Genomic DNA, 461,373 nt, shown 5'->3' on the forward strand with positions numbered 1-461,373 from the left:
TATTGTGAGTCACAGGGTCTCTTCTGCAAAGACTGCAGATCAGATCATTGTGTTAGAGGACGGGGAGATTCTACAGCAGGGAACACATCAAGAATTACTCGCTCAAGAAGGCTATTACAAGGAGCTTTATCAAAAGCAATTGGCCGAAAAAGAAATATAGTTGCCGCGTTTGTTTGCTACGATTTTTTTTTAGAGATTTGGCTAACGCAAAAACTAAACGAGACATGAGTGATCACATGCTGGAGAAAGAAGAAATCTACTCCAAGGTCTTAAGAGCTGGCCGCCGGACGTACTTCTTCGATGTTAGATCTACTAAAGCAGGAGACTATTACCTTACCATTACAGAGAGTAAAAAATTCACCAACGAAGACGGTTCTTTCCACTATAAAAAACACAAGATCTATCTCTATAAAGAAGATTTTGCCAGTTTTAGAGAGCACGTCAATGATATGATAGATTTTATCATCACAGAGAAGGGTGAGGAAGTGATAAGCGAGCGTCATCAGAAAGATTATAAAAAGGAATATCAGAACGGGCAACCAGAAACGGTAGCCGTAAGTTCTGAATCCGGCACGCAATCGTTCACAGACATCGATTTTGACGATATTTAAATCATAAAATTTCCCTAAATGAAAAACCGCTTGCACCCTTTGCCAGCGGTTTTTTTTATCTTTAAAGCTTAATGATTGACTTATAAGGATCAACCACAACACACCAACCAACCATGTTAAAATTCGCTTTAAGCCTTGCCGTATTTTTTTCAGTATCGGCCGGAATTGCACAAGATTACCACGTAGACCTGAATTACTATCTCCCTGGAAATGTTAGCTATAATCCAGATATACCAACCCCAGAAAGTGTTATAGGACACCAGATTGGCCATTGGCATATTACCCATGACAAGTTAGCCATGTATATGCAAGCATTGGCTGCAGCCAGTGACCGCATGACCATAGAGTCGCGCGGTACTACTTTTGAAGGTCGCCCGATCTTACTGCTCACCGTAACTGCTCCAGAGAATCACGGACGCATCGATCAGATACGCGCGGAGCATATGGCGCTAACCGACAACGGTAGCGGAGACACTTCGCAAATGCCGGTGATCTTGTATCAAGGATTCTCCATTCACGGGAACGAACCCAGCGGATCTAACGCATCTTTGCTCTACGCTTATTATTTGGCTGCGGCCCAAGGACCAGCCATAGAAGAAAAGCTCAAGAATACGTTGATCTTATTGGACCCTTCATTCAATCCAGACGGTTTGCAACGCTTTGCTTACTGGGCTAATGTGCACAAAAGCATAAACATCAATCCGGATCCGAATGATCGCGAATACAGCGAAGTTTGGCCTGGAGGACGTACCAATCACTACTGGTTTGACATGAATCGAGATTGGTTGCCGGTACAATTGCCGGAATCTAGAGCGCGCATTACCAGCTTTCACAAATGGTATCCGAATGTACTGACAGACCACCACGAGATGGGAACCAATGCTACTTTTTTCTTCCAACCAGGTATTCCGTCGCGTACGCACCCATTAACGCCACAGCGCAATCAAGACCTAACGGGAGAAATAGCGACTTATCACGTAAAAGCGCTAGATCAGATAGGAAGTTTGTATTATACCCAGGAGAGTTTTGATGATTTTTATTACGGTAAGGGATCGACCTTTCCAGATATTAATGGTGGAATTGGAATCTTGTTCGAACAGGCCTCTTCTCGCGGACATGCTCAAGAAAGTGTAAACGGTATTCTGACTTTTCCATTTACCATAAGAAACCAATTAACCGCTGCTTTGAGTACCCTAGAAGCCTCTGCTACCATGCGTACCAAACTCTTAGATTACCAAAAGCAGTTCTTTAGCGACGCCCGCTCTGAGGCTTCTAAAGGTGGAGCCTACATTGTAGGAGATGCCAAAGATGCCGCTCGTGTGTATCACTTTGCAGAGATCTTGGAGCGTCATAAGATCGATTTCCACGAACTCAAAAGCGATGTGAATGTGGCTGGAAAATCGTACAAGAAAGGATACAGTTATATTATTCCTAAGAATCAGAAGAACCACAGACTCCTAAAAGCGATGTTCGATGTACGAACCACTTTTAAAGACTCTTTGTTTTACGATATTTCTGCCTGGACCTTCCCTATGGCTTTCAACCTCAACTATAGCGACAAAGCCTCTTTAAGTGCTGCAGGGCCAAAAGTAGAAGACCTAAAACCCAAAGAGACCATTTTGACCAATACTGGGGGCTATGCCTATTTAATGGAATGGCATGAGTACTATGCTCCAAAGGCGCTGAATATGATCTTAGAAAAAGGCTTACGTGCCAAGGTAGGTATGAAGCCGTTTAGTCTAAACGGTAAGCAATACGACTACGGTACCATTATGATTCCAGCTCAGAATCAAAAATTAGACGCACGCGATCTGGCCAAGTTCCTCAACGATGTGGCCAGAGAGAGTCATATCGAGATCACTGGAGTTACCACAGGCTATACAGAAGGGATCGATTTGGGGAGCAATCAGTTTAGAGCGATAGAGAAACAAGAAGTAGCCATTATTATTGGCGATGGGATGAACCCTTACGACGCTGGAGAGATCTGGCATTTGTTTGACACGCGCTACGCCATGAAACTCACTAAAATAGATTCTAGAGATTTTGGCCGAGCCGATCTGAGCCGTTATACGGACATAATCGTTCCTAATTTTTGGGGATCTGCCTTAGACAAATCAGACGCAGAAAAACTAGACAGTTGGATCCGCAGTGGTGGGACCCTAATTGCCTATAAGAATATGGGGCGTTGGTTGGACAGAAATGAACTGATGAAGATAAAATTCAAATCGGCTCAAGACACCGCCACCAACATTAGCTTTGAACAACGCGGCGATTATTTTGGAGCTCAAGTTATAGGAGGAGCGATCTTTGAGACCAAATTGGACCTCACCCACCCTATTGCCTTTGGGTATACCAAGACTAGTATGCCTACCTTTAGAAACAGCACTTTGTTCATGGAGTCAGACCCGCAGAGCTACAACAACCCAGTGCAATACACGGACAACCCACTTTTGAGTGGATATATCTCCGAAGAGAATCTGGAGCAATTAGGCGGAACTTCTATGGTGAAGATACAGGGTAAGGGCCGCGGACAGATCATATATTTTACCGATAACACCAACTTTAGAGCCTTTTGGTATGGCACCAATAAGTTGCTTATGAACGCCGTATTCTTTGGAGATGAGATGTAAAAAGGCTTTAGAAAATCGCTTAAAAAGGGAAGTAGCAATACTTCCTTTTTTATTTAAGCTATTCGCAATCCGTTTGGAACGTCTTTGTTGGGAGACAGGAGCGTGACCGCCTTGCCCTCTACAGCTCCGAGAACCAAACATTGGCTCATGAATGGGCCAATTTGTTTTTCAGGGAAGTTCACCACAGCAACCACTTGAGCACCTAGTAGTTCCTCTTTATTGTACTTCACGGTGATCTGGGCAGAACTTTTAAAGGTTCCAAGAGCACCAAAATCTATCCAGAGTTTATAGGCTGGGTTTCTGGCTTCCGGAAAGTCTTCGACCTTTACAACGGTTCCTACACGCATGTCTACTTTGGTAAAATCGTTCCAACTGAGGTCCATATGCTGTTGTATTTAAAGCACTAAAAATAGGCAATCTTACCGTATCTTTGTTGTAACGATGACTGCGGAGTCGCGACAGATATCGTATACCAAAACTTTGAACTGCATGGCAAGAACTGAATCTAAAATGATCCCTTTGGGCACGGTAGCCCCTGACTTTTTTCTGGACGATGTTATGAGCACAGGCTTTAAAAGCTTGGACCAAGTAAAAGGCGATAAAGGAACGGTCATTATGTTCATTTGCAACCACTGCCCTTTTGTAAAACACGTCAACGAAGAGTTGGTGCGTATTGCTAACGATTATACCGTACCAGGTTTTGGCTTTGCGGCTATTAGCAGTAATGATGTAGAAACCTATCCGCAAGACGGACCAGAAGAAATGTACGATACCGGACGAAGGCACAAATACCCCTTCCCCTATCTATACGACAAGACTCAAGAAGTAGCTTTCGCCTACGGTGCAACCTGCACCCCAGATTTCTTTGTTTTCGATGCAGATCTAAAATTGGTGTACCGCGGACAGTTGGACGATTCTCGCCCATCTAACGGTATTCCTGTAAACGGCCGTGACCTGCGTGAAGCTCTGGATAACATTCTAAATAATCATCCGCAGCGCAAAGATCAAAAGCCGAGCATTGGCTGTAATATCAAATGGAAACCAGATTCCAAAGATCCCCTGGAGTTTTAGACGCATCCTTTCCGAGTTAACCTAATGATGTATATTTGCGGCTTCTTAGCAGAGAGCCCATGAAAACCTTATTACGCAACTTTACCCAAAACCCAAAGAACGACTTACTATCTGGTCTTACCGTGGCTTTAGCCTTGGTGCCAGAAGCGGTAGCTTTTGCTTTTGTAGCTGGTGTTGACCCATTAGTTGGTCTCTACGGAGCTTTTATGATGGGATTGATAACCGCAGTCTTTGGAGGGCGCCCGGGGATGATCTCTGGAGCAACTGGAGCCATGGCCGTGGTAATGGTACATTTGGTGAGCAAAGGGAATGAGGTAGGGCTCAGCTTAGACCAACCCGTAGAACAATTAGGCCTACAGTGGCTCTTTATCACCCTATTGCTCGTGGGGCTGATTCAAATGAGTGCAGGATTCTTTCGATTGGGGAAATTTGTACGCCTTATACCGCATCCGGTAATGTTAGGCTTTGTGAACGGCTTGGCCATTGTGATCTTCTTATCGCAATTAGGGCTTTTTAAAACCAAGGTAAACGGTGAATTCCAATGGCTCAGCGGAGGTCCATTATACCTTATGCTCGGCTTGGTGGCCCTAACCATGGGAATCATGTGGGGCTTGCCTAAACTCACTAAAAAAGTACCCGCTGCCCTATTGGCAATTATCGTGGTTGCTGCCATAGCGATCTTTGGAGGTCTAGAAGTGAGCACAGTAGGATCCTTTATTCGTGAAGGAGGCGGCTCCGGATTAAAAGGCGGACTACCTATGTTCCAGTGGCAGCTCTTTGATATGTTCGCCACTCTAGACGGACATTGGCTTAGCACCATTGTTCCCACAGCGTTTATATTGGCGGCTATTGGCCTTATTGAATCCTTAATGACCCTCAACCTCATCGACGAACTGACAGAGACCAGAGGAAGCGGGAACCGTGAATGTGTGGCCCAAGGTGGGGCGAACTTCATCAACGGCTTATTTGGTGGTATGGGCGGTTGTGCCATGATCGGGCAGTCTATCATCAATATCAACTCTGGCGGACGCGGGCGCCTTTCCGGTATCGTTGCGGCCGTAGCCCTGCTTTGCTTTATTCTCTTCGGATCTGGACTTATTGAACAGATTCCTATTGCAGCCTTGGTCGGTGTAATGTTTATGGTAGTTATAGGAACTTTTGCCTGGAGTAGCTTTAGAATATTACACAAGATACCGCTAGCAGATACTGTGGTCTTAATTGCTGTTTCTGCTATTACCGTTTGGCAAGATCTGGCCATCGCAGTGCTGTCTGGAGTTATCATCTCCGCGCTGGTATTTGCTTGGAAGAACGCTACCATGATCCGTGCGCGGAAACAGATCAAAGAAGACGGTACAAAGGTCTATGAGATCTGGGGCCCTTTGTTCTTCGGATCTGTTCAGAACTTTAACGGCAAGTTCGATGTAAAGAACGACCCTACTCAGGTAGAGATTGATTTTATGGAATCTAAAGTGAGTGATCATTCAGGCATTGAAGCCTTAAGAGGAATAGCAAATCGCTATATACAACAAGGCAAGCAGGTAAAGCTCACTCATTTGAGCCCGGATTGTATTGCTTTACTACTCAAAGCCAATCCGCGTTTTGAGACCATCATAGAACGTTCTATAGACGATCCGCGTTATTATGTAGTCACCGATACGGTTGACCAAGAGATATAAAAAAAGCGGCCTTTCGGGCCGCTTTTTCGTTTACTTTACTTCCATAAGTTCTACATCGAAGACCAGGGTAGCGTTTGGCGGGATAACGCCTCCTGCTCCACGGCTTCCATAACCCAGTTCCGATGGAATGACCAAACGGGCTTTGTCTCCTACTTTTAAAAGTTGAATACCTTCGTCCCAACCTGGAATGACCTGCCCCATGCCTAATGGGAATTCGATCGGTGTTCCGCGGTTGTAAGAAGAATCGAATACCATGCCGTCTGCCAACATACCTTTGTAATGTACAGCGACTGTCTTTCCAGCCTCAGCCTTGGCACCACTGCCCTCTTGAATAAGTTTGTAATACAACCCACTGTCTGTCTTATCAAAACCAGCCGTTAGATCTTTCATGGCTTGCTCTACAGCGGCTTTGGCCGCAGCTTCGCGCTCGGCTTTAGCACCGTTGAACATTCTAAAAGCTTCTACGGCATTCCAATTCTTAGCATCGTCACCAACACGAACAATCTCTACCTTTTCCATAACATCTCCTTGCGCAATGGTATCGACTACATCTTGTCCTTCAGCAACTTTTCCAAACACAGTGTGCTTATTATCTAACCAAGGAGTCTCCACATGGGTTATAAAGAATTGGCTCCCGTTAGTTCCTGGGCCAGCATTGGCCATAGAAAGAACTCCAGGACCATCATGCTTAAGCTCTGGGTGGAATTCATCGTCAAAGTTATATCCTGGCCCACCAGAACCAGTTCCGTTAGGGTCACCACCTTGGATCATAAAGTCATTGATCACGCGGTGGAACTTAAGCCCATCGTAATACGGCTGACCTTGTGGTTTGGCACCATTTTCTAGGTTTCCTTCTGCCAAGGCAACAAAGTTACCGACAGTACCCGGGGTTTTATCGTAAGTGAGTTGAACTAGGATTTCACCTTTAGTAGTGGTGAATTTAGCATAGATTCCGTCTTGCATATCTTAAAGTTTAAGGCTGCAAAGATAAGGCTTTAAATCTGCTTCTAAAGGGAGATCAGTGACAAACTAGTTGGCCACTTCGCTGATGAACTTAATGCGGTACAAACGCAGTTCCTCGTCGTCATAATCGCCGTCAAACTCTTGCATGGCTACGTCGATCTTATCTGTTTCGGCCTCTAAGAAATAGTCGTGGATCTCTTCTTGCTGATCCTCGTCTAAAATATCTTCCAGATAATAATCGATATTGAGTTTGGTACCACTAAAGACAATGGCTTCCATCTCTTTGATGAACTCTGGCATCTCCAAGCCTTTGGCCGAGGCAATATCGTCCAGAGGTAGTTTGCGATCTATACTTTGAATGATGTAGAGTTTTAAGGCGGAGTTGGTTCCGGTAGATTTCACTACAAAATCATCTGGACGTTCTATCTCGTTCTCTTCCACGTAGCGCGCAATAAGTTGCACAAATGGGTCTCCGTACTTTTTGGCCTTGCCTTCTCCTACACCATGCACATTAGAGAGTTCACTGATGGTTATAGGATACTTGAGGGCCATATCTTCCAAAGAAGGGTCTTGGAAGATCACAAAAGGTGGCAAGCCCAACTTAGACGCAACCTTTTTCCGTTCGTCTTTGAGTAATTTAAACAGATTCTTATCGCTGCCTTCCCCATTGGATTTCTTTGCAACGGTAATAGAGTTATCGTCTTCATGATCGAACTTGTGATCTTCTGTCATCATGAAAGATTCTGGCTGCGATATAAAAGCTGCTCCTTTTTCTGTAAGCTTAAGCACTCCGTAGGTCTCAATGTCCTTTCTGATATACCCAGCTACCAAAGATTGCCGTATAAGTGCCATCCAATACGACTTATCGTGCCCTTTACCTGAGCCGAAAAAGTCTTGCTGATCTGTTCTGTGTGACTTGATCAAGGCATTGACATCGCCTATCAGGACTTTGACCAGTTCTTTGGCCTTATACTGCTGATTGGTCTTACTCAGCACATCTAATAAACGGTGTAACTGCTCTTTAGCCTCGTGTTGCTTTTTAGGATTGCGCACATTGTCGTCCATGTCGCCTCCTTCTCCGGTAGCCACATCGAATTCTTCTCCAAAGTAATGCAACAAAAACTTGCGTCTGGACATACTGGTCTCTGCAAAGGCCACCATCTCTTGAAGCAAGGCATGGCCTATTTCCTGCTCGGCCACAGGTTTGCCACTCATGAATTTCTCGAGCTTCTCAATGTCTTTATACGAATAGAATGCCAGGCAATGGCCTTCTCCACCATCGCGACCAGCACGACCGGTCTCCTGATAATAGCTTTCTATACTTTTCGGAATGTCATTGTGAATCACAAAGCGCACATCGGGTTTGTCGATTCCCATTCCAAAGGCAATGGTAGCGACCACCACATCTGCATCTTCCATAAGGAACATATCCTGATGCTTTACACGGGTCTTAGGATCAAGACCAGCATGGTAAGGCACCGCAGATACACCGTTGACCTGTAAAGTTTGTGCCAATTCTTCTACCCGCTTTCTGCTTAAGCAGTAGATGATACCACTCTTGCCTTGGTTCTGTTTTACAAAACGCGTAATGTCCGCATCCACATTCTTGGTCTTAGGACGCACTTCATAGAACAGATTGGGTCTGTTGAAAGAGGCCTTAAAGGTATTGGCCTCTTGAATCCCGAGATTCTTTAAGATATCTTCTTGCACCTTAGGAGTCGCCGTAGCGGTTAAGCCAATGATTGGGATAGCGTCTCCCAAGCGGTTAATAATGTTGCGCAAATTGCGATATTCCGGTCTAAAGTCGTGTCCCCACTCACTGATACAATGCGCCTCGTCTATAGCAACAAAACTCACCGTTACCGAGCGGAGGAACTCAATATTGTCTTCTTTTGCAAGCGATTCTGGGGCGACGTACAAGAGTTTGGTCACGCCGTCGACTATGTCTTGCTTTACTTGTTTTACTTCGGATTTGTTAAGGGAGGAGTTCAGTACATGGGCAATGCCTTTGTTTTCAGAAATTGCCCTTAGCGCATCTACCTGATTTTTCATCAATGCTATTAGAGGCGAAACCACAATTGCGGTTCCGTCTTTCATCAATGCTGGGAGCTGATAGCAAAGGGATTTACCACCACCCGTGGGCATGATCACAAAAGTGTTGTGGTCTGTCACCACACTTTTGATCACCTTTTCTTGTAGCCCCTTAAATTGGTTAAAACCAAAATACTTTTTGAGTGCAGCGTATAACTCGGAATCGTTCACTCTTTTCGCGTTTAATAAAATCTGCTTGTCGTTCAATACCGTCAGTCTGTTAAAATGTCGGTATCAATCAGAAGAAAAATACATGAAACTCTCCTGCCGTTAACTCCCCAGAGGCATGAAAAATTATGTACTTTTGTATTTACAATATACTAATTTCTTTAGACCTCAGCAAGAGAATAATTCCCGAGTTTTAATGAATCGAGAGCAGATCATTGCCATTGCCAAACAAACTATAGATACAGAGAGTAAAGCCATAGCGCATCTTTCTAGTTTGGTAGACGATACCTTTGCCGCCGCCGTAGAATATATTTACAATTCCAACGGACGTGTGGTTGTTACGGGTATAGGAAAAAGCGCCAATATTGCCACAAAAATAGTAGCTACCCTAAATTCTACAGGGACTCCCGCTATTTTTATGCATGCCGCAGACGCCATTCACGGCGATCTGGGAACCATTCAGCAAGAGGACACTGTGATCTGTATCTCCAAAAGTGGAAACACACCCGAGATCAAAGTCTTGGTTCCACTTATCAAGGCTTTAGGCAATAAGCTTATGGCTATTACTTCTAACAAGGAATCTTTTTTAGGCCAACAGGCGGATTATGTGTTACACGCCTATGTGGAAAAAGAAGCTTGCCCAAACAATTTAGCACCGACAACCAGCACCACTGCCCAGTTGGTGATAGGCGATGCCTTGGCGGTTTGCTTGTTGGAAATGCGCGGTTTTAAGGCTTCAGATTTTGCCCGTTTCCATCCGGGAGGCTCTTTAGGGAAACAACTGTATTTACGCGTTCGCGACCTTACGGCTTTGAATACCAAGCCACAAGTATGCCCTCAGACGCCAGTAAAGGAAGTGATCATAGAAATCTCTAAGAACATGCTCGGCGCTACCGCCGTAGTAGAAGACAATAAGATTGTGGGTATTGTCACCGATGGCGATCTGCGTAGAATGCTTACCAAGGTAGACAACATTTCTGGGTTGGTTGCTTCGGATATTATGACTGCAGATCCTAAGACCATAGACCAGGACGATATGGCAGTGGCCGCCTATAGAAAATTAGACAAGTATGGAATCACACAATTACTGGTAGAAGATGCCGGGAAATACAGCGGCGTGGTTCATATTCACAATCTAACAAAAGAAGGAATCATTTAATGGCAGCAAGCGCAAACCCAGGCAAGGAAATGTCGTTTTTAGGCCATTTGGAAGAACTCCGTTGGCATTTAATCCGTTGTACTATCGCTATAGTAGCAATGGGGATGATAGCCTTTTTGGCCAAATCGTTTGTATTCGATACCCTTTTACTCGGCCCAAAAAGTGCCGACTTCCCTACCTACAGAATTCTTTGCCGTGTGGCAACATTTTTAGGCTTTGAAGACAGTTTTTGCTTTACCGAACTACCCTTTAGAATACAGAGTCGCAAGGTAGCTGGTCAATTCTCGGCCCACATCTGGACTTCTATCACGGCAGGTTTCATTGTAGCATTTCCGTATGTGATTTACGAATTCTGGCGCTTTATAAGCCCGGGACTCCGCCCTAACGAGCGCAGAACTTCCCGTGGTTTTATTGTGATAGCCTCGCTGTTGTTCTTTACAGGTGTATTGTTCGGATACTATGTAGTAACTCCGCTATCGATCAACTTTCTCGGGTCTTATCAGGTAAGTGAGCAGGTCTTTAACGATTTTGACTTAGACAGTTATATCGCCTTGGTCCGATCTGCCACAGTGGCCAGTGGACTTATCTTTGAGCTGCCTATTATCATTTACTTCTTAACTAAGATCGGCTTGGTAACGCCGCAGTTCTTAAGGAAGTACAGAAAGTATTCGCTGGTATTGGTACTTATCTTATCAGCAATAATTACTCCACCGGATATTGCCAGTCAGATCGTAGTGGCGGTGCCAATTTTGGTACTCTATGAAATCAGTATTTATATCTCTAAAGCCGTAGTGAAAAAACAGGCCAAAAAGGCCAAAGCTGCCCATGGATAATATTGTAGACTCTTTTAACGACTATCGCGCCAAAATGAACGAAAAGATCTTGGCCGACAACAACAAGATCGTAAAACGCATCTTTAATTTAGACACAAACACCTATCAAGAAGGCGCCTTGTCTAAAAAGACCAAAGAACTTTTAGGACTAGGAAACTCTTTAGTACTCCGTTGTGACGACTGTGTGCGCTACCATTTGGAGGCATGCTATAACCTAGGTCTCTCTAAAGAAGAGGTAGTGGAAGCCATGAGTGTTTCCCTGCTTATTGGTGGAACTATTGTGATCCCACACTTGCGTCGCGCCTATGAATATTGGGAGGCTCTTGAAGTTAAGAATAGTTGAACCCGAATTTGCAATGGCAAGTCTATTACGTCATGAAATTGCTTCAAAATATCATTAATACCTCTTTTCGATTTCATCATAGCGCTGCTATGATTACAATCTCCAAAGAGCCGTATTTTTTTGCACTTTCAAGCCTTATGACGACCTCCCGTCACAAAGTCGGGTTAAACCCTTTGCCTCTCCGCAGATAATTAGCATATTTGTCCTATGAAGCTTCGCGCAGAAAATCTGATGAAATCTTATAAAGGCCGCCAGGTCGTAAAAGGGATCACCGTAGAGGTGAACCAAGGAGAGATCGTTGGATTGTTGGGCCCTAACGGAGCGGGAAAGACCACTTCATTTTACATGATCGTTGGGCTTGTAAAACCCAATAGCGGCAATATCTATTTAGAAGGGACTGAGATCACCAAATTCCCAATGTACAAGCGTGCACAGAATGGAATAGGCTATTTGGCGCAAGAAGAATCTGTTTTTAGAAAGCTCAGCATAGAAGACAATATCTTGAGTGTGTTGCAGCTTACCAAGCTCTCGAAAAAGGAGCAACGCGCCAAAATGGAATCGCTAATCGAGGAATTTGGCTTAGGACACATTCGCAAGAACCGTGGCGACCTACTTTCTGGTGGTGAGCGCCGTAGAACAGAAATCGCCAGAGCCTTGGCTACGGATCCTCACTTCATTCTACTGGATGAGCCATTTGCAGGAGTTGATCCTGTGGCAGTAGAGGACATTCAGCGTATTGTGGCCCGATTAAAGGACAAGAATATTGGAATCCTCATTACAGATCACAACGTACAAGAGACCTTAGCTATTACGGACCGCACCTATTTGATGTTTGAAGGAAGTATCTTAAAACACGGTATTCCAGAGGAACTCGCCGCAGACGAAATGGTGCGTAAGGTGTACTTAGGTCAGAACTTTGAACTCCGTAAAAAGAAGCTGAACTTCTAAGCTTCTTCTTCTGATTTTTTTGCTTCGGATTCTTTAATGGCTATTAGTTTCTTCTGATAGCGACTCTGTACAATATCTACCACCACCAAAACCACAATTACAAAATAGAAGGTGGTCTTTGACATGGGCGTAATGGGGTTGTCAAACAAGGTGAGATGCGCAATATGCCCGCCTTCTGTGAGTAGCATGATCCCGACGATAAATAAGATAAAGAGACCGAGTACCTCATACATGCGGTTGCGTTCTAAGAATTGAGCCACCCTATCGGCCAACCAGATCATTAATAGTCCACCCATAACAATAGCAGTTGCCATTACCCAAAAGACATCGGTTAAGGCCATGGCACTCAAAATAGAATCGAAAGAGAATACCAAATTCATCACTATAATGGCGGCTATTACCTTGGCTACAGATTTCTTTTTAGCACCTTCTACTTGTTGCTCCACATGTGGCACTCCTACCATATGCCAGATCTCTTTCATGGCCGTGTAGATAATGAACACGCCTCCGGCAAGGACAATAAGACTGTGTAAATTAAAGCTCCCTGTTGCGACACCCTCGAACGGTAATTCAAACCAAGGCTTTTGGAAATAATCGATCACAGAGATCAAAAAGAACAAGAGTCCAATACGCAATACAATGGCCATTAGTATACCGACCTTGCGGACATAGGCTTGTTTCTCTTTGGGAGCATTCTTAGATTCTAAAGAGATGTACAGTAAGTTATCGAAACCGAGAACGATCTGCAGCATCAATAGCATAAAGAGCGCAATGATATTCTCTGCCATGATATTTAGTTAGTCGTTAGATTTTTAAGAATGGACACCAAGACGTATCCTATAATAATAAAGGGAATTGCAATAAGTTTAAATACCAGTAAGCCAACAAGACTCGCTAATAGAAAAGCATAGATATGCCCATTTTCTTTAATCCCAAAAGACTTGAACTTAAGTGCGAACAGCCGTATCTCTGCGTGCATAAGCAGGCTGAACACCACAGTGATTCCAATAAGAACCCAAGTATTGGTTAACAGTTCATAGGCCCAGGCCGGGCTAAAATCTTCGGTGATCAATAAAAGGCTTGCAATAAAAATGGCATTAGCAGGCGTTGGCAATCCAATAAAGCCGGAGGTTTGTCTGTCGTCTACGTTAAACTTAGCCAAGCGGTAGGCAGCAGAAATCACAATAAGTAATCCAATTATGGGTAACCAACTTGGAAATAAGGCCTCTGGTATCAAGGGGTTTTTCTCCACCATTAAGGCATCTAAATAAGTACTTATGGTTCCATCCCACTCCGCATTGATCAATAGGTGAACCATTATAAGGCTAGGAACCAACCCACTAGTAATGACATCTGCTAAAGAATCTAGCTGCACTCCCACCTCACTGGTGACCTTAAGTGCACGTGCTGCAAAGCCGTCGAAAAAGTCGAAAAAGATCCCCAGAAACATAAAGAAAACTGCTCCTAAAGGTTGTCCTATAATAATGAACACTGCTGCGATACATCCGCAACATAAATTCAAAGAAGTAAAAAGGTGTGGGATGTATTTCCGCATGAGTAATTGACAATTGATTGTAAAAATAATAAAGTATTTTTGTCTGCAGACGGACCCAAAACAATAACACGGGCATTTTGCAGTTTTAATAGGCAAAACGGCGCTGGATCCAGACCGAAAAAAATTACGCTTGAAAAAGAAGTTATTACTCCTACTGCTGGCAGTTAGCCTTGGGTTACAAGCCCAAACGACCAGAAAGTATTCCAATGAATTTATGAATATTGGCGTCGATGCCGCGGCATTTGGTATGGCCAATGCTGTGACTGCGTCCACCGCCAATGTAAATTCGGGCTACTGGAATCCGGCTGGCTTAGTGCAATTAGAGGACAATCAGCTCGCATTGATGCACGCCTCTTACTTTGCCAATATTGCCAATTACGACTACGCCGGTTTTGCCATGCCTTTGGACAAACAATCTGCCGTTGCACTTTCTGTTATTCGTTTTGGAGTGGATGATATTTTGAACACCACCCAACTTATAGACGAGCAAGGCAATATCGATTACAACAGGATATCGCTGTTTTCTACTGCGGATTATGGAATTACCTTCTCTTATGCCAGAGCCCTGCCTTTAGACGGTCTTAACATTGGTGTCAATGCTAAGGTGATCCGAAGGGTGATCGGAGATTTTGCCAATTCCTGGGGTTTTGGACTGGATGCAGGAATTCAATTTGAATCCAAATCCAACTGGAAGTTCGGAGTCATGGCTCGAGACATTACAACCACCTTTAACGCATGGACCATAGACGAAGATCAATTTGCCACCATTCGAGATGCGGTAGAAGGGCAAAATCAGGAATTGCCAGAAACCACAGAACTAACCTTGCCTAAGCTCAATATTGGTGTAGCAAAGAAGTTTATTTTCAATTATGATTATTCGCTTTTGGCAGCTGTAGATCTCAACATGCGTTTCGCTGAAACCAACGATATCATTTCTAGTTCCTTTGCGAGTATAACGCCCGCTGTAGGACTTGAATTTGGATATATAGATCTGATCTTTGTTAGAGCCGGGGCAGGTAATTTTCAGAACATTCAGCAGCTAGACGGAAGCGATAATGTAGGATTCCAACCAAATATTGGAGTGGGCTTTAAATACAAGGGCATTCAGCTGGATTACGCCCTAACCGATATTGGCGACCAAAGCGCGGCCCTTTACTCGAACGTATTTTCGTTAACCATAGATTGGAGTTTATTCAGATAGCCTATGCGGAAACTTCTACTTCTTTTTATTCTGATCTTTTGCAAACCTAGTTTCGCCCAGCAAATACCGCTTTCTGATGCTGCAGAGATCTCTATACTTACGATGGGGCCTGGCAAGGATCTTTACGATTCCTTTGGACATACGGCCATTCGATTAGAAGATAAGGTTCGTGGTATAGACGTAACCTACAACTACGGAGTTTACGATTTCAACGACCCTAATTTCTACGCCAAATTTGCTAAAGGACAGATGCGCTATGTGTTAGATCGGCGCAGAACAGAGGGATTCTTAAGAAATTATATCGAAGCCAACCGTTGGATCAAAGAGCAGGTCCTAGCCTTGACTCCGCAAGAAAAACAAGCGATATTCAACTTTTTGGAGAACAATCTCAAACCAGAGAATCGCGCTTATAATTACGATTTCTTTTACGACAACTGCGCTACCAAGATTCCACAGATACTGCAAGATATTGTGCCAGAAATGACCATAGATTCTAGTTTTGTAACCTCACCACAGACCTTTAGGACACTGATTCAGCAGAATGTGCATTGGAACACCTGGGGAAGCTTTGGTATGGATCTAGGCATAGGTTCTGTGGTAGATCGAGTAGCTCCCATTAAGGATCATATGTTCTTGCCGGAATACGTTTTTAAGGCCTTAGAAGTAAGCAACCGTGATGGAGCCCCTATGGTCGCAGAAACAAAGACCTTGTTCGAGAATGAGCCAGAGGAGTTAAAACGTAATTTCTTTAGCAGCCCGCTGTTCGCGTTTCTGATTCTAGGTATTCTTATTTTATGGATTACCTATCGCGATTACAAGAATAAAAGCCGCAGCCGCATCTTTGATGCAGTTCTGCAAATATTTCTCGGTTTGGTAGGAGTTATCTTTTTACTCTTGTGGTTTGCCACAGACCACTACACAACCGCTTACAATTACAACCTGCTTTGGGCATTTCCACTGAATATACTTTTGGCATTTCAGCTGGGCAAAAAGCATCCTAAGCGTTGGGTGAAAGGCTATTTGAAATTTTTACTGCTGATGTTGGTGTTGATGTGTATGCACTGGCTTATTGGGGTTCAGGTGTTCCCAAAGGCACTAATACCTTTCTTGATCGCCTTGGCCTTGCGATATTTGTATTTGACAAAAGCTGTAGAACGCGATCTATTGCCCGCGGTAGAAGATAATGGTGCTTAGCGTCTTGATTACAATACTGATATCTAAGAACAGACTTCTGCGCTTAATATAATACAGATCATATTGTAATTTCTCGAGCGCATCTGCATGTGATGCCCCGTATTTTGCATTAACCTGAGCCCAGCCGGTAACTCCAGGTTTCACGATATGGCGAATCTCATAAAACGGAATGATTTCTGAAAGCTCCTGCACAAATACAGGTCGCTCCGGCCTCGGACCTATTACACTCATATCTCCTTTGATCACGTTTAGAAACTGTGGGATCTCGTCAAAACGTGTCTTGCGCAAGAAATTACCAAAGCGTGTTATACGAGCATCTTTGGCCGTAGCGTATTGAGCCCCGTGTTTTTCCGCATCGACTACCATGGTGCGTAGTTTTATGATCTTAAAGGGTTTTCCGTTTCTTCCGACCCGTTCTTGAGAATAGAAGAATGGTCCACGATTCCCGATGAGATTTCCAATTATAACAACGGGAGAGATCAATGCTCCAAAAAGTACCCCTATAACAGAAAAAAGCAGATCCAATACTCGGTGAAAGAAAAGGTAAAGCTTATTCTGATTACTCCTGCTAAATGGAGTAGTTATAATCTCTCCAGTAATGTTTAATACCTTAATTGCAATTTGTATTGGCAAGGTACCATTGGCCATTGCAATCAGCCTCGGAGACTGTAGGTATGAACTTATTTCATTTTCTAACCGCTTCACTAGTCCGCCCCGATTGGTCAACCAATGTATGGACCAAGCACTATTGAGTAAACTGTCATACTCATCTTTTGGTGGAAGAAATGTTTTGGTTACATTAATCATCGGCCTTAACTCCTAAATATAAAACTGAGCTATTCTTAAGACCCAGTTTTCTAAATGTACTTTTCCCAAAGTCTTTAATATCATAAGTTTTCACATTAAAACCTGCTTTTTTAATCCTACCTACAAAATCTTGCCTTGCAAAAAGTCTTAAATGATCCTCTTGTCCATAATGCTTGAATCGTTCTTCTTCTGTTACATGGTTTGGGTCTTCTATAGTTTCCGTTATGGCCGGAATAATTGGAACCATTAGAATCGCCTTTCCACCCGGCTTTAAAACCCTGAATAACTCTTTTAAGGCTATATCAGGATTATTCACATGTTCTAGTACATGTGAGCAAATCAAGTAGCCAAAATAATCATTCTTGAAAGCTTTCATATCTTCAATATCTTGAACATAATCTACCCCAGGCATCATCAAATCTGCAGTAACCGCAACAAAGTGATGTTTAATATAATTCTTACACAAAGCCCAAGATGGAGCAATATCTAGTAATAGCAATTCTGAGTTTTTAGGTATCTTTTCAATCCGTTGAAAAAAAGCTGCATAAAACCTATCCCTATCAGATCCCTTACAAAATGGACAAGAATACTTTTCCTTATTTAAATGCTCATTCTGTCCAAAAAATTTATACCCGTATTTGAGACTTTTCTCTCTATAACTATCCGAAAGTGGAAGATATTTTTGTACTCTCTCTCCGCAAACAGAACACTGATACTTATATCTTTCAGTTTTTGTTATACGTAAACTTTTCTTTAGCTTGGTTTTTACTTTATTTATAAAACTTCTGTCCATTTATATAAATGGGTTTTCTATTTAACATTTACCAACTCCGCATCAATAAGAAAAGGGGTCCATATCTGATTCTTGTGATTTACTTTTAAGGTAATTGCATTGTGTATCTTATAAAAAACACCTTCATTCAAACTTCTAGACGCTGTAAATGTTATGTAATATAAACCTTTTGATAGATTAACATTATTTAAATTAAAAGTGAAAATAATCTTTTCCATTTCTGCTACATTTCTATCCAATACTTGACCTTCTGGAATAATTTCAGCAATACCACGCTGTTCTTTATCATAAACCGCCATAGTAATAAACGGAATCGTCTTAAGTCGATTATTCTTACATGTAAATTCTAAAGTAATAGAATCTCCCCACGATAATGAGTAAATATTATCTACAGATTCTATACCTACGAGGCGAGCATTAATTAAATCAATACTATTATTAGTAAATACAACACTACTTTCATTAGAAGCAAAGCGCTGATAATAAAAGTCTATACCTTTAGAAACGTTAGTACCCTGATAACTTACAAGGCCATTTTCCATTAGTATTATATCGCTGCATATCCTCGAGATCATCGGCATGGAGTGAGAAACAAAAATCATGGCTGTATTAGGTAAAATAGCATCTATGGTCTTAAAGCACTTCAGTACAAAACCCAAATCCCCCACAGCCAAAACCTCATCAATCAGCAAAACATCCGGCTCCATCTGTGCCGCCACGGCAAAACCCAGGCGTACCTTCATTCCAGAACTGTAATGCTGCACTGGCATGTCGATAAACTCCGCCAGCTCTGCAAATTCAATGATAGTATCGAGTTTTTTGTCTATCTCTTTCTTACTGAAACCCAATACTGCCCCATTGTTATATATATTCTCTCGTCCCGTTAAAATAGGATTGAATCCGGCACCCAATTCAATTAGGGCTCCAACCCTGCCTTTCATGGTAATACTCCCTGTATCGGGGCGAATTAAGCCGTTAAGCATTTTTAGTAAGGTGGATTTACCCGCACCATTATGTCCAATAAGACCAAGACATTCACCTCTGCGAAGTTCAAAACTTATGTCTTGTACAGCCCAGAACTCTTTGGGTCTTAGTTGGTCAGATCTACCGCCACCCAATACATTGGTAAACAAGTCTTGTAACCCGTATTTCAAGCCCGTCTTTAAGTCCTTGCTGAACTTCTTGCTAACCCCTTCTACTTTGACCAATACCTCTTTTTCTGCCATGACTATGAGCTGCTGCGTTCTACAATTATCGGAATAGAGATTCGGTAAAAGACCAAACCAATGAGTAAAATGGGGAAACAACAAAGCAATACCAAAAGATAATATCCCAAATGATCACTAGGTGTACCAACCAATACTGATCGGGCCAGAAGTATCATTGGACTAAAAGGATTCCATTCCATAATGGTTTTCATGATCCCATCAGCAGGAATCATATAAACTACCGGAGTGAGATACATCATAAATCTTAGACCGGTCATAATGAGTTTAGAAATATCGTTATACAAAAGCCCAATTGGGGTAAGGATCAATCCAAGGGTAAAGCCAAAGAACACCGCACCTAACATAACCAAGGGAAATAACCAGGCTGAGTGTTGATAATCCACACCAAAGATCAATAACAAAATGATCAATAATAAGATCTTAGGAATGGCTTTAAAAAGCAATTTATAGATTCCCGAAAGCAACAAGGCCTCCTTGGGGAAATTGATCTTAGAGATAATGCTCTTTGCGCTGCTGGTGCTCATTTGCGGTGCATTTATTGCTCCTGTGATTATGGACCAGATAAGGGTTCCACTAAAGGCATAAACCGGATATGGAATTCCGGTGTCGGTAAGTTGAACAGTGCCTGTAGATTGTAAGAACACCCATACCAAAGCGGTGGTCAGCGGCGTAATAAAGGCCCATAGTATTCCTAAGTAAGATTGTCTGTATTGCGCTTTAATATCGCGAATAGCAATTTGACGGGCCAAAAACCCACTACTAAAAAGGTCAGATAGACTGGCCCTAAGCACTTTAAAAAAGCTGGTATTGCCTTGGTTGGTATAGATGGTCACCCGCTGCTGACTCATGCTAGGTAGTTTTTTTGGGGGTTGATCTCATTAAAGGCTCAAAATAATTTTTTTTAACCGCAATCCCTAAATTAAGACTGCTTATCTGTTACTTTAAACTTACTCAGTAGTTCTTTTATTAATGCTGCCGACTTTTGTACATCCAGTTTACGGGCAAAAAATGCATCGCTATTTTGGAGTTCGGAGAGGTCATCCAGATCTAAAATTCCCGGTTTACTACCGTGTTTCTCCTCTCAGAGGATAAAGCGTTTATTGTCTGTATCAAAACTATCTTTCAAATCGGAATTCATCAAAATAGTCTGAAAATAGAACTCTTCACTGCAAAAACTGTGTTTCATCCGTTTGAGCAGGGCTGGACGTTGAAGCGTATAGTCAATTACTTCCTTTACCGCAGATCGGTGCAAACTCCAATAGGTAGAACCTCCGTAGAGTGGCGGTAAATCTTTGGAATAGTTCCGCTTAAAACCAATTCGCTTTTGAAAAGATAAGAGCTTTTGAATCCAATGCATATGTCTTTTGGCATCCAGCAAATCATAAAAATTATACAATAAGATCCGATCCCAGCCACCGTTGTTCCAGCAGGCCGCCGGCATGGTAAAATGCTCTAAATAACTGCGCTCGCCCAATTGCCTGAAATGCGCACTGAACTCATCCGCAGTTTTAATAGGCATATCTTGAGCCGTGATGAGGTGAAAATAATTAAGCGAATTGTCTTTTAAGGCCTCCTGACACAAATGCAGTATAGCCTTTAAATGATTGCGACCGCCCCAGTTCACCTTGTATTTTTGACAGATCAGCATCAAATTCTCCAAGCTCCTTAAACGCTCTAGCTGCTCAGCACTAACGGCAGTTTTTTGGTCTATGTGGATATAGATAGCAAAACGAGAATCAAAGCAATTGGCTATCATTTCCAGTTGCTGCAAGTCCTTAAATGCCGTTATGAGGATTGCCTGTCTCATTCCCCTAAAACACTTCTTTTAAAACTCCCCCAGCGATGGGCCAGAAAAGGATATTTCAATCTAAAGTTAAGTTTTCCACTGCACCCAAAGATCAGTATTAGATCATTGAGCCAATTGAGTTTTGTGGGTCTTTTATCGTCGAAAAAATAGTCTAAAGACTTCAGATCTTCTCTGTATTTATCTGCCACCAATCTTCTTCTCTTGTCATTGTAAAACCAGGAGTAATGTGGCAATTTCTTCTTATTCACATTAGAGGCCGTTGCAAAGAAATCATTGGGTAAACTCAAAGCGGCGCTCAGGGCTTAAAAACCATCTTTGGCTGCTTCCAAACGAATGACCAGATCGTAATTAACGGCTTTTCCTTCTAATTGAAAATAAGCTGTTTGCGGTCTTAAATGCTCTCCCATATAATCAATACTACGCTCGGTAAGTCTCTTTTTGAAAGTTCCATTAGCATTGATAAAATCCTTAAATGACCCCCAAATATCTCCGTTAAGCATCACCCAGGCGTAATCCGAATAAGCCCTCGCATAAGGATTGCGGACAATTATGAATTTATAGTAGGTCTCCCACTGGGCTTTGGTAACCAATCCAGAGGCCAAAAGTTCATCGGGAGTAGCATGTTGCATATGTATGCCTAGGTCAGGACTCCAACCATAGCCCATCTGGGCATCTCCGGTAGTATCCACACCAAAGGCTTCCTCTACAGTAGTACCAGCACATTTAGAGATATGAATAAAAATACAACGATGCTTATGAGATACCATCCTAATTCCTGCTATTTGGTTGGTCGCATATTAATTACAAACAAGCCTGCGACGGGCTTTTATATTGCGTTAAAATAGCTCCAGGTCTCTACCAATCCTTGTTTTACCGAGTACTGCGGATCATACCCTAAAAGTCTTTTCGCTTTGCTGATATCTGCCAGAGAGTCCTTTACATCGCCGCGACGGCTTTGACCAAATTCTGGTTTAACGGCGGTGCCTGAAAGTTCCGCTAGGTGATTCCAGAGCTCCAAGATGCTGATTCGTTGTCCGAAAGCAATATTGAACACTTCATTTACCGCAGTTTGTGGAGCGAAAAAACTACGAATATTTGCCTCTACCGCATTCTGCACAAAGGTAAAATCTCGTGTTTGGCTTCCATCTCCATGAATTGTAGGTGCGTCTCCTTGTTTAATAGCGTTCATAAACAAAGGGATCACCGCTGCATAAGCCCCATTCGGGCTTTGATTGGGTCCAAAAACGTTAAAGTAACGCAGACCAATGGTTGCCGTACCGTAGGTCTTATAAAATACATCAGCGTAGATCTCATTGACCAATTTGGTCACCGCATAAGGCGAAATAGGTTTCCCTATGCGATCTTCAACCTTGGGCAAAGCCTTACTATCTCCGTAAGTAGAACTGCTAGCAGCATATACCAAGCGCTTTACTGTTGGCGATTCATTCTGGGCCACCAAGATGTTCAAGAATCCGGACACATTTACAGAATTACTAGTAATAGGATCGTTTATGGAACGAGGTACAGATCCCAAGGCCGCTTGATGGGAGACATAATCGATACCTTCCATGGCGCGCTTACAAGTCTCCAGATCGCGAATGTCTCCTTCTATAAATTCGAAATTCGGTGCCTCTAAAAAAGGAGTAATATTTTCTTTATAGCCGTTTGATAAGTTATCTAATACCCTTACCAAACCTGCTCCATGATCCAATAGATATTTCACCAGATTACTACCTATAAAGCCGGCACCTCCTGTGATGAGAAATTTGTGATTTGCTAAGGATTCTTTATGGTAGGTCATATTTTATTATGGCTAGAGTCTTCCGTCAATAATAGCTTCTGGCAAGAAAGATTTTACATCGAAAACGACACTCTTTTCACCTTTGAGTTTACTTATGTCGATCTGCTTAAACGCATCATGAGCTACAGCTAATACTATACAATCGTACTGGCTTGCCAGTTCTGCCTCCTTGTTCTTTACAGTGAGGCCGTATTCTGCCGTCACCTGCTCCTGTTTGGCCCAAGGATCAAAGACATCGACCTCTAAATGATACTCCTTAAGCGCAGCAATGACATCAACTACACGTGTATTCCTGGTGTCTGGACAATTCTCCTTAAAAGTGATTCCCATTATCAGGGCCTTTCCCCCTTTTATGATGGCATCTTTGGCTAGCATGAGCTTGATCACCTCTTGAGCAACATAATTCCCCATGCTGTCGTTCATGCGTCTCCCTGCTAAGATGATCTCAGGATTGTAACCCGACTCCATGGCTTTTTGCGCCAGATAATACGGATCTACACCTATACAGTGCCCGCCGACCAGTCCTGGAGTAAACTTTAAAAAATTCCACTTGGTTCCGGCAGCTTCTAAGACCGCCTGGGTATCAATATCTAGCAGTCTAAATATCTTAGATAGCTCGTTTACAAAGGCGATGTTAATGTCACGCTGGGAATTCTCTATCACTTTTGCGGCTTCCGCCACCTTGATGCTTGGGGCTAAATGTGTCCCTGCGTCAATAACAGAGCCATAGACCTCATCGATGAGTTTGGCTACTTCTGGTGTGGAACCAGAGGTTACCTTTAATATTTTCGTTACCGTATGCTTTTTGTCTCCTGGATTGATACGCTCTGGCGAATAGCCGGCATAAAAGTCCTTGTTAAAGGTCAAGCCAGATTTTTGTTCCAAAATAGGAACGCAGACCTCTTCGGTAACTCCCGGATATACGGTGGATTCATAAACAACTATATCGCCAGACTTTAAGATAGCCCCTAAGGTCTCGCTGGCTTTTATCAAAGGAGTTAGGTCCGGTTGATTGTTGTCATCTATGGGCGTTGGCACTGTTACTATATAAAAACCAACGATTTCCAAATCATCGGCATTATCGGTAAGGATAAGGCCTCTAGAATCATTTGTCTTTAAAGCAGCTTGCAAGTCCTGGTCAGAAACTTCTAATGTGCTGTCATGACCTGCATTTAAACTTTCGATACGAGCTGTATTGATATCAAAACCAATCACCTTGTAATTCTTGGAAAAGGCAACCGCTAATGGCAAGCCCACATACCCTAATCCAATGATTCCTATTTTCTCGGGTTTCTGCATAAAGCGGTGGCGTCTCGCCCTTATTTTTTTCCTTTGAACAAACCGATTATTCGCTTTAGAAGCGATTTCCTCTCTGGTGCATCATGATAGCCATTTCCGTAAGCACCATAGCCATAACCATAGCCATAACCATAACCGTACCCTTGGCGTTGTTTGAAGTAGTTCAGAACAAAACTGATGTTCTTAACCTCTCCGTTCTTGTATTTCTCATTAATAAAGGAGAGCATGCCTTTCTGGGTATAATTCTGCCTAATTACATAGATATTAGCATCCGAATATTTCACCAATTGAATAGCGTCAGTGACCAAGCCCAATGGTGGCGAATCTAAGATGATATAGTCGTATTCTTGCTTTAAGCGCTCCATAAGCTCATCCATCTGCTCGTTCATGAGCAATTCAGAAGGGTTTGGCGGAACAGGCCCGGAAGTGATCACCTGCAGATTTGGAATAGAAGTATTTTGCACCACTTCTTCTAGCGTTGCGTCCTTGATCAAATAGTTTACTACGCCGATATCGTTCTTAATATCAAAGTCTCCAAAGATCTTGGGTTTGCGCAGGTCTAAGCCCAGCAGTATGGTCTTCTTATTACTCAAGGCAAAAACAGAGGCTATATTGATAGAACAAAACGTCTTTCCTTCCCCACTTATAGAACTGGTGATGAGCACCGTTTTTGCTCCGCTAACACCTTGCTTTTTATACATGAATTGTAAACTGGAGCGGACGGCTCTAAAACTCTCTGCAATTGCAGATTTTGGACGTTCCAATACGGCTAGATTTCCGCTAACAGAGCTTTTACCAATAACTCCCAAAACAGGTATGCTAGACAAACGTTTGATATCTTGTCCGTGTTGAATTTTATTATTGAGCAAAAAGCGCACAAATACCAACAGGAATGGAATGAAGAAACCTAGTATCCCAGCCAGAACATAATTCAAGCTGTTATTAGGACCGATTTGCCCACCTCCGGTATCTTTGGCAGGGTCAATCATTAAAACGTCGCTAATGTTGGCAGCCTTAACCAATTTGGCTTCACTGCGCTTTGCCAAGAACAAGTTGTAAGTTCCTAAAGTAATATTGTATTTACGTTCGATCTTAAGTAGATCTTGTTGTTCTTTGGGCAATTTGCGGATGGCAGCCTCGTTTAGGGCGATCTTAGATCGTATATCTGCAATATCTTCACTTACTCGATCTTTACTACTTTCTATATTTTCTAAAAGCACAGTTTTAACCGCATCTATATCGCGATCAAGTTCTTGAAAGGCCGGAGCTCCTTCTTGCATAGAGTATTGATATCGGCTTCTGCGCTCCGATAGGGAAACTATACGAGCCACCCCAGAACTTATGGCTCCCTCTTCTATTCCTGCCACTGAAGGGGCTGGAACATCGTTATAGTTGGTTCGCGTAAGCAAGTACTCCTCTAGCCTTTTGAAATACTTTAGTTGACGATCAAGCTGTTCAATCTCTAGGTCGTAAGTCCTCAATTTAGTAGAGATCTCTGCTCCTTCCTGACCCAAATTGTAAATACCGTTCTGATCTTTAAAGTCGTTGAGTTCATTCTCAACTGCACTGAGCTCTTGAGATTGATCTTCAAGACTCTCATTGATAAAATCAATGGTCTTAGTAGCAAAAAGGTTTTTTCTATCGAGTAGATTATCTTGAAGGATCTGAGCAGAACCGTTCAAATAGTCCACTAGGCGCGCTTTGTTGTTCCCGTTAAGGCGCATGACCAAAACAGAAGATCCATCTGATTCGTTGAAGACATTGATCCGCTTATAGCGATTGATCACCTGATAGTAACTCGAAAAACTAATGTAATAGGGCGTATTCAGACGACCGCGAAACTTTTTGTACTGGAATTCACCATTTAAGAAAGGCAAACGGATGGCATCGCCAAATTTATATTCTCCCTTATACGTTGATTTCTCGGGAGACCAGTTTCTGGCGGTCTTCTTGCCGTAATGAGAAATACGGTAATTGTCCTTATCAAAACTTGCCTCCAGAATAAAGGTGGAGGTATCCTTAACCGTTATGGTGATCGGGACATTGAGAACCTGATACTTGGAGGTGTCGGCTATAAACTCAAAGGGTACCAGTTTGTAGGCATCTGTGCGCTGGTACTTACCGTCTTGCAAGTAGTTGGTGTAAAATTGCAAACTGTCTACTACAGCTTCATTATGTGTTCTGCTGCGCAAGATGATTAAAGCGGTATTCACCTTGTCTGTGGTTCCACCCCAATTGAAAGTCAAACTGGTATTGGTGGTAAAAAAGGGGTTTTGATCATCCTTAATGGAGATCATATTACTCATGGTATAAACCGGGAGCTTTCTAATGTTCACATAGTAAGCAATGGCGAACCCTATACCCCAGGCAATAAGAAAAAAGGGCCAATGCTTCAAGACTGAGATCAGCAGGCCTTTAAAATCAAAATTATACTCTGCATCTTCTATTTCGAATTCCTTGCTCATATTACAGACGCGTTGCCAAAAGAATTATTGATGTAAGCCCTGTAATTACAGTAAGGATAGTAGTAAAAGAGGATAGTCCTGTAATACCTGTACCCAATGACTTTTGTGGTAATGGATTCACTAAGATCAAATCGTTAGGCTGAATATAATAATATGGAGAATTCACTGCGTCAATGGTAGTTAGATCTATGTGATGTACTTTTTGTCCCTGCGGATATTGCCTTACAATAACCACGTCTGTTCGATCTCCTGTAATTGCAATATTACCGTTATTGGCAATGGCTTCCATAATACTAACTTGATCTCGGTAGATAATACTAGATCCTGGACGACCAATTTCTCCATTGATCACGTAGCGGATACCGGCTAACTTCACTGTGACAAAAATGTTGGCATCTTCTTTAAAATAGTCCGACAACAAACGCTTTTCTATGGTCTCTCGAATTTCTTCTACGGTATATCCCAATACATTGACCTCGCCTAAGGTAGGTACTCTGATATTTCCATGCTGATCTACCGTAAAACCATCGTAATACAAACGCTGTTCTCCCGTTGCATTCAGGTTGCTCTCTCCCACCGGATTGAACATAGCAACGAGCTCCTGATCAAGTGCCTTGATGCGGATACTCAACATATCGTTGACTTGCACACGATAAGGAGGCATTACTTTTCTTAGAGCGACCAAAGAGTCGTTGGTTCCGAGATCCTCTTGCAAGTAGGCTATCCTTTTGGTAGGGATACAAGAAGAGAATGATAGAAGAACTGCCACTAGGGCGTATAAAACGGCGGACTTCATTAAGTGTTTAACTAGTTTCAAGCAAATATAACCTAACGCATCTAATAATAAAAAGAAATCCCGGGCATGCTATATTTTCTGATTATTTTTAGGCCAAAGTTTCTGCATTGAATTTTGTCTCGGTTGAACATATTGCTAAAGCCTACGGGGAGCGCGTGCTTTTCGAGGATATTTCCTTTGGGATCAATCAAGGGCAAAAAATTGGTTTTGTAGCCAAGAACGGAACAGGCAAGACAGCCATTTTGAATATCCTCGCTCAGGTGGAAGCTCCAGATAGCGGACAGGTTGTTTTTAGAAAGGATTTGAAAGTTTCTTACCTACCACAAGAACCACAACTGCAGGCCGATCTAACGGTCAAAGAGACGATCTACCACACGGACTCTCCTACCCTTAAGATCATAGACGAGTATCATTTGGCACTAAAAACTCCGGAAGATGCTGAAGCTATGCAAAAGGCCTTTGACGCTATGGAAGCCGCACAGGCTTGGGATTTTGAGAACCGCATAGAAACTGTGCTTTCTAAATTCCAGTTGCACGACTTGGATCAAAAGGTGAGTAATCTTTCCGGCGGACAGAAGAAGCGCTTGGCATTGGCACATGCGCTTATCAATATTCCTGACCTACTTATTTTAGACGAGCCCACCAACCATTTAGATCTGCAAATGATTGAATGGTTAGAAGCCTTTTTTACGCGCGAAAAGGTGAGCCTATTTATGGTAACTCACGACCGCTATTTCTTAGATAGGGTTTGCAACGAGATCGTAGAACTCGATAATGGACAGTGGTATTCTTACAAAGGCAATTACGCCTATTATCTAGACAAGCGCCAAATGCGATTGGAGCAGTTTGAAGTGGAGACAGACAAGGCTGTTCAGCTTTACAAAAAAGAGCTCGACTGGATGCGTAGACAGCCTAAGGCCCGCACGACCAAAAGTAAATCTCGTATAGACGACTTTCACGAGATAAAAGCACGAGCGCATCAAAGAAGAAAACAACACGAGCTGCAACTAGAGCTCAACATGGAGCGCTTAGGCACTAAAATTGCCGAGTTCCACAAAGTGAGTAAAGCCTTTGGCGATAAGCTTATCACCGATAATTTTGAATACAGATTTCAAAGAGGCGAACGCGTAGGGATCATAGGAAACAACGGTAGTGGCAAATCCAGTTTTTTAAATATGCTCACTGGAGTAAGCGACCCAGATGCGGGAAAGATCGTTATTGGAGAAACAGTCAAGTTCGGTTATTATTCTCAAGCTGGCATAGAAGTAAAGCCCGGACAAAAGGTCATTGATGTGATCCGCGAGTACGGCGATTATATTCCGCTTAAAAAAGGTCGACAACTTTCTGCCGGGCAGTTGCTAGAACGCTTTTTATTCGATCGAAAAAAGCAATACGACTATGTAGAAAAATTGAGCGGCGGCGAACGCAAGCGTCTCTATCTCTGTACTGTACTTATTGGGAATCCGAATTTCTTAATACTCGATGAGCCCACCAACGATCTGGACATTGTCACCTTAAATGTCTTGGAAAGTTTTCTTTTGGACTATCCCGGTTGCTTGATCGTGGTTTCGCACGACCGCTACTTTATGGACAAGGTGGTAGATCACCTTTTGGTTTTTAGAGGCGATGGAGTCATTGAGGACTTTCCAGGTAACTACAGCGACTTTAGGGCCTACGAAGACAGCAGCGATCCGACAGAAAAAACAATCAAAAAAGAAAAGACCGACTGGAAGGATCCTGGCGCTAAAGCCAAACTCAGCTACAACGAACAGAAAGAATATAAAGCCTTGGAGCGCGACATTGCCAAGTTTGAGCGCGAAAAAAAACAACTCGAAGCTGCTTTTGCCACTGCGGATTGGGACACAGACAAGATCAACGAAGAGTCTTTAAAATTACAGCAGATCGTTACCACTCTGGAAGAAAAGACCGAACGCTGGTTTGAGCTTTCCATGAAATTGGAGGATTAAAGATGTATGAGTTTCTCAAATATTTGAGTTTTCTGTGGCACTCCAAGAACGAGCATGCCGTGCACTCTCCTTTTGTGTTCGATCTGATAACCAAAGGAGTAAAAACTCGAATTCCACTTGAGTTAAAACAATTACTGCCAAAGCACTACAAATACTTAATTGGGCAACAGCTCAAAATAAAGGTGGAGGATTTTGGAGCAGGCTCACGTGTTTTTAAAAGTGAAGAGCGAGGGGTTGATCAAATTGCCAAAGTTGCTGGCATGTCCCAAAGGATACAAGAACTTATGGCTAGTGTAACGGCCTATTTCAAGCCGAAAAACATGTTAGAACTGGGAACGTCTTTAGGCAAAGGAACGGTAGCCATGCACATTGGGCATCCAGAAGGAAATATCACTACCGTTGAACGCTGCCCCAACACCCTTGCTGAAGCGGTAAAAGGATTTAAGCGGTTTAGTTTTAACAACATTACCCCTGTGAATGCCTTATTCACTGATTTTCTAAATGAAGACGACCAAACTTGGGATCTGGTCTATCTAGATGGTGGCCACACTAAGGACTTCACCCTTTTTACCTTTAAGCAGTTGTTGCCTAAGCTTCACAATGATAGCCTGCTTATTCTAGACGATATATATTGGTCTGCAGCAATGACCGAGGCCTGGCAGCAAATAAAAGCTCACCCAGAGGTGACGGTCACCATAGACTCCTTCCATTGGGGATGGGTGTTTTTTCGCAAAGAACAACCCAAACAACATTTTGTGTTAAGATTGTAACAATGCCAGCCTGTCTACGTCTTATGTGCGTAGAATGAAGTATCTTGCATACTATAAACCATCGGTGTTTTTATGAGTACAGTTATTAAGATCCGCGGTATCAAAAGGGATTTCCCGTTAGGACAAGAAATTGTAAAGGTTTTAAAAGGAATTGACCTCGATATTGAGCAAGGCGAATACGTAGCCTTGATGGGGCCTTCCGGTTCTGGGAAATCAACCTTAATGAATCTTTTGGGTTGTTTGGACACCCCTACCGACGGAACTTACATACTCAACGGACAAGACGTGAGTAACCTCACCGACGATGAATTGGCCGACATTCGCAACAAAGAGATCGGGTTTGTTTTTCAAACCTTTAACCTCTTACCAAGAACCACCGCATTAGAAAATGTGGCTTTGCCCATGATCTATGCAGGAGCTTCTAAAAGTGCTCGTTCAAAGCGTGCGGAAGAGGTTTTGACCGATGTTGGTCTGGCCGATCGTATGGACCACAAACCCAACCAACTCTCTGGAGGGCAACGCCAACGTGTTGCAGTAGGGCGGGCATTGGTCAACAAGCCTTCTATCATTCTGGCTGATGAGCCTACCGGAAACTTAGATTCTAAAACCTCTTTGGAGATCATGAATTTATTCGATGAGATCCACGCGAGCGGAAATACGGTGATTCTGGTAACACACGAAGAAGACATTGCTGCACATGCGCATCGGGTAATTCGTCTTAAAGATGGTATGATCGAATCAGACACCCGAACCAAGTAAGCTTGTGGACGCCTATCTTGAGAATCCTTATTTCGTAGTTGGCGGCTTATTGCTGCTCTTGGTCCTGATTCTTTTCTGGAACAAACGCAACGCGCAAGTATCGCGCAGTCGCAAGAACCGATCATTCCGCAAGCGATACTATGAAAAACGAAAGGATAATGAAGATTTACACCAAAACAGGCGATAAAGGAACCACAGCACTTTTTGGAGGGACGCGAGTCCCTAAACACCACATCCGCATAGAAAGTTACGGCACTGTAGACGAACTCAATTCGCATATTGGACTTGTTCGTGATCAAGAGATAAATGCCAATCACAAAAAGTTCTTAGAGCAGATTCAAAACAAGCTCTTTACCGTGGGTGCTATTTTGGCTACCGATCCGGAAAAGGCGATCTTGAAAAGTGGAAAAGAACGGCTGAATATACCCAAGATCAGCACGGCGGATATTGAAGCTTTAGAGCATGAAATGGATCGTATGAACGAACTGCTCCCACCTATGACGCATTTTGTTTTGCCAGGGGGTCATCAAACGGTGTCATTCTGTCACATTGCGCGCTGTGTATGCAGACGCAGCGAGCGTTTAGCAGCACAACTCAACGATTTTGAAGCTGTTGATCAGGCTGTATTGAAGTACCTGAACCGCCTTTCTGACTATCTTTTTGTGTTGGCACGGATGTTGACACAAGAACTGCAAGCCGAGGAAATCAAGTGGATTCCGGAGAAGTATTAAAACCGCTACTAATTCCATCGGCAGCAATGAAAAATATTAATTAATTTTAACTAACTGAATATCAGGTTTTTAAATTGATATTCTTACGTTCTTTTTATTCACGGACAAATAATTTAGATTTTACTTGACTTTTTGATCTAAAAAATTATTTTTGCAAAAATTAAATGCAACAAGTGCTATGTACTGGACTTTAGAGCTAGCGTCTTATTTGAGCGACGCACCTTGGCCTGCTACCAAAGACGAATTGATCGATTACGCTATTCGAACGGGAGCCCCTCTTGAAGTTGTTGAGAACCTTCAAGCCATTGAGGACGAAGGAGACTCTTACGATTCTATCGAAGAGATCTGGCCAGATTATCCCACTGACGAAGATTACCTTTGGAACGAGGATGAATATTAATCCACTATAAATAAAAAAGTCTCGCAGGAGGCTTTTTTTTTGCGTACTATTGAACTGTGGCTGAAGGAACTTTCTTCGGATTCAATTCCTTTGATTTACAGCTGTTTGCATTTTTGCAGTCTGAATAAAAAGAAGCCTGAGTTATACCGCTAAAAAAGAAACACACAAGACATGGGTCTTTTAGATAACGTATTAAAAGTATTTGTTGGCGATAAAGCCAAAAAAGATCTGGGCGAAATTCAACCCTTGGTTGACCAGATCAAAGCCAAAGAAGGCGAAATGGCACAGCTCACCCTGGACCAACTTCGCGCTAAATCCGACACCTTTAGAGCCCAATTACGGGAGGCTCAAGCGGAAACCAAAAAACAGATGGAATCCCTTTCTGAAGAGGCTGAGGCCGTGAGTGATATCCAACGTAAAGAAGATATCTATGCCGAGATCGATCAGTTAAAAGATGCACTGTACGAAATTGAAAAGCAGTTCTTGGACGAGATCTTGCCAGAAGCTTTTGCCGTTATTAAAGAAACTGCAAAGCGTTTTGCCGAAAACAACACTTTAGAAGTGACTGCTACTGCCTTTGATCGTGAACTTTCTGGAACTAAGGCTTATGTTACTTTAGACGGAGACAAAGCTGTTTGGTCCAATTCATGGGATGCTGCCGGTAAAGAAGTGACCTGGGATATGGTTCACTATGACGTACAGCTAGTCGGTGGTATTGCCCTTCACCAAGGAAAGGTAGCAGAAATGCAAACGGGTGAAGGTAAGACCCTTGTGGCTACCCTGCCTGTTTACTTGAATGCCCTTGCTGGTAACGGCGTGCACTTAGTAACTGTTAACGATTATCTGGCCAAACGTGATAGCGCTTGGATGGCTCCTATTTTCGAGTTCCACGGTATGAGTGTGGATTGTATTGATCATCACCGTCCGAACTCCGCAGAACGCAGAGCTGCCTACAATGCAGATATTACCTACGGTACCAACAACGAATTCGGTTTTGATTACCTGCGCGATAATATGTCTCACGCTCCTGGAGATCTCGTTCAGCGCCCGCATCACTACGCCATAGTCGATGAGGTGGATTCTGTTCTGATCGATGACGCGCGAACGCCGCTTATCATCTCTGGGCCGGTTCCACAAGGAGACCGTCACGAGTTCAATGAGCTCAAACCTAAGATCCAAGATATCGTTGATGTGCAGCGCAAATTACTTACGGGAGTTTTGGCAGAGGCCAAAAAATTGATCGCCGAAGGTGATACCAAAGAAGGAGGCCTACAATTGCTTCGCGTTTACCGCGGATTGCCAAAGAATAAGGCGCTTATCAAATACCTATCCGAAGAAGGGATAAAACAACTCTTGCAAAAGACAGAGAACTTCTACATGCAAGACAACAATCGCGAAATGCCTAAGGTAGATGCCGAGCTGTATTTTGTGATCGAAGAAAAGAACAACCAGATCGAGCTTACAGACAAAGGAGTTGAATTCCTTTCGGGTAAGGACGATCCGAACTTCTTTGTGATGCCAGAAATGGGAACCGAGATCGCCAAGATCGAAGCCCAAGAGCTTTCCAAAGAAGAAGAAGCTGAACTAAAGGAAGACCTATTCAGAGATTTCTCTGTGAAGAGTGAGCGCATTCACACCTTGAATCAGCTTTTAAAGGCTTACACCCTCTTTGAGAAAGACACGCAGTATGTCGTAATGGACAACAAAGTGATGATCGTAGATGAGCAAACGGGGCGTATCATGGACGGACGACGATACAGCGACGGACTCCACCAAGCGATAGAAGCTAAAGAGAATGTAAAGATCGAAGCGGCTACGCAGACCTTTGCCACAATTACTCTACAGAACTACTTTAGAATGTATCGCAAGCTATCTGGGATGACAGGTACTGCGATCACAGAAGCAGGAGAACTTTGGGAGATCTACGAATTGGATGTGATGGAGATCCCAACCAACCGCCCAATTGCCAGAGACGATAGAGAAGACAAGATCTATAAGACCAAGCGCGAGAAATACAACGCAGTGATCGACGAGGTTACAGAACTATCTGCAGCCGGAAGACCAGTACTTATCGGTACTACTTCTGTAGAGATCTCTGAGCTCTTGAGTCGTATGTTGAGTATTCGCAATGTACCGCACAACGTATTGAACGCGAAATTGCACAAAAAGGAAGCGGATATCGTTGCCGAAGCTGGAAAGCCTGGGCAGGTAACCATTGCTACCAATATGGCAGGTCGTGGTACGGATATTAAATTGACCGAAGAGATCAAAGCAGCCGGAGGTTTGGCCATTATTGGTACAGAGCGTCACGATTCCAGACGTGTAGACCGACAGTTACGCGGACGTGCCGGACGTCAGGGAGACCCGGGAAGCTCCCAGTTTTACGTTTCCTTAGAAGACAACCTGATGCGTTTGTTTGGTAGCGAGCGTATTGCCAAGATGATGGACCGTTTAGGACTGAAAGAAGGCGAAGTGATTCAGCATTCGATGATCTCTAAATCTATAGAGCGCGCGCAGAAGAAAGTAGAAGAGAACAACTTCGGTGTGCGTAAGCGTCTCTTGGAATACGATGATGTTATGAACGCCCAACGCGAGGTGGTCTATAAGCGTCGTTACCACGCTTTATTTGGCGAGCGTCTGCGTGTGGATATTGCCAATATGATCTACGACACTGTGGAGAATATCGTAGCGGCAAATAAACCCGTAAAAGATTTTAAGAATTTTGAATTCGACTTGATCCGTTATTTCTCAATGAGCTCTCCAGTAAGCGAAGAAGAATTCGACGCTAAAAATGAGAATGAGATCATTGGTACAGTCTACACTGCGGCTTATGCCCACTATCAGGACAAGATGGAAAAGGCGGCCTCTCAGGCGTTCCCGGTTATCAAAAATGTATACGAGAACCAAGGGGATAAGTACAAACGAATCCTTGTTCCATTTACAGACGGTGTTAAAACGCTGAATGTTGCAACCGATTTGCAACAAGCCTATGAGACGGAAGGAAAACAATTGGTTCAAGATTTTGAGAAAAACATTACGCTAGCTATCATTGATGATAGTTGGAAGACGCACTTGCGTAAAATGGACGAGCTAAAGCAATCGGTTCAGTTGGCAGTGCACGAGCAGAAAGATCCGCTTCTGATCTATAAATTCGAGGCTTTTGAACTCTTTAAAGAGATGATCGACAAAGTGAACAAAGAAGTATTGTCGTTCTTGTACAAAGGAGAATTACCTCAAGAGAATCAGAACATACAAGAGGCCCGTCAGGTGAAGTCTAATGATAAACTTACCACGCAAAAAGACGAGATCCCGAATATGGATGAGCGCGCTGCTCAAGCAAGAGCTGCCGGAAATACGCAGCCTCAGCAACAGCAAGTGACAGAAACGATCACCAGAGAGCGTCCTAAGATCGGGCGAAACGAAAAGGTGACCATAAAACACGTGATGAGCGGAGAATCTAAAACGGTAAAGTACAAACAGGCCATTCCCCTACTCGATAAAGGCGAATGGGTACTAACCGAGGATTAAGCCTTAAGCTGATAAAAATAAAAACCGCTGTGCAATGCATGAGCGGTTTTTTATGTCTTAATTATTTGATCTGCGCTAGGCTTTTTGAGTGTCTAAAAGGCGTTTTAAAAACGGTAGTTGCAATAAGAATAGCCCTAAAAAACCTATTGCATATAAGGTCGTATCAGAAACCTGAAGTTGCTTTAAAAATTCATCAAAGCTTCCTAATTGAGGAATATTGTTTAGATAGAACTTCTCGATCGGCACCCAAAATACACCCACTAAAAAGAGCGCTAAGGCTACAATTATCAGAAGCCAACCTTTTCGACTGATAAGCGGTTTATAGGTAATAGAATAAGCATTTAACGCTGTGATCTGATCCATGATGGCCGCATAGGTTCCTTCTGGAGCCTTGCCTATGCCAGCCTCATTCAAATATTTTCTGGTCTGCGCGTCTTTTGGGTCTTTAAAGGTTTCCATAACCGTGTTGTATTTCTGGGAACTGCGCGTGTTGTAATAATAGGAACAACTTTTTGCGTCCTCGGTACAATTTAACTTTTATATTCTCCGGAGTCAAGTCCGTGATCTTTTCTATCTCCTTTACAGAGAGCTCTTCGTAATAATAAAAACTGATCAAGGCCGCCGTTACCGGTTCTAACTGAGCAATAGCAGCCTTTATGGTGGCCGATCGTTCTTGAGCCACTAAGCGTTTAAACCCGTGTGTCTCTGTGTCCTCATCCGCAGATAGTACCTGCTCCAACGCATCGAATTCAGCATAACGCTTATTCTTCTTAATGCGATCTAAGGTCTTTCTGTAAGCAATGGTGTACAGCCAAGATGAAAATTTAGAGTCTCCTCTAAAACTCGACAAAGAACTGTAGGCCTTAACAAAAGTATCTTGCGTTATCTCTTGAGCCTCCTCCTTATGCTGCACCATTCTATTGACCACCGTGAACACATAATCTTGATAGCGCATGACCAACTGCCCAAAGGCCTGAGGATCACCTGCCAGGGTCTGTGTTATAAAATGGTGGTCAGTGGTTTGGTTCATTTAAAGGTAAGACGCCTTTTGTGTCAGCGTGGTTACACGGTGAGCTAGAAAAATATTTTGTCTTTTCTGTAACCGACTTAAAAATTGGAGCGTCTTAGAGACAAATGAGCAGATATCAGCATCATCAATTAAAAAATGAACTATAAACTTTAAAACTAAATACAATGGGATCAGAAGTAATTGTAATTCCTATCATTTTCGGTGTCGTTTTTGGCATCTACTATTTGTACATCAGTGCGCGTAACAAAGAGCGCCTTGCTTTGATTGAAAAAGGAGCCGACGCTTCTATCTTTTTTAGCAATAAAAGAGGAAGTCACGGAACTTCTAAAATTTTAATCTTGAATTTGGCCCTACTTTCTATGGGTATCGGTGCTGGGATCTTTTTCGGAGGGCTGTTCCACGAAGTAATGGGCATGAGCGAAGAGATTGCTTTTCCAGGTACTATATTCTTTATGGCGGGTGCCGGCTTACTTACCGGATTCTATATGACCAAAAACTTAATTACCAAGGACTAAACAACTCCTTGATTTTAGTTAGTTGACCGGCTGCAGTAATGTTGCCGGTTTTTTTTGTGGTCCTTTCTAAATGAGAAATGCCCTATACGGGCAACAAACTTAACGCTGCAAAAGGCGAAGTAAATAAAATGGAAAGCCTTAAGGCGGCGAGGCTCTAAGGCTTTTAATGTACTGTTATATTACTATAGGCGGCTGTAATGTTGATGAGTCTGTTAGAATTAGAATTCAGATGATAGCCTTTTAGCATAGAATTTCCGTTCATACTGTTAGAACTAGAAGTTACGTCCGAAGGCAATTTAATGCTGGATTTTTTACCGTTGAAGAAAATATCTAATGCTACTTCTGGCAAAAAGATATTGGCATCTGTATTGTCTAAATTCAACGCCACAGAAGAAAAATCGGCTCCGAAGTTGTTGATCACCAAAGCGCCATAAGACCCATTGAGCATGGCGTCTTTGCTCAAAACTCCAAAGGTCACGTTGCTAGAATTGGCCTCCATGGTAATATTATCTGCCTGATTGATCACGCAAGTGTCTACATAATTGGCTCCCAAGGCACCGTTTTTCCAATGCTTTACAAATACAGGCGCATAAGCAACGTTGATGGAGGTTTCCCCTCCATCAACTGTAGTTGCTATAAATGTACTGTAGTTCAGATCGGCCTTGATGTTGTTTACCGCTCCTAGTTTTACCTCTCCGTGACGCACGTTAAGATCCAACTCGGCATCTTTAGGCATTTTGATCTTGATTACGCGCTTAACGCCCTTTAGATCGTAATCTTTACCATTCATGATAAACACTTTGTCGCCGTTCTTCTTTTCTAGCTCTTCTATCTCGGCTTCGAATTCTTCGGCCCACTTTTCCATGTCCTTTCCGAATTTCTCGCCCCATTTCTCCATGTCTTCACCGAAGCCTTCGGCCCACTTTTCCATGTCTTTGGCAAATTTCTCACCGAACTCTTCGCCCCAGGCTTCGAATTCTTTGGCCCATTTCTCGCCAAACTCTTCTCCCCAGGCTTCCCACTTTTCGGCATATTCCTCACCCCAAGCTTCCATTTTCACTTCAAAGTCTTTTCCAAAGCGCTCCTCGAGTTGGGCTTCCCACTTTTTCATATAGCCTTCTTTGTCGGCTTCGTAAGCATCGTAATCGAATTCTAGTCCTTCTAGTCCTTCTAAGAAATCTGGAGGTAGTGGATTACTCGACATATTAGCCATCATTGGACCTAATACATCTTGCAGCATGGGGCCTAATTTTTCAAGACCCTCGCCCAAGCCTTGTAGGTTGATCTCTAGATTCTCTAGCTCTTTCAGAGCTTCTAATGATTCTAGGCTTTCTAGCGCCTCTAGCGAATCGCCATCCCAGTTCAGGTTAAAATTGGTTCCGCTGTTTATGGTAATACGGTTGCTGTCTCCGGACACAGTAAAATCCCAGGCATCTAAAAGCTCCTTGGCTTCCTCTCTGGTTAAGTCTTCACCTACCAACTCCGCAGTAACCTCCACTTTATCCCTGTTCCAGGTCTCAAAGACAAAGTCCACATAGGAACTGTTTACTTCGATGCGTACATCGTCATCGGTGTCAAAGGTTTTTTTCTCCTTTACTTGTCCGAAAAGAGTGGTTGCGCTTAAAAAGAGCAGCCCTGCTATCCAATTAGACTTGATTGTTGTTCTCATTGTTTGCTGATTTAAGTTCTCGTAATTTGTTTTTTAGTTTGAGTAGCAATTCCAAACGCAATTTCAAATTATCGATCAGAGCGTTCACGGTCAGGTCATTAGGACCTACATTGACCAATTCCGCATTCAGTTTTTTGTATTCTTTATCTAAGGTAGACAGGCGTTTCATATAGCCGTCTATCAATTCTTGGTTCTCTGGGTTGACCTCTAAGGAGGCTATCCCCATAGTGATACTTCTTGTGTAATAGTCCTCCAGTTTTTTAAACTCCGGAGAAAAATCACTCAAGCCTTTGCTCGCTTTTTGATTTTCTTGATTGTCTGCAGGCAGGGTCTCCTCTACCGCAATTTGCTCCTGCGGTTCACCGCTGGTGTTGGTCATTAGTATATAACCGATCCCTAAAAGCAATATTCCAATGGCCGCTACTTTGAGCCATAAAAACATAGGTTTCTTTTGCTGTGGCAGTCGCTCGTCTAATAAACGAGCAAACTTATCTTGGTGGTTGGCCGATAGATCCGCACGCTCCGTTTGGGCATCTCGCTGCAATAAATCTCTAATATCCTGTGCCATGGTCTAAGTGCTTTAGTTGTTTTTTGATCTGGCTTTTTCCGCGGAACAAACAAGTTCGCGAAGCAGCCTCGCTAATGTTCATGATAGAAGCGATCTCGCTATGGTCATACCCTTCAAGGTAGAACATTTGTGTTACCAGTCGGTACTTCTCAGGCAGGTTGGCTATAGCCGTCTTTACCTCGTTGACAGTTGTTCCGTCTGGGATAGTGTGGTCTTGGTCATCTACTACACTCATCACCTCTTCATTAATACCTGTCCATACGGCCTTTTGAGCTTTTATGGTGTCTAGACAAGTATTGATCACAATTCGCTTGAGCCAGGCTCCAAAGGTGACGTCCCCTTTGAACTGCGCCAATTTCTGAAAGGCCTTGATAAAACCTTCTTGCATGGCATCCTCGGCTAAAGCCGTGTCTTTCATATACCTTTTTGCGATGATCAGCATGCCCTCACAGTATTTATTATATACCGCCATTTGGGCTTTTCTGTCGTTTTGCTTGCATCGCTCTATAAGTAGCAGATCTGACACTTGATGGTTTTTTTGGATTGCTATTCGGTCTAAAGACGAGACAATTTTAATGGCGTTTCAAAAAATTTTAAAAAAGTTTCAAGCAGCCCTATAAAATTGCTTAGTGGTAAATTTACTACCTTTATTTCTTTAAGGCAGAAAGAGCTTATTTTATGAAGAATTCCAGCGGAATTTTAATGCGGATCTTAGGCGGCGCACTCTTACTTATCGCGCTGTTCTATTTTGTTATCGGCCCTATCATGCGGTCACAGACCAAGAAACACAGTCCGGAACAAACCATAACCTATACCCAGGGAAATTTACATGTAGATGTCTTTTATTGCAGTCCGGCCAAAAAAGGAAGAGAGATATTTGGCGGCTTGGTTCCTTATGGGGAGGTATGGCGTACCGGGGCCAACGAGGCAACAACCATTGAAACCGATGAAGACCTCAAAATCGGAGGACAGACCTTACCGGCAGGCAAATACAGTTTATGGACCATCCCTAACGAAGACAAATGGACGGTGATCTTTAATTCTAAGATGTACGGCTGGGGTGTGAAATTCTTAAATGCCAAAGCTTCGCGAGATCCGAATTACGATGTAGTGGTCACTGAGGTTCCAATTTCTAAAAGCCTCACCGCCATGGAACAGTTCACCATTAGTTTTGCAGAAGACGGCCCGAATACTTTGGTCATGATCTTAGCTTGGGACAATGTGGTGGTTCCTGTAAAAATGAATCACTGATCCAATGAGCGCCAAAAAGAAAACGGATTCGGCCTTGAGCGAGACCCCGGGCATAGAGCGGCCGGAGAGTTTGAGCCTAGCTGCGGCGCAAAGTATCAAGAAACACCGACTTAAAAAGCAATCCCGGCAAGCCTTGTTACAAGGTATTTTAGCTGGCCAGACCGCTGCTCTTTCTAAGGGCATTACCCTTATAGAATCCAAAGCAGAAAAGCACCAGCAGCAAGCCCAAGAACTCATTACAGCCTGTTTACCGCATACTGTTGATAGCATTCGGATTGGGATCACTGGGGTTCCTGGAGTGGGCAAAAGCACCTTTATAGAACAGTTTGGGCAGCTCTATTTGAGCAAGGGCCATAAAGTGGCGGTATTGGCAGTAGACCCGTCTAGCAGTATTAGTCACGGAAGTATTTTGGGCGATAAAACCCGTATGGAGTCTTTGGTCAAGGAAGAAAATGCTTTTATTAGACCATCGGCCTCTGGTGATTCCTTAGGCGGAGTTGCCCGTAAAACACGAGAAGCCATTGTGCTTTGCGAAGCTGCCGGTTATGATGTTATCTTGATCGAAACTGTGGGTGTAGGCCAAAGCGAGACCGCGGTGCACTCCATGACCGATTTCTTTTTACTGCTGAAGTTGGCTGGCGCCGGAGACGAACTGCAAGGTATTAAACGGGGGATCATAGAAATGGCCGATGCCATTGTGATCAACAAAGCGGATGGTGCCAATGAGAAAGCGGCCCGTTTGGCCAAGACGGAATTCAATAGAGCGCTTCACCTCTATCCGCAGAAAGCGAACGGCTGGAGCCCAAAAACCATGACTTGTAGCGCCTTAGAGAATAAAGGAATTGACCAGATCTACGAGCTAATAGCTGATTACAAAAAGCAAACAAAGGAAAGTGCTGCCTTTGGCGAGAAAAGAAATGAACAAGAGCACTATTGGTTCAAGGAGACCATAAGCAATACGGTCTTAGATAATTTCTACAACAAACCTGAAGTATTGCAAGCCATTGCTACTCAAGAAGCACTTTTAGAACAAAAAAAGACCACGCCTTTTGAGGCGGCCTTTGCGGTTTTGAAGGCTACTAACTAAACCAAATTCGATCGCACCCACTCCACCTGTTGCTGTAAGCCTTCTTTTAAAGTGGTCTGCGGATTATAACCCAGTAATTGTCTCGCTTTGTCAATATTTGCCTTGGTTCGCGACTGATCGCCAGGTCTTGGCGGAAAGATCTCCATTTCGATCTTCTTCCCTAAAATGGTTTCAACTGCAGCGATACCCGCTGCAGTGGTGCTTTCTGTTGCCGTACCCAAGTTGATCACCTCCCCACTACAAACAGATTCCCTGCCCATAACAGCCACTATACCGTCTACAATGTCTTGAACATAGGTAAAACTTCTGAGGTGTTTCTCACTGCCTTGGAACAGCGGAAAAGGCTCCCCATTAAGGCCACATAAAATAAGCTTGGTGTATAATTTATCTGGACGTTCTCTAGGACCATAGACCGAGTAGAGTCGCAGGGAGCAACCCGATAGTAGACCGTCGCGATCGTAGGCCAAAACCAACTGTTCTGCTGCCAATTTTGTCACTCCGTAATAAGAAGCTGGCTTAGGTGCAGCGTCTTCTGGATAGGTAGCCACAAGACCGTAAATAGACGAGGTCGCTATATTGACAAAGAATTTGAAATTCGGACACTGCTGCGCAAACTGCAAAACCCTTTGGGTAGCAATAATATTGTTGGTCAGATAATCGTCGAAAGTACTTTTTTGAGATATTCCCGGCTGAGCTGCAAAGTGGAAAATATATTCAATATCTGTAGGTAGAACCTTTTCCAATCCGCCTTCGCGAAGGTCAACAGCTTGCACCTTAATTCCTTGTTTAGCGAGCTCCGCAGCATTGCGCTCTTTTAGACTCACGTCGTAATAAGGCGAGAAATTATCTACGGCTACCACCTCGTGACCTAAGGCCTGAAGACGCTCCGCAGTATGGGATCCTATAAATCCGGCAGCACCGGTAACTAATACTTTCATTCGACCCAAAAATAACAAGAATAAACAGACCGCTCTCAAACCAATTTCAATTCTTTAAAAAAGAATACTTTTGTAGCAAACTAACAAAGATGTCTTACGCCCTTACTGTCGTAATCCCGGTATACAATGAAGAAGACAATTTGGCTCGTGTAGAGGCAGAAATGAGTGCTTTCTTTAAAGTGGCCAAAAGGCCTACTCGCGCACTCTTTGTCAACGATGGCTCCAAGGACAGTTCCCAACAAATGATAGAAGATATTTGCGCTAGAAACGAGGCGTTTAGTTTTATCAATTTTGCGGAGAACAGAGGGCTTAGTGCTGCTATTAAAGCTGGCTTTGATCATACCGAAACACCTTTAGTGGGTTATATCGACTCTGATCTGCAAACGGCTCCAGAAGATTTCAACTTACTGTTTGATCATATTGATGACCACGAACTGGTCACAGGGGTAAGAGCGAACCGCAAGGACAAGTTTGTAAAGCGTATGTCTTCTAAGATAGCCAACGGTATTCGTAGAGCGTTTACCAAAGACGGAATGGACGATACCGGTTGTCCCTTAAAAATCATCAAAACCGATTATGCCAAACGCATCCCGATGTTTAAAGGATTACATCGCTTTCTACCGGCTATGATCCTCTTACAAGAAGGTCGTATAAAACAAATTCCTGTGCAGCATTTTCCGAGAATCGCAGGGACAGCGAAGTTTGGGGTCTGGAATAGACTGATAGGCCCGCTGATGGATTGCTTCGCCTATTTGTGGATGAAGAAAAAGTACATCAATTACCGCATTGCTTCTAAGGGATGAGCACCTGGCTGATCTATACCATAGGCTTTGTAGCCCAAATATTATTTTCGGCCCGCCTCTTATTACAGTGGTTCCTGTCTGAAAAGAACAAAAAGGTCATGACTCCGGCGCTGTTCTGGAAGCTCAGTTTATTAGCGAGTTTTCTGCTTTTTGTGTACGGATATCTACGAGAGGACTTTGCCATTATGCTTGGGCAATCGTTGACCTACTTTATATACATTAGGAACTTGCACCTGCAAGGACATTGGCAAAAGGCTCATTGGGCCTTTAGAACCTTTCTAATAGCGTTTCCAATCGGAATTGTATTATACGCCTACAACAACGGCAAATACGATATAGACCTCTTGTTGAACAACGAGGCCATACCGCAATGGTTGCTGTGGCTGGGTATAGTCTCTCAAGTACTATTTACCTTGAGGTTTGTATATCAATGGTTGTATTCTGAAAAGAAAAGAGAATCACATTTGCCCATGGGCTTTTGGCTACTTAGCGTTATAGGTGCCTCGCTGATATTGCTGTACGCGGTATTTAGAAAAGACCCTGTTTTGTTATTTGGGCACGGTGCGGGCTTACTGGTCTATTTGCGAAATATCATCATTTTAAGAAAACAAGATGCAGTGGCTTAAAGACAGACCGTTAACAGTGCTTCTGCTAAGCTGTATCCCTTTATTTTTGGTACATCTCGGCGAACTCGCGGTAAATATCATGGAGGCGCGGAATTTTATTACCGCTCGAGAAATGCTGGTAGACGACAATTGGTTACTCACCACAATAAACGGAGAACCGCGCTATCAGAAACCACCTTTACCCACTTGGCTTACTGCTTTCTCAGGAGCGCTGTTTGGACTTAAAGTTTGGGCACTGCGTTTACCCGCGGCTATAAGTGCTATGCTGTTGCTGGTTTTTGGCTATAAGCTTCACGGAACACTTTTTAACAATCGGCGTCAGAATTTTTGGGGAGGCTTGATCTTGATAAGCTCCTTTTATATAATATTTGCCGGGCGCAACGGCCAGTGGGACATTTTTACCCACGCCTTTATGATGGTGGCAATTTATTACCTCCACAAATTGTATTCTGAATCTAAAAGGCTGATCCTTTACGGTTTTTTAGCGGGATTGTTCCTAGCGGCCTCTTGGATGAGTAAAGGTCCTGTTTCTCTTTATGCCCTACTACTTCCCTTTTTGATTGCCTATGGGATAGTTTATAAAATTCGCTGGCATAAAGGCCTTATACTTCCGATAGTCGTATTGCTCACCGTAGCGGTGGTTGGTTCTGGTTGGTGGTTTTGGTATACCTATACCTATGACGCAGACACTTTAAAGGCTATTACCGAACGCGAGGCCAACAACTGGACCAGCTACAACATAAGACCTTTTTACTATTACTGGAGTTTCTTTACGCAAAGTGGTTTATGGACCTTACCAGCTTTTGTCGCCCTTTTGTTTCCGTATTTACGCAAACGGGTTAAGGACCCTAAAGGCTATTTATTTAGTTTTCTTTGGACCATGCTCAGTGTGGTGCTGCTCTCCCTTATACCGGAAAAGAAATCGCGCTATTTACTCCCCGTATTAATTCCTATGGCTTGGAACACCTCGTTCTACCTGGAGTATCTTTTGGACCATTTCAAGACACTGACCGATTGGAAAGAAAAAGTTGCGCCTTATTTGCATTTTGGTCTCTTAGGAACGGTAGGACTTGCATTTCCTGTGGGTGGATACATTTTGCTTAAAGACCACCTAAGTGGACAGTGGTTCTGGTTTATTGGGCTAAGCCTAAGTTTACTGACAATTGGTTTCTTTATCTGGCGTGCGCTACTTAAAAAACGGCTGCAAGTGGCATTGATATGCAGTTTTGTATTGGTTATGAGTGTGATTTGCTTCGGATTGCCTATGGCCGATTCGCTCAGTTACAACCCTGAGTATAACGCCCTGAGTAAACTCCGCAGCTGGCAAAAAGAGCAGAACGATCTCCCGGTATATGAATACGATTATTTTACCCCGGAACTGATCTGGAGCTATCAGGGTATCTTACCCGTAATTAAAAATCAAGGCGAATTCTTTTGGCCAGAAGAAGATTCTTTTGGCGTGCTAGTAGCAGAAGATCATCTGGAAGATTTTCTGAAAGACTTTAAAGACTACAACTACGCGCCGGCTGGCTTTTACGATATGAATCCGCAGAAAAAAGGAGAAAGCGGATACAAAACGCGTTTGGCACGCATGCTTTTTAAAGTTTCTAAAAGGTATTAAAACGCTGCTGCAAGTACTTTTCTAGCTGATAGAACCCAAGCCCTGCCAAAGCTCCTACGATCATTCCCGTAAAGATATCGAGCGGATAGTGTACGCCAACATAAACGCGAGAATAACTCACTAAGAAGGCCCAAAAAAGCATCATAAACGGCAGATAGCGGTAACGACTGCGCAATATCAAACTAATAAAGACTGCCCCGGCCATAGTACTTGTTGCATGTCCGGAAAAGAAACTGAATTTTCCACAGCGCGGCGCCACATAGCGAATGCTAGCTTCTAGGCTGTCTTCTTGACAGGGACGCGGCCGCTCAAAGAAATCCTTGGCCAAATTGGTCAACTGATCGGTAAAGGTGATCATAAGTGCCGTAGTGACCACTACAACAGCTGTATAACGCCATCCGAAGTTCTTTTGCACCAAATACAACAAGACCAAATAAATTGGAATAGAGGCAAACTTATTGGTTATGACCAGCCAAAGGTTGTCCCAAGTTGTAGAACCTAAACTGTTCAGATAGGTAAACAGTTGGGTGTCGTATTGCAATAACTGATCAATCATTTTGCTCGTATCGGGCTACTTCGCGATCGTAAAAGGCAGTCGCCTCAGCGATCATGTTTTGGGTTTCGGTTTCAACTTCCTGTTGATCGTGTTGATCAAATTCCTCCATCCATTCTATCTCGTCCTTACTGAGGTCGATCACAAAACGAGGGAATTCTGTATGGATCACATAAATGTTGTCGGGATGATCGGTATTGTCACCCATTAAGAATTTTGGAAGTTCCATGGCTAAATGATTATGCGCAAAAATACTAATTATCTCTGGAGTCGCTTGTGGAATTTACCTGGAGCTGGTCATTTTGAGTTATAAGCTTGCGACTCAAATAATTGAATCGGAGGTAGAGTAAGATCCCACTAACCGTAAGCCCGGCCAAAAGACCGATCCAAATCCCCGAACTTTTGTAGGGGGTGTGTAAGCCCAGATAATACGAAATAGGAAAGCCCACAACCCAATAAGCAATAAAGGTGAACAAGGTAGGCAACTTCACATCTTGCATACCTCTTAAAGCGCCAAGAACCACAACTTGAACCCCATCTGAGATCTGAAACACAGCAGCCACTATGAGCAGGCGGGCTGCAATTTGAACTACTTCGAAATTATCGGCAAAGTTCTGAGCATCGTCAAAGTCCACATAGAGCTTTGGCAGTACTTGGTGAAATACAAAGAACAAGACCGCAAAGCAACAAGCTAGCAATATGGCCAATAAGAAAATAGAGTGCGCTATGCGTCTGAGCTCCCTATAGCGTTGTAAACCTTGTTGATTGCCAACACGGATCATAGCAGCGACGCTTAGCCCCATAGCCACCATAAAGGTCATGGAAGAGAGGTTCAATGCGATTTGATTAGCAGCCTGCGGATTCTTGCCCAACAAGCCAGACATCCAAATTGCTGCGGTGAATATGGCCACTTCAAAGAACATCTGTAAGGCAGACGGAAAGCCCAAACTCAATATGCGTTTGATCATACTGTTCTCTAGCGCAAAGAGTTTGATCTTTAAGACGTATTCTTTGGATTTGAGATTGCGTTTCATTAGGAGCCATAAATAGCCCACCATAATAACACGAGACACCAAAGTACCAATCGCTGCACCTACTATTCCCATTTGCGGGAATCCGAACTTTCCAAAGATGAGTAAGTAGTTCAACACTATATTTACAACATTGGCCAAGAGCGTAGCATACATAGGAGCTCGGGTCATGGAGAGCCCATCGCTGCACTGCTTAAACGCTTGAAAAATAATTAACGGAATGAGTGAAAACGCTACAAGATCCAGATAGGGTTCTGCCAATACAACTACCTCTTGAGGTTGATCCATAAAGTACAAGAGCGGTTTGGCAAAATACACCCCCAAGAATAGGGTGATACCCAAAACAGTGCAAAGAAAGAGACCGTGCTTAAAGGCAGCCTTCCCGGCTTGAAAATTTCCCTCCGCATCCGCAGCAGCTACCAAAGGTGTAATAGCGGTAGAAAAACCTATACCTAAAGACATTGCAATGAACATAAAACTATTCCCCAAGGAAACTGCAGCGAGTTCTGCAGTACCCAGCTGGCCTACCATGATATTGTCTACAAAACTCACAAAGGTATGCCCCAGCATGCCCAGAATAACGGGAGCCGCCAAGGACCAATTGTACTTGAATTCTTTGGTGTATTGGGTTAGTGTCATTGCGTTAGTACCGGATTCTGTGTGGTACGAATCAGATCTGTCTGCATCAAATTTAAAATTTAATATCTTTAAACAAAGCCTTAAGCGATGAAAGTACAAGCAAACAGTATAACAGAATATCTAGCCGCCATACCAGCAGAGCGCAAGCCTTATATGGAGCAACTACATCGAACCATTCTAGACAACCTGCCTGAGGGCTTTGAACCAGCTTTGAGTTATGGGATGATCGGATATGTGGTGCCTCATAGCATTTACCCTGATGGTTATCATTGCGACCCGAAGTTGCCGCTACCTTTTATGAGTATTGCCTCACAGAAGAATTTCATTGCGCTTTATCATATGGGAATCTACTCCGACCCCGAGCTATTGGAATGGTTTAAAGCCGAGTATCCAAAATATGTTAAGACCAAATTAGACATGGGTAAAAGCTGTATTCGATTTAAAAAACCAGAGACCATTCCATATGAGCTAATCGGCCAATTATCAAGTAAAATGACACCGCAGCATTGGATAGACCGCTATGAGTTAGTGGTTAAGTCGTAAAAATTCCTTATTTTCGTGTCGACATAATAGCAATCCAGATTTTTCAAAACTACCTATACCCCCCAGTATAAAAATGAAAAAACCGCAAATTCTGGCTTGCGCTGCGGTACTCCTATTTGGGGTACAAATAGCCAAAGCCCAGGTGGGTATTGGGACTATTAATCCCACTGCCCAATTAACCATTGATGCAGGGTCGAGCGGAATCGCTCCCCTAGAACTGACCAACACATCGACGGCACCTACTACCAATCTCAATGCCGGACAACTCGCTGTGATAAACAATGAACTCTACTATTATGAACCCAATAGAGGACATTGGTTAAGTGTGACCACCATTCCCATTAATTTTGTTCGAAACGGTAATGTGAGTAACCAGAATATGTATTTTGGTGGACGCATTACGAATCAGGACGCCGGGGCTGTGATGCCCAAGAATGGAACTATAGTTCACATTTCTGCAACCTCATCTGGAGGGAACGCAACCAAGCGATTTGAACTGCGGGTTCGAAACGGTGGTGCTAATGTGAGTGTTACAGATATTAACTTGGTAGATAATGGTCTAAATGACGACACTGTCGACATTGACTTTTCTGCCGGTGACAATATTGCACTGCGCGCTAGAGACGATGGCAATGGAGATATTGCTAATCCGTCTGCGATCTTATGGATCAAATGGCGTGAATAGCCTTATTTAATTCCGTATTTATCAAACAGGTAGACCAGAGAAGCCATAGCAGCTGCTCCGAGTTCTAATTCGCGTTTGTTAATGGCGTCAAAGGTGTCGTTAGGCGCGTGGTGGTAATCGAAATACCGCTGTGAATCTGGGCGCAGCCCAGCAAGCACAATTCCGTCTGTTTTTAAAGGGCCAATATCAGCTCCGCTGCCACCTTTGGTAAAAGCGTGGACCATATAAGGTTCAAAGAGGGTTTTCCAAGACATCACCTGCTGGTAGTTTGACGGGTCACTATCAAAGGAAAAACCTCTAGGAGAAAATCCACCAGCGTCACTCTCCAAAGCGAACACATGGGTTTCCTTATTCTTTTGAGCCATTTCTGCATAGGCTCTTCCGCCGCGCAGGCCATTTTCTTCGTTCATGAATAAAACTACACGTAGACTGTGTTTAGGCTTGTAATTGGCTTTCTGTAATAGCCGCAGTACCTCCATAGATTGCACACAACCGGCACCATCGTCGTGAGAACCGTCTCCGGTATCCCAAGAATCCAAGTGGCCTCCTACAACAAAGTACTTATCTGGGAATTCTGATCCGGTTAACTGACCTATCACATTATATGACTGCACATCTGGAAAGGTCTGGCAAGATTGGGTAAAGCTCAATTTTAAATTAGGGTCCTTTTGCAGTGCCTCACTCAGGGCTTCTGCTCCTAAGGTACTGACCGCAGCCGCAGGAATACGTTGATCGTCTTTAAGATCTCCATAAGACATAGACCCTGTGTGGGGATAATCATCTAAACGCAAATTCATGGAACGCACTATGACACCAACGGCTCCGTATTTTCCGGCTTCCATTGCTCCGGCATAACGCTGATCTACACAGCCTCCATAAGCGGCAAAGGTGTTGATCAGTTCCGCCTGCATCGGCCTGTTATAGAATACGATCTTCCCGGCAATAGCCTCTTTGCCTAAAGCGGCCAAGGCATCTAAAGATTGCACTTCGACAACCTGAGCAGAAGTACCAGATGCCGGTGTTGCTACGGAACCACCCAAAGCGCAGATCTGTAATTCAGTCTTGTTTCCGGCCGTCTCGAAATAAGCGGTTTCTTTCGCTCCACGAACCCACTTAGGAACCATAACGGGTTGTAGCCACACGGAATCCAAGCCCAAAGCCTTGAGTTCCATCTCGGTGTATTTAACTGCGGCTTCGGCCTCTGCAGATCCAGATAAGCGACCTCCTATTTGATTAGACAAGTGCTCTAACCACTGATAGCTTTGCCCGTTGAGCAAGGCCAGGTCGTAAATGTTTCTAAGCATTAGTGAATCCTGAGATTGGGTTTGCCCTGAAACTAGTGTACTGAGGAGCAAACAGACCGATACGAAGCGCAATTTTAAATTCATAATAGACTATTCGTTATTTAGTTCTTCTAGATATTGTTTCAGTTTAGCCTGAGTTTCGGTATCCAATTCCGGCTCTTTAATGTTGGTATATTGCTGCATGGATTCCAAAAGGATATTGGCTACAATCACACGAGCGGCGCGTTTGTTGTCTGCAGGGATCACAAACCAAGGTGCGTGTTCTTTAGACGTTCTGTTGATAGCATCCTGATAGCATTCCATATACTTATCCCAGAGTTTGCGTTCCTTGAGATCTCCGGAAGAGAATTTCCAGTTCTTCTCCTTTTTCTTAAGCCTGCGCAGCAAACGATTCTTTTGCTCGTCCTTAGAAAGATTCAAATAGAACTTAAAGATCAAAGTACCGTTCTCTGCCAAGTGTTTCTCGAAATTATTGATCTGCTCAAAACGAGCATCCCAAAAGGCATCATCTATCTGTTCCACACGCTTTAGCTTGGGCAGGCGCTCGTTCAATATATACTCCGGATGCACTCGGGTAACCAACACATTTTCGTAATGAGTTCTATTGTGTATCCCGAAGATCCCTCGGCGAGGCAAGGCAATGTAATGCCTCCATAGATAGTCGTGATCTAATTCGAGCTCTGTGGGTACTTTAAAGCTGTGTACTTCTACGCCACGGGAATTGAAATCTTTGAAAACCTCTCGGATCAAACTGTCCTTACCAGCAGTGTCCATGCCTTGCAAACAGATCAAAACGGCGTATTTGTCGTGAGCATACATAGTATCTTGTAGCTTCCCCAAACGCGAACGGGTTCGCTCCAAAATACCTTCGAGCGTTTCCCTATCAAGACTAAAGTCTTCGTAAGTTGGGTGACTGTTAAGATCCGTTTGACCGGCGACACGGTATTTATTGATGTCGATCTTCATATACTGATGCTTTATTTACTGGCAAAGAGACGCACGTCTTCTTCGCTGATGGTTTCTCCGCCTAAGATAATCAATCGTTCCACGACATTGCGCAATTCGCGAATGTTACCCGTCCAATCGTAGTCTTTAAGCAGCTTTACAGCCTTATCTTGGAACTTCTTCTGGGCCGTTCCTTGTTCTTCGGATATCTTTTTGGTAAAGTAATCCAAAAGCAATGGAATATCGTCTCGGCGATCGTTCAGGGCCGGTACCTTGATTAGAATCACCGCAAGTCTGTGGTATAAGTCTTCTCTAAAATTACCCTCTGCAATTTCGTGTTTTAGGTCTTTGTTGGTCGCCGCGATAACACGGACATCAACCTTAATGTCTTTATCGTTGCCCACGCGCTGGATCCTGTTCTCTTGCAAGGCGCGCAGCACCTTGGCTTGGGCAGAAAGACTCATGTCTCCTACCTCGTCCAAAAATATGGTTCCACCGTTAGCGGCTTCGAATTTTCCTGCACGGTCCTTGTTAGCAGAAGTAAATGCCCCTTTTACATGCCCGAACAACTCGCTTTCTATAAGTTCACTCGGGATAGCTGCGCAGTTAACCTCTATCATAGGACCTTTGGAGCGATCGCTCTTTTGATGCAGCCAATGCGCTACCAGTTCTTTTCCTGTTCCGTTGGGTCCTGTGATTAAAACACGAGCCTCCGTGGGAGCGACCTTTTCTATCATCTCTTTGATATGTGAAATAGGTTCCGATTCCCCGATCATCTCGTAGTTCTTACTCACCTTCTTTTTAAGTCGGGTGTTTTCTACCACGAGTTCCTTTCTGTCCAAGGCAATGTGAACTGTATTAAGTAGTCTATTCAGGTCTGGTGGTTTTGAGATATAATCGAATGCTCCTAAACGCATTGTATTTACAGCCGTATCCAGATCTCCGTGCCCGGAGATCATCACTATGGGAGTTTCTGGTTTGAGCTTTTTGGCAGCTTCCAAGACTTCTACTCCATCCATTTTAGGCATCTTAATGTCGCAAAGGACCAAGTCAAAGTCTTCTTTTTTAATCATCTCTATCCCGGACAAGCCATCTTCTGCCTCGCTAACGGTGTAATCCGCACTTTCTTCGGTAAGTATTTTGGTCAATACTCTACGGATAGCCGCCTCGTCTTCTATGATCAATATATTCGCCATATCAAATCTTGTATTTTACTCCGGTCCTGAAATAACCGGTATTATTTTCATTGAGATTGAAAACATTATCGCGGTTCTCATCTCTTAATCGTAGTTCGTTGTACAAAGTATATGCCGCATAGGCATAGAAGTAAAAATTCTTTGCAAAATTGAATTCATAACCCAGTCCAGAGATTATCTGGGTCATGGAAATATTATCGGCTACGGCCGTTGTTCCGTCTGGGTTGGCCACCACTCTGTTGTTTTGCAGATTAGAAAAGAATCCGTCTAAAGAAACGTATGCCTGCACACTGTGTTTTTCGTTAAAACTGTGTTTTAAGTTAGTTTTTGGTGTACCTATTGAATAGGACCACTGCGGATGGAACTGCCTGAAGTAATTGATAACCGGTAAGGGAAACGGTCGCCCTTGGTTGGTCGAATACTGCAAGCCGATAACCCAGCGATTGGGTTTTTCTACTTCTTCTGCGGAGCGGTCTCTGATCAGGTAAGCAGCGCCGCTAAAACGAACATCGCGGCCTAAAAAATCAGCTCGCTCAAAATTTGAGGCCAACTCTATTCCAGCTCTTGCACCAAAACGCCAATCGTTCTCGAACTTAAAGGTATAGGCCATAGTTGCTCTAAACACTTGAAAAGTTTTGGCATCGTTTGCGTCATAAGGCACCGGATCGTCTATGTCTAAGGTAATGTGGCGGTATTCAAATCCGGGGATCAAATAACTACCCTCCCAAGACAAAGGAATCGGAAAGTTTATAAAAGAGCGGAATCTCGAAATGGAATTGTCACTATCTACCTGTGGAATTCGTGTCCATTCCACACGCATGAGATCTGTGGTCTGTCCCAGACAACATCCGCAGAAAACAAGAGTAAAGAAGAGCAGAATACTACGCATCGGCCTTCCCTCGAGTTTCCGGTTGTATCATGGTTCTTATATGCAGATCGCGCTGTGGGAACGGAATACTTACGTTGTTATCTCTAAAGGCTTGATCGATCTTAAAACGCACATTACTCTTAGTGAGTGGATCTGTAAAACTGTCGGTCACATAAAAGTAAACGCTAAAAACCAAGGCGGAGTCGCCAAAATCCTCGAATAACACTCTAGGAATGGGTCGTTTCAAGATACCGGGCTCGCTCTTAACACATTCCAAAAGCAACTTCTCTACCAAGCGAGTATCACTACCATAAGCAACCCCAACGGTGACACTTTCTCGCGTCATTTTGTGGTTCTGCGTGTAGTTGTAGACCGTATCGCTAATAAATTTGTGGTTGGGAATTATGATCACCTTATCGTCTCTGGTAATACAGCGCGTGGTGCGCAAGCGTATCTCTATAACTTTGCCAACCTTGCCATTGATCTCAATGATATCACCCACCAATAAGGACTTGTCTACTATGATAAAGATCCCACCAATAATGTCTTGAAATAGTTCTTGCAAGGCCAAACCTAAACCAACGAATAGCGCTGCAGAGGCCGTTAGTAAGACCGTAACGTTGATTCCAGCCGCGTTCATGGTCAGCAAAATGACCAGCAGATAGATCAGATACTTGAGAAACTTGAAGATACTTACGAACTTCAACCTGTTCTCTTCTTCCATGCGACGGGTAAGCCACTTTCTTACCAAATTGAGCACAAAGCCAGAGATCATAATGGCAGCAATCAAGGTAAGCATCAGTCCAATAGTGAGGTGGATCTGTTTGTCTCCTTCGCCAAAATGAAAGCCTCTATTCAGAAAATCCTGAACAGAGGCCCATATACTTTTACCGATCTCTGAGGCCTCTTCGGCCAAAGTTTCGTCTTGTATTAGCGCTAGTATTTTAACCATTTGAACAATTCCTTATAACTGGCCTTTTTACCGTACATCAAGATACCGACACGGTATATTTTTGCGGCCACCCATACTGTGCCTATAAAAGTAGCAAATAAAATCACTACTGATATGATTTGTTGCCAGATTGGGACTCCAAATGGTATACGCATTAGCATAACCACTGGAGAGGTTAAAGGAATGAATGAAAACACTTGAGAAACTGTCCCGTGTGGATTTTCGATCACTGTGAAAACTCCAACATATACTGCCAAGATCAGTGGCATGAGAATAGGCAGCATGAATTGCTGGGTATCAGTTTCGTTGTCTACCGCAGCTCCAATGGCGGCATAGAGCGAGGCGTACATCAAATATCCACCTAAGAAGAACAAGATAAACATGATTACTAAGTTCAGCAAAGGCAAGGAGTTGATCTCGTTGACCAAGCCAACCATTTCGCTTTGCGCTTCTGGATTGTCTTGCATTTGTTGCACCATTTCTGTTTGGGCGGATTGCGCCTGAGCCGGGTCAATATCTAGCATCGCCGAACCTACCGAAAGAAATACCCCAAGCAAGATCACCCAAACGGCAAATTGCGTAATACCTGCCAAGGAAGTCCCAAAGATCTTTCCGAGTAATAGCTGGATCGGCTTTACCGAAGAGATGATCACTTCTATGATACGGCTGGTCTTTTCTTCTATTACGGATCGCATGATCATATTCCCATAAATGATAATGAACATGAACAGCAGGTATCCGGCTATCCCTCCAAAGGCCAATTTTACTACGGAGCCCATTTTAGAGGTCTCCTCGCCTTTAAAAGTTTCCAAATTGGTCCGTACGCGAACGCGGAGGTCTCTAATCTTAGCAGCGTCCATACCTGCTTCCGCCAAACGGGAGTCTGTAGCCAAACTACCAATACGGTCCTCGATCCTATCGATCAGTAAGAGCGATGGAGAATCCACAGAATAAAAGGTCACTTGATCGGCCATTTGCTCGTAAGAATCAACCTTGGGAATGTAGAGCAGTCCGTATTGCTCGGCGCGCTCTACCTTTACTTTAGCAGAGTCCAGACTTATCCCAGTGAGGATCTCATATTTCGTGTTCTCTGTGTTCTCGAATTTGTCAATGAACAAGCCCGTTTCGTCTAAAATGGCGATGGTTTTGCTGCTCTCGTTATTTAGCTGCGACAAATAGGCAACCACAAAGATCAGCGCCACCATGATCAGCGGGCTTAAAAAGGTCATGACAATAAAGCTCTTGTTCTTTACCTTATTGAGGTATTCGCGTTTTATAATGAGTGGAAGATGGTTCATCTTAGCTGTTTTTTATCGTTTGAATAAAAATGTCGTTGGCACTAGGAACTACCTCCACAAAATGAGTTAGTTGTCCTTTAGTGCTCAGGTACTGGATAAGATCGTTTGCAGATCCGTTGTCTCCCAGTTTGATGTTACACATCAGCTCGTCATTGATGCTCTTGAATTGCGCAGGAGAAACCGAAAATTTGCTCTCCAATTCCTGAAGTACTGCTTTGTCATTAGGCGTTATCAACCCTACCTCGAAGGTGTTGGTTTTGTTCGCTCTTTTAATGTCGATGAGTTTTCCGTCTAAGATTTTGTTGGACTGATGGATCAGCGCAATATGATCACACATTTCTTCTACGGATTCCATGCGGTGGGTAGAAAAGATAATGGTCGCACCATTGTCGCGAAGACGCAGGATCTCATCTTTAATAAGGGTCGCATTGATCGGGTCGAAACCGCTAAAGGGTTCGTCAAAGATCAAGAGCTTAGGTTCGTGTAGCACCGTAACCACAAATTGGATCTTTTGCGCCATTCCCTTAGAGAGTTCTTGGATCTTTTTGTTCCACCAATCGCCAATCTCCAAGCGCTCGAACCACATGCGAAGTCGTTTCTTAGCTTCGGTCTTGTCTAAGCCTTTCAATTGGGCCAAGTACAGTGCTTGCTCACCCACTTTCATGGATTTGTAAAGCCCGCGTTCTTCGGGTAAATATCCTATGTCTTTAATGTGATCCGGGCGCAGCGGTTCTCCATCTAACATGACGCTCCCGGTGTCGGGCATAGTGATCTGATTAATGATACGGATAAAGGTAGTTTTTCCGGCTCCGTTGGGTCCAAGTAGTCCAAAAACGCTGCCCTTGGGCACACTGATAGACACCTGGTTGAGGGCAGTATATTCACCAAATTTCTTGGTTACACTGTCTGCAACTAGCAAATCATTCATAAGGTACGTTGAAGTTTTTTTAGTTATGTCCAAGCAGGCGGTTAGCTCGCATAGACAACAAAGTTAGTACAAATCAACCTGGATTTGTTACAATTCAAAATGGCCTAAAAAATAAAACCCACCCTTGACTGTGATCAAGGATGGGAAAAAAATTGCTATGAAAAAGAAAAATTATCACTAGAAAGGAATCTAGTAATAGTCAAATATATAAAAATAATTTTAATAAGCTCGGTTCCCTTAAGAGAACATGTCTTTCACCTTCTCGAAAAAGGATTTGTCTTCCTTTTCGGGCTTTGGCTGGAAGTGCTCATCGGTACTCATACGCTCAAAGAAGTCCTTTTGCTCCTTAGAAAGCGTGCGCGGTGTCCATACATTGACGTGTACCAGAAGATCGCCTTTTCCGTAGCCGTTTAGGTTAGGAATTCCCTTGCCTCTCAAACGCAAAATCTTTCCACTTTGCACTCCGGATTCGATCTTGATACGCACCTTTCCACTCACGGTTTCTATCTCTTTAGAAGTACCTAAAGCAGCCTCAGAAAAACTGATATAGAGGTCGTAATGTAAATTATCTCCTTCGCGCTGCAAGAACTCATGTGGCTTCTCGGTAATGGCCACTAAAAGATCTCCCGGAATTCCATTACCAGGCGCATCATTTCCTTTACCACTCACTTTGAGTTGCATGCCGTCTTCTACCCCAGCTGGTATCTTGATAGATACTGTTTCTTCTGTAGCTATCATTCCTTGAGCGTCAGCGTTGGCAGGTTTTTTATCGATAACCTGACCGCTACCGCCACAAGTAGAACAGGTAGTAGCCGTTTGCATACGGCCCAAAATGGTATTTTGTATACGGGTTACCTGACCTTGACCATTACAGGTACTACAGGTAGAGAAAGTAGTTCCTTGAGCCATTTTTTTGCGCTTGACCTTGATCTTCTTCTCCACTCCTGAGGCGATCTCCTCTAGGGTCAGACTCACTCGAATGCGCAGGTCACTTCCTTTAAGTCGGCGACCGCCTCCGCCAAATCCGCCGAAACCACCGAATCCGCCGCCGCCAAAAGCACCGCCAAAAATGTCTCCAAACTGACTGAATATGTCATCCATATTCATCCCACCTCCGGCGCCTCCAAAACCTCCGCCTTGGAATGCTTGATGTCCGAACTGATCGTACTGCTGACGTTTTTGCGGATCGCTTAAGACCTCATAAGCCTCTGCAGCCTTTTTGAACATCTCCTCGGCTTTGGCATCGCCAGGATTCTTATCGGGGTGATATTCAATGGCTTTTTTGCGATAGGCCTTTTTGATCTCTGCTGCCGAAGCGCTTTTGTCTATGCCTAATATTTCGTAAAAATCTTCTTTCACTGTCTTAATTATTGCTGCCCAATGACCACTTTTGGATATCTGATGATCTTCTCACCCAAAGTATAGCCTTTTTCAATCACATCGATGATCTTGCCCTTCATGTCCTCTGTAGGTGCAGGGATCTGGGTAACAGCCTCGTGCAGATCTGCATCGAAAGTAGTTCCCGCTTCGATCTCAATGGTTTGTAGGCCTTTGTTCTTAAGGGTTTCTTTCAGCTTGTTGTGGATCAGGGTCACACCTTCATAGAGTCCGTCGTCCTCTGCACGCTGAATCTCCTTCAAGGCGCGGTCAAAATCGTCCAACACAGGCAATAAGGACTGCATTACCTCTTCGCCTGCTGTCTTAAAAAGCTCGATGCGCTCTCGGCTCGTGCGCTTCTTAAAGTTTTCGAACTCCGCAAAGAGTCTTAAGAACTTGTCTTTTTCTTCTTGCAGTTCGCGCTGGGCTTGCTCCAATGCTGATTCTTTAGAAGCTACTTGCTCCTCTTTCTGATCTACAGCGACCTCTTGATCTAGTAATTGATCTAGTTCGTCGCTGCTGTTGTTTTTATTCTTGTCTTTCTTGCTCATGGCAAAAACGCTTGTTTTTTAGGTAGACTTACAGCGTGCAAAAGTACTGCCATTGTTTTAAAAATGTCAAAATGTCACCAATAAATTGTCTGTCTACAGCAAATTTGACAAGGCCGTCGCAATATCTGAATATGCAAAAGTGTAGCCGGACTTCTCTATCTTTTCAGAACTGACCTGTTGTCCTTCTAAAACCAAGTTGGCGCGCTCGCCCATGGCAATCTTTAAAACAAAGCCAGGCACAGCTGGTAGAATAATCTTTTTACCCAAGGTTTGCGCTACTTTGTATGTGAGCTCTTTATTGCTAACAGGTGTAGGGGCAACGCCATTGTACACCCCAGTCAGTGCATTCTGTATCAAGTGCAGATAAATCCCGCTGATGTCTTGTAGATGAATCCATGAAAACCACTGATCTCCACTACCCAAAGCCGCTCCTACACCTAATTTTACTGGCTTAATAATTTGTGGTAATGCACCTTGATCAGAATCTAATACTACCCCGGTTCGCAGTTTAGCCACTTTTATTCCCAGAGCCTCGAACCTATCCGCGGCAGCTTCCCACTTGACGACAACCTCTCCCAAGAAATTATTGGCAACAGCAGTGTCAGACTCTTTATAATTGGCTGTTAAACTGTTTGGATAAATGCTAATACCAGAAGCGCTTATAAAATGCTGCACTTTGTGCGGATTATTCTTCAGAGTGTCCTCTAATAGCCGCATAGTCTGAATTCGAGAATCCAAGATCTCTTGACGGTAAGCTTTTGTCCAGGGCTCAGAGATCGGAGCTCCGACCAAATGAACAATGGCGTCAACTCCTTCGATACATTCAGGATCTATCTCTTTCTTATCTGGATTCCAAAGAAAACCCTTGTGATTATCTTCTTGTTTTAAGGCAGCTGATCGGGTGGTGAGAAAATGAACTATATAACCCGCTTGGTGCAGATCTGCAGTGAGTTGAGTTCCTATTAGGCCCGTTGCCCCAGTGATTAAAACCGTCATGCTTTTTATTTGCAAAAATACGCATAAGCAGACTTTCTATTTCTGAAACTTATCTTAAGGCTTTGTGGCTCTGAGCATATGCCTTTTACCGGGAGGGCCGTCGAGACGCTCTACGGTATAACCCAGAGCCTGCAGATCTCTCCGCACATCGCCTTTGGCGCAATAACTGACCCATACCCCACCTGGCTTAAGGGCCTCATAGGTCTTTGATAAGAGTTCCCGCTGCCAGAGTTCCGGTTGAACCCGCGGACCAAAGGCATCGAAGTAGATAAGGTCGTACTTTTGCACCGCAGTCAATTGTTCAAAGGTGATCTGTCTTTTGAGGAGTGTAAACTTCGGATCGATTGTAAAAGGTTCTTCCCAAGGGGCTTGGTGCATGGCCTCAAAATCGGACGGCGACATAGACAGCATCTCGGAATAATGCATGGCTTGCCATTCGGCTTGCTGCACTGGAAAAGCCTCCAGGCCGGTATAATCTATTTTGATCTGCTGCTGGCGGGCATAGCCCAAGCTTAAAAGTGCATTGAGGCCGGTTCCGAATCCAAACTCCAAAATGGATAAACTAGAAATGGACCCCGAAGCAAGCCTGTGCTGGAGTCCATTTTGTATAAATACGTGTTTTGCCTCTGCAATGGCCCCATGTTTGGAATGATATTGTTCATCCCAATCGGGCAATTGTATGGTCCAGGAACCGTCGCCAGTTTGGATCAGTTCCCTTTTCACGAATTATTCCTGAGGATTAGAATCTTTTGCTGTGGCCGCTTCTTGTTCTGGTAATAAAACTCCGCTAGAAACAATGGCCAAAGACTTTTTAGGTTCGGTGATGGCAGCAATCTCTTCTGGAGATTTACCGTCGTCTTCTGCGTAGTGTTTAAGATCTTCAACACTAACCTCTTCAATAAAAGCCACCCCTTCTATAATAGCTTCTTGGCCAGCTATATCTAAAGGCATAAAGAAACCGTAATCCTTAAAACGCACCATGGACTCTTCTCCAGCGATGTCAACCTTCATCCAACAACCTTTCTTTTGGCAAACGGCGTTTACCTTAGAAGAGAATTTAACAGGGACAGTATCTCCTACTTTAAGAGACTTGGTGTACTCCGCTAAGGCTTCTGGTGTCATTACTTCGGAAACTGCCACGGGAGCTCCATAAGTCTGAAAGCTTTGTTTGACCTCTTCTACGGCAATGGTAGCATCTTCTTTAGATACTTCTTGTTTACAACTAACTAGTGCAGTAGCTAGTGCGATTACAACAAACAGATTTCGCATTGTTTTTTGATTTAATGATAAGCAAATAATATACTGCAATTTTATGAATTATTTAGATTTTATGTGGTGGTTTTTTTGGCTAATTTTGCACTTTAAACGATCCTTACATGCAGCTTACACCTTCTAAATCGCTAGAAATTACCCAAGTTTCTGAGTCTAAAATCGATCAGGTTGATTTTCAAAACCTTGTCTTTGGACGCGCATTCACCGATCATATGTTCGAATGTGATTTTATAGATGGGAGTTGGCAAAATCCCAAGATCAGACCTTACGGACCATTGAGTATAGAGCCAGCAGCCAAAGTGTTTCACTACGGGCAAGCGGTTTTTGAAGGAATGAAAGCTTACAAGGACGAAGCGGGTAAGGTATTTCTCTTTAGACCAGAAGAGAACTTTAAGCGCATCAACAAATCGTCTAAGCGAATGGCGATCCCGGAATTTCCAAAGGAATTTTTCTTCGAAGGATTAGAGACCTTACTGCGTTTAGACAATGCATGGATCAAACCTGGATTGGGAAATTCTCTTTACATAAGACCTTTTGTGATCGCTACTCAGAACGGAGTGTCTGCCTCTCCTTCTGATCAGTATAAATTCATGATCATATTATCGCCTGCACAGGCTTATTATTCGGGTTCTGTAAAAGTGGTAATAGCCGAACACTACAGTCGTGCTGCAGATGGTGGTGTGGGTGCAGCCAAAGCAGCGGGAAATTATGGAGCTCAGTTCTACCCTACCAACCTGGCTAAGGACTTGGGTTACCAACAAGTGATCTGGACTGATTCTAAAGAGCACAAGTATTTGGAAGAAGCCGGAACCATGAACGTTTTCTTTCGAATCGGCGACAGCTTGCTAACTGCACCAACCAACGATCGTATCTTAGATGGAATTACTCGTAAAAGTGTGATCCAAATTGCAAAAGATGCTGGAGTTGACGTACAGATTCGCCGTGTTGAAGTGGACGAACTGGTGGCAGCCGCCAAAGACGGAACCTTGAAAGAGATCTTCGGAGCTGGAACTGCGGCTGTGATCAGTCCGGTGAGTGCCTTTAGCTATATGGGAGAAGAATACGCGATCCCATCCGCAGAAGACAGTTACGCCAAACGCTTTAAAACTGCCTTAATGCAGATTCAGCACAATTTGGCCGAAGACCCTTACGGTTGGCGCTATCCAGTTAACTAAGACTTGAGTATATCTTCTATACTGGGTTTAAAATAATTAGGCCCTTTAAGCACCTTTCCATCTTCGCGATAGATGGGTTTGCCGTCGGCACCCAGTTTGCTCATATTACTGCGTTGTATCTCTGCAAAGACCTCTTCTATTTTGTGTTGTAAACCGTGCTCTATGATGGTTCCGCAAAGTATATAAAGCATGTCACCCAAGGCATCGGCTACCTCAACGAGATCTCCGTTGTTTGCAGCTTCTAGATACTCTTCGTTCTCTTCGCGCATGAGTTTATAGCGCAGCAAGTGTTTGTCTTCGCCCAGGTGGGCCTTAGGAGATTTAAGACTGTCAAGGCCAAAAGCATCGTGAAAAGCCTGAACGGCAGCAATTTTATCTTGCATAATGTGGGTTCTAAGTTGTAATTTTGCAGATATAAATCTACAAAGATGTTCACGACCGGGCGTATCGTTTTTATAAGTTTTTTTGTGCTTGCTTTTATTACGGCCATGATATGGGCTTATCGTAAAGACAAAAACCTACACCTAAAACAGTACAAAGGTGCTAAGTGGATCTTGTTGGGATTCATCCTTTTCCTACTCGCACTACTAGGGCTTAAACAGGTACTAAACCTGTAATATTAAGCCACTCCTATAACAAATATATTGAGGATTGCAAATTGGAATTTTAACATTTGCAGCCTAACTTTTCGAATTATACCCGGTATTGGGTAGGTTTCATCACAGCCTTTTCCCTGACCTTTGAATTAATCTAAAACCGCAAACAATGAAAACCAGACTATTTATTTTAGCAAGCCTCGTGTTTTGTTTTGTCGCTTGCAAAAATCAAAATAACAAGGAGGAAAAAGTAGACACACCTAGTCTGGTCACTCGCGGAGATCCGCTTTAACTCGGTCTCTACCATAGAAAAGCACCGCAAGAATATGATACGTAAACTCGGGCTATCCGGCAAAGGAGAATTGCTGCGTTACGCCATTGAGACCAAATACAACTTCGATACCTAATTCATAGAATTTATACCCATCAAGGGGTATAAAACCACCTCATAGAATCTTTTAATATTGTATAAATCAAATTCAAACATCATGTACAAACTAACACTCCTCACCCTTTTAGGATTTTTCCTTTTCACTGCAAACACCAACGCCCAAAGCCGAGACTTTGACGGAATTTGGTCTGGAACCCTGACCACTTCAAATGGCGACGACAGCGAGCTAACGCTGTACATAGAAGACAACAATGTCTACTCGGTTTATCTCGACGAAGACGGAGACCGCGCCAAATACAAAATGAACGAGGTGATCTGGTCCAAAGGTTACGGCGAGCAGATCAGTTTTGTTTGGATGAACAAAGGCGGGGTTTGGACAGAAACCCAAATGTATTCTATTGCCTGGTTAGACAGCGATAGGATCTCTGTGCATCACCTGCGTCACGTAAGTAACGAAGACGAATACGACACCAATACCGATTGGGGTTATACCTCAGAAGGAATCCTCAGAAAAGAGTAACCACACTTTAAAACATAAAAAAACCTCCCAGCACCATAAAGTTCGGGAGGTTTTTTTATAGATTTCTCTTAGCCTACTTCAAGAAACTATAACGCTTTGCGTAGTCTAGCATTTGCGAAACGAAACTCTCTGACTGCACCACTTCAAAACCAGTGATCTCCCCATTATCGTCCATTACAGGAACGATCTCCGGATTCACAAAACCACCATAAGGTGCTGCACTAAACTTGCTGTTGCGGTCTAGAACCTCTTTATGAAGGTCTTGATCTACTTTAACGCCGTAGTCCTCTACCAAGGCCTTGGCAGCTTCGTAGTCTCCTTCTGAAGTAATTCGCTGCGTCTCACGAAGCAAACGCCCAAAGATCTCTCGTAGCTTTTGGTAATCGTTGATGTTGTAATAGGTTTTACCATCTTTTACAATCTTCTCGATCACATTGTCCGCTTGTCCTTGCTCATAAGCCCAAGCACTCACCCATTGGCGGTTACGCATATGCGCCTCTTCTACATCAGCTCCAAGTTCCAAGCGTACCAATTGGCTTACCAATCCGTTGCGGATATAGCCGTCATAAGCAGCCATTCCTGTTTTCTCCCAGTCTTCTACTAAGCCGAGTTCTTGTAGCTTTGGATCCATTAGATAGTACAGTCCAAAAAGATCCGCTCGACCTTCTTCTATGGTCGATTTGTAACTTTTTAAGGTTTCCTTCGGAGTTCCAACTCCTGGGTTAATCTGTCCAGAAGCATGCCCCACTACTTCGTGTAAAGCCGTGTGTAACTTATCTGCCAACTGCCCGTACTCGGTTTCCAATTCGATCTCCAATGAGTCGTAGGCGAATTCCTTTAAGCGGCCAGTGCTTCCAGCATTGGCATAAGAATTAATGATATTACCTAAAGACACCGACTTACTTCCGTGCTTCTGACGGATCCAGTTGTTGTTCGGAAGGTTAACTCCAATTGGCGTAGATGGGGAAGCATCTCCAGCCTCTCCTGCCACGTTCACCGTCTTATATGAAACTCCTGTAACGTTGTCCTTTTTGTGCTCGTCCATCAGTGGAGAATTGTCTTCGAACCACTGGGCTTCTTTAGAAAGCACAGCCATTTTCTTAGACATATCAAAGTCCTTGATCTCTACGATGGTCTCGTAAGATCCTTTATATCCCTTTGGATCGTTATACACCTCGATGAATCCGTTGATCCAATCGATATTACCTTCGGTAGAGTTTACCCAAGCAACTGCATAGTCATCCCAAGTGTCCAGACTACCCGTTTGGTAGTACTCGATCAATAGGCCAAGAGCTTTGGCCTGATTCTCATTCTCTGCAACTCCTTGAGCCAATTCCAACCACTTGATGATCTCGTCAATGGCTGCACCGTACATACCACCGCTTTTATAGACTTGTTCTACGAGTTGTCCGTTCTCTTTTACCAGACGCGTATTGAGCCCCACTTCGATAGGTTCGTCTGCATCTACCTCGATAGCGCTGTAAAATGCCTCTACTTCTGCCTCGGTCACATCAGGTCCGTAAAAGTTGATCGCACTTTCCAATACAATATCGGCATCCTTGCTCAGGTTAACCTTTTTAGCATCCGCAGCATTAAAGATCACTTCAAAAGCCTCCGATTCTAAAGAAGTATTGGTTGCAGCCATCAATTCTTCTAAATAAGCCGCATCAAAACCTGGCTGTAATTTATCGTTCGAATAATGGTGGTGGATCCCATTGGAGAACCACACTCGCTTTAAGTAAACTTCAAAAGCCTTCCAGTTGTCTGTGCTCTTATCTCCGGAATAGGTAGTATAAATGTTCTCAAGAGCAGCGCGAATGGCCAAGTTGTGACGGTAGTTCTGTGCCCACATGATATCACGTCCTGCCAGACCAGCTTGAGTTAGGTAATAAACCAGCTTTTGCTCTTTCAAGGTCAAATCGTCCCAGCCGTCAATTTTGTAGCGCAAGATCTTCAGATCTGCAAACTGATCTATCTGATATTGGAACTCCTGCTCTACCGCCTTTGCTGCTAGATCCTCGTTGGAATCATTGGCAGATTCCTGGCAAGACCAAAGAGTAAAACTCAAAAAGAATCCCGCCAAAAGGTATTTAATGTTCATAATTTAGTTTGTTTAGATATGCGCAAATGTAGCAAAATAATCCCTGTGAATTTGATATCTTAGGGGCTCATCAACAGCTATAAAGTATGAAGTTTTTAAAGTATTTGTTTTTGCTGATCTTGGTCGTTTTGGTAGCCGGAGCGGTTTACTTTGGTGCTCAAGATGGTAAATTCGACGTAGCTGCAACTAAAGATCTTCAGGTTCCGCAGGCCTTGGCTTTCCAAACTGCAGACAACTACCAGACCTGGGCACAGTGGGGTCCATGGATGGAAACCGACCCTGACATACAGCTAAGCTACAGTGACACCATACAAGGGATAGGTGCTGCCTATTCTTGGACAAGTGAACAGCCCGAAGTTGGCAATGGTAATATGCAAACTGTCGCTGTGGTGGAGCAGCAGTCTATAGATCAAAAGATCACCTTTAACTCTCCTTTGGGAGCAAGCACGTCTGATGTGTATTGGCGTTTTGAACCTGGAGACAACAATACCACCAAAGTAACTTGGGGCATGAAGGGAGAATTGAGTCTGCTCGAAAAGGTATTCATGGCTTTCCAACCCGGCTCTTTTGAAGACGCCACCAAGGCCATGTATGAAAAAGGTCTGGAAAACATGGAAAACTATATTCAAGCGCAGATGGCTAAATTCTCTGTCAATTTTGACGGTATTGTGGAATATGGTGGCGGTTATTATATGTATGTAACCGAATCGGCAACCACAGCCGGTCGCGCTCTTAAAATGGGCCCCATGCTCGGCGAAGTAATGGCTTATATGCAATCCAACAATATTCAACAAAGTGGTGCGCCATTTACCATTTTTCATCAGATGGATGCTGAGGCTGGTACGGTGATCTTCTCTGCCGCCATTCCAGTTAAAGAGCGGATCAATACCGCATTAGACAGTAAAGTGCTCTGCGGCTATATGGAGCCACTAACGGCTGTGAAAACCACCCTAAAAGGCAATTACGACCATCTCGATGCCGCATATAAGGCGGCCTACACCTATATCGAGGAAAAAGCGCTAGCCTTAGATCCGGAGCAACCTCAATTTGAGGTCTACGCCTCGGATCCTGGGCTAGAACCCAATCCGGCCAATTGGCTCACCGAGATCTATGTACCCATAGTTACGCCTACGCAAACTATCAATTAATGAAGGCAGTACTGTTGGTGTTTTTAGGCGGAGGATTAGGTAGTGCCTGCCGCTATTTAGTGGGTAAATTGGCAGCAGACCAGAACCTATCTAGCTTTTGGGGAACCTTTTCTGTAAATATGTTGGGATGTTTGCTGATCGGCTTGCTTTTAGGAGCCAGCAATCGTTATGGCTGGATGGATCAGAACCAACTTTGGCTTTGGACAGTAGGTTTTTGCGGCGGCTTCACCACTTTTTCCACCTACGCCTTAGAAGGGCAACAATTCTTAAAGAACGGGCAATTGGCGGCTTTTGTGGTCTATATGGCTGGAAGTTTGCTTGTTGGGGTCCTCGCCGTGGCTGTGGGAATCTGGCTGAGTCGCATCGGAATAAATTCTTAAGAGCCGTTTACCATTGAATTAAATATTGTAGCTTTACATCAAATTAGAATCGAAATGTTTTGTACCGCAGTCCAATATAAAAACGGGAACTGGTCTTATGACCAAACGGAGGCTGTGTATTAATGAGCGATATTTAAACCTACTATAACGAGCGTCCAGTTGAAAAACCTGGACGTTTTTTTTTGTCAAAAGTGAAAACACTCTATCAAAACTATCTCGAAAATTTCAGAGGACTCTCCAAAGAGATCTGGATGCTGTCTTTGGTGACCTTGATAAACAGAACGGGCGCCATGGTGATTCCCTTTTTGTCCTTATATCTGATGAAAGAACTGAATTTTAGCTTTGTACAAGTAGGTTGGATCATGACCTGCTACGGCTTAGGATCCGTCTTGGGCACTTATGTTGGCGGGAGAATCACAGATATTATTGGTTACTACAACGTGGTTGTTTTGAGTTTAGTTCTAGGTGGATTGGGCTTCATTAGCTTACAGTGGGCCTCTGGTTTCTACGGCGTTTGCTCGGCCATATTTGTTGTGATGTTTTTGGTAGATGGCTACCGACCTGCCGTGTTCGTTGCTGCGGAAGTCTACAGCACCCCGCAAACCGTTACACGCGCAATTGCCTTGATTCGACTAGCTATCAACCTAGGTTTTTCCATAGGGCCGCTCGTTGGTGGGATCATCATTGCAACGGCAGGTTACAACGCTATATTCTGGATAGATGGTGTAAGCTGTATGATAGCGGCAGGGGTAATGCTCCTGAGTTTAAAAGCGGTGAAAGCTCCCACTAAAGCAGAGCGCAAGGCCATTATAAAACACGGGGCTCCTCCCTTGAGAAACCGGCCGTTTTTGATCTATTTTTTACTAATGATGCTAATAGCCATAGTATTTGTACAGTACTTTTCTTTGGTGCCCATCTACTACGAAAAGATCTATAACCTCAGCGAAGATGTCATAGGGTGGATCTTGTTCTTAAACGGCGCCATGATTGTGCTTACCGAAATGCCCCTGGTTGGCTGGTTGGAGCGCAGTAAGATCTCGAAAGCGCGTTTAGTAGCGATTGGTACTTTATTCTTAGCAGCGAGTTTCTTGGTGCTCAACATTGGTCATCATTTTGGACTTCTCATTGTTGGGATGATACTCATGACCATAGGAGAAATGATAGAATCGCCTTTCTCCAATGCTTTAGCGCTAGAGCTGTCGCCCCAAGGCCGCAAGGGCAGCTATATGGGCATGTACAGCATGAGCTGGAGTTTTTCGCATGTTTTTGGACACAACACCGGCATGAACATGGCAGATAGACTAGGCTTTGGTATGACCTTTAACATCTTTGGAATTGGTTTGATAATCATTGCCCTGATCTGCGATCGGATGCATAAGGTTTGGAAGCAATCCGTTACCTTTATTCAATCGAACAAAGAGGCTTAATAAAATTCTTAATCAGATGAAATACTGGCTGATCTTTTTTGTCTTACTGCAGAGTTTAAACAGTTGTAAACAGCAGCAAACAGGTAGTTTAGGCACCGTAGAACTGGAAACAACCAAGACCTTTCCGCCTATAAATCCGCTGCGATACAATGTAGGGTTCTTGATCATGGACGGCACTTATAACACGGAGTTTACGGCGCCATTTGATATATTTCAACACACCATTTATCGCGACAGCATTAAGGCGATGAATGTGTTCACGGTGGCCAATACAGACGATCCTATTACCACTTTTGAAGGCGTTCGTATCATTCCAGATTACAACTATCTAAGCGATGAGATCCCAAAGATCGATATCTTGGTTATTCCGAGTGCGGAACATCACTTGGATAGCGACTTGGAAGATACAGCCATGCTCAATTGGGTCAAAGAAGTAGCAGACAAGGCCATGTTTGTCACTTCGCATTGTGACGGTGCTTTTGTACTGGCCAAAGCCGGGCTCTTAGATGGATTGGCTTCAACTACTTTTCCATCCGACATTCAGAAATACAAAGAAATGTTCCCGAACTTGGACGTGCGTGAAGATGTACTTTTTGTGCGCCACAACCGCTTTATCACTTCAGCAGGAGGTGCTAAGAGTTTTGAAGCTGCCTTGTTTACTGCGGAGTTGCTCTACGGCAAAGAGGTGGCCAGACGTTTGGCGCAAGGTTTGGTCATTGATTGGAACCTAGACGAGGTTCCTCATGTGAATATTGTCGATTAATTCAACTTTTGGATTGGCGCATTCTTGATCACATTTGACAAGACTATCTGTGTCTTGGTCTCACCGTAAATGATGAGTTGATCTATAAAGCTCTCTAAATGCAATTGGTTTTTTAAGACCACTTCCATCACGATGTTCTCATTTCCCGTGATGCGATAACAATTCACAACTTCATTAAAGGTCTTTACCTTTTCTAAAAAGGGTTTGAGTTTCCCCATAAAGGCTCTCAGCGTAATTATCGCTTTGAGTTGATACCCCATTTCTAAAGAAGAAAGATTCGCGTGATAACCATTAATAATGCCCGCATCTTCCATTTTTCTGATCCGCTCTGCAACGGCAGGAGAAGTGATCCCTACCTGCCTACCGATCTCGGCATTAGACTGTCTGGCGTTGTCTTGCAAACACTTGAGTATCTTCCAATTAAGGGTGTCCATCTTCATTTCAGTAGTTTTTTACACTATAAAATTAAAATTATTAAGCAAAATTACATTAAAACTTTAAATATTATAGAATACTCCCCTAATATCTAAGTAACTTTGAGTGTTTTGATGAACTATCATTACAATTGCTATGTATTCAACAGTTCCCTCATCGCCTATATATCAAAAGGCTTTGGAGATTTTCTCCTTATCCCGAAGAATTTCGGACTACTTGGTCGATGACCTTGCTGAACTCAGTCCGTCCGGAAATGAGAATCCGCATATCTACTTTACAGGCGACATTGTACAGCAGTCTGTTTGTTTGGCGCCAGAGATCCTAAAGGCCGAACAGCAACAGGAACGCGACAAAAAACACCAGCATGCCGATTCCTTGAATCGCTTGACAAACAAGCTATACACCAACTGTCAACGCTTAGAGCGAAGCAACAGCAATGGAGCCGAATTCGTCTCGATCTTAAGAAAGGAATTACGCAAGTTCAAGAAGTTGCAACGCAACTGGATGCTTACGCTGTAAGTCTCAATTACATATTTCTTCTGTACTGTCCGCCGACCTCAAAAAGGGCTTGAGTGATCTGTCCTAAGGAGCAACGTTTACAGACTTCCATCAATTGTTCAAAGATGTTGTGGTTTTGCACCGCAGCCTGTTGCAGCTCAGCGATCAATGTTTCGGAGATATCTTCGTGTCGGGCGTGTAGTGACTCCAGAGTATCGATCTGCTGCTGCTTCTCCTCTTCTGTGGCGCGAATCACCTCTGCAGGAAGCACCGTAGGAGATCCCTTCTTACTCAAAAAGGTATTCACCCCAATGATAGGGAACTCGCCATTGTGCTTTAAAGTCTCGTAATACAAACTTTCCTCTTGGATCTTAGAACGCTGATACATGGTTTCCATAGCACCCAAGACACCACCTCTTTCGGTAATGCGATCAAATTCTGCCAACACAGCCTCCTCAACCAAGCTGGTCAACTCTTGAATGATATAAGCCCCTTGTATCGGATTCTCATTCTTAGCTAGGCCCAATTCTTTATTGATGATAAGTTGGATAGCCATTGCACGACGCACACTTTCTTCTGTTGGTGTTGTAATGGCTTCATCGTAGGCGTTGGTGTGTAGCGAGTTACAGTTGTCGTAGATCGCATACAAGGCCTGTAGTGTCGTTCTAATATCGTTAAAATCGATCTCTTGGGCATGCAAGCTGCGTCCTGAGGTCTGAATGTGATATTTGAGCATCTGTGCTCTCGGGTTGGCACCGTATTTATGTTTCAACGCCTTAGCCCAAATTCTTCTTGCTACACGGCCTATCACTGCGTATTCAGGATCGATCCCATTGCTAAAGAAAAACGAAAGGTTGGGCCCGAACTTATTGATATCCATACCTCGGCTCAAATAATACTCCACATAGGTGAAGCCATTGGCCAAGGTCAAGGCCAATTGCGTGATAGGGTTGGCTCCAGCTTCTGCAATATGGTAACCCGAAATAGAGACAGAATAGAAGTTACGCACTTTATGATTTATAAAGTATTCTTGCACATCTCCCATAAGTCGCAGGGCAAACTCGGTAGAGAAAATACAGGTATTCTGAGCCTGATCTTCTTTTAGAATATCGGCCTGCACTGTACCGCGCACTTGCTGCAAGGTCTCTGCCTTAATGCGCTGGTAAACGTCTTTAGGTAAGACTTCGTCTCCGGTAACACCTAAAAGCATGAGTCCAAGTCCGTCATTGCCTTCTGGCAAATCACCGCGATATACCGGACGCTGCTGCCCTTTGGCATTGTAGATCGTATTGATCTTTTTATCAATTTCTGCTTCCAGACCTTCGGCCTTGATGTACTTCTCGCAGTTCTGATCTATAGCAGCGTTCATAAAGAAACCGAGCAACATAGGCGCTGGTCCGTTTATGGTCATACTAACGGAGGTCATCGGGTCGCTTAAGTCGAATCCGCTGTAAAGCTTTTTAGCATCGTCTAAACAACAAATAGAAACCCCGGAGTTTCCGATCTTTCCGTAAATGTCTGGACGGTGCCCTGGGTCATTTCCGTATAAGGTAACCGAATCAAAGGCTGTAGAAAGGCGCTTGGCAGGCATCCCCTGGGAAACATAGTGAAAACGTCTGTTGGTACGTTCTGGCCCTCCTTCTCCTGCAAACATACGCGTCGGATCCTCTCCCGTGCGCTTAAAGGGATACAATCCGGCAGTATAAGGGAACTCCCCTGGAACATTCTCTTGCAAGGCATATTCCAAGATCTCACCCCAGGCAGTGTACTTAGGCAAAGCCACTTTCGGGATATCTGAATGCGAAAGCGATTTGGTATGCGTCTCTATTTGAATTTCCTTGTCCCGAACCTTAAAGCGATAAATAGGATCTTTATAACGAGCTACCTTATCTGACCATTGCAACAGCAGTTCCCAGTTATAAGGGTCCAAATTCATCTTAACCCGATCGAACTCTTTGCGCAGTAGCGATAAGAAGGTCTCATTTTCTGCGGATACGGTTTCGGTAAGATAATCTTCATTCAGCCCACCTTTAGACAGTACGTCTTTGAAACGCGCTTCGGAGTCTATATTGAGCACCGAACATATGGTCTTGTAAATACCAAAGAGTTGTTGAGCTGTGCTTACTTGCTGGTCCGCACGTTCATCATAAGCTCTGTTGTTCTCTGCGATCTCAGATAAGTAACGTGTTCGCGCAGGCGGGATCACATAGATCTTCTCACTCATGGCGTCCGTAACTTCGTAAGAACTCTTAAGATCGGCCCCTGTTTTGGCAACCAAAGTATCCATTACTTTACGATACAAGGTGTTCATCCCTGGATCGTTGAACTGAGAGGCTATGGTACCGTAGACAGGCAATTGCTCTTGTGGCGTATCCCACAGATTGTGGTTACGCATATATTGTTTTTTCACATCGCGAAGCGCATCCAATGCACCGCGCTTGTCGAACTTATTAATTGCCACCAGATCGGCAAAGTCGAGCATGTCTATCTTTTCCAGCTGGGTTGCGGCTCCGAACTCTGGAGTCATCACATAGAGCGAAATGTCAGAGTGCTCAAGTATTTCTGTATCGCTTTGACCAATTCCAGAGGTCTCTAAAATGATCAAGTCAAACTCCGCAGCCTTTAAAACCTCCACCGCTTCGTTGACATATTTACTCAAAGCCAAGTTGCTCTGTCGAGTCGCCAAGGAACGCATATATACGCGTGGAGAATTAATGGCATTCATGCGGATTCGATCACCTAAAAGGGCTCCTCCTGTTTTACGCTTAGAAGGATCCACAGAAATAAGACCCACGGTCTTTTCCGGAAAATCGATCAAAAAGCGTCGTACTAGCTCATCGACCAAACTCGATTTACCAGCACCACCTGTACCCGTAATACCTAAAACAGGCGTTGTTGTCTTTGCGTTTTTCTGGTGGATGGTATCTAAGGTCTCTTTGGCAACCTCTGGGAAGTTCTCTGCTGCAGAGATAATGCGGGCAATAGCACCTGTTTCTCTGGATTCCAAACGGGTCACTTCGCCGTTTAGCGAATCCCCAATAGGGAAATCTGCTTGTTGCACCAGGTCGTTGATCATACCTTGCAAGCCCATTTCTCGACCATCGTCCGGAGAATAAATCCGCGTGATTCCGTAGTCCATAAGCTCCTTGATCTCTTCTGGCAAGATTACACCGCCTCCGCCTCCAAAGATCTTGATGTGCCCTGCTCCGCGCTCTTGTAAGAGATCGTACATATATTTAAAGTACTCGTTATGCCCACCTTGATACGAGGTCATGGCGATGGCATTGGCATCTTCTTGTATGGCCGTATTTACTACTTCTTCTACAGAGCGGTCGTGGCCTAAGTGGATCACTTCTACTCCTGTGGCTTGGATAATGCGTCGCATGATATTGATCGCTGCGTCGTGACCATCAAAGAGTGAGGCTGCAGTTACAATTCGTACTTTATTCTTGGGTTTATATGGAGCGGCTTGCTGCATGGTAATTGTCCTAATTTTGGCGCAAAGTTAATTATTTTGAGGGTGATTTTTGTACTTTCAACTCTAGAACGAAATCGTTTTAGGACAAGCTTAAGAAAATCGCCATTTAAATCCATCACAAATACTATGAAACGTCTACCCTTAATCCTTTTTGCCTTCATCACTTTTAGCTGCGGAGAACTGCAACAAGTTGTCAACAATTTGCCTGGTGGATTGCCTGCACTTAGCGAAGCTGAAATTGGAAATGGATTGAGACAGGCCTTAGAATTTGGGATCGAGAAACAAGTGAGTAAGCTCACCGCTACCGACGGATTCTATAAAAACGAATTGGTTAAGATACTGCTGCCCGAAGAGCTTAGAAAAGTAGATGCTACCTTAAGAGATATAGGGCTTTCCAGTTTAGCGGACGAAGGTCTAAAAGCGCTCAACAGAGCTGCAGAAGATGCCGTAAAAGAGGCGACTCCGATCTTTGTTGCAGCGGTTAAAGACATCACCTTTGCCGATGCTAAAAACATATTACTCGGCGCCGACAATGCAGCCACCACTTACCTTGAGAACAGAACTCGCTCTGCACTTTATGCCAAGTTCAATCCGGTGATCAATAATTCCTTTAGTCGGGTTGGTGCCGATGTGATCTGGACAGAGCTGATTAACAAATACAATGCAATTCCGTTGGTCAATGACGTCAATCCTGATCTGACCGATTATGTGACCACAGAAGCCCTAAAAGGTGTTTATACTATGATAGCCGTTGAGGAACAGGAAATTAGAAATAAAATTGGGGCTAGAACCACTGATCTTTTGCGTCGTGTTTTTGCGCTTCAGGACTAAAAGTACACTTTAGCCGATAAAACCATCATCGAGCGAGGGTTTTCTTACATTTTTATACCAGACCTTTAAGTTAATATTAGCCTTCCTTTAAGGAAATGTAATTAACTTTAAAAAAACTCACTCCCCCATGTTATTCATGCTTAAAAAAAGCAAGCTTAGACGCCTAGAGATTTCGTATCAAAGATGGATGCGATATGCTTACACGACAGCAGTTTTCGATAAAGAAGAGAGCAAACGCGCTCTTCAAATTGCAGAACGCAAAATGCGAGAGATCCAATTGCTTTTGGACTCTGAATACGTTAGTGCAAGCGCTTAAAATACGCGAAGGCCTGCCTAAGTCTGCTCCCGTACCAACTAAAATATTCGCCGTCGACTAATTTGACGGTCACTCCTAACTGCGCTTCCAGTTCGGCGCGATCTTTCTCTTTGAAAGGATAGGGTTCTGAACTCAACAAGATCTGATCGGCCTGTTGCAGTATTTTTAAATCGACCTCCGGATAACGCCCTTTAGGATCAGTAATAATATTCTCAAAAGCATTCTCTCGCAACAGATCTCCTATAAATGTATTGTGCCCTGCCGCCATATAGGGTGTCTTCCAAATCAAATAAGCCGTCTTTAATACAGGTTTTCCTTGGATGTGCTTATTAAAATCTGTCCGAGCCGTTCCAATAGCCTTTATTAGGTCCGCAGCTAACTCATCTCTCCCAAAAAGAACTCCCATGGCGCGAATAAAGTCTAAGCTATCGTCTACCGTATAGATATCACTTACCCAAACCGGAGCTATACGCTGCAGTTCTGTGACCATTTTCAGGGTGTTCTCCTCCTTATTGGCAATGATGATATCGGGTTGAACTGAAGCAATCTTCTCAAATTTCACTTGTTTGGTGCCCCCCACAACAACTTTCTGCTTTCTAAGCTCCTGCGGATGAACACAGAACTTAGTGATACCAACAAGTCGTTCTCGCAGTCCTAGGTCTACCAACAGTTCGGTTTGAGAAGGCACTAAGGAGACGATTCGACTGGGAACCTTTTCAAAATGATGTAAACGTCCTAGTTGATCTTTAGACTCCATGGAGTACAGTGGCCATTTGCTGCTGTAAATCTGCAGCTTTGGCTGCGGCAGCCGTTGCAAAGTCTTCACCAGAAGAGGCGTAGATAATTCCTCGAGAAGAATTTACCAAGAGCCCAACATTGTCTGTCATCCCGTATTTGCAAACCTCGGTCAAAGAGCCCCCCTGAGCTCCTACTCCTGGGATGAGTAAGAATTGGTTGGGCAATTTTTGGCGTATTACTGCCAAATGTTCCGCTTTGGTAGCGCCTACTACATACATAAGGCGGTCCGCGTTTTCCCAACCAGAAGCAGTCTCAATTACTTGTTCGTATAGAGTTTGATCACCTACTGAAAGCGTCTGAAATTCAAAGGCACCTGCATTTGAGGTCAAGGCCAACAGGATCACATATTTCCCTTCGAACTGTAAAAATGGTTCAACAGAATCTCTTCCCATATAAGGCGCCACCGTGACCGAATCAAAATTCATTGATTCAAAAAAGGCCTTGGCGTAACGCGTAGAGGTGTTTCCAATATCGCCTCTCTTGGCATCGGCTATGGTAAAGTGATCGGGATACTCCGCGTTCAAGTAATCGATGGTTTTTTGTAAGGCCTGCCACCCTTTAAGCCCATAGGCTTCGTAAAAGGCTGTATTGGGCTTGTAGGCTACGCAAAGCTGTGCAGTAGCATCTATGATCGCCTTATTAAATGAGAAGATCGGATCTTCTTCTTGGAGTAAATGCGGTGGTATTTTTTCTAAATCAACGTCTAGCCCAACGCATAAAAAGGAATGCTTGGCTAGAATCTGCTCGGTTAATTGCTGGCTTGTCATTTAGAAAAGTTCGCTATTCTCTTTAAGTTTCTCGGTATTCTCTGCGAGCATCAGCTCGTCGATAAGCTTTTGTATATCCCCATCGATTATATTACCCAAATCGTATAAGGTAAGACCAATGCGGTGATCGGTAACACGGCCCTGCGGATAGTTGTAAGTCCTGATCTTTGCAGAACGGTCTCCGGAAGAAACCATGCTTTTTCTTTTCTCGGAATCGGCAGCTTGCTTTTTAGCTAGCTCTGCCTCATAAAGACGCGAACGCAAAACCTTTAGGGCTTTTTCCAAGTTCTTGTGCTGGGACTTTTGGTCCTGACAACTCACGATAATGCCCGTAGGCTCGTGATGTAGTTTAATAGCAGAATAAGTGGTATTTACAGATTGCCCTCCAGGTCCTGTAGACGTGGTTCGTTCAATACGAACGTCTTGCATGTCCAGCTCTACATCGAACTCTTCTGCTTCTGGCAAGACCATTACAGTAGCTGCACTTGTATGTACACGGCCTTGTGTTTCTGTTTGTGGTACGCGTTGCACGCGATGCACTCCCGCTTCGAACTTGAGGGTTCCATACACATCCTCTCCTGCCACTTCAAAGATGATCTCTTTAAATCCACCAGAAGTTCCCTCGTTATAATCAACGGTAGAAACGCTCCAGCCACGACCTTCGCAATACTTGGTGTACATACGGTAGAGGTCTCCGGCAAAGATACTCGCCTCGTCACCACCAGTTCCTGCGCGGATCTCGACAACTACATTCTTGGCGTCTTCCGGATCTTTTGGGATCAACATATAGCGGATCTCCTCTTCTAGTTGCGGTAAGCGTTCTTTAGCACTTTCCAATTCCATTTTTGCCATCTCGAGCATTTCTTGGTCTGAACCATCTGCAATGATCTCTTCAGCCTCTGAGATGTTGTTGGTTAGGGCAATGTATTCTTTGCGTTTCTTCATGAGCTCGCTGAGTTCTTTGTACTCCTTATTGATCTGCACATATCGCTTCTGATCGGAAATGATATCTGGCTGAATAATAAGGTCACTGACCTCGTCAAAACGCTGTTTAACTATATTGAGTTTATCGAGCATAGTGGCAATAACTTGGGCGTAAATTTACGACAATTAATGATAGTGGAATTCTCCTTGTTGGCTGCGGATGGTCAATGACTTTTCTGCCGCATCTTCGACCCTACCTACTATTTGAGCAGCTACTCCGAAGGATTCAGAAATAGCGATTATCTGATCAGCAACAGCCTGAGGCACATAAAGTTCCATACGATGCCCCATATTAAAAACCTGATACATCTCTTTCCAGTCCGTACCGCTTTGCTCTTGAATGAGCTTAAATAGTGGTGGCACCTCGAACATATTGTCTTTAATAATGTGGAATTGATCTACAAAGTGCAAGATTTTGGTTTGTGCACCTCCACTGCAGTGAACCATTCCGTGTATCTGCTGTCTGTCTACAGTTTCTAAGATCTTCTTGATTATCGGGGCATAAGTACGCGTTGGAGAGAGCACAAGCCTACCAGCATCTAAAGGACTGTCGGTAACCTTATCCGTCAATTTTTTAGCCCCCGAATAAACTAGCTCTTCGGGCACAGCTGGGTCAAAACTCTCCGGGTATTTCCCTGCCAGTTCTTTCCCAAAAACATCGTGACGTGCAGAAGTTAAGCCATTGCTTCCCATACCGCCATTGTACTCGGTTTCGTAAGTAGCTTGACCGTAAGAAGCCAAACCTACGATCACATCGCCTGCTTGAATATTGCCGTTGTCTATCACCTCATCGCGTCGCATGCGTGCGGTAACGGTAGAGTCCACAATGATGGTTCTTACCAGGTCACCTACATCGGCTGTTTCACCTCCGGTTGGATGAATATCAACGCCAAAATCGGCCATCTCTTTAACCAATTCTTCAGTTCCATTGATTATAGCAGCGATAACCTCACCGGGAATTAAATTCTTATTTCTTCCGATGGTAGAACTCAAGGTAATTCCAGAAGTCGCTCCAACACAGAGTAGATCGTCGAGATTCATAACCAATGCATCTTGAGCAATGCCCTTCCAAACTGATAGGTCTCCGGTCTCTTTCCAATACATATAAGCAAGAGAAGATTTGGTACCTGCGCCATCGGCATGCATTACCAAACAATGATCTTGGCTTCCCGTTAGGTAATCAGGGACGATCTTACAGAATGCTTTAGGGAACAAGCCCTTGTAGATATTCTTGATAGCATTGTGAACGTCCTCTTTGGCCGCAGATACTCCACGCCCAGCATAACGTTTAGAAACCTCCTTACTCATATTGTGGTTGACTTAAAGCGCAAAAATACCACAATTGCTATAATTACTAAAGCAGTTGGGGTGCCTTATTCTTCGTAATCGATCATGTTCGCGTTACTTAGCAAGAGTTCGGCATTTTCAGCAGGCAGAGAAGTGTCATACACAAAAATGCTTGGTGTCGCTGTAGATACTCGCCCTTTCTGAGTAAAATAGACATCGTTCTCATTCGGCCCAAATCTTGGATCAATATTAATAAAGCCCTCCGTTACTCCGGTAACTAATTCGGCTGTGGTGTCGGTTGTACTATTATAAATAAAGAGTCTCGCATCCTGTGGCAAATAAGCCGGCAATTCTAATCCCGAGGTATCATACCAATACAATACTTTAGAGCCATCGATGTTCAAATCCAAACCTCCGGCAGCTCCAGGCTGCCCTTCAAAAATAGTTTCAATTAAGTTACCATCCAGATCTACAGTGATGATTGAGACATTATAACCCTCAATATCATTTAGTTTCAAGGCAATGACGTCGTTAAATTCGCTCCAAGCTATCTCCGTAACGACCAAGCCTGGCGCGGGTTCGTAGAAAGATGTTGTCACTCCGGTTCCTGCTGTGGACAACAATACCCGACGTGCTCCACTCAAAGTCGGAAACAATATACTAGCACCATTGGGCTCCCAGGCAATATCGACCTCATTGAGATCGAATCCACTAACAGGAATCCCAAAAGTGAGCTGTTGTTTATTACCACCATCTTCATCCATGACAAATAACTGTGTCTGTCCACCTACACTTTGTAAATAGGCGATCTTTCCAATAGCGCTGTTCTTTCGAGGCCTCCAGCTGTTAGTAGCTTCGGAGGTCAATTGAATGAAGTTTCCGTCAAGATCGGCTCCGTAGATCACATTGTTTGAGCCTACTTTTCTAACAAAGAGATATTCAGCATTTGGAATGGCTGTGGTTTCAAAACTGTTTATTGCACTCAAAACCGGAGGGTTTACGCCATCGTCTGCGCTGATCTGCCAGAAATATTGTGTGGAGAACATTAGGCCACTATTTACAGTGAGCGTAGTGTCTGAAACAGTCTGTAACTCTAAAATCTCGTCATTTTGATCATTTTGAAGACTGATGGTGTAGGTCACGGTATCATCTTCGTCCGGATCTCCACCCGACCAAACGAATTCCAGACTCAAAGGCAAGTCTGTAGTATTATTGGCTGGACTAATCGCTACTGGGGTATTGGGGGAGTTATTGTCCAGTACTTCTCTACTGAGTTCAAAGATCACGTTCGACTCTCTATCGGCAGCAATAACCGCAGCTTCGAACTCCACTACAAAACCGTCGAGTTCTGCCTGAACAGCGTAGTTGCCAACTGGCACATTGGCAATTTCAAAGAGTCCTGCATTATCGGTGAACACGGTACTGGTTATAGGCTGCGTAGAGATCTTTACATTAGCTAATGGAGCATTGTCACCACTTGATACTACCAAACCTGTGAGGGTTCCTGTAACACCATCTTCTATTTTGTCTTCACTGCATGCACTGAGAACAACAAAGACTGCAAAAACTAAGCATTTATATATTAGTTGGGATTTCATGGGTCGCGTTTAGTTTGTTGATTGTTTGGTTGTACCACCACCAAAGTGGTAATTCAGACCTATTCCAAAGGTCAAGTAGTGATCGTCTCTAGAGCCGAAGATCTCGTCATCTAATTTATCTGTAAAGCTCACGTGATAGCCGGCTCGGGCAAGGACAGAAAAGTTGGGGCTCACCATATATTCGAATCCGGCTCCGCCTTGAACTTTAAAGAAGCCTTCCCAATCTTGCAGAAACTTGGCCTCAGTATTGTCTACAAAGCTCATATAGCCTCCTCCTCCGTAAAAAATTGGTGAGAATTTATCATAAGGCAGTAGGCGATATTGCAGATTGGCATCGGCTGTTAGCCACCAATAACGTCTGGAAATGGCCTTGTTGGCATTCAATCGTAAAATACTCCCTTCTACCCCTACTCGGAAAGCGTCAGAAAGTTTGTATTGGTAGCCAAGACCTGCGTTAGCATCCACGTCGCTCGAAGAGAAATCTCCATTGATGTAGGTTCCCCCCAAGTTTAGACTCAGGACGTGTTTCTTCTCACTGCGCGCGGCCAATTCACGTTCGTAAAGTCCTGTGGAAGCTTCTAGTTCTTTTTCTCGCAAATAGTCGTCAATCAATTTTTGATCGATCTCCTCGCCCTCTTTAGACTGCCAAAGACCATCCATGATCCCTTCTATAATTAAGGCCTCCACGGCTTTTTCTATAGCTTCTGAAACGGCCAATTGAGTGGGTTCGTTCTTGGTAAAACCAGTCTCTACTTCCAAAAGACGTTGGAAGTTCACATAACGGAACAGGCTTACGTCTACGGCTTGGGACAAAATGGTTTTGGACACATATACAGTTTTTAAAATGGCTCCATTGCTCGTGGAGACTGCACGCAAATAAACCGTAATGCGGTCTTGTCTGTAGCGGGTAGATCCTCCGGCTCCGAAATATCGAGCCCCGGCTCCACCAGTAAGTATGTTAGTATCATAAGAGATCACACCTCCTTCTAAAAGTATACCCGCAAAGAGCAAGGGCTTGAGTCTGGGTATGTTTGCGTCGGGATTGGCCTTTCTAAAATCGTCTCTAGTAGATCTTATAATATTCCGCTCGTTGAGCAAATTGCTTAAATTCTCTCGCTCAATAGGATTGAACCATTGCGAATCTTCAAGCGCTTTTATTAGAATGGTTGTAGCGCCTTGGGTAACGGCGGTACTAAAGGTGCTTCCGTTTTCAACGGCTTTGTACTGACCTGTTTGATCTTTGAAGTTGTATACACCAACAACTATGGGTTCGTTAGGTAGTGGTAATTGTTTGAGCACCGTGGTCTGCGCTGACAACTCACCAAGACGCGCATTTTGCACATCAACCGGCTGATTGAACAGGGCGCCACAGCTGTTAAAAAGCACAAGCATAGAGAGGATAGATATCCTGTACATAAGCTTTCTCATTGTATTGTTTGCTAGTTGGGAATGATTATTTGGGTTTGTTCTCCTGTGGAGGTGTCGAGTATATTGACTACCAGACCTTCTGCAGAATCAAAGATCTCTAAAGCAAGGGTTCCAAAACTGTAAGTTCCAGCTTCAAGACCATCACCTAACTGGGCAGAAAAAAGACCGCGCGTGAGCTGTCCTAAAATCTGTCGGTTTAGACTCTCTGCAAAACTGTCAAGAGTAGAAAGATCTTCACGGCCAAAGCTTTCATTAAAACCGTTTTGCGCATTGGCAGAGTTCAACAGCCAGTTGTAATTGAACGTGTCTCCGCCAAATGCCGGATTGATAGGACGATAAACAAGCTCCTGACCAAAACTGATCTGAGCGAGTCCGAATAAAATAAAGGTTAGTAGTATTCTCATTGTGTTAGTTAGAATTTTCTAATAGTATTTTGATCGCGTTTTTGCTGCTGCAAATAGCGAATGGTGCGGTTCAAAGCAATATCTGCCATATCAGAAATATAGTCGCTTCGGGGGTTTACAAAGAATTGCCAAACTAAAGCATCACCGACCTTTACTTCTACCTTAGTGTTTGTGCCCAGCGCTAATAGTTCGTCTATGGTTATGATAAACTCAGAATTCACCTTCTTAGCCAAATAGTTCGCGTAGTATTCGCGATAGAAGTCGCGAGCAGGTTTGGTCTTGGTGTTCTCAATCACAAGGCCACGAAGCACTATTCCGTCGGGTTCGTCCATGGCTTCTTGCTGATTTTTATTTGGGTCCTGCTCAAAGGAGAAAAGATCAGGATCTTTCTTGTCATCTCCGTAGAACACTACTCTGTCTTTTCCGATTATCTTATCGTTTTTGTCGAAAATGAGCAGTAGAATGATTTTTCTGCGTAGGTCTCTTCTGTGAAAGGTGAGGCTATTCAATACTTTTTTCTCCGCTGCTGGCAAAACAAATCGTTCTTCCTTGTCTTCTTTTACGGTACTGCCATCCTCTAAAAGGACAAAGGCGGTAATTACATATCGCAGGGATTTGTCTATGGAAGTTTTATTTAGACCAGAGGCTATGATATTGATGAACTCATCGTTGAACTCGACATCCAACTTGGCCGCCACATCTTTATTGTAGATCTGACCAGAGGCCGTAAAGCCTAAAAGTAGTAAGATCAATAGCACGCTCCAGCGTATACTTCCTTGAGTTTGCATTGGTTAGTTGAAACTGCGCACAATTATAGATTGATTCTGTCCTTGCATGGTGATCTTCATATCCTCAGAAATGCTATTACCTCCGTGAAAAACAAAATTCTGATTTGCTCCGTCTTGTACAATGGTCAGATTGTGTAAGCGCGTATTGGTACTAAAATCACTGACTAAATGATTATTACCACGTTGTTGGATCTGTTGATTCACCAGGTCTACGCGCAGCTGTAGGTCGATAATGTTATTGTCTCCCACCTGAGCAATGACAAAGCTGCTGTTGTCTACCGTGGTATTGATCTGCAAACTGTTATTGGCTCCAAGCTGATCGATAAAAACATTGTTATCATTCGCGCTGGTCGCCCTTGCTTCGGGAGTGTTGCGTTGATTCTGTAAGAGTACTTGTTGCTGCTGATCACTGACCTCATCGTCCGTATAGGTCTGTGCTTGCATCCCTCCAAATACAGTCAGGATAAGTACAATTAATAAGTTGATTTTTCTTTTCATCTCTAACGTTAAATTAGGTCTTTAATTAACGATATATTGGGCGTGCCTCTTGATAGGCACGCCCAATATTATTAGGTCCTTATCCAACTAAGGACTCGGTCTTTTTGCTACAGATCGCTCTGAACAACAGTTGAACTGTTTCCGTTTCCAACTTGATTCACCACACTCATGTGGTTGAATCCAGTCTGAAGCACAGTACTTGAATTGCTGTTACCAATCTGGCTCACAACGCTCTCATTGAGGTCACCTGTTTGAATCACACCAGAAACATTGGTGTTACCTTCTTGGTAAACATTACTGAAATTATCGTCGCCAAATTGCTTGACATCACTAAAGTTGCCCATTCCAATTTGTTGAACGATACTTTCGTTTCGGTCTCCATCTTGAAATACACTACTGTTGTTAAGGAAACCGTTTTGAGCTACAGATGAGTAGTTCTCGTCACCAAGCTGAGCAACACCAGAAGTATTGTTGTTGCCTAACTGCTCAACATAAGATTCGTTGTCGTCACCGATTTGGTTAACGAGTGAACCGTTGGCAGTACCTATTTGGTAAACTATAGAAACGTTGTCATCTCCGGTCTGTGAAACAAGACTACCATTGGAATCACCGTCTTGGATGGTCAAGGCTCCATTATTATCACCGGTTTGGGTGATAACACTAATGTTTCCGTTACCATACTGACCAGCGCCAGCGTAATTCATGTTTCCAGTTTGGGTCATTTGATTTGTATTACTATCTCCAAACTGTTCGTTTTCTGCAGTATTGTCGTCACCAACTTGGGTCTGATCGTTGTCGTTGCCATTACCTTGCTGATCACTTCCGGCATAGTTGAAATCCCCTTGTTGAAGAATGTCGGAGTCGTTATTATCTCCAATTTGACGGTTTCTGCCGTCGTTAACATCTCCTTCTTGGGTAATGTCCGAACTATTGTCGTTGCCTTCTTGTCTGATCCAAGCAAAGTTTCCATCTGAACCGGCTCCGTCTGCATCGCCAAATTGATTGACGTTTGCAGTGTTCGAAGACCCTTCCTGATAGATGTTTGAATCGTTATCATCGTTGATAGAAGCACCGGCACCGAAACCTTGATAGGTATTGGCCTGGTTGGAATCACCGATCTGATCTACATCAGAATCGTTGTTATTTCCAAGCTGATCCGTATCGTTTTGGTTCATGCTACCGGTCTGATCAACCGCAGAGGTATTGTCATCTCCAACTTGATCTACAGTAGAGTTATTCATAAATCCGGTTTGGTTAACGGCAGAACCGTTTCCGCTACCGGTTTGGGTAACTACACTGCTATTGGATTGAGCAAAAGCCGCTACAGAGAACAATATTGCGAATGCACTTAATAAATTTTTCATAAAAATTGTAAGGTTGTGGGGAAAAGCAGTTGCCTGTTTATCGCTTTGATTTTTTATCTAGACCACCGCCCTGATAAACACAGGGCAGTGGAGCAGATCAATTAAATATCAATTGAGATTAGTCGTTCTGAGTAACTGTACTGCTGTTTCCGTTTCCAGTCTGAAGAACTACAGACATGTGCTGAGTTCCGTTCTGAGAAACGTTGCTTAGGTTAGAGTTACCAATCTGGTCAACATCTGACATGTTGTTGAAACCATCTTGTGCAACATAAGATTGGTTCAAGTCACCAGTTTGGTTAGCAGTAGAGATGTTCTCGTCTCCGTCTTGAGTCGCGTTAGCGATGTTCTCGTTACCGATAGAAGTGTTCTGAGCGTCGTTCAAGTCACCGAACTGTCCTATATAAGCACTGTTCATGTCACCTACTTGATAGTTTCCGAAGAATCCACCGTTAGCGTCGTTCATATCACCTACTTGCTCGATAGCAGAAACGTTCATGTCTCCGTACCGTCCAGTACCAGAGTTGTTGTCGTTTCCGATAGAAGAGTTGGTAGCTGTGTTGTTGTTACCTTCTTGGTTGATACCCCAAATAAGGCTTCCACCACCACCTAGGTTGCGCTCTCCTTGTTGGAAATAAGAAGCGGTGTTAGAGTCTCCAGTTTGTGTGATCTTGAACTGGTTCTGAAGACCGTCTTGTCTCAAGTTGTCCACAACGTTGTTGTTTCCAAGTTGATCAACATCGGCGTCGTTCTCGTTACCAGTTTGGTACACACCCCAAAGACCTCCATTAGCTACGTTACCTACACCAAATTGATAGATATCAGAAACGTTGTCAGCACCCGCTTGACGCGTACCGGCGTTGTTACCATCACCTAAAGATGTAGTGTAAGCAAGGTTGTCGCTACCTGATTGGTAGGTACCCCAGATAAGTCCGGTACCACCACCTTGGTTTCCGTTACCTTCTTGATAAGTAACAGAGGTGTTGCTCGTACCGTCTTGTGTAGTGTAGAATTAGTTGTTGTTACCAATTTGATCTACATCAGAGTCGTTGGTGGTTCCAAACTGCTCTACTTCAGAGTCGTTGTTGTCACCAATTTGGTCAACGTCAGAGACGTTCATCAATCCAGATTGTAATACGGATGAGGCGTTGCCATTACCGTCCTGGAATACATCACTATCATTCATTTGGGCAAAACCCACAGTTCCGAATAATAGAGCTGCTGCGCATAAAACTACTTTTTTCATAATTGTTTGATTTAAGTATAAGGATTAGGAATTAATTTAATCTTTCATGTTTTCACTCGCAGTAAAGCTCTCGCGTGGTTTGGTCAAGGCACACGAATCCATGCTTCACTTGATGTGAATTTTTAAATAACTGTTTTTTAATTACTTACACAGTAATACTACACAGTATTAAGGTGTAAATTGGGTTTGTTTTGAAAATTGCAGCAGATGACTTCGCGTCTTACTTTAGCTGCTTCTGAGGGGATATAGCAATCTCTTGCGGAATAAATATCGGAAAAAATCCACGGGCTAAAAAAGGGATATTTCCTGTTGATTTTTCCAAAAGTTTAAATTGTAGTACAAGTCTTACAAAGTAGGTAAAATATGCTGATATCATACCTGATTTCTTCGGCAAAGGACACAAATAAATCGAAGATACTATATGTTAATATTTTGTTAAATCAAAAAATGGAACGAAAACGATTTCGGAACACCCGTAGAACTACGTAGAAACACCTACTTAATTGGTAAATAAAAGCTCACGATACTTTGTAAGCGGCCACAACTGATCATCCACAAGAAGCTCTAACTTGTCACAACTGCGTCTAATATCCTGAATATGAGGCAGTACCTTTGAACAATACGCTTCTGCTCGCTCATTTGCCGGCAAAACATTCGCTTGTTTTCGCTCCAGAATCATCTGAGCCACTCCTTTATTGATATCGCGAATATATCCCGAGATCTGCTCCAGCAACTGCATTGGTTCTTCTGTAAAGTCTATTGTGGTTTTCCCGTATACTGCTTTAAGGCCGGCTATATTCTCTAACAGTATATTTTGATAACGTATAGCTGTAGGTACCACATGGTTTCTGGCAATATCGCCAAGCACTCGTGATTCGATCTGAATACGCAGTGCGTATTCTTCTACCTCGATCTCATAACGGGCTTCTACTTCGGTCTTACTCAAGATTCCCAAAGATTCGAATAAGGCTATGCTTTCTTTGCTGATCTTTGCCTTCAAGGCTTCTGGCGTATTCTTGGCATTGGACAGTTTTCGCTTGGCTGCCTCCTTTTCCCAGGCAGCTCCATAACCGTCTCCCTCGAAACGAATGCGCTTGGAGTCCTTAATATATTCTCTAAGCACATTAAATATGGCATCGTCCTTTTTCATGCCTTTTTTAACGATCAGGGCATCGACCTCTTCTTTGAATTCTTGCAGTTGCTTGGCGACAATAGCGTTAAGCACTGTCATGGAGTTGGCACAATTAGCGCTGCTTCCAACCGCGCGGAACTCGAATTTATTTCCGGTAAAGGCAAAAGGAGATGTTCTGTTTCTGTCTGTATTGTCTAGTAAGATCTCCGGGATCTTACCTACCACATTGAGTTTGAGCTCTGTTTTTTCCTGCGGAGATAGTTTCCCGCTGGTCACCTTTTCTAATTCATCTAAAACTGCTGTGAGTTGCGAACCGATAAATACAGAGATTATTGCAGGAGGGGCCTCATTGGCACCCAAACGATGATCGTTACCAGCACTTGCTATAGAAGCACGCAAAAGCGCTTCGTGAGTATTTACCGCCTTGATGGTATTGATAAAGAAGGTCAAAAACTGCAGATTCTTCATCGGCGTACTCCCCGGGCTCAGCAAATTGATCCCCGTATTGGTTTGCAAGGACCAGTTGTTGTGCTTGCCAGATCCGTTTATTCCAGCGAAGGGCTTCTCGTGAAATAGCACTTTGAAATGATGACGCTTAGCCACCTTGTCCATCACATCCATTAATAAGGAGTTGTGATCGACAGCTAAATTAGCTTCTTCAAAAATCGGAGCGAGCTCAAACTGGTTAGGAGCAACCTCATTGTGTCTTGTTTTCACCGGAACACCAAGCAGCATACATTCGTGTTCCAATTCACGCATAAAGTTCAATGCACGAGATGGAATAGATCCGAAGTAATGATCATCTAACTGCTGGCCTTTAGCCGACGCATGACCCAAAAGTGTGCGGCCTGCTAACATAATGTCTGGGCGAGCAGCTGCTAAGGCAGCGTCTATTAAGAAATACTCTTGCTCCCAACCTAAAGTCGCGTTAACCTTATTTACGTTCTTGTCGAAATAGCGCGCAACAGCAGTGGCAGCTCCATCAACAGCTTGTAAAGCTCTTAATAAAGGGGTTTTGTAATCCAAGGCCTCTCCCGTATACGAAACAAATACGGTAGGTACACATAAAGTAGTGCCATAAACGAAGGCTGGAGACGTAGGGTCCCAAGCAGTATAGCCTCTGGCCTCAAATGTATTTCGAATGCCTCCGTGAGGAAAACTACTTGCATCGGGCTCTTGCTGTACCAACTGACTGGCGCCTAGTTTTTCTATCACCGTTCCGTCGGACTGCGTTTCAAAGAAAGCATCGTGCTTTTCTGCTGTGGAGCCTGTTAGCGGCTGAAACCAATGCGTATAGTGCGTAGCACCTTTAGAGATAGCCCATTCTTTCATTCCTGCGGCGATATGCCCTGCGGTCTGCCTGTCTATCTGATCGCCCTTCTCTATGGCTGCTTGAATGGTCTGGTAGGCATCCGAAGTAAGATACTGCCTCATTGCCGCATCGTTAAATACGTGTTTTCCAAAAAGGTCTGAACGTCTTCCGGCCTCTTCAACCTTTTTTATATCTCGCTGTAAAGCGGTTTGCAGTGCGTTAAAACGAATTTGTGCCATAAGTCCGATTTTTGGCAAAAATACAATTTAAAGGTCACAAAATTAAAGATTCTAAAATTTGACCCCCTATTTTTATGGGGGTGTCAACAAAATATTTGAATTTGTTGAAAACTTACCCCCTATTTCTTTAGTGGTTCATTAAAGAATATTACTTTTGCAGCGTTCATTTAATATTGAAGTATATATTATGAGTAAATCTAAACTAGAGTACATTTGGTTGGACGGTTACTACCCCACCCAAAACATGCGAAGCAAGACCAAAGTGGTTGATGATTTCAGTGGAAAATTGGAAGATTGTCCTATCTGGTCTTTTGACGGCTCTTCTACCAAGCAAGCGGAGGGTAACTCGTCTGACTGTTTGTTAAAACCCGTAGCTATTTATCCAGACCCTGCACGTAGAGATGGGTACTTGGTTATGACAGAGGTATTGAATGCTGATGGAACTCCACACGAGTCCAACGCACGTGCCACCATTGATGATGACGATAACGACTTCTGGTTTGGATTTGAGCAGGAGTACTTCATTATGGACAAGCACACCCAGCTTCCACTAGGTTTCCCAATTGGTGGATACCCTGGACCTCAAGGAATGTATTACTGCTCCGTAGGTGGAAAGAACACTCACGGACGTGATTTCGTTGAAGAGCACGCAAACTTGTGTATCGACGCTGGATTGAACTTTGAAGGGATCAACCAAGAGGTTGCTTCCGGACAGTGGGAATTCCAATTGTTCGCTAAAGGAGCAAAGAAAGCTGGAGATGAGATCTGGGTAGCTCGTTACCTATTAGATCGTCTTACAGAACAATACGACTACTATATTGAATACCACCCAAAACCTGTAAAAGGTGACTGGAACGGATCTGGTATGCACGCAAACTTCTCTAATAATACACTACGTACTTGCGGATCGCAAGAGGTATATGAGAAGATCTGTGAAGCTTTCCGACCAGTAACTAAAGAACACATCGAAGTTTACGGTGAATTCAACGATCAGCGTTTGACAGGATTGCACGAAACTGCATCTATTAAAGACTTTAGCTACGGTATTTCTGACCGTGGTGCTTCTATCCGTATTCCTATTATTACTGTAGAGAAAGGATGGAAAGGATGGCTAGAAGATCGACGTCCGGCATCTAACGGAGATCCGTACAAGATCGCAGGAAGAATTATCAAAACTGTCAAGTCTGCAAATATCTAATCCTAAGATTAGTACATATACGTTAAAGAAAGCGCCTGTTTATACAGGTGCTTTTTTTTATATAAAGGCCATTGCGATAAAGACTGCATAGCCAATAACCAACAGCAATCCTTTGTAGCGGCCAAGGGTAAATCGTTTGGGAATAAAGGCCAGCGGGATAAGGATAAATGCAAAGGCGAGCATCCAGAATATGTCTGCAGTAAGCACCTTGGGGTCGTTTAAGGTAATAGGCTGAATTAGAGCAGTTAAACCCAGCACAGAGGCTATATTGAAGATATTTGAGCCAATAAGGTTCCCCAAGGAGATGGCTTTTTCTTTCTTGAGTGCTGCGATAACCGAGGCTGCCAATTCTGGCACAGAAGTCCCAATAGCGATCATGGTGACAGCAATTACACGTTCGCTTATACCTACACTTTCGGCTATATTCACTGCCCCTTTGACCAACAACTCACTCCCTCCCCAAAGGGCAATACCACCAATGATTAGCCAGATGATTATTTTGGCTCCGGAGGTTTTTGCTAAGGCTCCATTGACGCTTTGCTCTCCTTCGCTCTTAGCTCTCAGGCGCGCTCGACGGATAAGAAGATAAAGATAAGCCAACAAGGCTATTACCAGCACTAGGCCCTCGTAAAAGGAAATGACCTTATCGTTGAGCAAGAACAAATAGAGCGCTCCACTGAGCAACATCATTACCGGCCAATTGAATTTATAAAAATCCTTGTCTATCGCCAAGGGCATGATCACAGCAGTCACCCCGAGCACCAGTGCTATGTTCGCAATATTGGATCCTATCACATTGCCCAAGGCGATATCAGAATGACCATCTAAAGCTGCTTGAAGACTCACCAAGAGTTCGGGTGCAGAAGTTGCAAAACTCACTACAGTGAGCCCGATGACCATTTTGGAAAGCTTGAGTTTAAAGGAAAGGGCAACAGAAGAGCGTACTAAGTACTCACCACCCACCACCAACAGCGTAAACCCTAATAGGATAAACAATGCATTTAAAAACATAGACGCAATAGATTGAAGCGAAGATACTACAATATTAAGGGACGAACAATGTCCACAAACAGGGAATTTTTAGAGCTTTAAACAATAATTAACTATAATTGTAGTTGTATAACTATAAAAATAGTTATAGCTTTGAATATATCAAATCAAGTGTCGTATTATGGAAAGACTTACCAATAAAGAAGAAGCGATCATGCAAGCGTTGTGGGAACTTAAAAAGGCTTTTGTCAAGGAGATCTTGGCCGAGCTCGACCACAATAACCATTACAATACAGTATCGACCATAGTACGTAATCTGGAAGAAAAAGGCTTTATCGGACACGAGGCCTTTGGTAAGACTCATCAATATTTTCCCTTAGTAAGTAAGGAAGCTTACACCGACACCTTTATGAGTTTGGCCAGCGAGCGTTATTTTGACAGCAGCTACAAGAATATGGTCAGCTTCTTTGCAAAACAAGAAAAGATCAGCGCCAAAGAACTCAAAGAGATCCTCGCCATTATAGAAAATAAAAAAGAAGACTAATGGAACTGTTTTACTATCTGATCCGATCGGCGAGTATTTTAGGCCTGTTCTATTTGGTCTATTGGTTTGCCCTACGAAGACATACCTGGTTTATCGCCAACAGACAATATTTGCTCTCTGGTATACTGGCAGCACTTCTCTTGCCTTTGGTAGAAATTACCCAGACCGTCTATATACCGGCTCATCAGACCGAACCAGCACTTGAATTAATTGGCACTGCCTTACCAATAGAAACCCTAGAAACCACAACTTACTCTGCACCATTTGACTGGGTATTGTTGGCAGTTGGTCTTTATATTTTGGGTTGTCTGGTTGGACTGATCCGATTCGGCTACCAAAGTTGGAGTTTATTCAAGGTGCTTAAAAAAGGCAACTACACCAAAAAGAATGGCTTCTATTATATCGAGACCACACAGCATTTGGAACCTTTTAGCTTTTTTAAGTATTTGGTCTACAACCCAAATTTACACGCCTACGAGGAGTTAGCAATGATCTTAGAACACGAACGTGCTCACGCCAAAGGTTGGCATTCGCTAGACGTTTTGCTCAGCAACGCACTGACCATAATCCATTGGTTGAATCCGGTGGCTTGGTGGTATAAAAAATCGATCATACAAAATTTGGAATATATAGCTGATCAGCAAACAGTTAGAGAAATTCCTTCTAAAACCGCTTATCAGCTAGCCCTGGTCAAGGCTTCTACTGGAGCACAGCACTTGGCGTTAAGCAATTCCTTTTATCAATCATTCATCAAAAATCGAATAGTTATGTTAAATGCAAACCAAAGCCGCAAGATCAAAAAGTGGCGCCTTTTATTAATCCTGCCCTTGCTGGTTGGATTTATGTACAGCTTCAATGTGAATACAGAAGTTGCTTATCTAGAAAATGAAGAAGCTGCAGAAGCTACAACAGCAACTCCGTCCTTTCTAATTGACAAATTCTCAACTCAAGCCGACATTGAAGGGGTTGAAGCTTATTTTGCCAACAATCACCCGGAGGTAACCATTGAGTTCAGTAATGAAAAGTGGATTGACAATACCTTGACCGCTTACCAACTGGAGGTGAACTTTCCACTTAGCAATAGTGGCGGCGGCAAGTTTATTGACGAGCGTATAGATGAAGCCGTTGTAGCACGTCTGATTAGCCTTAAAGAGGGGCCTGAGATCTTGATAGAACACCCAGATCCAGATCGTCAAGATTATGTAGTGATCAATGAAGAAGGCCTGTCCATTTTTGATCCAGAAATCGAGGCTGAAATGCAAGAGTTGAAATCCGCAGTGCCGAATGCATCAAATAAAACAGACCAGAAGCCAGTCCAGGCCACTGCACAAACTAAAAAGGATCAGACAATACCAATTAGCAATCCTGATTTCCTTTATATAATTAATGAAAAGCCATGGACAACGGATGACCTGCCTACTGGGAAAAAAATTGTGACTTCGGGTCACATTGAATCTCTTAGCCCAGAAGAAGGATTAGCGCAATACGGCAAGACAGGACAAGATGGGGTTATGGTCGTGCATGGCAAGGCTCGCTTTTTAGACGATGCTCCCACAAGCCAAACCACTGTTACTGGATATACCAATGACGTAAAAGTAAAGATATCTGCGAGTATGAGTAAAGCAGAACTCGACGAGAAGATCGCTTACCTGCAACAAAACCACGGTATTGAATTGGTTGTAGAGGATATCAAATACAATGCAGAAGATCTGATTAGCAGTATAGAACTGCGTTACAGTCACGAAGGTAGTAGTGGTCATTACGCCATAAATAACGACGACAAAGCCATTGATGATATTATTTTGGTCTTTGGAGCGGATGGCAGTATGCAGAGTTACTCCGGAGGGCAAGTAGCCAATGCCCGCTCTGTTGCCCGTAGAGCCGCCTCGGAGGCGCGCAAACAGGCTACAGACGCTCGTAGACTTGCCAGAACCGATCAGCTGGAAGCCCGGAAGGCGGAAATGGCAGCCAAAAGAGATGAAATGCGTCTTTTACAAGAAGCTAAAAAAGCAGAAATGGCCGATATGACCGATACGCAAAAAGCCGAGATGAAGGCAGAGATCGCTGCCTTACGCGCCAAAGAAAGAGCGATCGCTACAGAGCAACGCGCTATAGCCAACACTAGAAGAAGTAATGCGCGAGCTAGAGGGTACGCGCGCTCCGCCAACCGCGCAAGAACAGCCACTGTTGCCGGTAGTGTTGTATCTGATGTGTATATAACCAAATACACAACCGATGCCGACCTGGCCCAGATAAAGAAAGAACTAGCTGCTGAAGGCGTTAGCTTTAGCTTCAAACGTGTAAAGCGCAACGCTGCAGGCGAGATCACCGGGATCAAGATCACTATAGACAACAACGAAGGCAGCAGATCGTCTACCCAAGTTTCTGGCAAAGAAGACGGCATAGACGATATTCATTTGGAATACTAGCGTATTTGCCAATCTAGAAAAGCCCTGAGTTCGGGGCTTTTTTTATATTTACACCATGGCGAATTTCTACAAAACCCTGGCCAAGATTAACAAAGTTATCCTACCTAGTATGACCAAAAAAGGCTTGGACCTGGCCAAAGCCAAAAAATGGCAATTAGCACTTATAGGATACAGAGCTTGGGTAAGCAAAAAGGCCTTAGATTAATAGCGCAGCACAGCGTGCGACTTTCGGCCTTGGAGTTTAGCTGCGCCACCCAGAAAGCTGAGCTCCATTAAAAAACTGCACGCCACTACTTCTCCACCTAATGCTTCTATTAAAGTACAGGCTGCAGCCGCGGTACCTCCAGTTGCTAAGACGTCGTCGTGCATGATCACTCGGTCTCCAGGAGCAATGGCATCGCTGTGGATCTCTAAGGTATCTGTACCGTATTCCAGATCGTAAGTCTGAGAAGCCGTCTTATAGGGTAACTTTCCAGGCTTTCTTACAGGGATAAAACCCAAATCGAGCTCTTGCGCAATGGCCATTCCAAAGAAAAACCCACGAGACTCCACCCCGACCACTTTGGTAGCCTGTAAATCTTTCAAAGGAGCGACCAGTTGCCGCAGAAAATACTCTCTCGCCTGAGGATCTAACAATAAAGGAGTTATGTCTTTAAAACTGATTCCGGGTTTAGGGAAGTCTGGCACGATGCGAATAAACTGATTGAGATCCATTAATTTTTTAAATAATTGGCTTTGTCGTAAATTTAAAAAGAAATATATTTGCACCCGCCTAAAAAGGTAAACAACGGCCTCGTAGCATAACTGAATAGTGCACTTGATTACGGCTCAAGAGGTTGCAGGTTTGAATCCTGCCGAGGTCACAACAAGCAAGAAACCACACTCAAACGAGTGTGGTTTTTTCGTTTACAAGCAAACCAAGCTTGCTTGAGTTTGTGAGTGAACGGAAAAACCAAAGGCGCAACGCTAGTTGCGGCTGGTTTCTTATTTGCAAAAGAGAGCTTTGTCAGGATGTTGAGCATAGCGAAACAATCCTGCATTCCGCTCACGCGGCTATCTCACTCAAAGGTCTACCAGACCTTTGGTTTTTTTTCAAAACTTCGTTCGATAAGGTTTCTTATTTGCAAAAGAGAGCTTTGTCAGGATGTTGAGCATAGCGAAACAATCCTGCATTCCGCTCACGCGGCTATCTCACTCAAAGGTCTACCAGACCTTTGGTTTTTTTCAAAACTTCGTTCGATAAGGTTTCTTATTTGCAAAAGAGAGCGCAAAGAATCACGAGCGAGTCTCAATCGCCAAAGGCTATGGAGGCCGCAGAGCGAGTAATCCTGATTTCTGCTTTCCGCTTTCGCGGCTATCTCACTCAAAGGTCTACCAGAACTTTGGTTTTTTCAAAACTTCGTTCGATAAAGTTTCTTATTTGCAAAAGAGAGCTTTGTCAGGATGTTGAGCATAGCGAAACAATCCTGCATTCCGCTCACGCGGCTATCTCACTCAAAGGTCTACCAGACCTTTGGTTTTTTTCAAAACTTCGTTCGATAAGGTTTTGAGCTTTCCATTCAGACTACGGAGCTTTGTCAGGAACTTTGCGCAGCAAAGAATCCTGCTATTTAGGCCCTCCGCTTTCGCGGGTGCCTCCATCAAACCCCGCACCAGCCCCTGCAACGCTGCAAGCTACGCAGGGGGAACGATTGAGCGGCATGTCTAAGCTCTTTGCAAAGCAAAAGCGAGTAGCGAAAGCGCGGTCCTGTAGTGAACTTGTGCTACTACAGGAGGCGCCCAAAAAATAAGTCTCAATCTAATGCGCCTCCGGTCTAAGCGGCCCAGCCAACTCCTTCATAAAGATAAGCCTGCCGGGAATGGTGGGCATCCAGCTGGAAGTTACCCAACGAGACGGTCCGTATTGCAAGGTTACACATAGGCTCATTCCTTGCCAGCAAGCTCCACGCGTGGGATAAATACCATCTGCACCACCGATGCAATAATCGCTCTCTAAGAACAAACCAGGACCAACCGTGTTCGCCCAACAAGGAATAAGGGTAAAACGACTGGCAAAGCTGTGTAGCGAATTCTGTTCTACAGTAAGCGGATGCAAGGCCTGCCCTATTCTGTGGGTTTGCGATCTCCAGTCGGTGTCGTTGTCGTATTCATCGCCAATTTGAGGCTCCCAAAAAGCGATATGACAGGCACGACCAATACCGTAAACAGTAACCAATTTGCCTCCAGATTCCTTGATGGCTTGGATCTTTTTGGCATAAGTGGGCAAATTCTCCTTGGTCGCAAAGTTGCGTTGCGCCTTAGGTACTGTTAAGTTACCTAGCGGTTCGAATAAGGCTTCATTCATGGCCTTTTCAAAGCCTCCGTCCTGATCGGGTGGCATGGTGTTGCCATCGCGGTCCGACCATTCGTCCATATTAAAGGTGGTCATATGGTCTGCAGATACCTGATTCCTTGTAAGCATATCTACCACATACTTATACATTCCCATGGGTCCAACGGGTAGGATGATCGCCAACTGTTGGTTGTTGGCACGGGTATCCATGATTATCTGAGCAATCTCCTCACCCATGCGCTGCTCCATTTTTTGCAAGCTGTCTACAGGTTCTGGAGCGAACTCATCGTGCCAGAATGCAGCGCGCTTAGTCACTCCCTCTAAACCCAGATCACAGCATTGATCGATCTTCTGATAGTCCCAACCTGTGGGGTAAAATCCTTCTAGCAAAGAACCCTTTACGGTGTTTGCAAAGTCTAATTTGGCCATACTTTTAGGTTTTGCGTTGTTAGGTTTATCCTTGCGGATGTAGTCTAATAAAGGTATCAAAAAAATAAATGAATTACCTTAGTGAAAACTATCGCAACGGCATGGCCAAGATTTTTCGCAAATTCCGCTTAGAACACATCAAAACTGGCAAACTGAAACAATATACCTTATACGCCATTGGAGAAATTCTCTTGGTAGTAATTGGTATTTTGATAGCACTGGGCATAAACAGTCGTGTTGAACAGAACAAACAAAATGAGCTGGAGCAAACCTACTTAAAAGCCCTTTTGAACGATTTTGAGATCAATCAGCGGAAGCTAAATAACCTAATTGCAGCCAATCAGAACAACTACGACAACTCCCTAAAGCTTATAGGGCTTATTGGGAAAGAGCATGTAGAAGAGAATGAGTTTGCCAAATTGATGGTCACCACTTTTTCGTATGACATTCACTACAATCCTAACAATGCGGTACTGGATGAATTGCTCAATACCGGGAATCTAAAAAGCATCTCCTCTACTTATCTGAGGCAGCGCCTCACTGTTTGGATAGCGACCTTGGACGACGTAAAAAGTCAAGAGGAGGAACTCGCCAAGCAACGCGAAAAAGCCATGGAGATCTTATTGTCTGATAAATACAATATGAGATCCTTATTGGATGAGACCGGCATAAGTATCAATGAGCTCAAGTTGGCCCCTTCTGAAAAAGAATCGGCCTTTGAAGATCTGCTCAACAACAATAGTTTTGAAAGCCGGATGTTGCTTTTCGCACTCACCAGTCGCGGGACTCAGCTAGAACATTACTTGCCGCTTAAAAAAGAAATTGATAATATTCTCAAGACCTTGGCGGTAGAATTAGAAGATTAAGGACTATTCTTTTAGTACATTTAATAGCAAGAAACTTCAAGGTCCATGAGTAAGTCACGTAAAAAGATTGGTTTAGCCCCAGGCACCCTTGTCTTTACAGGAAACAAAAAACTAGATAAGGTTATTATCCATAAGTTGTCCTATAATTCAGAGGAGCTGGTACAGGGTGAATTTGACAGCCATACCGAACACCAAATTGCCCGACTAGACAACAAGAAAGTAGATTGGTTCGATGTGCGCGGTATGCACGACACAGAGCTTATTGCAACCTTAGGAGCCAATTTTGGGATGCATCCGCTTACCCTTGAAAACACAGTAGATATTCACCAACGTCCAAAATTCGAGGAGTACGAGAACGGCTTTTTTATCACCTTAAAGGCCTTGCGATTTGATGCAGAGACCAAAACTGTAAACAATGAACATTTGGCCATTTATGTGACCGAAGGGGCCGTTATCAGTTTTCAAGAGACAGAAAGTGACCTGTTCGAACCCGTGCGTGAGCGTCTAGAAAAAAGTAGCGGCCGGATCCGCAGTAGAGGTGCCGATTATTTGGCTTTTGCCCTGATGGATGTAGTAGTTGACCACTATTATGTGGTTATTGAAGGGTTTGAAGAAGTGATCAATCGACTGGAAGACGAGCTGACAGAAGATCCGACCACTGAGATCAAAAGCGAGATCCATCAGCTGAAAAAAGAACTGCTACGCATCAGAAAAAAAGTGATCCCTTTACGAGAGGCGACCTCGCAATTCTCAAAGTCCGAACACAAACTCATTGTAGACACCACACCTATCTTTGTTCGCGACCTTTACGAACACACTGTTCACGTTATAGATAACCTAGACTCCAACCGCGACCTGCTGAACGGACTGCAGGACCTCTATATCTCAGAACTGAGCTTTAAGATGAATAAGGTGATGCAGGTGCTGACCATAGTATCGACCATTTTTATCCCGCTGACCTTTTTGGCTGGGATCTACGGCATGAATTTTACCAACATTCCAGAACTCAACTACAAGTATGGCTATTTTATATTGCTTTGGGTGATGTTTGTTATTAGTATAATTCTGATATTCTTCTTTAGACGTAAACACTGGCTATAATTGTTAAAGGATTTTAACAGCTAATGGGCTCATTTAACGTTTTTTAGAACATATAACTAGAAAAATAGTTAAAGGCCGATAAAGGCCTTGACAAACTTCCGCTCAGGCTTATATTAAGAGTGTACCATTTACAAAAGCAGTGCCGCTCCGGTACTTATTTATCTTAAACTGATGAGCTTTCTTTGGTGCTTTCTGCACCCCTCATCCACACTGCAATCTTTTATTAACTCTAAAATTTCAGCATGAATTATTTAAACATGAATGATGAGAAATTGTTGCCTGTTGTGATCGAACTCAACACCCTACTGGCAGAATACCACATCTACTACCAAAAATTAAGAAACTATCATTGGAATATTCTCGGAAAGAATTTTTTCGACCTGCACGACAAGTTCGAAGAACTATACGGGCAAGCGCGAATCCGCATTGATGAGATCGCAGAGCGTATCTTGACCTTGCGTTATCACCCAGTAAGTAAATACAGTGATTACTTAAGAATTTCCAAATTAGAAGAATCAGAAAGCATTAAGACCGATCGCGAAATGGTGATCAGTATCTTGAATGACCATAGAATGCTACTAGCCCAAATGCGTACTGTCATGTTACACGCAGAAAATGCGAAAGATGAAGGAACCTTAGACATGCTAGGGGCCTACATAAGAGACATGGAGAAAGTAAGTTGGATGCTCAACACTTGGTCTAAACGTAACGAGGAGACCTTGGCTACGAGTCTAATCGAGGAGGCATAAGATGGCATTTCAAGAATAAGTATCAGCAAATCAAGTAACCGATAAACTGTCCGGCTGGTGGGAGACCTTTGTAGATAATCTTCCCAATCTAGGAGTAGCCCTAGCAGTACTGATAGTATCTTTTCTGGCATCCAAATTGGTTTACCGCGCAGTATTAAAACTGATCCACAAGCGAATCAATCAAACCAGTGTTACGCAACTCATTGCACGTACCGCATCAACCGTGGTGGTACTCGGAGGATTGATCCTCGCCTTGGTTTCCCTGAATTTAGGGCAAGCCCTAACAGCCATGCTATCGGCCGCCGGTGTTTCTGGATTGGTAATTGGTTTGGCGCTACAAGGAACACTCTCTAACCTAATCTCAGGTATCGTGTTATCCTTTAGAAAGAATATTAGCATAGGCGATTGGATAGAGTCCAACGGCTACGCAGGCGAAGTAACCGACATTAATCTCAATTACTTTGTGATGCGCGAGGCAGACAATAACATAATAGTATTGCCCAACCGTAAGATCATGGAGGTTATTGGAAACCCAGACAATTCCATAATTACCAACGACATAGAAAAGATCATCGGACGCCCGGCCAAAGACTTTCAAAAATACGCCAATGAAATGGCTTCGAGTGGCGTTTGGAGTCTGAGTGAAAAGCTAGTTTAACAACTAAATAAAATGGATCGTCGAATTGACGATCCATTTTAGCTTTTGGGTTTATAGGCTGATTCTTGCCAACGCTTAAACAGAACTTTGTAACTTATTGAAAAATTAAAGCCATGAGTAACGAAGTTCGCAAAGAATATTCCAACGCAGAGATCACTGTGATCTGGAAACCCAAACTCTGTATTCACGCCAAGGAATGTGTGAGTCGTCTACCCGAAGTTTACGATCCGGAGAAACGTCCGTGGATACAGCCGGAAAACGCTTCCGCCGCTGCATTAAAAGAACAGATAGACGCTTGTCCGTCTGGGGCCTTAAGCTATAAGATGGAAGGCGAAGCAGCTCCGGAAGCACAAAGTATGGAAACCAAAGTGGAAGTATTGGAAAACGGTCCGCTATTAGTTTACGGAACCTTAAAAGTTACGGATGCCGCAGGAGCTACCGAAACCAAAAACAGAACCACGGCCTTTTGTCGCTGTGGTCAATCGCAGAACAAACCCTATTGCGATGGGGCTCATGTGGAGGCCGACTTTAGAGGTTAGTCTTATATGCATAAAAAGCGAAAACCACCCCGAGGGGTGGTTTTCTTTGTTAAGGAAAAAATAGTAGTGATGGTTAGTATTATTCCTTAGTACATATTACGCAAGGCGGTAATATCATTACCGTTAAACTCTCCATCTTCGGTAGAGCTAAAACAAGCCAACATCACAGAAGTAGAATCATAACCGGTAGGTGTACCTGCAACATGAATTGCACCTACACCAGCTGATCCTTCATTTACGTTTTGCCCACAACTTTGTCTGCTAAAGTAGTCGGTGTGTCTAAAACCAACGGAGTGACCAATCTCATGTGTGATCACGTGCTCGTTCACATTGGTTGAATACACATCAAGTCCGTAGATCTGAACCCACTTGTAAGGCAGCCCTGAACTCGGGAAACCAGCGCTTCCACCAGCTCCAGACTGAGTAGGGTTGTTGTAAACCACCATGTCCTTGTCACCGTAGTTGGTTCCAAAGGTCAGGGTGAAGCTAATAGAAACTCCACTCAAGCGGTTGTAATTGTTAACGGCCCATTGCAAGGCAGTTCTGGCACGGCTAGATAGACCATAACCTCCGCCACCGGTATAACCGATAATAGTGATGTTTCGGCCTTGCTGTACCAAATTAGAAGTACGGTACTGCTTTGCCAGTGGGTCCGCATCTAAGCTAGCAGCCATTTCCTCTAATTGTTTCTCGGTCATTACAATGTCTTCTTCAATGAAGAGACGCTCCTCACTGCTTCCGTCTGGGAAGAAGAATTCATCGTAACGAATAAAATTGTGGTTCAATCCCAAATCTTGAACCTGCTCCACTACCTTTTGAGGTACTGGTTTTACCAGGTTGGCTTCTTCAATTTGGGCTTCGGTTTCTGCATCTTCTGAACAAGCAGAAAATACAAGTGCTGCCATAAGTAGGAGAGCACTTTTTCTAAGTACGTTTTTCATAGAAATCGCAATTAATGATTAGTGAAAATTGAATGATTTCCTTGAAGTTACGAAAAGAGAGGCTAACTAATGTTAGTAAAAAAGGGAGTGGCTAAAAGTTTGTGGTTCAGCCATAAAAGCCTTACACAATTTCGGCACTGAGGCCTGCATTGAGCAATTTTGTGCATCTGGGCTTGAGGTCTTCGTAGGGTCCGGTCTTCACGGTACACTTTCCTTTGTAATGCACAATTAAGGAACACTGTTCTGCCTGTTCTGGTGTGTGGTCACAGGTGGCAATTAAACAAGAAATCACGTGATCAAAGGTGTTCACGTCGTCGTTGTACAAGATGATCTCGTTCTCGCGCTGCTCGAGTACATCTACATCTAATTCTTCTTGATATTTCTCTTGTCCACTCATTATCAGGGCCTAAAATACAAATTTGGCCGCAATCCAACCGTCGCGGCTTTTATATTTAACGGGAGTTCCCCCCAGTTTGGTACAAGCTGCTTCTAAAATTTCACGATCGGCTTCTAGATACCCACTCAGGTAGATGGTCCCCCCTGGCTTCAACACCTCAACATAGGTTTGCAGGTCTGCCAGCAATATATTTCTGTTGATGTTCGCTATAATGGTATCGAATTGCTGATCTCCCAAAATACTGGCATCTCCTTGTTTTACAACAATATGAGGCTGGCCGTTGCGATCAATATTCTCCAAGGAGTTTTCGTAACACCACATATCTATATCGATGGCCTCCACATATGAGGCTCCGCGCATGGCAGCCATTATGGCGAGAACAGAAGTCCCACAGCCCATATCTAGCACGGCTTGCCCTACAACCTCATCTTCTAAGAGAAAACTCAGGATCATATGTGTGGTAGCATGATGCCCGGTGCCAAAGGACATCTTGGGTTCTATGATAATAGTATAGTCGGTTTCTGGAGTGTCTGTATGGAAAGGTGCTTTTACCGTGCAGCGATCGTCAACAACAATGGGATTAAAATTCTGCTCCCAGGTGGCATTCCAGTTTTGTTGCTGAATTTCCGCTTGGGTAAAGCTTATCTGAACTTCCTCAGAATTCAAGATAAAGATGTCTTCTAGTAACTGCGGATGCCAATCTTCCTTTTGAATATAGGCCTTGACCCCATCTTCAGTTTCTACAAAACTCTCGAATCCAACTCCCCCGAGTTCGGCAATAAGGATCTCGGTGAAAGGACTTACCCGATCTAGGGTAAAAATGTACTCGATGTAGATCATTATACCGGGAAAGCATTGACTATAGCGGTAAAGCTATCGGCCTTTAAAGAGGCCCCTCCGATTAGACCACCGTCTACATCGGGCTGCCCAAAGATCTCTGCAGCATTGTTAGGCTTCACGCTACCTCCGTAAAGAATGGTCACATTTTGCGCCAAATTATCGTTGTAACGAGCAGCCATATTACTGCGGATGTAAGCATGCATTTCCTGAGCTTGCTCTGGTGTTGCAGTCTCTCCTGTTCCAATGGCCCACACAGGCTCATAAGCCAGCACGATCTGCTCATAGGCAGACTCCTCAAGATCGTAGAGCGCTCCTTTTAATTGGTCAGCGACCACATCAAAATGTTTACCGGCACGGCGATCTTCTATCACCTCTCCGAAGCAAAAAATAACTTGTAAGCCAACAGCTAAAGCGGCTTTTACTTTTTCTGCCAATAAGGCCTCGTCTTCCCCAAAATAGGCACGGCGTTCACTGTGACCTAATATAACGGTATCTACACCCACGCTTTTTAACATAGCTCCGGAGATCTCTCCGGTATAGGCGCCACTCGCTTGTTGATGCATGTTCTGAGCAGCCACACTTATCTTAGAACCAGCGGTCTGGTCCACGGCAGCAGCTAGATTCACAAAAGTTGGAGCTACCATTACTTCCACTCCATCTTTGAGTTGTTCGTTCTTCAAGGCGGCGATCAAGGCCACAGACTCCTGCTTGTCACAATTCATTTTCCAGTTTCCGGCAACTAAAGGTCTTCTCATTCCAGTCGTATTTTTGGGTCGAGCCATCCGTAGATCACATCGACCATGATATTAATTATTATAAAGAGGAGAGCTATCACCAAGACAGCTCCCATTATTATTGGCAAATCTAAGGTATTCAGCGCATCTACGATCTCTTTTCCCAAACCATTCCATCCAAAAATGAACTCCACAAAGACCGCTCCTGCCAGCATAGATGCAAACCAACCAGATACGGCGGTAATCACCGGGTTCAGCGCATTCTTTAGTGCATGACGCCAGAGCAAACGCAGGGTGCTCATCCCCTTTGCTTTGGCAGTTCTGATATATTCTTGTTGCAAGACCTCCAAGAGGCTGTTGCGCATCAATTGGGTCACCACAGCCAAAGGGCGTATGCCCAAGACTATTGCCGGTAAGATCAAATTCTTCCACTGGATGCTTATGCCTTCGCCAAAGTCATCTACTTCATAAAGACTACCGGTCATGTTCAAACCAGTGATCTCGTGCCATAAAAATCCAAAGAGCCAAGCAAAGATGATCGCACTAAAAAAAGAAGGCAAACTCATGCCTAAAGTACTTATGATCTGAATCAACTTATCGACCCACTGGTCTTTGTACCAGGCCGAAACCACGCCTAAGACACCACCTAAAAGCATGGCCAAACTTATCGCCGAAACGGCTAAAACCACAGTGTTGGGTAAAGTTTCGCCTATAACTTGAGTTACGGGCTTGCCTGTCTTTTGAAAGCTCTCTCTTAAATAGGGGGCTTTTACGACCACTTGGGTTTCCCCTACAGTAAAGAGTTCGGTGGCGGAGTACTTGCCTGGGCTTAAATAAGTGTAATTGTCCGCTTGGGTAGAATGAAAGGAAAGCGGTGAAAGATCATTCAGATAGTAAAGGTACTGTGTGCCAATAGGCTTGTCAAAACCGTACTTCTTCTTAACGATAGCCAATTGTTCGGCACTTTCGTTCTGACCTAGCATCATTTGCGCCGGGTCTGGCAAGAGGGTAAAGAGCAAAAAGATCACGGTGACCACGCCAAATAGCGTGAGTAGTCCATAACCGAGTTTGCCCAATACGTATCCTACCACTATTGCTCTTCTTGTTGTACGTCCGCTAGAGTCAAAATCTTATACTGAAAATCTTCTCCAAAGAGGTCTGCAGCATATTCCTCAATAGTTTGTGTAAAGCCAGCAGCTTTGCGTCTTTCATTAACGGTTTCCGGATCGCGTATGGGCCAAATGAAATCTCCGCGCGCATCGCTATAAGACATACCTTGGGTTCCGTATTCTTGCAACTTGTTCTCGTTCATCAAATAACGATCTTCCATCATGGCGACCAAACGGAAAGGCAGCTCGTCTTTTGTGGCCGCCGCTTTCATCATATCCAAATAATCTGGGATCTTCTCCGGATTGTGTTGTATCACATACCATGCAGCAGTATTTGTAGGCTCGCCAACAACGCTTTTCCCTGGGTATCCTTGCTTATTTAAAATACGCTCTACAAAGAGTAAATTACTTTTATCTATGGCCATTTGCTTACCCCAAAGATCACCGTTGTGCTCTTCTGGTGATAGCCCCATGGCTTCTCCAATAGCTTTACGCTCTTCATCTGAACTAGCCATGATTAATTTGCGATAGCGCTGATCTAGAACTGCAATACTGTCCAAACGACGCTTCAAGGCAAAGTCTAGATCGGGCATGGCTCCTTCTAATTCGTTGAGCTGTAATTCGAGCGCATCATTCCAGTGCAGTTTCTGCATGATGGTTCCTTTTTGAAGCTCTAATACTCCAGGGTTAGAGCGAACTATGGTTTTAAGGGTAGTCTCATCGCAGAAATAAAAATCAAAATTCAGCTCGTATTTTTCCTTTAAAGCCTCGGTCTCCTCCTTACTAGAAGCAGACATTCCAATAACCTCATAGCCCTTTTTAATAGCTTGATTGGTTATTGCTCTAATGTTGTCGTAACCTTCCAATTCTGTATTGGAAAGCGAATAGGCCACCACTACGATCAGGTTAGGTTCTTCCAATAAGGCAGCAGCCTGATCTTCGCCATTGCGCTCTATGGTAAAATCGTGTATAGGCGGTTCGTAACCTTCTTGAACCAAATTGGTTTCGTAACCAATGAGTTCCCCATCTGTATCTGGATAGTCTCCAAAGGTCTTGATTTCTTTCTCTTGGCCATTCACATCGAATTTCCAAGTATACTCGTAAATGGCCTTTGGTGCATCCGCAGGAACACTCATACCCTCTTGAATATTGGCTCCTATTTTGTAAGGTCTAAAATCGATGGCTGGCAAATGCATAAGCACGTGATAGCAAAAAACCATGGAGGCTACAAAAGACAACAAGACCACTGCCCTGCGCACTTGTTTACCAAAGAAGGGTTGAATGTGTTTTTGCCCAATGAACAGAATCAGAATAAGCACTAACAAGACCAAGTCTTTATAAAAGCTCTCCCAAGGAGTAAGCTTCATAGCATCTCCAAAGCAACCACAATCGGTTACCTTACCAGTTACTGCGGAATAGAAGGTCAAGAAAGTGAAGAAAATGATCATCAGCAGCAAACTCCAAACCGTGAACTTGCGCGCATAACCTAAAATAATCATCACTCCAAGCAGTACTTCGTAGATCACAACCACTACGGCGATCAAAAGAGCAAATGGAATCAAGAACTCTAAGTTGAGCACCTCAGCAGCGAAATACTCTTTGAGCTTAAAGGAGAACCCTACAGGGTCGTTGAGCTTAATAAAGCCACTGATCAAAAAAAGTATACCGACAAATATTCTAGAAAATCCTACTAAATACTTCAAACTAAAAAGGGAATTGAATTAAACTTGAGTGGTTGTTTCTGCATGCCCCATATGAATGAGTGCAAAGACCGCATAATTGATCATGTCCTGATAATTCGCGTCTATTCCTTCTGAGACCAAGGTCTTACCTTGATTGTCCTCTATCTGCTTTACGCGAAGTAGTTTCTGAAGGATAAGATCCGTAAGCGAGCTCACGCGCATGTCGCGCCAAGCTTCACCATAATCGTGGTTCTTGTCAAGCATCAATTGCTTGGTGATAGCGATCTTCTCGTCGTATTGACTCACGGCCTGATCCAGGTTGAGATCGGGTTGTTCTACCACCCCTAATTCCAGCTGAACCAAAGCCATCACACAGTAATTGATGATCCCGATGAATTCTGGCGCTTCACCCTCGTCGACCTTGCGCTGCTCGTTTTGCTGCAAGCTGCGTATGCGTTGGGCTTTGATAAAGATCTGATCGGTCAGCGATGGCAGTCTTAATATGCGCCAGGCGCTACCGTAATCTTTCATTTTCTTAATGAACAAGCTTCTGCATTGGGCGATAACCGCATCGTATTGCATTGCTGTTTGGGCCATAAAATCGTCGGATTGTTTGCGTAAATTTCGCTTAAATTATTGAAAAGTTCACGCCTTTTTTGAATCTTTTAGAATTCGACCTTGAATTTCACCGATTAGTCCTAATTTTGAGCAAATCCCTGCTCGTAGATAATGATCCCAAACTGGAAATCCTTAAACTGTAAAGGCCAATTGATATCCTTAGAAGAACCGCAAGTTATGGGAATCATCAATGTGACCCCAGATTCCTTTTATGACGGCGGAGCCAATCTAGAGGTTCAAAAAGCTGTGCAAACTGCCAAAGCAATGCTCCATGTCGGCGCTAGATTCTTGGATGTTGGCGGCTATTCCTCCAGACCTGGAGCTGAGGATATTTCTGTTGGAGAAGAAGCTGGACGCGTAACTCCGGTTATTGAAGCGATCTTAAAGGAATTTCCTGATGCGCTAATCAGCATAGATACTTTTAGAAGCGAAGTTGCTCGACAAGCTGTTGCAGCCGGTGCGGCAATCATCAATGATATCAGCGGTGGGCATTTGGATGCGCAGATGTTACCTACTGTTGCAGAGCTGCAAGTGCCCTACATTATGATGCATATGCGAGGTACGCCACAGACCATGAAGTCGCTCACCGAGTATGACAACCTCATCTTAGAGATCAAAGATTATTTTGCTACCCAGCTCCACAGCGCTAGAGCGCTGGGGATCAATGATGTTATCATTGATCCTGGGTTTGGCTTTGCCAAAACCGTGGAGCAGAATTACCAGCTGCTAGATCGGATGCAAGAATTGAACGACTTGAATTGCGCCATACTCGCCGGTGTTTCTAGAAAATCAATGATCTATAGAACCTTAGACACCACAGCTCAAAATGCCTTAAATGGCACAACAGCCTTAAATGCTTGGGCCTTAGACAGAGGCGCCAATATCTTGAGAGTACACGATGTGGCTGAGGCTGTGGAATGTATAAAACTTCATAAAGCATTATCTGCATCTCGCCAATAAAAGCGGCTTTAGACTTCGCATTAATTTGTTAAATTTACAAGCAAAGCTAAAAAGCGTTGGACCTCTTAGACATCCGTGTTATTGATATTGTAGACATCGTCTTGGTGGCGGCGCTGCTGTTTTACCTCTACCGCTTGGTAAAAGGCACGGTTGCGATCAACATATTCATAGGGATTGTGATTCTCTATACGGTATGGAAGTTCACAGAACTGCTAGAGATGGAACTCTTTAGCAAAATCCTCGGTGGATTCTTAGGAGCTGGAGTTTTTGCTCTTATTGTTGTTTTTCAGCAGGAGATCCGCAAGTTCTTGCTTATGGTGGGCTCTACCAACTTTAAGGCCCGCAAGAAATTCTTTAAACAATTCAAACTCAACAACACTGGTGATTCGGTAAGTACTAATGTGCAAGATATATTAGCGGCCTGTAAAAAAATGGGAGCCCAATATGCCGGAGCCTTAATAGTGATAGAACGCAATACTAATCTGGACTTTGTCAAGAATACAGGAGACCGTATGAATGCAGAGGTAAATCAGCCAATTATAGAAAGTATATTCTTTAAGAACAGCCCGCTGCACGACGGCGCCATGGTTGTAGAAGGCAATACCATTACAGCTACTCGCGTGATCTTACCGGTATCCAACGACAGAAACATCCCCTTAAGATTTGGCCTGAGGCATCGCGCCGCCATAGGTATCACAGAAAAAACGGACGCTTTGTGCCTTGTGGTCTCAGAAGAGAACGGGCAGATCAGTTATATCAAAGACGGGGAATTCATAGCTTACGACAATTTTGAAGCCCTCGGCGAAATCATCAGAACCGATTTAAGCTAAGCTCATGAATTGTAAAAACTGCAACGAACCCCTAGAACACGGTGCGCAATTCTGTAACCACTGTGGTGCCCGTGTCATTTTAGAACCCTTTACTTTCAAATACGTCACTCAAGATTTTGAGGAGCGGTTCCTGAATTTAGATCGCAACTTATTGGTAAGAACCTTTCGCGATATGGTAATTAGACCCAAAGCGGTCATAGATGGTTATATAGACGGGGTGCGGAAACGTCATATGAATTTGGCCAACTGGCTTGCCGTTGCCTTGACCGCGAGTGGGCTTATGATCTTTGTGGTGCGTAATTTTTACCCGGAGTCCTTAGACATGCAATGGATGATCGACGCTATGGGCGAATCTTCTAAGGACAATCCGTTCTTACAAAGCTTAAATCAAGAAGACCCGACAGAAAATATGTGGTGGATGGAATACCAAGCCATCCTTTACATTCTGCTGATCCCCATATATGCGCTTTTGTCTAAGATCACCTTTATAAGACAAAAAGCCTATTCTTATTTAAAGCATATTGTCATAGTGGGCTATACGCAATCTTGGATGAGTCTTGCTATGACAATCCCAGTTTTGATCTTATTGGCTTTGGGAGCGAATTATATGAAAATGAGTTATTGGATAATCGCCTTTAACTTCTTGTTCAGTGCCTATGTGTACAAGCGGGTGCTTGAACTTAGTTTCTTGGGTATAGTCTGGCGATCCCTGCTCTTTATTTTGGTGGGACTAGGTCTCTATATCTTTATAATTATTGCGACAATTCTCTTTATGGTCGCTTTCGGATCGGCATTTGGAGCATAAAGCTAGACAGCCTCTTCTGCCATGAACTGCACCTCGTAAAGGTTTTTGTAGTAGCCTCCGTCTATGGCCAATAAGTCCTGATGCGAACCTTGCTCCACGATCTTTCCTTGATCCATTACAATAATGGTGTCGGCCTTTTTAACGGTAGCCAAACGGTGGGCGATAACTAGTGAAGTGCGCCCTTCGGTAAGTTTTTCTGTGGCTTTTTGGATGAGCTCTTCGGAATAGGTGTCTATGGAGGAGGTCGCTTCGTCTAAGATGAGAATATCTGGCTGACTCACATAAGCTCTCAAAAAGGCCAAAAGTTGGCGCTGCCCAGAAGAAAGCATACTTCCACGCTCCTTAACATTGTAGTGATAGCCGTTGGGTAAGCTCTCTATAAAGTCGTGCACCCCGATCTGTTTAGCTGCGGCAACAACCTCGGCTTCAGAGATGTTTGGATCGTTCAGGGTTATGTTATTAAATATAGAATCCGCAAATAAGAAAACGTCTTGCAAGACTATAGCGATACCTTTTCTTAGCGATTCCAAACGGTACTCTTCTATTGGGTGACCATCTACGGCAATGACTCCAGAATTGCGCTCATACAAGCGCGAGAGCAAGTTAATGATGGTAGACTTTCCGGCCCCTGTTGCACCCACTATGGCCACAGTCTGTCCGGGCGCTACCTTAAAGGAGATACCTTTGAGTACTTCTTCGTCTTCCACATAGCTAAAGCGAACGTCTTGGAAAGTGATCCCACCTTTGGCGTCATCCCAAGTTTGAGTTCCCTGGTTGGCAATTTGCGATTCGGTATCTAGCACTCCAAAAACACGATTCGCAGCAACCATTCCCATCTGTAATGTGTTGAACTTGTCTGCAATTTGACGCAGCGGTCTAAATAGCATTTGCGACAACATGATAAAGGCCGTAATGTCTCCAACAGAAATATTACCCCCGCCTATGATGTCTCTAGCACCATACCAGGCAATTAAGCCAATTGCTACAGAAGATGCGATCTCTGCTATTGGAAAGAAGATAGAGTTATACCAAACCGTGCGGATCCAAGCTTTTTTGTGCTTTTCGTTTATGGCGTGAAAAGCCTTGTATTCGGTGTCCTCTCTAGCAAACAACTGCACAATCTTCATTCCGGTAATGCGTTCTTGCACAAAGGTGTTTAGATTGGCCACTTGGGTGCGCACTTCCTCAAAAGCAGATTTCATAGCTCTTTGGAAAACCCTTGTCGCATAGACCAAGACCGGTAAAATAGGTAAGATAATAAGAGAGAGTTCCCAACTCATAAAGAACATCACTCCCAATACGGCAACCATTTTTAGCAGATCACTGATTATCATAAAGAGCCCCTGAGAGAAGATGCTAGAAATGGTCTCAATATCGTTTACAGCTCTTGTGGTTAAACGCCCCACAGCACTTTTGTCAAAATAGGCCATTTTAAAGCGCAGCATATGCCCAAACAGCTTAACGCGGATATCTCTAATAACACTTTGCCCTAACCAGTTCGCGTAAAAGATAAAGGAGAGCTGAAACAAGACCTCAAAAAGCAGCATTCCTGCCATAAGCAGTACAAAGAAGAGTAGCAGTTCTGCGTTCTTGCCACTAATGGCCTGGTCCATGGCTAATTTGAGCACATACGGACGTGCCACTCCCAAGACAGACATCATGATCACAGAAAGGGCCACAAAATAAAAAGTACCCTTATAGGCTTGGGTATACCCTAAGAGTCTTTTGAATAATTTAAAATCGAATGCCTTTCCGGATTTTTCGCTCATGATCTGTAGAGGGCTTCTGGATAGCTAACCATGTGTAAAAATAAGCCTTTTGCCGGAGCTGAAGCCCCTGCCTCGCTCCTATTTTTTGATGCAATAAGCTCTGGAATGGATTCCACACTTCTTTTTCCGTAGCCTACCTCTAGGAGCGTTCCCACCACCGCGCGCACCATATTGCGCAAAAAACGATCCGCAGTAATGGTAAAAACAAGCTTATGGCCTTCTTGCTCCCAATGGGCCGTTGTTAAATTGCAGATATAGGTCTTCACATCGGTATTGGAACGCGAAAAACACTGAAAATCTTGTATCCCTAGTAGCAATTGGGCCGCCTGGTTCATAAGAGCCACATCTGGATTTCTGTGCAAAATATGACTAAAGCGCACTCCAAAAGGATCTTTCCCGAGGCAGATGTAATACTTGTAAGTTCTGCCTGTGGCGTGAAAGCGCGCATGAGCATCGTCTTGTACAGCTCTAATGGATTTTATGCTGATGGACGGCGGCAAGAAACTGTTTAGCTTGTCTTGCCACTGCGGTTCGTCTAAAGAGAGATCGGTATCTACATGTGCCATGATCTGGGCAGCATGCACTCCGGTATCGGTTCGTCCTGCGCCCACTATCCCAGTATCTATCTTACACACCAGGCGCAAGGCTTCTTCTAAAGCTTCTTGAACACTGATGGCTTTGGGTTGGCGTTGCCAGCCGTGAAAGTCGGTGCCGTCAAATGCTATTTCTAAAAAATACCGCAAGTTCTCGTACTTTTACAGCTGCAAAGATAAGGCTTCCCATGACCAAAATCCTACTGCTTTCTGATACCCACTCCTATATCGATGATCGTATCTTGGAATATGCCTCTGGGGCGGACGAGGTATGGCATGCGGGAGACATAGGCGATCTGAAAGTTACAGACCAACTCAAAGCTGTAAAACCCCTACGCGCAGTATACGGAAACATAGACGATGCCGAGGCCCGTGCCGAATTTCCAGAAAACAATCGTTTTATGTGTGAGGGTGTGGATGTATGGATCACCCACATTGGGGGCTACCCGGGGCGCTACAACCAACGCGTACGTGAAGAAATTTATCGCAATCCGCCCAAACTTTTTATTTGCGGGCATTCTCACATACTTAAAGTAATGCCCGATAAAAAAACAGGCTTATTACACATGAATCCCGGTGCCATAGGCAAGCATGGGTTTCATAAAGTAAGGACTATGCTTCGCTTTGAGATTGATGGGGATAAGATCCAGAATCTAGAAGTTATTGAGATGAAAAGGTAAACCTGTATTTAGCTTGCAACGTTCGTGCGAATCCGCAGCAAAACCAGCAAGCAGCTGCTGGACTAGAGATGCATTGGGACGATTTGGGCCGTCAGGACCAAGAGCTTTCAATGCATCTATGGATGAGGGTTGCTAGGTTTTCAAGGACGAGCGCGCGTTGCTAGCGTTTTTTGTTTCTTTTTTGAGCAATGCCAAAAAAGAAAGTAAAAGAAAAATAATCTTTTTTAAGGCCAATTTATAGAAGATGGCAATGAGTCCGCGCAAGGGATTGAAGCTAGCTACCGTGTAGCGCGGAAAGCCCGGTGCCGTCATGGGCGGCATGCGCCCAAATATTCTAACTAAATCTTAAAACAAAAAAAGCCTCTGAGTTGGCATACTCAAAGGCTTTCCACTAATATACTAAGATAATAGGTTTAACGTAATCGGTCCGCAGATTTTACGAGCTCCTCGTCCCGTCTGATGGCTTTGTTGGCCAAAGCCAGAAAAACGATAGAAACGATGGGCACGAGTAGCGCAATACCCTTCTCTGAGGCGATAGCCTCTCCGGATACACTTAGGGCACGATACACGAAAACTCCTAGTAAAAAAAAGTTTAACAGAACAGCAAGTCTGTTGAGCACAAACTGCAACTGTCTCTTTTTGAATTGAAAGATCGAAATCGCAACATCGAGTATTGCGAGCGCCATAGGTATTGCAACCAAAAGTTCGTCTTTGGAAACCAATACTTGGCCAGCGTTGTCTGCAACTACAGGAAACCAGATATAGAGTCCAATTAGTGCTAAACTCGCCAACAACATATAAACGGTTTGTATGCGTTGTAACATCCTTTTTATACGCGTTTGGAGGGCAAAAATAATGTTTCTTTTTTTATCCTCCTTGCGTATTTAAACAAAATATATTTGTATTATTGCAGTATCAATTCGGAGTTGAGACCACACGACTCCTTATTCTCCAAAGACATTTTACAATTTTCTCTTCAACGAAAATTCTTCATTCATTACATTTTAATAATTCTTTCCTCAGATGTTTGATATCTCTGAATTAAAAACAAAAAAGCTACCCGAACTTCAGGAGTTAGCAAAAACGCTTAGTGTCCCCAAATACCGAAGCTTAAAGAAATTAGACCTTGTATACCAGATCTTGGATTACCAGGCAGCCAATCCGCAGGCTGTAAAAGCGGTAAAAGAAGCTCAAGGCCCAGAAGAAGCTCCAAAAGCAGAGCAGCAACAGGCGCCTAAGCAAGAGCAGCAAAACGCTCCAGAAAAAAGACAAGACAACCGCGGCAAGCAAAACCAACGCCAAGACAACCGTCGTAACCAGCAGCAGAAGAATCAGCAGCAAAAAGGACTACAAAACGACGACAAAGGCAAAGACAACAATGCCAAGGATAACAACGGTTCTAAAGGCCAAGATAACAAAGGCAAGAATCAGAAAGACAACCGTAAGGACAACAGAAACGGCGGTCGCAATCAGAAGAACCAAAACAACAACGGCAATAACAACAATAACGGAAACAAAGACAATCGCAACCGTTACCGAGAGCCAGACTTTGAGTTCGAGGGTATCATTGAGAGCGAGGGTGTATTAGACATCATGCAAGACGGTTACGGCTTCTTGCGATCTAGTGACTACAACTATTTGTCGTCTCCAGACGATATTTATGTATCGCAGTCGCAGATCCGTTTGTTCGGATTAAAAACTGGAGATACGGTACTTGGTGAAGTGCGTCCTCCTAAAGAAGGCGAAAAGTACTTCCCACTGATCAAAGTGAGCAAGATAAACGGTTTGAGCCCAAATGTGGTGCGTGACCGTGTGTCTTTTGAGCACTTAACTCCGCTCTTCCCAGAAGAAAAATTCAATATAGCCGACAAGCAAGCGACTATCTCTACCCGTATCATGGACCTCTTCTCTCCAATTGGGAAAGGCCAACGTGGTATGATCGTATCTCAACCTAAAACGGGTAAGACAATGCTTTTAAAAGACATTGCCAACGCCATTGCGGCCAACCACCCGGAGGTATATCAAATTGTACTGCTTATAGACGAGCGCCCAGAAGAAGTTACCGACATGCAGCGTAACGTAAGTGGCGAGGTTGTAGCCTCAACCTTTGACAAGGAAGCTTCAGAACACGTACGCGTAGCCAATATCGTAATAGAAAAGGCCAAGCGTTTGGTAGAATGCGGTCACGACGTAGTGATCCTTTTGGATTCCATTACGCGTTTAGCCCGTGCCTACAACACCGTACAGCCTGCATCTGGTAAGATCCTTTCTGGAGGTGTAGATGCCAACGCCCTGCACAAACCAAAGCGTTTCTTTGGTGCGGCCCGTAACATTGAGAACGGCGGTAGTTTGAGTATCATCGCTACAGCACTTACAGAAACAGGTTCTAAAATGGACGAGGTGATCTTTGAAGAATTCAAAGGAACCGGTAATATGGAACTGCAGTTAGACAGACGTATCTCTAACCGAAGAATCTTCCCGGCCATTGACCTTATGAGTTCCTCCACGCGTCGTGATGACATCTTGTTAGATGAGAATACCATACAACGCATGTGGGTAATGCGCAAGTATTTGGCAGACATGAACCCTGTAGAAGCCATGGAATTTATTCTAGACCGTGTAAAACAAACCCGTTCTAACGAAGAGTTCCTCATTTCTATGAATGGGTAGCCTATTAAAATCTTAATTATAGTTCAAAGAAGGAGTCTTGTTTTTGCAAGGCTCTTTTTTTATGGCGTTCCCAGCCTTGCAGGCTGGGCGGGCTATTCGCGCTACACGGTAGCTAGCTTCTATCCCTAACGCGGGGATTTTACCTTTTTATTTTTATCTGATCTTGTATTTAGCAGCGAGGGCTGTCAACCTTTTCTCGACTTTTCTTTGCTCGTCCAAAGAAAAGTAGCAAAAGAAAAGACTTTCCAGCCCAACTCGAAGGCTTCATTGCTTACGCAATACCGCAAAAAAACTCCTATTATTCCGCCTAACCGGCGGAAGAGATGACCGGAGCTTTTTTTTGCTAAGCACCGAGTTGGGAGAAACTTGGCTATAAATTTTTTAACTTTAAACTGCTCCTCACAAATCAATTAAAGCTATGACAAAACTTTTACTAATTGTAATTGTATTTGGTCTTTGGGGAAATGCCGCTGCACAAGATTACGATCCTGAGTTAGTGAATACCTGGGGACTTGTTGCTATAGATAGAGATCTGTTACCCACGGCCTATACCACAGATGTAAGCCCCGCTATAACACCATACCTAAAAGTTAATGCAGACCTAAGCTTTGAAGGCTTTGGAGCTTGCAATTCATTTACAGGCAGTTTTTCTGTGGGCGTTGGAACTGGCTTAGAAAGTATTTTCATTCCCGAGTTCTCGGCTACAGACAACACTTGCGACTCGGAGAGTCAAAACAATTATGAGGATGCCTATTTTTGGCAGCTCAACCTACCGGTTCCTTTGCTTGAATACGAATATTCAATAACAACCGGCTCAGACGGAGAACCTCTTTTAACCCTAGGATTTGGCAGTGGCTTTTACTTGTATTTTACCCCAACCACTTTAAACGTAAGTGAACAGCCATTATCAACACTACAGGTTTATCCCAACCCTACTTCAGATTATTTCGTGATCAACAAATCTGTGCCTGCAGATGCTCAGATTACCTTATTCAGCATGAGCGGTCAAATTCAAAAATTAGATTATAAAACCAATGGCGTTTATAACGTTTCTTTCCTTTCCAGTGGGGTTTATTTTTTAACTATTACGACCTCTGAATGGCGGAAACAGGTTAAGTTGGTTAAGAATTAACCACGACTCCTCACGAGCCTACCAGAAAACAAGCTGGCAGCTTAAAACCGTCGCTTACATGGCAACCGAGGTTTGTTCGGTTCGATGTTGGCTGTGCGTTTCTTGCAAAGTAGTTTGCCCGCAAATCTACGCAGCAAACGCAGCCAACTCAAAAAAACCGAGGGGTTTAGCACAAGGTGCTAAATGACATTCTAAGCGACTTGATTTTTTGCACACTTTTTTATCAAGAAAAAAGTGTGAAGAAAAAACAAAAAATAAAACCCCCAAGCTTTCGCTAGGGGGTTTTTAAGTACGGTAAAGTAGTAAACCTTATAGAGAAGCTACATGCTTCGCCATGTTCGATTTTAGGTTAGCGGCTTTATTTTTGTGAATAATGTTACGCTTTGCCAATTTGTCTACCATAGAAGCAACTTCAGGAAACATAGTTTCTGCATCTTTCTTCTTGGTAGTCTCAAACAAACGCTTCATTGCATTACGAGCAGTTTTGTGCTGGTAACGGTTACGTAGACGTTTGGTCTCGCTGTTTCTTATGCGCTTTAAGGCTGACTTATGATTTGCCATTTCTACTTTTAATTAGTAGCCCGTAGGGGATTCGAACCCCTGTTACCAGGATGAAAACCTGGCGTCCTAACCCCTAGACGAACGGGCCATTTGGTTTCAAATGCGGATGCAAAAATACAACTATTTTTTATTGTCGCAATATTATGCAAAACTTTTTTCAAGGGAACTGAAAATTTTTTCCTCCCTAGTACGCTTTCGCAAATAAAACCCTTCTGGCAGAGGGCTTACCGCTGTAAATACAGCTACCCGCTTCTTCTTTGGCATCCAACGGAATACAACGAATGGTTGCCTTGGTTTCTTGTTTTATACGCTCTTCGGTTTCAGAAGTTCCGTCCCAATGGGCCGAAATGAATCCGCCTTTACCATTAAGCACTTCTTTGAACTCCTCATAACTGTTTACTTCTGTGGTATGTTCAGCTCTATACGCCACAGCACGATCAAATAATCCGTTTTGGATCTCTTCCAAAAGGCCTGTAACTGTACTTACCACCTGATCGTTGGCAATGATCTCTTTCTTAAAAATATCTCTACGAGCAATCTCTACCGTACCGTTCTCCATATCCTTAGGTCCAATGGCAATACGCACAGGAACTCCTTTAAGTTCGTATTCGCTGAACTTCCAGCCTGGTCTGTGGGTATCTCTATCGTCATAATGCACACGAACACCTGCAGCTTTAAGATCTGCTTTTAATTTATTGGCTATCTCACTCACAGCTGCCAATTGCTCTTCTCCTTTATAAATAGGCACAATTACCACCTGATCTGGTGCCAAAAATGGCGGTAAGACCAAGCCATTATCGTCTGAATGGGTCATGATAAGCGCTCCCATCAAACGCGTAGAAACACCCCAAGAAGTAGCCCACACATGCTCCAGCTTGCCTTCTTTAGAGGTAAACTGTACATCAAAGGCCTTGGCAAAGTTCTGCCCTAAGAAGTGAGAGGTTCCAGCTTGTAAGGCCTTACCGTCTTGCATCAAGGCTTCAATACAATAAGTCTCTAAAGCTCCAGCAAATCGCTCGCTCTCGGTTTTGGTTCCCTTAACTACAGGCACCGCCATATACTTCTCAGCAAACTCCGCATAGACATGCATCATTTGCTCGGCCTCAGCAATGGCCTCTTCTTTGGTCGCATGGGCTGTATGCCCCTCTTGCCATAAGAACTCAGCAGTACGTAAAAACAAACGCGTACGCATCTCCCAACGAACCACATTGGCCCATTGGTTGATCAAAATAGGTAAGTCCCTGTAAGACTGGATCCACTTGCGATAGGTATCCCAGATAATGGTCTCAGAGGTTGGTCTTACGATCAACTCTTCTTCTAACTTCGCATCAGGGTCCACAATGATTCCACTTCCATCCTCGGCATTCTTAAGACGATAATGCGTAACTACAGCGCATTCCTTGGCAAAACCATCAACGTGGCTCGCCTCCTTAGAAAAATAGGATTTAGGGATAAATAGCGGAAAATAAGCATTCTTATGACCAGTTTCTTTAAACATGCGATCCAGTTCTGCCTGCATGCGCTCCCAAATAGCATACCCGTAGGGTTTGATCACCATCGATCCTCTTACACCAGAGTTTTCGGCCAAGTCGGCCTGCACTACCAGCTCGTTATACCATTTGGAATAATCCTCGCTTCTACTTGTTAAATTCTTTCCCATTTCCTGAGTTTGGCATAGAAATTGCTCCTTTTTAAGCAATTAGTTAATCTTGGCAAAACTAACTAATTTTATAATGTTCAACAATTAAAACTATGTTGCTATGAAAAGAGTTACTTCCTTCCTGCAAAAGCCCTTCAACTGGTCTTTACTCGGCCTTGTTGGACTGCTTTTGACATCCTGCGGAACCTACCAAAATGCATCCTACTCTGAAGACGGCATTTACTCCACCGGAACAATGGGAGTTCCTTCAGACAATTCAGGCGCTGAGCAAACTGCAAATGCAGATCAAAGTGCCAATAGCAACTACTACAAACAATACTTTGGGGCCAAGAGCGCCCAAATCTCCAATATCTCCGATCAGGCAGATATTTTTACCGATATAGACAGTTATACCTCCGCAGAGACCATTACGGAAGACGGGCTCATCGTTATTGAAGAAGAGCAAGAGTCTTACGGACCTTGGGGAACCAACGCCACCGATGTTACCGTAAACATTTACGACAACGGCTGGGGCGCTTGGGGCGGCTGGGGCTTTGGTGCTGGCTGGGGCTGGGGTAATGGATTTAACCGCTGGGGCTGGGGTCCCGGTTGGGGCGGCTGGGGCGGCTGGGGCTGGAACTACGGCTTCAACGCTGGCTTTGGCTGGGGCTGGGGACCTGCTTGGGGACCTGCTTGGGCCTATGGACCAGGATGGTATTGGCCTGCTGGCTACGGCTGGGGCTGGGGTAATGGATACTGGAATTACAACGGCTACGGATACGGGCGAGGATATGCATATAACAGAGGCCGCAGAGCGGATTATCGCGGAAACGTACCTTATGGTAGTGCAGCAGCGAATCGCACAGCAGCAACCAATAGCAGACGCTCTTCTTATAGTCGATCTGAAGTTACCCGTCGCGTGAATCAGGCCAACGCACGCAGAAACTCAAGCAATATGAGTTCGCGATCTAGCGGTAATATGACCAACTCTCGCGCACGTAACAGTCGCAATATGAGCAGTGGTCGCAACTCTGGCAATATGCGCTCAAGTTCTCCGAATGTCAACAGCAGATCGCGTTCGGGAAGCTTTAACAACCGTTCTCGTAGCAACAGCAGTAGCGGATCTATGAGAAGCTCAGGCTCAGGAAGTCGCAGCAGCGGATCTATGAGAAGCAGCGGAGGCAGTATGCGCAGCAGTGGAGGCTCTCGCGGTGGCGGAGGCTCAAGAGGCGGCGGTGGACGCAGAGGCGGACGCGGATAAAATCAAGCATCAATCATTCTTACTATAAAACAACGCAATGAGAAAGTTAGTTTACCTACTCATCTTGGGAGGCCTTATGCCCAATTTGTATGCCCAAGGAATATCAGACGTACTCAGGTACAGTCAGGAATCAGTTTACGGAACAGCGAGATTCAATGCCATGAGTGGTGCCTTTGGCGCCCTGGGTGGCGACCTGTCTGGGGTCGCACTCAACCCTGCGGGTTCGGCGGTTTTCTTATACAACTACGCGTCTGCCTCTGGCGGATTGGTAGATCGTCAGAACGACATCTTGTATTCAAATACCTTCAATACTAGTGCAGATATCGATGCAGCAATCACCCAAGCTGGAGCCGTTTGGGTTTTTGGAAACAGCAGCGATGAAAGCGATTGGGGAAAATTTACTATAGCAGTGAACTACGAACTGCAAAACAACTTTGACAATGAGGTAGTAAGTATCGGGACCAATACTGTTGGAATAGATCAGTTCTTTCTCAATCAGGCAGAAGGCTTGCCTTTGGAACTCTTACAGTTGCAGGGCGGAGAATCTATTCCAGATCTCTATCAATTCTTAGGAGAGACAGAAGGAGCTGCTGCTCAATCGGCGTTTTTAGGCTTTCAGTCCTTTATTATTGATCCGGTAGAGAACACTCCAGGAAATACAGCTTACTTTTCAAATGTGGCTCCGGGGAGTTTTAATCAGGAGCATTTCCGTGTAGATTCTGGTTATCAAGGAAAATACACCTTCAATCTCGCTACCGAATACAAGCAAAGTCTGTATTTGGGAGTAAACTTGAACGCCCATGCCATCGATTACAGAAGTTCAACCTTTTTGTTCGAATCTAACAACAATGCTAATACGGCTATAGATCAGATAGGCTTTGAAGAAAATCTTTGGGTCTTAGGTTCAGGATTCTCTGCACAAGTTGGTGCAATCGCAAAACTTGGAGATATTCTAAGAGTCGGTATTACCTATGATACACCCACTTGGCTTACGCTTTCAGAAGAGACTTCTCAGAGCATAGAGACCAGAAGAATTTTGAATGACAACAGCACTATCATCGAGGTAGTAGACCCGAGAGTAGTAAACATCTTTGCCGATTATCGCATGCGCACACCAGGTCAAGTTAAGGCCAGCGCTGCTTTATTATTCGGACAAGCAGGTCTTGTTAGTTTTGATTACGGTTATAAGGATTTCACCGAAATGCAATTCACTACTAACGACCCTTTCTTTAATATTCAAAACGCACTTATAGAGAACACCTTTAAGGCAGCTTCTTCTTATCGTTTGGGTGGCGAGTACCGCGTGAACCAATGGAGTTTCAGAGGAGGTTACCGTTTCGAAGAAAGCCCTTTTGAAGACACTTCTTTAATGGGAGATCTAAGCGGTTATTCTTTAGGATTAGGTTATTCTCTAGACAATGTAAAGATAGACTTGAGTTATGCTACAGCACAGCAAGATCGCAGTGAAGCACTCTACGGAACCGGACTTACTACTCCTACGAACATCGATCAGCAAATGGATGTCTACACCTTGAGTTTAGGATTCTTTTTCTAGGCTGACGTTATAATAAAATTAAAAATCCCGCCGATTGGCGGGATTTTTTTATTTATCGTTTTAAGGTAAAGTGGCCTCTAAATTCTTTTTCAACTTCGTCTTCCTCATAGATCACCTGGAACCAGTAGTCGCTAGATGGCATCGGGTTTCCGTTGTAGGTTCCATCCCAGCCTGGACCTAGTGGACTCAGCTGCTTGAGCAGTTTTCCAAATCTGTCAAATATATAAATTTTTGCCTTAGGGTTACTGGCGATTCCTATGATGTTCCATGTGTCATGAAAGCCGTCCTGGTTCGGGGTGAAAAACAGCGGATAGTCGATCACTCCTACCGGGATACTCACGCTTCCACATCCGTTCTGATCCACTATGGTCACAATGTGATCTCCCGGACTCACATTGGTGAACAGTCCGCTCTCTTGCAGTGGTCCGTCATCCAACTGGAAGAAGTACACACCCAGTCCTGAAGCCTCCGCTTGGATCTGATGATCGTCTGCAAAGGCACTAGTGATCACCTCGGCACTGAATGTGGTCGGTGGCGAGGATACCGTCACCGTAGTCGAGGCCTCGGCACTACATCCTAGACCACTGGTGGTCTCCGTTGCAATAACCGTATAAGTTCCTCCTGCTCTGGCCACAATGCTCGAAGTGGTCTCTGGCAATGGATTGCCGTTTAAGAACCACTCAAAGGTGTAGTCCAGATCACTCAAACCTGTGTTGATTACCGGTGGAGAGGCTTCGCCCGATTCGTTCTGGATCGGATTGCCAAACTCATCCACACACAATCTATAACTATCCTCCAAGGTGATCACCGGTAGTGGTGATACCTCTAGGGTGAGTGTAGTGATCGCAAAACAGCCCGTGTCCGTATTGGTCACTCGGGCCCAGATCACCTGTGGGTTCTCTGTGTTGATATAGCTGTCCGGTAGTGCATTGTCGCCCGTAGTGGCGTCTGCATCACTAGCGTGGTAGCTAACCACATAGATCACTGGATCTTGTCCGCCCAGTATCTCTGCATCTTGGGTAGAGAGGGTAAACTCCCCGATGCCGTCCGTGCCGTCGCCTACATTATCACAGATGCGATACACTGCTGCCGGCGGCGTGGCCGTGGCACCTTCTCTAACCTCGATGTTAAAGCTCTGTGTGGCCGAGTAACAGCCCGTTACCGTATTGGTGATGCGCACATAGATCGGCTGTGGGTTGGTCACATTCACAAAGGCCTCTGGCGTGGCAATGGCGTTGATGCCTGCATCGGCATCGGCCTCCACCTCGTGGAAGGTAACCTCCAAGTCTGTAGGATCTTGTCCACCTAGAATCTCTGGGATCTTCGTGTTTAGATCAAAGGTCGCTACTCCGTCGGTAGCTACCTCACAGATGATATAATCACTCACTTCCGGAGCCTCCGGTAGTGGGTGTACTATAATCGGCAGGGCTACCAAGGTAAAGCAGCCTGTAGTATCGTTGGTAATGCGTACCCAGATGATCTGTGGTGTCTCTATATTGCTGTAGGCCGTCGGATCGGCTATGGCCAAGAGTGGATCGCCCGTCTGTGCATCGGCCTCAGTTTCATAATAACTCGCCGATACGCCTGGCTCTCCACCTATGATCTCTGCCTCTCTTTGGGTTAGGTCTATAACCTCTATCCCATCGCCTACCGTAACCTCGTCACACACCTCTATCGGATCTGGATCCGTGTTCGGTGATGGGTTAGGCAATACTCTAATCGTTAAGGTCGTGAACGACACACAGCCCGTGTCCCCGTCCGTTACTCTTACCCAGATCGTCTGTGGGTTCACCGTGTTGGTGTAGTCCGTAGCCGGATCAATGGCGTTGGTATCGTCTTGAGCGTCCATCTCTGTGGTGTAGTACTGTACCAGTAAGCCTGGGGCACCTAGGGTAATGTCGTCTTCTGCCTGAGTCAGATCAAAGCTCGCAAAACCGTCTGCCGTCTCGTCGTCACAACGCTCCAGAGCATCCAGATCGCCTGGCGCTGCAATAAGCGGTGGCAAGCTCACAATCAGCTCAAAGCTGCCCACACTCGCGCAGCCCGTCACTGGGTCAAATAAGCGTACCCAGATCGTCTGCGGGTTGGTCGTGTTCACAAAGGCCGATGGCGTTACTATTGGCATCACTCCGGCCAAGGCGTCTGCCTCGCTTAGGTGATAAGTAAGATCTAGCGTCGCTGGGTCTTGGCTGCCGTAGATCTCCGGATCTTTGGTGGTTAGATCAAACACCGCTATGCCGTCATCGTCGTCGTCACAGATCACATAGTCTTCGATCTCTAAAGGTAGCTCCGGGGAGTTCAATACAATAAGCTCCAACTCTACAATGGTAAAGCAGCCCGTTAGGGTGTTCTCCACTCTGGCGTAGACAATCTGGCTGTAGGCCACTATGTTCGCATAAGGCGATACTAGTGGGAACAGATCGGCCTGGGCGTCTGCCAAGGTCTCGTGGTAGCTCACCACTACATCCGGCTCCCCGTTAATGATCTCTACGTCTCTATCGGTGAGTATAAAATTGTCTACAAAACCGTCGTTGTCCTCATCACAGATCTCTATTGGAGTAGGATCTGGCGTTGGACTCGGTTGTGGGTTTACACGTAAGTCTAAGGTAACCACATCGCTTACAAAACAGCCCGTGTCTGGATCCTCTACCCGTACGTAGATCGTCTGTGGATTGCTCGTGTTGGTATAAGGACTCGTAAGTGGGTTGTCTCCCGTGTCTGCATCTGCAGCAGTCTCGTGGTAGGTCACTATCAATGAAGTGTCCCCTCCTGTGATCTCTGGAGTAGCCAACTCCAAGTCAAACTCCTCGACCTCGTCGCCCGGATTATTTACATCACAAAGCTCCAAAGGCGCCGGTGGGAAAACCTCCGGTGGGAAGTTTACTATCAGCTCCAGAGTGGTTGTGGAAGTACACAGGTTCGTGTTGTCGGTAACCAATACAAAGACCGTCTGTGGATTGGTCAAGTTCGTATAGGCCGTAGCAGGAGCGATCAGCGACGTGAAGGCCGCATCCTCATAGTATTCTACCGTATAGTCCGCAGGGTCCAAACCGTCCAAGATCTCTGGGTCTTTAACCGTTAAATCAAACACCACTATCCCATCGTCATTGTCATCACAAGCCAATAAAGGCTCCGGGTCTAAGATCTGAGGCGTGTCTAGAACGATCAAGACTAACTCTACAATATTGAAACAGGCATCACCCGTAGTCACCGCATTTTCAACACGTGCATATACGGTTTGCGTACCAAACACAATATTGTTGTATGGACTCGTTAATGGCAAGACACCATTAGTAGCATCTGCGAAGGTCTCGTGATAGGTCACCACAACGTCTGGATCTCCACCGGTTATCTCCAATGTTGCATCTTCTAAAGTAAAGACTCCGAAGCCATCATTGTCAGGATCACAATACTCCAAAGGTGTTGGAGTAATAGCGGTCGGCGCGTCTAATACTTCTAAGTCTAAAGTTGTAGTTGCATAACATCCTGTAGTAACCGATTCTACACGAACGTAAATAGTTTGTGGATTCGTCACATTGGTATACAAGGTCGGAAGCGGGGCAGTACCCGTATCCGCATCGGCCAAAGTCAAATGGAAACTAACCGCCAAGTCGGTATCTCCTGCGGTGATCTCTGGAATCTTAACCGTTAAGTCAAACTCGGTAAAACCATCGGCAACACCATCGTCGCAAAGAATGTAAGGAGTAGGATCTACAAAGACCGGTACCGGATCAACCACCAAATTGAACTCGCCTACACTGATACATCCATCTGCACTCTCAAGACGCACATAGATGGTCTGCGGGTTGGAAATGTTGTTGTAAGCAGTTGGTGTAGCTATAGGCGCTGTCCCAGCAGCCGCATCTGCCGCAGTTTCGTGATACGTAAAGATCACTCCTGCCGGAGCCGGAGAAATAAGCGGCTCCATAGTTGTAAGGTCAAAGAGTGCTATGCCGTCATTAGATGGATCATCGCACAATACATAATCCGGAATCGGATCGTTTACTACAGGGCCATCCAATACATCGAGAACTAGCTCTACAGTTGCATAGCAGCCAGAGGCAGACTCTTCCAAACGCGCGTAGACCGTTTGCGGATCCGAGGTGTTTGTATATGGACTAATCAAAGCATCCGCAGGATCACCTACATCTGCCAAGGCCAAGGTTTCATAATAACGCACCACCAAGCCGGTACCGCCATCAATGATCTGGGCATCGGCATCGGTTAAGGTAAACTCAGCAAAACCGTCAAATGGGAAGTCACAGATCTCTAAAGGATCTGGGGTTCCAGGTAATGGGGTAGTTCCAATGATTAGGGTGATCTCATCCCCGGCGTCACAACTGCCATCAGATACAATAACTCGATAAGTACCGGAAGTAGTAGCTGTATAGGTCGAAGCGGTCTCGCCTGGCAATAAGGTTCCGTCTTGATACCATTCGTAAGTCACTCCAGGCACACCCGGATCTGCATCTAAAATTATCGGACCTCCGTCACAAACGCTCATATCTGGGCCAAGTTCCACAGTAAACGGTGTGTCAACGGTAACTATAACCTCGTCTTCAAGCACTACAATCTCGCCATTACAGGTGTTGGTATAAGTTACACGAGCCGTGTAGGTTGTAGTAACTGTAGGAGAAACTGTAAGTGTTGGAGAAATACCAACTACAGCTCCAGTATCGTCTAACCATTCAAAGACATAAGAAGGCGCTCCAGCAGGTGCAAATCGCCATGCCTCGTTAGTGGTTGTCCAAGGGGAATCTGAAGTATTTCGCCCCGGTGGTACATAGGCTATGTCTCCGTCATTATTTTGAATTCCAACGGCTGCATTTCCACTGTTCCAAGTAGGACAAACGGGTTTATCTTGAATGTATATATCAATGATGTTCGAGAACTCATAGATCACGATCATATGAGTGGCGTTCAAATCTGTACAAGAGAACATAGCCACCTCGTAGAAAGAAACTACCAAGGCTCTATTTGGGAAAGTTCCCAAAATTTCATAACCAATTTCATTAGCAGGATTTACTCCTGGGAAGATATCGTGAACCGGAGAGAAAATATTGGCCTCTCCTAGCGTTGGATTAGTGTTGTTAGGAAGGTCTTCTGTAAACGCCCATCCGTTACCCACATCTCCAGGATCTACATCAAAGCGCAATACCCCGTTTGATCCAACCTGAAACTCTTGCTCCAAGTCTCCGAAGAAGCAGAAATCAAACGGCAGTGTATCTACCCCAGACCAGGTATCATCCGTAGTAATATCAATAGAATTCGCCAAGCCATCAAAAGGGAAAGGAGGACTATAAACAATAGGCGAAACCGTGTATTCTGTACTAAAGGTCTCAAAGATCTCTTGAAAATCGGCCACTAAGGTCACACTACCGCCAGAGTCACAGTCTATGGTCACATCTGGCCCAGCATCTACAAAGAGGTTTCCAGGATCTGCACCACCAAAACCGATAAGTGCCGTAATGTCAATATTATCGTTATTGGTACAGCCAGTAGCATCCGTTACTGTTAGGGTAACCGGATAAGCTCCTGAGGCTGCATAAGCGTGCACTACCGTGGTACCAAAAGCGGTAGCTCCATCGCCGAAATCCCACTCATACGTAGCTCCTGTGCCATCCATAGAGAAAACAGCACTTCCGTTAAAGGTAATGTTCTCGCCTACTGCTGCGGAAATGGTTCCATCTGCAGCGGCCGGTGGGGTTGAACTGTCAAAGACCGCATTGATCACTTGACAACAACTGATATTCGCCTCCCAACCTGGTGAGTTGATCACAAAGTCAGAATTCCACTCTAAGGTCAAACAACCAGAAGCTCCGGTAGCAGCCACAAAGCCTGGACCTGCAGTTCCCGAAAAGTCTCCAATGACAGGAGAAGCCGTATCAGGTCCGTCGTAAATGGTAAGCACATCGGCACCTGCTTGGGTACTGAAGAATGTGAAATCGAGTTCAATGCCAATGCCCGGAGTATCCGAACAAAGCGTCATCACTATAGTTTCATCATTGCCGTAAGGCGCGGCAGGGCCACCGGTATCATAAAGCGTGCCGGTACATAGGAAAAAGGTTCCGTCTTGAATATTGATGTCCTGTGCGTGAGTCGAAGCCCAGCCCAAAAGCACCAGAAGGAATAAGGTAATTTTTTTCATCATAGCTAGTTGAGAAGAGGATTAGCGATCTTTCCGGAATTCTTGCGGTTGGATTACGATGAGATAATCTGTTCCATCCACATGGAAAACTTGCGTGTCTGGCTCGTAAAATCCAAGTTGGTATTTGAACGGATTGAAGGTGGTTGGGTCAAAGCTCGCATCGCGCATGAGTCCTTTGTTGTAAAGATCGAATAAGGGAACTTGCGAGAGCTTTTTGTAATTACCGGCAGCCAGTTTATCCTTGTCTGAACTAATGAAAGAAATTCGATTCTCTAAAAAGTCTTTCATAAAGGTATATCGGCGGCTATCTGGGCTGATCATCTTACTACCTTCTCCGGTGTAGACCTGAGCTATAAATCGATCAAAATTTCCCGGATCAGGTTTGGTGGTCTGCGCAAATACAAGCGGAGCGCACATTAAGGCGAACACTAAGCTCACCCAACAAATTTTTCTAATTTTCATTGCAGGAAATATAAAGGGATAAAATTAAGAAAATTTTATGACTTACTTGCTTAGAGAATAGCGGTTTCACCACAATTTTATGTGAAGATTCCATCTAAAAACAGGGGTTTGAGTATCTTTGCATACGCTTAAAAGCGCAAGTTATATATGGATTTAGAAAAACAACTTAAGGAAATAGAAGCCATGGGCGATGAACACGTTGGTTCATCTACCGATACTCCATTGCGTCCGGATGCTTTTGAAATGAGCGATATTGAAAAGATAGATCGCATCAAAGGGCAAGTAAAGGAGATCATGGAAACCCTAGGCTTAGATTTAGAGGATGACAGTCTAAAAGGAACTCCTACCCGAGTTGCCAAGATGTTTGTCAAGGAGATCTTTGGTGGTCTCCACCCGGACAGAAAACCGTCTGCCTCCACCTTCGAAAACAAATACAAGTACGGAGAGATCCTAGTAGAAAAGAACATTACCCTCTACTCTACCTGTGAGCACCATTTACTGCCTATCGTTGGGAAAGCCCACGTAGCGTACATTTCTAAAGGTACTGTTGTAGGCCTTTCTAAGATGAATCGCATTGTCGATTATTACGCCAAGCGTCCTCAGGTTCAGGAACGTCTAACGATGCAAATCGTAAAAGAATTGCAAGACGTGTTAGGTACTCAAGATGTCGCTTGTGTAATAGATGCCAAACACCTCTGCGTGAATTCACGCGGCATACGCGATATCGACTCAAGCACAGTGACGAGCGAATTTGGCGGTAAATTCAAAGACCCAGCAGTTCGCAGAGAGTTTCTCGATTACATTAATTTAGATACCGAATTCTAATAGCTCCGCTTAAAGGAGCACTTTAATTACCTGGCCGTTCCATGATCCAGCAAGAACTACGCATTTATAATTCCATTAGCAAAGAAAAGGAAGTCTTTAAACCCATTACACCCGGTGCTGTTGGGATGTATGTCTGCGGACCTACTGTGTACAGCAACGTGCATATGGGGAACTGTCGCACTTTCCTATCTTTTGATCTGGTATTTCGCTATTTGCGTCACTTGGGGTATAAGGTGCGCTATGTGCGCAACATTACCGATGCTGGGCACTTGGAGAACGATGCCGACAGCGGCGAAGACAGAATTGCCAAAAAGGCGCGTATTGAGCAGTTGGAACCCATGGAGATCGTTCAGCGTTATACGGTAGACTTTCACCAGATCATGGCCAAGTTCAACGCTTTGCCACCGAGTATTGAACCTACAGCTACGGGTCACATCATTGAGCAGCAACGCATTGTCCAGGAGATCTTGGACAAGGGTTATGCCTACGAAAAGAACGGATCGGTGTATTTCGATGTTTTGAAATTCAACCAAGACAAAGCTTACGGAAAACTCAGTGGGCGCAAGCTGGAAGACATGATCGCTAACACTCGCGAATTGGCAGCACAGAGCGAGAAGAAGAACCCGCAGGATTTTGCTCTTTGGAAAAAGGCAGAGCCGGAACACATTATGCGTTGGCCTTCTCCTTGGAGCGATGGCTTCCCGGGCTGGCATTTGGAATGTACAGCCATGAGCACCAAGTATCTGGGAGACAATTTTGATATTCACGGCGGAGGGATGGACCTTAAGTTTCCGCATCACGAATGTGAGATCGCGCAGGCCGAAGCCTCTACCGGGATCAATCCGGTGAATTATTGGATGCACGCCAATATGCTTACCCTTAACGGGAAGAAAATGGCCAAATCCACAGGAAACAATATTCTACCAGACGAGTTGTTCTCTGGCAATAACGATATTTTAAGCAAGGCCTTTGCACCGACGGTTGCGAAGTTTTTTATGTATCAGGCGCACTATAGAAGCATCTTGGATTTCTCTAACGATGCCCTGATCGCTTCGGAAAAAGGCTACTTACGCCTTATGGAGGCCTATGGGATGATCGATGAGCTTCGCGCCGGAACCAGTTCTGATTATGACGTTGCAGCTTGGAAGCAGTACTGCTACGACGCAATGAACGACGACTTTAACAGCCCGATCCTCATTGCGCATTTGTTTGATGCGGCCAAGTTGATCCATGCAGTTGCAGAAGGCAATCAGCAATTAAACGCTGCGGATATTGCCCTGCTAAAACAAACCATGCACGACTTTATGTTCGAAGTTATGGGCTTGGAAGCTGTTGGCAATGGCGGCGGAGACACCGATAAGCTAGATAAAACTGTTGGGCTGCTTATAGAACTTAGAAATCAGGCGCGTGCCAATAAAGATTTTGCGACCAGCGATTCTATTCGGGATCAACTGGCCGAAGCGGGTATTCAGCTCAAAGACAGCAAAGAAGGCACCACCTACTCTTTAAAGTAAGCCCGTGGAGCTGTTCAAACAAATACTGATCGCTCCTTTTTTACTGCTGATCAAGTTGTATCAATGGATCATTTCGCCGCTAACCCCGGCTACTTGTCGCTTTGAACCTACTTGCTCACACTATGCGGTAGACGCCTTAAAAACCCACGGATTATTCAAGGGCAGTTGGCTGGCAGCCAAACGTATTGGCAGATGTCATCCTTGGGGTGGGTCTGGGTATGATCCGGTTCCTCCAAAATCCGGCGCAGCCAAAACGGGCTCAGAAACACAAGAAAATTAAGAATCCCTTAAGGGCAGAGCCGAGTAGCTTTGTTATCTTTAAGGCGAAATAGACTACCACCATGCAATATTTAGGTTTTACCTGGAACCCCATAGAAGGGCTAGAGATCGGATCTTTCACCCTTAGATTCTACAGTTTGTCATATGTATTGGCCTTTGTTTTGGGCTGGTATTTAATGAAGCGGATCTTTGAAAATGAGAAGGAGAACCTGGAAAAATTGGATAGCCTTTTTATTTATATGGTGTTGGCGATTCTCTTCGGAGCGCGCTTGGGTCATGTTATCTTTTACCAGCCAGAACTCTTTACGCAAGATTTCTTCTCGGTATTCCTGCCGATAAGAACCACGCCAGAATTCGAGTTTACAGGCTTTAAAGGCTTGGCAAGTCACGGGGCTACCATAGGTGTTGTAATTGCACTTATTCTATACAACAGAAAGAAACTAAAAAAGAACGTGCTTTGGATCTTTGACCGAATCACCGTTCCAGCAGCCATAGGCGCAGCCTTTGTGCGTTTGGGGAATTTTATGAACTCGGAGATCGTTGGAAAAGTGAGCGGCGATTACGCCTTTGGTGTGCAGCTGGTTCGCAACGACCTCAACCCAGGCGAAGTTATGTCCATTACCGGAAAGAAAGATGTAGGCGAGGCCTATAGCGCCATAGTGAACGACCCGCAATTTGCCGAGGTTTTGGCGGCAGTACCTTTTAGACACCCAACACAGATCTATGAAGCATTAGGCTATGTACTCACCTTTGTGATCATGTATTTGGTATATTGGAAGACCGATAAAAAATGGCGTTTGGGCTATATGTTCGGTTTGTTCTTTGTTCTGCTATGGAGCGTGCGCTTTGTGGTAGAATTCATGAAAGAATCGCAAGGAGATGAATACCTGACCACCTTTGGCCTCAACACAGGCCAACTGCTCAGTATTCCATTTATAATCTTTGGGCTGTATCTGATGTTCCGCAAGCCGACCTTTTACAAAACAAAAACTGCCTAGATGCGACGAATTATTTATAGCGGAATTGCTTTAGGACTGCTATTTAGCAGTTGCAAGGATGCTTCGGATGCTAATAAGACTTTTACTGCCAAAGAAATCACCTTTACCAAAGAAGGTGAGCTGACCATAGTAAAGCCCGACAGCATTGGAAGTATTGCCATAGACATTGAAGTGGCAGACAACGAATACGAACGCCAGACCGGGCTAATGTATCGCAACGGAATGGAAGAAAAACAGGGCATGCTGTTCATTATGGACCAGGAACGCCAGCAAACCTTTTATATGAAGAACACGCGCTTCCCCTTAGACATTATCTACGTAGGGAGCAACCAAAAAGTAGTGAGCATTCAAAAGAACGCTCAGCCGCTAAACACGAGCTCGCTCCCATCTGGAGCTCCCGCTAAATATGTGTTGGAACTCAATGGCGGCCTAACAGACCAATGGAATATAAAAGTTGGCGATTCGCTCAGCTGGGAAATTCAATAAAAACACCAAGCATAAAAAAAGCCACTCGTTTGAGTGGCTTTTTTGTTTATTTCTAGATCGGATTAAGCAGCTTGATCTTCTGCTTCTTCGTCTTTCTTAGCATTCTTATCGGTAAGGTCGATTCCGCGTTTTTTAACAGTATCGAACATTACTGGAGTTGCGATGAACATCGATGAATAGGTACCTACCACTACACCCACGATCAAGGCGAAGATCAATCCACGGATCGATTCAGCTCCTAAGAAGAAGATAGAAAGTAGTACGATCAATGTGGTTAACGAGGTGTTCAACGTACGACTCAAGGTACTGTTCAAAGCTCCGTTGATAATGCGGTCCATTTTCCAACTAGAGTGCTCGTTAAAGTACTCACGAATACGGTCAAACACAACCACGGTATCGTTGAGCGAGTAACCGATCACCGTCAGTATCGCCGCAATGAACGACTGGTCTACCTCCATGTTAAAAGGCATGATCTTATAGGTGAGCGAGAAAACTCCGAGTACTATAAGTACATCGTGAAATACCGCTACTACTGCACCCAATGAGAACTGCCATCTTCTAAAGCGCAATAGGATATATAGGAATACAACGATCAGTGATCCGAGTACCGCCAAAAAAGATCCTTGTTGGATATCATCGGCAATGGTTGGACTCACTTTGTTAGATTCCATAACCCCAACTTGCTTATCGACTTTGCCGCTGCTACTAGAGAACTCCTCAAAAGTCAATTCTGCAGGTAGATTTGGCTTAAGCCCGTTGTAAAGCAACTCTTCTATCTCGCGATCCACTTCCAAGCCTGTTTCTTCTACCTTGAACTTGGTGGTGATCTTAAGCTGATTGTCGCTACCGTAAGTCTTTGCCTCCGCAGAACCATACACTTCAATAAGATCCTGAGAAACTTCTTCTACGTTAACATCTTTGTCAAAGCGAACGATATAAGTACGTCCTCCCACAAAGTCAACCCCCATATTCAAAGAGTTGGTAAAAAGAGACCCTAAGCTAACGGCGATCAAAATACCAGAAATGATATAAGCGATCTTGCGCTTGCCAAGGAAGTCGATGTTTACATTCTTGAATAGGTTCTTGGTGGCAGGAGTTGAGAAATTCAAGCTCTTACCGTTCTTAGTATACCAATCGATCAACAAACGCGTGATAAAGATCGCGGTGAACAAAGAAGTCAGAATACCAATAAGTAAGGTAGTTGCGAAACCTTTAATAGGTCCTGTACCGAAAACCAAGAGAATGATACCTGTTAGACCCGTAGTGATGTTCGCATCTAAAATAGAAGATAAAGCGTTGTTGAAACCGTCTTTAATAGCCAGTTTCTGGGCTTTTCCTTTTTGAAGTTCCTCGCGGATACGCTCAAAGATAAGTACGTTCGCATCCACAGAAATACCAATGGTAAGTACAATACCCGCAATACCAGGAAGGGTCAATACCGCTCCGGGAATACCAGCCAAACATCCGAAGATGAAAAGGATATTCACTATCAAAGCAACGTCGGCAAAAAGTCCGGCGAAGCCGTAATAGAATACCATCCAGATCAACACAAATAACAAGGCGATCCCAAAGGAGATCATACCACTACTAATAGCTTCCTTACCAAGGGTTGGTCCAACAACCGCTCCTTGGATCATCTCTGCACGTGCAGGAAGTTTACCCGCTCTAAGTACGTTGGCAAGATCTTCTCCTTCTACTACTGTAAAGTCTCCGGTGATCTGTGTTCTACCTCCAGAAATAGCACCATTGCTAACGCTTGGAGCAGAGTATACCACGTCATCAAGTACAACAGCGATCTGGCTGCGGTTCTTAAAGGCATCTGCAGTCATTTTCTCCCAGATCTGAGCTCCAACTCCGTTCATCTGCATGTCTACAGCAATCTTATTGTACTGGTCGTAAGTTTGAGCCGCATCTACGATTACCCCACCACTAAGTGGAGCCTTTTCTTCTGCGTTGCTCTTTAGTGCATAAAGAGAAACCAATTCTTCTCCGGCGATATCGTCCATTTGAGGAATACCCCAAACAAACTTAGCATAGCGGATACCTTGTGGCATTCTCGCTTTTACCTGTGGATTGCTCAAAATAGCGTTAACAGCCTCTACATTCTCTGGCTTAACACGCATAAGGGTTGCACCACCGGTGAAACCGAAGTCGTTGATCAGGTCGTTAAGAGGCGTATTAGAAACGCTAGTCGTCTCTGTTCCGTCTACATTGTCTCCGCCTAAAAGGTTAGAAACATCGTCGTCTAGATTAGTAGTGTCTTGAACAGTTTCCGCGCTTTCAGCTTCTTGCTTATTGATGTTGGCCATTACGGCGTTTGCATCGTTAAGGTAAGCAGCAACGTCTTCATACTTGTAAAGATCCCAGAACTCCAAAAGGGCAGTACTGGTTAAAAGCTCCTTAGTACGCTCAATATCTTTAGCTCCCGGCAATTCTACCAAAATACGAGCAGACTGCCCGATACGCTGAATGTTTGGCTGTGTTACCCCAAACTTATCGATACGCTTTCTGAGTACTTCGAAAGCTGATACGATAGACTCGTCGATCTTTTGACGCAAGATTGGCTTCACCTCATCGTTGGTCATGTCTAGGTCGATAAGATCATCTAAGGTACGGTTGGCAAAGATCTTTGGACTAGCCAATTGGTTGTCTCCAGGGATAGCCTCAAACGCTTCGAAGAATGATTCTAAGTAAGTGTCTTGAGACTGCGTCTGTAATGAATCGGCGTCATTAAGTGCCTTTACAAAGGCAGGGTGCTCTGAATTGTCTGCCAATCCTTTTAGGATATCTCGCACAGAGATCTGAAGCGTTACGTTGATACCTCCTTGAAGGTCAAGCCCGCGCTTAAGCTCTTTTTCTTTGGCCGATTTGTAATCGATCCCGAAAAGTACTGGCTGGGCAGCAACTGAATCTAAATATTGGTTCTCTAGTGCCTCACGACCTTCTGGGTCGGTCTCTGGCAACAAGGATTGCGCATAGGTTTTTGCGTCACTTTCAACCTTACCGGAAATGAAAGTATAGGAAAGTTGGTAAATACTCACCAAGCCAAACAGTATCGCGAATACCGTTATAAGTCCTTTGTTTTGCATGATTGTTTTTTTTGTGTCGGATTTTAAACGCGCAAATATAAAGCTTAGCGTCCAAGCCGACAATGAATATGATATATACTTTAATGATAAAGGCCGAGCTAGGATTCCTCGGAAAAACGAAGTCTGGGAATAGGACCGACACTCCTTCATGCCAATCCAAAATATTCCCTAAACCATTGGTCCTGCACGCACTTCAGGAAGTAAGTATGCGTGGCGTGAATTTAATTGGGTATTAGCAGCACTGATCTGAGCCTTGGTTACTTTAGGAAAAGCAGACAGCTCAAACTCAGCATAAACCAAGAATCCAGCAGTGGCTGGAACCGTTAAATGCTCTTTGACCTGGAACTCTACTACAGGAGCGCCTTCAATGTCTAGGTCTGTTCCAGTTTCATGTAACTCATAGACGTCTAACTGATAGACTGACAACACATCCCGCTCGGGCGTCTGCGGCGCATCCAAAGGCTGATGTGAGGCAAGACCTGCATCGGCAAGCAACTGTTGGATCTGAGCAACGCTTAAGTTACTGGAATAAGTGATCTTAAGCTCACCGGCTCCTATTTCTAGCAGTTGAATGTTGTTCGCACCTGCCTTTTGAAGCTGAGATTTAACTTCTGCAATGGCTTGCTGGGCGTTCTCTTGGGTGAATCCATGTTCGGTAAACTGAAGCGCGATCTCTTGCTGAGATAGCAAGTTACGATCCATTTGTACTCCTAGCGAAACTAGCAGTACAAAGAGCGCTCCGTATAACCATTTTGAATTCATGCGCCAAATATAAAGGATTCTTAGGGTTTTTAAAAGCGACTACCCAATTGAAAATCAAAGCGATTCCAAGTCGGTTTAAACCATAAAAAAAGCCACCCGAAGGCGGCTTCAATTTTTTATATCAAAGAGCGATTATAGCTCCAGCAAACCGTTGGTTTTCTGTACTCCAGCAGCACTTTCTTGCAAGTGTGCTTTCTCAGCATCAGACAAGTCGATCTCTACGATCTTCTCAATACCTTTTCTACCCAATACTACAGGCACTCCGATACATAGGTCGTTCAATCCAAACTCTCCTTCTAACAAAGCAGAACATGGAAAGATCTTCTTCTGGTCGCAAGCAATAGCTTGTACCAAAGCGCTTACGGCTGCTCCTGGCGCGTACCAGGCAGAAGTTCCTAAAAGCTTGGTCAAGGTAGCACCACCTACTTTAGTATCTTCTTTTACTTGGTCTAGACGTTCGTCTGAGATGAATTCGCCTACTGGAACAGAATTACGAGTCGCCAAACGGGTTAGCGGCACCATTCCTTTGTCACTGTGTCCTCCGATAACCATACCGTCCACATCGCTAATTGGTGCTCCTAAAGCCTCTGCCAAACGATACTTGAAACGCGCGCTGTCTAGAGCTCCACCCATTCCGATAATACGGTGCTTAGGCAGCCCAGTAGTTTTATGAGTCAAATAGGTCATGGTATCCATTGGGTTACTCACCACGATCATAATTGCGTTTGGAGATTGCTCAATAAGCGCAGCAGATACTGACTTTACAATCCCAGCGTTGATTCCGATAAGCTCTTCGCGAGTCATTCCAGGTTTACGTGGAATACCAGAGGTGATCACTACGATATCACTGTTAGCCGTTTTGGTATAGTCGTTTGTGGTTCCAACAATACGGGTATCAAATCCGTTAAGGGAAGCCGTTTGCATCAAGTCCATGGCCTTTCCTTCTGCATATCCTTCTTTGATGTCTAACAGAACAACTTCCGAAGCAAAATCCTTAATGGCAATGTACTCCGCGCAACTCGCTCCTACAGCTCCAGCTCCTACAACAGTAACTTTCATAGTATTTATTTTTATTAGGTATTAAATTTTGTGCAAAATTACGAAATAATGCAGTTTGTAGCAGCACCTTAACCTAATATTCAAGCAAAACCCTTTTGCGAATCTTTCAAATTCCAAAAAGCAGGCTGAATTGCATTTAAATTTGGGCATAAAAAAACACCCGCTGTGGGGTGTTTTCTTTTTTATTGCTGATGGAGTTTAGGCATCGATGTTCGCATAAACTGCATTCTTCTCGATAAACTCGCGACGCGGTGGCACCTCGTCTCCCATAAGCATGGAGAAGATACGATCTGCCTCGGTTCCGTTGTCTATGGTAACCTGGCGCAAAGTTCTGAACTCTGGATTCATAGTAGTATCCCAAAGCTGTTCTGCGTTCATCTCTCCAAGACCCTTATAGCGCTGAATAGTTGCAGATCCTCCAAAACTTTCTACAATTTGGTCGCGTTCTTTATCATTCCAAGCATAGGATTTTTTAGCTCCTTTTTTCACCAAGTATAGTGGTGGTGTTGCTATGTATACGTGTCCTGCCTCGATCAGATCACGCATATAACGGAAGAAGAAGGTCAAGATCAAGGTAGCAATGTGACTACCATCCACATCCGCATCACACATGATCACGATCTTGTGGTAACGCAGTTTTTCTAAGTTCAAGGCTTTACTGTCCTCTTCGGTTCCAATAGTTACCCCAAGAGCAGTAAAGATGTTGCGGATCTCTTCGTTCTCGAACACCTTGTGCTGCATGGCCTTTTCCACATTCAAGATCTTACCACGAAGTGGCAAAATAGCTTGGAAGTTACGGTCACGACCTTGTTTAGCTGTTCCCCCTGCAGAGTCTCCCTCCACGAGGAATACTTCGCATTTTTCTGGATCTTGTTCCGAACAGTCAGAAAGCTTTCCAGGAAGTCCTCCTCCGCTCATAACCGTTTTACGCTGCACCATCTCGCGAGCTTTACGTGCCGCATGACGAGCCTGAGCCGCTAGGATAACCTTCTGAACGATGGTCTTAGCATCTTGAGGGTTTTCTTCCAAATAGTTCTCTAACATCTCAGAGACCGCCTGAGAAACCGCAGAGGTTACCTCACGGTTACCGAGTTTGGTTTTAGTCTGTCCTTCGAACTGAGGCTCAGATACCTTTACAGAGACTATAGCCGTTAATCCTTCACGGAAATCATCCCCAGAAATTTCAAACTTCAATTTGTCTAACATTCCAGAGGCATCGGCATATTTCTTTAAGGTAGTGGTCAATCCACGTCTAAAACCTGAAAGATGCGTTCCACCCTCATGGGTGTTGATATTGTTTACATAAGAATGAAGGTTCTCGTTAAAGGAAGTGTTATAGATCATGGCCACCTCAACAGGAGTTCCGTTCTTTTCGCCTTCCATGGAGATAACATCTGCTATGATAGGTTCACGCGTATCGTCTAAATACTTGATGAACTCTTTAAGCCCTTCTGTGCTGTGGAAGATCTCAGTGATCTCATTGCCCTCTTCGTCTTTATGACGACGGTCGGTAATGGTAATGGTGATTCCCTTGTTCAAGAAAGCCAACTCGCGCAGACGACTTGCCAATGTATCGTAATTGTAGACCAATACCTGAGTAAAGATCATAGGATCTGGCTTAAAGGTCACAATGGTACCTCTTTGATCTGTAGTTCCAACAGATTTTACCGGATACAAGGTCTTTCCGCGCTCGTATTCTTGCTCCCAAACTTTACCATCGCGGTAAACAGTAGCTTTTAAGTGCTCTGAGAGTGCGTTAACACAACTCACCCCCACTCCGTGCAAACCTCCAGATACCTTGTAGGAGTCCTTGTCGAACTTACCTCCGGCACCGATCTTGGTCATTACCACTTCTAGGGCAGAAACACCTTCTTTTTTATGTATATCGACAGGAATACCCCGTCCGTTATCTTGTACTGTTATGGAGTTGTCTTCGTTGATCCAAACTCCGATGGTATCACAATGGCCTGCAAGCGCCTCATCGATGGAGTTATCGACAACTTCGTATACCAAATGATGCAGTCCTCGAACCCCGACATCTCCAATGTACATGGAGGGTCTTTTTCGAACGTGCTCCATGCCTTCAAGGGCCTGGATACTGTCTGCACCATACCCTTTTTTATTCTGCTCGTCACTCATAAAAGTTAGCTGATTTTTTGTGTGATTTTGTAAGACTCACAAATATAACGAAAACCACTGTAAAATCTAGTATTTCGAGCACTTTTAGACCCTTAAGTTATTAACAAAAAATTGTGAAGAAAACACCCTTTTTTGGGTGGGGTAAATCCGCTGTGGAGAGGCGACCAAATCCTAAAGATTCTTAAAATCTTGAATTGCCCGGTAAGTTTTAGATATTTTTGTGACTAACACTTTATTAAGCGATCCAAAATATTAACATAAAACCAAAAATGATGAAATTAAAATCTATCCTTAAAGGTCTTGCTTTTAGCCTTGTAATTCTGGCTGCCGGCAATCTAAATGCACAAGAATTTAAAGGTCTGGACAAGTCACCTATGGACGTGGCTTCTTATCCGGACAACTACCGCGAAGCAAACAAACTAGTTAAAGTACAATACAGCCGTCCGCAGCTAAAAGGGCGCAGCCTAGCCAAATTGGCTCCTAATGGAGAAGTTTGGAGAACTGGGGCCAACGAATGCGCAGAGATCACTTTCTACGTAGATATGACTCTAGACGGCAAGAAGATTCCAGCTGGGACCTATTCACTATTTACGATTCCTGGTGACAATGAGTGGACGGTTATCATTAACAGCGACCTCAACGCTTGGGGAGCTTATTTCTACAAAGAAGACAACGATGTGGCTCGTGCACAAGTTCCAGCCAGCATGGCAGACGACTCTGTAGAAGCGTTTAGCATGCTCTTCACAGAAGGTGACGGAGGTGTTGACCTACATATGGGGTGGGACAAAGTTCGCGTGACTGTACCTTTTAAAAAGGCCTAAGGTCACCTTTCCTTAAAAAAACAAAACACCGCTTGAGGCGGTGTTTTTTTATGCTTTGATTTTAAGGGATATTCAAATATTTATGGGTCTGTAGCGATACCTTCCATTTAGGGTTGGCCATCACATAATCCACAATGAGCGGCATGACCTTGTCACGCACACTCCATTCGGGTTGTAAGTACAAGATACACTGCTCCCCTACCTTGGCAGCTTGCTCTTCTGCAAACTGCAGATCGTGTTTGTTATAGACGATCACCTTGAGTTCGTCGGCCTCTTTGTAAATAGGCTCTAGGGGTAGTTTTACTTTCTTCGGAGACAAACAGATCCAATCCCACTGACCGGTCAAGTCATAAGCCCCAGAAGTTTCAATATGAACTTTGGCACCGCGTTCTTTTAAGGCTGATGTGAGCGGCTCCATGTTCCAAGTTAGTGGCTCACCACCAGTTACAACAACCGTATCGCTGTGTTTAAGCGCTTCTGAGACAATATCTTCTGTTCGAGTGGGTGGATGTAGCTCGGCGTTCCAACTCTCCTTTACATCGCACCAATGGCAGCCAACATCACAGCCACCAATCCGAACAAAATAGGCCGCAGTTCCCTTGTGAAAGCCCTCACCTTGAATGGTGTAAAAGGCTTCCATAAGCGGCAACTGTATGCCTAGGTCTACATCTTTTTTTACTTGCGGATCCACAGGCGGCAAAGATATGCATTGCCCGGCAACTAGCCTTATTTATTCGCTTTTAACTGCAACGACCTCGATCTCTATTTTTGCTCCTGCCGCAAGCGCCTCTGCCGCAAAGGTGGTACGCGCAGGTCGCTGCGGAAAATAACTGGTATAAATTGCATTGAAGGCAGCAAAGTCTTCAATATCGTCCAGCACCACCATAGCCTTGACCACATCTTGCATTTCCAAACCGTGGTGATTTAGCACCGCTTTTATGTTTTCTAAGGTCTGACGGGTCTCCGGCTCTATTCCTCCATCAACCAATTTACCGGCAGTGTGGTCGCGACCAATTTGTCCGGAAAGGTAGAAGGTGTTACCTACTTGCACGGCATCGCTAAAAGGTGTGTTTTGTCTACTTTCCAAATGCGACGCATGGAATTCAGGTTTTACTTGACTAGGCTCTGGAGCAGTTGTTGGTGTTGGTGTATTAGGTGTTTCTTCGGAGGCGAATCGGCAGCTAAAAACCAACAGGCTCATAAGCAGCACAAACGCTAAAGGGTATGATTTCATGTCTTAACGGCTAATGTATTGTATTAAGGTAGTAATTATTTCAGTTCCTAAAGGACAATTCCTATTTTTACGACAAAATCCATCAGCATGAGTCAGACTCAGGAATTCTTTGATCACATCAACAAAGGTTATGCCTGCAAGGGAGAGTATATTACCCTGGGCGCAGGAATGCTCAATGACGAAACAGTGACCAACGCTTTAGTCAAAATTCCGTTAAAGACCATGAACAGACACGGTCTTATCGCGGGAGCAACCGGTACCGGAAAAACAAAGACCTTACAGATAGTAGCAGAGAACCTCTCCGCTCACGGCGTGCCTGTGTTGCTCATGGATATGAAAGGAGACCTATCGGGAATTGCCCAACCAAGTCCCGGGCACCCAAAGATCGACGAGCGTCACCAGAAGATAGGTTTCCCGTTCGAAGCTAAAAAGTTTCCTGTAGAGATCTTATCGCTATCGGAGCAAGACGGAGTGCGTCTTCGTGCAACAGTAAGTGAGTTCGGCCCTGTGCTGCTTTCAAGAATTCTGAATGTATCAGAAACCCAAGCCGGGATCATCTCCATCATCTTTAAATATTGCGACGACAACAAACTGCCGCTCTTAGACCTTAAGGATTTTAAAAAGATCCTGCAATACTCCACCAATGAAGGTAAAAAGGAATTTGCCGATGAATACGGCAGAATTTCGCCAGCATCTACCGGAGCAATTCTAAGACGCGTAGTAGAACTGGAACAGCAAGGGGGAGATCTTTTCTTTGGAGAGAAATCTTTCGACACGGACGACTTATTGCGTGTAGATGACAATGGAATGGGCTATATCAATGTGGTTCGTTTGACAGACATCCAAGATCGCCCAAAGCTCTTCTCTACCTTTATGCTCTCGCTTTTGGCAGAGATCTATTCCACCTTCCCAGAACAAGGAGATAGCGGCCGCCCGGAATTGGTGATCTTTATCGACGAGGCGCATCTAATTTTCAAAGAAGCCAGTGAAGCGCTTTTGGATCAAATTGAATCCATAGTGAAATTGATTCGTTCTAAAGGTGTTGGACTTTACTTTGTGACCCAGAACCCAACCGATGTACCAGAAGCCGTATTGAGTCAATTGGGACTTAAGATCCAACACGCACTACGTGCTTTTACCGCCAAAGACAGAAAGGCCATAAAACTCACCGCAGAGAACTACCCGCTCTCCGATTATTACAAAACAGACGAGGTATTGACCTCTTTAGGAATTGGAGAAGCCTTAGTTACCGCCCTTAACGAAAAAGGGGTTCCTACACCATTGGCTGCGACCATGCTTCGCGCGCCTATGAGTCGTATGGATGTTCTAGAAGACGACGAGTTGAAAGAATTGATAGACAATTCCAAGCTCATAAAAAAATACAACGAGGAGATCGACCGCGAAAGCGCCTACGAGCTGCTCAACAAGAAAATCGAAGTTGCCGAGCGTGAAGAAACACGCGCCAAAGCTGAAAAAGAAAAAAAAGAGACCAGTAGATCGAGTAGCCGCAGAAGCTCTAGTAGCAGACGCTCTAGCAGACAGAATCCGGTTGTCAAGGTCTTAACAAGCCCAACTGTGATCCGTTCGGTACTCGGAATTTTAGGAAAATTAATCAAGTAATTAAACAATAGCACATGCGTAAATTTTGGCTAGCTGCCGCCGCTGCAGCATTGACGGTAGTAAGTTGTAATAACGAAAAAGACCCTTTCCTCATTGAGCAAGGGCAAGTTGGTAATCTGAGTAAAACGGTACAGGTCAAAGAGCTCGATTCTGTGTTTGCATTGGATTCTGTGGTGAAGATCGCCGTAACAGAAGACCAAATCGTAGCAGGAGGAGATGTTGAGATCTACGACAAGGCCGGAAGCCTACTTTTGGTGCTTACCCCACATGCGCCAAAGGCAGACACCAATACCATACAGACCATTCGAATTGTAGATCCTCGCTTTAAGACCGAAAAAGGACTTACCGCAGACGGCACCTACAAGACCATCAAGGAGAATTATACCGTGGCAGATATCTACTCTACATTGAGTTCGGTAGTTGTTAACCTAAACGAGACTGATGTTTATGTAGTGATCGATAAAGATCAGTTGCCAGAGAGTCTGCGCTACACTTCGAACAAGATAGAGGCCACGCAGATTCCCGAAACTGCTAAGTTCAAATTCATGATGGTGAGCTGGGACCAAAAAGAAAAAGCTGAGGAATAATGAGCGCGATTCGCCCCTTTCACCTGGCAATTCCAGTGCATAATTTAGAAGAGTGTCGCAGTTTTTATCGCGATGTTCTAGGCTGCTTAGAAGGTCGTAGCAGCGATCACTGGGTAGATTTTGATTTCTACGGACATCAGTTAGTGATCCACTACAAGGAAAAATCCGCAGAAGATCTGCACACCAACGCAGTAGACGGTAAAGCGGTTCCTGTACCGCACTTTGGCGTTATACTGACCATGGAAGATTTTGAAAGCTTGTCAAAAGCTCTGCAAAAGCGAGGGATCGAATTTATCATCGAGCCTTACATTCGCTTTAAAGGGGAGGCTGGAGAGCAAGCCACCATGTTCTTTTTAGATCCTGCCGGAAACGCGCTGGAATTCAAGGCCTTTAAAAATATCGAGCAGCTTTTTGCAGTAGATTAACGTATCGCTAAGCATAGACAGTAGCGTATTTCTGTATATTTACTAGAAATACGCCATTATGTTATCTGCAGAAGAGAAACGACTTTACCGCAGCAATTTGTTCCGTCATTTGGATGGAATTGTCACCGCTCCTGTAGCTTATTCCTTATACACTAAAGACGTTTTAAAAGAATTGCTTGCGCTGCAAAGCACCACTTTGACAGCACTCAACCAAAAGGTTCAAGGCAATGCAGGTTATTTGAATGTGGCTTTACGCGTGCTGGCTTCACAAGGTTGGCTCGACTACAATTTAGACACTGAAACTGAAGAAATATACTTGACCACCAACCAGCAGAGCTCCTATGCTTTTGAAGCCTGTGACCGCTATAGTGATGTGGTTAACTTTACCCAATCCGCAGAAGAATTCCACCCGAGAAGTTTTGACCTAGACACCATTGCTAATCTGAATCGGATCTTTAATCGATATGAGAAAGGAGATTACGACGGTAATGGTAAATCGGATCTGGAACAAGAAATTGACACCCAAATAAAACTGCATATAGAAGGCTTGTTAATTGGCCCTATAACGGTGATGTTGGGTATGGATGGTATGTTTCACAAGTATTTTATGGAGGCCTCTTTTGGAGCGGATGAGTTCCATGAAGACCCGGAGAACTTTAGCAAGATCCTTGATTATTTGACCCATATCGGTTGGTTTAGCAAACAGAACGACCATTACAAATTCACCAATAAAGGACTCTTCTTTGCTCGCCGATCTACGGCATATGGGGTAACAGTTTCTTATCTGCCGACCTTTAGACGCATGGACGATCTCTTGTTCGGAAACGCTGCACTTTTGCGCAGCGATATGCCCAACACGCCAGAGATACACGTGAACAGGGAGATGAATGTCTGGGGAAGCGGCGGTGCGCACTCGGCCTATTTTAAAAAGATAGACGAGATAATCATTGAGCTCTTTAACAAGCCTATTGCTCAGCAACCCAAGGGAATTTTAGATATGGGCTGCGGTAATGGAGCCTTCTTGATCCATTTATTCGACGTTATTGAACAACGCACCCGTCGGGGTCAAATGCTAGAAGAATACCCTTTGTTCTTAGTTGGAGTGGATTTCAATAAGGCAGCTTTAAAAGTTACCCGCGCCAACCTCATCAAAGCAGATATTTGGGCTAAGGTCATTTGGGGTGATATTGCAGACCCGGAAACCTTAGAAAAAGACATACAAGCCAGTTACGACATTAAGCTTTCAGATCTGTTGAATGTGCGTACCTTTTTAGATCACAACCGTCCGTGGTCAGCCCCTAAAAGAAACCCTGAGATCCAAAGCAAATCTACGGGAGCCTATGCGCATCGCGGAGAAAAACTTAGCAACAGTGCCGTAGAACAGAATTTGTACGAACACTTAGAAGACTGGCTGCCCTATATTGAGAAGTTTGGGTTATTGGTGATCGAATTACACACCTTGGACCCAATCATTACGGCTAAGAATATAGGAAAGACAGCAGCTACGGCTTACGATGCTACTCACGGATTTTCTGATCAGTTCATTGTGGAGCTAGAGGTTTTCCATTCCGTAATAGATCGCTTGGGGCTGCAAAGCGACCCTAAGTATTTCTCCAAATATCCAAATAGTGAATTGGCGACAGTCAGTATCAATTACCTCACCAAGAATGGTAACGATTAAGCTTTTCTAGCTCGGGCCAAAAGCGTGTTTTGCAACAACATTGCAATGGTCATAGGCCCTACTCCACCAGGAACTGGAGTGATATGCGAAGCCTTGGCACTTACACCTTCAAACTCTACATCACCCTTAATTACATACCCTTTCGGCTGAGATTCGTCTGGAACACGAGTGATACCCACATCGATCACTACTGCACCTTCTTTTACCATATCGGCCTTTACGAACTCAGGCACCCCTAAAGCCGAGATCACAATGTCTGCCGCTTTGATGTACTCTTCGATGTTCTTAGTTCTAGAGTGTGTCAAGGTTACCGTTGAGTTTCCAGGATTTCCCTTGCGGCTCATCAAGATACTCATTGGCCGGCCTACAATATGACTGCGACCTATGATCACAGTGTGTTTCCCTTGGGTGTCAACTTCATTTCTGCGGAGCAGTTCCATGATGCCAAATGGTGTGGCTGGAATAAAACTCTCCATATCCAAGGCCATACGCCCAAAATTGGTCGGGTGGAAACCGTCTACATCTTTGTCAGGATCTACAGCCAGTAAGACCTTTTCTTCATCGATGTGTTTTGGTAAGGGAAGCTGTACAATAAAACCATCTATCTCGTCGTCGTTGTTGAGATTATCTATTGTCTTAAGTAAAACCTCTTCGGAGGTCTCCTGGTCCAAACGGATCAAGGTAGATTCGAATCCTACGCGTTCACAAGCTCGAACCTTACTGCCTACATAAGTGAGCGAGGCTCCGTCGTTTCCTACTAAGACAGCTGCTAGGTGCGGTACTTTTTGGCCTTTGGCCTTGAGAGCATCTACTTGCTCTTTGATCTCTTCTTTGATCTCGTTACTGCACTTGCGTCCGTCTAGTAGTATCATAATTGCTAGTATTTTGTAGCTAGTATTTAGTATTTAGTGACGAAAGCCAGCGCTTTCGTTGAATATTTGCTTGCAAACACTCCAAAAATAATGCTCACCTAGCGCTGTTTACCCAGCATTTGCATCATTTTTCGGCCGCCTCCGCCTTGCATCATTTTCATCATCTTACTCATCTGATTGAACTGCTTGAGCAGCTGGTTCACTTGCTGTACGGAAGTACCAGAACCTTTACCGATGCGTTTTTTACGACTGGCGTTTATCAGCGAAGGATTTGAGCGCTCTTCTGGGGTCATAGAGTGAATGATCGCTTCTATATGCTTAAAGGCATCATCGTCTATATCCACTCCCTTTAAGGCCTTTCCAGCACCTGGGATCATTCCAATAAGGTCTTTCATGTTCCCCATTTTCTTAACCTGCTGGATCTGCTTTAAGAAATCGTCAAAACCGAATTGATTCTTGGCGATCTTCTTTTGCAACTTGCGCGCCTCTTCTTCATCGAACTGCTCCTGAGCGCGTTCTACCAAAGACACTACGTCTCCCATCCCCAAGATACGGTCTGCCATACGTGAAGGATAGAACACATCAATGGCCTCCATCTTTTCTCCGGTACCGATAAACTTGATCGGCTTGTTCACAACACTCTTAATAGAGATAGCAGCTCCACCACGAGTATCACCGTCTAGCTTGGTTAAGATAACCCCGTCAAAATTCAAGCGGTCGTTAAAGGCCTTGGCCGTGTTCACGGCATCTTGACCTGTCATGGAATCTACCACGAACAAGGTTTCCTCTGGTTTGATCGCTGCGTGAATATTAGCGATCTCGGTCATCATCTCCTCGTCTACAGCCAAACGACCTGCCGTATCGACAATAACCACATTGTGTCCGTTAGATTTAGCGTGAGCAATTGCCGCAGTTGCTATAGCTACAGGATCATTGTTGTCTCGGTCTGAATACACCTCCACCCCTATCTGATCTCCAACTACGTGCAACTGATCTATCGCTGCAGGACGATATACGTCGCAAGCTACCAATAATGGTTTCTTGGATTTTTTACTCTTTAAATAGTTGGCAAGCTTTCCGGAAAAGGTCGTTTTACCACTACCCTGTAATCCGGACATGAGAATCACCGACGGATTCCCCCCGAGATTAACTCCAGCAGCATCGCCACCCATAAGCTCGGTAAGCTCATCTTTTACCAATTTGACCATTAACTGGCCAGGCTGCAAAGTGGTCAATACATTCTGACCCAAGGCTTTCTCTTTTACCGTATTGGTAAACTCCTTGGCGATCTTGTAGTTAACATCGGCATCTAAAAGCGCACGACGCACTTCCTTGAGGGTTTCGGCCACGTTAACTTCGGTAATCTGACCATGCCCTTTGAGAACGTGTAAGGCTTTATCTAACTTATCACTTAAATTATCAAACATCGCTAAAATTGGTAAAGCGCAAAGTTACATTTTTGCCTAAAGATGGACAAGCCCTTAGAACGCAAAAAGACGACCTCTATGGGTCGTCTTTTCCTTTGGCTGATTCTTAAAAAATCATTCACATAACGAGGCCAAAATGGTGATCTCCACCAACTCGAACTCCACATCAGTCGGGTCTGTAATCCGTACGTAGATCGTTTGGGCATTCTCGATATTTAGGTAACCGTCTTGCGGCAAGGCGTTCACATTAGCTTCTGCATCGGCTTCGGTCTCAAAATAGGCAAAGCTGTATCCGTTCTCCTGTGGCTTCTCGGTGATAAGACCAATGCAACGACTGTAATTCTCGAAGATGAAATTCGCGGTATAGGGCGGCGTAGGATCTCCGTCAATAATTGCACATTCTTCAAAGAACAAGGTGGTGCAATAAATCTCTGGTTCACAGATCTTATTGAGCACATAGGTAGCATCATCTTGGGTGATCTGTAGGTTATTCTCTGTGAATCCTGTAACTATCCAGTCTTTATTCCAGGTTTCATCTATGGTTTCATTCACACCATCTAGATTGATATTCATATGCAATTGGTTGGCAATGAAATAGAAGATCCAGGTTCCTGGAGAGCCAACCCCAGCATCATAGAAAACAACACCTCCACTTGGTGTCACTTCAAACACGCTGTACTCGAACTGATCTGGATCTAGGCCTTCTGGGGCACGTACTTCCCATCCGCATTGCTGAAATGCTTGACTTACCCCACCCAAGACCTCTTGCTGGATCTCTTGTATACAGCCCTGTATGCTTTGGGCTAGTTCGTCAGCACTGTTGATCTCAAAGAGTGTCCCGTCTTCTAAGGTGGCCTGTATTGGGAAACTAATTCCTACGGAATTTTCCTCTGGTATGCCTATCAAAAATTGCCAAAACTGGTAGTCGTTCCCCACACGAGTAGCAGAAACGTACTCATCGAATTCGTCGTATTGATAAACGATAAAGGGATACACAAAATCGATACAGGTAACACTGGTAGGTTCTGATTCATCTTCGGTAATCTGCGCTAAAAATTGAAACAGTTCTGATGATTCCTCAATAAGATCTCCCTGAGCAACTGCATCGATCTCTAGGGGTTCATTGATACATCCGACGCAAAAAAGAAAAGTCAGAAAAAAGAAATAGTGCTTCATAACTAGGTTTTACTCTCTAGTACGCGAAACACTAAAAGGTTGCTTAGAAAGGGCTATAAAAAAACCGCCCCTACCTTCAGAAGTGTGGTAGAGACGGCTTTCATCAACTAACTAAACAATTAAAATATGAACAGTTACAGCTCAGGTAAAATTACTTTATCTATTGCGTGAACAACACCATTCGCTGCCTGCACATTCGTTACGATGATGTTACTCACACGACCATTCAAATCGGTAATGGTTGCGTTGGTAGCATCGATCTCTATATCTGCTCCGAGCGTACCTACAGTACCGCTCACTAAGTCTTCTGCGCGTACATTTGCTCCAGCGATCACGTGTGTGTTCAAAGTCGCTGTCAAAGTTGCGCCGTCAATATCATCTAAACTAGCTACTCCTAGCTCCACCAAAAGATCGCCAAAGGCATCATTAGTAGGAGCAAAAACAGTAAATGGAGCAGGATCTACACCTAAACCGGTAGATAGTACGCTAACGTAATCTGGCTGATCGTCGCGAGTCAAAGCTGCCACCAAAGTAGCAAAGGTTGGATCTGCAACGGCAAAGGTCACTACTGTTGGCAATCCTATAACTGCGTCAACTACGTGAGCAACACCATTAGCGGCAGGCACATCTGGCAATACCACATTAGACTGTCCGTTTAGCGTAACACCAGAATCGGTGTTGATGTAGATACTTAAGTTGTTACTAGAATCTCCGTAAGTGGCTAGTGTGTTTCCGTAAGAAGTAGTAAGATCTCCTGCGAAAAGCGCTCCAGCGATAGCGTGGTTAAGCACCACTTGTGTCAATACGTCTACTGGTACTTCGTCTATACTGCTGAATCCGGCTGCATCCAAAAAGGCTGCAAATGAATCGTTGGTTGGTGCAAATACAGTGAACTCTGCAGCTGTATCGGCAAGAGCAGCATCCAATCCTGTGATCTTTAGCGCAGCGTATAAGCTGGTAAGATCAGGGTTGGTATAAGCTAAACCAGTTAGCGTTGGAGTTACTGCGGATGCGATAGCAGAAGGCAACAGTACCTTGTCTATGGCGTGGATAACTCCGTTTCCTGTTTGAACATCAACTACAATGATGTTAGAAGCTACTCCAGTGGCATCGATCACTTGAGCTCCTGACTCTAGGTCGATCTCAATGGTAGTTCCTTCGAAAGTAGTTGGCGTCTGTCCGTCTTCTAGATCCGAAGAGCGCACATTAGCAGATGCCAATACGTGGTAATTTAAAATTGTGCGAAGCGCGTCTTGTGGTACATCGTCCAAAGAAGCGAATCCTAATGCATTCAACAGATCAACAAATGCTTCGTTGGTCGGTGCGAATACAGTAAATGGCGCATTAGCAGATCCAGACAACAAGGCTACATAGTCCAAGTCTGTGTCCGAAGCAGCGATTAGCGCCTCTACTAGGATAGAGAAGTTAGGGTTGGCTAAGGCTTGTGTGGTTACATCTGCAATACCAATCACAGCGTCTACGGCGTGAATTACCCCGTTGCTAGCTTCGATATCTGCAGTGGTAACAGTAGATACTCCGTTGATCTGAACCCCACCGGCGGTGTTTACAAACAAACTCAAATTAGCTCCAGAAGAAGCCTCTGTCGCCAAGGAGTTGATGTATCCTGTGATCAAATCTGTAGATTCGTTGGTTCCAGTTACAACGTGGTTCAATAGAATGTTGGTAAGCACATCTACAGGAACATCGTCCAAAGATGCGAAGCCAGCTGCGTTCAAGAAGGCTTCAAAAGCCACATTGTTCGGAGCAAACACAGTAAACTCTCCGGAATTTAATGTTTCTGTAAGACCAGCCGCTTCTAGAGCTGCCTCTAAAGATGAATAGTCGTCATTGTCTGCAACAAATTGAGCGATAGTCACATCTGTTCCTGGGTCGATAGGATTAGAGTTGTCATCGTCGTTGTTACACGCAAATAGCGTTACAGTTAGTAGCGCAAGTAGCGAAATTTTGAATACGTTTTTCATGTTATTTTTTTTGGTGTAATACATTTGTTTATACAACAACAGGACGTTGCAAAGTACTACCAAAAAAACCGGAATTAATAGAACTTTAACATTTTGTTTAACTTTTGAAGATAAAGATTAAACAAATAAAAAACTGATAATCAATACGTTAAGGTTGTAATCGGCGAATTTTATAATTATTCGCAGAAATTGAGGTTGGAGTTGATAATAGATTTCAGATCCGAATCTGAGTTGATTTGAATGGTTTCTCCGTCACGGATATCCACCGTTAAGGGATAACGGAATTGGGCGATCAGATCAGCATCCAACAAACTAACAACACCGTTAAAGGTAGCTCTGTCGTGATCGTAAACCAAGGTTTCGAAGTCGGCGGTGACCGGGTCGTAGATAGCCACCTCTATAGGGTAAATAAAGTCTACACAGCGAATGGCATCGTTGTAGAGTTCCCCAGAAGCACATTGGGCGATCAAAGCTTGGAATTCGGCCTCGTTATTTATTTGAGTCTCGTTGTAGTCTGCATAAGTTACCGTGATAGGAAATACTGGAGTGACCTCATCGGCCAAATACAAGCCTTCCAGATCACTTGCCTGTTGGTAAAGAAATACCTCGCCATCTACATTACAGTAGTACGGGAAATTTATACTGAAGCAATTGGAATCGTCCACTATATTATCGTGACTGCCATCGTGAGCCGTTACGCCTTGAACCAAGCCAACCAAATTGGCGTCGTCCAGAAAGGAATCCTCTTGTTGATTATCAGTAATACGTAGAGCTTCTTTCTGACAAGAAACAAGATTCAAACAAACTCCTAAAAGGAGAAACGGTATGCGTAGGGATGTCTTCATTAGTAATAGAACAAACATAAGGGAAAAATTCCTACCAATAATTAATTGATATATTTACCGCTTATTAAACACAATCAAGGGTTTAGTACAAAATTGCATGAAAAAGGAGCTATTCGAATCGGTTTGCGAGGAGAAGATATACGAAAAACTCTACCAGCAGCACGCTAGAGATCTGCACGACTTCTGTTACTATAAATTCGGGGAACAAATCAACCCAGAAGACAAAGTACACGAGGCCTTTATGAAGCTTTGGGAAAAATGTGCACAGGTGCCATTTTCTAAGGCCAAGAGCTTTTTATTTACGGTGGTTAATAATGCGGCTCTAAACAGTATCAAGCATCAGAAGGTGGTGCTTAAATATCAGGCTCAAAAACCCAAACATTACACCAACGAATCCCCAGAATTCGTCATGGAAGAACAGCAGTTCATGCAGCGGTTTGAAAAAGCCTTGAACGCTTTGCCAGAAGGACAGCGTATTGCTTTTATGCTCAATCGAGTAGAAGGAAAAAAACACCAGGAGATTGCAGAAATGCTGGGCATTTCCAGAAAGGCGGTAGAAAAGCGCATTTACACAGCATTGGATAAACTAAGAGAAGAAATTAAAGAATTGTAAGACTTGGGTAGGAATTTGCCAAGTATGGTTGTTCTATAAGTGACAAATTGATATGAAAAAGGAAAATTTGTTTTTAAGGTGGTTAGATCATAGCTTGAGCGAAGCGGATCGCACGGCGTGGCAAGACGACGAGCGCTTCAGTGCTTACGAAAAAATTTCCCAAGCTGCACAATACTTTCGGGCACCGGAGTTTGACGCCAGCTCAAGTTACGATCGCCTCCGCCTAAAGCAGCAACAACAAACCAAGGTTAAGAGACTAAAACCGTGGCGCATTGCATCTGCAATAGCGGCGCTAGTTGTTTTGGGCTTGTTAGTTGTTAATCTGACAGCGAATAACTCCACTACGCTTACAGCAGCCAATGCAGATCGCTTAGAGGTATCACTGCCAGATGCGTCCACAGTGCAACTCAATGCAGGGACAAGTCTGACTTACAATGAAGATAAATGGGAATATTCCCGTCAGGTAGACTTAGATGGAGAAGCTTTATTCAACGTTACCAAAGGAAGCAGTTTTGAGGTTAATACAGCGGCCGGTTCGGTCCGTGTTTTAGGAACTGTGTTTAACGTAGTGAATCGCGAAGGCCTTTTCGAAGTGACCTGTTTTGAAGGGCGAGTCGCTGTTAGCTTCCCTGATAATACTACAATAGAGATTGGTGCAGGAGAAGGCGTTCGTCTTTTGGGTACTAAGCTGAATCGCTTTGAGACGGCTACGGCAAAACCGAGTTGGGTTAATCACAAGTCTATCTTTAAGAGCACCCCATACAATATTATCTTAGCCGAACTAGAGCGACAATATGAAGTGAGTGTCGATGCATCCACCATCGATAAAAATGTTATTTTTACTGGTAGTTTTACCCATGAAGATCTGGAAACCGCAATGGAAGGAATTACCGTCCCTCTTAATTTGAAGTTTCAGATATCAGGCAAAAGGGTGACCATTACAAAATAACAACCGTAATTAGGCGTGCGCAAACGCATCTGCATTTTATTTTTCTTCTTCGGATCCCTACTGCTTCTGTACGGACAGCAAAGACAGTCGCTTACCGATTATTTCAACCTATTAGAGACACAGTTCAATTGTACTTTTTCTTATGAGGATGCAGCCCTTGCATCTCATTTTTATTCAGGATCTGACACGCCAACAGCTTTAACTGAGGCATTGACCGAGCTACAAGAAACTACGCTGTTCGACTACCGCCTTTTAGAAGACAATACGGTCACGGTTACTCCTAAGAAAAGCCGAGAATTCTGTATAGAAATTCTAAGTGCAGAGACTGATCAAGCTTTATCCGGAGCCATTATAACTACCTCCTACCAACAAGTTGTTACCGATAAGACAGGGCGTGCGGTGGTAAATAGCGTTATCCGATCAACACCTATTAGTGTTACCTATTTAGGTTATGGAAAACAGTCGGCAGTATTGGATGCCGCGACCCCGAGGGATGTATGCACGGTGTTCAGATTGAGACCACAAGCCGAAGCCTTGAATCCTGTTCTGCTAACCAATTTCATCACAAAAGGAATCAGCAGAAAGGCTGACGGCGCAGTCAACGTGAATTATAATGCCTTTGATATACTGCCGGGGCTTATAGAGAGCGATGTGCTGTTAACTTTAAAAGAACTCCCGGGAATACAAAGTGTGAACGAAACAGTCTCCTTTTTGAATATCCGCGGAGGAACCAACGATCAGAACCTAATCTTGTGGGATGGCATTAAAATGTATCAAAGTGGACACTTCTTTGGGCTAATATCTGCCTTTAACCCCAACCTGACCAAAGAGGTAGATGTTTATAAAAGTATTGGAAACGCGCGCTACGGAGATGGCGTATCTGGAGTTATTGCCATGCGAGGTTCGGGCGAGATCATTTCTGATTTTAAGGTCAACGCAGGTTTCAACTTACTCAGCGCAGACGTCTTGGCTGAACTGCCTATAACCGATAAACTTTCTTTAGAGGTAGCCGGAAGGCATTCGCTGAACTCACTGCTCAGTACGCCGACTTACGAATCCTATTTTGACAAGGCCTTTCAGAATACCGAGCTGCAGGCATCTGGCATGGCTAACTTTACTTCGGACGACGATTTTAAATTCTTTGATGCCCACATCAGACTCCAATACGAACCTTCCACAAAAGATCGGTTTCGTTTTAGTTTACTGCGCTTGGGGAATCGCTTGGAGTTTTTAGAAAATGGAACGTTAGAAGGCGAGCCACAAGCACGACAAAGCAATCTTACCCAAGACAATCTATCCGGAGGATTCTATTACCAGCGCAAATGGAACGAAGATGTAAGTACTGAATTGCAATGGTATGGGAGCGGCTATGAACTCACTGCCCTGAATGCCGATATAGAGAACGACCAACGACTCATACAAGAGAATGACCTGGTCGAGACCGGTATTAAGATCGAGAACAAATGGGCTATTAGCGAAAGACTCATCTGGCAGCAAGGATATCAGTTCAACGAAACGGGAATCACGAATTTTGAGAACATCAACAATCCTACTTTCGAAAGATTAGAGAAACAAGTGCTGCGCACCCATAGTTTGTTTAGCAGCATACTTATGGAAACTGCCAATGGCAAAACACGGATAGAAGCCGGACTGCGCGCAAATCATATCAACAAATTCGATGAGATACTGCTAGAACCTAGACTGCGCGTTACGCAGCGAATAGGCAGGAGCTTTAGTTTAGAACTCTTAGGGGCTCTAAACAGCCAAACCACCTCACAAGTGGTGGATCTTCAAAACGATTTCTTGGGTGTAGAGAACAGACGCTGGGTACTTTCAGACCCTGGGGTAATTCCGATTATAAAAGGAAGACACTTAGGTCTGGGCTTGAGCTACCAGCGAAAAGGATGGCTTTTTAGCGCGGAGCCCTACTGGAAACAGATTCGTGGTATTACAAGTCAAAGTCAAGGCTTTCAGGATCAATTTGAAGACCGGCGAGAAACAGGGTCTTATACCGTTTACGGCCTGGACTTTTTAGCCAACAGACAATGGCAGAAAACCAATATCTGGATCAGTTACACCTTTGCGCGCAACGATTATGACTTTCCGACTTTTAACCCAAGTGAATTTCCAAACAACCTAGATATTAGACATGCCCTGTCGCTTGGAGCAAATTTTAATTTAGGGCAGTTTAATCTGGGAGCTGGTCTAAACTGGCGCCGTGGACGTCCTTTTACTCCAGTAGGAGACAATTCTATTCCACAAGTGGGATTTGTAGAGTATTTAGCTCCTAATAGCGTGCTCTTAGAGGATTACTTTAGAGCAGACGTTTCTGCAAACTACACTTATGACCTCAGCGAGAAAGTAAGACTTGTTAGTGGTCTATCGCTTTGGAATCTTTTAGGGAATGACAATGTGGTCAACACCTTTTTCCGCATCAACGACAACACAGAAGTACAGAAGGTCAATGACCTGGCCCTGCGCTTTACTCCTAATGCAACGCTGCGCGTGATTTTTAGATAGATTTTAGTAGCAACTTGCAGCCGCTGTCCCTTGATACTTTTCAGAAGACCCGAAAACTCAACTTTTAAGCCGAGACAGCGAAGCGAAAATTCACGGATATTTTCTTAGTTGAAGGCTTTTTTGAGCTGCATAGCAGCGCTACGGAGCGAAAAAAAGACAAAAAGAAAGGAAATAGCAGGAATTTGCAGCCGTTGTCGAGAACAAAAAGTTGGGTATAAAAAAACCGCCCTATAGGCGGTGTATTTTATTGGCGCAAAAAAAGATGATTAAGAAAGGTAAGGAAAGCAGTGACCTCATGTAGGTTAAGGATATTGCATGCAACTTAATGTCATAGACGCTACACCGTTTTTCGTTTAACCTAAAGAAAAAGCTTTGGTGCCTCACTAGACGTCATATGTGTTGCGGTCTGGCTGCCGGCCTTACCTTTGGTGCTTTTAAAAAAAAGGGCTATCAGCAACAAGAGGTAGTCATTATGAACAGAAACTTTTAACTAGCATCAAAATGAATAACTGTAGGTTTAAGAATTTCTCATTGCTGATGGTGCCCAAGGATTCTAAGTCTAATGCGGTTCAGTTTAACTAATGTGACTTGTTATTGAAAAAAATTGCATTATCGTCTTAAAATCGAATTGTCGGATTTCTCCTTTTCATAGATAGCTATTTTTAAATGTCTTCTTGTGGAAGCACCCATCCGGTAATCATCTTTTCAAAGAACTATCGAGCGTTAGTGTCGATTTGTTAGTAAAACAGTGTACCGCAAAAAAACCCTACCAAAAAATTTAAAAAAGTTTCTATTTATATTTACACGCCTTTAAAAACAAAGGATTACGTGAGCGAAAAAAATCCGCAGGACAAGAAAGACATCTGCCAGGAGCAGCATTACAACGCACTGTATGAAGCGCATGGGCAGGCCCTGTGGAATTTCGCCTATTACAAATGCGGAAATGCAGACGATGCCAACGACTTGGTGCAAGAAGCATTTGTAAAGCTTTGGAACAACTGCAGCAAGGTGAGTTTTACCAAAGCCCGCTCTTTTTTATATACGGTTACCAACAACAGTTTTCTCAACGCTGTCGCCCATAAAAAGGTAGTACTTAATTATAGGAGTACTCAAACCTCTGGGGTTGATAAACAATCGCCCGAATATTTACTAGAAGAAAAAGAATACGGCAAAAAACTCAATGCTGCGCTTAACACATTGACAGAAGCCCAACGAACTGCTTTTTTAATGAATCGGATAGACGGCAAGAAATACAAGGAGATAGCAGAAGAATTAGACATCAGTATAAAAGCTGTTGAAAAACGTATAAGTCAGGCTTTAGTAGGCCTGAAAAAAAATTTAGAAGGATTCAATAAATAAGGTAGGGTATTTATAGACTTAGCTGTTATACCCTTGAAAAAGAAAGAGAATGGACAAGCAATCTTTGCTTCATAAATGGATGAATGACGAGCTGACGGAGCAGCAAGAAGCCTTGCTAAAAGCGGATCCAGAGATGGATGCCTTGATGCAAATTGCAGCTAACTCTTCTAAATTAGAAGCACCTGAGTTCCCAGAGGCTGCAGTTTGGAAGAACATCCAACAGCTTAATCGTCCTGCAAAAGTAAGACGTTTACAGCCGCTTAAGTACGTGATCCGTATTGCGGCAGTCTTCGCTATTGTTGCGTTGTCCTATGTGTTTTGGCAAGGTATGGACACCGATGTCAATACTGCTATAGCCGAAAAGACACAAGTCTTTTTGCCAGACACTTCTGAAGTAGCACTTAATGCCGATTCTTTCCTGACCTATAACGAACAAGATTGGAAAAACGCTAGAACCCTTCATCTAGAAGGAGAAGCGTATTTTAAAGTAGCCAAAGGCAGTGCCTTTGTGGTTGAGACCGATCTTGGTGATGTGACTGTACTTGGAACCCAATTCAACGTATTTGCCCGCGGGCAGGAACTCAAGGTGAGTTGTTTTGAAGGGGTTGTTTCTGTATCTTTAGATCAGCAGGTTGTCACCTTGAAGGCCGGAGAGGCCTTAGAGTATACCAAAGGTAACAGTTTAAAGAATCTCACTACCAGCCTTAGCACCCCCCAATGGCTGCAACATGAGAGTTCTTTTGAAAATGCACCTTTGTCGGAGGTTCTGGATGAATTGGAACATTATTACAGTGTTCAACTAGAAGTGAAAGATATTGATCTTAAAAAGCGCTTTACAGGAAGCTTTACACACCAGGATCTCGATATCGCACTACAATCCATTTGCACTCCTTTACAGATGACCTACAGCGTTTTGGATAAAAACAAAGTAGTGTTGAATGAGGTCGAATAATTTCAGACGCCTTTTTTTATCGACGAGTTTCTTTTTACTGATCGGGCTTAACGCCGGACTGGCTCAAGATGCAGTAAAACTTTCTGACTATCTCAAAAGCCTAGAACAGCAGTACGACATTCGATTTTCTTATGCTTCGGATGCTATAAGTGACATCAGTATAACCCCAACAACAACCGCAAATTTAGAGGCTAATTTAGAGTACATTAAAGCTCGTACAGGCTTACAGATCAAACAGATCAATGCCCGTTATTACTCTATAAGCGCGCCAGACAGTATACACATTGTGGTCTTGGATGCTCAAAGCGGACTCCCCTTGTCCAATGCGAATATTCGTTTGGTAGACCAAACCACCGGATACACCACCAACGCCTCTGGGAGTAGTTATATTCCCAACCCGCCTGCTCCTATTTTCATACAAGTTCAGTATCTGGGGTATCAAACTCAGGGACTCAATATTGGTCCGGTAGAGTTTGACACCGTTGTGGTACGTATGCGCCCTAGTGTGGATCAGTTAGAAGAAGTACTGCTACAACCCGTATTTACCCAAGGGATCTACAGAACCAACGATGGCTCTTATCGCTTTAATACCGAAAAATTCGGTTTGCTTCCTGGAATAGCAGAGACCGATGTTCTACAGATCTCCCAAACCTTACCCGGGGTAGAAAGCGTAGACGAAACCGTGTCAAACGTGAATGTTCGCGGGGGAAGCAATGGTGAAAACTTGCTGCTTTGGGATGGCATTCGCGTTTATCAAAGTGGACATTTCTACGGATTGATCTCGGCTATTAATCCCTATATAACCGAAGATGTCTATATATACCGCAACGGGACTCATAGTCGCTATGGAGAGAGTGTGTCCGGGGTCATCGATCTAAAGGCCAAAGACGAGATCACCGACGGCATCCACGGAAAGGCAACCTTAAATCTCTTGCACGCCAATGCTTTTATAGATCTTCCTTTGAGCAAAAAACTCTCTGTAATGATAGCTGGGCGCCGCTCCTTGAACGATCTTTACGAAACTCCAATTTACAACAGTTATTCCGAGCGGGTTTTTCAGGATACGCAGATCACAAACTTGGCAACTCCCAACGCTCAATCGGAACTTAAAGCCTCTGAAGATTTTAACTTCTACGACCTGAGTGCTAAACTACTTTTCAACCCAACAGCAAAAGATAAATTTCGCCTGAATTTTCTGGTCATAAACAATGCCTTGACCTTTAATCAGAGTTTGTCCAACGACGCCTTTACCTTGAGCGAGACAAGTGAACTGGATCAGCAGAATATAGCCGCAGGAATTAGTTGGCAGCGCAGTTGGAACTCTAAATGGAGCAGCAGTATTGAGGCCTACAGAAGTCAGTACAACTTAGACGCAGCCAATTTTGAATTACTCACCACCGCTTTTGATACCCAAGGCAATGAAGTGATCTCTTTTGTAGGTCGAGGCCAATTAGTGTATCGCCCTAAAAACAATCTGCAATGGGAGGCGGGTTATGAGTTTACAGAAACCGGAGTAACCAACAGCGACCAGACCACCACCCCAGAATTCAGAAGACGGGTCAAAGAAGTCCTTATTGGACACAACCTCTTCAACCAACTCAGCTGGAATCCTTTTCAAGGGAAAACCCAGATCAATGCCGGTTTACGACTAACGCATTACCCCAAGATCAACGAGTACCGATTCGAACCGCGTTTGAATCTGCATCAGAAGCTTGGAGGCGGCTTTGCAATGGAGTTTCACGGGGAATTCAAAAGCCAAAGTATAAGTCAGGCGGTAGCCTTTCAAAATGAGTTCTTGGGTGTGGAGAACCGTCGTTGGATACAAGCCAATGGCAACGAAGTTCCACTTATTACGAGCGAGCAATGGTCTACTGGTCTGGTGTGGAACAAACGCAATTGGTTGATCAATTTGGAATACTTTGAAAAGGCGGTTGACGGTATCAGTGCTACAACGCAAGGATTCCAAAATCAATTCGCGAACACAGCAGCTATTGGCTCCTATAAGGTCTATGGCTTGGAACTTATTATTAACAAGCGCTGGCGTGGCCTGGGTGCCTGGCTGGGTTACACCTACTCCAATAACGACTATCAATTTGACAGTTTTGATCCGCAGGTATTTGCCAATAACCTCGACATCACCCATTCGCTACGAACAGCGGTAAGCTATGACCTGGGGAGGTTCAGTACCGTTTTTGGGTTGCAATGGCGTAGCGGAAAACCCTTTACAGACCCCTTAGGAGAAGCCTTATCTGCCGTACAAGACGATATGGAGATTCCTTTCAATCCACCCAATCAGCAGCGACTCCAATCCTTTTTTAGAGCTGACCTATCTTTCAAATACATAGCGCTAGACAAGCAGACATACTCTTTAAAAGCCAATGCGGCATTTCAGAATATCTTCAACAATAACAATTTACTGGATCGTTATTATGTGTCTCAGCAGATAGGAGAAGATCAATTCGCCATTAACCAGATCGACAATCGCTCTTTGCGATTTACCCCAAATTTCTCTTTAGAACTCAGCTTCTAGTTACATACGCTCTGGCGCAACAATACCAAGAAGGGCTAAAGCACTTTTGATAGTTCTGCCTGTAGCCTCTGAGAGTTGTACTCTAAAAGTGAGCTGTGCCCCAGTGTCTGCAGCAAAGATCGGCACGTTCTGGAAAAAGGAATTGTACGCCTTTACCAGGTCGTAGACATAATTGGCTACCAAGGCTGGACTGTGTTGCTCCGCAGCCAAGCTAACCGCTGTTGGGTAATTTTCTAGTTCTTTGATCACTGCGCGTTCCTTTTCAGTAAGGTCAACGGCAGTGGCCGGCTCCATTTCCATAGTTTCAGCCTTACGCAAGATCGCTTGAATTCGCGCATAAGTATACTGTACGAATGGACCTGTATTACCCTGAAAATCTACTGAGGCTTCTGGATCGAACAGTATACGTTTTTTAGGGTCTACTTTGAGAATGTAATACTTCAAAGCACCAAGACCTATGTCTTGATAGAGAGCCTTTTTCTGGGCTTCTGTATAACCATCCAACTTCCCGAGTTCTGAGGCAATACTCTCGGCGGTGCTTGCCATTTCGGAGATAAGGTCGTCAGCATCTACAACAGTACCTTCTCTACTTTTCATCTTCCCACTAGGCAAATCTACCATACCATAACTCAAATGGTGAAGATTCTCTGCCCATGAATAACCCAACTTCTTCAAAATCAAGAATAATACTTTGAAGTGGTAATCTTGTTCGTTTCCTACAGTATAGATCATGCCGTTGGCATCTGGCATGTCCTTGATACGTTGAATCGCGGTGCCGATATCTTGTGTCATATAAACCGCTGTACCATCGCTTCTAAGTACCAGTTTCTCATCCAAGCCTTCGTCAGTGAGATCACACCAAACCGAGCCGTCGTCTTTTTTAAAGAACACTCCCTTGGCCAGGCCTTCTTCTATATTCTCTTTGCCCAGCAAATAGGTATTGCTTTCGTAATAGAGCGTGTCAAAATCCACCCCCAAGGCGTCGTAGGTGGCATCAAATCCTTGGTAAACCCAAGAATTCATCATTTCCCAAAGTTCCACAACAGTCGCATCGCCAGCTTCCCATTTTCTAAGCATTTCTTGAGCTGCCAACAGTATGGGCGCCTGTTCTTTTGCTTCGGATTCTGATTTGCCCGCTGCCATGAGCTCCTTTTGCTCTGCCTTGTACTCTTGATCGAATTTCACATAGTACTTACCTACCAAATGATCACCTTTAAGACCACTTGAGGCTGGGGTCTCTCCGTTTCCAAAACGTTGCCAGGCCAACATACTCTTGCAAATATGGATCCCTCTGTCGTTGATGATCTGTGTCTTGTATACTTTATTACCAGCTGCTTTTAATATCTCCGCAACAGAATATCCTAGTAAAATATTTCTAATATGTCCTAAATGTAAGGGCTTATTGGTATTTGGAGAAGAATATTCCACAATTACCGCATCATCTCCTTGTGGCTTGTGCCCGTAATTGGTGTCGGCCAAAATGTTGGTAAAGCTGTTGTAAAAATAGGAGTCACTTAGGGAGAGGTTCAAAAAACCCTTAATTACATTGTAGGCAGTGATCGCCTCAACCTCAGCGACCAAATAAGCTCCTAAGGCCTCGCCTATTGCCACCGGATTACCTTTAACCACACGCAACATAGGGAACACCACTACGGTGATATCTCCCTCGAATTCTTTGCGAGTAGCCTGGAATTCCACCTCGGCCAGGTCAGCCTGATAAAGACTCTTAATTGCTTCTTTAATGTGTTGTGATAGCAGGGTTTGCAAGTCCATAGAACCTTTGATTTTAAGCCCCCAAAGATAAAATTTTTATTCCACTTGAAATGGCGGTATCTTTGTAAAAAGGACAGGAATTTGCTATGATTTTGAACCTTTCTTACAACAACAAAGAGACCCGAAAAAAGGTCGATGAGCTCTTGGGAAAACCCTTTAGTTTACGCGAACGAATAAAACTTGGTGGTATAGGATCACCCCATATGCCCATTGCGGCGGCGAGTATCCAAATAGACAATTTGCTCAAGCTAGATAACAACAGAAATATCTGCAATATCGAAATGCGTCCTAAGGGGATCATTGTAGGATTCAGATCTTTGCTGGAATCGTACGGACTTATTATCCCTTACTACAAATTGGTTTTATTCAAAGGAGAAGCAGACACTTACAGTGTTCACATGGACGCTTACCGCGTAGCCATAAGCGCGAGAACCAAAGACAAGAGCATTCATAAATTCATGAAAAAACTCATGGATGCCAAAGCCGATTACGACGCTAGCGTTGCCGGCCCATTTTAATTTCGTAACTTATTACATCAGCAACTAAACCCTTTACCACATTAATAATTTAATCTCTTAAGGGTGAAAATTCTACTTACCGGCGCCAATGGATATATAGGCATGAGACTTTTGCCCCTGCTAGTCAAGCAAGGGCACCAGGTCGTTTGTGCCGTACGAAACCCTGCACGACTCTCCATTAGTGAAGGTCTTCGGGCTAAGATCCAGGTGATCACTGTCGATTTTTTAGAAGACCCTAAAGCAGGACTATTACCCAAAGACCTTGATGCTGCTTATTACCTGATCCACTCCATGAGCGCTTCTACCTCTGATTTCGATGAAAAGGAAGCGCGATCTGCGAAAAACTTCAACCAAATGCTCGCAGAAACCCAGTGCAAACAAGTGATCTATTTGGGTGGCATTGTCAATGAGAATGAGCTGTCTAAGCATTTGTCCTCGAGAAAGAACGTAGAAGATATATTGGCAGAAGGTCCAGCGGCCTTAACCGTTTTGCGCGCGGCGATCATAGTTGGTTCGGGCTCGGCTTCTTTTGAGATCATTCGCGACCTCTGCGAGAAACTGCCTATAATGATCACACCGAAATGGGTTAAAACGCGCTGTCAACCCATTGCCATTCGCAATGTGATCCAATACTTGATTGGCGTGCTGGGCCATGAAAAAACCTTTAATGAGGTCTTTGATATAGGCGGCCCCGATATTTTGACCTATAAAAAGATGATGCGGACCTACGCCAAGGTCCGAAAACTGCGTCTATTAATCTTGGACGTACCAGTAATGACTCCAAAACTCTCGTCTTACTGGTTGTATTTTGTCACCTCCACTTCTTATACCCTGGCGTTAAATTTGGTAGATAGCATGCGTGTAGAGGTTATTACTAAAGATCGTAGGCTTCAGGAATTGTTAGATATAGAACCCATTCCCTACCAAGAGGCAATAGCCTTGGCTTTTGAGAAAATAGAACAGAACCAGGTCATTTCGAGTTGGAAGGATTCTTTGGTAGCCGGTAGATTCACCAAAGATCTTAAGGAATATGTAAAAGTGCCTAGCTACGGCTGCGTAAAGGACCATCAGCAAATAAAGGTCGATGACCCACAGGCAGTGCTCAAGAACATCTGGTCCATTGGTGGTGCAAGAGGTTGGTACTACGGAAACTCCCTGTGGAAACTCCGTGGCTATGTGGACAAACTAGTTGGAGGTGTTGGCCTGAGACGAGGAAGAACCCATCCGGATAAGATCTTCGAGGGAGATGCCTTAGATTTTTGGCGGGTCATTCTAGCCGACAAAGAGGCTAAAAGACTGCTGCTATTCGCAGAAATGCGTGTTCCTGGAGAAGCTTGGCTGGAATTTGAGATAGACGATGACAACACTCTCCATCAAACAGCCACCTTTAGACCACGTGGTCTTATTGGACGGCTGTATTGGTACGCCATGCTACCCTTTCACTATTTTATCTTTAGTGGGATGATTCGAAATATCGCAACTAAAAGGTATTAGGCACGTGGCAAAAAGACTTCTGCCATCATACAGCGTGCACTGCCTCCTCCGCAAGTTTCTATAGTATGCAACTCACTGCTTAAAATAGGACAGTACTTTTCGATCTGATCGCGCTGCTCCTGATTTAAAGACTGCTCTGCAGCAGCACTCATTACCAAATATTTGTGCTCACTTCCTTGCACTTGCAACATGTTTCCTGCAAAGTGCTGGAGTTGCTGCTCGGTTATGTTTATGATCTCTTTACCAGTTTTCTTTAAGTGATTCACTACATTTTTGCGTTCTTTCTTGTCATCTATGGAATCCAAGCAGATCACACAAAATTCATCTGCCACACACATCATCACATTAGTGTGATAAATGGGTAGTCGTTTATCTTCTACTGTCTGATAGGCGGTAAAGACCACCGGATCGTATTCGAAATCTTCGCAGAACTCAATAAATAAGCTTTCATCGGCGCGCGGAGATAAGGCACAATAGGCCTTTTTGTTCAATCGGTCTAGAATGAGACTTCCGGTGCCCTCTAAAAAGACATCTTCTTGCTCTGCTTCGCTGTAATCCATGAATTGCTCAATGATAAAGCCCTCACTTTCCAAACGTCTAAAGACCTCCATACGGCGTTCCTTACGTCTGTTCTCTGCAAACATAGGATAGAGCGCAACGGTACCATCAGCATGAAAACTCACCCAATTATTAGGAAAGATAGAATCCGGAGTGTCTGCCAGAATATCGTCGTGCTCAACAATAACGTTCACTCCTACCTCGCGTAGTTTAGCGACAAAATCATCGAACTCCGCCTGAGCAAGCGTGTTGATATTGGCGTTCTTTTCTGCGAGATCTTCCTGAAAATAATTGTTTACGGCCGTCTGTTCGTTCATGCGAAAAGCGACTGGACGTATCATTAACAAGCTGTCGGTAATTTGCTTCATCGGTTTGAAAATATTGGCAAAAGTAGTGAACTGTTATTGTACAACAAGGAATATTTAATCTCTAATTAGCGGCAGGGTGCTGCAGCGTAAAAGTCCTTCTTGTTTGGCGATCTCGGCATACGGAACCTCCTCCACAGTGATTCCTTGCCCGCGCATCCAAGTGTTTAGTCGCGTAAAGTTTCGCTCTGATATTACCACATCCGGAGCAATACTAAATACATTGGAATACATATTATACATCTCGTCCTTGTCGATATGGAAACAATTGTCCGCTCCGAAGTGATTCACCAACCACAGGTATTCCTGCTCGTCTAAAAATCCGTCTTTATGAATAATGCATTTGTCATGACCGATGGGTTGAAAACAGCAATCCAAATGCAGGGCATTGTCTCTTGCAACCGTGTTGGATTTACGCAGGTCAAAGGATTTAACGATCTTATGCGGGAACTCAGCCTGCAAGGCCTTGACCGCTTTCATGTTGGTACGCGCAGTGATATAGGTTCCGTAATCCTGTCCGTGGTAAGTCCCCACAAAAATATAGTCGCCCCAAGGCATCACATCACCGCCTTCTATATGACACTCTTCAGGAAACTTGATTCGCTTTTCCTTCGGGAGGGTTTCCCATACGTGTCTTATAGCCTCGAACTCCTCTGCTCTGTCTGGCAGTATATTGGCCTTGACCATTTTGTCGTCTATCACAAAAGCGATATCTCTTGAAAAGATTTGGTTGCAGTTCTCAATTAGCTTCGGACGATAAACAGTCACGTCATATTTTTCAAGTACGGCAGCCACAGCCTCCATTTCTGGAATCATATCTTTTTCTAGCGGATAGGTTCCGGCCAGAACATGCGCCAAGCTTTTAGGATCGTAGCAATCTTCTGGCTCTGGAGTTGGTCCGTTGCTGTCTGCACGACCCAATACTACAGCTCTAAGGCGAGCAGTTTCGTTAATGATGTTTAGTTGCATAAAAAGAAAGCTCCATGATTTCTCATGAAGCTTTATTGATTATCGTTGATAAATTGGCTTGAACTCGCGGTGGTTCTCTCCGATATAGATCTGACGTGGCCTTCCGATAGGCTCTTTGCGCAAGCGCATTTCACGCCATTGGGCGATCCAACCTGGTAGTCGTCCTAAGGCGAACATCGGGGTAAACATATCGGTAGGAATTCCAAGAGCGCGGTAAATGATCCCGGAGTAGAAATCTACGTTAGGATACAATTTGCGATCTACGAAGTACTGATCTTCCAAAGCCTCTTTTTCCAAACCTTTGGCAATATCGAGTACCGGATCTTGTACACCAAGATCTCCAAGAACTTCATCTGCAGCTTTCTTGATGATTCTAGCACGTGGATCGAAGTTTTTATAAACGCGGTGTCCGAATCCCATCAAGCGGAAAGGATCGTTCTTATCCTTGGCCTTGGCCATATATTTTTTAGTATCACCACCGTCTTCACGAATGGCTTCTAGCATTTCAATTACAGCTTGGTTAGCACCTCCGTGGAGTGGTCCCCACAAAGCATTGATACCGGCAGAAAGGCTAGCAAACAAACCAGCATGGGCAGAACCTACCATACGTACGGTACTGGTAGAACAGTTCTGCTCGTGGTCCGCGTGCAAAATAAGTAACTTGTCTAAGGCATCAACAACAACCTTGTTCTGGATGTAATCTCCACTTGGCTTTTTGAACATCATCTTAATGAAGTTCTCTACGTAGCCCAAGGAATCGTCACCATAATCTAAAGCTAGGCCGCTACGCTTGCGGTATGCCCAGGCAGTAAGCACAGGAAACTTTCCTAATATGCGAACAATTGCCAAGTACATTGCCTCTTCTGAATCCACATCTACAGATGACGGATTAAAAGCTATCAAAGCGTTGGTTAAGGAAGATAAAACTCCCATTGGATGCGCCGACTTAGGGAAGCCGTCCAATATTTTCTTTACATCTTCGTCTACATGCGAGTGATGCTTGATGTCTGCGTGGAATTTATCTAGTGTTTCCTTGTCTGGCAGTTCTCCGAAGATCAACAAATAAGCCACTTCTAGGAAATCCGCCTTTTCTGCAAGCTCCTCGATGGAGTAACCGCGATAGCGCAAAATTCCGTTCTCACCGTCCAAATAAGTAATAGCACTCATACAAGAGCCGGTATTCTTGTATCCTGGGTCAATGGTTACAACTCCGCCTGTCGCTGCGCGAAGGCTTCTAATGTCTATTGCAAGCTCATTTTCAGTTCCCTCTACCAAAGGAAATTCATACTTCTGACCATCAATTTCTAGCGTAGCAATTTTTGTCATAGGGCTAATAAATGTTGATTTTTTCGTGTTCTAGCAAATTTACAAAATATCACCCGATAATTTTAACATTTGACAATCTCACTATGCTGATTTAAGCTTTTATTAACGGATCGACACCAAACAAAAAAACCGCCACAAGGGCGGTTTTCCATATAAGTTGTTAAACTTTAGATCTTAAAGGCTTTTCTACCAGGATAATAGGCAGTTTCCCCAAGCTGTTCCTCAATGCGCAAAAGCTGATTGTATTTAGCCATACGGTCGCTTCTTGAGGCCGATCCGGTCTTGATCTGTCCGGTGTTGAGTGCCACAGCAAGATCTGCAATGGTGTTGTCTTCGGTTTCACCACTTCGGTGAGACATCACAGAAGTATACCCGGCATTCTTGGCCATGTTCACGGCAGCAATGGTTTCGGTAAGGGTCCCGATCTGATTTACCTTGATTAGGATCGAATTGCCGATCTCGTTCTCAATTCCTCGAGAAAGTCGCGTTACATTGGTAACAAAAAGATCGTCACCTACCAACTGTACTTTGTCTCCAACTAGGTCAGTTAAGTGTTTCCAGCCGTCCCAGTCGTTTTCGTCCATACCGTCCTCAATAGAGATGATCGGATACTTCTCGCAAAGAGACGCCAAATATTCAGCTTGCTCTTTAGAGGTTCTTACCTTACCAGTATCGCCTTCGAACTTAGTGTAATCGTAAGCACCATCCACATAGAATTCTGCCGCAGCACAATCCAAAGCGATCATAATTTGATCACCAAAACTATAGCCCGCGTTCTTAACGGCAAGCGCAATAGTATCTAAGGCATCTTCTGTACCGTCTAGTTCTGGAGCAAAACCTCCTTCATCACCAACGGCAGTGCTGAGTCCGCGCTCGTGTAATACTTTTTTCAGATGATGGAAGATCTCTGTCCCCATCTTTAATGCCTCTGTAAAGCTCTTGGCCTCCACAGGCATAACCATGAATTCCTGAAATGCGATAGGTGCATCTGAGTGCGATCCTCCATTGATGATGTTCATCATAGGTACAGGAAGCGTGTTGGCACTAACGCCGCCAACATAACGGTACAATGGCATTCCAAGCTCTCCAGCGGCAGCTTGAGCTGCTGCCAAGGAAACGCCCAAGATAGCATTTGCTCCAAGTTTGGATTTATTTTCTGTACCGTCCAGTTCTATCATGATCTGGTCTATCAAATTCTGTTCAAAAACAGAGACTCCTAAAAGGGTTCCAGCAATTTTTCCGTTCACATTCTCTACGGCCTTGCTAACCCCTTTTCCCATGTAGTCTGATCCGCCATCTCGAAGCTCTACGGCTTCGTGTTCTCCGGTAGAAGCGCCAGAAGGTACTGCAGCGCGTCCTACTACTCCATTCTCGGTGATCACATCTACTTCTACGGTAGGATTTCCTCTGGAATCAAAGATCTGTCTTGCGTGAATATCGACTATAATGCTCATCTATTTTTGGTTTGGTTTTAAAGCGTGAAGATACAAAAGTCCTTGCATTCTCACTTTAATTTAAACTTAAGAAAGCCCTTGAAATAAGGGCTTTTCTACGAAAACGTTTGCGAACGACAGCTGCTGCAAATGACCTCTAGGCCATGCTTTCTACAAACTGATCGAACAAATAAGAGGCATCGTGTGGTCCTGGACTTGCTTCTGGGTGATACTGTACCGAGAAACACTTTTTGTCTTTAACGCGGATACCTGCCACCGTGTGATCATTGAGATGCACGTGAGTGATCTCCACCTCAGGATGTGCTTCTGTCTCCTCTCTATTGATGGCAAATCCGTGGTTCTGCGAAGTGATCTCACCTTTTCCAGTGATCAAATTCTTGATGGGATGGTTGATCCCGCGATGTCCATGGTGCATTTTATAGGTTGAAATTCCATTGGCCAGAGCGATCACCTGGTGTCCTAAACAAATGCCAAACAAAGGCAGATCTCGATCTAAAATCTCTTTGGCTGTGCTTATGGCATCCTTTAGCGGCTCCGGATCTCCCGGACCGTTAGAGAAAAAGTAGCCATGTGGCTCAAATTCTGCTAAGGTCTCAAAAGAAGTATTGTAAGGGAACACCTTAACGTAACAGTCTCTTTGTACCATATTGCGCAAGATATTCTTCTTGATTCCTATGTCTACTGCCGCTACCCGGTATTTCGCATCTGGGTTTCCAACGGTATAAGGCTCTTTAGTAGAAACCTTAGACGCCAATTCAAGACCGTCCATATCTGGAACTTCAGACAACTGCTTGCGCAATTCGTCCAAGCGATCTACTTCTGTTGTGATCACTGCGTTCTGAGCTCCATTATCTCTAATGTGACTAACCAAAGCACGCGTGTCTACATCAGAGATAGCGATCAAATTATTCTTGGCTAAAAAGTTTTCCAAAGAATCATCGGCCGCAGGACGAGAATAATTGTAGCTGAAATTGCGACAAATCAGTCCGGCAATCTTGATACCTTCTGACTCCACTTCGTCATTGTGGGTTCCGTAGTTCCCAATATGAGCGTTAGTGGTCACCATAAGTTGACCGTAATACGATGGGTCTGTAAATATTTCTTGGTATCCGGTCATCCCGGTGTTGAAACAAACTTCTCCGAATGCGCTACCGGTTATTTCTCCGACAGCTTTTCCTTGAAAAACAGTACCGTCTGCGAGGAGAACGACGGCCGGTTTTCTTAACTGATACTTCATGTAGAAAAAGATTTTTCAAAAATACGCAGAATGCAGATCGCGTAAAAATGTTTTATTCTAAAAGTTTTAAACAAGTTAACCACAGTGTAAAAAAAAGAGCACCACAGGCGCTCTTTACAATATTATTTTATTTGAGGTGATAGGAAAACATCCTACTCACATCGATCTCCTTATTAAAAGATAGCTTGTATTGCTTGGCGTAAGCCTCGATTTCATCGGCTTTGTTTCCTGCAAGTTTCAAGAGGTTCTTCTTTTTGAATTTGAAAAGCTCCACATTCTCATTGCGCTCCAAGTAATAATTGCTGCGGTGCACATAACGACTCTGTCGATTAACCATAGGGTTATCTGAGCCTTCTTTAATGTCGATGAACCATTTTTTCAAGATGGCGAAATCTTCATTCTCAAAAATCACCTCGTATACATCGTACAAGCCCTTTGCCGGAATAAAACGCGCTTTGAATTCTCTGGAATTCACAAAGACACGATCTACATTGTCAAAGCTGAAAGTGAAAACGGTATCCTTACTGATCTCAGACTCAAAAACTCCAGAATCGATATTGAAGTTGATATTTCTAATAAGCAACTTTCTGTCTTCGTTGGTTACAAAGACACCTTTGTTGTTCCACTGCTCAAATAAATAGAGGGAACCTTCAATATTCTTTGGCGGGTTGATCACCAAAGAAGTACTACCAATATTGGCTCCATCTGGACCATAAGTAGCCAGAGCATTCAAATTATTGTTATTTGCATTAACTGTTGTTTGCAATTGCGCCTGAGCGACACCTGCTAACAAGAACACAAACACAAATGTAAAAAGGGGACGTATCTTCTTCATATAATTCAATCTGCAAATAGTATTGTCCTACTAATGTTGCATCTTATAGAGGTGGATCAATATCTGAGCCACGTCATTGTCGTCTTTAAACGACAGGCGATTTGCTTTTGCATAGGCTTCTAAGTCATCTGCCTGATCACCGGCCAATGCCAAGATGTTCTTCTTTTTGAACTTGAAACGCTCTAATCGCTGTCCTACTAACTTATAGTAGTATTCCTTTTGGATTATCTTACGCTTGGAGCGATTGATCATTGGATTAGGATTGGCCTCACGGATCTCAATGGCGAATTCCTTAACGATGGAATAATCCGGGCACTCAAACACCACTTGGTACATGGCGTTCCCTCCGCGGCTTGGTGTAAAGATGCTTTTAAATACCGTATTGTTGAATACAATCTTGTCGTAGCCCTCAACGCCCAAGTTAAAGATGGAATCCTTTTTAAACTGAGAGACCACTGCTCCTTCTAGTATATCGTAGTTCATTTTTGGAAAGACGTACTTCTTGTCTCCAGCATAAACATATCCTTTAGGTGCCCACTCGTCAAAAAGCATTACAGATCCTTCTGTATTAGCCTGACTCTGCCAGTTGTCAAAATCGCGAATACTGGCAACCCCTTCTATCTTCTGAATATCGTCAACATTGATTAACAAGCTATTCTCTTCGGATTGAAATAATCCGACCGAATTGGATGAGCTACCGAATACAGCACTCGTTGTCACCTGTTGTTCTCCTTGTTGGGCAAAACCCATCCCAGCTATGCCGCAGAGCATAATAAGCAATGATTTTTTCATCTCTTAAAATATTTTTATTGTTATGTCAATCAAACAAATAAAAATTATCTGCATAGATCAACCGCTTCGCTTTCGCACAAAAACTTTACTTAGTGCAATGTGTAGCTTAATAAATAAACTTATTTGTGCTCAATTCATAGTACTAATCAAGTTTAGTTTGTATTGCGCAGCTGCTGGCTTGCCTTACTTACGAGAAGCGTAGTTAAGAATAAGCTTAAGATCTTCTTCGTTACTAAACGACTTGTCGTATTGGCGGGCGTAATCTTTGGCACGTTCAACCATTTCCTGGTCGTTTAGTGCTTCTAGAATAGCACGCTTGCGCAATTTAAATTCTTCTAAAGTCTTTTCGGTCTCCAAATAATAGGTCACGCGCTGAATGTACTTATCTCTAGGACGTGCGATCATTGGGTTAGGAGAAGCTTCAAGTATATCTACCGTATATCCTTTTAAGATTGTAAAATCATCTCCGCGGTAAATAACCTCAAAGGCTTTGTTCCTTTTAATCTCATCTAAGTAGAAGCTTTTGAACTCGCGACCACCCACAATAATCTTTTCTATACTGGTGAAGTTGTAGGCAACAATAGAGTCTCCTGCTACTTTACGCTCAAACATACTGCGTTGTATGTTGAAATTGATATTGTTCTCTCTAAAGGAACCTCCAGTCCCTTTTGCTACGATTGTTGCAGATTGATCCCAGCCGTCGAAAAGATAGATAGATCCTTCACGATCGAACTTCGGATTGTAAAATGTGGCTGCTCCAGTAAACTGTCCGCCTTGGTTTGGATTGCTTGCCAGGTTGCTCACCGCATTTTGGTTTGCTGCTTGGTTCTGATCGATGTCTGCATTTTGCGCATAGATGAATGATGTGCACATCACGGCTACGCACAAAGAGGTAATTTTCATGTTGCTAAATTTTATAGTGTTCAAAACAATTTTCTTTTCGACAAAACAAGACCCTAATTCACAGTGTGGGTCACGGTAGCCCGGTTCTGACGTCTGTTCAAAAATATCAAATATAAAGCCAAAAAAGGGTAAGCTTTTGTAAAACCTTACCCTTTCCTTACTGTTAAATATTTGCTAATCTATTCTTCCTCCTTAGAAGCAGCGGCAGGAGCAGCGGCAGCAGGTGCAGCTTTCTTACCAGTACGTCCCCGTCTTGTAGACTTCTTCTTAGCAGGTTTACCAGCATTGTACAGTTCGTTGTAGTCAACCAACTCGATCATCGCCATATCAGCGTTATCTCCTAATCGGTTCCCCAACTTAATGATGCGGGTGTAACCACCTGGACGGTCTCCAACTTGAACGGCCACGTCTCTGAACAATTCAGTAACCGCATCTTTTTGACGCAAACGACTAAATACGATACGACGGTTGTGTGTAGTATCTTCTTTACTCTTGGTGATCAATGGCTCCACAAACTTTTTCAAAGCTTTCGCCTTAGCAGTTGTGGTGTTGATGCGCTTGTGTTCGATTAGTGAACAGGCCATATTGGCCAACATCGACTTGCGATGCGCAGTTTTTCTACCTAAGTGGTTTGTTTTTTTCCCGTGTCTCATGACTTTTTAGTTTTCCAGTGTCTTGCATCGACCCACTTTGGGGAGCAAAATACCCTGGGGGTTTATAAATTGCTAATCGGTTGTGATTAGTCTCTGTCTAGTTTGTACTTGGACAAATCCATTCCGAAGCTTAGGCCTTTTACATTTACAAGCTCTTCTAGCTCAGTAAGAGATTTTTTACCAAAGTTTCTGAATTTCATCAAATCGTTCTTGTTGTAAGAAACCAAGTCTCCTAATGTATCTACCTCCGCAGCTTTCAAACAGTTCAAAGCACGAACAGAAAGATCCATATCGATCAATTTGGTCTTCAACAATTGACGCATGTGCAAGGACTCCTCATCGTAAGTCTCAGTCTGTGCGATCTCATCGGCCTCAAGGGTGATGCGTTCGTCACTGAACAACATGAAGTGGTGGATAAGCGTCTTAGCAGCTTCTGTCAAAGCATCTTTAGGATGAATAGAACCGTCTGAGATGATCTCGAATACCAACTTTTCGTAGTCAGTCTTCTGCTCAACACGATAGTTCTCGATACTGTACTTTACGTTCTTGATCGGGGTAAAGATAGAATCTGTAAAAATAGTTCCTAAAGGCGCGTTGGCTTTCTTGTTCTCCTCTGCAGGAACATATCCACGTCCTTTTTCAATGGTGATCTCAAGGTTCAAGTTAACCTTAGGATCCATATTGCAAATAACCAAGTCAGGGTTTAACACCTGGAATCCAGAGATAAATTTCTGGAAGTCACCGGCGGTTAGCTGCTCGTTTCCAGAAACGGAAACGGTTACGGTCTCGTTGTCGATCTCGTCGATTTGACGCTTAAAGCGGATCTGCTTTAGGTTGAGAATGATCTCAGTTACGTCTTCCACAACACCGGCAATGGTCGAAAATTCATGATCGACACCTTCGATACGAACCGAAGTGATTGCAAACCCTTCCAAAGACGAAAGCAACACACGTCTAAGCGCGTTACCAATGGTCAATCCGTAGCCAGGCTCCAAGGGACGGAATTCAAACTTCCCTTCGAACTCGGTAGAGTTGATCATTATTACTTTGTCGGGTTTCTGAAAATTAAATACTGCCATAGTTTTAAAACTCCTGTATGGGTTATTATTTAGAATACAATTCTACGATGAACTGCTCGTTGATGTTCTCTGGAATCTGGATTCGTTGAGGAACAGCTACGAAAGTCCCTTCTTTGGTCTCGTTGTTGAATGTGATCCATTCGAACACATTGCTAGAGGCACTCAAAGAACGCTCGATAGTTTCAAGCGATTTAGATTTTTCACGCACTGCAACAACATCTCCAGGCTTCAACTGGTAAGATGGAATAGTTACTTTAGCACCGTTTACATTGATGTGCGCGTGAGAAACCAACTGACGGGCACCGCTACGTGTCGGAGCGATTCCCATACGGTATACTACGTTGTCTAAACGAGACTCACATAGTTGCAACAATACCTCACCGGTAATTCCAGGGGCAGCAGTTGCTTTTTTGAAAAGGTTACGGAACTGACGCTCCAAGATCCCGTAAGTGTACTTCGCTTTCTGCTTTTCAGCCAACTGAATTGCGTACTCACTTTTCTTCCCACGACGACGGTTGTTACCGTGTTGCCCTGGAGGGTAATTGCGTTTTTCGAACGACTTATCGTCGCCAAAGATTGCTTCGCCGAATTTACGAGCGATCTTAGATTTTGGACCAGTATATCTTGCCATTTTAAAATTTGTTAGAAAGGAGCACTAAATTAAGGTCGTCCTCTAGTGCTAAATATCCCTTCGGTTTATACTTATTAATTATACTCTTCTTCTTTTAGGAGGGCGACATCCGTTGTGTGGCATTGGAGTCACGTCGATGATCTCGGTGATCTCAATTCCAGAGTTGTGGATAGTACGCATGGCAGATTCTCTACCATTTCCCGGGCCTTTTACATAGGCCTTTACTTTGCGAAGACCAGCTTCATGAGCTACACCACATGCATCTTCCGCCGCTAATTGAGCAGCGTAAGGGGTGTTTTTCTTAGAGCCTCTAAAGCCCATTTTCCCAGCTGAAGACCAGGAAATAACGTCTCCGTTCTTATTTGTCAAGGATATGATGATGTTATTGAATGAAGCAGTAATGTGGGCTTCCCCAACAGCTTCAACAACCACCTTTCTCTTCTTAGTACTTTTACCAGACTTTGCCATTGCTTCAGTGATTATTTAGTAGCCTTCTTCTTGTTGGCAACTGTTTTACGTTTTCCTTTACGGGTTCTTGAGTTGTTCTTAGTGCGTTGGCCACGAAGCGGTAAACCAGCTCTGTGACGAATTCCGCGGTAACAACCGATATCCATCAAACGCTTGATAGAAAGTTGTACCTCTGAACGTAACTCCCCTTCGATTTTGTAATACCCTACGGCATCACGAATTTTCCCGATCTCATCATCGGTCCACTCGGATACTTTAGTGTCTTCACTAACTCCAGCTTTGTCCAATATATCTTTGGCACGGCTTTTACCGATTCCATAGATATAGGTTAACGCGATTACACCCCTTTTTTGCTTCGGGATATCTACACCTGCGATTCTTGCCATAATTATCCTTGTCTTTGTTTGAACCTAGGGTTCTTTTTGTTGATTACATATAAGCGTCCTTTTCTACGTACGATCTTGCAGTCGGCGCTTCTTTTCTTGATAGATGCTCTTACCTTCATGGGTTTGTGCTTTTAGTATCTATAGGTGATCCGAGCCTTAGTCAAATCGTAAGGACTCATTTCTAGTTTTACTTTATCTCCTGGTAATAACTTAATGTAGTGCATACGCATCTTTCCGGAAATGTGAGCCGTTACCACGTGCCCATTCTCTAATTCTACACGGAACATCGCGTTAGATAACGCTTCAATGATGGTCCCGTCTTGTTCGATTGCCGGTTGTTTTGCCATATTATGCTACTGCTTTTCTGTTTTTACCTGACTTCATCAAGCCATCATAGTGACGGTTGAGTAAGTACGAATTAATTTGTTGCATGGTATCGATAGCTACCCCAACCATAATAAGCAGGGAAGTACCACCGAAGAACAATGCCCAACCTTGTTGGATTCCCATGATGTTCTGAACTACTGCAGGAAATACTGCAATGGCAGCCAAGAACAAGGAACCTGGGAAGGTAATTTGTGACATTACTCGGTCTAAGAATTCGGCTGTATCTGTTCCCGGTTTGATACCTGGAATGAATCCGCCGCTTCTTTTAAGATCGTCAGCCATCTTGTTGGTCGGTACCGTGATCGCTGTATAGAAATACGTAAAGATGATGATCAAGATCGCGAATACAACATTGTACCAAAGTCCAAACGGATTGTTGAACTCTGCCTGTACACTTTCTGCCCAAGTACTCTCAGACAAGCTCGCCAAGGCAGCAGGTACGAACATGATCGCTTGCGCGAAGATGATCGGCATTACTCCAGATGCGTTCAGCTTCAATGGAATGAACTGACGCGCTCCAAAGATATTCTTCTCATATCCTCCAGATGCGGTTCTACGGGCATACTGCACAGGTATCTTCCGCACAGCCATCACAAGCATCACCGATGCCAGGATGATCAAGAACCAAATCACCAATTCTAAAAGAATCATGATAGCTCCACCACCACCAGCTTGCAAACGCGAGTTGATCTCTTGTGCAAAAGACTGTGGAAGTGTAGCAATGATACCCACCATAATAAGTAGTGAGATACCGTTTCCAATTCCCTTATCTGTGATCTTTTCACCCAACCACATGGCAAACACACATCCTGTAGTTAAAATGATCACAGAGGTGAAATAGAACATAAATCCACGCGGAAGAATATACGCCTCTGCTGGTACACCTAGTGCATCAAGACCAATAAGGTAACTCGGCGCTTGTACCAAACAGATAGCGATGGTCAACCAACGTGTGATCTGAGTGATCTTTTTACGACCACTCTCTCCTTCTTTCTGTAATTTCTGCAAATAAGGAACTGCGATCTGCATCAGCTGTACCACAATCGAAGCCGAGATATACGGCATAATACCCAAGGCAAAAACCGAAGCGTTGGCAAAAGCCCCTCCGGTAAATGCGTTTAGGATCGCTCCGATTCCTCCGCCTTCAAACTTTCCAGAAAACTCGGCCAATTGTGCCGCATCGATATTTGGCAGTACTACTTGAGCACCGAATCGATACACCAACAAAAGACTAAGCGTTACCAAAATGCGGTTACGCAATTCTTCTATTTTCCAAACATTCTTTAAGGTTTCAATAAACTTCATCCTTAGTAATGTATTACAGCGTTATGGCTTCACCACCGGCAGCTTCGATAGCTTGCTTAGCAGTAGCCGTAAATTTGTGAGCAGTTACGGTCAATTTGGCTTTAAGTTCTCCTCTTCCTAAAATCTTCACTAAATCATTCTTGTGAGCCAAACGCAACGCTACCAATTCTTCAATTGACACGCTGTCTTTGATCTTCTTCTCGTCAACCATTTTCTGTAGGGTATCCAAGTTGATTCCTTGGTACTCTTTGCGGTTGATATTTTTGAAACCAAACTTAGGTACACGACGTTGAAGTGGCATTTGCCCACCTTCGAATCCTAATTTCTTAGAATATCCTGAACGTGACTTGGCACCTTTGTGACCACGGGTCGCAGTTCCACCTTTACCGGAACCTTGCCCGCGCCCTACGCGCTTGCCTTTGCCATGTACTGAACCTTCGGCTGGTTTTAAGTTGCTTAAATCCATGAGTAATATCTTAGTTGGTTTCTACAGAAACCAGGTGTTGTACTTTGTTTATCATGCCAAGAATATTTGGCGTGTCCTCGTGCTCTACGGTCTGCCCAATCTTGCGCAGGCCTAAGGCCTCCAACGTTCTCTTTTGATTCTGAGTACGATTGATTGCTGAGCGAACTTTGGTTACTTTAATCTTTGCCATTCTTGTGCGATTTATCCTTTATACAATTTTTCCAATGAAATACCGCGTTGCTGAGCTACAGTATGCGCACTGCGCATTTGCAACAAAGCATCAAAGGTAGCCTTTACCACGTTGTGTGGGTTAGACGAACCTTGCGACTTAGAAAGTACGTCATGTACTCCTACGGCTTCCAATACTGCACGTACAGCACCACCCGCGATTACCCCGGTACCGGGAGCAGCTGGCATAAGGTTTACACGAGCTCCGCCGTATTTACCTTTTTGTTCGTGTGGCAATGTAGCCTTGTTCAATGGGATACGTACCAAGTTTTTCTTAGCGTCTTCAACAGCCTTAGCGATAGCGCTAGCCACATCCTTAGATTTACCAAGTCCATGTCCAACAACACCGTTCTCATCTCCTACCACTACAATAGCAGAAAATCCGAAAGCTCTACCTCCTTTGGTTACTTTAGTTACCCGTTGTACGCCTACCAAACGATCTTTAAGCTCAAGACCACCTGGTTTTACTAATTCTACGTTCTTATAATCTTTGTACATATCTTAGAATTTTAAGCCGCCTTCACGGGCTCCTTCGGCTAATGATTTTACTCTTCCGTGGTATAGATACCCACCGCGATCGAATGAAACTGACTCTACACCAGCCTTCACTGCTTTCTCTGCGATAGCTACACCCACTGCCTTAGCAGTTTCTGATTTGTTTCCTCCACTGATCCCTTTGTCACGAGATGAAGCAGCAGTGATAGTCACTCCGTTCACATCGTCGATCAATTGAGCATAGATCTCTTTATTACTTCTGAACACAGCAAGTCTAGGACGCTGTGCGGTACCTGCAACAGTTTTACGAATACGGTTGCGGATTCTCTCTCTTCTATCTGATTTTGATAATGCCATAACCTAACTGTTTATGCAGATTTACCTGCTTTTCTTCTAATTTGTTCTCCAACAAACTTGATACCTTTTCCTTTGTAAGGTTCTGGCTTGCGGTAGCTGCGGATCTTAGCCGCTACTTGACCAACAAGTTGCTTGTCGTGAGATGTTAATTTGATGATCGGATTCTTTCCTTTTTCGGAAATAGTCTCCACTTGCACCTCAGGAGCAATGTCCATAACGATGTTGTGTGAAAATCCGATGGCTATGTCTAGTTTCTGACCCTGGTTGCTTGCGCGGTATCCTACCCCAACAAGTTCCAAACTCTTGGTCCAACCTTCTGATACACCTAAGACCATATTGGCTATAAGCGCACGATATAAACCGTGCTTAGCGCGGTGATCTTTATGATCTGAAGGACGCTCCACAGTTACCTGACCGTCTTCTACCGAAACGGTAACATCACTCAGCTCCTGTGTTAACTCGCCTAACTTCCCTTTTACTGTAACAGTGTTCCCGTTTACTTCTACGGTTACACCGTCAGGGATTGCTACTGGGCTTTTTCCTATTCTTGACATGGTTTCTAGTCTCTTTTTAATATACGTAACAAAGTACCTCTCCACCTACATTCTGGCTGGTAGCCTGCTTTCCTGTCATTACTCCCGCAGAAGTTGACACGATTGCAATTCCTAAACCATTCAATATTCTAGGCATTTCGTTGGCACCGGCATACTTACGTAGACCTGGTTTACTAATTCTTTGAATCTTTTTGATCACTGGATCTTTGGTAAGCTTGTCGTACTTCAAAGCGATCTTGATAGTTCCCTGAGGACCTTGCTTGTCTTCGAATTTGTAGCTTAAAATGTACCCCTGATCGAAAAGGATCTTAGTGATCTCTTTTTTCAAGTTAGAAGCAGGTACTTCTACCACACGGTGGCCAGCAGCTACTGCATTTCTAACACGAGTCAGATAATCTGCGATTGGATCTGTTGTCATTTATAATTGATTGCGGTGAGGGTTTCCCTTTTTGTTTTAGGACCTTCCACCAGTTAAACTTTTACCAGCTTGCTTTGCGAACTCCTGGAATCAAACCTTGGTTGGCCATCTCTCTAAACATTACACGAGAAATTCCGAATTGTCTCATGTAACCTTTAGGACGTCCTGTAAGCTTGCAACGATTGTGCATGCGTACTGGAGAAGCGTTCTTAGGAAGCTTTTGCAATGCTTCGTAATCACCAGCTTCTTTTAACGCCTTGCGCTTCTCAGCATACTTGGCAACTAGTTTGGCTCTTTTTACCTCGCGGGCTTTCATTGATTCTTTAGCCATCTCTTAGTTCTTTTTAAAGGGTAGTCCCAGTTCGGTTAATAATGATTTCGCTTCTTTATCGGTCTCTGCAGAGGTTACAAAAGTGATGTTCATCCCTTCGATCTTACGCACCTTGTCGATGTCGATCTCTGGGAAGATGATCTGCTCAGTAACTCCTAAAGAGTAGTTTCCACGTCCGTCAAAACCTGTAGCCTTGATTCCGTTGAAATCGCGAACACGTGGCAATGCCGATGTGATCAAACGATCTAAGAATTCGTACATGCGCTCTCCACGCAAAGTAACCATGGCTCCAATTGGCATTCCCTTACGCAACTTAAAAGTTGCAACGTCTTTCTTAGAGATCGTTTGGATTGCCTTTTGACCAGTGATGTTAGTCAACTCCTCTACCGAGTACTCGATAAGTTTCTTGTCAGCCACAGCAGCACCAATACCTCTGGAAACAACAATCTTTTCCAATTTAGGCACCTGCATTACGTTCGCATACCCAAACTCGTCGGTAAGGGCGTTTACAACGCGGCTTTTGTATTCTTCTTTAAGTCTTGGTGTATAGCCCATAACTAAATTACTTCATTAGATTTCTTGGAAAAACGTACTTTTTTCCCGTCATCCATTCTGAATCCTACACGTGTTGCATCTCCCGATTTAGGGTCGATTAGCGACAGGTTAGAAATGTGAATGGCAGCTTCTTTCTCTACGATGCCTCCCTGAGGATTGTTAGCACTTGGCTTCTGGTGTTTCTTTACAAGATTCACACCTTCAACGATGGCTTTATTGGCATCAGCCATAACGCGTAGCACCTTCCCTTCAGATCCTTTGTGATCTCCGGCAATTACCGTAACGTTATCTCCTGTTTTAATTTTCAGCTTTGTCATTTGTCTGATCGATTAAAGCACTTCTGGTGCCAATGATACAATCTTCATGAATTGCTTATCGCGAAGCTCTCTCGCTACAGGTCCGAATACACGGGTTCCGCGCATCTCGCCAGCGGCGTTCAACAGTACACAGGCGTTGTCATCAAAACGGATATAAGATCCATCAGGACGACGCACTTCCTTCTTCACACGTACTACCACAGCGGTAGAAACGGTTCCTTTCTTTACTGTACCGTTTGGAGTGGCTTCTTTCACGGTCACTACAATCTTGTCACCAATCGACGCGTAACGACGCTTGGTGCCTCCCAATACACGGATAGTAAGTACTTCCTTAGCTCCGGTATTGTCTGCTACTTTTAGTCTTGATTCCTGTTGTACCATGATTACTTAGCTCTTTCAATGATTTCTACTAGTCTCCAACACTTCGATTTACTCAACGGACGTGTTTCCATGATACGTACAGTATCACCTTCGTTACAGTCGTTTTGCTCGTCGTGGGCAACGTACTTTTTAGTTTTAAGTACGAACTTTCCGTACATCGGGTGCTTTACTTTCTTCACCTCAGAAACAACGATAGATTTCTCCATCTTGTTAGAGGTTACTACCCCGATACGCTCTTTTCTTAAATTTCTTTTTTCCATCTTTCCGCTTTCGTACTTACTGTACTTCTCTTTTAGTTAGTTCGGTCTGAATTCTAGCGATAGTACGACGTTGCGTTCTAAGCTGAATCGGATTCTCCAACGGTGAAATGGCGTGAGCCATCTTAAGATCTGTATAAGCCTTTTTTGACTCTACAAGCTTTTCTTGCAGATCGGCGGTAGATGCTTCTTTAATCTCTACTTGTTTCATCTCTTAATTAATTACGCCTGAAAATCTCGGGACACAATGAACTTTGTTTTAACGGGAAGCTTTTGAGCAGCCAAACGAAGTGCTTCCTTAGCAACTTCAAATGGTACACCTGATACTTCAAACAACACTCTACCGGGTTTAACAACTGCAGCCCAGTGATCCACAGCACCTTTACCTTTACCCATACGTACTTCGAGTGGTTTTTTGGTAATTGGCTTATCTGGGAAAATCATGATCCACATTTGTCCTTCCCGCTTCATGTAACGTGTAGCGGCAATACGCGCAGCTTCTATTTGACGTGAAGTCAAGAAATTAGAATCTAAAGATTTAATTCCGAAGGTACCGTAAGAAAGCTGGTTTCCACGTCCGGCATTGCCTTTCATGCGCCCCTTCTGTTGCTTGCGGAATTTGGTTCTTTTAGGTTGTAACATGTCTAAATGTCTTTAATAATTACTTTCTGCGACGAGATTTGTTTCCTCCGCGACCACCGCCACCTTTATTACCTTGCTTCTTAGCAAGACCAACTAGTGGAGATAGCTCTCTCTTTCCATATACCTCGCCTTTCATGATCCACACTTTTACACCCAATCTACCGTAAGTAGTGTGGGCTTCAACTAGTGCATAATCAATATCAGCTCTAAAGGTCGACAATGGGATACGGCCGTCTTTGTAAGACTCCGTACGCGCCATTTCTGCACCGTTAAGACGTCCAGCGATCTGGATCTTGATTCCTTCAGCATTCATTCTCATTGCCGCAGCGATAGCCATCTTGATGGCACGACGGTAAGAGATTCTGCTTTCGATCTGGCGAGCAACACTAGCAGCCACTAGGTGTGCGTCCAATTCTGGTCTCTTGATCTCGTAGATGTTGATCTGTACTTCTTTTCCGGTGATCTTCTTAAGCTCTTCTTTCAACTTGTCTACCTCTTGACCACCCTTACCAATAATGATACCTGGGCGAGCCGTTGTGATAGTAACGGTTACAAGTTTAAGCGTACGCTCAATAATTACACGTGACACACTAGCTTTCGATAAACGAGCGTGAACGTACTTTCTAATCTTGTCATCCTCGGCCAATTTGTCACCGTAATCACGGCCACCATACCAGTTAGATTCCCATCCTCTGATAATTCCAAGGCGATTTCCGATTGGATTTGTTTTCTGTCCCATTTACTTTCTAGCTTTGTGAGTTATCGTTTGCTCCTAGTACCAAGGTTACATGGTTAGAGCGTTTTCTAATTCTGTGTGCGCGTCCCTGCGGAGCAGTACGCAAACGCTTTAGCATGCTAGCGCTGTCTACGCGGATCTCTTTTACAAAAAGATCTGCAGACTCTACGTCAGCTTCTTCGTTCTTGGCTTGCCAGTTAGCGATGGCCGAAAGCAAAAGCTTTTCTAAACGACCAGCAGCTTCTTTTTGGCTGAAGCGCAATATGTTCAACGCCTTGTCTACTTTCTCTCCGCGGATAAGGTCTGCTACCAGACGCATCTTGCGAGGAGATGTAGGGCAGTTATTCAACTTAGCAAAAGCCATGTTTCGTTTGGCTTCTTTGATTTGCTCTGCTCTTTCTCTTTTACGAACTCCCATGGCGTATTATTTTTTTCCTTTGTTTTTAGCCCCTGCGTGTCCTCTAAAGGAACGTGTTGGCGAAAACTCTCCTAGTTTATGACCTACCATGTTCTCTGTTACGTAAACAGGAACAAACTGACGTCCGTTATGAACAGCAATGGTCTGACCAACAAAATCCGGAGTGATCATAGAAGCGCGAGACCAAGTCTTGATTACGCTTTTCTTGTTCGACTCAACATTCTGTTGAACTTTCTTCTCTAATTTATAGTGAACGTAAGGTCCTTTCTTTAATGAACGTGCCATATCTTATTATTTCTTTCTACGTTCTACAATGTACTTATTACTCGCTTTCGTCTTAGAACGGGTTCTAAATCCTTTAGCAGGAATACCATTTCTAGAACGTGGGTGACCTCCAGAGGACTTCCCTTCACCACCACCCATTGGGTGATCGACTGGGTTCATCACTACTGGTCTGGTTCTTGGACGACGACCCAACCAACGGCTGCGTCCTGCCTTACCAGACACCAACAACTGGTGGTCACTGTTAGAAACAGCTCCGATAGTTGCCATACAAGTCACTAAAATCAAACGGGTCTCACCAGATGGAAGTTTCACTGTAGCGTACTTTCCGTCACGAGCCATAAGCTGTGCGAAAGCACCAGCACTACGCGCCATAACAGCTCCCTGTCCTGGACGTAGTTCAATACATGAAATAATAGTACCTAGTGGAATATCCGATAACGGCATGGCGTTCCCGATCTCAGGAGCCACCTTCTCGCCAGAAACAACGTTCTGACCTACTTGAAGACCGTTTTGGGCTATGATGTAACGCTTTTCACCATCCTGATAGTTCAACAGGGCGATAAACGCGGTTCTGTTCGGATCATACTGAATAGAGGCGACAGTACCAGGAACTCCGGTCTTGTCTCTCTTGAAATCGATGATTCGATACTTTCTCTTGTGACCACCACCTTTGTAGCGCATGGTCATTCTTCCTTGACTGTTTCTACCCCCAGAACGTTTTTTCGGAGCCAATAGGCTTTTCTCCGGCTTGTCAGTAGTAATGGCGTCAAAACCATTAACTACTCTAAATCGCTGCGCTGGGGTGACAGGCTTTAATTTTCTTACTGACATTATTGTCGTTTTAGTTTCTAGAAATTCTAGATGTTACTGTAAAAATCAATTGTATCACCTTCCGCCACCTGTACAAGTGCTTTTTTATAAGCATTTGTTTTACCAGTTTGCATCCCCGTACGCGTGTAACGTGTACGTCGATCTGGGCGGACATTTATTGTGCGAACTTTAGTAACAGAAACGCCGTAAGCAGCCTCGACTGCCTTCTTAATTTCTACCTTATTCGCCGTCGGAGCTACCTCAAATCCGTAGACGTTTAATTCTTCTACAGCTGCAGTAGCCTTTTCCGTAATAATGGGTTTTATTAAGACACTCATCGCTTCTTATTTACTTAAGTTTATTTCAATTCCTTCCAAAGAACCTTCAAATAACACTACGCTACTTGCATTCATAATTTTGTAAGTGTTTAATTCTGAGTTAGTTATAACTTCAGCACCTTTTAAATTACGAGACGACAAATATAGGTTATTATTTGACTCTCCCAACACGAACAAAGACTTTTTGTTTTCAAGTCCCAGATTCTTAATCACTTGAGAGAATTCCTGAGTCTTAGGCGCATCCATCTGGAAGTCCTCTACAACTAGGATTGCCTTGTCGTTTGCCTTCATGGTCAAAGCTGACTTACGAGCCAAACGCTTCAGGTTCTTATTCAATTTAAAGCCGTAGTTACGCGGTCTTGGTCCGAAGATGCGACCCCCTCCCTTAAACACAGGAGATTTGATACTACCAGCACGAGCAGTACCCGTACCTTTTTGCTTTTTGATCTTACGAGTAGACCCTGCAATCTCAGCGCGCTCTTTAGACTTGTGAGTCCCTTGACGCTGATTTGCTAGGTATTGCTTTACATCTAAGTAAACAGCATGCTCATTAGCCTCTACTGCGAAAACCTCCTTAGACAAGGTTACCTGTCTTCCGGTTTCTTTTCCGTTCTTATCTAATACTGCTACTTTCATTATTTCTGAATGGTTACGTAAGCGTTCTTGTGTCCAGGCACACACCCTTTCACAACAAGTAGATTCTTTTCAGGAACTACTTTCAATACACGCAAGTTTTGAACTTTTACTTTCTCGTTGCCCATCTGACCTGCCATGCGCATTCCTTTGAATACACGTGCAGGGTAAGATGCCGCACCAATAGAACCAGGAGCACGCAGACGGTTGTGCTGACCGTGAGTGGCCTGTCCAACCCCGCCAAATCCGTGGCGCTTTACTACCCCTTGGAATCCTTTTCCTTTAGATGTACCAGATACATCTACAAATTCTCCTTCTGCGAAGTGTTCTACGGTGATGGTATCACCTAGTTTATACTCCTCTTCAAATCCTTGGAATTCGGCGACTTTACGTTTTGCAACGGTTCCAGCTTTCTTGGCGTGCCCAGCGGCAGCCATGTTTGCCTTTTTAGCGTCATCGAAACCAAGTTGAAGAGCTTCATACCCGTCTACCTCAGTGGTTCTGACTTGGGTAACAACACAGGGACCTGCTTCGATAACGGTACAAGGGATGTTCTTCCCGTTCTCGTCAAAGATGCTGGTCATTCCTATCTTTTTTCCTATTAACCCAGACATAATTATTAATTGTTATTTACTTATTTATTTTGAAGCCTTTAGCTTCCTATTTCAAAAAAATTCAGGGTCAAAATACCTTCAACCCTGAATGTATTTTTTCCGTTTTTCCCTCGACAACCGCTCGGGACATGTTCACTTCTCGCGAAAGCGGGAAGCTCTTAGTGCATTACACCTTGATCTCTACTTCAACTCCACTTGGCAATTCAAGTTTCATCAAAGCGTCGATGGTCTTAGAAGAAGACGAATAGATGTCCAAAAGGCGCTTGTAAGAGCTCAATTGGAACTGTTCGCGAGACTTCTTGTTCACGTGCGGTGAACGCAATACGGTAAAGATCTTTTTGTGTGTAGGTAGTGGAATTGGACCAGTTACTACAGCACCAGTACTCTTTACGGTCTTTACGATTTTTTCAGCAGATTTGTCTACCAAATTGTGATCGTAAGATTTAAGCTTAATTCTTATTTTCTGACTCATCTGTTGAATATTATACGTTAGCAGTTCCTCTAGCGGCAGCAATTACTTCTTCTGAAATGTTAGAAGGAGTTTCTGCATAGTGAGAGAATTCCATAGTTGAAGTCGCACGACCTGAAGAAAGGGTACGCAACGTAGTTACATAACCAAACATCTCAGAAAGTGGCACCTCGGCTTTAACAACCTTAGCTCCTGCGCGATCTCCCATGTTGTTTACTTGTCCGCGACGGCGGTTCAAGTCTCCAACAATATCACCCATGTTCTCTTCTGGAGTAATAACCTCTAGTTTCATGATTGGCTCAAGGATTACAGCACGTGCAGCTTTAGCAGCAGCTTTGTAACCCATTTTAGCAGCCAATTCAAAAGAAAGCGAATCGGAATCCACTGGGTGGAAAGATCCATCTTTCAAGGTAACTTTCATCGAATCCATTTCGAAACCAGCCAAAGGACCGTTCTTCATAGCTTCTTTGAATCCTTTCTCTACAGCTGGAACATATTCTTTTGGTACGTTACCACCTTTGATCTCGTTAACAAACTCAAGACCAGTTTTGGTTTCGTCCTCAAGAGGCTCCATAGTAAATACGATATCCGCGAACTTACCACGACCACCAGATTGCTTCTTGTAAACCTCTCTGTGATCTGCTTTCGCTGTGATAGCTTCTTTGTACTCTACCTGAGGCTGTCCTTGGTTTACTTCAACCTTGAACTCACGTCTCAAACGATCTACAATGATATCTAAGTGAAGCTCACCCATACCAGAGATAATGGTTTGTCCAGAAGCCTCATCAGTACGCACGGTAAAGGTTGGATCCTCTTCTGCCAATTTAGACAGGGCCATACCTAGTTTATCTACGTCTGCCTTAGTCTTAGGCTCAACCGCGATACCGATTACCGGATCTGGGAAGTCCATACTTTCTAGTACGATTGGGTTCTTCTCGTCAGATAGGGTGTCACCAGTTTTGATGTCCTTAAATCCAACAGCTGCTCCAATATCACCAGCTTCAATAAATTCGATAGCGTTTTGCTTGTTCGAGTGCATTTGGTAAATACGAGAAATACGCTCTTTCTTACCAGAACGGTTGTTCAATACGTAAGAACCTGCATCCAAACGACCTGAATAAGCTCTAAAGAATGCCAAACGACCTACGAAAGGATCGGTAGCGATCTTAAAGGCAAGGGCCGCAAACGGCTCCTTAACATCAGGCTTGCGAATTTCTTCTTTATCAGTATCAGGGTTCATCCCAACAATTCCTTCTTTGTCTGTTGGAGAAGGCAAGTAACGACAAACAGCGTCCAATAGGAACTGAACACCTTTGTTCTTAAATGCCGATCCACAGATCATTGGAATGATACTCATATCCATTACGGCAGCGCGTAGTGCAGCGTGAACTTCTTCTTCAGTAATGGAGTCTTCGTCTTCCATGAATTTCTCCAAAAGGTTCTCGTCGTAAGCAGCAACTTCTTCAATAAGTTGACCGCGCAACATAGCAGCCTCTTCTTTCAATTCTTCTGGAATGTCCACCACGTCAAAGGTAGATCCCTGTGTTTCATCGTGCCAGATAATGGCGCGGTTCTTTACAAGATCAACGATACCTTTAAAGTCTGCCTCATCACCAATGTTCATTACAATTGGCACTGCGTTAGACTTCAACATATCTTTTACCTGCTGACATACCGCCATAAAGTTTGACCCCTGACGGTCCATCTTGTTTACAAAACCGATACGTGGTACTTTGTAATTGTCTGCCAAACGCCAGTTGGTCTCAGATTGAGGCTCAACTCCGTCTACTGCAGAGAACAAGAATACCAAGCCGTCAAGTACACGTAAAGAACGGTTTACCTCTACGGTAAAGTCAACGTGACCCGGAGTATCAATGATGTTAAAGTGATAGCCTTGCGTTTCTGGAGTCGGCTTCCCGTTCTCAAGTGGGAAATTCCAAGTACATGTAGTTGCAGCAGAGGTAATTGTAATACCACGCTCCTGCTCTTGCTCCATCCAGTCCATAGTTGCGGCACCATCGTGTACCTCACCAATCTTGTGACTAACACCAGTATAGTATAGGATACGCTCAGTCGTAGTGGTTTTACCCGCATCAATGTGTGCGGCGATCCCGATATTTCTAGTGAATTTTAAATCTCTTGCCATTTTATTTCTTAGAATCTAAAGTGTGAGAATGCTTTGTTTGCTTCTGCCATCTTGTGGGTATCAACGCGCTTCTTAACAGCAGCTCCTTCTTCCTTAGCCGCAGCTAGGATCTCTGCAGCCAATTTCTGAGCCATTGACTTCTCATTACGCTTACGCGCATATAGAATCAACCACTTCATAGCTGTAGAAACCTTACGGTCTGGTCTGATTTGCATTGGGATCTGGAATGTAGCTCCTCCCACTCGACGGCTACGTACCTCTACGTGAGGCATTACGTTTGAAAGAGCATCCTTCCAAAGCTCAAGAGCCGTTTTTTCGTCATCTTGTTTTTTCTCGTCAACGATCTCGATCGCGTCGTAGAATATCTTGAACGCCACTGACTTTTTACCGTCCCACATCAAATTGTTCACAAAACGTGTAACCAATTGATCGTTAAACTTTGGATCTGGTAAAAGCGGACGTTTTTTTGCTTGTCTTTTTCTCATGTCTTCGCTTTAACGGGTGTTAATTTACTTCTTTGGGCGTTTCGCTCCGTACTTCGATCTACGTTGTAGACGGCCTTCAACACCAGCGGTGTCAAGTGCTCCACGTACAATGTGATAACGAACTCCCGGCAAATCTTTTACCCTTCCTCCTCTAACCAATACTATCGAGTGCTCTTGTAGATTGTGTCCTTCTCCAGGGATGTAGGCGTTCACTTCCTTACCGTTGGTAAGACGCACACGCGCAACCTTTCTCATCGCTGAGTTAGGTTTCTTAGGTGTGGTAGTGTACACACGAGTACATACCCCTCTTCTTTGAGGGCACGAATCCAAAGCAGCCGATTTGCTCTTCTTGGTTATTTTGGATCTTCCTTTTCGTACTAATTGTGAAATTGTTGGCATAAAATCCTTTGTTATACTTTTTTTAAAATCTAAAAGGCCCTTTTTAAGGGCATGCAAAGGTAGAAATAAAATTCTAGTATTCAAACGTATACTCTGTAATTTTCAAATCCTTATAATTTGGCGACCCTATTTATATGAAAAAACCTTCACTTGCGTTAGATTTACAGAGATAATTCTAGGCATTTTGGACCGATTTTTAAAGCGCGCTTTATACCTTAATATATATATGCTATACTGCGGATTGGCTACAGCCCAGAATTTTACACTGGAGCTAGAGGTCAGTCCGAAGCACGAAACGGAGCAAGTCAAATCCCTCTTCACTCAGCTGACTTACCCAGACTTGGCCAGCATGACCTCTGCTGCGGATGCGGCCGCAAGCTATCTTAGAAAATCAGGCTACATCAATCTAAACTACAAAATACCCACAGCCAAGACAGACTCGACTTTTGTTGCAACCTATGATTTGGGAATGCAGATCACTACCCTCAAAATAGATCACAGCTTTTCTGGCATACCCACAAAAGATCTCAAACGTCTTTTCCCCGCAGTTAACGATACGATCATAACACTCGCCTTTGAAGATCTGGAAGCAGGCATGCAAATGCTAACCGACTACCAAAACAGCTTAGGTAATGCATTCGCAACTGTTCAACTGATAGATCTCGATCTGGAAGATCCACAAACTATGACCGGCACCTTGAGCGTTAGCTCTGGCACAAGCAGAACTCTAGACAAGATCGTTATCAAGGGCTATGAGAAATTCCCGAGATCTTACCTCAAGTATTTCGCAGGGATCAAAACTGGAGGGATCTTTGACAAGAAAAAACTCCTCAAGAATTACGAGGCAATAGAAAGTTTACCATTTGTGACCAGCTCCAAAGCACCAGAAGTGTTATTCCGTCCAGACAGCACTGAAGTCTACCTTTACCTTAAAAAGAGATCGAGCAATAGCTTTGACGGAATCTTAGGCTTTGCCAATAGCGAATCAGACTCCAAGATCATCTTTAATGGATACCTAGACCTAGAACTTCGCAACAACCTGAACTTTGGAGAAGAGATTAGACTTAATTACAAAAGCGACGGCCGCGATCAGCAGAACTTTAGAGTAGCCACCTCCTTACCTTATTTATTCAAGACACCCTTAGGAGTAGATTTAGAACTCTACATCTTTAAACGCGATTCGAGTTTTGTCACCGTAGAACAGAAAGCACAAGCACACTATCAGATCAACCCTAGGTTGCGAGCACTTGCAGGCTACACCCATTACGAATCCAACAATTTGCTAGACGACGCGCTAACCGCTGCCACTATTGCAGACTACACTTCGGACTTTGTTTTAGCCGGACTGCAATATCAGATCCCACAACCCAGCCTGCTCTTTCCAAACAAGACGCGCTGGGAACTCAAGAGTCAGTTCGGAAACAGAAGCGCCGCCATGACTAGCGATCAGGTCAAGGTGAGCTTTGACGGCTTCTATATCTTTGAACTCAATGAGAACAATTCTGTATTTGTAAGAAACACTACTGAGACCCTTATTAGCGACAACTACCTCACCAACGAACTCATGCGCTTTGGAGGGATCACCTCTATACGAGGCTTTGACGAGAACAGTATAGACGCTCAATTATATTCTGTTCTCAATACGGAATACCGCTATTTAGTAAACCCAGGACTCTATGTTCACAGCATAGCCGATGTGGGTTATTTGGAAAATGAGCTTACTCAGACCCAAGAAGAATTGATAAGTTTTGGAATTGGACTCGGATTTTTATCTAAAGCAGGGGTTTTTAAGATCAATATCGCAAACGGAAAAACTGGCGCTCTTCCCTTCTCATTTTCGAACACGAAAATACACCTCAGTTTACGCTCAAATTTTTAGGAAAACCCCCTTAACACAAGGGTAACAATAACCTTAAAAAAAAGTAAATTTTAAGTGTAAAAACTTGTGTAATTAACTTTTTATTGTGATTTTTGGCATTGGCTAATTCAAATAAATTATAAAAATGAGAACAAAGTTTAGTGGAATTTTAACGCTATTCATGGCGTTTGTAGTGCAACTGACGTTCGCACAAGACAAAACAATCACGGGTAACGTGACCGATGATACCGGTTTACCATTACCTGGGGTTAACATTATTGTAAAAGGCACCGCGACTGGAACTCAATCTGACTTTGATGGTAATTATAGCATCGGAGCATCAGTTGGACAGACGCTTGTCTACAGTTACGTAGGTTTTACTCAACAGGAAATCGCAGTAACTGCAAGTACATCTACTGTAAACGTACAAATGGTACCTGGGACCGAGCTTGAAGAAGTATTGGTAGTTGCCCAAGGTATCAAGCGTGAGGCTAAGGCCCTAGGTTATGCGGTAAGTACTGTTGAATCAGCAGATATCGAACAACGTACAGAAGGTGACGTTGCTCGTGTGCTTTCTGGTAAAGCATCTGGGGTACAGATCACTTCTCAGAGTGGTACTTCTGGATCTGCAACTAATGTAGTAATTCGAGGATACAATTCGATTACCGGTAGTAACCAGGCTTTATTCATTGTAGATGGTGTACCATTCTCAAGTGATACTAACGCCCAAGGTAACTTCCTTGACGGTAACGTCGGTTCTTCTCGTTTCCTAGACTTAGATCCAAATAACATCGAAAGCGTAAACGTACTTAAAGGTCTTGCAGCAGCAACACTTTACGGTACAGCTGGACGTAACGGGGTAATTGTAATTACTACCAAGTCTGGTGGTGGTGGAGCAAACAAATCAGCTAAGAAGACCGAAATCACAGTTAGCCAATCGTTCTTCGTAAACGAAATTGCTTCTCTACCTGATTACCAAGACAAATACGGAAACGGTTTCGACCAATCTTTCGGATGGTTCTTCTCTAACTGGGGTCCTTCTTTCAACGCTGAAGGTGTTGACGGATACTTGAATGACCCAGCTGGTTTGATCGACGCTCAAGGAACATTGCGTCACCCTTACGATTCTTCTGCATTCTTGAACAACCTTAACGGTGGTGACAACGAATTGAGAAATCGTTTTGCAGGACAGCGATATGAATGGAGACCATACAACAGTGTTGAAGATTTCTTCCGTACTGGTGATGTAGTAAACACTTCTATCAACATCCGTGGTAACTCTGACGATGGTAAGCTTGCTTACAACGTTAACTACGGTCACCTTGATGAAACAGGATTTACTCCAGGAAACAACATTCGCAGAAATACTCTTGCAGTTGGTGGACGCGCACAGCTTACTAACAACTTCACAGTATCTGCTACTTTGAATTTCTCTCGTAACCAAGTTGCATCTCCTCCAGTAGCGGCCTCTCGTGGTAACGGTACTTTAGGTTTCTCTACTTTCGCGAACGTATTCTTTACTCCGCGTTCTGTAGACTTGATGGGACTTCCTTACACTATTCCAGAAACCGGTGGATCTATCTACTACCGTAACGGTAACGATATCATCAACCCACGCTGGACTGTTGAGAACGCTGGTTCTACTCAGTTGACAAACCGTGTATTCGGTACTGCTCAACTTCAGTATGACTTTAGCGACAACTTGAACTTACTATACCGTGCTGGTGTTGACTTCTACAACGAGCGCAACACACAGTACTCTAACAAGAATGGTGTAAACTTCAACCAAGCTATCTTTGGTCAGTACATCACTTGGGACAACAACGTACGTATCTGGGATCACTACTTGACATTGAGTGGTGACTACGACATCACTGACGATATCGGAATTACTTTTACAGCTGGTGCAACTAGCCGTTCAAGAAACTTCGATCAGCAAGGTGTTCAGTCTGACGGACAAATTGTATTTGGCGTTCTTCGTCACTTCAACTTCTTGACTCAGACTCCAATCCAGAATACATCTTTCAGAAACATTGTTGGTGTATTTGCTGAAACTTCTATCGACTACAGCGATTGGGCGTTCTTAACGCTTTCTGCTCGTAATGACTGGGTTTCTAACTTACCAACAGAGAACAACAATCAGTTCTACCCATCGATCTCTGCATCGTTCTTGCCAACTGCTGCATTCCCTTCTATTCGTTCATCTGAATGGGGACTTAACTACTTGAAGTTACGTGCAGGTCTTGGTACTTCTGCTGGATTCCCAACAGGATTCCCAACAGTTCAGAACTTGAACTTAGCGATCAACGGAAACGGTGGTGCGGTTGGACCTATTACTACAAACGCGATCTCAGGATTCCGTGCTAACCCAGACTTGAAGCCTGAACTTATTTCAGAATTCGAAGTTGGTTTTGACTCTCGTTTCTTGAACAACCGTGTTAACTTGAACGTTTCTTACTTCGACCGTTCTACTGAAGACCTCATCGTATTCAAGCCATTGGCTCCTTCTTCTGGATTTACTCAGACTCAGGACAACATTGGTAAAGTAGAAGGTGACGGATGGGAAGTTGATTTAAGCGTAGACTTATTTAAGAGTGATAAAGAAGACGGATTCAACTGGAATTCTCGTGTTAACTTCACACAGAGTGAGCAAATCGTAACTGAGCAAGAAGAAGATCAAATTCTTTTCGCTGGTTCTACTGCTGCTTTCCTAGGTGCTAACGCTGCTATCCGCGGAGAGCAATTAGGTGTGATCGTTGGTACTCGTATTCTACGTGATGACGCTGGAAACTTCGTAGTAAACAGTGCTGGTAACTATGTAACTGAAGATCAAGTTGTACTTGATGACGGTCGTCAGATTACTCCTATCATTGGTAACCCGAACCCGGATTACGTAATGAACTTTATCAACACCTTGTCTTACAAGAACTTCAACCTAGGATTCCAATTCAGCCATACTAAAGGTGGAGATATTGCATCTTCTACTATCGCAGTATTGCTTGGACGTGGTTTGATCGTTGAAACTGAGGATCGTGCAAATACCTTTATCTTACCAGGTGTTAGCCAATCTACAGGAGAGCCAAACGAAATCCAGATCAACAACTCGCAGTACTACTTCTCGAACGTATTGTTCGGACCTAAAGAATTGCAAGTTTATGATGCGTCTGTAATTCGTTTACAAGAACTTTCTTTCGGATATACTGTTCCAAAGAAATGGCTAGAAAAAACACCATTTGGTTCACTATCGATAACAGCAAGTGGATTCAACCTTTGGTATGATGCTTACAACACACCTGATGGAGCGAACTTCGATCCTAACGTAGCTGGTGTTGGTATTGGTAACGGTCGTGGATTTGACTACATCAACGGTCCTTCATCAAGAAGATACGGTATGAGTATTAAAGCATCATTCTAATTATAATCTCTTAATTTAGTTATGAAAACAATCTATAAAATCTTTTTACTTGCGTTAATCTCGAGCGGAACCTTGTTCTACTCTTGTGAGACAACCGAGTTGGAACAACTTGTAAGTCCGAACGCAATTTCGCCAGAACAGGCAGACCCAGATCTGTTACTTAACACTATCCAACGTGCTTTTGTAACAAACGCTATCACGTTCAATGATAGATCTGCAGAATTGACACGTATCGACTACATGTTCGGACGTGACTACTTCAACAACTACAACTCATCTACTTTTGATGGTGTTTGGAGTCGTTCTTTCAGCAGCATCTTTGCTAACGTGAACATTATTGAAGCTCAACAAGAAGCTGATGGAGGATTAGAATTCCACTTAGGTGTATCAAAGACGATTGAGGCTTATACCTTGATGATGTTAGTTGATTTCATAGGAGATATTCCTTTTTCTGAAGCTCTTAATCCAGATGAGTTCCCTAACCCAACACTTGACGACGATGCCACAGTTTACGCTGCTGCCCGTGCGTTATTAGATGAAGCTGCTGGCTATTTTTCAGGAGCTAGTGTTGGAACAGCTACAGACTTCTTTTATGATGGAGATGTTAGTAACTGGCAACGTCTAGTAAACACTTTAATCATGCGTCACGCATTGACTACTGGTGATACTGCTGCCTTTAACGCTGTAGTTTCTAGTGGAAACTTTATTTCTGATAGCTCTCAAGACTTTGAGTTCAAATATGGTACTCAGTTATTGAACCCGAACACACGTCACCCAGATTACAACGCTGATTACACAGTTTCTGGTGCTAATATTTATCAGTCTATGTGGCTAATGCGTCTAATGCAAGATGCTGATGCAGCTGATGGTTCTGATGATGATCCACGTATTCGTTACTACTTCTTCCGTCAGGCAGAATGTACTCCTGGTGCATCTTGTCTACCTGAAGGTAATGGTGAAACACTTTCTTGTTCATTAGAAACTGCTCCACCACAATACGCTGGAATCCCTTACTGTTTCTTAGAAGATGGATACTGGGGTCGTAACCACGGAGATGACGATGGTACTCCTCCTGATAACTTCACACGTACTGCTGTAGGTGTTTACCCAGCAGGTGGACTGTTTGATGACAACCGCTTCGGTGGTCTTAACCAAGATGTAGGTGGACTAGGTGAAGGTGTTGAGCCAATCATCCTTGCTTCTTACGTAGACTTCTGGAGAGCTGAAGTAGCTCTTGCTGGAGGTTCTCCTGGAGCAGCTGCTGGATTCGTAGAAGCTGGTCTTACTAAGTCTATCGCTAAAGTTCAATCGTTTGGTGCACTAGATACATCTCGTGACCCATCTTTCGAGCCAGACGCAACTACTGTATCTGACTTCATCGCTGCTAAGTCTGCTTTGATTACTGGAACTGATGATGCATCATGGAATGCTTTAGCAGAGCAATACTTCGTAACTATGTTCGGTGGTGCTGGTGATGCTTATAACTTCTACAGAAGAACAGGTTATCCAACCACACTTGATCCAAACGTTGAACCAGACCCAGGGGTGTTCCCAAGAACTTTCTTGTACCCATCTGTGGAGGTTGTTGCGAATCCAAACGTGACTCAAAGACAAGATAACGCTACTCAGGTATTCTGGGATACTAAGCCTGCTGGGCCTGCTTTCCCTCCTGCTAACTAATTGAAAAAAAATTGATAAGAATGAAAAATCTATTAAAAATTGCCGCACTAGGAGCTGTACTCGTTATGGGTACAACTTCTTGTGAGCAAGACTCAAACAATACGATTGATCAGGTATTTGACGGTGTGACTTCTGGTGCAGTTCTTAGAACTATCGCCATCACGTCTAACGAACTTCCTTTAGGTTCTACAGACGCCGTTTTCTCTGTTGAAATCGAAGAGCAAGACAACCAAGGTGGTGCACTTCTTGAAAGTGTTGACGCATACTTGACTTTTGCGGACGGTTCTGCTGACGAAGGTGATTCTTCTGCTGCAACTACCGAGGAAGTATTTATCCGTAACATTCCTGCAAGTGAGTTCTCTCCAGGTCCATTTGGACTTCCAAGAACTACTTACACCTTAACTCTTACTGAAATGCTAGCTGCTGTCGGACTTGGTCCAGACGATATTTTCGGTGGTGACACTTTCACTACACGTTTCGCGTTGAACCTTACTGACGGTCGTACATTCTCTGTAAACAACGCTGGTGGTATCATCACTGGTGGATTCTTTGCTTCTCCTTTCCAGTACACTACTCCGGTAGTATGTCCTGTGGGTGAAGAAGAGTTCCTTGGACCATACCAAATCACTAACGGTGTACCAGGTGTACTTGACTTCAACGTATTTGAAGAAGGTGGAATCGTTGAAATGTACTTCCCAGAAGGTGGTACTTCTGTAGATCGTGCATTCGACTACGTGTACCTTCCAGACGCTGGTGTAGGTCAGGATCCTGTTGATTTCGCAATGCAGTTCATTTGTAACACAGTTGTGATTCCTCCAGGACAGAACTCTGGACTTCAATGTTCTTCTGGTTTGACTATTGGCCCATCTCCAAACGGAGAATTGGGTGAGTACACAACTGGAGACGATTCAGTATTCATCATCCGCTTTACTGACAATTCAGACAGCGACTGTGGTGAATCTCCAAGAGATGTATTTGCTACACTCACTAAACAATAAGATTCTCACTTATTATATAGAAAAAGCTGCCTTTCGAGGCAGCTTTTTTATTTTTGCCCTATGGAACAAGTCAGTAGAATTTACGGAATACACGCTTTAGAAGAAGCTTTAAATGCAGAGATGAGCATTGCCAAGGTTTTCGCACAATCCAATCAGCAGCACCCAAAAGTTAAAGCGCTACTTAACGAATGTGCAAAACAAGGAGCGACCATCTCTTACGTGCCAATGGAGAAACTTCAAAAGCTGGCTAAAGGACGCAATCATCAAGGCATAGTCGCCAATATTGCCCCGGTGAGTTTTGTGAGCCTCGAAACAATGATCGCAAACGCTACCTCTAACGAAAAGGCTCCCCTATTTCTACTGCTAGATCAGATCAGTGATGTTCGTAATTTTGGCGCTATTATAAGATCCGCAGTGGCTGCAGGTGTCAGTGGAATTATCATCCAGAAAAAAGGAGGTGCTCCTGTAAATGCTGATGCGGTTAAAACCTCCGCAGGTACACTATTCAAAATTCCAATCTGTAAAGTAGATCATATAAAAGATGCGCTTTTCCACTTTCAGGCAGAAGGCATTCCTATCATCGCGGCTACCGAGAAAGGGGATCAATCTGTGTATGACACGGACCTAAAAGGTGGTTTCGCGCTTATTATGGGTTCAGAGGGTAAAGGAATCAACCCGTCTGTATTGAAAATGGTAGACACGCAAGTTCATATCCCTATTGCAGAAGAGGTCGATTCGCTAAATGTGGCGGTAGCCAGCGCCGTAATTCTTTTCGAAGCGCAACGACAGCGATTGGCCTAATTAGTACTTTTATCTTCGGATGGTCTAAACTTGTAGTTGACCTGAATCTTTTCAGCAGCTTCTACCTGCTCTTCTATTGACTCAGGTTCATCGGGCACAAAATTACCCTGTTCATCAAAGCGTCGCATAAAAGGATCCTTAGTCGGATCAAACTCTGGATGTTCCCAGGGATAATGATAATCTCGCACTACCCCACTTTTGACCAATCCGGCAAAGACAAAGCCCACAAAGAATCCAGACAAATGCCCTTCCCAAGAAATCTTGGGGTCGATCGGGAATACATACCACAACAATCCACCATATAAAAACACTACTATCAAAGAAAGCGCAATAAGCCTGTAGTAGCCGCTAAAAACTCCTTTAAAGAACAAGAAACTCACTAACATATACACTACACCACTTGCCCCTATATGAAAAGCAGGACGCCCTATAAGCCAAGTTCCTAAACCAGACAATACGATCCCCCAGACTAAGACATTCCAAGCAGCCTTAGGGTAGAAATAGAATAAGAACCACAGCAGCGCCACCAACGAAATACTATTGTTGGTCAAGTGGCTGAGGTCTTTATGGATAAAAGGTGTTAAGAAGATCCCTTTTAGTCCTTCCGCAGTTCTTGGGTACACACCCAAACTTCTCAGATTCAAGTCAAAGCGCAGGTCTGCCCAGAGAGCAATCCACAAAAGCATAACAAGACCTACAGCAATTGCTATCCGCCGGAATTCAAAAACAGAAGGATACTCTATTTGTCGCATACTTCTAAAGTATCAAAAATTTAGCCATGAATTCCCTGCTGCTAAATTGTCACTTCTTGAACTAAAACGTATTTTTAAACCATGAACGCACCCTTGGCAGAACGCATTAGACCCAGAACGCTGGACGACTATATTAGTCAGCAACATTTGGTTGGACCAGATGGGTCGCTGACCAATCAAATTAAGCAAGGGGTGCTTCCATCATTGATCCTCTGGGGACCACCCGGAACAGGAAAGACTACCTTGGCCACCATTATTGCCAATACGGTTGAACGTCCTTTTTTTAAGCTCAGTGCAATTAGTAGCGGTGTTAAAGACGTTCGTGAGGTAATTGCCAGAGCAAAAAAAGAAGACGGGTTATTTACGACTAAGAATCCGCTACTTTTTATAGACGAGATCCATCGGTTCAGTAAATCACAACAAGATTCACTTTTGGAGGCTGTGGAGAAAGGATGGGTCACACTCATTGGCGCCACAACGGAAAATCCGAGTTTTGAGGTAATTCCAGCCCTTTTGTCGCGTTGTCAGGTTTATGTACTGAATGCTTTCTCTAAAAACGATTTAGAAGCTCTTTTAAAGCGTGCAATAGCTCAAGACAATATACTGAGTCAAAAAAAGATAAAACTGCAGGAAACGGAAGCTATGATGCGCATTTCTGGAGGGGATGCCAGAAAGTTACTCAACATCCTCGAATTGGTCGTGGCCACCGCCACTACCGAACCAATAGTGATCACTGATGATCTTGTAACCCAAAAGGTACAGCAGAATGTAGTTCGATATGACAAAACCGGCGAACAGCATTACGACATAGTATCCGCCTTTATCAAATCGATACGAGGCAGCGACCCTAACGCAGCCGTCTACTGGTTAGCCAGAATGATAGAAGGCGGTGAGGATGTAAAATTCATAGCACGCAGAATGCTAATCCTAGCTTCTGAAGATATTGGCAATGCTAATCCCCAAGCTTTGATGGTTGCTAACAGTACCTTTCAGGCCGTAACCGTGATCGGATACCCTGAAGCTCGTATCATACTTTCACAATGCGCGATCTATTTGGCAACCTCAGCCAAGAGCAATGCCTCTTATGTAGCCATAAATGAAGCCCAACAAGCTGTTAGACAACAAGGAGACCTATCTGTTCCGCTATCTATTCGCAATGCCCCAACCAAGCTCATGAAAGAACTAGGGTATTCAGAAGGTTATCAATATGCGCACAATTACGAAGGCAATTTTGTGCCGCATCAGTTCTTACCAGAAGAACTTAGCAACTTCAATTTCTACAGACCGGGAAACAACAAGCGCGAAAGAGCTCTCAAGGAATATCTGAGTCAATTGTGGAAAGACAAATACAAGTTCTGATTAAGAGTCTGAATATTCGTAAACTGCCATAGAAGCATTATTTCTCCCTACCAGGATCAAGGTTTTACCGCTGCCTTTGTGATTCACCGTTTTGATGGATTTGGCATCTCCCTCTACATAAAAGGCTGCTGGTCCGCCAAGGGTTTTCATAGTTCCGTTTTGAGACTGAATGATAAGCCCGGTTCCCATATCCATACGCGGTGTTTCTACCTCCGTATTGTAAATATTTCCAACAGCGATGAATTCCGTTTGATCGTCACCGTTTAGATCGAGTGAAACACCTCCAAGTATTGGTGCCGTTTGGGCAAAGGCCGGTAATTCATCGAGTTTATAGGTGCCGGAGTTCGTGCTTAGCAAGACCATAGAATGGAACTGATTCACCTCTCGCTGATAGGCCTCGTTAAGCTTAGCTCCGTAAATATCTTGCAAGGAAGCATTGGCAAAAGAAGCATAGGTCTCAAATTTCTGAGCAATGAAAGGCATTTGCTGAGAAGAACACTCCCTACCGCGAACAGGTACGTCCCTACCGTTATACTTGGAACTCAAGACCAGATCAAAAGTGCCGTTGTCGTCAAAATCGTGTCCGTACACTTTTAGCGGGCTCTCGTTAGTAGCCTTGTACTTACTATTCACGCCAAGGTTACCCAAGATATAATCCGGTTTTCCATCTGCGTTAATGTCTGTTTCACTAACAGAGAACCACCAACCCTTGTTTTGATCCAAACCTGCTACAGCCGTGTAGGGTTCAAATACACCTTGATTGTTTCTAAACATCTTTACAGCATCCCATTCTACAGCAATGATCAGATCGGACCAACCGTCGGCATCAAAATCCGTGACCAGAACATCATTGACCAAGCCTAGTCCGGCTGCTGCCGAAAAGCTGCTATTGTCTGCAGGCGTGAAATGCCCTGCTCCATCATTGTTGAGCAAATAGCTAGGAGCTGCTTGCGGATAATGCTGTGGCATCAAGCGGTTACCAACAAACAGATCAAGATCGCCGTCTTTGTCGTAATCCAATGCAGCAACAGCTTGCCCGCTGTGGGTCATTCCCCCTAATCCGGAGTCTGCACTTTTTGAAAAACCGCCCTTACCGTCGTTGAGATACAAGCGATCTGTATATCTTTTAGAACCTTGCGCAAAGGCGTTGCCTCCGCTGACCACATAAAGGTCAAGGTCTTGGTCGCCGTCGGCATCAAAAAAGATTGCCTTGAGGTCTTCAGATCCGGCATCGGTTGTAAAAGCCGGAACACGTACGCGACTAAAACCTGTAGTAGTTTGTTTAAAAAGTTGGCCCGCCTGTCCTGCAGCGCCTCCGACAAAAACATCTTCCAAACCATCACCGTTAACATCCGCAGTAGCTATAAAAGGCCCCATAGTAGATTGCTTATACGGCAAAAGCACTTCCAGACTAAAATCGTTATAATCGTTCTCTTGATGCGAGAATTCCAGGCCGTAATTCGATGCAGAAGCTTTGATCATGGGTGGTGGCGTTTTCATATTCCCTGCAGCTTCTGTTGCTTCGGATTCTTTAAAGATCAACTTGCTGTTAGCAGCTACATCTTTACGAACCTCTTGCTTTCCGCTAGGCCAAACCACTTTAACCTCCGCGGCAGTTGCGTCCTGCCCTATTCCAAAAGTCGCAGTTTGTGTTGTTGCAGAAAGATAACCGCGAACCCGCTTAGCTTCTATGAGTTGTGAACTGCCATCTTGCTGCGTGAGATACACCTGAGGAAAAGCCTCAGAGAGCAGCCCTTGGGTCTCCACACTGATAAAGTTGTTCAGTCCTCGCTCTACAGCTGTATTCTTATAAACAAAGGCCGTCTCGTCGATATTGTTAACCACCAATTCCAAGTCGCCATCGTTGTCTAGATCGGCATAGATAGCGCCGTTAGAGAAGGACGGATTTGCCAATCCCCAATTGTAAGCTTGATTCTCAAAGGCCAGTTCACCCTTGTTCCAGAACATGATGTTCGATAACTTTTCTGACGGCATGGCATCGTAAAGCTGTTTCTTTACCTCTACCGGAACCTGCCCAGCATAGGCCTGTTGCACTTCTGCAACCTGTCTGCGCAGATCATTGTCTAAGGCGTAACGTCTGTAACCGTTGGTCACATAGACGTCTTTGTTACCATCCAGATCATAATCGGTTATAAGTCCTGCCCATGACCAATCGGTCTTCGCCATTTTGGTTTGTTGGGCCACGTTTATAAATTTCGCATCGCCCTGATTCAGCTGTACACTATTGTACATATACTGATACGGCATATCGTACGTGTCTACCAACAATGAAAAACGCGCCTCGTTCATAGAGGCCATTAGTGTTTTAGAGCGAATATGATCGCTGGAGGCCATATCGAGCACAAAAATATCCTTTAGGCCGTCATTGTTAAGGTCGTCTATATCTACTCCCATTCCATAAAAAGACACCTGTTTGGTGGTCTCCTTAACCTGGTTTTTAAAGGTCCCATTACCCTGATTGATATAAAGAGCATCTGGTACATAATAATCGTTGGCAATGTAGATATCCAGCCAACCGTCTTGATTAATGTCGCTTACGCTAACTCCTAAACCAAAAGAGGCGGTCAGTACGCCAGCTCGCTCGCTAACATCTGTGAATTTACCACCGTCGTTACGATACAAGTGGGTGCTGCTGTTATACAAATTCTCTTTGCTCTTATCTATGGTTGCGTAGAATCGCTGCGGATCCAAACCGTAGAATTCGTTCTCGTTAGAGACCACACAATCAAGGTCTCCGTCTTTGTCGTAATCAAAGAATACCGCTTGTGTACTGATCCCGTTATCGTTAAGGCCATAAGCCACGGCCGACTCTTGGAACTTAAAATCTCCTTGGTTTATAAAAAGTAGGTTCTGCCGATCTTGCCTTTGTTTTGGCCCTCCTTGACTCACATAAATGTCTAAAAGACCGTCTTGATTCACATCTGCAACGGTAACCCCGTTAGCCCAAACCTTTCCTTGGTTTATACCTGCTTTTTCGCTTAGATCTTCAAACTTTAATCCGCCGAGGTTCTTGTAGAGCTTATTGGGTTGCTGATTTCCGGCAAAGAAAAGATCTTGGAGTCCGTCGTTGTCAAAGTCTGCTACAGCCACTCCCGCCCCATTGTAGAAATAGTCAAAATTAAAGAGGTTCTCGATGGTGGACACATCGTCTACCAAGGTATTGGCAAAGTCAATCCCAGTTTCACTAGAAGGCATCAGTTCAAAGAGTCCCTTTCGAGCTTCTTTAGCCTGATCTTTCTCCTTTTTTACTGTCGATGTTGCGGAGTCTTTTTCTGACTTGGTTTCCTTTTCGTCACAGGCGATAAAAAGGAAACTCAAAAAAACTGCACAAATAATTCCGAGTTTTGACATTACCTACTGTTTTGATTTGAACAACATAGTGATGGTCTGGTCAAGGCCTTCTATGGCTCTTTCCAGTCTAAAGGCCTCATTACCTTCGTAGCCCATTCCTGTGAATTGTGTCGTATTTACTTTGTAGACATTCGCTTCTTGAGTAGGTTCTGCCGTACCGATCTGCTCGCCTTTATACAGCACCTGATAAACACGCCCTTTTTTGATCAGTTCGTAGTCTTTATAAACCAAATGAATCACCTTAACGGCTTCTATTACCTCCGCATCGAGATCACCTTGCAGCTCAATAGCTACTGGCGCCTCCTCTTGCGCTTCAACTTCAACTTCCGCCGCCTCTTCAGTTTCAACCTCAGCTTCCTCTTCGTCAAGCTGATCTACTACATCGTCTAGGACAGCCAATGGCAGTTGTTTTACGTTCAATGCAGCTATGGCTTCAAAGGCTTCTCTGACTGCTCCATGATAGGCTTTGCGATAGTTCTTGTCTTTGCTCTTACCTTCTGGAGAGGTGAAAAGTACTTCTCCATAGCAATCCTTGATGCTGATCTGCACCTTGGTATGCATAAAATTCTCCATTCCTTGCACATCGGCATACAGTCCTTTGCAAGGCTGTTTCTTTAATGCCAGCGGTAACTCATCTCCGATATAGGCGTTAAATCCGTGCTTTTTAAATAAGAATCGCACCAAGGAATTCACCTGATATTGATCTTTTCCTTTAAGGAATTCAAACTGATCGGGAACAAAGATGTAATGATAGTCGTGAATGCTTTTTTGCGCACTGCTGAGCGAGCTGAAAAGAATTGCCGCGATCAGTACGAGAAATCGTAGTTTCATTCAGAAGATAATTTAAGATTTAGCCCTACTTGCAAAGATACATTTTTTGCCCTTGCAACATTGCCATATCTCAAAATGTTATCGACTGTAAAATAGAAGTTAACAGGGCCAATATCCGCAGCAAAACCACCTCCTAAATTGCTGGCAGAATATTCATCGACCGTATAAGCAATCTTGGCCGACAAAAAGCCAGTGAGTCTGCGATAATAGAAAGCAGAAAGCGCCATGTGTGGCCTACGCGGCCTGATCACACTAAAGAATTGCAACCCCAGCCGCTCTCTAAAGCGGGTGCTTTCCTTATTGAGACAATTACACTCCTCTCCTTCTCCAAAGGTTCCAAAACCATAGGATAAAGCCGCGTTGATCTTAGTTGGGCGCAGTTGAATATATCCGTTCGATATAGTGTCTCTAGGAATTGAAGCGTCTAGGTCGTCTGTCAGGTTCCGATAATAGTCCAAGGTCCGTTGCCCGTCGCTCAAGGGTGGGAATATAAATTCCACGCCATCTAGCACAAAGTCTCCTGCCGCGGTATACCTTTTTACATCATTACCGTGGTATACAAATCCTAAGTCCAGAATACTAGCATCGAAGGTCCAGTTTCTGTCCCAATCGTAACTAATTCCAAGATCCACTCCAAGACCGAGGTTACCACCCAACAGAGCCCTTTTAGTCGCTTCTCGACCTGGGATTTCGGCTTCAGAAATCGCATCGATACCCGAGGTTCTTACTTCTATATCTGCGTTACTGATTATGTGTTGATAGATGTTGAGCGTTCCGGGGTTCTCAGTAGTTAAAAAGCTACCGCGATTTGCTGTTGAGCTCACATGGGCAATGTTTGAATACAATTTTGCACGCGCTCCAACCCTGAGGTTCTTATTAAACTGCCTGCTGATACCAACATGGTATACCATAAGCACCTCCGAAGTAACACTGAGTTGCCCAAGATCAAAGCTTCGGCCTATATAATTGCGATTGCCCTCCCAAGCCAAGACGGCGAGGTCCTCTGGAAAATAAGCCAAAACATCGAGCTCCTGATAAAGCCCTGCGGAGAGGTAATCTCCTTTTTTGTTACGCCAACCGGCACTCAGTATTTCTAACTGTTGGTTCACAGTAAAGAAATCGCGAAAATCCATATTATTTATTGCGGTCGTTATGCGCTGATTGATATCTGTGGAAGACTCTTGAAAAATATCGTAGGCAGAGACACCGCTTGCCCCACCGTGCAGATAGAACTGCGACAATAGGGGAATTCCGGCATGGAAATCCTGAGGCATGTCGGCAGCGGGATTTACCAGCAAGGACTGGGGTATTTCCTCATACCCAAAAACAATCGTCTTGTTCTGAGCTACCAAGCCTGCTCCCATCGGCAGGAACAATAAACAATACAATAATTTTCGCATAATCTAATACTCCAGGAAGTAAGCGGATTTAGATTGTAGGTTCAATGTTCCTTCCAGAGCCTCAACAGATTCTGGACTAGACACACTGATCACCACACGAGAAGAATTGGTCAAAGCTTGCAGCTCTTCTGTGGTTTCGAATATTTCGATATGCTCAGTGATAACGGGGGCGCCTACAGAACCAGCCGCTATTGGAATACCAAATTGGTATTGCACTTCGTTAGCCAGGGTCATGAACTCTACCTCTAGCTCGAAATCGCGGGGGATACTGTTAGTAAGTCTAAAGAAAACCTCGGCTCGCACCAATGATTCTCTTATAAAGCTGTCGTCAAGAAACCGAATATTAGTGGTATCGGTAACTCTAAAGCTGTCCCCCAATTCGCCTACGGCTTCAAACATGGAAGTATCTACCGTAAAATACACCAAATCCAGTTCGTATTCTGGACTTAGGGTAATCTGGTCTGCTTGCTCAAAGTCCGTGTCTCGAATACAAGAACTCAGAACACAACACAAAACGAGAAGAAAAAAGATTTTCGGTCTCATGGGCGTAGGTTTGGGGTTGCCTAAATATACAACGCTTTATACAATAGTGTATTGCCTTAGAGGTGGTTTTTAATAGCGTCTAGCGAGTTCACAACGATTCGCCCTTGCGCTACGTCTTGATTCCTATAGTTGAAAAAGATGGTTTTAAAGCCAACGGCTTCTGCGCCGAGTATATCGGCTTCGAAACTATCACCTATCATCATAGAGGTAGTAGCTGTTACACCCGCAAGCGCTAAAGCATGCTCAAAAACCTTGGGGTTCGGCTTTTTAGCTCCTACGTCTTCTGAGGTAGTCACTGTTTCAAAAAAATGAGCGATCCCAGAATTTTGGATCTTTCTGTGTTGGACGCCGTGAAAACCATTAGTTATTAGATGCAGTCTGTAGTTGGGCTGCAAATACTCCAACAGTTCTTCGGCTCCATCAAAAAGGTAATTGTCTTTGGGAAGTTCCTCTATATATTGCTCCGCCATAGCATCTATGGTGTTTAACGGATAGCTGAGCTCGAACTGCGCAAAGGCATCTCCTAAACGGCCACGTCTTAAGGCTTGCTTTTCGATACGTTCTTCACGATACAGTCTCCAATACTGCAAATTAATGGGTTCATAGACCGCTAAGAAATCTTCCAACTTTAACGGAATTTCAAAGGATTTGAAAACACGCTCGAAAGCCAGACCTGAGTTCTTGTCGAAATCCCAAAGGGTGTGGTCCAGATCGAAGAAAATGTCGGTGATATTTCGGTTATTCATCAGCTGAGTCTTTGCATGTAAATATTGCGCCAAAATCGATTTTCAAAACTAAGGGCAAAGGTATCGTTTTGCAAGAGGGTTGTTAAACGACCTCCCACTGCTTTTAATTGCGCACTGTATCTTTGGATCAACTCTTCTATCTGCTCTTGGCTCAACTCCTCAACAGCGCTATGCGCTATACAATAGGGAACCAAGCGCAAGGGGGTTTGAACTTCAAAGTCAAGATCGTAGAAATAAAATGGCCTGCTTGTACCTGCTCGAAACCCTGGGGTTTCGTTATAACCCATTGAATAGTTAGAAGTGATCTCAAGATCTACAAGCGCCCGTAAAATCTCTGGAATATTCAATACCCCGGAGGCATTGATACTAGATTCCACCGGTCGGTTGGTTATGGCCTCCAAACGTCGTTTTTCTTCTTTGAGCTGAGCAAAATCGGCTAAGGCGCGATGCGAGATACGCAAACCGACAGGAGCATAATCTGCTGCGGATTTTATAAGACTTCGATAGGCTTTTTTGTGGTGAGAGATGTTGTAGTCGTCTAAGGAATAATCTCCAACCTGAAAAAAGCAGCGATAGCTGGCTCCAGATTTCTTGCTCTCCTCTGCCAACCATTGAAAGGTATTGTGCGGATCCTTGCTTAGCAACAACAACACACGTGTTCGTTGTGCAATAGCGCGAAAACGCAGTCTAAACAAATCAGAAAAATATCCGAAGAAACTCCTTAAAAAGCCTTTATCCCTGTATTTAAATGCCATAGGGACATCTATCAAATTCTCGGTTGTATATTCGGGGAGTTTGTATTTTATGTCGGGAAAGACCTTTTTTAGTGCCTTTAAGAATTTATGAGCCCAGATATCTACAACAGGCTGGTGTAAAAACTCGGAGCGGGATGCCAAACTTTCGCTTGCAGGATAACGTCCCATACTATCCTTTACATGAGGCAGATACTCTTCATAACGACTCAGCAAATAAAAACTGGCCGCAAAAATATCGAAGGGTAGATTACTCTCTACAGAGGTTGAAAAAAACCCAACGGTCTCTTCCCAGGGCTTTACCCTGATCTCCACATCGGTGACACCCTGCTCAAATAAAAGCTCATGACTTTTTACAAAAAAAGAGCTGCCTTGCCCACTTGGACCATACCAGATTTTTGGGCCAGCATGGGCCACAAAAGGTGGAATCTCAGAGGTAAAAGAGATCTCCATCCCCAACAGACGCGTACAAATATGCTTAAAGATATATGTGAGTCTGGGAGTGGTTTTAGGACAATAAATAAGCAGTGAATCCAAAGGCTACAAAAGGTGTTTGTCTGCAAAGCTAAAGTACGCTTTTTCGGTCACAATAAGATGATCAAGAACGGTGATATCTATACTTTTGGCCGCCTTTACGATCTTTTGTGTGAGGGCAATATCGGCTTGACTAGGCTTGAGTGTCCCAGAAGGATGATTGTGCACCAGGATGATCCCAACCGCTTTGGCCAAAAGGGCCTTCTTAAGAATTATACGCACGTCTACCAGAGTACCCGTATACCCCCCACTACTAATCTTACAACGCGACAGTACCCCATGTGCATTGTTTAGAAAAAGTACCCAGAATTCTTCGTGGTCTAAATGCCCTAATAGGGGTTCCATACAATGATAGGCTACTGCACTGCTGTTGATCCGTAGGGGTTTTTCTTCGGATGGGAAACGCGCCCGCCGACCTAGTTCAAAGGCTGCCACCACAGCAGCTGCCTTTGCCATTCCCACACCAGAGATCTGGCAGAGGTCGGCCACAGTGGCTCTGCTTAATTTTTCCAATTTATGCGCTGTGGTATCTAAGACTTGGTCTGCCAGTTGCACCGCAGAGCTGCTTGCGCTTCCAGAGCGCAGCAGTAGCGCCAGTAGTTCAGAATTTGATAATTCTTGCGCCCCACGCAATTGCAGTTTTTCACGAGGTCGCTCGCTCGGCGGACGATCCTTTAAGCGTCTTAAACTATGTTTTGATGTCAAACTTTTAGGTATCTTGTGGGAAGAAACCACCTAAATGCAAGCTAATGAATTCTTTGTTCGAAACTGAGGCCTATCAAGAGATAAAGACACGAATTGATAAATTAACACCAGAAGCTGCTAACCAATGGGGCAAGATGAACCCAGCGCAAATGCTGCATCACTGTCAATTTCCGCTTAAAACAGCGCTTAAAAGTGAATATCAAAAACCCAAGGTTTCACTTATGGCCCGTTTGTTCAAAAAATCAATGTACAGCGATAAGTCATGGCGTAAAAACCTACCTACACCCAAACGATTTAAAGTCTTAGAAGAAAAAGATTTTGTTGCCGAAAAGCAGACCTTAAACGAACTTATAGATGCCTTTCACAACAGAAAGCAGCAACAAGAGTGGAATCCGCACCCTATGTTTGGGCATTTTACGCCAGAGCAGTGGGGCAAAATGCAGTATAAGCACTTAGACCACCACTTAAAGTCTTTTGGGGTTTAGCGCCTATTTGACCACCAATTTTACCGCAATTGGCAGATAATCCAAGTTGTCTATACGCGTGAGCGCCTCACCGTCTTTGTACACCAAAACAGACTCGAACCTTCCATTGGGAATTTGCTCCAACAGTTCCACATTGCTAGAAAATAGTTCAGCAGACATGTTGGGAAACTCCGCGGTGTAGGTAGTATCGATTACGTAACAGTATTGCAACTCTCGATCCTTTTTAGTCCATTCCAGGCGAAAGCTTTTGAATGTTTTATCGGAGATCAAGGTATCGCGAATACCACTAGCAGTAAAATCGAATTTATATTGTTTAGACCTGCGTGATCGACTCAGATTTCGCCTCTTTAATACGATAGTAACTTCCGTCTGATCAAAAGCAGACCAAGCCATGGTGGAGTAGTTATACCAGCCTTCCTTGTTATCTATCATGGTGAGTTCTACCTCATCATTCTCGAGGTCTATTCGGAGGTAGAGCTGATAGCTATTGTCTTGACTATTGATCGCCATATAAGACTTAGAAGGATAGCCTTTGGCAGCAATAGGCGTTACATAATCGATGGCTAGTAGATCGAATTCGTAAACACGCTCTTTTTGAGCCGTGATAGACCCGCTGAGCAACAAGAAAACAATTAACGCTCCTGTAAGTCGCATCTAGTATAGTGATTTTAGACGCTCAAAATCTAAGCCTCCATAATTACCAGAACTCATCAGCAATAAATTCTTAACGCTGAGATCTTGGCCAAATAAGAACTCCTGAAAAGCCTCTGGATCTGTAAATATTTTAAGATCACTACGCTTAAAAGCCGCTTCAATCTGAGCAGCAGATACCGGTGCCAATTTCTTGATCTCCACTGCATGTGGACTGTAAAATACCGCGGCCTCATCCGCAGCATCTAATGCACCTTTGTACTGGGCTAGGAATTCTGGGGTCAAGCTGCTGTAGGTATGCAATTCCACACAAGCCAATAGCGTTCGGTCTGGATATTGCCCTTTGAGTGCTTTGGTGGTAGCCTCTACTTTAGAGGGTGAATGTGCAAAGTCTTTATAAGCCACTGCGGATTTAGACTTAGCGACCAGCTCTAAGCGTTTGCTAGCCCCTTTAAAAGTGGAAATTGCTTCGTAAAAATCTTCTGCATCAACCCCCATAAGTTGACAGATCCAACGAGCACCTTCTAAATTACTTAGGTTGTGTTTACCAAATATCTGTAAGGGCATAGGGCCATCTGGCGTATGCAATAGGGTTTCTCCGTCTTCTACTTCGTAATCTGGCGTGCGGTAGGGATATTTTTTAATGGGCTGGGTACAGGCTTCTACAACAGCTTTCACATGCTCGTCCTCTTCGTTATAGACAATGGCTCCTCCAGGAGTGATCTGCTCCAGAAAGATCGCGAACTGCTCCACGTAATTCTCAAAAGTTGGAAATACGTTGATATGATCCCAAGCAATTCCGCTCAATAAAGCGATGTTGGGTTTGTAAAGATGAAACTTAGGCCTCAAGTCTAAGGCGGACGAAAGGTATTCGTCTCCCTCTAGGACCATAAAATCGTTGGCAGGGTTCAGCGAAACCATTCTATCAAAACCTTCTAACTGGGCGCCAACCATATAGTCTACATCTTTCTCAACATAGTCGAGCACATGTAAGATCATGGAAGTAATGGAAGTCTTGCCGTGGGAACCTCCAATAACAACACGTGTCTTGTATTTAGACTGCTGGTATAAAAACTCCGGATAAGAAAAAATTGGTATCCCCAACTCTTTGGCTCTTAACAGTTCCGGATTGTCGCCTTTGGCGTGCATCCCCAGAATGATCGCTTCTATATCTGGAGTTATCTGGGCTGCATCCCATCCAAAACTATCTGGCAAAAGGCCAGCAGCTTGCAGGCGAGAATAAGAGGGTTCAAAGATCTCATCGTCGCTACCAGTGACCTGATCGCCTTGATGATGTAAAGCTAAAGCGAGGTTGTGCATGGCGCTTCCGCCAATGGCAATAAAGTGTACGCGCATTTTTCAAATTAAAAGGTAAAGATAAGCATCCGCAGCCAAGACTTAGCAGCAAGCCATCTGATCGATCACCAAGGCTTCTTTGCGGGCTTCTTTAAAATCAGCTCGCGAGGCCAAAGCCTTGTCTATCCATTGCTTGGCTTGGTCTTTATCTCCTAGGTTTCTGTAGATCTGTGCCAGGCGATAATAAGCCCAATCCTTGGGCACTCCGTCTTTTACCGTGTAGTTCTCTATATATTTCACCAAGCAGTTAATACCCAGCTCCGGATTGATATTATAGGTTGCAGCGATCTTCCCGATCTGATAGTGCAAACGGTTATTGTTGTGAGCCAGCAAACAAGCCTGACTGGTCTCTAGGGCTTTCTTCCCTTCGCCATGAGCCTCGTACAGATCTATGAGTTTGTTGTAAGTAAGCTCGGAACCGCCCACTTCTATGGCCTTCTTATAGGCCTTTTCTGCTTCTTGGAAATCTTTTTTGTACTCAGCGATATAGCCTTTAGACAACCATCCATCTACTGGAGACAGCGCTAAAAGTTCGTTCGCATATTGCTGAGCTTTGCGCTCACTCCCACCCACTATACCGGGCAATTGCATATAGAATTCAACCAAAGCCCAACGCACATCGATATGCTTCGGATCCAACTCCGCAGCAGTTATAAAAGCCGTCTTGATATCGCTCAACATTCCAAGGGCTTTGAATTTGTTTACAGAGAGCGCCTTCATGCCCATTGCACCTCCGTATTTGTAATGGTACTCTGCGTGCTTTGGTCTTTTTAGTGCGAGTTTTTCGTAAACCACTATGCTCTCGTCCCATTTTTCCTGATAACCCAAGGCATCACCGTAGAGCTCCTGAGCCTGTAGATTGTTAGGATCTTTCTTGAGGTATTCTGCAAGAATGATTTCTGATTGTGCGTAGTTCTTTTGCTCAATGAGCTTTTGAGCGCGCTGCAAAGCTGCTTGCCCAAAACACAGGCCGCTAGCAAGTAGGAAATAAATTAAGAGGGCGATCTTTCGCATAGCTCGACAAATCTATCACAAGTTTTTAAAACGCACTGTCTTTTTTACTTCTCTTTAACGCCTCATTTTCTAGGCGGATAAGACTGCAGTAATTTAAAAGCAACTTTCAAATAGTGTTCCTTTTTTTGCTCAGCAGTGGCTGTGGTAAAGTATTTCCTAACCGCAACGCCTTGCCAAATGAGTTCGTCCGTAGCAGGATCTACAAAATCTAAAGTAAGCGTTTGTAAGATCTTATTTCCGCCAACAGGTATGCTTCCACTTCCTCCCACGGCGATTCCGCCACCTCCGCTTCCGATACCGATCCCTACGGTGTTAGGGGGAACTATCTCTTCCACCGCATAAAAATTGATCATAAAATCTGCAGACTCGCTTTCTACAAAGCCTCTACTCTGCAAAATGCTATCTACGCTGCGTATCATACGGCGATTGTCAAACTCGTTGACTCCGGTCTCTAGAGTCGGAAACCAGTTATAGGTCTTGTATTGCGAAAAGTCAGTTGCTGGGTCGTAGTCGAATTTGGCTGCCGGGCCGCATCCTACCACCATGCAAACTAAAAACAAAAGGAGTATTATTCTTCGGTCGAAGTGTTCAACATTTTCCATAGCGCATCCTTAAGCGGCATTAAGCCAGTTTGTGCTACCGAAGATATAAAAAGATAAGGTACATCGGTGAATTGCTCATCCAATTCGGCCTTCATTTCTGCCTTGAGCTCATCGTCGAGCATGTCGGATTTAGAAATGGCAATGAGGCGCTCTTTGTCTAACAGCTCTGGATTGTATCTGCGGAGCTCATCCAACAAGATCTCATACTGCTTGTAGATATCGTCTGCATCTGCAGGAACCAAAAACAGTAAAATGGAGTTGCGCTCTATGTGACGTAAAAAACGGTGGCCTATCCCCTTGCCCTCTGCAGCGCCTTCAATGATTCCAGGAATATCTGCCATTACAAAGGTTTGGTAATCGCGGTACTCTACTATACCTAGGTTGGGCTTTAGGGTGGTGAATTCGTAAGCCGCAATTTTAGGCTTAGCTGCCGTGATCACAGAAAGTAAAGTAGATTTCCCCGCGTTGGGGAAGCCTACCAGGCCAACATCGGCTAAAACTTTAAGCTCTAAAGTAATGTCCTTCTCTTCGCCTTCTAAACCAGGCTGCGCATAACGCGGGGTTTGTCGGGTTGCACTTTTAAAATGCCAGTTGCCCAAACCACCTTTTCCACCTTCTGCGATAATGATCTCTTGATTGGCTTCTGTGAGTTCGTGCAAGATCTCTTGGTCTTCCGTTCTGCGGATCACCGTACCGCGTGGCACCTCAATTATTACGTCTTGGCCGTTGGCACCGGTAGAACGTTGCTTACCTCCGTTTTCACCGTGATCCGCTCTAAAGTGTCTTTTGAATTTGAGGTGATACAGCGTCCAAAAATTGGGATTCGCTCTAATGATCACGTGACCACCACGTCCACCATCACCACCGTCAGGACCTCCTTTGGCAATGTACTTTTCGCGGTGCAAATGCGCACTTCCCCTACCACCTTTACCAGAAGTAACGTGTATCTTCACATAGTCTACAAAGTTGCCTTCTGTCATGGCTCTTATTTTTTACTGCGGATTATAACTGATCGATCACCGCTGTTAAGCGTCCGGTGATATCGTCGATAGAACCAACGCCGTCTACAGCGTGGAATTTATCTTGTTTGCGGTAGTAGTCTTTTAAAACCGCTGTCTTTTCGTTGTATTCGTCAAAACGGTTACGGATCTTAGATTCGTCCTGATCATCTGCACGACCGCTGGTCTTGCCACGCTCCAACAAGCGTTCTACCAAGATCTCGGTGTCTACTTCAAGAGCAACACAACCACTAACTGCTGAGTTCATGCTTTCCAATAGTTCATCCAAGGCGGCAGCTTGTGCTTCGGTTCTTGGGAATCCATCAAAAATAAAGCCTTTGGCCTGTGGGTTCTTTTCAACCTCTGCACGCAGCATATCAATGGTCAAAGAATCCGGCACCAAGTCGCCTCGATCCATATAGGCTTTTGCAGCTTGTCCCAGCTCGGTATTGTTCTTCATATTGTATCGGAATACGTCTCCGGTAGAGATGTGTACCAGCTCGTAACGATCTTTGATCAATGCGGCTTGTGTTCCTTTTCCGGCTCCCGGAGGGCCAAACAATACGAGATTTGTCATTTGTTGTGCTTTTAAAATGTAAATGTCTTTTAAGTTTCTACCCAAGCCGTTGTAATCCAAACCATATCCAATAATGAAACGGTCTTCAATCTCCATCCCCACATAATCCAAATGGAAGGATTTTAGATAGGCGTCGGGTTTATAGAATAGCGAAGCTATAGCATAACTAGCTACCTGCTCCTGATTAAGTATTTCAATAATGGCCTCAATGGTATTGCCAGAATCCACTATGTCTTCTACCACGATAACATGTCTTCCCTTAAGTGAAGGTTCTGCACCCATAACTGTAGAAATGTCTCCAGAACTGTGCAGCCCTTCATAACTGGCAACTTTTATAAAGCTGAGTTCACAAGGGTAAGTAAAACGCTTGATCAGATCCGCAGCAAAGAAAAAAGCACCATTCAAAACCACAAGAAAAACTGGGTTCTTGTCTTTAAAATCGTCTCCAATTCGTACCGCCACGCCGTTTACAGCATGCTGCACATCTGTTGCAGACAAATACTTTTCAAATTGCTTATCTCCTAGAGTGATCAAATCGCTTGAGGCCTTTTAAATTCGGGGCAAAGATACGCTTTTAAGCTTTATTAGCAGTGCGTATTATGGTTAGAATCAAAAGATGTATTTTTGTGGTTCATTTGGTATAACAATGACCGATTATTTCTCTACAAACTTCACTTTAGGTATTCTAGGCGGAGGACAACTGGGCAAAATGCTCCTGTACGACACCCGTAAATTCGACATTAAAACAAAAGTATTGGACCCTAGCGCTGAGGCGCCTTGCCGCATTGCTTGCGACACTTTTGTGCAAGGCGATCTGATGGATTTTGACACGGTTTACAACTTCGGAAAAGATGTGGACGTGCTTACCATTGAGATAGAAGGTGTGAATTTGGACGCTTTGGAAAAGCTAGAATCAGAAGGTGTTAAAACCTATCCGCAGGCCGCAACGCTTAGAAATATTCAAAACAAAGGCGTTCAAAAAGACTTTTATGCTGCACATGAAATTCCAACAGCGCCCTACAAACGTTTTGAATCTACTGAGGAAGCCAAAAGCTGGGTAGCTGCCAACAATTGGGAACTGCCTTTTGTATGGAAAAGCTGTGTAGGTGGTTATGACGGCATGGGAGTAAAGATCGTTCGCGAACTTAGCGATCTGGACTCTTTAGCTAATGTTCCTTGTATAGCCGAAAAGATGATTCCTTTTAAAAATGAACTCGCAGTAATCGTTGCGCGTTCTGCCAATGGAGAAGCTATAAGCTATCCAGTAGTGGAAATGGAATTTCATCCGGAGGCCAATCAAGTGGAGTATGTGATCTGCCCAGCTCGTATTGACGACGCCGTTGCAAAGAAGGCCCGCGAAGTCGCACTGAAAGCTTCCGCAGCATTTGGTCATGTTGGGCTTTTAGCCGTAGAACTCTTCCAAACGGAAGACGATCAGATCTTGGTCAACGAAGTGGCACCGCGTCCGCACAACAGCGGTCACTACAGCATAGAGGCCAGCTTTACCAATCAGTTTGAACAACACCTGCGCGCCGTACTCGGTTTGCCTTTAGGGAATACAGACAGTAAGGTTGGTGGGATAATGGTTAACTTAGTAGGAGCCGAAGGGCATACCGGCCAGGTTCGCTATGAAAATATTGCGGAGATCATGCGTTTGCCAGGGGTTACCCCACACATTTACGGCAAAAAGATGACCCGCCCTTTTAGAAAGATGGGCCATGTGACCATCACCAACGAGAATCTGGCAGAGGCCAGACGGATCGCTCAAGAAGTAAAAGAAAAAATACGCGTAATTAGTAGTCATGAGTAAAGTAGGAATCATAATGGGCAGCACCAGTGATCTGCCGGTAATGCAAGAAGCCATTGATATTTTGGCCGGGTTTGATATTCAAGTTGAAGTGGATATCGTATCGGCACACAGAACACCAGACAAACTTTTTGACTACGGAAAACACGCCCATGAACGCGGCTTTTCAGTGATCATTGCCGGAGCTGGTGGCGCAGCGCACTTACCAGGGATGATCGCTTCCCTTTCGCCTCTTCCTGTAATTGGTGTCCCCGTAAAATCAAGAAATTCTATTGACGGTTGGGATTCTGTGCTATCCATCTTGCAAATGCCCGGTGGTGTACCTGTAGCTACTGTAGCTTTAGACGGCGCTAAGAATGCCGGTATCCTCGCAGCGCAGATAATTGGAGCTCATGACAAATGTGTATTGGATAAGATCATTGCCTATAAAGAAGGCCTAAAGATCAAAGTAGAAGAAGGTGCCAAATCTTTGAAGGAAAAATAATCCATGAGTACAGTAAATCCATTGTTGCAGCCTTTTGACGCTGCTCCTTTTGATAAAATAAAACCCGAACATTTTAGCCCCGCCATTAAAACCTTGATCGCAGATACGCATCAGGAGGTTGAGGCCATTACAGACCAAACGGAAGCTCCCACCTTTTTAAATACGGTGGTTGCTTTGGAGCGTACAGGCCAGCAATTGGGTAAGGTAAGTTCTATTTTCTTTAACCTGAACAGTGCCGAGACCAACGAGCAGATCCAAAAGATCGCGCAAGAGATCTCTCCGCTCCTATCGGCTTTTAAAAACGATTTACTATTAAATGAGGCTTTGTTTAGACGCGTAAAAGCAGTTTACGACAATAAAGCGCAGTTGGAATTGACTGCGGAAGATGCCATGCTATTGGAGCGTCAATATCAGGGCTTTGCCAGAAATGGGGCTAACCTCAAGGAAGCCGATCAGCAAGAACTCAGAAAAATAGATGCCGAACTCGCTCAAAAGACCTTAAAGTTTGGAGAGCATGTCTTGGCAGAGACGAACGCTTATGAGTTGCACCTCACTGAGGAATCAGAGCTAAGTGGTTTGCCAGAAACAGCTAAGGCTATGGCTGCTGCGGAGGCTAAAGCTCGCGGCAAGGAAGGTTGGGTGATCACTTTGCAATACCCCAGTTATATTCCGTTTATGACCTATGCAGATAATAGGGAGCTGCGTAAAGAATTATCCTTGGCTTTTGGTGCTAAGGCTTTTAAAGGCAATGAGAACGACAACCAGCAATTGGTGTTGGATATAGCTAATCTGCGCCACAAACGAGCACAATTGTTGGGCTATGACAGTCATGCCCACTTTGTATTAGAAGACCGCATGGCCAAAACCCCAGAAGCGGTTACAGCCTTTTTAGAGGAATTAAAAGACAAAGCCAAACCTGCAGCAAATGCAGAATTCGATCGTTTGGAGCAGTTTGCTATAGAGCTGGACGGCATAGACCAATTGCAGAAATGGGACGGTGCTTACTACGGAGAAAAGCTCAAGAAAAAACTCTTTGACTTTGACGAGGAAGAACTCAAGCCTTACTTTGAGTTGGACAAGGTCATTGCCGGTTCTTTTGAGGTAGCTTCTCGTTTGTTCGATCTGAATTTTGAGCCTATCGATGATGTACCGGTCTATCATAAAGATGTAAAAACCTATAAAGTCACGGACAGCAAAGGGAATTATATCTCTTTGTTCTATGCGGATTTCCACCCGAGACCCGGGAAGCGCGGTGGTGCTTGGATGACCAGTTACCGTCCGCAGCAAACTGTAAACGGCAAGAACGAAAGACCGCATGTTTCCATAGTGTGTAATTTCACGCCCTCAACAGCTGACAAGCCTTCACTTTTGACTTTTAATGAGGTGACCACACTATTCCATGAATTTGGACACGCTTTGCACGGTATGTTGGCCAACACCACCTACAGCAGCTTGTCTGGAACCAGCGTGCTTTGGGATTTTGTGGAGCTACCCAGCCAGCTTATGGAAAACTGGTGCTACGAGCAAGAGGCTTTATCGCTCTTTGCCAAGCATTACCAAACTGGAGCAGATATCCCTATGGAGCTCATTAAAAAGATCAAGGCCAGCGCCACCTTTAATGAAGGCATGCAAACCTTGCGTCAACTGAGCTTTGGTATGTTAGATATGGCCTGGCATGGAGCAGATCCAAGCAGCGTAGCAGATGTGAAGTCTTTTGAAGAAGCTGCATTTGCTCCTACAAAACTTTATCCGGCTACGCCTGAGACCTGTATGAGCACCTCTTTCAGCCATATTTTTCAAGGCGGATATTCTGCTGGTTATTACAGCTATAAGTGGGCAGAGGTATTGGATGCTGATGCGTTCAGTTACTTTAAGTCGGAGGGAATCTTTAGCAGAACCGTTGCAGATAAGTTCAAGGACTTTGTGCTGTCTCAAGGAGGCACTCAGGACCCGATGGAACTCTATGTTAAATTCCGCGGTCAAAAACCAGATCCTAAAGCGCTTTTAGAACGAGCTGGTTTATTGTAATCTGCCTTAAGGAAAAACAACCCCCTAAAAGTTGTAGAACTTTTTTATTTTTGGAAAAATCTACAACTGGCCTCTTTATGGCAGACAATCAAATAGATGCAACCCAATGGGTGGCTCGGTATTCAGACTACCTTTTCAATTACACCATTGCTCGTGTAAACGACAGAGACCTGGCTAAAGACCTCATTAGTGAGACTTTTTTGGCAGGCCTGAAGTCTATGGATAATTTTAAAGGAGATGCTACAGAGCGAACATGGTTGGTGTCGATCTTAAAGCGCAAGATCATTGATCATTACCGCAAGATCAACTCCAACAAGAGCAAGGCCGAGGTGCGTATTAATTACGATGACAGCGAAACCGAAGGCGATTGGTTAGAAGAGCGCGTGGCAGATAAATTTGATCGCACTGCAGAAGACCAGTTGGAGAACCAGGAGTTAGGAACCGCGATCTACGATTGCCTGGATGGTCTAAATGAGAAGCAGCGAACAATATTCCGCATGAAGACCATGGAAAATTTTGATACAGAAGCAATTTGTAATGCTTTTGATATTACACCGTCTAACTTATGGGTGATCATCCACCGGGCGCGCAAAGCCATGGCAGATTGCCTTGAAAACAATTGGTTTTAGGAAATGGGAAAATTGAAATTAGAATGTCACGAGGCCAATCACATTTGTGATAAAAGCCAATACAAAGAAGCCTCCTTTTGGGAAAAGGTGCGCCTGAACATACATTTGATCTATTGCCGCGCTTGTCAGAAGTATACAGCTCGCAATAACAAATTGACCAAAGCGGTCAAAAACCCTAAAGTAAATACGGTAAGTAAAGAAGAGAAAGCGGAACTGCAAGAGCTACTCAACAAGCAATTAGCTGACAAATAAAGGTAAACCCGCCACTACATAAAGGTAGATCAATCCTACAATGGGGATCGCCTCTATCCAAAAGGCCGCCAGATAAGGCGGCTGTTCTTTTTTACTGCGGATAAGTCCGAGCACGGTCAACACTGTAAGCAACAACCAATATCCGTTGGAATACAGCAAGAATTCGTCTTTAAAACCTTCTAAAATTGCAGCTATCAATACCGCGAATATTCCAAGATAGCGGCTCTTTGCAACTCCGAAGATCTGCGGCAGCGTTCTCAACTGATCTCCGTCGAACTGCAGGTCTCGAATCTCAAAGGGAATGGTAAGCGCAAAAACTGTTAGAAAGATCTGCATAAACAAAAGCCAGGCATCTGTTGTCGGTATTAATTGTGCATCCCAAAGGGGAATTGCTATCGCAGTTCCCGCCCAAACCAGGGCCACCACAAATATCTTTATGCCTGCTAGCGTCCGTAAGGTCTTAGCCTGAGGCAACATGGGAATCACGTAGGCCAGAGTTAGTAATGACAGCAAGCCAAAACCGGCCAAAGTGTTCACCGGAAGCAAGAATCCGCAGCCGAGCAAAGCAATAAAACAACCCAAAGAAAAAAGCTGAATGTTCCGCAGCTCTCGAGGAAGACTTTTGTGATACCAACGAGCCCTTTCGGCATACTTGATAAAATTGTAACCGCTTATTGCCGCCAAAAAAGTAAAAACCAATAATTCAATTTTCGGAACTAGGTCTAAAAAACGGTAGGCAGCCCATTGAAAACTACAAACGGCAACGGCCACATGGATACTGCTTTTAAGGTAAAAATCGAAGAAAGTTCTCAAGGCGCTCATTACAGCAGCTAATTTAATGAACAATTCGCTCAGAAACTGTCAATAAATAAATTTTGCCCTCCTGGTAAAACTGCTGTTTTATTATGGATATGTCGTATTTTTGTATACAAATTTTTACAACCCAATGAACACGGATTCTTTTGCGCTAAGACACATTGGTCCAAGACCGTCGGACCTGCAAAGCATGTTAGCCACCATAGGTGTTGACAGCTTGGAACAACTGATCTCTGAAACCATCCCCAACGACATTCGATTGGCTCAGAAATTACATCTGGACAAACCGATGAGCGAGGTGGAATTTGCCGATCATATCAACGCTTTATCTGAAAACAATCAGGTCTATAAAAGTTTTATTGGTCTGGGTTACCACCGCTCCTCTACTCCGGCGCCTATTCAGCGCAATATTTTGGAGAACCCAGGATGGTATACAGCCTATACCCCTTATCAGGCAGAGATCGCACAGGGGAGATTGGAAGCGCTTTTGAACTACCAGACCATGATAACCGACCTCACAGGTATGGAATTGGCCAACGCTTCGCTCTTAGATGAATCAACTGCTGCTGCAGAGGCCATGACCTTACTCTTTGCCGTTCGCGAAAGAGAGCAAAAGAAAGCCGAAGTTGTTAAATTCTTTGTTTCAGAAGAAGTATTGCCACAAACACGCTCGCTCTTAGAAACACGAGCGATTCCTATCGGAATTGAATTGGTTGTTGGCGATCACCGCGAATTTGATTTCTCTTCAGAGTACTTCGGAGCCCTCTTGCAATATCCAGGCACAAGCGGAATCACTTTCGACTATAAAAGTTTTATCAGCAGTGCGCATGCCATGAATATTAAGGTGGCTGTTGCTGCTGATCCTTTAAGTCTCGTCCTACTTGAAGCTCCAGGTGCCTTAGGTGCTGATGTTGTTGTCGGCACAACACAACGCTTTGGGATTCCACTCGGTTACGGCGGACCACACGCTGCTTACTTTGCAACTCGTGAGGATTTCAAAAGACATATCCCGGGACGTATCATTGGGGTGACTCGCGATACAGATGGCAACCGCGCTCTGCGCATGGCGCTGCAGACCAGAGAGCAACACATTAAACGCGACAAGGCCACCTCGAACATATGTACAGCCCAGGTACTCTTAGCCGTTATGGCCGGAATGTACGCCGTTTATCACGGACCAGAAGGTTTGAAAGACATTGCGACCAAAGTACACCGTTCTGCGGCTACCTTGGAGCACTATCTTAAAGAATTGGGCTATGAACAGCTCAACGACAGTTATTTCGATACCATCCGCCTAAAGGCAGATGCAAACCATATCAAACTCATTGCAGAGGCCAACAACCTCAACTTCTATTATCCGGATGCTGAAACTGTTTCTATCTCTATGAACGAGACCGCCAATCTGGACGATCTCAACACCATTGTAGCGATCTTTGCTGAAGCCAATTTTAAAGAGGCTCCGCAGATTGAGCGTTTGCTAGACAAGTCTGGCTTGGCCACATCATTGGAACGCACCACAGAATTCTTGACCCACGAGGTATTTAACAGTTACCACAGTGAGTCGGAACTGATGCGCTACATTAAAAAGCTGGAACGCAAGGACCTTTCCTTGAACCATTCTATGATCCCATTGGGGAGCTGTACAATGAAACTCAATGCCGCTTCGGAGATGCTTCCTTTGAGCGATCCAAACTGGGTAAACATTCACCCATTTGTTCCTGTGGAGCAAGCTTTGGGTTACCAATTGGTACTTAAAAAGTTAGAAGAACAACTTACGGAGATCACTGGCTTTGCTGGAACTTCGCTGCAACCAAACTCTGGAGCACAAGGTGAATTCGCTGGGCTTATGGTCATTAGAGCTTACCACCATTCTCGTGGTGATCATCACAGAGACATTTGTTTGATCCCGTCTTCTGCCCACGGAACCAATCCGGCATCCGCAGTAATGGCTGGTATGAAAGTTGTGGTTACCAAAGCAGATGAGCACGGAAATATAGACGTAGAAGATCTTCGCGAGAAAGCCATTGCTCACAAAGATAATTTGGCAGCGCTGATGGTTACCTATCCGTCAACGCACGGGGTATACGAATCGGCTATACGGGAGATCACAGGGATCATTCATGAATATGGCGGTCAAGTCTATATGGACGGAGCCAACATGAACGCCCAAGTAGCCTTGACCAATCCAGGCGCCATCGGTGCCGATGTGTGTCACCTGAACTTGCACAAGACCTTTGCGATTCCTCACGGAGGAGGAGGTCCGGGAGTGGGTCCTATCTGTGTGGCAGAACAATTGGTTCCTTTCTTACCGGGTAATCCTTTAATTGAAACTGGAGGGACTGAAGCGATCACTCCGATCTCTGCAGCACCTTGGGGTTCTGCCTTGGCTTGCTTGATCAGTTACGCTTACATCTCCATGTTAGGTGAAAGCGGATTGCGGAAGTCTACCGAATACGCCATTTTGAACGCCAATTATATCAAAGAGCGTTTGAGTGGCCATTACCAGACTCTTTATACGGGCGAACAAGGAAGAGCCGCTCACGAGATGATCATAGACTGTCGTCCTTTTAAAGAGCACGGCATTGAAGTGACCGATATTGCTAAGCGACTTATGGACTACGGATTCCATGCTCCTACGGTATCGTTCCCGGTAGCAGGTACTATAATGATAGAGCCAACAGAGAGCGAAAGCAAGGCCGAATTAGACCGATTCTGCGATGCCATGATCTCTATCCGTAAAGAAATAGATGCAGCTTCTAAAGACGACGCGAACAACGTTTTAAAGAACGCGCCGCACACCTTGCATATGGTTACTTCAGATAATTGGGAGTTTCCATATAGCAGACAAGAAGCCGCATATCCTTTGGAGTATCTTACAGATAACAAATTCTGGCCGAGCGTGCGCCGTGTTGACGATGCCTACGGAGACCGTAATTTAATCTGTACTTGTGCTCCGATAGAGGAATATATGGAAGCATAAGGAATTTGATTTTTTCCTTAAAAAAATCTTATTTTTACAAGCGCTGGGCCGATTTTTTGCAATAATGGCAAAAATTTCGGCCTTCTGCATAATTTTCAGGAATTGTGCGTTATATGTTTTAGTTTAGCCGAATTGCTAACCGCAACACAACCAGAATGAGCATCAAAATCACAGGTACAGGAAGCTATATCCCGAGTAGCGTTGAGAAGAACGAAGACTTTGATAAACACGAGTTCTTAGACAGCAACGGAACGCCATTTGCCCATCCCAACGAAGTCATCATAGAAAAATTTAAGGGCATTACCGGAATTGGAGAACGCCGTTATGTTAAGCATCATTTGACCGCTTCGGACATTGGATTCTTCGCGGCAGAAAAGGCCATTGAAGACGCCAAAATAGATCCGGAGACCTTAGACTACATCATCGTAGCTCACAACTTTGGCGATGTGAAGCACAACGCTATTCAAAGTGACATCTTACCGAGTTTAGCTTCGCGTGTAAAACACAGCTTACGCATTAAGAACCCTAACTGTGTTGCTTATGACATTCTTTTTGGTTGTCCTGGTTGGGTTGAAGGCGTGATTCAGGCACAGGCCTTTATTAGAGCGGGTATGGCCAAACGCTGTTTGGTTATTGGAGCCGAAACGCTTTCTCGTGTAGTAGACAAGCACGACCGTGATTCTATGATCTATTCGGATGGAGCTGGAGCCGCTATAGTAGAAGCAGATGATAATTCAGAAGGAGGAATTCTAGGTCATAAAACAGCGAGCTTTACCTACGATGAAGCCTATTACCTGTACTTCGGGAAGTCATACAATAAAGACCTTTGTCCAGATACCCGATATATTAAAATGGACGGTCGCAAGATCTACGAATTTGCCTTGACCAATGTACCAAATGCTATGAAGGAGTGTTTGGACGAAGCTGGCGTTGGCATCGAGGAGGTGAAGAAGATCTTTATCCATCAGGCCAACGAAAAAATGGACGAGGCTATCTTAAAGAGACTCTACCGTTTATACAAAGCAGAGATCCCAGAAGGAATCATGCCTATGAGCATCCACAAATTGGGGAACAGCTCCGTAGCTACAGTACCAACGCTCTACGATATGGTTCGCAAAGGAACCATGGAAGCCCATGAGGTGAAAAAGGGCGACGTGGTCATCTTTGCAAGTGTCGGGGCCGGAATGCATATTAACGCCATCGTTTACAAACACTAATTATGTACGACGGCAAGATTCCGAAGAAACGGTATCAGCTAACTCTGGAATTCTTACAAGAATGCGTCCCTGCAGACAAGGCGATTTTAGACCTTGGAGTTACCAATCCTTTTACCAAATACATGACCGATGCCGGTTATGACGTGCAAAACACCCAAGGAGAAGACCTGGACCTGGATGTATCCGCAGTAAAGAATACAGACCGAGAAGTACTTACTGCCTTCGAAATCTTGGAGCACTTAGTAGCACCCTTTACATTACTCCAGGAATCTTCTGCTAACTATTTGGTAGCCTCTGTACCTTTAAAACTTTGGTTTGCCGGCGCTTATCAAAGCAAGACCGACGAGCGCGATAGACATTATCACGAATTCGAAGATTGGCAGTTCGACTGGCTTTTAGAAAAAGCCGGCTGGCAGATCATTAAGCGTAAAAAATTTACCAACCCTACCAAAAAGATCGGGATAAGACCTTTTCTTAGACGTTTTACCCCGCGTTATTATTTGGTTTATGCCCAGCGTCCGTCTAAAGGTCAAGTTGGCAACTATTAGGTCTCTTTGTTTTTGATTACTTTCGCCTTAGGCAGTATTTTTTAGACTGATGAGATTTGGCATAGTTATCCCTGCACATAACGAAGCGCAACATATAGCGCAGACCTTAGATTCGCTTTTGGCGCAAACCCATGCTGCGGAGCAGATCATTGTGGTGGACGACGCTTCTACAGACCAGACCGCAACAATAGTTAAAAACTACGCCAGTTCCCATCCACAGCTACTACTGCTGCAAAAACCAGCAGAGCAAGCAGGACATTTTCCAGGTTCAAAAGTCATAGCAGCCTTTAATTTTGGACTGCAACACTTGGGTGATGTAGATGTGATCTGTAAATTCGATGCAGATCTTATCTTTCCAGAAAACTATTTGGAGTTGCATGTACAAACCTTTGCCGCCAACCCCAAAGCGGGAATAGTTGGTGGGTTCTGTTATGTGCTGCAAAACGACCAATGGGTTTTGGAAAACCTTACGGGCAAAGACCATATTCGCGGCGCCCTGAAAGCTTATAGAGCTGCCTGTTTTAAGAAGATGGGCGGACTAAAAGAAGCTATGGGCTGGGACACGGTAGATGAACTATTGGCACGCTATCACGGCTGGGAAGTAGTGACCTTGGAATCCTTGAAGGTAAAACACCTCAAACCCACTGGACATACCTATAATAAGAAGGCTCGCTACAAACAAGGTCAGGCGTTTTACCGCATGCGCTATCGCTTACTGCTAACCTTAATTGCCAGTTTTAAAATGGCCATCAGAAAAAAGAGTGTCGCATTCTTTTTCAATACGGGGATCGGCTTTTTCAAGGCATGGCTAGCCGGGGATTCTTTTCTTTTAAACCCAGACCAAGGGCGATTTATGCGTAAAATACGCTATCGCAGTATTATCCAAAAGTTAATTGGTTAGCCGCGGCTGTTCTAGCTCGCAGGGGATTCGTACTTTTATAAAAAATTTCGATAGATGAAATTATTCGTTTATGCCTTGACGGCTTTATTACTTCTTAGTTGTCAAGATCAGGCCAAAGAAGCCTCCACAGCAAGCCAAACTACTACCGATGCACCTAAAAATGTGATCTTACTTATCGGAGACGGTATGGGTCTAAGCCAATTGTCATCTGCCCAGTATTACAGTGAGGGTACTCCAAATCTGGAAGAGTTTCCTGTAGTTGGGCTTATCAAAACCTCGTCTTCTGCTCAACTGATCACTGATTCGGCGGCAGGGGCTACCGCCTTTGCTTGTGGTGTAAAATCTTATAACGGCGCCATTGGAGTTGCCAGCGACAGTACTGCCGTTGCTAACCTACCTGAACTGCTCCTTGAAAAGAAAATGGTAAGTGGTGTGGTGGCAACCTCTACGATAACTCACGCTACCCCAGCGAGTTTTTATGCGCATCAAGTCTCTAGAAATATGCACGAGGCCATAGCGCAGGACTTGGCAAATTCCAACCTCAATTATTTTGCGGGCGGCGGGCTAAAATACTTTAACCAACGTAGCGACTCCTTGAACCTGCTTAGTGAATTAACTGCAAAAGGGTTCCAATTAGACACAGCCAAAATTCCGAGTACTCTTGCAGATAAAATGGGAGTATTTGTAGCCGATAACGCCTTACCAAAAGCTATAGAAGGTCGTGGTGATTTTTTAAGTCAGGCCAGTCTGCAAGCTGTAGCCTGTCTTTCTCAAAACGACCAAGCTTTCTTTTTAATGATAGAAGGTTCGCAGATCGATTGGGGCGGACACGACAACGACGCTGACTACCTCATAGGAGAAATGCTCGACTTTGACAAGACGCTAGGTGCAGTCTTAGAATTCGCAAAGAAAGACGGGAATACCTTGGTTGTGGTAACAGCAGATCACGAGACCGGCGGCTTTACCTTAGGCTCAGACCGAGGGAACTACAACAGTATTAATCCTACTTTTTCTACAGACGGACACTCCGGCACTATGATACCTGTATTGGCTTATGGTCCGGGCTCAGAAAATTTTGGTGGGATCTACGAAAATTCAGAGATCTTTCACAAGATCATGAGCTTGCTTAAATAGCAGCCATCAAGCGTAAATTAATTAGTACCTTCGTGCTTAGATGAATCCAAAGAAGTACTTAACAGATATCGGCTCATATTTCATTATGCTGCGCGAGACCTTTAGCAGACCTACCAAAGGGGCTGTGCTTCGCGACCTTATATTCAAAGAAATAGATCAGTTAGTGATCAACTCTTTGGGGATCGTTGGATTCATTTCGTTCTTTGTGGGCGGGGTGGTTGCCATACAGACAGCATTGAACATCTCCAACCCACTCATTCCAGATTACTTGGTGGGATTCGCCACCCGACAGTCTATAATTTTAGAGTTCTCCCCTACTTTCATGGCTATTATTATGGCAGGAAAGGTGGGATCTGCCATTACTTCTAGTATAGGATCTATGCGAGTAACGGAACAAATAGACGCTTTGGAAGTAATGGGGATCAATTCCTTGAACTATTTGGTCTTTCCTAAAATAGTGGCGCTGATGTTCTTCCCATTGGTCATTGGGATTTCTATGTTTATTGGCATTTTTGGGGGATGGGTAGCAGGTGTTTACGGCGGATTCAGTACCAGCGACGCCTTTATCCAAGGACTTCAATCTGACTTTACTCCTTTTCATGTCACCTACGCATTTATAAAGACTTTTGTATTCTCTTTCATATTAGCCACCGTGCCGTCTTGGCAAGGTTACTATATGAAAGGTGGAGCCTTGGAGGTAGGAAAAGCAAACACCAACTCCTTTGTTTGGACGTCTGTTTTGATCATCCTTATGAACTATTTAATCACCCAAATGCTACTGAGCTAATGATACGCGTAGAAGACTTACACAAGCGCTTTGGGTCCGAGGAGATCCTGAAGGGAATCACCACCACTTTTGACAAGGGTAAGACGAATCTTATTATCGGCTCCAGTGGATCTGGAAAGACCGTATTCTTAAAATGTCTGCTCGGCCTGTTCACACCAGAGCAAGGCAAGATCTATTTCCAGGATAAGGCCATCCAGGATATGAACGACGACGAAAAGCGCGACCTAAGAGAAGACATCGGGATGGTTTTTCAAGGCAGCGCCCTTTTCGATTCCATGACCGTGGAGGAGAATGTCATGTTTCCGCTGCGGATGTTCACCAGCAAGAAGAAAGACGAACTCTTAGATCGTGTAAACACCGTACTAAAGCGTGTGAATCTGGAAAACGTTAACAAAAAATTCCCGTCTGAGATCTCGGGTGGAATGCAAAAAAGGGTAGCTATTGCTCGTGCTATAGTAAACAATCCGAAGTATTTATTCTGCGACGAACCCAACTCCGGACTCGACCCAAAAACGGCCATCCTTATAGACAACCTCATCCAAGAGATCACTAGGGAATACGACATCACCACAGTAATCAATTCCCACGACATGAACTCTGTAATGGAGATCGGAGAAAAGATTTGCTTTCTGCAGTTCGGAAATCTGGTATGGCAAGGATCCAACAAAGAGATCTTTAAGACAGACAATAAAAATGTCACCGATTTTGTGTATTCTTCTAACCTCTTTAAGAAGATACGCGAAGTACAACTGCAAGAGAACGCCCCCAAATAAATTGTGGGCAAGTTGCAGAAAAACAGTACATTTAGGCCACTAAAGAAAATTTTATGAAATGAGCATAAACAAATTTAATTATTAGTGTCCTTGAGATCTTAATTAAATTTTTTATGCGAAAGTAACGCGGTTGATCTATGCAAATAATTTTTTATTTGCTTGATTATCAAAGCAATAAAAATTATTAAATAGATGAAAAAAATTACGCTTTGCGCAGCGGCTTTGCTCGCTGTTGCTGCCATGCATGCCCAGACGGTTAGCTTTACCAACGAAGATCACCTTATTGGTTCTTATCCTACTTCTGGAACAGAAACTGCTGTCGATATGAACGGCGATCACTTAGACGACTATGTACGTGTCTCTAGTGGCGGTGTTGGAATTGATTTCCAAAACCCTGACGGAACTTTCACTTCTCAATTCTTTTCTATGAGTATCGCCTCGCCTCCAACCTGGAGTATTGCTGCCGGGGATATGGATGGCGATGGATTTACCGACCTAGTGCTGGGCAACGGAAATCGCGTGTCCTTTTTATGGGCAGATTCCACAGACGGAACCAATATCTCAGGCTTTACGTACGACAATAGCGACTCAACTTATATATTCTCCCAGCGCTCTAATGTAGTCGATATAGACAACGACGGAGACCTGGATGCCTTTGTTTGTCACGATGTGGATGAGTCTCATCCGTATCGCAACGACGGAAGTAGAAACCTAATTATGGATCAATCACTGATCGTGACTTTAGATCGCCCCGGAAACTATGCTTCGTTATGGGTAGACTACGACAACGATGGCGATATTGATATGTTCTTGACCAAATGCCGTGGTGGAGCTAGTTCAGGAGATCCAGACAGAGATAACGCCATGTACACCAACAACGGCGACGGTACTTTTACCGAAAACGGTCTGGACATTGGAATGCGTGACAATGCGCAGAGTTGGTCTACAGTATTTCAAGACTTTGACAACGACGGAGACTTTGACGCCTTTATCGTAAACCACACCGACCAAAATCGTTTTATGCAAAACGACGGTAACGGAAACTTTGTAGACATTATTGGTTCTACAGGGATCAACGCGAACGACTTGGGCGCTTGGGAAAATCAGGCCGCAGATTTTAACAACGACGGTTTTGTAGATATCTTTTCTGAGTTGGCTCGTGAGCTTTACTTAAACAATGGAGATGGAACCTTTACCGGTTACGACTTGCCTTTTGACGAAGGTGGAATTGGAGACATGAACAACGACGGATTCTTAGATGTGGTACGTAACAACGACCTTTGGATCAATGCCGGAAACTCCAACAATTGGGTTAAAACCAAATTGGTAGGTGTAGAAAGCAATATACAAGGAATAGGTGCCCGTATAGAGATCTATGGAGATTGGGGTATCCAGATCCGTGAGATCCGTTCTGGAACTGGTTTTAGCCATATGAGCAGTCTTACTGGTCACTTCGGATTGGGAACTGCTGCAAGCATTGACAAACTGATCATAAAATGGCCTAGCGGGAATGTAGATGAGTATCTGAACCCAGATATCAATACAACACACGTTTACACCGAGGGCGATTCTCCGCTTGCTGTAACGGATTTTGAGATCAACGGATTACAACTCTATCCAAACCCTGCAGTAAACAGCCTTAAATTCTCATTGAGCAATTTGACTGAAACAGAAGTAGCGGTTTATGATACCAACGGCAGACGTGTGCTGCTAGGCACTGTAGATCAGAACAACAGTCTTGATGTATCTGGATTGAATAAAGGAGTTTATCTAATTCAATTAGAGATAGAAGGCCAAACGGTAAGCCAACAGTTCATTAAGAAATAGAATTGACCATAAAATAAAAAAAGCGCCCTTGAGGCGCTTTTTTTATTGCATTTCTTGCACGACTAATGTGTCTGCTTTGAGTTTGAACTTAAGCCAATTGGTGAGCCTTTTAGTATAAGCCGAACGCTGATCCAAAGGCAAGGAATCGTTCCACTTGATGGCAAAGACATTCAAAGTATCTATGCGCTGAAAATTATTGATATAGGTCTTGGCATATTGAATACTAGTTAAGGCATCGTAGTTTATTCGTGCCTCATCGCAAATATCCTGGAAAGGGATCAGATCGCGCTCTAACAAACGCAATTTTGCCAACTCCTGCTCGTAATATTGAATCTTTTGTGACTGACTGAGTAGATCCAGGGAATCGCGGGTACGCAATTGTTCCATATAGCGCAATTCGTCCTCAAATCCATTTTGGAATTGCGACTGAATTACATCGAAAGTCGCATTCTTTAATGGGTTATAAGCTTGTAACCGACCGCGCAAAACATTGATGGTACTCTCTGGTATCACATCTTGCCCAAAAGTAGTAATGGTTATTGCCCCGCCCTCACCATTAGTGTAATCGTAAGTAGCATTCCTTTTTATATAATTAGCGTTAGATAAACTGTTGAGCTCCGTATTGATAAAATTCTTTGCAGACTCGTTAAAGCGACTTTCCTTGATCACCTGATAAAAAGTATATCCCGCAGGCAACATAACAACAAGAGCCGCCACAGAAGCCAAACGCGCAATGCGCTTTCTACGCTTACTATTGGCATAGCGTATCATCGGGAAGCCTAGCACTTTGACCACGATAAAGGTCGCCAAAGCAATAAAGATCGTATTGATACTAAAGAGATATAAGGCTCCAAGAGCAAACGGTAAGCCATTCGGGTTTTCCTTAATAAACTCCGCCAAGCCGTATCCCACCGTACACAAAGGTGGCATCAGGGCTGTAGCAATAGCCACCCCAAAGATCACACTGGCGATAGTACCTTTTTTGGTTCTGGCTATAATTAGCGCCAAACCACCAAAGAAGGCAATAAGCACATCTCTAAAATCAGGGCGGGTACGCCCTAAAAGCTCCGAGGTCTCCTCTCTCAGGGGAAATAACCAAAAGAATAAAAAGGCCGTAAGCACACTTAAGACCACCATCACTCCGAAATTGATCAAAGACTTTCTTAAGGTGTCGATATCATTGATGGCAATGGAAAGCCCGATTCCCAGAATTGGTCCCATTAGCGGAGAGATAAGCATAGCTCCAATGACCACAGCCGTAGAATTGGCATTGAGTCCAACCGAGGCGACGAATATTGAACAAATCAAGATCCAAGCTGTAGCGCCTTTAAAAGGAATATCGGCCTTAACAGCCTCTACGGTTGTCTCTCTATCTGTATCGCCTCTAAAGTCAAAGATATCCACCACAAACTGGCGCAGGCTCTTAAATAAACCCTTTGCTTCTTGCTTGATATGCTCTTTCTGCTCTTTCTGCTCTTGCGTTTTCGCCTCATCAGGCGTTTGCGAATGCTGCTCCATAAATTATGCGTAATCGTTTCCGAAGTTCTCTTTCACTTGGTTTAAGATACGCTTAATTTCTTGTTCTTTGGCCTTTGGAACCACTACGAGTACATCTTTTTTCTCTACAACGATAAAATCGTGCAGGTCTTCGAGAACCACCACTTTCTCAGAAGCAGTATAGATCATATTGCCAGTGGCATTATTGAGTTGTGTCTTGGCACGGACCACTACATTATTGTCAGTGTCCTTTGGGAGTTTGTCATAAAGCGCGCCCCAGGCTCCCAGATCATTCCAATCGAAAGACGCTGGTAAGACACGCACATTATTGGCTTGTTCCATGATCCCGTAGTCGATGGAGATATTCTCCGCCTCGGCAAAACGAGCGCCAACGAATTCAAATTCGGCCGGCGTGTTATAAGCTTCCATGCCTTGCATAAAAAGGGCATGCATGGCAGGCAGTTTCTCTTCGAACGCCTTGACAATGCTTGCAACACTCCAAATGAACATCCCGGAGTTCCACACGTAATTACCTTCTTCTAAAAAGGACTTTGCCGTTTCGTAATCTGGTTTCTCTGTAAAGCGGATCACTGGTTTTACTGCCGATGCCGCCTCGCCTTGGTATTGAATATAGCCATAACCAGTATTTGGAAAAGTAGGATTGATACCCAAGGTCATTAAAATATCTTCCTCCGAAGCTGCTTCAAAGCAAGTTTTAATATTAGCTGTAAAGGCCTGCTCGTCCTCTATCCAATGATCCGATGGCGCCACCACCATAACTGCATTGGGATTCTCTTTGTAGATCTTTAGCGCAGCCATCAAAATACAAGGCGCTGTATTGCGCATTACCGGCTCTAATACCAGTTGCGCGTCACTGACCTGAGGCAACTGTTGTTGCACAAGATCTTTATAACTGTCGTTGGTTGAGATTAGGATCTGCTCCTCTGGAACCAAATTAGAAAGACGTTTAAAGGTCTTTTGGATCAAGGAATCTCCGGTACCGAGCATATCGTGAAATTGTTTTGGATAGCTCGAGGTACTCACTGGCCAAAAGCGCGATCCCACTCCGCCGGCCATAATTACCGCATAATAATCTTTGTTCATAATCTCTTAGTTGATCTGTTCAACTTTTGCGTTGGGGTTAAAAAGATAGATCCTACCTGTAGCTAACTCAACACACTCGTATCGTTTTACCCTTTTCTGACCACGTTTAAATACCTTTCCATTGTACAGCCTAAAAACACCTCCTAAGGGTATCTCAAAAATATAATTTTTATCAGTTGGCGGATCGTACTCGCCAAGCGCCACCGATAATTTCGCATCTGTATCACTGCTTGCCTTTGGGTTCTTAAAATGCATGGCCAAAAGCGGCAATAGTTGCTGCGGGAACACCCGCGGGTTGATAAACGGAAGCATCAACAGTGTAAAAGTACGCTTCCACTCCTTTCCGTGCGGTTTGATTTGACGACCGTATGCTTTAAATGCGACGAGATGCGATATTTCGTGGACGAGTGTGATCAAGAATCTGTACGGATTCGCACCGGCATTCACAGTTATCTGATGACTGCCATCGGGCAATAACCTATAGTCACCATGCCTGGTCACACGCTGGTTCACGATCTTTAAATGAACGTCGTTCTTTTTAATCAGTTCCAAACAAGTTGGAACTGCGGCTGGGGGTATATACTTGGCCAGTACTTCTTCCATTAGGGTGTAGACGATGATACCGGCAACACTTTACCGTTATAAAGCTGATGTCCGCTTAGGGCAAAGTCTTTGATATAATTGGCCATTTGAGTCGCTGTTATGGGCGCCTGATAACCCGGGAAAGCCGCTGCCAGCATTTCAGTTTGCACAGCACCGAGAGCCAATACGTTGAACGAAGGACCACTCTCTTTGTATTCTTCTGCAAGTACCTCTGTCATAGTAATAAGTGCTCCTTTGCTAGAACTGTAGGCGGTTAGCCCTGGAAACTTTGCACTACCCATTACGCCACCCATACTGCTCACATTGACCACATGGCTGTCTTTTCCCATTGCAGGAAGCAGGGCTTTAGTAAGCAATGCAACTCCAAAGACATTGACACTATACGATTGCAACCAATCTTGCATACGCAGCTCAGCAAATGGCTTATTCACCAAATAGCCAGAATTGTTTATCAAAATATCTATCTGGTCTACCTCACTCAAGATCTGGCCAGCAGCAGCCTCAATATGATCTTCCAAGGTAAGGTCACAAGAGATACTAGAACAACCCACCAATTCGGCAGTAGGTTTATCGTTTCTAGACAAGGCGAAAACACGGTGTCCCTCCGCAGTAAACTGCTTTACCAATTCAAAACCGATTCCGCGACTGGTCCCTGTTATGATTACGTTTTTTCCCATGCTTTAAATTACAAAACCTGCTCGAACCCAAGGGGCCACAAGCAGGTTTATTTATAGTTTATCGGTGCTGATGCCCTTAAACGAACATCGTAACCGGATTCTCAATATAAGTTCTCAGGGTCTGCAAGAAAGCCGCTCCTGTTGCTCCGTCCACAGTTCTGTGGTCACAAGCAAGCGTCACTGTCATTACATTACCAGGTACAATAGCTCCGTCTTTAACAACTGGCTTTTGCACAATAGCTCCTACAGATAGAATTGCAGAGTTCGGCTGATTGATGATCGAGGTGAATTCTCGAATTCCGAACATCCCTAAGTTAGAAACTGTAAAGGTACTGCCTTCCATTTCCTGTGGAGTGAGTTTTTTGTTTCTGGCTTTACCAGCAAGCTCTTTAACATTGGCACCAATCTGAGAGAAAGTCATTTGATCAGCAAACTTCAATACCGGTACAAGCAGGCCTTCGTCTACAGCTACGGCAACTCCAATATGGATATGCTTGGCTATACGCGTTACATCGCCAGCCCATTGTGTGTTGACTTGTGGATGTTTTCTAAGCGCCATGGCACAAGCTTTAACTACCATATCGTTAAAGGATATCTTCACATTCGGATCCAAATTAATAGCCTTACGCGCCGCAATAGCATGATCCATGTCTAATTCTATGGTCAAATAGTAGTGCGGTGCGGTAAATTTAGACTCTCCTAAACGCTTGGCAATGGTCTTGCGCATCTGAGAATTCTTAACCTCTTCAAAGCTTTCTTCGCCTACTGGCACATAAGCTTGGGCTCCAGCTGCAGCCGGTTGGTAATTCTCGATATCTCTCTTGATGATGCGGCCGTTCTCGCCACTTCCTTGTACTGTGGCTAAATTAATTCCGCGCTCCTCTGCCAATTTCTTAGCAAGTGGAGACACGAACAAACGCCCACCAGTATTGTTGGTAGTTGGCGCTGGCGCAGGAGCTGCTGCCAGTTTTGGAGCCTCAGCCTTAGCTTCTTGTTTAGGAGCGGGAGCTTCAGCCTTCTTTTCTTCTTTGGCAGCCGGTTTAGCACCAGACTTGTTATAGTTTTCAAGGATTCCGCTTACATCGGTTCCTTTTGGGCCGATGATAGCCAATACCTCATCTACAGGAGCAGTACCTCCTTCTTGAATTCCGATCTTTAAAAGCGTTCCTGCATAAAAGGATTCGAATTCCATAGTGGCCTTATCGGTCTCTATCTCGGCCAAGATATCGCCTTCTGCTACTTCGTCTCCTTCTTTTTTAAGCCAGGTCGCTACAGTTCCTTCTTCCATGGTATCACTCAGACGCGGCATGGTAATTACCTCTACCCCATCTGGAATATTCACAGCACCTCCATCGTCGCTGGCAGGGGCTTCTTCTTGGGTTGCTTCGGATGCAGAGGCGTCTTCGGCCTGTGCCTTGGAATCATCCGTAGAAGCTGCTCCATTTAGCAATCCTGAAATATCTTCACCAGACTCGCCAATGATAGCCAATAAAGTATCTACCGCGGCGGTCTCTCCTTCTTCTATCCCGATATGCAACAAGGTCCCTTCATAGAAAGACTCAAACTCCATGGTTGCTTTGTCGGTCTCGATCTCCGCCAGAATATCTCCTTCTGCAACAGAGTCTCCTACCTGCTTCAACCATTTTGCCACCACACCTTCTTCCATGGTGTCGCTCAATCTGGGCATGTTTATTACTGTAGCCATTGTTATAGTTTATGCGGTAAAAAAGGATAATCTTCTTGTTCGTATACTACGTCGTACATCACGTTCTTGTCTGGATACGGTGATTCTTCTGCGAATTTCTCGCATTCGGCAACCAAGTCCTTAACGCGCTGGTCAATTGCAGCCACTTCTTCTTCTGTGGCGTATTTTTTCTTGTAGATGATATCCAATACATATGCTATCGGATCCTGATCTTGCATTTTTGCAACCTCTTCTTTGGTCCGGTAATGCTGCGCATCACTCATGGAGTGACCGCGGTAACGATAGGTCCTGATCTCCAAGAAAGTTGGTCCTCCACCACTGCGTGCACGTTCTATAGCTTCATCCATTTCACGAGCCACTACATCTGGCTTCATACCATCGATAGCTTTACAAGGCATCTCATATGCTAAACCGAGTTTCCAGATCTCCGAGTGATTGGCGGTACGCTCGACAGAAGTTCCCATGGCATAACCATTATTTTCAACACAGAAAACTACTGGTAGGTTCCAAAGCATGGCCAAGTTGAATGTCTCGTGTAAAGAACCTTGACGTGTTGCGCCGTCTCCCATATAGGTGAGTACCACGCCTCCTTTATCAAAATACTTTTCGGCAAAGGCTAAACCAGCTCCTAATGGAATCTGACCTCCCACAATACCGTGACCTCCGTAGAAACCTTTGTCTGGAGAGAAGATGTGCATAGACCCTCCAAGTCCTTGAGAGGTTCCTGTTGCTTTTCCGTAGAGCTCTGCCATAACGCGTTTAGGATCTTCTCCCATCCCGATTGGCTGCACGTGGTTACGATAAGCAGTTATCATTTTATCTTTACTCAGGTCCATGGCGTGAAGCGCTCCCGCGAGAACAGCCTCTTGACCGTTGTAGAGGTGTAAGAACCCTCTAACCTTTTGTTGGATGTAAACCTGTGCAAGCTTATCCTCGAACTTTCTCCAGAAAAGCATGTTTTCGTACCAGTCGAGGTATGTTTTTTTGGTGATTTTTTTCATTGTTAGCTCTGAATTATTCAGTACAATTTTTCAGTAACAGAAGAACAAAAATACGGTTTTCCCAAGGATAAGAAAAACCCCGAAAATTAATTTTCGTAACGAAAACGTTTTAGAGGTAAGAACTGTTGAAATTTAATGGCAAAAGATTGGCTACGGACTTGGTTTTTACCACCGTACCACTCGCTCCCATAAAGAATATCTCTATAAGTGAATCTTGTTTGTGCTCATATTCCAACAATGCTTGTCTGCAAGCTCCACATGAGGTAACAGGCTCGCTGAGTTCGTAGTCAGAAGCGGCTGCCGTAATTGCTATTTGAGTAATAGTGACTCCGGGGTGATTTGCCCCAGCACTAAAAACTGCAACACGTTCTGCGCAGAGCCCTGTTGGATAGGCTGCATTCTCCTGATTGCTACCGATAACATAAACCCCGTTCTCTAAAGCGACTGCTGCACCTACTTTAAACTTCGAGTAAGGCGCATAAGCCTGCTCGCGAGCGGCTATGGCCTTTTGCATGAGAAACTTGGCCTCACCCGGCAAGGCTTCCAAGTCGGGATATACTTCAAAACTGGTTGTAATCTTCTGTTCTTTCATTTCGCTCAATGAGTTACTAAAGATAAGAAGTCATTTGTACTTTTCTGACTTAGAAAGGTTCAAATGACCTTCATAAAAAAAGGCTACCCGAAAGGTAGCCTTTTTGAATGTTTTTGTTTTTCTAGTACTCGTCGTAAGTATCTCCGAAGTTGAAGGTCAACCCAAAACGAAGTGTTCCTTCTAACGGACTTACCGAACGTGAAGTAGAGAAAAGATACGACACATCAAATGCCAAGGAGGTGTATTTGAATCCGGCTCCTAAAGAAAAGAACTTACGGAAACCTTTATCCTCGCTTTCGTTGAAATATCCAGCTCTAAAGGCAAATACGTCTTGGTACCAGTATTCTGCACCTAAAGCCCATTGCATTTCTTTCAGCTCTTCTGAGAAGCCGTCTGGAGCATCTCCAAAAGACTCAAAGATACCAGAGAAGAAGCTAATGTCTTCGTACTCTTGCGCATCTTCTTGGTTAATTACACCATCGCCGTTAAAGTCGCGAGGTGTTGGCACCAAAAGCTTATCAATCTCAGCCATCACCTGAATGCGGTTGTATTCGTCTAAAATGAAATCGAATCCACCACCAATAGAAAGGTTGGTCGGAATGTTGTTATCTGGAGCGTCGTCTCCGTAGCTCAACTTAGGACCGATGTTAGAAATGTTGAAACCAGCTCTCCAACGTCCGTCGAAGCTGTTGTAAGCAATCTCTTCAGATTGATAGTAACCAGCAATGTCTACAGCAAAAGTACTTGCCGCACTCGCGTCGTTCACTTGGTCAAAACGCAGGTTAGAGTTGATAAAACGTCCGGCAACTGCCATAGAGAAACGATCACTTAAACGCAATGAATAAGAAACATCCAAAGCGAATTCGTTAGGACGTACTATCAATGGCTCTTGTCCTGCAGTTTCTCTCAGTTCGATCTCTCCATTGCTGAAGTAACGGAAAGAAGCTCCAATGGCAGAGCGCTCATTGATGCGGTTGTAATAGGTTACGTTACCCAAAAAGATATCGTTTACTAGCTGACTCAGATAGGGAGTATAAGTCACCCCAATGGCTTGCTTAGAAAGGGCAAAGGAATATTTTGCAGGATTCCATTGCTGTGAAAAAACATCAGCTCCGGTAGCTACACCCATATCGGCAAGACCTGCCGCACGTGCATCAGCACCAATTAATAAAAAAGGAACTCCTGTAGTGATAACCCGTTGCTGAGCAGTTTCTTGGGCTAGTGACTTCCCTGCGATAAAACAGATCACAAGGGCTAAACATATTTTCTTCATGAGATATTGTCGTTTGAGCAAATATAAATTTATTTTTCGAAGTCATTTGAACTTTTTCAAGGACTTCACGGTTTGAAATTAAAGGACCACCAGTTTTTCGTATTTCTCTACTTGCTGATTGGTCAAAGTTGATTTTACTGTTAGTTTATAGACATAGACCCCTTTTCCGATGCGATCTCCAAAATCATCGTGCCCGTCCCAAACGATATCTCGAGACAAGAATCCGTCTGTGGTGACCACTTGGTTTTTGGTCCAGACCACTTTACCACTCACAGTAAATACCTGCACTTGCACCTCTAGGGGTTCAAAGGGTCGGTTGTGGTTGAACCAAAACTCTGTATAGTTCACAAAGGGGTTCGGATAGTTTAACACCCGCTCCAATCGGAGTTCATCATCGCCAGCCACCACAAATTGAATGTCGGCTGTACTGGAATTATTATAGGTATCCCACGCCTTTAAGGTCAGGGTATGAGGCCCTTCTTCTAAGTTCTTTAAGCGATAATTGGCTGTACCTTGCGTAAAGTCATCTACACCTGCCAAGTAATAATCATTCAGTACAATAGGATTAGACTCATCTCCGTCTAAAATAGCGACCATATCGTGACCAATACCACTGGCGGTATTGATTCCGTGTTCATCCATGAGCTTTGCAATAAGGATAGGAGAATCATTGGTTATTCCTCCATTGACAAAACTCTCGTCATTCATAAACAGCATGATCTCCGGACCGATATTGTCATCGGGAGCATTTTCATCCAAACCTCCCACCCGGATATCTTCGTTAAAGCCGGTCTGATCTTCAAAGACAGCATTTTTCTCTGAATAGAGACTCACTCTTCCGTTACCCACGGGCTGCGAAATATCTCGAGGCACTACAAATTCAACCTCAAACTGTCCATTGGTCACCGTGGCCTGCCCGTTAAAGAGTCCTGCTCCCAGTGTCTGGTAATCCAGAATTAGCAAGGTTCCGTCTGTTCCAGTAACACCATCGTTTCCAAGGGTTTGGCGTTGCACATTCTTATCAAATACTTTGATCTGTGCCACCCCGCTGTAGTCCGGCAATGGAGCTCCACTTGGGGAGAGCACTTCTCCGCCAAGCTTAACACGACTTAAAGCTTTTAATGTATCTGTGGCTGTTGCTATGGGCTGATCGTTCAAAGTTCGCAAGCGAATTTGTTGCTCCGGGAAGGCGAGTTTCATCGCCGGGTCGCCTACATAAAAAACTACGCGTCGGTTGCCGCTAGAGATCACATTCTTGGCCTTGCGCAAGGACTCCGCAGGGGCATCAAAAGTATCACTCCCAAAGGCAAACAAGAAAGGAGCCAATCTGTTGTTGAACTCAACCCCTAAGGATACACTAATGGTACGCGTAGTGGTGATCAATGCTATCGCGCCTCCATTTTCATTCCAGTAGGTGAACTCTCCAGCCGTTGGTCGTAAAGGATTGTCAAAACGAGAGAATTCACAGGTCACTGTCGTGATCAAAGGATAGCGGTTCGTGTTCTGCAAACCTTCTGCATCATCTTTAGTAAATATAAATTCTTTAGCAAGTCCGTCTTCTCCTCCATGCCCCAAATACGTTAGCACCAAAGCCCCAACATCTAAAGCATTGACAATTTCTTCGTTCACGTCTGGGTAGCGGTTTCCTCCCGCCGAGGTTTCCTGTAAAAAGGCATCCGTATGGATCTTCTTTACATTTACATAGGGTTTATTGGCAGCAATATCGTCTCCCAAATTGTCCAGACTCACCTCCAAAGTGGTATATTCCCAAGCCTCGTCTACGTCGTCGCTCACCAAAACAAAGTTGTTGCGCCAATTTCCAAAAGACGCTTTGGCATCATAGGCAATGAGTTTGTCTACCATGGCATTGGCCAAAGCGATATCATCGGCCACGACACGACCAACTGCAATATCTAAGAGTTCTGTGGAGGTCATTCTTCCCTCTACCGGATCCATCATCCCGTAAAAATCATCGGACATATAACCCGACAGGGTATTGAAGCTATTAAAATCGTGATAGGTCGGAACTATATTATTATTGTTGCTGAGTCTGTCCTTATAATCGACAGAGGTATCCCCAAACAAGCAGAGATACTTGATACGGTTGTCTGCGGAGGAGGCGTTGTCATATAAATACTTGACTAAATTTCGAATGGCCCCAATATCTTGTGCGCCAGAGCTGAATTCCTGATAGATCCTATCTGTAGAGACCACTTTAACGCGCAAACCGTCACGATCTGCTCTATGGGCCGCCAATCGCAGTGCAGGCTGCATCATAAAAGGCGGAGCTACTATCAGATAGTCAATGTCTTGAAAGTTACCGTTGGAATCTTGCATCAAGGTTCCTTTCAAGTTTTGATTGGGTACAAAGGTCTCGTTGGCGCGGATAGGACTGAAATAGTCGTTTGGTGTAACGGCCACATATTGCCTAATCTGCCCCAAATTGGCCTTTAGATTTACCGTCGCTTCACCTTGGGTTTCTTTGCGCAGTGGATTTCTCGGATCGGTCACATCCCATATCTGGGTATAGCCGCTCGCGTTATTGAAGGTATACTGCCCTATTCCAGACATCCCCGCGGCATCATTGTACCGAAAAGCGATCTGCGTATCTGTTCCGCTCAATTGTCTTTTTGCGGTGATCCCGATATAATCTAAAAACGCAAAACTGGCTGGGTTTCCAGCGTTGTTATATGTAAGGGTTACGCTGACCTCATCACCACTGGCGTTTACTGTACCTATATAATTGTCTCCGGATGCCAAATTAACATCTCCAATGGCCGTAAAGGTCAAAACGTCTTGAGAGGTCCCATTTACTTGAACATCCATATTGGTGACCGATTCTGAGGCAGCTGCAGCACGAACGGTAACACTCATGGGAGTACCTCCCACGATATTAGGAAACTCAAAATCGAAGGTTTGCTCACTTTCTACCTCAAAAGGATTGCCAAACCAACGTCTCCCCACATTGACTATACTGAATTCATCTTCTTCAAAGAACTGGTAATCGTCAAATTGACTAATCAGGGAAGTCGGAGGTCCGTCCGGTTCTGTTAGATTAGCAATGCGACGCCCAGGGCCCGGACTTGCCGTAATATAATAGAAGGCATCGTCAGAATACGGATTGATATTGGTATCTAACTCTTGAATGTATCCGCGCGTACCTACTCCATAAAAGAGTATCTCGTCTCCAGAATCAAAACTACCGTCGTCACCACCTATAATTTGAATGGCCACTTCTGGCAGGTCATAAGCATCGTTCTCGTTGTTGCGCAAAGGCAATGGTTTCCCACCGTGACCATATACTTTGATCGCACTTGGGTCTATAGCGTCGGTGTTCATCCCCAAAGAACTCAAGAAGCTCTTGCTAATACGATATACTCCGGTCTTATCTACCTTAAACTTATACCAGCTTCCGCTGGCCAAAACTGAATTCGTTATCGGTAAGGCTACACTCTTTGGTGCAGCACTGCCTTGGTAGTTAAAATCCGCAGCAAAAGAAACTACCTTTTCCAGACGACCATTTCGACGAACCACCGGACTAATAGATAGCACCGTATAACGCACATCACGGGCAATTGCCGTGGTGATCGAGGCCTGAACGTCTTTAGGCACATAAGCCGCAATAAGTCCGCGACGCTCTGCAGCGGTCAGAGGCGCATATCTAATATTGCTGATCTGCAGCGAATTTGGATTTACGATCCCGTTGTCTTTCCACTGCTTATAGAAAGTATATCCATCTGTATCGAGCAACTGCTCTACAGATAGCAAAGCATTGGAGTCGGCTGGTTGATCGAGTTGATTTTGAGATTGCCAAGGCAAGACCACAGCCTGCTGCTGCGCAAATACCCATAACGGCAATACCATTAAAAGAATAGCAATTTTTCTGGTCATCACATTCAAAACGTCGGAATTGACGTATTAGTATCTACAAAAGTAAGGGTTCAAACTCTTTTTTTTTGTGCACTGTATACTAAAGTTGCAAATACAGCGTTATCCTATGGCCTACGGGCCATTGCGAGTATCGATAAAGAAATAATGTTGCAGATATGACGTTATTTACTATATTGCGAACCCATTTCTTAACAGAACTAAAACATGAAACGACCAACAATACTTAAGCTATTAGCTATTGTATTCCTGAGCACGATCATCTTTAGCTGTAGTAAATCCCGCGACTACAAAAGCAGTTCGCGTGCTACAGGTTGGAAGATGAATTCCAAAGAAGGTGGCTTTCAGTACAATCCCAAAGCGAAAGAACAGGAAACTGGACCAGGCCTTGTATTTATCGAGGGTGGTACCTTTACCATGGGCCGTGTTCAAGACGACCCAATGCACGACTGGAACAACTCTCCAACCCAGCAACACGTTCAGTCATTTTACATGGACGAGACCGAGGTTACTAACGTAATGTATCTCGAATACCTGGATTGGATTAAGAGTGTATTCCCGCCGGAAAACGACAATTACAAAAAGATCTACAACGGAGCTCTTCCAGACACTTTGGTTTGGAGAAACCGTCTTGGTTTTAACGAAGTTATGACCAACAACTATCTGAGACACCCGGCCTATGCAGAATATCCTGTGGTTGGTGTGAGTTGGGTACAAGCAACAGAGTTCAGCAACTGGAGAACCGACCGTGTTAACGAATTGATCTTGGAGCAAGAAGGCTTTACGGCTCGCGGCGCCAAGTTAAACGTTGAAGAAGGTCAGGCTTTCAGCACCCAAACTTATTTGAACGCTCCATCTCTTGCCTACGGAGGGAACGATTCAATTACACGTGGTGGTAAGCGCTCTGCTTCTTTAATGAAAAGAAATACCGACAGTACAGATCTATATGTACAGCGTAAGGATGGCTTACTATTGCCAGCCTACCGCCTACCAACTGAAGCTGAGTGGGAATACGCTGCTCTAGGTTTAGTAGGTCTACGTTCTTACAACGTATATCGCGGACGTAAAAAATATCCGTGGGACGGACAATACACACGTTCCGGACAACGCAGAAGCCGTGGTGACCAATTGGCTAACTTTAAGCAAGGCGATGGTGACTACGGAGGAATCGCAGGTTGGTCCGACGATGGTGCAGACATCACTGCAGAGGTTAAGTCTTACGACCCTAACGATTACGGGCTTTACGACATGGCCGGTAACGTTGCAGAATGGGTTGCAGATATCTATCGTCCTATCGTAGACGACGAATTCAACGACTTTAACTACTACCGTGGTAACGTTTACACCAAGAACTACATTGATGCAGACGGAAAAGTTAAGATAGTAACTGCAGACTCTATCGTTTGGGATACCCTGAACAACGGAAAGATCGTGGCGCGTAACTTGCCAGGTGAGATCCTTCAGGTTCCTGTAGACGAAGAAGAGACTTACCTAAGAACAAACTTCGACAAGAGTGACAACCGTGACTATCGCGATGGTGACAAGCGTTCTACGCGTTACTTCGAATCGTTTAACGACGATGTGGAGTACGACGACGAAAAGCGAATGTACAATTCGCCTAAGCACTTGGTTGGAACTGACGATGAATCAGGTAGCTTAAACCGTCAGTACGACGAATCTAACAAGCGTACCTCACTTATCAATAACGAAGTTCGCGTTTATAAGGGTGGATCTTGGAGAGATCGCGACTACTGGTTAGATCCGGCCCAACGCCGCTTCTTCCCACAGGATATGGCAACTGATTATATCGGTTTCCGCTGTGCGATGTCTCGTGTAGGATCTAAATCCAAAGACAAAAAACGTCCTAGAAACTAGGAACACACGATAAATTTAAAAGCCCTGTAATTAACGACAGGGCTTTTTTTTTTGACCCTCACTTGCTTTATTTTTGTTGCTGATGAATCTAGAGAAGCTATACCAAACCTTTTGTCAAAGTGCTGGCGTCTGCACAGACACCAGAAAATTGGAACCGGAGCAGATCTTCTTTGCGCTTTCCGGACCAAACTTCAACGGCAATATGTTCGCTGCCAAAGCCTTGGAAGAAGGCGCTCTGGCCGTGGTGATCGATCAGTCAGAATACCAAGATGTTGGAAGCGACAAGTATTTCTTAGTTGACAATTGCTTAAAGGCACTACAGGCCCTGGCTACACACCATAGAAGAACTCTTGGCTTGCCCATACTTTCATTGACCGGAAGCAACGGCAAAACAACCACTAAAGAGCTTATCGCAGCCGTCCTGTCTCAAAAATTCAACCTAAAGGCCACTTCTGGAAATTACAACAATCATATAGGTGTCCCATTGACCTTATTGAGTTTTACTGCGGAGCACAATTTTGGCATTGTTGAAATGGGAGCCAACCACCAAGGAGAGATCGCAGACCTAGCCGCTATAGCCGAACCAGATTACGGCTTTATAACCAATTTTGGAAAAGCCCATTTAGAAGGCTTTGGCGGAATAGAAGGTGTAATTAAAGGCAAGTCCGAACTCTACAGAAATATAGCTACTAGAAATAAAACGGTTTTTGTCAACGGCGACGACCCTAAACAAATGGAGCTGACAGAAAATATAGATCGCGTTGTGATAGGGGCAGGAATGCAAGGGTATCAGTTGACCCTCAAAGCAACGAATCCACGGGTGATCTTTACGCTAGATGAGCTGGCTATAGAAAGCCACCTTATTGGCCAGCACAACGCTAAAAACATACGCGCCGCAATTGGCATAGGTTTACATTTTGGCTTGAGTCCGCAGCAAATAAAAACCGGAATAGAAAGCTACAATCCGGAGAATAATCGCTCCCAATGGATAAACAAAGCCCGCAATAAGATCTTATTAGACGCCTACAACGCCAATCCGAGCAGTATGGAAGCGACCTTAGAAAGTTTTAAGGCCTTGAGCAGTGAAGCGCCTAAAACGGTGATCTTGGGCGATATGTTCGAACTCGGGCCAACGGCAGCAGAAGAACATCAAGCTATAGCTGATCTTGCGCACAAACTCGCCTTTGACCGTGTATTCTTGGTCGGCGCCAACTTTTATGGGGTTGAAGCCAAAAAAGGGCAGATCAAATGCAGCGAATACGAAGATCTGGTAGTCGCCTTACAACAGCAGAACATAGATAGCCATTTACTGCTTATAAAAGGTTCTCGAGGAATGGCTTTAGAGCGTATTTTGGATATCTTGTAGTCCATGCGACAGCTTTTAATCCTTACACTGAGTTTAGTAACCGCCTACATTTACGGACAGGAGTCTTATACCTATGAACCGCCCAAAACTACTGACGACGGCTGGCAAACTGCGGACCTAAGAGCAGTTGGTTTGGACACGAGTCGGATTTATCAGTTGTTTGCCAAACTTCCAGAAGCCGATCATGAATTGCACAGTTTGCTGGTGGTTCAAAAAGGAGAATTATTATTCGAAGAATACTTTGCAGATCAATCAGCAAACGCCCATCATGACTTGAGATCGGCCACTAAAAGTATCCGATCGCTACTAATTGGCATTGCCATAGACCAAGGTTTTATTGGCAGCATTGATGATCCTATTCAAAAGTATTTATATCCATTAGAAGCCGAAAAGAATCTGGATTTCAGAAAACAAAAGATCACCATAAGACACCTCCTGACCATGTCTCCTGGTTGGGATTGTAACGACCGCGATAAAAGCTCCGCCGGACAAGAAGATCGAATTTATAAAAAGAAAGATTGGCTGCAATACGCATTGGATTTACCTATGAGCAATGAACCTGGCGAGGTCAGTAACTATTGCTCTATCGGAACAGTAATGCTTATGGCCGTTTTAGAGCGTGCTACCGGCATGGGTGTTGATGCCTTTGCAGAAGAATTCTTATTCGATCCGCTGGGAATTACTAACTACCGCTGGGACCACACTTCTAAAAAGGAGGTGATCAGCGCGGCTAAGCGTTTGTATATGACTCCGCGAGATATGGCCAAGATTGGGCAACTGGTCTTGCAGAACGGCCAATGGAACAGCCAGCAATTGGTTTCTGAAGCGTGGATAGCACAATCCACCAGTCAGCACACATTTATTGATAATAGCGGATATGGCTTTCTTTGGTGGATGACCGCTTTTCCGCACAACAATAAAGCTTTGACCGGCTTTGCAGCAAGTGGAAACGGCGGACAATACATTGTTGTCTTTCCAGATATCGAAGCGGTTTTTGTATTTACAGGTGGCGCATATAACTCCTCAAAAGCACAATTCCCGCTATTTATTATCCGCGATATACTTATTCCAACCTTTGGGGCTCGTAACTAATAACCGCTAAAAGCGTCCAATAAGCAAAACCAACGTATGAAAAAAGAAGTAGCACTGCCTTTGGGCGTTGCATTAGGAATCTCATTTGGCACCACCATAGGTGCAATTACTGGAAATATTGGGCTCTGGTTATCCTTGGGCATTGCCTTTGGAGCTGCCTTTGGAACTGCTTTTTCTGTCAGCGCTAAAAAGAAAGAGGGCAAGGAGTGATTTTTGGGCGCCCCCTGTAGTAAATTATTGAACTAAGTTTTCGTTGAAAACCAAACATCCGGTGGATGTTTGAGTTCAATACCCACTACAGGGCCAGGCTTTCACTACTCGCTTCCCGCCTGCGCGGGAGAGCTTAAACATACCGTTCAATCCCTGGCGCGGAGTTTTGGATTACTCGCTGCGCTCGTGATACAGTCATCGCCACCGCCGTAATCTGGATTGCCTGTGCCATCCATCTAACCGCACTCATAAAAATACAATCCGGAAAGCTGTTTCACAGCTTTTTAGATTTTTTGTTCGCGGCCGCTTATGAAAGCAAGTTACTGGATTACTCGCTGCGCTCGTGATACAGTCATCGCCAAAGTTGCAAATAGCATCCTTAAGATACAGCTTCGCTGCTTCTGCATTTTCTCTTCCAGCCTTACAAAAGCAAGCTTTTGACGTCTGAAAAAAGAAAATCCCGATGCTATTTGCATCGGGATACTGCTTGTCGTGGGTCATACTGGATTCGAACCAGTGACTTCTACCCTGTCAAGGTAACACTCTGAACCAACTGAGTTAATGACCCGTCTAACAAAGATATTTATTCTAAAAGGCAAGAACAAGTAATACACTGAGATTTGAATGAATAAAATGATAATTTTGGCGAGAAGAAATTAGCATCATTTTGCGCCCCATACTCCATTACGGCCTTCATTTTATATTCCCTTTGCTGGTGGCACTACTGTGCTATCGCAAAGATTGGAAAAAGGCTTATTTGATCTTTCTGGCGACCATGCTGGTAGATCTTGATCACCTATTAGCAGATCCTATTTTTGACCCCAACCGCTGTGGCATTAACTTTCATCCGCTACATACCTATTATGCGATGATCGTGTACCTCGTTATGCTTTTTCTACAGAAACCCTTCCATTGGATCGGACTAGGACTATTGATGCATATATTGGCCGATACTGTAGATTGCCTGCTCATGTAGACTCCGCAGCAATAGAGAAGTACAATTTTAACATTTACGTTAGGAGTTTTTAACCAGAAGTTGTTCTATTGATGAACTAACTAAACCTATGAGAAAGACAATCCTGATGGCTGCCTTATTTCTTGGCGCCACACCCAATCTTATTTCCCAAACCATACAAATGGAGCTCGCAGCCCCACAACCTTTTTTACAAGGCACAGACACGGGCGACATGGAATTTGCCGACTTAGATGGCGACGGCGATATGGACCTGGTCGCTACCGGCTCGGGGAATATGAGCGATGGCTCTACCCATGGCGCGCTAACCACGCTTTACTTCAACGATGGCGCTGGAAACTTTACTGCAGTCAATGACCACGGCATTGAGAATATTCGCGCTAGTAAGATCGCCTTGGCCAACATTGACACCGATGAAGACCTAGACCTTTTGATCTCTGGATTTACTAATGGAGGAACTGCACTGACTAAACTCTACACTAACGATGGTAGTGGTAACTTTACGGAAGTGTCGGGCTCACCCTTTGAGAGTTTAACAAGTGGCTATTTCAACTTTGGAGATATTGACGGTGACAATGACCTAGACATTGTATTCTCCGGTGGCCACAGTGGTATTGAAGACGTTGTAAAGTATATCAATGATGGGAATGGAAACTTTAGCCTCGACACCACTATGGGCGTCACAGGCATAAGCGGTGTATTAGACCTATCGGATTACGACAATGATGACGACTTAGATATAATTATAAGTGGACAGGATAGTTCAGGAAATATCGCAACTCGACTTTATAACAATGACGGGAATGGAGATTTCTCTCTTGCAGTAGATGCGGGGCTTAATGGAATAGAATTTGGTGATATCGCAGCTGCCGATAGCGACGGGGATGAAGATCTAGACCTAGTTATCTGCGGAAGCAACACTACAGGAGATTTTGTAACTGAATTCTATCGCAACAATGGCGACAGTACCTTCACCCAACTTACCGATGTTCCATTTCTAGGATTAGGCGCCGGTGGTGAGACCTCCTTTAATGATTTTGACAATGATGGAGACTTAGATGTGTTTGTAATTGGCTCTGCAACAGGGGGTCTTCCCAATATTTTTAGTCATATCTATGAAAATATTGGCGACAACAACTTTGTCCTATCCGACGAATTCGTGGGTGGTTATTTATCTACTCATGCTGTTGCAGATATTGATGGAGACAGCTTATTAGACGTGGTTATTGGAGGCACCACCACAGGCTCTCCTGTAAGAGGATCCTTTCTCTATAAAAACGTGAGTGCTGTACTGAACACCAATGAAAATTCGATCACTGCATCCGTAAACATTTATCCTAACCCTTCACGCGGACAATTCAATATTGCATTGGATAACTTTTCAAACACGCAATTAAGCTTATACAACATAGCCGGACAACTTATCTATGAGGAGACCCTCATTTTGGGTACAAACAACTTTGACCTGAATCTTTCCAACGGTGTCTACCTGGTCGTAATTAAGAATGATACACAACAACTCACCCGAAAATTGGTGATTAGAAATTAAGGTCTGCGTTTTCCGCACGCTACAATACAAAAAATATTAAGGTTCGATAGAATCCCGAGCGGCCACAGCAAAAACACTATCAACATTTTATATAGGTAGTTAAAGCCATCTTGGGATTTCAGAGAGTGCAGGCATAGCCAGACCCTTAAAGCATTTTGCAAGAAAATATTAGGTAATTAATATTTCAAATCGTACGATTTGGGCGCGAAGAGGGCCGAGAGATCACAAAATGTCCAGTGGACATTTTGCTCGAGGAGCCAGCCGGCGGGCTGGCCGTTCGAATCCCGAGCGGCCACAAAAAAACCCATCCGTTATGGATGGGTTTTTGAAGTGGGCGCGAAGGGATTCGAACCCCTGACCCCTTGGGTGTAAACCAAGTGCTCTGAACCAACTGAGCTACGCGCCCTTGCTTTGTTAAGCGGTTGCAAATATAGGTTCTTTTTTTATTGGTACAATAATTTTTAGAGAAAAAATTTAGACCACTTCTGCTACGGTAAAGGTACTGCCTCCAACGTAGATAAGGTCCTTTTTCGAGGCGCGTCTTTTGGCTGCCCCTAAGGCCCTCCCTACACTACTGTAAACCTTGCCCTTACGTCCTTGTGCTTGGAAAATTGTCTGTAATTCTGTAGCCGGCATGGCACGCGGAATTTTTGCTTCGCAGAAATAATAGACGGCTTCGCTAGGAAACATGGCAACCAAGTCATTCACTTGTTTGTCACTCACAAATCCTAAAACCAGATGCAGTTGCTCATAGCTACTCTGCTTAATTTGATTGAGAACAATTGTTAGGCCTTCTTTATTATGGGCCGTGTCGGCAATAACTGTGGGCGATTCCCGCAATACTTGCCATCTGCCTAACAAGCCAGTTGAAGAAACAACTTGTTTTAAACCTTTTTTAATCGCTGCTTCAGGAATCTCATAGCCTCTGAGTATAAGCTGTTCTAAAGCCAATAGCACTGTTCGTGAATTATGCTTCTGGTAATTTCCTTTGAGATCTAATTTATAGTCAGGGAATGGCGTAGATTCTGCAAAGTAGATGGGCGCAACTAAGGACTCGGCAGTCTTCAAAAAGACCACTTTGGTTTCTGGTACAGTCTCTCCTATTACAACAGGAATTCCAAGCTTAATGATCCCAGCCTTCTCTTTGGCAATAGCCTCCAAGGTGTTGCCCAAAAACTGCATATGATCAAACCCAATGTTTGTTATTACACTTACCTCTGGAGTGATGACATTAGTACTGTCTAAACGCCCTCCTAAGCCTACTTCCACTACGGCAATGTCTACTTGTTCGCGTTTAAAATGATCAAAGGCCATTCCAACGGTCATCTCAAAGAAAGACAACTGCTGTTTTTCGAAGAACGCTTTATGTTCGTCCACAAATTGAACAACGTCGCGTTTACTAATGGGTTTACCATTGATCTTAATGCGTTCCCTAAAGTCTTTGAGATGCGGTGAGGTATACAGACCAACTTTATAGCCAGCGGCCATAAGAACAGCAGCTAACATATGGCTACATGAACCCTTTCCATTGGTTCCAGCCACATGAATACTCTTAAACCCCTGCTCTGGGTTACCCAAATGATCACAAAGAACATGCGTATTGGCAAGATCAATCTTATATGCAGCTCCTCCTACCCTTTGGTACATGGGCAGCTGCTTATATAGCCAATCGAGAGTTTGTTGATAGTTTATGGCCTAACGTTTTATAAAGCGCTTGGTCTGAGTACTACCTGCGCTATTAATTTGTAAATAATAAATCCCAGTTTGAAGCTCACTCAAGTTTAAATCCTCAGTAAATGGTAGCTCCATAACTAATTGTCCGAGCGCATTGAATACCTTGATCTCTGCGTTGCCCGATTGATCAACTCCAGAAATGGTCAATACATCTGTCACTGGATTTGGCGCTAAAATAAGCTCGGTTGCTAGTGTTTGATCGTCAACACTTAGCACGTTACCACTGATATCTAATTTATAACTGGAGCGTCCGTAAGTAGCTGCAAACAATAGGTTATCTGCTTCGTGAATATCCAGATCTGTCACAACTACAGCAGGCATGTTCGCTCCTACAGGCATCCAAGTAGCTCCTTCATCCTCTGAACCTAAAACGCCAATATCTGTTCCCAAGAACAGGTTTCCAAAAGAATCTTGCACAATATCATTTACAGGAATATCGGGTAAACTCGCCCCGATATTGGTCCAGGTGGCCCCAAAATCCGTACTCTTATACACATGCCCATTATCTTCTCCGAAGCGATAACCCGAAATGGTTACATAAAGCGTATTGTTGTCAAAACGAGAGGTCAATACTTTAGTGACCCATCGGTCTGGTAAAGTGGCAGAAACCTGAACCCAACTGCTTCCTCCATCGGCAGTAGTCCATATGTTTCCATCGTCATATCCAATAATGATCTTATCCGAATCAAAACTAGAAATATCAATACTGGTCAGGGTTCCAAAACCGTTGTTACCGGGGTAGGGTCCGTCGTGTAAAATAGGACTGATCGGGTTCCAATTCAAGGCCCCATCCACAGATTTATAAAGGCGTTCTCCGCCGTAAAAAACAATATTGCTGTTGGCAGGATCAAAAGCGATAGGCGTGTCCCAATTCTTGCGTTCAGCAGGATCAATTCCACTCAACACCGTGCTAAAACTTGCCGCATCGTTTATGGACTTTTGCAAGAAACCGCGCTGCGCTAGAGTATAGATTGTTCCACTGTCGTTAGGGTCAATGAGCGGTTGAAAGCCATCGCCCCCTGTTATGATGGTAAAATCGCTCAAGCCTCCAGTTGTTGTTCTAAAAGTACTGTTGTCTTGAGATCCTCCGTAGAGTCTGTTACTGTTCTGCGGATCTGCTTCAATGCGGTAAAACTGGGTAATAGGCAAGGTATCATCAAAGGTCCAAGTGTTACCTGCATCAGTGCTGGTATACAGTCCGCCATCATTACCCAAAAGAATCAAATTGGCTATGCTAGGGTGAAACGCCAAGGCATGCTGATCAACATGCACTCCAGAAAAAGAAGGCCCCCAACTCGCGCCTCCATCGGTAGATTTCTCCATAACAAACCCAATGTTATACAAGGTGTTTTCGTCTGACGGATCTACGGTGATCCCTCCAAACCACCAGTGGAACCCAACATTGGTCAAATCACCTCCACCTAAAGAACTCCAAGAATTACCACCATTCGTGGTTTTAAAAACATCAAAGATGGACCCGTTTCGGTCTGCGTACAAGGCATACAAGACATCCGGATTGGATTGGGCAATATCTATACTTATGCGGCCTTTCTGTTCTGGCAAAGAAGGCAAACCTGTAGTAAGTTCAGACCAAGTTGCTCCTGCATTTGTAGAACGGTATATACGAGAGGTCTCGCCGCCGTAGATTCTAAAATCCGGTCTGCGGATACGCTCCCAAGTGGCGGCATACACAATGTTTGGATTGGTCGGATGGATCGCCATATCGATCACACCAGTGATATCAGAAACAAATAATACTTGCGACCAAGTATCGCCACCATCGGTGCTTTTATACACACCTTTATTCGGATCATCTCTAAAGAGTGGCCCCATAGCACCTACGTAAAGGGTTTCGTCGTCTGTTGGGTCTATAACGATCTTACCGACACTGCCAATATCTGGCAAGCCCTTGGATTCCCAGCTAAGGCCTCCGTCTGTACTTTTAAAGATTCCGTTACCGTCATAGGCTAAAGAACCTCCACCGGCATTGGGCTCTCCGGTACCAACATAGATCTTGTTAGAATCGGTAGCCGAGATCTCAATATCTCCAATCGATAGGTACTGCTGACCGTCAAAGATTGGCAGCCAAGTAGCTCCAGCGTCTGTGGATTTAAAGATTCCGCCGGAGGCAGCCCCAACATAATAGGTATCTGGATCTATGGGATCTATAGCTACATCAGAGATACGCCCTCCTATATTTAAAGGGCCAGAGAACTCCCATACTGGGCCTCCTCCACTTTTAGCAAGATTTTGTCCTTGTTTCCAGGAAATGGCTTCCGGATAAGCTTCTGTGGCGATCTCTCCATAGGGAAAGGCTCGTTGCATAAAGAGAATGTCTCCGGGACGCTCAGAAGGAATGTTACTTAGATCGTACTTTGGGTCATCACTGCAACTCACAGCAAGCAGTGCAAATAAAAAGCCCGTAAAGATTTGAATTGTAGGTTTTTTCATCTATTTTCAAAATTTTTATTGCCCGGCTGTTAAACGAATAAAAATTATTTGCATAGATCAACCGCTTCGCTTTCGCACAAAAATTTTAGTTCTAGTAGTGGGTATACTAACAACTAAATTTGTTTGTGCTCATTTCATGGCATCATTTTTCTCAAAGATACCAAAAATGACCTCTTAATTTGACAAAGAAAAACGGTAGACGATCTTTCCGATCTGTTTTGTGGGAGCTTTGGAATCCGCATTGAATTTAGTGGCCAAGGCTGCGCGCTTAGCAGGTTCTAACAAACAGCGGGAATTATTGGTGGTTCCACGAACCCCCGGAGTAGCGCTGATCACGTTTCCGTTGCGATCCACTTCAATGCTCACTACAACCGTTCCTGCCTCGTTGCAGTCTTGCTGATACTTTTGCTTGTTCAAGGCTTTTCTACCGCCAAGTTGGTAGTTGCCGTCCCCGTCTAGACCTTTTCCGGTTCCGTAGTAGCTACTGGCATTAGGATCGCCGTTGGGATCACCTTTGTCTCCACCACTGCTGTCGGGGCCTTCTCCGCCTTCTGTTTTACCGTCATTTTTAGGCCCGTTGATTATAGAAGAAAGGGCATCTGTTGTGCTCTTATCAGGTTTCGGGTCTGGTTTTTTAGGCTCCTCTTTGGGTTTCTCTTCTGTTACCGGTTTGGTTTCCACCGGTTTTTTATCGTCTTTGATAACCGGCGCGTCTTCTACGTCTTGAGTAACTACCTCTTCGTTGATGTCCTTGGCCGATTCAGCCGGTGCCGCCTTGGTTTGCTGTGGAGCCGTTTTTACCGTCTCCTGCGGCTGCACTTTGCCCGAACCTGTATCTGAAGTTCCGAAGTTAATGGCAATACCGCCTTCTGGTGGTGGGTCCAGATATTTCAATCCGAAGAAAAAGAGCAATAACAAAAGCATAGCCATCAAGGCCGAGCTAATGCGGAAACTCTTGCGTTTATGTTCGGTATCTAAAAACCCCATACTAGTTTGGGCGTACGGCTAGCACGACTTTAAAATTATTCTTGTTGGCAATATCCATAACCAAAACGGCCTTTTCTATAGGCACGCCTTCTTCTGCGCGCAGAATTATAGTCGGATTCTCTTGCCCACTCAATGCTCCTTGTAGCTCACGTTCTATGCCATACTCGCTCACGCGCTCTTTATTGACATAATAGGCACCACCTTTGGTAATGCTCACCGAAGCGTTTTGCTGAGCCGTTGTCTTGCCTTTAGCCTTTGGAAGCACCAGGTTAAGCGCATCTGGAGTTACGTTAGACGAGGTCAGCAAAAAGAAAACCAACAACAGAAATACAATGTCCGTCATGGAACTCATACTGAACTCCGCCTTTACTTTATTTCGTCCTCTTAGATTCATACTACTGTCTCTAAGCTGGTTCATTTAGAAGGTCAAGGAAGTCAACTGCGTTCGCCTCCATTTGGTGCACCACCTTATCTGTCTTTACTACCAAATGGTTATAACCCATATAGGCAATGATACCCACCACAAGTCCTGCCACAGTAGTTGTCATGGCCGTGTAGATACCTTCTGCAAGCGAGCCCATTTCTGCCTGCCCACTGCTAGTGGCCAATTGATGGAAAGCCAAGACCATCCCAATCACAGTTCCTAAGAAACCGATCATAGGAGCGGCACCCGCAATGGTAGCCAGAATACTGACGTTCTTTTCCATTTTATAGACTTCCAAGCGTCCGGCATTTTCAATGGCGGTGTTAATATCATCCAAAGGGCTTCCTATACGAGAGATTCCTTTCTGCGTCAAACGAGCTACAGGAGAATTCTGCTGAACACATAAAAGTTTAGCAGCCTCTAGGTTCCCAGAGCCTACATTGTCTCGAATTTGATTCATGAAGTTGCTGTCTATCTTAGAAGCCGATTTAATCGCAAACAGGCGTTCAAAATAAATGTACATGGCTACAAAGAGCAGTACAAACAAAACAGCGATAATGATTTGACCGGCTACTCCTCCATTGAGTAGTAGCTCCATAAGTGATATCGTTTTTTCTTCAACGACAGGTTCCAGGCCATCTACGGCATCGGTAGTTGGGTCCTGAAGTAGGTAATTCAACATACTTTAGGTTTAATAATGGTAGAACGAACAATACGTTCAGAAATTGTAAGGGCTTATACTAAGAGCACGCGTTGGAACAACAGATACACGGCAGCACCTACTGCAAAACCAACGAAAGCTAACCAAGTTATCTTTTTCAAATACCAGATAAAATCGATCTTCTCCATTCCCATTGCAGCAACACCAGCAGCAGATCCAATAATCAACATAGAACCTCCAGTTCCTGCAGAGTAGGCGATAAAGTGCCACAACACAGAGTCAGTTGGTGACTCGTACATACCTATAGAGGCTGCTACAAGCGGTACATTATCAATAATGGCAGAGAAGATACCTAACAAGATCACTACTACATCCTCATAAGGAATAGCGCCTTGCAGTACTTCCGCCAAATAACGAAGCGTACCGACTTGTTCTCCGTCCATGGAAGTTCCGTAAACCAAACTCTCTAGTCCGGCAACGGCCATTAGGATCCCGAGGAAGAAAAGGATACTTGAAATTTCTATACGTGACAGGGCCTTATGGGCTGAATACTTATGTCTTTCAGATTCAGAAAAGTCTTCTTCTGGGTGAATATACTCAGACACCAACCAAACAATACCCAAGGCAAACATCATCCCGATATAGGGTGGCAAGTGCGTAACTGTTTTAAAGATCGGCACAGAAACGATCATCCCCAATCCTAAGAAAAGCATGGTCTTACTACTGAGCAGTCTACGACCTTCTGCGTCTTCATCCTCATCTACACCACTCACTTCTCCTTGGAAAGGTTTCAGGCGACTGGCAATTAAGAACGGTACAATAAAACAAGCGATAGACGGCAAAACAACAAACTTCACCAATCCAAGAGCTGTTACCTTGTTGGCGATCCAAAGCATGGTGGTTGTTACGTCTCCAATAGGCGACCAAGCCCCACCGGCATTAGCAGCAATAACAACCATGGAAGCAAACCACAAACGGTCCTCTCTGGTTGGAATCAGTTTGCGAAGCAAAGTAACCAAAACGATAGTCGCCGTTAGGTTATCGATAATAGCCGATAAGATGAAGGCCAAAATACCAATGATCCAAAGCAGACGCTTCTTGCGCTTGGTCTTTACAGCACCCTTCAGGATCTCAAAACCACGGTGCAGATCAATGATCTCCACTATGGTCATCGCCCCTATCAAGAAGATGAGAATCTCAGCAGTTTTACCCAAGTGATGCAATAGGGTATTGGAGAATCCTTCTTCCATATGATGGTCTCCCGCTATATAGGTAAAGACATTCTCATGGGTATCTATGACACTAAACCAACCCGAGGCAAACCCTATCGAAAGGACGGCCCAAATAAGGGCTGCCATGATCAAAGCCGGGACAGTTTTGTCCAAGCGCAAAGGGTGTTCTAGGGTAATTGACAAATAACCAAATACAAAAATGAGAATGATGATAGATTCCATAGTGCTGGTAGTTTATATAAGTTGTTTTAAAGCGATCTCAAATGCAGTTTCGCTTATTCTTGTTTTATTCGGATTCGATTGGTGTGTAGCTTCCAATGCGCGTCGGATGGTATCTGAAGTATCGTTAAAGATGGCTTCATCGGTCATCTGAACTTTTCGCTCCATAAAGTAAGCAAAAACTCTGGCCATTCCACAATTTGAAATAAAATCTGGGATCAGACTGACTTCTCTGTCTGTATGCTCCATAATGGAACCGAAGAAAATCTCTGGATCGGCAAAAGGAACATTAGCTCCGCAAGATATCACCTCCAAACCAGAAGCGATCATTTGATCTATCTGATCTTGAGTGATGAGGCGTGAAGCGGCACAAGGTGCAAAAACTTCAGTCTCCAAGCTCCAAATGCGCTTATTCATTTCGTCAAATGGAATCATATTGTCAACCATAAGCTCATTACCGCGTTTGTTCAAAAAGAATTCGGTAACCTCGGCCAATGAAAAGCCGGTCTCGTTGATCACTCCGCCGTGACGGTCTATGATACCAACAACCTTGGCTCCCATTAGAGCCAAATAATAGACAGCGGCAGACCCAACGTTTCCAAAACCTTGGATCACAGCGCGTTTTCCTTCTACAGAACCTCCGTAAACCTCATAGTAATGTCTAACTGCTTCTGCCACACCAAAGCCGGTTATCATGTCGGCAACGGTGTATTTTTTAGTAACATCTGGTGTGTAATTCGGATTCTCGATCACTTTTATCACGCCTTGACGCAATTGACCAATTCGATTGATCTTATCTGCCTCTCTTGGCTGAAAGTGTCCTGAGAATACTCCTTCCTGCGGGTGCCAAACACCACTGGCCTCCGTGATAGGAATCACTTCGTGGATCTCGTCTACATTCAGATCTCCACCTGTCCCGTAATAGGATTTTAAAAGTGGTGAAACAGCAGCGTACCAACGCTCTAGAACTTCCTTTTTTCTCGGATCTGCAGGGTCGAAATTTATTCCAGATTTCGCACCTCCAATCGGGGGGCCAGATACGGTAAATTTAACCTCCATGGTCTTAGCCAAAGAGAGTACCTCATTCATATCCAAACCCTTACGCATACGGGTTCCTCCACCGGCAGCTCCTCCTCGGAGCGAATTGATCACTGTCCAGCCTTCTGCATCGGTAAGGGGATCGTTCCAATGGAAAACAATTTCAGGTGCTTTATTCTCGTAAGCTTTAAGGAGTTCTTTTATTTAGTTGGTTGGCATTGTAGCAGACAAATATAACAAACTTAAGTGCCCAATCCGCTGGCTGTAATTAAATATTAAGGTTAAATATGACCCCGCTGGAATGATCCTTAGACGCTCCTGTAACCGAGGACAAGCAATTTATCTCACCTCTCAATTTCAGAACTCCCAAGAGCGCAAAAATCAAAGCCTCTTTGTACTCTATAAGCTCCCTTTCCGGAACTTTGATTTTCAAAGACTTATGCGCCTCTATTCGCTGCAGCAAATAATCATTATAAGTCCCACCTCCTGTAATCAGTACTTGAGCATCGCTTTTCAATGGAGCTGCAATTTGCATGGCCATATGCTCGACCAAGGTGGCAAGCAGGTCTTCTGTTTTATGGCTCTGACCGCTTAGCAAAGGATCTATGTTTCGCTTTACCCATTCCAAGCCCAAAGATTTTGGTGGCTTTTGAGCGTAAAATGACAAGGTATTAAGTTGAGCAAGCAAATCTGGTATGAGCTTTCCTTGACTTGCCAATTGACCACGATCGTCATAAGATAGGCCCAGCGGCTTGACCAACTCATTCAACACTATGTTAACCGGACAAAGATCATAGGCAATACGCTGCCCGTTATGCTCGTAAGAAACATTAGCAAATCCGCCTAAATTGATACAGTAATCATAGTTACCAAAGAGCAATCTATCCCCTATAGGTACCAAAGGCGCCCCTTGACCTCCCAAGGCAACATCCTGTACTCGAAAGTCACAAACCACAGTTTGTTTTAGGACCTCTGCAATGATCTTCTGATTACCTATTTGCCGCGTGATTCCTTTTTTAGGCTGATGCAAGGCCGTATGTCCATGAGAACAGACCGCGTCGAGTGCTTTGATATTGTTGGCTTTTATGAAACGATTGATGACAGCCCCCAGCACTAAAGAATAGGAATGGTCTGCTTCATCTAATGCCGCTGGAGAGAGGTTCACCAAATTGGCCAACCAAGACTTATCGCGGCGGTCGTCATAAGGCTCGGTGAAAGTATGCCCGAAACGATAGTCCCACTGGCCGTTTTTGAATTCAAAAAATATCTCTGCCAAGTCCACTCCATCCAAAGAAGTGCCTGACATAACTCCAACTACGTGATAGTGGTTTTTAAGCATTCTTAAAAATAGTAGGATTTATTGAAAATATGCCATTTAAGAAGTATCTTTGCCTACCTTTTTTGAGAATAATTTAAAGAATACTGACTTCCATGGATTTTAGCTTAACCGAAGAACATGAAATGATCCGCGATGCGGCCCGTGATTTTGCAAAAAATGAACTCCTCCCCGGAGTAATTGAACGCGACAACAAACAAGAATTCCCTGCCGCTCAGATCAAACAAATGGGCGAACTCGGATTTATGGGAATGATGGTGGATCCGGCCTACGGCGGAGGCGGAATGGACACTGTTTCTTATGTGTTGGCCATGGAAGAGCTCAGTAAGATAGATGCTTCTGCTTCTGTAGTAATGTCTGTAAACAACTCTTTAGTGTGTTACGGGATCCAAGCTTTTGGAAGCGATATGCACAAAGAAAAGTACTTGTCTAAGTTGGCCAGCGGAGAAGCCTTGGGTGCTTTTTGTTTAAGCGAGCCAGAAGCAGGATCTGATGCGACTTCTCAAAAGACCACCGCAATAGACATGGGCGATCACTACGTACTTAACGGTACCAAGAACTGGATCACCAATGGTAGCAGCGCAGACTACTACATTGTTATTGCACAAACAGATCGCGATAAAGGTCACCATGGGATCAACGCGCTTATTATAGAAAAAGGTTGGGAAGGTTTTGAGATCGGCCCAAAAGAAGATAAACTGGGTATCCGCGGAAGCGACACCCACTCTTTGATCTTTAACGATGTAAAGGTTCCTAAAGAGAATCGCATTGGTGAAGATGGCTTCGGATTCAAATTCGCCATGAAGACCCTAAGCGGCGGACGCATTGGAATTGCCGCTCAAGCCCTTGGAATTGCTCAAGGCGCTTACGAGTTAGCTAAAGAATACTCGAAAGTGCGTAAAGCTTTCGGAACTGAGATCTGCAACCACCAGGCCATTGCCTTTAAATTGGCAGATATGCACGTTAAGATCGAAGCCGCGCGTCATTTGGTAATGAAGGCAGCTTGGGACAAAGACAACGGTCACAACTACGACCTAAGTGGTGCAATGGCCAAACTATACGCATCTCAAGTAGCCATGGAAGTAACTGTAGAAGCCGTACAAGTACACGGCGGAAACGGCTACGTAAAAGAATATCATGTAGAGCGCCTTATGCGCGATGCGAAGATCACTCAGATCTATGAAGGAACCAGCGAGATCCAGAAGATCGTGATCTCCAGAAGTGTTTTGAAAGATTAATCTCGAATTAGCCACCGAAAAATTGCCCCGGGTTTTGTACTCGGGTTTTTTTTATGCAAATTGCCCAAATGGCACACTATAGTTGCGATCTGTAACATTTTTAACGGCTTTGAGACTAATAGTCGTAAGCTTTTCCAAAATGAGTTCTTTTAACTCGTTTTTTTTACCGAAATTAATACTCCAAAATTTTTAGCAACCTTAAAACTATAGTCGTACTATGTCTGACGATTTTGACTTACTAGAGACCGATTCTGGCCCTGCACAAGAGAAAGTAGATGTGAACTGGGGTAAAACCATGGACCAAATGAAGGCCAAACTGGCCCAGGAGGACGACCCAGAAGTTCGCCAAAAGATACTCAATGCCACTTTGGATGATGTGGTAGGTATGGCAGAGAAAGATCGCAGTTCCCTTTTGGAGGCGATCAAAGATCTGACCGATTACCAAGACGAAGTTGGAATCATCTTCGAGAAGTTCTCTACCCTAAATGCCGAAGAGCAAAAGGTGATCGACAGAGCTCAGAACGCGCTGAACAAAGCCAAGATCGAACTCGAAGAAGCCGAAAAGGTTACAGACAACTGGTGGAACAATCTTTGGGGACGTAAGTCGCGCATTAAACGCAAAGAAGAGGAACTCAAAGCCGCAGAAAAGGCTCGTGATGCCGCAGACCTGCGCGCCAAGCAAATGTTCCAGGAGCGTATTGAGAATGCAGACATTCAAACCTTGCTCAACGAGCTTTCTTATAAAAGTCAGGCTGCAGTTACCCGTTTGAAGAACCGCGAGGTAGAGATCAAAGAAGTAGAAGAAAAACTGCAAGTGGCTATCGTAGAAGCTTCCAAGAACCACAACAAGGCCTTGGAGAAAAAGCAAGAGACCGAAGAAAAACTAGAGGAGCAATACGCTTTGCTAAAGCAAGCTCGTCAAGAGCTGGAGGAGATTACTGACAAGCAATCTCCAGAATATTCAGAGGCTATAGCTAAGATCACTCAACTGGAACAAAAGGTAGAAGAACTGGAAGGCCTTAAAAACGCCTACACTACCCTTGCCGCTTCTAAGGACAGCTTTGTGCACAAGCACAACTTGACCATCAAGGTATTGACTTCCCTGCGAAGTAATTTGCAGTCGCATAGAGCCAAACTTAAAAGTGATACCGATGAGCGCTTGAAGTATTATGACGGTTATGTTGTAGCGCTTAAAGCGAGAACCGATCAGGAGTTTGCGGCCATCTTAGAGCACTTAGGTGTAAAGACAGACGAGCACATTGGACAGACCCTTGCAGCAATGCACACGGCTTCTGCCAAAGCACGTCAGCAGATGATGGACAATATCCCAGTACACGAAAAGGTGATGCAAGGTGTATACAGTTCTTATGCGGAGGCTTTGCAAGAGCTACGTAAAAAAGATGCGGAGATCCAAAAGGACTTTGCCAACCGATACGGCATTGACATGAAGGAGATCTTTGAGGATTATTACGCTACCGACGATGCTCCTGCGCCTAGCGGTGACGGTGGAGGCGATGACCCGGCTCCTACTCCGGACCCTGCAGACGACGACTTGCTCGGATAAAATCCGAAGCCATATCTAAACATTAAACTTTTCACGTGAAAGCGCGAGCTTATGGGCTTACATGACATAGTGACCCCCTTGGATTCTGCTGTTCTAGAAACCAAAGAACAGTACAAGGCGTATTTTAAACTGGTCAAACACGGATTCAATGCGCTGGTAGATGCCTTAAAACAAAAAGACATTTGCACAGCAAGAGAATTGGAGTTCCTTTCGCAGTATTGTGAACTCATGCTTTACAGCTTGGAGGCCTTTCGCGTGAAATACCTTTTTGATGACGAAGAAAAGATGCGGATCGACTTGACAGAGTCTGGATTCCCCAATTTTTTGGAGTTCCGATACCTGCTCAATGACCTGGCCCTCAAGCAAGAATTCATAGAAAAATTACCGCCGGCCCAGCAACTCAAAGAAGAGTTTCTGGATACGCTTTTAAAGCAAAAGAAACCGGTTGCAGACAAAAAGTTGCATCAGGCGGCGTCTATAGTTTACTATACGTCTGTAGATCGCAACTATATATTTCGACGCTTTGTACAAGGGAAGATCGTGCGCACCAACGACAGAACCATTGGTCGCAATTTGGTGAGTTGGTCTTTTTATGATGTGAGCCTCAACAGGCCCTTTGTCTGCTATATGTATTTCGATGTGAATAAGACCAGCGTGGCTGACTATCAGGCAGAGATCTATAAAGCTTTAGAAAAGGTAGCAGACCGCAACATGGATGTTGAAATGATGGCTTATGCCATAGACAAGCGTTTGCCCAAACTGTATCCGCGTAGCTTGAAGCTTATAGACCTCGGGCCATTGCACAGTATTTTTGCCAAAGACGAATTGGCCATAACGCATAGCTTGCTCAAGGCCATAGGTAATAAAGACCTTGACCTCTCGAATTTTGCATTCTCGCTGAGATCGGCAAAGATCGAATCTAAAGGCACCTTTAAAGAAGGCAGCCTGTTTAACAAGCAGCATTTTCAGATTTGGAGCGAACCCAAACGCGAAAGACTCTTGTTTGCACCGCACCGGACCCTGCAGATCTTGTATAACGACATTCCGGATGAACTGAATTTACTAACACAAAACCCGATAGAGATCCCCGCGGTTAACCTTTAAAATATGGAGCACAATACCACATTTCCCATCAAAAAGAACGAACTGGAAGCCCTGCGCGAAGAAGCAGCGTCTTACCTAAAAGGTGTACAGTGGGAACAGGGTATGAAAGCCAAGAACCGGAACAAGGACGGACAAGACGATTCTATTTTGCTCTATCTGTCTAAAGCGACGGGGAACGGCAAAACCGATGTCACTTCTGTTTCTAAGACTATTTTGGGACTCAAAAAACGTTTGCTGAACGATTCCATTGCAATCCCACTAGCGCTGAACCAATCGCTAATGGCATTGCAAGAAGGACTCAGCATGGGTATATGGCTTAAGGATGCGTATTCTGATGCCTGTGGCCTTTCTGCCATGCAAGAGCAGCGGAGCAGTTTAGATACCTCGCGCAGAAGAGAATACGACAGCAAGATGCACACAGCTACGGCTTTTATGCTCTACGGAACAGCCTATAAGACCCTTTTTGATCTGAAGCCCCACGCCTCAGACGACTTGAGTGTGCTTAAAAACAAATTTGCCGGTATTCCGGAGGTTTCATTGGCCTCACCTATTAAAGGAATTGCCTGTATGCTCTTTTACTTTGACAAGTATTTGAGCCATCCGGAGATGATCACCTCAGACAAAGATGTGATCGATTTTACAGTGGTATATTTTGAGGGGTTGATCAGTGAGATCCAACTCCGCATCAGTTCTTTAGAATATACCGAGACCATCACGGACAGAACCTACAAATTAGAAAACAGTGAATTTGCTGTTTCGGGTTGGGAGAATGTTTTTGAAGGCACTGCCCAGAGTGTGGAGTTCAATAAGATCGAGTTTGAGCAGATAGTTGGTAACCGCGATGCCAAGCACTTTGCCCGCCGTTTGACCGAGCGTATGCTGAGCTATGACTTTGCAGCCAAGAAGAACCCGTTTCAGGAACTTGGTGGCTTTATGCCGGTTTTTATGGGCTACGGGATTCCAGGTACGGGTAAAAGTATGCTTATAGCAGCCATGGCGACCCGCCTTAAAGAATACTGTGAGGTTTTGGAGACACCATTCTTATTCCATCCCATGCCAGACACGCTTATCTCTACCTTTCAAGGAGGTTCTGCGGAGAAAATGGTACAGTGGATGAAACCCATGCAAGACCCAACCAAGTTGATCTTCGCCCCTATTGATGACGCGGAGAACAACCTACAAGAGCGTACCGCTCAGGGAGTTTCTGCCGGGGTAAAAGAGGTAATTGGAGTGTTCTTGCGCTATACAGAAGGAGCTTATGCGGTAAACTACGGAAACAGTGCTATTGGACTGTTTACCAACCTACCGGAGATGCTGGACAAGGCAGTGATATCAAGGGTACAGGCCCGTTTTAAAATTGACGGAGCTAGAACCATTCCAGACTTTGTAGATCAGGATTATTTGTGGTGGAGCAAACTCAATGAAACCATGCCGGGCTTTGTAAACATGAAAGATCCGGAGCAATACGAATACCTGGCCAACCAAGGATTGGCCAAGAACTTAGGCGAGATCTTAAAGCATGCCGAGCGCCCGAGTGAAGAGCGCGTACTAGAGATCTTTGAACAAGTGGAATCTAAACACGCTCATGACAAGCATATGTTCTATGCCGAGTTGTACAAGAAGATCCAAGAAAGCTTTCCGTTCTTCTCCTCTCGAGATATTAGAAACATACAATCTGCCATTTCCTTGCGCTTGACAGACTTTGATTTGCCCGAGCAGTGGTTTGAGGATCCGAGCTTGTATTTCAAGCAAGATTACGACACCAAATACAGCATGCTGCAAGATCTGATGAAACAGAACATGAAGGGCTTGGACTTTTCAGACATCAGAAGACAAGAAGTGGTGCGCTATTTAGACAATGTAGCTACTATTGCCGATACGGACTTTAAGCGTAAAGTGGAACAGCGTATTAACGAGCTCAACATCCAAATGGAGGCTCGCGAGCAGTTTGAAAAAGGCACGGACTAATGAAGAAATTACAACAAGCAGGATTGTTTGGCGGCGGCTTGACCGTGGTTTCCGGACCGTTGGTGGCACGCTACAACGACTGTTTGGCCATGCTTGGAATCAAAGCTGTAGAACTTAAACGTTTTCAGATAGACGGTTTAGGTTGGAGTCCGGAGGTTGCTGCGGAGCTTAAGGACGACTATTACCTCAACTTAGGCGATGCCAATTCTTACGGGATCATCTTATCTCCGGAGCAGTTTGACCAGCCCATCTACAGACCGTTCCACAGTTTTGATAGAGACCTGATGTATGCTGTCTTTACGGCCTATCAGAAAGAGATCAAAGACATTACTAAAGATTCGGCCATCTGTTTGCACATAGATCAAGGTCTAGACACCTATTACGAGTCTTTTGATCTGCTTAAGATAGAGAAAGTAAGTGTTCACTTTAAGATCAGCGGTGATCTGGATAAGAACAAGGCCGAACAAATGGCCTTGATAGAAGAGTACAATACCGGGAATAATTTTTTCCACAGAGAGATCCATAAAAAGCTATTGGCCTCTGCACTGGCCTACGGTGATCTAAGAGATCGCAAAGTGCATCTGGAGCCTATCAGTGTAGAAGTGAATTCCTTTTACACCAAAGCTTTTGGCGGTGTCTTTGTCCTGCGAGATTTCATCAAAGAGATCATGGTATTTGAATCTATGGACACCTTTAAAAAGTCTATAAGCAATACGACTCATGAAGTGATGTTGTTCCACAAGGAACACGAAGAGCTGCACAAGACCTTGGTAGATCATCTTATTGTGGAATGTAACTTGAAACGAGCCGAGACCACTCCGAAGTATACACGGATCAAAAAGCATCTGTTAGTAGAACACCTCAAAGAGGCAGAGCATCCCATGGCAGAGATCTTGGAAAATGAATTCTTGTACAAACGCTATTTCAACACCCTAAGCCCAGACGAGCGCAAACTTATCAGTGGGGTGGAGATCTATAACGAGAAGATCGCAAAGAGCAATCAATACAAACGCAAGGACCTGGTAGATCATCGCATCTTTCTGGCCTTACACGAACCTCATTCTTCTATAGAAGATGAGCACCGCGCTTTGATCTGGAAGCTGCTGGTTAAAATAATGCCGCTAGACCCTGTGGCCCTTTACTGGTTTGACAAGGAAAGCTTTTACGAGCTATTTCCAAAATACGATGAATCTTATCAGGATTGGATCATTGAGCGGATCAAAGAACGCAATAAAGAATTTAAGTTATGACCATAGAGATCATTGTATTTATAGCTGCTATACTCTTTGGAATAGTAGCCTATTGGCGCGAATCCAAGAACAATAAGTTCTACCGTTTGGTGAACAAGATCACCCACAGCAAAGAGTTGCAAATGGCTCCGGAAAACCCGAAAGGTTTTCTTTACCTGCAACCCTTTTTGATGCGTTTGGTGTGGATTGCCGCTGGCTTTTTATTAGGTCTAGTATTGATCACCCTATTGACACCATTAAATCTATTTGTGGTTCAGTATTTTGTGAGCGCAATAGTCGGGACCTTAGCAGGGACCTATATCGCTTCTGCCTTTTTTGTTACCAAAGAAGGCCTTTCTAAGGAAAACCTGATAGAAGCGGTGCAAAAAGGCAAAGACTTTATAGAAGACTTAGCAGAAGGCAAGCCAGAGGCAGAAGCGCAGGAAACCTCTCAAGAAGCCTCAGAAACAGAACCAGAACCACAAGCAGAAGCCGAGCCCGAGGTGCCTAAAAAGAGCGCTAGAGACCGCCTGAGAGACAAAGGCATGATCAACTAATTAATACACCATGAGTAGACTCAAAAGATATTGGCAAAAAGGCAAAAAACAGAAGCGAATTGTAATTCTGCTCGGGTTTGTAGCTTTGCTATTGCTGTTCATTCTGCGTGATGATTACCAGCCGGCACTGCTGTTTGTGCGCAAGTATATATTCTTGATCCTACTCAGCGGAATCATCACTGTTTTTCTCTTCTCAAGATTTAGACGCTCTCCATCTACAGGAGCGCGTTTGGGCTATATTGCGGGAATCTTAGGTTGGTTTGGACTGCTTTGGTATGTGGGTTGGAGTTTGAATCTGTATCAGTTCATGCAGTCTTACAATGTATTCTCAGATCTGAACAAGATCGAAATACAAGAATTACCACTTACTCAGAACGAACGCATTCAGCCGTTCAACAATATCGTTACCATGGCCTATGAATCTATAGGTGAAACGCAAGAGGTGTCTTTGCCGCATTTGGTGCGCGTGGATGGCAAGAACCAATGGACCATGGCCGTACAGCCTGCAGAGGAATATATCTGGCAGCGCATTAATGACAATACCGAAGAACTCTTTAACGTAGATTCCACTACACCTTTTCCGCGCTTTTCTGAGGACAATAGGGTAAAGATCACTTTCTCTATTGGCGAGTCGCTGGCTTGGAGCCGCAATACGTATAATGCGGTGGTTCAACGCTTCGGATTCTTTAAGCTCTTTACCTACGAGCCGAGCGATGTATTTTACATGAAGAACGACGATGGCAAATGGGTGCAGGTAGTGAGCCTTATTAAATGGAAGGGCTTCTTTTTCCCCTACCCAACCTATGGAGGCGTTATGGTCATTGAACCGGGAGAGCACGATTTTGGCGACTATTTAGAGCGCATCCTTATCGGAAAGGGCACCTACTATTCTCCAGAACAGACCAAGAACTATCCGTATCTGCAAAGACAAAACATCTTAGCAGAGAAAGTTTCTCGTATGCAAGCACAGTCCTTGCAGTTCTTAGGCGGATTTACCGACCCCCTGCCTTGGAACAAGAAGACGGCGGTTAAGATCCCCGATCTGGAGGCAGATCAGAATCAGCAGCCTTTTGTTACCGATTTCAATTGGGAAGGCATGAGTGTGGGTGCCTATGATGGGCTTTACCACTGGTTTGGTTTGGAACCAATAGGCGATGAGCGCACTACCCTTTCTTTTAGTGTGATGATCCCTGCGGATGGAACAGATCAGTTGTTCTACTACAACCACGCAGCTAAGAACGAAGGCTTGGCTGGCGTTTCTGCCATGCCGCTTAAGGTAATTGAATCTCGTAAAGAATACGATTGGTCTGTGAACAGACCGGTAGAGTTTAGACCGTTCATTAAATATATTGGAGGACGCAAGCGCATGTTTGTGATCACCACCGTGACCTCTGCCCGAGAAGATTCCAAAAAGTTTGATGGCGCAGCTACACCAGACCTAGCGCTTATAGACACCGATTACCGCGATGTGGTATGGATAGATGCAAAAAAGCCACTCACTTGGGGCGATGCCATTTTAGAGCAATTGGGAGAAACTTGGAAGGCAGACGAGAACTTAACCGACCAGCAATTGTATCCAGATCAGGACTTGGACTTTCAGCAAGAGAAAACAACCGATAGTTTACTTATAGATAGCGAGCGTGTCGCCGTACCGGGAGATACGATTCAGTAGACCTCACAACAAGAAATTCCACACCAGGCCAAAGCGGATCACCGCATCGCGGTATGGGTTCTGTGGGTCTGCGAAGTAATTCGGGTTGGAACTGAAGAGCGAATTGAAGTGCTCGTACTTGAAGTACACTCTTGTTTGACGCACCTTTACGTTAAAGAACAGATCGATCAGCGGAAAACCACCAAATTCCTGCTCGTTCTGCAAGTAAAACTCTCCAAGCACAGGATCATATCGATTCATCTCATAAGAGGTAAAGTATTTAAAAGTCACACCCGTCTGTACAAAGAGCGCTTTTTCAAACCATTCATCTTCGTAGAAGAGGGAGTTTCTAGTCACCAATTCGGGTACTTTAAATACACTTTCTCCGTCTAAAAGGGTCTGATACATGATGGTGTTGTTCAGACCGAACTTACGCCAACGCAGTTCGCGAGATACCTTGACCTTTAAATAATCTACGCGGCCGCCAAACTGGAACGGCTGCGGCGTGGTATAGCTTTCAGATCCGTCAGTCGATGTAACTGTTACGCCATCGAAATAAGCATAATCCTCTATTCCGGTATAGGTCACCTCCGCATCAAAAAGCTTGTCAGAGGTTAAAAGAAACTGAAACTGTTGCTGCTTTACATTCTCAAAATCATTCTGCCAGTTATAGCTTATATAATCACTTTGATGCAGCAAGAAGTTGTAATTGGGCGCTCGAGAAGTTATAGCGGCTCTAATGCGGACCTTGTTGTTATCATTGATGGCGTAGCCAGCGCTACCTTCTAAGTAATTTGCGTCAAAATCGCCACTGACATTCACTCCTATGCGTCCTTCCAGATCAAAGCCCTTGTAGCGTTTTGCATAGCTACCTCCCACACTGATAAAATCGCCTTTCAATCGATTTGGGATGGTCTGATTGTCTAAAAAGATCACCCTTTCATAACCGTAATTAAAATTGGTATAGCCTGCATAAAAGTTCATATCTCCAATTACAGGATTCTTGTACTGCAGGTTTCCTTCGGCGTAAAACTCTTCTAGAGTAGAGCGGTCCTGCAAGTTAGTGGATTCGTATGCAGGTCCGAAGCCATCAAAAGGAGCTTCCTGAAAATATTCAAAATACTTATCCTCAAAACTCACTATACTACCCACGCGCAAGGTGTTGGTCTGGGTAGAATCTGGTTTGATCAAAGCGTAATCTTGATCTAAATGAAAGCGCTTACCCACCAAGATATTCTCTGCATCTTCAAAATTTACCTCCACCCGACCGCGATCGTCAAATTCGGGATCGCCTGAGGTGAATATCGGAATGAAATCATCTCGGATCCCGCCGTTCTCGTTGTTGAGCAGGTCTTGGGTAACCATATGAGCACGGCCCCGATATCGTCCATTAGGCGATGTATAATTGGTAGTGAATCTAAAATTTCCGGTAGAGGTTAAAGTACTCTGGTAATTACCTAAAGAGCGCAAACCTTTGTAGGCGATAGAGAAGTTGAGATTCGGTTGCGTATTTATGGTAAAGAAAGCGTCTAACTGCTGCCCTTGTTGAAATACCGTCTTAAAATACAGCTCTGTTAGCGGCGTAGGCACACTGTAATAGTAGGTATCCTCGATCTCCATATAATTGAAATGACGTGCTCTTGCCCCAAATTCTGGAGCCAAGCTCACTTTGGTCAAGTCATAACCCAAACTGTTATAGGTCTGCCCAACATTGGCAAAGGGTAAGAGTTCAAAATCGTCTTTGCGCAGATAGTTGAATTTATAATCCTTGGCCAAGGTCAAGGTAGTGTCTAAGCTTGTGGTGTCTCGTTTTACCGAAATGATCTTGTACAGATCTATAGGTGGACGGTCTGTGGGATTGGTAATATTGTTGTCAAAGGCATCACCCTGATTGTTGTTGCGACCGTCTGTATTGCCCTGCTGATTAAAGGGAACTCCGGTGCGTTGTCCCAAGGCAGAGCTAAAACCTGCGAAGAGCATCAGCACAACCAGTACACTTAAAATAGATCCGTCTCGATCTGCGGGCAATAAAAAAAATCTGCGCTTCATTCCAGTAGTTGCACGCAAAGTTATACTTTTCGAGCTATTCTTATCTTAAATTTGTCTGTGCTGAAGTTAAAAATTCATAAAACCCTGTTGGAATGCGGAACCGACGAAGCCGGACGTGGGTGTTTGGCGGGCCCCGTAACAGCAGCAGCGGTGATCTTACCAGATGATTTTAAACTTCCTGCACTCAATGATTCAAAAAAACTCACTCACAAACAACGCGAAAAACTCCGCCCGATCATAGAAGAAAAGGCCTTGAGCTATGCGGTCTGCCATGTTTGGATGGACGAGATCGATAAGATCAACATCCTCAACGCCTCCATTACAGCCATGCAACGTGCTATTAAACAATTGGACCCTAAACCCGAATTCATTGCAGTAGATGGCAATCGATTTAAAGCTGTAGATAAAATTCCTCATGAATGCGTCATTAAGGGAGACGGCCGCTATTTACACATAGCAGCAGCCTCTGTTTTGGCCAAGACCTATCGAGACGATATCATGCTAGAATTGCATGAAAAATTCCCAGAATACGCCTGGAACGCCAATAAAGGCTACCCGACCGCGGCGCACAGAGCGGCCATAAAAGCACAAGGCAGTACACCCTATCACCGTATGAGTTTTAAACTTTTACCGGAACAACTAAAATTAGACCTCTAGTCTGTTAAAAACCTTTCGATAAACAGAATAAAGTCTGTTTTCTTTGCGTTGCAATTCCTAGTATTTTTGTTTAACAAGATGGGGCAACACAAATCATATTTCCAATTTTTCGCTGGGACCAAATTTGGTCTGATCATCTCTTTGATATTGCTGATGTGCGGTTGTGAGTCGCAGCGCAAGTTTGACGGTAAACTGAGTTTTTATTTACCTGCCGATGCGAGTATGATAGTTCGCAGTCATGACCCAAAAGACATGATGAGCGAACTGGAGAATAACAGTTTCCTTCGCGGATTAAAGACCTCCGACAGTTTGCCGGGAATTGCTGCGCTCTTTGCTCGTTTTGACACCTTAGACCTCCAAGGCGAGACTTGGTTGGCACTATCTCCAAGCACTGATAGTGTACCCCACATTAGTTTGATCACTAAGGTGGCTGACGTGGTGGTGGCAGATAGCACTTCTACCGAAACTTGGCTACAGGCCTTGCGTAAAAATCCTCAGCAACAACTCGAAATCAAAACAGCAGCAGGCTCCTTGTATTTACAGCTCAAAGCAGGTGTTTTACTCGCTGCAAACTCGAGCAATGGTTTGAGCCTCAATCTCGCTGGTCCCGGAGAGAATATCACACAACTCGATAAGCTTGCCAATTCTTTGAATACCGAAAAAGCTGCTGTATTTATAAAGGACGGTCTGGGGAGCTCATTACAATTGGGAAGCGGCTGGAAAGGGCTTTCCCTTGAACTGCAGCCGGATGCTTTTGGTTTCTACGGAGTTGGACAAAGCAAAGATAGTACGGCTGTTTGGAGTAAAAACGATTTTGGAACCCCAACCGCGCTTGATCTTACTGAGATCGCCCCGGCAAATTCAACCTTTCTCATAGAACGCAGCTTTAGACGTCCTTTAGATAGTCTTCAAAACGAGGCTGTAACATCCTTGAGCGGTCAACTCCTCGACAACAGCAGTAGTTATGGGTTTATGGAGACTGCCGCAGGCAAGGTCTTCGCCCTAAAGGCTTTAGATACGGTCAATATGCAAGAGTTATTGAATGCCTACAGCTCGGCTTCAGATCGTTTTAGAGATATTAAACGCTATGCGCTTACAGATAGCTTGAAGTTCGAAACTGTTGGAATTCCCGAGCTTGAGCAAATAAGCGCAAGCACCTATTTTAAACTGGGGATGTATTATCTCTTTCCTGAAGAAACTGTTGCAGGAGAAGCCGTTATTAGCAGTTATAGAAATCAGGCTACCCTTGCCAATAGACCGGATTATGACGGAATTGATCAGCGCCTTAGTGATGCGGGGCATCTTCGAGTCTTCGGAGAACCTGAGAGATTGAATGCATACTTGGGTAGCAGTACTGGTATTTTTGGAATGCAAGCAACTGCAAAAACAAATCAGACGCATCAGCTTATGGGGCTCCAATACACGGCTACCGACGGGGTTTTGTATATACAAGGGCAAACGGTACTTCCGCAGACCAAACAAAGCTCCGACGGAATTAAAGAACTCAAAAGCATTGCGCTTAAGCTACCGCCATTATCGACTCCGCAGTGGTTTACAAATCACAGGACAAAAGGCAAGGATATTGTATATCAAGATGTGGAGAACAACTTGCATTTGCTGGCCTACAATGGTAAATCCCTTTGGACTCGCAAACTAAATGAACCTATTTTAGGCAAGATCCAAGAGGTTGACTTGCTTAGAAACGGCAAGCTACAATTGGCATTTGCGACAGCGAGTCGACTTTATATTATAGATAGAAACGGAGATGACGTAGGGCCCTTTCCTATCAAGTTTAGAGATGAAGTGACCCAACCCTTGGCCGTTTTTGATTACGACAACAATAGAAAATATCGCTTTGTCGTAGTGCAAGACAAGAACATTCTTATGTATGACAGCCAAGCAAAGATCGTGAAGGGCTTTGGCTTTACAGAGGCTCCTACTACTTTAGCTATGGCGCCACAGCATTTGAGAATAGGAAACAAAGACTATCTCACTTTTCCGCTTTCGGACGGACGACTACTTATTAAGAGTCGTGTGGGGAAAGACCGGGTGAAGGTGAATGGCAACTTTGAGTTTGGCACTTCGCCAATTTTTGAAGAAGGAGGAAATTTTGTTTTTCTATCGGGAGATAAAACCAAGGTCAGTATTGACTCTCGTGGCGGAATAAACAGAAAAGACCTAGGAGTTGCCCAAGGGTTCTCACTGGTGATTAGGGGTAAAACCACGGTTTCCTTAGATGAAAACTTACTGCGGATAAACGGCAGACTCTACGAACTGCCTTATGGAGTCTACAGCCCGCCTAGTATCCATCAAGTGGGCAGACAGCGCTATGTTACTTTAACTGACCTTCAGGAGAAAAAGGTCTATGTCTTTAATGACAGCGGAGATCTGCTGCCAAACTTCCCAGTATATGGAACCACCGCTGCTGTTATCGGGGACGCAAACCGTAATAGAAGTGCCAATTTACTTACCCAAAGCGACCAAAACACCTTGACCATCTACGAGTACTAATCTCTAGGAATTGATACAAGAAAAACCCTGAAATTTCATTGTTCGGACAGATAGTTTTAATTTTTAATTAACTTTAAGTCAACTAATTAAACCGTCACAATAATGATATCCAATGTGCAAAGACTGGCATGCATCAGTATGCTATTCTTACTCCTTGCCCCTACTTTACAAGCTCAGACCAAACGCATAAAAAGACCTCACGGTAGCATAGGCGTAAGTAGCGCCGATCGCTTTGTTAGAGAGTCATTCGACCTGTATGACAAGGTTTATCGCTATGAGAGTTATGCCGAAAATGGTACGCCTTTAAGTGAAGACGATATCAATGTGTTGGAATACGCTTTAGACGATGTAGATGGTTTACTGTTGAGTGCTCCGAATGTTGTTGCCGATCTAGATGGCGCCGGTGCGTTAAAACAAGCTAAAGGTGTGTTGCAGATCAACAAAGCGAAAAAGGCACTCCGATATTGTGTGGAGACTATACCCGTGCTTTTAGCAGGCAGTAGCAGCTCCGAAGAGGAATCCGCTGAAACAGAAGAGTCTCAAGGTCCTACTTCTGAGACTGAAACAGCAGGTGGCAGCGAAACTGAGAACACCGAGGGAACCTCCAATGACCCGCCTATCACCATAAACACCAAATACGATTTCGTACCTGGTGATGAGATCTTGTTTACCGATGATTTCTCTGCAGATTTTGTGGGTGACTTCCCAGCCAAATGGAACACCAACGGCAGCGGTGAAGTTGTTACCTTTGGAGATGAAAGCAGCAAATGGTTAGAACTGAGCTCGGGTTACGGAACACTCTTTGTCCCAGATGTGACTTCGCTACCAGAAGAATACACTATAGAGTTCGATGTGCGCACTGCAGGGCTAAGTAGAAAAACTTCGAGTACTGCCAGATTAAGAATCAGTTTAGAAGAAAATAACGGCTTAAGACAGACAGACAATCGTGTGGAATTATCGGTGAGCTATCCGCAGTATACCGCGAACGAAGCTCGAATTTACAGCCGCATTAAAGGACAAGACCCGATCAACAACGGCTTGGCGGCCGAACTGCGCGAAGAGCAACTCCAAATACACCACTACGCCATTGCAGTGAACAAGCGCAGGGTTCGACTTTGGGTAAATCAGAAGAAACTTTTAGATGTACCTAGAGCGCTACCGGAAACAGCAATTATGAATAGCGTTAAATTGAACATCCATACGTTTAAAGATGGCGTAGAACGACTTTTTATAAGCAATTTCAAAGTTGCCAAAGGCGGATTAGACCTAAGGCGTACATTGCTCAATGACGGACAAGTTTCCACCTCTGGGATATTATTCGATTCAGGCTCAGCAAGCATAAAACCACAATCTTACGGTATCATCAAGCAGATCTCTCAAGTGCTGACCCAAGACAAGAATATGAAGTTAAAGATAGTAGGCCATACCGATAGTGACGGGAACGACGATACCAATCTGAGCCTTTCTAAGCAGCGTGCCGCTGCAGTGAAACAAGCCTTGGTTTCGATCTACGGAGTAGATGGCTCTAGACTGAGCACAGATGGAAAAGGCGAGCAAGACCCAATTGCAGACAATAGCTCTGCGGAGGGAAAAGCCAAGAACAGACGTGTGGTCTTTATTAAAGAGTAATTAAGAGAGTGCGGCAGCAGCGAATTCGGCCTCAAAAAGCTCGGCAAAGTATTGCTTGAGTTTTGCTTTTACTTCTTCCATGGAGACGGCTGTTTGCCCGAGTTCTACATTTAGAGAAGTGACCGCCTTATCTTTGATCCCACAAGGGATCATATGGTCAAAATAACCCAAGTCCGCATTGACGTTAAAGGCAAAACCGTGCATGGTCACCCACCGGCTAGCACGCACGCCCATGGCGCAGATCTTGCGCGCAAAAGGTGTACCTACATCTAACCAAACCCCTGTCTCGCCCTGAGATCGTTCGCCTTTTAGACCGTAGTCTGCCAAAACACGAATTATCATTTCTTCCAGCAGACGCAGGTATTTGTGAATGTCGGTAAAGAAGTTTTCCAGATCGAGTATGGGATAACCCACCACCTGACCAGGTCCGTGGTAGGTTATATCGCCACCTCTGTTTATTTTATAGAATTTAGCGTCAATGGCCTCCAATTGCGCCTCTGGAATTAGCAGATTGTCAAAGTCACCACTTTTGCCTAAGGTGTAGACATGCAGATGCTCTACAAACAACAAATAGTTGGGAGTGAGTTTGTCATCTTCTTGGCGGCGGTTGTGGATCTTGATATCCAAGATCTGCTGAAAGAGTTCTTCCTGATAATCCCAGGTCTCTTTGTAGTCTCGCCTGCCGAGATCCTCAAACTGGATTTTCTTATTCAGGGCCATCAATTGCCTTTTAGTCTTCTAGAACAACCTCAATGTCTAGTAGGTCTGGGTCTTTCATATACTCCATAAAATTCACAGAGTAATACAAGGTCTTGCCATCATTACTAAAGGTTGCGGACTCTCTATTGGTAGATTTTATTCTTCTAGGAAAGGTGTATTCCAGCTTATACGAAGACGAACTCAAGAACATTTCCATGCTCTTCATACTGTCTATTTGTACTTGGTATTTTTCGGCATCGACTATATAAGCATCTCTTTTGAAAACATTGTTCTCAAAGGAATAGTTCACCTTTACATTCTCTTCGTTATTGGCAGGTTGCTGCTGAGCGCCTTGATCACCAGAGTTCATCATGCCATTGAGATTGTTGAACCCATCGTTGATATTATTGGCTTCTGAAACATCTTTGAAGTCTGTAAAGATGTTGAATTTCATAAGACCTTCTTCTTCGTCGATCTGCATGCGCATCTTAAAATTCTCCATGGCCAAGATCTCATTGCGCTCTTTGGCGGGCAAGGCCATGATACTGTCTTTGTTCTGTTCTATAAAGTCCTTAAAATCAATTATAGAGTCTACTTTTTCTTTCTCTCCTTCTTCTTCTCCACCTCCCATGTCTCCGGCCATACCCATAAGTTCTGAAGCGTCGAAGTTCACAGATAAGCGACCGCTACCATCGTCGTTCATAGTCATTTGTTCGGTAAAATTACAGCTGATCATGACCAATCCGATCAGTAGCATTGCCAATTTGCTAAATAGTTTCATAGTGTTGCTGATTATCTCTCTGGGTTATTTAATATGATAAGGGCGGCTACCACTCCGGGCACCCATCCACAAATAGTTAATATTAAGACGATTACAATAGACCCGCAGCCTTTATCGATCACCGCCAAAGGTGGAAAAAGGATACTGAGTAAAACGCGCCATATGCTCATAAATTCAAAGGATAAAGATACATTAATTAATACAGATAGGACGGCAGAGGTGGCAATGTGTTACGCTGTACTCTGCGGATTTTTTCTACGCCTCATTTTCCCTACTTTTGAGTGTGAAGTATTTTGTCCTTATAGCGCTGTTTCTGTTACTACCAGCATCGGCTTTGTCGCAATATGTCTTTGAAGGTCAAGTAGACCCTAGCGATTGGAACGGACAGGCCTATCTGTCAGAGATCAAAGACTATCGCAAACTCAATGGTGTTTTTAACGAGCAACTCATCCAGCGTGTGCCTTTGGATAGTTTGGGTATATTTCGTTTTAGCGGCAATTCCCTATCCGAAGCAAATAAACTTTACCGTATTCACGTAGATCGCTGCGCCTCTTACGAGCAAGACCTTAATCATTTTACGGGCAATTGTGAGCACAGCAAAGCCATGATCATCATTGCCAACAATAAAGACAGTATTAGCCTGCCACAGCGTTTTGACAATGAGATCTTCTGCGAGGCCATTAGTACCAATGAAGCCACCCTGGCCCTACTTAAGGTAGATTCTATCATGGAGGCGATGAAGTACGAATTTGTAGGTCTGCGCTCCGAAGCAGCTGTAAATAATTTACTCGACACTTGGACCAAACGCCTACACGAGTTTGGAGCTGAGCAAGACCCTCTGGTAGGAATCTATATTTACACCGCCCTGACCAACAGAAGCACCATTTTTTACGATCATCATTTAAGATCATTGAACAAAACAGATTTCTACGATACCCTTAAAACGCGTTTAGAAGATCAGTATCCGGAGGCGGCCACTAGCAAACAGTACTTTAAAGAGCTTCAAGCAGATAAAAGCTTGGCCATAATGGAAGAACCAGCAGATCATTCGAACTTGTATTTTGGCGGAGGTGTTTTGGTTTTATTGCTGATGGGTGCTGGCTATTTCTACGGACGCAAACGCCCTGGAAAGATCAAAGCAGCACTCACTCCTCAGGAAGAAAAGATCTTGCAACTCATTAAAGCAAACAAGACCAACAAGGAGATCGCCAGCGAGTTATTTATCAGTCACAGTACAGTAAAATCCCATGTAAACAACATTTACCGCAAATTGGGTGTTACTTCTAGAAGCGAGATTAAGTCTCTATCTATCAAATAATTATAAAATTTCAAACGGGGGTCTAGTACCCGATTCCAACGGGAACTCTTTCCTATAGGCTAGTCTTTTAGCCACTTTCGTCGCTGAACAAAAAATGATTCAGCATGAAAAATACCACCCTCTTATTATTGCTCTTAACGAGCATTAGTTTGGCCCAGACCAATAGCAATCTTATTACCGACACCAAGGGTCGGGAAGTGCTCTGGGGAAGTTTCGAAAAGGCCGATCTTACCAAACCGCAATTTGTAAATTGGTTCCAAAAGGGCTACGACAATTACCAGCCCGATGCAACCGTAGTAAGCAAGCTTAGCGAATCCATAGCAGCATACCAGTTAGAAGTCTATATGGGAACCTGGTGTGGTGACAGCAAACGGGAAATACCTAGGCTAATCAAGCTTTTTGAAGCTTTAGAAATGCCTAGGGAAAATGTACAGATGATCGCCGTCCGCGGAGATGGGGTATTTTACAAGCAAGGCCCAAACCAGGAGACCTTAGGCAAGAATATTCATTGTGTCCCTACAATAATCGTCTATAAGAACGGGCAAGAGATCAACCGTATCGTTGAAGACCCAATAGTGAGTTTGGAAGCAGATCTGCTCGCCATTATAGAAGGAAACTATCAGCCACAGTATCCTATCGCGAACGCTTTGGGCAGCCAACTTTCTAATGACAAGGATCGAGGCCTATCAGACAAAAGACTGAAAAAGCTCGCTTCTAAATTCATTGATAAGACCTCTTCTTTTTATGAACTCAATACTTTAGCCTATGTGCTCAGCACCCAAAATAAAGAGCAGCAAGCGGTGAGTGTGCTCAAATTGAATAGTTTATTATTTGAAGATGAAGCCCAAGTACACTATCGTCTGGGTAAAAAACTAGAAGAACTGGAAATGTATGAAGAGGCTTTAGTCGCTTACAGCAAAGCCATAAGCCTTAAACCAGAGATAGCCGATTATACCCAAGCACTTGAACGTATTAAGACTACCAAAGAAGGGAAATAAATTGCTGCCCTGAAGAATTTAATAATAGAGGCAAAAACTGTAATTTTGCCTCTTAAATTCTTTAGCATGCAATTGTCTGAGCAAGAACTGGTGCGCCGCGAGAAGCTGGCGCAGATCAAAGCCTTAGGGATAGACCCATATCCGGCAGCGGAGTTTCCCGTTGACCATACTTCTGCAACCATTAAACAGGAATTTGCAGAAGGTAAACAGGTTGTTGTTGCCGGTCGATTGATGTCTAGAAGAATTCAAGGAAAAGCTTCCTTTGCCGAACTTCAAGATGCTGATGGGCGTATACAAGTGTACTTTAACCGGGACGAGATCTGCCCGGGAGAAGACAAAACTGCTTACAACGAACTTTATAAAAAGCTGCTTGACATTGGTGACTTTATTGGAATCCACGGAGAGCTCTTTACCACGCAAGTTGGTGAAAAGACCGTAATGGTAAAAGAGTTTGTGCTTTTGAGCAAAGCTTTAAAGCCGCTTCCACTACCTAAAGAAAAAGACGGGGTCATTTACGATAAGTTTGACGACCCGGAGCAGCGCTACCGCCAGCGTTATGCAGACTTGGTGGTGAACCCTCAGGTTAAGGAAACTTTTGTGAAACGCACCAAACTCTTCAATGCCATGCGCGAGTTCTTTAACGAGGCTGGTTATTTTGAAGTGGAGACTCCAATCTTACAACCAATTCCTGGAGGTGCTGCGGCACGACCATTTATAACCCATCACAACAGCTTGGACATTCCGCTTTACATGCGAATTGCCAATGAGTTGTATTTAAAGCGACTTATTGTTGGTGGTTTTGACGGCGTTTATGAATTCTCCAAGAACTTCCGCAACGAAGGTATGGACCGCACCCACAATCCGGAGTTTACTGCCATGGAGATCTATGTGGCCTATAAGGACTACAACTGGATGATGGACTTCTGCGAAAAGCTTCTGGAACACTGTGCTATGGCCGTGAACGGAACCACCAAAGCGACCTTTGGAGAGTATGAAGTAGATTTTAAGGCACCGTACAAACGCATCAGTATGCGCGATTCCATTTTGGAGCATACCGGCTTTGATATCTACGGAAAGTCAGAAGAAGAGATCCGCGAGGCTTGTAAAGAACTTGGCGTTGAAACTGATGAAACGATGGGCAAAGGAAAACTCATAGACGAGATCTTTGGTGAGAAGTGTGAAGGCAACTACATCCAACCGACCTTCATTACCGACTACCCTAAAGAGATGAGTCCATTGTGCAAATCACACAGAGAGAATCCGGAACTTACCGAACGTTTTGAACTCATGGTGTGTGGTAAAGAGATCGCTAATGCCTATTCGGAGCTGAACGATCCTATTGATCAGCGTGAGCGCTTTGAGCATCAGCTTAAATTAGCCCAAAAAGGAGACGACGAGGCTACGGAATTCATTGATTTTGACTTTTTGCGCTCTTTAGAATACGGCATGCCTCCTACCTCTGGTATGGGAATTGGTATGGACCGACTCATCATGTTTTTGACTGACAATCAGTCTATTCAAGAGGTGTTGTTCTTCCCGCAAATGAAGCCAGAGAAAAAGCAAGTGGCTTTGACCGATGAGGCCAAGGGAATTTTAGAATTGCTTCGCAAAACCCAGACACTTCCACTAGGAGATTTAAAAGAGCAGGCTGGGCTTTCTAACAAAAAATGGGACAAGGCCATTAAAGAACTTACTAAGAACGGTATGGCTAAAGTGGAGAAAACTGGGGAAGTGCTAATGGTGAATATAGTCGGTTAACCCCTCCTATCGGATTCATTTAATCTTTGTATACAGACTAATTACCTCGACTAGTGGCACAGGTAAATGTGCTGCCTTGTAGTGTAGCTTATAATTTTTATGATGGTAAGAGCGTTGTTAAAGCAACACTAGACTATCCATATGAAAGTATCTGTTATTACACTATTGCTGCTTTTAGGAACTCAAACCCTACTATTTGGTCAACGCAGCACCGATATTAAGACCGCCATTGACGAAGCATACATCAGCGCCCGTTTTACTGGAAACGAAGACAGCCCGCACTACTACAAGCCGATCAATTTAGAAGTGGTCAACAATGAAAGTGAGGTATTGACACTCATCATCGATACCGGGCAGATCTTGTATTCAGAAAACCCGGATGAGCAAGACATCATCATTACTCGCGATGAAGAGATCACCCTAAAACCTCAAGAAAAAAAGACCATTCCACTATACGGCATGTGCATTCAAGAATATAACGCCGCTCCGGATGCAACCACAGTTTATGAGCTCGGAACTAAAGCCAAAGGCAACTTAGCTACGCTTGCCATGCGCATTCAAAAAGAGAAAGCCTTTGGGATAGCCGGACAACAGGCTGTTTGGGCACTTACGGACGGGCGCCCAATGGGTGAAATTGCCAGTATGGACTTAGAGCAAACCACAGCAGCACGCGACATGGTAATGGATCTGGTTGCTGCTGATACTGTAACAGTAGTCGGCGAAACTATTAGACGCCCTAGAAACAACGGGCTTATAAAACGATCTATGGAGGGCAATTTCAATTACCGGATCTCTCAGGAATCTGACGTGCATATTGCCCTTTTTAACCAAGACAATATTGTACTGGACGAGCTTTTCTACAAGGCTGCAGTGGCTCCCGGCTCTCATAGTTTTGAATATACCCTTGACCGGATGATAGACCCAAAACAGTACTATTACATTAGATTGATCATTAACGGCGAGATAAAGATCAACTTTGAAATGGAACCGCGCAGTTAACCTCCGCAGAAAAAAATCAAAATACTTGTCCCCCTTTTCTAATACAGCTTCGTAATAAGAGTGTAAGTAATTAATAACTAAACTCTTTTTTATGAAAAATGCACTGAACTGGTTTGAGATCCCTACTGTGGATTTTGAGCGCGCAAAAAATTTTTACGAAGCAGTTTTCCAAGCAGAAATGGAAATCTTAACCATGCCTGAGTTCGATCAGACCATGGCCTTTTTTCCTTCGGACCAAGAGCAAGGTGTTGGTGGTAGTATTGTAAAAAGTCCAGACGCTAAACCCGCTCAAGTAGGTTCACTGATCTATTTAAACGGAGGCGATGACCTTTCTAATCCGCTTGCGCGGGTGGAGGCTGCCGGAGGACAGATAGCAATCCCAAAAACCTCCTTGGGACCGCATGGATTTTTTGCGACCTTTACAGATACCGAGGGGAATCTGGTTGGATTTCACTCACCAAACTAATCAATTAAAATACGAGAATAATGAAAGATTTTATGTTGATCTTTATTGGAGAGACCTATGCAGATATGGGTTTGTCTCCAGAAGAGCTACAAGAACGCATGGGCAAGTGGTTTGCCTGGAGCAATAAAATGGAAGCCGCTGGCATTGTAAAAGGCGGCGAAGCTTTGCACGACCCGGTGCGCAGAATCTCAGGGCCAGACCGCGTGGTAACCGATGGTCCCTTTGCAGAAAGTAAAGAGCTGGTTGGCGGTTACTTTATTGTAAGCGCCAAAGACATGGACGAAGCTGAAGAAATAGCACAGGATTTCCCAGACTATGACTTGGGCAGTACCGTAGAGATCAGTGAGATCATGGTTTTTGATCAGTAGTGGAGAGTCAAATTGTCGATCATCTTTTCAGACACCAATACGGAAAGATGATCGCTGTCTTGACGAATATTTTTGGGTTGCCGCATCTGGAACTTATAGAAGATGCGCTACAGGACACCTTTGTCAAAGCCACGCTGCAATGGCGAAAAAAAATTCCTGAGAATCCGGAAGCTTGGTTTATCAAATCTGCCAAGAACAGAACTATAGATCTGCTTAGAAAAGTCAAGGCAGATCAAGTCCGCAGCGATAAAATTTCTCATGGAGCTGCCAGTATTCACCTCAACGATTTGTTTTTAGACCACGAAATAGAAGACAGCCAACTTCGGATGATCTTTGTGGCTTGTCATCCGGAACTAGCCCCAGAAGAGCAATTGGCATTTGCCCTAAAAACCATCTCCGGCTTTTCGCTTAAAGAAATTTCTGCAGCCTTGCTGACCAAAGAAGAAACCATAAAAAAGCGCCTGAGCAGAGCTCGTAAAAAGGTAGCAGAAAAACAAATTCGCTTTGAATTTCCAGATAAATCGGAATTAAGTGCAAGACTTGCTGGAGTTCTACGGGTGATCTACTTGATCTTTAATGAAGGGTTCCACTCCACCAAAAGAGAACAATTGGTCGACCGTGAATTGTGTGGCGAAGCCCTTAGACTGAATCAACTCCTACTTAAAAAAGAAATGCTTCGCTCTGGCAGTAGCTATGCCTTGTTCGGCCTGCTTTGCTTCCATGCAGCCCGCTTGGATAGTAAGGTTTCAGAAAACAATAGTATTATAGATCTAGAACACCAAGACCGCAGTCTTTGGCATTTCCCACTGATAAAAATTGGTAATGACTCCATGAACAAAGCCGTGACCTACCCTGATCGATCTAAATACCATCTGGAAGCGGCCATAGCTGCAGAGCACCTTAAAGCTAAATCTTTTCAATACACGGATTGGCATGCTATTTTAGCCCTTTATAAGAAACTACAGCAGCAAAACCCGAACGAACTAGGCAGACTCAATATCATCATTGTTCTGATCCAGCTTAAAAAATTCGATCTGGTAGCGGGAGAACTACCACTTATAGACGAATCAAAATTGAATCAACGGGCCTATCTCTTATGGGCGACCTGGGCAGATTTTCACTACAGAACGGGCGACAAAGAATCGGCCTTAAGATATATAGATAAGGCCCTAGAGACCGTTAACAATGAATTGGAAAGGAACTACCTCTTAAAAAAACGCAATGATTATTTATAGCTTAGAACCACAATTGACTGCCAGCGAATTCGAGCATTTATTAAAGGCCTCTACCCTTGCCGAGCGCCGACCGAAAGATCTTGACACCTTAGCTTCTATGTTAAAGCAGGCCGACATCATTCTTACGGCAAGAGCCGGGGAAAAACTCGTTGGTGTAGCTCGGAGCATTTCCGATTTCACCTATTGCACTTACCTATCTGACTTGGCCGTGGATGCGGCCTTTCAACATCAGGGTATTGGCAAGCAGCTTATCCGCAAGAGTAAAGAAATTGCACCAAAAGCAAAATTGATCCTCCTGGCAGCTCCTGCAGCGCGTGACTATTACCCCAAAATAGGGATGACCCAGTTTGATTATTGCTTTTATGTGTAATGAATTGCCCCAGGCTTACGACTCAGTAAGCATCATGAAAACTACAACAACTCAAGACATCATTATTTTTGACGGCGAATGCAACCTCTGCAATGGCGTAGTAGGTTGGCTGCTTAAATTCGCCCCCCAAGAACTGTTCAATTTTGTTCCGTTTCAATCGCCCAAGGGACAAGCGTATCTAAAACAATACGGTTTCGACACGCAAAGTTTAGACACCGTAATTCTGATTGACCAAAATGGTGTTCATACCCACTCCGATGGTTTTCTGCGCGTGGTTGGGAAGATCGAAAAATGGAAGCGTGTGGCAGCTTTGCTGGCCTTTATTCCAAGAATGATCCGCGATTATATTTACAAGACCGCTTCCAAAAATCGAGTACGCTGGTTTGGCAATTCCAACAGCTGCGCTATTTCTTTAAAATAGCTAGTCTCTCGGCACACTTATCTCAGACCCTAAGAACAGGGCGTTTAAGAATAAGCGATTGGTGCCGTACCACGAACCTCTAAAGTTCGGGTTGTCTGCAAACATCACCACGCGACCTCCACCTAAAGGGCTCACAATCAAGGAGGCTGACGGTTTGATCATCTGCTCCAGATTGTCTGGTGAAATGAATCCATCTATATGTGGGTTAGCTGTGTATTTTGCCACAGTGCTATAGGCACTGCCACTCGGTTGCAAAAAGACCATATTGTTCTTGTAAACAGGCAAGCGTCTTGAGGTATACCCAAATCCTAGCGGATGGGTCAGGTCCAGATCAGTCTCTAAAATAACCCCACCAACACGTTCGCGACCTATATTCTCGCCAGCGTCAACATAGGGTTTACGCCCAACTGTAGAATCCTTCTTATCCTTACTCTGGGTAAGCTTTTCATTGACCAGTTTTCTACTTACGGCCCAACGCGAAGCATTGGCAATAGTGATCAAGGTGTTGCCCTGTCCTACCCAAGACTTTAAACGCTCTATTTGGGTTGAGTCCAGTTCGCGATAGCTACCAGAGACCATTACCAAAGTATTGTAACGATCCAGATCGGCAAAGGAGAAGGTGCGCATTTGCAGCTTGGTGATCGGCATATGCACACGAGTGTCTAACAAATGCCATACCTCTCCAGCTTCATAAGAGTTCACTCCATTTCCGATAAGCAAGGCAGCTTTTGGCTGCTCTAAAGCTCTAAAGTTTCGGCTTCCCAGGTCGATCCCCTTGGCGCTATATCCCGTATTGACAGCATACAGAGGCACCTCAAAGCTTTGCTCTGCCTCTTTTACAATTGCATAAACCTCCGCTGCAGACATATTCTGCTTGGAGACCGGGATCATAACAGTTCCGTAATCAAAGTCTTGTTTCCCCTGGTGCGTTACTATACTGAAAGGTTTAAATGCGGAATTCACCACCACACCTTTAGACTGCAAATGATACAAGGCCGCCGGAGCGTTATAGTCATTCCAATCCATCAGATAGGCGTAACTGCTTTGAGGCACGTTCTTAAGGTTGGTAATTCCATCTGTAGAGCTAACCGCTGTTCCTCCAGGATTACGCGTTTGCCCTTTATAAGGGACATTGTAAAAGTTTGCTACACTCCATGCCGAGGCATCATAGAACACGGAGTCGCGGTAACTTTTATAGGTCTCGAAGAATGATTGCACCATACGTCGTTGCGGTTGTGCCAGAGGTACGGAATATTGATCTCCATTTTTATACACCTCGATCTCGTGTAGTAACAACTTGTCTATAAAAGCTTTCATACGATTACCGTCGGTTCCTTTGACAAAAGTGTAGGCCGCATAGCCTGTGGGTGCTTTTTCGTTCACTGCGGATTTAAAGAAGTCCTGTTGATACTTTCGTAAGGTTGCTTTGTTCTCTACAGCAGCCTGCACCGTAGCCATACTTGAGGTGTATTGGTTCCTAATGGTAAAACCAAAAGTGATCTCGCCAAAGGCGGTTTCTTGCACATGACCCCTGGAGCTAGCCTGCTCAAACAAAAGTGCTAAAGCTCCTTGTAGATCAGGATATGAAGAACCATAGCCTGGGTAAGTACCGTCAAAAGCTTCTTTGGTAAAGTAGAATGAGCCTATACCATTCAAAGCATCCTCATAATAAGTTGCAAATAGTTCATTCAAGTCTTCATAATTCTCTTTAGGCATAATAGGATCCAAAGACCCAATTGGCTTCATAGGCTCAAAGAAATAGGTGGAGTTGGTACCCATTTCATGAAAATCGGTCACCACATTAGGATACCACTGGTGGTACCAATTGAGTTTTCCCCTACTTTCTGGATTGATCCCTAGGAGCCAATCTCTATTCAGGTCAAACCAATAGTGGTTGGTTCGACCGCGTGGCCAGGCTTCCCAATGTTCAGCATCCATAGGATCTGATACAAAAGGGGTGGCCTTATACTGATTGGCCCATTGGGTATGTCTGTCACGACCATCTGGGTTAATGGTAGGGTCTATCATAATGATCCCGTTCTCCAAATAATTCAAAACCTCAGGGTTGTTTGAGGCAACTAAAGTGTAGGCGGTGAGCAAAGCCGCTTCGGAGCTTGACGGTTCATTTCCGTGGACATTATAGCCTAATTGAATAAACACAGGGAGCGCATCGTAATTGCTCGGCGATTGTTTTGGGTCCACGTATTTGAGGTGCTCTGCTTTTATACTTTCAAGGTTTTGCAAATTCTGCGGAGTAGAAACGGTAAGCATCACAAGCTTCCTGCCCTCATGCGTCTTGCCATAGGTCGTTATAGTTGCCCGATCTGACACTTGGGCGAGCATCTTTAAATAACTCACTATCATGTCGTGACGGGTATGTTGAGAGCCTATGGGATATTCCAAATACTCCTCCGGAGAGGGAATGTTTGGATTAAAAGGTCCTTGGCCTGCTAAGAAGTAATCTTGAGCTTGCGCAGCTGGGATCAGCAATAAAAAAGAAAAGGTGAAAAGTGCAATTAATTTTCGCATGAGAACTATGATTGGTTGAACCCTAAAATTACGGAAATATCCGCCTATAAAAAACACCGCCCCTAAGGATCCTCCTTGGCAAAGGATTTCTTAGAGGCGATGAACTTCCAACCAAAAAATAAAAACTACTTCCTTACCTTACTTAAGAAAGCAATATTGTTTGCAACCAAGGCGACAACAGGCTTTTGAGCTGTGCAGATACAGGACTAATTAAACAATATGGCCTGCTGACTGCCGTTGGTTTGCTATAGTGAACTCTGCTTAAGAGTTGTACTGTTTAAAAGAACTTGATGTGAAAGTAGTACGAGCGGTATAATTGTAAAACAACCATCGAGTAAAAGGGTTGTTTTAATGAGTTAAATGTGCGTTTGCGCGAGTAAAGCATTTTTGGGTTTTCTATATCTGGTTGGTTTTGGTATATTTAGCAACATTTTTACGCTATGAAAACCTACAAACTAATCTTTTTGTTCGCATTGGCGTTGGCTGTGACCGCCTGTAGCGACGATAATTATTCCCCCACGGACGACACCCAAACCACAGACGACACCACTGGTGGTGGAGATGCTGACCCGACCGACGACACTACAGGTGGCGGTGATCCAGACCCAGATCCGGACCCTGTTGATTTTACAGACAAACTTTCTGAGCTTCCTGTATTTCAAGGGAATCTGAGCGATCTAACTCCTAGAGACGGGGTGTATCTGTACGAACTGAACTCAGGGCTTTTTACAGATTATGCTGCAAAACAGCGCCTAATCCGTTTGCCCAACGGACAAGCTATGGAGTATGCGGGAGACGATCAGTTGCCTGACTTTCCAGACAATACGCTGATCGCAAAGACCTTTTATTACAATATCGACGATCGCGATCCGTCCTTAGGGAAACAGATCATAGAAACGAGAATTCTTCTCAAACTGGCCGGAGAATGGTTGGCTGCGGATTATTTATGGAACGACGAGCAGACCGAGGCCTTTTACGACGAAGACGGCGGCGAAGTTCCAATTAGCTATATAGACAGTAATGGAGTGACTCGCAACGTGGACTATTTGATTCCTTCAAGATCAGAATGTATTGTTTGTCACTTTAACAATGCGATCACGACACCTATCGGACCAAAGCTTCGCTCCATGAACTTTAATCCGAACAACGAATATGTGAATATCAACCAGCTGCAGTATTTTATGAACGAGGGTATTTTAACCTTTGCTCCAGATCCTGCCTCGCTCCCATTACTACCGGATTGGGAAGACGATGCCGCCTATACGTTAGAGGAGCGCGCCCGAGCCTATATTGATATTAATTGTGCGCACTGCCACAACCCAGACGGCGTAGTTGGCACCTTCAATATGGATTTCCGTTATGAGACCCCATTTGATGATTCCGGCATCTACGCGAATCGCGGAGAGATCGAAGCCAGAACCCTTTCTACACTAGTAAACTACCGTATGCCACAACTAGGCCGAACAGTGGTTCACGAAGAAGCGGTCACCATGCTGGTAGAATACCTTGAGTCTTTAGACTAAAGGAATCACAAAGATTTATGAACCGCCTTCCGAGGCGGTTTTTTTATGTCCAAAAGGTTAATTTCTGTTAAGATTAAAGCACGAATTAAACGCTCCTCATTTTCTAAAGTCTTAAAAGCAAACAAAACATTAAAACTTTAGAAGAGATGAAGAAAATTTTGATACTTATGCTCGCCTTAACCAGTTCTGTCGCCTTTGCACAGCGCGGAGGCCGAGGTCACCACAAGCAAGACGGTCATAGAGCAGAACTCCTAAAAGAACTAAGCGTAGAACAGCTTGCACAACTAGAGACCAAGAAGCTTACCTTGGCCTTAGATCTCAATGCCGCTCAGCAACAAGAAATGCTTAAAGTACAGACCACAATTGCTCAAGAAAAGAAAGCAATGTTTGCCGAAAGAGAAGCTCGCAAAGCGGCCAACGAGACCCAAAAACTTACTACAGATCAGCGCTTTGAAAAGATGGATGCCACACTCGATAAAAAGATCGCTATTAAGACAGAAATCAAAGCGATACTCTCTGGCGAGCAGTTCGAAAAATGGGAGCGCATGCAACATCATAGAAAAGGGCGCAAAAAAGGCAGACAGGGCCGTAGAAAGTAAATTTTAACAGTTGATCGATAGTTGAAAAAGCCAAAAAAACGGATTAAAAACGTGTTTTTGGCTTTATTGTTGTTATCGCTTTTAGGTAAGTAAATATTTAGTACATTAGTACTCTGCGAGTCGCTATGGAGAACCGACAAAACCCTAAAGAGTCGCGCAGGAACTAAACAAAAAATTAGAACATGAAAAGTTTTTTCAAATTAGCAGTTTTGACTTTGGTCTTCGGTTTGTTTTCTCAGAACACACAAGCACAAACCCTATCTGAAAGCGGAGATAAGCCAGATGTAGTTGCCAAAGCAGAATTAGAAAAGCTGGATAAAGACCTTGACCTTACGGACGAGCAAGAGCGTACTTTGTTTCGCGCCCTTGTTAAACGCGAAGTAGAATACAGAAAAAGCGTAAAAGGGAAAGATCCTAACAATCCAAACGTAAGCCATGTGGCCCGTAAGTTAGAAGAGAACTTCAACAACGAAATGAAGGCTACTCTTACCGAAAAGCAATACAAAAAGTGGTTGCGCAAGCAGTAAGCACTACAGATATATAAAACGAAAGCGCTCTTTAAAGGAGCGCTTTTTTTATGTCAATTCTTTAAGTGCGTAATTAGATGCTGCTACAGTTTTATCGATATCCTGGTAAGAGAGCGCATCGTTTAAGAACCAACTTTCAAAAGCAGATGGCGGCAAGTAGATCCCTTGACGCAACATGCTGTGAAAGTACTTTTTAAAGTTGTCGTTGTTTCCTTTTGCTGCGGATTCAAAATCTACTACCGGGTCGGCAGTGAAATGCACAGAGATCATAGACCCTAAACGGTTTATGGTATAGTCCAGACCACTTTCTTTTAAACCTGCTTCCAGCCCTTGATGCAAGTAAGCTGTCTTTTCGTTCAAACTAGTAAAGACTTCTGGACGGCTATCTAAAGTTGTGAGCATACTGAGTCCAGCGGCCATTGCTAGTGGATTTCCACTCAAAGTGCCCGCCTGATAAACAGGTCCTTCTGGCGCCAAATGACTCATTATACGTGCTGGACCTGCAAAGGCTCCAACGGGTAAGCCACCACCAATTACTTTACCAAAAGTTACCAGATCGGCCTGTATTCCCATAAGCTCTTGCACGCCTCCAGCAGCCAAACGGAATCCCGTCATGACCTCATCGAATATGAGTACTATCTCGTGCTGATCACAGAGATTTCTAAGCCCTTCCAAGAATCCATCCGCAGGAAGAATACATCCCATATTTCCTGCTACAGGTTCTAAGATAATGGCAGCTATTTCTCCCGGATTCGCGGCAATAATGTCTTTAACTTGTTGCAGATCGTTGTAACGAGCAAGCAATGTATCTTTTGCAGTACCTTGAGTAACTCCGGGGCTATTAGGATTGCCAAAGGTTACAGCGCCGCTCCCTGCTTGGATCAAAAAGGAATCACTATGTCCGTGATAACAACCCGCAAACTTGATGATCTTTTCTTTTCCTGTATAGCCACGAGCGAGTCTAATAGCACTCATGCAAGCTTCGGTTCCACTGTTCACAAACCGAATCTTATCGATACCCGGGACCATCTTTACAGCCAAACGCGCGATCTCCGTTTCTAGCTCTGTAGGCATACCATAAGAAGTACCCTTGTCTGCGCGCTCTTTTATAGCGTCAATAACAGGTTTATAGGCATGCCCAAGGATCATAGGACCCCATGAGCTGATATAGTCGATCAGGGTGTTTCCGTCCTCATCGTAGAGATAGGCTCCTTGAGCCCGTTTCACAAAGATCGGATCGCCGCCCACGGCATTAAAAGCTCTTACCGGAGAGTTAACTCCTCCGGGAATATATTGCGTGGCCTCTGCAAATAAGGCACTACTGCGTTGGTATATCATTACAATTTAGTTTTCAGATCCGACATCTAGTGTTTGTCCAATAGAGATCGTATTAGAAGTAAGGCCATTCTTGGCTTTTAAAACGTCAACACTTAAGTTATGTCTACGAGCAATACTGTATAAAGTATCTCCCTTCTTAACAACGTAGGTTGTAGCTGCTGCAGCACTGTCTGAACTGCGAGAAACGGCTCCGCCGTCCAATACTTGCTCGTCTAGTTTGTAAAGCTCATAGCGCTCAATGATGCTGATTAGCTTATTGGGGTATTTTGGATCTGTAGCGTAACCCGCTTTTTTAAGTCCGCGTGCCCAGCCTTTGTAATCGTCTATGTCCAAATCAAAAAGACCACTGTATCGCCTGCGCTGTGTTAAGAACAAGGAATGATCTCTAAAGGAATATTTGGCGTCAATATATTTTCTAAAACATTCTTGTAAGGCGTCATCGTCGTGATACACGCGTTCACCTGTCCATTCGGTATGACATTTAATACCGAAATGATTGTTGGCTCTTTGAGTAAGATCGCTCCTCCCTGCTCCGGATTCTAAAATTCCTTGTGCCATGGTGACACTCGCTGGAATCTTGTAAAGAACCATCTCGTCCATAGCTACCTGGCTAAAGGTTTCGATATACCAAGCCACCGCTTCTTGATAACTGAGTTCTTTTGGAGTTGCTTTGGTAGTATCTGGAGTGTCTTGCTGATTGGTTGTTTCAGAGGTTGTAGTTTGAGAGTCTGTTCTTGGCCTTGGATCGACCGTCTTGGTGGTTCTAGAAGTAGTACGCCTTTGCGTAGTTTTCTTTTTTGTACCACAAGAACTCAGCAACAATCCAAAGGTAAAAAGTAAGGCAAATATGCGGATAACCATAGCTTAGATTTCGAGCGGCGGAAGGCCTTTTTGGGCAATTTTTTGTCGCATTCCTGCTATGCCTTGCAAGCCTCCGGTATGCACGGCTAAAATACGAGAATTTTCAGGAAATTTCGAGGCTTTTAACAGGGCAAAAAGACCGTAGAGCATTTTGCCGGTATAGACTGGATCTAGGGCAATTCCGTACTCCTTATAGAACTGATTAATAAACGTGATCAACGCTGAATTTATTTTCCCGTAACCCCCAAAGGCAAATTCGGCCTTGAGCGACCAGTTGGTAGCGGTGGTCAATGAAGCAATATCCCGCTTTAAAAAATCACCTTGCAATGCGGAGAAACCTATCAAGTGCTGATGCGCCTGGGCAGAATGACTCATTCCGGCTATTGTTCCTCCTGTACCAACAGGAACACAGATATAATCGTATACAGCGGTATGTGCTCCCAAAATCTCTGCGCATCCCTTTAGGGCAAGAGCATTTGTTCCGCCTTCTGGAATGATGTAAGCCTGCGGATATTCACTTTGAAGCTGCTCTAAAAACTCGGCCTCATTGCGCTGTCGATAGTCACTTCTAGAAATAAAACGAAACTCCATTCCGCGCTGAGCAGCTTGAAACAAAGATGGGTTATTCTTCCATTTAGTTGCCAGCTCATCGCCTCGGATGTATCCTATTGCCTTGAAACCAAACTGCTGAGCAGCAGCCGCAACTGCCGCAATATGATTGCTATATGCTCCGCCAAAAGTTAAGAGGGTTTTGGCCTCTAAGCGCTTTGCTTCTTGTAGATTATAGTTGATTTTTCTGTACTTATTACCCTGCACTGCTCCTCCTATTAGATCCTCGCGAAGTAGGTGCAGTCGAGTCTCGTGCTCAAAAGTCTTAATCACAGTTATAGATCCTCTCAATTCTTTTTACAATTTACCTAAGGAATATATATTATTTAACGCCATCAATAAGCCATCGGTCGAAAATAAAGACCGCACAAACCTAAAAGATATAATTTTAGAATGAATAAAGATCGCCTCTTTTAAAAGAATGAGAATAATAAATCTAATTAAGGCGATATTAATAACTATACTAACGATAGCTCCATTCTGGGTTTTCGGTCAAGTCGGAATAAATACTACAACCCCGAATCCTGGTCCTATACTTGATATTAAAAGTGAAAACAAGGGTGTATTCCTACCAAAGGTAGACATTACAGATTTACATTCCATTGATCCTGTAGAAGGAATTGAAAGTCCTGCTGAACTGGAAGCAGCGGAAAGTTTGTTGGTGTACAATACCAACTCAAGCACAGGGCCTGGTTTTTTCTATTGGAATGGTTCACAATGGACCCAAATAAACAAGCCGTCCGCTGCTCATAGCGTATCTTTAGCAACGAATCAATTTATTTCTGGTTCTAGTTTTTCTGCTGTGCCAGGGATGTCAATAACATTTACCGCAGAAAAAACTGAAGGACTAATTTCACTTACAGCATCAGGTTTTGGTTACACAAACTCCCTAACAATTCCAACGTTTAGAGTTTACAACAACACAACGGGAGTTTCCTTGGGAGGCTTTAATGCAAATGGACAGAGTGTTTACAAAGCCGGAAGCGGAGGGGGAGCAACAATTTATTCTGTTTCTACGTGGAGTGGGTCATTTTCTAAAATTATTACTGGACTCACTGTAGGTAATTCATACACTATAGTCGTACAAGCAAAAACAGTTAATATTTACGGAACTGATGGAATAGCCATATACCCAGCATCTTACCCCGACTCCGATCATTTAACCCTTACAGTTCAATTTTGAAAATGAAAACATATATCAGCATACTATTGGTTTTCCTATTTACTCAGGTTGGACGAGCTCAACAGAAAGATGCTCCTAGAAAAGAATCAGTTATTACAACTCCCGCACTTGCGCCTTTTAAACTAGTAGGACCTTCTGATTTTCTAGAAAGAAGAAGAAATGAAGAAGAACAATCAAACCAAGTACTAAGCAAAAAGTTAGTACTTATTGTAAATAAGAAACGAACTAATTTAGATAGTCTTACAGACACTAAAACAGAATTAAAACGAGTTGGAATATACAAGAGAGATGATTAATTTTTTCTCAATCCGTTTCAAACTGTCTTTTCTCAAACACGATATCTACGAATAGGTAATACCAGCATCAGGGTGATAATTTTCACTATTTTCCATCCCTTTCGCTAAATGACTTAACTGAGTCATATATATTATTCGAAAGGGGAATTCTCTGTCCAATTAAAATATACTTCCATTCACAAATAAATGCCTTGATTTTGAGAAACTTACAAGTTTAAACTCAATAGAACAAGCAAAAAATTAAGAATCGGAACGAAGAAATTTAGTCATATATAATCGTCATGACCTTAAGCACAACTGTTTATAGTCAAGTAGGAATTTATAATATTAGCCCCAACACCACATTAAATGATAATGCAGCTATAAACTTAAAAAATAAGAATATTAACACTTTCAAATGGAAATAACAACAAAATCGATTTAGGAGTCACTCCTTTTTCTACTTACCGAATAGTGAGACCTAACAAAACAGATTTTGTGTCCAGGTAATGGTGATATTGAACTTGGAAAAGAATATTCCACTGCGACATTCATTTGCTGTAGTACTGATTCGCGCTGATATATGATTCAATATCCTCAAGGAAGATAATACGAATTCTAATAGGTTAAGTAGATCTGATATTTGAAGTCGCAGTAACACCTTCACCCACAGCCACGGCGCATTTATAAATACCTTAAAAATGCCCAGAACCGAAAGTTCTGCAGATAATCCAAATCGGTATCATTGGCGTAAGCCTCTCGTTCCATTGACAGATTGCTGTAGGCCTTTCTCTTGTTTCCGTGCTTTAGCCATCGAAAGAAAAACTCGGTGATATACCAGAGATAAAAAGGCAAGATGAGCATCTGCAGCTGCTGTCTTAAATGGATCCTTTCGTGATTAATCAATACAGCATCGCGTTTTAATTGTTCGCTGCGCAATAAAATAAATGGCCATAAGGTCATTCCGTAGGTACCTTTTGGTAAGAAGTGTCTATTTACCAGCACTATCATGCTCTCAAGGTAAGAAAATAGTATTTTTGCACTATGAGCACATTCGGAAAAAGAATCCCATTGGAACCCGGCGATTATTACCTAACTCCGGAAGGCTACAAATGTTTTACTGAGCAATACCATTTAAAGCGAGGTTATTGCTGCGAAAGTGGCTGCAGGCATTGCCCTTATGGCTACGACAAAAAGACCAACTCCCAATCCAAACGCAACTCATGAGTTTTAAAGAAGCAATACTTCAGGGTATCCCAGATAAATTACCTCCCGCAAAGCCTTTTGATCCGGCTGTCAATCACGCGCCAAAACGCAAGGCGATTTTAAGTGCTTATGAGCAAGAATTAGCTTTGAGAAATGCACTTAGATATTTTGATCCGAAGCATCACGAAGTATTACTGCCAGAATTCAGAGAAGAATTGGAAACCTACGGCCGCATTTATATGTACCGATTCCGACCAGACTATACCATGCATGCAAGAGCTGTAGATGAGTACCCTGGTAATTCTTTGCAAGCCAGCTCCATTATGCTGATGATCCAAAATAATTTGGACCCAGCCGTGGCACAGCATCCGCATGAACTCATTACCTACGGAGGTAATGGTGGCGTTTTTCAAAACTGGGCGCAGTACCTGCTCACTATGCAGTATCTGGCCCAAATGACTGACGAGCAAACGCTGGTCATGTATTCCGGACACCCTATGGGCCTTTTCCCTTCTCATGAGAATGCTCCACGCGTGGTAGTTACCAATGGTATGATGATTCCGAATTATTCCAAACCAGATGATTGGGAACGATTCAACGCCTTAGGGGTTACCCAGTACGGACAAATGACGGCGGGTAGTTATATGTATATTGGGCCGCAAGGAATTGTTCACGGAACTACCATTACGGTGCTTAACGGATTTCGTAAAATTGGCAAGGCGCCCAAAGGTGGGCTCTTTTTAACTTCTGGACTTGGAGGTATGAGTGGAGCCCAACCCAAGGCAGGAAATATAGCCGGTTGCGTTACTGTATGTGCGGAAGTCAATCCGAAAGCGATCCATACTCGCCATAGCCAAGGATGGGTGGACGAAGTGATTAGTGATCTGGATGTCTTAAGCGAACGCGTAAAAGCTGCAAAAGCAGCAAAAGAAACAGTCTCTATTGCCTATGCCGGTAATGTAATTGAAGTTTGGGAAAGATTTGATACCGACAAAATTCAGGTAGATCTGGGGAGCGATCAGACCTCACTGCACAATCCTTGGGCAGGAGGTTATTACCCAGTTGGTCTCTCTTTTGAAGCCGCCAACACCATGATGGCAGAGCAGCCAGACAAATTCAAGGAAGAGGTGCAACAAAGCCTTAAGCGACATGCTGCTGCCATAAACAAACATACCGCAAGAGGCACCTATTTCTTTGACTACGGCAACGCTTTTCTATTGGAAGCTTCTAGAGCCGGTGCAGCCATCTTAGACACCGAAAATCCGGCGCGTGAATTCATCTATCCGAGTTATGTGCAAGACATCATGGGACCTATGTGCTTTGACTATGGTTTTGGACCGTTCCGCTGGGTATGTGCCAGTGGTGACCCAAAAGATTTAGCCAAAACTGATGCACTTGCCTTGGAGGTCTTAGAAGATTTGATGCAAAAGGCTCCGGAGGAGATCCGCCAGCAAATGGCAGACAATATTCAATGGATCCGAGGAGCTCAGGAGAACAAATTGGTAGTGGGTTCTCAAGCACGAATCCTCTATGCCGACTCTCAAGGCCGTATCGCAATTGCAGAAGCGTTTAACAAAGCCATCGCTAAGGGCGAACTCGGCCCCGTCATTCTAGGGAGAGACCATCACGATGTTTCTGGTACCGACTCCCCTTACCGAGAGACCTCAAACATATACGACGGTAGTAGTTTTACTGCAGACATGGCTATTCACAATGTCATTGGAGATAGCTTTAGAGGTGCCACCTGGGTGAGCATTCACAACGGTGGTGGTGTTGGCTGGGGAGAGGTTATTAACGGCGGATTTGGTATGGTTCTTGATGGTTCTAAAGAAGCGCATACCCGTCTGAGACAGATGCTTTTCTGGGATGTAAATAACGGAATTGCAAGACGCAGTTGGGCGCGCAACGAGGAAGCTTTATTTGCAATTAAAGCAGAGATGGCCAGAGAGCCAAAACTCAAAGTAACGCTTCCGAATATCGTTGACGACTCTTTATTTAAACCATAGTGCTATGCAAATTAGAAAATTCTTACCCTTGGCTGCTTTAGTACTGCTTGTGATGAGCTCTTGCACCTCCGTCCGTGTGGTGTCTGACTATGATACAACAGCCAGTTTTGACAATTACAGATCATTCGCCTTCTTTAAACCCGGCGTAGATAAAGCACAGATCTCAGATCTGGACAAAAAGCGAATTCTTAGAGCTATCGATGCCGAATTGACTGCCAAAGGCATGATCAAAAGTGAAAATCCGGATCTGCTTATCAGCATTTTCACTAAAGAACGTGAACGCGTAGATGTTTACAACAACAACTTTGGCTGGGGCTGGGGTTGGAACCCATGGTGGTGGGGCGGTGGCTTTGGCAATACCGTTTCTAGCCGTACAGAAGGTACTTTATATATTGACCTTATAGACACCACAACCAATGAACTGGTTTGGCAAGGATTGGGCACAGCCAATATCTCTCACCTGAGCGTAGAGCGAAAAATTGATCGCATTCAAGAGATCGTCGCTAAGATCCTTGAAGAGTTCCCTCCGGAACCAAAACAATAAAAGCACAAATACAAAAGGCGATCACTACGATCGCCTTTTTTGTTCTATAACCCAATCAGTTACTAATATTCCAAAAGGGTTTTGATCTTGGCTTTTACTTTCTCTGTAGATGGAATCATGGTCTGTTCCAAGGTACTGTTGAGCGGAATAGCTGGCATGTTTTCACTTCCTATGACCATTACCGGGCCGTCTAGTGCCGTAAAGCATTCTTCTTGTATTCTCCCCGCCAAAGCTCTGGCAAAGCTGTTCTCTGACGGTTCCTCAGTTACTACCAAACATTTACCACATTTATTTACAGAGGCAAAAACAGTTTCGTAATCCAAAGGATGTAGGGTTCTCAGGTCCACAATCTCTATGCGATCTTTCATTCCTAACTGCTCGGCAGCATTCATGGCCCAATGTACACCCATACCATAAGTAATGATACTCAGGGTTTCTTCTTGCTCTTGCTTCCAGATCTCATTGAGGACCCAGGCTTTCCCGAAAGGCAAAATATAATCTTCTGCAGGCTCCAAGGAGGTTGCGCCTTTGGTGCCTGGCACTTTACTCCAATACAAGCCTTTATGTTCAAAGATCACTACAGGGTTTGGGTCGTGATAGGCCGCTTTGAGTAATCCTTTTAGATCGGCCCCATTGCTTGGATAAGCGATCTTTAATCCACGAATATTGGTCACTACACTCTCTACAGATGAACTGTGATAAGGCCCTCCACTTCCATACGCTCCGATAGGCACACGCAAGATCATAGAAACTGGCCATTTCCCATTACTCAAATAACAACTGCGACTCACCTCGGTAAACAACTGATTGAGTCCTGGCCAGATATAATCGGCAAACTGAACCTCAACGATTGGTTTGAGTCCTACTGCGCTCATCCCCACGGTAGAACCAACAATAAATGCCTCTTGAATCGGCGTATTAAATACGCGATTGTCTCCAAATTTTTGCGCCAAGGTTGCTGCTTCTCTAAATACACCTCCCAAGCGTGCTCCCACATCTTGCCCGTAAAGCAGACACTCTTTGTTTTGCGCCATGAGTTCTTCTATAGCAAAGAGTGCACAGTCTACCATAACTACTTGCTCTGCTCCCTCCGGACTGCGATCTCCTTGCTCCTGGGTAACAGGAGTTGGTGCAAAATCGTGGGTAAACAGATCTTCTGGTTTAGGATCTTCTGCCATCTTGGCCTTGACAAAGTCCGCAGCTACTTTTTCTTTCACTTCGGATTCAATAGCGCTGATCTGATCCGCAGAAAAACCACTATCGCTCAATAATTTTTTAATTTTCGGATAAGGATCACGACTTCGCGCCTCCTCCAGATCATCTCTATACCATTCCATACGTACCCCAGAAGTATGGTGATTCAAAAGAGGAACCCTAGCGTGAACCAAGAAAGGTCTTCGCTCTTTACGTATGGTAGCGATGATCTCTTCCAGTTGGGAATAACTCTCGGCAAAATCCGTTCCGTCTATAGTTACGGCATCCAAACCGTGAAATCCGGCTGCGTATTCATAGGCATTCTGGGCACGTGTCTCCGCAGCATTGGCACTAATGTCCCAGCCGTTGTCTTGCACCAAGTACAAGATAGGCAGCTGCTTTAAAGCGGCCATTTGAAAGGCTTCTGCAATCTCTCCTTCGGTAACTGATGCGTCTCCCAAGGAACAAACAACTACAGGAGCTTCTACAGAATCATCTTGTAAGCCCACACTTTCCTTATACCAAAAGCCCATAGCAACTCCTGTTGCCGGGATGGCCTGCATACCAGTAGCAGAACTTTGATGCGGGATCTTGGGTTTGTCTTCATCACGCAGACTCGGATGGGAATAGTAAGTTCGTCCTCCAGAGAAGGGGTCGTCTTTTTTGGCCAAAACCTGAAGCATCAACTCATAAGGCCGCATCCCAATGGCGAGTAACATAGAGTCGTCTCGGTAGTAGGGAAACATATAATCCTGCGGTTTCATTTGTAGGCCTACAGCAGTCTGAATTACCTCATGACCACGCGAGGTTGCATGTACATATTTCGAGACCTCTTTAAAGTTCTCCTCATAGAGTTCGGTCATAGCCTTAGCCGTGGCTACATTGGCAAATGCCTTTTGTAAAAGTTCTTTATTCATAGCTGCGGAAACTAAACCGTGAGCATCCAGTTGTGCTCATCTTCTAAACGACCCGTTTTAATTCCATTCAAGGTAGCATTGATCTGTTCTGCAACTGGGCTACTGTCACCTAATGGGATCATTTCATCGCCCCAACCAATGGCTTCTATATAGGCAATACCCACTGCTGTTCCTGTACCAAAGGCTTCTTCTAAGCGACCTTCGGCGGCAGCTTTGGTCAATTCTTTAATGCTGATGCGTCTCTGCTCCACATTGTATCCAGCGTCGGCCAATAAGGTCATTACAGAACGTCTGGTGATACCATCGAGTACAGCACCGTCTAGCGTTGGTGTCACAAAATGCCCATCGATCTTAAAAAAGATATTCATGGTCCCAACCTCTTGAATGTATTCGTGATTTTCCGCATCTAACCATAAAACTTGGTCATAACCTTTGGCTTTTGCCAACTCTGTTGGTCTGATGGCTGCCGCGTAGTTTCCTGCAGCCTTGGCTTCTCCCGTTCCACCTTGCGCAGCGCGGATGTACTGGTTCTCTGCATACAAACGAATACGTTTACTGAAGAACGGACCAGCCGGGGAAGCGATTATGATAAATTTATACGAAGTAGCCGCGCGCATCCCGATAAATGGCTCATCGGCATACATAAATGGACGCAAGTACAAGGCACTTCCTTCTTGTGGAGGAATCCAACTGCGCTCCAAGGCTACCAATTGCTTTAAGCCTTCAACAAAAAGATCCTCAGGAAAGTCAGGCATGCCCAGACGCGCAGCACTAAAGTTTAGACGAGCAGCATTGTCATAAGCTCTAAAAAGCATAGGGTTACCAGAGGCATCCACGGTAGCCTTCATACCTTCAAAAATGGCTTGCCCATAGTGCAAGGCCATAGCCGCCGGATGCGTCGGAATAAGTTCTAATGGACGTATTTCCGGATCCTGCCAATGTCCATCTTCATATTGACATATGAACATATGATCGGTAAAGGTGCGACCCAAAGGGATATTGTCAAAATCAATAGCAGTGGCTCTTGATTGTGCTACTCTTTGCGTTTTTATCTTTTGCATAGTTGTTTGCATAGTCTTAAATCGTTTTGTTGGAATCATACTGTTCCATATAATCGGCTATCCTTCTCAAGAAAGATCCTGCCAAGAAACCATCTACAATACGATGGTCAAAGGAGAGGGAGAGATACATCATTTGGCGGATCTCGATCTTATCCCCTTCCGGATACTCGATCACCTCAGCGCGCTTTTTTATAATACCTGTTGCGAGGATCGCCGCTTCTGGCTGATTGATGATCGGCGTGCCCATTAAACTCCCAAAGGTCCCAACATTACTTATGGTAAAGGTGCTTCCTTGGGTATCGTCTGCTTTTAGATTGCCTTCGCGAGCAGCGAGGGCTAAACGATTGGTCTCTGCAGCCAATTCAGCCAAGCTCAATTTATCAGCATCTTTTACGACAGGTACGATCAAATTGCCACTGGGCAAAGCAGTCGCCATCCCAATATTGATATGATCTTTAATAATGATGTCTTCGCCATCTAAAGAGCTATTGATATTCGGGAAATCTTGAATGGCTTTTGCAATGGCCTGAATGAATAAAGGCGTGAAAGTCAACTTCTGCCCATGCTTCTCCATGAAAGCCGCTTTATTCGCCTTGCGCCAAGTACTCATGGCAGTCAAATCAGCTTCCACATAGGCCGTTACGTGAGGCGAAGTGTGTTTGGAGAACACCATATGATCTGCAATCATTTGGCGCATACGGTCCATAGGCACGCGTTCTCCTGTACCTTTATCAAACTTCAGATCGGGTACTTTAAAACCTGAATCACTTGTGGGTTGTACAAACTGATACGGACGCCCGTCTGCAATGTATTGCATAACGTCACTCTTTCGTAAGCGACCTTCATTGCCCGTAGCTGGGATTCGAGCGAGTTCTTCAAAACTAATGTGATGCTCCCGAGCAATGGCCTCAATAAGGGGGCTCACAAAGATATTCTCATTTACCGTATAGCCTGTAGCTGGCTTTTTCTTGGGTTTAGAAGTCTTAGCTGCTGCGGATACTGGAACGGCAGCTATTGGTGCCTCGGCTTTAACCACAACTACATCACTGAGTTCTAGTTCTGCTAAAGGAGCACCTACGGCAACAACTTCTTTAGCTGCTGCTAAATGCTTGATTAGCGTCCCGGCAGCAGGTGCTGGAACTTCATTATCTACCTTGTCTGTAGCCACTTCGCAAAGGATATCTCCTTCTGCAAAGGTCTCCCCTTCTCCTACCAACCAGTTCAGCAGGGTACCTTCTGTAATGGATTCTCCCATTCTCGGTAAAGTCAAGGTGTGTTTCTTCATGAATTATTGCGTTTAAAACTCGCTAGTGTTTTATAAAAATCTTCTTGTTCAGGCCTGTTCTCTGGAATCTCTGTTAGTGGTTCTACTTCTTTGAGGGATTCGTGACAGTCTGCTGGCAACTGCTGATAGAGTTTGGTCCCTGCAGTCTTCCAAGCGATCATCTCGTCACTGACCTCTTTGATCACTTTAGCCGGATTTCCGACCACCAAACTGCGTCTTGGGATCACCGTTTCTGCCTTGACAAAACTCATGGCTCCGACTATGGATTCCTCGCCAATGACAGCATCATCCATGATCACGGTATTCATCCCAATAAGGCAATTACGCCCCAAATTGGCACCGTGAATTATTGCTCCGTGCCCCACATGAGCTCCAGCCGCCAGCGTAATGCTCTTGCCCGGAAACATATGTACGGTGCAGTTCTCTTGCACATTGACTCCATCCTCTAATATGATCTCACCCCAATCGCCGCGAATAGCAGCTCCTGGCCCTATATAACAGTCTTTACCAATGATCACATTGCCGGTCACTGCCGCCAAAGGATGCACAAAACTGCTGGGGTGCACTACTGGGATATGTCCTTTAAAGGAATAGATCACTACTTAAATCGTTTCAAAGTTTCTTTGGTGAATTCACTCAATACCAAGCGACCGCTAATGGCTGCTCGCTGGGCCAAGAGTTCGTCCCAATGCTCAGTACCTTGCCAGAACATTTGCTTCATTTCACGCATGGCTTCTGGGTTGTATCCACAAAGCTGCTTGGCAAAACCATTGACAGCCTCATCCAATTCTTCTGTGGAATCGTAAACCTGAGTAAATAATCCTTTTTGTCTAGCCCATTCTGCGGGATAGAAAGTATTGGCATCTATAGCGATCTGCGACATGCCGCTTAATCCAAGCTTGCGCTGTACAGCTGGCCCAACCACAAAGGGCCCGATACCCACATTGAGTTCACTGAGTTTAATGGCTGCAAATTTGGTCGCCATACAGTAATCAGTAGCCGAAGCCAATCCAACTCCGCCTCCAACGGTCTTTCCTTGCACACGACCAATGATAAACTTTGGACATTTGCGCATGGCGTTGATTACATTGGCAAATCCAGAAAAGAACACCTGCCCGGTTTGAGCATCGTCTATAGCGATGAGTTCTTTAAAACTGGCGCCTGCGCAGAAAGTGCGATCGCCACCGCTTTTTAAAATGATCACTTTTACAGCCTCATTTTCACCAGCAGCAGTAATAGCATCGGCAAGTTGAGCCAAGATGTCTCCCGGTAAGCTGTTGTGCGCGGGATGAAAGAATTCAATGGTTTCTATACCTTCTTCAATATGTGTCTTTACGTAAGGTGCGGTCATATTTATAATAGTCCAAATTGTTCAAAATGATGATTCAAATGCTTGCGCTCCAGTAAGTACCATTCAAACTTGTTGAGGGGTCCAAAAACAACATTATTGGTAATGGCCTCTGGGTTCTCTTCAAAGAAATTCAGATAGGCCTCACGCGCTTCTAGCATTTTTATTTTTGCAGTTTCTAAATCAGCATGCAGATGCTCATTGATCTTAGATTCTGCAGCCAATGGAAAATCGTATTCCCTTGGCATTTTTTTATAGTTGTACAGGGTCTCATTGACCTTTTCCAATATCTTCTCTGGCGTGGCGATCTCAAAATCTTGGATCTCTCCGCTGGCAATGCGGTAGGTGTACTCCAAGTGTTCTATCATAGCCTGAGCTGACATGGTTCCCCAAGCCGGTTTATCATCGGCCTGAAGTCTGTTGAGACAGCTTTTGATGGTACTTTCGGTCATCTCAGTAAAGACCGTTTGCTTCTTTTGTACCATGGTCAAGATAGTCGCAATGGCCACTAACTCATCCGCAGTATCAAAGACCTCCACATACCATTTTACAATTCCGCTTGGCAATTCCTTACCTCGAGAATCTCTGTCAATCTTCTGCTTACAGGTCAGGCGTACATAAACGGTATCGTTGTGATAGATAGGTCGTAAAAAGCGGCACTCCTCTAAACCGTAGTTGGCAGCTACTGGGCCTTTGTTCGGATAGACAAACAAACCTGCTGCTGCAGCCAATATAAAATACCCATGCGCCGTGCGCTTTTCAAAAATGGAACCGTCCAGCGATGTAATATCTGTATGCGCGTAGAAATGATCCCAAGTTAGGTTGGCAAAATTCACAATGTCTCCATCGGTAATGGTGCGTTTATGTGTCATTAAAGACATGCCCGGCTCGATATCTTCCCAATGGTAGGCAAAAGGATGCTTGTCAATTTCTTTATAGGCGCCTTTAGGCTGATAGATCCCGGTTACCTCAGTTAGCGTAGTTGGTGAACCTTGCACCGCACAGCGCTGCAAATAATGCTTCACCCCGCGCATTCCGCCCATTTCTTCACCACCTCCGGCCCTACCTGGACCCCCGTGGATCAGGTTCGGCAGTGGAGAACCGTGGCCGGTACTTTCCTTAGCGTTCTCTCTATTGAGCACCAAAATACGGCCGTGATGGCTGGCCGCTCCAACTACATAATCTCTAGCAATAGTGTCGTCATGAGTAACAATTGAACTCACCAAAGAACCTTTACCCATACGAGCCAAGGTAATGGCTTCGTCCAGATCTTTATACGGCATCAGCGTACTTACAGGGCCAAAGGCTTCTGTAACGTGTACCGCTTGATTTTTAAACGGATCGTCCTCACGCAAAAGGATGGGGGAAATAAATGCTCCAGCAGCTGCATCAGCTCCAGTGGTATTGACGGTTTCAAGATCACCATATACCAAACTGGCGGTTTGGGCGATCTTGTTTACTTGTTCTTTTACAGCATCACGCTGCTGTGTACTCACCAAGGCACCCATACGCACTTCTTTAAGGCGTGGATCACCTACAGTTACTTTGTCTAATGCCTTGCCCAGAGCGATCTGCACATCTTCTATTAAAGGCTCAGGAACTATAATTCTTCTTATAGCAGTACATTTTTGACCACATTTTACTGTCATTTCTTTGCGAACCTCTTTGATAAAAAGATCGAACTCTGGAGTACCCGGAACTGCATCAGCTCCTAAGATCGAAGCATTCAATGAATCAGCCTCCATGGTAAAAGGCACTGACTCTGCAAGCAGCTGCGGATGGTTCTTTAACAAACGACCAGTACTGGCAGAACCCGTAAAGGTCACTACATCTTGAGATTGTACCGTATCTAAAATGTTCTTGGCTGTACCGCTAATGAGTTGTAAGCTTCCTTCAGGCAAAATTCCTGAGGCGATGATTTCACGTACTATAGCTTCTGCTAAATAAGCGGTCTGCGGAGCTGGTAAAACTACAGCTGGCATACCAGCCATCCAATTTACGGCGCATTTCTCTAACATTCCCCAAAGTTAAAGGCGTTGATATGCACAGCAACTCCTTGTCTTGGCACCATGATGTGATGCGCCATAAAACGTCCGCCGCGAGAAAGGTCTATAGGGTCTCCTTCTACGTGAAACGGCTGATTTGGAAATAATTTACGCAATGAAGCATTGGCAAAGAGATTTCCGAATCCACCTTCAATATCGATCCAACTGTCAATACGCGTGGCTCCAGTTCTATAGCTGAGCTCATAAAAGGCCTCCTTCTTTTTGGTCAAATGCAGCGCGAGCTTCTTGAGCATATTTCCACGCTCTTGAAAGGTCATTTTTCTTAAGGTATCGCCTTTATCACGGCCGTATTGGAGAATATCTGGAACTGCAAGACCTTCTACAGAAACTGCAGTAAAAATCTCTCCGGTTACCGAATCTGCAATTGGATTACCGTCTCCGGCACCGTCCATCCAGGATCCTAATACATAATGTTGGGTCTTATTCATACTGCTCTTTTATGCGTTCACACGTATTATTTGTCCGTTGATCTTTCCGAGAACACTTTTAAGGTAAGCGTTCGTGACTTTAGCCATAGGCACCGGATCGTGTCCAGGGAAATAGTCTTTATATTTTTCGTAAGCATCTTCTACCAACCCAGCACATACCACATTGACACGTACCCCGTCCAATTCAAGAACTACAGCCCTTACAAAACTGTGAATGGCACCATTGACCATGGCTGCGGAAGTAGTCATATCCACCGGGTCGTCTGCAAGAATACCTGTAGACAGGGTAATAGAGCCTCCCGGGCTCAAATAGTCTTTGGCAATACGCACCACATTGACCTGCCCCATGAGTTTGCTGTTTATACCAATGTAGAAGTCGTCTTCACTTAAGTTGTAAAACTTGTCCCATTTGGCGTCACCCGCGGCAACCACAACGGCATCTACAGTACCTGTGGTCTTGAAGAGCTGTTTCAAATCTGCCTCTGAGGCCATATCCACTTGGAGGTCCCCAGAATTTCTACCTACAACAACCACCTCATGTGCTTGCTTAAGCGCAGCAACTACATGGCTACCTATGGTTCCGTTTCCTCCTATGACTACTACTTTCATCTTTACCTAAAGGTTTACATTTTCTATAATGGCCGCGTAACCTTGTCCCACACCAACACACATCGTGATAAGCGCATAGCGTTTACCCGTTTGTTGTAATTCCAATGCTGCGGAATAAGCGATTCGCGTTCCCGTAACTCCTAACGGATGCCCGATAGCAATAGAACCTCCGTTTGGGTTTATTCTTGGGTCGTCGTCGGCCAAGCCCCACTGTCTAATACAGGCCAAAGCTTGAGAAGCAAAGGCTTCATTGAGTTCAATAACATCCATATCTTCTAGGCTCAAATTGGCTTTCTGGAGTGCTTTGTAGGTTGCCTCTACCGGGCCTATACCCATGATTCGAGGTTCTACCCCTACCACTGCCGAACTCACAATTCTAGCCAGCGGTTTAAGGCCATATTGTTTTACGGCTTCTTCCGAAGCGACAATGGTTGCTGCTGCTCCATCGTTCAGACCAGAAGAGTTTCCGGCCGTTACACTCCCGTCTGATTTGAAAGCCGGACGTAATTTGGCTAGTATTTCTTTGGTAGTTGTTGGTTTTATGAATTCATCTTGCGAAAAGATGATATCGTCTTTTTTGCGCTGCGGAATCACCACATCCACGATCTCCATACCCAGTCTACCACTCTCGCGAGCCGCAGCAGCCTTCATTTGGCTCCAATAGGCAAAAGCGTCTTGGTCTTCTCTTGAAATATTGTATTTGGCCACTAGGTTCTCTGCGGTATTTCCCATGCCGTCAGTGCCGTAAAGCTCGTGCATCTTGTGATTTACGAATCGCCAACCGAAGCTGGAATCGTACATTTTAGCATCATTCCCAAAAGCAGAAGTAGGCTTCGCAATTACATATGGCCCGCGGGTCATGTTCTCTACTCCTCCAGAGATGAAAAGATCTCCATCTCCAGCTTTAATGGCACGGTTGGCCTGAACAATTGCAGAGAGTCCACTGCTACACAAGCGATTGATGGTCTCTCCCGGAACGGTGAAAGGCAAACCTGCTAACAGTAATGCCATACGCGCCACGTTTCTATTGTCCTCACCGGCTTGATTGGCACAGCCCATGATCACGTCATCATAAGCGTCCAAGGGGATCTCTGGATGCCGAGCCGTTAATTCCCTTATGACATGGGCTCCTAAATCATCGGTACGTACCGCGCTTAGGGTTCCTTTATAATTTCCTATTGGAGTTCGAACTCCGTCTATGATATAGGCTTCCTTCATATTATTCTTTTACCGCAGCACTCAATGCCGCTGTTTTTGTGTAAGCATCCATTTTCTCAGCATCATGACCAGGACCGTAGAATCCTGAAACCAAAATGCTAGTGGAATCGTCATTCTGGCGAGCATACATAGTTAAATAGGTGTCCCCTTTATCCTTAAGTATCATCTTAACAAACAAAAAACGCTTGCCATCTAGTGTGAGAATATCTTTCTCTACAACCTCTCCACCTTGTTCAAGCGAGCCTGTATTGTATTCCAGTTCCATTTGTTCAAAGGAGATGGGAAGTAATTGTCCCATAATAGCTGCTTTGTAATCCTCGCTGTAAAAAGCTTGCCCATCGGGGGTTTTAATGGGAAAGTAATCCTCGTCTACCTCAAAGTTCACGGCAATAGCTCCCAATTCGTTTGGCGGATTACTATCCTGTTGTCCAAAGACAAATAAAGGGCTTATAATAAATAGTAGGACTGCTAATTTTTTCATTCTTCCCAATCTTTTGATGTTCTGTAAACCACGCCTTTGAACAGCGCTACTAATTCTTTTCCGCGATGGATCTCAACGATATTAAAACCCACCTTATTCTTGGTATGATCCAAGGTACATTCGGCCACCAAATAATCACCTTCGTTCAATGCTTCTATGTGATTGATCGAAGTTTCAATAGACACCGCATATTTACCGTGGGTATTACTGGTAAAACCAAAAGCTGTATCTGCCAAAGAGTACGTAATCCCGCCGTGAGCAAAACCCATGCTGTTGAGCATCTCTGGTCTAACCTTTAGACCTAACCGAACTCGACCAACTTCACAATGCAAGATCTCTATCCCCAGCCATTGGCTAAAAGGATCTAGAGATAGCATTTTATATGGGATCTTCTCGCCTTGCATTAAAAGAAATTTTCATTGGCCTCGGCCATTTTTCTAAGTATTGGCGATGTTCTATAGCGATCTTCGCGATAGGTATCGTAAAGTGCATCTAACTGATCCACGCATTTGACTATACCGAATTCGTCTGCCCAAGCCAAGAGACCTTTGGGGTAATTCACACCCTTGGTCATGGCCAGATCAATATCTTCAGCGCTGGCAATGTTTAGATACAAAGCATCTGCAGCCTCGTTGATCAACATAACCAATACACGGTTCAATATTTTGGTTGCCAAAGCATCATCTGTCTGAGGTTCTGGATTTACAGCGCCTTCGGCATAATTGTAATAACCTCTACCCGACTTTCTTCCTAAATAACCGGCTTCGCTCAAGCGCTTTTGTGTAAAAGAAGGTTTGTAGCGCGGGTCGTAATAAAAAGCCTTAAAAACAGTTTCGGTTACGGTGTAGTTAACATCGTTTCCAATAAAATCCATCAGCTCAAAAGGTCCCATTCTAAAACCTCCCTTGCTCTTCAGTGCCCAATCAATGGTAGGAACGTCGGCAATTCCTTCTTCCAATATCCGCAGTGCCTCGCCGTAAAAGGGTCTAGCCACTCGGTTTACTATAAATCCTGGAGTATCCTTGGCTAAGGCAACGACCTTACCCCAATCATTAATAGTTTGAACTACTAAATCGGTATTGTGGTTGGTGGTTTGTACTGCTGGGATGACCTCAACCAACTTCATCAGCGGAGCAGGATTGAAAAAGTGAATTCCCAGACAGCGTTCCGGTTTTTGTAAAGACGCAGCTATAGCGGCTACCGATAAAGATGAGGTATTGGTGGCTATGATACAATCGTCTCCGAGCAGCGGTTCTAATTGCTGAAACAGCTTAGTCTTGATCTCTAAGGATTCCACGATAGCTTCAATAACCAGATCAGACCCCGCCAGATCTCCTAGAGATGTAGAATAGCTGATCAAGGATTGAATTCTTTCCTTTTCTGCGGATTCAATGCGGCCTTTGACCACCAAACGGCTCAGTACTTGTTCTAGTTTTGCTGCGGAGTGGTCCAAGACATCTTGGTTCAAATCGCAAAGTACAACCTCACAACCCGCTGTGGCAGCAACTTGTGCTATGCCACTTCCCATGGTTCCGGCTCCTATAATCCCTACCCGATGTATCATATTATCGTCCTATAAAATTGGGTTTTCTTTTCTCTATAAAGGCCGCTACCCCTTCTGCATAATCTAAGCTCTGAGCGGCAGCGATCTGTTGTTCAGATTCCATGTGCAATTGCCCTTCTAAAGAACTGTTGCACGAAGCATTGAGCAACATCTTAGTACGTGCTAGAGCCTGGGTAGGCATAGCCGCTAATTTTTCTGCCAATAGCGCAACGCTTTCTTCCAAAGTGGAACCTGGTACTGCCTGATAGATCATACCCATTTGTTCAGCCTCTGTTGCACTGACCTTGTCACCTAGAAACATCAGGGCTGTCGCACGTTGCATTCCAATTAATCGCGGTAGAAAAAAAGTTCCTCCACTGTCTGGAACCAATCCGATCTTACTGAATGCCTGGATAAAGCTAGCCTCTTCTGCAGCCACAACGAGATCACAAGCCAATGCAATATTTGCTCCTGCGCCAGCAGCCACTCCATTTACAGCAGCGATAACTGGCTTTTCAAGATTTCTTATACGTTGGATGATGGGATTGTAATGCTCTTCGAGGATCTTTTTAAAGCCTGGATTGAGTTCTGGTATGGTAACCTCTTTCAAGTCTTGACCAGCACAAAAGGCCTTCCCGATTCCAGTAATAACTACGGCTCGCACACTACTATCTTCTGCAGCGGCGTCAAGTTCAGCTTGCATGGCCAAAGCCATTTCTCGATTGAAACTGTTAAAGACCTCCGGTCTGTTCAGGTAGATGTACTGCACATCTGCTGCCCGTCGGGCTTGGATAAAATCGCTCATTTAAGACATTTAAAATAGTCAAAAGGTTCTTGGCAGTCCATACACTGAAATAGTGCTTTGCAAGCTGTTGAACCAAATTGACTGATCATTTTAGTATTCGTTGATTTACAGTTGGTGCAGGGCACCAAACGTTGGTCTCCCAGAAGCGCTGCCTTGTCTGCAGTTTCGCTAAGAGGAGGTGCAATACCGTAGTCGCGCATTTTTTTGCGACCAGCTTCGCTGATCCAATCGGTGCTCCAAGCAGGAGCTAAGATCAATTCTACTGTTGCAACTATTCCCACCTTGGCAAAAGCCGCTTTAAGGTCGTCGCCAATGACATCCATAGCCGGACAGCCGGTATAAGTTGGGGTGAGTTTTATATGAACACCTTCGGGCGTTCGCACTGCTTCTCTTACAACACCTAGGTCTAGCACCGTTAAAACGGGAATTTCCGGGTCTGGAACAGTTTCCAGAATCGGGATCAGATCGGCCTCTATATTAGGATGCAGTTTAATGGTCATCTTACCAGGTCATGTTTGGGTAAGTGCGTTGCATGTATTGCAGATCGGCCAAGAGGTAACCCATATGTTCGGTATGAACTCCTTGTTTACCACCTTTTTGGAAGTAGGGATTCTCTGGTACAGCAATGGTGGCTTTCTGCAATAGCGATACTACATCGTTGTAGTAATGCTCTTTAAAAGAAGAGAGCTCAGGGCCTATTCCAGCTTGGGCGGCCAAAGTTTCTGTTTCAGAAGGCACAAAGAATTCTTGGGTATAAGGCCATAGGTCTTCTACAGCTTGAACCACACGCTGATGACTTTCTGGTGTTCCGTCGCCTAGACGCAGCATCCAATCCGAAGAGAATCGGCGGTGATAACGAGCCTCCTTTACCGCTTTACTGGCGATCGCTTTAATAGTCTCGTCGGCAGAATTCGCCGATAACCATTCCATCAGCATTAAATGATACACATCAAAGAAATACTGGCGTGTGATCACATAAGCAAAGTCTGTATTGGGTTGCTCCACCAAAAGTACATTGGTGTACTCATTCTCCTTGCGAGAAAAAGCGACATCGTCTTCTGATTTGCCCTCTAGCTGAGAAGCCGCATATTGAAAACAACTACGAGTTTGCCCAAGTAGATCCAAAGCTATATTGGTCAGCGCAATATCGGTCTCCAAACTTGGCCCGTGCCCGCAAAGTTCGCCCAATCGCTGTCCTAAGATCAGCGCATTGTCTCCCAAGGTGAGCATGTATGCGTATAAAGATTGTTTCTCCATTACTATTACATATGTTTTACCTCATCGGGTAGATTGTAAAAGGTAGGATGACGGTATACCTTATCTTGAGCAGGCTCAAACAGCTCACCGTAATTCTCTGGATTAGAGGCTGTGATATGTTTGGACTCAACAACCCATATGCTCACGCCCTCATTGCGACGCGTGTAGACATCGCGAGCGTTTTCTAGTGCCATAGTGGCATCCGCAGCATGTAAACTACCAAAATGTCTGTGCTCCAATCCGTTCTTGGATCTGACAAAGACTTCCCATAATGGCCAGTTCTTTTTTTCCATAACTTTCAATTTAACTGGCCTGAGCCACTTCTGATTTTGCTTTTTCTTGTTTCTCTGCATAGGCGACAGCTGCATCGCGCACCCAAGCTCCGTTCTCCCAGGCAGAAACGCGTGCGTTCATACGCTCCTTATTACAAGGGCCGTGTCCTTTGACTACCTGCCAGAATTCGTCCCAATCGATCTCACCAAAATCATAAGAACCTCGCTCTTTGTTCCATTTAAGATCTGGGTCTGGTACAGTTAATCCAAGCAAGTCCGCTTGCGGCACTGTCTGATCTATGAACTGCTGGCGCAGTTCGTCATTGGTCTTGCGCTTGAGCTTCCACTTCATGGATTGCTCGGTATGCACAGACTCTGCATCTGTAGGGCCAAACATCATAAGGCTTGGCCACCACCAACGGTTGAGTGCGTCTTGAGCCATTGCCTTTTGCTCTGGAGTTCCTTTAGACAGGGTGAGCATGATCTCGTACCCTTGACGCTGGTGGAAACTCTCCTCTTTACAAACACGAACCATTGCCCTGGCGTATGGTCCAAAAGAGGTGTTACAAAGCGGCACCTGATTAATGATCGCTGCGCCGTCTACCAACCAACCTATGGCTCCAATATCGGCCCACGTCACTGTTGGGTAATTGAAAATGCTGGAGTATTTCGCCTTTCCGGTGTGGAGTTGTTCGTATAATTCTTCACGACTGATCCCTAAGGTCTCACAAGCACTGTAGAGATATAAACCGTGCCCAGCCTCGTCTTGCACTTTGGCCAACAAGGCTGCTTTACGTCTTAAAGAAGGGGCTCTGGTGATCCAATTTCCTTCTGGCAACATCCCTACAATTTCTGAATGGGCATGCTGAGAGATCTGACGAATATGCGTCTTGCGATATTTCTCTGGCATCCAATCTTTAGGTTCAATCTTTTCGTCGTTGGCAATGCGCTGCTCAAAGATCTCTTCTAGGTTTTTGATTTCTTTTTCACTCATAATTCCGGTTTTTTATACGTCGAAATCGACGGTGACTTTATCGCTTTGAGGAACCGCCTGACAACTGAGCACAAAGTCTTGTGCAACCTCATCGGCCTCTAAAGCGTAATTTATCTTCATGGCTACCTCGCCACTCAAAACTTTACATTTACAGGTGCTACAAACGCCTCCTTTACATGCGTAAGGCAGATCTGCTCCTGCAGCTAAGGCAGCATCCAGGATGTTGTCGTGCTCGTCTTCCATAACAAAGCGAAATTCTTTTCCTCCATCTATGATAACGACTTCCGTGCCTTCCTGTACTTCTTTAAGTTCTACGGCCGGTGCTGGCGCATCGCCCGTGTAAAATAGTTCGTAATGAATGTTTTCCAAGTCCATGCCTTGGTCTTGCAGGGCATCGCGAATAAGGAAGATCATTTCCTGCGGCCCACAAATAAAACAACCATGCGTATCTGGCACATCGATAAAGGTTTTGGTCAGTGCCTGCATTTTCTCCTCGTCAAAACGTCCGTTGAACAAGGGTATATCTCTGCGCTCTTTTGTTAAAAAGTAAAAGATCTCAAACCGATCAAAGTATTGATTCTTAAGCGCTTCTATCTCTTCTTTAAAGATAATGGATTTGACCGTACGGTTCAAGAAGAACAACTTAAAGCTACTATCTGGTTCTTGGGCCAAATGCGTTTTTATTATAGACAAAATAGGTGTGATCCCACTTCCTGCGGCAAAGGCGATATAATTTTTGGGCGTATCACTAATGGGAACAAAAAATCGACCGCTAGGAGGCATAAGCTGAATCGTATCGCCAGCTTTAAGCGATTCGTTGACATAAGTTGAGAAAACACCTCCCGGGATCTGCTTAACGGCTACGCGCCAAATTCCATCTAGCGGACTTGAACACAAGCTGTAAGAACGACGCTCGTCCTTACCGTTAATGTCTGCCCTAAGGGTCAGGTGTTGTCCCTGCGTGAACGCAAAGGTCACTTTAAGATCATCTGGGATCTCAAAAGTTACTACAGAAGTGTCCTTGGTTTCCTTGTACACCTCTGCCACGCGGATGTCGAAAAACTTTGCCATACCTGAATTTATAAGACAAAACTAACGTTTGTTAGTTAAATTTACAAGAGCCAATATCTAAATTTTTGCCAATTATCTAGGCTCTTATGCTCGCCAACATGGTGGCGGTCATATCGTCCTTAAGTGTCTGCATATCAATACTATTCTTTTTAGGATACCACAAATAAAGGGTTCTAAGGGTGGATAAGACCGAGAACAACAATATCTCCGGATCGCGATTGGCTATGGCACCTTCTGCAATTCCGGATTTGATGATCTGTCTAAAATTCTCCTCGTATTGATTGCGCATTTCTTCGAAATAAGGCAAGGTCTTGCCTTCTAAATGCATCCAATCGTTATTGAGTGATCCCAAGGCATCCTGGTTCTTTACTGTTACGTCTATATGCAAATGAATGACCTGTTCTACCTTATCTAGGGTAGGCATGTCAGAAATAAAAATTCGATTCATTCCTACGGTAAACTCCTCCGCCACACTGATAATGAGCGATTCTAAGATCTCATGCTTAGAAGAAATATGATTGTATAAGCTAGCCGCTTTTATACCCAGTTCCTTGGCCAGATCACGCATGGTAACTGCACTATATCCCCGCTCTAGGAACAACTTGGCGGCCTTTTCAATTATCTCTTCTTTTCGACTAAGGGTTTTCAATATGCGGTGGTTTAATTAATCTAGAAGCTGCCAATCTTCTGGTATTTTTATGGTCTTTTCTTTGTGGATCAAGGTCCAACCCATGCTCTCTGTAAGCACAAAAAGCTGCTGCAGCTCAGAGATCAGTCTGTTTTGTGCATTGGTCATAAGTTCACTTTGTAGGGCTTGAACCCTTAGACTGTCGGTGACTTTTTTGGTGATGGTGTTGAGTGCCTCGGCATCAAAATCGTTAAAGATCCCTTGCTCTACATCGTAATATTCTATGCGCGGTGCGATCTTCAATTCTGGGTCTGGCAAATAGGTAACGGTCAATGTTTTGGCTATGCTGTCAATATCGATCTCCATTTTGCGAAGATCATAGCTAACTTGCGCCTGAGCATCCACTACTATGAGCGCCTTCTTTTTTGAGGAGAAAAAGTCGAAATAATAGCTTTTGGAATCCTCGTAGTTGTGGATCTGCGTAAAACTACCTTCTGTAACGACTAACTTGCCCACGTTCTGAAGTTGCTGCTGCAACATGGCTGAACTCTGCAAACGCTGCTGACTCCCTTGACGACGGTAATCACAATACTGATAGACAAAGACGATCAATAAGGCAAAACAAGCACCAAATAAGAAATTACGCATGGCTCAAAGTCTTGTCCCTAAGGTACGGTTTTTCTGCAATATCCCGGGAAGTGGTAAGGCCTTGGAAATTAGATAAGATTGTGGTTTCTCGCCTTTTGTACTGCTTCTATTTTGCTGTGGACTTGCAATTTCTTGTAGATGTTCTCGATATGCTTGCGCACGGTGCTAGGCGAAAGGATCAAATTGTCTGCAATGGCTGTATAACTGAGGCCAGTACTGAGCTGTTCCAAGACCTCAATTTCTCGGGCAGATAGTGAGATCTGCTCCTTATCTGCACTATTGGTCACTACAATTGGATTGCGAAGCAATTTTAAGGTCTTCATGGCGGTCACAAATGAATCACAGACATTGCACCAATTTTTGCTTTTGGAGCACCTGTGATAGGTTGAAGCGATCAAAATCATAAGCACCCAGTGTTATTTGTCTGAATTCAATTTGATCTTGATGCGCTTGATAACAGTCCTTCAATTCGTCACAGCGCAACTCGTACTTGCTCTTTAAGGATAAATTCATCCTGTAAAAGAACAAGGCAAGCAAGGCTGCCAGAACCAGAAAGATCACAGCAATAAAATAGAGGCTGTTGTCCATACTTAGAATTAAACTAAAGTAAAACTAAGCAGTAGGGGCATGGCGTACAATACGGCAATTGCCTTAAAAAATCAATACATACTTTGAGTCAATACCCCATTACGCCATAAACCAACTTCCTTTTTACCGCTGGCCTTGTTGTCATAATAGCCTCGACCATCGAATTTTCCGTTGGCCCAATATCCGCCGTAATAACTACCATCCGCAGCCCAATAACGGCCCATACCATGCATTTTATTACTGCTGTTGAATTCACCAGAATATTTGGCTCCACCTTTAAAATAGTAACTCCCCTGATGCAGGTTACCATTTTTAAAGAACCCGATATAATAATCACTATTGCTGTAGTTCCAACGCCCGTAGCCATTCTGGCAATCGCCTATAGAACAGCCTTTGTCCTTATTATTGCTGTAATAGGGATAGCTTTTTGTTAGTGATCCGTTGGTGTAAATACCTTGGCTCCACTTGTCATTTTTTACCGTAACACCCAAGCCATTCATAGAACCGTTTCTGTACTGTCCTTTTAGATTGTCTTTGTTATCGCCAATGTAAACACCATATCCGTGCATATTGTCGTTCGCCCACTCGCCAATATACTGGCCTTTGGTTTCGGTCCAGTAATAGCTACCGTAGCCTTCTTTCTTTCCATTGCTCCAAAAGCCAATGTAATCACCATTGCTGTAGGTCCTTTTTCCGTATCCATTAATACAGTCCCCCCAATCGCAGTTGCTTGTGGTAGTTTGAGTTGGACTATTTGGTTGTTGTGGTTGCTGCGGAACCTCTTGGGCCCAAAGCTGTAATGCTCCAAATAAAAGAGCTAGTGTTGTTAAAAGTCTCATTGTAGTTAGCGTTTATGTGTGTTTATAGATGTCATTATCAAAGCATATGACAGCTGTGGTAAATTATTTTAAAAACTATTCTGCTCGAATAAAATCGCCATTCTTGAAATAACCGATCTGATTCTCTCCAGTTTCTTTATCGCTGAAATAACCGCGACCATCAAACTTTCCGTTAGTCCAAGATCCGCCGTAATAGTTGCCATTGGCAAACCAAAATCGGCCCATGCCAGAAAAACGTCCGGAGCTATCAAATTCCCCACTGTATTTAGCGCCAGAAGCAAAGCTGTAGGTACCCATTTGCAGGTTGCCATTTCTAAAGAAACCGACAAAGGTATCGCCGTTGCCAAATACCATTTTTCCGTATTTGTTCTTGCAATCACCAATGGTACAGCCACTGGTCACATCGTTCCCGTAAAAAGTGAAAGCGTCCACTAAGGTCCCACTGTCAAAAACCCCTTGCTCCCAATCTTCGTCGTAGTTCTTAACAGCTCTGCCGTGAAGTTTTCCATTTCTAAAAAGGCCTTTTTGCATATTGTCATCCTCATCGGTAAAAACCCCGTAGCCGTTCATATTGTCATTTTCCCAATTGCCGATATACGTTGCACCGCTATCCCAAGAGTAAAGACCATAGCCGGATTTTTTTCCTCCAGACCAAAAGCCGTCGTAATAACCGTTGTTGTACTCGTACTTTCCGAATCCATCTTGACAATTGCCACGAACACAATTAGAGGAGCCGCTGCTTTCTGTAATGAACTGTTCTACTTTAGTACTCACCGGGCGCATTTTTATAGTCGTCGTGTTCTCGTAATCTTTGAGCAGGTATACCGGCTTGCCATTGTCGAAGATCAAACGATCGTTCCCGCGCACCTCCGAAGTGACATTGGTATAATCCATACTTTGACCTTTTATAATGATCCCGTATTTCTTGTTCTCGTAATCGCGATACCAATAGGTATTGTCTGGCGCGTAGCCCATATCGATCAGATTGTCTGCTCCCCAACCGGAGAACTTTCGGATATCTTTCTCAAAATAGGTTTTATCCAACTCAGGCACATAGGCTACATAGCTATCTGCTACTCGAGTAACCTCAACCGTATACGATTTGTCGTCTACATAGGTGATATAAGAATTCGGATTGGTCAGATAAAAGTTCTTAGATGTGTTTCTAAGAAGAATTCTACCATCATGTCTGCTACCAACGGCAACATCATCAAAATCTGGCAAGAGAATGATTGTTCTAGACGGCAAGTGTAAAGTAGCTATAGAGGCCGAACTCAACTGCGACAAATACTGCAGCTCATTCAATTCTATACCGCCATCGCTAGTAATGCTATAGGTATCATCTCCTGTTTTGAGCCAAGAGACACTATTTAAATAGGTTGGCTGCTTCTGCTCTGTTCGGGTCAAGAGGGGACTAACAGGTTCTGGCACTTGTGCCCAAAGCAAGGTGCCGGATATCAAGAAGGCCAAAAAGGGGATAAGAAACTTCATAATCTTGTTGTTTGGTAATGGCCTGCTATAGGGTAAAAACCTTGCTAGGCGCTAGTTAAAACTTACTATTTCCCTAAGTTAATAATTATTGGGAATTTAAAAAGAAATACCTCCAGTGAGTAGGAGGTACTTCTATAACGGTAGCTTTGGAGGCTATTTAGATAAATCGTAGGCGTAAATGGTACTGTTGTTCGCTTTGTAATAAAGAATCCCACCAAAATCGTCTACTTGATATTCAGGCTTTTTGTCTTTTAAGATGATCTCTTTTTCGACTTCTCCACTGTCTTTGTCTATCTTCACCAGACCCACGCCCTCTTCTAATTTGGTCAGAATGAACTGTGCATCTTGTGTTGCTGCTGTAGCCTTAAAACGTCTAAGCATTTCCGCCACAGAGGCCCCACTTGCCATGGCCATACCATCTCCCAAATCTGCATAAGCCTGGCCACGGGCTGTATAGTTCCCCAAGCGGTTGCGATTGTTGTTGGCCTCGGCATAGCTTGCGGCTGCAGTGGCCGCTGTAGCTACCGCCATAGCTCCTGCCAAGATAGCACCAAAGGCGCTCTTACCTGGGGCTCGTTTGAATTCATGCCAGTTGGTTATGCCCTCCCAGTCCAAAAGCATCATGTTTTGGTCACTAGTGAGTAGAACACCGCCGTCTCGGCACTCAATATCTGTAGGATCTTCTTTACCTTCAAAGGAAACTTCGGCGAAATCGGCTACCTCTCCACTATTGGCATCAACTGCAAATACCTCTTCGTCTGCACCGATCAAATAGCGGTTATTCTTGCTATCAAAAGTAGAACTCACCGCATCGGCGCGTTTGTATTTTAAGGGCTTGTTCCAAACTTGATCTCCTGTTTCCAGATTCACAATGTTCGCGTCTTCGGAGGTGATATAGATCAAGCCTTGAGGTGTTGAAGCCATGGTTAGGATGTTTTCGCCAGTCTTTAGCGGTTTTTTATACAAAGTTTGACCATCAAAGGAGATCTTGTAGATCCCTCCTTCATAGATTCCGAAGAGAATACCGTCATCCATGATATAGAAATGCTGTACATAACCTTTGGTCTTAGGTGCCTTTTCCCAGAGATCTTCTCCATTTTGCGCACTTAAAAATGCAATTTTAGACTCCGAGCGACCCGAGGCCAACTTCATAATTCCTTTCTTACCAGAGTTGTCCACATCGCTCACAATAGCAAGGCCTTGGGGTAAGATCTCAAAATTAACCACATTCCCCTTGACCTTATGCCCATCATCCCACAGCATTTGGCCAGTTGCGCTAATTTTGAACACCTTGGTGGATCCACCGTTGGGCTTACCCACAAAGCCGTAAATTTCTTGTTCGGACTCATCAGCTACCATCCAACCTACGTTCTTTAGATCGGCCTTACACGCAATGGTTCCGCTGTTCATATCTACTTTAGTTAATCCCTTGCTGGTAGGAATGATCAAGCCGTTGTCTAATAATAACGGTCGACCACTTACCATTTCAGACCCTTTGAACTTAAAGAAGCTTTCTTGTTCTCCTGTGTTTAAGTCATAAATGGCTACGGCATTGGTATATTTCTCACTAGCTCGACGTTGACCACTTACCACTAGTTTATTCTGAGGCATCATCACATGACAGGTCCAAACCAGTTTCCAACCGTTGTTTTCGGTGCTGAACAAGGTGTTTCCAGACATATAATCAATAACGGCCTTTTTAGTGGTCATGGCACCAAAGCCAGTTTGCCCAACCACCACATAAGGCGCATTGGGAATAAAGGTCAACTCTTCTGGTTTCACACGTCCGTAATCGGTGAAGTTGAAGAGCAGCTCGTTTGAACCGGGTTTAATTCCAACCAAGCCGTCATTGGTAGCGACAACTACTGTTCCGCCCTGTGTTATGGTCATTTCGTTGATCTTGGCTCCGGTATCGTATTGCCAATCCGGGGTCTCCGCCTTCTGAGCCCATGCTGTTGTGACAGCGCACAAAAAGAATAGGATCGCGGTTAAAAGTGAAGCTGTTGGTCTCATAATTTGATTAGTTTTTAGTGTTATTCAAAAGTGAAATAATTGCCCTAGCGTTTCAATAGGGCAATTGCCGTATTCTGACAATCAAACAGTTAAATCATAAAAAGCAAAAAGCCGAGATACACTGGGTATCCCGACTTTCCACATAAAAACCTCAACATAGAGATTCGCTTAGTCTACGATCGCTTTGAATTGACCTTCTGTAATAGTTTTCATGGTCATGTCCTCTGCATTATATCCTTTAAAGGAAAAGGTACCTTCTACCACGCCATCGGCATCAGAAGCAACCTCCACGGTTCCGGTCCCCACACCATCTACCAAAGATGCAACTCCATTGTTCAACCATCCGGCTACTGGTGATACGGTAAAATATCCCATTAAGTTTGGATTGGTAGCATTATCTCCTGAGGTGTAGGTTCCAGGGCCGTCATAACCAACAATTGTAATTCGGATGGTGTCTCCGCTGTTGGCCCCCCTTGTACATTCAAAACGCCACTGTCGATTACGGCTCCAACAATTACTGCCGGATCTTGTGCTGCAGCAAAATTGGCGCCGTCTACTTTGGCGGTTACAAATTCATCACCGCTGGCTGCGGGATCATCTCCTCCACCTGAAGAATCGTCATCTTTATCGCAGGCGGTTACCAATAGGGCCATAAATATAAAGGCATATCGGCTCAATACTTTTAGTGTGTTCATGTCGCTAGTTTTAATGTTTAACTGTAAGCAAAAGTGAACACTTAAGCCCTGACAATCAATAGGGCAGATGTCGTATTTGATTATAGTTTGATGTGTGGATGCGCTGCATTAAAGGCAGACAAACGCTCTTGGAGATTGCGCTTAAAGTCTGAATCTGCCTTGCTTCCCGGGAACTGAGACCGGTGATTCATCGCAGCTCGGAGTTTTGCAATGGTCGTGTTGAGCTCTTGAGCCTCAGAGCTAAGCCATACCTGAGAAAATCGTTCCCATATATAGTCAATGGCTAGCTGGTTAGGATGGATCAGATCTGCACTGTAATAACGATAATCGCGCAACTCGTCTATTATTAGCTCATAAGCCGGAAAATAATATGCATTGACATCAGTAGCTATATAAGCATGAACACCGCTTAGCAAATGAGCCTTGCTTCGCGCATTGGAAACAATCCCGTCTTTAATGTGACGCACTGGTGATACAGTATATATGATTGTAAGCTCAGGGTTGACTTTTTTTATTGCTGCGGATAGATTCCTTGCACTTGCTTCTATCTGCGCTGGAGACAATAATTCTTTGCTGAAGCTGTCGCTTGGCTGTTTGTGACAATTTGCCACAATTTTATCGGTTTGCTTAAGACGGTAAGCCCAAGCTGTACCTAAGGTGAGTATAAGATGCTTCGCACTGCTTAAGGCCAACTTTAAATCAGACAGTGCTCCATTCAATTGGGTCAAGACCTCTTCTTGCTTCAAGCCACTTAGGCTGGTATGAGCCTCGTAACAGAACCAAATATCGTCTCGTTTGTCTAGATCGGAAGCCGTAAACTCTCGCTCATCCAAGGCTCGCAACACCAAGGTTTCTAGTGAAACAGGATTAAAGACAACTCCAAAAGGATTCACCGACTGCGCTAAAGCATAGTGCTCGAACTTTTGAGCTATATTGACTGCAAAGCAGGAGCCAAGAAATAGACTGTAATGATTGTGATCTACCGAAGGAGATTGCGGAGTTAGCGATATGGTCGTACTCCGGTCCATCTTAATTCAGATAAGCCGAGGCAGCTTCTAATGCCGCTGGAATTCCATCGGGATTCTTACCTCCGGCCGTGGCAAAGAACGGCTGTCCACCGCCACCTCCTTGGATGTGTTTACCCAACTCGCGCACTATGGTCCCTGCGTTGAGTTTACCTTGAGCAGCAAGCTCTTTAGAAATATAACAGCTTAGCAATGCCTTTCCGTTCTGACTAGAAGCCAATAAGAGGAAAAGATCTGTACGGTTCTGGCCCATTTCAAAAGCGAGGTCTTTCATCCCTCCAGCATCGAGATCAACTTCTGTAGCTAGAAATGCAACACCATCCTTTTGTTCTAACTGGTCTACCAAGTGTGATTTAAGATGTTTAGCCTTTTCTTTAAGTAGTTGTTGTAGTTGCTTTTTAAGCTGTGTGTTCTCTTGTTGAATACCTTCTAATACACCAACCGGATCTTTGGCATTGTTAAGCAGCTGTTTTAACTGCTGATGTTCTTTAGAGGTTTCTTCAAAATACGCCTTAGCAGCATCACTAGTTATTGCCTCAATACGACGCACTCCTGCCGCAACAGCAGATTCTGACGTTATGATAAAATGCCAGATATCGCTCGTATTGGTAACGTGTGTACCTCCGCAGAGCTCCATAGACTTTCCGAAACGAATGGTGCGAACCGCGTCTCCATACTTCTCGCCAAAAAGGGCAATAGCGCCTTGTTCTATGGCCGTATCGTAAGGAATGCCTCGCTGTTCTTCTAAAGGCAGACTCTCTCTAATTCGCGCATTGACAAAAGCCTCAACCTCTTCCAATTGCTCCGCAGTGACCTTAGAGAAATGAGAGAAATCAAAACGCAGGTTTCCGCTATGCACCATAGAACCTTTTTGTTCTACATGCGTGCCGAGTATATTGCGCAACGCCTGATGCAACAAGTGTGTGGCCGTGTGATTACTGGCCGTTCTTGCACGCTGTTTTTCGTCTACCACTGCCTTGAAATTCGCCTCTGGATTACGGGGCAGATTCTTGGCAAAGTGTACGATAAGGTTGTTTTCTTTTTTGGTATCGATGATATAGACCACCTCTCCGTTAGCAGCTTCAAGATACCCTTTGTCACCCACTTGCCCTCCTCCTTCCGGATAAAAAGGAGTCACATTAAAGACCAACTGATACAGTGTTCCTTCTTTTTTGCTGGCCACTTCGCGATAGCGCGTAATGGTCACAGGCGCCGAAAGTGTGTCGTAACCTACAAATTCTTCCTCATCGTCTTGGCGCAATTCTACCCAATCACCGGTCTCTACCTTGGTAGCGGCGCGTGAACGCTCTTTTTGCTTTTGGAGTTCTCGCTCAAAGCCAGCTTCGTCCATAGTATAACCACGCTCGCTTAAGATAAGAGCGGTTAGATCTTTAGGGAACCCATAAGTGTCATATAGTTCAAAGACCTTCGCTCCAGAAATCGACTTATCTTTAGCATTAGTGATAACTTGGTCTAACAACAGCAGCCCTTGATCTAGGGTTCTTAAAAAAGATTGCTCTTCTTCTTTGATCACGTTGGTGATCAGATTCTTTTGCTTTTTAAGTTCTGGGAAAGCGCTGCCCATTTGATTGGTGAGTGTTGCTACCAATTCATAAATAAAGGGTTCTTTCTGATCTAAAAAGGTGAAGCCATATCGGATGGCACGTCTCAGAATTCTGCGGATCACATAACCCGCTCCAGTATTAGAAGGCAACTGCCCATCTGCAATGGCAAAGGCAACAGCTCTCAGGTGGTCTGCAATTACACGAATTGCAATGTCAATTTCTTCTTCTTGGCCGTATTTGGAGTTGGCAATGGCCTCGATCTCTCGAATTAGCGGGGTAAATACGTCGGTATCGTAATTACTCTTTTTGTCTTGCAGCACCATGCATAAACGCTCAAAGCCCATTCCGGTATCTACGTGTTGCGCCGGAAGTTTTTCCAATGAACCGTCTGCCTTTCTGTTGAACTGCATGAATACCAGATTCCAGATCTCTACCACTAGCGGGTGGTCCATATTCACAAGTTCCGCTCCAGATACTTTTTCTTTCTCTTCATCGCTGCGGATGTCAACGTGGATCTCACTACAAGGTCCGCAAGGCCCTTGGTCTCCCATCTCCCAGAAATTGTCATCTTTGCTGCCGTTTAGAATACGGCTTGGGTCGATATGTTTAGCCCAAAAATCATAAGCCTCCGTATCGCGGGCAAGACCTTCTGCCTTATCGCCTTCAAAAATGGTAACATAAAGGCAATCTTTGTCAATTTTAAAGACCTCGGTGAGCAACTCCCATGCCCAAGCAATGGCTTCTTCTTTAAAATAATCACCAAAACTCCAGTTGCCCAACATTTCGAACATGGTGTGGTGATAGGTATCCTTCCCTACCTCTTCCAGGTCGTTGTGCTTTCCACTTACACGCAAACATTTTTGCGTATCTGCAACTCTAGGATCGTTCGCTTTTTTATTTCCCAGGAAATACTCCTTGAACTGATTCATCCCCGCATTGGTGAACATAAGGGTTGGATCATCTTTGATCACCATAGGCGCAGAGGGCACTATAGCGTGCTGTTTGGAGTTGAAAAATTCTAAGAATGTCTTACGAATGTCCTGAGACTTCATTTGCTTTATTTTAAATGAGTTAGGCCAACTTACTTCAGTCAACCCTTGTATTAGGATAGGCAGCAAACAATTTTTATCTTTGTATTGCGTTAGCGCCTTGTAACACCCCAATTATCAAGGGCAAAAATAGCACATTTTAACTTATGTCGAAGGTAAAATATTACTACGATAGCGAGACTTTATCCTATCGAAAAATAGAACCTAAAAAGGGTCGCACCTTTGGTTTTATTCTCTTGTCATTCTTAGGTATTTTCTTGAGTGGCTTGTTCTTCTTTTTACTTTACCTCAACTTGCCTTACATAGAAACTCCAAAGGAAAAGGCCTTGGCTCGTGAATTGGCCAATGCAGAACTCCGCTTAGAATTGCTCAACAGAAAAATGGATCAGGCGCAAGCTGTGCTTACGGAGCTGCAGGAGCGCGACAATAACCTATATCGGGTTTATTTTGAAGCCAACCCTATTCCAGACGAGCAGCGCTTGGCCGGATTTGGGGGAGTAAACCGTTACAAAGAATGGGAAGGCTTTGACAATTCGAACCTGCTCATCTCCGCAGCAAAACGATTGGACGTTATTACCAAACAGATCGTAGTGCAGTCTAAATCGTTGGATGAAATAGCGGAGCTCGCAGAAGAAAAAGAAAAACTGCTGGCAGCTATACCTGCTATTCAGCCTGTGCGCAACGAAGACCTGACTCGTATGGCTTCTGGTTACGGATACCGTACAGACCCTTTTACCAAGGCGAGAAAATTTCACTACGGTATGGACTTTACCGCTCCTAGAGGTACCCCGGTTTACGCTTCTGGCGACGGCGTGGTAACCCGAGCGGATGCTACAGCCGCAGGATACGGAAGGCACATTAGAATAGAACACGGTTACGGTTACGAGAGCCTGTACGCGCACTTGTACAAATACAATGTACGCTTAGGTCAACGTGTAAAACGTGGAGACCTTATTGGATTTGTTGGGAGTACTGGACGTTCGGAAGCACCTCACCTCCACTACGAGATCTTTAAAGATGGAGACAAGATCAACCCGATTCATTTCTACTACGGCAACCTTACAGCCGAAGAGTTCAACGAATTACTGAAAGCTTCTCAGCAAGAAAACGAATCGCTTGACTAATGCAGATCAGCTTACCTGAAAAACGTTATTACGGCATAGGAGAAGTTGCCGACGCCTTTGGGGTCAATACTTCACTAATCCGATTTTGGGAAAAGGAGTTCGATATCATCCAACCCAAAAAGAACGCTAAAGGCAACCGAAAATTCACTCCGGAGGATATTAAGAACCTGGAGCTCATTTACCATTTGGTCAAAGAGCGTGGCTTTACTTTAGAGGGAGCTAAAACGCATCTCAAAGAGAATAAAAAGAAAACGCTCGACAAGTTCGAAATCGTTCGCAAGCTAGAAGGCATAAAGGCCGAACTACTCAAAATAAAAGATCAACTTTAAACCAACTAACTATGAAAAAATGGATACCCGCAATTCTAATCGTAGCGGCTATAGCTATTTGGGGAATTTCCACTAACAATACTCTGGTTAGCCAAGAAGAAGACATTAACGCTCAATGGGCCAATGTGGAAAGCTCTTACCAAAGACGCGCTGATCTAATTCCGAATATTGTTAATACCGCCAAGGGTTATGCGGAGTTTGAACAAGAGACCTTAACTCAGGTCATTGAGGCCCGTAGCAAAGCGACTGCGGTGACCATTGACCCGAGTAATATAACGCCGGAGCAATTGACGCAATTTGAACAGGTTCAGGGAAGTCTAAATTCTGCTTTGGCAAGGTTACTGGCTGTTTTTGAACGCTATCCAGACCTAAAGGCCAATGAGAATTTCAAGGCGCTGATCACAGAGCTGGAGCGCACCGAAAACAGGATCAATGTGGAACGCAACCGCTATAACGAAGTGGTGAACCCTTACAACTCCAAAGTCCGATCTTTCCCTACCTCATTGATAGCGGGCGTTCTTGGTTTTGACCAAAAAGAATATTTTGAAGCTGCGGCAGGTACAGAAACTGCCCCTGTAGTAGACTTTGACTAATGGGAATTGTTGAATCCTTCTTAACCGCTTCAGAGGAACAGGCTATTATAGATGCCATACATCTTGCGGAGGAGCGCACTTCTGGAGAGATCCGAGTGCATCTGGAAGGTCATACAGACCTGAGCCCGATGGAGCGGGCAAAGGAAATTTTCCACGCGCTGAACATGGACCAAACCCAAGAAGCCAATGGCGTGCTCATTTATGTAGCTGTTCACGATCATACCTTCACCATTTTGGGCGATCGCGGTATAAACGAGCTTGTAGGTCAAGGCTTTTGGGATTCCACCAAAGATCAGATCGCTTCGCATTTCAAGACTGGGCAGTTTGCTCAAGGGCTTATAGCAGGCGTGACAGAAGCCGGTAAAGCCTTAGCACAGTACTTCCCATTTAAGGATAACGACACCAATGAACTACCCAATGAGATCTCTAAAGGATAAGGTTTTAGGACTGCTCATTGCAGGTTTTCTTTTACTGCTGAGTTCCACTGGGCTCTGGGCGCAGTACACCATACCTCCACCTCCCGCTAAAGACAGCATGCGCGTTAAGCGCGTTTACGACAAGGCTGATATACTGAGTAGATCTCAGGAACAATTGCTTAACCGACGGCTTATCGGTTATGCAGACACTACCTCGACCCAGATCGTTATTGTAACCATAAAGGATTTGAACGGAGAAGATATTTCGCTCTTAGGGTCTCGTTGGGGAGCAGCTTGGGGGGTTGGCCAGGCCTCAGAAGACAATGGGATCTTTATATTGCTTTCAACAGGAGACAGAAAGATCGACATTGCCACGGGTTATGGTATAGAATACCGAATGACCGATCTGGAAACCAAGACCATTATAGATCAGGTGATCATTCCCGAGTTTAAACAAGGGAGTTATTACAACGGACTAGATGCTGGAGTTTCTGCAATATTTCAAGCCATTGAAGGGGAATTTGAGGGGACTGAATCTGGAAAAAAGAAAATTGTAGATTGGGTTCAATACGCCCCGTTCCTGATATTTTTCATCATTTTCATCTTACTAAAATACCTGCAATACAGAAATCGTGGAGGCCGCGGTGGTCGTGGAGGCAGTGGCGAATTTGTAGCCGATTCCTTTTTGGAATACATTATTCTTAGTGGCGGCGGACGCTCTAGCGGCAGCTTTGGCTCAGGCGGATCGTTTGGCAGCGGTGGCTTTGGAGGAGGCACCTTTGGTGGCGGCTCTTTTGGCGGTGGTGGCGCTAGCGGAAGCTGGTAGGTTTACTTTTTACGCATATAAATGGTAAGCGGCACTCCGTTATAGTCAAACTCTTCTCTCAGCTTATTCTCGATAAATCGCTTATAAGGATCCTTAACGTATTGCGGTAGGTTTGCAAAGAAAGCAAAGGTGGGATGCGGCGTTGGCAACTGCGTACAAAACTTGATCTTTACATATTTTCCTTTGTAGGCCGGTGGTGGTGTTGCAGCAATGATAGGCAGCATCACATCGTTGAGCTCACTGGTCTTGATGCGTTGCGAACGATTCTTGTACACCTGAACAGCGGTTTCTATAGCTTTAAATATACGCTGCTTGGTAAGCGCAGACATGAAAACGATAGGCACATCGGTAAATGGTTCACATTGCTTGCGGATGTACTGCTCGAACTTCTTGGTGGTCATATGGTCCTTTTCAACCAAATCCCATTTGTTAACTAAGATCACCACTCCTTTGTTGTTGCGATGTGCCAACCAAAAGATGTTCTGATCTTGCCCTTCAAAACCGCGGGTCGCATCTATGACCAATAGTGCCACATCACAGTGCTCTAATGCACGAACAGATCGCATGACCGAATAAAATTCAAGGTCTTCTTTCACCTTTGATTTTCTGCGGATCCCAGCTGTGTCTACCAAGTTGAACTCGAATCCGAAGCGGTTGTACTTGGTGTCAATGGCGTCACGGGTTGTTCCAGCAATGTCTGTCACGATATAACGATCCTCACCTATCAATGCATTGATAAAGGAAGACTTCCCTGCATTCGGGCGCCCAACTACTGCAAAGCGCGGTAGTTCGTCTTCATCTTTGGCAATATCATCCGGCAAGGCCTCTACCAGATCATCCAATAACTCCCCTGTTCCACTGCCGTTTGTAGCTGCAATGGTATAGTACTTTTCAAATCCGAGGGAATAAAATTCTACCGCATCGTTGACACGTTTAGAATTGTCTACTTTGTTCACCGCTAGAAAAACAGGTTTTTTCGACTTGCGAAGCAATTGGGCAACTTCTTCGTCCATTCCGGTCACTCCTGTTTCTACGTCGACCATAAAAATGATCACATCGGCCTCATCGATTGCGAGTTCTACCTGCTTATCGATCTCAGCTTCAAAGATATCGTCGCTCCCTTTTACATAGCCACCCGTATCGATCAAAGAGAATTCCTTGCCGTTCCAGTCGCTCTTGCCGTAATGGCGGTCACGGGTAACTCCGGAAACAGCATCAACGATCGCTTCGCGTCTCTGAATGAGGCGGTTAAAGAAGGTTGATTTTCCTACGTTTGGACGTCCAACTATGGCTACAATACTCATCGCTACGGATTTAGGCTGCAAAAATAGACTTTATTTCGGGGCTACCAGCCCTGCGACCTATTTATTATCGATAGGTGCAATAACTTTTGCCGGATTCCCTCCAGCAAAGACATTGGCAGGAATATCCTTAGTCACAACAGCGCCCGCACCTATTACAGCTCCGTCGCCTATGGTTACCCCAGGGCAAACTATGGCTCCACCTCCCAACCAAACATCGTTCCCTATGGTAATGGGCTTGCCCAACTCCTCGCCGCTTGAGCGAGCTCTGGCATTTAGCGGATGAGTCGCCGTGTAGAGTTGAACCTTGGGCCCGAACATCACCCGATCGCCTAGACGAACTTCACATACATCTAAGATCACACAGTCGAAATTCATAAATACGTTGTCTCCTGCATGGATGTTGTTGCCGTAATCGCAATAGAAAGGCGGCTCGATCCACAGGCCCTTTCCGGCAGATCCAAAGAGCTTGTAGAACAGTTTGTCGCGTTCTGGTTTACGCTCTTCCGGCAAGTCGTTGATCTTTTTAAAAAGCACCCTTGCAGCCTCTCTTTCTTTTAACAGTTGCGGATCCAAGGGATCGTACATCTGGCCTGCTAACATCTTTTCGCGTTCGGTCATAATTGCAGTTTGTATAAAGATAGTCGCTTTTAGGATTGATTCCCAGCTGATCAAAATCATATTTGTTCTGATCAAAATACCAGACTTTGGAGGCTGTGAAAGTTAATCAAGACATAGTATTAAGGCCTAGGTTCAAGCTGAGCGTGGAAAAATCCGCAGAAAAATTACTCGCAGATTTTAAAGCTGCTAGCGACCCAAAGGGATTTATCACTACACAAGTGGACGCACATGTGTTCATTAAAATTCCCAAGGCCAGACAGCAATATTGGTCCCCACAGCTAGATCTTGTAATCAATCCACTGAGCGATACTACCGCAGAGATACGAGGCTTGTTCGGCCCAAGAAGTACCGTCTGGACCTTATTTATGTTCTTGCATTTTATGGTCGCTGTATTATTTCTGACTTTTGGTGTATGGGCCTATTCTAATTTTGCCTTAGAAGAATCAATCGCCGTACCCGTTGCACTAATGTTATTAATGGTGCTCAGCTGGTTTGTGTTGTATTTTTTAGGTCGGATGGGAAAGGCGACCGGGCGTGGCCAGATGCTCGAACTTCACAAGTTCATGTGGGAGCTAATCAATCAAGACTGATTGTACCCAAAGCGTCTCAATTGCCTTTCGCTAGACCGCCAATTCTTATTCACTTTTACGTAGAGTTCTAAATGAACTTGCTTGCCAAAAAATTTCTCCAGGTCTTTGCGGGCTTCCATACCTACGCGCTTGATGGCGGCACCTTTATGCCCAATGATGATCCCTTTTTGAGAGTCGCGCTCTACCATGATCACCGAGCGCATGCGGATAATGTCATCTTCTTCGAAGAATTCTTCGGTTTCGATCTCTACCGAATACGGGATCTCTTTTTTGTAATGCAATAGGATCTTCTCTCGGATGGTCTCATTGACAAAGAAGCGCTCTGGCTTGTCTGTCAACGCATCTTTAGGGTAGAAAGGCGGAGATTCTGGCAAAAGTTCCAAGACACGCTTAAAGACCTGTTCCACTCCGAAGTTCTCTAAAGCAGAAATAGCGAAGATCTCCGCATTGGGAAGCTGCTCTGACCAGAGTGCAAAGGCCTCTTTGAGCTTTTCTTCGTCTCCGGTATCTATCTTATTGATCAATAAGAGCACAGGGATCTTACTATTGCTGATCTTGTTAAAAAAGGCCTCGTCCTTAAGCGACTTCTCCCCTAATTCGACCAAATAGAGCAATACATCGGCATCTTCAAAGGCAGACTTCACAAAATCCATCATGGCAGTCTGCAATTCATAAGCCGGCTTAATAATTCCCGGGGTATCGCTTAAGATCACCTGAAAGTCATCGCCATTGACAATTCCCAATATACGGTGGCGCGTGGTCTGCGCTTTAGAGGTGATTATAGATAGCCTCTCGCCCACCAATGCGTTCATCAGCGTACTCTTACCCACATTGGGGTTCCCAATTATATTGACAAAGCCTGCTTTATGTGCCATGGGACAAAGGTACGATAATTCCACTCACCTCTTTAAAGCATTTATTGACCGCTAAGAAGTGTCACTTTACCTATTTTCATTCCGAAGTATAACCTAAAACAATATTTTTGAATCGAGCAAATTAGACTAAATCAATGATTTAAGTACTATAGTGATTTTGAAAATAGGCTTTGATGTGAATTCTAGAATACCAAGTAGTTGCTGGTTTTAGATTTTCGCAGAAAAGCTGCTCAAACCCCGAACACGACGTCACAGAATGAGAGTCTAGTATTTGTAAGTTGTTAAACCTCGCAGACAAAAAAAGACGATCTGACTGTGCATCCCTGCGTTATTCGGGGTTTTAAAATTTATTCCTAGAGTTAGGAAAAGCTGGCCATAATGTGAAGTTTTTTGATCCATAAAAATACAATCCTTACTATTATTCAATTTGGTCAATCATATTTTATAAACGATGAGAAATAAGTATATACTGGGGGCTCAGTGCTGCTGTTCCGTATTTGAGATTTAACTTAGCTGCACTGGGTTGCTGTGCAACTGCACAGCGGCAATTGGCCTCCCCGATTTTCATAGGTAGTTCAGGGGAGGCCTTTTTATTTTGTATTTTTACCGCTCATAAATTTAGAACTCCATGAAGGTTGAACAGATATACACAGGTTGCCTGGCACAGGGCGCTTATATGATCTCATGTAATGGTGAAGTTGCCATTATTGATCCGCTGCGAGAGGTAGCCCCTTACATTGAAAAGGCAAAAGCTGTTGGTGAGATCAAATACATCTTTGAGACTCATTTTCATGCGGATTTTGTCAGTGGCCATTTAACCTTATCTGAAAAAACCGGAGCTCCAATAATTTATGGACCCTTGGCCAATCCGAGTTTTGACGCCTTGATTGCGCAAGACGGGCAAGAATTTCCATTAGGTGATTGTACCATAAAAGTGCTACACACTCCGGGGCATACTATGGAAAGTACTACTTACTTGCTACAGGATGAAGCTGGCAGACCACATGCCATTTTTAGTGGCGACACCCTCTTTTTAGGAGATGTAGGCCGACCAGACCTAGCTCAAAAAGCGGCAGACATGACCCAAGAGGATTTAGCCGGATTACTATACGAAAGTTTGCGCTCTAAGATCATGACGCTTCCTGACGAGGTAATAGTATACCCAGCTCACGGAGCGGGATCTGCTTGTGGAAAGAACATGTCTAAAGAAACAGTAGACACTCTGGGGAATCAAAAACAAATGAACTACGCACTTCGCGCAGATATGAGCAAAGATGAGTTCATTGCAGAAGTGACGGACGGACTACTCCCGCCTCCGAAGTATTTTCCACTAAACGTAAAACTCAACAAAGAAGGCTACGAATCCATAGACACCATTGTAGCACAAGGGACCACTCCTTTGAGTCCAGAAGAGTTTGAGCAATTAGCAGAACAACATCAGGCCATTGTCTTGGATGTAAGACATCAACAAGATTTCATTAAGAGCCATGTTCCGAGGTCTATCTTTATAGGTTTACACGGTAGTTTTGCACCTTGGGTCGGCGCCTTGATAGCCGACATCTCCTTACCGATATTATTGGTGGTAGACGAAGGCAAAGAAGAAGAGGCTGTTACCCGACTCTCGCGAGTAGGCTTTGACAATACGCTGGGATATTTAAAAGGAGGAGTAGCTGCATGGGCGGCTTCAGGTCGGGCGACAGACGACCTGGAATCTGTAAGTCCGGCAGTACTTAAAAAAGCCATTGCCGACAAAGATGCAGTGGTATTTGATGTGCGCAAAGAGAACGAATACAATACGGCTCACCTACCTGACGCACATTTAACACCATTGGATTTCATTAGCGATCATTACAGTGAATTCCCAAAAGATGGAAAGTTCTATGTGCATTGCGCGGGTGGCTATCGATCTGTGATCGCAGCTTCCATTTTAAAACGCAGAGGTTATCACAACGTAATAGATGTAGCAGGTGGCTTCGGAGCCATCAGACAAGAAGGACTAGAAATAGTCTCCTAATTACTTTTCGTTTAAGGTTATATCAGTTCACCCCAGTCACAACAGGCCTTAGGGCTGTATGACAATGGTCATATTTTATTGTTGAACTGCCCGGTATATTTGAACTATTAATGAGCAAATTAAACTGATAAACCATGAAAAATATCTTAGTACCCGTAGACTTTTCGGATTATTCTAAATACGCTATGGAAGTAGCTGCTGCTATCGCTAAAAAGCACGGCGCTTCTATCCATGTAGTCCATATGATGGGCTTAACAGATGCTGTCCTTACCAAAGACGAGTCTCAGGAAGTCTTTGAAGCGATGTATCATATGAAATTGACAGAAAAACGTTTTGACGAATTGCTGTCTGCCCCTTATTTAAATGGGGTCACAGTTCACCAGAACGTAAAGAACTACACCAATTTCACCGAGATCAATGATGTCGCGATTTCTTGTGACGCCGATCTGATAGTAATGGGTTCTCACGGGAGCACTGGACTCAAAGAGGTTTTCGTAGGATCTAACACAGAAAAAGTGGTTCGAACTGCAAGTACTCCAGTTTTGGTGATCAAAGAACATATGGCAGATTTTACCATCGATAAAGTGGTCTTTGCTTGTGATTTCAAAACCGAGAACATCGATGCTTTTAAAAGAATCCGCAATTTGATCAATGTGCTTGGTGCTCAAATGGAGTTGGCATATATCAACTTACCGGGAGAGCGCTTTAGATCCAGTATAGAGATTGAGGATCGTATCTTTAAATTCTTTGCTCAGGCTGGGATAGAAGACCTCAGACCTAGCGACGTGAATCACTACAATGATTACACGGTAGAAGACGGGATATTCAACTATAGCTTCTCGAATAAAGCAGATGCTATTGCTATCCCAACCCACGGTAGAAGCGGATTGGCTCACTTCTTCGCAGGCAGTATAGGTGAAGATGTGGTTAACCATTCGGTACTACCCGTACTTACTCAAAAAATGTAGTGGTATTTTTGATTTAGTATGTTTTTCAATCGAAGAAAGGGCGAATCTTACTGCAGATTCGCTCTTTTGTTTTACAAGGTATTTAGGGCGATCTCAATCATGGTAGAAAACGTCTGCTCGCGCTGTTTGGCACTGGTCTGAGCCTTGGTGACCAAAGAGTCCGAAATAGTGAGTACGGCCAAAGCTTGTACTTGATGTTTTGCAGCAACGGTGTAGAGCCCGGCCGCTTCCATTTCTACGCAAAGCACTCCAAAATTTGCCCATTGCTTGTAGGCTTCTGGGTCATCTTCGTAGAACTCATCCGCAGAGAGCACATTCCCTGCTTTAATAGGGATACCAGCGTTTTTGGCATAGGTTGCCGCCTTGAAGAACAATTCAAAATCTGCCGTAGGCGAATAGTCCGCATTTATAAATCTGGAGTTGTTTATACCAGAAGTCGAAGAAGCCGCCATGGCGATCACAATGTCGTAGAGTTTAATATCTGGCTGATAAGAGCCGGCACTGCCCACTCTGATAAGCTTTTTAACACCGTAATCATTGATCAACTCATGACAGTAGATAAGTGCAGAGGGTATTCCCATTCCTGTGCCTTGAACAGATACGCGCTTACCTTTATAAGTGCCTGTAAAACCAAGCATACCCCGTACTTCATTGTAACAATAAGCATCTTCTAAAAAGGTCTCAGCAATCCATTTGGCGCGCATAGGATCCCCGGGCAAAAGCACTGCTTCTGCAATTTCTCCGGCTTTTGCCGCTATATGTGTACTCATAATTTAAGGTTTTAGTAAGGCCGCCCCGTTGGAGGTCCCTATACGTGTAGCACCAGCCTCTATCATGGCCATAGCCTGATTGTGGGTTTTGATTCCTCCAGAGGCTTTGATCCCGATTTTTCCACCAACCTGCGCTTGCAAAATGGCAATATCTTCTAATGAAGCACCCCTAGAGGCGAAGCCCGTTGAAGTTTTGACAAAATCTGCTCCGGCGCTCAGAACGCAGCTCGCAGCGCGAGCAATTTGAGTCGGATGGAGATTGGCCGTTTCTATAATCACTTTCAAGCAACACCCCTGGGTCGCTTGTTTCACTGCAGCGATCTCTGTCGTCACCCCATTGTAGTCGCCGGCTTGAAACCAACCTTGATTGATCACCATATCGACTTCTGTAGCTCCTTTGGCAATGGCCGTTTTTGTTTGAAAGACCTTTACTGCTGTAGAATCGTACCCTAAGGGAAACCCGATAACTGTACACAGTGCAACCGAAGAATCGCCCAAGACTTCACTCCCTAGCTCCAAATAAGATTCGGGGATACAAACAGCCTTGAATTGATGTTCGATGGCCGTTTCACAAAGAGACGTTATTTCCGCTTTTGTAGCGGTAGGATTTAATAATGTATGATCTATATAAGACGCTAGGTTCACTTTAGCTGTGCTGATTTACAGTTTGAATTATTGCCGATTTTTGAAGCAGACCGGATTGTCTCCATACCGCTTTTCCATTCTTAAATAGAACCATGGTCGGCACACCTCGTACCTGCTGTGCCGCGGCGAGTTTTGGGTGTTGATCTACATCGATCTTAACGATCTTTAGACTGTCGCCTAAATCTGCTTTGACCTCGCTCAATATGGGCGCTAAGGCTTTGCAGGGGCCACACCAGGTGGCAAAGAAGTCTACCAAAACCAAAGGGTGGCTTGAGACAAGATCGTTAAAGGAACTTTTCATCTAGTCAATTTTATTGAGAAGCAATCGCAACTTAGAAAGCATGATGAGCTCTGATTTGTTGGTTCCACTAAAGGCTTCTGCAATATCATTAGCCGTTTCCCAGATCATCTGTTTGCGTTTGCGGGTAAACTCCTGCGGATGTGCTTCTACATAGGTGGCGAATCTTTCAAAGGATTCTTCGGCACCCTTGACGTTGTGCTTAAGCCAGTCAAACACGATCTCAATATGATATGCCAGATCGGTATGAAATTCGTCTTCTGCATCGCCTAAAGGCACCCATTTGGATAATACCATGGCCTGCAGGGTTTCCATTTCTGATTTTCTGACCACCTTATCACTAGCAGCAACGGCATAAAACAGATGCCCAAGGTGCTGATAAAAAGGGGCTAAGGGTTCTTTTGTGCTCATATCGATTAAATTTAGGTAAAACTAGAATAAGTTCCCCTTTAAAATAATGATAAATATCAGCAGTGAAAGGGGCTAAAAAATCCTTATTTTTAGTGCAATGAACGTGAGCAACCCCGGAGATATCAAAATAGTGGAAACCATCTTTAACGCGGTTTCCGAAGGAATAATCGTAGTGGCTCCGGATCAACGCATCGCCTCGGCAAATACAGCAGCGCACCAAATGTTTGGGTATCCTCCGGGACATCTAATGGGCGAACCGCTAAACATTCTCATCCCAATGGAATACCACAAGGCCCATGTTGGTTATGTGGACGGTTTCATGCACCAGAGCGCGAAACGCACCATGGGACAAGGTAGGGAGCTTTATGGCCAGCGGAAAGACGGAAGTAAGTTTCCCTTAGAAGCTGGTCTAAATCCTTTTGAATTACAGGGAAAGCACTACGTCATGGCCATTGTGATCGACATATCGGAACGAGTGGAACAACAGCGTCAGATCTTGGAACTCAACGAACAGCTTGAAGACAAGATCAAAGAGCGTACGCAAGAACTCGACGATGCGGTAAAGGTGCTCCGCAAAGAAGTCGCAAAACGAATTGAAGCAGAGGCCAAGACCAAGGAAGCCTTGCAAAAGGAACGGGAACTAGGAGAACTTAAAACAAAGTTCTTGTCTTTGGTATCCCATGAGTTTAAAACGCCGTTAAGCGGAATCTTGAGTTCTGCAACCCTGATCTCTAAATACAAGACTTCTGAGCAGCAAGACAAACGCGACAAACACCTCAACACTATTAAAAGTAAGGTAAAATACCTCAACAATATCTTAAACGATTTCTTGTCTATAGAAAGACTTGAAACCGGTAAAGTGAGTTACAACTACAGCCGTTTCCCCTTGAGCAAAGTGCTTAACGAGGTAGTTTATGATGCCAGCACCCTACTTAAAGAAGGCCAGCGCATCAATTATCCAGACAATTTAGAAGAGGTAGAATTACTGTTTGACGAAAAAATCTTAGAACTGGTGCTATCTAATTTGGTTGGAAATGCGGTAAAGTATTCAGGCGAAGGAACTCGGGTGACTATAGAGGGTGAACATGAGAACGACCTACTTACCTTACACATCAAAGACCAAGGGATAGGGATACCCAAGGCCGATCAAAAACACATTTTTAATCGCTATTTTAGAGCGGAAAATGCCTTACTGACCCAGGGAACCGGTATTGGACTCAATATTGCTAAAACCCATTTGGAAAACTTGGGAGGACAGATCTCCTTTAGCAGTGAGCCTGGGGAAGGCACAGTTTTTACTATTCAAATTCCAACCAAAGAGAATCATGGATGAGCTTAAAACTATCTTATTGATAGAAGACGATACGGTGCTACGCGAAAACACTGCAGAATTATTAGAGTTGGAAGGCTATAAGGTCCTTACTGCCCCAAACGGAAAACGAGGCATAACCGAAGCTTTAAGAGAAGTTCCAGACTTGATCATCTGCGACATTATGATGCCAGAAATAGATGGTTACGGCGTACTGGAAGCCCTGTCTGATCATCACAAGACGCAGCACATCCCGTTTATATTTCTGTCTGCTAAAACTGAGCACAAGGAAGTCCGTATGGGAATGGATATGGGAGCGGACGATTATTTGACCAAACCCTGCGAAGAGGAAGAATTACTCAGCGCCATTAAAAGCCGTTTGGCAAAATCAACTTTGTTGAATCAGGTAAGTAAAAAACAGCAAGAGGCAAATCCGCAGCAAGAAGAAGGCAAACTTAAAAACCTACCAGAACTCATTGCCTTTTTAGGAGACAAGGGTGAAATTCAAAACTATGAGAAGGGTGAGTCCATTTATGAGCAAGGAGACAGAATTCATCAGATCTACCTGATAAACTCCGGAGTGGTAAAGTGCTTTACCATGGACGAGAACGGCAAAGAACTCATTACCTCATTACGCAAAGAAGGAAGCTTTTTAGGCCTAGAACAGATCTTGGAGAACGGAGCGCATCACGAATCTACAACTGCCCTTGAAGATGCAGAATTACTGGCCGTTTCTAAACAAGAGTTTGTCAACATACTCGAAGAGAATCAGCAACTGACCTTAGAGCTTATCAACTTGCTAGCGGACGACATTAACAACATCAAAGAACAGCTGCTGCAAATGGCCTACGGCTCGGTCCGTAGAAAAACTGCTCAAACCATCTTACAGTTCGCAGCTATCTTGAATGATGATTCTGAACAACAGATCCGAATTTCTAGACACGACTTGGCCAGTGTTGCTGGAATAGCAACTGAAAGTCTTATTAGAACCTTATCTCAGTTCAAGAAAAATGGTTGGATCGCCATAGAAGGACGCAACATAAAGATCCTCAATCTGATGGCTTTGGAGCAAATGGAATAGCAAAACTGACTTTTGTCATTCTTTAGCGCAAAGTGTCCGCTTACCTTTGGAGCAATCTATAGGTATTATGCGCAAGATTCTTATTGCAACGGATTTTTCAAAGAATGCAGCCACGGCCGCCCAGTATGCGGCGCGTTGTTTTGCCAATGAGTCTGTGCACTACCATTTGGTCTATGTATCCGACTGCCATTCCAAGCCCGGAAAAAAACCAGCCAAACTACCCTGTAAAGGAGAAAAATGCGCTTCTAATCGGATAAAACTGCAACAATTCAACGTCAATTTTCAAAAACATCTCGATCCAAAACGACATCGTGCTGATGTCTTTTTCTTGGACCTACCTCCTGTGGAAGCATTGCGCAAAATTGTAGTTGAACACGACATTGAATTAATTGTCATTGGGTGTTGTTCGGAAGAGAAACAGCCGCGACTTGGACGATTTGCACAGGATGTAATCATTAGAGTGCAGTGTCCGTTCTTGATCGTGCCTCCAAAAGCCAGCTTACAACCAACGGCTACCCTGGCCTTTGCGACGAATTACAACAACTACTATCAGAGTAGTGTACTCAATACCTTAATGGGTTTTGCAGGCACCAATGCTTTGCGTCTTAAAGTATTGCACTTTAGTAAGAACAACCCAGAGCTTAGTGCGATTCAATTGGCCAACCGCGAATTTTTAAACGAGTTCATTGAAGATCCTGAGGCTTTTGACGAGATTCACGGTGGAGCACTTTATGCCGCCTTAGATGAGTACCAGCAAAAACACCCTATAGGCGTATTGGGCTTACTGGCTAAAAATCGCAGTTTTTGCGAACAATTACTTTTTAACCCTATAAGCAATGGGCACGCCTCGGTTTTTGAGAACCAACTCCCCGTATTGCTGCTTCACGAGTAAACTCTGCTGACATATATCATAGTTTTAGTAGCTCTGGTAGTGTAGTTTCATATCAAATTCATCGACTATGAACAAACGTGTCCTGCTACCCACAGATTTTTCTAAAAATTCTTGGAATGCGATTTCTTACGCCATAGAACTCTTTGATAAAGAAGCATGCGATTTTTATGTATTGCACGCCTACACGCCGAGTACACAAATAACCGAAAACCTTATGGCCTCACAACTGGGCTTGCCCCAGTTAGATGAGCTCAAGGAGGCCTCGGCAGCTGGTTTAAAAAAACTCTCACGCCAATTGGCCTTTAGAGATGAATCCACACAACACCGGTTTCATTATATCTCGGAATACAGCTTTTTAACAGAGGCTATTGCCAATGTATGTCGCGATAAGGACATTGATCTGGTCATTATGGGTACCAAAGGCGCGACAGATGCCATAGATGTGCTCTTGGGCGGTAACACTTTGGCTGTAATGGAAAAGATTCGCTGTTGCCCGGTTTTGGCAATTCCCAAATCGGCAATTTTTGGACGTATGGAAGAAATTGTTTTTCCAACGAGTTTTAGAGAAGGATATAAAAAGCAGCAAATGCAGCATTTGACCACAATGGCTCACTTGTGCAAAGCCCCGATCAGGGTCTTGCACATTAGCGAAGAGCCTTTGGATTCGGATCAGAAAAATCAAAAGAAACTCCTAACGACTATGCTGCAAGTAGTAGAACACAGTTTCCACCTTTTAGAAAATGTGGACATTCCTACAGGTTTGAACTGCTTTGTGCAAAGTCGCGATAGCAGTATGGTGGCTTTTATAAACCCTAAACACGGCATCTTCTCCAATTGGTTTAGAAGACCATTGGCTAGAGAACTCAACTATCACTCTAAGGTTCCGGTACTTACCTTACACACCGAATCTTAGGCCTTAACGCTATGAAATGAGCACAAAATTTAAAAATTGATGAAAAATTCTGCACTTGTAATTTTTGTTTTTTTGCTGATGGTATCTTGTCGTTCTACACAACTCATTAGCAGTTGGAAAAGTCAAGAAACACCTGTCTACGAAGCCAATAAGGTCTTAGTCATAGGCCTTTCGGACGATCTGAACAACCGAAGAATCTATGAAGGTACCCTGAGTACTCGTTTAGAATCCAAAGGTGTAATAGCCGTGCGTTCGGTAGATTTCTTTGAGTCTGCCTTTTTACAAAATGAACAATCGGAAGAAGATCTGGACGCAATAGAAAAACAGCTTTTAGAAGCTGGTTTTGACGCCATCCTCTTTACCAAAATCTTAGGAGTAACGGAAAAAGTTACCATGGTGCAATCCTTTAAAGACATAGGCGAAACCTTTGATGGCTTTGCGCAAGATTATTTGCGTTCACAAAAATATTACGAAACCCGTTCTGTACCCCAGCAGTACAAACTATATCATACCGAAACCAATTTGTACTGTATTTGTCCTGGTGAAGCTAGAGAATTGTTATGGAGCGGAAAGATCGACGTAGTAGACGGGAATTTTAAACGCAACATCAACGATTATGTCGGGCTCTTGTTGGAGGCCTTAGAAAAAGAACAGCTTCTCTTAGTGAAGGACTAAAAGAGGTACTCTGGTCTTGTGGCTGATCTGGCCTGTATCGGATCCAAAGAGAAAACGTTTCAAAAACGATTCTTTCTGCACAAAGAAAACGTGCAGATCGACTTCATTAAGCTGTTCGTAGGCATTCACGGCCTGAGGCACTGGCAACCCTTCTAAGGTCTCCACCACTGCTTCAGTCTCCAAAACTCCAAACGGATCCTCTGACAAAGCAGCTAGGGTCTCTTCCAATTGTTTTAAATCTGAGCTGTCTGGAGTATGAATGGCCAACAAATGCACCCTACTAGCTCGATCTGCTAGCAATTGCACAACGGGTTTGAGCTGTGCGGCATCTGGATTAAATTGTTCTGTTTGGGTGTATAAGACCTCTGCCAAAGGACGATAAGTGAAGCCTTCTGGTACTATAAGTGTTGGGCAAGCAACATTGCGAATAACTTGTAGGGCATTGCTCCCAAAAATAACCTCCTTAGCATCACTGGCACCATTGGTTCCCAAGACAACATAGTCTATGGCATTGCCGGCAATCACTTGGTTTACAGAATCTGTAAAGACGTCGTAATCCACCTTAGGGATCAGCCTGAAATCTTCGTCTGTAATAAAATGCTCCAAACCTTTGATATAAGTATCTAAAGCCGCTTTGTTGTCTGCAATTATACTGGCAAATATGCTCTCATGTGGTTTAGCGGTGAGTAGGTCATCCGTAGTAAAATCAGAAGACTTCTGCACATTAAGCACATAGAATTCGCAAGGCTGACCACTCCATAAAGCAAAGGCGTAATGTATGGCTTGGGTGGCGTTTTCACTAAAATCGGTGAGCAGCAAGATGCGTGTCATAGTTCAGATTTGAATCGGATTAAAGATACCACAGTTTGCCAAACTAGAAGAATGACATCCGTCATAGTTCTGCAAAGCCGTGCTACGCATCTTTGCTGTAGGTATTAGAGCAAAACTATGGAAGCCTGTTATCACTGCGGAAATCCCTGCGGACGATCGCCCATCATACATCAGCAAAAATCCTTCTGTTGCAACGGCTGCAAAACGGTCTATGACATTTTGCATCAGAACGGTATGGAGTACTACTACGAGCTCGAAAAAGCACCTGGCACCTCCCAAAATAAAGCAACAACACATTTCGATTATCTCGACAACTCAGAAATCGCTGCCAGTCTCTTGCAATTCAGCGAAGCTGATCGGCAGCTGATAAGTTTTGAAATTCCTGCAATTCACTGCAGCTCTTGTATTTGGGTATTGGAAAATCTTGGACGACTACATCCTGGTGTGTATAGCAGTACGGTAAACTTTCCGGCCAAAAAAGCGCAGATTCAGTTCAACCAAAAGGAATTGTCTGTAAAGGCCCTTGTGATATTGCTGAGTCGTATTGGATATGAACCCAAGATCAACCTGGCCTCCGCAGAACAAGATAAGCACAAACAAGACCACAGTCTGATCTATAAATTGGGTATAGCCGGATTTGCCTTTGGCAATATTATGTTTCTGTCGTTTCCGGAGTATTTTGATTTCGATGAGATCTGGCTAGAACACTACAAGCCCATGTTCAGAACCATAATGCTGCTGTTTTCGCTGCCAGTGGTTTTTTATGCGGCTTCGGATTATTTCAAAGCCGCCTTTAAAGGTTTGCGATCTGGCATGCTAAATATAGACTTACCAATCGCTCTTGGAGTAAGTGTGTTATTCTTAAGGTCAGTGATCGATGTGATCATGGATTGGGGCCCGGGATTCTTTGACAGCCTGAGTGGTTTGGTCTTCTTTTTACTTTTAGGTCGATTCTTCCAACAAAAAACCTATTCTTACCTCTCTTTTGAACGCGATTACAAGTCCTATTTTCCACTCGGAGTTACTCGTCTAAGCAAAATCAAAGGCAAATTACAGGAAACACAGATCCCACTAAAAGACATTCAAAAAGGCGATCACTTACTCATACGCTCTAACGAGATCATCCCTGTAGACGGAACACTACAACAGGGTGAGGCCTTAATAGATTATAGCTTTGTTACGGGAGAGGCCTTACCCATTCACAAAAGTGCAGGAGCAACCCTTTATGCCGGTGGTAAACAATGTGGGGCAGCCATAGAAATTGAGGTAACTAAAACGGTAAGTCAAAGCTATCTGACCCAGCTCTGGGGTAATGCGGCCTTTGACAAGGGGAAAAGCTTGCGCTTTAACAGCTTGACAGACCAGATCAGCAAACGATTTACCATTACCATTGTTAGCATCGCAGTACTGAGCGGCTTGGTCTGGTGGTTTCTGGACCCTAGCATGATGTTCAATGTGATCACTGCAGTACTCATAGTTGCTTGCCCTTGTGCCATAGCCTTGAGTGCACCTTTTACCTTAGGAAACCTGGTGCGTCTTTTTGGGCGCAATAACTGCTACGTTAAAAACAGTGCAACCATTGAAAATTGGAGCAGTATCGATACCGTAGTTTTTGACAAGACAGGTACCCTGAGCACGCCAGCCCAAAGTGCGTTCTCTTATCACGGTCTTCCTTTAAGTGTAGAAGAACAACGCTTACTATACAGCTCGCTCAGAGCTTCTAATCACCCTTTGAGTCGAAGTTTATACAACACCTTAGAAGAGCAGGAGATCGTGAGTTTAGACGATTTCTCCGAAACTCTTGGCCAGGGGATCGCAGCCTCCAAGAACGAACAAAGCATGAAAATAGGTGCTTCTAGTTTTGTTCACAATCAGGCCAGTGCAAAGGCCCAAGGCGCTGTGGTACATATAAGCAGCGGAGCGCAGTACAAAGGGCATTATGTATTTCAAAGCGAATATCGCCAAGGTCTCAAAGAACTACTGCACGCCCTAGCTACAAGCAAGAAATTGGCCGTGCTTACGGGAGACAATGATAGCCAGGCCAGTCATTTGAACGCCTTGATCCCTGCCGGAACAGAGGTCCGCTACAAACAATCGCCTCAAGACAAACTGGATTATATAAAAGCTTTACAAGACCAAGGGCATAAAGTAATGATGATAGGAGACGGCCTTAATGATTCTGGGGCCATGGCACAATCCGATATTGGTATCGCAATAGCAGAAGACACCAATGTATTCACCCCGGCATCTGATGCCATTTTACAAGCTGATTCCTTTGAAAAACTCAGGGCTTTCTTTGGTCTTGCCAAGCTAGGCAAGCAGATCATTTACAGCTGTTTTGCCATCTCGCTCTTATACAACCTGATCGGTTTGGGCTTTGCGGTTACTGGACATCTGGAGCCTGTGGTTGCTGCTATTTTAATGCCGCTTAGTTCTATTAGCATAGTGATCTTCACCACCATTAGCACACGATATTTTGGCATGCGTCTGCTAAAATCCAACAGAAAAAATCGAAACTGACCAATGTCATATTTTCCGCCCTCGCCCACCGCTACTTTTACACCAATATTCTAATTAGGTATGAGTATTATTTTTCTCTTATTAAGTGTGAGCATCTGCGTGGCGATAGTCTTTTTCATCGCTTTTATCATTTCTGTGAAGCGCGGACAATACGACGACACTTATACTCCTGCCGTACGCATGTTATTCGAAGATGAATTGATCAAAGACGGGCCAGAAACATCAACTACAACTATAAAAGATTCAACCAACGAGCAACCGTAAATCTATGGAAACACAACAGTTTTATTACGACAACAAAATTGTCAAGAATTTCCTGATAGCCTGTATTTTTTGGGGTATCATAGGGATGGCCGTAGGACTCCTACTGGCCTTTATGTTTATGTTCCCCAACCTGACAGACGGCATTTCCTGGCTGAGCTTTGGTAGATTAAGACCTTTACACACCAATGCAGTAATCTTTGCCTTTGTGGGTAATGCGATCTTCGCAGGGGTCTACTACTCTACCCAACGCCTGCTCAAGACCAGAATGTTTAGCGATCTGCTCAGTAAGATCAATTTCTGGGGATGGCAGCTTATCATTGTATCTGCAGCGATCACGCTTCCGCTGGGCTACACCACCTCTAAAGAATACGCCGAATTAGAATGGCCAATTGATATTGCCATTGCCTTGGTTTGGGTGGTCTTTGGGGCCAACCTTATCGGGACGATATTGCGCAGAAGACAGCGTCACCTCTATGTGGCGATCTGGTTTTACCTAGCAACCTTTGTCACTGTTGCTGTATTGCATATAGTAAACAGCATTGAAATGCCCGTTGGAGCACTTAAAAGTTATTCTGCTTACGCAGGAGTGCAAGATGCGCTGGTACAATGGTGGTACGGCCACAATGCGGTAGCCTTCTTTTTAACTACACCTTTCCTAGGGCTGATGTACTATTTTGTACCTAAAGCCGCTAACAGACCTGTGTATTCCTATCGTTTGTCTATAGTACACTTTTGGTCACTGATCTTTATTTATATCTGGGCGGGACCACACCACTTGCTCTATTCTGCACTGCCAGATTGGGCACAAAACCTCGGGGTGGCCTTTTCGGTCATGTTAATTGCACCCTCTTGGGGTGGGATGATCAACGGACTTTTGACCTTGCGAGGAGCTTGGGATAAGGTACGCACTAGCCCAGTATTGAAATTCATGGTAGTGGCTATTACCGGCTACGGAATGGCAACTTTTGAAGGCCCTATGCTTTCGCTAAAGAACATCAATGCAGTAGCTCACTTTAGCGACTGGATCATTGCTCACGTGCACATTGGCGCCTTGGCTTGGAACGGTTTCCTAGCATTTGGTATGATCTATTGGTTGTTCCCAAAACTGTTTAAAACCTCCTTGTTCTCTATCCGTTTGGCCAATGCCCACTTCTGGATCGGAACCTTAGGAATCATCATCTATGCCTTGCCGATGTACGTTGCTGGATTTGTTCAGGCTTCTATGTGGAAGCAATTCAACCCAGACGGTTCATTGACCTACGGTAACTTCTTGGAAACTGTAGACCAGATCATGCCTATGTATTGGATGCGTGCCATTGGTGGTAGTTTGTACATCCTTGGGGTTATTGTGATGATCTATAATATTGTCCAGACCGTAAAACAAGGAAGTAAAGTAACCGATGAGTTAGCTGAGGCTGCTCCGCTGCAACGCGTAACTACAAAACGCACCGCTAAAGAAGGCTACCACACTTGGTTGGAGCGTCGTCCGGTTCGTTTGACACTCTATGCAACTGTTGCGATCCTTATTGGAGGTATGGTACAGATCATTCCATCGCTTTTGGTAGACGATTATGTGCCCCGCATTACCACAGTGAAGCCTTACACTCCATTGGAATTAGAAGGTCGTGACATCTATATCAGAGAAAGCTGTAACGCTTGTCACTCACAGCTTATTCGTCCGTTCCGCTCAGAGGTAGAACGCTACGACTGGTCAGGCAATAACTTGTACTCGCGTTCCGGAGAATACGTTTATGATCACCCTTTCCTTTGGGGATCCAAACGCACCGGGCCAGACCTTATGCGCATTGGAGGCAAATACAACGACAGTTGGCATTTGCGTCACTTCAACAATCCGCAGTCTGTATCAGAAGGTTCTATCATGCCTAAATACACTTGGCTCATAAGAAACGGTTTAGACAAATCTAAGACTGAGGCTAAAATGCGTGCCATGATCAGTTTAGGCGTGCCTTATACCGATGAGGATGTTGCCCGTGCTCAGACTTGGATGGACGAGCAAGGAGCTCAAATTGAGAGCAACTTGATGAACGATCCGGACTTTAAGGAGAGCTATACGGAGGCTAAGAATGCCGGCAATCCGGAATTTATAGAAATGAAAGACCGTGAAGTAGTGGCCTTGATCGCATATCTGCAGCGTTTGGGCACAGACATTAAGATCGAGAATGCAGAAGACGTAACCGCTAAAAACCAACCGTAATCATGCTAAAATTTGTAAAAGGATCTTTAGAACAAATTGACGGGGTACAGGTTTACCCCATCATTTCACTGCTCATCTTCTTTGTGTTCTTTTCCTTGCTTTTCTGGTGGGTTTTTACCGCCAAGAAAGAGCACATCAGAGAAGTCAGCAACATTCCGCTAGAGGATGAAGATAACCAACAAAACGCTACATCATGAAAAATACAAATGCTTATTTAAGAATCGCTCTGGTCACTATTCTGGCCTATTTTGTACTGGATTGGGTAGTAGACACAGGAACTGAATACACTTATGCCGAACACCCAATTCTTTGGGGAGTAGTGGTGTTTGTATTCTTATTCGCCATGGCAATTGAATACAGCGTGGAAGCTTTGAACAGTATCCTCTACCGCGCCATGGACGAAGAAAAACGCGCTAAATACGACGCCGCAACTGCAGAAGCAAAAGCCAATCAATTTGCTGGCCTTAAGCGTATTTACAAGAAACTATTGGGCAGTCGTCCTATAGAAGAAGAAGGCGAGATCATTCTAGACCACAATTACGACGGTATAAAAGAATTAGATAATAAACTTCCGCCTTGGTGGTTGTACGGATTCTATGTGACCATCATTTTTGGAGTAATCTATATGGCCAAATACCATGTTTTTCGAGGGGAAGATCAGGCAACTGAATTTGAGACCGAGATGGAAGAAGCTCGCTTGGCTATAGAGGCCTACAAGGCACAAGCTAAAGATCTGGTGGATGCATCTACGGTAGTCATGTTAACTGATGCCGCAGACCTAAGTGCCGGAAAGAATCGCTTTGAGAAAAACTGCGCTGTATGCCATAAACCTGACGGTGGAGGGCTAACCGGTCCTAACCTCACAGACGAATACTGGATTTTGGGCGGTGGTATTAGCAATGTCTTTACTACCATTTCTAAAGGAGGTCGCCCCGGGAAGGGTATGGTAAACTGGAACCGAACCTTTACGCCAAATGAAATTGCACAGCTAGCCAGTTATGTACTGAGTATGCAAGGCAGTAATCCACCAGATGCCTTACCGGCAGATGGCGAATTATGGGTCGATCCGAATGCAGGCGACGAAACAGTAGAGTCCGAACTGGAAGCATCCGAAGTGATCACCGATTCCACTGCTACGGCTGGAATATCGATGAACTAAGACTATTGTCATGGAAACCCCAGAGAACGAAGTATTCAGAGACAGTATTGCCACCATTGACGACAAGGGTAAGCGCGCCTGGATATATCCTAAAAAACCCAGTGGTCGCTTTTACGAGTACCGCAAAATTGTAAGCTATGTGCTACTAGCTTTTTTGTTCTCTGCTCCCTTTATAAAAATAAATGGGAATCAGTTCCTCTTGCTCAATGTGCTGGAGCGTCGATTCAACATCTTTGGGTTTCCATTTTGGCCACAAGACTTTCACCTTTTTGTGATCATGATGATCATTGGGGTGGTCTTTGTGATCTTTTTTACGGTCGCCTTTGGCCGACTTTTCTGCGGATGGATATGTCCTCAGACCATTTTTATGGAGATGGTCTTTAGACGGATCGAATACTGGATAGAAGGTGATCGAGGAAAACAGATCCGTCTGGACAAACAAGCTTGGAATGCGGAAAAGATCAGAAAAAGAGTCACCAAATGGACCGTGTTCTTTATTATCTCTTTTCTGATAGCAAATGTGTTTCTCGCTTATTTAATAGGCAGTGATAAACTATTGGAATACATCACAGAAGGTCCGCTGCAGAACATGAGCACTTTTATATCGCTGCTGATCTTTACTGCGGTATTCTACTTTGTGTTCGCCTGGTTTAGAGAGCAGGTCTGTGTTATCGCTTGTCCCTATGGCCGCTTACAAGGTGTTTTGCTAGACAACAAGTCCATTGTAGTAGCTTACGACCACAAGCGCGGGGAAAAAGAGACGGGTCGGGCCAAGTTTAAAAAGAACGAAGATCGCACCGCGAGTGGCAAAGGAGATTGTATCGATTGCTTTCAATGCGTGCACGTTTGTCCTACCGGAATTGACATTAGGAACGGTACCCAATTGGAATGCGTGAATTGTACAGCTTGTATCGATGCCTGCGATTCCATGATGGAAGCAGTAAATCTGCCTATAGGGTTAATTCGCTACGCCAGCGAGGACAATATAGAAAAGAAGGCCAAGTTCACTTTTAACGCACGCTTAAAAGGCTACTCTGCCGTACTACTGATCTTGATCGGGATCTTTAGCGGGATGCTGTTCTTGAGAAACGACTTGGAAGCTACTATTCTTCGACTACCTGGACAATTGTATCAGAAGAAGGAGAATAACATCATCAGCAATGTATACACCTACAAACTGGTGAACAAAACCAGCGACCAGGTGGCCGACATTACTTTTAAACTGCTTTCTCACGATGGAACAGTGACCATTGTGAGTATGGACAACTTTGATGTGCCCAGACAAGGCTTGGCAGAAGGAACTTTATACATCGATATTCCAAGAAGGGAAGTAGATGCAGACAATATCAAATTAAAAATCGGGGTCTACAGTGGGGACGAGCTTATCGAAACGGCTAAAACCACCTTTCTAGGTCCTATCAGTTATCAATAAAATTCAAACGGTATGAGCACTGTAAAATTGAATTGGGGAACAGGACTGGTGATCGGCATGCTGCTGTTCATAGGGTTCATCCTGTATTTTGTCATCACTATGATGACCGATTCCAAATACGACCACGAATTGGTGGTAGAAGATTATTATAAACAAGAGCTGATCTTGAATCAGCAGCTGGAAGCCAAACAGAATCTAGCTACCCTCTCTGGGCCAATAGTGAGCAAAAGAGCTCCAAAGGGCTGGATCCTAGAGTTTCCAGAAGAACTCAATACAGAAAATACTAAAGGTACAGTGTTCCTATACAGACCGTCTGACAAGCATCTCGATTCCGACTTTCCATTTATTCTATCGGAATCCAATTTGCTCATACCTGAAACCCGCTTGTTGGACGGTCGCTGGAACATTAAAGTATCTTGGGAGTACCAAGGGAAACCATTTCTTTACGAAACCACTATACATTATTAAATGCTAGTTTCCGGCTTAATATTAGGTTTATTGGGTAGCCTGCATTGCGTTGGCATGTGTGGTCCCATTGCCTTTCTTTTACCTGTCAGTCGAGACAACCACAGCCTTCGCTTGGTACAGATAGGCAGTTATCACTTAGGTCGATTCACCGCATACGGTCTCTTAGGACTTATCTTCGGATTCTTAGGAAAAGGACTCTCTTTATTCGGGGCGCAACAATACTTGAGCATCATTGCCGGAGTACTGCTGTTGTTAACAGTGGCAATTCCGCAACGAATACTCTTTAAATACAGTCTTTCCAAACCTTTGGCGCTAGCAATTGGCAAGCTTAAGTCTGCCCTAGGACAAGCACTTAAATCCAAACGCCCGGACACCTTTTTAACCCTTGGACTCCTCAACGGGTTCTTACCCTGTGGTCTGGTCTATATGGCTGTATTCGGTTCTTTAGCTTTGGCCAACCCCTGGCAAGGAAGCCTGTATATGATGCTGTTTGGCCTAGGAACTTTGCCCCTTATGACAGGAGCCATCTATGCCGGAAATTTCTTGAACAAAACCATACAGCTCAAAATTCGCAAAGCAATTCCAGTTATGGTCGCTTTAATAGCTTGTTTGTTTATACTTCGTGGATTGGGCTTGGGAATCCCCTATGTCTCTCCTAAATTAAATCCGCAGAAAATAGAGGCTAAAATTGAATGTCACTAAAAAAGCGCGGCTTGTAAAAGTCGCGCTTTTTTGATTGTATTTCTTATCTGCAAGTATACGTTAGTAAAGACAGATTTCAAGGCATGGAATTGTTTCTTTTTAGGGATGCTCGGGCATTTACTTTATGTTTCAATTCCTTGACAATCATAAAAATGAGTGTCGTTTAAAATATAACAACTCTCGTGCCAAAAATCCTCAAAAGGAATTTGCCAAGCTGACCAATATCATATTCTAGCTGCTCCTACCGCTTTAGTTTTGTTGAGTAAACAATTAAAATCAAATACCATGAGTGCACTATATGCTAAACTGAATCAGGACTGGACAGAAAATTTTATGCTTTACGCTTCTACAGCAATCATTGTATCGACCTGTTTGGGCGGAATAGCTGTATACACCATTTTCCTCAACGGAAGTTCCCTATGGTCAATGATCCAAGTATTTGCAGCCGTGGTAATGTGCACCGGAGTACTGGCTTCTATTTTAACGGTTCAAAAACCTAAAATAGTGCTCAACACACTTTTAGGAAGTCTGGCAATCTGTATCCTACTCATTGCAATGAATTTGCTCTTCTAAAAAGCAACACTAAAAACCTAACGACCACAATGGATTCTTAAATCTGTTGTGGTTTTTTGATATATCATTTCAAAGCAAGACACAAAATAATCATTCATTATCGTTCTTTATTCTTTGAATGATCTCTTGATATTCTGCCGAATTTCTGAGCGGGTCTAGAGGCTCAAAATTGGCAATGGATCTATAATCCTTGTAACCACTTGCAATAAGGCGTTCCAGGTAATTGAGTGTTAACTTATGATCTGGAATAGTCATAGCGTTTCTCATCTGCACAAAATAGCCGTAAGGCCGCTCGGGCGCTGTATAGATCCATACATCGAAACAGAACATGAGTTGTTGTAAAGTTAAAGAGTCGCTTCTGCTGTAAGCGGCTTCGTAGGAGGTCACCGCCAACTGAGCGATTATTCTTTGAAACATACGCTTTTCAAAGTGGTCTAACGTCTCCTCTATCTGCTTTAGGATCTTTGAGATCCGCTTTTCCCAAGGTTGGGCATTGGGCTTTGACTTCTCAATTTCTTCTAGTAGCTTTTGAGTGTAAGTATCAGCGAGTTCCTGCTCTTTTATCAAAACTTCAGTATACTGACGCTGCTGAGTTTTGAAAGCTTCCGTGGCCCTTAGAGCTCTGGCTTTTTGAACAATACTGTCTACACTGAAAAAGCTGCTAAAATTGTTCGCGGCGCGCTCGTAACGTTCATTGAGGCGAATTAAATTATTTTTCAAGAAAATTAAGAGTCTTGTTATATGTGTGTGTTTTTGGGCGCTTGCCGCAGTAGCACTTTGTGCTTTATAGCACCGCGCTCTCCGCTATATCTCTTCGCGCTGCTTAGAGGCTATCGAAATGTAGTTTTACAACAATAAAACCAAACGTCTATTAGACGTTTGATGAAGATATCTGCGATCGCTAAATTAGCAGTTTAAAGCAATAGACAGCAGGATGTATTTAACACTATACTATGCAAGCTTATTGAGTTTAAAGACAAAAAATGTATTTCAAGGAAAAGCAAAAAAACTGCCCCATGAACTGATATGGGATATGTTCATTAATGAAGAAGAATGCGATGGTTATGATAACATTACATTTGATGACCCTTTGAAAAAGGAGTTTCACTCATCATTTGAAAGTATTAAACATGAAAAATGATTTTATCATGACAATCTGTTGTTAATTTAATTGTAAACAATTGGTTATTGTCAACATTTTTTTGCGAGTCAACTTACCCTTATAAAAATTATTTACTGTGACTACGAAGCGATTTTTTGGAAAAGATAGTTCATTTGGATATTTGCCGGTATCGATCACACCCTTTCGGTCGATTACGTCAATGATTTCATCTTCATTCTTAGATTCTTTATAATCAATATATAAGGTATTGTATATTAAATCTACATTGGTTTTATTTAATAAGTCGAAAAAGGAAACTCCCCAAGAATTATTCTCTTTACCATTAAAGTAAGCGGTAGTTTGCCAATATCCCACCATTTTTTTTGACCATTCTGCATATCTCCTTCTCCGAGCATATTCATCAGTTAATTTTTGTGAATAAATTGAAATGAACGGATCATCAATTTCGCATACAGCTGGTATAGTGTAAAACGCATTATAGAACTCATCATATGAATTTAATCCGTCAGACTCACCCAAATTTTCGATCATTTCAATAATTTCAGCATCGGTTTTATCAGTCGATTGTGAAAATATAAGATATTTAGAATCTTCTGTGACCAAACAGAAATATGTTCTTAAGTTCTTATTGTTCCTTTTTGGTTGAATTGTCACTTTATAACCCTTTAAATCCTGAAATGCAGAGATTTTTATCATTAATTTATCTTCAAAATCATATTTTCCTGTTTCTAAAATGATCTCTGCGAAGTAATTAGCAATATCGATATTAGTCATTGCTTTTTCTGCTGTTATATCTAAATCCAAACTATCTTTTAGCTCAATTATATCTAATGTTACTTGATCACCAAATAGATTGTCTTCATAAATAACTTCTGCAATAGCATTGGAGTTTTTCATCAAACTCCGCATATATATCCCCCTAGGTAAATCGTGTTTTATGTCCTTATATGCAGCACGATATTTTTGCAGATTTGATGTTGAATCAGGGCAATCGGTAACAAAAAAACTTTTTACAATGAAATTTTTATCATCCGGAAACTTATTTATTAAATCAAATATTTTTCGCGGCACTTTAGGTTTTTCAGCCTTTAATCTTTGTCGCTCATTTAAATGATTTGCAAAATCTTTATCAATGCTTTCTTCTATTGCCTGATAGTTAATTATTTTGAGATCGTCAGTATTGAATTTCGACTCTAATGATTTTCTATACGCATTGATATCATCAATAGTTTTTTCGGCTCCAGTCAAAACTCTGTACCAATCGCCATCCGCGGTATTTTCTAATATTATGTAAGCATCTATACCCTGATCATGTAATCTGTCTTGTATATCTGTTGCCTTGTAATAACTTCTTACTTCTTTGACTTGAAGAGCGTATGGATTCTTTTCATTAAACCTTGGACTAGAGCAAGAAAATAACAACAAAAGGGCACTACAAAGAATATATTTGTTCACAATGGTCATCTATTTAAACAAGGAAAAAAGTCATCCTTAGCTTGTTCAATAAAATTACAAAAATAGGGTAAATCACCAAAAAAGGTAAGTCTTTAAGAGCATTACAATGAAAACAACACCGCAAGGCGGTGTTTGGTTTTTTATGCCCTTTGAAGCTTGAACGCGAGCGTTCACTTGTCGGCAAAGAAAAAGCCTCTTGATTTCTCAAGAGGCTTTCTTCGTATTGGGTTGTAATTTGATATATAAAAATAGATTTATTGTAAAAGTTAAATTGGATGTTTGGTGGAGTGTAAGTGGCAGAAAAAGTATAAAATATAGTGAAAATGATTTTTATATTGTTGATTATGAGTAGTTTATGAATTATTTTTTATTTGATTGTTTTTTAATTATTTGATGTTTATTTAGATTCAGTTATTTAATAATTGGTCTAAATAAGTTATATATTTTTTTAGTGTAATGATATTAATATTAATTAATTATTTTATTTATTATATATTATTTTAGTGTAACATTTATTATAATTTAATATTATTAAAATGAGTTATAAGTGGTATAATAGAAAAAGATTATATGAATATGGATATTATGATAATAAGAAGAAGAGATATTATAATGAAGATAGTGGTAAGTGGGTAAGTAGGTTAAATAAAAAAATAATTGAAGAGAAATATATTAGATATGAATTTAGTTATTGGGATGAGAGAGAAATAGAAAAAGAATTTGGTTATAAATTAGTTGAGAGGATTGGTAGATTTTTGTTTTTATTATATAAGAAAGGAATAGAGTTAGAAAAGAGAAGAGGAAATAGGTGGGTTTATGTTGATAGTAGTAAGATTTGTAATGGAATTTTAAGTAGTAGATATATAGAAATAATAAAAAGATTAAGAGAATTAAAGGTTATTGATATAAAATATGGTGTAGGGAAGTTTGGTAAGAAAAAGGAATTATATGAATTAAATAAGAATTTTTTTAGTGATGATTGTAAGAGAAGAGTTGTTTATATAAGGAATAGTAGGTTAATTAGATTTTTAGATAAGTTATATAGTGGTGATTTGAAAGTTGGTGATAATAGAGATGAGTTTATTAATTGGGAAATTGAGAGTTGTAAAAATGTGGATATTTTGGGAAATAGTGATGGAATAAGAATTTTATTAAAAAGAAGATTAAATAAAAGAGTTGAGTTAGATTATGAAAGGAGAAATTGGGAGTTTTTAAGTAATAAAAAGAAAAGAAAAATAAGTGAAGGATGGAGTTATGAAAAAAGAAGTGAGTTTTTATTAAGAGGAAGATTGAGTTATGAATTAATGAAAATTGAATTAGATGAGTTAAAAAGAGGTGGTTTTAGTTTTAATGGATTTGATAAGGATAATTTTAGTGGGAGATATGGAAATATATTTAATAAAAAAGAAAAAGAATTTAGAGGTGTATTAAAATTAGATGGTGAAGATGTTGTTGAAGTTGATATGGTAAATGGATATGTTAGTTTATTATATAGAGTATTTAAAGGGATAAATGAAGTTAAAAAAGGTGGGAGTAAGTTTGATGATTATATTAAAAAAATTGTAGGTGATATTGATGTTTCAGATTTTTTAGAAAAGTATAAGATATGTTTTGAGGGAGATATTGATAAGAGAATTGATTTTTATAAATTTTTAGGTATTGAGTTGGGTAGAGTTGATATGATAGTTGATAATTATAGTAGAATTTATATGAAAGAATTGGTTTTGTATTTAATAAATGGAGAAAGTAATGATGGAAAAAGAAAAAGATATTTAGATGGTAAATATAGTTATGATGAAATTATGAAACTCATATTTTGTGAGAGTGGTTATAGAGTATTAGAAAAAATAAAGAATAGTAATATGAGTTTTAATTTTGAAGGAAGAGAATATTATGGGTATGAAAGATTTAAAAATATGAGTAGAGTTTTAATGAGTATGGAAGTTATAATAATGAAAGGTATTTGGAAGAAAATGATTAATAAAGGGATTTATTATATTAGTTTATATGATGGAATGATGATAAGAAAAAGTGATAAAGATTTAGTTATGAATATAATTGGTGATGAATTAATTGGAATGAGTAGTTGTATCAGATTTAGTAGTAATTAAATTGTTAAATTGAAGAATATAAATTATTAATTATGAAAGTAAAGTTTAAAGATTGGAAATATATTAGTAGTGATAGTTTTTCTAATAATGATGAAGGATTAGAAATTAATGTAAATGAAGGATTTTGGTTATTTAAGGTAGATGGTAAAGAATATTATTGGAGTGTGTGGAGAGAAGAATATTTTGATGAAGAAGGAGATGTTAAAGGAGATGGGTATTGGGTTAGAGATATGAATGATAATCGAAAAGTATTGTTAGATAGTAGATGGATTTACTGGGGAATAAATGGAAGCAGTAAAATTATGGATAAAGAAATAAATGAAAAGTTTAATGATGAAATAAGTGTTAAAGATTTGATTTTTAAGATAGATGAGTATTTGTGTGAAAATTTAAAAGTTAGTGAATATGAAAATTTAGAAATATTTGAAGTTATGAATGTAGATGAATATGGAAAGAATAATTTAATTGGATTTGAATTTGAATTATAAGAGTGGTAATATGAAAATAGATAAAATATCAATCAATTTATATGATGGAGAAAGTGATAATGATTGTGAAATTTTGTTAGGGTTTGATAGTGGTGATGATACTTATCCAAATATTAAGTTAAGTGATGATGTAAAAATAAGATATTAGAAATAAGAAAGATTATTTGGGGGTAGTTGATTTAGTAATGAAGAGGAACAAATAGTTGTATTTGATTTAATATTAAAAAAGTTATAATAAAAATTACACTTAAATAATATATAAAAATAAAGTTTAGATAATTAGAGATATTTAGAAAAGTATCTCTTTTTTATTTTATAACTAATTGGAAATGTATTATATAAGTAGTTGTTAGTCATTACTTTAGTTCTTAATTTTATATTAACATTAAAATAATAATATAAAAAATGATGAAAAAAGTAATAGGATATGTAAGGGTTAGTAGTGAGATTCAAAAAAGGAAAAATAATTCTATTCCACTTCAAAAAAAGAAGATTAAAGAATATTGTAGTTTGAATGATTTTGATTTGATTGATGTTTATGAGGATGATGGAGTTAGTGGAATGAGTATTGATAAAAGAAATGGTTTTAAAAGTATGGTTGAATTTATGAAGGAGAATAAAATTGATGGTATTGTGGTTTGGAGTTTGAGTAGATTAGGAAGAAAAATGAAAGATGTTGTTGAGTTTATGGATTATTTAAAAAGTAATAATATTGGGTTTTTTAGTATTAAAGAGAATTTGAGTAATGATGATAAAATAGGAAGTTTAATAATGAATATTTTAAGTAGTATTAATGAATTTGAAGTTGAAGTAATTAGGGAAAGAATAAAAGATGTAAAGAGAAATAAAAAAGAAAATGGAGAAGTGTATGGAAGAATGATGTATGGTTATGATAATGTAAATGGGAAAATGATTGAAAATAAAGAAGAAAAAAGAATAATAAGAAGAGTTAAAAATTTTAGAAGTAGAGGATGGAGTTGGAGAAAGATTAGTAATAGATTAAATGATGAAGGTATTAGAAGTAAAGAAGGGAACAGTTGGTATGATGGTAGTTTATATAATATGATGAGATTCTATAGTGTAGAGAGAAAATAATGTCAATTTAAATAGTGGATCTACTTATTTCCACTATTTTTTTATTCAATTGTAATTAAAAAAAGTATTTTTCCAATTGCTAATCAAAATTATAATCACTAAATTTAAAAAATTTAAATTTTAGATTATGCCATTAAACATAAAAGAGATTCAATTAATTATGACAGTTGGACTCACTCTACTTTTTCCAATTAATTCTAATGCTCAAAATAATTATTCCATAGAGTTTATTGGAGGAGATGATTACATTAATATTGGCAGACCAATCAACCTTGCTTCTACTTCAGATTCTGGATCTTTTTCAGTTTGGTTTAAGTCTTCCCAAATATCAGCCGATCCAGGTTATTTCATATCAAATGACACCCAACCTACTAACCCTGAATTTAATTTTGGATTAATAGATGGTAAGGTAATTGTAAATGGAGGTCCTGGGAGTACAGATGGACCAACAGTGATTTCTCCTGTAGTATATTCCGATGGCAACTGGCATCATGCAGTAGCAATTAAGGAGTCCAACTGTGTGACTTTATACGTTGACAACATTTTTATTGGCCAGGATTGTAGTGCTGGCGGGATAATGGACACAGGAGATGATTATTTTATTGGAGATAATCGTGTAGAGGGACTTGCTGACTATATTGGGCTGTTGGATGAATTTAGAATATATGATAGAGTACTAAATTCTACTGAAGTTAGTGATTTATTTAACTGTGGGGGTAATGAGATACCTAATTTAGTGGCACATTATAAATTTGAGGAAGGTTCAGGGACTGTAATTATAGACTCAGCTGGGTCATATAATGGGGTAATGTATAATATGGACATTAATAATTCATGGAATACTGATGTCTATTGTAACCCACTAAATACTCCAGAATTCACCATAAATTCACCTAAAATCTATCCAACACTAACTAGTGGAATTATTTCTATTGAAACAGAAACACCAATTGCTGAGATTAACATATACAACTTATCTGGACAGCTAGTGTTGACAAATACAAATCAAAATATAATTAATATCTCTAACCTTAATGCAGGAATTTATTTTATTTGTGTGATGGATGTTAATCAAATATTAACTATTAAGAAAGTGGTAAAAAAGTAGCTACAGATTCTAACTCAAATACAATTCAATAAAATAAGTTTTTACAATAACTAAATCAAGAGGTTGTATTAAGTAATTAGAATATAAAAATTGGTAGTTAAATTCCCTAAAAGTTGTTTTTAGGGTTTTTTTTGGGGATATGTGGGTGTATGAATAGGATGAATTTTTGATATTTAGAGGTTTATTGGTGTGTACTTTATTGAATTGAGTGTATTGATTTATATAGAGTTAATAAGTGTGTGTTTGTGTGTCAATTAAAAAAATTTTTAGATAAAATTTCTTATAAAGAAGTGGTTTTTTATAGTCAAAAATCATATATTTAGATTGGTAGGTATGGGGTGTTTTGAATAATTGAGAATAGGGTGGTTTACCCAATATAAAAATAAGAATCTTCCAAACAAACTACAACCATCTCCCCTACTTCTTCCCTTTTTCTATTAATTATTTTTTGTTTTAAGAAGTTTAGATATTTATTAATAAATGATTATGTATAATAAATTGATAAAGGAAAGGGTAATTAAAAATGACTTTAAAAAGGTTTATAGTTTAGAAGAAATAAGTAAGTGGATTGAGTATGGGATTAATAAAGGAATAATTAAAAAAAGTAATAAAAAAGAAGATGTTGAATTATTGTTGAGATGGATAGAATTATTAGATAAGAACAAAAATATCAGATTATAATGATGAGTAGTATTTACATTATAAGTGTAGAATTAATAGATCTAAAAGTGAAATAGTGTAATAATATACAATAACATTATTTAAATGAGAAAATGTGTTAGATAAAGGGATTTAAATTTAAAATGATATGGAAAATATATTAAGCAAAAAAGATTTAAGTAGAAATTTAGGATTAAGTATTGGTAAGATTGATAAAATGATGAGTGAGGGTTTAAGATATTTAAAAATAGGTAAAAGTGTTAGATTTAAAGAGAGTGATGTAGATAAATTTTTAAATGAGAGATTGAAAAATTAAAACATTTCTAATTTGTAAGTTATATTAAATTAATAGAGTCATTTATTGACTCTTTTTTTTGTTTAAAAATGAAGTAAATATTTGTAAGGTATACTATTAGTTTGATTTATGTATAGAAATTTATATAAATGAAGATTTATTGTATATTTAAGTAGTTTAATATTTAATATATAAAAATGAAAGTTGGTGTTTATTGTAGAGTAAGTAGCAAAATCCAAAGTGATGAAGGGAGTAGTTTAGAATTTCAAAAAGAAATGGGGATTAAATTTTGTAAAGAAAGAGGATATGAATATGAAGTGTTTAGTGAAGTAGTTAGTGGAGTTAAGTTAGGTATTGAAAGGGAGGTTTTTTTACAATTAGAAGAAAAAATATTTAATGGAGAAATAGAAGGTATATGGTTGTATGATTGGGATAGGATGATTAGGGATGTTGAAGTGATGTTGTATTTTAGAAAATTGGTTGAGGATAGTGGTATAAAAGTTTTTGTTGGTTGGGAGGAGAAAAATATTTTAGATGGAAGTGGAGAATTAGAATTTGGATTAAGTAGTGTTTTCAGTGAGTATTGGAAGAGGAAGTTAGTGAGGGTAATGAAAGAAGGTAGAAACAAAAGATGGAGAGAGGGTAAAGGATTAGGTAAAATTGGGTTTGGTTTTGAAAGTGTTGGAGGTGAAATAAATTTGATTGAAAATGAGTGTGAAGTTATAAGAGACATGTATAATTATTTCTTATATAAAAATGTTAAGAAATATGGTGATGTTGAGAAGTTAATTGAAAAAAAATATGGAAAAAAAGTAAATGGAAAAAGGATTGTTTATAATGGATTAGTGAGTAGAGTTTTAGGTAACAAAAAGTATAATGGAAAATTAGTTTTTAATACTGAAAAAGATGGAGTATTTGAATTTGAATTAGATAAAGTTGTTGATGATGAAGTGTTTAGTTTAGTCAAAGAGAAATTAAAGTTTGTTAAAGGAATAAGAAAAGGGAATAGTAAAGAGATTTATTTGTTAAAAGGTAAATGTTTTTGTGGTGATTGTGGGAAAAGTATGTGGATTGAAGGAAGTGGAAAATTAGTTAAAGGAAAAAGTTACAGATATTATAGATGTAGTAGTTATAAAGAGATTTGGAAAAATAAAAGAAGAGGAATAGAAATTGATGAAAACAGTTTGTGTGATAGTGGAGTAAGAGGGAATAAAATAAGTAAAGATAAATTAGATGATATTGTTTGGAATGGATTATTTAGAATATTGATTAATAGTGATATTATAATAAGAGATTTTAAAAAGAGATATAATAGTGAAGTTGGTTTAAAAGATAGATTTATTGGTAAAAAGGGATATTATGAAAGAGAATTGAAGAAGTTAGATGTTAGAAAAAATAAATTAATGAATTTGTATTTAGATGGTGATGTTAGTGATGAAGATTATAAAAGTTGGATTAAAGATGAATATGAGATAAATAAAGAAAAGATATTAAAGAAGAAAAAAGGTGTTGATAGAGAAATAATTAAATATGGTTATGTAGATAAGATTGAAAATTGGATGGATTACATGAAAGAAGAGATACTGAAAGACTATAATATAAAAAGGAAAGAGGATAAGAAAAGGATTTTAGACAAGTATATAGAAAAGGTTTTTATTAAAGAGATAAAGGAAGAAGGTAAGAAAAAATTTGAGATAGAATTAGGTGTTAAATTAGGTAAAGAAAGAGGAATTGTAGAATATGAAGTAGATAGAAAAAAAATATCCCTTAAAAACAAAAGGGATAATTTTTATATATTAAATAATGAATTAGTAGCGGGAGCAGGACTCGAACCTGCGACCTTCGGGTTATGAGCCCGACGAGCTACCTACTGCTCTATCCCGCGATGTGGATTGCAAATATACAACGCTTTTAGAGATTGGCAATGCCCTAGGAAGTCTTTTTTCCTTTACTGGTCGATGCTTTCTGCGCTAAAATTTATAAGCTGCTGATCGTCAAAGCGAACGCTGATCTCAATAGGATTACAGCAAACTTCGCAATCTTCTATGTAGGTCTGAGAAACGGACGGATCGAGCAACATAGAGATGGTTTCCCAACAATATGGACATTGAAACAAATGCTCTTCCATAGCCATTAGAAATCCACATTAAGAATTTGACCAGAAAGCTGTAAGAGCTCAAGTTCTGCAAGCTTGGCCTGATACTTGGCCAAATTTCGATTGGTCTGACTGTTGAGCAAATTGATCTGGGCTTGTCGGAGTTCTACCGAAGAGATCTGCCCTAATTTATAACGCTCTGCGGAGCGCTCATAATTATCCTGAGCGGTCAGTACATTTTGTCTTTGCAGCCTATATATCTCTAAACTATTCTGATAGTTTCCGCGGGCGTTCGCTAGATTTCTAGCGGTCTCTACCTCTAACTGCTTCTCGACCAACTCCTGATTATCTCTTAGAATACGCGCTGTCTTTACATTGGTGATTCCTGTTCCTCCATCAAAGAGGTTCCAATTCAAGCTCAAACCAACAGAGAGCCCTGTACTGGTACTACTGGTGGCAAAACTAGTTACGGGGAACTGTCCCTCGTTCCATCCGTAGGAACCATTGAGATTCAGACTTGGCAAGAAAACACTTTTTGCAGCCTTGTAACTGTAATCACTCACTTGGATATTGCTCTTAGCAATCAACAATTCGACATTGTTTTGTGGAGCAGCTGTATAAAACTCCTCGATGCGGATGGGATTAATAAAATTCACCGCTGTGTCTACTGTAAACTCCCTTTCTAGCTCACTGTTAAGCACCACAGTAAGATCGCGTTTGGCATTGCGCAATAGCTGTCTTCCGTTGATAAGATTGATACTATCAGTAACCAGATCCACCTCTGCATTGAGCACCTCCAATTTGTTCACTTGTCCGTAATCGAACTGGTATTGCGCCCGCGTAAGTCTGTCTTGCGTATTGGCGTAGGTCTGTTCTAGCACCGAAACATTCTCGCGCAAGCGTGCAACCTCATAATAGACGGTGAACAACTGCAATAAGGTGGTTTCAATGGTCTGCCGAACCTGTAATTCACTCAAGTTGTATTGCTCTTTGAAACGCTTGTAGTCATACCATCTACCCAAACCATCAAAAAGAGTGTAATTCAAATTCAGCGCTGCATTATAACGCTCTGTTTCGGCACCGTTTACAGCATTGACTTCCCCATTTCTAAAGGTCACCTCCTGATCTTCATTGCTGTAATTAAAGCCCGCTGTTGCACTTACAATTGGCAAAAAACGAGAATTCAAAATACTAGAGTTGGCATCTGCAATGGCAAGTTGATTTCTAGCGATTACAATTCCAAAATTGCGTTCTAAAGCTTCTGCTACCGCAGTTTCTTTTGACAATTGAGGTAGTTCCTGCCCAATGGCGCATAGCGGCAACAGAATAAATAATAATATGTAAGTTGACTTATTCACCTGAGACAGTTTGTGGAGCCGCTGCGGTCATTGCTGCCGGCTGATTGTGCCCCTGTTCAACTTCTAATTCTTTTATGGCTCGTTCTGCCGCCTCTTTTGGGATCTTCCTTCCTGAGATCAACCAGAAACCATTGGTCTTAATATCGTTAGCCACAGAGAGCATAAGCGGTAAAATGATGAGTGTAAGCACCGTGGCAATAGCAATTCCGTAGGCAATACTAATAGCCATCGGGATAAGGAACTGAGCCTGTCTGCTCTTTTCTAAAAGCAGTGGGGCTATTCCCGCAATAGTAGTTAAAGAGGTTAGGAAAATAGCCCTAAATCGGGAGCGCCCTGCTTCGTATAAAGCTTGGTCGAACTTCATCCCTTCTTTGAGAAAGCTGTTGAATTTTCCTATAAGTACCAGGCCGTCGTTGACCATGATCCCAATAAGGGCAATGATCCCCAATGCCGACAAGATATTGATCGGGAAATTGTGCAACCAATGACCCCAAGCCACCGCGATAAAGCTGAATGGAATAAGCAATATTAGCATAAGCGGTTGGCTGTAACTTCTAAAGGTGAAAGCAATGACCACATAGATCAAAAACAAAACCACTGGGATCACCGCATTTGCAGAACGCTGTAATTTTAGAGCCTCTCTGTTTTGCCCTTCATATAATGGAGTTACAGTTGGATACTTGGATAGGATGTCTGGCATCACTTGATTTCTGATCTCATCTAAGATCTCTGTTGGACTGGTTTCCAGATCAGCCAGATCTGCATTGAGTTGTATTTCCCGTTGTCCGTTCAAGTGGCTAATGGATTCCACTCCCCGAGCTATACTGTAATTGGCTATCTCCCCAAAAGGAACTCTTGTGCCCGCCGGAGTAAGTATCCGCATTTGGTCAAGATCTTCTATAGATTCTCTGTTGGTTCTGTCATAGCGCACCCAAACCCGAATCTCGTCTTGCCCGCGCTGAAATCGCTGTGCCTGCAAACCAAAGAATCCTGCACGTACCTGACTCATGACTTCTCTTAAGTTCAAGCCAAGGGCGTAAGCACTTTCGTTGAGCTCTATATTGATCTCTTTGATACCTTCCGGATCCGTATCGGTAACATCTGCCAGCAACGGATTGTTATCCATGTATTCTCTAAGTTCTGTCTTGGCAGCCTCGAGTTCTGTGGAATTATTTCCAAGTAGGGAGACCGAGACAGGACTTCCTCCAAAATTTCCTCCGGAACCGAAGGTAAGTCGCTCTACACCGTATACCTCGCCCACCGCATTTCTAATAGCATTGGTGATCTCTGGAGAGCTAAAATCGCGTTCTTCTCCGGGTAATAGGTTAACGGCTAAAGACGCTTTGTTGTTCCCGGGACCCACACGTTTAATGATATTTTCGACTACCTGCTTGTTGCCGGTCTGACGTGCAGTAAAATCCTCATTCACCTTCCAGGCCTCTCGTTCTACAAGGGTAATTATAGAATCCGTGATGCGCGGGTTGGTACCCTCTGGCATTAGCAGATCGATACTTACCCGATCGCTCGCAATTCTAGGAAAGAATGAACTCTTAATCACATTTCCTTGAAAGGCTCCGACGGTTAAGATCATAAGTGCCATTAAGATCGAAAAGGTCAAGAATCGGTTCTTTAATGAGAAGGCCAATACAGGGCTGTATATCCTATCGCGGCAATAGCGCATAAAACGATCGCCATACACGTTAAAACTTCTGAGTTTAGCAAAGAATTTTCCTATTCCAGATTGGCTTTCCTTCTCTTGCTCCTCTGGTGGTAATAAAGCTTTAGAATGTGCAATATGCGCTGGCAAGATGATAAGTGCTTCTATTAGCGATACTCCTAATGTCAGCATTACAATCACGGAAACCTCACTGAAAAAATTCCCGATTCGACCATCTAAGAACATAAAGGTAGAAAAGGCCAAAATGGTTGTCAGGATCGCCGATAGGATAGGTGGCAACACCTCCATAGTTCCGTCTATGGCCGCTTGTATCCTGGGTTTTCCCTTTTCGTATTGCTGATAGATATTTTCAGAGATCACGATTCCATCGTCCACCAGGATTCCAATCACGATGATCATACCAAAGAGCGAAAGCACATTGATGGTCACTCCGAATTGAGCCGCAAAAATGAACATCCCCAGAAAAGATATTGGCAAGCCAAAGGCAACCCAAAATGCCAAACGCGTATTTAAAAAGAAGGACAAGAACAACAACACCAAAAGAATTCCCATGGCCCCGTTTTCTAGCAAGAGATCTGTACGTTGGTTTAGCCTTATAGATGAATCGCTCACCACGTTGATCTGTACCGCTTTGTACTTCTGATTAAAGGTCTCTACATAGTCATTAACAGCCTCTGCAGAAGAAATTAAATCTTCATTATTGGTGTTGGTTATGCCGATATTAACCGCCACATTTCCATTGAAATAAGACGCATTTGGGGTTTCAGAAAAACGATCTCTAACATCGGCTACATCATCTAGACGTACAATAGTTCCGTTAGGATTGGCTCTAACAATGAGTCCGTTGAGTTCGTCTCCGTAGTACGACCGGTTATTGGCTCGGATCAAATAATCTTCTGCCTCGGTCTTGATGTTTCCTCCGCTACTTAAAATATTGGCCTGTGCAACAGCATTAGCAACTTCGGTAAAACTCAGGTTATATGCTAGCAGATCGTTTTCTCTTACCGCGATCTCGATCTCCTCTTCCGGATATCCAGAGACGGTGATCTGAGAAATTCCCTCGATCGCCCGTAAGTCATTTTCTACTTGACGTCCAATTTGCTTTAAGGTTGCCAGATCTACATTATCGCCACTAATGGCAAAGTCAATGGTCTGTCTAACCTGCTCCTGCTTGGCAACAACCAAAGGTTCCATTCCTGTTGGGTAATTGGGCACGCGATCTACTGCGTTCTTGACCTCGGCCAACATGACGTCAATATCTTCGTCTGAATCGATCTCTACAGTGATACTTCCGCCATTTTCTCGTGAGACCGAAGTAACCCGTTCCACACCCTTAAGGCCTTTTAGGTTGTCTTCTATTTTTAGAACAACTCCTTCTTCTATCTCCTGCGGAGCTGCACCAGGATAGGCTATATTGATACTGATGATCTCCGATTCCTGAAGCGGAAAGAACGACGATTTAAGTCGTAGCATTCCTATCACCCCAAAAATAATGAAGGCGATTATCAAGACATTGACAGCAACCTCGAACTTGATAAAATAACTAATGAGTTTTCTCATAATTAGGGCTGTGCTGTGGTTTTGGCCTCTTGGGCTTCATCCATTATGTATTTGACCTTCATGCCAGGATAGGCACCTGGGATGGGTTTTGACAACATAAGCAGACCGTCTTCTAGGCCTTTAATCACCACATTCTTATCTGAAAAATGAACAGGATCTACTGCGATAAGATCCAGCACCGAGTCGCGAACCACATAGACCTCAGATTCGTTTACCAATAATTTTCTACTGATCTGTATCGCATTTTGCTGATCACGAGCCACAAGGGCCGCCTCTAAGTACATACCTTCCTTGAGGTCTGGAGCAGCAACATCGACAAATACCGCGATGGTCTGGGTAGCTTGATCGATCTTTGCGTTGATCCGACTCACAGTACCTGTATAGGTTCGGGTCTTGTTGAGGTTGACTAAGGTCACTGCCGCACCTCGTTTGAGCAGATCGCTAAATTCCTTACTTACCGCGAGTTCCAATTCGTAACTGGATGGATCAATGAATTCACCCAATTGTTGTCCGGTTCGAACCAGTGTTCCCTTATTGACCAAGGCTGCGGTCAATATTCCGTCAAAGGGCGCACGCATCACATATTTGCCCAAGCGCTGTTCTTGGTTCTTAATGTTGTAATAAGCGGTGGTTATGCCTCGACCGCTAATAAAATATCCCAATTTATCATCCTTGAGCTCTGGTAGTGCTGGCAAGGATTTATCAATACTTATACTACCGAGATAATTTTGCCAAACCGGATAAGCTTCTGGATAATCCAAACGCAGGTCTGGCATCAAGGAGGTGATCAGATTATAGAATTCACTACGTGCAGACTGTACGGAGGCATAGAACTCATCCGCATCCAGACGCAAAAGAACTTCTCCACGACGGTATTCTTGTCCAGGTTTAAAGTCGCGACTGCTGCTGTTGAATACTCCTTGAACCTCTGCATATACCTGCAACCTGTTCTTAGCCATTAGTGTTCCATTGGCAGCCACCGTGATAGGTACAGTTGCATTAGAAACAGGAGTTACAAATACGGTTTTAACAACTTCCTTGGCTACTGGTTTGGGTTGCTTGTTCGCACCTATTATAGCTTTTGCCCCAAAAAAGGCAGCTACCAGCAAAAGTGCTCCGAAGAGATATAATAGAATTTTACGCATTTTCCGGTTGGTTAACACGCAAAATTACTGCAACTACAAAGGGCCTCGCGTTAAAGGATTCATAAATAAAAGAGATATTAAGACTGTCTAAAAACTCAATTTGAAGCGCGCTTCTGACCTTTGTTCTTCGCGGAGCGGATCACCAAGAACTCCACAAAAATAGAGAAGGCCATGGCCGAATAGATATATCCTTTAGCTATAGGTTGTTCTATGGATTCTGCAATCAGGGAGATCCCTATCAGCAGTAAGAAAGAAAGGGCTAATATCTTCACACTCGGATGCTGATTCACAAACTGGCTGATAAAGTTCAGACTAAAGACCATAAAGATCATACTTACTACCACAGCAGCTATCATAATTTCCACATCTTCTGCCATACCCACAGCGGTGATCACAGAATCGAGTCCAAATACTATATCTAAGAGACCAATTTGGATCACTGTGTTTAAGAAGCTAGATGGTTTTTTCTTGCCGGTGGCTAGATGCGACTCGCCTTCGACATTCTCGTGGATCTCTTTTATACTCTTATACATCAGGAACATCCCACCGATCATTAAAATGAGATCGCGTCCCGAGATCGATAGTCGTTCATGCCATTCGCCATCTATACCAAACCAATCCGCCAAATTGAATAGTGGCGTGGTCAGAGTCATTACCCAAGTGATGGACAACAGCAGAACGATCCGTGTGAACAAGGCGAAGAGCAAACCGAGGTTACGCCCTTTTTTCTGTTGCTCGGGCGGGAGTTTATCGGTTTGAATCGAAATAAACACAATATTATCGACCCCTAAGATGATCTCCATGATCACCAAGGTCAAAAAGGCTGCCCAGGCTTCGGTGCTGGTCAATAGTTCCCACATAATCTAAAGGGCGTTAATTCAATTGATCTATAGCTTCGCTGATGTCTTCCCAGCGCTGCATGAGTTGTTCAAGTTCGTCTTTTTTGGCTTGATATCCGTCAAAAAAGGAAGGATCTTTCACGGTTTCGTCGTAATTCACTTCTAAGGCGACGTCTGACTCTTTTATGGCTTTCTCCAAAGCTGAGATCTGCGATTCCACCTTGCTAAGCTTGTTTTTAAGCGATTTGAGCTGTTTTTGCTCTTCGTAAGACTTCTTGGACGCTGTACTAACTGTCTTAGCCACTAGGACCACGCTACGCTTTTCTGCTTCTCGCATGGAACGCAAGTTGCGTTCTTGCAAGAAATACTCAATATCACCCAAATACTCTTTGATCTTGTGATCTCTAAATTCGTAAACCTTATTGGTGAGGCCTTGTAAAAAGTCCCGGTCGTGAGACACCAAGATCAAGGTACCCTCATAATTGGCAAGGGCCTCTTTTAATACATTTTTGGACTTGATGTCCAAGTGATTGGTAGGCTCATCCATAATAAGCACATTGAAGGGTTGTAAAAGCAGCTTAGCCAACGCCAAACGATTGCGTTCACCTCCAGATAATACGCGCACGTATTTGTCTACAGCTTCATCTCTAAAGAGAAATGCCCCAAGAATATCCCTTACCTTGGTTCTATTCTTTTCGTTGGCTGCATCGATCATGGTATCTAAAACCGTTTTGGATCCATCCAAATGATCTGCCTGATCCTGGGCAAAATAACCCAGTTGTACATTGTGGCCTAGCTTGACCTTACCTTCGTGAGCGATCTCGCCAACAATGATCTTGGCCAGGGTGGTCTTTCCTTGTCCGTTCTGACCCACAAAGGCTATCTTGCTATCGCGCTCCACCAACATTTCTAAAGGCCGCAAGACGCGCTTATCACCATAGCTCTTGGCTACATCTTCTAACTCTAGCACTATCTTACCTGGAGTAACAGAGACCGGAAAGCGAACACTCATCACAGCATTGTCGTCTTGGTCTACTTCTATGCGATCTATCTTGTCCAGTTTTTTGATCAGCGACTGCGCCATGGTTGCTTTAGAGGCCTTAGCTCTGAACTTCTCAATAAGCTTTTCGGTTTGGGCGATCTGTTTCTGCTGATTCTTTTGCGCCGCCAACTGCTGGGTACGCAGCTCATTGCGTAGCATTAAATACTCGCTATAGGGTTTCGGATAATCGTAAATACGGCCCAAGGAGATCTCTATGGTGCGATTGGTAATAGTATCTAAGAAGACCTTATCGTGGGATACAATAACAACGGCTCCCGTATACTGTTTTAAAAACTCCTCCAGCCATAAAATAGATTCAATATCCAAGTGGTTGGTCGGCTCATCGAGTAATAAGACATCGTTGTCTTGCAAGAGCAGTTTAGCGAGTTCTACGCGCATACGCCACCCTCCAGAAAAAGTGGAAGTGAGCTTGTCAAAATCCGCAGCAGTAAAACCAAGACCTTTTAGAATTCGTTCGGTATCGCCTTGATAATTATAACCCCCCAACAATTCGTATTGATGTTGTACGTCGTTAAGGTCTATCATAAGCTGGTTATAGCTCTCGCTCTCGTAATCGGTGCGCTCTGCCAATTGTTGATTGATCTGCTCCAAGCGCGCTTCCAGTTCTTTGATCTTTACAAAGGCCTTCTGCGCTTCTTCTTTTACCGTACATCCTTTTTCAAAGTCAATGTCTTGCTTTAAGAATCCTATGCGAAGTTCCTTGTCTGTGGCTATCTGTCCAGAATCGTATTCTTGCTCTTGGGCCAAGATCCGCAGCAAAGTAGACTTCCCAGCGCCGTTCTTTCCAACAAGACCTACACGGTCTCCTCCACCCAATTTAAAGGTAAGTTCGCTAAAGAGATCCTCACCCTGAAAAGAAACCGATAAGTTGTGTACGTTTAACATAGAATAGTGACTTAAGTCACATTTTTGGTAGTGCAAATATCCCTAATTTTGTAAGGTAAATCAAATACATTTTCAAATGTTCAAAGGGAGCAAATTATACAGCATATTAACAGGAACTTGCCCGGTCTGTCAAAAGGAAAGCATGTACACCAGCAGTAAGCTATATGCGCCCAAGAAGACCTTACAAATGAACGAGCGCTGCTCCCATTGCAACACCAAATACAAAATAGAGCCCTCTTTCTTTTACGGAGCCATGTATGTGAGTTACGGCGTAGGTGTTGCCTTTGCAGTCGCCACCTTTATCATTACCTATGTTTTCTTAGGAATGGATCGTTTGCAGTCTTTCTTGGCAATTGTGGCCGTTTTGGTACTAGGACTGCCTGTCATACTACGCCTGTCCAGAAATATCTGGATCAACTTCTTTTTCAATTACGATAAAAACGCTTAATGTCTATCTCTTCTGGTAAGGGCTGATCGTGCTCAAGATGCTCATATAACTGATGCGCAACCGTTGGGCCAATCATTATTCCGCGCGTACCCAAACCGTTGAGCATAGCCATTTGTGTGTACTTCGGATGCAGACCCACTAGTGGACGGCGATCTGCAGTTGTGGGTCTTATCCCAACGCGATGTTCTACAACCGTATAATCTAGTTCGATGAGTTTTTCTAAGGCCTTAAGCAATTTTTCTTTGCCTTCGGCGGTTGGGTCCAGGGTTTTATCCTGCCAATTGTAGGTAGCCCCAACAGAGAAACGAGTACCACCTAAGGGGATGATGAACACATCGGTCTTTAAGACAAAATCAAGTTTGAGATCCGGCACATCAACGATAAGCAATTCCCCTTTGTTACCTTTTAGTTTAGAAGAATCGAAATAAGGGTTCTGCTTTAAGCCAAAACCTTCTGCAAAAACGATCTTCTTGGCCTGGATATTCTTGTATCCAACGCCTGTAGTCAGATCGAGCTGGTTGTAATCTAGGCGTTCACCGATTAGCAAACCCTGCTCGCGCAAATTTTCTGCATAAGCTTGCACGAGTCCAGCAGTATCGACCTTCCCAGTGTTCAGTACCTGTCCCATTCCAAAAGGAACCTTAACTCCTTTTGGTGCTTTGCTAATAGGAGTAGGATTCAAATAGGGTTTTAAATGCGGTTTGTCGGTGGCAATTGTCCAATTATTCAGATCTTCATAAGACTGAAACTTTTTATGTACGGGTAGTTTATGATCAAAGGTCTTACCCAATCGCGATTCTATAGCACTGTAAACCGGCAAAGCCCGGGCTAACTGCTCCGCAGCATTCCAAGAAAGTGTAAGCCGTTTTAAGATCACAGGATTATATAAGCCACCCGACACCCAGGAGGAATAATTATCACCGCTGTCAAAGACCACAAAGGACTTGCCCTGCTTTTGCAAGAGCTCCACAAAGTTGATCCCGGCCAAGCCCAGCCCAACAACGATATAATCTACTTCGGTTTTCATCCACAGCAAAAATACTACTATAAAAAACAAAAGCGCTACCCAAAATGAGTAGCGCTTTTCCCTAATTTACTAATGGAAATTCTTCTGTTAATAGTTCCACATATCCATTTCAAGATTGCGGATCCTTTCTTTGATTCTGTCGGACTCAAGCAATTGCATGAGTGCGTTATCGCTGATATAATCCTTAACCTGTCGGTCTCCTTGGACATTGTCCTCGCGGTAGATTATACCATTAAAGCGTCTAGAATTCAAGATATGGTCGAACGATATGGGTTGGGAAGTGTTCAAACGGTTGAACGCCTTGGCCTCGTGTAGCACCTTACGCGCACTCGGGAACCAAACCCAAAACAATTCTACTTTATCAGTTTGCTGATCTGGGAAGGCCAAAGAACGCGCTTCCGGTGCAACCGGAGCCAATCCTAGCAAACGGTACTTCAATTCACCTTGACGCTTGTCTAGGTACCAGTAACCGCGTATGTGCCATTCCAAAATATCTGCTGCACCCAAGTCGAATTTACGGATGTATTCATCATCCACACGGCCTTCTGCGTTGAACTGACGGATACCGGCATCGGTAGTGTCTGTATAGCGCAAAGAAGCACTGATATCGTTAAGGGTACGTTTTTCTGTAAAGTAAGAGTCTGAGTAAACGTGCTCAATATTACCATCCTTGATGTTTCTTACCAATACATCGTAAAGCGAACGTCTGTCTGCACCGATGTTGTTGGTGTCAATTGGGTAGTAAAGCGGAAAGTTTACACGCTCGTCCAAGTCAATGATCTCCCAAGTGGTTTTAGACCACAATACATCACGCTCGTCTACGTAACCATAAGGTAGCGGCTCGTCATTATCATAAGCGATCTGTTCTGCTGTCTTCATTCCGATCTCCTCGGGAGTCTTGGCATTGAGTATATTGCGCTGGGCCAAGGTGGTAAAGCTTACCATCAAGGTCATAACAAATACCAAAGCAATTCTTGACTTCATCATTTCTATAGCTTTTTTTATTCTAGTTTGTTAACTCTACAAATACAGGAGAGATTCGCTGTAGTCTGTAACCTGAGTTTCCTTGGATCTGAGCTTTGATATCAAAGATCTGAACAGTTTCACCGCGCTTAGCTCTACGTAGGGCAGCTTTAGCTCTATCGTCTAGTTTACGTCCGTTAACCACAACTGTTGGTTGTCCGGAAACTTTGAAACTAAAGCTAGTTACAGAAAGGTTCAAATCAAAGTCAAAGTCTAACAATGCTGCTCCTACTGAAGCAATTTCCAAAGATGATCTCGGCATACGTACTGCACCACCGTTTCCATCTTCACCACTTACTGTACCTGTTGGACGTGGAATGTCCTTGATACGGAAAGTAGCTGGAGTACTGATACGTTGACCGTCAGGTAGTGTACCGCTAGCGGTAATAGTTACCTCACGTCCTTGACCAGGCTTCATCAGATACTTGCTTCCAGATACACGGCTAAGACCGGCACCTGAGGCAGAAACATTGTTATCTGGAATACCAGGGATAGATACCGTCATTGGGTTTTCAACACCGCGGTATACTACATTCATCTTGTCGGCAGAGATTACTGCGGAGTTTGGCTTAGTGATGGTAGCGAAACCAGTGTTCACTTCCACCTCAAATTCTTTACCTTCTTCTCCGTAGATCAGTTTACCTTCGATCTTGTGATCTCCAGCTCCACCAGCACCAATTTTAAGCTTGATACGACCACCGTCGATCTCATAATTGTCTTCTCCTAATGGACGACCGTCCAAAGTAAGTTCAACACGCTGAGGAACAGTAGAGGCATCTGTACGTCCTAGTAAGATCTCCCCGTCAAAGGTCTCTCCTACGTAGTACGCAGACTTAGGTGCATCCATGAAAGTATTGTAATTGCTCATAGAAAGCAGAGTAGCCTGCTGTCCTTGTAGCATTTTACCAAGCAATTCGCTTTTAGTGGTCTTGATGTCCGCTTGCATTTGTGTAAGCTTGGTCAAAGACGCTACCATAGGAACACGCTCAAAGTTGTAGTTCATCCAGTCGATCTTAAGACCGTCACGATCTTCAACCTGTCCTGTAGAAAAGTTCTTCTCTACATAGTCTTTGATCTCTGGATAATCTTCACCAATGGCAGTTACCATTTGGGTGCGATACTTGTTTACTGCGTCTAAAAAGGCTTTTCCTTCTGCCTTAAGACCGTCTGCGTTAAAGAACTTCTGATCTAAGAAATCAGATTTGTCCATCACTTCGTAGTCTGTCGGGTCTTCTACGGTACCTTCCATCTCTTTTTTGATCTTCTCCACTACTGCGTCGAATTCATCAGAGATAGAACTAACTTGGTCGGCCTTTGTTTTAAGATCCGCATATTGCTCCGGAGAGTCACTAGCCTTAGTAGCAAGACTTGCCAAAAGGGCGTCGTTACGCTCTGTGGATGCAACATTCGCATCTTCTAGTTTTTCGTTCAACAGTCCAAAGGCAGTCAAGACTTCCTTGGAGATGTTGAGGGCGAGCATAGCGATGAAAACCAGATACATCAGGTTAATCATCTTCTGCCGCGGAGATAGTTTTCCTCCTGCCATAACTTCTTCTGTTTTAGATTAAGGGGTTATTAGTAAGTAAAAACTATCTTAGTTTCTATTCATTGCAGAAAGCATACCTCCGTATACACCGTTCAATGAAGAAAGGTTAGAAGTCAAATTTTCCATTTGTGCTTTCAATTGAGCTGCATTTTCTACAACTTGCTCGTTTACTTCTGCCTGACGGCTGGTAGATTCAACCTGTACTTTGTAAAGTGAGTTTAGCGACTCCATTTGAGCAGCGGCTAAAGCCATCTCTTCACTGTACTTCTTAGTTGAATTCATAGCTTCGGTAGTAGGGGCCATACTCTTAGCTGCGCCTTCAAAAGAACGGATGCTTTCTCCTAGACTTGTCATAAGACCTTCGTCGATCTTAGCTGCTTTAAGCATTTCGTCTAATTTTTGTGATAGTAGACCTTGGGCGTCTTGGGGTTTTTCATCTTTTTTCTTTCCATTTGATTTACCTCCAGCTAGTTCTGGGTAAACCAATGACCAGTCTAGATCGTCGTCTACTGGTTCGAAAGCAGAGATAGCAAAAATGATTGCTTCTGTAATTAGTCCTACTGCAAGTAGTACACCACCATTAAGTGGTCCTAGCTCCCAGTGAAGGATCTTAAATAGTGCCCCTAGGATAACAATAGAGGCTCCTAGTCCGTAAGCCATGTTAAATAGCTTCTTAGAAGATTTTGATTGTGCCATAATAAATAAATTAAGTTAAGTTACTACTGTTAGTCATTTTACTAAATGAACACCGGCTAGCATAGACCGGTGATGTCTTTATCGACCGTCGCCGAATTGTTCGTTAAGAACGACGTCGGTTCCCATATAATCCTGCACAGTTCTAAAACCAATGTAGCTACGTGCAGAATCAGCGTATTCGTAGTCGCGAGTACTCACTTGCAGGAAGTATGCAACATCCTTCCAAGATCCACCGCGGATCACTTTACGCATGTTATTCTTGTCATTCACGTTAGGGTTGATCGTAGAAGTGTAGTCATATGAATTGGGGTCATAAGATGATGCTACCCATTCCGATACGTTCCCTGCCATGTTGTAGAGGTTGTAGTCGTTTGGTTCGTAAGCGTCTGCCTCAACAGTATACAATGCCTGGTCGGCAGCGTAATCACCACGAAGCGGCTTAAAGTTCGCCATAAAACATCCGCGGTCATTCTTAGCGTAAGGACCACCCCATGGGAAGGTCGCAGACTCTAAGCCACCACGTGCAGCGTATTCCCACTCGGCCTCACCTGGCAAGCGGAAGCTGTTCACGTACTGACGACGACGCGATTTCTGATAAGCGTTCTTGTATAAAGTTCTCCAAGCACAGAATGCCTTGGCCTGCTTCCAGTTCACACCCACAACTGGGTACTCACCGTAAGCCTCGTGCCAGAAGTAGTCGTTGTGCATTGGCTCGTTGTACGAGTAATTAAAGTCTTTGATCCATACGGTAGTGTCAGGATATACATTAACCGTATCTTTTTTAATGAAGTCCTTACGGCGCTTGCTGTTGTCGCGAGCAGCAGCTTGAATGTCCATATAAGAATACTGGAAGTTCAATTTGCTCACATCAATAGTGCGTTGTCCGTTGTAGGCCTCCTCAATAGGAATGTACATAGAGTCCATTACCTCAGCGTAATACTCATCAGGGTATTCGCTAGTATCCCAAAGGATATCAATGTCTCTGTTGATCTTACGACCAGCGTAGTAGTCGTCTCCCATTCCGAAGTAGTTGTCATACATATACTTCTCATAAGGAGTCATGTCGTCTGTGTTCTCCTGGTCAACGAAAGCGAATTCGCCAATACCATCATCACCCGGTGTTGCGCCAACCTCATCGGCCAAAATAGCCAAACGTAGACGTACAGTAGAATCGCGCACCCAGTTTACAAATTGCCTGTATTCTGCGTTCGTAATTTCTGTCTCATCCATGTAAAAGGAGCGCACGGTAACCGTTCGAGTCGGGGCATCGTTTACCGCAACAATGTCGTCATCAGCTTTACCCATAATGAAAGATCCTCCCGGAATTAGGGTCATTCCGAATGGCTTTTCAGGGTGCCATTTCTTTCCTTTAGCACCAACCAATTCTCCACGATCGGTCGAATTACAGGACACTAAAAGAGCAGCAAATGCAACAATTGCAAATAGCTTTTTCATAGGTGTTTAGGTTAAAAGTTCAAGATTTTAAGGGAGTAAACCTATTTATAATATTTGAAAAATACAACAAAAAAGTTAAAAACCCCTAAAATCGCAAAGTCGTTAAATAGTCTGTTAAACTTCGTTTTTACGTCTTGCTTTGTACCAACGTTCAGGAATTTTCTGATTACAGGCATCCTCATAATCGCGGTACGTGCATGGTAATAACGTATGTCTTTTTAATTTATTATTAACATTTGAAATAAATGGCAATTCTATCCACCATCTACCCGTTTTTTTGCTCTTTTTAAAGCGCAAAGTCTGTTCATTCACCGGAACGGTGTATGTGAGGTATTCGTTTTCGTTCGTAAAATTTCCGTCGTCAATGCGATAATTCACCCCTTCTGCAAAGTACCAGATCATCTGAGCAATAAGCATGGCGGCGCGTTCGGCTTCTCTGTTACCCTCCAACTCGTAGATCCCGAAGGAGCTAACCCGATTGCTAATTCCAGCATATCGAGCAATAGCGCAGATCTCTCTGCCGTCAAAACCGTTGGGCATATAGCCATAATCGTGGGTAAGCTCGGTACTTTTTATGGCCGAGATATCTATAGCTACAATATCTGCATCACGCATTATAGGTTCTACGGAAGAAATATCCGCAGCAACCTCTCCCAAACGATAGGCTTCAAAGTAAAGACGTTCAATAAGGTCTATCTCGTCTGCGGAGTTAAAGTAGGTCTGATATCCGATATTGGCGTAATTGAACAAATTATACGGCTTGTCTACTACCATTTTACCTATATAAGAGGTATTGCTTATCGGTAAGTCAGCATCGCCAAGGTCAAAACGAGAATCCACATTCACCATATTCACCATAGCACCGCGATCGTCATACGCCCTATAGTTGGCATAAACCAGATCTTGACTTCCGCCTAATATTATAGGTATGATATTTTGCTGATGCAATTCGAGTACTACTTGTCGTAAAGCAAAGTAGGTATCCTCTACACTCTCCCCGGGCGTGATATCGCCAAGGTCGGCAATTTGTATGTGCCAACTGCCAGGGTAAAGACTGTAAACCGCTTTTCTGATGTTGTCAAAGGATACCGCGCGTCCTACAAAGTCTGTAGAACGTCTGTTCTCTTGCACCCCAATGATGGCCATTTCGCAGCCCGTGAGATCCGGAAATGCAGTTCCCGGACTGTGAATACGCATCTTAGTACCCAAAGTGTTATCGGGTAATAACTCTTTGTGGGCCACTACGGCCTTACTCACCGGACTTAAAAAATCTGTCATCTTATTTCTTGGCGGCTGCTTTGCGTTTGGTGGTCATTTTCTTCTTCGGAGCTTGCTTTTCCAAGATCGCCTGAGCTTCTTCTAAGGTCATCTCCTGTGCCTTGGTGGTCTTAGGGAGTTCTACTTTGGTCTTGCCCTTTATTAAGTTGAACCTACCCCAACGCGCCTTTTCTAAGCGAATGCCAGCGTCGGTCCAGTCGTGAATCAGTTTGTCGCGCTCTTTCTGGAGTTTATCTTCGATCAGGGTTTCTATATCGTCTCCACTCAGATTGTCAAAGTCGTATTTCTTGTTCACATTAATGAACATATTGTTCCACTTGATAAATGGTCCGAAACGACCTTTACCTTTCTGAACCGGCATCTCTTTATACCTATATATAGGAGCATCTGCTTTCTTTTTGGTCTCAATGAGTTCAATAGCATCTTCTTTAGATACATCTAGCGGATCCTTACCAGCCGGAAGAGAGATAAATTTCTTGCCAAAACGCACATAAGGTCCATAACGACCGTTGTTCACTTCTATGGCTTCTCCTTCATACTCTCCTAGACCTCTTGGCAGCTTGAACAGATCCAAAGCCTCTTCTAGGGTAATGGTAGTGAGTTGTTGCTCCGGAGTTAAACTGGCAAATTGCTTCTCTTCATCGTCCGGGGCTCCAATTTGTGCCATAGCACCAAACTTACCCAAGCGCACCAAGACAGTTTTACCTGATTCCGGATGGGTTCCCAAGATACGCTCTCCGCTTTCGCGTTCGGCGTTCTCTGCAACATCTTTTACCTGCGGATGGAATGAGTGATAGAAATCACGCATCATTTCCGTCCACTTTTCGTCCCCATCGGCAATCTGGTCAAAGTCCTCCTCTACCTTAGCGGTAAAGTTGTAATCGACAATATTGTCAAAGTGATCGACCAAGAAGTCGTTCACTATCATACCTATATCTGTAGGCACTAATTTTCCTTTGTCTGATCCGACCATTTCGGTCAGCTCTTTAGCAGCGATCTTACCGTTCTTTAAGGTAAGCTGCTCGTACTTGCGCTTGCTACCATCAACGGTACCTTTCTCAACGTAATTTCTATTCTGGATTGTAGAAATAGTCGGCGCGTAGGTAGACGGACGCCCAATACCTAGCTCTTCTAATTTCTTTACCAAAGAGGCTTCGGTGTATCTATACGGCGGACGCGTGAAGCGCTCCGTTGCGGTGATGTACTTGTTCTTGAGCGGATCACCTTCTACCAGACTTGGCAACATGCCATCTTGCTCTTCCTCATCATCATCTATTCCTTCCAGATATACTTTTAAGAAACCGTCAAATTTGATCATCTCACCGTTTGCCGTAAAAAGCTCCTTGTGTGTGTTGGCCTCTATCTTAACCTGAGTGCGCTCCAATTGAGCATCGCTCATCTGAGAAGCAATGGTTCGTTTCCAGATAAGTTCGTATAAACGCGCCTGATCCCTATCGATATCTACGGCATGACGCGACATATCGGTTGGGCGAATGGCTTCGTGAGCCTCTTGAGCTCCTTTAGCTTTACCTTTATAGTTACGCGGTTTGGAATACTCCTCTCCGTAAGATTTTGTGATCTCTTCTTTGGCTGCAGCTTTAGCTTCGTCAGACAGGTTAACGCTATCAGTTCTCATATAAGTGATAAGACCCGCTTCGTACAAACGCTGTGCTAAGGTCATAGTCTTACTCACAGAGAAATAAAGTTTTCGCGAAGCCTCTTGCTGTAAGGTAGAAGTAGTAAACGGCGCCGCCGGAGATTTCTTAGCCGGTTTCTTAGTAAGACTGGCAATTGAGAAATCGGCATTCAAATTCTTTTCTAAGAAGGAATTGGCTTCTGCGGAGCTGTCAAAGTTCTGTGGCAACTTAGCTTTAAAGCTTTTTCCCTCCTCGGTTTCAAACATGGCATCCACGCGGTAGGAAGCCACAGAAGTGAAATCCATGATCTCGCGTTCGCGTTCTACAATTAGTCTAACAGATACCGATTGTACACGGCCAGCAGAAAGTCCGCCTTTTACCTTACGCCACAATACTGGTGATATCTCATAACCCACCAATCTATCCAATACACGACGTGCCTGTTGGGCATTCACTAAGTTGTAATCGATAGAGCGCGGATTGGCAATGGCCTTTAAAATGGCAGATTTGGTGATCTCGTGAAATACGATGCGTTTGGTCTTGTCTTCTGTAAGCCCTAAGGATTCGAACAAGTGCCATGCAATAGCTTCTCCTTCTCGGTCCTCATCACTAGCTAGCCATACCATTTCTGCTTTGGCAGCCATTTCTTTGAGTTCCTTTACCAGTTTTTTCTTGTCCGATGGGACTACGTATTTCGGCTTGAAATCACCCTCAACATCAACCCCTAATTCCTTAGAAGGAAGGTCTACAATATGTCCAAAACTCGAAGCTACCTTGTACTCTTTTCCGAGGAACTTCTCAATAGTTTTGGCCTTTGCAGGGGACTCCACAATAACCAAATTCTTCGCCATATTTCATTTTATTTGGGCTACAAAAGTAGGTCAAATTTTTTTTACACCTATTAAGGCACTAAAAAAGCCCTGCGTAAAACAGGGCTTTTAGAAGGAATTTAAAGCGAACTTAATTTAAACTAAAACTTGCTATAAGACCGATTCCTTCATCGGTGTATTCGTAATTGTATAAGGTATTGTTACCTATCATGATCATCCATTGTTCCATTGGAATGACATCGTAAATTTCAAGATCGTTGTAAGTGATGATCCGGTTAGCTTCTACCGGATTGGTAATATCGTAAACAGCGAAGCCGAAGCTTCCGTCACTTACATAAAGCCTGTTGCCTTTTACCCCAAGACCATAAGGTTCGTTCATCACTTCGGATTTGACTATGAACGGATTCGAACGATCGGTAATGTCCACAACATCTAGCAAACTATCGGGTTGTCCGCACCAATTTCCTCCTCGAACAGTAACGAAAGCATAGTCTCCTTGAACAACAACAGGGTCGCAACCGGTGATATGGGTAACCGAAGAAAGGAAGTTGGGGTTCCCAGGAGAATCCAATCCGTAAATAAACATTCCCACAGGGCTACCAATATATAGGTAATCACCATCGCTAAAAATGGTCTCCACATTCGCTGTTAACGAAACGTCGCCTCTAAGTTGCGGGTTGTCAAGGTCGCTGATCAGGAAAGAAAAAATTCTAAATGAATCCACCACATATAAATAATCTCCTGTAATGTTGAATCGCGCCAAAGAACCACCTGTACCGGTTTGTCCACCTGCATCAGACGAAAGCACATCTATGGTAGCCTCATCTCCGCGGTCAAACTCGCGCAGTTCTGTGGTGTAGGTCCACCCTACCACTACTTCGCTAGCCGGGTCGTACTCTCCGTAATCGACCTCCCAGATGAGCCCTTCAAAATCGGGTTGGCGCTCCGGCAACACATCTTCCAATCGATTGATCAAACTCGGGTTTGCAGGATCGGTGAAATCAAAAACATAAAGATCCAACCAGCTATCGGCGTAAAGTATATCATTTTTAATAGCCATATCTACATTACCAGGAATATTGATAAAACCAATTTTCGCTGGATTCGCAGGGTCACTATTGTCTATAATGTGAATACCTTTATACTTGTCATTTACCAACACATATTGCTGATAAGCATAGATTTTTCCTGATTCGGAGATCTGCTGCACTGGACCAGGGCCTACACTAGCTCTGAATTCGGCCTTGGTAGTAGTTTGAGCTGTAGCTATGAGCACCTCTTGCGTATAGGTGTCGTCAGAACAACTCCAGAAGCCCGCTAGCACAAGAATCAACATTAACTTTTTCATCTATTTAAGAATTTTTATTTCTCCGATAATCAAGCAAATAAAAATTATCTGCATAGATCAACCACTTCGCTTTCGCACAAAAAATTTAATTATTACGATGGAATACTAGTAATTAAATTTGTTTGTGCTCATTTCATTAGGTGGTGTTTAATTGCAATTCATTTTCCTAACAGACGCAGGCAAAGGCAAAACGTTGCGTTAGATTTAAGATTATTTATGAACGATTTAGCATCCTGACACTTTGTCATCTTTTGGATTAAATCCTATCTTTGCATACTAATTGATAGTCAACTGGGCCGAACCTGATATGGAGAAGATAATAGACGAGAACAAACAGGGCACCACCCTGATTACAGAAGCAAATGAGACCAACACCCGCAAACTGTTCATTGAGAGCTATGGCTGTCAAATGAATTTTAGCGACAGTGAGATCGTAGCTTCTATTTTAGCGAAAGAAGGTTTCAACACCACCCAGAACCTAGAAGATGCCGATCTTGTATTGGTCAATACCTGTAGTATTCGCGACAAGGCAGAACAAACTGTTCGCAAACGTTTGGAGAAATACAATGCAGTAAAAAAGATCAACCCAGGTATGAAGGTAGGCGTTTTGGGCTGTATGGCTGAACGCCTAAAAAGCAAGTTCTTAGAAGAAGAAAAGATAGTTGACCTTGTTGTTGGGCCGGATGCGTATAAAGACCTTCCAAACCTGATCGCAGAGGTAGACGATGGCCGAGAAGCGGTAAATGTCATCCTTTCTAAAGAGGAAACCTATGGCGATATCACTCCTGTTCGCTTGGGCGGAAACGGCGTAACGGCTTTTGTAAGCATTACCCGCGGCTGCGACAATATGTGTACGTTCTGTGTGGTCCCATTTACTCGCGGACGCGAGCGAAGCAGAGATCCTAAGAGTATTTTAGACGAGGTCAATGACTTGGCGGCCAAAGGCTACAAAGAAATTACGCTACTTGGACAAAATGTAGATAGCTATCTCTGGTATGGTGGCGGCCTTAAAAAAGATTTTAAGAAAGCAAGCCCGATGCAGCAAGCCACTGCGACAGATTTTGCCAAATTGCTGCGGATGGTAGCCACTGCACAACCCAAAATGCGCATTCGTTTTTCGACTTCGAATCCTCAGGACATGACAGAAGACGTGCTCCACGCCATGGCTGCGCATCAGAATATCTGTAATTATATCCACCTGCCGGTACAAAGCGGAAGCACAAGAATTCTTAAAGAAATGAATCGTCAGCATACGCGTGAGGAGTATATGGCCCTTATTGATAAGGTACGTGAGATCATTCCGGATTGTGGAATATCTCAAGATATGATCGCAGGTTTCCCAACAGAGACCGAAGAAGATCATCAAGATACTTTAAGCCTGATGGAATACGTAAAATACGACTTTGGTTTCATGTTCATCTATTCAGAGCGCCCAGGAACCATGGCTGCACGAAAAATGGAAGATGACGTACCAGAGGCTGTAAAGAAAAGACGCCTTACGGAGATCATCGACTTACAACAAAAGCACTCGGCTTACCGTACTAAGAATTTTGTAGGTAAGACCGTAGAGATCCTTATAGAAAAGGAATCGCGCCGAAGCGATGCGCATTGGAGCGGTCGCAGCTCGCAAAACACGGTGGCAGTTTTTCCAAAAGAAAACTATAAGGTTGGAGATTTTGTGATGGTGAAGATAAACGACTGTACTAGCACCACGCTTTTGGGCGAGGCTGTGGGTTACAGTGAGAATCAGCAGTAGAACTAACAATTAAAAGTTCCCCATATACTTGGGAATAAAGATGGAATCAGTACAAGCCACAAAACAGCGATTCGGGATCATAGGAAATGACCCCAAGCTCAACCGCGCCATAGAAAAGGCGATTCAGGTGGCTCCCACCGATATTTCGGTCTTGGTGACAGGAGAAAGCGGTGTGGGTAAAGAAAGTATTCCGAAGATCATACATTCATTATCACATAGAAAACACGGCAAGTATATTGCGGTAAACTGCGGAGCTATTCCAGAAGGGACCATAGATTCCGAACTTTTCGGACACGAAAAAGGAGCCTTTACCGGAGCGACAGCAACACGTAGTGGATATTTTGAAGTAGCCGATGGAGGAACCATCTTTTTAGATGAAGTTGGAGAACTCCCCTTGCCTACTCAAGTGCGCTTATTGCGTGTGCTTGAGAATGGTGAATTCTTAAAAGTTGGGTCTAGCAAGTCCCAAAAGACCGATGTGCGTATAGTTGCCGCTACCAATGTGGACATGGCAGAAGCTATTGCCAAAGGGAAGTTTAGAGAAGATCTCTACTACCGTTTAAGCACGGTGGAGATCAGCCTGCCGCCACTCCGAGAACGGTCAGAAGACATACATTTACTATTCAGAAAGTTTGCCACAGACTTTGCGCAGAAATACAAGATGCCGACCATTCGTTTAGACGATCAAGCCACCGATCTGTTGCTCAAATACCGCTGGGGAGGGAACATTCGTCAGTTGAGAAATATCGCAGAACAGATCTCTGTTTTAGAGCAAGAGCGGACCATTTCTTACGATACGCTCGAAAGTTATTTGCCTGATGTGGGCAGCAATTTGCCGGCTGTTATAAATCCGAAGAAATCCGAAAGCGACTTCGCCTCAGAACGCGAGATTCTTTACAAAGTGCTCTTTGACATGCAGCGCGATGTGAACGATCTTAAAAAGCTTACCTTGGAGCTGCTGCGCAATGATGATTCAGAAACCGTTCAGCGCGAACATTCAGGACTGATCAACAAGATCTACGCCGACGAAGAACCAGATACGGAGTACAGTGAGGTAGTGCCTTCTCCCCGCAGGGAGTTGGTTGTTCCTTCTGATGTAGAAGTAATCAGTTTTAACGACAATAACGGCCAAAGCGCAGAAGATAAGTACCATTTTGCCGAGGAGATCGAGGAAGAGGAGACCCTTTCGCTTCAGGAAAAAGAATTGGAACTCATCAAGAAATCATTAGAAAAATACAACGGGAAACGCAAGGCAGCTGCAGAAGAACTGGGAATTTCAGAACGCACCTTGTACCGTAAAATAAAGCAATACAATTTATAGGATGCACAGAGCTCAATGGATCTTACTTTTGGCCGTTAGCCTTAGTTTTAACAGCTGTAAATACTACTCCTTTACCGGAGCAGATGTAGGGAATGCCAAGAATTTTCAGGTAAACTTCTTTCAGAACCAAGCTGCTATCATTGAGCCTGGGATCGATCTGAAATTCACCAATGATCTGCAAGATCTTATCGTGAATCAGACCAGTTTGGAATTGGTTACCGCCAATGCAGACCTGACATATGAAGGAGAAATCGTGCAGTACTACATTGCACCGATCACAGCTACAGCGCAGAACACTGCCGCACAGAACCGATTGACGATCTCGGTGCAAGTGCGTTTCTACAATAAATTGGACGACACCAAGGACTTGCAACAACGTTTTAGTTTCTATTTCGACTTTGACGGAGATGCTAACCTAACCGGCTCTAGAAGAGACGATGTGATAGACGAGATCTACACCCGATTGACACAAGATATTTTTAACGCTACGCTGGCCCGCTGGTAAATTGAACACACAAGAATTTACATATCTCACCCAGAACCCAGGGACAGTCAATGCAGACCATCAGCAGCAATTGCAAGAGGTCTTAACGACATTTCCTTACTTTCAGGCAGCGCATGCCTTACAACTCAAAGCTTTGAAGAACAGCGGAAGCTTTAAGTACAACGATGCCTTAAAACGCACCGCGGCGCACACTACAGATAGGGCTATTCTATTTGATTTCATCACTTCTGAGGTTTTCTTGCAGGATGAGATCGCCCATAAGATAAAACATCAACATACCGATCTGAACGAAATTGAATTGGTAGATATCCAACAGGTGAGCGCTTCGCCACTAGAACTGGAGCAAAAGCTCAAATCTGAGTTGCAAAAAGCCAAGGCTGTTTTAGACCCCGATCTGTTTTTAAAGATCGGAGAACCGGAACCCTTAGAAAGCATAGAAAAGGCTCCTCTGGAATTTAAAAAGGAGGACAAGCATTCCTTTGCGATCTGGCTGCAGTTGGCCCAAGTAAATCCGGTTGAACGAACTCAAGAAGAAACAGCTCCAAAGCCCGATGCCAAGGAAGAAAGATTTAAACTGATCGACGCCTTTTTGAGCAACAGTCCTAAGATAGATCCGCAGGAAGAAGTAAGCTCCACCAAAAATCTGGCGAAGCCATTTACCAAAACCTCGGACTCCTTAATGACAGAGACCTTAGCCATGGTTTATCTACAGCAAAAAAACTATAAAAAAGCCATTCAAGCGTACAAAATTTTAAGTTTGAAAAATCCCGAAAAAAGTGGTTTCTTTGCAGACCAAATTCGGGCGATAAAGAAAATAATGGCCCAAAACACAAAAGACAATGACGGCGTTTAATATATTTCTGATCCTAATCATTCTGATCGCTTTTCTACTGGTAGTAGTAGTAATGGTACAAAACCCAAAAGGAGGCGGACTTTCTTCTACCTTTGGAGGAGGCGGAGGTCAGCAGATCGGTGGTGTAAAGAAAACGGGGGACTTTTTAGATAAAAGTACCTGGACACTAGCAGTGCTGCTTTTGGCTTTGATCTTGCTTTCTAACATTCCTATTATGGATGGTGGCGGATTAGGCGAATCTAAAGCCATTGACGGTGACACTCCTGTGCAAACCGAAGTTCCTGCCACGGACGGTTCTCCGGTTCAGACAGATGAGCAGTAAACTCCAAACGACATTGAAAAAATGCCAGCTTATATGACAAGCTGGCATTTTTTTTTCAATTGTGTCAGTGGAAAATCCAATGGCACAATTTCTGCCTTAAGGCAAGCGTAATTTTACTTAAACCAAAAAACACAAATAGATATGGGCTTAAATATTCAACCCCTGGCTGACCGGGTTTTGATTGAACCACAAGAGGCCGAGACCAAAACTGCATCGGGTATCTACATTCCTGATTCTGCCAAAGAAAAGCCACAACAAGGAAAAGTTGTCGCTGTTGGAAAAGGCAAAAAAGATCATGAAATGACTGTAAAAGTCGGAGATACGGTGCTGTACGGAAAGTATTCAGGCAGTGAACTTAAGTTGGAAGGCCGTGATTATCTGATCATGCGCGAAGACGACATTTTAGCAATTATCTAATCGAGAATAATTAAAGAACACAACCATGGCAAAAGATATAAAATTTGACATTGAAGCAAGAGACAGCATCAAACGCGGTGTAGACGCTTTGGCCAATGCAGTAAAGGTAACCTTAGGACCAAAAGGTCGCAATGTTATCATTAGTAAATCCTTTGGCGCTCCACAAGTTACCAAGGATGGTGTTACTGTAGCCAAAGAAGTAGAGCTAGAAGATGCACTAGAGAACATGGGTGCTCAGATGGTAAAGGAAGTTGCTTCTAAGACCAACGACTTGGCTGGTGACGGAACAACTACTGCAACTGTACTTGCGCAAGCTATCGTAAAAGAAGGGCTTAAGAACGTTGCTGCAGGTGCTAACCCAATGGACCTAAAGCGCGGAATCGACAAAGCTGTTGAGGCATTGACCGCTGATCTTGAAAAGCAATCTACCAAAGTGGGTAGCTCTAGCGAGAAGATCATGCAGGTAGCATCTATTTCCGCCAATAACGACCCTGTTATTGGAGAATTGATCGCTGAAGCTTTTGGAAAAGTTGGTAAAGAAGGAGTTATCACTGTAGAAGAGGCCAAAGGAACAGAGACTTATGTAGATGTGGTAGAAGGAATGCAGTTTGACCGCGGATACCTATCACCATATTTTGTTACCAACAGCGAGAAAATGAACGCTGAGTTGGAGAACCCAATGATCTTGCTTTGCGACAAGAAGATCTCTTCTATGAAAGATCTGCTTCCAGTTTTGGAGCCAATTGCACAGCAGAGTCGCACCCTGCTGATCGTTGCAGAAGATGTAGACGGAGAAGCTTTGGCTACCTTGGTAGTGAACAAGCTACGCGGATCCTTAAAGATTGCCGCCGTTAAGGCTCCTGGATTCGGAGACCGCAGAAAAGCAATGCTAGAAGATATCGCTATTCTTACAGGAGGAACTGTGATCTCAGAAGATCGTGGATTCACCTTGGAAAATGCAACCATCGATATGCTAGGTACTGCAGAGACGGTAACCATCGATAAAGACAACACAACTATTGTTAATGGTGCCGGTAAGAAAGCAGATATCACGGCTCGAGTGAACCAGATCAAATCTCAGATCGAAACTACCACTAGCGATTACGACAAAGAGAAACTGCAAGAGCGCTTGGCTAAATTGGCCGGAGGGGTTGCTGTACTTTACGTAGGTGCTGCTTCTGAGGTAGAGATGAAAGAGAAGAAAGACCGCGTAGACGATGCCCTACACGCCACTCGTGCTGCTGTAGAAGAAGGTATCGTTGCCGGAGGTGGAGTTGCCTTGGTTCGCGCTAAGAAAGTGCTAGAAAAATTGACCACTGACAACCTAGACGAGACCACAGGGGTTCAGATCATCGCGCGTGCTATAGAAGAGCCATTGCGCCAGATCGTAGAGAACGCAGGCGGCGAAGGTTCTGTTGTAGTGAGCAAAGTAATGGAAGGCAGCAAGGCCTTTGGTTACAACGCTAAGAACGACACCTATGTGGATATGCTCAAGGAAGGTATCATTGACCCGAAGAAGGTAACGCGTATCGCTTTAGAGAACGCTTCTTCTGTGGCTGGAATGATCCTTACTACAGAATGTGCCTTGGTAGACATCAAAGAAGATGCTCCTGCTATGCCTCCAATGGGCGGCGGCGGAATGCCAGGCATGATGTAATATCAGCATCAAAATAAAACAGAAGCGCTCCCAAATAGGAGCGCTTTTTTTATGCCTTAAAAGTTAGTTTTTATAAACCTTTACTCGAGTATACAGCCATTAAACGTATCTTAAACAAAAATCAATTATGAAAAAGTACCTTACTTTTTTATTTCTGATACTGGCAAGCGGGTTGAACGCTCAAGAATCTAGGGAGAACGATTTTATTACCAACTCCCTTAGCAGTTATATGCAAGACCGAAATGCGATTCACCTTCACCTCAATAAAGACAGCTATTTTACAGGAGAATCTATTTGGTTCACTGCTTATTTGTTCGATATAAGCGGTGGAAGCATAAGTAAGCAGGATGCAAACCTGCACGTTGTACTCTACGACGAAAATGGGCTTGAGTTATCTAAAAAGTTGTTGGTTACTCAAAACGGCATAGCGCAAGGAGAATTCTTAATCGGACCAAGGCAAAAAGGGAGTGCTTTGCATCTTAAGGCCTATACAGCTATAATGAACAGTTATCCTGAAGACAATTCCTTTACGACAACTGTGGCCTTATTGAGTGCGGATGCGGACATCGCTGAATCATCCAGTCCTGCACTGGACATTAAGATTTTGCCCGAGGGAGGTTATCCCTTAGCGAATGTCACCAATAACTATGGTATTAAAATATTGAATGAATCAGGACTTGGAGTCGCTTTGGAGCATATCCAACTTGTCGACGCTCAAGGCAATGTGTTGCTCAATGAGCTACAAACCAATGCTTTTGGCATGGGGAAGTTTGTCTTTATGCCCAGTTTATCATCAGACTATAAACTTAGGATATTGTATAAAGACAGCCTGATAGAAAAGCAATTACCCAAAGCCCTGCGCAGAGGTGTTGGCATGCGTGTAGATCAAAATTTTGTAAGCGGAGGACTCGAAACTAGAATTTACACCAATGAACAGTCGCTACCTTTCATTCAAAACGACAGTCTTATTCTGGTAGTCCATAAGGGCGCTGAAAGCCGATCGTACTACGTCAAGTTTGAAAAGGGATATAACGAACTGAAACTGTCCTTACCCAAATCAAGATTGTACGCTGGTGTCAATACAATCACCTTGTTCAACTCAGCTAAGGAACCCCTCTTAGAACGACTAATCTTTAATACCGATAGAATACAAACAAACTCAAATTCTGAAGTAATTTCCACACGCGAGGGTGACTCAACGAGCATTCAAGTGCAATTAGCTACAACAGACAAGGCTTTAAGATCGCTGAGTGTGTCTGTACTCCCTGCAGCCTCTGAAGTTACACAGCAAATTCCAAACATCTATGCATCAAGCCATATCTTGCCTTTTATTAAAGGACATTTGGAACAAGCTAACTATTATTTCACAGATCCAAATGCCCAAAAGTGGTATGCCCTAGATCTGGTTTTACTCAATCAAGGATGGAGCAAGTATAAATGGTCTAATATCTTTAAAAATAGGATCAATACCTCCTATTATTTTAACGGACCTGGGATTACTCTTAAGGGCTATTTGCGAACCCAGAGCGACTCAAAACCAACGCAACTCCTATTCTATTCAAAAGAAAATAAGCAGGTTCAATACATTCCGGTAAATGAGCAAGGTGAATTTGTTATTGACAATATTATAGCTACCGTAGGCACTACTTTTGAATTGGCAGCCATAAATGCCAGTGGAACCCCTGTAGAATGTCAATTCTTTTATACAGTGTCCCCAACGCGCTTGGACCTAGATAATCCTTTTGCTCTCGATACGACAAATCCCTTTTCAAAGTACTCCTCCGATAGTGGTGGTTATTACTTCGGATTTGATCCGGAAGCAGAAAGACTCAAGGAGGTAGTCGTAACTGCGAAGAAGTTGAAATACGAGCAATATTTTGGTGGTTGGGACGCTAGGATCATAGACAATAGTGAAAAATCAAGAGGCAATTTGGGTAATTTTATGAGCACCTATGGTTACTCTCGCAAAGCTGATGGCTCACGTGCACGACTTACCACAGATCTGCAGGGAAATATTATAGAGGTATATCCTGGGGTTGTTGTGGACGGTCTGTCCTATCCAGTGAGTTTCATTGCAGATGCCTTAAACATGCAAGATGTTGCCGAGATCTATGTTAAAAGAGGTGAGCGAACCATGAATAATCCATTAGGTAGCCGCAGACATATGTTCGTGGTATTTACAGAAAATGGCTTGAGCTTCTCCGGCGAGGATAACAGCACTGCAAAAAGCTTTACACTAACAAACAAAGGAATTAGTCCGGCCAAGGAATTTTACCAACCCTTGTACGACTATAAATCGGACAGCTTTAAGGCTTTGGGCACCTATGCTTGGTTTGCTGAGATCACTCCAGATGCGAATAATAGAATTACCGTAGACTTCTATAACCCAGAAAACGACGATTGCCTGCTGATCATTCAAGGAATTGACAACGAAGGGTATCCTTATTCGAATAGCATCCGAATAAATACTACAGACAAATAAGAAGACCTTACTAAAGAACTAGTGCGATTCTTTATGACGCCAATCTCTGTAGATTGCAAAAAGACTTAGCGCAACCAAAGTGATAACCAGCGGGTAGATCACCAAGAGATCTGATCGTACGATCATTTCAGGTTCTTCTTGGGTCTTTAACCACTCCTCTACTCTTGAATTCCAAATAAAGGCCCCAATAATGACCACTATGGTCATAGCGTATAAAAGGATGCGTTTGGTGATTTTCATGAATTAAAGGTACTAATTATCTTTTTGCTTTAGCGTTTCAAAGGCCTTCTGGCCATTCGCTATGGCAGCTAACATTTGGGTTTTAAGTGCTTGAACACTTAGCGCGTACTTCTTTAAGCTGTCTTGTTTTGCTGCAGTTAAAGGCTTGCCTTTGTTGATCTCCTCAAAGTCGAAGGCAGTTCCAAAATCCTGCATCCAATCCATCATGGCATCGTTAGCAGCTTCTAGCTCGTCTATTACAGCTTGTTGCTTCTCGCTGCGGATACTATCTGGCAAACTTTCGCTAAGCTGCTCTTGCAAACGCGAGATAGTCGTCATTTTAGGCATGAGTTCGTCGTGAACGGCGACTACCGCCTCCATTTCGTTTTGACAGGATAACAGCGCCAAACTTGCAACGATCACACTTAAAAAATGACGTAAATACATAAAGTTAGCGCATTAATTGGTCGCTTCGGATTCGAAAGTATCTGCAACACGTCCGCAATTAAGCATCATATCACCAAAATACGGATTGTAGATCTCCTTAGCGTTAGATAGCCAATAAGCTCCGGTATTGTTAAAGGCCATAGGGCAATATTGTTTGTATACCTCGCCACCTTCTAAGTTATCTACCACTAGTTGCTCTACAATTGGAGTAAGTCTGTTGAATCCTTCTCGTTGCGCAGCAATTTCTTTAGATTCCATAACGAACTGAGCGGCCAAGAAGGTCTCCTCTTCTACTCCAAGATTGGAAAAAGCTGTAAGCAGTGCGTCTGCCGCTTTAGAAGAAGCCTCACTGTCTGTATTGACCAAGGCAGTTTTAAGTTCTATATACGCCTTATAGACTTCTCCTACCTTTGGGTCTTTAAAGGTGGCAGTTGCTGCCGCAGCTTCGTATTTAGGTTTACTTGCTTGAGGGGCTTCGGTAGTGTTCTCTACCGCAGTATCTGTTGTAGTTTCTTCGGCTTGTTTTGCCTCATTCTTACAGGCAGTAAAGACCAAAAAGACCATGAGAATACTCAAAAATGAATAGCGTTTCATAGTATAGATTTTAGAATACAAATATACTTCAACCAGCGGCATTTGAATTGCTCATTTCATAATAAAATGCCGGGATGAGCAAGATAAGAATCAACGGCTGTATCAAAAAACGGCGGATGTAGAATAACCCTTCTAGAGGAGGTTGTTTTAACGCAATTAACACCCAAAAGGCTATAAAAAATAGGACAAATGCCACAGCTAACACAAGGAAACTCAATCGTGTCTTGGAACGATTGTTAAACCACAAATGAATGACGCCAACTGTGATTGCAGCTGTGATCCAAAAGCGCAGTGCCATAACAGCAAGAAGTTTAGCAGTAGCTATTTCCGGTAGAGGCTGTCCCTGATATTGTCCTTTGAAAAAAGCGTCTAGCGGGTCGTAGAACCAATCCGCAGCAAACATCCGCAAGGCCACTAAAAGTCCTAACAGCACTACAATAAACAGTATGCGAAGGCCGCTATTCATAGGATCTCCTCTTTTTGAAAACTCCTACCCAAAGCATCCAGAGCAAAGCCACCAAACCGTAGATCAGCGCCGGAAAAACAACCTGATGCAACAAGGGTTCCTTCTCTGGGTAATTATAAAGTGCGATAGCCAAGATCGCGATGCGAACTAAATTTACGCCATAGATCAGCACCGCTCCTCCAAAGACAAACAAGAGCGTCTTCTTAAATGCCTTTTTAAATGCAATCACAAAACTGACAAACAGGATAATGATACTTACGGCATTGCAGCCCTCTATGATCCGCGCCACCAGATCTCCGTTAACAAAGAGTTGTAATTCAGGGGTTCCGCCAGATGCGAGCACTTTTGCCTCATAACCCCAGCCGTTTATAATAGCCTGGGATTGCTCACCAACCAATGCGGTCAGCGGATCTATCGCTTGCTGCGCCGTGGTCAGTGCGATATAGGTGAGATACAGCAAGGACAGGCCTAGATAGACGCCGAAAAAACGTCCTAGGAATATAAAAACCGCTCTGTGTTCTGTAAAGATCTTGCGAAGCATGCGACTGCCTATTGGTCAAATTTAGACAAAATGTTCGAGCCTCGAGATTTTTAAATTTCACAACTAATGGGTTAGAATAAATCCGAAGTGCTTCTTACCTTTGACCTTTATATTTTTTGCTATGAATCTATCTGCATTAAAACCGCAAGTACAATCCCTGATCGAAACGCATAAAAGCAACCCAGATGCCGCCATGCAAGGCATTTGCGATCTATTGCAAGCCGAAGTAGCCCATTATGATTGGGTGGGATTCTATTTTGCCGATCACGACAAACGCGTACTACACCTTGGAAAATTTGCAGGAGAGCCAACCGATCATACCACCATTCCATTTGGAAAAGGTATCTGCGGACAAGTGGCAGAATCTAATGCAAATTTTGTGGTGCCGGATGTAAAAGCACAGGACAACTACATTGCCTGCAGCATCACCGTTAAGGCAGAAATAGTGATTCCACTATTCAAAGACGGGGTAAATATTGGTCAGATCGATATTGATAGCAATACCATAGATCCGTTCACTACTGCGGACGAAGAGTTTCTAACTTGGGTAAACGCTCAATTGGCAGAGATTTTATAAGGAAGGCAACCCGAATTCTGTGATAGAACTTTGTAATGAGGCTTTAAAATACAATAAAACAAGGCGTTTTGCTAATTTTAGGCATAGCAGCGCTACGCTAAAATTATAAAACGAAACATAGTGTCTTGTTTTGAAGTAGTTTAAAGACGGAATAAATTTTCTATTCCAGAATGCGGGTTCAATTACATTCCTGTACGTATAGCCTCAACAGGATCTAATCGAGAGGCAGAAATGGCTGGAATGATCCCAGAGATCAGACCGATAAAGACCGAGATGCCTGTTCCTATAAACATATTCCAAGGCGAGAGGACAAACTCAAAATCGCCAGTGGCCTGAGAGGCTACAATCGATGCCAGATAGACCAGGATCAGCCCTATAAGCCCACCAATGATGGCCAAAATAATGGCCTCAAAAAGGAATTGGAACAAGATGAATTTGTTCTTGGCTCCAAGTGATTTTTGAATACCAATGAGGTTGGTCCGCTCCTTCACGCTCACAAACATAATGTTGGCAATACCAAATCCACCCACCAAAAGGGAGAATCCACTAATGATCCAGCCGATCACATTGAGCTGGCCGGTGATACTGTCTATAGCATCTGAGAATCCTTGGAGTTGATTTAAAAAGAAGTTGTTGGAATCGTCTGAGCGCAAACCTCTAAAATTCCGCATTTTAGCCGTGAGTGCCGCGTTGAATTCGCCTTGATCAACACCTGCTTCTGGCTTTATCACTATGAATGGAAAAACAGATTTGTTGTTGTCTCCAAAAATGCGTCGCCCAATATTCACCGGTAAAAAGGTGGCAACGTCTTTACTACCACCAAAGAGGCCTCGCCCTTCTTTTTCCATGACTCCGATCACCGTGAGTCGTCTACCGTAAACGCGCAGGCGTTTCCCAATGGCTTCGTCTGCCCCACCAAAAAGGGTGTTGGCTACTTCGTCTCCAATGACAATTACCGGGGCTCCCCGAACAGATTCAGATTCGTTAAAGAAACGACCGGATTGCAGTTTTATGTCCTCTATGCGTGTCTGCTGATCGGTCACAAATATCATTTCTACATTCTCAATGAAATTCTCCTCAAAACGCACCGTTTCTGGAGCCACATTGATCTGATAAGACGCCCCGTACACATCTGGGACCTGACGCAAGATCATTTGATATTCTTCATAGGTCACATCTGGAAACTGTTCTCGCTTCCATATGGGAATGTCTGTCGGCCCAAAGGAGAATCGCGCTAGAAATAGTGTTCGGTTGTCCAAAGAAGATATACTGCCTTCTATCTCACGCTTAAGTGAATCTACTGCCGCCAAGACACCGATTATAGAAAAAATTCCGATGGTCACCCCTAAAAGCGAAAGAAAGGTTCTGAGCTTGTTGTTCTTCAGTGCGCTGATAGCGAACACAAAGCTTTCTTTTAGGATGCGGAAATATATCAACATGGGTTATTCAGCGCTTTTTAAAACCAGCAAGACTGCGGCTTTGTTTCTATTACGAAGATAAGACGTTTTCGGTAATGATATGTTACAATTTTGCTAATGAAATCCGTACTTTTGCCCTTTAAAATTTTTACTTCGATGAGCGGCACAAAACAAATTCAATCGGCACTGATCAGTGTATTTCACAAAGACGGACTAGAACCTATCGTTAAAAAACTTCACGAATACGGCGTTACGCTTTATTCTACCGGAGGTACAGAGCGTTTTATAAAGGAGCTGGGAATTCCCGTGATCGCGATTGAAGATGTGACCAGTTACCCTTCTATTTTAGGCGGACGTGTTAAGACCTTGCACCCAAAAGTTTTTGGCGGGATATTGAACCGCCAAGACCACGAAGGTGATGTTGAAGAGATGGCGCAATTCGAGATCCCACAACTGGATCTGGTTATTGTAGACCTCTACCCTTTTGAAAAGACCGTTGCTTCTGGTGCTAGCGAGCAAGATATCATTGAAAAGATCGACATTGGAGGGATCTCCCTTATCCGTGCAGCTGCCAAGAATTTTAAAGATACCGTTTGTGTATCCTCTATGGAAGACTACGAAGATTTCTTACAACTGATCACCGAGAGTGGCGGTAGCACCACCATGGCAGATCGCAAGAAATTCGCAGCCCGCTCATTCAATGTTTCTTCACATTACGATACAGCTATTTTCAATTACTTCAACGCCGATCACGAGATCGCTGCCTTGAAGGTAAGTGAAACCCAAGGCAAGGTATTACGTTACGGAGAGAACCCGCATCAGCGTGGATTCTTCTTCGGAGATTTTGATGCCATGTTCGACAAACTTCACGGTAAAGAGCTTAGCTATAACAACCTCTTGGACGTAGACGCCGCTGTTACTTTAATGCTGGAATTTTGGGGTGAGGCACCGACCTTTGCCATTTTAAAACACAATAACGCCTGCGGAATTGCGCAGCGCGATACCGTTCACCAAGCTTATGTTGATGCTTTGGCTGGCGATCCTGTTTCTGCCTTTGGAGGGATCTTGATCTGTAACACCACTATCGATGCAGCTACTGCGGAGGAGATCCACAAGCTGTTCTGCGAGGTAGTCATTGCTCCAGACTTTGATGCCGATGCCCTAGAGATCTTAAAAGGGAAAAAGAATCGCATCATGTTAAAAATGAAGCAAACGGCCTTACCAGAGACCATAGTTCGCTCCTGCCTTAACGGAGCTTTGGTTCAAGACAGAGATCACAAAACAGACTCCGCAGAAGATTTAACACAGGCCACCGACAATAAACCGTCAGATTCTGAGTTAGCAGATTTACTATTCGCAAGTAAAGTGTGTAAGCACACCAAGTCCAACACCATTGTTTTGGCCAAAGGGAAACAACTTTGTGCCAGCGGAACCGGACAAACTTCGCGAGTAGATGCGCTCCGACAAGCCATAGACAAAGCAAGATCGTTTGATTTTGACCTCAACGGCGCGGTGATGGCCAGCGATGCTTTCTTCCCTTTCCCTGACTGTGTGGAGATAGCAGACAAGGCCGGAATAAAAGCAGTGATCCAACCGGGTGGTTCTATCAAAGATCAGCTCAGCATTGATTACTGTAACGCCAATGGAATGGCTATGGTTATGACCGGAACGCGTCATTTTAAACACTAGAAGAAAATTCGGCTTCACTAGTGCGCTAAAAGTCGAGCGGACTTCATTAATTTTATTACTTTTGTGTGACACTGATCTTCAGGCCACTAATTTAAAAGCTGCACGCACTATTTTATGGGATTTTTCGACTTCTTAACAGAGGAAATAGCAATCGATCTGGGCACTGCTAACACCCTTATTATTCACAATGACAAGGTGGTTGTGGATGCGCCTTCTATTGTTGCAAGAGACCGTTCCTCCGGGAAGATCATCGCCGTTGGTCGCGAGGCCAATATGATGCAAGGAAAGACCCATGAGAATATCAAAACGATTCGCCCGCTAAAGGATGGTGTAATTGCAGATTTTGACGCTTCGGAATCGATGATCAATATGTTCATCAAAGATATTCCGGCTATTAAAAAGAAGCTCTTTAAGCCTGGTCTGCGCATTGTGATCTGTATTCCGAGTGGAATCACAGAAGTAGAGATGCGCGCCGTAAAAGAATCCGCAGAAAAAGTAAACGGAAAGGAAGTCTATTTGATCCACGAGCCAATGGCAGCTGCCATTGGTATCGGAATAGACATCATGCAACCCAAAGGGAACATGATCGTTGATATCGGAGGAGGAACTACCGAGATCGCCGTTATTGCTTTAGGAGGTATTGTATGTGACAAATCGGTAAAAATAGCTGGAGACGGTTTTACCAACGACATCATTTACTATATGCGCACCCAACACAACCTATATGTTGGAGAGCGTACGGCAGAGAAGATCAAGATCCAAATCGGTGCTGCTATAGAAGATCTGGAACTTCCACCAGACGACATGGCGGTACAAGGTCGTGACTTACTGACCGGGAAACCAAAACAGATCCAAACTTCTTATCGCGAAATAGCGAAAGCCCTTGATAAATCCATTCTGCGCATTGAAGATGCTGTAATGGAAACTTTATCGCAAACGCCACCAGAATTGGCTGCAGACATTTACAACTCCGGAATATATTTGGCCGGAGGTGGTTCTATGCTTCGTGGATTGGACAAGCGCTTGTCTCAAAAAACAGATCTGCCCGTTTATATTGCAGAAGATCCGCTACGCGCAGTGGTTCGCGGTACCGGAATTTGTTTGAAAAACTTAAACAAGTACAAAAGTGTGTTGATCCCGTAATAAACCCCAAGCATGCAACAGCTTATTAATTTCTTTATTCGAAAGAGGCATTTTCTGTTGTTCTGCTTGTTGGTGCTACTTGGGCTCTATTTCACCTTTCAATCCAGATCCTATCACTCGGGAAAATACCTCAGCGCCGCCAATGGTTTAAGCGGAACGCTTTTGAGCTGGACCTCGGGTATTGGAGAATACTTCGATCTGAAAGAACAAAACGAACTCCTCCAACAAGAAAACAGTCAATTGCGAGAAGCTGTTGGCAACGTGGATTCTGTTTATCGCAGACAAGCTATGCGGAGTTCTTTATTTGCTGATGTGGACTATATTCCCGCAAAGGTCATTGACAACAATTACAGCAGAACCAAAAATTACCTCACCCTAAAAGGTGGAGAAAGAGATGGCATCCAGTCGGGAATGGGAGTTGTTAGCCCCAATGGGATTCTAGGAATCGTAGACAAGACCTCACAAGGTTATGCTACCGTATTATCTGTTCTTAACACCCAATCCAGCATCAATGCTAAATTGACCAAATCCAATCATTTTGGAACCCTGCAATGGGACACCCGAGACCCTAATGTGGTACAATTGATAGACGTGCAGCGATTAGCGCCTTTGGCAATAGGAGATAGTATAGTAACCGGCGGGCGATCAACGATCTTTCCTGCGGGGATCCCTATAGGAAGCATAGCGAGTTATGAACTCGATCAATCTGGAAATTACTACATAGTTCAGATCCGTTTGTTCAACGATATGACCAGTTTAGGACCAGCCTATGTAATTCGCATTGCCGATGCGGCAGAGATCCAAGAATTAGAAGCCAGTATACCTGATGAAGAATGAGGTGATCTCCAATAGCGTCCGATTCGTCGCCTTGCTGCTTTTACAAGTACTACTGCTTAACAATGTTGCGCTGTTTGGCTATATAGTGCCCTTTCTTTATGTGATCTACATCTTGCGGTTCCCGGTTAGTGGTAATCGAACCGTACTATTGCTGAGTAGTTTCCTTTTAGGACTTTTAGTTGATGTATTTAGCAATACAGGAGGGGTTCATGCCGTTGCAAGTGTATGTATGGCATATTCCAGACCCTTTTTTTTAAAAACTTCCTTTGGGATAAGCTATGAATATAATGTGGTCAAGATCATAGAAATGCCACTTGCAGGCATTATCACTTATGTGCTCGGCGCGGTTTTGGTTCATCATTCGGTTTTGTTCTGTCTGGAGATCTTTAGTACAGACCATCTGCCGTTGATCCTTAAATCGACCTTGTTCTCAGTGGGCTTTAGTAGCCTTCTGATCCTGATCAGTTTTATCCTTTTAGGTTCGAAAAAACGATGAGAAAACTTTTGCTTTTAGGACTGACATTGTGCAGTGGCCTTGTATTTGCCGCTCGCCTTTTCTATCTGCAGATCTACGATTCGAGTTTTCAGAAACTCTCGGAGAACAATGCCATTAAAATGGTTTACGACTATCCGGAGCGCGGTTATATTTTTGATCGCAATGGCGAGTTGATGGTTGCCAATCAGCCGGCTTACGATATCATGGTGATCCCGAGAAATGTAAAAGATCTAGATACCCTTGCCTTTATTACAGATATGGGCATCACCAAAGAAGAATTCGACAGAAAACTAAAAAAAGCTTGGACCTATTCTCCGCGAATCCCATCGCCTTTTATGCCGCAACTCACCAAGGAAGAGTTTGCAGCTTTACAGGAAAAAATGTACCAGTACAAGGGCTTCTTTATTCAAAAACGCTCTTTACGCGACTATCAAGTTGATCATTCTGCCAACGTTCTGGGTTTTATTGGAGAGGTCAATGAGGCCATAATGAACCGCAACCCGTATTATCGCTTGGGAGACTATATTGGGATGACAGGCGTAGAGAAACAATACGAAGATATCCTAAGAGGTGTCAAAGGAGTAAAGTACATTCAAAAAGACAGATTCAATCGCGATATAGGCCCTTATAAAGATGGAATCTTCGACACTATTCCTGTATCTGGAAGAGACATAGTATTGACCTTGGATGCCGAATTACAGGCCTACGGACAATTGCTTATGCAAAACAAACGCGGCGGTATAGTCGCCATAGAACCTAAGACCGGAGAGATACTTTCACTGATCACAGCGCCTTCATATGATCCGGATTATTTGGTAGGCCGAAAACGATCTAAGAATTATACCGGCTTATACAACGATTCCATTGCAAAACCTTTATTTGACAGGGTCTTGGAAGGACAATATGCGCCAGGCTCACCGTTTAAAGCGCTAACCTCACTTATAGGCATGCAAGAAGGCGTGGTCACCGCAGAAGAACGTATTAGCTGTAGTGGTGCTTATTACTACGGCGGACGCAAACCCCTGGGCTGCCATGCCCACAGAAGTCCTCTTGATATGGTTGGAGGTATAGCCAACAGTTGCAATACCTACTTCTGTACCATTTACCGAAGAACCATTGAGAAATATGACAGTCCGCAAGAAGGCATAGACGCCTGGCATGATCATTTGGAGAGTTTCGGTCTGGGGAATTATATGGGGTATGACTTACCCAGTGGTCGGAAGGGATACATTCCAGACTCCGGATTTTATAACCGCAGTTACAATTACCCAAAATATCGCTGGTATGCAACGGCAACCATTTCTAATGCCATTGGCCAAGGGGAAGTTACCATGACACCAATGCAAATGGCACATACCGCAGCGGTCATTGCCAACAAAGGATGGTTCTACAGGCCGCACATTATCAAACAGATCAAAGGTGTGGATACGCTTCCGCAGAAATATACCGAAAAACACTACACTACTATTGATCCGGAGCATTTTGAACCGGTCATAGAAGGCATGTTCGATGTGTACAATGAAGGAACCGCAAAGTTCATACAGGTGCCGGGTATTGAGATTTGTGGAAAAACAGGGACTGCAGAGAACTTCATGCGTATAGATGGCGAGGTGGTTCAGCTTACAGACCACTCAATCTTTGTTGCGTTCGCCCCGAAGGATAATCCGAAGATCGCCTTGGCCGTATTTGTAGAAAACGGATATTGGGGTTCTCGATGGGCAGGACGCATAGCAGGCCTGATGATCGAAAAGTACTTGCGTGGAGAAATTAGTCGTAAGGACATGGAAGATTTTGTGATAAACGGCAGTCTTGAAGAGGAATATGCCAAGCCTTTTTCTGGGGAGCCTTTCATAATCAATCAATAATGCAGCGCAACAGTACTTTACAAAACATAGACTGGATAACGGTTATCTTGTATTTGCTTTTGGTGGGTATGGGATGGATGAACATATACTCTGCTTCTCTTTCTGATTCCGCTGTTTCTTTCACCGACCTTGGAAATATCTACGCCAAACAGTTGTTTTTTATAGGCCTAAGCCTGGTGCTCATTGTTTTTATACTCGCGGTTGAGGCTAAGTTCTACGAACGCTTTTCTAGCGTGATCTATTTGTTGGCCTTGGCGAGTTTATTGGGCTTATTTGTTTTTGGAAAGGATATCAACGGAGCTAAAAGTTGGTATTCCTTCGGTGCTTTCGGACTGCAACCTTCGGAATTTGCAAAAGCAGCAACAGCCCTAGCTTTGAGTAAATATCTGAGCGACATTCAGACCAATGTAAGGCTGTTCAACCATCAGTTAAAAGCGTTTCTGATAATAATGCTACCTGCACTTTTTATAATACCACAGCCCGACCCAGGTAGTGCCTTGATATTCACAGCCCTTATTTTCCCACTCTATAGAGAGGGCTTAAGCTTTATCTATTTACTGCTCGGTTTTATTGTGGCCTTCTTATTTGTAGCGACCCTCTTGATCGGTGCTTATTGGGTAGCCGCAGGGGTAGCAGTCATTGCGGTTGTTCTTTGGATCAAGAACAGAAAAAAGAGGAGGAATCTGGGTAAATATGTGATCATTACAGGAGCCTGTGTAGCTTTTGCTTTTTCGGTTAGCTATATTTTCAACAATGTTTTTGAGCAGCGTCACCGCGACCGATTCAATATAGTTCTAGGCAAAGAAGTAGATACTCGCGGTATTGGTTATAATACTAACCAAAGTGAGATAGCCATTGGCAGTGGTGGTTTTTGGGGCAAGGGCTGGACAAAAGGCACTCAGACCAAAGGGAATTTTGTTCCGGAACAGCATACCGATTATATTTTCAGTACCGTTGGCGAAGAATGGGGATTTTTAGGCAGTATCATTGTGGTGATCCTCTTTTTGTGGTTGATCATTCGACTGCTGATCTTGGCCGAGCGACAAAAACAACAATTCGCGCGCGTATATGGTTATAGTGTGGCCGCTATCTTGTTCTTCCACTTCTTTGTAAATATTGGGATGGTAACCGGGCTATTCCCAACGGTAGGGATCCCGTTGCCCTTTTTCTCCTATGGCGGATCTGCCCTATGGGGATTCACCATCTTGCTGTTCATCTTTGTAAAGCTAGATTCCAGCAACTTTATCAATCGCTAGTCGATATTGTAGTACAACCTATCTATTCGCTGTTCTAGTTGCTGCTGAGTTGCTTCCGGCAGGCCGGCAAAGAAGTCTATTCCGGTAGCCGCTTCGATCTCATCCACAGAAACAATAAAATCCGAATACCGTCTTGCATCCTCACTATGAGGAATCAGAAAGGCAATGACTCGGTAATCATCTCTATAAGTATCGACCACGATCTTATAAAAGGCCTTGGGTACAGAAACCTGCTCTGAACCAATAGCATCCATCGGATCTTTTAATACCCCTCCAGCGATCACAAAAACACCGTCATTCTCTTCTGCCCAACGCCTAACACGCTGTTCTAGATAATTCCACACCCCGCTGTTAAATTCGTGCAGTTGCGGGCTTATATTGCTGGTATAGAAGGTATCTTTAAAGGCATCGTAATTGAACTCCATATCTGCAGCAGCGACCAAATGCCCACGATCGTAGCCTGAATTCTTATAATTGCGCCAATGCGCCGACTTAGATTTCACCTTCGGATCCTGCTCAAAATAAGGCCTGTCATAATTGTTGTCGACCACTTGAGCCTTGCGCAGCTCATAGGCCACCCACTCGGCTTGCTCATGGGCTTCGTTATAGGAAAGCGTATAATAGTCATGCTGCACTAGCTGATCTCCGGAGGGCAAAATAGCATTAGAAAAATTGGCACTGGCCTTCTCAATGGAAACCTCCTTACTGCCAATTGGATTTCGATCTACGTAGCGCTCTGCATAATATAGCGCAACGGTCACGACAACAATAAGTATAGGGTATACGTACTTTCTGTTCATTTTACATCTTTACATCTAAAGCATCTCTCAAAGCATTACCTATAAGCATAAAGGCCATTACCAAAACCATGATGGCTATTCCTGGTACAACAGCCAAATAAGGTTTGCCCAAAACGATATAATTGTAATGGTCTTTGATCATTCCGCCCCAACTAGGCATAGGAGGTTGTGCTCCAATACCTAAAAAGCTCAGTCCGCTTTCAATGAGAATAGCCGCAGCGAAATTGGCAGCAGAGATCACAATAACGGGTGCGAGTATATTTGGAATTATGTGTTTGCTTATGATCCTAAAGTTGTCGTATCCCAAAGCCTTGGCGGCAGTGACATATTGCATGTTCTTAACGCTCATCACCTGCCCGCGAACCACACGGGCCACTTCCACCCACATGGTGAGCCCAACGGCAATGAACACTTGCCAAAAGCCTTTGCCCAAGGCCAAGGTAATAGCAATTACCAGTAATAGGGTTGGGATGGACCAGGTCACATTTATGATCCACATGATGATAGTATCTATAGGTCCTCCGAAGTAACCCGCAACAGCGCCCAAGGTCATACCTATAAGCAAGGAGATCAGTACAGAGACAAAGCCAATGGCCAAGGAAATGCGAATACCTACCAGCATACGACTCAATAGATCTCGGCCGTATTTGTCTGTACCCAATAGGAACTTTTCATTACGAATATAATATGTTACGATCTCTTCTGGACTGTCTGCTTTAGGGAATTTTGATAGATGGAACTGCTTTTGCAGGCCTTCTAATCCGTCTTGGGCGTACTCGGTAATGACAATGCCTGAATCGGTAAGTTCATAAGCCAAAATAGGCAACTCGGAGTCGCTGGTTTTCCTCCCCGTAAAAAAGGCACTAAGGGCAGATTGTTCTTGCTTCAGCTGAGAAGGAACTGTCAACAGATCTACTGCAAAACCAGGAGATTGTGAATGTATAGAGACATGCATTTGATTCGCATTGCGCGAATTATCTGGAGCCAAGGCGTAGGCAAAAATCGCAACCAGTAAAGCCACAACCAATAAAATCAAACTAAAAACGCCCCAAAAATTCTTTTTGAATTTTCGGAGCGCTTGTGCTGTTAAGGAATCTGATCTCCCCATAGAGGCATTTAATCTTTGATCTTGGCCAGACTACCTTGTCTTATATTGTTGAGTTTAAGGTCTTCTAATACGCTAACGGCTTCTTCTACATAGATATCGCTTCTAAGGTTCTTGTGCCAGCGCTGTCTGTTTTGGCCCAAGGTAGAATCTATTTCGATCAATCCCAACTCTTTTGGCAAAGACTTGAAGTTTAGACCAGATTGGTAATCTTCTAAGACATCGAAGCGTTTGGCATAATCCTCACGATCTTTGATGGCCTGAGTGTAAGCCTCCAAATTCAAGGAGACCACGTTCTCATCTTGGCGCTGTTTGATCCACTTAGCGTTCTCTTCGATCAGCTTGAGCTCGGCACTTTTAGCCATGCGCTCGTTAGATCTTTTAATGGTAGACTCATAATCGATATAGCCATCATAAGGCGAATAGTTCGCCGGAGTGATCTTGTCGTAGGGCAGCGGATTGTCATACTCCTTCTCGCCTATGTCCAAATAAGCGTAACGCCCTGGCATAACAACATCACTCTTTACTCCCTCCAATTGGGTAGAACCACCATTAACACGATAATACTTTTGAGTGGTAAGCTTTAAAGCTCCCATATCGCCCATATCGTTGTTGCGCAACCATTGGTTTAGATCAAGTAGGTTCTGAACCGTACCCTTACCGTAGGTTTGTTTACTTCCGATAATAACTGCACGCTTGTAATCTTGCATGGCAGCAGCCAAGATCTCTGAGGCCGATGCAGAAGCATCGTTCACCAAAATAACTAGCGGCCCATCCCAAACGATCTCGCTATCGCGATCTGAAAGCACTTCCTTGCGCTTACCATTAGAGGCAACCTGAACTACTGGTCCTTCTTTAATGAACAGACCTGCAATGTCTACTGCGGTTCTCAAAGAACCACCGCCATTATTTCTAAGGTCCAGCACAAGGCCTTCCATTCCTTGTTGTTTGAGCTCTAGGATCTCCTTTTTTACATCGGCAGCGGCATTGCGCTCCTCATAATCTTGCATGGTAAAATAGAAAGCTGGCAAGTTGATGAGTCCGAATTTGCGATCTTCCTTTTCAATGATCGCAGATTTAGCATAGGTCTCCCCGATCTCTACCACATCTCTGGTAATGGTTTCTTCTTCTATGGTCCCGTCTACACGCTTAATGGTGAGTGTAACCTGCGTGCCTTTCGGACCTTTAATCAGTTTTACCGCGTCGTCTACACGCATACCCACAATACTTGTAGGGTCGGTCTCGTCTTCTTGTCTTACTTTTAAGATAACATCTCCAACCTCGATATGTTCTCCACGCCAAGCCGGACCTCCACTAATTACTTCTACAACTTTGATGTAATCGCTCTGCTTTTGTAAGCGCGCCCCAATACCTTCTAAACGCCCAGACATTTGCAGGTCGAATCGATCTCTGTCTGGCGGTGCAAAATAGTTGGTGTGCGGATCGAACTGAGTTACCACCGAGTTCAAGAAAACGGCGAAATAGTCTTTGCGCTCCAAGTCGTTTACAAAGCTGTAGTTGTCGTTAAAGCTGTTCAGTGTAGTCTCACGAGCATCGGCTTCTAACTGGGCTTTGGTCTTAGGTGTATAATCTTCCTCGTTCTCTACTTTGAACAAGTTGTCTTCGATATTATCGTAATAGGTAGAAAGCGTGGTGTATTTGAGTTGCTTTCTCCAACGATCCTTAAGTTCTTTCTTGTTGCTGGCATAAGGCAGATTCTCATAGTCCACGTTGATCTCCTCAGTCACAGAAAAATCAAAAGGCTTATCTAATATCTCCGGATAATAGGTTTGCGCTTCTTTAATGCGCTGGTCCAATCTGGAGTAAACCAAATTGAAGAAATCCAGTTCTTTGGCCAATAATTGGTCGTCTATGGACGTCTTGTATTGTTCAAACTCGGCAATATCAGACGCTAGAAAATAACGCTTGATAGGATCTACATTGTTTATAAAGTCCTTGTAAACCGCCTCTGAGAAGCTATCGTCAAATTGTTTGGCATCGTAATGCCCCTTTTCCAACACATAGGTTATCAGGTCAATGAGGAGTTTATCTTTATCGGGATCTTCAAAACTTTTAGTGGTAAAACTGCAAGATGCGGCGGCTACAAATACGGCCAACATAAGCAGTTTGAAATTCTTTTTCATTAATCGCATTACATCATCTTTTATAAGCTCTCTAAATTATAGAAAAAACCGTGCCATTCCGCAGGGTGGGTACTAATTTTTTGTTAAACCAAAATCGGGCATAAAAGCAGTTAAAATGCTTAATTTAGCAAGGACTAAACAAGGATCGAATCTGTTATCGATCGCTGCGGATTTATGAAACAACGAATACTTAAAGGCCTGCTGGCCGGGCTTGCCTGTAATACCATTGGAGTGCTTCTTTGCGTGTTTATTATTGCTCAGGTAAAAGGCCGTGGCTTTGTGTCAACTTTTAATGTTTTTTGGAATAGCGATGCCTTTTGGATGATCTTAGCCTTGGGTGCACTACCCAACCTTTTACTTTTCTTTTGGTTGCTTAAGCGCAACAAAGAGTACGAGGCCCGAGGTGTGGTCATGGCCACTTTCATCACCGCGATCACAACATATATTCTTTATTTTATAGCCTAGCCGATGAAGTATTATATCATTGCCGGAGAAGCTTCAGGAGACCTACACGGCTCCAACCTGATCAAGGCGCTTAAGAAAGAAGATCCCCAAGCAGAGATTCGATGTTGGGGCGGAGATCTAATGCAAGCCCAAGGCGCAACGGTGGTGAAACACATTAAAGAATTGGCTTTTATGGGCTTTATAGAAGTAGTTGCCAACCTGGGCACTATTTTAAAGAACATTAAATTCTGCAAACAAGACATAGCGGCATTTGCTCCAGATGTGCTGATCTTTATAGACTATCCCGGGTTCAATTTTAGAATTGCCGAGTGGGCAAAAAAAGAAGGTTATCCGACACACTATTACATTTCACCGCAGCTTTGGGCTTGGAAAGAAGGCCGCATCAAAAAGGTAAAACGCGATGTAGACGCCATGTATGTGATCTTGCCTTTTGAAAAAGAATTCTACGAAGAAAAGCACAATTTCTCGGTCGAATTTGTTGGCCATCCGCTTTTGGACGCGATTGCCAATAGGCCAGTGATAGACCCTAAAAAATTCCGACAGGAACATCAATTAGACGAGCGGCCTATCGTTGCGCTCTTACCGGGCAGTCGCAAGCAAGAGATCACCACCATGCTCGATGTAATGCTGGATATGGTACCCAAATACCCAGACCACCAATTTGTAATTGCTGGTGCTCCAAGTCAAGAGACCAGCTTTTACGAACAGATCGTAAAGGGTAGAAAGGCGAGTTTTATTCAAAACAAGACCTACGACCTTCTCAGTGTGTCCGATGCAGCTTTGGTCACCTCCGGGACCGCTACCTTAGAGACGGCCCTGTTTAAAATCCCCCAAGTTGTCTGTTACAAAGGCAGTTGGATCTCATATCAAATTGCCAAGCGTCTTATAAAGCTCAATTATATCTCCTTGGTTAATCTCATATTGGATAAGCCAGCCGTAACGGAACTCATTCAAGGAGAATTCAACACTAAAAAATTACAACAGGAGCTAGACAAGATCCTAGATCCTGAGCACAGGAAAATGCTCTTTTTAGATTACTTCGCTTTAGAGAAAAAGCTGGGAGGAACAGGGGCAAGCGCTAAAACAGCTGCTTTGATTTATGAATCTATTGCATAAATTTTAGTAAGTTTAAGCAGCCCAAATCTTAAACCTTACATGAAAAAACTATACTTCCTGCCACTTTTTGTGCTCCTTATTGCCTGTGGACCTAAACCTAATTCGGGGAACTCCACAGCTTCCAGAACCTATACCAAGACCTCTAAAACAACTAATAAAGCCAAGCAAATTGTCGATTATGCCTTGAGTTTTCAAGGCGTGCGCTACCGCTATGGAGGTACTACCCGCTCTGGAATGGATTGCTCCGGATTGATCTTTAAGTCCTTTGATCAGGTGGGTTTGCAGCTACCAAGGATTTCTAGAGACATGGCAAAAAGGGGTGTTTCTATCTCTCTGGCAGAGATAAGCCCGGGAGACCTGCTCTTTTTTAAGACCGATAAGAGCAGCCGACAGATCAATCATGTGGGTCTTATAGTTTCCAGTAGTGGTGGGGATGTTGAATTCATCCACGCGACCACCTCCAAAGGGGTGATTGTTTCTCGTTTAACGGAAAACTATTGGCGAAAGGCCTTTGTCGGTGCCAGACGCGTGTTATAAATCCTTAACTTTTAAGCTTCGTAACACACTTCCCATAAAAGCATATCGGTATGGGATTTGTAGAATTTCCTCTGGTCCGTTTGGGCCTGGTCTTGTTGTTGGGTATTTATGCTGGACCCTCGAGCCCATTCTCCTTTGACCTACTTCTTGAGGTAGTATGCTACTGTGTTCTTCTGCTGCTATTCATGTGTTTTGTTCCTTTGGGAGTTCCAAGTAAAACCTACCTCTTCTCTGTGCTAGCTTACGGTACTTGCTTTTGCTGCGGAGCCCTTCTTATCCAGGCTAAAGAACAGCGTTTTAATCTGGAACAGGAGCAACTCGCTCACAAGGTAGCAACTAGCAAGACGCTGAGGTTTCAGATAATCAGTCAAGGCAATGAGACAGCTTACCATGTTAAGTACGAAGCTAAACTGCTCGATAAAGAACACAGCAGACTACGCTTTTTGGTTCGCGTGAAAAAAGACAGTAGTTGCCATTACCTCAAAATTGGAAGCAGCTGGGACACTAATGCCAAGCTGACAAAAATAGCTTCAGCGAAGAACCCCGGAAGTTTCGATTATGCCAAATACATGAAATACCAAGGTATAGGGCTTAATTGGAGTGGCGCTGCGAAAAGCCTAAAACCCTTGTATAAAATTCCTTTGACTTGGCATGAACGTCCTGCCCTTTGGCAAGCACAGGCTAGCGAAACTTTAAACAAGTATTTACAGCATCAAGAAAATTTTGAGCTATTGGCCGCCTTACTTTTAGGCAATAAAAGTCAGCTCGACCCAGAAACCAAGCAGCAATTCGCCACTGCCGGTATCATGCATTTACTCGCTGTATCTGGCTTACATTTAGGGATAGTGCTGTTATTTACACGCCAGGTACTCAACTTCCTTAATCGTTTCAAATACGGGAATAAGCTAATTTTTCTTTTGACCATACTGAGCATTTGGACCTTTGCCCTATTAACAGGAGCGAGCGTTTCTGTGTTACGTGCCGCCACCATGTTTAGCTGCATCCTCTTTGGCAGAACATTTTTAGCTCGCGGTCACAGTATGAATTCACTCTTTGTTTCTCTTTGGATCTTATTGCTGATCGATCCCTTCTTTGCCTTCCAATTAGGGTTTGAGCTCAGTTATATGGCTGTTTTCTTTATCCTCTGGCTTATGCCGGTATGGAATGCGCAAGCTCCAAAAACAAAAGGCGTAAAGAAGCTTTGGCAACTCTGCGGAGTCAGCCTAGTTGCCCAAGGCGGGACAGCGCCTTTAAGCCTGTATTACTTTCATCAGTTCCCCTTGTATTTCCTATTGTCGAATTTGATAGTACTTCCCTTTGTTGGACTGCTTCTAGTTTATGGAATTATAAGCTTGATCGCAGTAATGCTTTGGCCACAGGCCGAACTGCTTTTTATTCCCTTAGAATTCGCTGTGGATCTATTGCGAACCTTGACCAAATACATCAGTGAGCTGCCAGAGGCAAACTTGGCATTTCCGAGCTTTGGGGTTGCTGTTCTTTTGACCTTTCTTTGGAGTAGTTTTTTAGTTGGATGGACCTATTTAAAACAGCCTTTACGCCTATTTCCTTTATTATTTTCTCTGTGTATTGGGTTAGGTGTTCTAATACGAATACAACAAGCTGAAAAAACCTCAGCTCTAATTATTAGCCAACAATTTGGACGCACAGAGCTTTGGCAGCGCAAAGGCAAGCAGCTAGTTGTTTATCAAAGCGACAGCTTGGAAGCCAATTACGGTCGTAGTGCCTATGTGCAAGCAGAAAACATTACTCGACTACAAGAGTTATCAACGCCAAATTTGTTCTGTTATGAAGGTCGACGGATACTAATTATAGATGGTAGTTATACTGCGGAATTGAATTTGGAACCTATTGATGTATTTCTGCTGACCAACAACGCCAAAATTCACTTAGAACGTTGGATAAACCGGTACCACCCTAAGCTGATCATAGCAGATGGCAGTTCTTTCAACAGCTCCAAACAGCGATGGCTAGCTACTGCTAAAAAAGAAAGGCTCCCTTTCTACGACACTTCGCAACAGGGAGCCTTTGTATTTGAGTAATGGAAAATTTTGCTAAATAAATACTACTCAAATTTACCTTTAAAGTTGTTTTGATAAGCTTCCCAAGCTTCCACAGTGGTGAGTTCCTTGTAATCGTCATTGGCTATCATTTTCAGATAGATCTCGATTTGTTTTGGCGATCGATATCCAGGAAGTGCTTGTATTAATGTGCCGTCTTCTTCAAAGAATACGATACTCGGATATCCTTGTAAACGCAAGGCATCTGCAAAGAAGTGAGTAGCGTTTCTGCCGCGACGGCCTTCTTGATAATTCGGGTTGGTATAAACAAAGCCTTGATAGTCTATAGGCTCTGTTCCTTCTGCATTGAATTTTACCGGGTAGAAATTCTTATTGATGAATCGAGCCACTTTTTTGTTACCAAAAGTATTTCTATCCATCAACTTACAGGGACCACACCAATTGGTGTAAACGTCCATAAAGATCTTTTTAGGTTCTTGCTTTTGAGCGGCTAAGGCTTCGTTCATGGTCATCCATTGGATTTCATTCTGAGCCAGACCGGTCAAAGTCAGCATAAGCAGTAGCAAGGTCAAGTAATTTCTCATCACACAATCATTTTTCTTTCAGTCGCAAAACTTGGGGTGCATTTCAAAAATAGCAAAAAGCGTTCCGTTTTAAGGGAACGCTTTTTTCATTTATGTATTGTTTAACAGGACCTAGCGGATGCCGTGCATCATGCGAACCAAGGTCTTGTTAAGGATAAGCATAATAATACCTGCTGCAAACGGGATAAGGGTAAAGATCAAGAAGAAGGTACTCATCCCGTACTCTTCTACTATAGGATCAATGTAAGAACCTGTAACCCCAGCAGTAAGGTTAGCGATAAAGTTCGCCACAAACCAAACTCCGAACATCATCCCCACAAGTTTCAGCGGCGCTAATTTACTTACATATGACAAGCCCACTGGAGAGATACACAATTCTCCCAAAGTGTGAAAAAGATATGCCAACACTAAGAAAATCATGCTCACAGAAGCCGTTTTAGCTCCTAATGGAATACCCATGGAACCGAAAGAAAGAATAGCGAAACCTAGTCCGAGCAAAATAAGACCGATAGCAAATTTCACAGGTCCTGACGGATTGTACTTACTAGTCCATATCTTGGAGAATAAAGGTGCAAAGGCAATGATAAAGAAGGAATTCAAGATTCCAAACCAGGACGCTTTTACCTCCGCGATATCTTTAGAGAATTCCAAGTTCAACATCCAGATGATGATCCCCCAAATGATGACAAAACTGGTTCCCAAGAAAATATTGGAGACCGCATACTTCTGAAAGGTTTGCTTAAAAAGCAAGTAAAGTACATATGTAATGATCATCATCGGCACCACGGTTAGCAAAGCATTCACGATCTTAAAGGTCATGGCTCCACTGCCCTCCAATACGCGATCGGTATAATCCGCAGCAAAAATGGTCATTGAACCACCAGCCTGTTCAAAGGCCCACCAGAAGAATACCGTAAAGAAAGCAAATACACCTATCACCTTCAAGCGATCTGAAACCACTTTAGATTTTGTGGCTTCGTCCATAACATCTTCTACAGCATCTTTGGTGTCTTCTAGTGCATCTTCTACAACATCGTCCAGATCATCGGATTGATTAGGCCTCAAACCGATATTGCCAAAGATCTTCTGTGCAAAATAGAACTGCAGCATTCCGAAGAACATAAAGATTCCTGCCAATCCGAATCCGTAATGCCAACCTACAGTTTCACCTATATAACCACAAAGCAAGATCCCTAAGAAAGCTCCAGCGTTGATTCCCATGTAGAAAATGGTATAACCGGCATCTTTTTCTTTCCCTTGAGACTTATATAACTGTCCTACCATAGAAGAGATATTCGGCTTAAAGAGTCCGTTACCAATGATCAAAAGTCCCAGACCTGCATAAAAGAACAAATCTGCAGTAACCTCCAAGGCCATAGATGCGTGACCCAAGGTCATCAACAAGGCACCGAGTACCACTGCATTGCGATAGCCCATGATCTTATCGGCAATGAAACCACCTATGATGGGGGTAATGTATACCAGTCCAGTATACCATCCATAAAGCAATAATGCTTCTGAGCGCTCCCAACCCCAGCCACCTTCGCCTAAGATCGCTGCTGTTAAGAACAGAACGAGCAAAGCGCGCATGCCGTAATAAGAAAATCGTTCCCACATCTCTGTAAAGAACAACACAAACAGACCAGAAGGATGTCCTAAGACTGTTCTTTGGTTGGTTTCCGAGCCTCCAAATTTAAATTCCATAAATCTCGATTTAGTTAGTTTTCGTTTATAGGTTTTCCAAAATGAAGTTGGTCATTTTGGTGTATAGGTGCAGGCGAGTGTTCCCGCCATAAATGCCGTGATTCTTGTCTGGGTACATGGCCCAATCGAATTGTTTATTTGCCTGTACTAAGGCTTCAACCAGACGTGTAGAGTTCTGCACATGAACGTTGTCATCCGCCGTTCCGTGTACCAAAAGGAAGTCTCCCTTTAATTTGTCTACATGTGTTATCGGTGAGTTATTGTCGTAGCCTCCCGGGTTTTCCTGCGGAGTGCTCATATAACGTTCGGTGTAAATGGTATCGTAAAAACGCCAGCTTCCAACAGGAGCTACCGCTATGGCCATACTAAAGGTATCCGCACCTTGGAACAGGCAATTGGCAGACATGAATCCTCCGTAACTCCAACCCCAAATACCAATACGATCTCCATCTATATACGGCAGTTCGGCCAATTTTTGTGCAGCACCGATCTGGTCTTGCACTTCGTATTTTCCAAGTTCCAATTGGGTCACTTTCTTAAAGTCGCGACCTTTTAGTCCGGTTCCGCGGCCGTCTACACAAACTACTATGATGTCTTGTTGCGCCAGCATTTGGTGCCAGTAGTCGTTAGAACCACCCCAACGATCCGCCACATTTTGAGAGCCCGGTCCAGAGTACTGGTACATAAAGAGCGGGTATTTTTTGTTCGGATCAAAGTCAGCGGGTTTGATCATATACATATTGAGCTCATTCCCATTGACCTCAATAGAAGAAAACTCCTTTTCAGACATATCATAGGCAAGCAGTTTTGTTCTGAGTTCTGTATTGTTCAAGATCTCACGGACCTTCTCTCCGTCCAAAGCGTTGTGCAAGGTATACACAGGCGGCACCATGGCACTGGAAAAAGTATTTATAAAATAGCTAAAGTCCGCAGAAAACGACGCTGAATTCGTCCCAGGACGCTTGGTGAGTTGCACCTTGTTCTCGCCACTAGGCAAAATGGAATACACATCGCGATAAATACTCCCGCGCTCCGAGCTCTGATAATAGATACGCCCTGTCTTAGTGTCGAATCCGTAATAACGGGTCACCTCCCAATCGCCATCGGTAACTTGATTGAGTAGCTTTCCGTTCTTGTCGTAGTGATATATATGATTCCAACCGTCTTTCTCACTGGTCCAGATAAAACTGTTATTGGCCAAAAAGGTCAGGTTATCGGTTATATCAACATAGGCGTTGTCTGTGTCTTGTAAAACCAATTTACTGCTGTTGCTCTGTGCATCTACAAAGACTATATCTACCGTGTTCTGTTTTCTATTGGTCAATTGAACCGAAAGCACATTTGGGTCTTTGGTCCACTTTATGCGAGGAATATAGTAGGAGTTATATGCAGTCAGGTCCACGTCTGACTTTTTTCCGGAAGCCAGTTCGTAAAGATGTAAGCTTACGGTTGCATTCTGTTCGCCTGCCTTGGGATATTTAAAGACCTGTTGGGTCTGGTAGAGGTCCTTGCCGTATACATCCATAGAGAATTCAGGAACCTGAGTCTCATCAAAACGAATATAGGCAATATGCGTACCCGCAGCGTTCCAATCGAAAGCGCGAACAAAGCCAAATTCTTCCTCGTATACCCAATCTGTGATTCCATTGATTATACGGTTCTTTTTTCCGTCTGTGGTCACCTCTGTGGTAGTTCCGGAAGCCAGATCGCGAACGTAAATATTGTTGTTGTAGCCATAGGCGACCTTAGAACCGTCCGGACTAAAGGTCGGCTCTTGGATAGGCATATCGGCAACCAATTCCAAAGATTCAGAATCCAGATCGTAAACGTAGTAAGTTCCTAGGGTAGATCTTCTGTAAATAGATTGCAGCTGTGTAGCGATCAGCATTTTAGATTCGTCATCGCTTAGTTCGTAGCTGATAATGTAGTCAATACCGTCCAAAGACTGGGTATTAACCAAGGTTCTCACCTTTTCTGAGGTAGCGTAATCGTATACATCAACGGTAGAAGCACGTGCCTTACGGTCGTAATTGAGCACTACATATTCCTTGCCGTTATCAAGCGATTGCAGGCGATCCATATACTGGGTTCGGAATTCTCCTTGCCAGATGTCTTCTAAGGTTATTTGTTTTTTTTGTGCAATACCAAGGGAGGCGCAAAGAAAGAAAACGCCCAAGATCCATTTTGAACCCTGCATAGTCTAAGGGAGTTAAAAAATTGTAAGGCCAAGTTTACTAAAAATTCATCAAAAAAGGGGCTGTTTTGGTGTTAAATACACACAAAACCCGCTATTTTTCTGCGAGTCCTCCATTTTCAAAATAGTATATTTGCAATGGATTTATTTAGCACTCATGAGTACTCCGATCTCTGGCTTTTCCAAGTTGAGCAAAAGCCAAAAAATCAGCTGGTTGGCTGAAAACTATTTTAACGATGTCCAAGCCGGAATTCGCGTTTTACAGCAATACTGGAACAGCGACCAAAAACTCCAGCAACTCCACGACGAATTCATAGAGAACACTATCTCCAATTATTATTTACCCCTGGGTGTAGCCCCTAACTTTGCCATTAATGGTAAGATGTACGCTATTCCGATGGCTATAGAAGAGAGTTCGGTAGTGGCCGCGGCGAGTAATGCAGCTAAATTTTGGTTGGACAAAGGCGGCTTTAAGGCAAAAGTTATTTCGTCTGTAAAGAACGGACAGGTTCACCTTAATTTTTACGGCGACAGTAACCGTTTAGAAGCGTTTTTTGATGAAGTAAAGCCCACCCTGCTTGCGGACTGTGAGTCCATAACCACAAATATGCGCAAACGCGGCGGAGGAATCTTAGATCTGGAACTCCGCGACAAGACACAAGAGCTAGCGGGCTATTATCAGTTGCACGCCACTTTTGAGACCTTGGACGCCATGGGCGCTAATTTTATAAATAGTTGTTTGGAACAATTCGCAAGTTCGTTACTCCGAGAAGCAGCTAAATCTACGCTTATCACAGAAGAAGATCAGCTAGAAGTAGTTATGAGCATACTGTCTAACTATGTACCGGAGTGTATCGTACGGGCAGAAGTGAGTTGTCCGGTAGATGAATTAGCACAGGCCGGCATGAGTGGTCAGGAATTTGCCACCAAGTTTGCTAGAGCCGTTCAAATAGCCCAGACAGAAGTCCGCAGAGCCGTGACACACAACAAAGGTATCATGAATGGTATAGACGCAGTAGTTTTGGCTACTGGAAATGATTTTAGAGCAGTAGAGGCCGGCGTACATGCCTACGCAAGTAAAGATGGTCATTACCGCAGTCTTACCCATGCAGCAGTGTCCGACGGTGTATTTCGTTTTTGGATAGAGATTCCATTGGCCATAGGAACAGTAGGAGGCTTAACCAAGCTGCATCCGCTGGTTAAACTTTGTTTTGAGATGCTGGGCAATCCAGGAGCCAAAGAACTTATGCAGATCATGGCCGTTGCCGGTTTAGCACAGAATTTCGCTGCGCTCCGATCGCTTACTACCACCGGCATTCAAAAGGGACATATGAAAATGCACCTGATGAATATTCTAAACCAATTAGAAGCGACTCCTCATGAAAAAGAAGCTGCCATAGAACACTTTAAAGCCAATACGGTGAGCCACGCTGCCGCCGTGAGTTTTTTAGAAAGTCTACGCCCATAAAGATGGAAAGGTCCTTCCACAGCAACGGAAAACTACTACTCACTGGAGAATATTTAGTACTCGACGGTGCCGAGGCCCTTGCAGTGCCCACACAAAAAGGTCAAGAACTACGCGTTAAAGCCACAGGAAATCACGGCTTGCAATGGAGCAGTTATGATCATGAAGGTGCCTTGTGGTTTACTGCGGATTTTGATCTGGCGCGTTTATCTGAGCCTATTGCAAATGACCCTATAAAAGAGCAGCTTCGACAACTACTCAACAGCTGTTTGGACTTAAACCCACAATTTGCACTCGAACTAAAAAGCACTGAGGCTACCACCCATTTGGAATTTCCTCGAGAATGGGGCTTGGGCAGTTCTTCTACCTTGATCAACAACCTGGCCCAGTGGGCAGAGGTAGATCCCTTCGCGCTTTTAGATGCCGCCTTTGGGGGTAGCGGCTACGATATTGCTTGCGCTTACAGTACAGGGCCAATTCGCTATCAGAAACGCAGTTCAGAAGAGCGCTTGGTAACGCCAATAAGTTTGGATTGGCCTTTTGCAGATCGGCTGTATTTTGTCTATCTGAATCAGAAAATGAACAGCAAGCTAGGTATTGCGGGTTACCGCAGCAAGTCCAAGCCTAGTGCAAAGATCTTTGAGATAGTTAATGGTCTTGGGGAGCAACTCATCCTTACGCGCAGTAAAGATGAATTTGACTCCCTAATGCTCCAGCATGAAGAACTCATTGCCCAAGTAATAGACCAGCCGAGAATCCAATCGGAACTGTTTCCTGATTATCAGGCGGGAATCATTAAAAGCTTAGGGGCTTGGGGCGGCGATTTTGTGCTTGTTAGCGGAGACGATACTACGGCCTCTTACTTCAGTTCAAGAGGCTATAAAACAATTATACCCTTTAACGAAATGGTCATAAAAAAACCCCGAAGCTAAGCCTCAGGGTTTTTTTATAAATATGTTTTTCTACTAGTAGAAAGTAGCTCGGTTATCTTCAATATCCGCAGCTTTCTTAAGAGCGTTGTAAGCGTTTACAGCATCACTTGTACCTTGAGCCTGACGCGCTCTTGCAACAAAAGCACTGTAATCTTCTAGCTCAGGAGCAATGTTCTTAGCTGTTAGACGCACTACGTATACTCCGTTATTACCATCTATAGGACCAGATACTTCTCCTGGCTTTAAACCAAAGGCTGCTCCTACTACTTTAGGTTCTGTAGCAGCTCCAGCGATAGTTGGAGACTTTCTGTTTATGGCCTGCGCCGTTTGAACGGTTTGGGATTGACTTTGTGCGATCTCTTCTAGGGTAGAACCACTTAATTGCTCGCGGATCATTTTTGCCTTCTTCTGCTTACGCAAGATAGGAGTCACAATGGCAGAACCTTCTGCATTGCTCATCAAAGCCTTTTCTAGATTTCTGCGAACCAATTGTACAACAGCGAAACCATCGCCAACGTCAAAACGCTTAATGTCTCCAACAGCAGTTTCTTCGTTAAAGGCCCAATTCACCAAGGTGCGCTGTGATCCTAAGCCAGAGATGTTCTCGTCTAGCTCACCCACTGCATTAACCGGACGTACTCCGTAAGCTCCCTCTTGTGCAACAGCGGCAAAATCGCCTTTTTCTGCAGCCAATTGGAAAGTGGTTGCATCGGTAAAGAGGTTATTGATAGTCTCTTGAGAAGCGCGTAATGACTTGGCTACAGTAGCTAGTTTCACAGCTTCTTGTGGATTCTTCTGATCTAAGACCTCTATAATGTGGTAACCAAAATCAGATTTAACTACGCCTAAGCTTCCAACTTCTTCTTCGAAAGTGAAATCGCGGAAGGCAGGAACCATACGGTTGTACGGATACCAGTCATAAAGTCCACCACGTTCGATAGAACCTTGATCTGAACTAAAAGCAGAAACCAATTCTTCGAACTTAGAACGATCAGTTTTAAGCACTGTCAACAAGCTGTCTGCCGTTGTTTTGGCCTGAGCTTCAGAGCGCAATACATTGTCTGTTGGGTTAGTACCAACAGGAATCAAAATGTGACGTGCTTTAACTGAATCTGGCAACATGCGCTTAGCTTCAATACGAGTAGCCATAATATATCCACGCTCCTTGTACGGCCCGTAAATATCACCTTCGTTTCGGCTAAAGATAGAATCTGCAATGCTAGCAGGCACTTGTCCTTTGAACAAGAAACGATCACTGTAAGGAATCTCAGATTGGCTGTTCACCAAAGCGGCTAGGTCTGTCGTAGTTGCTAAACCGTTAATGGTGTCGTTGATAAGGTCATTGATCTCTTGAGTAGTCGCTAGTTCGTCTGCTGCGGATGCGTTACCGGCAAACAGAACATATTGTACATCTACACGTGGATCTACAGTAAAACGCTCTTGGTGATCGCGCATGTATGCTTCGATCTCAGCGTCTGTTACTACAGCTTGGTCGTCTGGAATGCTTCCGTAAGGAATCTGCACGTATTGGATATCTACCTTGTCGTTCTCTAGGTGATACTCCCATTTTCCATCTATTGCAGATGGGCTAGCACTTCCTTGAACCATATTCAAATAAGCCTGTTGTAGCGCCTGAGAAACTACCTCGTTCTCTGTGGCAAGCCACTGGGCGTAGGTCAGGTCATTTTCTTTTTGGAATCTGATGTGTTCTTCCAGTTTGGCATAATCAAAAACTCCGGCCTCGTTGAAGAAATCTGGTTGGTTTTGAAAAGCATCGGTTAGGGCTTTTTTGGTAAAGTTGGCCTCCGCAGTAAAACCTAAGTCTTCTAACTTGCCTTCTAAGATGGCCTTGCGAACCTGCTGTTCCCAAACGATATTGCGAACCTGAGACTGACTGGCAGCTCCTCCGTATTGTCTGGACTGCGCCTCTACAAGGTTGTTGAATGCCACACGGTCTATATCTGTTCCGTTTACAGTAGCGACGTTGCTCTCCACTCCGCCTCCTTTAAGACCGCCATTGTCAATGATACCAGAGATCACAAATGCAAACAAGGCCATCGCGATAATGATGATCAAAAAGATACCTCGTTTACGAATACTATTTAAAATTGCCATTTTACTCGAAAATTTATAGGGTGCGAAAGTACTGTTTTTGGTCGATTAATAAAAGTATGAATCCCTAAAATTCACTGCTTTTTGACCAAAAATTAGTCTTCTTCTAAACGTTTGATTTCGACCAGTTCTATTTTGGTATTGGACACCTCTAAGATATCTACCTTGAACTGCTCTATTTGCAGGCTGTCTCCCTGCTGCGGAATTCCCTCGGTGAAGTAAACGATCATGCCCCCTAGGGTTTCGTAATCGTCGTGCTCTGGTAAGCCCAGTTTGTGAGTTTCGTTAATATAATCCACCTCTAAACGGGCAGAGAATCTGTAGTGGTCTTCTGTAAGCACCTCTTCGTGCAGATCGTCACTGTCGTGTTCGTCTTGGATCTCTCCAAAGAGCTCCTCTACAATATCCTCCACGGTCATCATACCAGAAGTACCTCCGTATTCGTCCAAGACCACGGCTATACTTTTGCGCTTTTTAGTAAGGATATTGAGCACATCTTTAACCAACATAGTTTCTGGAACAAAGACCACCGGCATTAGTACTTTTTTGATGTTCTGCGGCTTTTTAAAAAGATCAAAGGAATGCACATAGCCGACTATATTATCTATGTTCTCCTTGTAGATCAGGATCTTGGAAAAGCCAGTATTGATAAATGTTTCTCTTAGATCGGCCGTAGCGGTGCTGATATCTACCGCTTCCATTTCCGTACGCGGCACCATGACCTCTCTAGATTTTACTTCGGAAAAGTCCAAGGCGTTCTGAAAGATCTGTATCTCGGTGTCTATGTCGTCATCGTCATGAGCGATCTCCATTTGCTCAGAGATATAATTTCCCAACTCGGTCTTAGAAAAGCTCAATTGTACTGCGTCGCCCTCTGTCTTAAAAATATACTTTAAGACCAGGTCAGAGATCCAAATGACAAATTCAGAAATCACCGAAAAGAGCAAATAAAAGATATAGGCTGGCAAAGCAAAAAGCTTGACAAAGGTATTGGCATACACCTGAAAGAACACTTTTGGTAAAAACTCTGCAGTAATCAAAATGACAATAGTAGAGACCAAGGTATGTAAGAGCAGTTTTCCTGGACCCTCAACCGGTAGCAGTTGTACCAGTAGATCACCCATATAAAACCCATAGACCACCAAGGCAATATTATTGCCTACCAACATGGTAGCGATAAATTTAGAAGGTCTTTTGGTAATGCGCTTGAGCAAACCGGCCATGAGGTCGTTCTGCTTCTTCTCTATCTCTATATGAATTTTGTTGGATGAGATATAGGCGATCTCCATTCCGGAAAAGAAAGCCGAAAGCAAGATCGAAACCAGAATAATCAGTAGGGTGATCTCCATTATTGATTGCGCTTGTGATCTTCCATCTTACGCCTGAACTTGCGTCTGAAGAAGAACATAAACACAGCCACTACAGCGAACATGGCAAAAAGATAGGCACGACCTCTGTCGACCTCCCAATTAGCGATCACCAAATAAATGGAGAAAGCGGCCATGGCCAAGTATACATATTCAAAAAGCTGAAAAAGTTTAGATCCCATCGTCTGTTTGCGGGTTTTCGTTCTCTATTAATTGTACGCCTGTGTTCTTACGTGATAGAAAGGTCGTGAAATCTTTGTTAGAATCAAAACTACTGCCGTCGTTATAAGAACCGTCATTGAATTTAATGCGATACGGGCGGTCTGAGAAGATCCAATTGTCGTTCTGATCCCAATAGACCTGATCTGCCAAAAGCTGGGTGCTGTCTGCCGTAATTAGCACCACGTTGCCTCTTAGATCTACCAGCCCTGTCTGATCATAGCGAATGGCGTAGTCTGCCGTAATGGTGCTCTTTTTATCATCTTCGTAAAAGTAGACGGTCACGCCTTCTGGAAACTCCGAATAGGAAAAACTGCGGTTGCTAAAATCTAAGAATTTTGGAGCCAATAAGTTGGCCACCACCATGCCAGAATCGGTATGAATGGCATTGGCGTTCTCTCCTATACCTACCGGATCATCACTGGCCAGATTTATGTTCCTGACCTTATCGAAGTCTTCCTGACATGAAAAAAGCGCGATCACAGCCAAAACTGCGATCACGCCTCTTAATCTTTTATTTTTCAAAGACATCCTTATAGACTAGGAACCTTAACAGATCCACCCATCCAGCATCCGAAAGAGATGGTCTCTCCTGCACGACCGCTGGTAAAGATATCTTGCTTGCTCGGTGCACGTCCTTGGTAAGAAGATGCAGTTGCATTTGCTGTTCCGGCCAATGAACCGTCTACACGTCCGGCTTTACGAGCCATTTCTGCAGCCTTCCAGTACACAGCACGCTTAGAGAATACATCTGTACCACAGTTGTTAGCACTGTCTGCATACATCTTGGCGATTCGCAGGTAGCAGATTCCCATAGATGGCTTAACATCTAAGGCCTTGTTGTAGTAGCTTCTCGCTTGTCCGTAGCTTCCTTTCTTGCGGAAGTTCTCTGCGATCTGATAGTACACTTTGGCTTGATCACTCGGATTGGTCTCTAGCTCCGCAGACTGGTTGTAGTAGTCTAGGGCCTGAGAGTTGTTACCGTCTTTCTCAGCAAGCTTTCCAAGGTAGAAGGCAGACTTTGCAGAAGGCTCCAAGTTGTGCAGCTGCTGCACCAAACGGAAGAAGATGTCTCCGTCGTTACAGTCCTTAGCACTCAAACGACCAGCAGCAACGCGTACCCATTTGATATCTCCTTTGCGCTCTTCGAATTGCTTCTCATATAGTGGCACAAGGTTCTCACAATCTGCACGCTGTCCTAATAAGGTGTTGATAGATCCTTTGATCTTTCCGTAGCTATCAGAGTTCTTACTAGCTGCGTTTAGTTTTTTAGATTCTTTAGAAGTGATAGTTCCAGCTTCTTCTTTCTCGCTTAGCGTAGAAATGATCTTAGCCATATCACTTTCTTTACCTTCGATCTTAGAGATCAATAGGTCGTATAGTTCAAAGTAGTCTTCCAAAGGCATTTGGTTCGCATCTACCAAGTCTGTTGCCAGGTTGAAGTAGATGTACAATTGCTTCGGAGAGGTGAAGTTATCCGGATCTTCTTTTTGTGCAGCATCGAATGCCTTGAACTGCTCCATGGTAGAGCCCATTTTATTGTCGTACTTAAGCTGTGCGATGTCTCCCATTACATCACCTTTTTTGGTTTTAGATGGAAAATGCGTCATACGCTCTTCGTACAATTTCATTAGATCGTTCACATCCGCAGTCTTATTGACTCCTTTTTTGATACGATCCTTAAGAAGCTTTTCACCTAGTTGATAAAGGGCCAAACTCCATTTTGGACAATCCTTACGCAATTGCATAAAAGGCTCGTAAGCGGCATCGTAGTTTCCAACTTTGGCACTTTCATAAAATACGGATCCAGTAGTGGCGCATTCCTCTGCACTTAGCTGTGCGTTTAAGCTCAAGCTACTCATAGTTAATAACGCTACAAGCGCCACAGTTAATCTTGTTTTCATCGCTCTTTTATTTCTCTGGTTAATCATATTTTCTCTTAATGAACCACTTATCGTTCAAAGATAAGCTAATAAACACATTTACGAAATTTTCTTGGACCAATTGAAAGTCGGTTGTTCCGCGGCTTCCAAGCTCTACTCCGAGGTTTATATTCGAAATACGACGTCCAACTGGGAACCCTAATCCAAAAGACATGCCAAACTCATTGATGGATTCTCCAGAAACTAGGATTCCTGTATCCTCAAAGCGCAATCCAGCGCGGTAAGTGATTCGGCTCCAGTAACTTGTAAGTGAATTGTATTTTGGCAGGTAGAATCCTCCCAAGCGAACCTTGGTAGCATCTTCGTAAGTGATATTCGGCAAGTCAAAACTTCTGTTGGTCAAAACACTAGTACCCTGGCTGATGTATTCTCCTCCAACGAACCATTTATTCTTTTCTCCCATTCCAAGCCCAAAACTCAAGCGGCTCGGAAATTCTATCTCAGAGTCCTGTACAGTAACTTCGGTGATCTCTGCACCTCCGATACCTCCAGTCTCTGTTACCAATACCGTTGCGATCTCTCTAAAGTTCGATACGGTAAGATCGCTGCTTGGTATATAGGTCATACTAGCTTGAAGTTCTAGTTTTTCAGATAAGGCCTTGGTATAATGTGCCCCCAAGACAAAGTTGAGTCCTGAGATATCTGAACGGTTAACTTCTTGCGTACCGAATTGAATATCGTCGTCGTTAAAAAGCCCTTGGTTTCTAATGTTTCCAAAGTTGTATTGGGCTTCAAGCCCTATGTTCAAGCCGTCGAATAGGTTGTATCCAAGCCCTAGGTATACTTTGGTCAAACCTCCGGTACCTGTAAATCGAGTTAGCTGACCATCTACGCTGTTTTCCAGATCATAACCTACTGCACTGTAAGGGTACAATCCAAAACTGGCACCGAAGCGCCCGGCTGGAATCCCAACGATCACATAGTCTAAAGACGTGATCTGTGTTTTTTCTTTGGCACCGCCTTCTTCTAAATTCGTGCTGTTGAACTGACCTCCAACCGAATAATTGGTGTATCGCAGGTTGGCATAAGAGGCAGGATTCATCACATTGGTGTGAATGCTATCTGAAAAAACACTCATCCCTCCCATGGATTCCAGGTCTACTGTTCCGCGGAACTTAATAAGTCCAATTCCACCAAAAGAATAAGGAGAAGCGGTGTTATTTTGTGCAACTGCACTAAAGCTAAGCAGCAAACAAACTGCCAATACTAAGCATCTATTCATGTAAAGCATTCAATTCGAGAAGGAAGTCAAGACCTTCTAACAAAAAATTTGAGTTGGCAAATATGCCATTTTTTAAGTGATCTCGCAAAATTTGAGCATCTCCTCCTGTTAAAATCACTGTTAAATCGTCAAAGCGAGCTTTAGACTCGTCTATTGCCCCGTCCAATTCGTGAATTAGGCCTCTAAATGCGCCCGCGTGCATGGCGTTGGCTGTGGAGTCTCCCTGGTAGCTTTCGATTTGCTGCGGATCTAATAACGGCAAATTGGCCGTGAAGTGATGCATGGCCTCATAACGCATCCTTAGCCCAGGAGAAATAGCTCCTCCACGATAACTGCCATCTGATTCCAGAAGATCGAAGGTCACACAGGTACCTGCGTCAATAACTAAGCAATTCTGCCCTGGAAAATGCTTAGCAGCCGCGGCAACTAAGGCAATTCTGTCTAAGCCTAGTGTCTCTGGCGTGGCATACAAATTCTTAAAAGGCAATAGCAGACGATGGCTCAGGGGAATAAGTGCCAAGGCCTGATTGAGACCGTTGTAAAGTGCATCGGGGATATGACCAGTGGCAGAGAGTATGGCCTTTTCTAACTCCGGATACTGCTCCAATAGCTGCTCTAACTGTTGGGATTCTGTTCCTGCTTCGCTGTATTTGAGCTCCTGCAGGATGCCGTCTTTAAATACCGCAAACTTGGTTCTGGTGTTGCCTATGTCTACAATAAGATTCATTGTGAGGACTAATGGCGGTAAATGTACAATTCTGATACAGAACCAACTGTTAATCCCATGCTAAAAACGGCAAGCCGTTTTCTCCAATTTTTTTAACTTTATGTTTTGTGTAAACCAAATAAGGATTATATTTGCCTCCGCTTTTAGCGATGGTACCTTAGCTCAGTTGGTAGAGCAACGGACTGAAAATCCGTGTGTCCCTGGTTCGATTCCTGGAGGTACCACAACAAGCGCAAAACCCACTCCAATTGGAGTGGGTTTTTTTATGCTCGCACGCGCCGCAAGCTCGCTTGCGTAAGCGGAAGAGTATAAAAAACTCAACGCCGAAGGCGGTGGAGTTTTGCATTTGCAAAAGAGGTAACAATGGAACTTTGAGCGATAGCTCAAAGAATCCTGGAGCAATATTTCTAGTTAGCACCAGACAGAGTCTGGCGCTAGCGGAGAATATATTTACCATCACCACTCCCGCGCCAGCGATAGCAGCGAAAACCCCACAGCGAGCTTGCGAGCGAGGAGTTGCAGCGAATAGCGCGGTGCCGAAGGCAGGCGCCCACAAAAACTAAATACTCCACCACGCCGATAGGAATTAAATTCCACTAAGCGCGTACCTTAGTGCTGCAACTATGGAAGAATTACTCATTGACTTGTACGGCGGACAGTTCGAACGCGAACTCCTGCAAGAGATAGCAACCGTTGGAGTTTTTAAAAACGTCCCGGCAGATACGGTATTGATGGATTTTGGCCAATACGTAAAATCGATGCCGCTTTTACTTAAAGGAGCCATTAAGATCATGCGAGAAGATCAGGACGGAGAGGAACTACTGCTCTACTTTTTAGAAAAAGGCGACACTTGCGCCATGACCTTGAGCTGCTGCATGGGCTTTACAAAAAGCGAGATCAAAGCGGTCACAGAAACCGATACCCAACTCATTATGATACCCGTTCAGCACATGGAGAGCTGGCTAGGCAAATACAAGAGCTGGCGCGGCTTTGTGATGGACAGCTATCACGACAGACTTATGGAGATGTTAGACGCCATTGACTCCATAGCCTTTATGAATTTGGAGGATCGAGTTATGAAATTACTGGCAGAAAAATCGCAGATAACGGGCAGTAAGGATGTGCGCAACACCCATAAAGAAATCGCCCAAGAACTACATACCTCTAGAGTAGTGATCTCTAGAATTCTCAAAAAACTAGAAAACGAAAAGCGCATTGCGCTAAATCGCAGCCATATCACCCTACTATAAAACCATGTGTGACCTGAGTTACCGTTTACCATTTTGCACCAACCTAAATTTGCCGCTGTAATCAAATATGGAGATCTTGGAAATTTTAGGATATATCGGTGCCCTTGTTATAGGGTTGGTTTTAGGCCTTATTGGCGGTGGTGGATCGATACTCACAGTACCTGTAATGGTCTATCTATTAGGATACAACCCTGTAATAGCAACGGCATATTCTTTATTTGTAGTAGGTGTCTCTGCTTTAGTTGGCGCCTTGCGCAACATACAAAAAGGGCTGGTTGACTTTAGAACAGCCATCGTTTTTGCTATCCCAGCCTTTGCAGCGGTCTACGCTACTCGTAAATACATAATTCCCGCAATACCAGAGGAGTTAGCCACCATAAGTGACTTTGTGGTGACCAAGGATATTGCCATCATGATCTTCTTTGCCTTTATCATGCTGCTGGCCTCTTTTTCTATGATCAGCAACAAGAAGCAAAAACAAGAGGAAGCCACTGAAGTAAAATACAACTACCCCTTGATATTGGTAGAAGGATTAGCTGTAGGTGTATTGACAGGTCTTGTTGGCGCCGGCGGCGGATTTCTAATCATTCCTGCTTTGGTCTTGCTGGCAAAATTACCCATGAAAAAAGCAGTAGCCACCTCACTGCTTATCATTGCCATTAAATCTTTGATCGGTTTTATTGGGGATGTAGAGAATCTGGAGATCGATTGGGGCTTCTTGCTACCCTTTACCGCTATTTCTGTTGTCGGGATATTCTTAGGTATCTGGATAGGCGGATTCATTGAAGGCAAAAAACTCAAAAAAGCCTTCGGCTGGTTTGTCTTACTTATGGCCGTTTACATCATTTTTATGGAGCTTTCAGCTTAAATCTGGCCCTTTTTACTTGATTTTATACGTTTTTACAATTTTTTCTCAAAACCGGCAAGCCCGAGTTTTTGGGTAAAACTTCATTAATGAAACCGCAAAGCGCAAGAAAAACCACAGCTTTGGAAATTTAAGCCATAGCAGCGCTACGGTTAAATTGAAAAGCGAATTGAAACGGTGGTTTTTGACGGGATATGCGGTTGGAATAGATTTTTTACCCAAAAACTTGGGCAAATGTAACATTCGTCACTTTTTAAGAATATTCCGCAACCTACTTTTGAACTAACAAACTTTTAAAACGTTCAATACGATGCGAATAGAACAAATTTATACCGGATGCTTGGCCCACGCTGCCTATTATTTGGAAGATCAGGGCGAAGCTGCAATTTTTGACCCCTTACGCGAAGTAGGGCCTTATTTAGATAGAGCCCAGAAAGACAACGCGAAGATCAAGTACGTTTTTGAAACGCACTTTCACGCCGACTTTGTTAGCGGGCACTTAGACCTTAAAAAAGCAACAGGCGCACAGATCGTATTTGGTCCTTTAGCCAAGCCTAGCTACGACGCTCTTATCGCAACAGACGGACAAGAGTTTAAAATTGGACGCTATACAGTAAAAGTGATCCATACTCCTGGTCATACCATGGAGAGCACCACCTATTTGCTTATTGATCAGCATGGTGAAATGCACGGCATTATAACCGGAGACACCTTATTTATTGGCGATGTAGGCCGACCCGATCTTGCTCAGCATGTAGTTTCTGACTTAACCGAGGAAAAGCTCGCTGGTCATCTCTTCGATTCCCTACGCAACAAGATCATGACCTTGCCAGATCACTTGATCGTGTATCCAAATCACGGAGCAGGATCTGCCTGTGGGAAAATGATGAGTAAAGAAACCACAGACACTTTGGGCAATCAGAAAAAAGTAAACTACGCCTTGAGAGCAGACATGACCAAGGAAGAATTCATAGACGAATTACTTACAGGACTTACCGCACCGCCGAGCTACTTCCCGCAAAATGTATTGATGAATATTAAGGGATACGAATCTTTAGATACCGTAATGCAGCGCGCTCAGCAACCATTGAGTCCAGAGGCATTTGAGGCTGCTGCCAATGAAACTGGCGCTTTGATGCTCGATGTACGCGATCCTGAAATATTTGCACAAGGCTTTATTCCCAACAGTATCAATATTGGCCTTAACGGAAACTTTGCCCAATGGGTTGGGGAATTGATCCCTAGTGTGCAACAGGAGATCTTGTTGATCACCGAACCTGGAAAAGAAGAAGAGGCCATTACACGTCTATCTCGAGTGGGTTATGACGGCGTAATTGGGTTCTTAAAAGGTGGATTTGACGTCTGGAGAACTTCAGACAAAGAAATTGACACTGTGAACCGCATTAGTGCTGAGACGCTAGCTGCCATGGTGAAAGAAGACGCTGTTTTGCTTTTTGATGTACGCAAAAAGAGCGAGTATGACTCGCAACACGTTATCGGAGCGACCAATGTCCCCCTTAACGAACTGAACCAACATCTCGCAGAAATTCCAAAGGACAAAGCCTTGGTGTTACACTGTGCTGGAGGATACAGAAGCATGATTGCTTCTTCTATGCTCAAACAAAGAGGTTGGGATCAAATTACCGATGTACAAGGTGGTTTTGCAGCCATAAAGGAGACAACTGTGCCAAGCACAGACTATGTCTGCCCTACCACACTCTTGTAGTTTTTTTAGTTGTTGCAAGCCCGGAGTTTTGGCTCCGGGCTAACTAAAAAAATGAACTCAAACGGACAGCCAACAGCTCGCCGTAGACCCTAGAACAACTAACTAAACATTACGCGATGAGTACACACCATCAAATTGTGATCATTGGCGGAGGAACTGCCGGGATCATGACTGCAGCGCAACTTCTGCGCAAGGATAAGAACCTCGACATTGCCATTATTGAACCTGCAGAGTTTCACTACTACCAACCGGCTTGGACCTTGGTTGGAGCAGGGACCTACGATTATGAGAAGACCAAAAGACCAATGTCATCTGTGATCCCGAAAGGGAGCAGTTGGATACGTGACTACGCGACTACTTTCTCTCCAGAGAAAAGCACAGTTAGCACTAAAGAATCCGGAGACATTAGCTATGACTATCTCATTGTAGCTCCAGGTCTTGTAATGGACAATAGCCTAATTGAAGGATTACAGGAAGCCTTTGATGCCGGTCTTGCATGTAGTAACTATACCGATCCCAAATACGTTTGGGAACAGCTCAAAAAATTCAAGGGAGGAAACGCAGTTTTCACCCAACCGGCTACCCCGATCAAATGTGGTGGAGCACCACAGAAAACAGCCTATATGTCTTCTGACTATTTGAGAAAGCGAGGACTGTTAGATAAAACCAATGTAGTTTTCGCTACACCGGGCTCAGTGATCTTTGGGGTGAAACCTATTCGAGAGACCTTAGAGAAGGTGATCGACAAATACGGAATTCACTTTAAACCCTTTTACGCGCCGCACAAAATAGATGTGGCTAAAAAAGAAATCATCTTTAAACGCGTTGGTCAAGGTGAAAAACCACAAATAGACCCTAACAATATTCTGGGCGAAAAACAGCTGGACGAGCAGCTAGTTAGCGTGCCGTTTGACTTCTTGCATTTGGCGCCACCTCAGACCGCCCCTAAATTCATCAAAGATTCGGTACTTGCTAACGATGCCGGGTGGCTAGAGGTAGATCAGTTCACCCTACAGCACAAGCGCTTTGAGAATATCTTTGGCTTGGGAGATGCAGCTGGCTTACCAACTGCAAAAACGGGAGCGGCAATTAGAAAGCAGGTTCCAGTTGTGGTAGACCGTGTTTTACGCTTGTTAAACAAGCAGCAAGAGAGTCAAAAGAGCTATAATGGCTACTCCTCATGTCCTTTGGTGACTGGTTACGGCAAAATGGTTTTAGCCGAGTTCGACTATGACGGGAACTTTATTCCAGACCCAAAACTCAAGCAGATGTTGGTCTTTGACAGCGCTAAAGAGCACTGGCGTTTATGGATGCTTAAAAAGTATGGCTTACCCTATCTTTACTGGAACAAAATGATGCGAGGAGCAGAAGTGTAACCTAAGTTACTTTCGGCTTCCGACACAGGAATTAATTTTGTAAAAATCTGTATGGATATGAATGCATTTTTGGAACCATGGCCCTGGTACATTTCGGGTATTTTGATCACCGGGGTCATGGCCCTTCTTTTATGGGGAAACAAGAGTTTTGGCGTTTCTGGGAATTTTAGAACCCTCTGCACCATGTGTGGCGCCAACAAGAGAGCCTCATTTTTCAATTTTAACTGGAAAGAACAGCGCTGGAACCTCTGGGTAATGGTAGGTACCATAATTGGCGGATTCATAGGCGCCAATCTGCTTAGTAAGGATACTGCTGTGGCAGTTTCTGACGATACCGCAGCGCTGCTCAACCAGTATGGCATCACTGATGCAAAAGAAGCTTACCTGCCCGAATTTTTATTCGGAATGGATGCCTTAACGGAACCTAAAGCCCTACTTTTCTTGATCTTGGGTGGTTTCTTGGTAGGCTTTGGAGCCCGCTATGCTGGTGGATGTACCTCTGGACATGCAATTTCCGGGCTGAGCAATTTACAACTCCCCTCACTTTTAGCAGTGATCGGTTTCTTTATTGGAGGCCTCACTATGATTCACTTAATTTTCCCAATACTTTTCTAATATGCGCAGTCTATATTTCTTAGTAGTCGGGATCTTATTGGGTATCACCTTATTCAAATCGGAAGCAGCTTCTTGGTTCCGAATATTTGAAATGTTTCATTTTGAGTCCTTTCACATGTACGGCATAATTGGCACAGCTGTTGGCCTGGGTGTAATAGTGGTTCAGATCATTAAAAGAAAAAAACTAAAAGGCTATAACGGCAACCCGATCACTTTTGCCGACAAAGAAAAACGCAAATACAGCTATATCTTAGGTGGTATTATCTTTGGCTTAGGATGGGCGCTCGCAGGGGCATGTCCTGGCCCAATGTTCACCTTGTTAGGTAGTGGATATTTAAGCCTGATCATAGTGATCTTGAGCGGTATAGCCGGAACCTTCGTTTACGGACTCCTCAGAGATAAACTACCACACTAAACAGAGGAATTTAGTACTTTGGCAGTAAACCAAACATCAAAATGAAAAAGCTGCCATTCTTGATTTTACTGTGCTGTTTCAGTGCACAAGCTCAAATTCTAAATGCGGAATCCCTGCGAAAAGTAACCGATACTTCTGGTTGGTCAGGGGCTGCTACTGTGAATTTTTCTTTAGCGCGGAACGTTACGGAACAGATTAGTCTAGGATCTGACATTCACTTGCAATACAAGAAGAACAAGCATTTGTTCTTGGTTAAGAACCAGATTGTTTTTCAAAAGGTAGACAACGAAGATTTCTTTAACAGCGGCATTCAGCACTTTCGATACAACAACAGATTTGCAGACCGTTGGGCATGGGAAGCCTTTGTACAAGGACAATACAACCGAGTGGCCAAGATTGATTTTAGAGGTTTGGCCGGTAGCGGGATGCGCTATAAACTTACCACCTCTGAAAAATACAAGTTCTACTTAGGAAGTTTGTTGATGTTTGAATACGAAGAAGTTGCGGACGGAGTAACCCCTACACAAAAAGATTTTAGATTGAGTTCCTATTTGTCCTTTAGTCTGTATCCGACAGACAATATTAGTGTAGTGAGCACGACTTACTATCAACCGCAGGTAGACAAGTGGCGAGATCATCGGGTGTCTAGCGAGACCAGTTTGGTATTTACCATATATGAGAATGTTAAATTCAACACCACTTATGTGTTTATTTACGATGCGTTTCCAGCTTTGGGCATACCGAATTCACAATACAGACTCAGCAGTGGACTCACCTATACATTTAACTGATTCGCATCCGCAGAAAAAACAAAAAAAGACAGCCCGCAGACGTAAGGGAGTGCCAAATAGCGAGACTACCTTTGTATCTTTACAAATTACAAAACCAGAGCGAGCTAAATCTCGTATATCTTATAAATAGACATTATGGCAAATTCATATTACGATCCGGCCGATCTGCGCAAATTTGGAAAGATCACCGAATGGAGTGAAGAACTGGGAACTAAATTCTTCAATTACTACGGAAAGGTGTTTGAAGAGGGAGCCCTTACGGCACGTGAAAAATCACTAATTGCCTTGGCCGTTAGTCATGTGGTAAAATGTCCATATTGCATAGACGCCTACACTAAAGACGGATTGCAAAGAGGCATTACCAAAGAAGAGATGATGGAAGCTGTGCATGCCGGGGCGGCCATTGAGAGCGGAGCCACTTTGGTCCACGGTGTTCAAATGATGAACAAATACAATAAACTAAGCATGTAGCTTACCCTTTATGGCGACAAAATCCTTAAAGAAACGCGAAAGCGAATTGGCCAATGCCCAAAGGCAATTGGAACTTTTGTCCAACGGAATCTTTGCCGATGGAGAACTGCCCACCTTTGCCGAAAAAATAAAGACTGTGGGGCAATTCCCTTTGCGTCCTAATAAATTGGAAATCCTTCAGATCAATGTAGGTTATATGTGCAATCAGGTCTGCGAGCACTGTCACGTAGACGCCGGACCAGACCGAAAGGAGATCATGACGCGCGAGACCATGCAGCAGTGTTTGGAGGTGATTCGCAATACTGGAGCTCACACCTTAGATCTGACCGGAGGAGCTCCGGAGATGAATCCAGACTTCAGATGGTTTGTAGAAGAAGCCGCTAAAGCCGGAATCAAGGATTTTATAGTGCGTTCTAACTTGACAATTATCCGCGCTAATAAAAAGTATTACGACCTACCGGATTTCTTTAAAAAACACAACATACACGTAGTTTCTTCCATGCCGCACTGGACCCGTGGAAAAACCGATAAGCAGCGTGGAGATGGAGTTTTTGACAAATCCATTAAAGCCCTTCAAGAACTCAATGACAGAGGCTACGGAATGCCCGATAGCTCTTTGCGCTTGGACTTGGTCTATAACCCTTCTGGTGCTTTTTTGCCGGGAGATCAGGCAAGTATGGAAAAGGATTTTAAAAAGGCCTTATTAGAAGACTTTGACATACAATTTCACAACCTTTTTGCCATAACTAATTTGCCTATTTCTCGCTTTTTGGACTATCTGATCGCCTCTGAGAATTACGAAGATTATATGTACCAATTGGTCGATGCCTTTAACCCATCAGCGGTGGCCAATGTGATGTGTACCAATACCCTTTCGGTAAGTTGGGACGGTTATCTTTACGATTGTGATTTTAATCAGATGTTAGGCCTCCCGGTCAATTCCAAAGTGAAGCATATCTCTGATTACAACGAAGATCTGCTTCAGAATAGAAACATTGTGATCTCTCAGCATTGCTACGGATGTACCGCAGGCGCCGGGAGTAGTTGTCAGGGAACTGTTGCCTAATGAAAAATATACTGATCTTATTCTTGCTTGCCATTGGCCCTGTAGTTTTTGCACAACAAGACTGGGATGAGCTCTTGGATAAATACAACAAAGGCTCTGTCCCTTATATCACAGCTCAAGAGGCCGCTGCAGCTTGGAGCACAGACGATAAGGTAATTTTTCTAGATGCTCGAGAAGTTGAAGAATTCGAGACCAGCCATTTACCACAAGCTATATTTGTGGGTTATGATGATTTTGATGCGGACGAGCTTCCGAGGCAAACCTTAGAACAGGCAGACAAGATCATCGTGTACTGTACTGTTGGGGTTCGGTCCGAAGATATAGGCGAAATACTGCTTAAAAAAGGTTTCCAAAATGTCTATAATCTGAAAGGTGGCATCTTATCGTGGAAGAACGCAGATTTCGTAGTCTACGACAGAAATGGCCAGCCCACAGGGAAAGTTCATGTTTACGGTCCGGATTGGGGCCGATGGTTAACTCGTGGAATTCCGGTTCATGACTGATGCAGCTTTAATCATATTCACGCGAAATCCGGAACTTGGAAAGTGTAAGACCCGTTTAGCTGCTACCATTGGCGATGCCAATGCCTTAGAGGTCTATAAATTCTTGCTAGACCACACAGTTGCTATTACAGAAGAACTGCCGTTTGATCGTTATGTGTTCTATTCGGAGCAGCTCCATAGAGACGACCGCTGGAACGAAACTATATTTAAAAAAGAAGTACAGGTATCAGGAGATTTAGGTCAGAAGATGCAAGCGGCTTTTGAACTGCTATTTAGCAAGGGTTATTCTCGCGTTGCTGTGATAGGCAGTGATCTGTTTGATCTGCGATCTGAAGATCTGATACGCGGGTTGGAAATGCTCCAAGATCACGAGGTGGTCTTAGGCCCTGCCCATGATGGAGGCTACTATTTTTTAGGCCTGACCGAAATGCATCCGCAGCTCTTTAAAAACAAAAATTGGGGTACCGACACCGTATATAAGGATACCCTGAACGACCTGGGGGAGAAAAAACTAGGAAAATTGCCTGTTCGCAATGATATTGATTATTTTGAGGACATAAAAGACAAGCCAGAATTCAAACCCTTTATACCAAAACATTTGCTATGATCAATTTGATAGAAGAGACCACAAAATTCTTAAAGACCAAAGGTTTCGAAAACCCGGAGATCGGGATCATTTTAGGTACAGGCTTGGAACGACTTCCGGAGCATATAGCTATAGAGGCCGAGGTGTCTTACAATCTTATTCCCAATTTCCCTACAGCTACTGTTGCCTTTCACAAAGGGAAGCTGCTTTACGGAAAACTAGCCGGCAAAAAGGTCATTGTTATGCAAGGACGCTTTCACGTTTATGAGGGCTACACCTTGCAAGATGTTACCTATGGTGTTCGAATCATGCATGCTCTAGGAATCAAAAGACTATTGGTTTCTAATGCCGCAGGAGCCATTAACCTCAACTTTAAAAAGGGAGAATTAATGCTTATTGACGACCATATCAATTTGCAGGGCGGATCTCCCCTGGCCTTTAACGGAGTTGATCAATTGGGCGATCGTTTTGTAGATATGGCGGCTCCTTATGACAAGGGCATGAACAATACCCTGGAATCCCTTGCCGAGCAAAGCGGAATTCAACTGCATAAGGGCGTTTATGCCAGTGTGGTTGGCCCTCAATTGGAAACCCGGGCAGAATACCGTTACCTCAAGATCATTGGCGCCGACGCTGTTGGTATGAGTACCGTGCCAGAGGTAATCGTTGCTAATCATTTGCGATTGCCGGTCATTGCTGTTTCAGTACTGACCGATGAATGCGACCCGGACAATTTACAGCCAGTAGATATTCCAGATATCATTGCCATGGCAGAAAAAGCCGAACCAGACATGATAGCCTTATTTAAAGGCCTAATTGAAACACTCTAAAAGAAAACGATCCTCAAGTAAGGAAATAAAAATATAAGCGACATAAAATGAACCGAGCTCGGTTCTAATCAAAACATATATGAGTTATTTAGACACCACCCACGATGTATATAAAGAAGCAGCCTTGACCCCAGATGTTGGGCTTTGCTGTACTACCAATCCCATTTGGGAGTTGCCGGGACTTAAGATCCCCAAGATCATGCAAGAGATGAATTACGGTTGTGGAAGCACCGTTCATGCCCGTGACCTGGTTAACAATCCGAAGATACTTTATGTAGGTGTTGGAGGCGGAATGGAGCTTTTACAGTTCAGTTATTTTTCGCGTCAGAAAGGAGGCGTAATTGGTGTCGATGTGGTAGATGAGATGCTAGAAGCCTCCAAAAAGAACTTTGTAGAAGCAGAAGCGCAAAATCCGTGGTTCAAAAGTGAGTTCGTAGAATTGCGCAAAGGCGACGCTATGAATTTACCACTAGAAGATAACAGTGTAGATGTGGCCGCTCAAAACTGCTTGTTCAACATCTTTAAAGAAGAAGACCTTAAAAAAGCCATTGCAGAAATGTATCGGGTGTTAAAACCACACGGTCGCTTGGTGATGAGTGACCCTACTTGTGAGCAACCCATGAACCAAACCCTGCGCAATGACGAGCGACTAAGAGCGCTCTGCTTGAGCGGAAGTTTGCCAATTTCGGACTATGTAAAGGCTTTGACCGATGCAGGTTTTGGAACTATTGAAATAAGAGCGCGTAAACCGTATCGCATTTTGGATCCGAAGAACTATCCGACAGACGAACTCATCTATATAGAGAGTATAGAAGTTGCAGCCATTAAGGACCCTATGCCGGCCGACGGCCCCTGTGTCTTTACCGGGAAAGCTGCTATTTACTTTGGAGAGGAAGATTACCTTGACGATAAGCAAGGTCATATCCTACTTAAAAATCAACCCATAGCTGTTTGCGATAAGACTGCTGGAAATTTAGCGGCCTTAGGTAGAGACGATATCTTTATTAGTGAGTCTACTTGGCATTACGACGGCGGCGGATGCTGCTAAACAGAACCCCATGAGATTTGCCAACCTACTTTTAAAAATTACCACACTTGGCCTTTTGGTCATGAGCTTTCAATCCTGTGGACTTTTAAGCGCTGCGGGGCTTAGCAAACAAGGACTATCGGCCAAGAAAGCGCCGGCAAACTTGACAGCAGCCCCACTCCAATCTTCCCAAAACCTCTACCACGGCAATTGGACAGAATTGCTTAAAAAACACGTGGACGAAGACGGATTTGTCGATTACAAAGGCTTTAAGAAAGACAGCCATTTGCTCAATACCTATTGCAATTACCTGTCCACCTTTGTTCCAGATGACACTTGGTCTGTTCAGGAGCAACTGGCATATTACATCAATCTGTACAATGCCTATACCATTAAACTCATAGTTGATAATTATCCTACGGCGAGCATAAAAGATCTGGACGGACCTTGGACTAAAGCCTTTGTTCCGGTTGGTGACAAGAAGCTAAGCTTAGGAGGTATTGAAAACAGTTTGCTTAGAAAGATGAATGAGCCGCGCATACACTTTGCAATAAACTGCGCCTCTTTCTCCTGTCCAAAATTGCTCAATGAAGCTTTTACCGCTGCTCGTATAGACGAACAGTTAGAACGTGTTACTGCGGAGTTTATCAATTCTGAACGTAACCAGATCAGCAGTAATGAGGTCAGAGTATCCCAGCTTTTCAACTGGTATGCCAAAGATTATTTGGTCCATGGAGTGGGTAGCGTCAAAGAATTCATAAATTCTTACAGCGAGGTAAAGATCGCTCCAGAAACCGAGCTGCAATTTTTAGAATACGATTGGTCGCTCAATGAACAGCAATAAGCCCAGATTAAGCATTATCATCCCAGTACTGAATGAAGAGGAACACCTCTTTACGCTACTGCAGCATTTGTATCCACATATGAGCTTTCCGTTACAAGCGGAGATCTTAGTGGTCGATGGAGGCAGTAGCGATAACAGCAAACTGGAGTTTGACAGGTATAAAGGGTTACATCCGGAGATTCGGGTAGATTGGATCCAATCTCAGACCACAGGAAGAGCAGCGCAAATGAACACCGGTGCTCGCTGGGCAAAGGGTGAGATCTTTTACTTTTTACATGCAGATAGTTTTCCTCCTGTTGGTTTTGACGCATTGATCTTAGAGCAAATAGCGAAAGGCAATCGCGCCGGCTGTTTTAGAATGCAGTTCAATTCTTCACACTGGTGGTTACGCCTAGCAGGCTGGTTTACTCGCTTTAATTGGAAGATCTGTCGCGGGGGAGATCAGAGTCAATTTATAAGCCGTGAATTGTTCGAAAATATTGGTGGCTTTGATGAATCTTACAGGATCTTTGAAGACAATATGCTGATAGCTGCTTTATACGAGCGCGGAGAGTTTACCGTAATTCAAAAAACCTTGACCACCTCTTGCCGGCGTTATGAAAAAACAGGTATTTGGCGTTTGCAATATCACTTCTGGATGATCTATTTAAAACACAGACGCGGCGCCGGACCAGAGAAATTATATAGTTATTACAAAAAACATCTGGCCTGAGCAGCCAAAATGTCTATCCTAAAAGTATTGACCTATCCCGAACACAAACCCTCGGGTGGCTTTGTCGGTTATCCCGTAGCCGTAATCGATACGAAATATGGCATTAAAGATGCGTTTGTGCATGAATCTAAGTCCGACTCCAGGATAGATCCTTAAGTTTTGACTATCGCCAAAATCGCTTAGGTCTCCCCCCGGGTTACGCCAACTCCCACTGTCGACAAAGACATTTCCTTGCAAGACGAACCAGTCTTTGTCGATAAGGGTGTGGCGGTATTCTGTATTGAGCACAATAACCCCAGTACCTCGGTCAATGATGTTTCCCACCCCGCGTATGTTCAAGTTGTTATCTACAGCAAAAGGAGCAAAAGGTGATTCGTCATTTGACGCTAGACCAACTCGCAATCGCGAGGCCCAGTTGCCGAGCTCACCCACGCGTTTGTAGTAGATAAAATCGTTCCAACCGATAAAGAAATCTGGTAAAACTGGTTCTGAACTCACAACGTATTGCAAATTGAGCATGCTGCGAAATCCTTCCAAATACTGAAAATAGAAATCGACATTACGGTATTCATAAATACCTTTAAAAAGTACCTTGTCTACATCAAAATCTAAGGGGATCCCAGTTTGTGTTGCTCCTGATACATAGTCATAATCTTCATTAAAGAAATTGATCCCCAATTGGGCCGAATGGAAGAAGTTAAACTGGTATAAAGCCAATGCCTCTATAGAGGTGTTGTTGTAGCGGTAGTCTGCATCCCCGGAATCCAAAAAAACCGGTTCTAGGGTGGTGATATCTCCATAATTCAAAGCCAGACCAAACTTACGCGAAAATAAATTCGGCGCTCTAAAATTCAATCCGAAGGAAGAAAAAATATCATCTTGGTAGAATCCACCGACGGTAATATTTCTACCTAGAAAATTGTATTCGTATAATCCTACTCGATAGGCAAATTCATCGTCGTTGGTGGTGTAAACATTGAGCTGCGGAATAAGGGTAAAATTATCTTGTACTCCGTATACCACTTTGACGGTCCCGTCTGCTGTAGGATAAACCTGATAATAGGCGTGTGAAACACCCGCTAAGCGGATCATAAAATTCACGTCGCGTTCTAGCTGAGTAGAATCTAGAGTCATTCCTGGTCTTAGCTCCACCAAATTCTGTAAAAAGGCCGTTTTAGAACGTTTATTTTCTTGAAAGACGATCTCGGAGACCTCCTGTGCGAAGCTTTGAAACGAGAATAAAAGAACTGCAATGCAGATTAAGGATCTCACTGATTGGCGTACTGTTGTTGAATAATCTTTTCTACAGGTTTATTCTGAGGTGTGAATTGACTGTCTTCTGTGCCTTTTATGCGCTCGTCAAAGGTGAACCATTTCCAGATAAAACCTCCCGCGAACCAGCTTTCTGACCATACCGATTCAAATAGTGCCTGCGTAGTATTTGTTTGCGCTTCTAAATTCACCGTGGTCTTGGTGTGATCGCTATCCCACGGCTCTTTCCCAGAAAAATCCGTAGAACGGTAACCGTACTCCGTAAAAAGTACAGGTCGTCCTACAGCAGCACTGACCGAAGCCAATTCCTGCTTCCACCTTTGCCAGCCGACTTTGGCTTCTTCTACGGTTGGCGTTTTACTCTCCGATACGGGAAAATAAGCATCAACACCTACGTAATCCAGTTGATTCCAAAAAGGCACCCGTTTGTATTCGTCCCAATTGGCGGCATAGGTGAGTTTACCCTTGTAGATCGCTTTGATCTCTGTGATTAGCGCATTCCAAAAATCAGGTCGGTTAACGATGAACTGCTCCAACTCAGTACCTATACAGAATAACTCGGCTCCAGTTTCTGCAGCCATTTGAGCATACTCGAGTACAAAGGAACGGTAAGAATCCTCTAAGGTTTTCCAATCTGCTTCTGTCTTCATTTTCATAAAGCCCGTAAACTCGCCACGCCAAATCCAGATCTGTGGTTTGACCATGACCTTTATGCCATTTTCTTTAAGCACTTTTATATACTGAGTTGCTCCTGCCCGAGTTTCACCAAACCACTGCCTTTCGGTATTGTGGATAATAGTTGGTGTATCTAAACTGCGGATAAAACCAAAGGGCATCACCGCAGCAAAATTGGCATTCACATCTAAAACGTGCTTTACCTCACTATTGTCTGTCGGATTTCTTGCCGCTACATAACTAACACCATTAATTAATTTGCGTTGCTCTTGGGCGCAGGACAAGGTCACAGCACCTATCAATCCGATGATAAAAATTTTAAGTGTATGGGCCATCTGCAATTTTATTAGCATATGAATTTACAAAACTCCCTCGGTTAAAACACGGCTCTTAACCCAATATTAAAGGTTTCCCCAAGGCCTGTATCGTTACCTCTTACAAAGTTGGTGTACAAAGCCTCTACGTTGAGCTCTTGGGTCAATTGGTATTTTAGTCCGCCGCCAAGCGCAGTAAAGTCTTGCGAAAAATTACTCCCCAGATCAATTAGTTGCGAGTGTTGCGCCAAGGCAAGTACGGTGAATTTACTGCTCGGGAAATAACTCAAGAATATTCCAGGAGTTAGTCTCAAACTGTTATTAGCAAAACTTGCATCCTTATCACCAAAGTTCAATTCAGAATTCAGTTCTGTAAATAACTGCCAATCTCCTCCAGGAAATGTATAGTCATAAAAGAATCGATTCTGCCAGATGAAACCATCTTGATCTAAAAAGACTCCCTCTTCTACCTCATTATCTACTAAAGGGATAAAAAAGGAACTCTGAATAGAGAAGTTATTGACATTCTTAAGCGGTACAAATTTCACAGAAGGCACAATGGAGGTGAAACCACTACGAGCCGTTGCGCGTTCTCCATCGAACTGAAAGACCTCTAAGGCGCTGCGATCTGCAATCACATTACTTCTAAACTCCAAGATCACCCCGAGATTCCAACGGCGGTTCTCACCGATACCTGTATAGGCTTCTAAGGTTGAAGTGAAGAAAGTTTCACGAGGCTCCGCGCCATCGGTAAAGGTACTTTCTGTTTGAGTGTAAAGGTTGTTGAACCATTTGAGGTCATACTGGCCCTTTCCAATTAATTTTGATGGGGTTAAGGTTTGTATAACGGACCCCGCTGTTTGTTCGTCATCTTGAGCCGTTAAGCCAAGGCTAATAAGGCCTAAGAAGACCGTTAGCATTATTTTCTTTTGCATAGTTGTTCTTTTAGTTTGTGCTTCTTGTGGTTCAAGAGTTATTGTATCAAACCCTTGAACACACAGAAGACTTAAAAAATGTATTATTGAGCGTTCAGGCGCCAGTCATAGCTATAGTAGCCAACTTTGGCTCTCTCCGCGATGGGGGTAGTTCGGTACTTGTTCAAAAACCCGATCAGGGTTTGCTCCTGCGTCACAAAATCTTCCTGGTACCATTTAAAAATCTCAGAGACGCCTACCTTCTTTCCTTTTATTCTGATGAAATCCGGATTGTTTACCGCCAGCTCTGTTTGCTGTTGTAAAAGAGATTCCACATTGTTGGAAGTGTAGGCTTTGCTAATCAGCGGGGGGCATCCTTGGGCACCACAAACCAGTACAAAATGTACACGTGCATCTTTGAATACAGCGCGTAATTTATTGTTTTCAATATCGTTTAAGGTTATCTTTTCACCACCTAAATTGTATTTGGTCTTGTCAAAGAATCCGGCTTTATCAAGGGGCGAATTGATGGGGTAATTGGTAACAATTCCCTTAATCACAGCAAGATTGTATGCGTTTATCCAAAAGGCTTGATAGGTATTTGCTGCGGATGGATTCACGCTTATCTCAGCGGCAATGCTCAGTAGGGCATCTAGCTCGGTCGCATCCGCAGCAATGCCCTTATAATCTACTTTTCCATTGGCAACATGCGCATTAAAAAATGCATCTGCCTTAGCAAAGAAATCGGCTGTTTGTGCCACCGATAGACCGGGTAGCATGAGCCATAAAAAAGTGATATATCGCAGTGAGATCATAGTCTATTTTTTTGGTTTTGATGTCCTTTAGGTCGAAGCCTTGATTTGATTACTTACACAGAAATCCAAAAAAAATTCTGAAACAAGAAATTCCAAAACCTTACAGTCACCAACAAAATTTAAAGCCATTCTAAATTGCTGATCTGTGTAATGTTGCTAACTTTAAGTACGACTGATCGCACAACTAACTCAACAGTATGGAACATATCGTAATTATTGGTAACGGGATCTCCGGCATTACTACCGCACGGCATGTGCGCAAATTATCTGATAATAAGATCACGGTCATCTCCGGCGAAACCGACCACTTCTTTTCACGTACAGCGCTCATGTACATTTATATGGGACACATGAAATACGAGCACACCAAACCCTACGAGGATTGGTTCTGGAAGGAAAATCGAATTGAACTTAAACGCGGCTTTGTGGAATCCGTAGACACGGCAAACAAGAGCTTGCAATTTGCAGACGGCAGTTCTTTGAATTACGACAAACTGGTGTTAGCCACTGGCTCAAAACCGAACAAGTTTGGTTGGCCCGGACAAGACCTACAAGGAGTTCAAGGCTTGTATTCCAAACAAGATCTAGACCTTTTAGAAGTTAATGCACCAAACAAAGAAGTTTGCAAACGAGCTGTCATTGTGGGAGGAGGACTCATTGGTATAGAACTGGCAGAAATGCTCAGTACTCGAGGTATTCCAGTCACCTTTTTAGTTCGAGAGGATAGTTTTTGGAACGGCGTTCTGCCGAGCGGCGAGAGTGCAATGATCAACCGACATATTAAAAATCACCATATAGATCTACGACTGGCTAGTAACCTGAGGGAGATCTTATCGGACGAGCACGGCCGTGCCCGAGCTGTTGTAATAGAAGAAACCGGAGAAGAGCTGACCTGTGACCTCGTAGGTCTTACGGCTGGGGTTTCTCCCAATATTGACTTTTTAAAAGACAGCGGCATTGAATTAGGTCGAGGTATTAAGGTCAATCGCCTTTTAGAAACTTCGGCCAAGGATGTTTACGCAATTGGCGACTGCGCTGAGCAACGTGAAGCTATAGGGAACAGACGCCCTATTGAAGCGGTTTGGTATACAGGTCGCATGATGGGCGAAGTTTTGGCGCAAACCCTTTGTGGCAACCCAACCGAGTACAAGCCCGGTCATTGGTTTAATTCGGCTAAATTCTTTGATATCGAATACCAAACTTACGGCTGGGTCTTTAGCGAACGCAACAAAAAAGACTACGAGCAACATTTTCATTGGACCCACCAAGATGACACCAAATGCATTACCGTGGCCTACCACAAAGACAGTAGACTCTTCTTAGGGATCAACACTTTTGGGATCCGCATGCGACACGATGTGTTTGACCGCTGGCTTACGGAAGCACGTGATGTAGATTACGTGATGGCCAATCTCAAACAAGCAAACTTTGACCCGGAGTTCTTTGCATATTTTGAAAACAGTATTAATAAGGCATTTGCCAATCAATTACAAACCGCATAATCATGAGTAGAGTCGATAAATCCATGAGCTTAGCCGGAGGGCCTCCAGTAGCCATGAAAACAGGACAAAAAATAGGCACCCTACTCGGTTTATTCGGTTTGGGCATCCTCACTTTGGCAACCTTCAATGTGAGCTTACCCAACCAAGGCTTGTGGCTTACCCTAGCCTTATTATCTATAGGTGGAGGTATATTGGTGTATAGCAAGTCTTTGTACAAAGACACCTTACCAGGAATAAAAAACCACGGCGTTTGGTTAAAATCTATCTCTAACCGAGGTTTTTGGGCTTGGGTAGCCGGGATCAGTTTAACCGGATTCTATATTGTACTTTACTTTTTTGCTGAGCTTTTAGGGCAAGGTACGGGTGGTGCAGAAAACACAGGACTCATTGGACTTTTTGACCCTTTGAGCTACGCCTTAAAAGGCCAACCCGCCAGCCAGTGGTTTGTATACGGAACGCTTTACACTTTGGCGATTTTGGCCTTTGGAATAAAATTCATCTGGAAATACCGCCACAATACCTACGAAAAGATCCGAACCGGGAGTGTGATGTTCTTTCAGACGGTCTTTGCGTTTTTGATCCCTGAGATCATGGCGCGTCTAAACGGCGATCTACCCTATTACGACCTTAAGAACGTTTGGCCACTCAACTATTATTTGTTTGATCAATGGAATGTGGATGCCTTACTGATAAATGGCAGTTTTGGCCTCACCTTACTTATCTGGGGAATTGCGACTATTTTGGTCATCACCCCTATACTTACCTATCGTTACGGAAAACGCTGGTACTGCAGTTGGGTTTGTGGTTGCGGAGGCTTGGCAGAAACGGCGGGAGACTCCTTTAGACAACTCAGCGATAAATCGAGAATGGCCTGGCGCGTGGAGCGTTGGGTAGTACATTCGGTCTTGGTTTTTGCAGTAGTGACCACCACAGGTGTAATTCACTCATACCTCGGAGACGGCAGCAAATATTGGTTTAGCCAAAGTACTTTTTTAATTAGCGTTGGAGTTGTACTAACGCTGATCTTTGGGCTGATCTGGAAATACAAAAGACACGAACTTAAAAAGGATGCTCGCTATGGAGCAATTGGTTACCTAGTGATCATTTTGGCCTTGATAGGCTTGCATTTCAGCTCGACCACCAATACGCTTTTACTATTTCAAACTCATGAGGTGCGATCTACTTATGGATTCTTAATTGGATCTGTATTTAGTGGTGTGATAGGAACAGGATTCTACCCTATTTTTGGAAACCGGGTTTGGTGTAGAATGGGCTGCCCGATGGCGGCTATTCTAGGCCTACAGCAGCGTCTTTTCTCTAAATTCAGAATCACTACAAACGGCGGGCAATGTATTTCTTGTGGAAATTGCTCCACCTATTGCGAAATGGGCATAGACGTACGGGCTTATGCTCAAAAAGGAGCTAATATTGTACGCGCCAGCTGTGTGGGTTGCGGGATCTGCTCCGCAGTATGCCCTCGCGGAGTACTTAAGTTAGAGAACGCAGATACTAAAGGTCGCATCAACTCCAATGATGTTTTGCTGGGTAATGATGTTGATCTTATGACCTTAGTAAATCAGAAATAATAAATGTTGTAAAAAAACACAGGTCTTTCGTTAGGCTCAACGCTTCGTATCGTCTAAGTCTGTGTAATGGAACTTCAACGAAAAATAATCATCGGTAGCCTGCTGCTCCTATTGGGGTGGCAGGCTACTTTTGCTTTAGAAAAGACCTACCACAAGAGCTACTTCCCAGATGGGCAACTAAAGGCCGAAGGCTGGTTGAAAAACCAACTAAAAACTGATTTCTGGATCTATTACCATCCCAACGGGAAAATAGCGGCAAAAGGACATTACCAAGAAGATACCATGCACGGTTATTGGCACTTCTACTATGCACAAGGTCAGTTAAAAAAAGAAGGGCACTTTGTCTGGGGAAGCATAGAGAATTGGTGGATTTTTTACGAACTTGGCAGCCGAAAGAAGAGTAAATTCCAATACAAGAACAACCAAAAGAACGGGTATTGTCTGCGCTATGTAGGCAACAAACTCGTACTTGCCGAAAAATATGTAGCCGACAAAAAGGTCGGTGAGTGGAGTTCGGTTCGCGAGTTTAAAAAAGACAATCCTGACATATCATTTCGATGAATCCCCTTATAAAAGTTATTATCCCTGCCTATAACGAAGAAGATTCCATAGGTAAGGTAATCAGAGATATTCCTGCTGCTGTTACTGAGGTAATAGTGGTAAGCAATAACTCAACCGACTCTACAGAAGTGCGAGCCAAAGAAGCAGGAGCTACTGTTTTACAAGAACAGCGCAAAGGTTATGGTTATGCTTGTTTGAAAGGGATGCATTATATCGCCTCCAATGAACCCTTGCCCAATATTGTTGTTTTCTTAGACGGGGACTATAGTGATTACCCCGAAGAACTCACTAAACTTGTGGCTCCTATTGTAGAAGACGATATTGATTTTGTTTTAGGGGCGCGGGTTCCAGAATTGCGAGAGGCTGGTTCTATGACCGGGCCGCAAATATTTGGCAACTGGTTGGCCACTACTTTGATGAAAGTCTTTTTTAGATCGCGATTTACAGATCTTGGCCCGTTCAGAGCCATTAAGTACGACAAGTTGTTAACCCTGAACATGGAAGACAAGACCTATGGCTGGACAGTGGAAATGCAACTAAAAGCGCTGAAAAAGAAGTTTAGCTACCGGGAGTTACCGGTCAAATATCGCAATAGAATTGGGGTTTCCAAGGTTTCTGGAACAGTAAAAGGTGCTATCTTTGCTGGCGTAAAAATCTTGGGGTGGATTTTTAAATACAGTATAAAAGGATGATACTCGAAACGCTCATATTGATCATTTATTCGGCAGCGCTGATCATGATATTCATGTATGCTTTGGCGCAGCTGAATTTGCTGTTCAACTATCTGCGTGCAAGAAGAACCCAACGCAATTCTCCAAAATTCGATTTAAACGACCCTTCACAGGTTCCTTATGTGACGGTCCAATTGCCTGTGTACAATGAGCTCTATGTTATGGAGCGTCTTTTGAGTAATATTGCAAAGCTCGAATATCCAAAAGACAAATTAGAAATTCAGGTACTAGATGATTCTACGGACGAGTCCTTTGAGAAAACGGCTGATCAGATCGCAGAGTTACAAAAGACAGGTCTAGACATTGTTCATCTGAGCCGAGAAGATCGTGTAGGCTTTAAAGCAGGGGCCTTAAAAGAGGGGCTCAAAACTGCCAAAGGAGAATATATTGCGATTTTCGATGCAGACTTTTTACCTCAACCCGATTGGCTAAAAAAGACCATTCCTTACTTTAAAGACGAGCAGATCGGAGTGGTGCAAACCCGCTGGGGGCATCTCAACAGAGACTACTCGCTACTCACAAGAGTTCAAGCTTTTGCCTTGGATGCACACTTTACTTTAGAACAGGTAGGGCGTAATTCTAAAGGCCACTTTATAAATTTTAACGGAACTGCTGGGGTTTGGCGCAAGACGTGTATTATCGATGCGGGAAACTGGGAAGGCGATACCTTGACAGAAGACTTAGACCTCTCATACCGCGCCCAACTCAAGGATTGGAAATTCAAGTATTTGGAAGAAGTGGAGACTCCTGCGGAGTTACCAGTGGTCATATCTGCAGCGCGTTCACAGCAATTCCGTTGGAACAAAGGCGGTGCAGAAAACTTTAGAAAGATGCTTTCCAGACTACTTAAGAGTCAGAACATTTCTGCAAAGACCAAAGTGCATGGAATACTGCATTTGTTAAACAGTACCATGTTCTTGAACGTACTTATAGTAGCGATCTTGAGCATCCCTATCCTCTACATAAAAAACGAGTATGAACACTTGAAGGTCTATTTCATCGTGATGAGTTTCTTTGTGATCAGCACGGTGATCTTCTTTATTTGTTATTGGTTCACCTACCGCAATATCTACGGTGGCGGCTGGAAGAATTTCTTAGAATATATAGGAATGTTCTTTACCTTCTTCTCGGTTGCCATGGGCTTCTCCTTGCACAATTCAATTGCAGTTTTAGAAGGTCACATTGGGAAAAAGAGCGAGTTTATCAGAACGCCTAAATTCAACATCAGCAGTTTAAAGGACAGCTGGAAGGGCAATAAATACCTCAGAAAGAATCTATCTCCTAACATCATAGTAGAAGGACTACTGATGCTCTACTTTGGCTTTGGAATGTACTCTGCCTTTGTGGTGGGAGATCAGGGGGGTGACTTCGGATTGTTCCCTTTCCACCTGATGCTCTTTATAGGCTTTGGCTATGTGTTCTTTAAAAGTCTCTTTAGTCGCGCCTAGAATTCAACCTCTACAGTCACTTCTTTTCCGTCACGCTGAACGATCACCTTTGTTTTTTGTCCTTGTTCAAAGGACGATAAGGCGCGCATATAGCTCATCATATCTGTCACGGTAGAATCGCCCATTTTTACAACGACATCACCCTTGATAAGACCAGCTCGCTGGGCCGGACGATCTTCTGACACTCCGTCTATACGCATCCCTTCTCCGCTGTATAAGTAATCTGGAACTACACCCAAGCCAACCTTGAAACGCGGCACCTCTTCGCTTTCGTTCTTGGTCTTCTTAAAGGCCAATTGTCCTTGACTACCTAGGTCTTTAACGATATCAAAAATATAGCCTGAAATAGCCTCCATACCTTCGTAGTTCAGCTTCTCAGCATCATCTCCTGGCTTGTGATAATCTTCGTGTTGTCCTGTAAAGAAATGCAAGACAGGAATGTCTTGTAGGTAGAAAGAGGTGTGGTCAGATGGTCCAACTCCAGACTCGTGTTCAGATACTTGAAAACGGTCGTTATTATTCACAAACAAGGTCTGCTTAAAAACTGGAGAGGTTCCAACGCCGTGCACAGCCAATTGCTTCTCTTCGTTGAGTCGACCGACCATGTCCATGTTGATCATATAAGTCACCTTATCCAAGTCTATGGTTGGATTCTTAGCAAAGAAGTTAGACCCTAGAAGGCCCAGTTCTTCTCCGGAAAAAGCGATAAATAGAAAGTTGTTCTTGATAAGGGCGCTGTCTTGTACCTTTTTAGCCAAATTGAGCATTACGGCCACGCCACTGGCATTGTCGTCGGCCCCGTTGTGAATGGCTTGCCCTTCTCGGTAAAGCGAACCCTCGCCGCCCATGCCCAAATGGTCGTAATGTGCACCGATAACTACGGTAGTTTCTGCTTTATTGTCTAAATAACCAATCACATTGGTCCCTGTAATGGTTGCGTCTGAGGCAATGCTGTCAAAGGTGGCTTCGCGATGTGGATCGTTAGAAGGCGTAAAGGTAAAGGTCTGATAGTAACCACCAGCTCCTTTGGGCTCCAAGCCTAAGGCGCCATAACGCTTCTGGATATAATCCGCAGCCATCAACTCATAAGGCGTTCCGGTATCTCTTCCCTGGAGTGAATCCGAAGCTAAAAAAGCCACATCATCTTGCATACTCACTGGTTTTTCAACTTCTTTCTTACAACCGATCAAAGCGATTGCTATTAGGATGCCAATAATTGCCCTCATATCCGTATTTTTGCACAAAATTAGTTCAAAAATGATCCGTATCCCAATCTTTGCTTTACTAATATTACTAATTGGTTGTAAGCAAAATACAGGCGAGACTCCAACCGAGAATCTCAGCGATGCTCAACCAAAAACCGAAGAGCGTCCTAACATGATGGAGATGAGTTCTGACACCCTTATCTATCCGGAGGAGAAGCACTTTAAAAGCATTAAACAGGTAACTTTTGGTGGCAACAATGCCGAAGCTTACTGGAGTTTTGACGACAAACAGATGATTTTCCAGTCCGATTACGGAAAATGGGGAGTGGAGTGTGACCAAATGTTCTTACTCAATGTTGGCGAAAGTCTAATGGACAAACAGCCACCGATGATCAGTACCGGACACGGACGTACCACCTGCTCGTATTTCTTACCGGACAACAAGCATATCATCTACGCCTCGACCCATTTGGTAGACGAGAATTGTCCTGAAGTTCCTTTACGCGAGAACGGTAAATACGTTTGGCCTGTTTACGATTCCTTTGACATTTTTGTTGCCGATTTGGAAGGGAACATCACAGCGCAATTGACCAATGAGCCTGGTTATGATGCTGAGCCTACTGTATCGCCTAAAGGAGACCGTATTGTATTTACTTCTACCCGTTCTGGCGATCTGGAATTGTATACCATGAACTTGGACGGTAGTGATGTGGTACAGATCACAGACGAACTTGGTTATGACGGAGGAGCCTTTTTCTCTCCGGATGGAAGCAAGATCATTTTCCGATCAAGTCGTCCAAAGACGGAGGCAGAGATCAAAGAATACCAAGACCTTTTGGCGCGAGGTTTAGTACAACCTACAGAAATGGAGCTTTACATCTGTAACGCAGACGGATCGAACCTAAGACAGCTTACCAACTTAGGCAATGCCAACTGGAGTCCTTTCTTCCACCCTTCAGGAGAGAAAATCATCTTTTCCAGTAATCACGAAAATGCCGGCGGATTTCCTTTTAACCTCTATATGATAGACCTGGACGGTCGCAACTTAGAGCGAATTACCCACGGCAAGACCTTTGACGCATTCCCTGTGTTCTCCAATGACGGTCGCTATTTGGCCTTCTCGTCAAACAGAAATAACGGAGGAACGCGAGACACCAACTTGTTTATCGCTGAGTGGAAAGACTAAGACTTGAATGCGCTTAAAACATATCTTAAAGGATCGCCTGCAGCAGTGCTGGCGATCCTTTTTAGTTTACTGGCCTATTATTATATGGGCTACCACCTAGAGCGCGAAGACTTCTCCACCCTTATACTAGGAGTCCTGTTGCTGTTCGGTTGTGCTGCAATTCTTACCTACAACCCCAAATTGAGTTTTTGGAAATTGGTTTGGATCGGTTTGGGCTTCCGACTACTGCTACTCTTGGCTTTACCCAACCTCTCTCAAGACTTCTATCGTTTTATCTGGGATGGCCGCTTGATCTTGGCTGGCCTCAACCCATACGATTATACCGTCTTTGAAGTCTTGACCGAGCAATACGTAAGCCGATTCCAAGAACCCATTAGAATCATTGAGGCCGAAGTCTTGTTCACGGGTATGGGTGATCTCAATACCAGTCATTACAGCAATTACCCGCCACTGAATCAAGGATTCTTTGCCCTAAGCGCCTGGTTGGGCGGAAGTTCCATTTTAGGAACGGTAGTGGCGATGCGCGTTCTGCTTATATTGGCAGACTTGGGAATCTTATGGGTTGGAAAAAAGATCTTACAACATCTCAGACTCGATTCCAGACGCATCTTTTGGTACTTTCTAAACCCTTTTATCATAATAGAACTTACAGGCAACTTGCACTTTGAAGGCAGTATGCTGTTCTTTTTATTGGCGGGGATTTTATTGCTGATCAAAAAACATCATGTCTTAGCAGCTTGTCTAGTAGGCATGTCGATCTCTGTGAAACTGATTCCGCTGATGCTATTGCCACTCTTCTTTAGGTATTTTATTCCGAAGAAGACCTTTCAAGGCGGCTTTAGAAATATGTACGAGTTCTATGGTCTTGCTATTATCATAGCCGCAGGGAGCTTTATGACCTTTTTTTCCCTTGACTTTTTGGACAACTTTTCTCAATCCATAGGCTTGTGGTTTCAGACTTTTGAATTCAATGCCAGTGTCTACTATATTATCCGCTATATTGGGTATCAAACAGTGGGTTGGAATATCATAGCCGATGTGGGCAAGATCTTACCCCTTGTCATTATTGGCGTACTGGTCTTATTGGGCTTATTCAGAAGAATTCGAAGCGCAAAAGACCTCGTGAGCGGGCTCTTATTGGCCGTGAGCTTTTACTTTTTGCTTTCTACCACTGTCCACCCGTGGTATATTGCCACTCCACTAGTACTTTCCATTTTTACGCGTTATCGCTTTGCGCTGGCCTGGTCACTTATGGTGTTCTTTTCCTATAGCGCATACGGATATGAAGGTTTTAATGAAAATCTTTACCTAGTGGCCTTAGAATATATAGTGGTATTAGCCGTATTTATCTGGGATTTGTGGAGGATCGGATTTAAAGCCGCTCCTAAAGCATCTTTAGATAGGCCACTTCTTGCTCAGAAAGATGACGCCAGCGCCCTCGAGGAAGATCCTTCTTTGTCAGACTTCCAATAGTTACGCAGTCCATACGAACTACCTGATATCCGAAGTGTTCAAAAATAGTACGAACAACACTGGTTCCTGTGTGTTTGATCTTTAAACCTACCTCTTTTTTAGGAGCCTTATCCACATAAGAAATGTCTTCTACTTGGATCTCGTTATTATCGATCTTAAAACCTTCTTTGATCTTTCTAAGGTCTTCGGCCTTTAAGTTCTTGTCTAACTCTATATGAAACAAACGCCCTGGAGCTTTTGGAGAATTCGTGAATTTGGCGTTGATAGCAGCATCGTTGGTGAACAACAATAAGCCTGTGGCATTGCGCCCCAAACGACCAATTGGCTTGATGTTGGCTTTGGTACTTTTAGCCACCAGATCCATTACCGTATTTCCCTTTTCTGCACTGGTAGTCACGGCAAAGCCTTTGGGCTTGTTCAACAAGACATACGCATTTGGCTCAGGTTGAATACGAGCGCCATCAAATTTTACCTCATCGCCCGGTTGAACGCGATAGCCCATTTGGTCTACCACTTGACCATTAACCATCACCTGGCCGGTTGCGATATACATATCAGCCTCACGGCGGGAACATATCCCACTATTTGCAATGTATTTGTTCAGTCTGATTCCCGACTGCTCTTTCGGTGCCGACTTCTTTGCTTCGGACTTTTTAGCCGGACCTTTTTTAAAGTTGGCGGATTTGTTGTTGGAATTGCCTTTTCTACCTCCTCGCTGCATGTCTTAAAATTTGCCGCAAAGATAGTATAAAGGTGAATGCAAAAATTTTTAATCGTTAAAACTTGCAGTAGATTGTCTTTGCCTATTTACCTGAAGCTGAGTCACGTCCGGACGAGAGTAATGCCCAACCGGATCAAAGTTCTGTCGTTCTTGCAAAACACGCTCATAATCTAGGGTCGCATAGATATTCCCTTCTTTGTCTAGGACCGGAGGAATGATCCATTCTCCGTCGGGGCCAGCTATAGCACTCCCTCCATTGGCCAAGACCTCAGGAGCATTTTTAAGCAGTTCTTCTAAATAGGGGGTGTCCTCTGGAAAGTTTTCCGGACGCATCAAAGCAGAAACAGAGATCACATAGCTCCGACCTTCTCTAGCCATAAATCGGGTAATATCTTTGGTGTTGTGATCGCTTCCTGGCCAAACAGCAATATGCAGATCTTCTCCTTGGGCGTAGAGTGAAGCACGAGGTAGCGGCATCCAATTCTCCCAGCAGTTCAAGCCTCCAGCGGTAAATCGCTTTAGGGAATGAACACGTAAACCGTGACCATCTCCCGGGGACCAAGTTAGGCGTTCGTCATAGGTTGGTTGCAACTTTCTGTGGACCGATTGGATCTTTCCTTGCTGATCGATATAAACCAATGAAGCGTAAATACTTTTTCCGCCTCTATCCAAAGGGCGTTCTATGATTCCTAGGTAAACAGCCATTTGATGCTTAGCAGCTAAAGCACATACGGCATCGAGCTCCCCCTTTTCAATACAAACCGCATTGTTAACATAATGAGCATGTAAGGTCTTGTTGATGTCTAAATTCCATCCAGCGCCATGAGTCAAAGCCAACCAAAAAGGATAACCCGGCACTAAACCTTCACCAAAGACGATCAGCTCTGTATCTTCTTTTGCAGCCAGTTCGATCTGATGGGCCACTTTATCTAAAGTCGCTTGCTTGTTGAGCCATACTGGCGCGATCTGGGCCATGGCTACTTTTAAGGTGTTGGGGTTACTCATTATAAAAATCGTTTCAAAATCAGATCGACATTGATCAGTACTATACTAAAGACGCCCAGGACAATGATTCCTTTCAGCAGGCCGTGTAAAATTAAGTAATGTAGCTTTCTTTTAGAACGCCATAGCACCACCAAAAAACCTATTAAAGCCAGTCCGCTAGCATAAAAGTAATAATCCATATAACCGACCTCGTAATAGGTAAGCAGTAAAATGATGGGTATCAAAGTAGAAATACAAAGCGCTGTTATAAGACCTTTGGCAGGATGCTCTCCAAAGACTACCGGAACGGTCCTATAGTTTAGGGTAAGGTCGCCTTTTAGGTTTTCGAGGTCTTTCACAACTTCTCGCATCCACAGCAATAAAAACAAAAAAGTGGCATGCACAAAAATCACTGTATCGAAGTTGCTGTAGTAAATAAAGACCGCAAAAAAGGGAGTTACCGATAGCATGGCGGCAATGATATTTCCTAGGCCAGTAATTCTCTTGAATTTGTGAGAGTAAAGCCAGATTCCGAAGATATAAGCCGAGAAGAAAATTACGGCTCTAAAAGACACATAACTGGCAAAGACCACAGACATGAAGTTGAGCACAAAATAAACGCTGAGTTTAGTCCGCTGACTTACCAAGCGATCTAACATAGACTTTCTCGGTCGGTTGATCAGGTCCTTTTCACTGTCGTAAAAATTATTGATTATATAACCTCCTGCTATGGCCACAGCAGAAGCCAACACCAGCATGAGTAGATTAGGATCAAAGACCACATCGGCAAGCGGCAGTTGTGGCGCCAAAATGTAAATGGAAGTGAGGTATTGTGCTATGACAATGACCAGAATATTGTAGCCTCGAACCACAGAAAACAAGCTCAGCGCCTTAGATATGAGCAGTTTGTTTTTACGAGACAACATATTGTTGTAAGCTAAGGATTCTTAAAGGAGTCCGAATTAAAAGGTATATACCACTTCTAACTTATGACCTTGTAGGGCTTGCTGGGCCTTTTCCATGTCTTGGGTAAAGCCTAGCATATATCCACCGCCGCCAGAACCACATAATTTTAAGTAGTAGGCATTGGTCTCGATTCCCTTTTTCCACAAGGTGTGAAATTCTTTAGGGATCATCGGTTTGAAATTATCCAAAACTACCTTGGACAAATGCTTTACGTTGCGGAAAAGCGAACTCACATCTCCTTTGAGAAAATCTTCTACACAGGCATCGGTGTGCTTTACAAACTGGTCTTTAAGCATTTTTCTGAAGCCTTCTTGCTTCATATTCTCCATAAAGATTTGTACCATCGGTGCAGTCTCGCCAGTTGTTCCACTATCGAGCAAGAATACAGCTCCCTTACCGGCCTGGTGCTGAGAAGGAATACCAGCAGGCTCAATACTGTCTTTAGAGTTGATCAAGATCGGTAGACTCAAGTAACTGTTTAGTGGGTCCAATCCAGAGGACTTTCCGTGGAAGAAGGATTCCATGGCACCAAAGATCTGCTTGAGTTGCAGCAGCTTTTCACGAGTCAGATTCTCTAAAACAGTGATCTTGTCTGTGGCGTATTTATCATAGACCGCTGCAACCAAAGCACCGCTACTTCCTACACCGTACCCTTCTGGAATACTAGAATCAAAATAGAGTCCATTCTCGATATCGGACTCTAGTGCGGCAATGTCAAATTGAACCAATTCTGGTTGTTCTTGTTGCAATTGCTTTAAGTGCCCTGCAAAGCGTTTTAAGCTCTGATTGGAACGATGTGTCGCTACAGTCTTGTGCTCGTCTATCTTTAGGGCTCCATTATAAAAGTTATAAGGGATAGACAGGCCTTTAGAATCTTTGATGATACCATATTCGCCAAAGAGCAAGATTTTAGAGTAAAAAAGAGGTCCTCTCATGATACTGTATTGGGCGTAAGGTAGGTAAAAATGTTACATCCTACTTTAGTATTACAAAAATACAACATGATTTTCACTTAAAGAGTAAAATCCTACCTAAATAAAAGACTGGTTATTAAAGCCTTACCGCGCCTTTCCCGACGCCATCGTGTATATAGGCTCCATTTTTGCAATGGGCTTTAAGCTCAGCATCGATCAAGTTGCGCACGGCTTCTTTATGTATAGCAGGATAGAGCAGATGCACATTGGCACCGGCATCTAAGGTAAAACAAGCAGAAACGCCAGTCTCTTTTCTAAAACTCCAAATACGGTTAATGATGGCTAAGGTTGCCGGTTTCATTAGTATAAAATAAGGCGATGAAGTAAGCATCATAGCATGCAAACTCAAGGCTTCGGATTCTACTAAGGCTATAAAGGCTTCAAGGTCACCTTTTGCCAGAATTGGTTTAATGGCTTTTAAATTGTCATTGGCCTGAGCAAATCGCTGCTCCGCAAATGGATGTCCGTGCATAAGGCCATGTCCTACAGTACTGCTGACCACCTTTTCGCCAGTATCGACCAAAAGAACGGTATCGCAAAAATCTTGAAAAACAGGATGAACCTCCTCTGGGTATTGCACCGCAAAAAGGTCACTAGAGCCTTCAACTTCGGGATGCTCTCCCCAGACCACTAGGCCTCCTTCTATACTTCGCGAGGCGCTACCAGAACCCAAACGAGCGAGAAAAGAGGCTTTTCTGCGGAAAGCATCTGCGTTCATTGGAGCATCTCTTAATTGATCTTCTAAGTCCAGAAGACAAAGTGCAAGAGCACTCATCCCACTAGCCGAAGAAGCAATCCCGCTACTGTGGGGAAAACTATTGCTGGTATGTAGTGTAAAGCTGTACTGCTCAAGGAAGGGCAGATAAGGCTTAGCTACGTTGAAGAACTTTTCGATCTTTGGCACAAAATCCTCCTGAACCTTACCATCTAAAAGGACGGCAATATCAAAACCAGTTGGCTCCTTTTGGCTAAACTCTAAACGTGTAGAAGTAGCACAGTGATCTAAGGTAAAACTAATGGATGCATTCTTGGGCAGTTGTTGCCCGTGTTTCCCCCAATATTTCACCAAGGCGATATTGCTGGGTGACTTCCAAGCAACAGAACCAGAAGTCACTGTGTTGGTGTATGCAGAAGGTAAAAATTCCTGATGTAGTGTAGCCATGAATGCAAAGATACTGAATGGTAACATTTCATTTGTTTAGAATGCCCGAAGATCCATAATACTATTTTTTTGTACATTTATAAAATGAACGTTCATTCAATTTGAATGATAAACAACAAAAAAGAAAGATTACATCGCTCCGCAGCATACTTAGCAGACCAGCTTGGCCTGCACGCTACCTCTATGAAAGCTATTGCCAAGGATGCGAACATAGCCGTAGGCACTATCTATCAATTCTATCCCTCTAAAGATTCACTTTACGGTCAATTACTCGCCGACTATTATAAAGATTTAACCACCAGCCTCTCTACCCTTGCTGCTGACGGCGACTTTAACATCCTTATATCAACGATCTACACTGGCCTTACGGAGTTCATGAAAAAAGACAAGACTCGTTTTAAATTGTTCTTGCAATTACGAGAGTTGAACAATTATGTCAGCCTTGCCGCGGATGCGCAGCACGAATTCGAATCCGCTCTTGCTCAGCGCATGGAAGTTGGAAAAACGCAACTGTTACTCAAGAATTTTTCAAATAAGGGTGCTGGCATTCTATTCTTCGACCTACTTTGTAGCCATGCGAAGTTTCATTTCGAGCATACGCACGATCAAGCCTGGAATAGTCCAGAACTCTTCTTAAATGCTGCAATAGACGCGCTTTTTAAATAGTATTACTGAGGTCTTGAGCAATTAGAAACGCTCCTGTCCACGCGTTTTGAAAATTAAACCCTCCGGTCAAGGCATCGACATTGATCACCTCTCCGGCCATATACAGCCTTGAGACGATCTTACTTTCAAAGTTTTTAAAATTGAGCTCGCTCAGCGCAACACCGCCAGCTGTAACGAACTCATCTTTGTATGTGCTTTTTCCTGTGACCTGATACACATCTTTGAGCACAGTGCTTGTCAATTGCTGCAGACTAGTATTGGATTGGTCACTCCATAAGGCCTTAGGGTTAAGTCCAGCTCGGTCCAAAAGATAGCTCCACAAGCGCTTGGGCATGTCCAACTCATAGCCATTTTGTAATTGTTGCTTGGCTCGCTTAAGGCGCAAGGACTTTAAATACTCAAAGAGCTCTTGCTCTGGCAGCTCCAACCAGGCCAAGCGAATATTGAATTTATAATCACAAACAGCAAGTTCTCTGGCAGCAACAGCTGAAAGTTTTAAAATTCCTGGACCACTAAGCCCCCAATGTGTTACCAGAACCGGACCCGCTTGACTTTGCCATGCCTTCCCTGCGTCGTTAAGTAGTTCGACCGTGGCGGGTTGACTCAATCCTTGTAAGGCCAACAAGGCCTCATTGTCTATATTAAAGGTAAAAAGCGATGGGACTGGCGGGACTATGGTATGACCCTTGTCGGCCAGTAATTGCCAGATCTTCTTGCTGCTCCCAGCAGTGATAACAACTGCCTTAGCTCTAAAATTAGAAGTAGTAGTGTTTAACTCAAATCCGGCGGCAGCTGGTTTCAGACCGACCAAATTCTGTTGTAGTAAGACTTCGATTTCTAAACGTTCTACAGCTTCTTCAAAACAAGAAATAATGCTTTGGGAACTGTCCGATATAGGAAACATCCGGCCGTCTTCTTCTACTTTTAGTACTACACCTCTTGACTCGAACCATGCTACGGTATCGCCTGTCATAAACTTGTGAAAAGGCCCTAACAATTCTTTCTCTCCTCTGGGATAGTAGGCTGTCAATGACTTCGGATCGAACTCAGCATGGGTAACATTGCAACGTCCACCTCCAGAGATACGCACTTTTTGCAAAACGGACTTTGATTTCTCTAAAATGACTATTTTGAGATCTGGCCTTTGCTCGGCCAAATTGATGGCACAGAAAAACCCGGCACCACCACCACCAACTACGACCACATCATAGGTCAATGTATCCATGGTCTAAAGATTTAACACCGTGTGCAGCATGCTTGCATAATCCGGAATACGGCCCACGTTTTGAAGTTTGATTGCCGCTGTCTTAAGACCTGTACTCATACAATCTCTGGGAGACATCTCTTTTAAATAAGCAAATAGGAATCCGCTCCAAAATGCATCTCCGGCTCCCGTGGCATCCATGATCTT

442 protein-coding genes, 6 tRNA genes and 4 pseudogenes (2 of these 452 cut by a window edge) are annotated in these 461,373 nt (G+C 43.7%); 200 read left to right on the forward strand and 252 right to left on the reverse strand.

The annotated features are described in order from the left end of the window. From AC0J2F_RS03240 to AC0J2F_RS03250, 3 genes are all read left to right on the forward strand, one after another. Nucleotides 1-160, forward strand: the final stretch of a protein-coding gene (locus AC0J2F_RS03240) for an ABC transporter ATP-binding protein (protein ID WP_473008710.1). 1,595 nt of this gene lie to the left of the window's left edge; 160 of the gene's 1,755 nt are visible here — the last part of the coding sequence; its start codon lies beyond the left edge, outside the window; the stop codon is at nucleotides 158-160. 64 nt (nucleotides 161-224) lie between these two features. Further along, nucleotides 225-611 carry a PUR family DNA/RNA-binding protein gene (locus AC0J2F_RS03245; protein ID WP_473008711.1) on the forward strand — a complete coding sequence of 129 codons (387 nt, stop codon included), beginning with the start codon at nucleotides 225-227 and terminating at the stop codon, nucleotides 609-611. A 113-nt stretch (nucleotides 612-724) separates the two neighbouring features. After that, a complete protein-coding gene (locus AC0J2F_RS03250) occupies nucleotides 725-3,241 on the forward strand; it encodes a M14 family metallopeptidase (RefSeq protein ID WP_473008712.1) in 2,517 nt (838 codons plus the stop codon). A gap of 53 nt (nucleotides 3,242-3,294) precedes the next feature. Here the strand turns inward: AC0J2F_RS03250 and AC0J2F_RS03255 are convergent, their stop codons facing one another. After that, on the reverse strand, nucleotides 3,295-3,624 hold the full coding sequence (locus AC0J2F_RS03255) for a tRNA-binding protein (RefSeq protein WP_473008714.1): 330 nt from the start codon (nucleotides 3,622-3,624) through the stop codon (nucleotides 3,295-3,297). 106 nt (nucleotides 3,625-3,730) lie between these two features. Between AC0J2F_RS03255 and AC0J2F_RS03260 the strand changes: the two genes are divergently transcribed. Together AC0J2F_RS03260 and AC0J2F_RS03265 are read left to right on the forward strand one after the other, a co-directional pair. Beyond that, on the forward strand, nucleotides 3,731-4,312 hold the full coding sequence (locus AC0J2F_RS03260) for a thioredoxin family protein (protein WP_473008716.1): 582 nt from the start codon (nucleotides 3,731-3,733) through the stop codon (nucleotides 4,310-4,312). Nucleotides 4,313-4,371: 59 nt separating this feature from the next. Then, entirely contained in the window at nucleotides 4,372-5,988 is a 1,617-nt protein-coding gene (locus AC0J2F_RS03265; protein ID WP_473008718.1) for a SulP family inorganic anion transporter, read from the forward strand. Between the two features lie 30 nt (nucleotides 5,989-6,018). Here the strand turns inward: AC0J2F_RS03265 and AC0J2F_RS03270 are convergent, their stop codons facing one another. After that, a complete protein-coding gene (locus tag AC0J2F_RS03270) occupies nucleotides 6,019-6,951 on the reverse strand; it encodes a peptidylprolyl isomerase (RefSeq protein ID WP_473008720.1) in 933 nt (310 codons plus the stop codon). A 66-nt stretch (nucleotides 6,952-7,017) separates the two neighbouring features. Beyond that, on the reverse strand, nucleotides 7,018-9,213 hold the full coding sequence (recQ, locus tag AC0J2F_RS03275) for a DNA helicase RecQ (protein ID WP_473008721.1): 2,196 nt from the start codon (nucleotides 9,211-9,213) through the stop codon (nucleotides 7,018-7,020). A gap of 193 nt (nucleotides 9,214-9,406) precedes the next feature. Between recQ and AC0J2F_RS03280 the strand changes: the two genes are divergently transcribed. From AC0J2F_RS03280 to lptB, 4 genes are all read left to right on the forward strand, one after another. After that, entirely contained in the window at nucleotides 9,407-10,369 is a 963-nt protein-coding gene (locus AC0J2F_RS03280) for a KpsF/GutQ family sugar-phosphate isomerase (RefSeq protein ID WP_473009359.1), read from the forward strand. Next, a complete protein-coding gene (tatC, locus tag AC0J2F_RS03285) occupies nucleotides 10,369-11,202 on the forward strand; it encodes a twin-arginine translocase subunit TatC (protein ID WP_473008723.1) in 834 nt (277 codons plus the stop codon). The genes AC0J2F_RS03280 and tatC overlap by 1 nt, the downstream gene beginning before the upstream one ends. After that, nucleotides 11,195-11,545, forward strand: coding sequence for a carboxymuconolactone decarboxylase family protein (locus AC0J2F_RS03290; protein ID WP_473008725.1), 351 nt, complete (start codon nucleotides 11,195-11,197; stop codon nucleotides 11,543-11,545). Before tatC ends, AC0J2F_RS03290 begins: the two co-directional genes overlap by 8 nt. A gap of 207 nt (nucleotides 11,546-11,752) precedes the next feature. Next, a complete protein-coding gene (gene lptB / locus AC0J2F_RS03295; protein ID WP_087524814.1) occupies nucleotides 11,753-12,493 on the forward strand; it encodes an LPS export ABC transporter ATP-binding protein in 741 nt (246 codons plus the stop codon). Here lptB and AC0J2F_RS03300 read toward each other — a convergent pair. Together AC0J2F_RS03300 and AC0J2F_RS03305 are read right to left on the reverse strand one after the other, a co-directional pair. Continuing rightward, nucleotides 12,490-13,281: a TerC family protein gene (locus AC0J2F_RS03300; protein WP_473008726.1), complete on the reverse strand. Its 792-nt coding sequence runs from the start codon at nucleotides 13,279-13,281 to the stop codon at nucleotides 12,490-12,492. The two genes, lptB and AC0J2F_RS03300, sit on opposite strands and share 4 nt — an antisense overlap. A 5-nt stretch (nucleotides 13,282-13,286) precedes the next feature. After that, complete coding sequence (locus AC0J2F_RS03305; protein WP_473008728.1) at nucleotides 13,287-14,048, reverse strand: CDP-alcohol phosphatidyltransferase family protein; 762 nt, start codon at nucleotides 14,046-14,048, stop codon at nucleotides 13,287-13,289. Nucleotides 14,049-14,178: 130 nt separating this feature from the next. Between AC0J2F_RS03305 and AC0J2F_RS03310 the strand changes: the two genes are divergently transcribed. Both AC0J2F_RS03310 and AC0J2F_RS03315 read left to right on the forward strand, forming a co-directional pair. Then, complete coding sequence (locus tag AC0J2F_RS03310; RefSeq protein WP_473008729.1) at nucleotides 14,179-15,249, forward strand: putative type IX sorting system protein PorV2; 1,071 nt, start codon at nucleotides 14,179-14,181, stop codon at nucleotides 15,247-15,249. 3 nt (nucleotides 15,250-15,252) lie between these two features. Further along, nucleotides 15,253-16,443 carry an Lnb N-terminal periplasmic domain-containing protein gene (locus tag AC0J2F_RS03315; protein WP_473008731.1) on the forward strand — a complete coding sequence of 397 codons (1,191 nt, stop codon included), beginning with the start codon at nucleotides 15,253-15,255 and terminating at the stop codon, nucleotides 16,441-16,443. On the opposite strand, the pseudogene AC0J2F_RS03320 reads toward AC0J2F_RS03315, so the two are convergent. The 12 genes and pseudogenes from AC0J2F_RS03320 to AC0J2F_RS03375 form a co-directional block, all read right to left on the reverse strand. After that, nucleotides 16,411-17,019, reverse strand: a pseudogene (locus AC0J2F_RS03320) (sugar transferase); the annotation flags it as partial. The gene AC0J2F_RS03315 and the pseudogene AC0J2F_RS03320 overlap by 33 nt on opposite strands. A gap of 3 nt (nucleotides 17,020-17,022) precedes the next feature. After that, nucleotides 17,023-17,250 (reverse strand): annotated as a pseudogene (locus AC0J2F_RS03325) (DegT/DnrJ/EryC1/StrS family aminotransferase); the annotation flags it as partial. Continuing rightward, on the reverse strand, nucleotides 17,243-18,043 hold the full coding sequence (locus AC0J2F_RS03330; RefSeq protein ID WP_473008732.1) for a methyltransferase domain-containing protein: 801 nt from the start codon (nucleotides 18,041-18,043) through the stop codon (nucleotides 17,243-17,245). The gene AC0J2F_RS03330 and the pseudogene AC0J2F_RS03325, both read right to left, overlap by 8 nt. A 17-nt stretch (nucleotides 18,044-18,060) precedes the next feature. Further along, the gene (locus AC0J2F_RS03335) at nucleotides 18,061-19,269 is read right to left on the reverse strand and encodes an ABC transporter ATP-binding protein (RefSeq protein ID WP_473008733.1); all 1,209 of its coding nucleotides are present in this window, start codon (nucleotides 19,267-19,269) and stop codon (nucleotides 18,061-18,063) included. Nucleotides 19,270-19,271: 2 nt separating this feature from the next. Beyond that, nucleotides 19,272-20,120 (reverse strand): ABC transporter permease, encoded by an 849-nt coding sequence (locus tag AC0J2F_RS03340; protein WP_473008734.1) that lies wholly within the window; start codon nucleotides 20,118-20,120, stop codon nucleotides 19,272-19,274. Between the two features lie 233 nt (nucleotides 20,121-20,353). Then, complete coding sequence (locus AC0J2F_RS03345; protein WP_473008736.1) at nucleotides 20,354-21,079, reverse strand: beta-1,6-N-acetylglucosaminyltransferase; 726 nt, start codon at nucleotides 21,077-21,079, stop codon at nucleotides 20,354-20,356. Next, nucleotides 21,076-21,366 carry a hypothetical protein gene (locus AC0J2F_RS03350; protein ID WP_473008737.1) on the reverse strand — a complete coding sequence of 97 codons (291 nt, stop codon included), beginning with the start codon at nucleotides 21,364-21,366 and terminating at the stop codon, nucleotides 21,076-21,078. The genes AC0J2F_RS03345 and AC0J2F_RS03350 overlap by 4 nt, the downstream gene beginning before the upstream one ends. A 15-nt stretch (nucleotides 21,367-21,381) precedes the next feature. Further along, complete coding sequence (locus AC0J2F_RS03355; protein WP_473008739.1) at nucleotides 21,382-21,846, reverse strand: sulfotransferase family 2 domain-containing protein; 465 nt, start codon at nucleotides 21,844-21,846, stop codon at nucleotides 21,382-21,384. Nucleotides 21,847-21,905: 59 nt separating this feature from the next. Continuing rightward, entirely contained in the window at nucleotides 21,906-22,880 is a 975-nt protein-coding gene (locus AC0J2F_RS03360; RefSeq protein ID WP_473008740.1) for an SDR family oxidoreductase, read from the reverse strand. A gap of 12 nt (nucleotides 22,881-22,892) precedes the next feature. Next, on the reverse strand, nucleotides 22,893-24,179 hold the full coding sequence (locus AC0J2F_RS03365; RefSeq protein ID WP_473008742.1) for a nucleotide sugar dehydrogenase: 1,287 nt from the start codon (nucleotides 24,177-24,179) through the stop codon (nucleotides 22,893-22,895). Nucleotides 24,180-24,199: 20 nt separating this feature from the next. Continuing rightward, a complete protein-coding gene (locus AC0J2F_RS03370) occupies nucleotides 24,200-26,644 on the reverse strand; it encodes a GumC family protein (RefSeq protein WP_473008743.1) in 2,445 nt (814 codons plus the stop codon). A gap of 1 nt (nucleotide 26,645) precedes the next feature. After that, nucleotides 26,646-27,440, reverse strand: a complete 795-nt coding sequence (locus tag AC0J2F_RS03375; RefSeq protein ID WP_473008745.1) for a polysaccharide biosynthesis/export family protein — start codon at nucleotides 27,438-27,440, stop codon at nucleotides 26,646-26,648. Between the two features lie 107 nt (nucleotides 27,441-27,547). On the opposite strand from AC0J2F_RS03375, the gene AC0J2F_RS03380 reads away from it, so the two are divergent. From AC0J2F_RS03380 to secA, 6 genes are all read left to right on the forward strand, one after another. After that, the gene (locus AC0J2F_RS03380) at nucleotides 27,548-29,407 is read left to right on the forward strand and encodes an ABC-F family ATP-binding cassette domain-containing protein (protein WP_473008746.1); all 1,860 of its coding nucleotides are present in this window, start codon (nucleotides 27,548-27,550) and stop codon (nucleotides 29,405-29,407) included. Nucleotides 29,408-29,409: 2 nt separating this feature from the next. Further along, nucleotides 29,410-30,177, forward strand: a complete 768-nt coding sequence (locus AC0J2F_RS03385; protein WP_473008747.1) for an O-methyltransferase — start codon at nucleotides 29,410-29,412, stop codon at nucleotides 30,175-30,177. 72 nt (nucleotides 30,178-30,249) lie between these two features. Further along, nucleotides 30,250-30,936 carry an ABC transporter ATP-binding protein gene (locus AC0J2F_RS03390; protein ID WP_087524770.1) on the forward strand — a complete coding sequence of 229 codons (687 nt, stop codon included), beginning with the start codon at nucleotides 30,250-30,252 and terminating at the stop codon, nucleotides 30,934-30,936. 158 nt (nucleotides 30,937-31,094) lie between these two features. Further along, a complete protein-coding gene (locus tag AC0J2F_RS03395) occupies nucleotides 31,095-31,667 on the forward strand; it encodes a cob(I)yrinic acid a,c-diamide adenosyltransferase (RefSeq protein ID WP_473008749.1) in 573 nt (190 codons plus the stop codon). A 178-nt stretch (nucleotides 31,668-31,845) separates the two neighbouring features. Then, nucleotides 31,846-32,067 carry a DUF2795 domain-containing protein gene (locus AC0J2F_RS03400; RefSeq protein WP_008272287.1) on the forward strand — a complete coding sequence of 74 codons (222 nt, stop codon included), beginning with the start codon at nucleotides 31,846-31,848 and terminating at the stop codon, nucleotides 32,065-32,067. A gap of 171 nt (nucleotides 32,068-32,238) precedes the next feature. After that, complete coding sequence (secA, locus tag AC0J2F_RS03405; RefSeq protein ID WP_473008751.1) at nucleotides 32,239-35,595, forward strand: preprotein translocase subunit SecA; 3,357 nt, start codon at nucleotides 32,239-32,241, stop codon at nucleotides 35,593-35,595. A 75-nt stretch (nucleotides 35,596-35,670) separates the two neighbouring features. Here the strand turns inward: secA and AC0J2F_RS03410 are convergent, their stop codons facing one another. Continuing rightward, on the reverse strand, nucleotides 35,671-36,054 hold the full coding sequence (locus AC0J2F_RS03410; protein ID WP_473008753.1) for a hypothetical protein: 384 nt from the start codon (nucleotides 36,052-36,054) through the stop codon (nucleotides 35,671-35,673). Continuing rightward, on the reverse strand, nucleotides 36,041-36,625 hold the full coding sequence (locus tag AC0J2F_RS03415; RefSeq protein WP_473008754.1) for an RNA polymerase sigma factor: 585 nt from the start codon (nucleotides 36,623-36,625) through the stop codon (nucleotides 36,041-36,043). Before AC0J2F_RS03415 ends, AC0J2F_RS03410 begins: the two co-directional genes overlap by 14 nt. A gap of 164 nt (nucleotides 36,626-36,789) precedes the next feature. Between AC0J2F_RS03415 and AC0J2F_RS03420 the strand changes: the two genes are divergently transcribed. Continuing rightward, complete coding sequence (locus tag AC0J2F_RS03420) at nucleotides 36,790-37,140, forward strand: DUF6249 domain-containing protein (RefSeq protein WP_473008756.1); 351 nt, start codon at nucleotides 36,790-36,792, stop codon at nucleotides 37,138-37,140. A gap of 163 nt (nucleotides 37,141-37,303) precedes the next feature. On the opposite strand, the gene AC0J2F_RS03425 is transcribed toward AC0J2F_RS03420, so the two are convergent. Genes AC0J2F_RS03425 through AC0J2F_RS03435 form a run of 3 tightly spaced genes read right to left on the reverse strand, consistent with a single transcriptional unit; the run spans nucleotide 37,304 to nucleotide 39,903 of the window. Continuing rightward, on the reverse strand, nucleotides 37,304-38,809 hold the full coding sequence (locus AC0J2F_RS03425) for a hypothetical protein (protein ID WP_473008757.1): 1,506 nt from the start codon (nucleotides 38,807-38,809) through the stop codon (nucleotides 37,304-37,306). Beyond that, nucleotides 38,787-39,377, reverse strand: coding sequence for a hypothetical protein (locus tag AC0J2F_RS03430; protein WP_473008759.1), 591 nt, complete (start codon nucleotides 39,375-39,377; stop codon nucleotides 38,787-38,789). Before AC0J2F_RS03430 ends, AC0J2F_RS03425 begins: the two co-directional genes overlap by 23 nt. Continuing rightward, a complete protein-coding gene (locus tag AC0J2F_RS03435; protein ID WP_473008760.1) occupies nucleotides 39,361-39,903 on the reverse strand; it encodes an RNA polymerase sigma factor in 543 nt (180 codons plus the stop codon). The genes AC0J2F_RS03430 and AC0J2F_RS03435 overlap by 17 nt, the downstream gene beginning before the upstream one ends. 152 nt (nucleotides 39,904-40,055) lie before the next feature. Between AC0J2F_RS03435 and AC0J2F_RS03440 the strand changes: the two genes are divergently transcribed. Both AC0J2F_RS03440 and meaB read left to right on the forward strand, forming a co-directional pair. After that, complete coding sequence (locus AC0J2F_RS03440) at nucleotides 40,056-40,628, forward strand: DUF2911 domain-containing protein (RefSeq protein ID WP_420379829.1); 573 nt, start codon at nucleotides 40,056-40,058, stop codon at nucleotides 40,626-40,628. A 4-nt stretch (nucleotides 40,629-40,632) separates the two neighbouring features. Then, a complete protein-coding gene (gene meaB / locus AC0J2F_RS03445; RefSeq protein ID WP_473008762.1) occupies nucleotides 40,633-41,715 on the forward strand; it encodes a methylmalonyl Co-A mutase-associated GTPase MeaB in 1,083 nt (360 codons plus the stop codon). Here meaB and AC0J2F_RS03450 read toward each other — a convergent pair. Then, a complete protein-coding gene (locus tag AC0J2F_RS03450) occupies nucleotides 41,712-42,653 on the reverse strand; it encodes an NAD-dependent epimerase/dehydratase family protein (RefSeq protein ID WP_473008763.1) in 942 nt (313 codons plus the stop codon). The two genes, meaB and AC0J2F_RS03450, sit on opposite strands and share 4 nt — an antisense overlap. An 89-nt stretch (nucleotides 42,654-42,742) precedes the next feature. On the opposite strand from AC0J2F_RS03450, the gene AC0J2F_RS03455 reads away from it, so the two are divergent. Genes AC0J2F_RS03455 through AC0J2F_RS03465 form a run of 3 tightly spaced genes read left to right on the forward strand, consistent with a single transcriptional unit; the run spans nucleotide 42,743 to nucleotide 45,703 of the window. Then, nucleotides 42,743-43,456 carry a glycosyltransferase family 2 protein gene (locus tag AC0J2F_RS03455; RefSeq protein WP_473008765.1) on the forward strand — a complete coding sequence of 238 codons (714 nt, stop codon included), beginning with the start codon at nucleotides 42,743-42,745 and terminating at the stop codon, nucleotides 43,454-43,456. Further along, nucleotides 43,453-44,082, forward strand: coding sequence for a lipid-A-disaccharide synthase N-terminal domain-containing protein (locus AC0J2F_RS03460; protein ID WP_473008766.1), 630 nt, complete (start codon nucleotides 43,453-43,455; stop codon nucleotides 44,080-44,082). Before AC0J2F_RS03455 ends, AC0J2F_RS03460 begins: the two co-directional genes overlap by 4 nt. Next, nucleotides 44,069-45,703 carry an ArnT family glycosyltransferase gene (locus tag AC0J2F_RS03465; RefSeq protein ID WP_473008767.1) on the forward strand — a complete coding sequence of 545 codons (1,635 nt, stop codon included), beginning with the start codon at nucleotides 44,069-44,071 and terminating at the stop codon, nucleotides 45,701-45,703. Before AC0J2F_RS03460 ends, AC0J2F_RS03465 begins: the two co-directional genes overlap by 14 nt. On the opposite strand, the gene AC0J2F_RS03470 is transcribed toward AC0J2F_RS03465, so the two are convergent. From AC0J2F_RS03470 to AC0J2F_RS03480, 3 genes are read right to left on the reverse strand one after another with little or no spacing between them, the layout of a single operon-like run. Further along, nucleotides 45,690-46,259 carry a phosphatase PAP2 family protein gene (locus tag AC0J2F_RS03470; protein ID WP_473008768.1) on the reverse strand — a complete coding sequence of 190 codons (570 nt, stop codon included), beginning with the start codon at nucleotides 46,257-46,259 and terminating at the stop codon, nucleotides 45,690-45,692. The two genes, AC0J2F_RS03465 and AC0J2F_RS03470, sit on opposite strands and share 14 nt — an antisense overlap. After that, nucleotides 46,252-46,485, reverse strand: coding sequence for a hypothetical protein (locus tag AC0J2F_RS03475; RefSeq protein WP_087524754.1), 234 nt, complete (start codon nucleotides 46,483-46,485; stop codon nucleotides 46,252-46,254). Before AC0J2F_RS03475 ends, AC0J2F_RS03470 begins: the two co-directional genes overlap by 8 nt. A 25-nt stretch (nucleotides 46,486-46,510) precedes the next feature. After that, nucleotides 46,511-47,926 carry an MATE family efflux transporter gene (locus AC0J2F_RS03480; RefSeq protein WP_473008770.1) on the reverse strand — a complete coding sequence of 472 codons (1,416 nt, stop codon included), beginning with the start codon at nucleotides 47,924-47,926 and terminating at the stop codon, nucleotides 46,511-46,513. Nucleotides 47,927-48,013: 87 nt separating this feature from the next. Between AC0J2F_RS03480 and AC0J2F_RS03485 the strand changes: the two genes are divergently transcribed. Together AC0J2F_RS03485 and AC0J2F_RS03490 are read left to right on the forward strand one after the other, a co-directional pair. Continuing rightward, complete coding sequence (locus AC0J2F_RS03485; RefSeq protein WP_473008771.1) at nucleotides 48,014-48,469, forward strand: DUF1801 domain-containing protein; 456 nt, start codon at nucleotides 48,014-48,016, stop codon at nucleotides 48,467-48,469. 73 nt (nucleotides 48,470-48,542) lie between these two features. Continuing rightward, nucleotides 48,543-49,154 (forward strand): hypothetical protein, encoded by a 612-nt coding sequence (locus AC0J2F_RS03490; RefSeq protein WP_473008773.1) that lies wholly within the window; start codon nucleotides 48,543-48,545, stop codon nucleotides 49,152-49,154. Nucleotides 49,155-49,156: 2 nt separating this feature from the next. On the opposite strand, the gene AC0J2F_RS03495 is transcribed toward AC0J2F_RS03490, so the two are convergent. The 12 genes from AC0J2F_RS03495 to AC0J2F_RS03550 form a co-directional block, all read right to left on the reverse strand. Continuing rightward, entirely contained in the window at nucleotides 49,157-50,542 is a 1,386-nt protein-coding gene (locus tag AC0J2F_RS03495; RefSeq protein ID WP_473008775.1) for a M20/M25/M40 family metallo-hydrolase, read from the reverse strand. A 6-nt stretch (nucleotides 50,543-50,548) separates the two neighbouring features. Next, a complete protein-coding gene (locus AC0J2F_RS03500; protein ID WP_473008777.1) occupies nucleotides 50,549-51,424 on the reverse strand; it encodes a PPK2 family polyphosphate kinase in 876 nt (291 codons plus the stop codon). Between the two features lie 11 nt (nucleotides 51,425-51,435). Further along, complete coding sequence (locus tag AC0J2F_RS03505; RefSeq protein WP_473008779.1) at nucleotides 51,436-52,599, reverse strand: sigma-54-dependent transcriptional regulator; 1,164 nt, start codon at nucleotides 52,597-52,599, stop codon at nucleotides 51,436-51,438. 1 nt (nucleotide 52,600) lies between these two features. After that, nucleotides 52,601-53,488, reverse strand: coding sequence for a DUF6268 family outer membrane beta-barrel protein (locus AC0J2F_RS03510; protein WP_473008781.1), 888 nt, complete (start codon nucleotides 53,486-53,488; stop codon nucleotides 52,601-52,603). Further along, entirely contained in the window at nucleotides 53,481-54,419 is a 939-nt protein-coding gene (locus tag AC0J2F_RS03515) for a mechanosensitive ion channel family protein (RefSeq protein ID WP_473008782.1), read from the reverse strand. The genes AC0J2F_RS03510 and AC0J2F_RS03515 overlap by 8 nt, the downstream gene beginning before the upstream one ends. Next, on the reverse strand, nucleotides 54,404-55,717 hold the full coding sequence (locus AC0J2F_RS03520; protein ID WP_473008784.1) for an ABC transporter permease: 1,314 nt from the start codon (nucleotides 55,715-55,717) through the stop codon (nucleotides 54,404-54,406). The genes AC0J2F_RS03515 and AC0J2F_RS03520 overlap by 16 nt, the downstream gene beginning before the upstream one ends. A 1-nt stretch (nucleotide 55,718) precedes the next feature. After that, nucleotides 55,719-56,645, reverse strand: a complete 927-nt coding sequence (locus tag AC0J2F_RS03525; RefSeq protein ID WP_473008786.1) for an ABC transporter ATP-binding protein — start codon at nucleotides 56,643-56,645, stop codon at nucleotides 55,719-55,721. A gap of 237 nt (nucleotides 56,646-56,882) precedes the next feature. Continuing rightward, the gene (gene dnaJ, locus AC0J2F_RS03530; RefSeq protein WP_473008787.1) at nucleotides 56,883-58,004 is read right to left on the reverse strand and encodes a molecular chaperone DnaJ; all 1,122 of its coding nucleotides are present in this window, start codon (nucleotides 58,002-58,004) and stop codon (nucleotides 56,883-56,885) included. A gap of 8 nt (nucleotides 58,005-58,012) precedes the next feature. After that, complete coding sequence (locus AC0J2F_RS03535; protein WP_473008789.1) at nucleotides 58,013-58,573, reverse strand: nucleotide exchange factor GrpE; 561 nt, start codon at nucleotides 58,571-58,573, stop codon at nucleotides 58,013-58,015. Nucleotides 58,574-58,666: 93 nt separating this feature from the next. After that, nucleotides 58,667-59,569: a TIGR01777 family oxidoreductase gene (locus tag AC0J2F_RS03540; RefSeq protein ID WP_473008791.1), complete on the reverse strand. Its 903-nt coding sequence runs from the start codon at nucleotides 59,567-59,569 to the stop codon at nucleotides 58,667-58,669. A gap of 54 nt (nucleotides 59,570-59,623) precedes the next feature. Then, entirely contained in the window at nucleotides 59,624-60,292 is a 669-nt protein-coding gene (gene mnmC2, locus AC0J2F_RS03545) for a tRNA (5-methylaminomethyl-2-thiouridine)(34)-methyltransferase MnmC2 (RefSeq protein ID WP_473008793.1), read from the reverse strand. A 3-nt stretch (nucleotides 60,293-60,295) separates the two neighbouring features. Further along, entirely contained in the window at nucleotides 60,296-60,838 is a 543-nt protein-coding gene (locus tag AC0J2F_RS03550) for a DUF4920 domain-containing protein (RefSeq protein ID WP_473008795.1), read from the reverse strand. A gap of 107 nt (nucleotides 60,839-60,945) precedes the next feature. Here AC0J2F_RS03550 and AC0J2F_RS03555 point away from each other — a divergent pair, with 107 nt between their 5' ends. Beyond that, nucleotides 60,946-62,016: a branched-chain amino acid aminotransferase gene (locus tag AC0J2F_RS03555; protein ID WP_374958865.1), complete on the forward strand. Its 1,071-nt coding sequence runs from the start codon at nucleotides 60,946-60,948 to the stop codon at nucleotides 62,014-62,016. Here AC0J2F_RS03555 and AC0J2F_RS03560 read toward each other — a convergent pair. Further along, nucleotides 62,013-62,399 carry a pyrophosphohydrolase domain-containing protein gene (locus tag AC0J2F_RS03560; RefSeq protein WP_473008796.1) on the reverse strand — a complete coding sequence of 129 codons (387 nt, stop codon included), beginning with the start codon at nucleotides 62,397-62,399 and terminating at the stop codon, nucleotides 62,013-62,015. The two genes, AC0J2F_RS03555 and AC0J2F_RS03560, sit on opposite strands and share 4 nt — an antisense overlap. Before the next feature lie 503 nt (nucleotides 62,400-62,902). On the opposite strand from AC0J2F_RS03560, the pseudogene AC0J2F_RS03565 reads away from it, so the two are divergent. Both AC0J2F_RS03565 and AC0J2F_RS03570 read left to right on the forward strand, forming a co-directional pair. Beyond that, nucleotides 62,903-63,019 (forward strand): annotated as a pseudogene (locus tag AC0J2F_RS03565) (helix-turn-helix transcriptional regulator); the annotation flags it as partial. A gap of 81 nt (nucleotides 63,020-63,100) precedes the next feature. Continuing rightward, a complete protein-coding gene (locus AC0J2F_RS03570; protein ID WP_473008798.1) occupies nucleotides 63,101-63,523 on the forward strand; it encodes a hypothetical protein in 423 nt (140 codons plus the stop codon). Nucleotides 63,524-63,596: 73 nt separating this feature from the next. Here the strand turns inward: AC0J2F_RS03570 and AC0J2F_RS03575 are convergent, their stop codons facing one another. Continuing rightward, entirely contained in the window at nucleotides 63,597-65,624 is a 2,028-nt protein-coding gene (locus AC0J2F_RS03575; protein WP_473008800.1) for a dipeptidyl-peptidase 3 family protein, read from the reverse strand. Nucleotides 65,625-65,710: 86 nt separating this feature from the next. Between AC0J2F_RS03575 and AC0J2F_RS03580 the strand changes: the two genes are divergently transcribed. The 4 genes from AC0J2F_RS03580 to AC0J2F_RS03595 all read left to right on the forward strand — a co-directional run bounded on the left by AC0J2F_RS03580 (nucleotide 65,711) and on the right by AC0J2F_RS03595 (nucleotide 69,342). Beyond that, nucleotides 65,711-66,772, forward strand: a complete 1,062-nt coding sequence (locus AC0J2F_RS03580) for an SRPBCC family protein (protein ID WP_473008801.1) — start codon at nucleotides 65,711-65,713, stop codon at nucleotides 66,770-66,772. Continuing rightward, entirely contained in the window at nucleotides 66,772-67,152 is a 381-nt protein-coding gene (gene crcB, locus AC0J2F_RS03585; protein WP_473008803.1) for a fluoride efflux transporter CrcB, read from the forward strand. The genes AC0J2F_RS03580 and crcB overlap by 1 nt, the downstream gene beginning before the upstream one ends. 191 nt (nucleotides 67,153-67,343) lie before the next feature. Then, nucleotides 67,344-68,579, forward strand: a complete 1,236-nt coding sequence (locus AC0J2F_RS03590; protein ID WP_473008805.1) for an MDR family MFS transporter — start codon at nucleotides 67,344-67,346, stop codon at nucleotides 68,577-68,579. A 16-nt stretch (nucleotides 68,580-68,595) separates the two neighbouring features. Next, the gene (locus tag AC0J2F_RS03595) at nucleotides 68,596-69,342 is read left to right on the forward strand and encodes a DJ-1/PfpI family protein (protein WP_374959055.1); all 747 of its coding nucleotides are present in this window, start codon (nucleotides 68,596-68,598) and stop codon (nucleotides 69,340-69,342) included. Here AC0J2F_RS03595 and AC0J2F_RS03600 read toward each other — a convergent pair. Beyond that, nucleotides 69,339-69,782, reverse strand: a complete 444-nt coding sequence (locus AC0J2F_RS03600) for an Lrp/AsnC family transcriptional regulator (RefSeq protein ID WP_473008807.1) — start codon at nucleotides 69,780-69,782, stop codon at nucleotides 69,339-69,341. The two genes, AC0J2F_RS03595 and AC0J2F_RS03600, sit on opposite strands and share 4 nt — an antisense overlap. 130 nt (nucleotides 69,783-69,912) lie before the next feature. Here AC0J2F_RS03600 and AC0J2F_RS03605 point away from each other — a divergent pair, with 130 nt between their 5' ends. Further along, nucleotides 69,913-70,296, forward strand: coding sequence for a hypothetical protein (locus tag AC0J2F_RS03605; RefSeq protein WP_374957579.1), 384 nt, complete (start codon nucleotides 69,913-69,915; stop codon nucleotides 70,294-70,296). Nucleotides 70,297-70,303: 7 nt separating this feature from the next. On the opposite strand, the gene AC0J2F_RS03610 is transcribed toward AC0J2F_RS03605, so the two are convergent. Continuing rightward, complete coding sequence (locus tag AC0J2F_RS03610) at nucleotides 70,304-73,753, reverse strand: methylmalonyl-CoA mutase family protein (protein ID WP_473008809.1); 3,450 nt, start codon at nucleotides 73,751-73,753, stop codon at nucleotides 70,304-70,306. Nucleotides 73,754-73,879: 126 nt separating this feature from the next. Here AC0J2F_RS03610 and AC0J2F_RS03615 point away from each other — a divergent pair, with 126 nt between their 5' ends. Both AC0J2F_RS03615 and AC0J2F_RS03620 read left to right on the forward strand, forming a co-directional pair. After that, nucleotides 73,880-74,584 carry a DUF4197 domain-containing protein gene (locus AC0J2F_RS03615; RefSeq protein ID WP_374959057.1) on the forward strand — a complete coding sequence of 235 codons (705 nt, stop codon included), beginning with the start codon at nucleotides 73,880-73,882 and terminating at the stop codon, nucleotides 74,582-74,584. Between the two features lie 127 nt (nucleotides 74,585-74,711). After that, the gene (locus tag AC0J2F_RS03620; RefSeq protein ID WP_473008811.1) at nucleotides 74,712-74,900 is read left to right on the forward strand and encodes a hypothetical protein; all 189 of its coding nucleotides are present in this window, start codon (nucleotides 74,712-74,714) and stop codon (nucleotides 74,898-74,900) included. Here the strand turns inward: AC0J2F_RS03620 and AC0J2F_RS03625 are convergent. From AC0J2F_RS03625 to AC0J2F_RS03685, 13 genes are all read right to left on the reverse strand, one after another. Beyond that, a complete protein-coding gene (locus AC0J2F_RS03625; protein WP_473008813.1) occupies nucleotides 74,884-75,657 on the reverse strand; it encodes a helical backbone metal receptor in 774 nt (257 codons plus the stop codon). The two genes, AC0J2F_RS03620 and AC0J2F_RS03625, sit on opposite strands and share 17 nt — an antisense overlap. Further along, nucleotides 75,647-76,465, reverse strand: coding sequence for an orotidine-5'-phosphate decarboxylase (gene pyrF / locus AC0J2F_RS03630; RefSeq protein WP_473008815.1), 819 nt, complete (start codon nucleotides 76,463-76,465; stop codon nucleotides 75,647-75,649). Before pyrF ends, AC0J2F_RS03625 begins: the two co-directional genes overlap by 11 nt. Next, complete coding sequence (prfA, locus tag AC0J2F_RS03635; RefSeq protein WP_087524718.1) at nucleotides 76,466-77,542, reverse strand: peptide chain release factor 1; 1,077 nt, start codon at nucleotides 77,540-77,542, stop codon at nucleotides 76,466-76,468. Nucleotides 77,543-77,575: 33 nt separating this feature from the next. Further along, on the reverse strand, nucleotides 77,576-78,757 hold the full coding sequence (locus AC0J2F_RS03640; RefSeq protein ID WP_473008817.1) for an AIR synthase related protein: 1,182 nt from the start codon (nucleotides 78,755-78,757) through the stop codon (nucleotides 77,576-77,578). A 65-nt stretch (nucleotides 78,758-78,822) separates the two neighbouring features. Further along, nucleotides 78,823-80,334: a carboxypeptidase regulatory-like domain-containing protein gene (locus AC0J2F_RS03645; protein ID WP_473008819.1), complete on the reverse strand. Its 1,512-nt coding sequence runs from the start codon at nucleotides 80,332-80,334 to the stop codon at nucleotides 78,823-78,825. A 9-nt stretch (nucleotides 80,335-80,343) separates the two neighbouring features. Beyond that, nucleotides 80,344-81,762, reverse strand: coding sequence for a CsgG/HfaB family protein (locus tag AC0J2F_RS03650; protein ID WP_473008820.1), 1,419 nt, complete (start codon nucleotides 81,760-81,762; stop codon nucleotides 80,344-80,346). Between the two features lie 11 nt (nucleotides 81,763-81,773). After that, complete coding sequence (locus AC0J2F_RS03655; protein ID WP_087524714.1) at nucleotides 81,774-82,166, reverse strand: curli production assembly/transport component CsgF; 393 nt, start codon at nucleotides 82,164-82,166, stop codon at nucleotides 81,774-81,776. A gap of 8 nt (nucleotides 82,167-82,174) precedes the next feature. Beyond that, complete coding sequence (locus tag AC0J2F_RS03660; RefSeq protein WP_473008822.1) at nucleotides 82,175-82,954, reverse strand: CsgE family curli-type amyloid fiber assembly protein; 780 nt, start codon at nucleotides 82,952-82,954, stop codon at nucleotides 82,175-82,177. Between the two features lie 3 nt (nucleotides 82,955-82,957). After that, nucleotides 82,958-83,452, reverse strand: a complete 495-nt coding sequence (locus tag AC0J2F_RS03665) for a hypothetical protein (RefSeq protein WP_473008824.1) — start codon at nucleotides 83,450-83,452, stop codon at nucleotides 82,958-82,960. 107 nt (nucleotides 83,453-83,559) lie between these two features. Next, the gene (locus AC0J2F_RS03670) at nucleotides 83,560-84,816 is read right to left on the reverse strand and encodes a hypothetical protein (RefSeq protein WP_473008825.1); all 1,257 of its coding nucleotides are present in this window, start codon (nucleotides 84,814-84,816) and stop codon (nucleotides 83,560-83,562) included. A 118-nt stretch (nucleotides 84,817-84,934) separates the two neighbouring features. Beyond that, nucleotides 84,935-85,741, reverse strand: coding sequence for a hypothetical protein (locus AC0J2F_RS03675; protein WP_473009360.1), 807 nt, complete (start codon nucleotides 85,739-85,741; stop codon nucleotides 84,935-84,937). Nucleotides 85,742-85,825: 84 nt separating this feature from the next. Then, entirely contained in the window at nucleotides 85,826-86,059 is a 234-nt protein-coding gene (locus AC0J2F_RS03680) for a hypothetical protein (RefSeq protein ID WP_473008827.1), read from the reverse strand. Nucleotides 86,060-86,558: 499 nt separating this feature from the next. Then, on the reverse strand, nucleotides 86,559-88,742 hold the full coding sequence (locus AC0J2F_RS03685; RefSeq protein ID WP_473008828.1) for a glutamine synthetase III family protein: 2,184 nt from the start codon (nucleotides 88,740-88,742) through the stop codon (nucleotides 86,559-86,561). A 187-nt stretch (nucleotides 88,743-88,929) separates the two neighbouring features. Between AC0J2F_RS03685 and AC0J2F_RS03690 the strand changes: the two genes are divergently transcribed. Then, nucleotides 88,930-89,940: a glutamine synthetase beta-grasp domain-containing protein gene (locus tag AC0J2F_RS03690; protein ID WP_473008830.1), complete on the forward strand. Its 1,011-nt coding sequence runs from the start codon at nucleotides 88,930-88,932 to the stop codon at nucleotides 89,938-89,940. 57 nt (nucleotides 89,941-89,997) lie between these two features. Here the strand turns inward: AC0J2F_RS03690 and AC0J2F_RS03695 are convergent, their stop codons facing one another. Next, nucleotides 89,998-90,951: a calcium/sodium antiporter gene (locus tag AC0J2F_RS03695; protein ID WP_473008831.1), complete on the reverse strand. Its 954-nt coding sequence runs from the start codon at nucleotides 90,949-90,951 to the stop codon at nucleotides 89,998-90,000. Between the two features lie 160 nt (nucleotides 90,952-91,111). Between AC0J2F_RS03695 and AC0J2F_RS03700 the strand changes: the two genes are divergently transcribed. From AC0J2F_RS03700 to AC0J2F_RS03710, 3 genes are read left to right on the forward strand one after another with little or no spacing between them, the layout of a single operon-like run. Then, entirely contained in the window at nucleotides 91,112-91,474 is a 363-nt protein-coding gene (locus AC0J2F_RS03700; RefSeq protein ID WP_473008833.1) for a BlaI/MecI/CopY family transcriptional regulator, read from the forward strand. Next, nucleotides 91,474-93,903, forward strand: a complete 2,430-nt coding sequence (locus tag AC0J2F_RS03705) for a M56 family metallopeptidase (protein WP_473008834.1) — start codon at nucleotides 91,474-91,476, stop codon at nucleotides 93,901-93,903. The genes AC0J2F_RS03700 and AC0J2F_RS03705 overlap by 1 nt, the downstream gene beginning before the upstream one ends. 55 nt (nucleotides 93,904-93,958) lie before the next feature. Then, nucleotides 93,959-94,108, forward strand: a complete 150-nt coding sequence (locus AC0J2F_RS03710) for an SsrA-binding protein (RefSeq protein ID WP_473008836.1) — start codon at nucleotides 93,959-93,961, stop codon at nucleotides 94,106-94,108. Here AC0J2F_RS03710 and AC0J2F_RS03715 read toward each other — a convergent pair. Then, nucleotides 94,105-94,617 carry an adenine phosphoribosyltransferase gene (locus AC0J2F_RS03715; protein ID WP_473008838.1) on the reverse strand — a complete coding sequence of 171 codons (513 nt, stop codon included), beginning with the start codon at nucleotides 94,615-94,617 and terminating at the stop codon, nucleotides 94,105-94,107. The genes AC0J2F_RS03710 and AC0J2F_RS03715 overlap by 4 nt on opposite strands. A gap of 75 nt (nucleotides 94,618-94,692) precedes the next feature. On the opposite strand from AC0J2F_RS03715, the gene AC0J2F_RS03720 reads away from it, so the two are divergent. Then, a tRNA-Arg gene (locus AC0J2F_RS03720) sits at nucleotides 94,693-94,766 on the forward strand. Between the two features lie 935 nt (nucleotides 94,767-95,701). On the opposite strand, the gene AC0J2F_RS03725 is transcribed toward AC0J2F_RS03720, so the two are convergent. Beyond that, the gene (locus tag AC0J2F_RS03725) at nucleotides 95,702-96,664 is read right to left on the reverse strand and encodes a sugar phosphate isomerase family (protein WP_473008840.1); all 963 of its coding nucleotides are present in this window, start codon (nucleotides 96,662-96,664) and stop codon (nucleotides 95,702-95,704) included. Nucleotides 96,665-96,732: 68 nt separating this feature from the next. On the opposite strand from AC0J2F_RS03725, the gene AC0J2F_RS03730 reads away from it, so the two are divergent. From AC0J2F_RS03730 to AC0J2F_RS03750, 5 genes are all read left to right on the forward strand, one after another. Next, a complete protein-coding gene (locus tag AC0J2F_RS03730; RefSeq protein ID WP_473008842.1) occupies nucleotides 96,733-97,530 on the forward strand; it encodes a DUF6090 family protein in 798 nt (265 codons plus the stop codon). Nucleotides 97,531-97,575: 45 nt separating this feature from the next. Further along, complete coding sequence (gene corA / locus AC0J2F_RS03735; RefSeq protein ID WP_473008843.1) at nucleotides 97,576-98,631, forward strand: magnesium/cobalt transporter CorA; 1,056 nt, start codon at nucleotides 97,576-97,578, stop codon at nucleotides 98,629-98,631. A 242-nt stretch (nucleotides 98,632-98,873) separates the two neighbouring features. Beyond that, nucleotides 98,874-99,380: a Dps family protein gene (locus tag AC0J2F_RS03740; protein ID WP_473008845.1), complete on the forward strand. Its 507-nt coding sequence runs from the start codon at nucleotides 98,874-98,876 to the stop codon at nucleotides 99,378-99,380. Nucleotides 99,381-99,426: 46 nt separating this feature from the next. After that, nucleotides 99,427-100,038: a mechanosensitive ion channel family protein gene (locus tag AC0J2F_RS03745; protein ID WP_473009361.1), complete on the forward strand. Its 612-nt coding sequence runs from the start codon at nucleotides 99,427-99,429 to the stop codon at nucleotides 100,036-100,038. A gap of 113 nt (nucleotides 100,039-100,151) precedes the next feature. Continuing rightward, nucleotides 100,152-100,577: a (4Fe-4S)-binding protein gene (locus AC0J2F_RS03750; RefSeq protein ID WP_473008846.1), complete on the forward strand. Its 426-nt coding sequence runs from the start codon at nucleotides 100,152-100,154 to the stop codon at nucleotides 100,575-100,577. 86 nt (nucleotides 100,578-100,663) lie between these two features. Here AC0J2F_RS03750 and AC0J2F_RS03755 read toward each other — a convergent pair whose 3' ends face one another. The 7 genes from AC0J2F_RS03755 to AC0J2F_RS03785 all read right to left on the reverse strand — a co-directional run bounded on the left by AC0J2F_RS03755 (nucleotide 100,664) and on the right by AC0J2F_RS03785 (nucleotide 106,877). Next, nucleotides 100,664-101,482 carry a M57 family metalloprotease gene (locus tag AC0J2F_RS03755; RefSeq protein ID WP_473008848.1) on the reverse strand — a complete coding sequence of 273 codons (819 nt, stop codon included), beginning with the start codon at nucleotides 101,480-101,482 and terminating at the stop codon, nucleotides 100,664-100,666. A 157-nt stretch (nucleotides 101,483-101,639) separates the two neighbouring features. Further along, nucleotides 101,640-101,915, reverse strand: a complete 276-nt coding sequence (locus AC0J2F_RS03760) for an ATP-dependent Clp protease adaptor ClpS (RefSeq protein ID WP_374957554.1) — start codon at nucleotides 101,913-101,915, stop codon at nucleotides 101,640-101,642. Nucleotides 101,916-101,924: 9 nt separating this feature from the next. After that, nucleotides 101,925-102,755, reverse strand: a complete 831-nt coding sequence (gene prmA, locus AC0J2F_RS03765) for a 50S ribosomal protein L11 methyltransferase (protein ID WP_473008850.1) — start codon at nucleotides 102,753-102,755, stop codon at nucleotides 101,925-101,927. Further along, entirely contained in the window at nucleotides 102,755-103,510 is a 756-nt protein-coding gene (tpiA, locus tag AC0J2F_RS03770; RefSeq protein WP_473008851.1) for a triose-phosphate isomerase, read from the reverse strand. Before tpiA ends, prmA begins: the two co-directional genes overlap by 1 nt. Beyond that, the gene (locus AC0J2F_RS03775) at nucleotides 103,507-104,580 is read right to left on the reverse strand and encodes an ABC transporter permease (RefSeq protein WP_473008853.1); all 1,074 of its coding nucleotides are present in this window, start codon (nucleotides 104,578-104,580) and stop codon (nucleotides 103,507-103,509) included. Before AC0J2F_RS03775 ends, tpiA begins: the two co-directional genes overlap by 4 nt. Beyond that, the gene (locus tag AC0J2F_RS03780) at nucleotides 104,580-106,301 is read right to left on the reverse strand and encodes a BT_3928 family protein (RefSeq protein WP_473008855.1); all 1,722 of its coding nucleotides are present in this window, start codon (nucleotides 106,299-106,301) and stop codon (nucleotides 104,580-104,582) included. The genes AC0J2F_RS03775 and AC0J2F_RS03780 overlap by 1 nt, the downstream gene beginning before the upstream one ends. 18 nt (nucleotides 106,302-106,319) lie before the next feature. Next, nucleotides 106,320-106,877: a DUF1599 domain-containing protein gene (locus tag AC0J2F_RS03785; RefSeq protein WP_473008857.1), complete on the reverse strand. Its 558-nt coding sequence runs from the start codon at nucleotides 106,875-106,877 to the stop codon at nucleotides 106,320-106,322. A 132-nt stretch (nucleotides 106,878-107,009) separates the two neighbouring features. Between AC0J2F_RS03785 and folP the strand changes: the two genes are divergently transcribed. The 3 genes from folP to AC0J2F_RS03800 are packed head-to-tail and all read left to right on the forward strand — an operon-like array spanning nucleotide 107,010 to nucleotide 109,493. Next, nucleotides 107,010-107,858: a dihydropteroate synthase gene (gene folP / locus AC0J2F_RS03790; protein WP_473008858.1), complete on the forward strand. Its 849-nt coding sequence runs from the start codon at nucleotides 107,010-107,012 to the stop codon at nucleotides 107,856-107,858. 56 nt (nucleotides 107,859-107,914) lie between these two features. Further along, a complete protein-coding gene (locus AC0J2F_RS03795; RefSeq protein ID WP_473008860.1) occupies nucleotides 107,915-108,688 on the forward strand; it encodes a diadenylate cyclase in 774 nt (257 codons plus the stop codon). A gap of 4 nt (nucleotides 108,689-108,692) precedes the next feature. Next, nucleotides 108,693-109,493 carry a hypothetical protein gene (locus AC0J2F_RS03800; protein ID WP_473008862.1) on the forward strand — a complete coding sequence of 267 codons (801 nt, stop codon included), beginning with the start codon at nucleotides 108,693-108,695 and terminating at the stop codon, nucleotides 109,491-109,493. Nucleotides 109,494-109,495: 2 nt separating this feature from the next. Here AC0J2F_RS03800 and AC0J2F_RS03805 read toward each other — a convergent pair whose 3' ends face one another. Both AC0J2F_RS03805 and truA read right to left on the reverse strand, forming a co-directional pair. Beyond that, nucleotides 109,496-111,262, reverse strand: coding sequence for an ABC transporter ATP-binding protein (locus AC0J2F_RS03805; RefSeq protein ID WP_473008863.1), 1,767 nt, complete (start codon nucleotides 111,260-111,262; stop codon nucleotides 109,496-109,498). Beyond that, entirely contained in the window at nucleotides 111,259-112,005 is a 747-nt protein-coding gene (gene truA, locus AC0J2F_RS03810; RefSeq protein ID WP_473008865.1) for a tRNA pseudouridine(38-40) synthase TruA, read from the reverse strand. The genes AC0J2F_RS03805 and truA overlap by 4 nt, the downstream gene beginning before the upstream one ends. Nucleotides 112,006-112,043: 38 nt before the next feature. On the opposite strand from truA, the gene AC0J2F_RS03815 reads away from it, so the two are divergent. Beyond that, nucleotides 112,044-112,535, forward strand: coding sequence for a metallophosphoesterase family protein (locus AC0J2F_RS03815; protein WP_473008866.1), 492 nt, complete (start codon nucleotides 112,044-112,046; stop codon nucleotides 112,533-112,535). 413 nt (nucleotides 112,536-112,948) lie between these two features. Here the strand turns inward: AC0J2F_RS03815 and AC0J2F_RS03820 are convergent, their stop codons facing one another. Next, nucleotides 112,949-113,359, reverse strand: a complete 411-nt coding sequence (locus tag AC0J2F_RS03820; RefSeq protein ID WP_473008868.1) for a DUF4293 domain-containing protein — start codon at nucleotides 113,357-113,359, stop codon at nucleotides 112,949-112,951. A gap of 199 nt (nucleotides 113,360-113,558) precedes the next feature. Between AC0J2F_RS03820 and rho the strand changes: the two genes are divergently transcribed. Beyond that, nucleotides 113,559-115,205: a transcription termination factor Rho gene (rho, locus tag AC0J2F_RS03825; RefSeq protein ID WP_473008869.1), complete on the forward strand. Its 1,647-nt coding sequence runs from the start codon at nucleotides 113,559-113,561 to the stop codon at nucleotides 115,203-115,205. Between the two features lie 418 nt (nucleotides 115,206-115,623). Then, the gene (locus AC0J2F_RS03830) at nucleotides 115,624-116,337 is read left to right on the forward strand and encodes a T9SS type A sorting domain-containing protein (RefSeq protein ID WP_473008871.1); all 714 of its coding nucleotides are present in this window, start codon (nucleotides 115,624-115,626) and stop codon (nucleotides 116,335-116,337) included. A gap of 309 nt (nucleotides 116,338-116,646) precedes the next feature. Here AC0J2F_RS03830 and rpsT read toward each other — a convergent pair whose 3' ends face one another. The 3 genes from rpsT to proS form a co-directional block, all read right to left on the reverse strand. Beyond that, a complete protein-coding gene (gene rpsT, locus AC0J2F_RS03835) occupies nucleotides 116,647-116,898 on the reverse strand; it encodes a 30S ribosomal protein S20 (protein WP_087524673.1) in 252 nt (83 codons plus the stop codon). 16 nt (nucleotides 116,899-116,914) lie between these two features. Beyond that, nucleotides 116,915-116,986, reverse strand: a tRNA-Glu gene (locus tag AC0J2F_RS03840). Between the two features lie 96 nt (nucleotides 116,987-117,082). Next, nucleotides 117,083-118,558, reverse strand: a complete 1,476-nt coding sequence (gene proS, locus AC0J2F_RS03845) for a proline--tRNA ligase (protein ID WP_473008872.1) — start codon at nucleotides 118,556-118,558, stop codon at nucleotides 117,083-117,085. Nucleotides 118,559-118,658: 100 nt separating this feature from the next. Between proS and AC0J2F_RS03850 the strand changes: the two genes are divergently transcribed. Together AC0J2F_RS03850 and AC0J2F_RS03855 are read left to right on the forward strand one after the other, a co-directional pair. Continuing rightward, nucleotides 118,659-119,798: a hypothetical protein gene (locus tag AC0J2F_RS03850; protein ID WP_473008874.1), complete on the forward strand. Its 1,140-nt coding sequence runs from the start codon at nucleotides 118,659-118,661 to the stop codon at nucleotides 119,796-119,798. Between the two features lie 37 nt (nucleotides 119,799-119,835). Beyond that, nucleotides 119,836-121,353 carry an OmpP1/FadL family transporter gene (locus tag AC0J2F_RS03855; RefSeq protein WP_473008876.1) on the forward strand — a complete coding sequence of 506 codons (1,518 nt, stop codon included), beginning with the start codon at nucleotides 119,836-119,838 and terminating at the stop codon, nucleotides 121,351-121,353. A 52-nt stretch (nucleotides 121,354-121,405) separates the two neighbouring features. Here AC0J2F_RS03855 and AC0J2F_RS03860 read toward each other — a convergent pair whose 3' ends face one another. Both AC0J2F_RS03860 and AC0J2F_RS03865 read right to left on the reverse strand, forming a co-directional pair. Then, nucleotides 121,406-127,504 carry a T9SS type B sorting domain-containing protein gene (locus tag AC0J2F_RS03860; RefSeq protein WP_473008878.1) on the reverse strand — a complete coding sequence of 2,033 codons (6,099 nt, stop codon included), beginning with the start codon at nucleotides 127,502-127,504 and terminating at the stop codon, nucleotides 121,406-121,408. An 18-nt stretch (nucleotides 127,505-127,522) separates the two neighbouring features. Next, entirely contained in the window at nucleotides 127,523-127,939 is a 417-nt protein-coding gene (locus AC0J2F_RS03865) for a hypothetical protein (protein ID WP_473008880.1), read from the reverse strand. 171 nt (nucleotides 127,940-128,110) lie between these two features. On the opposite strand from AC0J2F_RS03865, the gene folE reads away from it, so the two are divergent. The 5 genes from folE to AC0J2F_RS03890 all read left to right on the forward strand — a co-directional run bounded on the left by folE (nucleotide 128,111) and on the right by AC0J2F_RS03890 (nucleotide 132,065). Next, nucleotides 128,111-128,788: a GTP cyclohydrolase I FolE gene (gene folE, locus AC0J2F_RS03870; RefSeq protein WP_374958151.1), complete on the forward strand. Its 678-nt coding sequence runs from the start codon at nucleotides 128,111-128,113 to the stop codon at nucleotides 128,786-128,788. Between the two features lie 41 nt (nucleotides 128,789-128,829). Beyond that, on the forward strand, nucleotides 128,830-130,302 hold the full coding sequence (gene cysS / locus AC0J2F_RS03875; RefSeq protein ID WP_473008881.1) for a cysteine--tRNA ligase: 1,473 nt from the start codon (nucleotides 128,830-128,832) through the stop codon (nucleotides 130,300-130,302). A 10-nt stretch (nucleotides 130,303-130,312) separates the two neighbouring features. After that, a complete protein-coding gene (gene yidD, locus AC0J2F_RS03880) occupies nucleotides 130,313-130,582 on the forward strand; it encodes a membrane protein insertion efficiency factor YidD (protein ID WP_473009362.1) in 270 nt (89 codons plus the stop codon). A gap of 61 nt (nucleotides 130,583-130,643) precedes the next feature. Then, on the forward strand, nucleotides 130,644-131,579 hold the full coding sequence (gene lgt / locus AC0J2F_RS03885; RefSeq protein ID WP_473008883.1) for a prolipoprotein diacylglyceryl transferase: 936 nt from the start codon (nucleotides 130,644-130,646) through the stop codon (nucleotides 131,577-131,579). After that, the gene (locus tag AC0J2F_RS03890; RefSeq protein ID WP_473008884.1) at nucleotides 131,580-132,065 is read left to right on the forward strand and encodes a DUF192 domain-containing protein; all 486 of its coding nucleotides are present in this window, start codon (nucleotides 131,580-131,582) and stop codon (nucleotides 132,063-132,065) included. It begins immediately after the preceding gene. A gap of 62 nt (nucleotides 132,066-132,127) precedes the next feature. Here the strand turns inward: AC0J2F_RS03890 and secDF are convergent, their stop codons facing one another. The 4 genes from secDF to gyrB all read right to left on the reverse strand — a co-directional run bounded on the left by secDF (nucleotide 132,128) and on the right by gyrB (nucleotide 139,114). Then, complete coding sequence (gene secDF, locus AC0J2F_RS03895) at nucleotides 132,128-135,154, reverse strand: protein translocase subunit SecDF (protein WP_473008886.1); 3,027 nt, start codon at nucleotides 135,152-135,154, stop codon at nucleotides 132,128-132,130. A 168-nt stretch (nucleotides 135,155-135,322) separates the two neighbouring features. Further along, nucleotides 135,323-135,916 carry a hypothetical protein gene (locus AC0J2F_RS03900; protein WP_473008888.1) on the reverse strand — a complete coding sequence of 198 codons (594 nt, stop codon included), beginning with the start codon at nucleotides 135,914-135,916 and terminating at the stop codon, nucleotides 135,323-135,325. A 132-nt stretch (nucleotides 135,917-136,048) separates the two neighbouring features. Beyond that, complete coding sequence (gene mdh / locus AC0J2F_RS03905) at nucleotides 136,049-136,975, reverse strand: malate dehydrogenase (protein ID WP_473008890.1); 927 nt, start codon at nucleotides 136,973-136,975, stop codon at nucleotides 136,049-136,051. Between the two features lie 198 nt (nucleotides 136,976-137,173). Continuing rightward, nucleotides 137,174-139,114, reverse strand: coding sequence for a DNA topoisomerase (ATP-hydrolyzing) subunit B (gene gyrB, locus AC0J2F_RS03910; protein WP_473008891.1), 1,941 nt, complete (start codon nucleotides 139,112-139,114; stop codon nucleotides 137,174-137,176). Nucleotides 139,115-139,383: 269 nt separating this feature from the next. Here gyrB and AC0J2F_RS03915 point away from each other — a divergent pair, with 269 nt between their 5' ends. Then, a complete protein-coding gene (locus tag AC0J2F_RS03915) occupies nucleotides 139,384-139,935 on the forward strand; it encodes a DUF2911 domain-containing protein (protein ID WP_473008893.1) in 552 nt (183 codons plus the stop codon). Between the two features lie 61 nt (nucleotides 139,936-139,996). On the opposite strand, the gene AC0J2F_RS03920 is transcribed toward AC0J2F_RS03915, so the two are convergent. Together AC0J2F_RS03920 and AC0J2F_RS03925 are read right to left on the reverse strand one after the other, a co-directional pair. Then, nucleotides 139,997-140,575: a 7-carboxy-7-deazaguanine synthase QueE gene (locus AC0J2F_RS03920; protein WP_473009363.1), complete on the reverse strand. Its 579-nt coding sequence runs from the start codon at nucleotides 140,573-140,575 to the stop codon at nucleotides 139,997-139,999. Nucleotides 140,576-140,665: 90 nt separating this feature from the next. Beyond that, complete coding sequence (locus tag AC0J2F_RS03925) at nucleotides 140,666-141,169, reverse strand: RidA family protein (RefSeq protein WP_473008895.1); 504 nt, start codon at nucleotides 141,167-141,169, stop codon at nucleotides 140,666-140,668. Between the two features lie 87 nt (nucleotides 141,170-141,256). Between AC0J2F_RS03925 and AC0J2F_RS03930 the strand changes: the two genes are divergently transcribed. From AC0J2F_RS03930 to AC0J2F_RS03945, 4 genes are read left to right on the forward strand one after another with little or no spacing between them, the layout of a single operon-like run. Further along, entirely contained in the window at nucleotides 141,257-142,789 is a 1,533-nt protein-coding gene (locus tag AC0J2F_RS03930; RefSeq protein WP_473008896.1) for a helicase HerA-like domain-containing protein, read from the forward strand. A 14-nt stretch (nucleotides 142,790-142,803) separates the two neighbouring features. Further along, nucleotides 142,804-143,376 (forward strand): hypothetical protein, encoded by a 573-nt coding sequence (locus tag AC0J2F_RS03935; protein WP_473008897.1) that lies wholly within the window; start codon nucleotides 142,804-142,806, stop codon nucleotides 143,374-143,376. Continuing rightward, the gene (locus AC0J2F_RS03940) at nucleotides 143,376-143,801 is read left to right on the forward strand and encodes a VOC family protein (RefSeq protein WP_473008899.1); all 426 of its coding nucleotides are present in this window, start codon (nucleotides 143,376-143,378) and stop codon (nucleotides 143,799-143,801) included. Before AC0J2F_RS03935 ends, AC0J2F_RS03940 begins: the two co-directional genes overlap by 1 nt. A gap of 58 nt (nucleotides 143,802-143,859) precedes the next feature. Beyond that, nucleotides 143,860-145,482 carry a class I SAM-dependent methyltransferase gene (locus AC0J2F_RS03945; RefSeq protein WP_473008900.1) on the forward strand — a complete coding sequence of 541 codons (1,623 nt, stop codon included), beginning with the start codon at nucleotides 143,860-143,862 and terminating at the stop codon, nucleotides 145,480-145,482. Here AC0J2F_RS03945 and AC0J2F_RS03950 read toward each other — a convergent pair. The 5 genes from AC0J2F_RS03950 to AC0J2F_RS03970 form a co-directional block, all read right to left on the reverse strand. Beyond that, the gene (locus AC0J2F_RS03950) at nucleotides 145,479-146,354 is read right to left on the reverse strand and encodes a bifunctional 5,10-methylenetetrahydrofolate dehydrogenase/5,10-methenyltetrahydrofolate cyclohydrolase (RefSeq protein ID WP_473008901.1); all 876 of its coding nucleotides are present in this window, start codon (nucleotides 146,352-146,354) and stop codon (nucleotides 145,479-145,481) included. The two genes, AC0J2F_RS03945 and AC0J2F_RS03950, sit on opposite strands and share 4 nt — an antisense overlap. Nucleotides 146,355-146,452: 98 nt before the next feature. Continuing rightward, nucleotides 146,453-147,781: a signal recognition particle protein gene (ffh, locus tag AC0J2F_RS03955; protein WP_473008903.1), complete on the reverse strand. Its 1,329-nt coding sequence runs from the start codon at nucleotides 147,779-147,781 to the stop codon at nucleotides 146,453-146,455. Nucleotides 147,782-147,895: 114 nt separating this feature from the next. Further along, nucleotides 147,896-148,957 carry a hypothetical protein gene (locus AC0J2F_RS03960; RefSeq protein ID WP_473008904.1) on the reverse strand — a complete coding sequence of 354 codons (1,062 nt, stop codon included), beginning with the start codon at nucleotides 148,955-148,957 and terminating at the stop codon, nucleotides 147,896-147,898. Nucleotides 148,958-149,091: 134 nt separating this feature from the next. Next, nucleotides 149,092-150,939 carry a fasciclin domain-containing protein gene (locus AC0J2F_RS03965; RefSeq protein ID WP_473008906.1) on the reverse strand — a complete coding sequence of 616 codons (1,848 nt, stop codon included), beginning with the start codon at nucleotides 150,937-150,939 and terminating at the stop codon, nucleotides 149,092-149,094. 176 nt (nucleotides 150,940-151,115) lie between these two features. Beyond that, nucleotides 151,116-151,784 carry a hypothetical protein gene (locus AC0J2F_RS03970; protein ID WP_473008908.1) on the reverse strand — a complete coding sequence of 223 codons (669 nt, stop codon included), beginning with the start codon at nucleotides 151,782-151,784 and terminating at the stop codon, nucleotides 151,116-151,118. A gap of 97 nt (nucleotides 151,785-151,881) precedes the next feature. Here AC0J2F_RS03970 and AC0J2F_RS03975 point away from each other — a divergent pair, with 97 nt between their 5' ends. From AC0J2F_RS03975 to AC0J2F_RS04000, 6 genes are all read left to right on the forward strand, one after another. After that, a complete protein-coding gene (locus AC0J2F_RS03975; RefSeq protein WP_473008910.1) occupies nucleotides 151,882-152,397 on the forward strand; it encodes an RNA polymerase sigma factor in 516 nt (171 codons plus the stop codon). Nucleotides 152,398-152,449: 52 nt separating this feature from the next. Then, nucleotides 152,450-153,346: a FecR family protein gene (locus tag AC0J2F_RS03980; protein WP_473008911.1), complete on the forward strand. Its 897-nt coding sequence runs from the start codon at nucleotides 152,450-152,452 to the stop codon at nucleotides 153,344-153,346. Between the two features lie 15 nt (nucleotides 153,347-153,361). Then, nucleotides 153,362-155,866: a TonB-dependent receptor plug domain-containing protein gene (locus AC0J2F_RS03985; protein ID WP_473008913.1), complete on the forward strand. Its 2,505-nt coding sequence runs from the start codon at nucleotides 153,362-153,364 to the stop codon at nucleotides 155,864-155,866. 828 nt (nucleotides 155,867-156,694) lie between these two features. Continuing rightward, nucleotides 156,695-157,225, forward strand: coding sequence for an RNA polymerase sigma factor (locus tag AC0J2F_RS03990; protein ID WP_473008914.1), 531 nt, complete (start codon nucleotides 156,695-156,697; stop codon nucleotides 157,223-157,225). A 49-nt stretch (nucleotides 157,226-157,274) separates the two neighbouring features. Next, on the forward strand, nucleotides 157,275-158,177 hold the full coding sequence (locus tag AC0J2F_RS03995; RefSeq protein WP_473008916.1) for a FecR family protein: 903 nt from the start codon (nucleotides 157,275-157,277) through the stop codon (nucleotides 158,175-158,177). Further along, complete coding sequence (locus AC0J2F_RS04000; protein WP_473008918.1) at nucleotides 158,164-160,707, forward strand: TonB-dependent receptor; 2,544 nt, start codon at nucleotides 158,164-158,166, stop codon at nucleotides 160,705-160,707. The genes AC0J2F_RS03995 and AC0J2F_RS04000 overlap by 14 nt, the downstream gene beginning before the upstream one ends. On the opposite strand, the gene argS is transcribed toward AC0J2F_RS04000, so the two are convergent. Beyond that, on the reverse strand, nucleotides 160,708-162,480 hold the full coding sequence (gene argS, locus AC0J2F_RS04005; RefSeq protein WP_473008920.1) for an arginine--tRNA ligase: 1,773 nt from the start codon (nucleotides 162,478-162,480) through the stop codon (nucleotides 160,708-160,710). 86 nt (nucleotides 162,481-162,566) lie between these two features. Here argS and AC0J2F_RS04010 point away from each other — a divergent pair, with 86 nt between their 5' ends. Together AC0J2F_RS04010 and AC0J2F_RS04015 are read left to right on the forward strand one after the other, a co-directional pair. Next, entirely contained in the window at nucleotides 162,567-162,998 is a 432-nt protein-coding gene (locus tag AC0J2F_RS04010; protein ID WP_473008921.1) for a hypothetical protein, read from the forward strand. Nucleotides 162,999-163,061: 63 nt separating this feature from the next. Continuing rightward, nucleotides 163,062-164,492, forward strand: a complete 1,431-nt coding sequence (locus tag AC0J2F_RS04015) for an SDR family oxidoreductase (protein WP_473008923.1) — start codon at nucleotides 163,062-163,064, stop codon at nucleotides 164,490-164,492. Here AC0J2F_RS04015 and ctlX read toward each other — a convergent pair. The 40 genes from ctlX to rpsL form a co-directional block, all read right to left on the reverse strand. Further along, a complete protein-coding gene (ctlX, locus tag AC0J2F_RS04020) occupies nucleotides 164,489-165,418 on the reverse strand; it encodes a citrulline utilization hydrolase CtlX (RefSeq protein ID WP_473008925.1) in 930 nt (309 codons plus the stop codon). The two genes, AC0J2F_RS04015 and ctlX, sit on opposite strands and share 4 nt — an antisense overlap. A gap of 54 nt (nucleotides 165,419-165,472) precedes the next feature. Then, on the reverse strand, nucleotides 165,473-166,384 hold the full coding sequence (locus tag AC0J2F_RS04025; protein ID WP_473008926.1) for a dimethylarginine dimethylaminohydrolase family protein: 912 nt from the start codon (nucleotides 166,382-166,384) through the stop codon (nucleotides 165,473-165,475). A gap of 39 nt (nucleotides 166,385-166,423) precedes the next feature. After that, nucleotides 166,424-167,710: a citrate synthase gene (locus AC0J2F_RS04030; RefSeq protein ID WP_473008928.1), complete on the reverse strand. Its 1,287-nt coding sequence runs from the start codon at nucleotides 167,708-167,710 to the stop codon at nucleotides 166,424-166,426. 167 nt (nucleotides 167,711-167,877) lie between these two features. Continuing rightward, entirely contained in the window at nucleotides 167,878-169,164 is a 1,287-nt protein-coding gene (gene eno / locus AC0J2F_RS04035) for a phosphopyruvate hydratase (protein WP_473008930.1), read from the reverse strand. 136 nt (nucleotides 169,165-169,300) lie between these two features. Further along, on the reverse strand, nucleotides 169,301-170,401 hold the full coding sequence (gene carA, locus AC0J2F_RS04040) for a glutamine-hydrolyzing carbamoyl-phosphate synthase small subunit (RefSeq protein ID WP_087524634.1): 1,101 nt from the start codon (nucleotides 170,399-170,401) through the stop codon (nucleotides 169,301-169,303). Nucleotides 170,402-170,528: 127 nt separating this feature from the next. After that, on the reverse strand, nucleotides 170,529-171,236 hold the full coding sequence (locus tag AC0J2F_RS04045) for a hypothetical protein (protein ID WP_473008931.1): 708 nt from the start codon (nucleotides 171,234-171,236) through the stop codon (nucleotides 170,529-170,531). A gap of 30 nt (nucleotides 171,237-171,266) precedes the next feature. Further along, nucleotides 171,267-172,028, reverse strand: a complete 762-nt coding sequence (locus AC0J2F_RS04050) for a hypothetical protein (protein WP_473008933.1) — start codon at nucleotides 172,026-172,028, stop codon at nucleotides 171,267-171,269. 183 nt (nucleotides 172,029-172,211) lie between these two features. After that, the gene (locus AC0J2F_RS04055) at nucleotides 172,212-172,931 is read right to left on the reverse strand and encodes a hypothetical protein (RefSeq protein WP_473008935.1); all 720 of its coding nucleotides are present in this window, start codon (nucleotides 172,929-172,931) and stop codon (nucleotides 172,212-172,214) included. Nucleotides 172,932-173,110: 179 nt separating this feature from the next. Continuing rightward, entirely contained in the window at nucleotides 173,111-173,584 is a 474-nt protein-coding gene (rplQ, locus tag AC0J2F_RS04060) for a 50S ribosomal protein L17 (RefSeq protein WP_473008936.1), read from the reverse strand. Between the two features lie 86 nt (nucleotides 173,585-173,670). Next, the gene (locus tag AC0J2F_RS04065) at nucleotides 173,671-174,663 is read right to left on the reverse strand and encodes a DNA-directed RNA polymerase subunit alpha (RefSeq protein ID WP_473008938.1); all 993 of its coding nucleotides are present in this window, start codon (nucleotides 174,661-174,663) and stop codon (nucleotides 173,671-173,673) included. A 25-nt stretch (nucleotides 174,664-174,688) separates the two neighbouring features. Then, the gene (gene rpsD / locus AC0J2F_RS04070) at nucleotides 174,689-175,294 is read right to left on the reverse strand and encodes a 30S ribosomal protein S4 (protein ID WP_473008940.1); all 606 of its coding nucleotides are present in this window, start codon (nucleotides 175,292-175,294) and stop codon (nucleotides 174,689-174,691) included. 78 nt (nucleotides 175,295-175,372) lie between these two features. Further along, complete coding sequence (gene rpsK, locus AC0J2F_RS04075) at nucleotides 175,373-175,762, reverse strand: 30S ribosomal protein S11 (protein WP_087524627.1); 390 nt, start codon at nucleotides 175,760-175,762, stop codon at nucleotides 175,373-175,375. Between the two features lie 11 nt (nucleotides 175,763-175,773). Then, nucleotides 175,774-176,148, reverse strand: coding sequence for a 30S ribosomal protein S13 (rpsM, locus tag AC0J2F_RS04080; protein WP_087524626.1), 375 nt, complete (start codon nucleotides 176,146-176,148; stop codon nucleotides 175,774-175,776). A gap of 2 nt (nucleotides 176,149-176,150) precedes the next feature. Next, nucleotides 176,151-176,267, reverse strand: a complete 117-nt coding sequence (gene ykgO / locus AC0J2F_RS04085; RefSeq protein ID WP_010519235.1) for a type B 50S ribosomal protein L36 — start codon at nucleotides 176,265-176,267, stop codon at nucleotides 176,151-176,153. Nucleotides 176,268-176,279: 12 nt separating this feature from the next. Then, entirely contained in the window at nucleotides 176,280-176,495 is a 216-nt protein-coding gene (gene infA, locus AC0J2F_RS04090) for a translation initiation factor IF-1 (RefSeq protein WP_014031991.1), read from the reverse strand. Nucleotide 176,496: 1 nt separating this feature from the next. After that, entirely contained in the window at nucleotides 176,497-177,840 is a 1,344-nt protein-coding gene (gene secY / locus AC0J2F_RS04095) for a preprotein translocase subunit SecY (RefSeq protein ID WP_473008945.1), read from the reverse strand. 13 nt (nucleotides 177,841-177,853) lie between these two features. Further along, the gene (rplO, locus tag AC0J2F_RS04100) at nucleotides 177,854-178,306 is read right to left on the reverse strand and encodes a 50S ribosomal protein L15 (RefSeq protein ID WP_087524624.1); all 453 of its coding nucleotides are present in this window, start codon (nucleotides 178,304-178,306) and stop codon (nucleotides 177,854-177,856) included. A gap of 10 nt (nucleotides 178,307-178,316) precedes the next feature. Beyond that, entirely contained in the window at nucleotides 178,317-178,496 is a 180-nt protein-coding gene (gene rpmD, locus AC0J2F_RS04105; RefSeq protein WP_087524623.1) for a 50S ribosomal protein L30, read from the reverse strand. 11 nt (nucleotides 178,497-178,507) lie between these two features. After that, on the reverse strand, nucleotides 178,508-179,032 hold the full coding sequence (gene rpsE / locus AC0J2F_RS04110; RefSeq protein ID WP_473008948.1) for a 30S ribosomal protein S5: 525 nt from the start codon (nucleotides 179,030-179,032) through the stop codon (nucleotides 178,508-178,510). Nucleotides 179,033-179,035: 3 nt separating this feature from the next. Next, a complete protein-coding gene (rplR, locus tag AC0J2F_RS04115) occupies nucleotides 179,036-179,386 on the reverse strand; it encodes a 50S ribosomal protein L18 (RefSeq protein WP_473008950.1) in 351 nt (116 codons plus the stop codon). 11 nt (nucleotides 179,387-179,397) lie between these two features. Continuing rightward, nucleotides 179,398-179,940 carry a 50S ribosomal protein L6 gene (rplF, locus tag AC0J2F_RS04120; protein ID WP_473008952.1) on the reverse strand — a complete coding sequence of 181 codons (543 nt, stop codon included), beginning with the start codon at nucleotides 179,938-179,940 and terminating at the stop codon, nucleotides 179,398-179,400. Nucleotides 179,941-179,956: 16 nt separating this feature from the next. Further along, on the reverse strand, nucleotides 179,957-180,358 hold the full coding sequence (gene rpsH, locus AC0J2F_RS04125; RefSeq protein WP_473008954.1) for a 30S ribosomal protein S8: 402 nt from the start codon (nucleotides 180,356-180,358) through the stop codon (nucleotides 179,957-179,959). A gap of 61 nt (nucleotides 180,359-180,419) precedes the next feature. Then, nucleotides 180,420-180,689: a 30S ribosomal protein S14 gene (rpsN, locus tag AC0J2F_RS04130; protein ID WP_473008956.1), complete on the reverse strand. Its 270-nt coding sequence runs from the start codon at nucleotides 180,687-180,689 to the stop codon at nucleotides 180,420-180,422. A gap of 3 nt (nucleotides 180,690-180,692) precedes the next feature. Continuing rightward, on the reverse strand, nucleotides 180,693-181,244 hold the full coding sequence (gene rplE / locus AC0J2F_RS04135) for a 50S ribosomal protein L5 (protein ID WP_473008958.1): 552 nt from the start codon (nucleotides 181,242-181,244) through the stop codon (nucleotides 180,693-180,695). A gap of 2 nt (nucleotides 181,245-181,246) precedes the next feature. Continuing rightward, a complete protein-coding gene (gene rplX / locus AC0J2F_RS04140; protein WP_473008960.1) occupies nucleotides 181,247-181,561 on the reverse strand; it encodes a 50S ribosomal protein L24 in 315 nt (104 codons plus the stop codon). 12 nt (nucleotides 181,562-181,573) lie between these two features. Beyond that, entirely contained in the window at nucleotides 181,574-181,942 is a 369-nt protein-coding gene (gene rplN, locus AC0J2F_RS04145) for a 50S ribosomal protein L14 (RefSeq protein WP_087524615.1), read from the reverse strand. 2 nt (nucleotides 181,943-181,944) lie between these two features. Beyond that, a complete protein-coding gene (gene rpsQ, locus AC0J2F_RS04150) occupies nucleotides 181,945-182,202 on the reverse strand; it encodes a 30S ribosomal protein S17 (protein WP_087524614.1) in 258 nt (85 codons plus the stop codon). Nucleotides 182,203-182,218: 16 nt separating this feature from the next. Next, a complete protein-coding gene (gene rpmC, locus AC0J2F_RS04155; protein ID WP_272831779.1) occupies nucleotides 182,219-182,410 on the reverse strand; it encodes a 50S ribosomal protein L29 in 192 nt (63 codons plus the stop codon). Between the two features lie 11 nt (nucleotides 182,411-182,421). Then, complete coding sequence (gene rplP, locus AC0J2F_RS04160) at nucleotides 182,422-182,841, reverse strand: 50S ribosomal protein L16 (RefSeq protein ID WP_087524612.1); 420 nt, start codon at nucleotides 182,839-182,841, stop codon at nucleotides 182,422-182,424. Nucleotides 182,842-182,860: 19 nt separating this feature from the next. Then, nucleotides 182,861-183,580, reverse strand: coding sequence for a 30S ribosomal protein S3 (gene rpsC, locus AC0J2F_RS04165; RefSeq protein ID WP_473008963.1), 720 nt, complete (start codon nucleotides 183,578-183,580; stop codon nucleotides 182,861-182,863). 7 nt (nucleotides 183,581-183,587) lie between these two features. Continuing rightward, a complete protein-coding gene (rplV, locus tag AC0J2F_RS04170; RefSeq protein WP_087524610.1) occupies nucleotides 183,588-183,995 on the reverse strand; it encodes a 50S ribosomal protein L22 in 408 nt (135 codons plus the stop codon). A gap of 6 nt (nucleotides 183,996-184,001) precedes the next feature. Beyond that, the gene (rpsS, locus tag AC0J2F_RS04175) at nucleotides 184,002-184,280 is read right to left on the reverse strand and encodes a 30S ribosomal protein S19 (RefSeq protein ID WP_087524609.1); all 279 of its coding nucleotides are present in this window, start codon (nucleotides 184,278-184,280) and stop codon (nucleotides 184,002-184,004) included. Between the two features lie 6 nt (nucleotides 184,281-184,286). Next, nucleotides 184,287-185,111, reverse strand: a complete 825-nt coding sequence (gene rplB, locus AC0J2F_RS04180; RefSeq protein WP_087524608.1) for a 50S ribosomal protein L2 — start codon at nucleotides 185,109-185,111, stop codon at nucleotides 184,287-184,289. A gap of 26 nt (nucleotides 185,112-185,137) precedes the next feature. Next, a complete protein-coding gene (rplW, locus tag AC0J2F_RS04185) occupies nucleotides 185,138-185,428 on the reverse strand; it encodes a 50S ribosomal protein L23 (protein ID WP_272831776.1) in 291 nt (96 codons plus the stop codon). A 6-nt stretch (nucleotides 185,429-185,434) separates the two neighbouring features. Next, nucleotides 185,435-186,064 carry a 50S ribosomal protein L4 gene (gene rplD, locus AC0J2F_RS04190; RefSeq protein ID WP_473008966.1) on the reverse strand — a complete coding sequence of 210 codons (630 nt, stop codon included), beginning with the start codon at nucleotides 186,062-186,064 and terminating at the stop codon, nucleotides 185,435-185,437. Beyond that, nucleotides 186,064-186,675: a 50S ribosomal protein L3 gene (gene rplC / locus AC0J2F_RS04195; protein ID WP_087524605.1), complete on the reverse strand. Its 612-nt coding sequence runs from the start codon at nucleotides 186,673-186,675 to the stop codon at nucleotides 186,064-186,066. Before rplC ends, rplD begins: the two co-directional genes overlap by 1 nt. A gap of 166 nt (nucleotides 186,676-186,841) precedes the next feature. Continuing rightward, nucleotides 186,842-187,147 (reverse strand): 30S ribosomal protein S10, encoded by a 306-nt coding sequence (gene rpsJ / locus AC0J2F_RS04200; RefSeq protein ID WP_010181931.1) that lies wholly within the window; start codon nucleotides 187,145-187,147, stop codon nucleotides 186,842-186,844. A 10-nt stretch (nucleotides 187,148-187,157) separates the two neighbouring features. Further along, a complete protein-coding gene (gene fusA, locus AC0J2F_RS04205) occupies nucleotides 187,158-189,290 on the reverse strand; it encodes an elongation factor G (RefSeq protein WP_473008969.1) in 2,133 nt (710 codons plus the stop codon). Between the two features lie 8 nt (nucleotides 189,291-189,298). Then, on the reverse strand, nucleotides 189,299-189,775 hold the full coding sequence (rpsG, locus tag AC0J2F_RS04210) for a 30S ribosomal protein S7 (RefSeq protein WP_473008970.1): 477 nt from the start codon (nucleotides 189,773-189,775) through the stop codon (nucleotides 189,299-189,301). 24 nt (nucleotides 189,776-189,799) lie between these two features. After that, complete coding sequence (rpsL, locus tag AC0J2F_RS04215; RefSeq protein WP_087524602.1) at nucleotides 189,800-190,174, reverse strand: 30S ribosomal protein S12; 375 nt, start codon at nucleotides 190,172-190,174, stop codon at nucleotides 189,800-189,802. A 184-nt stretch (nucleotides 190,175-190,358) separates the two neighbouring features. Between rpsL and AC0J2F_RS04220 the strand changes: the two genes are divergently transcribed. From AC0J2F_RS04220 to rlmB, 5 genes are all read left to right on the forward strand, one after another. Continuing rightward, nucleotides 190,359-192,053 (forward strand): BamA/TamA family outer membrane protein, encoded by a 1,695-nt coding sequence (locus tag AC0J2F_RS04220; RefSeq protein ID WP_473008972.1) that lies wholly within the window; start codon nucleotides 190,359-190,361, stop codon nucleotides 192,051-192,053. A 124-nt stretch (nucleotides 192,054-192,177) separates the two neighbouring features. Continuing rightward, on the forward strand, nucleotides 192,178-195,447 hold the full coding sequence (locus tag AC0J2F_RS04225; protein WP_473008974.1) for a SusC/RagA family TonB-linked outer membrane protein: 3,270 nt from the start codon (nucleotides 192,178-192,180) through the stop codon (nucleotides 195,445-195,447). A 21-nt stretch (nucleotides 195,448-195,468) separates the two neighbouring features. Further along, entirely contained in the window at nucleotides 195,469-197,127 is a 1,659-nt protein-coding gene (locus AC0J2F_RS04230; RefSeq protein ID WP_473008975.1) for a SusD/RagB family nutrient-binding outer membrane lipoprotein, read from the forward strand. A gap of 20 nt (nucleotides 197,128-197,147) precedes the next feature. Next, on the forward strand, nucleotides 197,148-198,125 hold the full coding sequence (locus tag AC0J2F_RS04235) for a hypothetical protein (protein ID WP_473008977.1): 978 nt from the start codon (nucleotides 197,148-197,150) through the stop codon (nucleotides 198,123-198,125). 60 nt (nucleotides 198,126-198,185) lie between these two features. Beyond that, nucleotides 198,186-198,926 carry a 23S rRNA (guanosine(2251)-2'-O)-methyltransferase RlmB gene (gene rlmB, locus AC0J2F_RS04240; RefSeq protein WP_473008979.1) on the forward strand — a complete coding sequence of 247 codons (741 nt, stop codon included), beginning with the start codon at nucleotides 198,186-198,188 and terminating at the stop codon, nucleotides 198,924-198,926. Here rlmB and AC0J2F_RS04245 read toward each other — a convergent pair. After that, entirely contained in the window at nucleotides 198,923-199,678 is a 756-nt protein-coding gene (locus AC0J2F_RS04245; protein ID WP_473008981.1) for a rhomboid family intramembrane serine protease, read from the reverse strand. The genes rlmB and AC0J2F_RS04245 overlap by 4 nt on opposite strands. An 81-nt stretch (nucleotides 199,679-199,759) precedes the next feature. Between AC0J2F_RS04245 and AC0J2F_RS04250 the strand changes: the two genes are divergently transcribed. Beyond that, complete coding sequence (locus tag AC0J2F_RS04250; RefSeq protein ID WP_473008983.1) at nucleotides 199,760-201,037, forward strand: replication-associated recombination protein A; 1,278 nt, start codon at nucleotides 199,760-199,762, stop codon at nucleotides 201,035-201,037. Here the strand turns inward: AC0J2F_RS04250 and AC0J2F_RS04255 are convergent, their stop codons facing one another. Genes AC0J2F_RS04255 through radC form a run of 7 tightly spaced genes read right to left on the reverse strand, consistent with a single transcriptional unit; the run spans nucleotide 201,038 to nucleotide 209,920 of the window. After that, on the reverse strand, nucleotides 201,038-204,409 hold the full coding sequence (locus AC0J2F_RS04255) for a VCBS repeat-containing protein (RefSeq protein WP_473008984.1): 3,372 nt from the start codon (nucleotides 204,407-204,409) through the stop codon (nucleotides 201,038-201,040). A 3-nt stretch (nucleotides 204,410-204,412) separates the two neighbouring features. Continuing rightward, on the reverse strand, nucleotides 204,413-205,240 hold the full coding sequence (locus tag AC0J2F_RS04260; protein WP_473008985.1) for a hypothetical protein: 828 nt from the start codon (nucleotides 205,238-205,240) through the stop codon (nucleotides 204,413-204,415). Then, the gene (locus AC0J2F_RS04265; protein WP_473008986.1) at nucleotides 205,237-206,640 is read right to left on the reverse strand and encodes a DUF5723 family protein; all 1,404 of its coding nucleotides are present in this window, start codon (nucleotides 206,638-206,640) and stop codon (nucleotides 205,237-205,239) included. The genes AC0J2F_RS04260 and AC0J2F_RS04265 overlap by 4 nt, the downstream gene beginning before the upstream one ends. A 3-nt stretch (nucleotides 206,641-206,643) precedes the next feature. Further along, entirely contained in the window at nucleotides 206,644-207,183 is a 540-nt protein-coding gene (locus AC0J2F_RS04270; RefSeq protein WP_473008987.1) for a hypothetical protein, read from the reverse strand. Nucleotides 207,184-207,239: 56 nt separating this feature from the next. Beyond that, complete coding sequence (locus AC0J2F_RS04275; RefSeq protein WP_473008988.1) at nucleotides 207,240-207,929, reverse strand: YjjG family noncanonical pyrimidine nucleotidase; 690 nt, start codon at nucleotides 207,927-207,929, stop codon at nucleotides 207,240-207,242. After that, nucleotides 207,929-209,218, reverse strand: a complete 1,290-nt coding sequence (locus AC0J2F_RS04280) for a DUF7033 domain-containing protein (RefSeq protein ID WP_473008989.1) — start codon at nucleotides 209,216-209,218, stop codon at nucleotides 207,929-207,931. Before AC0J2F_RS04280 ends, AC0J2F_RS04275 begins: the two co-directional genes overlap by 1 nt. A 3-nt stretch (nucleotides 209,219-209,221) precedes the next feature. Next, nucleotides 209,222-209,920, reverse strand: coding sequence for a RadC family protein (gene radC, locus AC0J2F_RS04285; protein WP_473008990.1), 699 nt, complete (start codon nucleotides 209,918-209,920; stop codon nucleotides 209,222-209,224). A 44-nt stretch (nucleotides 209,921-209,964) separates the two neighbouring features. On the opposite strand from radC, the gene AC0J2F_RS04290 reads away from it, so the two are divergent. Beyond that, nucleotides 209,965-210,405, forward strand: a complete 441-nt coding sequence (locus AC0J2F_RS04290) for a DUF1569 domain-containing protein (protein ID WP_473008991.1) — start codon at nucleotides 209,965-209,967, stop codon at nucleotides 210,403-210,405. 3 nt (nucleotides 210,406-210,408) lie between these two features. Here AC0J2F_RS04290 and AC0J2F_RS04295 read toward each other — a convergent pair whose 3' ends face one another. From AC0J2F_RS04295 to AC0J2F_RS04320, 6 genes are all read right to left on the reverse strand, one after another. Further along, entirely contained in the window at nucleotides 210,409-211,059 is a 651-nt protein-coding gene (locus AC0J2F_RS04295) for a hypothetical protein (RefSeq protein WP_473008992.1), read from the reverse strand. Beyond that, nucleotides 211,060-212,412, reverse strand: a complete 1,353-nt coding sequence (locus AC0J2F_RS04300; protein ID WP_473008993.1) for a UDP-N-acetylmuramate--L-alanine ligase — start codon at nucleotides 212,410-212,412, stop codon at nucleotides 211,060-211,062. Between the two features lie 42 nt (nucleotides 212,413-212,454). Then, the gene (locus tag AC0J2F_RS04305; RefSeq protein ID WP_473008994.1) at nucleotides 212,455-213,426 is read right to left on the reverse strand and encodes a tetratricopeptide repeat protein; all 972 of its coding nucleotides are present in this window, start codon (nucleotides 213,424-213,426) and stop codon (nucleotides 212,455-212,457) included. A 62-nt stretch (nucleotides 213,427-213,488) separates the two neighbouring features. Then, nucleotides 213,489-213,986 (reverse strand): DUF4136 domain-containing protein, encoded by a 498-nt coding sequence (locus AC0J2F_RS04310; RefSeq protein WP_473008995.1) that lies wholly within the window; start codon nucleotides 213,984-213,986, stop codon nucleotides 213,489-213,491. A gap of 8 nt (nucleotides 213,987-213,994) precedes the next feature. Beyond that, on the reverse strand, nucleotides 213,995-215,008 hold the full coding sequence (gene obgE, locus AC0J2F_RS04315; protein ID WP_473008996.1) for a GTPase ObgE: 1,014 nt from the start codon (nucleotides 215,006-215,008) through the stop codon (nucleotides 213,995-213,997). A gap of 22 nt (nucleotides 215,009-215,030) precedes the next feature. Further along, nucleotides 215,031-216,137: an adenylate kinase gene (locus AC0J2F_RS04320; protein ID WP_473008997.1), complete on the reverse strand. Its 1,107-nt coding sequence runs from the start codon at nucleotides 216,135-216,137 to the stop codon at nucleotides 215,031-215,033. A gap of 112 nt (nucleotides 216,138-216,249) precedes the next feature. On the opposite strand from AC0J2F_RS04320, the gene purK reads away from it, so the two are divergent. The 5 genes from purK to AC0J2F_RS04345 all read left to right on the forward strand — a co-directional run bounded on the left by purK (nucleotide 216,250) and on the right by AC0J2F_RS04345 (nucleotide 220,803). Further along, complete coding sequence (gene purK, locus AC0J2F_RS04325; RefSeq protein WP_473008998.1) at nucleotides 216,250-217,413, forward strand: 5-(carboxyamino)imidazole ribonucleotide synthase; 1,164 nt, start codon at nucleotides 216,250-216,252, stop codon at nucleotides 217,411-217,413. Next, nucleotides 217,406-217,894 (forward strand): 5-(carboxyamino)imidazole ribonucleotide mutase, encoded by a 489-nt coding sequence (gene purE, locus AC0J2F_RS04330; RefSeq protein ID WP_087524579.1) that lies wholly within the window; start codon nucleotides 217,406-217,408, stop codon nucleotides 217,892-217,894. Before purK ends, purE begins: the two co-directional genes overlap by 8 nt. Nucleotides 217,895-217,897: 3 nt before the next feature. After that, complete coding sequence (locus tag AC0J2F_RS04335; protein ID WP_473008999.1) at nucleotides 217,898-219,922, forward strand: M3 family metallopeptidase; 2,025 nt, start codon at nucleotides 217,898-217,900, stop codon at nucleotides 219,920-219,922. A 77-nt stretch (nucleotides 219,923-219,999) separates the two neighbouring features. After that, nucleotides 220,000-220,551, forward strand: coding sequence for a sigma-70 family RNA polymerase sigma factor (locus AC0J2F_RS04340; RefSeq protein WP_473009000.1), 552 nt, complete (start codon nucleotides 220,000-220,002; stop codon nucleotides 220,549-220,551). A 3-nt stretch (nucleotides 220,552-220,554) separates the two neighbouring features. After that, on the forward strand, nucleotides 220,555-220,803 hold the full coding sequence (locus tag AC0J2F_RS04345) for a hypothetical protein (protein ID WP_087524571.1): 249 nt from the start codon (nucleotides 220,555-220,557) through the stop codon (nucleotides 220,801-220,803). Here AC0J2F_RS04345 and AC0J2F_RS04350 read toward each other — a convergent pair. Further along, nucleotides 220,789-221,625 carry a UbiA prenyltransferase family protein gene (locus tag AC0J2F_RS04350; RefSeq protein WP_473009001.1) on the reverse strand — a complete coding sequence of 279 codons (837 nt, stop codon included), beginning with the start codon at nucleotides 221,623-221,625 and terminating at the stop codon, nucleotides 220,789-220,791. The two genes, AC0J2F_RS04345 and AC0J2F_RS04350, sit on opposite strands and share 15 nt — an antisense overlap. 124 nt (nucleotides 221,626-221,749) lie before the next feature. Here AC0J2F_RS04350 and gcvP point away from each other — a divergent pair, with 124 nt between their 5' ends. From gcvP to AC0J2F_RS04390, 8 genes are all read left to right on the forward strand, one after another. Continuing rightward, nucleotides 221,750-224,599 carry an aminomethyl-transferring glycine dehydrogenase gene (gcvP, locus tag AC0J2F_RS04355; RefSeq protein ID WP_473009002.1) on the forward strand — a complete coding sequence of 950 codons (2,850 nt, stop codon included), beginning with the start codon at nucleotides 221,750-221,752 and terminating at the stop codon, nucleotides 224,597-224,599. A 155-nt stretch (nucleotides 224,600-224,754) separates the two neighbouring features. Further along, nucleotides 224,755-225,816, forward strand: coding sequence for a 3-oxoacyl-ACP synthase III family protein (locus tag AC0J2F_RS04360; protein ID WP_473009003.1), 1,062 nt, complete (start codon nucleotides 224,755-224,757; stop codon nucleotides 225,814-225,816). Between the two features lie 2 nt (nucleotides 225,817-225,818). Next, the gene (locus AC0J2F_RS04365; RefSeq protein WP_473009004.1) at nucleotides 225,819-226,364 is read left to right on the forward strand and encodes a methyltransferase; all 546 of its coding nucleotides are present in this window, start codon (nucleotides 225,819-225,821) and stop codon (nucleotides 226,362-226,364) included. 49 nt (nucleotides 226,365-226,413) lie between these two features. Further along, complete coding sequence (locus AC0J2F_RS04370; RefSeq protein WP_473009005.1) at nucleotides 226,414-227,265, forward strand: glycosyltransferase family 2 protein; 852 nt, start codon at nucleotides 226,414-226,416, stop codon at nucleotides 227,263-227,265. 54 nt (nucleotides 227,266-227,319) lie between these two features. Further along, nucleotides 227,320-228,399, forward strand: coding sequence for an alkaline phosphatase (locus AC0J2F_RS04375; protein WP_473009006.1), 1,080 nt, complete (start codon nucleotides 227,320-227,322; stop codon nucleotides 228,397-228,399). Between the two features lie 40 nt (nucleotides 228,400-228,439). Next, on the forward strand, nucleotides 228,440-229,186 hold the full coding sequence (locus tag AC0J2F_RS04380) for an MlaE family ABC transporter permease (RefSeq protein ID WP_473009007.1): 747 nt from the start codon (nucleotides 228,440-228,442) through the stop codon (nucleotides 229,184-229,186). After that, a complete protein-coding gene (locus tag AC0J2F_RS04385) occupies nucleotides 229,186-229,959 on the forward strand; it encodes an ABC transporter ATP-binding protein (RefSeq protein ID WP_473009008.1) in 774 nt (257 codons plus the stop codon). The genes AC0J2F_RS04380 and AC0J2F_RS04385 overlap by 1 nt, the downstream gene beginning before the upstream one ends. A 192-nt stretch (nucleotides 229,960-230,151) precedes the next feature. After that, complete coding sequence (locus AC0J2F_RS04390; RefSeq protein ID WP_473009009.1) at nucleotides 230,152-231,786, forward strand: FG-GAP-like repeat-containing protein; 1,635 nt, start codon at nucleotides 230,152-230,154, stop codon at nucleotides 231,784-231,786. Nucleotides 231,787-231,828: 42 nt separating this feature from the next. Here AC0J2F_RS04390 and AC0J2F_RS04395 read toward each other — a convergent pair whose 3' ends face one another. The 9 genes from AC0J2F_RS04395 to porU all read right to left on the reverse strand — a co-directional run bounded on the left by AC0J2F_RS04395 (nucleotide 231,829) and on the right by porU (nucleotide 244,129). After that, the gene (locus AC0J2F_RS04395) at nucleotides 231,829-233,304 is read right to left on the reverse strand and encodes a DUF389 domain-containing protein (RefSeq protein WP_473009010.1); all 1,476 of its coding nucleotides are present in this window, start codon (nucleotides 233,302-233,304) and stop codon (nucleotides 231,829-231,831) included. A gap of 3 nt (nucleotides 233,305-233,307) precedes the next feature. After that, the gene (locus AC0J2F_RS04400; RefSeq protein WP_473009011.1) at nucleotides 233,308-234,387 is read right to left on the reverse strand and encodes a mannose-1-phosphate guanylyltransferase; all 1,080 of its coding nucleotides are present in this window, start codon (nucleotides 234,385-234,387) and stop codon (nucleotides 233,308-233,310) included. 6 nt (nucleotides 234,388-234,393) lie between these two features. Continuing rightward, nucleotides 234,394-234,990, reverse strand: a complete 597-nt coding sequence (locus AC0J2F_RS04405) for a SprT-like domain-containing protein (RefSeq protein ID WP_473009012.1) — start codon at nucleotides 234,988-234,990, stop codon at nucleotides 234,394-234,396. Further along, nucleotides 234,990-235,667 carry an SDR family NAD(P)-dependent oxidoreductase gene (locus AC0J2F_RS04410; protein WP_473009013.1) on the reverse strand — a complete coding sequence of 226 codons (678 nt, stop codon included), beginning with the start codon at nucleotides 235,665-235,667 and terminating at the stop codon, nucleotides 234,990-234,992. The genes AC0J2F_RS04405 and AC0J2F_RS04410 overlap by 1 nt, the downstream gene beginning before the upstream one ends. Nucleotides 235,668-235,743: 76 nt before the next feature. Continuing rightward, the gene (locus AC0J2F_RS04415) at nucleotides 235,744-237,372 is read right to left on the reverse strand and encodes a pyruvate dehydrogenase complex dihydrolipoamide acetyltransferase (protein WP_473009015.1); all 1,629 of its coding nucleotides are present in this window, start codon (nucleotides 237,370-237,372) and stop codon (nucleotides 235,744-235,746) included. Nucleotides 237,373-237,374: 2 nt separating this feature from the next. Further along, complete coding sequence (pdhA, locus tag AC0J2F_RS04420) at nucleotides 237,375-238,373, reverse strand: pyruvate dehydrogenase (acetyl-transferring) E1 component subunit alpha (RefSeq protein ID WP_473009017.1); 999 nt, start codon at nucleotides 238,371-238,373, stop codon at nucleotides 237,375-237,377. A 109-nt stretch (nucleotides 238,374-238,482) separates the two neighbouring features. Continuing rightward, nucleotides 238,483-238,965, reverse strand: a complete 483-nt coding sequence (gene cdd, locus AC0J2F_RS04425) for a cytidine deaminase (protein WP_473009018.1) — start codon at nucleotides 238,963-238,965, stop codon at nucleotides 238,483-238,485. A gap of 121 nt (nucleotides 238,966-239,086) precedes the next feature. Then, nucleotides 239,087-240,238, reverse strand: a complete 1,152-nt coding sequence (gene porV, locus AC0J2F_RS04430) for a type IX secretion system outer membrane channel protein PorV (RefSeq protein WP_473009019.1) — start codon at nucleotides 240,236-240,238, stop codon at nucleotides 239,087-239,089. Between the two features lie 78 nt (nucleotides 240,239-240,316). Beyond that, complete coding sequence (gene porU / locus AC0J2F_RS04435) at nucleotides 240,317-244,129, reverse strand: type IX secretion system sortase PorU (RefSeq protein WP_473009020.1); 3,813 nt, start codon at nucleotides 244,127-244,129, stop codon at nucleotides 240,317-240,319. Nucleotides 244,130-244,333: 204 nt separating this feature from the next. Between porU and gldJ the strand changes: the two genes are divergently transcribed. From gldJ to AC0J2F_RS04455, 4 genes are all read left to right on the forward strand, one after another. Continuing rightward, nucleotides 244,334-246,001 (forward strand): gliding motility lipoprotein GldJ, encoded by a 1,668-nt coding sequence (gene gldJ, locus AC0J2F_RS04440; RefSeq protein ID WP_473009021.1) that lies wholly within the window; start codon nucleotides 244,334-244,336, stop codon nucleotides 245,999-246,001. An 82-nt stretch (nucleotides 246,002-246,083) separates the two neighbouring features. Further along, nucleotides 246,084-247,367: a UDP-N-acetylmuramoyl-tripeptide--D-alanyl-D-alanine ligase gene (locus AC0J2F_RS04445; protein ID WP_473009022.1), complete on the forward strand. Its 1,284-nt coding sequence runs from the start codon at nucleotides 246,084-246,086 to the stop codon at nucleotides 247,365-247,367. Nucleotides 247,368-247,370: 3 nt separating this feature from the next. Then, complete coding sequence (locus tag AC0J2F_RS04450; RefSeq protein WP_473009023.1) at nucleotides 247,371-248,459, forward strand: serine hydrolase domain-containing protein; 1,089 nt, start codon at nucleotides 247,371-247,373, stop codon at nucleotides 248,457-248,459. A gap of 36 nt (nucleotides 248,460-248,495) precedes the next feature. Continuing rightward, the gene (locus AC0J2F_RS04455) at nucleotides 248,496-248,669 is read left to right on the forward strand and encodes a glycine zipper domain-containing protein (RefSeq protein ID WP_374957697.1); all 174 of its coding nucleotides are present in this window, start codon (nucleotides 248,496-248,498) and stop codon (nucleotides 248,667-248,669) included. A gap of 493 nt (nucleotides 248,670-249,162) precedes the next feature. Here the strand turns inward: AC0J2F_RS04455 and AC0J2F_RS04460 are convergent. Then, a tRNA-Val gene (locus tag AC0J2F_RS04460) sits at nucleotides 249,163-249,237 on the reverse strand. 99 nt (nucleotides 249,238-249,336) lie between these two features. On the opposite strand from AC0J2F_RS04460, the gene AC0J2F_RS04465 reads away from it, so the two are divergent. Both AC0J2F_RS04465 and AC0J2F_RS04470 read left to right on the forward strand, forming a co-directional pair. Further along, nucleotides 249,337-249,645 carry a DUF6122 family protein gene (locus tag AC0J2F_RS04465; RefSeq protein WP_473009024.1) on the forward strand — a complete coding sequence of 103 codons (309 nt, stop codon included), beginning with the start codon at nucleotides 249,337-249,339 and terminating at the stop codon, nucleotides 249,643-249,645. Between the two features lie 88 nt (nucleotides 249,646-249,733). After that, nucleotides 249,734-251,191: a T9SS type A sorting domain-containing protein gene (locus AC0J2F_RS04470; protein WP_473009025.1), complete on the forward strand. Its 1,458-nt coding sequence runs from the start codon at nucleotides 249,734-249,736 to the stop codon at nucleotides 251,189-251,191. 331 nt (nucleotides 251,192-251,522) lie between these two features. Here AC0J2F_RS04470 and AC0J2F_RS04475 read toward each other — a convergent pair. The 9 genes from AC0J2F_RS04475 to AC0J2F_RS04515 form a co-directional block, all read right to left on the reverse strand. Then, nucleotides 251,523-251,597 (reverse strand) — tRNA-Val (locus tag AC0J2F_RS04475). Between the two features lie 68 nt (nucleotides 251,598-251,665). After that, the gene (locus AC0J2F_RS04480) at nucleotides 251,666-252,838 is read right to left on the reverse strand and encodes a bifunctional folylpolyglutamate synthase/dihydrofolate synthase (protein WP_473009026.1); all 1,173 of its coding nucleotides are present in this window, start codon (nucleotides 252,836-252,838) and stop codon (nucleotides 251,666-251,668) included. Between the two features lie 48 nt (nucleotides 252,839-252,886). Beyond that, a complete protein-coding gene (locus AC0J2F_RS04485) occupies nucleotides 252,887-255,376 on the reverse strand; it encodes a T9SS type A sorting domain-containing protein (protein ID WP_473009027.1) in 2,490 nt (829 codons plus the stop codon). A 174-nt stretch (nucleotides 255,377-255,550) separates the two neighbouring features. Continuing rightward, nucleotides 255,551-256,363, reverse strand: coding sequence for an energy transducer TonB (locus AC0J2F_RS04490; RefSeq protein ID WP_473009028.1), 813 nt, complete (start codon nucleotides 256,361-256,363; stop codon nucleotides 255,551-255,553). Between the two features lies 1 nt (nucleotide 256,364). After that, on the reverse strand, nucleotides 256,365-256,757 hold the full coding sequence (locus AC0J2F_RS04495; protein ID WP_473009364.1) for an ExbD/TolR family protein: 393 nt from the start codon (nucleotides 256,755-256,757) through the stop codon (nucleotides 256,365-256,367). A gap of 10 nt (nucleotides 256,758-256,767) precedes the next feature. Continuing rightward, a complete protein-coding gene (locus tag AC0J2F_RS04500; RefSeq protein ID WP_473009029.1) occupies nucleotides 256,768-257,469 on the reverse strand; it encodes a MotA/TolQ/ExbB proton channel family protein in 702 nt (233 codons plus the stop codon). 53 nt (nucleotides 257,470-257,522) lie between these two features. Beyond that, nucleotides 257,523-258,902 (reverse strand): sodium:proton antiporter NhaD, encoded by a 1,380-nt coding sequence (gene nhaD, locus AC0J2F_RS04505; RefSeq protein ID WP_473009030.1) that lies wholly within the window; start codon nucleotides 258,900-258,902, stop codon nucleotides 257,523-257,525. A 12-nt stretch (nucleotides 258,903-258,914) separates the two neighbouring features. After that, the gene (locus tag AC0J2F_RS04510; RefSeq protein ID WP_473009365.1) at nucleotides 258,915-260,141 is read right to left on the reverse strand and encodes a Glu/Leu/Phe/Val dehydrogenase dimerization domain-containing protein; all 1,227 of its coding nucleotides are present in this window, start codon (nucleotides 260,139-260,141) and stop codon (nucleotides 258,915-258,917) included. A gap of 64 nt (nucleotides 260,142-260,205) precedes the next feature. Next, the gene (locus AC0J2F_RS04515) at nucleotides 260,206-261,276 is read right to left on the reverse strand and encodes an anhydro-N-acetylmuramic acid kinase (protein WP_473009031.1); all 1,071 of its coding nucleotides are present in this window, start codon (nucleotides 261,274-261,276) and stop codon (nucleotides 260,206-260,208) included. A 92-nt stretch (nucleotides 261,277-261,368) separates the two neighbouring features. On the opposite strand from AC0J2F_RS04515, the gene AC0J2F_RS04520 reads away from it, so the two are divergent. From AC0J2F_RS04520 to AC0J2F_RS04550, 7 genes are all read left to right on the forward strand, one after another. Beyond that, nucleotides 261,369-262,511 carry an acyl-CoA dehydrogenase gene (locus AC0J2F_RS04520; RefSeq protein WP_473009032.1) on the forward strand — a complete coding sequence of 381 codons (1,143 nt, stop codon included), beginning with the start codon at nucleotides 261,369-261,371 and terminating at the stop codon, nucleotides 262,509-262,511. Between the two features lie 217 nt (nucleotides 262,512-262,728). Beyond that, on the forward strand, nucleotides 262,729-264,075 hold the full coding sequence (locus AC0J2F_RS04525; protein ID WP_473009033.1) for a microtubule-binding protein: 1,347 nt from the start codon (nucleotides 262,729-262,731) through the stop codon (nucleotides 264,073-264,075). A 51-nt stretch (nucleotides 264,076-264,126) separates the two neighbouring features. Next, the gene (locus AC0J2F_RS04530) at nucleotides 264,127-265,179 is read left to right on the forward strand and encodes a hypothetical protein (protein ID WP_473009034.1); all 1,053 of its coding nucleotides are present in this window, start codon (nucleotides 264,127-264,129) and stop codon (nucleotides 265,177-265,179) included. 3 nt (nucleotides 265,180-265,182) lie between these two features. Continuing rightward, nucleotides 265,183-267,147: an AAA family ATPase gene (locus AC0J2F_RS04535; protein WP_473009035.1), complete on the forward strand. Its 1,965-nt coding sequence runs from the start codon at nucleotides 265,183-265,185 to the stop codon at nucleotides 267,145-267,147. Then, nucleotides 267,147-268,397, forward strand: a complete 1,251-nt coding sequence (locus AC0J2F_RS04540; protein WP_473009036.1) for a DUF6638 family protein — start codon at nucleotides 267,147-267,149, stop codon at nucleotides 268,395-268,397. The genes AC0J2F_RS04535 and AC0J2F_RS04540 overlap by 1 nt, the downstream gene beginning before the upstream one ends. Next, nucleotides 268,394-268,933, forward strand: coding sequence for a hypothetical protein (locus AC0J2F_RS04545; RefSeq protein ID WP_473009037.1), 540 nt, complete (start codon nucleotides 268,394-268,396; stop codon nucleotides 268,931-268,933). Before AC0J2F_RS04540 ends, AC0J2F_RS04545 begins: the two co-directional genes overlap by 4 nt. A 10-nt stretch (nucleotides 268,934-268,943) precedes the next feature. Beyond that, nucleotides 268,944-270,605, forward strand: coding sequence for a hypothetical protein (locus AC0J2F_RS04550; RefSeq protein ID WP_473009038.1), 1,662 nt, complete (start codon nucleotides 268,944-268,946; stop codon nucleotides 270,603-270,605). Between the two features lie 3 nt (nucleotides 270,606-270,608). On the opposite strand, the gene AC0J2F_RS04555 is transcribed toward AC0J2F_RS04550, so the two are convergent. Continuing rightward, nucleotides 270,609-272,633 (reverse strand): putative porin, encoded by a 2,025-nt coding sequence (locus tag AC0J2F_RS04555; RefSeq protein ID WP_473009039.1) that lies wholly within the window; start codon nucleotides 272,631-272,633, stop codon nucleotides 270,609-270,611. A 57-nt stretch (nucleotides 272,634-272,690) separates the two neighbouring features. On the opposite strand from AC0J2F_RS04555, the gene AC0J2F_RS04560 reads away from it, so the two are divergent. From AC0J2F_RS04560 to AC0J2F_RS04570, 3 genes are all read left to right on the forward strand, one after another. Further along, the gene (locus AC0J2F_RS04560) at nucleotides 272,691-273,290 is read left to right on the forward strand and encodes a ribonuclease HII (protein WP_473009040.1); all 600 of its coding nucleotides are present in this window, start codon (nucleotides 272,691-272,693) and stop codon (nucleotides 273,288-273,290) included. A 78-nt stretch (nucleotides 273,291-273,368) separates the two neighbouring features. Continuing rightward, complete coding sequence (locus AC0J2F_RS04565) at nucleotides 273,369-275,801, forward strand: hypothetical protein (protein ID WP_473009041.1); 2,433 nt, start codon at nucleotides 273,369-273,371, stop codon at nucleotides 275,799-275,801. Between the two features lie 138 nt (nucleotides 275,802-275,939). Next, entirely contained in the window at nucleotides 275,940-277,430 is a 1,491-nt protein-coding gene (locus AC0J2F_RS04570) for an OmpA family protein (protein WP_473009042.1), read from the forward strand. Here the strand turns inward: AC0J2F_RS04570 and lipB are convergent, their stop codons facing one another. From lipB to AC0J2F_RS04585, 3 genes are read right to left on the reverse strand one after another with little or no spacing between them, the layout of a single operon-like run. Then, on the reverse strand, nucleotides 277,431-278,150 hold the full coding sequence (gene lipB / locus AC0J2F_RS04575) for a lipoyl(octanoyl) transferase LipB (RefSeq protein WP_374959454.1): 720 nt from the start codon (nucleotides 278,148-278,150) through the stop codon (nucleotides 277,431-277,433). Nucleotides 278,151-278,160: 10 nt separating this feature from the next. Then, nucleotides 278,161-278,910, reverse strand: coding sequence for a hypothetical protein (locus AC0J2F_RS04580; protein ID WP_473009043.1), 750 nt, complete (start codon nucleotides 278,908-278,910; stop codon nucleotides 278,161-278,163). An 11-nt stretch (nucleotides 278,911-278,921) separates the two neighbouring features. Further along, on the reverse strand, nucleotides 278,922-279,080 hold the full coding sequence (locus tag AC0J2F_RS04585) for a YqaE/Pmp3 family membrane protein (protein WP_087524527.1): 159 nt from the start codon (nucleotides 279,078-279,080) through the stop codon (nucleotides 278,922-278,924). A gap of 113 nt (nucleotides 279,081-279,193) precedes the next feature. On the opposite strand from AC0J2F_RS04585, the gene AC0J2F_RS04590 reads away from it, so the two are divergent. The 9 genes from AC0J2F_RS04590 (at nucleotide 279,194) to AC0J2F_RS04630 (ending at nucleotide 286,843) form a co-directional block, all read left to right on the forward strand. Next, nucleotides 279,194-280,228: a LuxR C-terminal-related transcriptional regulator gene (locus tag AC0J2F_RS04590; RefSeq protein ID WP_473009044.1), complete on the forward strand. Its 1,035-nt coding sequence runs from the start codon at nucleotides 279,194-279,196 to the stop codon at nucleotides 280,226-280,228. A gap of 104 nt (nucleotides 280,229-280,332) precedes the next feature. Next, complete coding sequence (locus AC0J2F_RS04595) at nucleotides 280,333-281,226, forward strand: thioredoxin family protein (RefSeq protein WP_473009045.1); 894 nt, start codon at nucleotides 280,333-280,335, stop codon at nucleotides 281,224-281,226. Between the two features lie 66 nt (nucleotides 281,227-281,292). Then, entirely contained in the window at nucleotides 281,293-282,984 is a 1,692-nt protein-coding gene (lysS, locus tag AC0J2F_RS04600; protein WP_473009046.1) for a lysine--tRNA ligase, read from the forward strand. Nucleotides 282,985-283,125: 141 nt separating this feature from the next. Further along, nucleotides 283,126-283,983, forward strand: coding sequence for a hypothetical protein (locus AC0J2F_RS04605; protein WP_473009047.1), 858 nt, complete (start codon nucleotides 283,126-283,128; stop codon nucleotides 283,981-283,983). A 91-nt stretch (nucleotides 283,984-284,074) separates the two neighbouring features. Then, nucleotides 284,075-284,449 (forward strand): VOC family protein, encoded by a 375-nt coding sequence (locus tag AC0J2F_RS04610; RefSeq protein ID WP_473009048.1) that lies wholly within the window; start codon nucleotides 284,075-284,077, stop codon nucleotides 284,447-284,449. A gap of 20 nt (nucleotides 284,450-284,469) precedes the next feature. Beyond that, nucleotides 284,470-284,817 carry a YciI family protein gene (locus AC0J2F_RS04615; protein ID WP_473009049.1) on the forward strand — a complete coding sequence of 116 codons (348 nt, stop codon included), beginning with the start codon at nucleotides 284,470-284,472 and terminating at the stop codon, nucleotides 284,815-284,817. Next, entirely contained in the window at nucleotides 284,817-286,052 is a 1,236-nt protein-coding gene (locus tag AC0J2F_RS04620) for an RNA polymerase sigma factor (RefSeq protein WP_473009050.1), read from the forward strand. Before AC0J2F_RS04615 ends, AC0J2F_RS04620 begins: the two co-directional genes overlap by 1 nt. Then, nucleotides 286,039-286,422 (forward strand): GNAT family N-acetyltransferase, encoded by a 384-nt coding sequence (locus AC0J2F_RS04625; RefSeq protein WP_473009051.1) that lies wholly within the window; start codon nucleotides 286,039-286,041, stop codon nucleotides 286,420-286,422. The genes AC0J2F_RS04620 and AC0J2F_RS04625 overlap by 14 nt, the downstream gene beginning before the upstream one ends. A 34-nt stretch (nucleotides 286,423-286,456) precedes the next feature. Continuing rightward, nucleotides 286,457-286,843 (forward strand): thiol-disulfide oxidoreductase DCC family protein, encoded by a 387-nt coding sequence (locus tag AC0J2F_RS04630; RefSeq protein ID WP_473009052.1) that lies wholly within the window; start codon nucleotides 286,457-286,459, stop codon nucleotides 286,841-286,843. On the opposite strand, the gene AC0J2F_RS04635 is transcribed toward AC0J2F_RS04630, so the two are convergent. Further along, the gene (locus AC0J2F_RS04635) at nucleotides 286,844-289,372 is read right to left on the reverse strand and encodes a M14 family zinc carboxypeptidase (protein ID WP_473009053.1); all 2,529 of its coding nucleotides are present in this window, start codon (nucleotides 289,370-289,372) and stop codon (nucleotides 286,844-286,846) included. Between the two features lie 440 nt (nucleotides 289,373-289,812). On the opposite strand from AC0J2F_RS04635, the gene AC0J2F_RS04640 reads away from it, so the two are divergent. The 3 genes from AC0J2F_RS04640 (at nucleotide 289,813) to AC0J2F_RS04650 (ending at nucleotide 292,021) form a co-directional block, all read left to right on the forward strand. Next, nucleotides 289,813-290,895, forward strand: a complete 1,083-nt coding sequence (locus tag AC0J2F_RS04640; protein ID WP_473009054.1) for a hypothetical protein — start codon at nucleotides 289,813-289,815, stop codon at nucleotides 290,893-290,895. Nucleotides 290,896-291,041: 146 nt separating this feature from the next. Then, a complete protein-coding gene (locus AC0J2F_RS04645; RefSeq protein WP_473009055.1) occupies nucleotides 291,042-291,494 on the forward strand; it encodes a hypothetical protein in 453 nt (150 codons plus the stop codon). Between the two features lie 182 nt (nucleotides 291,495-291,676). Further along, a complete protein-coding gene (locus tag AC0J2F_RS04650; protein WP_473009056.1) occupies nucleotides 291,677-292,021 on the forward strand; it encodes a hypothetical protein in 345 nt (114 codons plus the stop codon). A gap of 48 nt (nucleotides 292,022-292,069) precedes the next feature. On the opposite strand, the gene hemL is transcribed toward AC0J2F_RS04650, so the two are convergent. From hemL to AC0J2F_RS04665, 3 genes are read right to left on the reverse strand one after another with little or no spacing between them, the layout of a single operon-like run. Then, entirely contained in the window at nucleotides 292,070-293,359 is a 1,290-nt protein-coding gene (gene hemL, locus AC0J2F_RS04655) for a glutamate-1-semialdehyde 2,1-aminomutase (protein WP_374958624.1), read from the reverse strand. Nucleotides 293,360-293,365: 6 nt separating this feature from the next. Continuing rightward, nucleotides 293,366-294,220, reverse strand: a complete 855-nt coding sequence (locus tag AC0J2F_RS04660) for a glucosaminidase domain-containing protein (RefSeq protein ID WP_473009057.1) — start codon at nucleotides 294,218-294,220, stop codon at nucleotides 293,366-293,368. A gap of 3 nt (nucleotides 294,221-294,223) precedes the next feature. Then, nucleotides 294,224-295,120, reverse strand: coding sequence for a 1-aminocyclopropane-1-carboxylate deaminase/D-cysteine desulfhydrase (locus AC0J2F_RS04665; RefSeq protein ID WP_473009058.1), 897 nt, complete (start codon nucleotides 295,118-295,120; stop codon nucleotides 294,224-294,226). Between the two features lie 130 nt (nucleotides 295,121-295,250). Here AC0J2F_RS04665 and AC0J2F_RS04670 point away from each other — a divergent pair, with 130 nt between their 5' ends. Beyond that, entirely contained in the window at nucleotides 295,251-296,012 is a 762-nt protein-coding gene (locus AC0J2F_RS04670) for a hypothetical protein (protein ID WP_473009059.1), read from the forward strand. 2 nt (nucleotides 296,013-296,014) lie between these two features. Next, a complete protein-coding gene (locus AC0J2F_RS04675) occupies nucleotides 296,015-296,308 on the forward strand; it encodes a hypothetical protein (protein WP_374958628.1) in 294 nt (97 codons plus the stop codon). A gap of 663 nt (nucleotides 296,309-296,971) precedes the next feature. Here AC0J2F_RS04675 and AC0J2F_RS04680 read toward each other — a convergent pair. After that, complete coding sequence (locus tag AC0J2F_RS04680) at nucleotides 296,972-297,298, reverse strand: hypothetical protein (protein ID WP_473009060.1); 327 nt, start codon at nucleotides 297,296-297,298, stop codon at nucleotides 296,972-296,974. Between the two features lie 33 nt (nucleotides 297,299-297,331). Between AC0J2F_RS04680 and AC0J2F_RS04685 the strand changes: the two genes are divergently transcribed. Genes AC0J2F_RS04685 through AC0J2F_RS04695 form a run of 3 tightly spaced genes read left to right on the forward strand, consistent with a single transcriptional unit; the run spans nucleotide 297,332 to nucleotide 300,043 of the window. Then, on the forward strand, nucleotides 297,332-297,514 hold the full coding sequence (locus tag AC0J2F_RS04685; RefSeq protein WP_087524504.1) for a DUF5522 domain-containing protein: 183 nt from the start codon (nucleotides 297,332-297,334) through the stop codon (nucleotides 297,512-297,514). After that, entirely contained in the window at nucleotides 297,511-299,499 is a 1,989-nt protein-coding gene (locus tag AC0J2F_RS04690) for a urocanate hydratase (RefSeq protein WP_473009061.1), read from the forward strand. The genes AC0J2F_RS04685 and AC0J2F_RS04690 overlap by 4 nt, the downstream gene beginning before the upstream one ends. 4 nt (nucleotides 299,500-299,503) lie before the next feature. Continuing rightward, the gene (locus tag AC0J2F_RS04695) at nucleotides 299,504-300,043 is read left to right on the forward strand and encodes a DUF4136 domain-containing protein (protein WP_473009062.1); all 540 of its coding nucleotides are present in this window, start codon (nucleotides 299,504-299,506) and stop codon (nucleotides 300,041-300,043) included. A 62-nt stretch (nucleotides 300,044-300,105) separates the two neighbouring features. On the opposite strand, the gene AC0J2F_RS04700 is transcribed toward AC0J2F_RS04695, so the two are convergent. The 28 genes and pseudogenes from AC0J2F_RS04700 to alaS form a co-directional block, all read right to left on the reverse strand. Continuing rightward, complete coding sequence (locus tag AC0J2F_RS04700) at nucleotides 300,106-302,154, reverse strand: alpha-ketoacid dehydrogenase subunit alpha/beta (protein ID WP_473009063.1); 2,049 nt, start codon at nucleotides 302,152-302,154, stop codon at nucleotides 300,106-300,108. An 11-nt stretch (nucleotides 302,155-302,165) separates the two neighbouring features. Beyond that, the gene (locus AC0J2F_RS04705) at nucleotides 302,166-303,215 is read right to left on the reverse strand and encodes a branched-chain amino acid aminotransferase (RefSeq protein WP_473009064.1); all 1,050 of its coding nucleotides are present in this window, start codon (nucleotides 303,213-303,215) and stop codon (nucleotides 302,166-302,168) included. A 16-nt stretch (nucleotides 303,216-303,231) separates the two neighbouring features. Beyond that, nucleotides 303,232-304,500 (reverse strand): dihydrolipoamide acetyltransferase family protein, encoded by a 1,269-nt coding sequence (locus AC0J2F_RS04710; RefSeq protein WP_473009065.1) that lies wholly within the window; start codon nucleotides 304,498-304,500, stop codon nucleotides 303,232-303,234. After that, nucleotides 304,497-305,099, reverse strand: coding sequence for an acyltransferase (locus tag AC0J2F_RS04715; protein WP_473009066.1), 603 nt, complete (start codon nucleotides 305,097-305,099; stop codon nucleotides 304,497-304,499). Before AC0J2F_RS04715 ends, AC0J2F_RS04710 begins: the two co-directional genes overlap by 4 nt. Further along, on the reverse strand, nucleotides 305,099-305,851 hold the full coding sequence (locus tag AC0J2F_RS04720; RefSeq protein WP_473009067.1) for an enoyl-CoA hydratase/isomerase family protein: 753 nt from the start codon (nucleotides 305,849-305,851) through the stop codon (nucleotides 305,099-305,101). The genes AC0J2F_RS04715 and AC0J2F_RS04720 overlap by 1 nt, the downstream gene beginning before the upstream one ends. Nucleotides 305,852-305,853: 2 nt before the next feature. Continuing rightward, nucleotides 305,854-308,342: pseudogene (gene paaZ, locus AC0J2F_RS04725) on the reverse strand (phenylacetic acid degradation bifunctional protein PaaZ). A 9-nt stretch (nucleotides 308,343-308,351) separates the two neighbouring features. Next, a complete protein-coding gene (locus AC0J2F_RS04730; protein WP_473009068.1) occupies nucleotides 308,352-308,951 on the reverse strand; it encodes a short chain dehydrogenase in 600 nt (199 codons plus the stop codon). Nucleotides 308,952-308,957: 6 nt separating this feature from the next. After that, a complete protein-coding gene (gene pcaF / locus AC0J2F_RS04735; RefSeq protein ID WP_374957898.1) occupies nucleotides 308,958-310,169 on the reverse strand; it encodes a 3-oxoadipyl-CoA thiolase in 1,212 nt (403 codons plus the stop codon). A 1-nt stretch (nucleotide 310,170) separates the two neighbouring features. Continuing rightward, nucleotides 310,171-310,650 (reverse strand): hypothetical protein, encoded by a 480-nt coding sequence (locus tag AC0J2F_RS04740; protein WP_473009069.1) that lies wholly within the window; start codon nucleotides 310,648-310,650, stop codon nucleotides 310,171-310,173. Beyond that, nucleotides 310,647-311,054 (reverse strand): PaaI family thioesterase, encoded by a 408-nt coding sequence (locus AC0J2F_RS04745; protein WP_473009070.1) that lies wholly within the window; start codon nucleotides 311,052-311,054, stop codon nucleotides 310,647-310,649. The genes AC0J2F_RS04740 and AC0J2F_RS04745 overlap by 4 nt, the downstream gene beginning before the upstream one ends. Further along, the gene (locus AC0J2F_RS04750; RefSeq protein ID WP_473009071.1) at nucleotides 311,054-312,214 is read right to left on the reverse strand and encodes a 3-hydroxyacyl-CoA dehydrogenase NAD-binding domain-containing protein; all 1,161 of its coding nucleotides are present in this window, start codon (nucleotides 312,212-312,214) and stop codon (nucleotides 311,054-311,056) included. The genes AC0J2F_RS04745 and AC0J2F_RS04750 overlap by 1 nt, the downstream gene beginning before the upstream one ends. A gap of 1 nt (nucleotide 312,215) precedes the next feature. Further along, the gene (locus AC0J2F_RS04755; protein ID WP_473009072.1) at nucleotides 312,216-312,998 is read right to left on the reverse strand and encodes an enoyl-CoA hydratase-related protein; all 783 of its coding nucleotides are present in this window, start codon (nucleotides 312,996-312,998) and stop codon (nucleotides 312,216-312,218) included. Continuing rightward, nucleotides 312,995-313,498 (reverse strand): 1,2-phenylacetyl-CoA epoxidase subunit PaaD, encoded by a 504-nt coding sequence (gene paaD, locus AC0J2F_RS04760; RefSeq protein ID WP_473009073.1) that lies wholly within the window; start codon nucleotides 313,496-313,498, stop codon nucleotides 312,995-312,997. The genes AC0J2F_RS04755 and paaD overlap by 4 nt, the downstream gene beginning before the upstream one ends. Nucleotide 313,499: 1 nt before the next feature. Beyond that, nucleotides 313,500-314,255 carry a 1,2-phenylacetyl-CoA epoxidase subunit PaaC gene (paaC, locus tag AC0J2F_RS04765; protein WP_473009074.1) on the reverse strand — a complete coding sequence of 252 codons (756 nt, stop codon included), beginning with the start codon at nucleotides 314,253-314,255 and terminating at the stop codon, nucleotides 313,500-313,502. Nucleotides 314,256-314,260: 5 nt separating this feature from the next. After that, a complete protein-coding gene (paaB, locus tag AC0J2F_RS04770) occupies nucleotides 314,261-314,548 on the reverse strand; it encodes a 1,2-phenylacetyl-CoA epoxidase subunit PaaB (protein WP_473009075.1) in 288 nt (95 codons plus the stop codon). Between the two features lie 10 nt (nucleotides 314,549-314,558). Continuing rightward, on the reverse strand, nucleotides 314,559-315,521 hold the full coding sequence (gene paaA / locus AC0J2F_RS04775) for a 1,2-phenylacetyl-CoA epoxidase subunit PaaA (RefSeq protein ID WP_473009076.1): 963 nt from the start codon (nucleotides 315,519-315,521) through the stop codon (nucleotides 314,559-314,561). 12 nt (nucleotides 315,522-315,533) lie between these two features. Continuing rightward, entirely contained in the window at nucleotides 315,534-316,592 is a 1,059-nt protein-coding gene (paaE, locus tag AC0J2F_RS04780) for a 1,2-phenylacetyl-CoA epoxidase subunit PaaE (RefSeq protein WP_473009077.1), read from the reverse strand. Between the two features lie 76 nt (nucleotides 316,593-316,668). Next, nucleotides 316,669-317,241: a TetR/AcrR family transcriptional regulator gene (locus tag AC0J2F_RS04785; protein ID WP_473009078.1), complete on the reverse strand. Its 573-nt coding sequence runs from the start codon at nucleotides 317,239-317,241 to the stop codon at nucleotides 316,669-316,671. Nucleotides 317,242-317,256: 15 nt separating this feature from the next. Next, complete coding sequence (locus AC0J2F_RS04790) at nucleotides 317,257-317,868, reverse strand: DUF4230 domain-containing protein (protein WP_473009079.1); 612 nt, start codon at nucleotides 317,866-317,868, stop codon at nucleotides 317,257-317,259. Nucleotides 317,869-317,936: 68 nt separating this feature from the next. Next, nucleotides 317,937-318,191, reverse strand: coding sequence for a response regulator transcription factor (locus AC0J2F_RS04795; protein ID WP_473009080.1), 255 nt, complete (start codon nucleotides 318,189-318,191; stop codon nucleotides 317,937-317,939). A gap of 16 nt (nucleotides 318,192-318,207) precedes the next feature. Next, a complete protein-coding gene (locus AC0J2F_RS04800) occupies nucleotides 318,208-318,456 on the reverse strand; it encodes a hypothetical protein (RefSeq protein ID WP_473009081.1) in 249 nt (82 codons plus the stop codon). Between the two features lie 71 nt (nucleotides 318,457-318,527). Further along, a complete protein-coding gene (locus tag AC0J2F_RS04805) occupies nucleotides 318,528-319,295 on the reverse strand; it encodes a hypothetical protein (RefSeq protein WP_473009082.1) in 768 nt (255 codons plus the stop codon). Nucleotides 319,296-319,370: 75 nt separating this feature from the next. Then, nucleotides 319,371-320,786, reverse strand: a complete 1,416-nt coding sequence (locus AC0J2F_RS04810) for an MORN repeat-containing protein (RefSeq protein ID WP_473009083.1) — start codon at nucleotides 320,784-320,786, stop codon at nucleotides 319,371-319,373. Between the two features lie 153 nt (nucleotides 320,787-320,939). Next, entirely contained in the window at nucleotides 320,940-322,799 is a 1,860-nt protein-coding gene (locus tag AC0J2F_RS04815; protein ID WP_473009084.1) for an outer membrane protein assembly factor BamB family protein, read from the reverse strand. 168 nt (nucleotides 322,800-322,967) lie between these two features. Continuing rightward, on the reverse strand, nucleotides 322,968-323,249 hold the full coding sequence (locus AC0J2F_RS04820) for a hypothetical protein (RefSeq protein WP_473009366.1): 282 nt from the start codon (nucleotides 323,247-323,249) through the stop codon (nucleotides 322,968-322,970). Next, nucleotides 323,174-323,494, reverse strand: coding sequence for a hypothetical protein (locus AC0J2F_RS04825; RefSeq protein WP_473009085.1), 321 nt, complete (start codon nucleotides 323,492-323,494; stop codon nucleotides 323,174-323,176). Before AC0J2F_RS04825 ends, AC0J2F_RS04820 begins: the two co-directional genes overlap by 76 nt. 80 nt (nucleotides 323,495-323,574) lie before the next feature. After that, a complete protein-coding gene (locus tag AC0J2F_RS04830) occupies nucleotides 323,575-324,522 on the reverse strand; it encodes a GSCFA domain-containing protein (protein WP_473009086.1) in 948 nt (315 codons plus the stop codon). Between the two features lies 1 nt (nucleotide 324,523). After that, complete coding sequence (gene alaS / locus AC0J2F_RS04835) at nucleotides 324,524-327,136, reverse strand: alanine--tRNA ligase (protein ID WP_473009088.1); 2,613 nt, start codon at nucleotides 327,134-327,136, stop codon at nucleotides 324,524-324,526. Between the two features lie 143 nt (nucleotides 327,137-327,279). Between alaS and AC0J2F_RS04840 the strand changes: the two genes are divergently transcribed. The 5 genes from AC0J2F_RS04840 to AC0J2F_RS04860 are packed head-to-tail and all read left to right on the forward strand — an operon-like array spanning nucleotide 327,280 to nucleotide 330,421. Next, nucleotides 327,280-328,257 carry a M23 family metallopeptidase gene (locus AC0J2F_RS04840; RefSeq protein WP_473009089.1) on the forward strand — a complete coding sequence of 326 codons (978 nt, stop codon included), beginning with the start codon at nucleotides 327,280-327,282 and terminating at the stop codon, nucleotides 328,255-328,257. Next, the gene (locus tag AC0J2F_RS04845; protein WP_087524474.1) at nucleotides 328,257-328,586 is read left to right on the forward strand and encodes a MerR family transcriptional regulator; all 330 of its coding nucleotides are present in this window, start codon (nucleotides 328,257-328,259) and stop codon (nucleotides 328,584-328,586) included. Before AC0J2F_RS04840 ends, AC0J2F_RS04845 begins: the two co-directional genes overlap by 1 nt. A gap of 11 nt (nucleotides 328,587-328,597) precedes the next feature. Then, nucleotides 328,598-329,179 carry a LemA family protein gene (locus AC0J2F_RS04850; RefSeq protein ID WP_473009090.1) on the forward strand — a complete coding sequence of 194 codons (582 nt, stop codon included), beginning with the start codon at nucleotides 328,598-328,600 and terminating at the stop codon, nucleotides 329,177-329,179. Further along, nucleotides 329,179-329,616 carry a TPM domain-containing protein gene (locus AC0J2F_RS04855; RefSeq protein WP_473009091.1) on the forward strand — a complete coding sequence of 146 codons (438 nt, stop codon included), beginning with the start codon at nucleotides 329,179-329,181 and terminating at the stop codon, nucleotides 329,614-329,616. Before AC0J2F_RS04850 ends, AC0J2F_RS04855 begins: the two co-directional genes overlap by 1 nt. Next, complete coding sequence (locus tag AC0J2F_RS04860; RefSeq protein ID WP_473009092.1) at nucleotides 329,597-330,421, forward strand: TPM domain-containing protein; 825 nt, start codon at nucleotides 329,597-329,599, stop codon at nucleotides 330,419-330,421. Before AC0J2F_RS04855 ends, AC0J2F_RS04860 begins: the two co-directional genes overlap by 20 nt. A gap of 2 nt (nucleotides 330,422-330,423) precedes the next feature. Here the strand turns inward: AC0J2F_RS04860 and der are convergent, their stop codons facing one another. Then, on the reverse strand, nucleotides 330,424-331,725 hold the full coding sequence (der, locus tag AC0J2F_RS04865; protein WP_087524470.1) for a ribosome biogenesis GTPase Der: 1,302 nt from the start codon (nucleotides 331,723-331,725) through the stop codon (nucleotides 330,424-330,426). A 57-nt stretch (nucleotides 331,726-331,782) separates the two neighbouring features. Further along, entirely contained in the window at nucleotides 331,783-332,346 is a 564-nt protein-coding gene (locus tag AC0J2F_RS04870; protein WP_087525535.1) for a sugar O-acetyltransferase, read from the reverse strand. 92 nt (nucleotides 332,347-332,438) lie between these two features. Here AC0J2F_RS04870 and AC0J2F_RS04875 point away from each other — a divergent pair, with 92 nt between their 5' ends. Next, the gene (locus AC0J2F_RS04875; protein WP_087525534.1) at nucleotides 332,439-332,933 is read left to right on the forward strand and encodes a GTP-binding protein; all 495 of its coding nucleotides are present in this window, start codon (nucleotides 332,439-332,441) and stop codon (nucleotides 332,931-332,933) included. Here AC0J2F_RS04875 and era read toward each other — a convergent pair. Next, nucleotides 332,924-333,808 (reverse strand): GTPase Era, encoded by an 885-nt coding sequence (gene era, locus AC0J2F_RS04880; RefSeq protein WP_087524469.1) that lies wholly within the window; start codon nucleotides 333,806-333,808, stop codon nucleotides 332,924-332,926. The genes AC0J2F_RS04875 and era overlap by 10 nt on opposite strands. Before the next feature lie 628 nt (nucleotides 333,809-334,436). Here era and AC0J2F_RS04885 point away from each other — a divergent pair. Together AC0J2F_RS04885 and AC0J2F_RS04890 are read left to right on the forward strand one after the other, a co-directional pair. After that, nucleotides 334,437-335,822: an MBL fold metallo-hydrolase gene (locus AC0J2F_RS04885; protein ID WP_087524468.1), complete on the forward strand. Its 1,386-nt coding sequence runs from the start codon at nucleotides 334,437-334,439 to the stop codon at nucleotides 335,820-335,822. Nucleotides 335,823-335,956: 134 nt separating this feature from the next. After that, nucleotides 335,957-336,790 (forward strand): universal stress protein, encoded by an 834-nt coding sequence (locus tag AC0J2F_RS04890; protein WP_473009093.1) that lies wholly within the window; start codon nucleotides 335,957-335,959, stop codon nucleotides 336,788-336,790. A gap of 71 nt (nucleotides 336,791-336,861) precedes the next feature. Here the strand turns inward: AC0J2F_RS04890 and deoD are convergent, their stop codons facing one another. Genes deoD through AC0J2F_RS04910 form a run of 4 tightly spaced genes read right to left on the reverse strand, consistent with a single transcriptional unit; the run spans nucleotide 336,862 to nucleotide 338,914 of the window. Further along, complete coding sequence (deoD, locus tag AC0J2F_RS04895; protein WP_473009094.1) at nucleotides 336,862-337,560, reverse strand: purine-nucleoside phosphorylase; 699 nt, start codon at nucleotides 337,558-337,560, stop codon at nucleotides 336,862-336,864. A 3-nt stretch (nucleotides 337,561-337,563) separates the two neighbouring features. Continuing rightward, on the reverse strand, nucleotides 337,564-338,205 hold the full coding sequence (gene deoC / locus AC0J2F_RS04900; protein ID WP_473009095.1) for a deoxyribose-phosphate aldolase: 642 nt from the start codon (nucleotides 338,203-338,205) through the stop codon (nucleotides 337,564-337,566). Nucleotide 338,206: 1 nt separating this feature from the next. Further along, nucleotides 338,207-338,506: a thioredoxin gene (gene trxA / locus AC0J2F_RS04905; protein WP_473009096.1), complete on the reverse strand. Its 300-nt coding sequence runs from the start codon at nucleotides 338,504-338,506 to the stop codon at nucleotides 338,207-338,209. Beyond that, the gene (locus tag AC0J2F_RS04910; RefSeq protein WP_473009097.1) at nucleotides 338,507-338,914 is read right to left on the reverse strand and encodes a hypothetical protein; all 408 of its coding nucleotides are present in this window, start codon (nucleotides 338,912-338,914) and stop codon (nucleotides 338,507-338,509) included. A gap of 97 nt (nucleotides 338,915-339,011) precedes the next feature. Here AC0J2F_RS04910 and AC0J2F_RS04915 point away from each other — a divergent pair, with 97 nt between their 5' ends. The 5 genes from AC0J2F_RS04915 to AC0J2F_RS04935 all read left to right on the forward strand — a co-directional run bounded on the left by AC0J2F_RS04915 (nucleotide 339,012) and on the right by AC0J2F_RS04935 (nucleotide 343,784). Next, entirely contained in the window at nucleotides 339,012-340,247 is a 1,236-nt protein-coding gene (locus AC0J2F_RS04915) for a PAS domain-containing sensor histidine kinase (protein WP_473009098.1), read from the forward strand. Further along, the gene (locus AC0J2F_RS04920) at nucleotides 340,240-341,304 is read left to right on the forward strand and encodes a response regulator (RefSeq protein WP_473009099.1); all 1,065 of its coding nucleotides are present in this window, start codon (nucleotides 340,240-340,242) and stop codon (nucleotides 341,302-341,304) included. Before AC0J2F_RS04915 ends, AC0J2F_RS04920 begins: the two co-directional genes overlap by 8 nt. Before the next feature lie 67 nt (nucleotides 341,305-341,371). After that, nucleotides 341,372-342,196 carry a universal stress protein gene (locus tag AC0J2F_RS04925; RefSeq protein ID WP_473009100.1) on the forward strand — a complete coding sequence of 275 codons (825 nt, stop codon included), beginning with the start codon at nucleotides 341,372-341,374 and terminating at the stop codon, nucleotides 342,194-342,196. A 67-nt stretch (nucleotides 342,197-342,263) separates the two neighbouring features. After that, nucleotides 342,264-343,109, forward strand: a complete 846-nt coding sequence (locus AC0J2F_RS04930) for a universal stress protein (protein ID WP_473009101.1) — start codon at nucleotides 342,264-342,266, stop codon at nucleotides 343,107-343,109. A 39-nt stretch (nucleotides 343,110-343,148) separates the two neighbouring features. Beyond that, nucleotides 343,149-343,784 (forward strand): hypothetical protein, encoded by a 636-nt coding sequence (locus tag AC0J2F_RS04935; protein ID WP_374957880.1) that lies wholly within the window; start codon nucleotides 343,149-343,151, stop codon nucleotides 343,782-343,784. Here the strand turns inward: AC0J2F_RS04935 and AC0J2F_RS04940 are convergent. Beyond that, nucleotides 343,770-344,615 (reverse strand): universal stress protein, encoded by an 846-nt coding sequence (locus AC0J2F_RS04940; protein ID WP_473009102.1) that lies wholly within the window; start codon nucleotides 344,613-344,615, stop codon nucleotides 343,770-343,772. The two genes, AC0J2F_RS04935 and AC0J2F_RS04940, sit on opposite strands and share 15 nt — an antisense overlap. 117 nt (nucleotides 344,616-344,732) lie before the next feature. On the opposite strand from AC0J2F_RS04940, the gene AC0J2F_RS04945 reads away from it, so the two are divergent. From AC0J2F_RS04945 to AC0J2F_RS04985, 9 genes are all read left to right on the forward strand, one after another. Next, entirely contained in the window at nucleotides 344,733-347,135 is a 2,403-nt protein-coding gene (locus tag AC0J2F_RS04945; protein ID WP_473009103.1) for a heavy metal translocating P-type ATPase, read from the forward strand. Between the two features lie 60 nt (nucleotides 347,136-347,195). Then, the gene (gene ccoS, locus AC0J2F_RS04950) at nucleotides 347,196-347,399 is read left to right on the forward strand and encodes a cbb3-type cytochrome oxidase assembly protein CcoS (RefSeq protein ID WP_473009104.1); all 204 of its coding nucleotides are present in this window, start codon (nucleotides 347,196-347,198) and stop codon (nucleotides 347,397-347,399) included. A gap of 4 nt (nucleotides 347,400-347,403) precedes the next feature. Beyond that, nucleotides 347,404-349,614, forward strand: coding sequence for a cytochrome-c oxidase, cbb3-type subunit I (gene ccoN, locus AC0J2F_RS04955; protein ID WP_473009105.1), 2,211 nt, complete (start codon nucleotides 347,404-347,406; stop codon nucleotides 349,612-349,614). Between the two features lie 2 nt (nucleotides 349,615-349,616). After that, complete coding sequence (locus tag AC0J2F_RS04960; protein WP_473009106.1) at nucleotides 349,617-349,811, forward strand: cbb3-type cytochrome oxidase subunit 3; 195 nt, start codon at nucleotides 349,617-349,619, stop codon at nucleotides 349,809-349,811. Continuing rightward, nucleotides 349,808-350,773, forward strand: a complete 966-nt coding sequence (locus AC0J2F_RS04965) for a cbb3-type cytochrome c oxidase N-terminal domain-containing protein (RefSeq protein ID WP_473009107.1) — start codon at nucleotides 349,808-349,810, stop codon at nucleotides 350,771-350,773. Before AC0J2F_RS04960 ends, AC0J2F_RS04965 begins: the two co-directional genes overlap by 4 nt. 10 nt (nucleotides 350,774-350,783) lie before the next feature. Beyond that, on the forward strand, nucleotides 350,784-352,205 hold the full coding sequence (ccoG, locus tag AC0J2F_RS04970) for a cytochrome c oxidase accessory protein CcoG (RefSeq protein WP_473009108.1): 1,422 nt from the start codon (nucleotides 350,784-350,786) through the stop codon (nucleotides 352,203-352,205). A gap of 12 nt (nucleotides 352,206-352,217) precedes the next feature. Next, nucleotides 352,218-352,673, forward strand: a complete 456-nt coding sequence (locus AC0J2F_RS04975) for a FixH family protein (RefSeq protein ID WP_473009109.1) — start codon at nucleotides 352,218-352,220, stop codon at nucleotides 352,671-352,673. Continuing rightward, complete coding sequence (locus AC0J2F_RS04980) at nucleotides 352,674-353,375, forward strand: sulfite exporter TauE/SafE family protein (RefSeq protein WP_473009110.1); 702 nt, start codon at nucleotides 352,674-352,676, stop codon at nucleotides 353,373-353,375. Between the two features lie 285 nt (nucleotides 353,376-353,660). After that, entirely contained in the window at nucleotides 353,661-353,948 is a 288-nt protein-coding gene (locus AC0J2F_RS04985; protein ID WP_374957873.1) for a hypothetical protein, read from the forward strand. A gap of 90 nt (nucleotides 353,949-354,038) precedes the next feature. Here AC0J2F_RS04985 and AC0J2F_RS04990 read toward each other — a convergent pair whose 3' ends face one another. Further along, the gene (locus AC0J2F_RS04990; protein WP_374959846.1) at nucleotides 354,039-354,668 is read right to left on the reverse strand and encodes a hypothetical protein; all 630 of its coding nucleotides are present in this window, start codon (nucleotides 354,666-354,668) and stop codon (nucleotides 354,039-354,041) included. Between the two features lie 442 nt (nucleotides 354,669-355,110). Beyond that, nucleotides 355,111-356,526 carry an SPOR domain-containing protein gene (locus AC0J2F_RS04995; protein WP_374959847.1) on the reverse strand — a complete coding sequence of 472 codons (1,416 nt, stop codon included), beginning with the start codon at nucleotides 356,524-356,526 and terminating at the stop codon, nucleotides 355,111-355,113. Nucleotides 356,527-357,062: 536 nt separating this feature from the next. Here AC0J2F_RS04995 and AC0J2F_RS05000 point away from each other — a divergent pair. The 8 genes from AC0J2F_RS05000 to AC0J2F_RS05035 all read left to right on the forward strand — a co-directional run bounded on the left by AC0J2F_RS05000 (nucleotide 357,063) and on the right by AC0J2F_RS05035 (nucleotide 364,136). Next, nucleotides 357,063-358,637, forward strand: coding sequence for a hypothetical protein (locus tag AC0J2F_RS05000; protein ID WP_473009111.1), 1,575 nt, complete (start codon nucleotides 357,063-357,065; stop codon nucleotides 358,635-358,637). 32 nt (nucleotides 358,638-358,669) lie between these two features. Then, nucleotides 358,670-359,125: a hypothetical protein gene (locus tag AC0J2F_RS05005; RefSeq protein ID WP_473009112.1), complete on the forward strand. Its 456-nt coding sequence runs from the start codon at nucleotides 358,670-358,672 to the stop codon at nucleotides 359,123-359,125. A 10-nt stretch (nucleotides 359,126-359,135) separates the two neighbouring features. Next, nucleotides 359,136-359,273, forward strand: a complete 138-nt coding sequence (locus tag AC0J2F_RS05010; RefSeq protein ID WP_473009113.1) for a hypothetical protein — start codon at nucleotides 359,136-359,138, stop codon at nucleotides 359,271-359,273. Nucleotides 359,274-359,530: 257 nt separating this feature from the next. Then, nucleotides 359,531-360,220 carry a recombinase family protein gene (locus AC0J2F_RS05015; RefSeq protein WP_473009114.1) on the forward strand — a complete coding sequence of 230 codons (690 nt, stop codon included), beginning with the start codon at nucleotides 359,531-359,533 and terminating at the stop codon, nucleotides 360,218-360,220. A gap of 127 nt (nucleotides 360,221-360,347) precedes the next feature. Further along, complete coding sequence (locus tag AC0J2F_RS05020; protein WP_473009115.1) at nucleotides 360,348-361,328, forward strand: LamG-like jellyroll fold domain-containing protein; 981 nt, start codon at nucleotides 360,348-360,350, stop codon at nucleotides 361,326-361,328. 486 nt (nucleotides 361,329-361,814) lie between these two features. After that, nucleotides 361,815-362,009 carry a hypothetical protein gene (locus tag AC0J2F_RS05025; protein ID WP_473009116.1) on the forward strand — a complete coding sequence of 65 codons (195 nt, stop codon included), beginning with the start codon at nucleotides 361,815-361,817 and terminating at the stop codon, nucleotides 362,007-362,009. Nucleotides 362,010-362,136: 127 nt separating this feature from the next. Beyond that, a complete protein-coding gene (locus AC0J2F_RS05030) occupies nucleotides 362,137-362,304 on the forward strand; it encodes a helix-turn-helix transcriptional regulator (protein WP_473009117.1) in 168 nt (55 codons plus the stop codon). 176 nt (nucleotides 362,305-362,480) lie between these two features. Next, the gene (locus tag AC0J2F_RS05035) at nucleotides 362,481-364,136 is read left to right on the forward strand and encodes a recombinase family protein (protein ID WP_473009367.1); all 1,656 of its coding nucleotides are present in this window, start codon (nucleotides 362,481-362,483) and stop codon (nucleotides 364,134-364,136) included. On the opposite strand, the gene AC0J2F_RS05040 is transcribed toward AC0J2F_RS05035, so the two are convergent. The 7 genes from AC0J2F_RS05040 to AC0J2F_RS05070 all read right to left on the reverse strand — a co-directional run bounded on the left by AC0J2F_RS05040 (nucleotide 364,096) and on the right by AC0J2F_RS05070 (nucleotide 372,906). Further along, nucleotides 364,096-364,168: transfer RNA gene (locus AC0J2F_RS05040), tRNA-Met, on the reverse strand. The two genes, AC0J2F_RS05035 and AC0J2F_RS05040, sit on opposite strands and share 41 nt — an antisense overlap. A 63-nt stretch (nucleotides 364,169-364,231) precedes the next feature. Next, the gene (locus AC0J2F_RS05045; protein WP_473009368.1) at nucleotides 364,232-364,411 is read right to left on the reverse strand and encodes a CPXCG motif-containing cysteine-rich protein; all 180 of its coding nucleotides are present in this window, start codon (nucleotides 364,409-364,411) and stop codon (nucleotides 364,232-364,234) included. A 5-nt stretch (nucleotides 364,412-364,416) separates the two neighbouring features. Beyond that, a complete protein-coding gene (locus AC0J2F_RS05050) occupies nucleotides 364,417-365,736 on the reverse strand; it encodes a TolC family protein (protein WP_473009118.1) in 1,320 nt (439 codons plus the stop codon). Further along, the gene (locus AC0J2F_RS05055; protein WP_473009119.1) at nucleotides 365,729-368,974 is read right to left on the reverse strand and encodes an efflux RND transporter permease subunit; all 3,246 of its coding nucleotides are present in this window, start codon (nucleotides 368,972-368,974) and stop codon (nucleotides 365,729-365,731) included. The genes AC0J2F_RS05050 and AC0J2F_RS05055 overlap by 8 nt, the downstream gene beginning before the upstream one ends. 2 nt (nucleotides 368,975-368,976) lie before the next feature. After that, nucleotides 368,977-370,119 carry an efflux RND transporter periplasmic adaptor subunit gene (locus AC0J2F_RS05060; RefSeq protein ID WP_473009120.1) on the reverse strand — a complete coding sequence of 381 codons (1,143 nt, stop codon included), beginning with the start codon at nucleotides 370,117-370,119 and terminating at the stop codon, nucleotides 368,977-368,979. A gap of 95 nt (nucleotides 370,120-370,214) precedes the next feature. Beyond that, the gene (locus AC0J2F_RS05065) at nucleotides 370,215-370,979 is read right to left on the reverse strand and encodes a TerC family protein (RefSeq protein ID WP_374958324.1); all 765 of its coding nucleotides are present in this window, start codon (nucleotides 370,977-370,979) and stop codon (nucleotides 370,215-370,217) included. A gap of 13 nt (nucleotides 370,980-370,992) precedes the next feature. Further along, a complete protein-coding gene (locus tag AC0J2F_RS05070) occupies nucleotides 370,993-372,906 on the reverse strand; it encodes an ABC-F family ATP-binding cassette domain-containing protein (protein ID WP_473009122.1) in 1,914 nt (637 codons plus the stop codon). Between the two features lie 142 nt (nucleotides 372,907-373,048). Here AC0J2F_RS05070 and AC0J2F_RS05075 point away from each other — a divergent pair, with 142 nt between their 5' ends. After that, nucleotides 373,049-373,354, forward strand: a complete 306-nt coding sequence (locus tag AC0J2F_RS05075; RefSeq protein ID WP_473009124.1) for a DUF983 domain-containing protein — start codon at nucleotides 373,049-373,051, stop codon at nucleotides 373,352-373,354. Here AC0J2F_RS05075 and AC0J2F_RS05080 read toward each other — a convergent pair. The 8 genes from AC0J2F_RS05080 to AC0J2F_RS05115 form a co-directional block, all read right to left on the reverse strand. Further along, nucleotides 373,332-374,381 carry an NAD(P)/FAD-dependent oxidoreductase gene (locus tag AC0J2F_RS05080; RefSeq protein ID WP_473009125.1) on the reverse strand — a complete coding sequence of 350 codons (1,050 nt, stop codon included), beginning with the start codon at nucleotides 374,379-374,381 and terminating at the stop codon, nucleotides 373,332-373,334. The genes AC0J2F_RS05075 and AC0J2F_RS05080 overlap by 23 nt on opposite strands. Before the next feature lie 87 nt (nucleotides 374,382-374,468). Then, a complete protein-coding gene (gene porN / locus AC0J2F_RS05085; RefSeq protein WP_473009369.1) occupies nucleotides 374,469-375,365 on the reverse strand; it encodes a type IX secretion system ring subunit PorN/GldN in 897 nt (298 codons plus the stop codon). Nucleotides 375,366-375,387: 22 nt separating this feature from the next. Further along, complete coding sequence (gene porM / locus AC0J2F_RS05090) at nucleotides 375,388-376,950, reverse strand: type IX secretion system motor protein PorM/GldM (RefSeq protein WP_473009126.1); 1,563 nt, start codon at nucleotides 376,948-376,950, stop codon at nucleotides 375,388-375,390. Nucleotides 376,951-376,998: 48 nt separating this feature from the next. Beyond that, nucleotides 376,999-377,646: a type IX secretion system motor protein PorL/GldL gene (porL, locus tag AC0J2F_RS05095; protein WP_087524438.1), complete on the reverse strand. Its 648-nt coding sequence runs from the start codon at nucleotides 377,644-377,646 to the stop codon at nucleotides 376,999-377,001. 78 nt (nucleotides 377,647-377,724) lie between these two features. Then, on the reverse strand, nucleotides 377,725-379,101 hold the full coding sequence (gene porK, locus AC0J2F_RS05100; RefSeq protein ID WP_473009127.1) for a T9SS ring complex lipoprotein PorK/GldK: 1,377 nt from the start codon (nucleotides 379,099-379,101) through the stop codon (nucleotides 377,725-377,727). Between the two features lie 114 nt (nucleotides 379,102-379,215). Beyond that, the gene (locus AC0J2F_RS05105) at nucleotides 379,216-380,379 is read right to left on the reverse strand and encodes a formimidoylglutamase (RefSeq protein WP_473009128.1); all 1,164 of its coding nucleotides are present in this window, start codon (nucleotides 380,377-380,379) and stop codon (nucleotides 379,216-379,218) included. Between the two features lies 1 nt (nucleotide 380,380). Next, entirely contained in the window at nucleotides 380,381-382,867 is a 2,487-nt protein-coding gene (gene topA, locus AC0J2F_RS05110) for a type I DNA topoisomerase (protein ID WP_473009129.1), read from the reverse strand. 109 nt (nucleotides 382,868-382,976) lie between these two features. Beyond that, nucleotides 382,977-384,194, reverse strand: coding sequence for an LVIVD repeat-containing protein (locus AC0J2F_RS05115; protein ID WP_473009130.1), 1,218 nt, complete (start codon nucleotides 384,192-384,194; stop codon nucleotides 382,977-382,979). A 307-nt stretch (nucleotides 384,195-384,501) separates the two neighbouring features. Between AC0J2F_RS05115 and miaB the strand changes: the two genes are divergently transcribed. The 8 genes from miaB (at nucleotide 384,502) to AC0J2F_RS05155 (ending at nucleotide 393,507) form a co-directional block, all read left to right on the forward strand. After that, nucleotides 384,502-385,950 (forward strand): tRNA (N6-isopentenyl adenosine(37)-C2)-methylthiotransferase MiaB, encoded by a 1,449-nt coding sequence (gene miaB / locus AC0J2F_RS05120; protein WP_473009131.1) that lies wholly within the window; start codon nucleotides 384,502-384,504, stop codon nucleotides 385,948-385,950. Nucleotides 385,951-385,990: 40 nt separating this feature from the next. Continuing rightward, complete coding sequence (locus AC0J2F_RS05125; protein WP_473009132.1) at nucleotides 385,991-387,271, forward strand: sigma-54 interaction domain-containing protein; 1,281 nt, start codon at nucleotides 385,991-385,993, stop codon at nucleotides 387,269-387,271. Nucleotide 387,272: 1 nt separating this feature from the next. Beyond that, the gene (locus AC0J2F_RS05130) at nucleotides 387,273-387,776 is read left to right on the forward strand and encodes an LptE family protein (protein ID WP_473009133.1); all 504 of its coding nucleotides are present in this window, start codon (nucleotides 387,273-387,275) and stop codon (nucleotides 387,774-387,776) included. Nucleotide 387,777: 1 nt separating this feature from the next. Further along, nucleotides 387,778-388,629, forward strand: coding sequence for a hypothetical protein (locus AC0J2F_RS05135; protein WP_473009134.1), 852 nt, complete (start codon nucleotides 387,778-387,780; stop codon nucleotides 388,627-388,629). Continuing rightward, a complete protein-coding gene (gene secG, locus AC0J2F_RS05140) occupies nucleotides 388,616-388,951 on the forward strand; it encodes a preprotein translocase subunit SecG (protein ID WP_087524430.1) in 336 nt (111 codons plus the stop codon). The genes AC0J2F_RS05135 and secG overlap by 14 nt, the downstream gene beginning before the upstream one ends. A 141-nt stretch (nucleotides 388,952-389,092) precedes the next feature. Beyond that, nucleotides 389,093-389,368 carry a co-chaperone GroES gene (locus AC0J2F_RS05145; protein ID WP_087524429.1) on the forward strand — a complete coding sequence of 92 codons (276 nt, stop codon included), beginning with the start codon at nucleotides 389,093-389,095 and terminating at the stop codon, nucleotides 389,366-389,368. A 25-nt stretch (nucleotides 389,369-389,393) separates the two neighbouring features. Then, entirely contained in the window at nucleotides 389,394-391,025 is a 1,632-nt protein-coding gene (groL, locus tag AC0J2F_RS05150) for a chaperonin GroEL (protein ID WP_473009135.1), read from the forward strand. A 127-nt stretch (nucleotides 391,026-391,152) separates the two neighbouring features. Beyond that, nucleotides 391,153-393,507 carry a hypothetical protein gene (locus tag AC0J2F_RS05155; RefSeq protein ID WP_420380042.1) on the forward strand — a complete coding sequence of 785 codons (2,355 nt, stop codon included), beginning with the start codon at nucleotides 391,153-391,155 and terminating at the stop codon, nucleotides 393,505-393,507. A gap of 18 nt (nucleotides 393,508-393,525) precedes the next feature. Here the strand turns inward: AC0J2F_RS05155 and AC0J2F_RS05160 are convergent, their stop codons facing one another. The 5 genes from AC0J2F_RS05160 to xrtF are packed head-to-tail and all read right to left on the reverse strand — an operon-like array spanning nucleotide 393,526 to nucleotide 395,774. Further along, nucleotides 393,526-393,747 (reverse strand): hypothetical protein, encoded by a 222-nt coding sequence (locus AC0J2F_RS05160; protein WP_420380043.1) that lies wholly within the window; start codon nucleotides 393,745-393,747, stop codon nucleotides 393,526-393,528. Nucleotides 393,748-393,759: 12 nt separating this feature from the next. Next, nucleotides 393,760-394,173, reverse strand: a complete 414-nt coding sequence (locus AC0J2F_RS05165) for a hypothetical protein (RefSeq protein WP_473009136.1) — start codon at nucleotides 394,171-394,173, stop codon at nucleotides 393,760-393,762. 12 nt (nucleotides 394,174-394,185) lie between these two features. Beyond that, nucleotides 394,186-394,767: a DUF3347 domain-containing protein gene (locus AC0J2F_RS05170; protein ID WP_374959532.1), complete on the reverse strand. Its 582-nt coding sequence runs from the start codon at nucleotides 394,765-394,767 to the stop codon at nucleotides 394,186-394,188. Nucleotides 394,768-394,795: 28 nt separating this feature from the next. Further along, nucleotides 394,796-395,233 (reverse strand): exosortase F system-associated membrane protein, encoded by a 438-nt coding sequence (locus tag AC0J2F_RS05175; RefSeq protein WP_374958672.1) that lies wholly within the window; start codon nucleotides 395,231-395,233, stop codon nucleotides 394,796-394,798. Beyond that, the gene (xrtF, locus tag AC0J2F_RS05180; RefSeq protein WP_473009137.1) at nucleotides 395,226-395,774 is read right to left on the reverse strand and encodes an exosortase family protein XrtF; all 549 of its coding nucleotides are present in this window, start codon (nucleotides 395,772-395,774) and stop codon (nucleotides 395,226-395,228) included. Before xrtF ends, AC0J2F_RS05175 begins: the two co-directional genes overlap by 8 nt. Nucleotides 395,775-395,895: 121 nt before the next feature. Between xrtF and AC0J2F_RS05185 the strand changes: the two genes are divergently transcribed. Continuing rightward, nucleotides 395,896-396,351 (forward strand): GAF domain-containing protein, encoded by a 456-nt coding sequence (locus AC0J2F_RS05185; RefSeq protein ID WP_087524422.1) that lies wholly within the window; start codon nucleotides 395,896-395,898, stop codon nucleotides 396,349-396,351. Between the two features lie 182 nt (nucleotides 396,352-396,533). Here the strand turns inward: AC0J2F_RS05185 and AC0J2F_RS05190 are convergent, their stop codons facing one another. Further along, entirely contained in the window at nucleotides 396,534-397,790 is a 1,257-nt protein-coding gene (locus tag AC0J2F_RS05190) for an ABC transporter permease (RefSeq protein ID WP_087524421.1), read from the reverse strand. 135 nt (nucleotides 397,791-397,925) lie between these two features. Between AC0J2F_RS05190 and purH the strand changes: the two genes are divergently transcribed. From purH to rodA, 6 genes are all read left to right on the forward strand, one after another. Beyond that, nucleotides 397,926-399,458, forward strand: coding sequence for a bifunctional phosphoribosylaminoimidazolecarboxamide formyltransferase/IMP cyclohydrolase (gene purH, locus AC0J2F_RS05195; protein WP_374958674.1), 1,533 nt, complete (start codon nucleotides 397,926-397,928; stop codon nucleotides 399,456-399,458). A 114-nt stretch (nucleotides 399,459-399,572) separates the two neighbouring features. Beyond that, nucleotides 399,573-400,601 (forward strand): rod shape-determining protein, encoded by a 1,029-nt coding sequence (locus tag AC0J2F_RS05200; protein WP_087524419.1) that lies wholly within the window; start codon nucleotides 399,573-399,575, stop codon nucleotides 400,599-400,601. Between the two features lie 12 nt (nucleotides 400,602-400,613). Continuing rightward, nucleotides 400,614-401,438, forward strand: a complete 825-nt coding sequence (gene mreC, locus AC0J2F_RS05205) for a rod shape-determining protein MreC (RefSeq protein WP_473009138.1) — start codon at nucleotides 400,614-400,616, stop codon at nucleotides 401,436-401,438. After that, the gene (locus tag AC0J2F_RS05210; protein ID WP_374958676.1) at nucleotides 401,428-401,934 is read left to right on the forward strand and encodes a rod shape-determining protein MreD; all 507 of its coding nucleotides are present in this window, start codon (nucleotides 401,428-401,430) and stop codon (nucleotides 401,932-401,934) included. Before mreC ends, AC0J2F_RS05210 begins: the two co-directional genes overlap by 11 nt. Beyond that, nucleotides 401,931-403,799 (forward strand): penicillin-binding protein 2, encoded by a 1,869-nt coding sequence (gene mrdA / locus AC0J2F_RS05215; protein WP_473009139.1) that lies wholly within the window; start codon nucleotides 401,931-401,933, stop codon nucleotides 403,797-403,799. The genes AC0J2F_RS05210 and mrdA overlap by 4 nt, the downstream gene beginning before the upstream one ends. Then, entirely contained in the window at nucleotides 403,799-405,055 is a 1,257-nt protein-coding gene (gene rodA / locus AC0J2F_RS05220) for a rod shape-determining protein RodA (protein ID WP_473009140.1), read from the forward strand. Before mrdA ends, rodA begins: the two co-directional genes overlap by 1 nt. Here the strand turns inward: rodA and AC0J2F_RS05225 are convergent. From AC0J2F_RS05225 to AC0J2F_RS05235, 3 genes are read right to left on the reverse strand one after another with little or no spacing between them, the layout of a single operon-like run. Further along, complete coding sequence (locus tag AC0J2F_RS05225; protein ID WP_473009141.1) at nucleotides 405,052-405,855, reverse strand: DNA/RNA non-specific endonuclease; 804 nt, start codon at nucleotides 405,853-405,855, stop codon at nucleotides 405,052-405,054. The two genes, rodA and AC0J2F_RS05225, sit on opposite strands and share 4 nt — an antisense overlap. A gap of 1 nt (nucleotide 405,856) precedes the next feature. After that, complete coding sequence (locus AC0J2F_RS05230) at nucleotides 405,857-406,963, reverse strand: ABC transporter permease (protein ID WP_473009142.1); 1,107 nt, start codon at nucleotides 406,961-406,963, stop codon at nucleotides 405,857-405,859. An 8-nt stretch (nucleotides 406,964-406,971) separates the two neighbouring features. Then, complete coding sequence (locus AC0J2F_RS05235; RefSeq protein WP_473009143.1) at nucleotides 406,972-409,113, reverse strand: carboxy terminal-processing peptidase; 2,142 nt, start codon at nucleotides 409,111-409,113, stop codon at nucleotides 406,972-406,974. A gap of 165 nt (nucleotides 409,114-409,278) precedes the next feature. Between AC0J2F_RS05235 and AC0J2F_RS05240 the strand changes: the two genes are divergently transcribed. The 4 genes from AC0J2F_RS05240 to AC0J2F_RS05255 are packed head-to-tail and all read left to right on the forward strand — an operon-like array spanning nucleotide 409,279 to nucleotide 413,282. Further along, entirely contained in the window at nucleotides 409,279-409,569 is a 291-nt protein-coding gene (locus AC0J2F_RS05240; RefSeq protein ID WP_087524411.1) for a hypothetical protein, read from the forward strand. A 3-nt stretch (nucleotides 409,570-409,572) separates the two neighbouring features. Continuing rightward, the gene (gene lpxB / locus AC0J2F_RS05245) at nucleotides 409,573-410,685 is read left to right on the forward strand and encodes a lipid-A-disaccharide synthase (RefSeq protein WP_473009144.1); all 1,113 of its coding nucleotides are present in this window, start codon (nucleotides 409,573-409,575) and stop codon (nucleotides 410,683-410,685) included. 39 nt (nucleotides 410,686-410,724) lie between these two features. After that, on the forward strand, nucleotides 410,725-411,222 hold the full coding sequence (locus tag AC0J2F_RS05250; protein WP_473009145.1) for a C40 family peptidase: 498 nt from the start codon (nucleotides 410,725-410,727) through the stop codon (nucleotides 411,220-411,222). 50 nt (nucleotides 411,223-411,272) lie between these two features. Then, nucleotides 411,273-413,282 carry a ComEC/Rec2 family competence protein gene (locus AC0J2F_RS05255; RefSeq protein ID WP_473009146.1) on the forward strand — a complete coding sequence of 670 codons (2,010 nt, stop codon included), beginning with the start codon at nucleotides 411,273-411,275 and terminating at the stop codon, nucleotides 413,280-413,282. 23 nt (nucleotides 413,283-413,305) lie between these two features. Here the strand turns inward: AC0J2F_RS05255 and AC0J2F_RS05260 are convergent, their stop codons facing one another. From AC0J2F_RS05260 to AC0J2F_RS05270, 3 genes are all read right to left on the reverse strand, one after another. Then, nucleotides 413,306-413,845, reverse strand: a complete 540-nt coding sequence (locus tag AC0J2F_RS05260) for a thioredoxin family protein (protein ID WP_473009147.1) — start codon at nucleotides 413,843-413,845, stop codon at nucleotides 413,306-413,308. Between the two features lie 111 nt (nucleotides 413,846-413,956). Then, a complete protein-coding gene (locus AC0J2F_RS05265) occupies nucleotides 413,957-415,549 on the reverse strand; it encodes a peptide MFS transporter (protein WP_473009148.1) in 1,593 nt (530 codons plus the stop codon). 25 nt (nucleotides 415,550-415,574) lie between these two features. Then, nucleotides 415,575-417,746, reverse strand: coding sequence for a S9 family peptidase (locus AC0J2F_RS05270; protein WP_473009149.1), 2,172 nt, complete (start codon nucleotides 417,744-417,746; stop codon nucleotides 415,575-415,577). A 154-nt stretch (nucleotides 417,747-417,900) separates the two neighbouring features. On the opposite strand from AC0J2F_RS05270, the gene AC0J2F_RS05275 reads away from it, so the two are divergent. Together AC0J2F_RS05275 and AC0J2F_RS05280 are read left to right on the forward strand one after the other, a co-directional pair. Next, complete coding sequence (locus tag AC0J2F_RS05275) at nucleotides 417,901-419,211, forward strand: hydroxymethylglutaryl-CoA reductase, degradative (RefSeq protein ID WP_374958386.1); 1,311 nt, start codon at nucleotides 417,901-417,903, stop codon at nucleotides 419,209-419,211. Nucleotides 419,212-419,213: 2 nt separating this feature from the next. Next, nucleotides 419,214-420,140, forward strand: a complete 927-nt coding sequence (locus AC0J2F_RS05280; RefSeq protein ID WP_473009150.1) for a GYDIA family GHMP kinase — start codon at nucleotides 419,214-419,216, stop codon at nucleotides 420,138-420,140. A gap of 33 nt (nucleotides 420,141-420,173) precedes the next feature. On the opposite strand, the gene AC0J2F_RS05285 is transcribed toward AC0J2F_RS05280, so the two are convergent. The 7 genes from AC0J2F_RS05285 to AC0J2F_RS05315 form a co-directional block, all read right to left on the reverse strand. Then, a complete protein-coding gene (locus AC0J2F_RS05285; RefSeq protein ID WP_473009151.1) occupies nucleotides 420,174-422,255 on the reverse strand; it encodes a peptidylprolyl isomerase in 2,082 nt (693 codons plus the stop codon). A 92-nt stretch (nucleotides 422,256-422,347) separates the two neighbouring features. Beyond that, nucleotides 422,348-423,601 carry a hemolysin family protein gene (locus AC0J2F_RS05290; RefSeq protein ID WP_473009152.1) on the reverse strand — a complete coding sequence of 418 codons (1,254 nt, stop codon included), beginning with the start codon at nucleotides 423,599-423,601 and terminating at the stop codon, nucleotides 422,348-422,350. Then, on the reverse strand, nucleotides 423,601-423,801 hold the full coding sequence (locus AC0J2F_RS05295; RefSeq protein ID WP_087524400.1) for a hypothetical protein: 201 nt from the start codon (nucleotides 423,799-423,801) through the stop codon (nucleotides 423,601-423,603). The genes AC0J2F_RS05290 and AC0J2F_RS05295 overlap by 1 nt, the downstream gene beginning before the upstream one ends. After that, on the reverse strand, nucleotides 423,791-424,363 hold the full coding sequence (gene lptC, locus AC0J2F_RS05300) for an LPS export ABC transporter periplasmic protein LptC (RefSeq protein WP_473009153.1): 573 nt from the start codon (nucleotides 424,361-424,363) through the stop codon (nucleotides 423,791-423,793). Before lptC ends, AC0J2F_RS05295 begins: the two co-directional genes overlap by 11 nt. An 8-nt stretch (nucleotides 424,364-424,371) precedes the next feature. After that, a complete protein-coding gene (locus tag AC0J2F_RS05305; protein ID WP_473009154.1) occupies nucleotides 424,372-425,742 on the reverse strand; it encodes a hypothetical protein in 1,371 nt (456 codons plus the stop codon). Nucleotides 425,743-425,761: 19 nt separating this feature from the next. Then, nucleotides 425,762-427,003 carry a hypothetical protein gene (locus tag AC0J2F_RS05310; protein WP_473009155.1) on the reverse strand — a complete coding sequence of 414 codons (1,242 nt, stop codon included), beginning with the start codon at nucleotides 427,001-427,003 and terminating at the stop codon, nucleotides 425,762-425,764. Beyond that, on the reverse strand, nucleotides 426,996-427,730 hold the full coding sequence (locus AC0J2F_RS05315; RefSeq protein ID WP_473009156.1) for a type III pantothenate kinase: 735 nt from the start codon (nucleotides 427,728-427,730) through the stop codon (nucleotides 426,996-426,998). Before AC0J2F_RS05315 ends, AC0J2F_RS05310 begins: the two co-directional genes overlap by 8 nt. 151 nt (nucleotides 427,731-427,881) lie before the next feature. Here AC0J2F_RS05315 and AC0J2F_RS05320 point away from each other — a divergent pair. From AC0J2F_RS05320 to AC0J2F_RS05395, 16 genes are all read left to right on the forward strand, one after another. Next, nucleotides 427,882-427,954, forward strand: a tRNA-Phe gene (locus AC0J2F_RS05320). 399 nt (nucleotides 427,955-428,353) lie between these two features. Next, nucleotides 428,354-428,980 carry a Crp/Fnr family transcriptional regulator gene (locus AC0J2F_RS05325; RefSeq protein WP_473009157.1) on the forward strand — a complete coding sequence of 209 codons (627 nt, stop codon included), beginning with the start codon at nucleotides 428,354-428,356 and terminating at the stop codon, nucleotides 428,978-428,980. 67 nt (nucleotides 428,981-429,047) lie between these two features. Continuing rightward, complete coding sequence (locus tag AC0J2F_RS05330; RefSeq protein WP_374958381.1) at nucleotides 429,048-429,848, forward strand: sulfite exporter TauE/SafE family protein; 801 nt, start codon at nucleotides 429,048-429,050, stop codon at nucleotides 429,846-429,848. Nucleotides 429,849-430,155: 307 nt separating this feature from the next. After that, nucleotides 430,156-431,571, forward strand: a complete 1,416-nt coding sequence (locus tag AC0J2F_RS05335) for an MBL fold metallo-hydrolase (protein WP_473009158.1) — start codon at nucleotides 430,156-430,158, stop codon at nucleotides 431,569-431,571. A gap of 116 nt (nucleotides 431,572-431,687) precedes the next feature. Further along, entirely contained in the window at nucleotides 431,688-432,947 is a 1,260-nt protein-coding gene (locus tag AC0J2F_RS05340; RefSeq protein ID WP_473009159.1) for an NAD(P)/FAD-dependent oxidoreductase, read from the forward strand. Between the two features lie 57 nt (nucleotides 432,948-433,004). After that, nucleotides 433,005-433,562 (forward strand): YeeE/YedE family protein, encoded by a 558-nt coding sequence (locus tag AC0J2F_RS05345; RefSeq protein WP_473009160.1) that lies wholly within the window; start codon nucleotides 433,005-433,007, stop codon nucleotides 433,560-433,562. Nucleotide 433,563: 1 nt separating this feature from the next. Beyond that, a complete protein-coding gene (locus tag AC0J2F_RS05350; protein ID WP_473009161.1) occupies nucleotides 433,564-433,977 on the forward strand; it encodes a DUF6691 family protein in 414 nt (137 codons plus the stop codon). A 41-nt stretch (nucleotides 433,978-434,018) separates the two neighbouring features. Next, nucleotides 434,019-434,768, forward strand: a complete 750-nt coding sequence (locus tag AC0J2F_RS05355; RefSeq protein WP_473009162.1) for a DUF481 domain-containing protein — start codon at nucleotides 434,019-434,021, stop codon at nucleotides 434,766-434,768. A gap of 135 nt (nucleotides 434,769-434,903) precedes the next feature. Continuing rightward, on the forward strand, nucleotides 434,904-435,239 hold the full coding sequence (locus AC0J2F_RS05360) for an arsenosugar biosynthesis-associated peroxidase-like protein (RefSeq protein WP_473009163.1): 336 nt from the start codon (nucleotides 434,904-434,906) through the stop codon (nucleotides 435,237-435,239). 10 nt (nucleotides 435,240-435,249) lie between these two features. Further along, nucleotides 435,250-436,305: an arsenosugar biosynthesis radical SAM (seleno)protein ArsS gene (gene arsS / locus AC0J2F_RS05365; protein WP_473009164.1), complete on the forward strand. Its 1,056-nt coding sequence runs from the start codon at nucleotides 435,250-435,252 to the stop codon at nucleotides 436,303-436,305. Next, complete coding sequence (locus AC0J2F_RS05370) at nucleotides 436,305-436,808, forward strand: rhodanese-like domain-containing protein (protein ID WP_473009165.1); 504 nt, start codon at nucleotides 436,305-436,307, stop codon at nucleotides 436,806-436,808. The genes arsS and AC0J2F_RS05370 overlap by 1 nt, the downstream gene beginning before the upstream one ends. Continuing rightward, complete coding sequence (locus tag AC0J2F_RS05375) at nucleotides 436,801-437,415, forward strand: TIGR04282 family arsenosugar biosynthesis glycosyltransferase (protein WP_473009166.1); 615 nt, start codon at nucleotides 436,801-436,803, stop codon at nucleotides 437,413-437,415. Before AC0J2F_RS05370 ends, AC0J2F_RS05375 begins: the two co-directional genes overlap by 8 nt. Beyond that, on the forward strand, nucleotides 437,412-438,224 hold the full coding sequence (locus tag AC0J2F_RS05380; protein ID WP_473009167.1) for a purine-nucleoside phosphorylase: 813 nt from the start codon (nucleotides 437,412-437,414) through the stop codon (nucleotides 438,222-438,224). Before AC0J2F_RS05375 ends, AC0J2F_RS05380 begins: the two co-directional genes overlap by 4 nt. Nucleotides 438,225-438,303: 79 nt before the next feature. Beyond that, the gene (gene arsM / locus AC0J2F_RS05385) at nucleotides 438,304-439,272 is read left to right on the forward strand and encodes an arsenosugar biosynthesis arsenite methyltransferase ArsM (RefSeq protein WP_473009168.1); all 969 of its coding nucleotides are present in this window, start codon (nucleotides 438,304-438,306) and stop codon (nucleotides 439,270-439,272) included. A 10-nt stretch (nucleotides 439,273-439,282) separates the two neighbouring features. Continuing rightward, nucleotides 439,283-440,095 (forward strand): DUF547 domain-containing protein, encoded by an 813-nt coding sequence (locus AC0J2F_RS05390; RefSeq protein WP_473009169.1) that lies wholly within the window; start codon nucleotides 439,283-439,285, stop codon nucleotides 440,093-440,095. Beyond that, nucleotides 440,082-440,807, forward strand: a complete 726-nt coding sequence (locus AC0J2F_RS05395; protein ID WP_374958372.1) for a TIGR04283 family arsenosugar biosynthesis glycosyltransferase — start codon at nucleotides 440,082-440,084, stop codon at nucleotides 440,805-440,807. Before AC0J2F_RS05390 ends, AC0J2F_RS05395 begins: the two co-directional genes overlap by 14 nt. 18 nt (nucleotides 440,808-440,825) lie before the next feature. Here the strand turns inward: AC0J2F_RS05395 and AC0J2F_RS05400 are convergent, their stop codons facing one another. The 4 genes from AC0J2F_RS05400 to AC0J2F_RS05415 all read right to left on the reverse strand — a co-directional run bounded on the left by AC0J2F_RS05400 (nucleotide 440,826) and on the right by AC0J2F_RS05415 (nucleotide 444,797). Next, nucleotides 440,826-442,079 (reverse strand): POTRA domain-containing protein, encoded by a 1,254-nt coding sequence (locus AC0J2F_RS05400; protein WP_473009170.1) that lies wholly within the window; start codon nucleotides 442,077-442,079, stop codon nucleotides 440,826-440,828. Then, a complete protein-coding gene (locus AC0J2F_RS05405; RefSeq protein WP_473009171.1) occupies nucleotides 442,076-443,089 on the reverse strand; it encodes a glycoside hydrolase family 113 in 1,014 nt (337 codons plus the stop codon). The genes AC0J2F_RS05400 and AC0J2F_RS05405 overlap by 4 nt, the downstream gene beginning before the upstream one ends. 41 nt (nucleotides 443,090-443,130) lie before the next feature. Continuing rightward, entirely contained in the window at nucleotides 443,131-444,003 is an 873-nt protein-coding gene (locus AC0J2F_RS05410) for a hypothetical protein (RefSeq protein ID WP_473009172.1), read from the reverse strand. Nucleotides 444,004-444,086: 83 nt separating this feature from the next. Next, nucleotides 444,087-444,797, reverse strand: a complete 711-nt coding sequence (locus tag AC0J2F_RS05415) for a DUF547 domain-containing protein (RefSeq protein ID WP_473009173.1) — start codon at nucleotides 444,795-444,797, stop codon at nucleotides 444,087-444,089. A gap of 197 nt (nucleotides 444,798-444,994) precedes the next feature. Here AC0J2F_RS05415 and AC0J2F_RS05420 point away from each other — a divergent pair, with 197 nt between their 5' ends. From AC0J2F_RS05420 to AC0J2F_RS05440, 5 genes are all read left to right on the forward strand, one after another. Beyond that, nucleotides 444,995-446,299, forward strand: a complete 1,305-nt coding sequence (locus tag AC0J2F_RS05420; protein ID WP_473009174.1) for an NAD(P)/FAD-dependent oxidoreductase — start codon at nucleotides 444,995-444,997, stop codon at nucleotides 446,297-446,299. Nucleotides 446,300-446,301: 2 nt separating this feature from the next. Then, the gene (locus AC0J2F_RS05425) at nucleotides 446,302-447,885 is read left to right on the forward strand and encodes a 4Fe-4S binding protein (protein WP_473009175.1); all 1,584 of its coding nucleotides are present in this window, start codon (nucleotides 446,302-446,304) and stop codon (nucleotides 447,883-447,885) included. 66 nt (nucleotides 447,886-447,951) lie between these two features. After that, entirely contained in the window at nucleotides 447,952-448,446 is a 495-nt protein-coding gene (locus AC0J2F_RS05430; protein WP_374957799.1) for a toxin-antitoxin system YwqK family antitoxin, read from the forward strand. Further along, complete coding sequence (locus tag AC0J2F_RS05435) at nucleotides 448,443-449,138, forward strand: glycosyltransferase family 2 protein (protein ID WP_473009176.1); 696 nt, start codon at nucleotides 448,443-448,445, stop codon at nucleotides 449,136-449,138. Before AC0J2F_RS05430 ends, AC0J2F_RS05435 begins: the two co-directional genes overlap by 4 nt. Then, nucleotides 449,135-450,625 (forward strand): cellulose synthase family protein, encoded by a 1,491-nt coding sequence (locus tag AC0J2F_RS05440; RefSeq protein WP_374957801.1) that lies wholly within the window; start codon nucleotides 449,135-449,137, stop codon nucleotides 450,623-450,625. The genes AC0J2F_RS05435 and AC0J2F_RS05440 overlap by 4 nt, the downstream gene beginning before the upstream one ends. On the opposite strand, the gene AC0J2F_RS05445 is transcribed toward AC0J2F_RS05440, so the two are convergent. Continuing rightward, complete coding sequence (locus AC0J2F_RS05445) at nucleotides 450,622-451,851, reverse strand: M28 family peptidase (protein ID WP_473009177.1); 1,230 nt, start codon at nucleotides 451,849-451,851, stop codon at nucleotides 450,622-450,624. The genes AC0J2F_RS05440 and AC0J2F_RS05445 overlap by 4 nt on opposite strands. 34 nt (nucleotides 451,852-451,885) lie before the next feature. On the opposite strand from AC0J2F_RS05445, the gene AC0J2F_RS05450 reads away from it, so the two are divergent. Beyond that, on the forward strand, nucleotides 451,886-453,016 hold the full coding sequence (locus AC0J2F_RS05450) for a TolB family protein (RefSeq protein WP_374959491.1): 1,131 nt from the start codon (nucleotides 451,886-451,888) through the stop codon (nucleotides 453,014-453,016). A gap of 3 nt (nucleotides 453,017-453,019) precedes the next feature. Next, nucleotides 453,020-454,489 (forward strand): MptA/MptB family glycosyltransferase, encoded by a 1,470-nt coding sequence (locus AC0J2F_RS05455; protein ID WP_473009178.1) that lies wholly within the window; start codon nucleotides 453,020-453,022, stop codon nucleotides 454,487-454,489. Here AC0J2F_RS05455 and AC0J2F_RS05460 read toward each other — a convergent pair. The 5 genes from AC0J2F_RS05460 to AC0J2F_RS05480 form a co-directional block, all read right to left on the reverse strand. Then, nucleotides 454,401-455,210: a pseudouridine synthase gene (locus tag AC0J2F_RS05460; RefSeq protein ID WP_374957804.1), complete on the reverse strand. Its 810-nt coding sequence runs from the start codon at nucleotides 455,208-455,210 to the stop codon at nucleotides 454,401-454,403. The two genes, AC0J2F_RS05455 and AC0J2F_RS05460, sit on opposite strands and share 89 nt — an antisense overlap. 48 nt (nucleotides 455,211-455,258) lie before the next feature. Continuing rightward, entirely contained in the window at nucleotides 455,259-456,215 is a 957-nt protein-coding gene (locus AC0J2F_RS05465) for a carbon-nitrogen hydrolase family protein (RefSeq protein WP_473009179.1), read from the reverse strand. Further along, the gene (locus AC0J2F_RS05470; RefSeq protein WP_374957806.1) at nucleotides 456,215-457,120 is read right to left on the reverse strand and encodes a geranylgeranylglycerol-phosphate geranylgeranyltransferase; all 906 of its coding nucleotides are present in this window, start codon (nucleotides 457,118-457,120) and stop codon (nucleotides 456,215-456,217) included. Before AC0J2F_RS05470 ends, AC0J2F_RS05465 begins: the two co-directional genes overlap by 1 nt. A 36-nt stretch (nucleotides 457,121-457,156) precedes the next feature. Beyond that, a complete protein-coding gene (locus AC0J2F_RS05475; protein WP_374959477.1) occupies nucleotides 457,157-458,095 on the reverse strand; it encodes a mevalonate kinase in 939 nt (312 codons plus the stop codon). 115 nt (nucleotides 458,096-458,210) lie between these two features. After that, entirely contained in the window at nucleotides 458,211-459,323 is a 1,113-nt protein-coding gene (locus tag AC0J2F_RS05480) for a diphosphomevalonate decarboxylase (protein WP_473009180.1), read from the reverse strand. 78 nt (nucleotides 459,324-459,401) lie between these two features. Between AC0J2F_RS05480 and AC0J2F_RS05485 the strand changes: the two genes are divergently transcribed. Next, nucleotides 459,402-459,962: a TetR/AcrR family transcriptional regulator gene (locus AC0J2F_RS05485; protein WP_473009181.1), complete on the forward strand. Its 561-nt coding sequence runs from the start codon at nucleotides 459,402-459,404 to the stop codon at nucleotides 459,960-459,962. Here the strand turns inward: AC0J2F_RS05485 and AC0J2F_RS05490 are convergent. Together AC0J2F_RS05490 and AC0J2F_RS05495 are read right to left on the reverse strand one after the other, a co-directional pair. Further along, the gene (locus AC0J2F_RS05490) at nucleotides 459,955-461,187 is read right to left on the reverse strand and encodes a BaiN/RdsA family NAD(P)/FAD-dependent oxidoreductase (RefSeq protein ID WP_473009182.1); all 1,233 of its coding nucleotides are present in this window, start codon (nucleotides 461,185-461,187) and stop codon (nucleotides 459,955-459,957) included. The genes AC0J2F_RS05485 and AC0J2F_RS05490 overlap by 8 nt on opposite strands. Before the next feature lie 3 nt (nucleotides 461,188-461,190). Beyond that, on the reverse strand, nucleotides 461,191-461,373 hold the 3' portion of the coding sequence (locus AC0J2F_RS05495; protein WP_473009183.1) for a carbohydrate kinase family protein. 759 nt of this gene lie beyond the right edge of the window; 183 of the gene's 942 nt are visible here — the last part of the coding sequence; the start codon falls outside the window, past its right edge — the gene reads right to left on this strand; its stop codon occupies nucleotides 461,191-461,193.

This window comes from Gilvibacter sp. CC01 (assembly GCF_055755295.1).

Coding starts and splice junctions, on each gene's coding strand:
- AC0J2F_RS03245 (WP_473008711.1), top strand. CDS start 225: ATGAGTGATCACATGCTGGAGAAAGAAGAAATCTACTCCAAGGTCTTA.
- AC0J2F_RS03250 (WP_473008712.1), top strand. CDS start 725: ATGTTAAAATTCGCTTTAAGCCTTGCCGTATTTTTTTCAGTATCGGCC.
- AC0J2F_RS03255 (WP_473008714.1), bottom strand. CDS start 3,624: ATGGACCTCAGTTGGAACGATTTTACCAAAGTAGACATGCGTGTAGGA.
- AC0J2F_RS03260 (WP_473008716.1), top strand. CDS start 3,731: ATGGCAAGAACTGAATCTAAAATGATCCCTTTGGGCACGGTAGCCCCT.
- AC0J2F_RS03265 (WP_473008718.1), top strand. CDS start 4,372: ATGAAAACCTTATTACGCAACTTTACCCAAAACCCAAAGAACGACTTA.
- AC0J2F_RS03270 (WP_473008720.1), bottom strand. CDS start 6,951: ATGCAAGACGGAATCTATGCTAAATTCACCACTACTAAAGGTGAAATC.
- AC0J2F_RS03280 (WP_473009359.1), top strand. CDS start 9,407: ATGAATCGAGAGCAGATCATTGCCATTGCCAAACAAACTATAGATACA.
- tatC (WP_473008723.1), top strand. CDS start 10,369: ATGGCAGCAAGCGCAAACCCAGGCAAGGAAATGTCGTTTTTAGGCCAT.
- AC0J2F_RS03290 (WP_473008725.1), top strand. CDS start 11,195: ATGGATAATATTGTAGACTCTTTTAACGACTATCGCGCCAAAATGAAC.
- lptB (WP_087524814.1), top strand. CDS start 11,753: ATGAAGCTTCGCGCAGAAAATCTGATGAAATCTTATAAAGGCCGCCAG.
- AC0J2F_RS03300 (WP_473008726.1), bottom strand. CDS start 13,281: ATGGCAGAGAATATCATTGCGCTCTTTATGCTATTGATGCTGCAGATC.
- AC0J2F_RS03305 (WP_473008728.1), bottom strand. CDS start 14,048: ATGCGGAAATACATCCCACACCTTTTTACTTCTTTGAATTTATGTTGC.
- AC0J2F_RS03315 (WP_473008731.1), top strand. CDS start 15,253: ATGCGGAAACTTCTACTTCTTTTTATTCTGATCTTTTGCAAACCTAGT.
- AC0J2F_RS03330 (WP_473008732.1), bottom strand. CDS start 18,043: ATGGACAGAAGTTTTATAAATAAAGTAAAAACCAAGCTAAAGAAAAGT.
- AC0J2F_RS03335 (WP_473008733.1), bottom strand. CDS start 19,269: ATGGCAGAAAAAGAGGTATTGGTCAAAGTAGAAGGGGTTAGCAAGAAG.
- AC0J2F_RS03340 (WP_473008734.1), bottom strand. CDS start 20,120: ATGAGTCAGCAGCGGGTGACCATCTATACCAACCAAGGCAATACCAGC.
- AC0J2F_RS03345 (WP_473008736.1), bottom strand. CDS start 21,079: ATGAGACAGGCAATCCTCATAACGGCATTTAAGGACTTGCAGCAACTG.
- AC0J2F_RS03355 (WP_473008739.1), bottom strand. CDS start 21,846: ATGGTATCTCATAAGCATCGTTGTATTTTTATTCATATCTCTAAATGT.
- AC0J2F_RS03360 (WP_473008740.1), bottom strand. CDS start 22,880: ATGACCTACCATAAAGAATCCTTAGCAAATCACAAATTTCTCATCACA.
- AC0J2F_RS03365 (WP_473008742.1), bottom strand. CDS start 24,179: ATGCAGAAACCCGAGAAAATAGGAATCATTGGATTAGGGTATGTGGGC.
- AC0J2F_RS03370 (WP_473008743.1), bottom strand. CDS start 26,644: ATGAGCAAGGAATTCGAAATAGAAGATGCAGAGTATAATTTTGATTTT.
- AC0J2F_RS03375 (WP_473008745.1), bottom strand. CDS start 27,440: ATGAAGTCCGCCGTTTTATACGCCCTAGTGGCAGTTCTTCTATCATTC.
- AC0J2F_RS03385 (WP_473008747.1), top strand. CDS start 29,410: ATGTATGAGTTTCTCAAATATTTGAGTTTTCTGTGGCACTCCAAGAAC.
- AC0J2F_RS03390 (WP_087524770.1), top strand. CDS start 30,250: ATGAGTACAGTTATTAAGATCCGCGGTATCAAAAGGGATTTCCCGTTA.
- AC0J2F_RS03395 (WP_473008749.1), top strand. CDS start 31,095: ATGAAGATTTACACCAAAACAGGCGATAAAGGAACCACAGCACTTTTT.
- AC0J2F_RS03400 (WP_008272287.1), top strand. CDS start 31,846: ATGTACTGGACTTTAGAGCTAGCGTCTTATTTGAGCGACGCACCTTGG.
- secA (WP_473008751.1), top strand. CDS start 32,239: ATGGGTCTTTTAGATAACGTATTAAAAGTATTTGTTGGCGATAAAGCC.
- AC0J2F_RS03410 (WP_473008753.1), bottom strand. CDS start 36,054: ATGGAAACCTTTAAAGACCCAAAAGACGCGCAGACCAGAAAATATTTG.
- AC0J2F_RS03415 (WP_473008754.1), bottom strand. CDS start 36,625: ATGAACCAAACCACTGACCACCATTTTATAACACAGACCCTGGCAGGT.
- AC0J2F_RS03420 (WP_473008756.1), top strand. CDS start 36,790: ATGGGATCAGAAGTAATTGTAATTCCTATCATTTTCGGTGTCGTTTTT.
- AC0J2F_RS03425 (WP_473008757.1), bottom strand. CDS start 38,809: ATGAGAACAACAATCAAGTCTAATTGGATAGCAGGGCTGCTCTTTTTA.
- AC0J2F_RS03430 (WP_473008759.1), bottom strand. CDS start 39,377: ATGGCACAGGATATTAGAGATTTATTGCAGCGAGATGCCCAAACGGAG.
- AC0J2F_RS03440 (WP_420379829.1), top strand. CDS start 40,056: ATGAAGAATTCCAGCGGAATTTTAATGCGGATCTTAGGCGGCGCACTC.
- meaB (WP_473008762.1), top strand. CDS start 40,633: ATGAGCGCCAAAAAGAAAACGGATTCGGCCTTGAGCGAGACCCCGGGC.
- AC0J2F_RS03450 (WP_473008763.1), bottom strand. CDS start 42,653: ATGAAAGTATTAGTTACCGGTGCTGCCGGATTTATAGGATCCCATACT.
- AC0J2F_RS03455 (WP_473008765.1), top strand. CDS start 42,743: ATGTCTTACGCCCTTACTGTCGTAATCCCGGTATACAATGAAGAAGAC.
- AC0J2F_RS03460 (WP_473008766.1), top strand. CDS start 43,453: ATGAGCACCTGGCTGATCTATACCATAGGCTTTGTAGCCCAAATATTA.
- AC0J2F_RS03465 (WP_473008767.1), top strand. CDS start 44,069: ATGCAGTGGCTTAAAGACAGACCGTTAACAGTGCTTCTGCTAAGCTGT.
- AC0J2F_RS03470 (WP_473008768.1), bottom strand. CDS start 46,259: ATGATTGATCAGTTATTGCAATACGACACCCAACTGTTTACCTATCTG.
- AC0J2F_RS03475 (WP_087524754.1), bottom strand. CDS start 46,485: ATGGAACTTCCAAAATTCTTAATGGGTGACAATACCGATCATCCCGAC.
- AC0J2F_RS03480 (WP_473008770.1), bottom strand. CDS start 47,926: ATGACACTAACCCAATACACCAAAGAATTCAAGTACAATTGGTCCTTG.
- AC0J2F_RS03485 (WP_473008771.1), top strand. CDS start 48,014: ATGAAAGTACAAGCAAACAGTATAACAGAATATCTAGCCGCCATACCA.
- AC0J2F_RS03490 (WP_473008773.1), top strand. CDS start 48,543: ATGAAAAAACCGCAAATTCTGGCTTGCGCTGCGGTACTCCTATTTGGG.
- AC0J2F_RS03495 (WP_473008775.1), bottom strand. CDS start 50,542: ATGAATTTAAAATTGCGCTTCGTATCGGTCTGTTTGCTCCTCAGTACA.
- AC0J2F_RS03500 (WP_473008777.1), bottom strand. CDS start 51,424: ATGAAGATCGACATCAATAAATACCGTGTCGCCGGTCAAACGGATCTT.
- AC0J2F_RS03505 (WP_473008779.1), bottom strand. CDS start 52,599: ATGGCGAATATATTGATCATAGAAGACGAGGCGGCTATCCGTAGAGTA.
- AC0J2F_RS03510 (WP_473008781.1), bottom strand. CDS start 53,488: ATGCGTAGTATTCTGCTCTTCTTTACTCTTGTTTTCTGCGGATGTTGT.
- AC0J2F_RS03515 (WP_473008782.1), bottom strand. CDS start 54,419: ATGGTTAAAATACTAGCGCTAATACAAGACGAAACTTTGGCCGAAGAG.
- AC0J2F_RS03520 (WP_473008784.1), bottom strand. CDS start 55,717: ATGAACCATCTTCCACTCATTATAAAACGCGAATACCTCAATAAGGTA.
- AC0J2F_RS03525 (WP_473008786.1), bottom strand. CDS start 56,645: ATGAATGATTTGCTAGTTGCAGACAGTGTAACCAAGAAATTTGGTGAA.
- AC0J2F_RS03535 (WP_473008789.1), bottom strand. CDS start 58,573: ATGAGCAAGAAAGACAAGAATAAAAACAACAGCAGCGACGAACTAGAT.
- AC0J2F_RS03540 (WP_473008791.1), bottom strand. CDS start 59,569: ATGACGGTTTTAATCACTGGGGCAACGGGCCTAATAGGAACTCAACTC.
- AC0J2F_RS03550 (WP_473008795.1), bottom strand. CDS start 60,838: ATGCGAAATCTGTTTGTTGTAATCGCACTAGCTACTGCACTAGTTAGT.
- AC0J2F_RS03555 (WP_374958865.1), top strand. CDS start 60,946: ATGCAGCTTACACCTTCTAAATCGCTAGAAATTACCCAAGTTTCTGAG.
- AC0J2F_RS03560 (WP_473008796.1), bottom strand. CDS start 62,399: ATGCAAGATAAAATTGCTGCCGTTCAGGCTTTTCACGATGCTTTTGGC.
- AC0J2F_RS03570 (WP_473008798.1), top strand. CDS start 63,101: ATGTACAAACTAACACTCCTCACCCTTTTAGGATTTTTCCTTTTCACT.
- AC0J2F_RS03575 (WP_473008800.1), bottom strand. CDS start 65,624: ATGAACATTAAATACCTTTTGGCGGGATTCTTTTTGAGTTTTACTCTT.
- AC0J2F_RS03580 (WP_473008801.1), top strand. CDS start 65,711: ATGAAGTTTTTAAAGTATTTGTTTTTGCTGATCTTGGTCGTTTTGGTA.
- crcB (WP_473008803.1), top strand. CDS start 66,772: ATGAAGGCAGTACTGTTGGTGTTTTTAGGCGGAGGATTAGGTAGTGCC.
- AC0J2F_RS03595 (WP_374959055.1), top strand. CDS start 68,596: ATGAAATACTGGCTGATCTTTTTTGTCTTACTGCAGAGTTTAAACAGT.
- AC0J2F_RS03600 (WP_473008807.1), bottom strand. CDS start 69,782: ATGAAGATGGACACCCTTAATTGGAAGATACTCAAGTGTTTGCAAGAC.
- AC0J2F_RS03605 (WP_374957579.1), top strand. CDS start 69,913: ATGTATTCAACAGTTCCCTCATCGCCTATATATCAAAAGGCTTTGGAG.
- AC0J2F_RS03610 (WP_473008809.1), bottom strand. CDS start 73,753: ATGCAGCAAGCCGCTCCATATAAACCCAAGAATAAAGTACGAATTGTA.
- AC0J2F_RS03615 (WP_374959057.1), top strand. CDS start 73,880: ATGAAACGTCTACCCTTAATCCTTTTTGCCTTCATCACTTTTAGCTGC.
- AC0J2F_RS03620 (WP_473008811.1), top strand. CDS start 74,712: ATGTTATTCATGCTTAAAAAAAGCAAGCTTAGACGCCTAGAGATTTCG.
- AC0J2F_RS03625 (WP_473008813.1), bottom strand. CDS start 75,657: ATGGAGTCTAAAGATCAACTAGGACGTTTACATCATTTTGAAAAGGTT.
- pyrF (WP_473008815.1), bottom strand. CDS start 76,465: ATGACAAGCCAGCAATTAACCGAGCAGATTCTAGCCAAGCATTCCTTT.
- prfA (WP_087524718.1), bottom strand. CDS start 77,542: ATGCTCGATAAACTCAATATAGTTAAACAGCGTTTTGACGAGGTCAGT.
- AC0J2F_RS03640 (WP_473008817.1), bottom strand. CDS start 78,757: ATGAGTAAGGAGGTTTCTAAACGTTATGCTGGGCGTGGAGTATCTGCG.
- AC0J2F_RS03645 (WP_473008819.1), bottom strand. CDS start 80,334: ATGAAATCCCAACTAATATATAAATGCTTAGTTTTTGCAGTCTTTGTT.
- AC0J2F_RS03650 (WP_473008820.1), bottom strand. CDS start 81,762: ATGAGAAAGCTTATGTACAGGATATCTATCCTCTCTATGCTTGTGCTT.
- AC0J2F_RS03655 (WP_087524714.1), bottom strand. CDS start 82,166: ATGAGAATACTACTAACCTTTATTTTATTCGGACTCGCTCAGATCAGT.
- AC0J2F_RS03660 (WP_473008822.1), bottom strand. CDS start 82,954: ATGCAAACTCAAGGAAGTATACGCTGGAGCGTGCTATTGATCTTACTA.
- AC0J2F_RS03665 (WP_473008824.1), bottom strand. CDS start 83,452: ATGAAAAGAAAAATCAACTTATTAATTGTACTTATCCTGACTGTATTT.
- AC0J2F_RS03670 (WP_473008825.1), bottom strand. CDS start 84,816: ATGAAAAATTTATTAAGTGCATTCGCAATATTGTTCTCTGTAGCGGCT.
- AC0J2F_RS03680 (WP_473008827.1), bottom strand. CDS start 86,059: ATGAAAAAAGTAGTTTTATGCGCAGCAGCTCTATTATTCGGAACTGTG.
- AC0J2F_RS03685 (WP_473008828.1), bottom strand. CDS start 88,742: ATGGCACAAATTCGTTTTAACGCACTGCAAACCGCTTTACAGCGAGAT.
- AC0J2F_RS03690 (WP_473008830.1), top strand. CDS start 88,930: ATGAGTAAATCTAAACTAGAGTACATTTGGTTGGACGGTTACTACCCC.
- AC0J2F_RS03695 (WP_473008831.1), bottom strand. CDS start 90,951: ATGTTTTTAAATGCATTGTTTATCCTATTAGGGTTTACGCTGTTGGTG.
- AC0J2F_RS03700 (WP_473008833.1), top strand. CDS start 91,112: ATGGAAAGACTTACCAATAAAGAAGAAGCGATCATGCAAGCGTTGTGG.
- AC0J2F_RS03705 (WP_473008834.1), top strand. CDS start 91,474: ATGGAACTGTTTTACTATCTGATCCGATCGGCGAGTATTTTAGGCCTG.
- AC0J2F_RS03710 (WP_473008836.1), top strand. CDS start 93,959: ATGGCGAATTTCTACAAAACCCTGGCCAAGATTAACAAAGTTATCCTA.
- AC0J2F_RS03715 (WP_473008838.1), bottom strand. CDS start 94,617: ATGGATCTCAATCAGTTTATTCGCATCGTGCCAGACTTCCCTAAACCC.
- AC0J2F_RS03725 (WP_473008840.1), bottom strand. CDS start 96,664: ATGGCCAAATTAGACTTTGCAAACACCGTAAAGGGTTCTTTGCTAGAA.
- AC0J2F_RS03730 (WP_473008842.1), top strand. CDS start 96,733: ATGAATTACCTTAGTGAAAACTATCGCAACGGCATGGCCAAGATTTTT.
- corA (WP_473008843.1), top strand. CDS start 97,576: ATGAGTAAGTCACGTAAAAAGATTGGTTTAGCCCCAGGCACCCTTGTC.
- AC0J2F_RS03740 (WP_473008845.1), top strand. CDS start 98,874: ATGAATTATTTAAACATGAATGATGAGAAATTGTTGCCTGTTGTGATC.
- AC0J2F_RS03750 (WP_473008846.1), top strand. CDS start 100,152: ATGAGTAACGAAGTTCGCAAAGAATATTCCAACGCAGAGATCACTGTG.
- AC0J2F_RS03755 (WP_473008848.1), bottom strand. CDS start 101,482: ATGGCAGCACTTGTATTTTCTGCTTGTTCAGAAGATGCAGAAACCGAA.
- AC0J2F_RS03760 (WP_374957554.1), bottom strand. CDS start 101,915: ATGAGTGGACAAGAGAAATATCAAGAAGAATTAGATGTAGATGTACTC.
- prmA (WP_473008850.1), bottom strand. CDS start 102,755: ATGATCTACATCGAGTACATTTTTACCCTAGATCGGGTAAGTCCTTTC.
- tpiA (WP_473008851.1), bottom strand. CDS start 103,510: ATGAGAAGACCTTTAGTTGCCGGAAACTGGAAAATGAATTGTGACAAG.
- AC0J2F_RS03785 (WP_473008857.1), bottom strand. CDS start 106,877: ATGGCCCAAACAGCAATGCAATACGATGCGGTTATCGCCCAATGCAGA.
- folP (WP_473008858.1), top strand. CDS start 107,010: ATGATCCCAAACTGGAAATCCTTAAACTGTAAAGGCCAATTGATATCC.
- AC0J2F_RS03800 (WP_473008862.1), top strand. CDS start 108,693: ATGAATTGTAAAAACTGCAACGAACCCCTAGAACACGGTGCGCAATTC.
- AC0J2F_RS03805 (WP_473008863.1), bottom strand. CDS start 111,262: ATGAGCGAAAAATCCGGAAAGGCATTCGATTTTAAATTATTCAAAAGA.
- AC0J2F_RS03815 (WP_473008866.1), top strand. CDS start 112,044: ATGACCAAAATCCTACTGCTTTCTGATACCCACTCCTATATCGATGAT.
- AC0J2F_RS03820 (WP_473008868.1), bottom strand. CDS start 113,359: ATGTTACAACGCATACAAACCGTTTATATGTTGTTGGCGAGTTTAGCA.
- rho (WP_473008869.1), top strand. CDS start 113,559: ATGTTTGATATCTCTGAATTAAAAACAAAAAAGCTACCCGAACTTCAG.
- AC0J2F_RS03830 (WP_473008871.1), top strand. CDS start 115,624: ATGACAAAACTTTTACTAATTGTAATTGTATTTGGTCTTTGGGGAAAT.
- rpsT (WP_087524673.1), bottom strand. CDS start 116,898: ATGGCAAATCATAAGTCAGCCTTAAAGCGCATAAGAAACAGCGAGACC.
- proS (WP_473008872.1), bottom strand. CDS start 118,558: ATGGGAAAGAATTTAACAAGTAGAAGCGAGGATTATTCCAAATGGTAT.
- AC0J2F_RS03850 (WP_473008874.1), top strand. CDS start 118,659: ATGAAAAGAGTTACTTCCTTCCTGCAAAAGCCCTTCAACTGGTCTTTA.
- AC0J2F_RS03855 (WP_473008876.1), top strand. CDS start 119,836: ATGAGAAAGTTAGTTTACCTACTCATCTTGGGAGGCCTTATGCCCAAT.
- AC0J2F_RS03860 (WP_473008878.1), bottom strand. CDS start 127,504: ATGATGAAAAAAATTACCTTATTCCTTCTGGTGCTTTTGGGCTGGGCT.
- folE (WP_374958151.1), top strand. CDS start 128,111: ATGGATTTAGAAAAACAACTTAAGGAAATAGAAGCCATGGGCGATGAA.
- cysS (WP_473008881.1), top strand. CDS start 128,830: ATGATCCAGCAAGAACTACGCATTTATAATTCCATTAGCAAAGAAAAG.
- lgt (WP_473008883.1), top strand. CDS start 130,644: ATGCAATATTTAGGTTTTACCTGGAACCCCATAGAAGGGCTAGAGATC.
- AC0J2F_RS03890 (WP_473008884.1), top strand. CDS start 131,580: ATGCGACGAATTATTTATAGCGGAATTGCTTTAGGACTGCTATTTAGC.
- secDF (WP_473008886.1), bottom strand. CDS start 135,154: ATGCAAAACAAAGGACTTATAACGGTATTCGCGATACTGTTTGGCTTG.
- AC0J2F_RS03900 (WP_473008888.1), bottom strand. CDS start 135,916: ATGAATTCAAAATGGTTATACGGAGCGCTCTTTGTACTGCTAGTTTCG.
- mdh (WP_473008890.1), bottom strand. CDS start 136,975: ATGAAAGTTACTGTTGTAGGAGCTGGAGCTGTAGGAGCGAGTTGCGCG.
- gyrB (WP_473008891.1), bottom strand. CDS start 139,114: ATGAGTGACGAGCAGAATAAAAAAGGGTATGGTGCAGACAGTATCCAG.
- AC0J2F_RS03915 (WP_473008893.1), top strand. CDS start 139,384: ATGATGAAATTAAAATCTATCCTTAAAGGTCTTGCTTTTAGCCTTGTA.
- AC0J2F_RS03920 (WP_473009363.1), bottom strand. CDS start 140,575: ATGGAAGCCTTTTACACCATTCAAGGTGAGGGCTTTCACAAGGGAACT.
- AC0J2F_RS03925 (WP_473008895.1), bottom strand. CDS start 141,169: ATGAAATCATACCCTTTAGCGTTTGTGCTGCTTATGAGCCTGTTGGTT.
- AC0J2F_RS03930 (WP_473008896.1), top strand. CDS start 141,257: ATGAGTCAGACTCAGGAATTCTTTGATCACATCAACAAAGGTTATGCC.
- AC0J2F_RS03935 (WP_473008897.1), top strand. CDS start 142,804: ATGCGTAAATTTTGGCTAGCTGCCGCCGCTGCAGCATTGACGGTAGTA.
- AC0J2F_RS03940 (WP_473008899.1), top strand. CDS start 143,376: ATGAGCGCGATTCGCCCCTTTCACCTGGCAATTCCAGTGCATAATTTA.
- AC0J2F_RS03945 (WP_473008900.1), top strand. CDS start 143,860: ATGTTATCTGCAGAAGAGAAACGACTTTACCGCAGCAATTTGTTCCGT.
- AC0J2F_RS03950 (WP_473008901.1), bottom strand. CDS start 146,354: ATGATACTACTAGACGGACGCAAGTGCAGTAACGAGATCAAAGAAGAG.
- ffh (WP_473008903.1), bottom strand. CDS start 147,781: ATGTTTGATAATTTAAGTGATAAGTTAGATAAAGCCTTACACGTTCTC.
- AC0J2F_RS03960 (WP_473008904.1), bottom strand. CDS start 148,957: ATGAAGCACTATTTCTTTTTTCTGACTTTTCTTTTTTGCGTCGGATGT.
- AC0J2F_RS03965 (WP_473008906.1), bottom strand. CDS start 150,939: ATGAAAAACGTATTCAAAATTTCGCTACTTGCGCTACTAACTGTAACG.
- AC0J2F_RS03970 (WP_473008908.1), bottom strand. CDS start 151,784: ATGAAGACATCCCTACGCATACCGTTTCTCCTTTTAGGAGTTTGTTTG.
- AC0J2F_RS03975 (WP_473008910.1), top strand. CDS start 151,882: ATGAAAAAGGAGCTATTCGAATCGGTTTGCGAGGAGAAGATATACGAA.
- AC0J2F_RS03980 (WP_473008911.1), top strand. CDS start 152,450: ATGAAAAAGGAAAATTTGTTTTTAAGGTGGTTAGATCATAGCTTGAGC.
- AC0J2F_RS03995 (WP_473008916.1), top strand. CDS start 157,275: ATGGACAAGCAATCTTTGCTTCATAAATGGATGAATGACGAGCTGACG.
- AC0J2F_RS04000 (WP_473008918.1), top strand. CDS start 158,164: ATGAGGTCGAATAATTTCAGACGCCTTTTTTTATCGACGAGTTTCTTT.
- argS (WP_473008920.1), bottom strand. CDS start 162,480: ATGGACTTGCAAACCCTGCTATCACAACACATTAAAGAAGCAATTAAG.
- AC0J2F_RS04010 (WP_473008921.1), top strand. CDS start 162,567: ATGATTTTGAACCTTTCTTACAACAACAAAGAGACCCGAAAAAAGGTC.
- ctlX (WP_473008925.1), bottom strand. CDS start 165,418: ATGAAGCAAATTACCGACAGCTTGTTAATGATACGTCCAGTCGCTTTT.
- AC0J2F_RS04025 (WP_473008926.1), bottom strand. CDS start 166,384: ATGCAACTAAACATCATTAACGAAACTGCTCGCCTTAGAGCTGTAGTA.
- AC0J2F_RS04030 (WP_473008928.1), bottom strand. CDS start 167,710: ATGACAAAAATTGCTACGCTAGAAATTGATGGTCAGAAGTATGAATTT.
- eno (WP_473008930.1), bottom strand. CDS start 169,164: ATGAGCATTATAGTCGATATTCACGCAAGACAGATCTTTGATTCCAGA.
- carA (WP_087524634.1), bottom strand. CDS start 170,401: ATGAAGTATCAGTTAAGAAAACCGGCCGTCGTTCTCCTCGCAGACGGT.
- AC0J2F_RS04045 (WP_473008931.1), bottom strand. CDS start 171,236: ATGAAGAAGATACGTCCCCTTTTTACATTTGTGTTTGTGTTCTTGTTA.
- AC0J2F_RS04050 (WP_473008933.1), bottom strand. CDS start 172,028: ATGAAAAAATCATTGCTTATTATGCTCTGCGGCATAGCTGGGATGGGT.
- AC0J2F_RS04055 (WP_473008935.1), bottom strand. CDS start 172,931: ATGAAAATTACCTCTTTGTGCGTAGCCGTGATGTGCACATCATTCATC.
- rplQ (WP_473008936.1), bottom strand. CDS start 173,584: ATGAGACACGGGAAAAAAACAAACCACTTAGGTAGAAAAACTGCGCAT.
- AC0J2F_RS04065 (WP_473008938.1), bottom strand. CDS start 174,663: ATGGCAGTATTTAATTTTCAGAAACCCGACAAAGTAATAATGATCAAC.
- rpsD (WP_473008940.1), bottom strand. CDS start 175,294: ATGGCAAGATATACTGGTCCAAAATCTAAGATCGCTCGTAAATTCGGC.
- rpsK (WP_087524627.1), bottom strand. CDS start 175,762: ATGGCAAAGTCTGGTAAAAGTACTAAGAAGAGAAAGGTGGTTGTTGAA.
- rpsM (WP_087524626.1), bottom strand. CDS start 176,148: ATGGCAAGAATCGCAGGTGTAGATATCCCGAAGCAAAAAAGGGGTGTA.
- ykgO (WP_010519235.1), bottom strand. CDS start 176,267: ATGAAGGTAAGAGCATCTATCAAGAAAAGAAGCGCCGACTGCAAGATC.
- infA (WP_014031991.1), bottom strand. CDS start 176,495: ATGGCAAAACAACCGGCAATCGAACAAGACGGGACCATCATTGAAGCG.
- secY (WP_473008945.1), bottom strand. CDS start 177,840: ATGAAGTTTATTGAAACCTTAAAGAATGTTTGGAAAATAGAAGAATTG.
- rplO (WP_087524624.1), bottom strand. CDS start 178,306: ATGGATTTAAGCAACTTAAAACCAGCCGAAGGTTCAGTACATGGCAAA.
- rpmD (WP_087524623.1), bottom strand. CDS start 178,496: ATGGCAAAGATTAAAGTAACCAAAGTTCGCTCAGCAATCAATCGTACT.
- rpsE (WP_473008948.1), bottom strand. CDS start 179,032: ATGTACAAAGATTATAAGAACGTAGAATTAGTAAAACCAGGTGGTCTT.
- rplR (WP_473008950.1), bottom strand. CDS start 179,386: ATGGCATTATCAAAATCAGATAGAAGAGAGAGAATCCGCAACCGTATT.
- rplF (WP_473008952.1), bottom strand. CDS start 179,940: ATGTCAAGAATAGGAAAAAGCCCAGTAGCAATCCCTGACGGTGTAACC.
- rpsH (WP_473008954.1), bottom strand. CDS start 180,358: ATGACAACAGATCCAATCGCAGATTATCTGACTCGTGTTAGAAATGCA.
- rpsN (WP_473008956.1), bottom strand. CDS start 180,689: ATGGCTAAAGAATCAATGAAAGCCCGCGAGGTAAAAAGAGCCAAACTA.
- rplE (WP_473008958.1), bottom strand. CDS start 181,244: ATGGGCTATACACCAAGACTTAAAGAAGAATACAAAAGCCGCGTTGTA.
- rplX (WP_473008960.1), bottom strand. CDS start 181,561: ATGACAAAGCTGAAAATTAAAACAGGAGATAACGTTACGGTAATTGCC.
- rplN (WP_087524615.1), bottom strand. CDS start 181,942: ATGGTACAACAGGAATCAAGACTAAAAGTAGCAGACAATACCGGAGCT.
- rpsQ (WP_087524614.1), bottom strand. CDS start 182,202: ATGGAAAAAAGAAATTTAAGAAAAGAGCGTATCGGGGTAGTAACCTCT.
- rpmC (WP_272831779.1), bottom strand. CDS start 182,410: ATGAAACAAGTAGAGATTAAAGAAGCATCTACCGCCGATCTGCAAGAA.
- rplP (WP_087524612.1), bottom strand. CDS start 182,841: ATGTTACAACCTAAAAGAACCAAATTCCGCAAGCAACAGAAGGGGCGC.
- rpsC (WP_473008963.1), bottom strand. CDS start 183,580: ATGGGACAGAAAACAAATCCAATCGGAAATCGCCTTGGAATTATCAGA.
- rplV (WP_087524610.1), bottom strand. CDS start 183,995: ATGGGAGTTCGTAAAAGAGAAAGAGCAGAGCAAATCAAAGAAGCCAAA.
- rpsS (WP_087524609.1), bottom strand. CDS start 184,280: ATGGCACGTTCATTAAAGAAAGGACCTTACGTTCACTATAAATTAGAG.
- rplB (WP_087524608.1), bottom strand. CDS start 185,111: ATGTCAGTAAGAAAATTAAAGCCTGTCACCCCAGCGCAGCGATTTAGA.
- rplW (WP_272831776.1), bottom strand. CDS start 185,428: ATGAGTGTCTTAATAAAACCCATTATTACGGAAAAGGCTACTGCAGCT.
- rplD (WP_473008966.1), bottom strand. CDS start 186,064: ATGAAAGTAGCAGTATTAGATAAGAACGGAAAAGAAACCGGAAGACAG.
- rplC (WP_087524605.1), bottom strand. CDS start 186,675: ATGTCTGGGTTAATAGGAAAAAAGATAGGAATGACCAGCATCTTTGAC.
- rpsJ (WP_010181931.1), bottom strand. CDS start 187,147: ATGAGTCAGAAAATAAGAATTAAGCTTAAATCTTACGATCACAATTTG.
- fusA (WP_473008969.1), bottom strand. CDS start 189,290: ATGGCAAGAGATTTAAAATTCACTAGAAATATCGGGATCGCCGCACAC.
- rpsG (WP_473008970.1), bottom strand. CDS start 189,775: ATGAGAAAAAGACAAGCAAAAAAACGTCCGCTTTTACCAGATCCAAAG.
- rpsL (WP_087524602.1), bottom strand. CDS start 190,174: ATGCCAACAATTTCACAATTAGTACGAAAAGGAAGATCCAAAATAACC.
- AC0J2F_RS04225 (WP_473008974.1), top strand. CDS start 192,178: ATGAGAACAAAGTTTAGTGGAATTTTAACGCTATTCATGGCGTTTGTA.
- AC0J2F_RS04230 (WP_473008975.1), top strand. CDS start 195,469: ATGAAAACAATCTATAAAATCTTTTTACTTGCGTTAATCTCGAGCGGA.
- AC0J2F_RS04235 (WP_473008977.1), top strand. CDS start 197,148: ATGAAAAATCTATTAAAAATTGCCGCACTAGGAGCTGTACTCGTTATG.
- rlmB (WP_473008979.1), top strand. CDS start 198,186: ATGGAACAAGTCAGTAGAATTTACGGAATACACGCTTTAGAAGAAGCT.
- AC0J2F_RS04245 (WP_473008981.1), bottom strand. CDS start 199,678: ATGCGACAAATAGAGTATCCTTCTGTTTTTGAATTCCGGCGGATAGCA.
- AC0J2F_RS04250 (WP_473008983.1), top strand. CDS start 199,760: ATGAACGCACCCTTGGCAGAACGCATTAGACCCAGAACGCTGGACGAC.
- AC0J2F_RS04255 (WP_473008984.1), bottom strand. CDS start 204,409: ATGTCAAAACTCGGAATTATTTGTGCAGTTTTTTTGAGTTTCCTTTTT.
- AC0J2F_RS04260 (WP_473008985.1), bottom strand. CDS start 205,240: ATGAAACTACGATTTCTCGTACTGATCGCGGCAATTCTTTTCAGCTCG.
- AC0J2F_RS04265 (WP_473008986.1), bottom strand. CDS start 206,640: ATGCGAAAATTATTGTATTGTTTATTGTTCCTGCCGATGGGAGCAGGC.
- AC0J2F_RS04270 (WP_473008987.1), bottom strand. CDS start 207,183: ATGAGACCGAAAATCTTTTTTCTTCTCGTTTTGTGTTGTGTTCTGAGT.
- AC0J2F_RS04275 (WP_473008988.1), bottom strand. CDS start 207,929: ATGAATAACCGAAATATCACCGACATTTTCTTCGATCTGGACCACACC.
- AC0J2F_RS04290 (WP_473008991.1), top strand. CDS start 209,965: ATGAATTCTTTGTTCGAAACTGAGGCCTATCAAGAGATAAAGACACGA.
- AC0J2F_RS04295 (WP_473008992.1), bottom strand. CDS start 211,059: ATGCGACTTACAGGAGCGTTAATTGTTTTCTTGTTGCTCAGCGGGTCT.
- AC0J2F_RS04300 (WP_473008993.1), bottom strand. CDS start 212,412: ATGCGCGTACACTTTATTGCCATTGGCGGAAGCGCCATGCACAACCTC.
- AC0J2F_RS04305 (WP_473008994.1), bottom strand. CDS start 213,426: ATGCGAAAGATCGCCCTCTTAATTTATTTCCTACTTGCTAGCGGCCTG.
- obgE (WP_473008996.1), bottom strand. CDS start 215,008: ATGACAGAAGGCAACTTTGTAGACTATGTGAAGATACACGTTACTTCT.
- purK (WP_473008998.1), top strand. CDS start 216,250: ATGACCGATTATTTCTCTACAAACTTCACTTTAGGTATTCTAGGCGGA.
- purE (WP_087524579.1), top strand. CDS start 217,406: ATGAGTAAAGTAGGAATCATAATGGGCAGCACCAGTGATCTGCCGGTA.
- AC0J2F_RS04335 (WP_473008999.1), top strand. CDS start 217,898: ATGAGTACAGTAAATCCATTGTTGCAGCCTTTTGACGCTGCTCCTTTT.
- AC0J2F_RS04340 (WP_473009000.1), top strand. CDS start 220,000: ATGGCAGACAATCAAATAGATGCAACCCAATGGGTGGCTCGGTATTCA.
- AC0J2F_RS04345 (WP_087524571.1), top strand. CDS start 220,555: ATGGGAAAATTGAAATTAGAATGTCACGAGGCCAATCACATTTGTGAT.
- AC0J2F_RS04350 (WP_473009001.1), bottom strand. CDS start 221,625: ATGAGCGCCTTGAGAACTTTCTTCGATTTTTACCTTAAAAGCAGTATC.
- gcvP (WP_473009002.1), top strand. CDS start 221,750: ATGAACACGGATTCTTTTGCGCTAAGACACATTGGTCCAAGACCGTCG.
- AC0J2F_RS04360 (WP_473009003.1), top strand. CDS start 224,755: ATGAGCATCAAAATCACAGGTACAGGAAGCTATATCCCGAGTAGCGTT.
- AC0J2F_RS04365 (WP_473009004.1), top strand. CDS start 225,819: ATGTACGACGGCAAGATTCCGAAGAAACGGTATCAGCTAACTCTGGAA.
- AC0J2F_RS04370 (WP_473009005.1), top strand. CDS start 226,414: ATGAGATTTGGCATAGTTATCCCTGCACATAACGAAGCGCAACATATA.
- AC0J2F_RS04375 (WP_473009006.1), top strand. CDS start 227,320: ATGAAATTATTCGTTTATGCCTTGACGGCTTTATTACTTCTTAGTTGT.
- AC0J2F_RS04380 (WP_473009007.1), top strand. CDS start 228,440: ATGAATCCAAAGAAGTACTTAACAGATATCGGCTCATATTTCATTATG.
- AC0J2F_RS04385 (WP_473009008.1), top strand. CDS start 229,186: ATGATACGCGTAGAAGACTTACACAAGCGCTTTGGGTCCGAGGAGATC.
- AC0J2F_RS04390 (WP_473009009.1), top strand. CDS start 230,152: ATGAAAAAAATTACGCTTTGCGCAGCGGCTTTGCTCGCTGTTGCTGCC.
- AC0J2F_RS04395 (WP_473009010.1), bottom strand. CDS start 233,304: ATGGAGCAGCATTCGCAAACGCCTGATGAGGCGAAAACGCAAGAGCAG.
- AC0J2F_RS04400 (WP_473009011.1), bottom strand. CDS start 234,387: ATGAACAAAGATTATTATGCGGTAATTATGGCCGGCGGAGTGGGATCG.
- AC0J2F_RS04405 (WP_473009012.1), bottom strand. CDS start 234,990: ATGGAAGAAGTACTGGCCAAGTATATACCCCCAGCCGCAGTTCCAACT.
- AC0J2F_RS04410 (WP_473009013.1), bottom strand. CDS start 235,667: ATGGGAAAAAACGTAATCATAACAGGGACCAGTCGCGGAATCGGTTTT.
- AC0J2F_RS04415 (WP_473009015.1), bottom strand. CDS start 237,372: ATGGCTACAGTAATAAACATGCCCAGATTGAGCGACACCATGGAAGAA.
- pdhA (WP_473009017.1), bottom strand. CDS start 238,373: ATGAAAAAAATCACCAAAAAAACATACCTCGACTGGTACGAAAACATG.
- cdd (WP_473009018.1), bottom strand. CDS start 238,965: ATGAAAGAACAGAAGATTACAACCAGTTTTGAAGTATATCCCGACTTG.
- porV (WP_473009019.1), bottom strand. CDS start 240,238: ATGAAGAAAATATGTTTAGCCCTTGTGATCTGTTTTATCGCAGGGAAG.
- porU (WP_473009020.1), bottom strand. CDS start 244,129: ATGACCAGAAAAATTGCTATTCTTTTAATGGTATTGCCGTTATGGGTA.
- gldJ (WP_473009021.1), top strand. CDS start 244,334: ATGAAACGACCAACAATACTTAAGCTATTAGCTATTGTATTCCTGAGC.
- AC0J2F_RS04445 (WP_473009022.1), top strand. CDS start 246,084: ATGAATCTAGAGAAGCTATACCAAACCTTTTGTCAAAGTGCTGGCGTC.
- AC0J2F_RS04450 (WP_473009023.1), top strand. CDS start 247,371: ATGCGACAGCTTTTAATCCTTACACTGAGTTTAGTAACCGCCTACATT.
- AC0J2F_RS04455 (WP_374957697.1), top strand. CDS start 248,496: ATGAAAAAAGAAGTAGCACTGCCTTTGGGCGTTGCATTAGGAATCTCA.
- AC0J2F_RS04470 (WP_473009025.1), top strand. CDS start 249,734: ATGAGAAAGACAATCCTGATGGCTGCCTTATTTCTTGGCGCCACACCC.
- AC0J2F_RS04480 (WP_473009026.1), bottom strand. CDS start 252,838: ATGTACCAAAGGGTAGGAGGAGCTGCATATAAGATTGATCTTGCCAAT.
- AC0J2F_RS04485 (WP_473009027.1), bottom strand. CDS start 255,376: ATGAAAAAACCTACAATTCAAATCTTTACGGGCTTTTTATTTGCACTG.
- AC0J2F_RS04490 (WP_473009028.1), bottom strand. CDS start 256,363: ATGGGGTTTTTAGATACCGAACATAAACGCAAGAGTTTCCGCATTAGC.
- AC0J2F_RS04495 (WP_473009364.1), bottom strand. CDS start 256,757: ATGAATCTAAGAGGACGAAATAAAGTAAAGGCGGAGTTCAGTATGAGT.
- AC0J2F_RS04500 (WP_473009029.1), bottom strand. CDS start 257,469: ATGTTGAATTACCTACTTCAGGACCCAACTACCGATGCCGTAGATGGC.
- nhaD (WP_473009030.1), bottom strand. CDS start 258,902: ATGGAATCTATCATCATTCTCATTTTTGTATTTGGTTATTTGTCAATT.
- AC0J2F_RS04515 (WP_473009031.1), bottom strand. CDS start 261,276: ATGCTTAAAAACCACTATCACGTAGTTGGAGTTATGTCAGGCACTTCT.
- AC0J2F_RS04520 (WP_473009032.1), top strand. CDS start 261,369: ATGGATTTTAGCTTAACCGAAGAACATGAAATGATCCGCGATGCGGCC.
- AC0J2F_RS04525 (WP_473009033.1), top strand. CDS start 262,729: ATGTCTGACGATTTTGACTTACTAGAGACCGATTCTGGCCCTGCACAA.
- AC0J2F_RS04530 (WP_473009034.1), top strand. CDS start 264,127: ATGGGCTTACATGACATAGTGACCCCCTTGGATTCTGCTGTTCTAGAA.
- AC0J2F_RS04535 (WP_473009035.1), top strand. CDS start 265,183: ATGGAGCACAATACCACATTTCCCATCAAAAAGAACGAACTGGAAGCC.
- AC0J2F_RS04540 (WP_473009036.1), top strand. CDS start 267,147: ATGAAGAAATTACAACAAGCAGGATTGTTTGGCGGCGGCTTGACCGTG.
- AC0J2F_RS04545 (WP_473009037.1), top strand. CDS start 268,394: ATGACCATAGAGATCATTGTATTTATAGCTGCTATACTCTTTGGAATA.
- AC0J2F_RS04550 (WP_473009038.1), top strand. CDS start 268,944: ATGAGTAGACTCAAAAGATATTGGCAAAAAGGCAAAAAACAGAAGCGA.
- AC0J2F_RS04555 (WP_473009039.1), bottom strand. CDS start 272,633: ATGAAGCGCAGATTTTTTTTATTGCCCGCAGATCGAGACGGATCTATT.
- AC0J2F_RS04565 (WP_473009041.1), top strand. CDS start 273,369: ATGGGGCAACACAAATCATATTTCCAATTTTTCGCTGGGACCAAATTT.
- AC0J2F_RS04570 (WP_473009042.1), top strand. CDS start 275,940: ATGCTATTCTTACTCCTTGCCCCTACTTTACAAGCTCAGACCAAACGC.
- lipB (WP_374959454.1), bottom strand. CDS start 278,150: ATGGCCCTGAATAAGAAAATCCAGTTTGAGGATCTCGGCAGGCGAGAC.
- AC0J2F_RS04580 (WP_473009043.1), bottom strand. CDS start 278,910: ATGAAACTATTTAGCAAATTGGCAATGCTACTGATCGGATTGGTCATG.
- AC0J2F_RS04585 (WP_087524527.1), bottom strand. CDS start 279,080: ATGAGCATATGGCGCGTTTTACTCAGTATCCTTTTTCCACCTTTGGCG.
- AC0J2F_RS04595 (WP_473009045.1), top strand. CDS start 280,333: ATGAAAAATACCACCCTCTTATTATTGCTCTTAACGAGCATTAGTTTG.
- lysS (WP_473009046.1), top strand. CDS start 281,293: ATGCAATTGTCTGAGCAAGAACTGGTGCGCCGCGAGAAGCTGGCGCAG.
- AC0J2F_RS04605 (WP_473009047.1), top strand. CDS start 283,126: ATGAAAGTATCTGTTATTACACTATTGCTGCTTTTAGGAACTCAAACC.
- AC0J2F_RS04610 (WP_473009048.1), top strand. CDS start 284,075: ATGAAAAATGCACTGAACTGGTTTGAGATCCCTACTGTGGATTTTGAG.
- AC0J2F_RS04615 (WP_473009049.1), top strand. CDS start 284,470: ATGAAAGATTTTATGTTGATCTTTATTGGAGAGACCTATGCAGATATG.
- AC0J2F_RS04625 (WP_473009051.1), top strand. CDS start 286,039: ATGATTATTTATAGCTTAGAACCACAATTGACTGCCAGCGAATTCGAG.
- AC0J2F_RS04630 (WP_473009052.1), top strand. CDS start 286,457: ATGAAAACTACAACAACTCAAGACATCATTATTTTTGACGGCGAATGC.
- AC0J2F_RS04635 (WP_473009053.1), bottom strand. CDS start 289,372: ATGCGAAAATTAATTGCACTTTTCACCTTTTCTTTTTTATTGCTGATC.
- AC0J2F_RS04640 (WP_473009054.1), top strand. CDS start 289,813: ATGAAAACCTACAAACTAATCTTTTTGTTCGCATTGGCGTTGGCTGTG.
- AC0J2F_RS04645 (WP_473009055.1), top strand. CDS start 291,042: ATGAAGAAAATTTTGATACTTATGCTCGCCTTAACCAGTTCTGTCGCC.
- AC0J2F_RS04650 (WP_473009056.1), top strand. CDS start 291,677: ATGAAAAGTTTTTTCAAATTAGCAGTTTTGACTTTGGTCTTCGGTTTG.
- hemL (WP_374958624.1), bottom strand. CDS start 293,359: ATGATATACCAACGCAGTAGTGCCTTATTTGCAGAGGCCACGCAATAT.
- AC0J2F_RS04660 (WP_473009057.1), bottom strand. CDS start 294,220: ATGGTTATCCGCATATTTGCCTTACTTTTTACCTTTGGATTGTTGCTG.
- AC0J2F_RS04670 (WP_473009059.1), top strand. CDS start 295,251: ATGAGAATAATAAATCTAATTAAGGCGATATTAATAACTATACTAACG.
- AC0J2F_RS04675 (WP_374958628.1), top strand. CDS start 296,015: ATGAAAACATATATCAGCATACTATTGGTTTTCCTATTTACTCAGGTT.
- AC0J2F_RS04680 (WP_473009060.1), bottom strand. CDS start 297,298: ATGATAGTGCTGGTAAATAGACACTTCTTACCAAAAGGTACCTACGGA.
- AC0J2F_RS04685 (WP_087524504.1), top strand. CDS start 297,332: ATGAGCACATTCGGAAAAAGAATCCCATTGGAACCCGGCGATTATTAC.
- AC0J2F_RS04690 (WP_473009061.1), top strand. CDS start 297,511: ATGAGTTTTAAAGAAGCAATACTTCAGGGTATCCCAGATAAATTACCT.
- AC0J2F_RS04695 (WP_473009062.1), top strand. CDS start 299,504: ATGCAAATTAGAAAATTCTTACCCTTGGCTGCTTTAGTACTGCTTGTG.
- AC0J2F_RS04700 (WP_473009063.1), bottom strand. CDS start 302,154: ATGAATAAAGAACTTTTACAAAAGGCATTTGCCAATGTAGCCACGGCT.
- AC0J2F_RS04705 (WP_473009064.1), bottom strand. CDS start 303,215: ATGCAAAAGATAAAAACGCAAAGAGTAGCACAATCAAGAGCCACTGCT.
- AC0J2F_RS04710 (WP_473009065.1), bottom strand. CDS start 304,500: ATGAAGAAACACACCTTGACTTTACCGAGAATGGGAGAATCCATTACA.
- AC0J2F_RS04720 (WP_473009067.1), bottom strand. CDS start 305,851: ATGACCGCACCTTACGTAAAGACACATATTGAAGAAGGTATAGAAACC.
- AC0J2F_RS04730 (WP_473009068.1), bottom strand. CDS start 308,951: ATGAAAGTAGTAGTCATAGGAGGAAACGGAACCATAGGTAGCCATGTA.
- pcaF (WP_374957898.1), bottom strand. CDS start 310,169: ATGAAGGAAGCCTATATCATAGACGGAGTTCGAACTCCAATAGGAAAT.
- AC0J2F_RS04740 (WP_473009069.1), bottom strand. CDS start 310,650: ATGAAAAAATTAGCAGTCCTACTATTTATTATAAGCCCTTTATTTGTC.
- AC0J2F_RS04745 (WP_473009070.1), bottom strand. CDS start 311,054: ATGCAAGGCGAGAAGATCCCATATAAAATGCTATCTCTAGATCCTTTT.
- AC0J2F_RS04750 (WP_473009071.1), bottom strand. CDS start 312,214: ATGATACATCGGGTAGGGATTATAGGAGCCGGAACCATGGGAAGTGGC.
- AC0J2F_RS04755 (WP_473009072.1), bottom strand. CDS start 312,998: ATGAGCGATTTTATCCAAGCCCGACGGGCAGCAGATGTGCAGTACATC.
- paaD (WP_473009073.1), bottom strand. CDS start 313,498: ATGACCATTAAACTGCATCCTAATATAGAGGCCGATCTGATCCCGATT.
- paaC (WP_473009074.1), bottom strand. CDS start 314,255: ATGGAGAAACAATCTTTATACGCATACATGCTCACCTTGGGAGACAAT.
- paaB (WP_473009075.1), bottom strand. CDS start 314,548: ATGGAAAAAAAGAACTGGCCATTATGGGAAGTCTTTGTCAGATCCAAG.
- paaA (WP_473009076.1), bottom strand. CDS start 315,521: ATGAGTGAAAAAGAAATCAAAAACCTAGAAGAGATCTTTGAGCAGCGC.
- paaE (WP_473009077.1), bottom strand. CDS start 316,592: ATGGCAAAGTTTTTCGACATCCGCGTGGCAGAGGTGTACAAGGAAACC.
- AC0J2F_RS04790 (WP_473009079.1), bottom strand. CDS start 317,868: ATGCGTAATTTCTTATTTGGTGCTTGTTTTGCCTTATTGATCGTCTTT.
- AC0J2F_RS04795 (WP_473009080.1), bottom strand. CDS start 318,191: ATGAAGACCTTAAAATTGCTTCGCAATCCAATTGTAGTGACCAATAGT.
- AC0J2F_RS04800 (WP_473009081.1), bottom strand. CDS start 318,456: ATGGACAACAGCCTCTATTTTATTGCTGTGATCTTTCTGGTTCTGGCA.
- AC0J2F_RS04805 (WP_473009082.1), bottom strand. CDS start 319,295: ATGAGACTTTTAACAACACTAGCTCTTTTATTTGGAGCATTACAGCTT.
- AC0J2F_RS04810 (WP_473009083.1), bottom strand. CDS start 320,786: ATGAAGTTTCTTATCCCCTTTTTGGCCTTCTTGATATCCGGCACCTTG.
- AC0J2F_RS04815 (WP_473009084.1), bottom strand. CDS start 322,799: ATGAGACCAACAGCTTCACTTTTAACCGCGATCCTATTCTTTTTGTGC.
- AC0J2F_RS04825 (WP_473009085.1), bottom strand. CDS start 323,494: ATGAACACACTAAAAGTATTGAGCCGATATGCCTTTATATTTATGGCC.
- AC0J2F_RS04830 (WP_473009086.1), bottom strand. CDS start 324,522: ATGGACCGGAGTACGACCATATCGCTAACTCCGCAATCTCCTTCGGTA.
- alaS (WP_473009088.1), bottom strand. CDS start 327,136: ATGAAGTCTCAGGACATTCGTAAGACATTCTTAGAATTTTTCAACTCC.
- AC0J2F_RS04840 (WP_473009089.1), top strand. CDS start 327,280: ATGTCGAAGGTAAAATATTACTACGATAGCGAGACTTTATCCTATCGA.
- AC0J2F_RS04845 (WP_087524474.1), top strand. CDS start 328,257: ATGCAGATCAGCTTACCTGAAAAACGTTATTACGGCATAGGAGAAGTT.
- AC0J2F_RS04850 (WP_473009090.1), top strand. CDS start 328,598: ATGAAAAAATGGATACCCGCAATTCTAATCGTAGCGGCTATAGCTATT.
- AC0J2F_RS04855 (WP_473009091.1), top strand. CDS start 329,179: ATGGGAATTGTTGAATCCTTCTTAACCGCTTCAGAGGAACAGGCTATT.
- AC0J2F_RS04860 (WP_473009092.1), top strand. CDS start 329,597: ATGAGATCTCTAAAGGATAAGGTTTTAGGACTGCTCATTGCAGGTTTT.
- der (WP_087524470.1), bottom strand. CDS start 331,725: ATGAGTATTGTAGCCATAGTTGGACGTCCAAACGTAGGAAAATCAACC.
- era (WP_087524469.1), bottom strand. CDS start 333,808: ATGGCACATAAAGCAGGCTTTGTCAATATAATTGGGAACCCCAATGTG.
- AC0J2F_RS04885 (WP_087524468.1), top strand. CDS start 334,437: ATGAAGGTTGAACAGATATACACAGGTTGCCTGGCACAGGGCGCTTAT.
- AC0J2F_RS04890 (WP_473009093.1), top strand. CDS start 335,957: ATGAAAAATATCTTAGTACCCGTAGACTTTTCGGATTATTCTAAATAC.
- deoD (WP_473009094.1), bottom strand. CDS start 337,560: ATGAGTACACATATAGCGGCAAAAGCCGGAGAAATTGCAGAAGCAGTG.
- trxA (WP_473009096.1), bottom strand. CDS start 338,506: ATGAAAAGTTCCTTTAACGATCTTGTCTCAAGCCACCCTTTGGTTTTG.
- AC0J2F_RS04910 (WP_473009097.1), bottom strand. CDS start 338,914: ATGAGCACAAAAGAACCCTTAGCCCCTTTTTATCAGCACCTTGGGCAT.
- AC0J2F_RS04915 (WP_473009098.1), top strand. CDS start 339,012: ATGAACGTGAGCAACCCCGGAGATATCAAAATAGTGGAAACCATCTTT.
- AC0J2F_RS04920 (WP_473009099.1), top strand. CDS start 340,240: ATGGATGAGCTTAAAACTATCTTATTGATAGAAGACGATACGGTGCTA.
- AC0J2F_RS04925 (WP_473009100.1), top strand. CDS start 341,372: ATGCGCAAGATTCTTATTGCAACGGATTTTTCAAAGAATGCAGCCACG.
- AC0J2F_RS04930 (WP_473009101.1), top strand. CDS start 342,264: ATGAACAAACGTGTCCTGCTACCCACAGATTTTTCTAAAAATTCTTGG.
- AC0J2F_RS04935 (WP_374957880.1), top strand. CDS start 343,149: ATGAAAAATTCTGCACTTGTAATTTTTGTTTTTTTGCTGATGGTATCT.
- AC0J2F_RS04940 (WP_473009102.1), bottom strand. CDS start 344,615: ATGACACGCATCTTGCTGCTCACCGATTTTAGTGAAAACGCCACCCAA.
- AC0J2F_RS04945 (WP_473009103.1), top strand. CDS start 344,733: ATGGAAGCCTGTTATCACTGCGGAAATCCCTGCGGACGATCGCCCATC.
- ccoS (WP_473009104.1), top strand. CDS start 347,196: ATGAGTATTATTTTTCTCTTATTAAGTGTGAGCATCTGCGTGGCGATA.
- ccoN (WP_473009105.1), top strand. CDS start 347,404: ATGGAAACACAACAGTTTTATTACGACAACAAAATTGTCAAGAATTTC.
- AC0J2F_RS04960 (WP_473009106.1), top strand. CDS start 349,617: ATGCTAAAATTTGTAAAAGGATCTTTAGAACAAATTGACGGGGTACAG.
- AC0J2F_RS04965 (WP_473009107.1), top strand. CDS start 349,808: ATGAAAAATACAAATGCTTATTTAAGAATCGCTCTGGTCACTATTCTG.
- ccoG (WP_473009108.1), top strand. CDS start 350,784: ATGGAAACCCCAGAGAACGAAGTATTCAGAGACAGTATTGCCACCATT.
- AC0J2F_RS04975 (WP_473009109.1), top strand. CDS start 352,218: ATGAGCACTGTAAAATTGAATTGGGGAACAGGACTGGTGATCGGCATG.
- AC0J2F_RS04980 (WP_473009110.1), top strand. CDS start 352,674: ATGCTAGTTTCCGGCTTAATATTAGGTTTATTGGGTAGCCTGCATTGC.
- AC0J2F_RS04985 (WP_374957873.1), top strand. CDS start 353,661: ATGAGTGCACTATATGCTAAACTGAATCAGGACTGGACAGAAAATTTT.
- AC0J2F_RS05000 (WP_473009111.1), top strand. CDS start 357,063: ATGAGTTATAAGTGGTATAATAGAAAAAGATTATATGAATATGGATAT.
- AC0J2F_RS05005 (WP_473009112.1), top strand. CDS start 358,670: ATGAAAGTAAAGTTTAAAGATTGGAAATATATTAGTAGTGATAGTTTT.
- AC0J2F_RS05010 (WP_473009113.1), top strand. CDS start 359,136: ATGAAAATAGATAAAATATCAATCAATTTATATGATGGAGAAAGTGAT.
- AC0J2F_RS05015 (WP_473009114.1), top strand. CDS start 359,531: ATGATGAAAAAAGTAATAGGATATGTAAGGGTTAGTAGTGAGATTCAA.
- AC0J2F_RS05020 (WP_473009115.1), top strand. CDS start 360,348: ATGCCATTAAACATAAAAGAGATTCAATTAATTATGACAGTTGGACTC.
- AC0J2F_RS05025 (WP_473009116.1), top strand. CDS start 361,815: ATGTATAATAAATTGATAAAGGAAAGGGTAATTAAAAATGACTTTAAA.
- AC0J2F_RS05030 (WP_473009117.1), top strand. CDS start 362,137: ATGGAAAATATATTAAGCAAAAAAGATTTAAGTAGAAATTTAGGATTA.
- AC0J2F_RS05035 (WP_473009367.1), top strand. CDS start 362,481: ATGAAAGTTGGTGTTTATTGTAGAGTAAGTAGCAAAATCCAAAGTGAT.
- AC0J2F_RS05045 (WP_473009368.1), bottom strand. CDS start 364,411: ATGGAAGAGCATTTGTTTCAATGTCCATATTGTTGGGAAACCATCTCT.
- AC0J2F_RS05055 (WP_473009119.1), bottom strand. CDS start 368,974: ATGAGAAAACTCATTAGTTATTTTATCAAGTTCGAGGTTGCTGTCAAT.
- AC0J2F_RS05060 (WP_473009120.1), bottom strand. CDS start 370,119: ATGCGTAAAATTCTATTATATCTCTTCGGAGCACTTTTGCTGGTAGCT.
- AC0J2F_RS05065 (WP_374958324.1), bottom strand. CDS start 370,979: ATGTGGGAACTATTGACCAGCACCGAAGCCTGGGCAGCCTTTTTGACC.
- AC0J2F_RS05070 (WP_473009122.1), bottom strand. CDS start 372,906: ATGTTAAACGTACACAACTTATCGGTTTCTTTTCAGGGTGAGGATCTC.
- AC0J2F_RS05075 (WP_473009124.1), top strand. CDS start 373,049: ATGTACACCAGCAGTAAGCTATATGCGCCCAAGAAGACCTTACAAATG.
- AC0J2F_RS05080 (WP_473009125.1), bottom strand. CDS start 374,381: ATGAAAACCGAAGTAGATTATATCGTTGTTGGGCTGGGCTTGGCCGGG.
- porN (WP_473009369.1), bottom strand. CDS start 375,365: ATGAAGTCAAGAATTGCTTTGGTATTTGTTATGACCTTGATGGTAAGC.
- porM (WP_473009126.1), bottom strand. CDS start 376,950: ATGGCAGGAGGAAAACTATCTCCGCGGCAGAAGATGATTAACCTGATG.
- porL (WP_087524438.1), bottom strand. CDS start 377,646: ATGGCACAATCAAAATCTTCTAAGAAGCTATTTAACATGGCTTACGGA.
- porK (WP_473009127.1), bottom strand. CDS start 379,101: ATGAAAAAGCTATTTGCAATTGTTGCATTTGCTGCTCTTTTAGTGTCC.
- AC0J2F_RS05105 (WP_473009128.1), bottom strand. CDS start 380,379: ATGACAGATTTTTTAAGTCCGGTGAGTAAGGCCGTAGTGGCCCACAAA.
- topA (WP_473009129.1), bottom strand. CDS start 382,867: ATGGCGAAGAATTTGGTTATTGTGGAGTCCCCTGCAAAGGCCAAAACT.
- AC0J2F_RS05115 (WP_473009130.1), bottom strand. CDS start 384,194: ATGAAAAAGTTAATGTTGATTCTTGTGCTAGCGGGCTTCTGGAGTTGT.
- miaB (WP_473009131.1), top strand. CDS start 384,502: ATGGAGAAGATAATAGACGAGAACAAACAGGGCACCACCCTGATTACA.
- AC0J2F_RS05125 (WP_473009132.1), top strand. CDS start 385,991: ATGGAATCAGTACAAGCCACAAAACAGCGATTCGGGATCATAGGAAAT.
- AC0J2F_RS05130 (WP_473009133.1), top strand. CDS start 387,273: ATGCACAGAGCTCAATGGATCTTACTTTTGGCCGTTAGCCTTAGTTTT.
- secG (WP_087524430.1), top strand. CDS start 388,616: ATGACGGCGTTTAATATATTTCTGATCCTAATCATTCTGATCGCTTTT.
- AC0J2F_RS05145 (WP_087524429.1), top strand. CDS start 389,093: ATGGGCTTAAATATTCAACCCCTGGCTGACCGGGTTTTGATTGAACCA.
- groL (WP_473009135.1), top strand. CDS start 389,394: ATGGCAAAAGATATAAAATTTGACATTGAAGCAAGAGACAGCATCAAA.
- AC0J2F_RS05155 (WP_420380042.1), top strand. CDS start 391,153: ATGAAAAAGTACCTTACTTTTTTATTTCTGATACTGGCAAGCGGGTTG.
- AC0J2F_RS05160 (WP_420380043.1), bottom strand. CDS start 393,747: ATGAAAATCACCAAACGCATCCTTTTATACGCTATGACCATAGTGGTC.
- AC0J2F_RS05165 (WP_473009136.1), bottom strand. CDS start 394,173: ATGTATTTACGTCATTTTTTAAGTGTGATCGTTGCAAGTTTGGCGCTG.
- AC0J2F_RS05170 (WP_374959532.1), bottom strand. CDS start 394,767: ATGAAACGCTATTCATTTTTGAGTATTCTCATGGTCTTTTTGGTCTTT.
- AC0J2F_RS05175 (WP_374958672.1), bottom strand. CDS start 395,233: ATGAATAGCGGCCTTCGCATACTGTTTATTGTAGTGCTGTTAGGACTT.
- xrtF (WP_473009137.1), bottom strand. CDS start 395,774: ATGCTTCGCAAGATCTTTACAGAACACAGAGCGGTTTTTATATTCCTA.
- AC0J2F_RS05185 (WP_087524422.1), top strand. CDS start 395,896: ATGAATCTATCTGCATTAAAACCGCAAGTACAATCCCTGATCGAAACG.
- AC0J2F_RS05190 (WP_087524421.1), bottom strand. CDS start 397,790: ATGTTGATATATTTCCGCATCCTAAAAGAAAGCTTTGTGTTCGCTATC.
- purH (WP_374958674.1), top strand. CDS start 397,926: ATGAGCGGCACAAAACAAATTCAATCGGCACTGATCAGTGTATTTCAC.
- AC0J2F_RS05200 (WP_087524419.1), top strand. CDS start 399,573: ATGGGATTTTTCGACTTCTTAACAGAGGAAATAGCAATCGATCTGGGC.
- mreC (WP_473009138.1), top strand. CDS start 400,614: ATGCAACAGCTTATTAATTTCTTTATTCGAAAGAGGCATTTTCTGTTG.
- AC0J2F_RS05210 (WP_374958676.1), top strand. CDS start 401,428: ATGAAGAATGAGGTGATCTCCAATAGCGTCCGATTCGTCGCCTTGCTG.
- mrdA (WP_473009139.1), top strand. CDS start 401,931: ATGAGAAAACTTTTGCTTTTAGGACTGACATTGTGCAGTGGCCTTGTA.
- rodA (WP_473009140.1), top strand. CDS start 403,799: ATGCAGCGCAACAGTACTTTACAAAACATAGACTGGATAACGGTTATC.
- AC0J2F_RS05225 (WP_473009141.1), bottom strand. CDS start 405,855: ATGAACAGAAAGTACGTATACCCTATACTTATTGTTGTCGTGACCGTT.
- AC0J2F_RS05230 (WP_473009142.1), bottom strand. CDS start 406,963: ATGGGGAGATCAGATTCCTTAACAGCACAAGCGCTCCGAAAATTCAAA.
- AC0J2F_RS05235 (WP_473009143.1), bottom strand. CDS start 409,113: ATGCGATTAATGAAAAAGAATTTCAAACTGCTTATGTTGGCCGTATTT.
- AC0J2F_RS05240 (WP_087524411.1), top strand. CDS start 409,279: ATGAAACAACGAATACTTAAAGGCCTGCTGGCCGGGCTTGCCTGTAAT.
- lpxB (WP_473009144.1), top strand. CDS start 409,573: ATGAAGTATTATATCATTGCCGGAGAAGCTTCAGGAGACCTACACGGC.
- AC0J2F_RS05250 (WP_473009145.1), top strand. CDS start 410,725: ATGAAAAAACTATACTTCCTGCCACTTTTTGTGCTCCTTATTGCCTGT.
- AC0J2F_RS05255 (WP_473009146.1), top strand. CDS start 411,273: ATGGGATTTGTAGAATTTCCTCTGGTCCGTTTGGGCCTGGTCTTGTTG.
- AC0J2F_RS05260 (WP_473009147.1), bottom strand. CDS start 413,845: ATGAGAAATTACTTGACCTTGCTACTGCTTATGCTGACTTTGACCGGT.
- AC0J2F_RS05265 (WP_473009148.1), bottom strand. CDS start 415,549: ATGGAATTTAAATTTGGAGGCTCGGAAACCAACCAAAGAACAGTCTTA.
- AC0J2F_RS05270 (WP_473009149.1), bottom strand. CDS start 417,746: ATGCAGGGTTCAAAATGGATCTTGGGCGTTTTCTTTCTTTGCGCCTCC.
- AC0J2F_RS05275 (WP_374958386.1), top strand. CDS start 417,901: ATGAGTACTCCGATCTCTGGCTTTTCCAAGTTGAGCAAAAGCCAAAAA.
- AC0J2F_RS05280 (WP_473009150.1), top strand. CDS start 419,214: ATGGAAAGGTCCTTCCACAGCAACGGAAAACTACTACTCACTGGAGAA.
- AC0J2F_RS05285 (WP_473009151.1), bottom strand. CDS start 422,255: ATGGCAATTTTAAATAGTATTCGTAAACGAGGTATCTTTTTGATCATC.
- AC0J2F_RS05290 (WP_473009152.1), bottom strand. CDS start 423,601: ATGGAGATCACCCTACTGATTATTCTGGTTTCGATCTTGCTTTCGGCT.
- AC0J2F_RS05295 (WP_087524400.1), bottom strand. CDS start 423,801: ATGGGATCTAAACTTTTTCAGCTTTTTGAATATGTATACTTGGCCATG.
- AC0J2F_RS05305 (WP_473009154.1), bottom strand. CDS start 425,742: ATGAAAACAAGATTAACTGTGGCGCTTGTAGCGTTATTAACTATGAGT.
- AC0J2F_RS05310 (WP_473009155.1), bottom strand. CDS start 427,003: ATGAATAGATGCTTAGTATTGGCAGTTTGTTTGCTGCTTAGCTTTAGT.
- AC0J2F_RS05315 (WP_473009156.1), bottom strand. CDS start 427,730: ATGAATCTTATTGTAGACATAGGCAACACCAGAACCAAGTTTGCGGTA.
- AC0J2F_RS05325 (WP_473009157.1), top strand. CDS start 428,354: ATGGAAGAATTACTCATTGACTTGTACGGCGGACAGTTCGAACGCGAA.
- AC0J2F_RS05330 (WP_374958381.1), top strand. CDS start 429,048: ATGGAGATCTTGGAAATTTTAGGATATATCGGTGCCCTTGTTATAGGG.
- AC0J2F_RS05335 (WP_473009158.1), top strand. CDS start 430,156: ATGCGAATAGAACAAATTTATACCGGATGCTTGGCCCACGCTGCCTAT.
- AC0J2F_RS05340 (WP_473009159.1), top strand. CDS start 431,688: ATGAGTACACACCATCAAATTGTGATCATTGGCGGAGGAACTGCCGGG.
- AC0J2F_RS05345 (WP_473009160.1), top strand. CDS start 433,005: ATGAATGCATTTTTGGAACCATGGCCCTGGTACATTTCGGGTATTTTG.
- AC0J2F_RS05350 (WP_473009161.1), top strand. CDS start 433,564: ATGCGCAGTCTATATTTCTTAGTAGTCGGGATCTTATTGGGTATCACC.
- AC0J2F_RS05355 (WP_473009162.1), top strand. CDS start 434,019: ATGAAAAAGCTGCCATTCTTGATTTTACTGTGCTGTTTCAGTGCACAA.
- AC0J2F_RS05360 (WP_473009163.1), top strand. CDS start 434,904: ATGGCAAATTCATATTACGATCCGGCCGATCTGCGCAAATTTGGAAAG.
- arsS (WP_473009164.1), top strand. CDS start 435,250: ATGGCGACAAAATCCTTAAAGAAACGCGAAAGCGAATTGGCCAATGCC.
- AC0J2F_RS05370 (WP_473009165.1), top strand. CDS start 436,305: ATGAAAAATATACTGATCTTATTCTTGCTTGCCATTGGCCCTGTAGTT.
- AC0J2F_RS05375 (WP_473009166.1), top strand. CDS start 436,801: ATGACTGATGCAGCTTTAATCATATTCACGCGAAATCCGGAACTTGGA.
- AC0J2F_RS05380 (WP_473009167.1), top strand. CDS start 437,412: ATGATCAATTTGATAGAAGAGACCACAAAATTCTTAAAGACCAAAGGT.
- arsM (WP_473009168.1), top strand. CDS start 438,304: ATGAGTTATTTAGACACCACCCACGATGTATATAAAGAAGCAGCCTTG.
- AC0J2F_RS05390 (WP_473009169.1), top strand. CDS start 439,283: ATGAGATTTGCCAACCTACTTTTAAAAATTACCACACTTGGCCTTTTG.
- AC0J2F_RS05395 (WP_374958372.1), top strand. CDS start 440,082: ATGAACAGCAATAAGCCCAGATTAAGCATTATCATCCCAGTACTGAAT.
- AC0J2F_RS05405 (WP_473009171.1), bottom strand. CDS start 443,089: ATGGCCCATACACTTAAAATTTTTATCATCGGATTGATAGGTGCTGTG.
- AC0J2F_RS05410 (WP_473009172.1), bottom strand. CDS start 444,003: ATGCAAAAGAAAATAATGCTAACGGTCTTCTTAGGCCTTATTAGCCTT.
- AC0J2F_RS05415 (WP_473009173.1), bottom strand. CDS start 444,797: ATGATCTCACTGCGATATATCACTTTTTTATGGCTCATGCTACCCGGT.
- AC0J2F_RS05420 (WP_473009174.1), top strand. CDS start 444,995: ATGGAACATATCGTAATTATTGGTAACGGGATCTCCGGCATTACTACC.
- AC0J2F_RS05425 (WP_473009175.1), top strand. CDS start 446,302: ATGAGTAGAGTCGATAAATCCATGAGCTTAGCCGGAGGGCCTCCAGTA.
- AC0J2F_RS05430 (WP_374957799.1), top strand. CDS start 447,952: ATGGAACTTCAACGAAAAATAATCATCGGTAGCCTGCTGCTCCTATTG.
- AC0J2F_RS05435 (WP_473009176.1), top strand. CDS start 448,443: ATGAATCCCCTTATAAAAGTTATTATCCCTGCCTATAACGAAGAAGAT.
- AC0J2F_RS05440 (WP_374957801.1), top strand. CDS start 449,135: ATGATACTCGAAACGCTCATATTGATCATTTATTCGGCAGCGCTGATC.
- AC0J2F_RS05445 (WP_473009177.1), bottom strand. CDS start 451,851: ATGAGGGCAATTATTGGCATCCTAATAGCAATCGCTTTGATCGGTTGT.
- AC0J2F_RS05460 (WP_374957804.1), bottom strand. CDS start 455,210: ATGCAGCGAGGAGGTAGAAAAGGCAATTCCAACAACAAATCCGCCAAC.
- AC0J2F_RS05465 (WP_473009179.1), bottom strand. CDS start 456,215: ATGAGTAACCCCAACACCTTAAAAGTAGCCATGGCCCAGATCGCGCCA.
- AC0J2F_RS05470 (WP_374957806.1), bottom strand. CDS start 457,120: ATGTTGTCTCGTAAAAACAAACTGCTCATATCTAAGGCGCTGAGCTTG.
- AC0J2F_RS05475 (WP_374959477.1), bottom strand. CDS start 458,095: ATGAGAGGACCTCTTTTTTACTCTAAAATCTTGCTCTTTGGCGAATAT.
- AC0J2F_RS05480 (WP_473009180.1), bottom strand. CDS start 459,323: ATGTTACCATTCAGTATCTTTGCATTCATGGCTACACTACATCAGGAA.
- AC0J2F_RS05485 (WP_473009181.1), top strand. CDS start 459,402: ATGATAAACAACAAAAAAGAAAGATTACATCGCTCCGCAGCATACTTA.
- AC0J2F_RS05490 (WP_473009182.1), bottom strand. CDS start 461,187: ATGGATACATTGACCTATGATGTGGTCGTAGTTGGTGGTGGTGGTGCC.